The following is a 461373-nucleotide window of genomic DNA, read 5'->3' on the forward strand; positions in this document are numbered from 1 at the left end:
TTAGATGTTTCAGTTCGCCCGCGTTCGCTTCACATGACCTATGGATTCAGTCATGGATACTCCATTCGGAGTGGGTTTCCCCATTCGGACATCTACGGATCAAAGCTCGTTTGCCAGCTCCCCGTAGCTTTTCGCAGGCTACCGCGTCCTTCATCGCCTGTGATCGCCAAGGCATCCACCACATGCACTTGTTCGCTTGACCCTATAACGGGTGTGTCTCCTGTCGCATCCACTGGGAATGCAACGCTTGCCACAACCGCTACAGGTTGAGTATTCGTGTTGCGCCGTATTCCAAAGCAATCTTTCGATCACTTAAAAATACATTGATACAATCACAACCCTGATTCACCTACTCAACCACCCATCTCTAAGTGATCTTTCGTGAATCTCTTTACTACTTCTTCCTGATTGTTAAGAACGACAGCCGATATCGCAGTTGCCATAACCACGTATCACTCTGACTGGCTCAATCGCCAATGCATAAAGCTCGGTTAGCACCGAACGCTAGGCATTGAGGATTGGTGGAGGATGACGGGATCGAACCGACGACCCCCTGCTTGCAAAGCAGGTGCTCTCCCAGCTGAGCTAATCCCCCAGTCATGCACAGATAACTTCATCTGTCTTGATACCCAGGGGTGATCGGTTAGCGCAGCCACCGCAGAAACAGTGGTGGGTCTGGATGGATTCGAACCATCGACCCCGCCTTATCAAGACGGTGCTCTAACCGACTGAGCTACAGACCCCTGAGTCTGTCTTTTTCACAGCCGATAAGCGTGAGCGCTCAACTTGAACACGTGAGCTCGAGAAAGGAGGTGATCCAGCCGCACCTTCCGATACGGCTACCTTGTTACGACTTCACCCCAGTCATGAATCCTACCGTGGTGACCGTCCTCCTTGCGGTTAGACTAGCCACTTCTGGTAAAACCCACTCCCATGGTGTGACGGGCGGTGTGTACAAGACCCGGGAACGTATTCACCGCGGCATGCTGATCCGCGATTACTAGCGATTCCAGCTTCACGCACTCGAGTTGCAGAGTGCGATCCGGACTACGATCGGTTTTCTGGGATTGGCTCCCCCTCGCGGGTTGGCGACCCTCTGTTCCGACCATTGTATGACGTGTGAAGCCCTACCCATAAGGGCCATGAGGACTTGACGTCATCCCCACCTTCCTCCGGTTTGTCACCGGCAGTCTCCCTAGAGTGCTCTTGCGTAGCAACTAGGGACAAGGGTTGCGCTCGTTGCGGGACTTAACCCAACATCTCACGACACGAGCTGACGACAGCCATGCAGCACCTGTGTATCAGTTCTCTTTCGAGCACCCCCACCTTTCAGCAGGGTTCTGACCATGTCAAGGGTAGGTAAGGTTTTTCGCGTTGCATCGAATTAATCCACATCATCCACCGCTTGTGCGGGTCCCCGTCAATTCCTTTGAGTTTTAATCTTGCGACCGTACTCCCCAGGCGGTCAACTTCACGCGTTAGCTACGTTACCAAGTCAATGAAGACCCGACAACTAGTTGACATCGTTTAGGGCGTGGACTACCAGGGTATCTAATCCTGTTTGCTCCCCACGCTTTCGTGCATGAGCGTCAGTATTGGCCCAGGGGGCTGCCTTCGCCATCGGTATTCCTCCACATCTCTACGCATTTCACTGCTACACGTGGAATTCTACCCCCTCTGCCATACTCTAGCCCGCCAGTCACAAATGCAGTTCCCAGGTTAAGCCCGGGGATTTCACATCTGTCTTAGCGAACCGCCTGCGCACGCTTTACGCCCAGTAATTCCGATTAACGCTTGCACCCTACGTATTACCGCGGCTGCTGGCACGTAGTTAGCCGGTGCTTATTCTTCCGGTACCGTCATCCACCCCGGGTATTAACCAGGATGATTTCTTTCCGGACAAAAGTGCTTTACAACCCGAAGGCCTTCTTCACACACGCGGCATTGCTGGATCAGGGTTGCCCCCATTGTCCAAAATTCCCCACTGCTGCCTCCCGTAGGAGTCTGGGCCGTGTCTCAGTCCCAGTGTGGCTGGTCGTCCTCTCAGACCAGCTACAGATCGTCGCCTTGGTAGGCCTTTACCCCACCAACTAGCTAATCTGCCATCGGCCGCCCCTGTAGCGAGAGGTCCTAAGATCCCCCCCTTTCCTCCGTAGAGCGTATGCGGTATTAATCCGGCTTTCGCCGGGCTATCCCCCACTACAGGACACGTTCCGATGTATTACTCACCCGTTCGCCACTCGCCACCAGGGTTGCCCCCGTGCTGCCGTTCGACTTGCATGTGTAAGGCATGCCGCCAGCGTTCAATCTGAGCCAGGATCAAACTCTTCAGTTCAATTCCTGTTACTGTTTTCGGGCTCTTTCGAACCCGGTCGCTCACTCAACGTACTGACGATGATTACGCCTGTCTCTCAACAGGCTAACCTTCCTCTAATACTGTGTGAGACTTGATACTTTCGCTTCATGCCAGATTCCGGAGAACCTGACCCGCGTCGCCATCAAGCGCCCACACTTATCGGCTGTTAATTTTTAAAGATCGAGTCCGCATTCACCACCAAACCGGCACCGCACTTCAACCACCCGGTACCGCTTCGTTCTGCGTCGCTGCATCAGCAGCAGAGAAACGAGATTATGAAGAACTTTCGCTACAGCGTCAACAGGTTTTTTTAACTTCCTGAACCTGCCCACCCCGCCGAAAGCCTTGCCACTGCTGGCTCTCCCGTCCCCGCGCTCCGGTGTCCGGAACGCGAAAGAACGAGATTCTAGCGACCCCACCCGGGCCTGGCAAGCTCTATCGGAAATTTATTTCAAGGGGCCTTTTGAACCGGCCGCGTCTCGTCAATCGGTGCCGGCCCGGACTCCGGCGCCAAGGTCCGAGCCGCAGACGAACCGATCGTCCAGTCGTGCAATACGGTGTAGGCCACGGCCAGCAGCGTCGGTCCAATAAACACGCCCAGGAAGCCGAACGCAAACGCGCCGCCAAGAATGCCCAGCATCACCAGAATCAACGGCATATCGCTGCTTTTGCCGATCAGGATCGGCTTGATGACGTTGTCCGACATACCCACCGCAACCACGCCCCAGATCACGAGGAAAATCGCCCAGCCCGTCGCACCGCCGTGGTAGAGCCAGATTGCAGCAGGCAGCCAGACAATCACCGGCCCGCCAGGGATAACCGACAGGAAGAACGTTGCCAATCCAAGCAACGCTGGGGCCGGCACCCCGGCGATCCAGCAGCCGAAGCCCGCGAGCACACCCTGCACCAGCGCCGTACCCAGAATGCCGTAGACGACGCCGCGCACGGTGTTGCCCGCCAGCGCCAACAGGTAATCGGCGCGTTCACCGGCGACTCGGCGCATCCCCGCATTCAACCAGGCCGCGGCCCCCTCGCCGCCAGTGTAGAAAAAGAACGCCAGCACAATACTGAGCGCGAGCAGCCCTAAACCATGCGTCACCGCAATGGCGGCAGCCAGAATCCACTTGCCGGCAGGCGCCGCAAGGGTTCGCAACTGCGCGATCAACTCGGAATTGCCGCTGGTCAAATGCGCCCAGAAAGCCTCGACATTGGGACCGACGAACGGTATGCGGACAACCCAGTCCGGCAGGTCGGGCAACCCATCTTCGAAAAGCTTTTGCACCAGTGCAACGATCTCGTGAACGTGGGCGCCGAACGCGAATCCCGCATAAACGAACGGTCCGAGAACCACGATCAGAATAATCAGTACGATCAGCAGCGCCGCAAGCTTACGCCGCCCGCCCACCACCGCGGTCAGCTTGCGGTACAAACCCCATGAGCTGTAGCTAAGAATGGCGCCCCACAGCAGCGCCGTCGTAAACGGCGCCAGCACCAGCAACGAACCGCCCACCAGCACAATCAATGCGAACACGGCGGCGAGCCGCTCGATCAGTTGGTCCGATTTCACTATGAATCTCCCTCGTTGTGTCAGACCACGGCGACGCTACGGCGCACGCTCATCGGCGCGACGCCGAACGCCGTCAGTATAAGAGTCCGTCACGCGACGGCCCTTACCTTGTGTCAACTACGTGGCTCAGGTCAACCCGTTCAGTGAACGCGATGTGTGCATTCAAGGCTCCCCTTCGACCACGCCCGCACGCTCTCTCGCGCGGCCCGATTCATCCTGCATTACGCGTAAATGATAGGACGGCACAGAAAAGACTAGAATATACGGTTCTGTGCACCCCACTCCTGGATTTATGCGCTCGCGAATCGCCAAACGTCTCCCCCCCGATGCCGACAAGCTCGTCGGTCTTTCGCTCGCGCTATTCGCGTCGGGCAGCCGCACCGAAGACCGCTTCTGGGAAGCGAAGCTCGATACGCTGCTAGCCAAGATCGTCCGCAACGCCAACCAGACAACGCTGGATGCCGCGCTCGACCATCTTCAGCAGAATCATCCGGACGCCTACGGGGCGCTCGCCGACATGGCCGAAACGCATAGCGAATCGTTCATCGTCGAGCACGAGGGCGTGCCGCATGAAGCCTTGCTGATCGCCGCGCCCGTGCTGGCCTGGACCCGCTACGCGATCCCCTCGGGCCCGCTGAAGAGCGACGCGGCGGATGCGCTGCGTGCGCATCTGCAGGCGCACGTGCTCGCCGCCGGAACCCGTGTCGCGATGGCGCCGTTCCTGTACAGCATCGACCAGTTGCCGCGCCACCACGTCGAAACGTGGCGCATCGCCCAGCAGCTCGCGCAAGCGGCGCTCGGCACCGCCGCCGCCAAGATCAACTTCGGCGAATTGCCGGAGACCTCGCCGATTCTGGCCGATCCGCGCTTCCTGCTGGCCGTGGTCGCAGCGCCCGTCGGCGCGCCGGTGTTCCGCTGGCAGGAAGAGGAGCACGGCAATCGCATCGAGCGCGGCCAATGCCTCGAACAGTGGGCCACGCAAGGCGGCGCCAATCTGTCTCTGGCGTTGCCCGGCTGCGAATTCGAGTGCCTGCTGCCGGATGCCTACTACTCGGCTTGCCGCGACGCCGACGAACGCGTGCGTCCGCACACGGTGCGCACCGCCGTGCGCTATCTGTTCGATACCATCAGCGCAGCGCCGGCCGATCTGCGCGCCGTGGTCGCCGGCTTCGGCGAGCGCCGGATCGACGAATATCGCGTCGGCTTCACGCGCCGCGGCAGCAACGATGTGATCTATGGCGTCGTCTGGCCTTTGTACGGCCGCGAAAACGGCGAATCGGGCATCGACGAGGAACCGCAAGAAGAGCCCACCTCCAACGGCCCGCTCGAAGAAATCGTCGCACTGCTGAAGGAAACCGGCGTGACGGACATCCGCCGTCATGCGGGCCGCTTCGAACCCGAATATTGCGATGACTGCGGGGTGCCGCTGTATGCCGACCCGCTCGGTGAAATCGTGCATGCCGAAATGCCGGAAGACGCCGAACCCGCGCAACCGCACTTCCACTGACGAAAGCCGCTGCCGTCCGCCACCCTCAAGCGGGGCGGCGCGAGTCGGCCAGCCAGAAGAACGAAACGGCCCAATCGGCATATGCCGATTGGGCCGTTTTCTTTTCCGGCGACGCCAACCATGTCACTCATCCTATGCCTTCCGGCCAGGCCGTCAAGACGCAAGGAATTTGTCATCATTAGGCTGGTGGCTCATCGCAATGCAAGCGGCTTCATTTGCCGCTCGCGAGCATCGTGCCACCACGACCGATTCATCTGGAGGCATGGCATGCGTTTTTCGGTTCTCAACTCCGACGCGGAACGACGCGACGGACTCAAGGCGTTGTTGCGGCAAATCGACCGTCAGGCGCGTTTTAACGAAGCCCAGGACTGGCGCCAGGTCGATCGCGCATTGCGTCGGCAACTGCCCGATCTGCTGGTCATCGACTGGCAGGACTGGATGTCCACCATGGAGATCCGTCGGCTGCTGCTCGAACATCCCAGCCTGCGGGTGGCCGTGCTGACCGACGATACCTCGCCCAAATGCGTGCGCAATCTGCTGGATAAGGGCGTGCTCGGAGTGGTGCTGCGCGACACCGATCCGCGCCTGATCGTGCGGGCGCTCGAGATCGTGCTGCTCGGCGGCCACTATGTCCCGGCGGGCGCGCTAGCACTGCCGCCACCACCGCAGCCCGAACCCGCGCCTCGCCAACCCGACGTCGTAGCCAACAAACCGCCGCCTCGGCGCACGCGGCTCGCGAGCGGTCTCTCGCCGCGCCAGGAGCAGATCATGCGGTGTGTCCACATGGGCAGCACCAACAAGATGATTGCCCGCACGCTCGGCATCAGCGAGGGCACCGTCAAGATCCATCTGGCCAGCATCTTCCAGCAACTCGGCGCGCCCAACCGGGCAGCTGCCGTGGCGCTCTACAACGGCTGGCTATCGGCCCAGCTCGAAGTGCTGCGCAGCGACCACGACAGCACTCCGCGGCCGGTCATGGGCCAGCCAGGGGTCATCCCGTTGCGCGCTCGCAACCCGGCGACGTTCAAGTACCCATTGCCTGCGAACGACGCCACGGACACCTTGCCGATGGCGGCCGAACCCACCGTTCCATTTGGCGATCCGGGTTCCGAAGAATCGAGCTGAGCGGGCCGACCCACCCGAGGCACGCCGAGCCGCCTGCCAACGGTGCTTGACCTCCGGCATGAAATCCGCCCTTTCGTCGTAGCTGGCATGGAATCCGCTCACACCTTTTTCCGTCCAACGAGTAATATGAGATGTATGGGTTTCCTCTATACACCGCTTCCGCTATGGGTCGCTGTCGGTGGCTGGATTGCCACCGCGCTGCTGCTCGCGCTCGCGCTGTGGAAAAATCCTTTCAAACGACTGCAAGACGCGACGCTTCAACATGTCTGGCTTGCCATCATCGTTGCTGTGTCGGTACTGTGGGCCAGCAACGCGTGGCTCGACGACGGCACCGTGATGCATCTGCTCGGTGCAACCCTGGTCGTTACGCTGTTCGACTGGGCCCTGGCGCTCGTTGCCATGGCCGCAGTCACCGGGCTCGCGGCGGTCGTCTTCGATGCGCCCTGGCAAGGCATCGCGCTCACGTTCATCATCTACGGTGCATTGCCGGTAGGCATCTCGGCATTGCTGCAACGCGCCTGCATTGCCTGGCTGCCGCGCAACCTGTTCATGTTCATCTTTGGCCAGGGCTTCGTATCGCCTGCCATTGCGGTCGCGTTGACAGCCGGCGCCGCGGTGGGCACCCACATCGCGATCTCCGGCGGCTCAATGACCGTGGTGCCCGTCGGCTACGCGTTCAGCGTCTTTCTGCTCGCGACCGGCGAGGCCTGGTTCACCGGGATGTCCACGGCGCTGATCGCCGTCTACCGGCCTGCGTGGGTTACCACGTACGATGTGCGCCGCTACCGGCTCGGCGGTCCACGCATCTGAAGCGCATCCGGCCTGACCGGGTGCTTCAGCGCTTCGATGCGCGAGCTACGACGCATCGCAATCTGCTCCCTGCAGCGCGGCAATCAGCGACAATCAGCCGCCGTCGCGCATGCTCGATTCGAGACCGCGTACCACGACAAGGCAAAAAATTTGTGTCAGGATTGAACTCCTTCCAGTCGTCAGGCATCTTACGTGCCTGATGTCTCAATAGCGCCTACCGAACTTGATGGATTGCACTAACGTACCGCGCCGATTGCTGCGGGTGGTCGGCCGGTTAGCAGCATGTGCAGCGAGTGTCTCGCTCATATGCTCCGCTCCCGCATTCGCCGATCAGCTCGAACAGCACAACGAACTCGTCAATAAATTCGTCAATGACCTGCACGCCGATCCGCTCGTCGCGGATTGCGCGGCGCATGGCAATTTTGTCGCCAGCACCTCCAGCGCTTTCGACCACGTCGAATTCCCGCCAAGCTCATTCGATAGCGCCCATGCGTCGGTCACGCCATGGAACGATTCGTTCGACGAGGGCAAGCAGCGCGTCAAGGTCGACAACATCGTCACGGTGGAAGGCCTCGGCATCCGCCAGAACGGCGATAGCGACCCGGCCGATCTGAAATTCCGCTGCGGCTACGTGGGCACCCAGATGCTGGCGTTCAGCTGGAACGATCCGGTGCCGCCGGCCCGACCGAGCGTGTCGAAGCCGTCCGGCAAGCACAAAGGTGGCAAGGGCAAGCACTCGACCGGCAACAAGTCGTCGACGAAGAAATCGTCCGGCAAGAATTCGAAGCAAACCGCTTCGAGCAAATCAGGCAGCAAATCGAGCAGCAAGAAAACGTCGGCGAAGAAAACGCAATGACGCCATAGCGCCGCGGCACGCGCCGTTGCAGCACCCGGCCCAAAAACTAAGCGAGGCATGCGCTCAACGCGCATGCCTCGCTTTTTTGTTGCGACGAATCCGGGCGCGACCAGCACTAACAGCAAGCATTCGCCGCGCGCCCCACTCCCGCCTTAAGCGAACGTCTCGACGTGACGCAGAATCGCCTGGAGCATCGCCGCCCCGAGCGATGCACTCCGCTCGCCGTTCCAGCCCACCCGCTCGTCCGGCAGGTTCGCGTTGTCCTTGAACGGCATCTCCAGCGTCAACGACAGGCACCCGAACTGATTGCCGATGTACTTCGACGCGAGCTTCAGCGCATCTTCACGGTACTTGCTCGCCGCGTAGCCGTACTTGTCCTGGAAGTCCGGGCTCGCATGCTTGAACGCTTCGATAAAGGCCCGCTGCTCCTCGCCCTGGCGCTCGGTGAAGCCCGGCAACATCTCCGAGCCCGCCACGAACACATAAGGCAGCGCCTCATCGCCGTGGATGTCGAAGAACAGATCGCAACCGGTTGCATGAATGGCGTCGCGCACCACCAGCACTTCGGGACTGCGCGCCGCGTCCGGCTCCATCCACTCGCGGTTCAGATTCGCACCGGCCGCATTGGTGCGCAGATTGCCATGTACGCTGCCGTCGGGATTCATGTTCGGCACGATATGGAACACGGCGTGATCGTAGAGCTTGCGCGCCACCGGATCGCCCGCCCAATCGCCCCAGCCGGCCAGACGCTTGACCATGCCTTCGACGAACCATTCGGCCATCGTCTCGCCCGGGTGCTGGCGCGCGATGATCCAGATCTTCTTCTTCGGCTTGTCGCCGTTTTGCGGCGTGCCGAGCGTGAGCAAGGACATCGGCCGGCCTTCGACGCTCAGGCCGAGTTCGGTCAGCGTCGCTTGCGGCATTTGCTGCACGGCGCCGAGAAACTCCGAGTGACGCTCTTCACCGTACGGCTCGAAGTACGCGTAGTAGATCCGGTCGAAGTCGGGCGTATGGTCGATGGTCAGCACGCGGCCGTCGTACGAGGTCGGCACGCGGAACCAGTTCACGCGGTCGTAGCTCGCCGCCGCCTGATAGTCGCGCCAGCCTTCGGCAAAGGCGCAGTCGGCGGCATTCTCGAAGGTCATCACGCAGCGCTCGCCCTGCGCACCGGAGAGGCGAAAGTAGAACCACTGCGCAAAGTCGGCGTGACTGTCGCGACGCACGCGCAGCCGGATGTTATCGGCCTGCTCGCAGGACAGGACTTCGATTGCGCCCGCGTCGAAGTTGCTTGTAATGGATAGTGTCATGATCTTTTTCCCGGCGTAGTGGCCCGTTGCAGTCGGTGCAGCGCTCGGCCTGAAGCTTACTCGGCGATGCGGCGGCGGAATACGTAAGTCGAATCGTTCGATGCCTCGGCGTCGAACGCATAGCCTTCGGCATCGAAGCCCTGCAACTGCTCCGGCGCGTCGAGGCGGTTCTCGACCGCGAAGCGCGCCATCAGGCCGCGGGCCCGCTTCGCGTGGAAGCTGATGATCTTGTAGCGGCCGCCCTTCCAGTCTTCGAATACCGGCGTGATCACCGGCGCGTCCAGCAGCTTGGGCTTCACCGACTTGAAGTATTCCCCCGACGCGCAATTGACCAGCACCCGCGCCGCGCCCGTGTTCTTCTTCAACTGCGTGTTCAGCGCCTGCGTGATGCGCTCGCCCCAGAACGCGTACAGGTCCTTGCCGCGGGCGTTGGCAAAGCGCGTCCCCATCTCGAGCCGGTACGGCTGCAGCAGATCGAGCGGGCGCAGCAGTCCATACAGCCCCGACAGCACGCGCACGTGCTTTTGCGCGAAGTCCAGATCCGCCGACGACAGGCTCTTCGCGTCGAAGCCTTCATAGACGTCGCCGTTGAACGCGAGCACCGCCTGCTTCGCATTGACGGTATCGAACTTCGGCGACCACTCGGCGTAGCGCTGGAAGTTGAGCTGCGCGAGCGGATCGGAAATGCTCATGAGCGTGCCGATCTGCTGCGGCGACAAACGGCGCAATCCACCGATCAATTCGGCAGCGTCGTCGACAAAATCGGGGATCGTGTGCTTTTTGACGTGCGGAGGGGTTTCGTAGTCGAGCGATTTCGCCGGCGACAGAACGATTATCATAGAGGCTTGCAGGCACGCCGTGCCTGGCGTTAATGACGAAAGCCAGATTGTAACGAATGCCCGCCTCCCCTGCCGCACGCGCACTGCGCGTGGTCCTCGATTCGAACGTCTGGATCGACATCCTCGTGTTCGACGATCCGCACACGCGCCCTATCCGCGCCGCCCTCGAAAGCGGCGCGCTCGAGGCGTTGATCGACGCCCGCTGTCTCGCGGAACTGACCTACGTGCTCGATTACCCGCAGTTTGCGAGGCGCGAGATCGATAAAACCGCGGCGCTCGCCACCGTGGCGCGCCTCGCGCACCTCGTCGAGCCGGCGCCCGCGTCGACTGCCACTGCCACTGCCACTGCCACTGCCACCGCCGCTGAAGAAGCTCGGCCGTTGCCGAAGTGCAAGGACCGCGACGACCAGAAATTCCTCGAGCTCGCGCATGCCGCGAAGGCCGACTGGCTGGTCTCGAAGGACCGCGCGGTGCTGAAACTCGCGCGCCGCATTGCCCGCGATTTCGGCTTCCAGATCGCCCAGCCGGCACCGTTCGTCACCGCCTGCGCGCTGCCGGCCGACGAGCCCGCGCCGGCCTGACGCACACGCCGCGGCCCAATTCCCTACAATCGAACTTCGCCCCGTATCCCAGACCACCGTCCAAGCACCGACAGCGCCATGAATGCACCGCACGACACGCCGATGATTCCGTCGTTTCCGTCCCGTCTGCCGAACGTCGGCACCACCATTTTCACCGTGATGAGCGCGCTCGCCGCGGAAAAAGGCGCCGTGAACCTGGGCCAGGGCTTCCCGGACTTCGGTTGTGATCCGCGTATCGTCGATGCGGTGGCCAACGCCATGCGCGACGGTCACAACCAGTACCCGCCGATGGCGGGCGCCGCGCCGCTGCGCCAGGCCATCTCCGACAAGATCGCGAATCTCTACGGCCGCCGCTATGACGCGAACAGGGAGATCACGGTCACAGCAGGCGCCACCCAGGCGCTGCTGACGGCGATTCTGTGCACGGTGCACCCGGGCGATGAAGTGATCGTGGTCGAGCCGACCTACGACAGTTATCTGCCGTCCATCGAACTCGCGGGCGGCAAGCCGGTGTTCGTCACGCTGGACGCGCCCGACTACACGATCCCGTTCGACAAGCTCGCCGCCGCGATCACGCCGAAGACCCGCCTGCTGCTGATCAACACGCCGCACAACCCGACCGGCACGGTCTGGCGCGCCGAGGACATGCGCAAGCTCGAGGACATCGTGCGCGGCACCAACGTGCTGATTTTGTCTGACGAAGTGTACGAGCACATGGTATACGACGGCGCGCCGCACGAGAGCATGGCCCGCTATCCGGAACTTGCGCAGCGCAGCTTCGTGGTGTCGAGTTTCGGCAAGACGTATCACGTGACCGGCTGGAAGGTGGGCTATGTCGCCGCGCCCGCGGCCCTCACCGCCGAATTCCGCAAGGTCCACCAGTTCAACGTGTTCACGGTGAACACACCCATGCAGGTCGGCCTCGCCGAGTACATGCGCGACCCGGCGCCCTATCTGGACCTGCCCGCGTTCTATCAGAAGAAGCGCGATTTTTTCCGTTCCGGCCTGGCGAACACCCGCTTCAAGCTGTTGCCCTGCACCGGCACGTACTTTCAGTGCGTCGACTATTCCGCCATCAGCGATCTGCCGGAAGCAGAGTTCGCGCAATGGCTGACGGGGGAGATCGGCGTCGCGGCCATTCCCGTCTCGGCGTTCTATCATGAGTCGCATGAATCGGGCGTGGTGCGCTTCTGCTTCGCCAAGCAGGAGAGCACCCTCGCCACCGCGCTCGACCGGCTGGCGCGCCTCTAGGATGACGCCCGCGATGCCGCGAACGAGTCAATGTTCTGCGCCATCGCATGGGGCTGCGGCGCGTGCGGAGGCGCCGCCGTGCTGCGTCGACCGTTCAAGCTATGCGGGCGGTTGGGGCCTGGGCGGCGTCTCAAGGCTTGCTGGTCGCCGCGATATACGCCTTGCGGTCCGCCGTCACGCGCTGCGCCGCCGGCCGCTCGCCCACGACCTTCACATAGCCCTTCCAGTCCACGCCCGCATCGAGCAGAAAGTCGCGCCCGTAGATGATCTGCGTCGTCATGCCGACGAGCGGCAGGCTCACGAATGCCGCCATATCCGCCGCCCCGAAGTGGGCGCCGCGCAGATACGGGTCGAACTTCGCGAGCCGCCTGAAGCCGGCAATATGACGCGTCAGCAGCTTTTCGACGCGCCCTTTGGTGGCGTCGGTCACCGTGCCGCCGAAGAAGGCTTCCTTGTACAGATCGCGCACCACCAGTTCCAGATGCAGGTCGACGAAGGTGATCAGTTCGCGCTCTTTCGCGGCTTCCCACGGATCAGCGGGAAAGATGCCCTTCTCGGGAAAGCGCGCGTGCAGGTATTCGACGATCGCCTGCGACTCGCACAGGTCGCCGTGTTCGGTGTGGATGTACGGCACCTTGCCGAGCGGCGAGTGCGCGAGCAGCGATTCCTCCTGACTCGTCATCACGAACACTTCCTCGAACGGAATGCCGTGTTCGAGCAGCACGAACTTGACCTTGTTGTAGTAGTTGGACAGCGCAAAGCCGCACAGTTTGATCATGAGGCGTCTCCTTCTGATGGGTGGTCGGCGCCGCTCAACGGAATCGCGCTGGCGGCCTTTGAATCAATCATCCAGTAAATTGCACGATCGTGCTATTCTAAAATAACCATGGAGTCGAGCAACCCAATGACCTCTCGCAATTACAGCATCGAGACTATCGGCATTGTTGGAACAGGCGCAATGGGACGCGGCATTGCGCAGATCGCGGCGCTGGCGGGCCTGACGGTACGTCTGTACGACACCAATCCGGCGGCAGTCGGTGCGGCGCGCGACTACCTCGCGGACACCTTCGCCAAGCTCACCGCCAAAGGCAAGCTCGAACAATCGCGCTCGCTTGCCGCGCTCGCCCTCGTGAGCGGTGCCCAAGCGGTCGGCGACCTCGCGGATTGCGACCTGGTGATCGAAGCGATCGTCGAAAAGCTCGACGTGAAGCGCGCGCTCTTTCGCGAGCTGGAGACGGTCGTCAGCGGCCGTTGCATCCTGGCGTCGAATACGTCGTCGCTGTCGATCACGGCGATTGCCGCAGGTTGCACGGACCCCTCGCGCGTGGTCGGCTATCACTTCTTCAACCCCGTGCCGCTGATGAAAGTCGTCGAAGTGATCGACGGCCTGCGCAGCGATCCCGCCGCCGGCGACGCGCTGATGGAACTCGCGCGCCGCATGGGCCACACGCCGGTGCGCGCGAAGGACATGCCGGGCTTCATCGTCAATCACGCCGGCCGCGGCATGAACACCGAGGGCCTGCGCGTGGCGGGTGAAGGTGTCGCCAGCTTTGTCGAGATCGACCGCATCATGCGCGAGCAGGCCGGCTTTCGGCTAGGGCCGTTCGAACTGCTCGACCTGACCGCGCTCGACGTTTCGCATCCGGTGATGGAATCGATCTATCACCAGTTCTACGAAGAGCCGCGCTTCACGCCGTCGCCAATTACCGGCACGCGCCTCGCGGGCGGCCTGCTCGGACGCAAGACAGACGAAGGCTTTTACCGCTATGACGACGGCAAGCAGCAGGTGCCCGAGGAAGCGCCCGCGCCCACCGGGTTGCCCAAGCGCGTGTGGGTCAGCAAGCGCTACCCCGAAGCACGCGAGGCCGTGCTGCAACTCGTCGCCAAGGCCGGCGTGGCGCTCGACGAAGACGACACGCCCGCAGCGGACTCGCTCATCATCGTGACGCCGTTCGGCCACGACACGACCACCGCCGCGGTCGACGAAGCGCTCGATGCGCGCCGCGTCGTTGCCGTTGATGCGCTGTTCCCGCTCGTCGCCGCAAAACGTCGCACGCTGATGACGACGCCGGCCACGACCCGCGCCGCACGCGACAGCGCGCACGCGCTGTTTGCCGCCGACGGCGTCCCCGTCACCGTGATCCGCGATTCGACCGGCTTCGTGGCGCAACGCGTGGTGGCGACGATCGTCAATATCGGCTGCGAGATCGCACAGAAGCAGATCGCGACACCTGAGGACATCGACCTCGCCGTGACGCTGGGCCTCGGTTATCCGCGCGGCCCGCTGGCGCTCGGCGACGCACTCGGCGCCAAAACGCTGCTCACGATCCTGCGCAATATGTTCAGCGTGCTGGGCGACCCGCGCTACCGTCCGTCGCCGTGGTTGGCGCGGCGTGCGCAACTGGGTTTGTCGCTCACGCAGGGCGACGTCGCCGATGCAGTCGACGCACAAACGGAGCGTCAGTCATGAGCGCCGAACTGCTTACCTCACGCCCGGCCGAAAGCGAATCGACGCTCGTCCTCACGCTCTCGAATCCCGGTGCGCGCAACGCCTTGCATCCGGACATGTACGCGGCGGGCATCGAAGCGCTCGACAGCGCCGAGCGCGACCCGTCCATCCGCGTCATCGTGCTCACCGGCGCGGACCAGTTTTTCTGCGCGGGCGGCAACCTCAACCGTTTGCTCGAGAACCGCGCGAAAGATCCCTCCGTGCAGGCGCAAAGCATCGACATGCTCGGCGAATGGATCGCCGCGCTGCGTTCGTCGTCGAAGCCGGTGATTGCCGCCGTCGAAGGCGCGGCGGCCGGCGCCGGCTTTTCGCTGGCGCTCGCCTGCGACCTGCTGGTCGCGGCCGACGACGCGAAGTTCGTCATGTCGTATGCACGCGTCGGTCTCACGCCGGATGGCGGCGGTTCATGGTTCCTCGCACAGGCCCTGCCCCGCCAGCTCGCCACCGAAGTCCTGCTGGAAGGCAAACCGATCGGCGCTACACGTCTGCACGAACTCGGCGTAGTGAACCGTCTCGCGAAACCGGGCGCGGTGCGCGGTGCTGCGCTCGCCTGGGCGGAAGAACTCGGCAAGATCTCGCCGAACGCCACCGCCCGCATCAAGACGCTGATCGCCGCCGCCGGCACGCAGCCACTCGCCGATCATCTGGTGGCCGAGCGCGACAACTTCGTCGCTTCGCTGCATCACGGCGACGCGTTGGAAGGGATCACCGCGTTCCTCGAAAAGCGCGCCCCGAAATACAAATGAGTCCCAGCGAGCGAGTCCGCCATGCCTGAATTCCAACTGCCGAAGCGCCGCCGCATCTACCTGATGCGGCATGGCGACGTGACGTACTTCGACGCCACCGGCCGCGCCATCGATCCGGAAACGGTGCCGCTGAACGCCGACGGCCGCGAACAGGCCAGCGCCGCCGGGCACGTGTTCGCGCTGCAGCAGATCCGCTTCGACCGCGTGATCGTGAGCGGCCTGCCGCGCACGGTCGAAACCGCGCAGCGCGTGCTGGCCGAGACGCATCAGCATATCGAACTCGAGATCGAACCGGCGCTGCAGGAAATTCGCGGCGGCAAGCTGAGCAACATCCCCGCCGCCGATATCGAGGCCGCGTTCCTGAGCGTGTTCGACGGCGTGGTCCCGGAAAGCACGCGCTTTCTCGGCGGCGAGACGATCGGCGAACTGTTCGACCGCGTGCTGCCCGCCGTCGCGGCATTGCGCGCCGACGACTCGTGGGACACCGTTTTGCTGGTCCTGCATGGCGGCGTGAATCGCGCCATCCTCTCGCACGCCATCACGGCAGGCGGCCGCACGTTCTTCGGCCATCTGTCGCAGGCTACCGGCTGTATCAACGCACTGGACGTCGGCGCCGCGCCGAGCGACTGGGTGCTGCGTACGCTCAACTACTCGCCGCCGTCGCCGTTGCATCGCGACGTGCGGAATACGACGATGGAAATGCTCTACGCCCAATTCATTCAATACAAACACCAGGCGTAGCCAACACTGAACTGGAGGAGACAATGGGCGAAGCCACGAAGACAGGCGAACCTGAACAGAAGCCGGACTACTCCGCATTCGAAGGCACGCGCCCGGTCACCGAGCGGCAACGCTTCGACAGCGACGCGCTCGGCGCCTGGCTGGCGCGGCGCGTCGAAGGTTTCGCCGGGCCGCTCACGATCGAGCAGTTCGCCGGCGGCCAGTCGAATCCCACCTTCAAGCTGATCACGCCGTCACGTACCTATGTGATGCGCGCGAAACCGGGGCCGACGGCGAAACTGCTGCCGTCCGCGCATGCGATCGAGCGCGAGTATCGCGTAATGCACGCCCTCGCCGGCACCGACGTGCCGGTCGCGCAGATGCTCGCGCTGTGCGAGGACGAAAGCGTGATCGGCCGTGCGTTCTATGTGATGGAGTTCGTCGAAGGACGCGTGTTGTGGGATCAGTCGCTGCCCGGCATGACACCCGCTGAGCGCACGGCGATCTACGACGAGATGAACCGCGTAATCGCGGCGCTGCATAGCGTGGATGTCGCCAGCATCGGACTGACCGACTACGGCAAGCCCGGCAACTACTTCGCGCGGCAGATCGGCCGCTGGAGCAAGCAGTATCTCGCCTCCGAAACCGAGCATATCGAGGCGATGCATCGCCTGATCGAATGGCTGCCGCAGCACATGCCGGACGAAACCGGCGAGCGCGTCTCGATCGTGCATGGCGACTACCGGCTCGACAACCTGATCTTCCATCCGCACGAGCCGCGCGTGCTCGCCGTACTCGACTGGGAACTGTCGACGCTCGGCGATCCGCTCGCCGACTTCGCCTATCACTGCATGGCCTGGCACGTCGACCCGGCGCAGTTCCGCGGCATTGCGGGACTCGACTGGGCCGCGCTCGGCATCCCGGATGAAGGGCAATACGTCAAACGCTATTGCGAACGCACCGGCTTCGAAATCCACGGCGACTGGAACTTCTATCTGGCGTACAACATGTTCCGGATTGCCGCGATCCTGCAAGGCATCATGAAACGCGTCGTCGACGGCACCGCGGCAAGCGCGCAAGCGCTCGACGCCGGCCGGCGCGCCAAGCCCATGGCGGAACTCGCCTGGCGCTATGCGCAGAAAGTGCGTTAACCGACACCCCCGTCATTCGCGAGGTCTTAGATGAATTTCGATTACACCCCGAAGGTTCAGGCACTGCGCGAGAAACTGCTCGCCTTCTTCGACGAACACATTTATCCGAACGAACGCGCTTTCGCGGACGAGGTTGCGCGCAACCGCGCCAATGGAAATGCCTGGGTGCCGACCGAACTGATCGAGCAACTCAAGCAGCAGGCGCGCGACGCCGGCTTGTGGAATCTGTTCCTGCCGGACTCCGAACGCGGCGCCGGCCTGACGAACCTCGAATACGCGCCGCTGTGCGAGATCATGGGACGCGTGCCCTGGGCGCCGGAGGTGTTCAATTGCAACGCGCCCGACACCGGCAACATGGAAACCATTGAGCGCTACGGCAGTCCGGAGAACAAGCGCGAGTGGCTCGAGCCGCTCCTGCAAGGACAGATCCGTTCTGCCTTCCTGATGACCGAGCCGGAAGTGGCGTCATCGGATGCGACCAACATCCAGACGCGCATCGAGCGCGTTGGCGACGACTATGTGATCAACGGCCACAAGTGGTGGTCGTCGGGCGCGGGCGATCCGCGTTGCAAGGTCTACATCGTGATGGGCAAGACCGATCCCGACGCACCGCGTCATCAGCAGCAATCGATGATTCTTGTGCCCGCCGACGCCGCCGGCGTCACCGTGCACCGCCCGCTGACCGTATTCGGCTACGACGACGCGCCGCACGGCCACATGGAAATCACGCTCGAAAACGTCCGTGTGCCGGCCTCGAACATGCTGCTTGGCGAAGGCCGCGGCTTTGAGATCGCCCAAGGGCGGCTTGGGCCGGGCCGGATTCATCACTGCATGCGACTGATCGGGCTGGCGGAACGCGCGCTTGAGTTGATGGCAAAGCGCACGCTGCAGCGCGTCGCGTTCGGCAAGCCGGTGGCGGCGCAAGGCGTCACGCAGGAACGTATCGCCGAGGCGCGCTGCATGATCGAGCAGGCGCGGCTGCTGACGCTCAAGACCGCGTACATGATGGACACCGTGGGCAACAAGGGCGCGCGTGGCGAGATCGCCATGATCAAGGTGGTCGCGCCGAATATGGCCTGTCAGGTGATCGACTGGGCGATGCAGGCGCATGGTGCGGCCGGCATCAGTGAAGACTTCCCGCTGGCCTATGCCTACACGTCGGCACGCACGCTGCGTTTTGCCGATGGTCCGGATGAAGTGCATCGTAACGCCATCGCCAAGCTCGAACTGGCGCGGTATATGGATGCCGGCGCGGCTGAGCGAGTCGAGACGCCGATTACGCGCTCGTGATGCGGCGTTGAGGTGGCCGATCGGTGCGACGCAGTGCGCCAGGCACTGACGTTTGCAGCGCTGCCGGTCGCACCGTTGAGGTTCGCACCAGAAAAAATGCGTGGGCGGCCTGGAAGCCGTCCACGCATTTTGTTCATCATCGGCCGCTGTTGTTGTGCCGCTGCCAAGCGGATACGGTGCAGCGACAAAGCTAGTGCGTGTCCCGTGAGCGGCTAGAAGTAATGCCGTGTGATGAATTCCGCCACGCACACCGGCCGCTCACTGCCCTGCCGTTCCAGCGTCACGTTCCACACCACCTGCACGCCGGCATCATCCACATCGTCCACGCTCGCCACGGCGAAACGCCCGCGCACCTGTGAATCGACCGGCACCGGCGCGGTGAAGCGCACGCGGTTCAGACCGTAGTTCACGCCCATCCGCTGCTTGAGCGCCACCGTCTTTCCAAGCAAAGCGGGAATCAGCGATAAGGTCAGAAAACCATGCGCTATCGGGCCGCCAAACGGCGACTCGCGCCGCGCCCGTTCGGGATCGACGTGGATCCACTGATGATCGCCCGTGGCTGCAGCAAAGCCGTTCACGCTTGCCTGATCGACCGTCAGCCATTCGCTGATGAGCGGCTCGCCGCCCACCAGCGAACGCAGCGCCGGAGCGTCGAGCTCTACCCCATCGCGCTTCACGCTGCCGCTCCCGGATGACGCAAGCCGAACAGCACCTTCGAGCGCACGATGATGACCGTCTCGCCGTGCTGGTTGATGCCCGCCCATTCGGTTGAGACGATGCCGCGGTCCGGCTTGCTCGACGACAAACGCTTGTCGAGAATCGAGTTCATCAGCCGGATCGTGTCGCCGACCCGCACCGGCTTGAGCCAGCGGATTTCGTCGATACCGGGCGAGCCCATTGAAGTCGACCCCGCCAGCGAGTGGCGCACCAGCAGTCCCATCAACACCGAACAGGTATGCCAGCCGCTCGCGATCAGGCCGCCGAACGGCGAAGCAGCCGCCGCGGCGTCGTCCACATGAAACGGCTGTGGATCGAACCGCTCGGCAAACTCGACGATCTCGTCATGCGTGAACGTATGCTCGCCGCATTCCGTGACCGAACCGACTTCCATATCTTCGAAACTCAATCCCATCGTGACACCTCACTGGTTCGTGGCAGCCGTACGATCAGACTTCGGCGGTAGCAAAAGCGGGCAGCGCGGCAAAGCGCTCGAGATGATGATCGACATCGCCCAGCGTCGTCTCGATGATCGCGAGACGCTTGAACAGATGCGCCGCCGCCACTTCGTTCGTCACGCCCATGCCGCCGTGCAACTGCACGGCCTGCTGACCGACGAAACGCGCAGCCTGGCCCACCCGCACCTTCGCGGCCGAGACAGCGTGGCGCCGTTCGTCCGCATTGGCGCTAGCGTAGCGCACCGCGGCCAGATACGTCAGCGAGCGTGCCTGTTCCGCGTGAATCAGCATCTCGACCATGCGGTGCTGCAAGGCCTGAAAACGGGCGATAGGTTGACCGAACTGCTGACGTGTCTTCGTGTACTCGGCGGTGGCGCGATTCAACGCGTCGAGTGCGCCGACGGCTTCGGCGCACAACAGCACGGTGCCGTAATCGGCGATCTGCTCGAGCGCTGCCGCACCGGCATGCTGACCGCCGAGAAGCCGCGCCGCCGTTGCGTCAAACGAGAGCGAAGCGGCGCGTTGGCCGTCGATTGTGCGGTAATCCGTGACCTGCGTGCCCGCTGCGTCGCGCGCCACGATAAACAAGGCGATCTCGCCGTTCAAACGTGCCGGCACGATCCAGTGATCGGCCTGCGCCCCATGCAACACCACCGATTTCTTGCCGCTCAGCGCGTAATGCTCACCTTGCTGCGTCGCCGTGGTTTCTACGGAGAACAGATCGTAACGGGCATGCGGCTCATGAAACGCGACCGCGAGCTTGATCTCGCCTTGCGCCGCGCGTTCGAGCAAGGCTGCGTCTTCGGCATGGCCCGAGTCTGTCGTGCCAGCCGCACCTGCAATACGCAAAGCCTCGATGCCCACCGCCGTCGCCCAGTAAGGCTCAACCACCAGCGCGCGACCCAGTTCCTGCATCACCACCAGCATGTCGATCGGGCTGCCGTTAAAACCGCCCTGCTCTTCCGGCACCGGCAACGCGGTCAAGCCAAGCTCGGCAAACGCCGCCCAGTGAGTAGCCGATACCCCCGCGTCCGAATACACGATGGCCTGCCGCGCCTCGAAACCGTAGCTCTTGTCCAGGTAACGGCGCAATGCGTCCGCGAATTGCTGTTGTTCGTCGGTAAAAGTGAAGTCCATGCGCCGCTCCTCAGAGTCCGAGAATCATCTGCGCGATGATGTTCTTTTGAATTTCGTTCGAGCCGCCGTAGATCGACGTCTTACGGAAGTTGAAGTAGTACGCGGCCAGCGGCGCGGCGTCATCGTCGCCTGCAATGCTGTGGGCGCGTTCGCCTTCGAGGAACGGCACGTCGAACGGTGCCGCCATCGGACCAATCGCTTCGACCATCAGTTCGGTCAAGCCTTGCTGAACTTCGGTGCCCTTGATCTTCAGCATCGACGCTTCCGGTCCCGGCCCGCGTCCGCCCGTCTCGTTGGCCACCACGCGCTGCACCGTCACTTCAAGCGCCATCAATTCGATTTCGAGGCTCGCGACCTTCGCGGCGAAAACCGGGTCGTGCAGCAAGGGCTTGCCGTGCTTCTTCTGTTCGAGCGCAAGGCGCTTCAGGAACACGAGTTCGCGCTTCGACTGCCCGACGCGCGCAATACCCGTACGTTCGTGGCCGAGCAGATACTTGGCGTAAGTCCAGCCGCGATTTTCCTCGCCGACCCGATTCTCCACCGGCACCTTCACGTCCTCGAAGAACACTTCGTTGACTTCGTGATCTTCGTCGAGCGTGATGATTGGGCGCACGGTGATGCCCGGCGTCTTCATGTCGATCAGCAGGAACGAGATACCCTCCTGCTTTTTCGCACCGCTGTCGGTACGCACGAGACAGAACATCATGTCGGCGTACTGGCCGAGCGTCGTCCAGGTCTTCTGGCCGTTGACGACGTAGTGATCGCCCACCCGCTCGGCGCGCGTGCGCAGCGATGCCAGATCCGAGCCCGAGCCCGGTTCCGAATAGCCTTGGCACCACCAGTCCGTGCCGTCCAGAATGCGCGGCAAGTAGTGGCGTTTCTGCGCTTCGTTGCCGTATTTCATCAGCACGGGTGCGACCATCGACACGCCGAACGGCAACACCGAAGGCGCACCGACGCGCGCGCATTCTTCGTCCCAGATGTGCCGTTGCGTGGCGTTCCAGCCCGGGCCGCCGTATTCGGTGGGCCAGGCGATCACCGACCAGCCGCGCGTGCCGAGCAGCTTGTGCCAGTTCGCGAAGTCTTCGCGATTCAGACGTTTGTGATTGAGGACTTTGTCGCTCAGCTCGCGAGGCAAATTCGCTTCGAGCCAGGCGCGGATATCGGCGCGGAACGCGTCGTCAGCGGGGGAATAATCCAGATTCATGCGCAGTGTCTCCTGGCCGCGGCTGCCCCGCCGCCAGTGAGCCGCTGCGCTATTGCAGCGGTTCCTTCAGAGCGGCCGGGATCGGCAACGGCATCACTTCAATGCCTTCTTCGACCAAGGCTTTCGCATCTTCGGGTGTGGTGACACCGCGAATGTTGCGTGCAGGCGCTTCGTTGTAGTGAATGCGCCGTGCTTCCTCGGCGAAGCGGTCACCCACGTTCTCAGTCTTTTCCAGTACCTCGCGCAGCGCGCGCATGACGCGCGCCTGCATCTCACCGGCGCCCGCAGGGGCTTGCGCCTCGGTCGCGCCGGACAGATTCAGCCGGGGCGCCGACGGCAAACGGCTCACTTCGGTCGCGCTGCAAACCGGACATTCGACCAGCTTGCGGGACAACTGCGACTCAAATTCTTCGGCGGAAGCGAACCAGCCTTCGAACCGATGGCCGTGCGGGCACTGTAAATCGAGGACCTTCATGTGGAATCAGGGCTTGCGTATGAGTTTAGCGCAAAATGGAAATTTGTGAACGGTCGTTCGTAATTTTGCTTGGGGCGACTTTGGCACGCGCATGGGCACATTTCCGTGACCAGGAACAATCGAGCGTGCGTGCGCGATTCTAACCCGGCGCGCCGATACCCGCCGAAGCGTCATAAAGAGCCCCACCGGGCCGCGAAGCGCCTCGTTGAGGCCAAGACATCCCTATCAACGACAACGGCAGCCGAATGGGCTGCCGTTGCGGGTTCGTTGTCATGAGGTGGCACGCTATCTATGCACTGTGCCACGCATTGAGCCGTATCAGCTCGGTTCGGGCTCGGCGCTCGGCCACGTACCGGACAACACCTTCTCCAGCCAGAACGTGCCGATGATGGTCTTCACGTCAGAGATCTTGCCGGTGCGCACCCACTCCGACACCTCGGGAACGGTTGCCGTGAACAGTTCGAGGAACTCGCCTTCGTCGAGCTTGCGCTCGCCGGCGGTCAGGCCGCGCGCGAGGTAGATGTCGATGAATTCGGTCGAGTAGGAAATGATCGGATGGATACGCGTCAGGTAGACGTATTCGCGCGCCGTATAACCGGTCTCTTCGTGCAGTTCGCGCTTCGCGCAGACGAGCGGGTCTTCGTTCGCATCGAGCTTGCCGGCCGGATACTCGTACATCACCTTGCCGATCGGATAGCGGTACTGGCATTCGAGCAACACGCGGCCGTCGTCGAACAGCGGGATCACCATCACGGCGCCCGGATGCTTGACGTACTCGCGCGTCGCGCTCTTGCCGTCCGGCAGGCGCACGGTATCGCACTTGAGCGTCAGGAACGGGCCCTGGTGGAGCGTTTTGCTTTCGAGGCAGGTCTCGGTGAGCGCCGCGTCGTGATCGGGAAGTTCAGCCATGTGCAACCTCAGGACAGCGTGGTGCGCGACGGCTCGAGCCGTCAGCGCCGTTTGACGAGATACTGGAAGGTGAAACCGGGAAACGCGAACACCAGAAACAGACTGAAGGTGATCGCGTAGAACTGCCAACCTTGCTCGAAGCGGTTACCCGCGCGAGCCTCAAGCATGAAGCCGAATGCGCCCACCACGAAATACAGCGCAATCAGCTCGGCGATCCGCAGCCAGACGCTCTTCTTCACCGCCTTGAGCGGCATGACGGCGAAGAGGCGTTGATTCAGGAACGGCAGGTTGGCGCCAGCTAGCGCCAACAACACAATAAACCAGCCAGCAGCGGACATCAGAGCGTGAGCGTATGGGTGATTGCCTGCAGGCAAGCCGTCAACAGATGTCCCGGCACCAGGCCGAGCACCAGCACGGCCACGCCGTTGAACGCCAGCAGCGCACGGTTGCACACGTCCGCCTTGATCGGATTGGTGTCGAGCGGTTCGTCGAAGTACATCAGCTTGACGATACGCAGGTAGTAGAACGCGCCGAACAGCGAGGTGATCACCGCCAGCACGGCCAGCCACGTGAGACCGGCGTTCATGGTGGCTTGCAGCACCGCGAGCTTGGCGTAGAAACCGACCGCCGGCGGAACGCCTGCGAGCGAGAACATCATGATCATCATGACGAACGCAAACACCGGGCTGCGTTGATTCAGGCCCTTGAAGTCGTCGAGCGTCTCGGCTTCGAAATCGCGGCGGGCCAGCAGCATGACGATGCCGAACGTGCCGAGCGTCGTGATCAGGTAGACGATGCTGTAGAACATGGCCGAACCGTAGGCGCTCGCCGCCATGCTGGTCTTGCCGTCAACCACGCCGGAGACCAGACCGAGCAGCACGAAACCCATGTTGGAGATCGCCGAATAAGCGAGCATCCGCTTGACGTTGCGTTGCACGATACCGGTGATGTTGCCGACGATCAGCGACAGCGCCGCGAAGATCACCAGCATCTCCTGCCAGTCGACCGCCAGCGGCAGCAAGCCCATCACGAGGAAGCGCAGGCCCCATGCGAACGCCGCAACCTTCGGGCCGCCGCCCGTAAGCAGCGTCATCGCGGTCGGCGCGCCCTGGTACACGTCAGGCACCCACATGTGGAACGGCACCGCGCCCATCTTGAAGGCCACGCCCGCGACGATGAAGATCACGCCGAACAGCAGCACGACGTCGTTGATACGACCCGAGGCCACGGCCTTGAACACTTCGTTCAGGTCCAGCGAGCCGGTTGCGCCGTAGAGCATCGAAATGCCGTACAGCAGGAAACCGGACGCCAGTGCACCTAGCACGTAGTACTTCATGGCGGCTTCGTTCGACTGGGCGACATCGCGACGCAGTGCGATCACCGCATACAGCGACAGCGACATCAGTTCCAGACCGAGGTACAGCGTCAGGAAGTTGTTGCCGGAAATCATCACCAGCTGGCCGAGCAGCGAGAACATCCCGAGCAGGAAGAAGTCGCCGCGGAACAGGTCGCGATCTTCCAGATACTTGCGCGAGTAGACAATCGACACGGCGTAACCGAGCGACACCACCGCCTTCATCATGCTGCCGAAGGCGTCGACCACGTACATGTGCCCGAAGAAGTAATGCGCTTGCGGGTCGAACGCGTTCACGGCGAACCAGACGCCGGCAACCAGCGTCGAGAGCAGCGCGATCAGATACGTGGTGCGTCGACCAGCCTGGCCGAGGAACGTGTCGTTGAGCCACGCCACAACCACAGCGAGCATCAACAGGGCGTCGGGCGCCAGGGCAGTCATAGGTGCGTTTTGCATGGTCTTTTAATTCCTCCGCTCTGCGTTACTGTGGCAACGGCAGTTTCGATTGCGCAACGTGGGAGAGGAGGTTTTCCACGGATACGTGCATCACATCGGTAAAGGGCTTCGGATACAGGCCCATGAACAACGTCAATGCGGCCAGCACGATCAGCATGAAGAACTCGCGATTGTTGATGTCGAGCAGTTTCTTCACGTGGTCGTTTGCTACCGCGCCAAAATACACGCGCTTGTACATCCACAGCGTGTAGGCCGCGCCAAGAATCAGCGTGACCGCGGCGCCGCCTGCAATCCAGAAGTTGTACTGGACCGCAGCCAGAATCACCATAAATTCGCCGACGAACCCGGAGGTGCCCGGCAGGCCGCAGTTGGCCATCGCAAACAGCATCACCAGCGCCGCGAACTTCGGCATCGTGTTGACGACGCCGCCGTAATCGGCGATCTGGCGCGAGTGCATACGGTCGTACAGCACGCCGATACACAGGAACATGGCGCCCGAAACGAAACCGTGCGAGATCATCTGCACGATCGCACCTTCCGCGCCGAGCTGGTTGAAGATGAAGAAGCCGAGCGTCACAAAACCCATGTGCGCGATCGACGAATACGCGACCAGCTTCTTCATGTCGGCCTGCACCATCGCAACCAGACCGATATAGATGACAGCGATCAGCGACAGCGTGATGACGACCGGTGCCAGGAAATGGCTCGCGTCCGGCGTGACCGGCAGCGAGAAGCGCAGGAAACCGTACGCACCGAGCTTCAGCATGATCGCCGCCAGCACCACCGAGCCGCCGGTCGGCGCTTCCACGTGGGCGTCAGGCAACCAGGTGTGGACCGGCCACATCGGCACCTTCACCGCGAACGCGAGGAAGAACGCTATAAAGAGCAACACCTGCGGCGTCATGCCGATCTTCGTGGTCTGCCAGACCGCCAGGTCGAAGGAGCCCGTCTGCGTGTACAGATAGAGCAGCGCGACCAGCATCAGCAGCGAACCCATCAGCGTGTACAGGAAGAACTTGAACGCCGCATATACGCGGTTCGGTCCACCCCATACGCCGATGATGATGTACATCGGGATCAGCGTCGCTTCGAAGAACACGTAAAACAGCATCCCGTCCGCTGCGCTGAACACGCCGACCATGATGCCGGAGAGGATCAGGAAAGAGGCGAAATACTGGGCCACGTTCTTCGTAATGACCTGCCATCCGGCAATCACCACGATCACCGTGATCAGCGCCGTCAACACCACGAACCACATCGAGATGCCGTCGACCCCGAGGTGATACGAGATATTGAAGCGCTCAATCCAACGCACATTTTCAACAAACTGCAGATCCGCCGTGCTCGAGTCGAAGCTGGTGAACAACGGAATCGTGACGATGAAGCTGAGAACCGAACCAACCAGCGCCAGCCAGCGCGCCGGACCCGGATTCTTGTCAGAACCGATAGCAAGGACCAGGAGGCCGAACAGAACCGGCAGCCAGATCGCGATACTTAAAATCGGATACGTGTGCATTGTGTGGTGTCCCCTCGCCTTCTCTTATTTGCCGCCAAGCGTTACAAACAGGGTCAGGAGCCCCAGCATGCCGATGATCATGGCAAACGCGTAGTGGTAGATGTAGCCCGACTGGAGGAAGCGGATCACGCCGGCAAACCAGCCGATAAAGCGCGCGCTGCCATTGACGATCCCGTCGATGACCACCACGTCGCCTTCCTTCCACAGACCGCGGCCGATCGCGACCGCACCGCGTGCGAACACGACCTCGTTGATCTTGTCGAGGTAGTACTTGTTGTCCAGCAGCGTGTAGATCGGGCCGAACGCACGGCGGATCACCGGCGGCAGGTCCGGACGCTTCAGGTACAGGAACCACGAGACGACGACACCAGCCAGCGCCAGCCAGACCGGCACGCCCGACACCGAGTGCAGGCCCATCAGCGCCCAACCCTGGAATTCTTCGGCCATTTCGGACACGGCCGGGTGGTTCGCACCGATGTAGATCACCTTGTCGAACACCACACCATGCGCGAAGAAGTCGCCGAACAGCAGCGGGCCGACCGCGATCGCGCCGATGACGACCGACGGAATCGCCAGCAGCACCAGCGGCAGCCACACCACCCACGGGCTTTCATGCGGCTCGTGCGCGTGGCCGTGATCGTCATGACCGTGTGCATCGTGGCCGTGACCATGGTCGTCGTGCGCGTGACCGTGCGCGGCTTGCGCCGCGGCTTCGATCGCCATCGGCGATTCCGGATGCTTCGGCTTGCGGAAGCGCTCCTCGCCGTGGAACACCAGGAAGTACATGCGGAACGAATACAGCGCCGTGACGAACACGCTCGCCACCACCGCGAAGTACGCGAAACCCGAACCCGGCAGGTGCGACAGCTTCACTGCGTCGATGATCGAGTCTTTCGAGTAGAAGCCCGAGAAGAACGGCGTACCGATCAGCGCCAGCGAACCGATCAGCGACGTGATCCACGTGATCGGCATGTACTTGCGCAGGCCGCCCATGTTGCGCATGTCCTGATCGTGGTGCATGCCGATGATCACCGAACCCGCGCCGAGGAACAGCAGCGCCTTGAAGAACGCGTGCGTCATCAGGTGGAACATGGCGACCGGATAAGCCGACACGCCCAGCGCCACCGTCATGTAACCGAGCTGCGACAGCGTGGAATACGCCACCACCCGCTTGATGTCGTTCTGGACAATCCCGAGGAAACCCATAAACAGCGCGGTAATCGCACCGATGATGGTCACGAACGACAACGCCGTATCCGACAGTTCGAACAGCGGCGACATACGTGTGACCATGAAGATACCGGCCGTCACCATGGTGGCCGCGTGGATCAGTGCGGAGATCGGCGTCGGGCCTTCCATCGAATCCGGCAACCAGACATGCAGCGGGAACTGCGCCGACTTACCCATGGCGCCGATAAAGAGGCAAATACAGGCCACCGTCAGCAGGCCCCAGCTGGTGCCCGGGAAGTTCAGCGCGGCGAGCTCGTGGCTCTTCGCGAACACGTCGCCGTAGTTCAGCGAGCCGGCAAACGCCAGCAGCAGGCCGATACCGAGCAGGAAGCCGAAGTCGCCCACGCGGTTCACGATGAACGCCTTCATGTTCGCGTAGATCGCGCTTTCGCGAGTGAAGTAGAAGCCGATCAGCAGGTACGACACCAGACCCACCGCTTCCCAGCCGAAGAACAGCTGCAGCAGGTTGTTGCTCATCACGAGCATCAGCATCGAGAACGTGAACAGCGCGATGTACGAGAAGAAGCGCTGGTAGCCGTCGTCGTCGGCCATGTAGCCGATCGTGTAGATGTGCACCATCAGCGACACGAAGGTCACAACGCACATCATCATGGCCGTGAGCGAGTCGACGAGGAAGCCGATTTCGAATTTCAGCTTGCCGACCGACATCCATTCGTAGATCGTCGCGTTGAAGCTCGCGCCGTTCATCACGTCGAAGAAGACGATGGCCGAAAGAATGAAGGAAATCGCGACGCCGAGGATCGTGACCGTATGGGCGCCTGCGCGCCCGACCGCCTTGCCGAACAGCCCGGCAATCAGAGAGCCGGCCAGCGGTGCAAGCGGTACCGCCAGCAACAGGTTTTCGTTGAGTGTGCTTGACATGTCTTGCCCCATTAACCTTTGAGCTGATCGAGATCCTCGACATTGATCGTGTCGAGACTACGGAACAGGGTCACCAGAATCGCCAGCCCGATTGCCGCTTCCGCTGCTGCAACCGTCAGCACGAAGAAGACGAAGATCTGGCCATGGACGTCGCCGAGATAGTGCGAGAACGCGACGAAATTGGTGTTCACCGCCAGCAGCATCAGCTCGATCGCCATCAGGATAATGATGACGTTGCGGCGGTTCAGGAAAATGCCCACAACGCTGATCGCAAACAGGATCGCGCCGAGCACAAGGTAATGAGCAAGGGTCAGCATAATTTCTCTCCTGTCTCCTCTCAGCTATTTTTAGCAGTGGCCGGATCCGCAGCGGCGGCCGCCGCTGCAGCAACCGCTGCTGCTTCTTCCGCCGCGATCGTAGCCGCGGTCTTTTCCGAAGGCATCTTCACAACGCGCACGCGGTCTTGCGCGCGCACTTTCACCTGATCGCTCACGTTCTGGCGCTTGCTGTCCTTCGCGTGGCGCGTGGTCAGCGCGATGGCGGCGATGATCGCCACCAGCAGCACCAGACCCGCCACTTCGAAGGCGAAGATGTAGTCCGTGTAGATCACTTTACCGATCACGCGCGTATTCGACCAGCCCGCCATGGCACTACCCGTCGCCACCGTGGTGTCGCGCAGCGGCGTGAGCGTCGCGCCGAAGCCGTGCCACAGGATCAGCGCGGTTTCGATCACGATGATCGCGCCGACGATCGTGGCCATCGGCACGAAGCGTTTGAAGTCGCGTCGCAGCACGTCGATGTTGATGTCCAGCATCATCACCACGAACAGGAACAGCACCATCACCGCGCCGACGTAGACCAGCACCAGCAGGATCGCGAGGAACTCGGCCTGCAGCAGCATCCAGATGGCGGCCGCGTTGAAGAACGCGAGCACCAGGAACAGCGCGGACGCCACCGGGTTTCGGGAGGTGATCACCTTCAGCCCTGACACCACCAGCAGCAGAGCAAAGATGTAGAACAGTACGGTCGTGAATTCCATGATTACCGGTTCATCGTTAGGCCATCGTCAGGCATTGTTCTTTGGCACAAGCGTGCCACGCTACAGCGGTGAAGCAGCAGCCTACGGCCTGACTGCAGGCCGGTACAACGTGATACGTCAAACAAAAGCGCTTCAACCCGCGTCTCAACGATACGGCGCATCCGCTGCCTTGTTTGCAGCGATCTCCGTTTCGTAGCGATCGCCCACGGCCAGCAGCATTTCCTTCGTGAAATACAGGTCGCCGCGCTTTTCGCCGTGATATTCGAGAATGTGCGTCTCGACGATCGAATCGACGGGGCAGCTTTCTTCGCAGAAACCGCAGAAAATGCACTTGGTCAGATCGATGTCGTAACGCGTCGTGCGACGGGTGTTGTCCGCGCGCGTTTCGGATTCGATCGTGATGGCCAGTGCCGGGCACACGGCTTCGCACAGCTTGCAGGCAATGCAGCGCTCTTCGCCGTTTTCATAGCGGCGCAGCGCGTGCAGGCCGCGGAAACGCGGCGAAATCGGGGTCTTCTCTTCCGGAAACTGCACCGTGATCTTGCGCTGGAACGTATACCGTCCGGTCAGCGCGAGGCCCTTGAGCAACTCCGTCAGGAAGAAGGTCTTGAAGAAGTTTTGGATTGCGGTCATAGGTTCATCCGCCCTTTATTTCCAGATGTTCAACGGCGACATGATCCAGAAGCCGACCACCACCAGCCACACCACGCTGACCGGAATAAACACCTTCCAGCCCAGACGCATGATCTGGTCATAGCGGTAGCGCGGGAACGTGGCACGCGCCCAGATGAACACCGACAACAACAAGAACACTTTCAGCACCAGCCAGAAAATGCCCGGAATAAACGACAGGAAGCCGAACGGTGCGCTCCAGCCGCCGAGGAACAGCGTGGAGGCGAGCGCCGAGATCACGATCATGTTGATGTACTCGGCGAGGAAGAACAGCGCGAACGCCATACCCGAGTAATCGATCATGTGACCCGCGACGATTTCCGACTCCCCTTCCACCACGTCGAACGGGTGGCGGTTCGTTTCGGCGATGCCCGAGATGAAGTACACCACGAACATCGGCAGCAGCGGCAGCCAGTTCCACGACAGAAAGGTCAGGCCGTAGCCGGCGAAGATGCCGCGCTCTTGCGAGGTCACGATATCCGACAGGTTCAGGCTGCCCGAGGTCATCAGCACCACGACGAGCGCGAAGCCCATCGAGATTTCGTACGAGACCATCTGCGCCGCGGCGCGCATGGCGCCGAGGAACGCGTACTTCGAGTTCGACGCCCAGCCGGCCAGAATCACGCCGTACACACCGATCGACGAAATCGCCATGGCGTACAGCAGGCCCGCGTTGATGTCGCCGAGCACCGCGCCCGCCTGGAACGGAATCACCGCCCAGACCGCGAAGGCCGGCACCACCACCATGATCGGCGCGATCAGGTAGATCCAGCGGCTGGCTTGCGCCGGTTGAATCACTTCCTTGAGCAGGAGCTTGAGCACGTCGGCGATCGGCTGCAGCAAACCGGCAGGACCGACGCGGTTCGGACCGAGACGCACGTGCATCCAGCCGATCAGCTTACGTTCCCAGAGGATCAGGTAAGCCACGCACAGCAGGATCACGACGGCTACCACCAGGATGCGCACCAGTGCCCACACCGTGGGCCATGCCGCACCGAGAAGTTGAGTGCCGCCCGAGTTGATCGATTCGAACATTTACGCCTTCTCCACCAGCAGTTCACCGAACAGGCTGCCCAGCGCTGCACCGGCAGGCGTGGCCGCCGATACGCGGACGACTGTCTCCGCAAGATTTGCATCGCGCACGGCCGGCAACTGGACCGAGCGCTCACCCTGGCGCACGCGCACCGCGTCGCCGTCTTTCAGACCCAGCTTGTCGAACAGCGCAGCCGGCAGGCCGACGGTGTTCGCCACCCGTGCAGCCGCCGTCAGATGCAGCGATTCCGCGCGGCGCACCAGCGGGTCGGCGTGGTAGATCGGCACATCGGCAATGCGCTCGAACGCGCCGTCGGCCGCTTTGGCTGCCGTACCGCGTGCCACTGCGACGCCGGTCTTGTTCGACAGACGCGCGCTCAGGTCGCCGTCGCCGAGCGCGGCCTTGCGCACTTCTTCCGAAGTATCGAATTCGAAGCCCGGCAGGCCGAGCAGGCTGCCCAGCACGCGCAACACCTTCCATGCCGGACGCGTGTCGCCCAGCGGACGCACTACGCCGTTGAAGGTCTGCACCGTGCCTTCCGCGCTGACGAAGGTGCCGGCCGTTTCCGTGAACGGCGCGATCGGCAGCAGCACGTCGGCGTATTCGGCGCCGGTCTGGAACGGCGACAGCACCACCACCATTTCAGCCTGGTTCAACGCGGCCAGGGCTTGCGCCGGGTTGGCCGTGTCGAACTCCGGCTCGACGTTGAGCAGCACGTAACCCTTGCGCGGCTGTTCGAACACTTCGCGAGCGTTCAGACCGCCTGCGCCCGGCAGCGCGCCGACGAGGTGAGCACCCACCGTGTTCGCCGCTTCCGTGAGGAAGCCGAGCGTGGCGCCGGTGGTGTCCGCGATCCATTGGGCCGCGGCGTGAATACGGGCAAAGTCCGGGTGACGCACTGCGGCGTTGCCGAGCAGCACGAGGCGCAGTTCGCCCGCTGCGAGCGACGCTGCCACTTGCTTGTGCGCATCGCTCGGCTGCGTGCCGGCGAAGACTTCCGGCAAAGCCGCACCGCGCGCTTCGGAGACCGCAGCGGCGACACCGGCGAGTTCGCCGAGCCATGCGGACGGCGCGGCCACCACGCGTTTTGCTTCCGGGATCAGCGCGTTGTCGTTGGTGGCTTGCACGAGCGTCAGTTGCGCGCCGCCCTTGGCGGCCTGGCGCAGACGCGCGGCCAGCAGCGGGTGATCGCGGCGCAGGTCCGAGCCGATGATGAACGCCGCGTCGACGTTCGACAGGTCGGCAACCTTCGCGCCAAGCCAAGGCGTACCGTTGACCGGTGCCGAGAAATCCGCCTGACGCAGGCGGAAGTCGACGTTAGGCGTGCCGACTGCTTGCGCGAGTTGCTTCAGCAGGAACAGTTCTTCGACGGTGCTGTGGGCGCTGCCGAGAGCGGCCAGCGCGTCTGCGCCATGGTCGTCCTTGATGCCCTTCAGGCCCTTCACGACGTAGTCGAGCGCTGTCTGCCAGTCGGTTTCGACCCACTTGCCGCCTTGCTTCAGCATCGGCTGCGTGAGGCGTTCCGGGCTGTTCAGGCCTTCGTACGAGAAGCGGTCCTTGTCCGAGATCCAGCATTCGTTGATGGCTTCGTTCTCGAACGGCAGCACGCGCATCACGCGGTTGTTCTTGACCTGCACCACCAGATTTGCGCCGACGGAATCGTGCGGGCTCACCGACTTGCGGCGCGACAGTTCCCACGTGCGGGCGCTGTAGCGGAACGGCTTGCTGGTGAGCGCGCCGACCGGGCACAGATCGATCATGTTGCCCGACAGTTCGGAGTCGACCGTCTTGCCGACGAACGAGGTGATTTCCGAATGCTCGCCGCGGCCCAGCATGCCCAGCTCCATCACGCCGGCAATTTCCTGGCCGAAGCGGACGCAACGCGTGCAGTGAATGCAACGCGTCATTTCTTCCATCGAGATCAGCGGGCCGACGTTCTTGTGGAACACCACGCGCTTCTCTTCGCTATAGCGCGAGGACGACTTGCCGTAGCCCACCGCCAGATCCTGCAACTGGCATTCGCCGCCCTGGTCGCAGATCGGGCAGTCGAGAGGGTGGTTGATCAGCAGGAATTCCATCACGGCTTGCTGACCCTGCACGGCCTTGTCGGACTTGGTGCGCACGATCATGCCCGCCGACACCGGCGTGGCACAGGCGGGCACGGCCTTCGGCATCTTTTCGACGTCGACCAGGCACATCCGGCAGTTGGCCGCAATCGACAGCTTCTTGTGATAGCAGAAGTGAGGAATGTACGTGTCGACCTTATGCGCAGCCTGGATCACCATGCTGCCTTCAGGCACCTCTACTTTCTTGCCGTCTATTTCAAGTTCAACCATGATGGTCAATCTTCCTTAACCTGTTACCGCTCAATCGTTCGCCCGTTCATCGCCACACAGCGAAGAACCCCGCGGTTGACGCTTCTGGTGGATGGGCCGCTTGTTGCCGACCCGTCGTTCGCTGTTTGTTTAAGCCGCCACCGTTTCCGAAGCATGCGCTGCGCCGGCATGACCGCCCACGAGGCAGTGCTTGTGCTCGACGTGATATTCGAACTCGTCCCAGTAGTGCTTGAGCATGCCGCGCACCGGCATGGCCGCTGCATCGCCGAGCGCGCAAATCGTGCGGCCCATGATGTTGCCGGCCACGGAATTCAGCAGGTCCAGATCTTCCTTGCGGCCGAGGCCGTGCTCGATACGATGCACGACGCGATACAGCCAGCCCGTGCCTTCGCGGCAAGGTGTGCACTGACCGCAGGACTCTTCGTAATAGAAGTACGACAGACGCAGCAGCGAACGGACCATGCAGCGGGTCTCGTCCATCACGATCACCGCGCCCGAACCGAGCATCGATCCCGCCTTGGCGATCGAGTCGTAGTCCATGTCCGTATGCATCATCATCTCGCCCGGAATCACCGGCGCGGACGAGCCGCCAGGAATCACGGCCTTGATCTTCTTGCCGCCGCGCATGCCGCCGGCAAGATCCAGCAGCGTCGCGAACGGCGTGCCGAGCGGAACTTCATAGTTGCCCGGACGTTCGACGTCGCCCGACACCGAGAAAATCTTCGTGCCGCCGTTGTTCGGCTTACCCAGTTCCAGGTAAGTCTGCGGACCGACCGTCAGCAGGAACGGCACGGCTGCGAATGTTTCGGTGTTGTTGATCGTGGTCGGCTTGCCGTACACGCCGAAGCTCGCCGGGAACGGCGGCTTGAAGCGCGGCTGGCCCTTCTTGCCTTCCAGCGACTCGAGCAGCGCGGTTTCTTCGCCGCAGATATAGGCGCCGTAACCGTGGTGCGCATGGAGCTGGAACGAGAAGCCCGAGCCCATGATGTTGTCGCCGAGGAAACCGGCGCGGCGCGCTTCTTCCAGCGCCTCTTCGAAGCGGCGGTACTCCGCGAAAATCTCGCCGTGGATATAGTTGTAGCCCACGGTGATGCCCATCGCGTACGCGCCGATAGCCATGCCTTCGATCAGCGCATGCGGGTTATAGCGCAGGATGTCGCGATCCTTGAACGTGCCCGGCTCGCCTTCGTCCGAATTGCAGACGAGATACTTTTGCCCCGGGAACTGACGCGGCATGAAGCTCCACTTCAGACCGGTCGGGAAGCCTGCACCCCCACGGCCACGCAGGCCCGACGCCTTGACGTCGGCAATCACCTGCTCGGGCGGAATCTTCTCTTCCAGAATACGGCGCAGCTGGGCGTAACCGCCGCGCGACACGTAGTCTTCGAGATGCCAGTTGTCGCCGTTCAGGCCGGCGAGAATCAGCGGTTTGATGTGACGATCGTGAAGTGACGTCATTTCGAGAGCTCCTCGAGCAGCTGGTCGATCTTCGCGCGGCTCATGAAGCTGCACATGCGATGGTTGTTCACCAGCATCACCGGCGCATCGCCGCACGAACCCATGCACTCGCCTTCTTTCAAGGTGAACTTGCCGTCCGCGGTGGTTTCGCCGAAGTCGATGCCGAGCTTCTGCTTCAGGTATTCGGCCGCGCTTTCCGAGCCGCCGTCCGGACCGAGCTGGCACGGCAGATTCGTGCAGAGCGTGATCTTGTGCTTGCCGACCGGCGACGTCTCGTACATCGTGTAGAAGGTCGCAACCTCCTGCACGGCGACTGCGGGCATGCCGAGATAGTCCGCGACGAACTGCATCAGTTCGGGCGACAGCCAGCCATGCTCTTCCTGAGCAACGGCCAACGCCGCCATGACGGCGGACTGTTGCTGACCGGCGGGATACTTCGCGATCGCACGATCGATTTCTTTCAGGCCTTCAGCTGAGATCATTTTCAGACACGACTCTTTCAATTCCTACCGAACGAAAACCCGTCGCGCGCTGCATGTTGCGACAGACCCGGCGTTCCTTTGCTTGACACGCGCACGCTACGGCTGCGACGCGCGCGCCACGATGAAAACCGCTCTTAACGATCGATTTCGCCGAACACGATGTCCTGTGTGCCGATAATCGTCACGGCATCCGCAATCATGTGACCGCGCGCCATTTCGTCGAGCGCGGACAGATGCGCATAACCCGGCGCGCGAATCTTCAGACGGTACGGCTTGTTCGCGCCGTCCGAGATCAGATAGATGCCGAACTCGCCCTTCGGATGTTCGACTGCCGCGTATGCTTCGCCTTCCGGCACGTGGAAGCCTTCCGTGAAGAGCTTGAAATGGTGAATCAGCTCTTCCATGTTCGACTTCATGCCGACGCGCGACGGCGGCGCAATCTTATGATTGTCGATCATTACGGGGCCCGGATTGTTGCGCAACCACTCAATGCATTGTTTCGCAATCCGAGTTGATTGACGCATTTCTTCGACGCGAACCAAGTAGCGGTCGTAACAATCGCCGTTCACGCCCACCGGAATGTCGAAGTCCAGCTTGTCATACACTTCATACGGCTGCTTCTTGCGCAGATCCCACTCGACGCCCGAGCCGCGCAGCATCGCGCCGGTCATGCCCAACTGCAACGCACGCTCCGGGCTCACCACGCCAATGCCGACCAGACGCTGCTTCCAGATCCGGTTGTCGGTGAGGAGCGTTTCGTATTCGTCGACACAATGCGGGAAGCGGGTGAAGAAGTCGTCAATGAAGTCGAGCAACGAACCCTGGCGGGTCTCGTTCATCTTCGACAGCGCCTTCGCGTTGCGAATCTTCGATGCCTTGTACTGCGGCATGGCTTCCGGCAGATCGCGATACACACCGCCCGGACGATAGTAAGCCGCGTGCATCCGGGCGCCGGACACCGCTTCGTACACGTCCATCAGGTCTTCGCGCTCGCGGAACGCATACAGAAACACCGCCATGGCGCCAACGTCGAGCGCGTGCGAGCCGATCCACATCAGGTGGTTCAGCACACGCGTGATTTCGTCGAACAGCACGCGGATGTACTTGGCACGCACCGGCACGTCGATGCCGAGCAGCTTTTCGATGGCCATCACGTAGCCGTGCTCGTTGACCATCATCGACACATAGTCGAGGCGGTCCATGTACGGCACGGACTGGATGAACGTCTTGGTTTCCGCGAGCTTTTCGGTGGCGCGGTGCAGGAGGCCGATATGCGGGTCGGCGCGCTGGATCACTTCGCCGTCGAGTTCGAGCACAAGGCGCAGCACACCGTGCGCGGCCGGGTGCTGCGGGCCGAAGTTAAGCGTGTAGTTTTTGATCTCTGCCATGGCGTTCCCTTAGTGTTTCAGACCGCCATAGCGATCCTCGCGGATCACGCGCGGCGTGATTTCCCGCGGCTCGATCGTCACAGGCTGATAGACGACGCGCTTCTCTTCCGGGTCGTAACGCATTTCAACGTAGCCGGAGACAGGGAAATCCTTGCGGAACGGGTGACCGATGAAGCCGTAGTCGGTCAGAATACGGCGCAGGTCCGGGTGACCTTCGAAGACGATGCCGAACAGGTCGAATGCTTCGCGCTCGTACCAGTTGGCCGAATTCCAGATGTCGACCACGGACGGGATCAGCGGCACGTCGTCGTCCTGCGCGAATACGCGCACACGCAGACGCCAGTTGTTCGCCACCGACAGCAGATGCAACACGGCGGCAAAACGCGGACCGTCGTAAGCGCCGTCGCCGTAGGTCTGGTAGTCGACGCCGCACAGGTCAACCAGCTGCTCGAAGCGCAGCGACAAATCGTCGCGGAGGCGCGTCGCAATATCTTGATATTCTCTTGCACTCACGACGATTGTGAGCTCGCCGATTGCTTCGGTGATGCTCAGCAGGCGGCCGCCAAAGGCCGCCTCGAGGTTCGCTTTCAGGGTCTCGAGTTTGCTTGCCATATTGTGGGGGTGGCTCTGGCCTTATTGACGTGCGATGGTGTTGGTGCGACGGATCTTCGCCTGTAGCTGGATCACGCCGTAGACCAGCGCTTCTGCAGTGGGCGGACAACCCGGCACATAGACGTCGACCGGCACGATCCGATCGCAACCACGTACCACTGAATACGAATAGTGATAGTAGCCGCCGCCGTTCGCGCACGAACCCATCGAGATCACCCAGCGCGGTTCGGCCATCTGGTCGTAGACCTTGCGCAGAGCGGGCGCCATCTTGTTGCACAGCGTGCCGGCGACGATCATCACGTCCGACTGACGCGGACTCGGACGAAACACCACGCCGAAACGGTCAAGGTCATAACGGGCGGCGCCCGCATGCATCATCTCGACCGCGCAACACGCAAGACCGAACGTCATCGGCCACAGGGAGCCGGTGCGCGTCCAGTTGATCAGCTTGTCAGCCGTGGTGGTGACAAACCCTTCCTTCAAGACCCCTTCGATACTCATTTGCTTTCCACTCCAGACGGGGCGGCTAGCACTCGCCACCCACGCAAACCGGCGATTAATCCATCATTCCCAGTCCAGCCCGCCCTTCTTCCAGATGTAGGCGAAGCCCAACAGGAACTCGAGCAGGAAAATCATCATTGCCATGAAGCCGGGCCAGCCGATGTCGCGCAGGGCTACGCCCCACGGGAACAGGAACGCGGTTTCAAGATCGAAAATGATGAAGAGAATGGCGACGAGATAGTAGCGCACATCGAATTTCATGCGCGCATCTTCGAATGCTTCGAAGCCGCACTCGTATGGTGCGTTCTTCTCGGTATCGGGCCTGTTCGGACCGAGGATCTTGCCAATACTGACCAGTGCTACGCCTAAACCAGTGCCCACCAGGAGGAACAACAAGACGGGGTAATAGGCTGCGAGGTTCAAGACTATCCTCAATCGGTTGGTTCTGAGTGCCGCCAGGGACTAGATCACCCGGCACGAAATTACTTCGGCGCGCTTGACGCTGCAACTTTAACGCAAACACCAGCCAGAAGCGAAAATGCCAGCCGAAGCGAAGCAAGCGGCTGGCATTTAGATAACATTGGTGCCGACGGCGAGACTCGAACTCGCACAGCTTTCGCCACTACCCCCTCAAGATAGCGTGTCTACCAATTTCACCACGTCGGCACTACTGCAATCCGGGAAATCAACTTGTAAAACCCGCGAATCGCTTCAAGACTTAGATTGTAACTGGTTCAAACAGTTTGTTCAACGCACCACGGCCACTTTTCCCGAAAATTTATTTCGGCACGTCCTGGCCCGGCGTCGATGCGGCCACTGCCGGCGCCGCACCCGATGCACCAGCCGGCACGGCTGCGGACGACGCCGCAACCGGAGCGGTCGCTACCGCGCCAAGCAAGCCTGCAGAAGGCTTGGCGTGATATGAGCCGAGGTACGTGAGGGTCAGCGTGCTGATAAAAAAGACCGCTGCAAGCACCGCGGTGGTACGCGACAGGAAGTTAGCCGAACCCGTCGCACCGAACAGACTGCCCGATGCGCCGCTGCCGAAAGCAGCACCCATGTCGGCGCCCTTACCGTGCTGCAGCAACACGAGGCCGATGACCCCAAGCGCCGACAACAACTGAACGACGATAATCAATGTTTTCAAAACCAGCATCACACTCACCTGAGTCTTTATTTAATCGCGCGGCACAAGGCGCACCGCACGCAATGGGTCTTCCTCACCCGGGCAACCTGCTTACTGCGTGACGCTCACCGCGCCGGCCGCCTTGCAGATTGCCAGGAAATCCTGGTCCTTCAACGACGCGCCGCCAATCAGGCCACCGTCGATATCCGGCTGACGGAACAACTCTTCCGCATTCTCCGGCTTCACGCTACCGCCATACAACAGTGCTACGTCAGGCGCACCCTTCGCAACGAGACGCGCACGCAAGAACGCGTGAACCTGCTGGGCCTGTTGCGCCGTGGCGCTCTTGCCGGTGCCGATCGCCCAAACAGGCTCGTACGCGACGACAATGCGCGCCGCCTCTTCGGACGACAACTTCGCCAGCACTTCGTCCAGCTGCACACCGACCACCTGCTCGGTCTTGCCTGCCTCGCGCTCTTCGAGCGTTTCGCCGACACAGACAATGGGCGTCAACCCCGCTTCGAGCACACGCTGCGTCTTGACGGCCACCAGCTCCGCACTCTCGCGGTGATAAGCCCGGCGCTCCGAGTGCCCGACGATGGCCAGCGACGCACCGAAGTCAACGGCCATCGGCGCGGCCACTTCGCCCGTGTAGGCGCCCTCGGTGTAGGCCGAGACGTCCTGCACGCCCCACACGACGCGACTGCCGTCCAGCAGCGCCTGCGCCTGCGCGAGATACGGGCACGGTACACAGACCCCAACCCGGACGTCGTCCGGCAGCGCTCCGGCGCCCTGCGCGACGGCCTGGAGCAGAGCCGTGTTGCCGGCCAGCCGCCCGTGCATCTTCCAGTTACCGACTACCAGCTTCGCTCGTTGTTTCGACATCGTCTCGTCTTGTCGTTTCGTCCTGCAGTGGCAGGCAGGTGCGGTTTGCGCAGAATGTGCAGCCTCATTTGCAACCCGGCTGCCCACCTTTCGGAATCATGCAGCGCACGCAAAACACGCAATTTTACTGTGACCAGGCGGATCGGGTCAAACCGGGTGTGTCAAGCCGGCTGTGTCAGCCCGGCCCAATCCAGCATGATCTTGCCCACATGCGTACTGCTTTCCATCAGCGCGTGCGCTTCGGCGGCTTGCGCAGCCGGGAACACCTTGTAGATCACCGGCTTGATCCGGCCGTCCTCGAGGTGCGGCCACACCCGGGCCTTGAGCTGCGCCGCGATCTTCGCCTTGAATTCGACGGGCCGCGGACGCAAGGTCGAACCGGTTATCGTCAGACGACGGCGCAGGATCTCGTGCAGGTTCAGCTCCGCTTTCGCGCCGCCCAACGTCGCGATCAGCACGATCCGGCCGCCGTCGGCCAGCGCGGTCAACTCGCGCGGCACGTAGTTGCCCGCCACCATGTCGAGAATCACGTCGACACCGCGATCGTTCGTCAGCGACTTGAGGACTTCGACGAAGTCCTCAGTTTTATAGTTGATCGCACGCTCGGCGCCCAACTGTTCGCAAGCGCGGCACTTGTCGTCGGACCCCGCCGTAGCAAACACGCGAAAACCCAGGGCATGGGCGATCTGGATGGCCGTCACGCCAATGCCGCTCGAGCCGCCCTGCACCAGCAAGGTTTCGTTGGGGCCGCCCTCGCCCGCGCCCAGTTGCGCGCGCTCGAACACGTTGCTCCAGACGGTAAAGAAGGTTTCCGGCAACGAAGCCGCTTCGATATCCGAGAGCCCCTTGGGCACCGGCAGACACTGCGCGAGCGGCGCGGCGGCATATTCGGCGTAACCGCCGCCTGCCAGCAATGCGCAGACGCGATCGCCGATTTTCAGTCCGAACGGGTTGTGCTTCTCGTCGATCGTCCCGCCGACGATCTCCCCCGCCACTTCCAGCCCCGGCAGATCCGACGCGCCCGGCGGCGGTGCGTAGCCGCCCTTGCGCTGGAACACGTCCGGACGATTCACGCCCGAGGCCGCCACCTTGATCAGCACCTCACCCGCTTTCGGCTGCGGCGTGGGCCGCTCCGCGAGCTTCAAGACGTCCGGCGCACCGAATTCGGTAATTTCGATCGCTTTCATCTGCGTCACCTCCAAGGTTTGGATTGGACTGCCAACCTGGCTTTGGCCCGGTTGGCAGTGCGATCCACCCTGCATGAAAAACGGCCGGCGCGCCTTCACGCTGCCGGCCGTTCCCTACCTTACTGCATTACTGCGGAGTCGGTTCGCTTTGCGGTGCGCCCGACGCGCCGTCGTTCAGCAACGCCTTCGCCGACAAACGCACGCGGCCCTTCTCGTCCGTCTGGATGACCTTGACCTTCACCTGCTGACCATCCTTCAGGTAGTCGTTGATGTCCTTGATGCGCTCGTTGGCGATCTCGGAAATGTGCAGCAGACCATCCTTGCCCGGCAGGATGTTCACGATCGCGCCGAAATCGAGCAGCTTGAGCACGGTGCCTTCGTAGACCTGGCCCACTTCGACTTCCAGCGTGATGTTCTCGATACGCTTCTTCGCTTCGGCCATGCCTTCGCTGCTGGTGCTGGCGATGGTGACGATGCCGTCGTCCGAAATATCGATCGTCGTGCCGGTTTCTTCGGTCAGCGCGCGGATCACCGAGCCACCCTTGCCGATCACGTCGCGGATCTTTTCCGGATTGATCTTGATGGTGATCATGCGCGGTGCGAATTCCGACAGTTGCGTGTTCGCGCCCGACACAGCCGAGGTCATCTTGCCGAGGATGTGCATACGGCCTTCCTTCGCTTGCGCGAGAGCGACCTGCATGATTTCCTTGGTGATGCCCTGAATCTTGATGTCCATCTGCAGCGCGGTCACGCCTTGCTCGGTACCCGCCACCTTGAAGTCCATGTCGCCGAGGTGATCTTCGTCGCCGAGGATGTCGGTCAGGACGGCAAACTTGTTGCCTTCGAGGATCAGGCCCATGGCGATGCCGGCGACGTGCGCCTTCATCGGCACGCCGGCGTCCATCAGTGCGAGGCAGCCGCCGCACACCGAAGCCATCGACGACGAACCGTTCGATTCGGTGATTTCCGACACGACACGAATCGAGTAGCCGAATTCGTCGGCGCTCGGCAGGCAAGCTGCCAGTGCGCGCTTGGCCAGACGGCCGTGACCGATTTCACGGCGCTTCGGCGAACCGACGCGGCCGGTTTCGCCGGTCGCGAACGGCGGCATGTTGTAGTGGAGCATGAAGCGCTCGCGGTACTCGCCTTCGAGCGCGTCGATGTTCTGCTCGTCGCCCTTGGTGCCCAGCGTGGCGACGACCAGCGCTTGCGTTTCGCCGCGCGTGAACAGTGCCGAGCCGTGCGTACGCGGCAGCACGCCGGTACGGATTTCGATCGGGCGCACGGTGCGCGTGTCGCGGCCGTCGATACGCGGTTCACCGTCGAGGATCTGCGTACGGACGATCTTCGCTTCGATGTCGAACAGCACGTTGCCGACCGTCGCCTTGTCTGCTGCAACCGTGCCGGCGGCAGCGGCTTCTTCTTCCAGCTTCGCCGACGTCGCTGCGTAGACTTCCTTCAGCTTGGTCGAACGGGCTTGCTTGTCGCGGATCTGGTACGCGGCGAGCAGGTCGGCTTGCGCCAGTTCCGTCACGCGGGCGATCAGCGGCTCGTTCTTGGCGGCCGGCTTCCAGTCCCATTCCGGCTTGCCGCCTTCGCGCACGAGTTCATGGATCGCGTCGATCGCGATCTGCATTTGCTCGTGACCGAACACCACTGCGCCGAGCATCACTTCTTCGGTCAGTTGTTGCGCTTCCGATTCCACCATCAGCACCGCGCGTTCCGTACCGGCGACGATCAGGTCGAGCGCCGATTCCTTCATTTGCGGACGCGTCGGGTTCAACACGTATTCGTTGTTGATGTAGGCCACGCGTGCTGCCCCGACCGGGCCGTTGAACGGCAGGCCGGATACGGCGAGCGCCGCCGACGCGCCGATCAGCGCGGGGATGTCGGCGGGGATTTCCGGGTTCAGCGACAGGACGTGGATCACGACCTGCACTTCGTTGTAGAAGCCTTCCGGGAACAGCGGGCGCAGCGGACGGTCGATCAGGCGCGAGATCAGCGTTTCGCCTTCCGACGGACGGCCTTCGCGACGGAAGAAGCCGCCGGGGATCTTGCCGGCAGCGTAGGTCTTTTCGAGGTAGTCGACGGTCAGCGGGAAGAAATCCTGACCCGGCTTGGCGGTCTTGGCGCCGACCACGGTAGCCAGCACGACGGTATCTTCGACGTCGACAATCACAGCACCGCTTGCCTGACGGGCGACTTCGCCCGTTTCGAGGCGAACGTTATGTTGGCCCCACTTAAATTCTTTGACGATTTTATTGAACATAGTCATTTTTTCACTCCATCGTTATGCCGCGCGGACCAGAAGCGGCGCGGCAACGCCAGGACCGTGCCCCATGGGAAGAGGAGTGTTATTTATGCCATTCCAGAGAACCGCGCTGCCGCGCGAACCGCTGGAATGACACAAAGCTCTGCCCTGAAGCCCGGCTGTGTTGGGTGTTGCCCGCTGCATGAACCGTCACGCTACTGCGGACAACCATCGGTGCACCTCACATGAAGCGCACCGTTCAAAAACAAAATGCCTGTATCAGTGAAACTGACACAGGCATCTTGCTGAGAGCGCCTTACTGCGCGCCCAATTACTTACGCAGACCCAGCTTCTCGATCAGTGCGCGGTAACGGTCCGCGTCCTTACCCTTCAGGTAGTCGAGCAGCTTACGACGACGGCTCACCATGCGCAGCAGACCGCGGCGGCTGTGGTGATCTTTCGTGTGGGCCTTGAAGTGAACGGTCAGTTCGTTGATACGGGTCGTCAGCAGAGCGACCTGAACTTCGGGGGAGCCGGTGTCGTTAGCAGCGCGTGCAAATTGCGCAACGACGTCGGACTTCTTGCTTGTTTCAACTGCGGTCATATCGATTTCCTTAAGTACTAGACAGGCGGTCACGGAAGAAAGGCCGTGCCGTGGGTTACAACGAGGGGCGTATTGTAGCACAGCCTGTACGTCAGGGCCGCGTCATGCGACAGGTGGCCGGCGCGACAGTGCGCCCGGGCGGCAGCGCCAGCACCGTGCGAAAGCCGTAGCCGGAACCCTCGTTGTCGAAGCGCACGCCCGGCGTCCCGGCCTTGTCCATCTCCATCACGTAAAGGGGCTGGATCATTTGATGATCCTCGGCGCGCATCCACGACGGGTGGAAGCCGTTGTCGAACTTCATCCCCTCCAGCGCCTTCGCAACCGCCTCCGGCTCGGCGCTGCCGGCCTTGTTCATGGCCGCGGCGAGCATTTCGACCATCAGTTCCATGCGCAGCACGGGGTAGTCGTCCTGGGCGGCCGGGTAGCGGGCGCGGAACGCCTTGTACCAGGCGTCCGAGGCGGCGCCGCCCGCGTTCGGGTGCCAGTCGGCCACCGCGATCACGCGCTTGACGCCGGCGTCGCCGAGTGCGGCCGGCGCACCGAGGCTATTGCCGTAGAACGTGTAGAACTTGGTGTCGAGGCCCTGCTCGCGCGCGGCCTTGACCAGCAGCGTCAGATCGTTGCCCCAGTTGCCCGTCACCACCGCATCCGCGCCGCTGGCGCGGATCTTCGCGATGTAGGGTGCGAAATCCTTCACGCGGCCAATGGGATGAAACTCGTCGCCGACAATCGCAATGTCCGGACGCTTCGCCGCCAGCGCCGAGCGCGCAAGCGCACTAACGTCGTGACCGAAGCTGTAGTCCTGATTCAGCAGATACACCTTCCTGACCGACGGATCGTGCTGGATCACATCGGCCAGCGCGTCCATGCGCATGCCCGCGTGCGCGTCGAAGCGGAAGTGCCAGAAGCTGCACGCGGCATTGGTGAGCGCGGGATCGTCGGCGGAATAGTTGAGGAACAGCTCGCGGTTGTCCGGCTCGCGGGAGTTCTGCTTGTCGATCGCGCCGATCAGCGCCGCCGCCACAGCTGAGCTATTGCCCTGCAGGACGTAGCCGATATGGCGGTCCGCCGCCGCCCGCAGTTGCAGCAGCGCCTCTTCGGGGCTGCCCTTGCTGTCCAGCACGACGAGTTCGAGCGGATGTGCGCCGTCGGCCAGCTTGACGCCACCATGCGCATTCACCGCTTCCACACCGAAGCGCAGATTGCGCTCCACCGCCGCGCCGGCGTTCGCGAACGGACCCGACATGCCCTCGATCAGCGCGAGCTGGATCGGCTTGCCGCCCGGCGCCGCACTCGACGAAGGCACACCCGTCTCGCCCGCGGCATAGGCTGCCGTCATCACCATCGCCGCCAGCGCCGCCGCCACGACGCGCCCCCACTTCGCCGCCATGCGCAGCTCCTCTGAATCGTCTGAAGCGCGGATCATAGGACGCACGACGCGGAATAAGCAAGCGGCCCGCAGCGTTAAGTTAACCGTGGTTGCACAATCTTTTGCCGCCCCGCGTGTCAAAATATTGCGTCTCGATGATAAAAACCACCATCAAACGCCATCGGAGGAAGTCATGTTCACCCGCCTCACATCCGCGTTCGCCTCGAGCGTTGCCTCGGCACGGCGGCGCGGGAATCTGCGGCGCACCGCGCTCGCCGGCCTCGGCGCGCTGCTGCTCGCGGGCTGCGTACAGCCGTGGCAGCAGTTCCAGCAGGGCGAGGACGAGTCCACCATCGTCGCGAAGCTCGGCACGCCGCGCGAAGTCTACGATCTGCCCAACGGCGGCAAACGTCTGATGTGGCCCACCCAGCCCATGGGCGAAACCACCACGGCAGCCGATATCGACGGCGCCGGCAAGATCCTCAACGTGCGCCAGGTGCTGCAGCCCAACGAGTTCTACAAGGCGCAAATCGGCACGTGGACCAAGAGCGATGTGCTGGTCAATTTCGGCCGTCCGGTGGAGACCTCCTACTTCCCGCTGATGAAGCGCGAGGTCTGGACCTATCGCTACCTGGAAGACAACGTCTGGTACATGATGTACAGCTTCTATTTCGACGATCAGGGCGTGCTGCGCACCACCCAGAAAACGCCTGATCCGCTGCACGATCCGGACCGCCGCAACTTCTTCTAGATCTAGACGCTGCGCGCACATCGCGCACGTTCAGGCCAGATGTGACAAGGCCCTCGCCATGGTGTGGCGAGGGCCTTTTTTGTGGGCCGCGGCGCGGGTCGCGCCGCCGGCTTACACGCCTTCCGAACGCTGCGGATTGACCTTTTCCACGTTCGAATACAGTTTGTTGAGCGCCGAGATATACGCCTTCGCGGAGGCCGCGACGATATCCGGATCGGTGCCCACGCCGTTGACGATGCGCCCGCTCTTCGACAGCCGCACGGTCACTTCGCCCTGTGCCTGAGTGCCGGTGGTAATCGCGTTCACCGAGTACAGCAGCAGTTCGGAGCCGCTGCCCACTTCCGTTTCGATCGCGTTCAGCGTGGCATCCACTGGGCCATTGCCGCGCGCTTCGCCGGTCACTTCCTTGCCTTCGACCGTGAACACCACGCGGGCATGCGGCTGTTCGCCCGTTTCCGAGTGCTGCGCGAGCGACAGGAACTGGTAGTGCTCCTTTTGCTGCGCTTCCGCGGACTCTTCGGTGACGATCGCGATGATGTCTTCGTCGAAAATTTCCGACTTGCGATCGGCCAGTTCCTTGAAGCGGGCAAACGCCGTGTTCAACTCCGCTTCGCTTTCCAGCGACACGCCAAGTTCCTGCAGGCGCTGCTTGAACGCATTGCGGCCCGAGAGCTTGCCGAGCACGATCTTGTTGGCGCTCCAGCCCACATCTTCGGCGCGCATGATTTCGTAGGTGTCGCGCGCCTTCAGCACGCCGTCCTGATGGATGCCCGAGGCGTGCGCAAACGCGTTCGCGCCGACTACCGCCTTGTTCGGCTGCACCACGAAACCGGTGATCTGCGAGACGAGCTTCGAGGCCGGCACGATCTGCGTGGTGTCGATGCCGAGATCGAGGCCGAAGTAGTCCTTGCGAGTCTTCACGGCCATCACGATTTCTTCGAGCGAGGTATTGCCCGCGCGCTCGCCGAGACCGTTGATCGTGCACTCCACCTGACGCGCGCCGCCAATCTGCACGCCGGCGAGCGAATTCGCCACTGCCATGCCGAGGTCGTTATGGCAGTGCACGGAGAACACCGCTTTGTCCGAATTCGGAATCCGTTCGCGCAGCGTCTTGACGAGCTGGCCGTACAGTTCCGGCACGCCGTAGCCGACCGTATCCGCGATGTTGATGGTGGTCGCGCCTTCGGCGATCACCGCTTCCAGCACGCGGCACAGGAAATCCATGTCCGAGCGGCTGCCGTCTTCCGGCGAGAATTCCACGTCGTTGGTGAACTTGCGCGCGAAGCGCACGGCGAGCTTCGCCTGCTCGAACACCTGGTCCGGCGTCATGCGCAACTTCTTTTCCATGTGCAACGGCGACGTTGCAATGAACGTGTGGATGCGGAAGTGATCGGCCGGCTTCAGCGCGTCGGCGGCGCGCTGGATGTCCTTGTCGTTGGCGCGGGCGAGCGAACAGACCGTGCTGTCCTTGATCATCGAGGCGATGGTGTGGATCGCGTCGAAATCGCCGTTCGAGCTGGCCGCAAAGCCGGCTTCGATGATGTCCACCTTCATCCGCTCCAATTGTTTGGCAATGCGGATTTTCTCTTCCTTCGTCATCGACGCGCCGGGCGATTGCTCGCCATCGCGCAACGTCGTGTCGAAAATAATCAGTTTGTCTGCCATCTCGGGTCTCCTGGGAGGATTCGGTCAAATACGGGGATCGAAAAACGGAATTCGGGTGTTTGCGCCACCGCAGGTGACGCCAAACAACGAACGAGGCAGACGGAGGGCGGAAACGATCAGCGCGTTAGGCGCGCTAGTGCTGGCACGCATAGCGGCGCGCCGGCTTGAAGAGGCTGGAAGGGGCACTGGAAAGTCACCATCCGGCGACTATAGCGGCATTCGGAAAATCCCGCAATTGGCTCTGCACCCGGCGCTGAGTAAGCCGCCGCACAGGTTTCCAGCAGGTTCCCAAGCGGAGCATTTCACTCGGCGCAGTATGAAAAACGGCAGCCCGCAGGCTGCCGTTTGAACCACGCCAAACGGTCGAGGCGAAGCCGCTCAGCGCTCGCGCTGCACCGAGCGGGCCGGATTGGCCCTGCCCCGCAGCGCCTGGTAGCCCCAGAACACATAGCCCGACAGGCCATAGAGGACGAACAGGCCGAACAGCATCAACGGCGGATCGGACGACACCAGCACGAACGCCACCACCACCAGCAGGATCACGCCGAACGGCACGCGATGCCGCACGTCGAGCGCCTTGCCGCTGTAGAACGGGGCATTCGACACCATGGTCACGCCGGCATAGATGGTCAGCACGAACGCCACCCACGGCAGCCAGACGAGCTTGACGGGCACACGGTTGTCGGTGGCAAGCCACACGAAACCGGCGATCAGCGCAGCCGCCGCCGGGCTCGGCATGCCTTGGAAGAAGCGCTTGTCGACCACGCCGATGTTGGTATTGAAGCGCGCAAGGCGCAGCGCCGCCCCGGAGCAATAGACGAACGCGGCAAGCCAGCCCCAGCGGCCGAGGTCTTTCAGCACCCATTCGTACATGACGAGCGCCGGCGCCACACCGAACGACACCATGTCAGAAAGACTGTCGAACTGCTCGCCGAACGCGCTTTGGGTATGCGTCATACGTGCGACGCGGCCGTCCATGCCGTCGAGCACCATGGCGACGAAAATCGCAATCGCGGCGACCTCGAAACGCACGTTCATGGCCTGCACCACCGCGAAGAAGCCGCAGAAGAGCGCGGCGGTGGTAAACGCGTTGGGCAGCAGATAAATGCCGCGCTTTCTCAGAAACTGCTGGCGCGCAGCGCGGCGGCTGTCGATCGGCCCCGCTTCCTGCACCATCGGCTTGTTGCGGCGAAACGGCCGCGGCTGCGCTGCAGCGGTGTTACGGGGACGACGCTTGAATGCGGCCATCGGAACAACCTCCCTTGTGCCGCTTTATAGTTCGAGTTCAGCCAGAATGGTCGACGACGCCGAAACCTTCTCGCCGATCGACACGCGCGGACGGCTGCCCACCGGCAGATACACGTCGACGCGCGAGCCGAAGCGAATAAAGCCATAACGCTGGCCGCGCGTGAGCGGCTCGCCCGAACGCACGTAGCAAAGAATGCGGCGCGCGATCAGACCGGCGATCTGCACCGAGGTCACGGTATGGCCGCTGGCCGTTTCGATCACCAGCGCATTGCGTTCGTTTTCGAGCGAAGCCTTGTCCACGGCGGCGTTCAGGTACGCGCCCGGGAAATATTCGACCTTCGAAATCGCGCCATCCACCGGCGAGCGCTGCGAGTGGACGTTGAACACGTTCATGAACACGCTGATTTTCAGCGCTTCACGGTTGGCGTACGGGTCATGCGTGGTTTCGACGGCGACGATGCGGCCGTCGGCCGGGCACAGCACGGCATTGGGCTGGGTGGGGATGGGACGCGCCGGATCGCGGAAGAACTGCACGACGAAGATGAGCAGCAGCCAGAACGGCCATGCAAAGCCGAACCCCGCGAAGGCATGGATCAACAACGCAACGACGGCCGCGATGGCGATAAACGGCCAGCCTTCGCGCGCGATGATCGGATGAGGGTAATTCATGGATGGATGAGCTTCTGTATTTTTGTAAAACCGTAGGATAGCAAAAGCCGCCCAGGGTTCAGCACCCTTGGGCGGCTTTTTGCATTACCGGCGCCTGCGCCGAAGCGCCGCGACGGTCAAAAGCGACGCAACCCGCTTAGTTCTTCGACTGGTCGACCAGCTTGTTCTTGGCGATCCACGGCATCATCGCGCGCAGCTTCGCACCGACCGTTTCGATCTGGTGTTCAGCCGTCAGGCGGCGGCGCGACTGCAGCGTCGGTGCGCCAGCCTTGTTTTCGATGATGAAGCTCTTGGCGTACTCACCGGTCTGGATGTCGGTCAGCACCTGCTTCATCGCCTTCTTCGTTTCGGCCGTCACGATCTTCGGACCCGTCACGTACTCGCCGTATTCGGCGTTGTTCGAGATCGAGTAGTTCATGTTGGCGATGCCGCCTTCATAGATCAGGTCGACGATCAGCTTCAGTTCGTGCAGGCACTCGAAGTACGCCATTTCCGGTGCGTAGCCCGCTTCCACCAGCGTTTCGAAGCCGGCCTTGATCAGGTCGACCGTACCGCCGCACAGCACGGCTTGTTCGCCGAACAGGTCGGTTTCGGTTTCTTCGCGGAAGTTGGTTTCGATGATGCCGGCACGGCCGCCGCCGTTCGCTGCCGCGTACGACAGGGCGATGTCGCGCGCTGCGCCCGACTTGTCTTGCGCAACGGCGATCAGGTGGGGCACGCCGCCACCTTGCGAGTAGGTGCCGCGCACCGTGTGGCCCGGCGCCTTCGGCGCGATCATGATGACGTCGAGGTCGGCACGCGGAATGACCTGGCCGTAGTGCACGTTGAAACCGTGCGCGAAGGCGAGAGCCGCGCCCTCCTTGGCGTTGGCGTGCACTTCCTTGGCATAGACTTCGGCGATCTGCTCGTCCGGCAGCAGCATCATGACGACGTCCGCGCCCTTCACGGCTTCAGCCACTTCCTTGACTTGCAGGCCGGCGTTCTCAGCCTTGCTCCACGAAGCGCCGCCCTTACGCAGGCCGACCGTCACGTTCACGCCGCTTTCCTTCAGGTTCAGCGCGTGAGCATGGCCTTGCGAGCCATAGCCGATGATGGTGACTTGCTTGCCCTTGATGAGGGAGAGGTCGGCGTCCTTGTCGTAGAAAACTTTCATGTCTGTTCCTTGGCTAAATTCAATGAAATCGGTGAAATTCAAATAATGCGTGGGTGTTGCATGGCCGGGTGGGTGCAGGCACTGCCCGGCCTCGATCGATGGCGTCAAACCTTCAGAATGCGTTCGCCGCGGCCGATCCCCGAGCTGCCCGTGCGGACCGTTTCGAGAATCGCGGTGGCGTCGAGCCCTTCAATGAAGGCATCGAGCTTGTCGCTCGCGCCGGTCAGTTCGATCGTATAGGTCTTTTCGGTGACGTCGATGATGCGGCCGCGGAAGATATCCGACATCCGTTTCATTTCCTCACGCTCCTTGCCGACCGCCCTTACCTTGATCAACATCAGCTCGCGCTCGATATGGGCGCCCTCGGTAAGGTCGACCACTTTCACCACCTCGATCAGGCGGTTCAAATGCTTCGTGATCTGTTCGATCACGTCGTCCGAGCCAATGGAAACGATGGTCATGCGCGACAGCGAATGGTCTTCGGTCGGGGCCACCGTCAAGGTTTCAATGTTGTACCCGCGAGCGGAGAACAGACCGACCACGCGCGAGAGCGCGCCCGGTTCGTTTTCCAGCAGGACGGAAATAATGTGTCTCATGTTTCGCTTCTTCCAGATGTGTGATGTATGCGAGCCGGCCGGCGCCGCTTCGTCTGCCTACGCTTTTTTTGAAAGCGCGCATGACGAAGTCAACGCAAAACCGTCGTTATAGATCTTCCGAACCGAGCAGCATCTCCGTGATGCCCTTGCCGGCCTGAACCATCGGCCAGACGTTTTCGGTCGGATCGGTCTGAAAGTCGAGAAACACCGTGCGATCCTTCAGGCGCAGCGCTTCTTTCAGCGCCGGCTCGACATCCGCCGTCTTCTCGATGCGCATGCCGACGTGGCCGTAAGCCTCGGCGAGCTTCACGAAATCCGGCAGCGCATCCATGTACGAATGCGAATAGCGCTTGCTGTATTCGATCTGCTGCCACTGGCGCACCATGCCCAGATAGCGGTTGTTCAGCGAAATGATCTTGATCGGCGTTTCGTACTGCTTGCAGGTCGAGAGCTCCTGGATGCACATCTGGATCGAGCCTTCGCCCGTGATGCAGAGCACGTCGTCGTCCGGGTGCGCCATCTTCACGCCCATCGCCGCCGGCAGGCCGAAGCCCATCGTGCCGAGACCGCCGGAGTTGATCCAGCGGCGCGGCTTGTTGAAGCGATAGAACTGCGCCGCCCACATCTGGTGCTGGCCGACGTCCGAACACACGAAGGCATTGCCGTCGGTCAGTTCATACGCCTTTTCCACCACGTACTGCGGCTTGATGATGTCGCTCTTGCGGTCGAACTTCAGGCAGTCTTTGGCGCGCCAGGCTTCGATGTCCTTCCACCAGTCGGCGAGCGCCGCGGTGTCCGGGCCATGCTCGGCCGTCTGCAACTGCTCGATCAGCTCCTTCAGCACTTCCTTGACGTCGCCGACGATCGGAATGTCGACCTTGACGCGCTTGGAAATGGAGGAGGGATCGATGTCGATGTGGATGATCTTGCGCGGCACCGACGAGAAATGCGCCGGGTCGCCGATCACGCGGTCGTCAAAGCGCGCACCGATGGCGATCAGCACGTCGCAGTGCTGCATGGCCATGTTGGCTTCGTACGTACCGTGCATGCCGAGCATGCCGAGGAATTTCCTGTCGCTCGCGCGATAGCCGCCCAGCCCCATCAGCGTATTCGTGACGGGGTAGCCGAGCAGATCGGCGAACTGGTTCAGCTCGCGCGCCGCATCTGCGAGGATGATGCCGCCGCCGGTGTAGATATACGGACGCTTCGCGCCGAGCAGCAAGGACACAGCCTTGCGGATCTGGCCGGAGTGACCCTTCGTGACCGGGTTATACGAACGCAGCGAAACGCTCTTCAGCGGTTCGTACTGGCAAGGCGTCTTCGACACGTCTTTCGGAATGTCGATCAGCACTGGGCCGGGCCGGCCGGTACGGGCGATGTAGAACGCTTTTTTAACGGTAGCGGCGAGGTCGCGCACGTCCTTCACGAGGAAGTTGTGCTTCACGCAGGGACGCGTGATGCCGACCGTATCGCACTCCTGGAACGCATCCTGGCCGATGGCGGCCGTCGGCACCTGGCCGCTGATCACCACCAGAGGAATTGAATCCATATAGGCGGTGGCGATGCCGGTCACCGCATTGGTGACGCCGGGGCCGGAGGTCACGAGACACACGCCGACCTTGCCCGTTGAGCGCGCATAGGCGTCAGCGGCATGGACTGCGGCTTGTTCGTGGCGCACGAGGATGTGCTGGAATTTGTCCTGCTTGTACAGCTCGTCGTAGATGTAGAGTACCGAGCCGCCGGGATAGCCCCACACAAACTCGACGTCTTCGTCAGCCAATGCGCGCATGAGCACGGTGGCGCCGATAGAGTCAGTTTCGCGATGGGAAGTCGTATCCGACGTGGAGAATTCCGCGCTGGGCATATTCATTCATTCACCTTTCGAATTTTCGGCAAAAAATTGATCGGGTGCTCTCTGCCGGGCTTGTGGCTCGGGTTCAAGCGGCGCGTCCACTTTGACAGGTGAGCTTCTTGGGCCACACCTCAAATGAGACAAGTCACTTATGTTGCGAACCGTCGAAGATATCTGCTGTCGGCTCGACGGTCAAGAAAATATTTCCGCGCCATCCGCAACAACCCCACCCAACCCTGAGAAAAGTTGTCTTAAGTATCGATGCGGCATCGTGTTTTTCCCCAGCGAGGCGAAAGTTTGTTAGCATCCGCCAGTTTTACGACAATTTCGATCGATTACGCGCACGCTCGCTGCGCCGACCCCCAACGGATGGCATCAGACAAGGAACTCGCCGATTTTCTGGCGGGCGTCGAAAGGCGCGCGTTCAAGCAGACGGTCTACGCCGTGCGGGACGACGACGCCTCGCTCGACATCGTGCAGGACGCGATGATCAAGCTCGCCGAAAAATATGGCGACCGTCCAGCAGCCGAACTGCCGCTGCTGTTTCAGCGTATTCTGCAGAATGCGATGCACGACTATTTTCGTCGGCAGAAAGTACGCAATACCTGGGTTAGTCTGTTCTCCTCGCTCGGCAACGCCGACGACGACGAATTCGACCCTTTGGAGACATTCGAGGCACAAGAAGGCTCGGTAGGCGCCGAGAGTAGCGAGCAGAAGCTGGAGCGCGAACAAGTCTTACAGTTGATTGACGACGAGATCCAAAAATTACCGGCACGTCAACGGGAGGCGTTTCTCATGCGTTATTGGGAAGATATGGATGTCGCCGAGACTGCTGCCGCAATGGGCTGCTCCGAAGGCAGTGTGAAGACGCACTGCTCGCGAGCCACTCATACGCTGGCGCAAGCGCTCAAGGCCAAAGGAATCACGCTATGAGCTCCTCTCTCGATACGAAAGAACTTGAGTTCGCGAGGCAAGTCCGCCGCGCGCTCGACGAAAATGCCGCCAGTCTTTCTCCCGCCACCGTCGACCGGCTCGCCGTGGCACGCCGCGCCGCGCTGGCCCGCAAAAAGCCCGAGCCGGTGACTGCGCCCGTGTTCGTGCCGGCCTTTGCCGGCGCCGCCGGGGCGCTGTCCGGCATGCCGCAAGCCGAGGTCCCGCACCGCCGCCGTTCGCCGCTGCGCCGCTTTGCGCTCGCCTGGCCGCTGGCCGCGCTGGTGATCAGCCTGGTGGCGATCGCCTACTGGGAAGACCAGCAACGCACTGCCGAACTCGCCGATATTGACGCCGCCATGCTGAGCGACGATCTGCCGCTCAACGCATATCTCGATCACGGCTTCAACGCGTATCTTTCGCGCGCGCATTGAGCGGGAGGCTCTTCGGGTGAGTTACAAGCGCGGCCTCGCCGTTGTTTTCGGATGCGCAATCGCGGCCCTCGTGTCGTTTGCCGCGACGTATCCGCGCTTCTACCCGAGCGCCTCGTCCGTTGCGGTCCCTGCCGGCGGCGCGCCTGCCAAGGCCGCCGTGCCGGCGCTCGGCGTCGAACTGCCGGGCCTGCCCAGCACCAGCCCCCTCTCCTGGTCGCACCTCACTGACGCCGAGCACATCGCGCTCGCGCCGTTTGCCGGCGTCTGGGATACCTTCAGCGACGAACGTAAGCGAAAATGGATCAAGATCGCCTCACGTTACTCGAAGTTGACGACTGAACAGCAAAAGGGCCTGCACGACCGCATGACCGAATGGGTCCGCCTGACGCCGGATCAGCGCCGGGTCGCCCGCGAGAATTACCAGGTCTCGAAGGAACTGCCGCGCGAAGCGCGCCAGAAGGCCTGGAAAGCCTATCAGCAGCTACCGGAAGAGCAGAAAGAGAAGCTGGCCGCGAGCGAGCGCAAGCACCGGCCCACGGTCGTCAGCGCGCCGCCGTCCGGCAGAACCGAGCTGAAGGATATCGAACGTCTCGTCAGTGGGCGCGAGCGCGCAGCCAGCGGCGCGGTCACCACGGCCAACGCGTCGGGCACCGGCGCCGCGCTGCCGGGCGGGCCGGCGACGCCCTCCTCCGGCAGCGTTGCACCCGCCACGCCGACGCCGGCCGCGCCGCCGGCAACCGAATCGATCTACAACGGCTCCTGAGCCCGGCGCGCCCGGCCCACCTTCCCCATGAACGTGCCCACCGCGCCCAACGTGCCCGATCCGCTCGCCACACCCCAACCTCCCGCTAATGCACTGCCTGCTACGCCGTCGATACGCCGCCGGCTGGCGACGATGCTCTACGAAGGCGTGATCCTGTTCGGCGTGGTGTTCCTTGCCGGCTACCTGTTCAGCACGCTGACGCAGCAGCGCAATGGGTTGACCCACCACAATCTGCTGGCCGCATGGATCGGTTTCGTGGTCGGCCTGTATTTTGTGTGGTTCTGGACCCACAGTGGCCAGACCCTGCCCATGAAAACCTGGCGGCTGCGCGTGGTCGCCGCAAACGGCACGCCGCTCTCCACGCCGCGCGCAATTGCGCGCTACGTGCTGGCGTGGCTATGGTTTCTGCCGCCGCTCGCGCTGCATCCGCTGCTTGGACTTTCGGTGCCGCACACGCTCCTGATTGCCGCCGCCTGGTTCGTGCTGTGGGCCGCGACAGGCCGACTGGACGCCAACCGGCAGTTCCTGCACGACCGGCTGGCCGGCACCCGGATCATCGCCGTAGCCGGCTGAAACGCCCCACGTGGCGAAGCGTTCCCGCTTCGCTTCCCGCACGACATGCCGCGTTGACCCGGCTCCCGCCGGCGCCGCCACGCGTCCTCACGCCCCCTCCCCGTAATAAGAACTTCTCGTGACTGTCACGGCACAGTCATGTGCGGATGGCGCAATACGGGCACTGCAACTCGACGCGTGAGCCATGGACCCCAACACGTCCGCGACTTCCTTGTTCCGCCAGACTGGCCCGAGCGTCGACCCCGTCGCTTTCCGGCCGGACTCCGCCTCCTTCGGCGCCGGCCTGCCGCTGCCCCTGCCGCCGCTCTCCTCGGACCCGCAACCCGGCCGTCACGACGACGATCACGAGGAGCCGCATCGCTACCGCACGATCTGGCTGTCCGACATCCACCTCGGCTCGAGCGGCTGCCAGGCGCCGTACCTGCTCGACTTCCTGCGCCACAACGACTCGGAGTATCTGTACCTGGTCGGCGACATCATCGACGGCTGGCAGTTGAAGAAGGGCTGGTACTGGCCGCAGGCGCACAACGACGTGGTGCAGAAGATCCTGCGCAAGGCCCGCAAGGGCACCCAGGTCGTCTACATCCCCGGCAATCACGACGAAGCGGCGCGCCAGTTCTGCGATCTCGCCTTCGGCGACATCCATGTGCGCGGCGAAGCCTTCCACACCACGCTCGCCGGCAAGCGCCTGTGGATCGTGCACGGCGACCTGTTCGACGGCGTGATCCAGCATGCCAAGTGGCTCGCCTACCTCGGCGACAGCCTCTACACGCTGATTCTCGTGCTGAACCGCTGGTTCAACCGGATCCGCAGCCGCCTCGGCTTCCAGTACTGGTCGCTGTCGCAGTACCTCAAGCATCAGGTGAAGAACGCGGTGAATTTCATCTCCTCGTTCGAACGCGTGATGACCGACGAAGCCCGCCGCCGCGGTTGCGACGGCGTGGTCTGCGGCCACATCCACAAAGCCGAGATTCGCGATATCGACGGCGTGCTGTACTGCAACGACGGCGACTGGGTCGAAAGCCTGTCGGCGCTCGTCGAAACCTTCGAAGGTGAACTCAAGGTGATCTACTGGACCGTGATGCGCTCGCCTGAAGTCAGCGCGCAAAAGGCCCGGGCGACCACCGCCTGACAATCGCCTGGTGGCCGCTGATTGGTCATTGAATACCCGCGTCATCCCTTTTAACTTCTATTGGGCCAAAACCGATGAAGATCATGATCGTCACCGATGCATGGGAGCCGCAGGTCAACGGCGTGGTCCGCACGCTGAAGAACACGACCCGCGAACTCACCGCGCTTGGCCACCGTGTCGACCTGTTGACGCCGCTCGAATTCAAGACGATTCCGTGCCCGACCTACCCTGAGATCCGCCTGTCGCTGTTCCCGAAGCGCAAGCTGCACGAGCGCATCGACGGCTTCGCGCCGGACGCGCTGCACATCGCCACCGAAGGCCCGCTCGGCATGGCCGCGCGCGCTTACGCGATCAAGCACAAGCTGCCGTTCACGACCGCCTATCACACGCGCTTTCCGGAATACGTGCAGGCGCGCTTCGGCATTCCGCTCGCCGCCACCTACAAATTCCTGCACTGGTTCCACAAGGCCTCGCTCGCCGTGATGGCGCCGACGCCGGTCGTCAAGACCGATCTCGAGAAGTTCGGCTTCACGAATGTGGTGCTGTGGACGCGCGGCGTCGACCTTGATATCTTCCACCAGATGGACTCCAAGGTGCTCAACACGGCGCGGCCCATCTTCCTCTACGTCGGACGTGTGGCGGTGGAGAAGAACGTCGAAGCCTTTCTCAAGCTGGACCTGCCCGGCTCCAAGTGGGTCGCCGGCGAAGGCCCGGCGCTCGCCGAGCTGAAGTCGCGCTATCCGCAGGCGAACTATCTGGGCGTGCTGACGCAAGCGGAACTGGCCAAGGTGTACGCCGCCGCTGACGTATTCGTGTTCCCGAGCCGCACCGACACCTTCGGCCTCGTGCTGCTCGAGGCGCTCGCCTGCGGCACGCCGGTCGCCGCCTACCCGGTCACCGGCCCGATCGACGTGCTGGGTGACGGCGGCGCCGGCGCCATGCACGAAGACCTGCGCGAAGCCTGCCTCGAAGCGCTGAAAATCGACCGCAACCACGCTCGCGCGTGGGCCGAGCGCTTCTCGTGGACGGCCGCCTCCGAGCAGTTCGCCGCCCATCTGAAGCCGCTGCCGCGGCCCACCTTCAGCGAGGAAAGCGCGGCCGCGTGACGCGCCCCGCCAAGCCGCCCATGCGAGCAAGAACTTCCAGCGTTCGACGCGCACCGCACGGCGCGCTGCGTTCGGTCGAAACGGACGCCAGCAGCATCGAGCCGTTCGACGACGTGCACGAATCCGGTGCAGCGCAGCCGGCAGCCGGCACGTCGGAGGGCCTGGCGTCGCCGGCGCCGGTCGTGCATACCGGGCAGGCACGGCAGCCGCAAGCCGTGCCGGCTTCGCGCCACGGTGCGGCCGCCGACTCGCACGCCGACGCCCATGAGCCGCTCGGCCCCGACGACCCCCTCGCGCCGCTGCCGTTCAATCCCTACAAGGGCAATCGCGGCATCACGCGCGCCTGGCACGCGCTGAAAAATTCGCTGGCGGGCTTTCAGGTCGCGATTCGCGAAGAAAGCGCGTTTCGCCAGGAGTTGACGCTCGCGGCCATCCTCGTGCCCTGCGGCGTGATCGTGCCGGTCGATCCCGTCAGCCGCGTGCTGCTGCTCGGCTCGGTGCTGCTGGTGTTGATCGTCGAACTGCTGAATTCGAGCGTGGAAGCGGCGATCGACCGTATCTCGCTCGAACGCCATGAATTGTCGCGGCGCGCCAAGGATCTCGGCAGCGCGGCAGTGATGGTCGCCCTGGGGATGTGCCTGATGACGTGGGGGCTGATCGTCGGCCCGCTGGTGCTGCATTGGGTCAGAGGCTGGCTGTAGCCGTCCTGGCCGCCTGACGGAATAGTTGCACGCCGTCGCGGCGTGAAAACCCTGAATCGGGCCTGGGTATGAGAACGGTCGGTTTATAATCGTCCGATAGTCTCTCAAAAATACTAACCGCCAGGGTGGATCACGCAGCAGCGGCACGCAGCCGCGCGGCCAGCCCGGCGTTACCAGGGCCGGACGACATGGAAGCCAAACCTCCCCGCCGCACCCGCGAACGGATTCTCGAACTGTCGTTGAAGCTTTTCAACGAAATCGGCGAACCGAACGTCACGACGACGACGATCGCCGAGGAAATGGAAATCAGTCCGGGCAATCTGTACTACCACTTCCGCAACAAAGACGACATCATCAACAGCATCTTCAGCCAGTTCGAGCAGGAGATCGAAAAGCGTCTGCGTTTCCCGGACGATCATCGCGCGACGATCGACGAAATGTGGTCCTACCTGCAGTACATGGTCGATTTCACGTGGCGGTACCGCTTCCTGTATCGCGACCTGAACGATCTGCTGGCGCGCAATCGCACGCTCGAGACGCACTTCAAGCAGATCATCAGCCACAAAGTGCGCTTTGCCAGCCAGTTCTGCGAGCAACTCGTCGCGGACGGCGAAATGGTGGCGACGCCGGACGAACTGCACGTGATCGCCACCAACGTGGGCGTGATCGGCACCTACTGGCTGTCGTACCAGTTCGTCATGAATCCGCGCAAGTACAACGAGCAGGAAGCGATCCGCGCCGAACTGCATCAGGTCAGCGTGCAGATCGTCTCGCTGATGGCGCCGTACCTGCGTGGCCGCTCGCGGGAACTGTTCGACGACCTGATCTCCGGCAAGCTGCCCAAGCGCGAGTTCTACGACTACCTGCCGCCCAAGGAAGGCGCTGCGCCGCGTAACGAACCGAAGGACGTCTGAACATGAAGTCGGTGTGCGTGTACTGCGGCTCCTCCTACGGGGCCAAGCCCATTTATGCCGAAGCCGCTCGCGGCTTCGGACAGGCGCTGGTCGAGGCCGGCATCGCCCTCGTCTACGGCGGCGGCAAGGTCGGCCTGATGGGCGCGATCGCCGACGCAGTGATGGCGGCCGGCGGCCGTGCCATCGGCGTGATTCCCGAGCTGCTCGTCAACAAGGAAGTCGGCCATAACGGCCTGACCGAATTGCACGTGGTGCCCGACATGCATCAGCGCAAGAAGATGATGGCGGATCTCTCGGACGCGTTCGTCGCGATGCCGGGCGGCGCCGGCACCTTCGAGGAGCTGTTCGAGGTCTATACGTGGGCGCAGCTCGGTTATCACCAGAAGCCGGTGGCGCTGCTCAACATTGACGGCTACTACGATCCGCTGATTGCGATGCTCGCCCATACGGTCGAGGAAGGCTTCATGCGCCAGACCTACTTCGACATCCTGCAGGTCGATGCCAATCCCGCAAGCTTGATCGCAAGACTCAAGGCTTACCAGCCGCCGCAGCAAGACAAGTGGGCCGATAACCGCGAAGCGGTTTGAACGGCATGACGAGGCAGCCATGACGAAAGTCGTTCTGATCACGGGCGCGAGCCGCGGCATCGGCCGCGCGACGGCGCGTTTGCTGGGCGCACGCGGCTGGTCGGTCGGCGTGAACTACGCGCACAATGAAGCCGCCGCGCAGGAAACCGCGGCTGAAGTCGGCCGCGCCGGCGGTCATGCGCGCGTGATCAAAGGCGACGTTGCGAACGAAGCGGACGTGATCGGTATGTTCGACGCGGTCGTCAAGGCGTTTGGCCGGCTCGATGCGCTGGTGAACAACGCGGGCATTGTGGCCGCTGGGATGCCGCTCGCCGATATGGATCTGGCACGTCTGCAGCGCGTGTTCGACGTCAACGTACTGGGCGCCTATCTGTGCGCCCGCGAAGCCGCCCGCCGAATGTCGAAAGACCGCGGCGGCGATGGTGGCGCGATCGTCAATGTGTCGTCGGCGGCCGCGCGCCTCGGCTCGCCAAACGAATATGTCGACTACGCCGGCTCGAAAGGCGCCGTCGACACGCTGACCATTGGTCTCGCCAAGGAACTCGGCCCGCAGGGCGTGCGCGTGAATGCGGTACGGCCCGGGTTGATCGACACTGAGATCCACGCAAGCGGCGGCCGTCCCGACCGCGCTGCGGTGCTCGGTTCGCAGACGCCGCTGGGGCGACCGGGTAGCGCGGATGAAGTCGCTGAGACCATTGTCTGGCTGCTGAGCGATGCCGCGTCGTATGTGACTGGGGCGTTGCTTGATGTGGCCGGCGGGCGCTAAGGTACCGCTGCGCTTCATCCGGACCTCGTGGCGCCATGCAGCCGTAGGCGGCGCGAGCGCCCCAGGCGCTCTGCATTTCGCACCGGCGCGCTAAAGCGCCACACACTCTCAGAACGACGAACCCGGCTTGCGCAGGAACACCACTTCTTCCTCAGTAGACGTTCGCCCAAGCAGCGCATTGCGATGCGGAAACCGCCCAAAGCGCTCGATGATCGCCGCATGCCGGAGCGCCGAGCGGTAGTAACTCGCGCCACCCGGCTGCGCTTCGAACGGTTTGAACAACCGCAACGCTTCATGCTGGCTGGCGAGCGATTCGTCGTGTTCGAACGGCAGATACGCGAAGGCTCGATGAAACAGGCCGGGTAAGCGCTGATCGAAGCCGTTTGCCACCATTTGCCTGGCAATCCTCAGCGCATGGCCGTCGGTCGCAAATGCGTGCGCCGTGCCGCGATGAATGTTGCGCGAGACCTGATCGAGCAGGATCACCAGCGCCAACGCGCCGAGTGGCGTCTGCGCCCACCCATCCAGCGCACCCTGCCCTGCCGCTTCGAGCCACACGCCGAAGCGTTCGCGCAACAGGGCGTCAAACGCCGCGTCGCGCGCAAACCAGAGCTTTCTGTCCCGTCCGAAGGTCGCAGAATCCGGCTCGCCGAACCAGCAGTCGAGCACCGCTCGCGCAGGTTCGGCGAGCGCGGTGTAATCTGCCGCGGCGTCATAGTCGGGAGAACCGGACGATCCGGCCGTAGCGCTCATGCGAACTCAAGCACCAGCCGCCGCGTGCGCGCACTCTTCTTCTCGAGCTTGCCGACGCGAACCGCGCCGATTTCCCGCGTGTTGCGCACGTGCGTGCCGCCGCACGGCTGCAAATCGACGCCTTCAATCCGCAGCAGACGCACGCGGCCGAGGCCCATCGGCGGTTTCACGCTCATCGTGCGCACGAGTTCGGGACGCTCGGCCATCTGCTCGTCCGTGATCCATTCGGTGACGACGCCGTGCGCGCCGCCGACCAGCTCCGCAAGCCGCGCATCGACCAGTTCGCGCTCGATCGGCTCCACCGTCGCGAAGTCGAGACGCGCGTAGTCGCTGGTGATGCTGCAGCCGTCGACCGCATACGGCAGCACCGCGCACATCAGGTGGCTCGCCGTGTGCAGGCGCATGTGACGGTAGCGGCGCGCCCAGTCGATCTCCGCCGTGACACGCGTGCCGGGCGCAAGACGCGCCAGCAGCGTCTCCTGTCCGGGTGCGGGCAAATGCACCGCGTCGTCGGGGGTCGCGCCTTCGAATTTGGCCTTACGGGTGTCCGCAATCTCAAGGCGGGTGCCGTCGGCCAGGGTCAGCACGCCGGCATCGCCCGCCTGGCCGCCGCCGAGCGGATAGAACACGGTCTGGTCGAGATGGACGCCCTGCTCGTCAATGGCGGTAATCGTGGCTTCGCAGTGCGTCAGGTAAGCGTCGTCGCGAAACAGTGCGCGCGTGGTCATCGTGAGGGCCTCTATCCAGTGCTGTAGAGGCTCATTATGCCGACCCGCACCGCCGCCAGGAAGCTGGCCGAACGGCCAATCCAGCAGACGGCGCGCGTCACCGTATCGGCCGCAGCGCCGGGCCAGTTGACGCCTTCAACCCGGCCGGTTGCGCATCCAGTCGGCCGTTTCGAAGAACGAATGCAGCAGCCGTTCGCGCAGCGGCTCGGACAGCCCGACGTCTTCCATCGCCCACGCCATGCAGCGCAGCCACTGGTCACGCTCGCTCGAAGCAATCGTAAACGGCAAATGCCGCGCACGCAGACGCGGATGGCCGAAGCGGCTGATGTAATGATCCGGGCCGCCCAGCCAGCCGCACAGGAACCAGAAGAACTTGTCCCGCGAGCCTTCGAGGGTCGGCGGATGCAGCGCGCGGATGCCCGCGAATTCGGGCTCGAGGTCCATCAGGTCATAAAAACGGTCGATGAGTTCGCGCACGCGCGCCTCGCCGCCCACCAGTTCGAAGGCCGTCGGTTGGGCCGGCGCTTCGTCGTTTGGATCGGTCATACGGTCAACTGCAATCTGCAAAAATGGAAAGGAATCAAAGAGAGGAACGGCCGCTCAGCTCAGGCGTCGCGCAACGACTGCAACGCCGGCCGCGACAGCACGTGGCGCAGGCTGATCCAGCCGCCCACTCCCGCGCAGGCAATGCCGACCACGATGCCGGCAGGCAGCAGCCACGGGTCGAAGTTCAGATAGAAGAAGAACACCCGTGTGGCGAGTTGCCAGCCCACCACCTGGGCCCCGACCGCAGCCATCAGCCCGGCGAGAGCGCCCACGGCCACGAACTCCGCGACCTGCACCGCACGTACCTGCTGGTGCGACGCGCCGAGCGCGCGCAGCAGCGCGGATTCTCGCATACGCTCGTCACGCGTGCCGGCGAGCGCCGCGTACAGCACCAGCACGCCCGCCGCCAGCGTGAAGGCGAACAGGAACTGCACCGCGCCGATCACCTGCTCCAGCATGCGTTGCATCTGCGCGAGAATCGGACCGACATCGATCACCGTCAGGCTCGGATAAGCGGCAATCAGGCCGTCGATCGTCGCGCTTTTCTCGGCCGGCAAATGGAAACTCGTGATGAAGCTCGCCGGGAAATCCTGCAGCGCGGCAGGCGGCATCAGCACAAAGAAGTTGACCTTGAACGAACCCCAGTCGAGCTTGCGCACGCTCGTCACCGGCGCGTCGATCTGCAGGCCGGTCACGTCGAAGCGCAGCGTGTCGCCCGTCTTCACGTGGATCGTTTTCGCCAGTCCTTCTTCGATGGAAATCTGCGGCTGCTTCGTTTCGCCGTACCAGTCGCCGGCGACGATCCGGTTGTCGTCGGGCAGGCTCGTCGTGTACGACAGGTTGAATTCGCGGTCGACGAGGCGCCTGGCGTCGTCGCTCTTGAACTGGTCCGGATTGACCGGCTTGCCGTTGATCGAAATCAGGCGTCCGCGCACCATCGGCGAGAGCACGGCGTCGGGCACGCCGTGGCTCGTGAGGTACTGCGTGACGCCCGCGCGCTGATCGGGCTGGATGTCGATGATGAACTGGTTCGGCGCGTCGGGCGGCGTCGATTTGCGCCAGCCGTCCACGAGGTCGTTGCGCGTCATCGCAATCAGCAGCAGGCACATCAGGCCGATCCCCAGCGCCGTGATCTGCAACGCACTGGCGCTGCTGCGCCGTTCGAGCGAGGCCAGCGCGTAGCGCCAGCCAATGCCCACATTGAAGCGCTCGCTACGCACGACGCGCGCGGCGCCCCACAGCGCAAGCCGGGCAATCGCGGCGAACACCAGCAAGCCGGCGGCAAAACCGCCGGCGACGATGCCGCCCAGCTTCACTTCGCCCGCCGCCACGATCAGCAACGCAGCGAACAGCACGATCCCCAGCGCATACGCGGCCCAGGCGGTGCGCGCTTCCTCGCCCCACTCGCGGCGCAGCACGCGCACCGGTGGCACCTGGGTCAGCGGCAACAGCGGCGGCAACGCAAAGCCGAGCAGCAGCACGAGACCGGCGGCGATGCCTTCGAGCGCGGGCCATGCGGTGGGATACGGCAGCACCACGTCGATCAGGCTGCCGAGCCAGCTCAGCAAGGCCAGATGCCCCGCATAGCCGAGCAGCACGCCGACCACCCCGCCGAGCAGGCCCAGCCCAAGAAACTCCAGCAGGAACAGCGAGCGCAGTGTGCGCTGGCTGACGCCGAGACAACGCATCGCCGCGCAGCCGTCGAGATGGCGGCGCATGTAGCGGTGCGCGGCCATGGCGATTGCCACCGCCGCCAGCATCGCCGTCAGCAACGATACGAGAGTCAGAAAATGACCCGCGCGATCGAGCGTTTCGCGGACCTGCGGCTGGCCGTCCTTCAGCGATTCGAGCGCGACGCCGCGCATCTTGCCGTCGTCGACACGGGCGTGAGCAAACGCGGCGAACTTCTCGACCGGCGTGCGCGGACCCGCCACCAGCAAGCGGTAGGTGACGCGGCTGCCGAACACGATCAGGCCGGTGGACGCGACTTCGTCCTCGCGCAGCATCAGACGCGGTGAAAAATTGACGAAGCCAAAGCCGCGATCCAGTTCGCGCGTGATGATGGCGCCGACCTTGAACGTGCGGCTGCCGACCTTCACCGGATCGCCGACATGGAGTTTCAGCGCGTCGAGCAGCGCCTGATCGACCCACACCGTGCCGGGCGCCGGAATCCCCTGCGCCGGTTGGTCGGGCGCGCCTGGCGCCGTCGCGATACGCAGTGCGCCGCGCAGCGGATACGCCGCCGACACGGCCTTGAGCGCCGCGAGCCGCGACACCGGCTCGGCGCTCATCGAACTGATCATACTGGGGAAAATGGCGGTGGTCGCCATCTGCAGGCCAAGTGCCTTGGCCTCGTTGCTGAACTGGGGATCGACGGGGTGATCGGCCCGCACGATGAAGTCGGCGCCGATCATGCGCCGCGCATCGCGCTCAAGCCCTTGATGCAGGCGATCGGCAAGGAAACCGACGCTCGACAGCGCCGCCACGGCCAGCACCAGCGCGAGCAGCAGCATCGTCAGCTCGCCGGCGCGCCAGTCGCGGGCCGCCATCCGCACCGACTGGCGCAACAGATCGGCCCCGCTAAAACGACGCCCCGGCGCCTTATGCGCGGCTCGAGCAGCCGACGCCGATGAAGCCCGTGCCGAATCGCTCAATCGTGCCGACTCCTGGCAAGACGCGACACCATATGGGTCGCCATGCCGCGAAAGCCGCCCTGCACACCGCGCCACAGACGCGGCAAGGCCCACGCCGCCAGCATCAGAAAGCCGATCATCAGCACCAGGAACAGCACCGGCACGAACAGCGCCAGCAACAGGCCGCCGAACACGAGCCCGTCCTCGGCGATCGAGGTCACGACATTGGACACGGGCTCAGGAGACAGATTGATCAGCGCGCGCGTGCCGGCCTTCGCCAGATGCGCGGTGCCGGCCAGGGTGCCGCCCGCCAGCGCGGCCACGGTAAGGAGGGCCGGATCGGCATGGCCGAGCGCGCCGGCAGCCAGCACGGCGCCGGCCGGAATGCGGATAAAGGTGTGAATGGCGTCCCAGAGCGAATCGAAAGCAGGGATCTTGTCGGCCAGAAACTCGGTGAGCGTGAGGAGCGCCGCCACCCCGATCACCCATGGCGAAGCCAGCGCGGACAAGGTATCGGGCAGGTGGACAAGGCCGAGGCGCGCGAACACGCCGGCTAGCAGCACCGTGAGATAGAGGCGCAGGCCACTGCCCCAGGACAGGCCCGCTGCGAGCGAAAGGGGTTCAAGCATGGCCGCCTCCAGGCGCGCTGCGCGTGCCGGGCGCTTCGTTCTGCAGAGGACGCCCCCTACACCGAAGCCGCCAGACCCGCGCCAAGCCGGACGCGGGACACGTTCAAATTGAGATCGACTTCATTATAGCCACGTTAATTCGCAGGCCGCAGAGCGGAGTGCAATTTTGAGGCTCAAATGGCGTCGGACCGTTGCGGACCGGTTGCCCGCAACGTCAATGGCCGGAGGAGAGTTTGAGCCCGATCAGGCCGACCACGATCAGCGCCGCGCTCGCCACCCGGGCCGCCGTCAGCGCTTCGCCCATTATGACGATGCCAAAAATAAACGCGCCCACAGCGCCGATGCCGGTCCACACGGCATACGCGGTGCCGAGCGGCAACTGGCGCATCGCCATGGCGAGCAGCACGAAGCTGCCGAGCGCCGTCACCACCGTGAATACCGAGGGCCACAGCCGGGTGAAGCCTTCGGAGGTCTTGAGACCGGCCGCCCACGCGACTTCGAGCAAACCGGCAATCAGCAGAAGAATCCAGGACATGAGACGACTCCATTGTTGAGATGGGGCCGTCCCCGTTCGATGCGAATGCGTAAGGCCGTCCTTACGAACTGTAATTATATCAAAATTGACCTCGAGGCGGCTCAGACCGCTCCGACCAGCCGGTAGCCGACCCCCGTCTCCGTCACGATATGCTCGGGCTGCGCCGGATCGCGCTCCAGCTTCTGCCGCAAATGCGCCATGTAGATGCGCAGGTAGTGATGGCTTTCCACATGCGAGGGCCCCCACACGTCGCGCAGCAACTGGCGGTGCGTCAGCACGCGGCCGGCGTGCCGCACGAGGGTGGCGAGCAGGCGGTATTCGATCGGCGTCAGATGGATCGCCGCGCCCTCGCGCGTCACCTGGCGCAACGCCAGATCGACCGTCACCGCGCCGAAATGCACCTGCGGCGATTCGTTGGCGCCGCCCTGATTGCGCCGGCGCATATGGGCGCGGATCCGCGCCAGCAATTCGGAGACGCCAAACGGCTTGGTCAGGTAATCGTCGGCGCCGGCGTCGAGCGCGGCCACCTTCTCGGCCTCCTGGGTGCGCGCCGACAGCACGATCACCGGCAGGTCGCTCCAGCCGCGCAGTTCGCGGATCACGTCGAGACCGTCGGTGTCGGGCAGGCCCAGATCGACGATCACGAGGTCGGGTTTGCGGGTCGCGGCTTCGACAAGCCCCTGCTTGCCGGTCTCGGCGTCGTGGACGACGATGCCCTCGCCTTCCAGCGAGGCGCGCACGAAGCGGCGAATCTGTTTTTCGTCTTCAATCAGGACGACGGTAATGCTCGGGTCACTCATGGGTGGGCTTCGAAGTCTGCTTAGGGTAAGACTCGGGGGACAGCTCAGGGGTCAAGTGCGGCGACGGCTCCGAGGGTAACGCCGGGGTCAGTTGAGGAGACAACTCAGGCGAACGTTCACCGCCCTCGTCGAGCTCCGATTCGTCCTCGAGCGCTTCCGGCGCGGGCGGCGGCGTTTCGACCGGCAAGGTGAACCAGAAGCGCGCGCCCTCGATGTGCCCATCGCGGTCTATCCGGTTGACCGCGCCTATGGTACCGCCATGGGCGTCGACAATCGCACGGCAAATCGCCAGACCCAGACCGATGCCGGGCTTGGCCGACTCTTTCTCGCCGCGGGTGAATTTCTCGAACACCCGCGCTTCCATGCCGACCGGCAGTCCCGGGCCGGTATCGTCCACGGTCACGCGCACCACCGGCTTGCCGTCCTCGTCGATCTCTTCCGCGCCGATCACGAGCGGCGTGTCGGCCGGCGTGTACTTGGCGGCGTTCTCGAACAGGTTCGAGAACAGCCGCTCCATCAGCACCGCGTCGAGCTGCAACAACGGCAGATCGACCGGCAGCTTCACCTGCACCGGATGCCGGGCAAGCACGCGCCTGCACGCGCGCAACGCCGCGCCGACCGTCTCTTCGAGCAGCGACCATTGGCGATTCAGTTGCAAGCCGCCGGCCTGCAGGCGCGCCATGTCGAGCAGGTTGGTGACGATGCCGGTCATGCGCAGCGCCTCTTCGTGGATCGCTTCCACGAGATCGTCGCCGGGTTGCTTGACCGCCTGTCCTTCGCGGGTCTGGGCGAGCATCGACGAAAAGCCGACGATCGTCGTGAGCGGTGTGCGCAGGTCGTGCGAAATGGCCGACAGCAGCGAATTGCGCAAGCGCTCCGATTCCATGTTGACGAGCGCATCGCGAGCAATGTCGACGTAGTGCACGCGTTCCACGGCGAGCGCAATCTGCGCGGCGAACGCGTCGAGCATGCGCTGCTGCTCCGGCACGGCGAGTTCGCTCTGGTCGCGCATCACCACCGCCAGCACGCCGCGGGTGCGCATCGGCGCCTTCAGCGGCAGATACAGCGCGGCGGCGGCGGGCAGCGTGTCGGTGCCGTGGCCGGCCGGCTTTTGCTGGTCGTACACCCACTGGCCCACGTCGATATCGAGCGCCGCGCCTTCGAGGGTCACCGCGGCATCGGGGTCTTCGATCTTCTGTTTCACCTGGTCCGCGCTGTCCGGCAGCAGGATCGCCACGCGCGCGCCGAACACTTCGCTCACATGCCGGCTGCCGATGCCGACGATCTGCTCCATCGTCAGCGCCGCGGCCAGCTCGCGCGCCATGGCGTACATCGCGCCGGTGCGTTGTTCACGGCGGCGCGCGACGCTCGCTTCACGGCGCAGGCTCGACGTCAGATGGCTGATCACCAGCGAGGTCAGCAGCATGCTGAAGAAGGTCAACAGGTACTGCGTGTCGGACACGGAGAACGACATGCGCGGCGGCACGAAGAAGTAATCGAACGCCGCCACGCTCACGAAGGACTGCACCACCCCCGGCCCGCGCCCCAGCCGCACCGCGGTGAAAATCACCCCGAGCAGGTACAGCATGACGAGGTTGGTCAGATCGATATGGGCGAACAACTGGCTGGCGACCACTGTGATGCCGATGCAGATCGTCAGCGCCCAGCCATACGCACCCGGCGGCGAGCGGCGTTCGCGCGCGGCCTGCAGTGCCTCGCGCCACGCGTTCACGCCCTCGTCGAGCGTCGTGCGGCGCTCCACGCCGTCGCGCTCCGAGGAGGCGCGAATCAAGGTGAGGTCGAGGTCGCCCGCGCGCTCCGCGATGCGGTCGCCCAGCGGCCGGCGCAGCCAGCGCGCGAGGCCGGTGCGCGGCGAGGCGCCCGCCACCAGCTTGGAGACGTTGCGCACCCGCGCATAGCCGATCAGCGCCGCGACGGCGTCCGTACCCGCCAGCGTGGCCGTTTCCGCGCCGAGTTCGGCGGCGAGTTTCAAGGCGTTCAGCGTGCGCTCGCGGCGCGCGTCCGGCAGGCGTTGCAGCTTCGGCGTCTCGACATACACCGCGAGCCAGTCGGCCTTCAGGGCCGCCGCGAGCCGCGCCGCTGCGCGCACCAGAAGCGGCGCCTCCGGGCCTGGACCCACGCAGACCAGCAACCGCTCGCGCGCTTGCCAAATGCGCTGGATCGAACGGTCGGCGCGATACTCGCGCATCTGCGCATCGACGCGATCCGCCGTGCGGCGCAGCGCCAGCTCGCGCAGCGCGATCAGGTTGCCCTTGCGGAAGAAGTTGCGCACGGCGCGCTCGGCCTGCTGCGCCATGTAGACCTTGCCGTCGCGCATGCGGTCGAGCAGTTCCTCGGCCGGCAAGTCGACCAGCGTGACTTCATCGGCGCGATCGAACACACGGTCGGGCACCGTCTCCCACACGCGGATGCCCGTGATCTGTCCGACCACGTCGTTGAGACTTTCGAGGTGCTGAACGTTGACCGTCGTGTAGACGTCGATGCCCGCGTCGAGCAGTTCGTACACGTCCTGCCAGCGCTTCAGATGGCGCGCGCCCTGCACATTCGAATGCGCGAGTTCGTCGACGAGGATCAGTTGCGGCTTGCGCGCGAGCGCCGCGTCGAGATCGAACTCGGCGAGCTTGCGGCCGCGGTATTCGATATGCGCGAGCGGCAGCACCTCGAGGCCTTCGAGCAGCGCCGCCGTTTCGCCGCGGCCGTGCGTCTCGGCGATGCCGACCACCACATCCACACCGTCGTCACCGCGCCGTTTGGCGGCCTGCAACATTGCATACGTCTTGCCCACCCCGGCCGACGCGCCGAAGAATACCTTCAGCTTGCCCCGCTGGCGTTTTTCTTCGTCGCGTTGCAGCTTGTCGAGCAACTCGTCTGGATCGGGTCGGTTCATGCTTTCTGTTTATGGTTCTGTTCGGTACCAGGGGCCGTGGGTTCACGAGGGCCGCATCCGGTACATGGTGGCACGGCAGCGGCTGCGCCGCAAATGGCGGCCACCAAACGCAAAGACGGCGCCACAGCGGGCGCCGTCCTTGGCATCCCTGCGACTTAGCCTTGATGCGCGGCGTCGAGTGCGAGATTCAGTTGCAGCACGTTGACGCGTGCTTCACCCAGCACACCGAACTGGCGGCCGGTCGTGTAGCGCTCGACCAGCGCCTGCACGTCGTTCGGCGACATCTTGCGCGCCGCGGCGACGCGGGCGACCTGGTAAGCCGCCGCAGCCGGGCTGATTTCCGGATCGAGGCCACTACCCGAGGACGTCACGAGGTCGATCGGCACCGGCTTCGACATGTCGGTACCCGCCGCCTTCAACGCGTCGAGACGGCCTTTGACCTCGTCCGACAGCGCCGGATTGGTCGGCCCGAGGTTCGAGCCGCCCGAGCTGGTCGGATCGTACGGTTTCGGGCTGATGGCCGACAGACGGCCCCAGAAGTACTGCGGCGCATCGAACTGCTGGCCGATCAGCTTCGAGCCGACCACCTTGCCGTTCTGTTCGATCATGCTGCCATTGGCCTGATCGTGGAACGCTGTCTGGCCGATGGCCGTCATCACAGCCGGGTAAGCGAGTCCCGTGATCGCCGACAGCACGACAAAGATCACGATAAGCGGACGAAAAAGTTTCATGATTGGCAATCCTTTTAGACGCAGCCGGCAGCCAACGCCGCCGGCCGCAGCCTGTTAAACCCAGCCAAACGCGGCCAGCACCATGTCGATCAGCTTGATGCCGATAAACGGCACGATGATCCCGCCAAGGCCATACACCAGCAGATTGCGGCGCAGCAGAATCGAAGCGCCGAGCGGCCGGTACTTCACGCCCTTCAACGCCAGCGGAATCAGCGCGATGATAATCAGCGCGTTGAAGATCACCGCCGACATGATCGCCGAAGTCGGCGTGGTCAGATGCATCACGTTCAGCTTGTTCAGCGCCGGATAGGTACTCGCAAACGCCGCCGGGATGATGGCGAAGTACTTGGAGACGTCGTTGGCGATCGAGAACGTCGTCAGCGAGCCGCGCGTCATCAGCATCTGCTTGCCGATTTCAACGATCTCGATCAGCTTGGTCGGGTTCGAGTCGAGGTCGACCATGTTGCCGGCTTCCTTCGCCGCCTGCGTGCCGGTATTCATCGCCACGGCCACGTCGGCTTGCGCCAGCGCGGGAGCGTCGTTGGTACCGTCGCCGGTCATCGCCACCAGCTTGCCCTCGGCCTGGTGCGCACGGATCGTCGTCAGCTTGGCTTCCGGGGTGGCTTCCGCGAGGAAGTCGTCCACGCCTGCTTCAGCCGCAATCGCGGCAGCGGTAAGACGGTTGTCGCCCGTCACCATGATGGTCTTGATACCCATCTTGCGCAGTTCGGCAAAGCGTTCCTTGATGCCGCCCTTGACGATGTCCTTGAGCTCGATCACACCGAGCACGCGGGCACCCTGCTCGCCCTTCTCGGCCACCACCAGCGGCGTGCTGCCGCGGCGCGCCACTTCGGCGACGGCGTTGTTCACTTCAGCCGGATAACGGCCGCCGTTCGCCTCGACGTAGTTCTTGACGGCATCGGCTGCGCCCTTGCGGATCTCGCGGCCCGGAAGGTCCACACCGCTCATCCGCGTTTGCGCGGTGAAGGCGAGGAACACGGCATGCAAGGACGCCATGTCGCGAGCGCGGATGTTGAAGCGCTGCTTGGCGAGCACCACGATACTGCGGCCTTCCGGCGTTTCGTCCGACAGCGACGACAGTTGTGCCGCATCGGCGAGCATTTCTTCGGTCACGCCCGGCGCCGGCACGAAGGTCGAAGCCTGACGGTTGCCGAGCGTGATCGTGCCGGTCTTGTCGAGCAGCAGCACGTCGACGTCGCCTGCGGCTTCCACGGCACGGCCCGACGTGGCGATCACGTTGGCCTGCATCATGCGGCTCATACCGGCCACGCCAATCGCGGACAGCAGGCCGCCGATGGTGGTCGGAATCAGACACACCAGTAGTGCCACCAGTGCGGTGACGCTTACCACCTGGCCAGCCTTGGCGGCTTCCACGGAGAAGATCGAAAACGGCAGCAGCGTCGCGGTTGCGAGCAGCATCACGATCGTCAGCGCGACCAGCAGAATCGTCAGGGCGATTTCGTTCGGCGTCTTTTGACGCTTCGCGCCTTCGACCATCGCAATCATGCGGTCGAGGAAGGCCTCGCCCGGATTCGCCGTGACACGCACGACGATCCAGTCCGACAGCACACGCGTGCCGCCCGTCACCGACGAGAAGTCGCCGCCCGATTCGCGGATCACCGGTGCGGATTCGCCGGTAATCGCCGACTCGTCCACCGACGCGACACCTTCGATCACTTCGCCGTCAGCCGGGATCACGTCGCCGGTTTCCACCAGCACGACGTCGCCCTTGCGCAGATCGGAGGCCGTCGTGATGCGGATCGGCGCCTTCGGATGCGGCTCGTTGAGCTTCTTGGCCATCACGTCTTTCTTCGCGCTGCGCAGCGACGCGGCCTGGGCCTTCGAACGGCCTTCGGCGAGCGCTTCCGCGAAGTTGGCGAACAGCACCGTGAACCACAGCCACAGCGACACGGCGAGGATGAACCCCGCAGGCGCTTCGGCCTGGCCGCCCAGCGCGGCGATCCAGAGGATCGTCGTCAGGATGCTGCCGACGTACACGCAGAACATCACCGGGTTACGGAACTGCGTGCGTGGCGTAAGTTTCTTGAATGAGTCCACGATCGCCGGACGCACTAGCGCCGGATCGAACATGGACCGCGTTGCATTATGTTCAGTCATTGAAGCCTCGTTTTTCCCTATTTGCCCGTATCAATGGCCGGCGATCATCATCAGATGTTCGACGCCGGGGCCGAGAGCGAGCGCAGGCACGTAAGTCAGTGCGCCGACGAGCACCACGGTGCCAAGCAGCAGTACGACAAAGAGCGGTCCATGCGTGGGCAGCGTGCCACCGGTAAAAGCCAGGCGTTTCTTGGCTGCCAGCGAGCCGGCAATCGCCAGCACCGGCACGATCGTGCCGAAGCGGCCAAACCACATCGCGATGGCCGTCAGTACGTTGTAGAACGGCGTATTTACCGACAGACCCGCGAACGCGCTACCGTTGTTGTTCCCCGCCGAGCTGAACGCGTAGAGAATTTCCGAGAAACCATGCGGTCCGGGGTTGGCGATACCTGCCTTACCCGCATCGGTCAGCACCGCAATCGAAGTCCCCACGAGCACCAGCAGCGGCGTGAGCAGCACGACGATCGACACCATCTTCATCTCATACGCTTCAATCTTCTTGCCGACATATTCAGGCGTACGGCCAATCATGAGGCCTGCCACGAAGACGGCGAGCAGCGCGAACACGAGCATCCCGTACATACCGGAGCCCACACCGCCGAAGATCACTTCGCCCAGCTGGATCAGCAGCATCGGATAGAGGCCACCGAGCGGGGTCAGCGAGTCGTGCGTGTTGTCGACTGCACCGCACGACGCCGCCGTCGTCGCGACCGTGAAGATGCCCGACTGCGCGATACCGAAACGCGTTTCCTTGCCTTCCATGTTGCCGCCCGACTGCAGGTCGCTAGCGGACTGGTCGACGTGCAGCGCGGTGAAGGCGGGATTGCCTGCCTGCTCGGCGCTGATTTCCCCAACCACGCAGGCGGTGAACGCAATCGTCATCACGGCAAGTACGGCGATACCCTGCCTGCGGTCCGCGATCATCCGTCCGAACACCAGGGCCAGTGCCGCGGGAATAATCAGGATCGCGACGATCTGCAGGAAGTTGCTGAACGGAGTCGGGTTTTCGTACGGGTGCGCCGAATTGGCGTTGAAGAAGCCGCCACCGTTGGTGCCGAGCATCTTGATCGCTTCCTGCGACGCCACCGGGCCCATCGCGATGGTCTGCGTCGTCACCTTGGTGTCGACCGTCACCGCGTTACCCTTCGCATCCTTCACCGGGTTGCCTTGCGCATCGAGCTTCGGTGCGGCGTAGGTGGTGGTCTGCAGGGTCGGCACGTCCTGATACGCCTTGAAGTTCTGGATCACGCCCTGGCTCATCAGCAATGCAGCGATGATGGCGGCCATCGGCATCAGCACGTACAGCGTCGAGCGCGTGATGTCGACCCAGAAGTTGCCGATGGTTTGCGCTGAATGGCGCGCAAAGCCGCGGATCAGCGCAATCACCACGGCGATGGCGGTGGCTGCGGACAGGAAGTTCTGTACCGTGAAGCCGAGCATCTGCGTCAGATAGCCGGTGGTCTGCTCAGGCGTGTAATCCTGCCAGTTCGTGTTGGTCACGAAGCTCACCGCCGTATTGAAGGCGCTGTCCACTGACATCGGACCGAACTGCTGCGGATTGCCCGGCAGCCAGCCTTGGATACGCAAAATCAGGTACAGGAACAGCGTGCCAAGCACGTTCAACGCGATCGTAGCGATGGCGTAGTGCTTCCAGCCCATCTCGGCCGACGAATCTACGCCCGCGATGCGATACAGCAAACGTTCGAGCGGGCCGCCGAAGCGAACCACACGAGAGGTGCCATCCATCACGCGCGTGATATAGCGCGAGACCGGCACGGCAAGCGCAAGCAGCACGACCAGGTAAATGACCGTTTGCAGGACATTGTTGGAGTTCATTCAATGTCCTCCGCGCGCACGAGCGCATAGACCAGGTAAATGAAAAGCAGCGCGGTGGCTGCTCCCGATAACCACAGGATCCAGGTCATGAGCGTGCTCCCTGGCCACGCCGGAACTGCATCAACTTCTCGCAGCCGGCAATCAAAGCAAAGGTCAGCGCCGCAAAAAGCACCATCCCCCCGACGTACAGCACATCCATTTGTGTTCTCCAGTAGCGGACTTTGGATGGGTAGAACGTTATGCCGATCCGCGTAAAGGCCTGGTCAAAGATGGCAGAGGCGGTGTAAAAAACGTGTAAACGAAAAAGGCCGTTCTGCGCGGTGCAGAACGGCCCGAGGCCCGTGGGGGCGGTGTTGCGGGAAAAGACGGCGGCTACGGCAACAGCACCGTCGAACCGGTGGTGCGGCGGCTTTCGAGTTCGATATGCGCCTTCGCGACTTCGGACAAGGGGTAGCGCTGGTTGACGCTGGTCTTGACCTTGCCCGACACCAGTACGCCGAACAGCTCCGCCGACATCGCTTCATAGTCGCTGCGCTTGCCGATGTACGTAAACAAGGTGGGCCGCGTGAAGAAGAGCGAACCGCGTCCGGCGAACTCGGAGGAATCGATCGGCGGCAGCGGACCCGATGCGTTGCCGAAGCTGATGAACATGCCGAGCGGCGCGAGGCAATCCAGCGAGGCCGTAAACGTGTCCTTGCCGATCGAATCGTAGACCACCGGCACGCCCGCGCCGTTGGTGATCTCGCGCACACGCCTGGTGAAATTCTCGCGCGTATAGACGATCGCATGGTCGCAGCCGTGCGCTCGCGCGATCTCCGCCTTCTCGTCCGAACCGACCGTGCCGATCACCGTCGCTCCCAGCGCCTTGGCCCATTGGCACACGAGCAAACCGACACCGCCCGCGGCCGCCTGGATCAGGATCGTGTCGCCCGCCTTCACCGGCCAGGTCCGGCGCAGCAGGTACTGCGCGGTCAAGCCCTGCAGCATCACCGAAGCGGCCTGCTCGTAGCTCAGCGCATCCGGCAGCTTGACCACCTGAAGCGCCGGCAATACGCGCTCCTGGGTGTAGGCGCCAGGCGGGCGCGCCACATACGCGACGCGGTCGCCCACCTTCAGGTCCGTGACGCCGGGGCCCACCACCGTGACCTCGCCGGCCGCTTCCATGCCGAGACCGCCCGGCAACGGCAGCGGATAGAGACCCGTGCGGAAATACACGTCGATGTAGTTGAGACCGACCGCGTGCTGCCGGATGCGGACCTCGCCGTTGCCCGGCTCGCCCACCTCGACGTCGACCCACTTCATGACTTCGGGGCCGCCTGCCTTATCGAAACGAATTGCCTTGACCATCATGTCTCCGGTCTCATGTAAGTGACTTGCGATTGCTGGATTGCTGGCTAGGTGGTTCGCGTAGTTTGACTGTCAGACCTTCTCCGCGAGCCGCAAGGTGAGCACGTCGAGAATCATCCGTGCGGTCGAAATATTGGTGGCGCACGGCACGTTATGTACGTCGCACGCGCGCACCAGCGCGTTGATGTCCGGTTCGTGCGGCTGCGGCGTCATCGGGTCGCGCAGGAAAATCACCATATCGACGTGCCCTTCCGCGAGTTGCGAGCCGATCTGCAGGTCGCCGCCGTGCGGGCCCGACAGCATTCTCTCGACGGTCAGTCCGTGCGCGTCGGCAATCCGCGCGCCGGTCGTGCCGGTGGCGACGATGTCGCAACGCCGCAGCGTGTCGACATATTCGCCGGCGAGTTCGACGATGGCGTCTTTCTTGTGATCGTGCGCGATCAGCGCGATGCGGGTGGTCATGACGTTAAGAACTCCAGTACCGGTTGTGTTGTTGTGGTTATGGTGACGCGACGGGTGATGCAACGACGCCCGCTCAGAACGTGCCCGGATAGGCGCCGCCGTCGAGCAGCCAGTTCTGCCCGGTGATATAGCCCGCATGCACGCTGCACAGGAACGCACACGCCCGGCCGAATTCGTCGCGCGTGCCGAAGCGGCCCGCCGGAATCGTCGCCATGCGCTGCTTGCGTGCTTCGTCGACGGAGATGTGTTGCGCCTTGGCCTGGGCGTCGAAGGTGGTGGCGATGCGATCCGTATCGAACAGGCCAGGCAGCAGGTTGTTGATCGTCACGCCCTCGCGCGCCACCTTGCGCGCCACGCCCGCCACGAAGCCGGTCAGCCCGGAGCGCGCGCCGTTGGACAGGCCCAGCACGTCGATCGGCGCCTTCACCGAGGAGCTCGTGATATTGACGATCCGGCCGAAACCGCGCGCGCTCATGTGATCGATGGTGGCACGGATCAGTTCGATCGGCGTCAGCATGTTGGCTTCGAGGGCGCGGATCCAGTCGTCGTGGGTGAACTTGCGGAAGTCGCCCGGCGGCGGCCCGCCCGCGTTGTTGACGAGGATGTCCGGCTGCGGACAGGCGGCCAGCGCCGCCGCGCGGCCTTCCGGCGTGGTGATGTCGCAGGCGACCGTCTTGACCTCGACGCCGCTTTGCGCGCGGATTTCGGCGGCGGTTGCCTCGAGCGTCTCGACCGTACGGGCGAGGATCACCAGATTCACACCCTCGGCGGCAAGCGCTTCGGCGCAACCGCGCCCCAGGCCCTTGCTAGCCGCGCACACCAGCGCGGTACGTCCTGCGATTCCCATGTCCATATCCTGCTCCTCCTGTGATGGCGAATGGCCGCCTGCGCGGGCCGTTTCCCCCGATTCTAGAAGAATCGGTGCCCGACTGCCGCCGCACGCACCACAATCTCCGGTATCTTCGGGCGGCACTTTCGGTAAACTTGCAGCCGTGGCGAGCCCGCCCGCCGGTTCTTCCGGTGATTCCGGCCGCCGACCGATTCCTCTTGCCGCCGCTAGCGCCCTCGCCATGACACAGGACAGCCGTTTCCCGAACCTTTTCATCCTCGATCACCCGCTGATCCAGCACAAGCTCTCGCACATGCGCGACCGCGATACCTCGACGCGCACGTTCCGCGAACTGCTGCGCGAGATCACGCTGCTGATGGGCTATGAGATCACCCGCAACCTGCCGATGACCACGCGCCGCGTCACCACCCCGCTCGTCGAGCTCGACGCGCCGGTGATCGCCGGCAAGAAACTGGCGATCGTGCCGGTGCTGCGGGCCGGCGTCGGCATGTCGGACGGCCTGCTGGAGCTGATTCCGTCGGCGCGCGTCGGCCATATCGGCGTGTACCGGGCGGACGACCACCGGCCGGTCGAGTACCTGGTGCGGCTGCCGGATCTGGAAGACCGGATCTTCATCCTCTGCGACCCGATGGTGGCGACCGGCTATTCGGCCGTGCACGCGGTGGACGTGTTGAAGCGCCGCGGCGTGCCGGGCGAAAGCATCATGTTCCTCGCCTTGGTGGCAGCGCCGGAAGGCGTCCAGGTGTTCCAGGACGCACATGCGGACGTGAAACTGTACGTGGCGTCGCTCGATTCGCACCTGAACGAGCATGCGTATATCGTTCCCGGTCTCGGCGACGCCGGCGACCGGCTGTTTGGGACCAAGAACTGAGGTGGGTGCGGGCGGGTAGCGAGTCCATGCTGCCCGCCCCGCGATGCCGTCCGGCAGCGTCCCCCGCCTGCCTTTACCCTTGGCTCAGGCAGGCACGATCGAGAGCTCGAGGCGCTTGCCCAGCGCAGCCAGGGCGGACGCAATCGTGTCGATCTTGGTCACGTGACCCAGGTTGATAACACGTTGAATCTCTTGCGGACGCGTGTGCAGACGCCTTGCCAACTCGGAAGGCGAGACTTTCTGAGCCAGCATCTCGTTGAGCAGCAGCACCTTGGCCGCAAGGCTGGCGGGTAATTCGACCAACGCTTCGCCGCGCCGCGCTCTGGACGGCAACGGCACCGGACGTTTGTCTTCAAAGTAAAAATCCATCGCCGTGGCCAATGCGTCGGCGGCCATGTCGCGCGCTTCTTCGAGCGTCGCGCCGGACGTCAACGCCTCGGGAATGTCGCGAAACGACACCGTAAATCCGGCTTCGTCTGCTTCGATGCGGGCGGGATAGCGAAACATAGATAACTCTCCGTGGTCCCTTGACGGGAAAAACTCGGGGTAGCGAGGAAGCCCCGGTTGGGGCTTGCCTTCAGTTGCAGTTCAATTGTTTGAGAATTGCTCTTCGAAGCGGCTCCGATATCTCGTGAGACGGATGCCTCGGCAGCGTGGTCTGCCGACCGTTCAGATACACCTTCAAATGCTTACTGCCTTGCTCGAAAGTCGCTCCCTGGTCAGCGAGCCAACGTTTGAACTCGCTTTGCTTCACCTTACCCCCGTGTCCGTGAACACACCGTCAATATAAACATAAATGTTTATATTTTCAATAGGCCACGCCGGCTCCGGCGAGAAGCAGTTGAACGACGGACACGCCGGATCGCCGCCCCGGCGCGCCCATTGACATGCCGCTTCCCGTCTTTTAGCGACCTGTCCCCCACTGCCGCAGCCCCGCGGCATGATAAAATTCGGATCCGCTCATCGAGCGGCCCAACTTGCACAATCGCCCGGCGCATCGCGCCTTTGCGGGGAGTGGGACCGGTCTGACATCGAGGCGCGCCTTCGCAAGCGCCCGACATCGCAACGACAATGGCACTATGCGTGCGCCCCGCTGGCGCGCGCGATGGAGAAAGGTATGGCGGGTCATTCGAAATGGGCCAACATCAAGCATAAGAAAGCAGCGGCAGACGCCAAGCGCGGCAAGGTCTGGACGCGGCTCATCAAGGAAATTCAGGTCGCCGCCCGCATGGGCGGGGGCGACATCGACTCGAACCCGCGTCTGCGGCTCGCCGTCGAAAAGGCGTATGACGCCAACATGCCGAAGGACAACGTCAACCGTGCCATCCAGCGTGGCGTCGGCGGCGTCGATGGCGCAAGCTACGAAGAAATCCGCTACGAAGGCTACGGCATCGGCGGCGCGGCGGTGATCGTCGACACCATGACGGACAACCGCATCCGCACCGTGGCGGAAGTGCGTCACGCGTTCTCGAAGAACGGCGGCAACATGGGCACGGACGGCTCGGTGGCGTTCATGTTCGATCACGTCGGCCAGTTCCTGTTCGCGCCCGGCACGGCCGAAGACAAGCTGATGGAAGCCGCCCTCGAAGCCGGCGCCGACGACGTGGTGACGAACGAGGACGGCAGTATCGAAGTGCTCTGCCCGCCGAACGATTTCCCGAAGGTGAAGACCGCGCTGGAAGCCGCCGGTTTCAAGGCGGAACTGGCCGAGGTGACGATGAAACCTCAGACGGAAGTGGAGTTCACCGGCGACGACGCGGTGAAGATGCAAAAGCTGCTCGACGCACTCGAAAATCTGGACGACGTGCAGGAAGTCTATACAAACGCTGCAATCGCCGACGAATAAGCCCCGCACGGGCGCCGGCAGCGGCGCCCGCGGGCGGTTCGCGGCGGATGGCACAGGTTTGGGGTGCCGTCTTTTGCGATCGCTTTTTGCAAACCCTTTTTTGCAAACCAGGTGCCTGACCACCGTTTTCTATGGTCGGCACTCCAGGTTAGCTGTTCGCCTTGGGCGAACCTTGCGGATATCCACGGCTCGCGCCAACGCGTCAGCCGTTCATGGTTTTTAAGTCTTCGGGGAATCACATGAAGTTACTCGTCGTCGGGTCCGGCGGTCGCGAACACGCGCTCGCATGGAAGCTCGCGCAATCGCCGCGGGTCCAGCTCGTCTACGTGGCTCCTGGCAACGGCGGCACCGCCCAGGACGAGCGTCTGCGCAACGTCGACATCACCGAGCCGGCTGCGCTCGCCGATTTCGTCGAGAAGGAACAGATCGCCTTCACGCTGGTCGGCCCGGAAGGTCCGCTCGCCGCCGGCATCGTCAATCTGTTCCGCTCGCGTGGCCTGAAGATTTTCGGACCCACGAAGGAAGCCGCGCAGCTCGAAAGCTCGAAAGACTTCGCCAAGGCGTTCATGAAACGTCATGCGATCCCCACGGCGGAATACGAAACCTTCTCCGACGTCGCCGCCGCCCACGCGTACCTCGACACCAAGGGTGCGCCGATCGTGATCAAGGCCGACGGCCTCGCCGCCGGCAAGGGCGTGGTGGTTGCGCAGTCGCTCGAAGAAGCGCACGCCGCGGTCGACATGATGCTGTCGGACAACAAGCTGGGCGACGCCGGCGCGCGCGTCGTGATCGAAGAATTCCTCGCCGGCGAAGAAGCGAGCTTCATCGTGATGGTGGACGGCAAGCACGTGCTGCCGCTCGCCTCGAGCCAGGATCACAAGCGGCTGCTCGACGGCGACCAGGGCCCGAACACGGGCGGCATGGGCGCCTACTCGCCCGCGCCCATTGTCACGCCGCAACTGCATGCCCGCGTGATGCGCGAAATCATCCTGCCCACCGTGCACGGCATGGAGAAGGAAGGCATCCGCTTCACCGGCTTCCTGTATGCGGGCCTGATGATCGACGCGCAAGGCAACCCGAAGACGCTCGAGTTCAACTGCCGCATGGGCGACCCCGAAACGCAGCCGATCATGGCGCGTCTGAAGGGCGACTACTCGAAGGTGGTGGAGCAGGCCATCGCCGGCACGCTCGACACGGTCGAACTGGAATGGGACCGCCGCACCGCGCTAGGCGTGGTGCTGGCCGCGCACAACTATCCGGACAGCCCGCGCAAGGGCGACCGGATCAGCGATATTCCGGCCGAGACCGTCGATTCGGTGACGTTCCATGCCGGCACCACGCTGGCCGACGACAAGCTGACCACCTCGGGCGGCCGCGTCCTGTGCGTGGTAGGGTTGGCGGATTCGGTGCGCAGCGCGCAGTCGGTGGCGTATGAGACCATCAACCAGATCTCGTTCGACGGCATGCAGTATCGCCACGACATCGGCTATCGCGCGCTGAACCGCAAGCATAGCTAAGCGCAGTCCAGACCGATCAACCCGCGGCGCGACCGGCGCGCCGCCCCGCTACCCTCGCATTCATGACCGATTCGAACTACGACGTACAGGCTGTACGTAGCTGGCTGCAAGGCCTGCAGACGCACATTGCCGAGACGCTCGGCGCGTTCGACGGCACGCCGTTCGCCACCGACGCATGGCAACGCGCGCCCGGCGAGAAGCTGCGCGGCGGCGGCACGACGCGGATTCTGGAAGGCGGCCAGTTCTTCGAGCGCGCGGGAATCGGTTTTTCGGACGTCGCCGGCGACGCGCTGCCGGGTTCGGCTAGCGCCGCGCGCCCGCAGCTCGCCGGCCGCGGTTTCGAGGCAATGGGCGTGTCGCTCGTGCTGCACCCGCACAATCCGTACTGCCCGACCGTGCATATGAACGTGCGGCTGCTGATTGCCACCAAGGCGGGCGAAGCCCCGGTGTTCTGGTTCGGCGGCGGCATGGATCTGACGCCGTACTATGGCTTCGAGGAAGACGCGCAGCATTTCCACCGCGTCTGCCGCGACGCGCTGGCGCCTTATGGCGCCGACCTGTATCCGCGCTTCAAGCGCTGGTGCGACGAGTATTTCTTCCTCAAGCACCGCAACGAAGCGCGCGGCATTGGCGGGATTTTCTTCGACGATTTCTCGGAGCCCGGCTTCGAACAGTCGTTCGCGATGGTCAAGAGCGTCGGCGACGCGTTCCTCAATGCGTACTTGCCGATCATCGAAAAGCGCCGCAATCTGCCGTACGGCGAAGCTGAACGCGATTTCCAGACGTACCGGCGCGGCCGTTACGTCGAGTTCAACCTGGTGTTCGACCGTGGCACACTGTTTGGACTGCAGAGCGGCGGACGCACCGAGTCGATTCTGATGTCGATGCCGCCTGTGGTGAACTGGCGCTACAACTGGCAGCCGGAACCCGGCACGCCGGAAGCGCGCCTTTACAGCGACTTCCTCGTGCCGCGCGAGTGGGTCTGACGGGTTGGGCCAACCGCCAGCCCCCGGACGCGCCCGCGCCGTCACGACAAAGGACTCTCACCTGAAGCCGAACGCTCACCCCGCTGCCCTGCCCCGCCGGATTGGCCTTCTTGGCGGCACCTTCGATCCGATCCACGACGGCCACCTCGCGCTTGCGCAACGGTTCGCCGAGGTGCTGCAACTGACCGAACTGGTGCTGCTGCCGGCCGGCCAGCCATGGCAAAAACCGGACGTCTCGTCAGCGGCCGACCGGCTCGCCATGACCCGCGCCGCCGCCAGTTCGCTGGTGCTGCCGGGGGTCAAGGTGAGCGTCGCCACCGACGAGATCGAACACGACGGCCCCACGTACACGGTCGAGACGCTGCAGCGCTGGCGCGAACGCGAAGGGCCGCAGGCTTCGCTGGCCATGTTGATCGGCGCCGACCAGCTGGTACGGCTCGATACGTGGCGCGACTGGCGCCGTCTGTTCGAGTTCGCGCATATCTGCGCGTCGACCCGCCCCGGCTTCGAGCTCGCCTCGATTCCGCAGGCCGTCGCCGCCGAGATCGCCGCACGTCAGGCGAGCGCGGACGTATTGCAAGCAACACCCTGTGGTCATCTGCTGATCGATACCACGCTGGCCTACGACGTTTCGGCCACCGACATCCGCGCGCATCTGCGCGAACGTCTTGTCCAGCATGCCGGCGGCCAGCAACAGAACGAGGCCGCGAGCCATGTCCCCACCGCGGTGTGGGACTATATTCTTCAACATCATCTGTACCACCGGTAACCCTATGGATATTCGAAAACTGCAACGCGCGATCGTCGACGCCCTCGAAGACGTGAAAGCGCAAGACATCAAGGTGTTCAACACCAGCCACCTGACCGGACTGTTCGACCGCGTGATCGTCGCCTCGGGCACCTCCAACCGTCAGACCAAGGCGCTCGCTTCCAGCGTGCGCGAGAAGGTCAAGGAGAACGGCGGCGAGGTCATCAGCACGGAAGGTGAAGACGTCGGCGAATGGGTGCTGGTGGATTGCGGCGACGCCGTGGTGCACATCCTGCAACCGGCCCTGCGCCAGTACTACAACCTCGAAGAAATCTGGGGCGACAAGCCGGTGCGCATCAAGCTGACGAGCTCCAGCCCGTTCGGCGGCGCCCGCGCCAGCGAGCCGCTCGACGAAGACGAAGAGGACGACGAACCGGCCGCCAAGCCCGCACGCAAGACACCGGCACGCCGTCGTTAAGCAGGTCGATCAGCGCGTCGTTAAGCGCGCCGATCCGCAGGTGACAGGTTTGCCGTACGCGACGCCGACTCAACGCTCACGATTCCATCCGCGATTTCATCCGTCATGAAGCTGCACATCCTCGCCGTCGGCCACAAGATGCCCGACTGGATCGCCACCGGCTTCGACGAGTACGCGAAACGCATGCCGCCCGAGCTGCGTATCGAGCTGCGCGAGATCAAGCCCGAGCAGCGTTCCTCGGGACGCTCGGCGGAGAGCGTGATGGCAGCGGAGCGGCAAAGGATCGAAGCCGCGTTGCCGAAGAACGCGCGCATCGTCGCGCTCGACGAACGCGGCAAGGACTGGACCACGATGCAGCTCGCCGCCGCGCTGCCCCGCTGGCAACAGGACGGACGCGACGTCGCGTTCCTGATCGGCGGCGCGGACGGGCTCGATCCCGATCTCAAGGCGCGTGCCGACATGCTGCTGCGCGTCTCCAGCCTGACGCTGCCGCACGCCATGGTGCGCGTGCTGCTCGCCGAACAGCTTTACCGCGCGTGGACCATCACGCAAAATCACCCCTATCACCGCGTGTGAGCGCACGACGACGCTGAAGGCCGAGCCGGGCTGAGGGTGAGGGTGAGGCTGAGGTCAGGCCAAGCGCCAGCGGCCGCTGGATGCAGCAACGCCTGCGACGTGTGCAGGCACCCTGCCGGCACCCGGGTACGCGTTGCGTTCAGCGCCTCGCGTCTTGCGTAGACGGTGTCTGCGATCGTTGCGCTCGCACGCGATTTTCCCAATGTGCCCCTTGCTGTGCGCTTGATGTGCGTTTTTCGCGCGCATCGTTCGCACGCCTCCCTTCATGCAACACGCCTTACTGAGACCCTATATGGCTACGTCCGCTGCCGCGCTGCATCCGTTCGTCTACCTTGCGTCCCAAAGTCCGCGCCGTCAGGAACTGCTGCAGCAGTTAGGCGTGCGTCACGAGCTGCTGCTGCCGCGCCCGGATGAAGACGCCGAGGCGCTCGAAGCCGAGTTGCCCGGCGAACGGGCGCACGACTATGTGGTGCGCGTGTGTCAGGCCAAGGCCGTGGCCGCGCACGCACGGCTCACTGCGGGCGGCCATGCGCACGCGCCGATCCTCGTTGCGGACACAACCGTTACGATCGACGACGCGATTCTCGGCAAGCCCGTCGACGCCGACGATGCCGTGGCCATGCTCGCGCGTCTCGCCGGACGCGAGCATGAGGTGCTGACCGCGCTCGCCGTCGTCGACGCCGACGGCACGCTGCTGCCCGCGGCTTTGTCGGCCTCACGCGTGCGTTTTGCTGCAGTGCAAGCCGACGCGCTGCGACGCTACGTAGCAAGCGGCGAGCCGTTCGGCAAGGCGGGCGCCTACGGCGTACAAGGGCGTGCGGCGGAGTTTATCGAGCGTATCGAGGGGTCCTATTCAGGTATCATGGGTTTGCCTCTTTTTGAAACCGCTGCACTCCTGCGTGCGGCGCGCATCGACTTCTAGAACAACACCATGAATGAAGAAATCCTGATCAATGTCACGCCGCAGGAAACGCGCGTCGCGCTGGTCCAGCAAGGCGCCGTCCAGGAACTTCACGTTGAACGCACCCTGTCGCGCGGACGCGTCGGCAACGTCTATCTCGGCAAAGTGGTTCGCGTGTTGCCCGGGATGCAATCCGCTTTCATCGATATCGGCCTCGAGCGCGCAGCGTTTCTGCATGTGGCCGACATCTGGCATCCGCGCATCGCGGGCGAGCCGCAGCATCAGGTCGCGCATCAGCCGATCGAGAAGATCGTCTTCGAAGGCCAGACGCTGATGGTCCAGGTGGTCAAGGATCCGATCGGCACCAAGGGCGCGCGCCTGTCCACCCAGGTCAGCATCGCCGGCCGCACGCTGGTCTATCTGCCGCAGGAACCGCACATCGGCATTTCGCAAAAGATCGAAAGCGAGGCCGAGCGCGAAGCGATTCGCGCGCGTCTGACTGCCGTGCTGCCCGCTGACGAGAAAGGCGGCTACATCGTGCGCACGATTGCCGAGGACGCCACCAGCGAGGAGCTGGCCGGCGACGTGGCGTATCTGCGCAAGACGTGGGCGACGATCCTCTCGCAAGGCCAGCGCATGCCGCCCACGAGCCTGCTGTATCAGGACCTGAATCTTGCCCAGCGCGTGCTGCGCGACTTCGTCAACGACGAGACTTCGCGCATCCAGGTCGACTCACGCGAGACCTTCCAGATGCTGTCCGATTTCGCGGCGGAGTTCACGCCGGCGGTGTCGTCGAAGCTGCATCACTATACGGGCGAACGACCGCTCTTCGACCTGTACAACATCGAAGCGGAAATTCAGCGAGCCTTGTCGCGGCGCGTCGATCTGAAGTCGGGCGGTTATCTCGTGATCGACCAGACCGAAGCCATGACGACCATCGACGTGAACACCGGCGGCTACGTCGGCGCACGCAACTTCGACGATACGATCTTCAAGACCAACCTCGAAGCCGCGCATACGATCGCGCGGCAATTGCGGCTGCGCAATCTGGGCGGCGTGATCATCATCGACTTCATCGACATGGAGAACACCGAGCATCGCGACCAGGTGCTCGGCGAGTTGAAGAAGGCGCTGTCGCGCGATCGCACGCGGGTTACCGTCAATGGCTTCTCGCAGCTTGGGCTGGTGGAGATGACACGCAAGCGCACCCGCGAGTCGCTCGCGCACGTGCTGTGCGAGCCTTGCCCGGTGTGCCAGGGTAAGGGGCAGGTGAAGACGCCGCGTACGGTGTGCTACGACGTGCTGCGCGAGATTTTGCGCGAGTCGCGCCAGTTCAATCCGCGCGAGTTCCGGGTGGTGGCCTCGCAGCAGGTGATCGATCTGTTTCTCGAGGAAGAATCGCAGCATTTGGCTATGCTGATCGATTTTATCGGCAAGCCGGTGTCGTTGCAGGTGGAGTCGAATCTGAGCCAGGAGCAGTACGATATCGTGCTGATGTGAGTCTGCAAGCTCATTCATCAAGGTTTTACGCATCTACCATACCTCCGATTCTCTCCTGGCTAATTATCGCGGCAGGGTGATCTCAGTCATCGCCTGTGCCGCCGATCACACCGAGCCCAGAAATAACGATTGGAAAGACTTGCATCGTCAGACGCCACGTTTCGGTTTAGCATTCGATGATGGCTCACGACAAAGACAATGCTTTCTTCGCACGACTTATTACTCCGATGCTCGAGCAGTTGCGGCGCATTGCGCGTGGCACTCGTGGTGAGCACTCGATTGATGATCTAAAAGCCGAAGCATGGATAGCGGCTCACGACATTCAACACGAGGAAGGCATCGAGTTCGAGCCAGAGGACGATGGTTTTCAGCAAGCCATCCTATCGAAGTTACGAAAGACGTTCGGCAAGTTCGCAAACCGAAAAATGCGATTTGCATTGCAACTCGATCATGAGCAACCAGGCAATGACGGGGAGTTTCTTCCGAACAGCGTCGCAGCGAGCTTGGCAGGGCCGCAGAGCTATGAGCCGGAAGTTGCCTTGGAATTGGCAGAAGAGCGGGCTGTGCACGAACTCTGCTTGATCGAGCGATTTACCGAGGCTGTCGCCTACCTCCGCACATTCAGCCACTTTGATCACGACAAGCGCGCCATCGCGACGTATCTCGCAATCCCGATGAGCACCCTTGAGACTCGGCTCCGGTGCGCCGAGCGCATTGCAGCCAGTCAGCGGTCCATATTTGACCGTGTCGAGGTCGTGCCACTGGACTTTATGCCACGCCGCGGTCGTTTTCGGTCTGTGCCACGCCGGGTACCCACCAGTTGGCGGCTCGCATGTATCGCCCGTCGACCATTGCAGTTGCGCTTGCTCTCGCAATGGCCGGCCCTGTTCCACGGTCGTGACTGATCAATGAAAAGCCCCGCTCGGGGCAGGGCTATGAGGGATCATCTCCCAAAGCGATTAGGGCGAGAATGTCGGCAAACGCCTGAACGTCCAGGACGCCTTCTGCGACGGCAACCATATCGTCTTCGAGTCGGGCGTTGCGCTCCACCGTGATGTCCTGCAGCTTTAGATAAGTCAGTGCAGCGACAAGAGCGGTGCGCTTATTGGCATCATTGAAGATATGGCCGCGAGCTATGGCCACCGCGTACATCGCAGCCGTCCCGAACACATCGTTCAAATGTGCATAGAGAGCCCAGTTGTCGACTCGTACGAGTGCACTTTCGAGTCCAGCGAATCCCGGACCCGCGAATCCACCCAGACCGGGTTCTTCCCGTAAGATTTCTTCGTGGATTTGAAGGACGAAAGCCGCGTCCAGCACAAGTTATCGCTTGGCGAGCGCTTTGATGACGTCTCGGTGCTCGCTGATGACTGCTCGAGCGGCTGCGATAACCGTGCGACGATCCGCTTCGGTGATGACGCGGACGACATTCTTCGGAACAATCATCGGACGAGCGGAACCCGACACGGACTTCTTTGTGTCTTTGGTATTCACTGTGACTCTCCGGTGGTGGGTTTGGGGGTGTTGAGGCTACGTGTTTGACGGCATTGCGGCTCGAAAGTTGAGCCGCAAATTAGTCACAATTGCAAGTATTCTACCGTCCTTGTCGGCCTTGTGTGCAGCGCGTCACTTTTCGACACTAAATTTCTACACCAATTTTAGCTATCAAAATCCACGACCCGTTTCGGTGTTGTAAGTCAGATGCCATCTTCCGGGACGATTTCAAGGCGTACCGTGCGACCGACCACCCAGTCTGGCAAAGGCTTCCGTTGCAACTGATTGCACCGCGGGTGGTCGAGGAGCATTTGACACAAAAGTCTATAAATAGACTTTTTGGCAGAAAGATCCGCGCAGCAGCCGATCATCGCCGCCGCCACTCACCTCACCCCACCCGCCCCACCGGTGGAAAACGCTTCGCACTCCGGCCAAACGACACGCGCCGAAACCGCTCCTTCTTATGCTCGTCTTCAAAGTGCGCGAGAGACGGCTTGACCAGATCGCTACGCGAGACGATACCGATCAGACGCAAGCTCTCCCGGTCCGCGACGACCGGCAGCCGTTCGAGACCATGGACCGCCAGCCGGGTGGCGACCAACCGGCACGTTTCCCCGGGTAACGCCACCACCGGCGCGCTGCCGCGCAACACATCCACAATGCGCGCGCCGGAGAACCGGCTGCCCTCATCGTCACGAACCCGTTCGAGCGCGGCGCGGTCCACCATACCGGCCACCGCCCCATCCGCCACCGCCGGATAAGCACGATGCGTCTGCGTAGCGCCAAAGAAAGTCGCCAGCGCATCGCGCACAGACAGATCAGCGTCGATGGTCTCCACAGAAGACGACATCACCTCGTCAACGTAGTGACGCTCGAGCGGATCGACACCGTACTCGCGGTAAATGTGATATCCACGCCGTGCGATCTTCTCCGTCATGATGGAGCGCCGCATGACGACGGTCGCGAAGCCATGCGCCACCAGCGTGGCGGCAAGCAGCGGCAACAAGGCGTTGCTATCGTGCGTCAGTCCAAAAGCAAAGACGATGGCCGTGAGCGGCGCGCCGAGGGTCGCGCCAAGCGTTGCGGCCATGCAGACAAGCGGCCACAGCGCCGGTTCGCCGCCGGGCAGCACGTGGCCCAGCACGGTTCCAAGCCCTGCGCCCAGCATGAGCAACGGCGCGAGCACGCCGCCCGAGGTCCCGGAGCCTAGCGCAACCACCCAGATAATCGCCTTCACAACCAGGATGGCGACGGCGATCTGCAACACGATGTGCTGGTGCAGCAGGTCGCCAATGACGTCGTAGCCCACTCCGAGCGCACGCGGCTCGATAAATCCGCCAATCCCAACGACAAGACCGCCAATGGCGGGCCACCACATCCAGTGAATCGGCAGTTTGCCGAACAGATCTTCCGTCTTGTACAACGCAGCCGATAGCCCCGAAGCTAGCGCTCCGCTCAACAGACCGGCAATCACGCAGGAGACAAGCGACAGCGCATCGGGAGGCGCCGTTTCGAGCGGAAACAGCGGGCCTGTGCCGAAGAAGGCCGCACGCGCAAAACCGGCGACCGCGCAGGCCAACGCGACCGGCAGAAAACTGCGCGGCCGCCATTCGAACAGCAACAACTCCACGGCCAGCAGCACGGCGGCCACGGGCGTACCGAACACGGCCGTCATGCCCGCTGCCGCCCCGGCGACCAGCAGCGTCTTGCGCTCAGCCGAGGTCACCTTCACGCACTGCGCAATCAACGAACCCAGCGCACCGCCGGTCATGATGATCGGGCCTTCTGCGCCGAACGGGCCGCCACTGCCAATCACGATGCCGGACGACAGCGGTTTGAGGATCGCAACTTTCGGCGACATGCGGCTCTTGCCGAACAGGATGGCTTCGATCGCTTCCGGAATGCCGTGTCCGCGGATTTTCTCCGAACCGTAGCGCGCCATGAGTCCCACGATCAGACCGCCCGCGACCGGTATCAGGATCACCCAGGCGCCGAGCGTGTTCTGCGCCGGCGACCGGTCCGCGAAAGACAGGATGCCGAAGAAAAACAGATTGGTGAACAGGTGAATCAGACCGAGCAGCACGAACGCCGCAAGCGTGCTGAGTGCGCCGATTCCGGCTGCGAGCACGGCAATCCCGGGAAGCCGCGCGTTGGACGAGAAGTCACGCTTGTGAGTGTCGTGCGTCATGATCAATCCACACCGATCTGGGGAACGTTGAAGGTGCCCTTGAGCGATTTCAATTCGGCACGATGCATTTCAGCGAGGCGGGAGAGCACCTGCTCGCCCGCCTTCAACAGATGAACCTCAACCTGACGGCGATCCGTCTCGCTGATCCTGCGCTCGACGAGATCGAGCGCCTCGCAGCGGGACACGAGTGCGACGACACCGTGGTGCTGCGCCTGAAGCCGTTCGGCAAGCTCGCCGACGGTCGCCCAATCACGCTCCGGATAACCCTTGATGTGCAGCAGCAACAGATACTGCAACGGCGTAATGCCTTCACCCTGGGCGGCCTGTTCGGAGAAGCGCTCAAAACGGCGCATCTGATAGCGAAACTCGGATAGCTGCTCAAAGTCCGCCTTTTTCAGGCCGCGAGCTAGGGTCTTCATCGGGATTCCGTCGAAAGGGGTACGGACGAACTATATCACGTTGTGATACTTATGTCCATATTCAGACGCGGTGGCAAGAGGCTGCAACTAGGCACCGTGCCCGTGACTCCCCTTCTCGCTATCCAGATGCGCCATCTGCGCAGCCGCATAGCGCTCACCCGCCGCAGCGCCCTCCGGCACCGCCTCAGCAATCGCAGCGAGGTCATCCTTGCTCAGTTGCACATCCGCCGCACCCAGCGCCTCCACCAAACGGTCGCGCCGGCGCGCGCCAACCAGCGGCACGATATCGCTGCCTTGCGCGGCGACCCAAGCTATCGCGATCTGTGCGACCGTCACGCCCTTCGCTTGCGCCACCTTGCGAAGCGCCTCGACCAGCGCGAGATTGTGGTCGACGTTCTCGCCCTGAAAGCGCGGGCTCACTGAACGGAAGTCGCCCTTCCCTGCAGACTCTTTAGTCCAGTGCCCCGAGATCAAACCGCGCGACAACACGCCATACGCCGTCACACCAATCCCCAGCTCGCGGCACGTCGGCAAGATCTCCGCTTCGATGCCTCGCGAAATCAGCGAATATTCGATCTGCAGATCGCTCACCGGATGCACCGCTGCCGCACGGCGGATCGTTGCCGCGCCCATCTCGGACAGGCCCACGTGCCGCACATAGCCGGCCTTGATCATGTCGGCGATCGCGCCTACGGTGTCTTCGATCGGTACGTTGGGATCCAGCCGCGCGGGACGGTAGATGTCGATATGATCGACGCCCAGGCGCTGCAACGAATACGCCAGAAAATTTTTCACCGCCGCCGGACGCGCATCGTTGAGCGACCAGCCACCGGCGGGATCGCGCATCGCGCCGAATTTCACGCTGATGATGGCCGAGTCGCGCCGCGACGGCGGCGCGCTTTTCAGCGCCTCGCCGATCAGTATTTCGTTGTGACCCGAGCCGTAGAAATCGCCGGTATCGAGCAGCGTCACGCCCGCTTCGAGCGCGGCGTGAATCGTGGCGATACTCTCGGCGCGGTCGGACGGACCATACATGCCCGACATGCCCATACAGCCCAGCCCCAGCGCCGAACTCTGCGGGCCAGTCTTACCCAGTTGAAGTTGCTTCATGCTAGTCCTCGGTAGGTGCGCCACATGGGCGGCGCTTGACCCGAAGTATCAGCCGATTTTCGGCGTGCGATAATCCCTCCCAATTCGAATGGCCTGTGCGGAAACTCGAACAATGCAGGAACCCGACCTCTCCGACCTGAAAGCCTTCGTCGCCGTGACGCAGGCGCGCGGCTTCCGCCATGCCGCCTCGACCCGCGGCGTCTCCGCCTCGTCGCTCAGCGAAGCGATTCGCCGGCTGGAACAGCAACTGGGCGTCAGGCTGCTCAACCGCACGACGCGCAGCGTCACGCCTACCGAAGCCGGCCAACGGCTTTACGAACGACTTGCGCCCGCGTTCGGCGAAATCGCCACCGCGCTCGACGCAGTCAACCTGTTCCGCGAGAGTCCCACCGGCACGCTGCGACTGAACGTGCCGTCGATTGCGGCACGCGAGATCCTGCCTGCCCTTATCTCGCGCTTCCTCGCCGCGCATCCGGGCATCACCGTGGATATCGGCAGTAACGACACCTTCATCGATATCCTCGCGGCGGGTTTCGACGCCGGCATCCGCTACGACGAGCGCCTCGAGCGGGACATGATCGCCGTGCCGATCGGCCCGCGCGTACAACGCTTCGTCGCCGCGGCCGCGCCGTCATACCTGGCGACACGCGGCACGCCGCGGCATCCGAGCGAACTGGTGAACCATGCATGCATCGGACACCGCTTCGACAGCGGCGTGCTGGCAACATGGGAATTCAGGCGCGGCGCTGAAGTGGTGCGAATCGAGGCGAACGGACCGCTAATCGCCTCGGTGATCGAACTGGAACGGGGCGCGGCAATCGCCGGACTCGGCATCATCTATTCGTTCGACGAGTTTCTGCGGCCCGCAATCGACAGCGGCCAACTCGTGCCGGTGCTCGAAGCATGGTGGCAATCGTTCAGCGGACCGTTCCTCTACTATCCCAGCCGCACGCATATGCCCGGCCCGCTGCGCGCCTTTGTGGACTTCATCCTGGAGAAGAACGGTTCGGAGTCCAAAGATACGGCCTGAAGGCGCATGCAGTGCCATCGCGTCGGGCGGTGCAACTGCACGATCTTCCATCAAGCGGCAGACGTCCGCAGCTTTGCGGCCAGCGCGAGAACCTTCCCGTACCTAACCAGACAGGCAAGGGAAAGCGTTTTGTCAGGAAATCTTCCCAAGACCCTGAGACGCCTCGTTAAAAAAATTCTTCCCCGAGCGACGGATTCCGCTCTGCGATGCCGTTAAAGGCAACAAAGGCGCGCGTGCGACTCAACGAGTCGGCGAGGCTTGCATTTCGCCGACATCCAGCCGGCTCGCCCGTCTGCATTCGCAACCTGTTCTCCGCATGAATCTGGAAGCCATGACTACTCGAATCCTTCTCGTTGACGACGACCTGGAACTACGCACGCTCCTGTGCGACTATCTGGGACGCCAGGGCATCGAGGTCTCGACGTTGCATGATGCAGGCACGCTGCAACAGCGGCTCGAACATGCGCGTCCGGACGTGGTCGTCCTCGACGTCCTGATGCCGGGCGTGGACGGACTCACCGCGCTGGGGCGCTTGCGCACCTCGGGCGACGACATTCCCGTCATTCTGCTGACCGGCCGCTCCGACGACGTGGACCGGATCATCGGGCTCGAAATGGGCGCGGACGACTACATCAGCAAGCCATTCAATCCGCGCGAACTGGTCGCACGCGTCGAGGCCATTCTGCGGCGCCGGCGCGCGGTGCCGTCGCCCGCTGCACCGGAACAGCGCAAGCCGTTCGCGTTCGGCCGCTTCAAGCTGGACTTCCAGTCGCGCACGCTAAGCGTCGACAACCGCACGCTGATCTTGTCCGCAACGGAATTCGCGTTGCTCAAGGTCTTCATCAATCATTCGATGCGCACATTGACCCGCGATCGCCTGATCGAACTCCTGTACGGCCCGGAGGGCGATCGCACCGATCGCGGCGTCGACGTGCAGGTCTGGCGTTTGCGGCAAGTACTCGAGGTCAATCCGTCCACGCCGCGACTGATCCAGACGGTGCGTGGCCGCGGCTACGTCTTCGTTCCGGACGGCGAACAACATGCCACGCAACAACCCGCCGTTTTCAGCTAAAGGTCTCGCAAGGCTTGCCGATACCCTAACTAGGGGACGCTAGCCAACCTTGCGATTGCTTCCCGAGAAAGCGCACGCCGTTGTGCCGCTTGATGGAAAGTCACCGCAACGCCAACCCAAACGCACGTACAGGCGCAGGCGCATCAATGAAGCCGGTCGCCCGGCACACTGCGTTGCGGCGCGCCGCGATAATGGTTTTCGAAGGTTTCGTGCATGCGCCTGAGCAGCGTGAGGTACGGCCGGCCCCGTTCGGTGCCGACCAGTTGCGCGGCTAAAGAATTCGTCTCGTCCCAGAGCCGTTCGAATTTTTCGCGTGCTACGGTAACGGGTAGCCGCGAGGCCATCAGGTCCGTGAAGTCCTTGTCGATTGCCTCAGGCGTACGAGCTGGCTTTGCCGTGGTATCGGGCATGGTGGGGTCACCGAACACGTTTCAGGTTGTCCGCGCCGTGGCTTCAACCACTGCGCTCGCGGAAGACGTTCGAACTTGCTGCAAGATCGGAAGAGCGGGACAACGCTTCGATTGAACGACGGTCAGAAGCGCATCCGGGCACCCAGACATTGTACTGTCACGGCAGTGCAAGACTGGCTCGGCAGAATCCCGGTCACAATGAAAATACAGGCAACGGGGCAAGAGCGTGACCAGTAAATATAAGGTGCTGTTTCTCTGTCGAGAGAACTCAGCACGCAGCATCATTGCGGAGGCGCTTTTGCGCGAGCTCGCGGGCCACCGCTTCGACGTCTTCAGCGCGGGCTCCGATCCGGCCGCACGGGTTCATGCGCTTGCCATCGCGCAACTGCGTCCCGGCATCTCCGACCTCGGCCTGCTCACGCCCAAAAGCTGGCTCGAATTCACGGGTCAATGGGCGCCGCACATGGACCTGATCGTCGCGCTCGATGAGCGCGTCGCCGAATACCATGCGCCGGAGTTCCCGGGCAAGCCGCTGTTCGTCCAATGGGATTTCGCCGATCCGCTCGCCGAAGGGATGACACTGGAAGAGCGCACCCGTTCGTTCGAAAAGGTCTTCTGGCAAATCGTGCGCCGGGTCACGCTATTCATGGAGCTGCCCCGCTACACGTCGCCTGTGGTCTTGAGCGCACCCAGCGCCGAGCCCGTCGCGCACGAGCGCGATATCGTCTGTCCAGGCTGAAGAACCGCGCGCACTGCACAAATTCAATCGTTTCATCCACTTGCGGTGTTTGCCCGCGAGTTGTCCACAGCCTTACAAACAAATTATGTGGACAACTCCGAGCGCGGAACGGCGGGATGGTACGGTCCATGCAGTAAGCGGGCGCTGCTCGAACGGCGCCAAACCGCCTGACCTGAACACACTCATGATGGTAGAAAATCAGCAAGCTCTGCACCGCCCTCGCGCGGCGGACGGACTATGCTACGGCCATCATGAAAGCCAATACCGAACGCGACTACCATCGACGGATCGCCCGTGTCATCGAGGCGATTCTCGCAGACCCAGGTGCGCCACATACGGTGGATAGCCTCGCCTCGCTCGCGCATCTCTCGCCGTATCACTTTCATCGCATCTACCGAGCCATCACGGGCGAAAGCATTGCCGAGACCGTGCAGCGCGTACGGCTCGCCCAGGCCGCCTATCGCCTGACGGTTGCAGGCGATTCGGTCACCACGATCGCAGGCAATGTGGGCTACGAGAGTCCACAAGCCTTCTCAAGAGCGTTTCGCGGCTTTACCGGTGTCAGTCCAAGCGCATTCCAGACTCGCCAGAAACAACTCACCGCGCCGTTCGTCGAACTCGTCGAACTCGCGCCGCACGACGTTCTGTGCCTTCGCCACAACGGACCCACCGCCACCATCAGCCAGACCTTCAGGACGCTCTGGCAGACACTCGGTTCCGGTATGAAGTCCACCCAGGTCCAGGGCAAGATCGGCATCGTTTCAGGGGATCCCGAGGACGAACGGGGCGATTTCCGCTACCTCGCCGGCGTCGTTCTGGATGCGCCAGTCGAAGCAACGGGTTCGCTTGAGGCGGTGCGGGTCGAAGGCGGGCTATACGCGGTCCACCGGCTCGTCGGTCCCTACGCGTTGATCGGATCCACGTTTGCGGCACTGTTCGGCGGCTGGCTGCCGCAAAGCGGCTACGAACCCGACGACCGGCCCGCACTCGAGTTTTATCGGAACCAGCCTGCCCCCGACGGGCAACACGAATGCATCACCGACCTCATGATTCCCATTCGAAAGGAGTGAGTATGCTGCGTCGTTACCTCGTTGCGGTTGCGGTCCTGGCTAGCTGTTACGCAGGCGCGGCGCTGGCCGCGGACGGCGACAGCGTGGCGCCCTATCACGTCGGCGCCGCCATGCGCGTCATTCATCCGCCCATCGCCCGCGATTGGCGCGGTGCGCAGACCAAAGCGCTCGTGACCAACATCTGGTATCCGGTCGACCCCACTGTTCCAGAGACGGCACATGATATCGGCGACCCCGCTCACGCCGTGTTTGAAGGACATCCGCGCGCAGTCGACGCGCCGCTCTCGCCCGCACACGCAACCTACCCGCTGCTTCTGCTGTCGCATGGAACCGGCGGCAGCGCCGCCAGTCTCGACTGGTTGGGCGCCGCGCTCGCCGCGCACGGCTATATCGTGGCCGGCGTGAATCATCCGGGCAATAACGCGCTGGAACCGGTGACCATCGACGGCTTCATCCTCTGGTGGGAGCGCGCCACCGACGTCAGTGAAGTGCTCGATAGCGTGCTCGCCGATCCGACGCTCGGCGCCCATATCGACACGAGCCGCATCGGTGCAGTGGGCTACTCGCTCGGCGGTTATACGGTGCTTGAGCTGGCAGGCGCGCGAACCGATCAGAAGCACTTCCTCGACTTCTGCGCCTCGTCCGCCGCCGACGCGATCTGCCACCCACCGGAGATGAAGCGTCTCCCAGACGGCCCGCGTGTACCGGACCATTTGTCGGCGGAGACGACTGCCTCGATGGCGCGCTCGAGCGAGTCCTATCGCGACGAACGCATCAAGGCGGTGTTCGCCATCGCTCCCGCATTGGGCGAGGCATTCAATCAAGACTCCTTCATTGACGTTCACATTCCCGTGTCGCTGATGGCCGGCACGGAAGACAAGATCGCCCCCGTGCAAACCAACATCCACCGTATAGCCGGCTTGCTGCCCAATGCCACGGTTCAGATGGTTCCGGGCGCCGGGCATGAGACCTACCTCGATACCTGCTTGCCCGGCATGGGCGATCGCCTTCCCGCGACCTGTAACGACGGCCCCGGCGTCGACCGCGATGCCGTTCATGCACAGGCCGTCGAAGAGGCGCTCGCGTTCTTCAAGGACACGTTGCCGGTACAGACACAATAGCCCGGCTCCGTTTGAGCGAGCATTCGATCCGATCCTTCGCATGCCGAATGAACGATATGCCCCACGCGAGGCCTATCGTTCGGCGCGTGGTCAAGGCACGAGGCGGTCCGGGTCGCGTGGGACAAACGCCGCCTCCTTCACGTTCGAAAGCCCCAGCAACTTCGCGATCACCCGCTCGACACCCAGTCCGAATCCACCGTGCGGCGGACAGCCGTAGCGGAAGTTGTCGAGGTAGTGCGTGATGGAGTCCAGTTCGACACCCTTCTCGACCGCCTGCCGACACAGCGCACCGTAACGATGCTCACGTACCGCACCGGTCGTGATCTCGATGCCCTTGAAGATCAGATCGAAGCTCTTCGTCACGCCCCGTTCCCGATCCCACGCGTGATAAAAGGGACGCTTGCCGATCGGGTAGTCGCTCACGAAGATCAGGTCGCAACCGAGCACCTTGTACAGCAGGCTTTCGCCCTCGTCCGGCAGGTCTTGCGCCGGCCCGAGACTCATGCCGTGGGCCGACAGAATCTCCTTGGCCTCGTTCAGGCTCAAGTGTCTGACGCTGGGGTCGAGCGGCAAGTCGACACCGAATAGCGCCTTGACCTCTCCCGCAAACGCTTCGAGTCCGGCAAAGGCATAACGCAGCATCTGCTCCTCGAATGCCATGACCTGTGCGGTTTCGAAGACCCAGGCGAATTCGACGTCGAGACCGGTGAACTCGGTCAAATGCCGGCTGCTCCGGCTCTCTTCCGCGCGAAACACGGGGCCGATCTCGAAGACGCCCTCCAGCCCGGAAGCAATCCCCATCTGCTTGTAGAACTGCGGCGATTGCGCAAGGAAGGCCTGCGTGTCGAAGTAGCTCACTCGAAACACCTGGGCGCCGCTTTCGCTGGCGTTGCCCATCAGCTTCGGCGTGTGCAGTTCCGTAAAGCCTCGCCCCAACGCAAACTCGCGGCACGCGAATTCAAACGCGCTTCGCAAGCGCAGCATCAGTTGCCATTTGGGCGCCTTCAGGTCCACGACGCGATAGTTGAAGCGAAGATCGACGCCGCTCGCCTCGGTGACCGGATACGGCTGCGCCTTGGAGAAGATCTCCACGGATTGCACCTGAACCTCCACGCCGAACGTCTTGCTCTGCGCGGCGGCGACAACCGTGCCGGTGACTGCAAAGGTCGAACCCGCGAGCAGTTGTCCCACTTGCGCATGCTCCGCGACCGAGATCTTGTCGACGACCAGTTGAAGCTTGCCGGTCGCGTCGTGCGCAAGCAGGAACTGGAGATTCTTCTGATCCCGCAGCACGTCCAGCGTCAGATACAGGGTGACCACTTCACCGATGTGCTGCTTCACGTCTTCGACTAACGTCCTCATGGTTTTCTGCCTTGATGAAAAGCGTGCGGAAATAAAAAAAGGCACTCAGTTCATGAGTGCCTTTGGCTTGACGGTGCTTATTTTTCAACAGACAAATAATCTCCTGTCACCCAAAGGCGACATATTATTATTGCGGTCGAGACGGCTAAAACGACACATGGTCTGGAGAAAAATAGTCAACGTACGGATCGGTTATCAGCATGCCGGCATGCGTTGCAGATGCACCGGTCAAACTAACGAGCGTCTAAGGTAACAAAGTTCCGGCGAAAGCGCAAAACTCCTGTTTGTCCTGACGATGGCTTCGGCGACGGCCTGGCGTCGTCGGGTCACAGCAGCGCACACCCAACACAATGCATCACCAAGCAGGGGCAACACTCATGAGCGATCCCACCCGCGCCATTCACCACGCGGCCGCTGAAGGCTACACCACCACCGCCGACAACTATGTGCGAGGACGGCCCGACTATCCGCCTGGCGTCGCCGACTGGCTGCGCGATGCGCTGGGTTTGCGGGCCGGGCGCACGGCACTCGATCTCGGCGCGGGCACCGGCAAGTTCACGCCGCGTCTCGTGGCAACCGGCGCAAGCGTGATCGCCGTCGAACCGGTCGCACAGATGCGCGCCAAGCTGTCCGCCGCCTTACCGCAGGTTCGGGCACTCGCCGGCACGGCCGAGGCCATTCCCCTGCCCGACGCGTCCGTCGACGCCGTCGTCTGCGCCCAAGCCTTCCACTGGTTCGCCACGGCGAACGCGCTCGCCGAGATTCATCGTGTGCTGAAGCCGGGTGGCAAGCTCGGGCTCGTCTGGAACATGCGGGACGCGCGAGTGGGCTGGGTTGCGCAACTCGATCAGATCGTCAACCGTGTAGAAGGCGACACGCCGCGCTATTACACGGGGGCATGGAGAAAGGCGTTTCCGTTCGACGGTCTGGGGCCGTTGCACGAGCAACATTTCTCGCACGGCCATACCGGCTCGCCTGAGGACGTGATCGTCATGCGGGTGCGTTCGACCAGTTTTGTCGCGGCGTTGCCCGAGGCGGAACGCGCGGAAATCGACGCACAGGTACGCGCCTTGATTGCGGCGACGCCCGAGCTCAGCGGCAAGGAAGTAGTGACGGTTCCGTATGAAACCGCCGCGTTCTATACGGTGAAAGAGAACTGATCCATATCAGGAATCCGAAGCGTATGCGGTGGCGCGCACTGCGTGCGCGGCCACCTTGCCGCTGCCCGTGATCCGCGCGGTTCGCCACCTGGTTCGCCGCTCAGTTCGCCGCTCAGTTCGCCGCCGTACGCATGGCCCGGTATTCGCGACGCACGATATCCATCAACTCCGCCACCGACGTGCTGGCCGCTTCCTTCTCATAGGTGACGCGGCCGCGCTGCATCAGCATGACGCGGTCCGCAATATCGAGCGTCTGTGCGTAGTTGTGCATGATCATGACGATCGACAAACCGCCCTTCTCTTTCAGACGCAGCACCAGGTCGATGATCAGGCCGGCTTCGCGCGCCCCCATGGCGGCCAACGGTTCGTCGAGCAGCAGGATCTTCGCATTCGAATTGACCGCGCGCGCCACGGCAATCGCCTGGCGTTGCCCGCCGGAAAGCTGCTCGACCGGCAGATCGACCGAAGGCACTCGCACCCCGATCTCTTCGAGGCATTCCGCAGCACGGGCGCGCATCGCCCGGTTATTCAGCAGGCGGAACGGACCCGGATGAATGATCTCGCGGTTCAAAAACATGTTGTGATAGATGCTCAGCGAATTCGCCAGCGCCAGGTCCTGATAGACGCATTCGATGCCAAGCGAGCGCGCGTGATCGACCGAGCGCAGCAGCGTCTCCTCGCCGCCTATAAAGAGCTTGCCGCTGGTCTGCTGATGAAAGCCGGTGAGGATCTTGATCAGCGTCGATTTGCCCGCGCCGTTATCGCCCAGCACGCCGAGAATTTCTCCCTGCTTGAGCGTCAACGACACGCCATCGAGCGCGGTCACCGCACCGAAGCGTTTGACGATCTCTTCGCCGCGCAGCGCATACGCCACCTCGGACATCACGACTCTCCCTTACTTGCGCGCGAGACGCACGACGTGGATGTTGAAGATCATCGCCGCCAGAATCGCCGCGCCGAGAATCATGTTGAAGGTGAACGCGTTAATGCCGATCAGCGTAAAACCGTCGTTCAGAATGCCCAGCACCGCTGCGCCGATCAGGCCGCCGATGATCGTGCCCGACCCGCCCGCGAGCGGCGTCCCGCCGATCACGGCTGCCGCCACCGCGAGAAACATGATCTGGTTGCCGCCGGCTTGCGGATCGATCGACGTAATGCGAAAGCCTTCGAGAATTCCGGTAAAACCCGCCAGCACTGCCGCAATGATGAAGTTGCCGAGCTTCAGCCGCCTCACGTTGATACCCGCTTCGCTCGAACCCAAAGGATTCGCCCCGGACGCGATCGTATGCAGGCCCCAACGCGTGTTCCGCAACAGCACGTGCATGACCACGGCGATCGCGATGGTCCAGATGATCTCGCTATACCCCCAGGCGCCCATGAAGGCGGCGAAAGCATTGTCCCCCGGCGTGGATACCGGAGTGCCGCGCGAGATGGTCAACGTGAGCCCGTTGATGAAGAACAGCGTGCCAAGCGTCGTCACGAACGAGGGAATTCGCAGGTAGACCGTCACTGCGCCATTGATCAACCCCACCACGCCCGCCGCCGCCACGCCCGCGATCAGCGCGATCCAGGTCGGCGCGCCCGCCTCGTTCGCAAAGTGCATGATGAACGGCGCAAACGCGAACACCATGCCGGCGGAGAGATCGATCTCGCCGCCGATCATCAGCATGATTTCGCCGCACGCGATGATCGCCACCGGTGCGATGAACTGCGAGAGGTTTTCGAGGCTGGCGCTGGTCAGCAGAAAGTCGTGATTGGCGATTTCGAAGTAGGCGGCCAGAATCAGCGCGACCGCCAGAATGCGAATCTCACTGGAACGTCCGATCGCGCCAGGCCAGCGCCTGACGCGATCGCTGGATTTCGTCGTATCCGTCACCGATGACATTACGACTTGATCCCACCGCTACGCGGCACGATCTGCGACTTCGTGCTCTTGCCTTCGTAACGCGTTTCGGTGTTCAGGTACGGATCGACCGTGCCCTTGGTGACGAACTTCAGGCCGGAGTTGACGTTGGCCGGTCCCACCAGGCCGCCCGAGGCGAGGAACGTGAACGCTTCCACCACGGTATAAAAGCCTTGCACGTAGGGCTGCTGATCGATCGTGAAGTCGAGGAAGCCGTCGTGAATCAATTGAACCGTGCGCGGCAACAAGTCGAAGCCGCCGCCATGCACACCCTTGGCCGGCAGGTTCGATTCCTTCATCACCTCGGCCACGCCTTGCGTGCTGCCCGCGTCGACCGCGAACATGCCTTTCACATCCTGATGCCCGAGATAGAACGACTTGATCTTCGAGAGCTCTTCGTTGACGGTAGCGCCCGTTGCAATCGTCTGGATATCGATCTTCTTGCCGGACTTCTTGATCGCATCCGACGCGCCGTCCAGCCGCGGCTGGATGTTGAGCTGCCCCGGCGTGGCGATAAAGAGTGCGACGGTCCCGCTGTCGACCAGACTGACAATGCGCTCGCCCATCTGATAGCCCGACAGGTACAGGTCCTGGCCGATGTACGCGAGCCGCGGGTTGCTGCTGCCGCGCGGCGCATCGGCGTTATAGGCGAACACCGGAATGCCGGCGTCCAGCGCTTTCTGGATCGGCCCATCGAATGCCTTGGGATCGACGATCGGCACGGCAATCGCATCGGCCTTGGCGGCAATCGCGGCGTTCAGCGCGTTGACCATCTCGCCGACGTCGGCGTTCGCGGAACCCGTCCACTGGTAATCCATGCCCAGCAATGCACAGGCATCCTCAATACCGTATTGGGTCGGCACAAAGAAGGGATTGGTCGTCACGTGGTTGACGAAAACGATCTTCCACTTCTTGTGCGAGGGGAACGGCGCTGCATCGGCTGCGAATGCCGGCGTCGATACACCGCCTAGCATGGCCATCGCCGCAGCGAGGCCCACGCCTTGCAGCAAACCGCGCCGCATGCCCTGCACTTCACCCCGTCCTTCGTCCTGCTTGTCTTCCCGTTCCTCGGCCATGTCACTCTCCCGTCGCTCAGTTGTTCGAACTCACTGCTCATGACGGCACAGGCCGGGAAAGCGCCGTTGCCGGGCATTACCGCGTCGACGGAGGCGCCTGCTCACATGCACGCGCCTCCGCATGACAATCCACCAAAAATGCTATATCAGGCACCTACGCCGAATAATCGATGTATACCCTTAACTAGTCGGACTATTTCTTGCGCTATGACTTTGAAGTCAGCGGGATTGTTCAGTTGACCTTGCAGATTGGGCGCGCCGCGTGGCGAACACATGACAGGTCGTAAGCATTTCGCGCGCACCATCCACCGTCTTGCAATGCAACAAAGTGACGAAGCGCGGGTGGCCCGCTGGCGGAGCGCTTGAACCTGCCGCACTCCCTTGTCTATATCGGCGCTCCACCTGGCGCGAATAGTATTACTATCGTCAAAGTCTAAGGAGACAGCCCCATGAAGGACGCCAAACGCCCGCTACGCTCGGCCCAATGGTTCGGCACCGCCGACAAGAACGGCTTCATGTACCGCAGCTGGATGAAGAATCAGGGCATTCCTGATCACGAGTTCCAGGGCAAGCCGATCATCGGCATCTGCAATACCTGGTCGGAGCTGACGCCGTGCAATGCGCACTTCCGCAAGATCGCGGAGCACGTCAAGCGCGGGGTGTTCGAAGCGGGTGGCTTCCCCGTCGAATTCCCGGTGTTTTCCAGCGGCGAATCGAACCTGCGCCCCACCGCCATGTTCACGCGCAATCTCGCGAGCATGGATGTGGAGGAGTCGATCCGCGGCAATCCGATCGACGCGGTGGTCCTGCTCGTCGGTTGCGACAAGACGACGCCGGCGCTTCTGATGGGTGCGGCGAGCTGCGACGTACCCGCCATCGCGGTGAGCGGCGGCCCCATGCTCAACGGCAAGCATCAAGGCCGCGACATCGGCTCGGGCACCGTTGTCTGGCAGCTCAGCGAGCAGGTGAAGGCGGGCAAGATCTCGCTGCATGAATTCATGTCCGCTGAAGCAGGCATGTCGCGCTCCGCGGGTACTTGCAACACCATGGGCACCGCCTCGACGATGGCGTGCATGGCCGAAGCGCTCGGCGTCACGCTGCCGCATAACGCAGCGATTCCCGCGGTCGATTCGCGCCGCTACGTCCTCGCGCATATGTCGGGCATGCGCATCGTCGAGATGGCGCTTGAAGACCTGCGACTGTCGAAGCTGCTGACGCGCGAAGCCTTCGAAAACGCGATCCGCGTTAACGCGGCAATCGGCGGCTCGACGAATGCCGCGATCCATCTGAAGGCGATCGCCGGACGCATTGGCGTGAACCTCGAACTCGACGACTGGACGCGCATAGGCCGCGGCACGCCCACGTTGGTCGATCTGCAGCCGTCGGGCCGTTTCCTGATGGAAGAGTTCTATTACGCGGGCGGCTTGCCGGCCGTCATCCGGCGCCTCGGCGAGGCCGCGCTGCTGCCGCACCCCGCAGCACTGACCGCTAACGGCAACACGCTCTGGGACAACTGCAAGGACGCACCGCTCTTTAACGACGAAGTGATTCGTCCGCTCGACAAACCGCTCGTCGCCGACGGTGGACTCTGCGTGCTGCGCGGCAATCTCGCGCCGAACGGCGCGGTGCTCAAGCCATCCGCATCGACGCCTGAATTGCTCAAGCATCGCGGCCGCGCCGTCGTGTTCGAAAGCTTCGAAGACTACAAGGCACGCATCGCCGACCCCGATCTCGACGTGACAGCCAACTCCATCCTCGTGCTAAAGAACTGCGGTCCCAAGGGTTACCCCGGCATGGCCGAAGTCGGCAACATGGGGCTGCCGCCCAAACTGCTGGCGCAAGGCGTCACGGATATGGTGCGCCTGTCCGATGCGCGCATGAGCGGCACGGCTTACGGCACGGTGGTATTGCACATCGCGCCCGAGGCACGCGCCGGCGGTCCGCTCGCGGTGGTCCGCGACGGCGACTGGATCGAGATGGACTGCCACGGCGGACGACTGCATCTGGACATCAGCGAAGCCGAACTGGCCGCGCGGCTCGCCGCATGGAAGCAGACGCGGCAACCGGTGCCGGCCGATGCGAGCGGCTACCGCAACCTGTATGTCGAACACGTGTTGCAGGCGGACCAGGGCTGCGATTTCGACTTCCTGGTGGGCTGCCGCGGTGCAGAGGTGCCGCGTCATTCGCACTGACTGGCGCGCACCTTCGCGAAGGCGCCGCCGCCCGCTCAACTCAGGCCGGATGACTGCGCACGACTTCGAGAATGCTCTCGGCGTCGGCGCTCGCGTTTTCGAGCTGAACGAGGCTGGCCTGGCGCGCACCGAGCGCGTCGCGACTCTGGATCGCCGTGAGAATGGCCTTGTGACGCGGTAAAGACAGCGCATGCGTGTCCGGATGACGGCTCGTCAGCTTGATCGACTCCGACAGCGCGAGGGACAGCATATTGCCGATATGCGCGAGCAGATCGTTGTGCGTGGCCGCCATGATGGCGCGATGAAACTCGAGGTCCGGTTCGAGCAGCGCGCTGGCGGTGGGCGCGTGTGCCATGCGCTCGTAAGCGGAGGCGATGCGAGCCAGATCTTCGCTGGTCGCCGCAGTCGCGGCGAGCGCGGCCGCGGCAGGCTCGATCACGCGGCGCACCGTCAGCAGCGAGCGGAAAAATTCGCCTTCCGGCACGCTGCTGAGCGTCCAGTACAGCACGTCGGGGTCGAGCATGTGCCAATCTTCGCGTGGCTTCACGACGCTGCCCACGCGCGGCTTCGACACCACCAGCCCCTTCGCGACCAGTACGCGCGTCGCTTCGCGCAGCACCGGGCGGCTCACGCCATAGCGTTCGCACAGATCGGTTTCGGCAGGCAGGCGCTGGCCTGGCTGAACCTTGCCGCTGACGATATCCATGCCGAGTTCCTGCACGATACGTCCATGCAGGCTCTTGCGTTGTTGCAGATGACGATAATCCATATGAAGAGATCGCGGACTGTGCACGCTTCAGTCGTGACGCGACCGATTGAGCGCTTGAGAAAACTCCTGCCCCGTTGCCGCCACGCATCCAGCTCGCCTCGTTTTAGCTTGTGGGGGCTCAGTCAAGCATAACACGCGCTCCGCTTACAAAATCGGCTTGCCCATTGGCCGGCGACAAACGCGCGTCATTTGATCAGCGCACCGCGCTCGCTGAGCAGTTGGCGCAGAACGCTGCGATGGCAACGGCTTTCGTCTTCGCAATAGCAGCCGACCGAGAAATCCGTACCCTGCGACAAGGCGGCGAGCAGATCCAGCACCTTGCTGGTGTCGCTCTCGTTCATCTCCGCGCGGAAGCTGCGCACGAACCGGCCCCACTCCGCCTGACTGACGGCTTGTTTGGCTTGCGTCACCAACTGCGCGCTCGGCGAGAGGTTGGGCAGCCAGACATCGTAGTAATCGCGCGTGCCGAACTCCGCCTTCGGCACGCCGCGCGGCGGCCGCCGCACCGTGCCGATGCGCAGCCCCTCTCCTTCTGCTCGCTTCGTTCCAAGCTGCACGATGCGAATGGCCATGTCTTTCTCCTCAGTTGGGTTTGGCCGCGAGTGCGATGCTCGCGACGTGTTGCTTCTTGCCTGGCGCCGTCAATGGCATCGATGCGCACGGCTTATTCCGCGGGACGGGATGTCGTGGAGAACACAAGGCAATCCCTTGCCTCGTCGCCAAACGCGGGAAGCACCAGCCACTTCTTCAAGGTACCTTCGCACTGCAAGCCGAGTTTTTCCAGCACGCGTCTTGAGCCGATGTTCTCGGGATCGCACACCGTCCAGATGCGTTGCGTGGCAGGGTTGCGCCACAGCGCGGACAACGCCGCCAACCCCGCCTCGGCGACCAGTCCTTGCCCCCAGAAGCGCTCGGCGACGCCATAGTGAATTTCGGTCTTGTGGCCGTGCGGGATGACAAGAAAAATGCCGATCGCCTCACCGGCCGCGCGTGTGCTGATCACCCATGCGAAGGGGGCGTCGTCGTCCAGATCCCAGGCGGTGTCACACCACTTCGTCAACATGGCCTGCGTGCGCGTGGCGTCCGGATCGGCGCGGCGCTGCAGGAAGCGCGAGCAGGTCTCACTGCCCGTGTAGTTCTCGAACAGCACCGCAGCATCGCCTTTTTTAGCGCGGCGCAGATGCAGGCGTTCGGTCAACAGTTCGATTCGATGTCCCATCGAAACTCCGTTCATTCAGCATGTGACGGGGGCCCACCACGTAGCGCTTGCGCCAGGTCAGGTCAGGTTGAGTCCGCCGTCGGAGAGCAGTATCTCGCCCGCGAGGTAGTCCGAGGCCACCAGCAGCGCCACCGCCTGAGCAATGTCTTCTGGGCTCGCCGCGCGGCGCATCGGCGAGCGTTCGCGCCAAAGCGTCTGGGCCTGGGTCCACTCGGCGGTCAGCGGCGTATCGACGAGGCCCGGCGCGACCGCGTTGACGCGGATATCCGGCGCCAGCGATAGCGCGAGCAAGCGGGTGACATGATTCAATGCCGCCTTGCTGGCGGCGTAGGGAATCGACGCGCCCTTGGGACGCACGCCGGCATGCGAGCTGACGTTGACGACGCAACCAGGGCGGCCGCGTCGTGCGGCCTCGCGCAGTGCAGGCGCCGCTTGCGCGACCAGATGGAACGGCGCGACGACGTTCAGCTCATGCAGTTCGTGCCACACCTCGGACGTGGCCGCGCCGAGGTCCGCATGCGGGATCACGCGGCTGATGCCGGCATTGTTGACCAGTACATCGAGCCGTCCCCATGCGGCGACGGCTTGCTGGATCAGCGCCACGCGCTCGGCATCGTGCGCGAGGTCGGCTTGCACATAGGTGGCGCAGGCCAGTTCGGCGGCCAGCGCCTCGCCGGCTTCCACCGAACTGCGCGAATGCACGACCACTGCGAAGCCTTCGTGCGAAAGCCGTCGCGCAATCGCTGCGCCAATGCCGCTGGTCGAACCCGTGACGAGGGCGACAGGTAAGGAATCGATCATGAAGGCGGATCAAGTAGACAGTGGGACCGCTAGAATAAAGCCTACTCAAACCGCGAGAAAGAGAAATGCTCAACGGCAAGCGCATTGCCATGGTGGCTGCGATGGCAAGGAACCGGGTGATCGGCGCGTCCAACGATATCCCATGGAAAGCGCCTGGCGAGCAGCGGCGCTTTCGCGAACTCACGGAAGGACATCTGGTGGTGATGGGCCGGCGCACGTATGAGTCGATCGGCCGGCCACTGCCCAACCGCGACGTGCTGGTGATCGGCACGCAGGCGGTCGCCGCCGAGCGTGTCGCTACATGCCGCTCGCTGGAGGAAGCGATCCAGGTCATCACGGACGATGCGCGCGAGGCAATTTTTATCGCAGGCGGCGAACAGATCTACCGGCTGTTCTTGCCCTATGCGGACACGATCTACTTGACCGAGGTTGACGTGGAACCGGCGGGCGACGCCGTGTTTCCAGAACTGCCGGTGGACTTCGAATGCATCGAACGGACCGAGGTTAGCGGCCAGCCGGCTTACACCTTCCTGACCTATGTGCGGAGCGCGAATTCCAGTTCGCGCCCGCAACGCATTCACCCTTGAGCCAAAGCGAATCGCTCAAACGTGGTGCCCCACCTCGCCCCCCGGCCCCACCGCCGGCCCCGCGACCGTATCGGGTGCGTTCTCCAGCGCCGTGTCGTGATGCAGCAGCAACACCGCGGCGACACCCACCAGCCCGGCCCCGGAGAGACACAGCAGGCCGGCGCCGAAACCGCCGGTACTATCCTTGATCCAGCCCATCGCGTAGGGGCCGAAGAACCCGGCCAGATTGCCGAGCGAATTCACCACCGCAATGCCGCACGCGGCCGCCGCGCCGGACAGGAACGCCGCCGGCAAGGTCCAGATAATCGGCAGACAGCCGAAGATACCGAAGCCCGCAATCGACAGCGCCGCCATCTTCAACACAGGGTTATCCAACCCGGCCGCCGCGCCGATCCCACCTGCTGCGACCAGCAGCGCAATCGCCACATGCCACTTGCGTTCGAGCTTGCGATCCGAATGCCGCCCCCAGATCACCATGCTGATCACGCCCACGACATAGGGCAGTGAAGTCACGAAACCGGTCTGCAGATTGGTGAGGCCAAAGGCCTTGACGATCTGCGGCAAGAAAAAACTCAACCCGTAGTTGGTTGCGTTCGCACCAAAATAGATCAGTGCGATAGCCAGCACGCGCGGATTGAACAAGGCCTCGCGCACGCTGAAGTTGCGCACAGCTTCACGCTTGGCACGCTCCTGGGCGAGCCGGCCCACGAGCCATTCGCGCTCGTCGGTCCTCAGCCAGGTGGCGTGGGCGGGCTGGTCGGTGAGATAGAACAGCACCGCGATCGACAACAACAATGCAGGCGCTGCCTCGAGCAGATAGACCCACTGCCAACCCGCCATGCCGCCCAGTCCGTTCAAACCGAGCAAGGCGCCGGAGACCGGTGCGCCGATCACCGTGGAAAGCGGAATGGCGGCCATGAAATAGCCGACCACGCGAGCGCGATACATGGCGGGAAACCAGAGCGTCAGCAGGAAGATGATGCCTGGGAAAAACCCGGCCTCGGCGATGCCCAGCAGCACCCGCAAAGTGTAGAACACATGGGCGGCCGACATGCCGGTGTATCTGGCGATGTCGGGAATGAACGCCATCGCGCCGGCGAGCAGTCCCCACGTGAACATGATCCGGGCAATCCAGCGCCGCGCGCCGAATTTTTCCAGCAGCAGATTGGACGGCACCTCGAAGAAAAAATACGCAATGAAAAATATCCCGGCGCCGAAGCCGAATGCGCTCGCGGAAAGCCCAAGATCCTTGTTCATTTGCAACGCGGCAAAACCCACGTTGACGCGGTCCAGATACGCTACGAAATAACAGACAACCAGGAACGGGACGAGCCGGGTCGTCACACGCGCCAGAGTACGGGTCTCAATCTCCATGAACGCTCCCCTTAACGAGAAACCCTAAGCGGGCCAATGTGGGTCATCGATGCATGAGCGGCGATTCGCTCAGGTAGCCACAGAGTAGTCGTCCGAACGCCGGCGGCAAAGCGTTTTCTGTGTACGGTTTATTCGTCGCAGGCCGCGCTGCCGTACCCCACTAGCGAGCCGTGCGTAGAAACCCCAATGACGCGCCATGCTCGTTATCCGATCAGACTCAGCCGTACCGTTCGCGCCAGTTCGTCGAGCTGGAACGGCTTGCGCAGAATGCTGCAACGCCGCACCGCGAGACGTGAAATATCGACGTCGGCGTAACCTGTCGCGAGGATGACCGGCAGGTCATCTCGCACCTCGCGCGCCGCGGCAATCACGTCGATGCCGTTCATGCCCGGCATCGCGAAGTCGACCATCAAAAGATCGGGCCGGTCACCCACGAGCCGTCCCAAACCCGTCTTGCCGTCGTGCGCTTCGGTCACCACGTAGCCGAGCATCTTGAGCGAGTCGACCAGCATGCCGCGCACTTCGTTGTCGTCCTCGACGACCAGAATCCGCTTGATGCCTTCGACCTTCTGCTCAACCGCCGAAACCGATTCGGACTCCGATGCGACAGGTTCGCGCATCGGCAACCACAGGCGCACCGTGGTGCCGTGCCCCTCTTCGCTTTCGACGCGCGCCGTGCCGCCGGCCTGGCGCGCGATGCCGTACACCTGACTCAAGCCGAGGCCGGTGCCCTTGCCGATCGGCTTGGTGGTGAAGAACGGATCGAACACGCGCGAGATCACGTCGGCGGGAATGCCCGAACCGGTATCGCTGAATTCGGCCACCACGTATTGACCGTCGGCGAGCGTGGGATCCGGCGCCATGCGCCGGCTGACGTGCACCGTGAGCGTGCCGCCGCCGGGCATTGCGTCGCGCGCATTGATGGCGAGATTGAGAATGGCAAGCTCGAGCTGGTTGGCGTCCGCCTCGGTCCACAGCGCTTCGGCGTCGAAGTTCGTGATGAACTGGATGGTCGAGCCGAGCGAGACGGTGATGATGTCGCGCATGCCCTGCAGCAGCGCCACCACGTCCACCGCTTTCAGATCGAAGTTGCTGGTGCGCGAGAAGGTCAGCAACTGGCCGGTCAGTTTCGCACCCCGCTCCGTGGCGCGCTTGGCGGTGGCGGCCATGGTGCGCACGCGGTCGTCGTCGCTGACGCGCGCAATCAGCTCCGCGTTGACCATGATGACGTTGAGCAGGTTATTGAAGTCGTGCGCAATGCCGCCGGTCAACTGGCCGAGCGCCTCCATCTTTTGCGACTGCACCAGCACCGCCTGAACCTTGGCCCGCTCGTGAATCTCTTTCATCAGGCGGTCATTGGCGGAAGCGAGTTCATGCGTGCGCTCGGCGATCCGGCTTTCGAGCGAATCGTTCAGTTGCACGAGCGCCTCCTGGGCCTCGATGCGTTGCGCGAGATGCTGGCGCGAGACGTCCAGATGTTGCCGCGAATCGTACTGGCGGATGCGCGCGCGCAGCGACGACATCACAGCGCGGCGCAGCGTTTCGGAACTGAGCGGCCGTTCGAGCACGACGACGTTGCCGAGCCGCTCGAGTACCTCGAGGCTGCTTGCCGAACGCCGCGCGGCGCGCTCGCCCGCCAGCAGGATGATCGGGAAATCGGACCACGCGGGCTGGGCATCGAGCCAGCCGAACAACGGTGCGGCCAGATCGGCCGCCAGCGCCTCTTCCGTGATCAGCGCGGCGCCTGCCCCGTTGTTGAGCTCCGCGGTCAAGGCGTGCGTATCGGCGCAGCGCTCGCAATCGCGGCCGTCCTTGTTGAGCACTTCGGCAATCACGTCGGCATCGCGGCCGAACGGCGCGAGGACCAGAATGCGGCGCTCCATGGATCGATTAGCCTGCACGGGCAATCACACCCTCCGCAGGAGAGAGCATCGCGGTCCTGCCCCTGTACGACGGCAAACCGGTTAGCACACCTTCGAAGTCGCGCAAGGCTTCGCCCACTTCCACGCCGTCGTTGCCGAGGCGGAACTGGCGAATCGAGCGCTCGTGGGCGATTGCCCGGCTCTTGACGGTGGCAATCGCGGTCAGCACTTCGCCGTCGTGCTCGAAGTAGCGGAACAGCACCACGACATCGCTCAGGTAACTGATGTCAATATCGTTCTGCACTTCGCCGATGATGCCGTGCTGACCGAGCACCAGCATCGTGATGGCGCCCTGCTGGTTCAGATAGCCCAGCAGTTCGTGCATTTGCAGCAGCAGATAGCGTTCGCCGGGCATCGCCTGCAGGTAGGCGTTCAAGCTGTCGATGGCGACATACTTCATGCCGCGCTTCTCGACCGCATTCCGGACGTCGCTGGCGAACTCGCCCGGCGACATTTCCGCCGGATCGATCTGCCGCACCGTTAGCAGTCCTGCTTCAATATGCGGCGTCAGATCCATGCCGAGATTCACCGAGCGCAGCAACAGCGTATTGAGCGTCTCGTCGAACAGGTAGTAGATGCAGCGCTCGCCGCGCCTGAGCGCAGCCAGGAGGCACGACACCACCGTGGTGGTCTTGCCGACGCCCGAAGGTCCGATCATCAGCGCGCTGGTGCCCGGAATCAGCCCGCCGCCGAGGAGCGCATCGAGGCGCGCCGTACCCGTGCTGCGCGGCTGCGAATCGAACTCCGCATGATGTTCGGCCGCCACCAGACGCGGATAGACGTGAATGCCGCCGGTATCCAGGGTGAAGTCGTGAAAGCCTTCGCGAAACTTGATCCCGCGCATCTTGGCGATGCGCATGCGGCGCCGGTTGCCACCGTAATCGTGGGCAAGGCTGTCGAGGCTGATCACCCCGTGCGCAATGCTATGCAGTTGCAGGTCGCCCGGTTCCGACGAGTTGTCGTCGAGCAGCAGCACGGTGCATTCGCGCGTCGCCAGGTAGCGCTTCAAGGCGAGAATCTGCCGCCGATAGCGCAGCGGATTCTGCGAGAGCAGCCGCAATTCGGACAGACTGTCGAGGACGATGCGCACCGGCTTGAGTTCGTCGACCTGCTGGATCACAACCCGCACGGTCTCGCCGAGTTCGACTTCGGCGGGCTGCAAAACGGTTTGCTCGTAGCGCGGATCGAGGCCCTCGTCCGACAGCAGTTCGACGATCGTGAACTTGCTGACGTCCCAGCCGTGGCTCGCCGCCACCGAAATCAATTCAGCCTTGGTTTCGGAGAGCGTGATGTACAGGCCCGCCTGTCCTTCGGCAGCCCCCCTCAGTAAAAACTGCAAGGCCAAGGTCGTTTTGCCCGTGCCTGGCGCACCCTCGACGAGGTACATGCGGTGCGGCGTCAAACCGCCGCCCAGTATGTCGTCGATCCCATCAATCCCCGAGGAAAGGCGCTCCGCACGCTGCTTCGCTATGTTGTCTACCATGATGTGGCGTCACGATCTGACGTAAATAGTGGAAATGGTCCGGCCGCGACGAGTCAAAATTTCCACTCGCCTACCCGGCCAGCGTCACTCTTCGAGCAAATTGCGGGCCAAGCCGGTTCATGGGCATGCGCGGCAGCTCGCCTTCGCTTGCGTCGAAAAGCCCGAACTCGGTCTTGCAAATCGCGCCTGTCCGCTAGCGGTTTTATTCAGGATTGACGACATCGGCGATTGGGCTTTCAATCCGTTTGCGTGGCAACTTATGTTCGTACTCGCCTTCGCGGTGGCCAAACGCTTCGTGTCGACGCAGCCACTGCCCGGCACGTTTAAACCCAATCTCCCGGTGGACCGTGTGATCGATTTCCTCGCCATTCTCTGCGTCGCGGCCTGGCTGATGCGCGCCGCCATGCAAGGCGCCAGGTGCGGATGACTACGAGGGCGGCAAGAGGCGTGACACTAGCGCGCCGCGCAGCATGGCGGCGCGCGCGCGTGAGCCTCGCGCTGCTCGGCCCGACGCTGCTATTCGCGCCCCCGGCAGCCATGGCGCTGTCGATGGAGGCCGCGCCGCTCGCCGCGCAATGCGCGCCGCTGGCCGGCGCGATGCTGCCCGCCCGGCTCATCGCCTTGCCAACCCGCGGCGTGCATATCGACAGCGCGACGATGATTCCCGCCACCGCCAGCGGCAACCAGAGCGGCGAGTTTTGCCGCATCACCGGCAGCATCAAGGCCGTCGAAACCAGCACGCCCGATATCCACTTCGACCTGAACCTGCCGGTGCGCTGGAACGGCCGGGCGCTGCAACTGGGTGGCGGCGGCTATGACGGTGTAGTGGTGAGCGGCCTCGGCGTGATGCCGTTCTCGCCGGTCCACGCACCGCTCGCCGAGGGCTATGCGACCTTCGGCGACGACTCCGGCCATACCGGCAACTCCGCGTTCGCCGAGTTCGGTCTCGTCAACGAGGCGGTGATCAATTTCGGCTACGCGCATCTGAAGAAGACCCACGACGCCGTGCTTGCCTTGATCGAGCGCGTGTACGGGCGGCCACCGGAGAAGATGTACTTCGCCGGCGGCTCGACCGGTGGCCGCGAAGGCTACACGGTGATACAGCGCTTTGCTGACGACTACGACGGCGTGATCGCGAACTCGCCCGCGCTCAACTTCTCGGGCGTGCGTCTGCTTGGCGTCGCGCTCGGCCACGCCGAGTACGGCGTGCCGGGCGGCTACGTGCCGCCCGCGTTGCTCGAGCGGGTCTATCAACGCACGCTGGAAATGTGCGACAAGCTGGACGGCGTGGCCGACGGCATCGTCAGCGACGTGGAAGGCTGCCGCCGGCACGAGCAGGAGATCATCGATTCGCTGCGCTGCCCGGCGGACGCGGCAACCGCGCCGTTGGCCAATGACGACGCGTGCCTCACGGAGCCGCAGATCGCGACGCTGCTGGTCCTGCGCGACGGCCTCGCGCTACCCTACCCGCTCGCATGGAACGCGAACCGCTACACCGGCTACAACGTGCTGGAGGGCACGCGCCTGACCGGTGTGCTCGGCCTTGCGCACGATCCGGTGCGGCTGCCGTCGCCGACCTTCCGGGCGAACGGCTACCTGTTCACCCAGGGCGACAGCTACCTGCGCTACTTCATCACTCAGGACGCGACGTTCAATTCCATCAACTTCGACCTGCTGCATCCGGGCCACTACCAGCGGCAACTGTTCGCGCTGTCGCAGACGATCGGCGCGCTGGACACCAACCTCGCCCGCTACATCGCGCGCGGCGGCAAGCTGATTACGCTGCAGGGACTCGCAGACGAAGTCATCAGCCCCAATCAGACCATTGCGTACCACGACGCGTTGATCGCGCGGTACGGCAGCGACAAGGTCGATTCGTTCATGCGGCTCTACATGGTGCCGGGCTATCAGCACGGCAATGGCGTATTCATTCCCTCAGTCGACCTGCTGAGCGCACTCGACAACTGGGTCACGCACGGCGTGTCGCCCGAGACGCTGACCGCGACCGATATCGCCGCGCCGACGAACGGACGCACGCGACCGTTATGCAGGTATCCGATGTTTCCGCGCTATCTCGGCAAGGGCAACGTCAACCATGCGAGCAGTTTTACCTGCGTGGAACCGTAGCCTGCCGTCGCTCGCTTACCCTTACCCGCTGCGCCTTGACTTCATTGAATTTGGGCGTACCGTAAACAGAACCACCGCACGTTTTGCCGAGCCGGGACTCGCAAGGAAAGACCATGGGCAATCGCTATGACCGCTCACGCCTGTCGCGTTCGTTCACTTACAAAGGCATTCAGTACCATCCCGGCATGCTCGTCGTTCTAGCCGCCCAGGTCGTCTGCCTCGCCGCCTTCTCGTTCGCCGCCAATCTTCTGACTCATGACAAATGGCTGTCCGTGATGCTCGGCTTCAGCCTGCTGTTCGGACTGATTCTGTCACTGGGGTTTTTCGGCACCTGGAGTCAGTTCCGCGACGATATCGACCTATGGACGTTTCTCAACACCAATCCGGTGGAGTCGGCCGTGGCGATTGCCACGGCCGGCGAAGTCATCGCCATCATGATGGTGGCCCCGGTCACCTGAGGCCTTTAACTGCGCGACGGCAGGAGGGCACGCACCGACGGCGTGCATGCGGGTGTGGTCAGTTGAACTGGTGGCTTATGGAATCAGCCACAGCGCCGCACCGTAAATGACCAGCGACACCGCAAAGGTCACGGCCGTGTAGCCCATCACGCGCTGGATGCGAATGCCCGCAATCGCCACCACCGGCACCGCCCAGAACGGCTGCAGCATGTTCGAGACGTTTTCGGCCATCGCCACACCCATGGCGGTGCGCGGCACGGACGCATGCAGGCTCAGCGCCGCCGGCAACACGAACGGCCCCTGCACCGCCCAGTGGCCGCCGGCGCTCGGAATCAGCAAGGTGATGATGAGCGAACTCAGATAGCTCAGCACCGGCAGCGTCACCGGCGTGGCGATTGCCACGAAGGTCTTGGCGATCGTCGATGCCAGCCCGGTCCCCGTCATGATGCCCATGATGCCGCCGTACACCGGATACTGCAGCAGCATCGAACCGGTCTGCCGCGCGGCACGGCGAATCGCATCCGCGTAGGCGATCGGCGTGCGCTGCAGCGCGAGGCCCACCAGCAGGAAGATCAGGATCGTGGTGTTGATGTCCAGCTCGAAACCCTTCGCAGACCAGGTCATCGCAAGATAGCCGATGCCCAGCGCGAGCAGGATCAGCGTGCCCAGCATCGAGCGCTCGGCACGGGCCGCGAACGAGCTCGGCAATGCGCCGCGGGCATGCGGGTCGGCGTCGGCGTTGGACGCGGCGTTGGCATTCGCGCCCGCCTTTGCGTCGCTCCCCGCTTCCGGCGCCGCTTCGCTGAACGCCACGACGTGTTCGGGCTTCGGATGCATGCGGATGAAGATCGCGGTCATCACGACCACCACCAGCACGGTCGGGATGAAGACGAACGGCGCGAACACGGTCTGGCTCAACGGAATCACCTGGCCGGTGGCCTTCTCCACCAGGTTCAGGGCATTGCCGTGCGAGGCCTGGGACAGTGCGATGGAGCTCGACAGGCCACTATTGCAGACCGACCAGGCCGAATAGCTACCCGCGACGAGCCACGCAAAATCCACCTTCACGCGCCTGGCGATTTCACGCGACAGCAGCGCCCCCACGATCAGGCCGAGCCCCCAGTTGAGCCATGCAGCTACCGCGACGATCGGAAACACCAGCAGCGCGGCCCGCGCCGGCGTATGCACGCCCGCGGCCATCGCCCGCAGGCCACGCTGCACGAGCGGTGCTTCGGCGATCGCGTAGCCGGTGGCGAGAATCAGGATCATCTGCAGCGCGAAGCCGAGGATGTTGAAGGTGCCGCCGTACCAGGAAGCGAGGATCACCGGCAACGTGGCGTGCGGCGCAAACGCGAAGGCCAGCAGGATGACCACCAGAGTCAGGCCGATCGACAGGACGAACGGGTCCGGCATAACCTGCTCGAACACGTAGACGAGACCCGCAACGACGCCGCGCCGGCGCTCACTGGGGTGGGGATGGGGGTGGGCTGAACCGGTTTCGTTGTTGTCCATGATGTCTCTTCCTCTGGCCGCGTCCCGTCGGGCGGCATGTCTCACGAGCCGCGCCTCAGACGCGCGCTGAGGGTCGGCAAATGCAGCATACGCGCACGCCGGTGCGCTGTATTCGCGGCACGAACCCTACCTGATTTCCGGATTTGCTGCAGTGGCGCCGGCATAGCGGACAGACGCATGCGAAGCGCGAGCGAAGACCTGCCCGGGCGGGCAAACGCGAGCGAGTTTGTCTGGAGAATGGATGCTGCGAGGAAGGGGAAAAGACTGAGGGCAGCCCATGGCTGCCCTCGTGGCGATGCTTAGAACGCGGTCCCGATCTGGAACTGGAACTTCTGGTACTGGTCGCCGGCGTGCTTGACGAGCGGGAAGCCCAGACTGAGCTTGAGCGGCCCGATCGGCGAGATCCACGCGAGACCCGCACCGTACGCGTAACGCAGACCGTTCGCACCCACGCTGTTGCCTTCCGTACCCCAGACGTTACCGCCGTCGAAGAACGTGAAGACGCGCAGCGTGCGGTCGTAGCCGGTGCCCGGCAGCGGGAACGTCAGTTCGATGTTACCCACCAGCATCTTCGAACCGCCGATCGGATCGCCCGTCGACGCGTCGCGCGGACCCAGCGAGCTCGGCTCATAGCCACGCACCGAACCGATACCGCCTGCGTAGTAGTTCTTGAAAATCGGGTACGGCTTGCCGTCGAGGCCGTTACCGTAACCGCCCTGGAAGTTCAGGCCCAGCACGAAGCCGCGCGCGAACGAGTAGTAATACTGCGCCTGCAGGTCCGCCTTATAGTAAGGCGTACTGCCGATCGGCGAACCCCATTCGGCGTTCGCTTGCGTGAAGTAACCGCGGCTCGGTACCAGCGCGCTATCGCGATTGTCGCGCGACCAGCCTACCGTCAGCGGGACGTTGTTCGACACGCGGCCGAAGTCGTTCACGTAGTCGATATAGCTTTGCGGCGTGGTCGAGTCGACGTCGAGGCGGTTCTGCTCGAAGCCGAGGCCGAAGTACACCATGTCCGATTCGGAGAACGGAATGCCGAACTTCATATCCGCGCCGGCGGTAATGATCCGGAAGCTGGTGTCGGTCGTGTTCGAGTAGTACAGCGGCTCGCTGGTGCGGTAGTAGACGTCGGTAATGCGCTTGATGCCGTCCACCGTGAAGTACGGGTCGACCTGCGTCACCGTCAGCGTACGGAACGTGGTTGCCGTGTTGACGTTGACCGCGAGACTCGTACCCGAGCCGAACACGTTGTCCTGCGAAACGCCCGCCGAAATGATCGGGCCTTCGCCGGAACCGTAGCCCAGACCCAGCGTGACCGAACCGGTCGGCTTTTCCGTGACCTTGACGTCCACGTCCACCTGGTCAGCCGTGCCTTCCACCGGCACCGTCGTCACGTCGACGTCGGTGAAGTAGCCGAGACGGTTGATGCGGTCTTTCGACAGCGCGAGGCGGCTCGAGTCGAACCACGAGCTTTCGAGCTGGCGCATTTCGCGGCGCACCACTTCGTCGCGCGTGCGGGTGTTGCCGACGATGTTGATCCGGCGCACGTAGACGCGGCGGCTCGGATCCACTTGCAGCGTCAGGTCGACCGTGTGATGTTGCTGGTCGATCTGCGGCTGCGCGTTCACCGTGGCGAATGCGTAACCGTACTCGCCGAGCTTGTCGACCACTGCCTTGGTGGCGGCCTTCAGCTTGGCGGCAGAGAAGCGGTCGCCCGGTTTGATCTTGATGAGCTTCTGCAGCTCGGCTTCGCGATCCAGCAGGTTGCCCGCCAGATGGATGCCCGTAATCGTGTACGGCTCGCCCTCGTGCAGGGTGAGCGTCAGGTACATGTCCTTCTTGTCCGGCGACAGCGAAACCTGAGTCGAATCGATGTTGAACTCGAGGTAGCCGCGATCCAGATAGTACGAGCGGATGTTCTCGAGGTCGGTGGTGAGCTTGTCTTTCGAGTACAGGTCGTTCTTCGTGTACCACGAGAACCAGTTCGGCGTGGACTGCTGCATTTCATCGCGCAGCGTGCTGTCGCTGAACACCTTGTTGCCGATGAAGTTGACCTGGCGGATCTTCGCGCTCGGTCCTTCGATCACCGAGAACAGCAGGCCGACGCGGTCGCGGTCGATCGGCGTGATCGTGGTCGTGACTTCGGCGGCGTAGTAGCCGTGCGTCAGGTACTGACGCTTCAGCTCCTGCTGGGCGCGGTCGACCAGCGACTTGTCGTAGTAACGGCCAAGCGAGAGCCCGACCGAGTTCAACGCCTTGGTCAGGTTGTCCTTGTCGAATTCGTGGAGACCCGAGAAGTCGATCGTGCCGATCGCCGGGCGTTCCTGCACCTGCACGATGACGACGTCGCCTTCGGTCGAGATCTTGACGTCGTTGAAGAAGCCGGTCGCGTACAGCGCACGGATCGCTTCAGAAGCCTTGTCGTCGGTGAAGGTGTCGCCCTGCTTGATGGGCAGATACGAGAAAACGGTGTTCGGTTCGACGCGTTGCAAGCCTTCGAGCCGAATGTCGCGAACCACAAATGAGTCGGTGGCAAAAGCCGAGACTGCGGTGACGCTCAGGCCGATAAATGTCAGCGCCCTAGCGCTGCGGGCCGATAGTGTTTGAACCTTCATGCAGGATAAGCGACAAGATTTCAATGCAACATGGGAACCGCCGCCGATTTTTTTCCAATCTCTGGCTCACGGCGCGGATGGGATGTCTCTTGGGTCTACTGCAGTCTGATGCCTGAGATGTCGTCGGCGGGCGCAAGTCCGGTTGCCACAGCCAGCGCTTCCGTCATATGGCGTGCTTGCGAGCGAGCCACCTGGAAAGACAACTCAGCGCCACCGGGCAGGCGGAAGGTCATGACCAGATGCGGCGCAACGCCCGCATCCTCGCCGATTTCCCATGCTTCGCACGGCATCGCAAACTTCACGCTCTGTTTCTTGTGCCGGATACGCTCCGACCAGCCAATCGCATTCGATACAGCCGCCAGCAACTGGTGCATCACCGAGCAATGCAACGCAATCCGGTCCGGCTGATTACTCTGCAGCATCAGATACTGGCCGTCTTCCGTCAGCTCGAATCCGTGCAGCGAGTCGATTGCAAGGGCCACCGTCTGGGACATACAAAGACTCCAGAATAAAGCCAGTTCCGGAGTATAGAACGGTTTGGCCCCCGTGCGACCCACTGGGATTCCATACAGACTACCTCAACCTCATTACAACTTTCATACATTTCCTACGGTCATACTTACCCTCTCCGAGCGAGCCCAGAGAATTTTCATACCATAGCACGAAAAATATCGGACGCAACATCTGAGGTGCGTCGGGCGACGAGCATAGCCTTCTTGACGCCTCTCTTAGCCCGATACTGCGGATAATTCCGCAACCGGCGAGCCTCTCGCCCCGCACAGGTTGCCGGCGCGTGCCGCCAGCCAGCCTCCGAACGTACGGCAAACGTAATATTGATATACGTCTCTTCGTAAGCTATTTTACGCGCCATTCTGGCACAAGGCTGCCAGCCGACTGTATAAATTTATGGGATCGGCATTGCGAGGGTTGCAAGAAACAGACATGGCCGCGCCGGTCCACGGCCGACTTCCCGAGGCCTACAACCGCTCGTTGATGAGCCGTGCGGCGAGAAAATCGATCAGCAGACGCGTGCGCGCCGGCAGCTTGCGCGTGCGCAACCATAAGGCATGCAGCGGCAGTCCGGCGGGTTCGTAATCGGGCAGCACCAGCTCGACGCGTCCCGCCTCCAGCCAGTCGCGGATCTGCCAGAACGCCGCGAGTCCGATGCCCATGCCCGCCAGCACGCCCGCGTTGACCGCCGCCACCTGGTTGCTGTCGAAACGGCCGGCGACGTTGACCGCGATCTCCTCGCCTTGACGCGATCGGAAAGTCCAGCGCGCCGGGTGCGGCAAGCCGGTACGAATCACGCAGGCATGCTGGGCCAGGTCCTGCGGACGCAGCGGCCGACCGTGCTCCGCGAGATAACCGGGAGCCGCGAACGCCACCCGCCGGATCGTGCCGAGGCGCCGCGCGACGAGCCGCGAATCGGGCGTCTCGCCGATGCGGATCGTCACGTCGGCGCCGGTTTCGGTGGGGTCGCGATAATCGTCGGTCAAATCCAGTGAAAGCGTCACCCCGGCATGGCGCTGCAGATACTCGCCGACGAGCGGCGCGACATAGCGCGGGCCGAACAGCGTCGGCGCGTTGACGCGCAAGCGGCCGCTGAGCTGCTGCGCCTCTTCCGCCAATTCCGTGCGCGCCAGTTCGAGTTCGGCGAACGCGCCTTTGACGCGCTGGTAGAACTTCACGCCGGCCGGACTCGGGTGACAGGTGCGCGTGGTGCGTACGATCAGCGTCGCGCCGTGCGACTTCTCGAGCATCTGCAACGAACGGCTTACCGCCTGCAGCGAGCGGCCCAGCCGGCGCGCGGCGCTCGTCAGACTGCCCTCTTCGACGACGGCCACCAGGGTTTCGAGTTCGCGCAATGCGTCCATGCCGGATTCTCCCGCTCAGCGTGATGATGTATCGGTCTGCACGCTAATTGTGTTTGATGAACGTGAGAGTAGCATCGAACACTCCTCCACCCAACCCGCCCATCATGAATGCGCCCCTGTTCGAAACGGAAGTCGCAGCCACACCGGACGCGCCCGACGCGCCCTTCGCGAACGACGTCCCCACCGTGCGCTTCGCGCTCATGGTGGCCGTCGCGGTTCTGCCGCTCTATGCCTCGCAAACCTTGATTCCGTCGCTGAACGCATCGTTGCATCTCGGCGCGGCGATCACGCTCGTCACGGCCTTGACGCTGCTAGGCTATGCCGCGGGCCTGGTGGGTCTCGTGCCGCTTGTCGACCGGCGGCCGAATCGCGCCTTGATCGCCGGCACGCTGTGCGCCCAGGTGGTGTGCCTCGTCGTTGCCGCAGTGGCGCCGACGGCGGCGGTATTTCTCGGCGCGTCGTTTGCGGTGGGCGTCACCGCGAGCGCGGTGCAGATGCTGGTGCCCGCAGCAGCCTCGCTCGCGCCGCCGCACATGCGCGGCAAGGTGGTCGGCAACGTCATGAGCGGGCTGATGCTCGGCATCCTGCTGTCGCGCCCGCTTGCAAGCGTGGTGGGCGGAGCCGTCGGTTGGCGCGGTTTTTTTGCCGTCGACGCCGTGCTGGTCGCCGTCGCGACGCTGCTGGTGGTGCCGCGGCTGCCGGACATCCGCCCAGTAGGCGCGCCGTCGTATCTCGCGCTGATTGCCTCGATGGGCCGGCTGGTTGCGCATGAACCAGTCCTGCGTCGCCGGGCCCTTTACCAGGGATTCCTGATGGCCGGCTTTAACGTCTTCTGGAGCAGCGTGGCCGTGGTGCTCGCCCGCTCGCCGCTCAAACTCGACAGCACGCATATCGCGCTCTTTGCGCTTGCGGGCGGCGGCAGCGTCATCATCGCGCCGCTGGCCGGACGGCTTGGCGACCGAGGGCATACGACGCGCACGACTATGGTCGCGCACGGCGTCGCCATCGTGGCTGCGTTCGTCGCGGCGTGGGCGTTGAGCGATGGCGTGTCGCGCGCGGTGTCGATCGGACTGCTGGCGGTTGCCGCACTTGCGATCGACGGCGGCGTGATCGCGGATCAGGCGCTTGGCCGGCGCGCCATCAACCTGCTGGCGCCGCAGTCGCGCGGTCGTGTCAATGGACTGTACACCGGGCTCTTTTTTATAGGCAGTGCCGGCGGTGCAGCGGTTGCGGGCCCCGCGTTGGCGCGCTGGGGTTGGCCCGGCGTGTGCGCCGTGGCACTCGTGTTCTTCGCCGCGGCGGGGTTGCTGCATCTCTTCGACTGCTTGCGTAGTCGCACCACCGCCAGCTTATGACCCGCTTCGTTTATACGCGCCATCAATCCACGCTTAATCAGGAGGTTTGCGATGCCATCATCCACATCCACTCGCACAGACATGCGTTACCAAAGCGTCCACATCGACGGACTCGAGATCTTTTATCGCGAAGCCGGTCGTGCCGACGCGCCCGTTGTCCTGCTGCTGCATGGCTTTCCGTCGTCGTCGCGCATGTACGAGACGCTGATGCCGCTGCTTGCGCCACACTACCGGCTGATCGCGCCCGACTACCCGGGCTTCGGTCATAGCAGCGCGCCGTCGCCCGCGGAGTTTCGCTACACCTTCGACCAGCTCGCCCAGGTGATGGTGCGTTTCACCGAGAAGCTGGCGCTCACGCGTTATGCGTTGGTCGTGCAGGACTACGGCGGCCCGGTGGGTTTCCGGCTGGCGCTCGCGCATCCCGAACGGGTGGCCGCGCTGATCGTGCAGAACGCCGTCGCGCATGAAGAAGGACTCGGGCCGCTGTGGGATACCCGCAAAGCATTCTGGCGCGACCGGGCGACCCACGAAGCCGCGTTGCGGGCCAATCTGCTGTCGTTCGACGCGACCCGGCTGCGCCACGTCGGCAAAAGCCCGCGTCCCGAGCGCTACGATCCCGATAGCTGGCACGACGAGTTCGCGTTTCTCTCGCGTCCAGGCCAGATCGACATTCAGACCGAGCTGTTTTACGACTACCGGACCAACGTAGAACGTTATCCGCAGTGGCAGCGGTATTTGCGCGAGCAGCAGCCGCCGACGCTGGTGCTATGGGGCAAGTACGATCCGTCGTTTGCTGTGGAAGGCGCGCATGCGTATCAGCGCGATGTGCCGGGCGCAGAGGTTCACTTGCTGGAGGGCGGTCATTTCGTGCTGGACGAAGCGTGCGATGAAGTGGCGTTGCGTATGGAGCGGTTTCTTTCTGGGGTGATGGTGTGAGGTCGTGAGGCTGCTTTCGCGCCGCGCGCGGATCGATGCGCAAAGTCGCACGGGTCGCGGCGGCGCCCCCGTCGCGTCGGCCAATATCAACTACCTACGGCATCACCCTCGCCCGTCGGCATCACCCCCGCCGACTCATGCCCCAGCGGCGCCAGCAAATTGCGCAGCGCCGTAAAGCTAAGCGGCCGCGCGAACCAGAACCCTTGCACCTCATCGCAGCCGAGCTCGCGCAACCGCTCGGCCTGCTCCTCCGTCTCGACACCCTCCGCCGTCACACGCAGCTTCAACGCGTGCGCCATGGCGATGATCGCGCCCACCAGCGCCGCGCATTGCGGATCGACCATCATTCGGATAACGAAAGACCGGTCGATCTTCAACCGGTTCAGCGGAAAGCGCGTCAGGTACGCGAGACTCGAATAGCCGGTGCCGAAATCGTCCACCGCCACTTCGACACCCAGCTTGCGCAGCGCATGCAAGGTCTGCAGCGCCTCCTCGGTATCGCCGAGCAAAACGCCTTCGGTGATTTCCACCTCGAGGTAGGACGGCGCGAGCCCCGCGTCGTGCAGCGCGCTTTCGATCGTCGCCAGCAGATTCTGCCGCTGGAATTGCTGCGGCGACACGTTCACCGCCACCCGCGGCAACGAGCCGGTGAGCCGCAGCAACCGGCCGGCATCGCGACACGCCGTGCGAATCACCCATTCGCCGATCCGCTCGATCAAACCCGCTTCCTCCGCGACCGGCACGAACTCGACCGGGCTGATCAAGCCGCGCTCCGGATGACGCCAGCGCAGCAGGGTCTCGACCTGCGCGATCCGCCCAGTCGCGAGCGTGATCTGCGGTTGATAGACCAGGTGCAGTTGCTGGCGGTCGAGCGCCTCGCGCAACATGGTCTCAAGTTCGAAGCGGCGTGCGGCCTGCCCTTCGAGCGCCGCCGAAAAACGCCGCACCATATTGCCACCCGCCGCGCTCGCCGCCGACAACGCCACATTGGCCCGCCGCATCAGCGTGGACACGTCGGCGCCGTCGTCCGGATAGGTCGCGCAGCCGAGGCTTGCGGTGATCGTGAGCGGTGTGCCCGAACAGTCGATGGACTCCGAGATGCGCGCCAGCGCAGCCGCGGCCAGGGCCTCGGCGGCGGCCCCCGTCTCGTTGACCAGCAGTGCGAATTGCGCGCCGCTCATTGAGGCGATCGTGCCTTCGTACGCAATCAGGCCGCGCAGGCGCTCGCCGACAATCTGCAATACGAGTTCGGCCGCGTACGAACCGAGCGCGTCGCGCAGCTTGCGCAGCGAGTTCAGTTCGACGAGCAGCACCGCGAAGCCCGTGCCGTCGCGTCGGCACCGCGCCACCGTCAGGTCGAGCCGCTCGGCGAAGAGCGTCTGGTTCGGCAGGCGCGTGACGCCGTCATGATGCGAGACATACCAGAGCCTGGCTTCGGATTGCGCGTAGCGGGTCGTCTCGACGGCCATGCCCACGTAGCGTGCGGGGTTGCTGCCGGCGCCACGGTCGCGGTCGAGAGCGATCGGTTCATCGCCGGCGCGTCCGGGTATCCGCGAGAAAGCCGCCTCGCCCGTCAGAGGCGATAGAGCCAGCATGACCGCGATACGGGTGTTATTGCGCCGTACGTAGGTCCACTCGCTTTCGTAGCGGGTGGGACTCATGAGGGATGTCGACGCCGCAGCGCCCGGCGTGTCCAGGCCCCAGCGCCCGACGCCCGGCAATTCCGCGCGGCGCCGCGCGAGCTCCGCCGGGTCGTGCAGCGAATCGAACGTGCGACGGCCGACAAGCTCGTCCGCCCGGTAGCCGGTCAGTTGCTCGTAAGCCGCGTTGACGTAGCAAAAGGTGCCGTCCGCCGCGCACAGGAACACGCCATAGGGTGCAGCGGCAAGTGCGCTTTCGTGGACCTGCGGGTCGGCATGGAGATCGTATTGCATGCGGCCGCCCCTTCAGCGCAAAGACCTGCGTGTGCCGGCCCCTGCGTGCGCACATGGGAACTGCCGCCAATCCAGACGCCTGCTCATAACTCGCCCGCTCTCAGAATGATTCGAATGTGCCGTGCGCAGCCGCAAACGCATCGTCGCGCGGCCGCGAACGGTCCGGCGACGCCCGGCCGCTCCCTTGCCTCAATATCATCATAACGATTTCCGTCTGCCCATCCGCATTTACGCCGTCATGCAGCATTTTTGCGGACGGCGGTGGATGACAGCAGACCGAGGGGGCTGGCCGAGCGACGGCTCGAAATACCGCTTTATAGATTGTCCAGAATGCCCGAAATTAGCACAACGTCGGCGCTCCCATGCCGCCCAAGCTTTCCGTCTGAGGTTTCCATGAGCATCCCCACGCCTCTCCCGCTCGATGGCCTGCGCGTCGTCGAATTCACCCACATGGTCATGGGCCCGACCTGCGGCATGATCCTCGCCGACCTGGGCGCCGAGGTCATCAAGATCGAACCGCCCGGCGGCGACAAGACGCGCAAGCTGCCGGGCCTCGGCATCGGCTTCTTTCGCTCGTTCAACCGCAACAAGAAAAGCGTGGTGCTCGACATCACGACGCCCGAGGGCCACGCCGCCGCGGTCGAACTGATCGGCCAGTGCGACGTCATGCTGGAAAACTTCCGTCCCGGGCTGATGACGCAGTTGGGCCTCGACTACGAGACGCTCTCGAAACGCTATCGGCGTCTGATCTACGTGTCGCACAAAGGCTTTCTGCCCGGCCCCTACGAAAAGCGCCTCGCGCTCGACGAGGTCGTGCAGATGATGGGCGGCCTCGCCTACATGACGGGCCCGGTGGGCCGGCCCTTGCGCGCCGGCACCTCGGTCAACGACATCATGGGCGGCATGTTCGGCGCCATCGGCGTGCTGGCCGCGCTGCGCGAGCGCGACACCACCGGCCGCGGGCAGGAGGTGCAAAGCGCGCTGTTCGAAAACTGCGTGTTCCTGAGCGCCCAGCATATGCAGCAGTACTCGATGACGCACGAAGCACCTCCACCGATGCCCTCGCGCGTCTCCGCATGGAGCGTCTACGACGTGTTCACGCTGGCCGACGGCGAGCAGCTCTTTATCGGCGCGGTCAGCGACAGGCAGTTCGTGACGCTATGCGAGGTGCTGCAATGCCCCGAACTCGTCGCCGAACCGCAATTCGCCAGCAACGCGCTGCGCGTCGCCGCGCGGCCGCAACTGCTCGAGCGGCTCGGCGCGATTCTCAAGGACCATCATGCGGACGCGCTCGCGCTGCAACTGGAAGCCGCTGGGCTTCCGTACGCGCCGATCGTGCGGCCCGATCAGTTGCTCGACGATCCGCACCTGAAAGCGAGCGGCGGACTGGTGCCGATGGAAACAGAGGACGGCGGCACCACCGACGTCGTCCTGCTGCCGCTCCTGATGGGCGGCCGCCGGCCGGGGGTGCGCCAGGCGCTGGCGAAAGTGGGCGAGCACACCCAGGAAATTCTCGCGAGGCTGAAGGCGCGCGTGGTGTGATCCGGGGAAGCAGCGGGCTGAGGCTCGAAGAAGCAACCGCTCATTGACCACTGGCCGGCAGCGCCACCCGTGCCACCCGGGCCGCCTGCCCCGCCGGCGCGATAAATTTTCCCGTAGCCGTGTCGATTTCCTGTCTTCCCGCTCGTCATGTGGATGAAGCCCTGCTGAACCCGGCAAGGCCTCCTGATTCACGAACCCGCTTATACAAGGAGCGACCGCCATGTCCGCACCCGCTGTCAAACCGATTCCGGAAGGAATGCACTCGCTGACGCCGCATCTGATTTGCGCCGGCGCCGCCGCAGCCATCCAGTTCTATAGCGACGCGTTTGGCGCCGTCGAACAGTTCCGCTTGCCCGGTCCGGAAGGCAAATTGATGCATGCCTGTGTGAAGATCGGCGACTCGATGCTGATGCTGGTCGACGAAATGGCCGGCTGCTCGATGCTCGGGCCGAGGGCCCTGAAAGGTTCGCCGGTGGCGATTCACCTGTACGTCCCGAATGTCGATGCCGTGGTCGCGCAGGCCGTCGCGGCCGGCGCCCGCATCACGATGCCCGCCGCCGATATGTTCTGGGGCGACCGCTTCGCGCAGCTCGAAGATCCGTTCGGGCATCGCTGGTCGGTGGCGACGCATCAACGTGATGTGCCGATGGAAGAGATGCAGGCGGCCGTGCGCGCGATGCAGCAATGAGCCGGCGGCGGCGCAGCGCAGGTGGCTGCGCCGCCGCCCAGCCGCTCAGCGCGTCACCGCATCGAACGAAAACGTGCCGAGCGCCGCCCGCACGTCGTCCAGCGTGCCTTGCGTGACCGCTTGCGCGCGCTGTGTGCCGGCACGCAGGACGTCGAACACATAACCCGGCTCGCGCGCGAGCTGTTCGCGCCGCTCGCGGATGGGCGCAATCAGCGCCTGCAACTGCTCTTCGAGGCGGCGCTTGACCACCATGTCGCCGAGGCCGCCCGCGCGGTACTCGGCTTTCAGACGCTCGACGGTGGCGCGATCTTCGTCGAAGGCATCGAGATAGGTGAAGACCATGTTGCCTTCCACCGTGCCCGGGTCGGAAGCGCGCAGATGGTTCGGATCGGTATACATGCTGCGGACCGACTCGCGGATCGCATCGGCCGAGGACGACAGCGGAATCGAGTTGCCTTGCGACTTGCTCATCTTGGCCTTGCCGTCGACGCCGGGCAGACGGCCCGTGGTCGGAATCAGCGCTTGCGCCTCGGGCAGCACGTCGCGGCCCACCTGCCGGTTAATGCGGCGAACGATTTCGTTGGTCTGCTCGATCAGCGGCGCCTGGTCTTCGCCGACCGGCACGACGTGGGCCTTGAAGCCGGTGATGTCGGCCGCCTGGGCGACCGGATAGCAGAGAAAGCCCGCCGGAATATCGCGGCCGAAGCCGCGCGCCTGAATCTCTTCCTTGATGGTCGGATTGCGCTCGAGGCGCGCGACGGTGACGAAGTTCATGTACAGCAGCGTCAACTCGGCGAGCGCCGGCAGCGCCGACTGCACCGCGATGGTGGTCTTGCCCGGATCGATGCCGACCGCCAGGTAGTCGAGCGCGACCTCGAGCACGTTGCGGCGCACCTTGTCGGGGTCGTGCGCGTTGTCGGTCATGGCCTGGGTGTCGGCGACCAGCACGAACTGCTGGTGCGTCTCCTGCAAGGCCAGACGGGTCTTCAACGAGCCGACATAATGGCCAAGGTGCAGCGGACCGGTGGGACGGTCGCCGGTTAGTACGGTACGACGGGGGGAGGCGGTGGGGTTCAGGTTGTCTTGCATGAAACGGGCTCTCTGAAAGCGCCGCCGCAGGACAAGCTAACCGGGGATACAGCACCATGTCAGCCCGACTGCGGCGGTCATGGTCGTAGTAAAGACGTGACGATGCCGCTCCTTCAGGAGCGCCACCAAGTGTAGATCAGGGGGACGTTCATCGTGCACATGGCGTAAGGATGCCATAGGCGCGCGGGCGTTGACAACGACCCCAGCAACGCCCACATCTCAAACCAGCGGCGCCACCGTCGGCTCCACTTCCGGTGCGCAATGCACGTTGAACCCGATCAGCTTGGACGGACCGAAGGTATTGCTCAAGGCCACATCCGCAGCATCGCGCCCGAGCGCCATCAACACCCGCCCCGTGCGGGCCACGTTGTTACGCGGATCGAAGGTTTGCCAGGTGCCGCCCAGATAAGCCTCGAACCACGCCGCAAAATCCATCGCACTGTGCGGCGGCGGCACGCCGACATCGCTGATATACCCCGTGCAATAGCGCGCCGGAATATTCATCGCGCGGCACAGCGCCACCGCCAGATGCGCGAAGTCGCGGCACACGCCGGTGCGCTCGTTCCAGGCCTGCCAAGCGGTTTTGGTCGGCCGCGCGTGGCCGTAGCCGAACACGATATGACGATGCACGTAATCGCAGATCGCCTGGACCCGCGGCCGTCCCATCGGCGTTTTGCCGAACAGGCGCCACGCGAGATCGGAGAGCAGATCGGTTTCGCAATAGCGGCTGCCGAGCAGAAACATCAGCGTTTCATTCGGTAGCTCTTCGACCGGATGCTGGTAGCTGTTCGGCGCGATCGTCTCGGGCTCCGCGGAGATCTCGAGCACCGCCGTGGTCGACAGCGAGATGCGTCCCGCCGGCGCAAAGATGCGGCTGCACAGATTGCCGAAGCCGTCCCGGTACTGCGTAATCGGAACCGGCGGGTCGACCTTCAGCACGTCGGCGCTCAGCACATCCTGCACCCGCGAATAATGCGTGTTCAGCATGAGCATCATCGGAGTGGCTTGCTCACACTCGTAGACCAGATCGTAACCCACGCGCAATTTCATAAAACCGCCCTTGCTTCAGTCAAGACCTTCGGTTGGAACAATCAATCAGGACTCTCAAACATCCTCAGTCACGGATACGTCGACCTGCAGGCCGCGGAACGAATGGGCCGCGCCATGCCAGGTCCCCCACAGCGGCAGCGCCTGGTAGTAGTTCCAGGCCACCGCCACGCGAATCAGATGGCGATTGCCGATAATGCTGTTGGTCGGGTCGAAGTCCACCCAGCCGGCGCCCGGCAGGTAGATCTGCAGCCACGCATGAGTGGCGCCGCCGCCAAGCGTCGTGTCGAAATCGGGCACGAAGATGTAGCCGCTCACGAAGCGCGCGGCGAGCCCCAGCGAGCGCACCGCGTCCATCATCAACACCGCGAAATCGCGGCAACTGCCGCTGCGATGACGCAACGTATCGGCGGGACGGTAGACGCCCTTCTCCGTACGCCGCACATAGCGAAAACCGCTCTTGATCTCCTGCGTCATGGCCCGCAACAGCGTCATCGTGGACGTCGCGCCGCGCGTCGCGAGAAAGCGGCGAGCCCAGAGATCCACCTCGGCGTCGGGGTATTGCCGGCTGCGCGCGTTGACGAGATCCGAGGCTTCCTCGTTGGTGTAGGCGAGCGGCCAGGTGGCGGCGTATCGTTCGAGTGCGTAATCGGGAAGCGGCGATTCGTAGTGCTCGAGGGCCACCTGACTATCGAAGCACAGTTCGGGCGCCTCGCCGGAAAACGCGGCCACGCCCACCGAGTTGTCGAACACGTCGTGCAGCCAGTGCAGCCGCGACGGCGCCGGCGAGATCACCAGCTGGGTGGCGACGACGCGCACGTCGTGCCCCGAGCGCGGCCGGAACATCATCCGGTGCTCGCCGAAGCGCACCGGCTCCGAGTACCGATAGGTACTCACATGCCGCACGGTCAAACGCTGCGGTTCGGTGACCCTGCTGGCCCCCGGGATCAACTCGATGGTCACGTAACCGCCCATGAAAACCTGCTGGAACAGCAGGGACGGCAGCGACCGCCGCCGGCGTTATCTCGCCGCGTCTGACATTCAGGGTGGTGACACTGATTGCGCAGAAAACATCCTCCGGCCCAGCATACACCCGCCAGATTGGTGGAAAGTACTCATTTGGTTGAGGCTGGCGGTCGTGCGTGTGGAGAACCCGATAGTTATCCCCAGTTTCTGTTCGCAAATCTGTTGATAACTATCTGACGAAACCCGTAAGTGGTTGATGCGGTTCGACTTTACTGGACGACGTCGAAACGGGGCAGGCTGCACTGATAGACAGGGCGTTTTTGAACCGCCGCAGCGGTCAGACGCTACGGCCCGCTGTATCCGCCTGCCCGTTCTCATGCAGCTTCGGCGCCGTCTTCTGCTCCTCCGCCCATTGCCGCCGCGAACGGTACATCGTGCCGAGCGCGAGCCGCGCCATCTTCACCCAGCCCGAGCGCCGCGGGTCCGCCAGCATGCTCAGCGCCCGTGCATAGTCGAGCGTGAGACCCGGCGTCCAGGCCATCGTCGCGGCGCGTTTGCGCACCTGGGCGGCCACCCACAACTCGGGCGTGGCGATCACTCTCAGGAACGGCCGCCAGCCGTTGTGACGGCCCCATACGCGCGCCGACGCCCCTTCGATCGCCGCTTCCAGCGCGCGCGAGACGGTGCTCGAGCAATTGCGGTACGTGAGGTTGTAGGTCGTATCCTGCCGGTAGGTCTCCCAGAAGCGCCGCAGCCGCGCAGGATCGTAGTTGCGGATACGCACCTGCACCGTCGACGCGCACCAGGCCGTCGATTCGGTCCCGTAGTCGGGCTGGAACAAACCCGGCACGTCGTTCTCGCGAGTGGCCCGCAAGAGCCGCGTGAACTCGTCCGGCGAGCGGTCGATCTCCACGCCCGGATACAGGCTGATGTAGACGCCCTCGGGCGACTCGAGGGCCGCATGTCCGGTCGAGATCACGCCGTTGCGGTCCACTGCGGCGATATAGCGGTCGATGATCGGCTGCCGGCGCGCCTCGCCCTTCGACGATCCGACCGGCGTCCACACGTGCACGGTCAGCGCGGGTTCGTCCGCGGCCGGCGGACCGTCCCACACGCCCACGGCCGGCCCCGGCTGCGGCGGCTGCGGCGGCTCGACGGTCGCGCTGGCGGCCTGCGCGGCGTCGTCGGCGGCCACCGCGGGGTTCGACGACAGGCGTCGCACGCGCGAGCCCAGCAGGATCATGTTCCAGCCGCCGAACATCAGGCCAAGGCCGAGACAGTACGGAACGGTGCCCACGTAGTGGGTCGGAAACGGCTGGTAGAAGAAAATCGCCAGCGCGATTTCAACGACGCCTCCAGCCACCGCGAAACGCCAGGTGCGAAAGCGCACGACGCGCGCAGAGATGATCTGCAACAGACCATCGGCAAAAAAGAGCGTGCCGAAGATCATCGAGAGGATGAAGTTGCCGTGATGATGGCCGGCGAGGATCAGAAGCGCGGCCACGCAGAACGCCAGGCCTTTCACGTAGCGCAGCGTGCGTTGCCCGCCCATGCCGGTCCAGGCGACCGTGAGCGTGGCGAGACCTTCGAGCAGCAGCAGGCAGGCGAACGGTGTGATCGGGAAGTACAGCGCGCTGTCGAGCGCGTCGATGAAGACCGCGATGCCAAGGATCAGACTGATCCAGCCCGCTGTCGTGAGCGCGCGCCAACGGGTGCGCAGATAGTCGACTCCCAACAGGATCATCACCAGACGAACCATCGTCAGTCTCCGGATGCCGGCGCCGTGTTCGAGCGTCGCCGCACCAGGACCCCGGAAGGCTGCGCGGCAACGTGCCTTTCACGGTTATATCGCAGGCTCGCGGTATGCCGCAATGGCGCCGCACCGAAGCTGCGAGAAAAATGGGGGAGATCGCACCGCCGGTTCATGCGGCGCGGGTACGCCAGCGCGTCGCCTCAGCCGTCGCGCGATCTCGCCGCTATGCTGCTTCACTCAACCGTCGCGCCGCCCCGCTCTCGCGGGCACCGCCGCGCCACGCAGCGGAGCAGGACGCGCTTTCTGCGCCTTCCATTTCTGCGCGACGGCGGCGAGCAACAGCAGTGCGCCGATCGCGACCGCGTCGCCCGCCAGCCCGTTCAGCCAGGCCGGCCCTCTCGCGAGCCGCACGGCGGTATCGACGCCGATCGACACGACCGTGCCGCCGACAAAGCACACGAGGCCCTGCTTGCCGACGGTGACAACGGCCGGCAAGCGCTCTGCTATCCAGCGTACTGCCTGCATGCGCACCGCTTGCGCCACGAGCCACGCAATCGCCACAAAGCTGACAACGCGCACCGCCGCGAGGTTCTGCTTCATATAGCCTGGCGTGGCCTGGGTTTCGAGGCACAGCTTGACGAACGCAAAGGTGAGCGCCACCGCGATAGCCGCCACGGTCAGCGAACGCCCCGCCCTCGACACCTGAAACGCGTTCGATACCGGATGCAGACGGCATAGGATGCCGAGCATGAACATCAGTTGCCAGGCGAACGGATTGAAAGCCCAGCCGCCGGGATCCGCACTCGGCAGCACGCGCGCGAGCCATGCGCCGGCCAGCCACACCGCCAGACTTGCGAACAGCGCCACAGCCGGCCGGCGATTCGCCAGCGGCACCGAGAGCGGCACGCAGAGCGCGAACAGCGTGTACATCGGCAGCACCGCGGAGAGGAACGGTTGATGACGCAACGTGACGATGCCCAGCAACGTGCCGACCGGATGCCGCAGCAGATCGCCCCACCCTGTCTCGCCCACGACCGGGGAATCGACATGCCCGAGCATCAGCGCAGCGCCGGCCAGCAGCATCAGCGCGGCCGTGAACAGATATGCGCGGTAGATCTCCCATGCGCGCACCACAAAGCGTCGCTTGGCGGCGTGCTCGCTGCGATATGTCGCGACATTCATAAAGGCAGCCGCCGATGCATAGCCGCCAAGAAACACGAATACTTCGGCCGCGTCGCAATACGCATAGTTGTGCAGCATGAATCGCGACAGCACGCTGCCCTGGATATGGTCGAGCGCGATCACGATCAGGACGACTCCGCGCAGGAAGTCGACTTCGAGCGATCGGCGGACGGGGGAATTCATCAACGACGACTCCGTTTGCTGTTCGGCCGGAACCTGCTCCAGCCCGCATGACGCATCGGATCGGGCAGGTTTGCGCGACGCCGCCAGGCACTACTGAACGCTAGGCCATGGGGGCCTGCAATTCAATGACGTACGTGTACAGCGATTTTTCAGCGCGTTACGTCACGCGGTCACAGGGTCAAGCGCGCAGGCCGCGTCATGCCAGTCCGACACGAGCGCGCATGCGCGGTTCCCGCCGAGAATGCATCGATATATTTCATGCATTCAGCATGCGATGTGCCCGCGCTGACGTGGGGTCAGGAGAACCACCAGCTCAGGCGATCCGAGCGGCCCAGTTCATGGCTCAGCGGTGAGGTGGAGAGCATCGCGACGAGCAGCATCGCAGCCAGCGTGACGAATACCAGCACGTAACCCACCGGCGTCAGCGGTGCGCCGGCATGCGCGAGTCGCAGCGCCGCGCGCGCGATCCGCTTGCCCATGCCGGCGATGAACCGGACAGGCCCATAGCGCAGCGCCGGCGAGCGCGACGGCGCAAGCGCAGGCACCGCCCTCGGCAGACGCATGGCGCCTTTCAACTGCAACACCAGTGACTCGATGATGAACATGAACCGACTCCCGTCGCACCCGCGCAATGCGGGCGCGTTCTCAAGACGCGACGACGCTTCACATGGCAGCCCTGCCATGTGCGTCAAACTTTGGGAGCGTGCTGAAAACAGGCCTCAAACAGCCTGTTGTTATTGAAGCGCGCTAGCCCGGCCGAAGCGAGCTAGCGGCAAAGGAGGAACCCTGCGTTGCGCTAGCTCGCGGCGGAAAAACCGGTTGATACCGGCATCGATCTTCGACCACTCAAGCAACCATCCACGAGGGACTCCTGTGATGTAACGACCACGATTCTATTCGGCGCACGAGCGCGCCGGCAAGTAAAAAAGTCATAAAGCGAAGGGCGTGACGGGGCGCAAATTCCATCGTCGGGCGTGACACCTGGTTACAAAATAAACCCGGCGAAATCCCCACAATACGCAAAGACTTTCTGCCCGCTTGCGCGCCCCTTTCACGTTGCCGAATGCACTCGCGTCAAGCCGCTGCGGCCTGCAACATCGCATCGCCCTGCTCGCCACCCAATGCCTCGACGATATCGGCGAACATGCGTGCGAGCTCACCTGTCATCAGCGTCATATCCGAGTCGAATACCTCGTCGTCGTTCTGCGCAGTGGGATCGCTGGCGTCCTTGATCACATCGAGCGGCGTGATGCGCTTGATGGTCAGCGACGGCGTGAGAACAAATGAAACGCGGTCGTCCCATGTCATCGCCAGACGCATGCATTGCTTGCCGGCTTCGATGTGGCGACGCATGTCGTCGACATCCAGCGCATGGCCGACGTAGCGCACGGTCGCATTGCCTTGCGCGGGCGAGCGCAACTCGGTGTCCTGATCGAGCGTGAAGCCGGCGGGCGCCTCGCCCGACAACAGCCACTCCGTCATGGCCGCCACCGGCGACTGCGCGACGCGCACGCTCGCGAGCGGCAACTGATCGATCGATTTGACCAGCAAGCCGAGCACCTCGTCAGCGACGGCTTGCGACGCGGCGTCGATGACGAGCCAGCCGTGCACCGTGTCGATCCAGACGCGCGTGTCGCGGCGAATGCTGAAGGCGCGCGGCAGCAGTTCGTCGGTGACCTGCTCCTTGAGTTCGCGCATCTGCTTGCGGCCGAGCTTGAAACCCTGCTGCTCTTCGACTTCGAGCGCACGCGCCTTGGTCACCTGCGTCACCACCGACGCGGGAAGCAGCTTCTTTTCGGTGCGGAACACCAGCAGCATCTGGCGGTTGATCGAATAGACGAGCGCGTCGTTATCGCGCGGCGAGGCCCACCCCTGGGTTTGCATCTCGACGCTGCTACCCGGCTGGAATGCGTGCGGCGCAAGCCACTTTTCCATTTGCTCGGGGGTGACGGTCCACGGAATGGGGAGACGATGAAGCTGAAGGTTTTTGAACCACATGAGCGTACGGGCAAAGCGCACCATTCTATACGACACGACGCCAACCGCTGTCCGCCGTTTTTCGCCCAAATCACCTAGACTTTTGACATGCAGTGGAAATGGATGGAGGCTGCCATGGCGGAATCGATGGTTAGCATCGTAGTGGGACTGGTCGTCATCGTCACCGGTGTCATGATCCTCAGCGCGCACTACCGGCGCGAGCATCACCGAGCGAGGCCCCTGGCGCGGCTGGACGGCCACCGGCTGTGGGACCGGATGCGACACCGGCACTGACGCCCGCGGCGCGCCGGACGCCGCACAGCGCCCTCAGTCCGGCCGCGACGCTGAAGCGGCATCACGTACACCGCGCGCACCCACACCCTGCACGCAAGGCCCGAACGGAGGCCACCATGTCGGAAGAAACCCACGCCTGGCAAATGGTTGAATACGAAGGCTTCGAGATTCACACCTCACCGCGCCCAAAACAGCCCGACGAGAGCCGCTTCACCTACCTCGGCTATGTGTGTCACCCGGGCGCCGATCCGGCGCTGCCGGGTCACATAGTGCCGTTTCACGCAGACGGCGAAGAGTCGTTTGCCAGTCTGGCGGATGCGCTTTACGAAGCCTTGCATGCGGGGCGCAGCATCGTCGACGGCACGCATCCGGACCTGTCGGTGCTCGGGCTTGTGACGGGCGGTGTGTGAGCGGGCTCGGAAGACGGCGCCCGCAGCAATGGGTGGCATGACTCAGGTAGCCGCTTTGGCTGTGGCTGTGGCTGTGGCTGTGGCTGTGGCTGTGGCTGTGGCTGTGGCTGTGGCTGTGGCTGTGGCTGTGGCTGTGGCTGTGGCTGTGGCTGTGGCTGTGGCTGTGGCTGTGGCTGTGGCTGTGGCTGTGGCTTCGGGCTACCACCAGGCCAGCGGCTAAGGCAGACGCCCGGCCACCGCCGAGTCGCGGCCGTGCCACGCCAGCCCGGTCGGACCGTCGCCGCCGGAAATCTGCTGTGCAAGCGTCAACATGCGCTGATTCGCGCTCTCCGGCGCGAAGGTCGCCACCTTCCTGAGCGCGTTCTGCACCACGGTTCGACGCAGCAGCGTATCCGTGTGCAGACGCTCGATGGCGCGCGCCATTTCGTCGACATCGCCGATCGGCACCAGCAAACCGGCTTTGCCGCCCTCGAGCAGATCGCGCGGACCGGTGGGGCAATCGGTCGAAATCACCGGCGTGCCGAGCGCCATCGCCTCACCGAGCACCATGCCGAAACCTTCGTAGCGGCTGCTGAGCACCAGCATTTCCGCCTGACGAATAAAAGGAAACGGGTTCGAGCAGAAGCCGAGGAAATGGACGGACTTGCGAATCCCGAGTTCGACGGCGAGGCGCTCGAGCATCGCCTGGTCGGGCCCCTCGCCGATCACCACGAGGTCGGCCGTACTCAGCCGTTGCGCGCGCACATAGGCAAACGCGCGCAGCAGCGTCGTATGATCCTTTTGCCCTTCGTCGAGACGCGCCACCGAGACGATAAACGTCTGCGCCGGACGCTCGATCGTCGCCCGCGCTTTCAGGCGCAACGACTCGACGTCGATGACGTTCGGCAGTTCGACGAGATTCACCCGGCCCGGTGGGAACAGCGCCTGTCCTTCGCGCAACATGTCGGGCGTCAGCACCGCGATCGCGGCATAGCGGGAATACTGCCTGGTGCGGCGCGCCAGGTAGCGCGCGCTCTTCTCGCCAAGACGCGCGGCGAGACTGAAGTGACTCACGCCGATCCACGGCACGTTGCAGGTGCCGGCCAGATGCCGCAGCGAAAAATCGAAGTCGCAGACAATATCCTGGTCCCGCGCAATCCGCCGAAAACGCAGCGCGGCGAGCGGCCGGATGACACAGTAGGTCAGCACCTTGTGCAGCAGCTTCAGGTGGCCGCCCAGTTTGCCCTGCCGGCGTATTTCGTGCAGCGCGTTCATCCACTTCGCGGACGCCAGCACATGCACGGGCACGTCGTCGGGAATCGAATGGGCGCGCCAGAACAGCAGTTCGTCAGTCGGATAGGTCACGCTGACGCTGGGCGCGAAGAATTGCCGGTCGAGCGTCTTCAACCAGGCCAGCAGGGAGGTTTCCGTGCCGCCCTTGCCGAAATCGTTGATGTGAAACAGGATGCGCCGCGGCGGATCGAACAGTTCGGTGCGGTCGTGTCGACTATCGTATTTCATACTCTCAATGCGTCCAGACCTTGATTTAGAACGGCCCGCGCGAGCCGCGCCGCGACTCGTCCCGAGCAAGCTGCTGCGCGCTGCCCAACAAGAGGCCCGCGAACGCCCAGAAACCCAGCATGGTGGTCTGCCACATGAAATCGTCCGTGGTATTTTTCGCGATCATACCGGCAACCAGCGCAACGCCTGCGGCGCACAGCCACGGATCGGCCCGCCGCACCCGCCAGAACGCAATCACCAGACACAGCAGCAGCACCGTTTCCAGCACCGCGCCGACGAGGCCGGTCTGCAGCCAGGTGTTCAGAAACAGATTGTGCGCGTGGGTCAGCGCCTGCGGCTCGATCGTCAACAGGCTTTGCGGCATCTCCTGCTGATACACCATGCCGGGCAACGGCTTGCCGAAGCCGACGCCAATCCACGCATGCCGCTTCGCTTCGGCCGTATAGAACGCCCACAACTTGGGCCGCGTGTCGGACGACACCGTGTCGCCGATACTGGAAAACGCCTGCGGCACGGGTAACTGGTGACCGTCGATCGCCATGTCGTGCGACGCCGTCGCGGGCGCGGCGGCGCCGAGCCGCATGCGCGCACTGTATTCGAGCGTGCCGACGCCCGCCGCGCCGACTACGGCAAACGCCAGCAAGGCGAGCAGCACGTGCCGTCGATACCACGGAAACAGCGCCACCAGCAGCACCGCGGCGGCGGCCGGCCAGAAAAACCGGTTGAGCGTGGCGAGGCCGATGAACAGGCACAGCACCAGACCGCTCAGGCCGAACGCGCGCCAGCCGCGACGCAACAGCGCGCCGGCAAATAACGCCATGGCAAACACCGCCATGGTGCTGGTGTGGCCGACCCGGTTATAGAAATGCATCGGAAAGGTGTTCGGGGTGGGCGGCTGCAGATGCCCCCAGTAGAGCGCGCTGATCACGGCGAGCAGCACGCATGCCACCCAGCTCACCAGCACGATGGGGGCGAGCCGCTGCGTGCGTGTGCCGAACAGCCAGAAGCCCCAGAACGACACGAGCGGATACAGCACCTCATCGCACCACGCATGCATGCTCACCGCCGGATAGGCGGACCATGCCACGGCGGCGAGACTCCAGAGCGCCCAGCAGGCGATCGGCACGACGAGCGGCCAGTGCAGGAACGATGGGCGCTGCGGCGAAAACAGCCCGCCCAGCGTGCCGAGCGCGAGCAGCGCCAGCGCCATGTACACGACGGCCGTCATGTGACCGAACATCACCGCGAACAGGATGACCGGACACGCAATCCACAGGACGCGCTCGACGCGCGCGAACGTGTTCGTCATTACACTTCCACCAGAACGTTTTGCAATGCGTTGTACACCGACTCGACCGAGATGCGCCCCATGCAGTCGGCATGGTCGCCCTGCCAGGCCACGCAGGTCTTCCAGTTGCGGTCACAACGCCGAACCCAGGCGACTTCGCGCCGGAAAATAAACGGTTGATCGCGGCATGGCATCTGCGCGATCGTCACCGGTGCGAACGGCACTTCACTCCAATAGCGGCCCGCGCCATGAATCTGCGCGTTGCCGGGGCCGAACAGCGCGACCGTCGGCACGCCGACCAGGCGTCCCAGATGCGCGACGCCCGTATCCGGGCAGACCACGGCCTTCGCGCCGGCAAACAGATGCCACAACTCGCCGAGCCCGACCCGCCCCGCCATATTCGGATGATGGGGATCCGGGTCGATGGTGCGGATCAGTTCGACCTCGCCCGGGCCACCGCTCCACACGGGAATATAGCCGAGTGCCTCGACCCGCTGCGCAAGTTCGCGCCAGCGCGCGTCCGGCCAGCGCTTGACTTCGGTGCTCGCGCCGGGATGCAGGACGACGTAAGGCTGCGTCAGCAGATCGGCGTCGGGCAACACCGCATGCGCGGGGGCCGGCCAGTCGGCGGGCCGGTAAGCACGGGGCGGCGGCCCCTCGACCAGGTCGGCGGCCAGATCCGCCCAGGCGGCCGGCGTCTCGGGATACGGCACGCTCTGGTTGACCGGCCAGTTTTTCCACGCCGGCACATCGCCGGCATGCGCCACGATCCAGCGGCAGCCCGCGCCGAGCGCAAGCCAGCTATGCCGGTTGTCGCCGAGCACAAAGCCGAGATCGTACGGTCCGGCATCCAGTACGCCCTTGACGGAGGCGAGGTCGCGCGGGTCGAACGGCAACGCGTTCACGCCGAAGGGCCGCCCCGCGTACAGCGGCACAATCGCCTTCGGACAGGCCAGATCGATCTGCGCCTGTGGATACTGCGCGCGCAGTTTGGCCAGCAAGGGCGTCAACAGCAAGGTGTCGCCGAGCAGCAGATGGTGGGCAAGCAGAATGCGCCGCACCGACGACGGCCGGCGGCGCAAGGGCTTTAAAACGAGGCGCGGAATGGCACGCGCAAAGATGCGAATACGCCCGGAAAGTCGGCTCATTGGGTCATCGGCACGTTGGTCGCGTCCGCGATCTGGCTATGCGCCGGTACCCAGCTTGAGGTCGCGTTCCCCATGCAGAATCTCCAGCGGTCTTCTTGTCGATGACTTTCGCCCTCAGTGCGGCACGAGGCCGCGCACGGCAACGCTGACGCAATGGCTGTGGGCACCCTGCACCCGCCGCCTGACTGCGCCGGCACTGAAAGCGAAGTGAAAAATGGATGGGTCGGCCCGTGGTCGCGCCACGCGCTTTATATTCAAAAATTATAGCATGGGGGCCTGGCTGGAAAGCAGGACGGACGGGGCTGTGCGGGCTTCCACCGAGGGCAGGCAAGCGGTTCCGGCGCCGCTGCTGCATCGGTCAATTCCCGCCGCGGATACGCCTCGCCAACGCCAGCAAGGCGTCGACATGGCCGGCCACGCTGGCGTCGTACAGCACGGCGCCGCGCGCCACCTCGGCCTGGTCCGGCGGCGCGGCGGCGAGCCGCTGCTGCACGGCGCGCTCGAGCGTGGCGCGCAGGTCCGCCTCGTCGTCCGGTGCGAAGACGAACTTCGCGTGCGGCGCGAGCGCATCGCAGCAACCGATGCTCGACGGAAAGATCACCGGCGTGCCGCACATCACCGATTCGACGCCGACCAGCCCGAACGGCTCGTACTTCGACGCGAGCAGGGTGAAATCGGCGGCACGGTAGCCGTCCTCGATCTCTTTCACGTAGCCGATGTAGCGCACCCGCTCCGAGGTGCGCGCGGGCGGCCGTCCGGCCACCGCGAGTACCACCGGCAGGTCGGTGCCGCGCAACGCGGCTTCGATCAGCGGCAAGCCCTTGCGCTCATGGCTGCTGGAGGGAAACAGCAGGACGATTTCGTGATCCGCGAAGCCGAACTTGCGCCGCAGCTCGGCGCGCCGGGCGGCATCCGCGGGCGTGAAGCGCGCGCCGTCGACGGGCGGATACAGCACGCGGATCTTCGCGTCTTCAACACCATAGAGTTCGCGCAGCTCGTCGCGCATCAACTGCGAGTGCGCGACGATCACGCTCGACTGCTCGTACTGGCGGCGCTCGAGCTCGATCTGCCAGCGGTCCGAACGCTTTGCCGGCCGCCCGGTGGCGCGCAGAAAACCGAGGTGGGTGCCACCGCAAATGGCGATCTCGGACGAGTCGACGCGGTTGCAGCCGATCAGCACATCGACCTTGGCGGCGCGGCGCGCGCGGCGCAGCCGCCAGGAAAACCAGAGGTCGCGCAGCTTGCCCGGCAGGAACGACACGTTGATGCGATGCGCCTCGACCATCCCGCTCTCCGGCACCGACGGGTCGAAGCGGCGCGCAAAGAAGGCCAGCTCGATGCCGGCGGCGGCGAAACCGCGCACCAGGTCCATCGCATAGCGCTCGAGGCCGCCACTATGTTTCAGCGCATTACTGGAGAGTCCGATTTTCATTATTCAGACCGGCACGCACACGGCGTCGGGTCAAACGTCAAGGGAAAGGCGGCCGGGCATGACAGCCCGCTGGCCGCGGCAGGCCTGCGCCCGCGGCACGGCACGGCACGGCACGGCACGGCACGGCACGGCACGGCACGGCACGGCACGGCACGGCACGGCACGGCACGGCACGGATTAAAGCACACCTTGAATGCGTTTGACTTTCAACGCGGCTTCTCTGCCTTACGCCGCGTTTTGCTGGAACTGGATGCGGTGCAGATGCGCATACAGACCGTCTTGCTCCAGCAATTCGCGATGACTGCCGCGCTCGACGATGTGTCCGGCCTCCAGCACCAGGATCCGGTCCGCGCGTTCGATGGTCGACAGCCGGTGCGCGATGACGAGCGTGGTGCGCCCCTTCATCAGCGTTTCCAGTGCCGCCTGCACATGGCGCTCCGATTCCGAATCGAGCGCCGAGGTGGCTTCGTCGAGAATCAGGATCGGCGCATTCTTGTAGATGGCGCGCGCGATCGCGAGACGCTGACGTTGACCGCCCGAGAGCATCAAGCCGTTGTCGCCGACCAGCGTCTCCATCCCTTTCGGCATGGACGCCACGGTGTCCCACAGGTTCGCGGCCTGCAATGCCGCCTTCACCTTGTCCGCATCCGGCGGCTGGCCGTAGGCGACGTTGTGCGCGATCGTGTCGTTGAACAGCACCACGTCCTGGCTCACCATTGCAATCTGGCTGCGCAACGCGTGAACGTCGTACTCCGGCAGCGCGACGCCGTCGACCAGGATCTCGCCGCCGGTCGGATCGAAGAAGCGCGGCAGCAGGTTGACGAGCGTGGTCTTGCCGCTGCCCGACGGCCCGGCCAGCGCGACCATCTCGCCCGGCGCAACCTTGAACGACACGCGGTCCAGCGTTTGCCGGTCGTGCGTGCTGGTGGCGCCGTAGTTGAACGAGACGTCGCGGAACTCGATATGGCCGGCAGCCTGTTCAAGCGGCTTGCCGCCGCCCTGCGGCTCGGACGGCTCGTCGATCAGGCCGAAGATCAGCTCGGCCGCGGTCATGCCGCGTTGCAACGGCTGGTTGACGTCCATCAGGTGCTTGAGCGGCGAGACGATCAGCAGCATCGACGTAATGAACGACACAAAGCTGCCGACCGTCGTGCCGCCGTGCGCCGACTGCACGACCGCAATCGTGACCACGACCGCGACCGCGAGCGACGCCAGAAACTGGGTGAGCGGCTGGGCCAGTCCACCGGAAGTCGTCATGCGCAGCGAGTAACCGCGCAGACGGCGGCTCATCTCGGCAAAGCGCTCAATCTCATACGACTCGCCGTTATGCACCTTGACCACCTTGTAGCCGCCCACCGTCTCCTCGACGATGTACGACAGCTCGTTGGTGAGCAACTGGTTTTCGCGGTTGAGGCGGCGCAGCTTGCGGTTGATCTTGCCGATGAGCCAGCCGATGGCCGGCAGCATCACCGCGACGATCATCGTCAGCTTCCAGTCCAGGTAGAACAGGTAGCCGAGCAGGAACAGGACCGTCAGCGAATCCCGCACCAGCGTGACCATGACGCCCAACAGCACGTTGAGAATCTGGTTGACCTCGAAGACGATGGCGTTGATGACGGTGCTGGCCGTCTCGCGCTGGAAGAAGCTGACGCTGGTATGGACCATGCGGTCGAACATCTCCAGACGCAAGCGCAGCAGGATCGTGTTCGAGACGTACGCGATCAGGTAACCGGACGCGTATTGAGAAACCCCGCGGACCACCGCGAGCCCGATCACACCGACCGGCACCATCCACGTCAGGCCACGCGCGGCGTGCGCGCCGAAGCCCTTATCCAGCAGCGGCTTGAGGAGCACGGGGATGAGCGCGTCGGTGCCGGCGCTTACGCCCATGGCGGCAATCGCACCAATCAGGGTCCACAGGATCGGCTTGATGTACGGCCAAAGCCGGCGTAACAAGGCGAACGGGGAAGAGGCGTCGCCTGATGAACCGATGACTTTGCTTAACGTGGGCTTCGCGCTCAAGGAATCCTCTAGAAAGGCGAACGTTGCGCCCACCCGGTAGGTGGACGCACAAAATACCGCATTGTAAACGCTTGGGCGGTTGCGGCGCGCCGGCCGTTGTACGGGGATGACACCCGCCTGACGGGGGGCTTTCAGCGTGGCCGCGGCGCGTTGTTGTTTGGATGGGCACGGCCCTGTGGACACGGTTACGGCCACGGCCAGCCGCGTTGGCGCAACCTCGTGCTGTATATCGCTGTGTATACTTGCGCGACGCGTTTTACCCACCCTGCACCCTCTCCGCTCTTCAGGCATGAAAGAACCCACCCTCGGCGTCGCCATCATCACCAAAAACGCGGCGCCGCGCCTGGCCGAGTGCCTCTGCGCGGTGGCCTTCGCCGACGCAATCGTCGTGATCGACGGCGCCAGCACCGACGGCACCGTCGAGATTGCAGAGGCTCACGGCGCGCGGGTGCTGCAGCAGCCCGACTGGCCCGGCTTCGGGCCGCAGAAAAACCGCGCGCTCGACGCGCTCGACACCGACTGGATCCTCTCGATCGATGCCGACGAAATCGTCTCGCCGGAACTGGCGGCGGCGATCCGCGCCGCGCTTGCCGCACCCGGCGCCGATGTCTACGCGGTGGATCGCCTGTCGAGTTTCTGCGGACACTGGATCCGCCACAGCGGCTGGTATCCGGACTGGATTCCGCGACTGTTCAAGCGCGGCGCCGCCCGTTTCTCCGACGACCTCGTGCACGAGCGGCTGGTGTTCGATACCCCGGCGCAGCGCCTGACGGGCAAGCTGATGCACTACTCGTACGAAGACTTCGAAACCGTGCTGCGCAAGCTCGGCGCATACTCGAGCGCGGGTGCGCAGCAGCGTCATGCAGCTGGCAAAGGCGGAAGTTTCGGTAAGGCGCTCGCGCGCGGAGCGTGGGCGTTCGTCCGCACTTACGTGCTGCGGCGCGGCTTTCTCGATGGCCGCGCCGGCTTCATGATCGCGGTGTTCAATGCGGAGACGGTGTATTACCGGTTTCTGAAGCTCGGGCTGTTGGGGGCGCGCAAGCGGTGAGCGGTGAGCGGTGAGCGGTGAGCGGTGAGCGGTGACGGTGAGCGCTGGCCCATGCCATGTGCGGCGAACCGTAAGCGCTTATTCTCGCGCCGGGCGCCGCTAACGAACCCGCGCGGAGATGCGCGGGCCGTTGCCTACCGTCAGTAGACGATTTCGATTGAGCTACCGGCGAACTCGCCGCGCAGCGCCGCGAGCAGTTCGTCAGTGGGCTTCACGCGCCACGCGTCGCCTAGGCGCACTTCGCCTTCCGCGTTTTCGCTGCGATAAACGATCTGCACCGCCAGCCCGCTTGGGATCTGTACAGCCTGGCGCTGACGGCCGCCGTCGCCGCCGCCAAAGCCACCGCCGCGGCCACCACCACCGCCGCGCGCCGACACCGCAGGCGCCTGCGCGGCTTGCGGTTCATCCGCACCGGCGCTATGCGCCTCCAGCACGCGACGCAGCGCAAGCGCGTCGGCGTTGCCGTTCATCTGCACCTTCACGGCTTCCGCATAACGGCACCGTGCGCGGCCGAGATCCATCACCGTGTCGACCGTGAAACGGATGCCGCCTGTGAACGCGTCGTTACGCGCCTGGCCCTGCACCACCAGCAACTCGTCTTCCTTGAAGAGTGCCTTGTGAGCTTCGAACGTCTCGTTGAAAACCGTCACTTCGCATTGGCCGGTGCCGTCGTCGAGCAGCGCGATCAGCATCTTGCCGCGCTGGGTCATCTGCGTGCGCAGCGAGGCAATCACGCCCGCGACCAGCTTGTCGCGGCCTTCCTTCAACTCGCCGATCTTCTGGCGCGCGAAGCGGCGCACTTCGTCCTTATAGGCGTCGAACAGATGGCCCGACAGATAGAACCCAAGCGCGCCCTTCTCTTCCTGCAGCTTCTTCTTTTCGGGCCATTCGGCCTCGTCGACCAGTTCGTGACCTTGCGACGGCGCGTCGCCCATGTCGAACAGGCCCGCTTGCATGGCGTTGGCGCTCGCCTGGTCGGCGGCCTCCATGGCAAGCGACACCGACGCGATCAACTGCGCGCGATTCGCATGCAGCGCGTCGAACGCGCCCGCGCGGATCAATGCTTCGACCGTGCGACGGTTGACCACGCGGCGGTCGATCCGGTTGCAGAAGTCGAACAGGTCGATAAACGGCCCCTCTTCGCGCGCCCGCAGGATTTCTTCGATCGCGTTCTGGCCACTGCCCTTGATGGCGCCCAGACCGTAGCGGATCGTCTTCGAGCGCTTGCCGTCCGCCTCTGCCACCGGCTCGAAGCGATACGCGGAGAGATTGACGTCCGGCGGCAACACGGCCATCTTGTTCGTGATGCAGTCTTCGAACAGGATCTTGACCTTGTCGGTGTCGTCCATGGCAAGCGACATATTCGCTGCCATGAATTCGGCCGGATGGTGCGCCTTCAGCCATGCCGTGTGATACGCAAGCAGGGCGTACGCAGCCGCGTGCGACTTGTTGAAACCGTAGCCCGCGAACTTCTCCATCAAGTCGAAGATTTCGTCGGCCTTCTCGCCGGTCAGGCCGTTCTTCGCCGCACCTTCGCGGAACAACGCGCGGTGCTCGGCCATCTCTTCGGCCTTCTTCTTACCCATCGCGCGACGCAGCAAGTCGGCGCCACCAAGCGAGTAACCGCCGATGATCTGCGCCATCTGCATCACCTGCTCCTGATAGACCATGATGCCGTAGGTCTCTTTCAGGATGGGTTCGACGCGCGGATCGGGATACTCGACCACCTCGCGGCCGTGCTTACGCGCACAGAAGCTCGGGATCAGGTCCATCGGGCCCGGACGGTACAGCGCCACGAGCGCGATGATGTCCTCGAAGCGGTCCGGCTGCGCGTCTTTCAGCATGCCTTGCATGCCGCGGCTTTCCAGCTGGAACACGGCGACCGTGTTGGCCTTCTTGAGGATCGTGAACGACGCCGGGTCGTCGAGCGGCACTTGCGCGAGCGACCAGTCCTGCTTCGAAGGATCGAGACGGCGAATATAGCGCTCGGCCCAGTCGAGGATCGTCAGCGTGGTCAGCCCCAAAAAGTCGAACTTCACGAGGCCGACCGCTTCGACGTCATCTTTATCGTACTGGCTCACGACGCCGCTTTCGTCGCCCTGCGTGTAGAGCGGGCAGAAGTCGGTCAGCTTGCCGGGCGCGATCAGCACGCCGCCCGCGTGCATGCCGACGTTACGCGTCAAGCCCTCGACGCGCTGCGCCAGTTCGATCAGCTGATGCACTTCGTCTTCGTTGTCGAAGCGCTCCTGCAAGAGCGGCTCTTCCTTCATCGCGTCGGCGATGGTGACGTGCTTGCCGGGCTTGAACGGAATCAGCTTGGCGATACCGTCGGTAAACATATAGCCGAGATCGAGCACGCGGCCGATGTCGCGCACGGCCGCCTTCGCCGCCATCGTGCCGAAGGTGGCGATCTGCGACACCGCGTCCGCGCCGTACTTTTCCTTCACGTACTGGATGACGCGATCGCGCCCGTGCTGGCAGAAGTCGATGTCGAAGTCGGGCATCGACACCCGTTCCGGATTCAGGAAACGCTCGAACAGCAGGTTGTAGCGCAGCGGATCGAGGTCGGTCACGCCGAGCGCGTACGCGACCAGCGAGCCGGCGCCCGAGCCCCGGCCCGGCCCCACCGGCACGCCGTTGTTCTTGGCCCAGTTGATGAAGTCCGCCACGATCAGGAAGTAGCCAGGGAAGCCCATCTTGATGATCGTGCCGCACTCGAATTCGAGGCGCTTGTAGTACGTCTCCCGCTGCGCCTCGCGCTCCGCCTCGTTCGGGTACAACTGCTCGAGGCGCTTTTCCAGCCCTTCCTTCGACAGATGCACCAGGTAGTCGTCAAGCGACATGCCGTCCGGCGTGGGGAACAGCGGCAGCTTCGGCTTGCCGAGTTCGAGCGTCAGGTTACAGCGGCGCGCGATTTCAACCGTATTGGCGAGCGCAGACGGAATGTCCGCGAACAGCGCGGTCATTTCCTCTTGCGAACGGAAATACTGCTCGGTCGTGAAACGCTTCTGGCGACGCGGATTCGCGAGCATGTCGCCTTCCGAAATACACACGCGCGCTTCGTGCGCGGTGAAGTCGTCGGGCGTCATGAACTGCAACGGATGGGTGGCCACCACCGGCAGTTTCAGCGACGCCGCCAGCGTCACCGCCTGCTGCACGTACGCCTCACCACCCGGCTGGCCGCAGCGTTGCAGCTCGATATAGAAACCGTTGGGGAAAACCTTCGCCCAGTGTTGCGCGTTGCGTTTGGCCGCTTCTTCATTACCGGCGGCGAGCGCCATGCCGATGTCGCCTTGCTGCGCGCCGGAGAGCGCCAGCAGGCCCTCGCCCAGGCCGGTTTCAAGCCAGCCGGCTTCAACCTCTGCGCGGCCACGGTATTGATTCGTGAGCCACGCCTTGGTCAGCAATTCGCACAGGTTCAGGTAGCCGCGTTTGTCCTTGACCAGCAGCAGCAGGCGCGAGGGCTTGTCGCGATCATCCGGATTGGTGATCCAGACGTCGCAACCGGCAATGGGTTTGACCCCTTTGCCGCGGGCTTCCTTGTAGAAACGGACGAGGCCGAATGCGTTGCCGAGGTCGGTGAGGGCGAGCGCCCCCTGACCGTCTTTGGCGGCGGCCGCGACGATGTCGTCAAGGCGCACGATGCCATCGGCAATCGAGAATTCGGAGTGAACGCGGAGATGAACGAAGCGGGGATCTGACATGGGCGTTATTGTAACTCCACCCTTCCGAAGATTTGAGCCCAAAGCGGCGCGTTAGCCATCCGGCCAGGGGGCAAGCGCCCGGCCCCTGCCCTGCGCGGCACCGACCGTTGACCTGCCCCGCGAGCCGCTGGCGCAGTGACGATTGCCCGGCAGGAAGCGCGGGCGGCGCCGGACGATTCCCTGACGTCTTGCGCTGCCGCAACCGGATAGCCATTCGGCCGACTCGGGCAATCCGGCCGCTTGAGGGATAATACGGGTTTCGCCCTGTTTGCCGTGGCCGCGCCACGCGCGCGGCCACCCTGTGCCGCTTGCGCTGTCTGCTGCGCCGCCGGGCCACTTTACTGCTGGACCATCATGAGCATCGTCAATCTCGCCGCCTACCAATTTGCCACCCTTGAAGCCACTGCCGAGTGGCGCCCGCTCGTCACCGAGCGGTGCAATGCGCTCGGCCTGCGGGGCACGATCCTGCTTGCGCCGGAAGGCATCAACCTGTTCGTTGCGGGCACGCCGGAGGCTGCGCATGGGTTTATGGACTATATCCGCCACGATCCGCTGTTCGAGGGCAAGTTTGCGAACTTGCAGTTCAAGGAGAGCCTGTCCGGGAAGCAGCCGTTCCGCCGCATGCTGGTGAAGCTGAAGCGCGAGATCATCACCATGAAGAAGCCGGCAATCCGGCCCGAACTGGGTCGCGCGCCGTCGGTGGATGCGCCTACGCTGAAGGCGTGGCTCGACCGCGGCCACGACGACGAAGGGCGCCCGGTGGTAATGCTGGACACGCGCAATGCGTTTGAAGTGGACGTGGGCACGTTCGACGACGCGCTCGACTACCGCATTGAGAAATTCAGCGAGTTTCCGGCGGTCATCGAGCAGAACCGTGCTGACCTGGAAGGCAAGACGGTGGTGTCGTTCTGCACGGGCGGGATTCGTTGCGAGAAGGCGGCGATCCACATGAAGGAAGTGGGCATCGAGAACGTGTACCAGCTCGAGGGCGGCATCCTGAAGTATTTCGAGGAAGTGGGTGGCGCGCATTATCACGGCGAGTGCTTCGTGTTCGACTACCGCACTGCGCTCGATCCCGAACTGAAGCCAACCGCAACGGCGCAATGCTTCGGCTGCCGCGCGGTGGTCAGCCCGGAGGCGCAGCAGTCACCGCTGTATGTACCCGGCAAGACATGCCCGGAGTGCCATCCGGAGCGAAACGCCGCGCGTGCGGCGTGAGGATTGCGGCGGCATACGTGTGCGGGTAGTTGGCCTGGATAGAGAACCGGAACATGAGCTACCGCGGCCGATTTGCCCCCTCTCCGACTGGACCTCTGCATTTTGGTTCGCTGGTCAGCGCCTTGGCGAGCTGGCTGGATGCGCGCGCGCATGACGGCGTGTGGCTGGTGCGGATCGAGGACATCGACGGCCCACGGACGGTGCCTGGCGCGGCGGAGGACATCCTGGCGACGCTGGACCTGTTTGGCCTGCGCGCGGACGAGCCGCCGATCTGGCAAAGCGAGCGCACCGCGCGCTACCAGCAGGCACTGGACCAACTGCGGACCGCGGGTCTTGTGTATCCATGCGGCTGTACGCGTAGAGAGATCAGCGATTCGTTGCTGAACGCGCACTCACGCAATACCACCCTCGCTTACCCGGGCACATGCCGCAACGGCCTGCGCGGCAAATCTGCGCGTGCGTGGCGGCTGCGCGTGCCGGACGGGGATGACGGTAAGAACGACGACGGAAAGACCGCTGCGTTGAACATATCCGGGAACAACGGCGACGAGGCCACGGCAAAAGTCGCACCGGTGGCTAACCGAGGTACTGCGGGAATAGCTGCAGAGATAGCCGCCGAGGGGGCACCGGGAACTCCTGAGCGGGGTTTTGCGACGATCACGTTCGACGACCGCTGGCAGGGATTACAGACGCAGAACCTGGCAACTGAAGTTGGCGACTTCGTGTTACGGCGAGCGGATGACCAGTGGGCATATCAACTGGCGGTGGTGGTAGACGATGCTGACGAGGGGATCACGCACATTGTGCGAGGCGCGGATTTGCTGGATTCGACGGCGCGCCAGATCTATCTGCAGCGATGCCTGGGTATACCGACGCCGGCGTACCTGCATGTTCCGGTGGTAACAAACCGCGACGGCGAGAAGTTAAGTAAGCAAACGGGCGCCACGGCACTCGACACGAGCCGCCCGCTGGACGCCCTGCACGCGGCGGCGCGGCACTTGAACCTGGATATGAATTCGGGCGATCAGACGCACACTTCGCTGGAATCGTTCTACGCCGCCGCGACAAAGGCTTGGGCCCGACGCTTCAAATGAGGGGGCCACTGCGGCGGCGAGATATCGGGCACTCGACACCCGACACCCGACACCCGACACCCGACACTTAGAGAGTGAAGCAGCAACCCGTTGACGAAGAAGGGCAATGGGACGACAACTGTTCGGCGAGCGAGCAGCGAAACTGCGGCGCGAAGCGAGTACGGCGACACAACCGAGTAGAAGGAGTAGAAGCAAAGACCGAGGGGTGGGAATGACCTAACGGCGGCGCGCAGCGCACGCTGGAGCGGAAGACTGCTGTGCCACGGGGTAGAGCGGTGCGAGGGCGCATCTCGTCTCGGACCACTCCGGGCGGCCAAACAGAGGTGGACACCTACGAGCTAGCGGTGTGAGCCGCTTTCTTTTGCCTACTTTTCTTTGCGGCGGCAAAGAAAAGTAGGTGCTGCCCCGCACAGGGGCAACGCCAATAGACCACGAAGAAAACAAGGAAAGGCCAAAAACAAGAAAAGGCCAAAACCAGAAGCCCACCAACCGCCGCCGCAGGCAAAAGAAAACCCCACCTTACGACGAAGTACTCTTCCTGACAGGCATCCCAAACCCACCCAACAACGCAGCGAGCGGCTGCTTGGAAGCCACCTTGTTCACGGGAACATCGGCAACCTCATCGGCTTTACGACTGGAGGGTGAAGGCTCATAAGGCTTGGAAAAGAAATCATCAACAGGAGCTTGCCGATGATGATGCGGCCGTTCGAACGAAGAACCGCCGGCACCGGAACCAGAGGAAGCACGACGCCGCCCACTCCCCCGTTCCTCGCGACCTTCGCGCCCTTCGCGCTCCCGCCGCGGACTACGCTCTTCATGATGATGCCGCACAGGCACATCAACAGTGAGACGTTGCACATCGAGCGGCCGCTTGATCAGCTTCTCGATATCGGCGAGTTGTTTGCGCTCATTCGGGCTACACAAAGAAAGCGCATCGCCGGAAGCCCCAGCCCGCCCGGTACGCCCAATCCGGTGCACATAATCTTCGGCATTGAACGGCAGATCGAAGTTAATCACAGCCGGCAGCTCAACGATATCGAGCCCACGCGCAGCAACATCCGTCGCCACCAGCGCCTCAATCTCACCGCGTTTGAAAGCGTCAAGCGCCTGCATACGCTCATTCTGCGTACGATCGCCGTGAATCGCGGTCGCCACCACACCATCGCGCTCAAGACTGCGCGCCAAACGGCTCGCGCCGATCTTGCTGTTACAAAACACGATCACCTGCTTCAGACCGCGTTCGCGAATCAGTTGCACCACCGCGCCGGTCTTGTCGCCTTCGGCCACTTCGTAAACCGTCTGCGTAACATTGGTCGCGGTCGAATTGCTGCGCGCCACTTCGATAGTCTGCGGATTGCGCAAATAGGTCGCAGCCAGCTTCTTGATTTCACCGGAGAAGGTCGCCGAAAACAGCAGCGTCTGACGTTCCTTCGGCAGCAGATTCAGAATGCGCTGCAGATCCGGCAGGAAGCCCATGTCGAGCATACGGTCGGCTTCGTCGAGCACCAGCATCTGCACCTGGCCCAGATTGGCCGTCTTTTGCTGCACGTGGTCAAGCAGACGCCCAGGCGTGGCGATCAGAATCTCGACGCCGCGGCGCAGCTGCTCCGACTGCGGATTCATATCCACACCGCCGAACACCACCGCGCTGCGCAGCGCCGTATGCTTGGCGTAAGCGTGCACGTTGGCGGCAACCTGGTCGGCCAATTCGCGGGTCGGCGTAAGAATCAGCGCGCGCACCGGGTGGCGCGCCGGCGAGGCGCTCGTGCTCGCGTGCTGCAGCAGGCGCTGGATGATCGGCAGCGAAAAGCTCGCGGTCTTGCCGGTCCCCGTCTGGGCCGCGCCCATGACGTCGCGTCCCGACAGCACAACAGGGATCGCCTGCGCCTGGATCGGCGTGGGCGTGGTGTAACCCTGCTCGACGATGGCTTTCAGGATGTCCGGCGCAAGGCCAAACTGGTCAAAAGTCTCGGTGCTGGGCGTGACGGCTGTGTCGGACATGGTGGCTTTCGCTAAAAATGCGCCTGCGCGGGGGGCGCGGCAGCGGCCGGGGCCGCGGAGGGCATCAGGATGAAGCGGAGCCACGGCGTGCCGCAAAGTCCCGATTTCGTCAGGGAAGGATGCAGCCGGCTCCGGCCGACGGAAACACCCGCCGGAAAGGCCGGTATTGTAGCACTTCAGCAAAAACACTCATGGCGCACACGCCCGCTTTCTGCTCACGCCCCGGACAAAGGGGCGCAAACCCGGCGGGAACGGCCACAGGCCCGCACAGACTAGGCCACGCAGACGACAGTCCCGTGACAGCGAAGCAGCCCAGCCGCCCGGCTCACCACGTCTCGCGCATCACCATCAGCCGCATCTCGGTCATGTCCTCGATGGCGTAGCGAATGCCCTCGCGCCCCAGCCCGGAGTCCTTGACCCCGCCATACGGCATATTGTCCACGCGGAACGACGGCACGTCGTTGATCACGACGCCGCCCACGTCCAACTGGTCCCACGCCTGATGCGCATGGGCGAGCGAATCCGTGAAGACGCCCGCCTGCAGGCCGAAGTCGCTGTCGTTGACGGTCGCGAGCGCCGCCGCGAAGTCGTCGAAGCGCTCCAGAATCGCCACCGGACCGAAGGCTTCCTTGCGATACAGGTCCGAATCGCGCTTCACGCCTTCGAGCAAGGTCGCCTCGAACATCGCGCCCTCCACCTTGCCGCCGGCCACGATCTTCGCGCCGTCCAGCACCGCGCTCTCCATCCAGCCGGCCAGACGTTTCGACTCCGACTCGGAGATCATCGGCCCGACAAAGGTCTTCTCGTTCTTCGGATCGCCCATGATCAGCGACTTCGTCTTCGCAATCAGCTTCTCGCGCAACGCGTCGTAGAGGCTTGAGTGGACGAGAATGCGCTGCACGCCAATGCAGCTCTGCCCCGACTGATAGAACGCGCCGAACGCCAGCCGCTCGACCACATAGTCGAGCTTGCCGCCCTGATCGCCGTCCACAATCGCCGCCGCGTTACCGCCCAGTTCCAGAATCACCTTCTTCTTGCCGGCCTTTTTCTTCAGCTCCCAGCCCACCGCCGGCGAACCGGTGAAGGAGAGCAGCTTGAACCGCTCGTCGGTGGTGAACAGGTCCGCGCCGTCGCGGTGGGCCGGCAAGATTGAAAACGCGCCCTTGGGCAGGTCCGTTTCCGCGAGAATCTCGCCCATGATCAGCGCCCCGACCGGCGTGCGGCTCGCCGGCTTCAGCACGAACGGCACGCCCGCGGCGAGCGCCGGCGCCACCTTGTGCGCGGTCAGATTCAGCGGAAAATTGAACGGCGAAATGAACGAACACGGCCCGATCGGCACGCGCTTCACGTAGCCGTGATAGCCCTTCGCGCGCGGCGAAATCTCCAGATTGATGATCTCGCCGTCGATGCGCACCGCTTCCTCCGCGGCCACCTTGAACGTATCGATCAGCCGCGTGACTTCGCCGCGCGAATCGTTGATCGGCTTGCCGGCTTCGATGCACAGCGCCATCGCCAGTTCGTCGTAGCGCTCGCGAAAACGCTTCACACAGTGTTCGAGCACCGCCTGGCGCTTGAACGGCGGGAACGCGCGCAGTGCGGGCATCGCCTCGACGGCGTGGCCGATCGCCTTGTCGATCGCCGCGGCGTCCGCCATCGCGACACGGGTGGCCACCTCGCCGCTGAACTTGTCGGTGACTTCGAGATCGGTATTGGCCGCCACCGCCACATTCGCGAGGTAGTACGGGTAGGTCTTGTTCAACATGACACGTTCTCCTTGATGCGAGCTGTCTCGACCGGCGGCATGCAGCAAGCCGCATGCCCCGGCTGGATTCAGAGTTGCGCGCTCAGGCGCTTGATCTCGCGGTTCAGCACGCGCTCGTTGTCCGAGTAGTCGATCGGCAGGTCGATCACATGCACGCCCGGCGTGGCGAAGCATTCGCGCAACAGCGGCGCAAACTCCCCGGCCGCTGAAATGCGGTGACCCTTGGCCCCGTAGCTCTGCGCATAGGCCACGAAGTCGGGGTTCTGCAGCGTCATGCCGTAGTCGGGGAAGTTCATGTTCTCCTGCTTCCAGCGGATCATGCCGAAGGCGTCGTCGCGCAGGATCAGCACCACCAGATCGAGCTTCAGACGCACCGCCGTCTCGAGCTCCTGCGAGTTCATCATGAAGCCGCCGTCGCCGCACACCGCCATCACCTTGCGGTCCGGATGCACGATCTTGGTCGCGATCGCCGACGGCAAGCCCGCGCCCATCGACGCCAGCGCGTTGTCGAGCAGCAGCGAGTTCGGTTCGTGGGCCCGGTAGTAGCGCGCGAACCAGATCTTGTACATGCCGTTGTCCAGACACACGATGCCGTCCACCGGCGTGGTCTCGTAGACGTCGTTGACGATCCGCACCGGGTACATCGGGAAACGGTCGTCGAGCTGCCCTTTGACCAGATGCTCTTCGAAGTGCGCCTTGATCTCCTTGAAGCGCGAAAAATCCCAGTGCTCCTGACGCTCCTTGAGACTCTCCTTCATTTGCCACACCGCATTGGCGATGTCGCCCACTACTTCGATCTGTGGGAAATACACCGGGTCGACTTCCGCGCCGAGAAAATTCACGTGAATCACGGTCTTCTCGCCCGCGTCGCCGCTGCGCATGAAGAACGGCGGCTTCTCGATCACGTCGTGGCCCACATTGATGATGCAGTCCGCGTGATCGATGGCGCGATGCACGAAATCGCCGTCGGAGAGCGTGGCATTGCCGAGCCACAGGGGATGCGACTCGTCGATCACGCCCTTGCCCATCTGCGTGGTGAAGAACGGAATGCCGATCTGGTCGACGAATTCGCGCAGCATCCTGGTGGTGGTCTTGCGATTGCCGCCCGCGCCGATCATCAGCAGCGGATGCCTCGCGCTCGTGATGGCTTCGACCGCCCGCGCGACCGCCTTCTCTTCGGCAACCGGACGGCGGCTGAAGCTCTTCGGAATCGGCTTGCCGTCACCCTCTTCGTCGGCGACGTCTTCAGGCAATTCCAGATGCGCGGCGCCGGGGCGTTCTTCCTCCGCCTGCCGCACCGCTTCGCGCACCAGCGCAGGGATGTTGCCGATGGACACGATCTGCCGCGTGTACTTGGTAAGCGGCTCCATCATGCGAACCACGTCGACAATCTGGAAGTGCCCCTGCTTGCTGGTCTTGATCGGCTTCTGGCCGGTGACCATCAGCATCGGCATGGCGCCCAGTTGGGCGTACGCGGCGGCCGTGACGAGATTGGTGGCGCCCGGGCCGAGCGTCGAGAGGCACACGCCGATGCGGCCCGTCAGACGCCCATAGGTCGCCGCCATGAAGCCGGCCGCCTGCTCGTGACGGGTGAGAATCAGCCTGATTTTGGAGCGGCGCAGCGACTCGAGGAGATCGAGATTTTCTTCCCCTGGAATGCCGAACACGTACTCGATACCTTCAGCTTCCAGCGACTTGACGAACAGATCCGATGCTTTCATTGAGAGTCTCGCTTGACGAACGAGCGCGGACGGCACGCCCACGCAGTGGGATCCGGGACGGATGATCGAAGACGATGACGGGCGCGGCCACGTAGTAAGGAGTGGACGCGTCGAACAGCTTACTACCTGGGAGAAAAAACTGCGCGCAAGCCGGCAGGGATGACGAGGGTGCGGCGATGCAGCATGGGGAGCATGGCCACGTGGCTGCCCAGGCTACCGCACGATCGTGACGCAGTCGGACAGAACCGGCGGCGCGTTCTCGCCCGCCGTCGCATCGTAGAGGTCGGCGCGCGGACCCTTGGTCCACCAGGTGTAGCTGCCCGCCTGGTATTTCGCGCCGGACGCGGAGAGCGTATTGACGAACAGCATCGGCTGACCTTTGACGGGCACCAGCGCGAAGCTCTGGCCGTTCGCGGCGTTCCAGTAGGTCACCTGCAGGATCTTGCCGGTGGCGCAGGTGTATTTGTGGGTCTGCCGGTCTTTGGTCTGAATTTCAGCAAGGCGCAAGGGCGCAGCCCAGGCGCTGCCTGTCGACGCCGCGACTGCCAGCACACTCGTTACCGCGACGAGCCATTTCCGCATCCGCTGCCTCGCTAGGTGGTTAGCTGCTCAAGGATCGATGACGTCCGCGCATGCGTCGGTAGGCGCGGCCGCTACGTGGCCGACTACCGGCACGATCTTCAGACCGGCCGACGCCACCCGGCACGGCGCCGCGGCGAGACCGCAGCCGGCCAGTCCCGCGCATAGCGCGACCAGCACGCCCAGCGCACCGAGGCGCCCGGTCCGGCGAAGCCGCGCGATCTGGCGGGTGTCTGAGCTCATGGGTCCTTCTCCTGCCTTCGATACTTCAACGATCCGCATGCACGCGGGATGCGTGACGCGCGGATCGTACAAGGTGCGCGGATCACGCGGGTTGCGTGGACGACAACCCGATTGCGCCGCTCATTCCAGTACTTATTTCGCCGACACCGGCCGCACCGCTGCCGCAGCCTGCTTCGCACGGACACGGGCTTCGTCGGTGTCCGCACCGGTGGCGAGCGCCACGCCCATGCGACGCTTGACGAAACTCTCCGGCTTGCCGAACAACCGCAGATCGGCATCCGGCACGGCCAGCGCCGCCGCCACGCCTTCGAACGCGATACCGGCTTCGTCCAGACCGCCGTAAATCACCGCCGACGCCCCCGGCGCACGCAGCGCCGTATCCACCGGCAGACCGAGAATGGCCCGCGCATGCAATTCGAACTCGGACAGACGTTGCGAGCACAGCGTGACGAGCCCTGTGTCGTGCGGACGCGGACTCACTTCCGAAAACCATACGTCATCGCCGCGCACGAAAAGTTCCACGCCGAACAGACCCCGGCCGCCGAGCGCCGCCGTCACCTTGTGCGCGACATCGCGCGAACGTTCGAGCGCGAGCGGGTTCATCGGCTGCGGCTGCCACGACTCGACGTAGTCGCCCGCCACCTGCACGTGGCCGATCGGATCGCAGAAATACGTGCTCGTCTCGCCGGTTGCCGGATCGATCGCGCGCACGGTCAATTGCGTGATTTCGTACTCGAAGTCGATAAAGCCTTCGACGATCACGCGACCGTGATTGACGCGACCGCCGGCCATCGCGTATTGCCAGGCCGGTTCGACGTCGGCCTCGCTCTTCAGCACCGACTGCCCCTTGCCCGACGACGACATCACCGGCTTGACGACGCACGGATAACCCACCTTCGCGATGCCCGCCTTCAGCTCCTCGAGCGAATCCGCGAACGCATACGGCGACGTGGGCAAGCCGAGCTCTTCGGCGGCGAGACGGCGGATGCCTTCGCGGTTCATCGTCAGTTGCGTGGCGCGCGCCGTGGGGATCACTTCAGCGAGACCGTCGGCTTCGATTGCGGCCAGCGCATCCGTGGCGATGGCTTCGATTTCCGGCACGATCAGATGCGGGCGTTCCTGCTCGACCAGCGCACGCAAGGCGGCGCGGTCGGTCATGTCGATCACATGGGCGCGATGCGCGACCTGATGACCCGGCGCGTTCGGATAACGGTCGACCGCGATCACTTCCACGCCGAGGCGCTGCAACGCGATGATCACTTCCTTGCCCAGCTCGCCCGCGCCGAGCAGCATGACGCGCGTCGCCGAGTTCGAAAGCGGGGTGCCGATCCGTTGGCCGATCTGCATGGAGTCTCCAGAAAAATGTCAGATGAGATGGAATGGGTAGATCAGCAATGTTAACATGCGCAACCTCTGCACCGGACGCTCGGCGCCGTGCCGTGCGCGAGAGCGCTCGCGTGCGGCAACCTGAGTGCGTTACCCTTACGCCTTCGCCAGTTTGAAGAGGACCGACGCCATGTTCCCAACGTCTTCAGCGCGACGTCTTGCGCGTCTCGTTGCAGCGCTGCTTGCACCCCGTGCCGCCACGGTTTTTGCACCGTTGTTTGCAGCCCGTGTGGCACCATCCACTGCACCGCGGTTCGCGCCGTCCGGCTCGCGGGGGCGTCTGCCGGGACGCGCCACGTTTGCCGCGCTGAGCGTGGCGGCGTTGCTGAGCGCCTGCGCCATGCCCACCCATCCGGATACCAAAGCGCCGCCGCCCGACCCGTTCAACCCGGCCGCGACGCAATTGCTCGACGATACGTCGTGGGACCTCACCGGCTGGAAGCAGGCGGACGGCACGATGCGCACCATTCCAGGCGCCGACAGCGGTGCGCCGATCACGCTCACGCTGTCGACCGCTACCGGCCAGCGCCATGCCAGCGGCTTTTCCGGATGCAACCGTTACATGGGCACTTACGCGCTGAAGGACGGCAAGCTGAGCTTCGGGACGCTGGGCAGCACGCGGATGGCATGCTCCACACCGGGCGGCCAGATCGAAGGCGATTATCTCGACGCGCTCGGACACATCGACCACACCGGTGTGCAGATGCGGCCGCCGCAGGAGTTGCAGTTGATCCTCGACAATGGCGACAAGCTGGTTTTCGCGCGGCACGATCAAAAATGAGCGCGCGGGTGGCGCTTAGCCTGGGCGCTGCGGGGATCGACGACGTCCGCTCGGGCCGCGCCGCGTGCCGTGCTTTTTTTCAGGCGGGTCAGGCAGGCACAGGCCGCCCGCTTGCCGCTGTCTTCGAAGCGTCGTGCTTCGCCGGTTTAAACTCGACGGATTGCGTTTTCGCGGATCCGTCATTCGTTGATGTCTAGCATGCACACGGTAGTTTTCGGCTGGTTCGGCGGGTCGGCCGTCTGGTTCCTTCCTCTCTTGTGGCGTCTCGTGAAGTCTGTGCTGCCAGGCGGCGTCGGGCTGCGCGGGCCCGGCACGATCCGGCTGTGGCTCGGCTTTGTCTGCGTCCTCGTGGCGAGTTGCACGCTGGAGGCGTCGCTGCTCGGCATGGTGGGCATGGTCGGCGTCGACGGCTTCGGGCATGCGCTGGCGGCCGGCTTCGGCCGGCTGCTGGGCCACGTCGGCACGCCGCTGGTGATGCTCGGCCTGCTGGTGGTGAGCCTGCCGTGGCTGCTCGAGTTTCGCTGGAGCAGTGTCGCCTTGTGGGCGGATTCGGCATTCGGCCTCGGCCTGAGCCGCGGGCTGGCCAAACGCGATGAAGACGCGCGCCGCCGCAGCACGGTCGACGACACGCTGCCTCCGTACGCCTCGACGCCAACCAATACGATGGCCCCCAGGACCAAAGGCCGCTATGCGCGTCCGACCGTGTGGCGGCCGCCGGCTGCGACGCGTGGAGCGGGTGCTGGCGCGGCCGGTCTGGCTGGCGGGAAGGACGCGCTGGGTAAGGATGCGCTGGGGGGCGACGCGCGCGCGGCGGTTGCGGCGCCGGGCGGCGCGGGTTGGCAAGCACGAAATGCGACGCCGCGCGGTCAAGCCGCAGCGGCTGATCAGGCGGGACGGACACGGGCCGGTCCGCCGGCTTGGCAAGGCGCTGGACCGGCGCCGGCTCAGCATACCGGTGCTGCGATCGACAAGGCGGCTCCGTGGGCGCCGGCTGAACCCGTCGCGCCGGCGGGCTGGTTGCGCGAGCCGGGTTCGGCGGCGCGCGGAGCTGCAGTAGCGCGGGGCGTCGGGGCGGGGACGAGCGGCACAGCGGCTCCGTCGAAGGGAATCGTTCCTGGTCGGGTCGCACCTGGCGCGGCGCCCGCTTCCCCGGCAGCCGCGAACCGCGCGCCTTCGGCGCAACACGTCAATCAGCCGGTGCGCCCCGGCACGCCCTCCGCCGCTACGCCCGCCTCACGCCCCTCACCGGCGCCCGCTCCGACGCAAACGCAGCGACCGGTCGCCAACGCGGCGCAGGCGCATCGACATCCGGCCGTCTCCGGTTCGCGCGCCCCGAGCTTTTCGCGGCCCGCAGCAACGACCGAACACGTCACCCCGCCCGCCAGCGTGCAGGAGACGCTGCGCAGCATCGAAGAGAACGCGGCTCGCTGGACAACCATCGCAGGCGCGAGCCTCGCTCGACGCACGGTTCCAGAGGCGATCAGGTTTGCGAACGACGTGCCCGCCATGCCGGTTGCGGAGGACGTGACGCATGAGACGCCAACGGCAGCAACCGCGCCTGCGCCTGCGCCAATTCCAGCGCCGACTCCAACGCCTATGCCGGCGAGCGAGGCGGCAACGGTCGATGCGTCCAGCGCGCCTCTGGGCGAGCCGGCCGCCGAGGCCCCCGTCACTGCACACCACGAACTCGCCGAACCGGTGAGCTGGCCTATCGTGTCGCCTGAAGCCGGGTCGCCGGTTGACGATGCGCCGGTGGATAAACCCATTGAAGCATCCGCCCAGGTACTTCCCGCCGCCGTCGACACACCCGCGCACATGGACAGTCGCGAGGCACCGGCCACGCCGAACGTCGACCACGCGAGCGCTGCAAATGCGATGCACGCACCTGCGGCGGAGCTCGTCATCGACAAAGCGCTCGCGCCATGGGAGACGGAAATGGACGCCGCAACGCCGCCGTCCGCGCCCGCCCCTACCCCATCGAACGTCGTGCGCTTCCCCGGCTTCGCGGCGGCGAACGTTGCGAGCATCGACGCCCAGGCTACACGCGAGCCACTGTCGGACCCCATCGACAATCCCGACGACGACCCGCTCGACCACGTCAGCGCCTCAACCGCCATCCACGACACCGCACCCGCTTTCGCCGGAGTCCACGACGAAGCAAGCGACGAAGCAATCGAAGAGATTTTCGCCGAACCGAACGCTACGCCCCAGGACGCCCCCACCCCCGCGCCGTTCACCCTGCCGCGCAGCGAACCGGCCAACGAACCCATCGCGCCGCGCGCTCCGGTCAGCGGCCACACGCCCACCGTATTCGAATTCCGCGCGCCCGCTGCGTCGCGGGTCGAACTGCCGACGCTCGACCTGCTCGCGCGCGCCGACACCGATGTCGAACCCGTCTCCGAAGAACGGCTCGCCGAAACCGGCCAGTTGATCGAGCAGCGCCTGCAGGAGTTCAAGGTGCCGGTGACGGTGGTGGGCGCATCGGCCGGCCCGGTGATCACGCGCTTCGAAGTCGAGCCCGCGCTCGGCGTACGCGGCAGCCAGATCGTCGGCCTGATGAAGGACCTCTCGCGCGGCCTCGGCCTCACCTCGATCCGCGTGGTCGAGACGATCCCCGGCAAGACCTGCATGGGTCTCGAGCTACCGAACGCGAAGCGTCAGACCATCCGCCTGTCGGAAATCCTCGAGGCGAACGTCTACCAGCATTCGCACTCCATGCTCACGCTCGCAATGGGCAAGGACATCACCGGTCATCCGGTGGTCGCCGATCTCGCCAAAGCGCCGCACATGCTGGTGGCCGGCACGACCGGCTCGGGCAAGTCGGTGGCGATCAACGCGATGATCGTGTCGCTGCTCTACAAGGCGACGCCCGAAGAAGTGCGGTTGATCATGATCGACCCGAAGATGCTCGAACTGTCGGTCTACGAAGGGATTCCGCATCTGCTCGCCCCGGTCGTCACCGACATGAAGCTCGCCGCCAACGCGCTCAACTGGTGTGTCGGCGAAATGGAGAAGCGCTACCGGCTGATGTCGGCGGTCGGCGTGCGTAATCTCGCCGGCTTCAATCAGAAAATCCGCGATGCCGAGGCCGCCGGCAAGAAGCTCGGCAATCCGTTTTCGTTGACGCCCGAAGCCCCCGAACCGCTCGCCACGCTGCCGCTGATCGTGGTAGTGATCGACGAGCTGGCCGACCTGATGATGGTCGCCGGCAAGAAGATCGAAGAACTGATTGCGCGGCTCGCGCAGAAAGCGCGCGCCGCCGGCATCCACCTGATCCTCGCCACCCAGCGCCCGTCCGTCGATGTGATCACCGGCCTCATCAAGGCCAACATTCCGACCCGGGTCGCCTTCCAGGTGTCCTCGAAGATCGACTCGCGCACGATTCTCGACCAGATGGGCGCCGAATCGCTGCTCGGCCAGGGCGACATGCTGTTCCTGCCGCCGGGCACCGGCTATCCGCAGCGCGTGCACGGCGCGTTCGTCGCCGACGAGGAAGTGCATCGGATCGTCGAATATCTGAAGCAGTTCGGCGAGCCGCAATACGAAGAAGGCATTCTCGACGGCCCCGCCAGCGAAGGCGCGACCCAGGACCTGTTCGGCGACGCGCCGGACGCCGAAGCCGATCCGCTCTACGACGAAGCCGTCGCCTTCGTGGTGCGCACGCGGCGCGCGTCGATCTCGTCAGTGCAGCGGCAATTGCGCATTGGCTACAACCGCGCAGCGCGACTCGTCGAACAGATGGAAACGGCGGGACTGGTGTCGTCGATGGGCATCAACGGCAGCCGCGAAGTGCTCGCACCGGGACCGGCTGAATAGGCGAAAGCCGCTGCTGCGTCAGAAAATGAAACGGGCCTCGGAGGCATGCATGCTTCCGAGGCCCGTTTTGCTTAGGGTTCAAGACGCCTTAGGACACCGCTTCGTGACGCCACGTCACCCCCCCAACCTCATGACGGCGACACCAGCTTGAAATCCACCGGCGAGCCGATCTCAATCCGCTTCGGATTCGCCTCGAGCAAACCGGTCTGCTGATCGCGCCTGAACACATACGCGGTGTCGCTGTTCTGATTGCCGACGATCAGCCAGTTACCGGTCGGATCGATGGCAAACTCGCGCGGCGACTTGCCGAGGCTCGACTGCCGGCCCACCAGTTTCAGATGGCCGTTCGCCGCGTCAACCGCGAAGATCACAATCTCGTTCGCGTCGCCGCGGTTGGTCGCGTAGAGGAAGCGTCCGTCCGGCGACAGATGGATTGCCGCTGCCCCCACCTGCCCCTTGAAGCCCGGCTGCGTGAGCGGCGACACCTGCAGCAGCGTGAGCTTGCCGTCGTCGTAGCGGAACGTACTGACCGTCGCAGCCAGTTCGCTCGTCAGATATGCGTACTTGCCGTCCGCTCCAAACACCAGGTGACGCGGACCGCTGCCGGCCTTCACATCCGTATAACGCCACTCGGTCGGACCGAACAGGCCGCGGCTGCCATCCGGCGTGTAGCGGTACGAGTACAGCTTGTCCGCGCCGAGATCCTGCGCGAACAGATACTGGCCGTCCGGCGAGAACACGGTTGAATGCACATGCGAGTTGTCCTGACGACCCTTCACCGGACCGCCGCCTTCATGATGCACGGTCAGCACCGCCTGACCCACCTGGCCGTCCGCCTGCAGCGGGAACACCGCGAAGCTGCCGCCCGGGTCCGCCGCCACCGAATAGTTCGCGGTCAGCAGATACTTGCCGTCCGGCGAAATCTTCAGATAGCACGGGTCGTTGCCCTCCGCCGACACCTTGTTGAGAAAGGTCAACTGGCCGCTCGCCGGATCGAAGCCGAACGCGCTGATGCCGCCGCGTTGCGTGGCCGGGCCGTTGTCGCCGGGCAGTTCGTTGACCGCGTACACATGGCGGCGGTCGCTGCTCACCACGAGATACGACGGGTTGACCGTCTGCGCGACCGACACGCGGGTGGCCTCGCCGGTCTTCGTATCGAACCGGTAGACGTAGAGCCCTTCGCTCTTGCCGCCCGTGTAGGTGCCGACAATCATGTCGTAGACGCCGTCGGCCGGTGCCGGGCCGGCGTCCTGGGCAAACGCATGGGTAGCGACAATCGAGACCATGAGCACGAAACCTTTTATGATCGAACGGACAGACCGGGCAGATGGCGTCAAGGCGGCCTTCCGGACAGGTTGAAGCGAAGAGTGTGACGCGGCGCTTGCGGCGGCTTGGGCACTACGATGCATGTCGACCTCCTGGACATCGGGTTATTCGGTTTTGATGGTGTCGCTGGTCTGCCACGCGATTTGGAACGTTTTAGTTATCCGCGCCAGTATAGAAGATAGAAGCCAGGCGTTGAGCCGGATCGCGCAGCCCGCAAGGCTGGCAACCGGTGTTGGCGGGCGGTGCACCCTGCTGCCCATGAGAACCCTCTCTCACACCCGTCTCACCACTCGGAGTCTCAATGAACATCACCCTCAGCCTGGGCCCCGTCGTTTCGCTGATCGCCGGCATCCTCATCCTCGTGATGCCGCGTCTGCTCAATTACATCGTCGCGATCTATCTGGTCATCATCGGGGTGATCGGCATCTTCGGCGTAGGCGCTTCGCACTTTTGAGTTCGAGCGACTGGCGTGCGGACACAACCGGACGGCCCGTTGGCCCTGCCCGGCTGACGCGAAGTCAAGCGCAGGAGTCGACCCAGCCCCTCGGGATTACCCGCGTGGCTTAGCCGTTCGCGAGCTGGTCGAGCCGCAGACGTCCCTGCAGCGACAGGCCGCCGACGGCATAATGGCCGTCACCCTCCCGATGACGCTTGAAGCAGGCCCGCTCGATCAGGAACAGGGCAGCGGCCTGCATCCCGTTGCGGGACAGGCCGAGGCGGCCGGCATCGAGCGGCAGCATGGAATCGTCAGCGAGTTCGCTGGCGGCCGAGAGAATGGTGATGCAATCGGATTTCGACGGGTTCAGCATGGCTTTCGTCCTCGAAAACAGCGTTTGCGTGCGCGATAGACCGGCCTTCCCACGCCTGCGGCCCAATCTTCGCCCATCATCCAAAAGTCCGATTGTAGGCAGCGCTATCTCAAAATGCCAATGCGAAGTTGCCCCGAATCTGCCGCAAGCTGTCCCGAGGTTGTCCCGCTTTTGCCTGTCAGACCGGCTGAACCAAACCGCATGGCACAGGTCCGGTACTAAACAAAGCCCCGGGGCGTTCCGGGCGTACGCTTGACACGCCGGCCACGCCCCGCTCATTCCGCTTACCCAGTCACCTATGCCCGCACTCATCGAAGACTATGCCCTCGTCGGCGACGGCCACACCGCCGCACTGATCTCCCGTGACGGTTCCGTCGACTGGCTCTGCTGGCCGCGGTTCGACTCCGGCGCGTGCTTCGCCGCCCTGCTCGGCACGGAAAAAAACGGCCGCTGGCTGATCGCGCCCGTCTCCGACACGCCGGCGAAGATCACCCGCCGCTATCGCGGCGAAACGCTGATCCTCGAGACCGATTTCGAAACCGACGAAGGTGCGGTCACCGTGATCGACTTCATGCCGCCCGGCAACGGCTGGTCGGAGCTGGTGCGCATCGTCGTGGGCCGGCGCGGCACCGTGCGCATGAAGATGGAACTGGTGCTGCGTTTCGATTACGGCTTTTCGATTCCGTGGGTCAGCCGCCTGAAGCACGACAGCGGCATCAAGGCGATCGTCGGGCCGGATACCGCTGTGCTGCGCACGCCCGTCGAGCTGCGCGGCGAGAACATGCACACCGTCGCCGAGTTCACGGTATCGCCCGGCGAACGGGTGCCGTTTGCACTCGCTTATTCGCCGTCGCACCTGCGCATTCCGCCGGCCCGCGATCCGCACACCGCCCTCGCACGGACCGAGAACCACTGGCTCGAGTGGTCGGCGCGCAGCACGGTCGAAGGCAAGTACGCCGCGCCGATCCGCCGCTCGCTGATTACGCTCAAGGCGCTCGCCTACGAGCCGACCGGCGGCATCGTGGCGGCGCCTACCACGTCGCTCCCCGAGCAGCTGGGCGGCACGCGCAACTGGGACTACCGCTATTGCTGGCTGCGCGACGCCACCATCACGCTGCTCGCCATGATGCGCGGCGGCTACTTCGACGAAGCGCGCGCGTGGCGCAGCTGGCTGGCTCGCGTGATGGCCGGCGCGCCCGAGCAGTTGCAGATCATGTACGGGATCAGCGGCGAACGGCGCCTGCCGGAGTTCGAGGTGGACTGGCTGCCCGGCTACCAGGGCGCGAAGCCGGTGCGCATCGGCAACAATGCGGCCGGCCAGCTTCAGCTCGATGTGTACGGCGAAGTGATGAACGCACTGCATCTCGCGCGCGTGGGCGGCCTGCAAGCGGACGAGACCACCTGGAACGTGCAGTGCGAGATGCTCGAACACCTGGAAACGATCTGGCAGGAACCCGACGAAGGCATCTGGGAAACGCGCGGCGGCCGCCAGCATTTCACCTTCTCGAAGGTGATGGCCTGGGTGGCGTTCGATCGCGCGATCAAGTCCGCCGAATCGTTCGAGCTGCCCGGCCCGCTCGACCACTGGCGCGAGATTCGCGAGCAGATTCACGCGACGGTCTGCGAGAAAAGCTGGAATCCCCAGCTCAACGCCTTCACCCAGGTGTTCGGCGGCGACGAACTCGACGCGAGCGTGCTGCTGCTGCCGCAGGTGGGCTTCCTGCCGCCGTCGGATCCGCGCGTGATCGGCACGCTCGCCGCTACCGAGAAATACCTGCTGCGCGACGGCTTCGTGATGCGCTACCGCACGACGGAAGTCGACGACGGCCTGCCGCCCGGCGAGGGTACCTTCCTCGCGTGCAGCTTCTGGATGGTGGACAACCTCGCGATGCAGGGACGTGTCGCCGAAGCGGAGGCCATGTACGAACGCCTGCTCGCGCTCGTCAACGACGTCGGTCTGCTGGCGGAGGAATACGACCCGGCCGCGAAGCGCCTCGTCGGCAACTTCCCGCAGGCGTTTTCGCACGTGGCGCTGGTGCACACCGGGCTGAACCTGATGAAACACGAGCAGGAAATGGCGAGAGCGGCCGGACAGCCGCCGCATAACGGCACGGAGACGGGCAAACTTGACCCTGCGGCAACCCCGTATAGCGGCACGGCAACATCGCCCGTACCATGAGTTAATGACGTTTTAGCTGCCAGGGGGCGTCGCGTTGCTGCATTGCACAAATATACTTTGTCCGATATCATCAAACGAGACTCTTGGCCGATAATCAAGCGCCTACAACCACAACGGCCCGCTGCAACGCGAAACGCGTGTTTGCGAAGCCCCATGCGAATCGCCCCAACGCCGGAGCACCCATGCTCTATCAACTGCATGAATTCCAGCGGGCTCTGCTCAGCCCGCTGACCGCCTGGGCCCAGGCCGCGTCGAAATCCTTCGCGAATCCGGCCAGCCCTTTCGCCTATGTGCCAGGCGCCACACGTCTTTCCGCCGGTTACGAATTGCTCTACCGGCTAGGCAAAGACTACGAAAAACCCGAATTCAACCTGCACCAGATTGTTAAGGATGGTCATAACATCCCGATCATCGAACAGGCGATCGTCGAGAAGCCGTTCTGCCGTCTGCTGCGTTTCAAGCGTTTCGCCGACGACAGCGGCGCTGTCAGCCAACTGAAAGACGAGCCGGTCGTGCTGGTGTGTGCGCCGTTGTCCGGCCACCACTCCACGCTGCTGCGCGACACGGTGCGCACGCTGCTGCAGGACCACAAGGTGTACATCACCGACTGGATCGACGCACGCATGGTGCCGCTCGAAGACGGCGCGTTCCACCTCGACGATTACGTTGCTTATATTCAGGAATTCATCCGTCACATCGGCGCCAAAGATCTGCACGTGATCTCCGTGTGCCAGCCTACAGTGCCGGTGCTGGCCGCCATTTCGCTGATGGCGAGCCGCGGCGAAGAAACGCCGCGCACGATGACGATGATGGGCGGCCCGATCGACGCGCGTAAGAGCCCGACCTCGGTCAACTCGCTCGCCACGCAGCACTCGTTCGAATGGTTCGACAACAACGTGATCTACACGGTGCCGCCGAACTATCCGGGCGTGGGCCGCAAGGTCTATCCGGGCTTCCTGCAACACACGGGTTTTGTGGCCATGAATCCGGAACGGCACGCGGCCTCGCATTGGGATTACTACCAGAGCCTCTTGCGCGGCGACGAAGACGACGCCGAAGCGCACCGCCGTTTCTATGACGAGTACAACGCGGTGCTCGACATGGACGCCGACTATTACCTCGACACGATTCGCGTCGTCTTCCAGGAATTCCGTCTGGCTGAAGGCACCTGGGACGTGGCCGGCGAGCGCGTGCGGCCACAGGACATCAAGAAGACCGCCCTCTTCACGATTGAAGGCGAGCTCGACGACATCTCCGGCGACGGTCAGACGCGCGCCGCTCAGGACCTGTGCAGCGGCATTCCGGCGGAGCACAAGCAGCATTTCACCGCGGAAAAGTGCGGCCACTACGGCATTTTCTCGGGCCGCCGCTGGCGCACCATCATTTATCCGCAACTGCGTGACTTCATCCTTGCCCACAACAAGGCACCCAAGGTCGCGAAGGAAAAAGTCGAAGCCTGAAGGCAACGGCATGGCGCGATTCGGGTAAACCGGGACGTCAGCCAGAAGGTTGCGCGCGCATCGAACGCAAAACAACGGCCCCTGCAAGGGGCCGTTGTTGTTTGAGGCTCGCGAAAGCGCGCGCGGCGTCACCCGCACGCCTGCACCCCGATCGCGCGCTTCGCGCCGCCAGATAGCCGCGCGTGGCGCCTAACACCTGGCTCGGCGTGGTTAGGCGTGGTTCGGCCTGGGTGACCTTAGCGCCTGACTCGCCTGGCTTAGCGCGTGTTCTAGCGTCTAAGCAGATACGCGAGCAGCAACTCGGTGTTCATCTGCACGACTTCGCTACGCTCGGAAGCGCTGCTGAAATCGCGGCCGAGTGTCGCCTCCAGCGTGAAGCGATTCGACACGATGTAGTAGCCGAGGCCCGAGAGCGTGACGTAAAAGCGCAGCGGGTCGACATTGGTGCGGAACAGACCCGCGCGCTGGCCGCGTTCGAGAATGCTGCCCAGCGTCGCCACAATGGGCGAGATCATCTCCCGGATGCGCGTGGACTTCTGCATGTAGCGCGCCTCGTGCAGATTCTCATTGTTGATGAGACGCAGCAGCTCCGGATGATCCCGGTAGTAGTCCCACACAAAATGCGCAAGACGCGTAATGGCCTCGACCGGTGCAATACCGTTCAGGTCGAGCGTGCGCTCGGCCTCCGTGAGCGCGCCGAAGGCGTGTTCGAGGACGGCCGTGAAAAGCTGCTCCTTGCTACCGAAGTAGTAATAGAGCATGCGTTCATTGGTTTCCGCGCGGCGGGCGATCTGGTCGACGCGTGCGCCGAACAACCCACCATTTGCAAATTCCTCAGCTGCCGCGAGCAGAATACGGCGCCGGGTGCCTTCAGGATCTCTTTTGATTTTCGGCTGATTCATGGTGGCATCATCGTGAGCCGCGTTATCCGGATCGCGCCGCCGGCCTCTCCTCGGGCCTTGCACCGACAGCGTTAGCGGGCGCGCCATGGTTGGGGGACACCCTTCTGCGGTCTTTCGAAAAAGCGCTTCGATTATGGCACATGGTTTGACAATCGCAATCGGGGAAATCGGCGATAATGTGCTATTTCCCCTACGCCTGACGGAGCCAGCCAAAGCCGAGCTGCGCCCGTCTGTCGCCGAGCATGGCAAGCGCCCTGTCGGCAAGCCTCACCGTCGTGACCGTGACCGATTCCATAACACTCGCAGACCGCGTCGAAGATCTGCTCCCCCAGACACAATGTACGAAGTGCGGCTATGCAGCATGCCGCCCGTACGCCGAAGCAGTGGCCGTTGGCACAGCGAACTACAACCAATGCCCGCCGGGCGGTATCGAAGGCGTGGCGCGGCTGGCCGCCCTGCTCGGCAAGCCGGTGATCCCGCTCAATCCCGCCAATGGCGTCGAACGGCCGCGGCCCCTGGCCGTGATCGACGAGAGCCTGTGCATCGGTTGTACGCTGTGCATGCAGGCGTGTCCGGTGGACGCGATCCTTGGTGCACCGAAGCAAATGCACACGGTGATCGAGGCGCTCTGCACCGGCTGCGATCTGTGCGTCGCGCCCTGCCCGGTCGACTGCATTGCGATGGTCCCCGTTACGGGCGCGGCAACCGGCTGGGACGCGTGGACCGAAGCACAGGCGAGAGCCGCTCGCGAACACCACGACCAGCGCGAGGCGCGTCTCGCACGCGAACGCAATGCAGCGGAAGCCCGCGTGGCCGCTCGCCGGGCTGCGAGCAGCACAGCCAGTGAAGCGGCCGCTGCCGTGTCCGCTGCATCCGCTGCGCCTGCTGACACGCCGGCACCTGCTGCTACCGTAGCCGCCGCCGACGACGCCGATGCCAGAAAACGCGCGATCATCCAAGCCGCGCTCGAACGTGCCCGTCAGAAGAAGGCTGAACTGGCCGCCAAAGGCGCGGGTCCGCAAAACACGGAGCGCGTGAGCGCCGACGTGCAGGCCCAGATCGACGCAGCGCAAGCGCGTCGCCGGCGCCTCGGCATCGAGGAAACCGCTGAGTCCGCACCCACATCGCCAGCCGCCGACGCGCCCGCCACGCCTCGTGTACCCAAACCCTGACCTCCCGCCCCGGTATGAACACGAACAAACGCCGCGCCATCTACGAGACACTCCAGAGCCTCAACCCGCACCCCACGACCGAACTCGAATACACCACGCCGTTTGAACTGCTGATCGCGGTGATGCTGTCGGCGCAAGCCACCGACGTATCGGTCAACAAGGCCATGCGCAAGATGTTCCCGGTCGCGAACACGCCGCAACAGATCGTCGAGCTCGGCGAAGAAGGCGTGACCGGCTACATCAAGACCATCGGCCTCTACCGGACCAAGGCGAAGAACGTCGTCGCGACCTGCCGGATTCTGCTGGATCAATACGGCGGCGAAGTGCCGGACGATCGCGAGGCGCTCGAGAGCCTGCCGGGGGTCGGCCGCAAGACGGCCAATGTGGTCCTGAACACGGCCTTCGGCCATCCCACCATCGCGGTCGACACGCACATCTTTCGGGTTGCGAATCGAACCGGCCTGGCGCCAGGCAAGGACGTGCGCACGGTCGAAGCGGCGCTGGAGAAATTCACGCCCGCCGAGTTCCAGCAGGACGCGCATCACTGGCTGATTCTGCACGGCCGTTATGTCTGCAAGGCGCGTCGCCCCGAGTGCTGGCATTGCGTGATCGAACCGCTGTGCGAGTTCAGGCCGAAAACCCCGCCGCCCGATCTGTAAGCGGCATGCGGATTTCCCGCAATGCAACGCAATGCAATGCAGCGCGCAGTGGGCACGCGGCACCGCTGGCTACGTGCCGGCACCGCTGGCCGCTTGCCAGCGCCGCGCCGGCCCCCGGCGTAAAATGACCGCTTGTCGTCGCGCACAGGGTTGACCCTCACTGCGCGCACCCTTCAACACCGCTTCCAGTCCACGATGTTCAATCCCAGCCGCGACGAAGTCCGAAGCTTTTTCACCGAGACCTGGCGCAAGCAGCGCGAAGGCGCGATCCTGACACCGCTCGAGGCCATCGCCGCCGACTGGATCGTCGAACACCCCGAATACCACGCCGAGTTGACGGAGGGCGCCGCCGCGTCGGCGCAGGACTACTCGCCGGAGCGCGGCCAGACCAACCCGTTTTTGCATCTGTCGATGCATCTGGCGATCAGCGAGCAGTTGTCGATCGATCAGCCGCCCGGCATTCGCGCCGCTCACGAGCGTCTCGCTGCCCGTCTCGGCTCGACCCATGACGCGCAGCACGCGATCATGGAGTGCCTCGGGGAAACCCTGTGGGAAGCGCAGCGCAGCGGCACGCCGCCCGACACCGACGCGTACCTGCAGCGCATCGAACGCCGTGCCTCGCGCGACTGACCCGCGTCATCGTCAACGAAGCGTCGCTGCTTAGGGTTCACCCGAAAGCAAAACACCCCGCCAAGGCGGGGTGTTTTCATATCTGCAAGGCCACGCGAAGCGCGAGGTAAAACCCTTACTTCTTCTGGACCAGATCGCCGCTCAGCGATTCGACATACGCCGCGATGTCCTTCATGTCGCTTTGCGACAGGCTTTGCACCTGCGCCTGCATGATCGCGTTGTTGCGACCGAAGTGCGGATTGCCGTTGCCCATCTGATACTGGCGCAATGCCCAGTACACGTAATCGGAATGCTGACCCGCGAGCTTCGGATATTCCGGGCTCACCGGCTTGTTGAGGTTCACGCCATGGCAGGCCGCGCAGTTGTGCGCGTCGGCCAGCACCTTGCCGTTGTCGGCGTCGGCGGCATGCGCCACGTTGGCTGCGGCCAGACCGAACAGTGCCGCCGCTGCACAGGCAGCCTTGAACGTCGTGTGGAGTGCCAGTTGAGGCTTCTTCATGAATTCTCCTATCCCGCGAAAGTAAATAGCCGAGTGACTGGGTGGATGACGGCAGCCGGTTACTTGTCGGGATTGCTTTTCGAAGCGGGGGTCTGCGCCGCGTAGTACGCAGCGATGTCGGCAATGTCCTGATCCGACAACGACGCGGTGATGGCGTGCATCGTCTCGAAGTGACGGTCGCCCTTCTTGTATTCGTGCAACGCGTTCTCAAGGTACGCCTGATTCTGGCCGCCGAGGACCGGCACCCGGTAGACCTCCGGGTATGCCGTGCGGTATTCAGGAATGCCGTGGCAGCCAATACACATCGCGACCTTGCCCTGACCTGCCTTGGCGTTGCCGACGACATCCGCGGCCTGCGCACTGGCCGCGTAGCCCGCTAGCACCGACAGCGCTGCGATTACGACGTGTTTGCCAACGATTTTATTCATAGCATGTAACCTGGCTTGAGGGGAAACGGGCGCCCGAAAGGCAACAGCCTGCACCATTCTTATTCTAGGGTTACCACGCAGGCCAAAAAAATCGGGCTAATTGTACCGCGCCGCTATCGCGGGCGTCCACCGGGCGGGAGGCGCGGCCCGGCGCGCCTCCCCGCTCGACACCCGCCGCCCGTGCGCCGCCCGCCCACCGGGCCGCGCCCCGGCAAGCGGTGCGGATGACACCATACGCCAGCCCGATTCAGCCCAACAGGGCTTCTGACTTATACTGGAATTTTTCCCGAACGAGCGTCTCGCCATGCGTTTCGAAGGCTCATCGCAATACGTCGCCACCGACGACCTCAAGCTCGCGGTCAACGCCGCGATGACCCTGCAGCGCCCGCTCCTCATCAAGGGCGAACCCGGCACCGGCAAGACGATGCTCGCCGAGGAAGTGGCGGCGGCCCTCGGCATGCCGCTCCTGCAATGGCACATCAAGTCCACCACGAAGGCGCAGCAGGGGCTGTACGAATACGATGCGGTGTCGCGCCTGCGCGATTCGCAGCTCGGCGACGAGCGCGTCAAGGACATCCGCAACTACATCGTCAAGGGCGTGCTATGGCAGGCGTTCGAAGCGGATGAGCAGACCGTGCTGCTGATCGACGAGATCGACAAGGCCGACATCGAATTCCCCAACGACCTGCTGCGCGAACTCGACCGCATGGAGTTCTACGTCTACGAGACGCACGAACTGGTGCGCGCGAAGCACCGTCCGCTCGTCATCATCACCTCGAACAACGAGAAGGAACTGCCGGACGCGTTCCTGCGCCGCTGCTTCTTCCACTACATCAAGTTCCCGGACCCGGTGACGATGCAGCAGATCGTCGAAGTGCACTTCCCCAACATCAAGAAAGACCTGCTGAGCGCGGCGATGGCGAGCTTTTTCGAACTGCGCAACGTGTCGGGCCTGAAGAAGAAGCCGTCCACCTCGGAACTGCTGGACTGGCTAAAGCTGCTGCTCGCCGAAGACATTCCGCCCGAAGCGCTGCGCTCGTCGGACCAGAAGCAGATCATTCCGCCGCTGCATGGCGCGCTTCTGAAGAACGAGCAGGACGTGAGCCTGTTCGAGCGGCTCATCTTCATGAACCGCAACAACCGTTGAACCGAGCGCGTGCGCCTGAACCGCCTGAACCCTTCTGGATCAGATACGCACGCCTGACGCCGGCGCACCCGCGACTCGGTGCGCCGCTGCAGAGGAACCCGCATGCTGATCGACTTCTTTTATTCGTTGCGCGCGGCCAGATTGCCGGTCTCCGTGAAGGAGTACCTGACGCTGCTCGAAGCGCTCAAAGCCAATGTGATTGCGCCGTCGCTCGACGAGTTCTACTACCTCGCCCGCCTGACGCTGGTGAAAGACGAGCAGTATTTCGACAAGTTCGACCAGGCCTTCGGCGCCTATTTCAACGGCGTGGCAATGAAGTCCGAACTGGCGCTCGACATACCGCTCGACTGGCTGAAAAAGAAGCTGCAGCGCGACCTGTCGCCGGAGGAGAAGGCGCAGATCGAGGCAATGGGCGGCCTCGACAAGCTGATGGAGCGTCTGAAAGAACTGTTCGACGAACAGAAGGACCGTCACGAAGGCGGCAACAAGTGGATCGGCTCGGGCGGCACGTCGCCGTTCGGTAACGGCGGCTACAACCCGGAAGGCATCCGCATTGGCGGCGAGTCGTCCGGCAACCGCACCGGCGTGAAGGTGTGGGAAGCGCGCGCCTATCGCGACTACGACGATCAGGTCGAAATCGGTACACGCAACATCAAGATCGCCTTGCGCCGGCTGCGGCGCTTCGCGCGCGAAGGCGCCGCCGAAGAGCTCGACCTGCCCGACACCATCCGCAGCACCGCGGCGAACGCCGGCTGGCTCGATCTGAAGATGGTGCCGGAGCGCCACAACAACGTGAAGGTGCTGATGCTGCTCGACGTGGGCGGTTCGATGGACGACCACATCAAACGCACCGAAGAGCTGTTCTCCGCCGCCAAGGCCGAGTTCAAGCATCTCGAGTTCTATTACTTCCACAACTGCGTGTACGACTTTCTGTGGAAAAACAACCGCCGCCGTCATGCGGAACGCATGCCCACCTGGGACGTGCTGCACAAGTTCACGCCGGAGTACAAGCTGATCTTCGTGGGCGACGCCACCATGAGCCCGTACGAAGTGCTGCAGCCCGGCGGCTCGGTGGAGTACAACAATCCCGAGGCGGGCGCCGTGTGGTTGCGACGCCTCGCGGACCACTTTCCGCACCATGCATGGCTGAATCCCGAACCCGAAGGCCTATGGGAATACCGGCAATCGGTGTCGGTGATTCGCGAAGTGCTGGGCCACAGGATGTATCCTCTCACCCTCGCCGGCCTGGAAACCGCGATGCGCGCGTTGAGCAAGTAGCTTGAATCGACCCGCCGGGCGCAAGCCAGGCCAGGCGATGCGTGCAAGCCGGGCCCTACGTGGCGCCGGCAAGACCTTACCCACAAGAAACCCGAGACCTTCTGCATGAGTTCCCCTTCGTCGCCCGAACTGTCCCCTTCCGCCGCGCCGCCGGCGCGCCTTCGGCCGTTCTCGGACACCTCGCTATCGGCGGTGGTCGCCGGCTTCGTCGCGATGATGACGGGCTATACCAGTTCGCTCGTGCTGATGTTCCAGGCAGGTCAGGCGGCGCATCTGTCCGACGCACAGATTTCCTCGTGGATCTGGGCGCTTTCGATCGGCATGGCGCTGTGCACGATCGGCCTGTCGCTGCGCTTTCGCGCGCCGATCGTAATCGCGTGGTCGACGCCGGGCGCCGCCCTGCTGGTCTCGTCCTTGCCGCATGTGGCCTATCCGGAGGCGATCGGCGCGTTTATCGTCTGCGCGCTGCTGTTGACCGTGGTCGGTCTGACCGGCTGGTTCGATACGCTGATGAAGAAGATTCCAGCCGGGATCGCCTCGGCGCTGCTGGCGGGCATCCTGTTCGAGATCGGCATCGAAATATTCCGCGCGGCGCAATTCCAGACCGCGCTGGTGCTGGCGATGTTCTTCACGTACCTTGTCATCAAGCGCCTCGCGCCCCGCTATGCGATCGTGACCACGCTGATCGTCGGCACGGCGGTGGCCGGCGGCCTCGGCCTGCTCGATTTCAGCCACTTCCATGTGGCCCTCGCCAGACCGGTGCTGACCTTGCCCACTTTCTCCGTTGCGGCCATCGTCAGCATCGGCATTCCGCTGTTCGTGGTCGCCATGGCCTCGCAGAACGTGCCCGGCATCGCCGTGCTGCGCGCCGACGGCTACACCACGCCGTCCGCCCCGCTGATCGCCACCACCGGCATCGCCTCGTTGCTGCTCGCGCCGTTCGGCTCGCACGGCATCAATCTTGCGGCGATTACCGCGGCCATCTGTACCGGCCCCGAAGCCCACGAGGACCGCAACAAGCGCTACACCGCCGCCGTCTGGTGTGGCGTGTTCTACCTGATCGCCGGGATCTTCGGCGCCACCATCGCCGCCCTGTTCGCCTCGCTGCCCAAGGCGCTGGTGGTCTCGGTGGCGGCGCTCGCGCTGTTCGGCTCGATCATGAGCGGGCTGGCCAACGCCATGCAGGACCTGAAGCAGCGCGAAGCGGCGCTGGTCACCTTCATGGTGACCGCCTCCGGCCTCACGCTGCTGTCGATCGGCTCGGCGTTCTGGGGGCTGGTGGCGGGCGTGCTGACGCAACTGGTGCTGAACGCGCGGCGCGCCTGAGCGAAGGCCGAAGCACGGCTGAACCAAGGCTGAAGCCTCGCTGAACAAGGCCTCGTCAGAAGGCTGAACGGACCGGCGCATGCCGATGTCAAAACTGCATCATCCGATCCGCCATAGAATAGAAGCATCGGGCGGCATTCCACGGCAAAATCACGGGAGTGCCGCAGCGTGACATGCTGCCGCCGGCGCGACCGCCCAGGTTACCGCTGCGGCACCCTCCAACTCTGGACCATTGCGCCTGTGCGCCTTGAAGGCTCGACATGACTACCGCACTCGATCAACTCAAGCAATTCACGACCGTCGTCGCCGATACCGGTGACTTCCAGCAACTCGCCCAGTACAAGCCACAGGACGCGACCACCAACCCGTCGCTGATCCTCAAGGCCGTGCAGAAAGACGACTACCGTCCGCTGCTCGAAAAAACCGTGCGCGATCACGCGTCGAAGCCGGTCGGCGAGATCATCGACCATCTGCTGATCGCCTTCGGCACCGAAATCCTCAAGATCATCCCGGGCCGCGTCTCGACCGAAGTCGACGCGCGCCTGTCGTTCGACGTCAAGGGCTCGATCGACAAAGGTCACGAACTGATCAAGCTGTACGAAGCCGCCGGCATCGGCCGCGAGCGCATCCTGATCAAGCTCGCCTCCACGTGGGAAGGCATCCGCGCGGCTGAGCAACTGCAGAAAGAAGGCATCCACTGCAACATGACGCTGCTGTTCTCGCTCGCCCAGGCCGCCGCCTGCGCCGAAGCCGGCGCGCAACTGATCTCGCCGTTCGTGGGCCGCATCTACGACTGGTACAAGAAGAACGCCGGCAGCGCCTGGGATGAGGCGAAGGACGGCGGCGCGAACGATCCGGGCGTGCACTCGGTGCGCCGCATCTACGCGTACTACAAGAAGTTCGGCTACAAGACCGAGGTGATGGGCGCGAGCTTCCGCACGCCCGGCCAGGTGCTGGAACTGGCGGGCTGCGACCTGCTGACGATCAGCCCCGACCTGCTGCAGAAGCTGCAGGACAGCACCGGGAAGGTGGAGCGCAAGCTGTCGCCGGAACTGGGCCAGAGCGGCAGTATCGAACGCGTGCCGGTCGACGAGTCGTCGTTCCGCTTCCTCGTCAACGACGAAGCCATGGCCACCGAAAAGCTCGCCGAAGGCATCCGCGCGTTCGCCGCCGACGCCGTCAAGCTGGAAAAGCTGATCGAAGAACTGCGTTAACCGCCACGATTTGACCGGGAGCCGTACGGTTTGACCGGTTTTCACAATTGACGCCACAGCAGACGACTACAATCGTTTGCTGTGGCGTTGTTCTGTCCGCTTGGGCATCACGGCGCTGCGCATACCAATACTCCTCGGAGACGACGATGCAAATTCAGCCCTATGTATTTTTCAATGGCCGCTGCGAAGAAGCGCTGGGCTTCTATGCCGACAAGCTCGGCGCCGAAGTGCTGTTCAAGATGCACTACAAGGACGCGCCGCCCGACGCCAACCGTCCGGCCGACGCGAAGAACGACAATCTCGTCATGCATGCCTCGGTCAAGATCGGCTCGAGCATCCTGATGATGTCCGACGACTGCATGAGCGAAAAGGTCACCCACGACGGTTTCAGGCTGTCGCTGACGGGCGATGACCTTGCTCACGGCGAAAAGCTTTACAACGCGCTCGCGGAAGGCGGCACCGTCAACATGCCCTGGCAAGCCACGTTCTGGACCCAGGGCTTCGGCATGGTGACCGACAAGTTTGGCATCGGCTGGATGGTGACGATTCCCGACGCCAACTGAACCAGGTCCATTGCCGCCGGCTGAGGGACAAGGGGACAAGGACCACCGGCACAACGAAGACGGAGCGCCCCTCCGCGCGGCTAGGCCGCGGCACTGACCGGGTCGCCGTGCCGCTCGATGTTCCAGTTCGGCTCCGTTTCGAGCAGCAGCGCCCGCAAGTGGTCCACCTGCTCGATCATGCGTTCGCCCAGCCAGTACGGCCCCTGCAGTTCGGGGGCCAGGTGCGGCGCGAGTGCACGGCTCGGGACGCGCGCCAGCACGACCTTGGGTGCGAGAAATCGCGCCGCGCCGCCAAAGCGCAAGCCGCGCGCCATCGCCAGCAGCATGGCCCGCACCGCGCGCGACTCGGCGCCGCATTGCCGCGCGAAGGCCGCACGTCCGGCGGCGTCCGCCTGAGCCAGCGCGCCGGTCGCCATGATTTCCAGCGCACTCAGCACCGAGCGGTGCACGCGCTGGATCTCTTCCAGCTTGCCCGGCGGCGCCTCGATCTCCTTCGCAACCGAGGGCATCAACGCGCGCAATTGCACCAGCCGCGCGTTCAACTCCAGAAACGTCTTGATCTGCTGGTCCGCATCGAACGGTGCGCCATCCACGAGGCGCATGTAGATTCGCGCGCAGCCGCGCAGATTGTCGGCGAGCAGGTAACGCCATGAATAGGTCGCATGCAGCGGCAGCGCAAACGAGAACGCCAGCGCGATCACAATGCCGATCAGCACGTTTAGCGTGCGCCACAGGCCTGTATCGATCAGGTTGTCGCCGTGGCCCGCGACGATGCACATGGTGATCGCCGTCAGCAGTCCGATATAGCCGCCCTTGCCGATCGCGTACCACGCACAGATGCCGGCCACGACGGACATCAGCACGTAGGTGAGCCATAGCGAGCCGAACAGGTTCTGCTGCAGGATCAGCGCGAGTCCGATGGTTGCGCCGAGTAACGTTCCGGCCGCCCGCTCCGCGGCCTTCTTGCGGATATTGCCGTGATGCTGCAAGCCGCCGATCACCACCAGCAGCGTCACCGACGACCAGATGCCGTGCGGGATATGGATGCCGGTCGTAGCGAGGATCGACACGATCATCGCCAGCCCGACCCGCACGCTATGCAGCAGTTTGGCGTGCCGGTAACGGTAGTACGGCGAAGTGATCACCCTGATTGCCCGGCCGATGGCGGTACGGCGCGGGACCACGGGATCCGAATCGGTTGAGGACATGGGCGTGCGGAAGTGAGAGAGGCAACCTGCCTATGCTGCACCAAAATGCAAAACGCCCGCAAATTTTCGTTGCGGGCGTTCGTTGCATGCTCTTCTTCGGATACCTGAACCGGTCAGCTTTCCACCACGTCCAGATAGTCCTCCGGACGGGTGCGGTCTTCGGCGTGCTTCATGCCCACCGCGCGCACCAGCAGGCTCACCACCACCGACACCACCAGGTTCACGATCAGCGACCACACCGCGGCATAGCCGGGAATCGCGAGGCCGAACAGGTGGATCGTGAAGATCGAACTGGCCAGCTTCAGCGAGACCGCCATCCACGTGCCGGTGCCGATCCCGACGGCCCAGCCGAGCAGCAGGCCGCGGTAGTCGAGCATGCGCGTGTACAGCCCCAGCACGATGGCCGGCAGCGTCTGGATGATCCAGATGCCGCCCAGCAACTGCAGCTGGATCGCATACGTGAGCGGCAAGCCGAGAATGAAGGCCACCGCCCCCACCTTGACGATCAGCGAAACCAGTTTGGCGATATTGGTTTCCTGCTCGTTCGTCATGTTGCGGTTGATGAACTCCTTGTGGATGTTGCGCGTGTACAGATTGGCGGCCGCAATCGACATGATCGCCGCCGGCACCAGCGCGCCGATCCCGATGGCCGCAAACGCCACCCCGACGAACCACGACGGGAAGAAGTGCAGGAACAGCGCCGGCACGGCGAAGTTCGGACCGAAGGCCTTGAAGTACGGCGCGAACTCGGGCATGTCCTTCACGCCCGCTGCGAGCGCCATGAAACCGAGCAGCGCCAGCAGGCCAAGCACCAGCGAATACGCCGGCAACATCGCCATGTTGCGGCGGATCGTGTTGCCCGACTTCGACGACAGCACGGCCGTAATCGAGTGCGGGTAAAGGAACAGCGCGAGCGCCGAACCGACCGCCAGCGTCGCATAGGCGCTATAGCCGTTCAGGCTCGATACGTCAGGTGCTTTCAGCAGCAGCTTGGCCGGCGGCACGGCGGCGAAGATGTGGCCGAAACCGCCCAGTTGCGGCGGAATCACGATCACGGCAGCGGCGATCGTGATGTAGATCAGCACGTCCTTGACGACCGCGATCATGGCCGGTGCGCGCAGGCCCGAGGTGTACGTGTACGCCGCCAGAATCGCGAAGGCGATGATGAGCGGCAGATCGCCGACAAACCCCGTGGTGTCGAACCCGAGCGCGCCGATCACCACTTCGATACCGACCAGTTGCAGCGCGATATACGGCATGGTGGCGACGATACCGGTCACGGCAACTGCCAGAGCAAGCGACTTGCTGCCATAGCGGGCGTTGACGAAGTCCGCGGACGTGACGTAGCCCTGACGTTTTGCAATGCTCCACAGCTTCGGGAACACGACGAACGCGAACGGATAGATCAGGATCGTATAAGGCAGCGCGAAGAAGCCGGTAGCGCCTGCGCCGAACACAAGCGCGGGCACCGCGACGAAGGTATAGGCGGTGTACAGATCGCCGCCCAGCAGGAACCACGTGACGATGGTGCCGAAGCGCCGGCCGCCGAGACCCCACTCTTCCAGATGCGCGAGATCGCCGCGTCGCCAGTGCGCGGCGATGAAGCCGAGGATCGTGACGCCAATAAAGAACAGGACGAAGACAAAGGTGGCGACGGGATTCATTGAGCGCCCCCCTGCGAGCTATCCGGCAAACGTTTTTTGGTCTTGAAGTACACCAGAGCCGTGATGACCGCGCTGATCAGCACCCACAGCAGTTGATACCAGTAGAAGAACGGGAAATCGAACAGTTGGGGTTCGACCTTGTTGTATGACGGCACCCAGATCATCGCGATCCAGGGGAGCAGCAGCAACCAGAGCCAGTGTTTGCTGGCCTTGTTCGCGGTGGCGTCGTGAGCCATGACGTCTCCTCTTTCCTTTTATTGATTTGTGTCCCGTGGTTGACGGGTGGCGAACCCGACGGCTGGAGGCCGGCCCGCGGCCAGGCCACGGGCGCCCCGAAAGCATTGAAAGAGTATAGGAGTCGCAAAGGTACGGTCAAGCAGGGACGACCCGAGGCCAAACCGTATGCACCGAACCGTGTGCGCGAGGCCGTGTGCCTAGATCGAGAATGAACCGTCCTGCTGCCCGGTCGACTCCTGCAGGCCCTTGATCCACTTGCGCGCCGACAGACCGAGTTCCGCTTCGATCAGCCTGGCACGCGCCTGCAAGGTCGCGAACGGTACGTCGAGCGCCGGACCCGAAAACGCAATCGCGACACGGTTGCCGTCGTGCACTTCAGGCAGCGCGAACACGCGGCCGTCGAAGGCTTCGTTCAGACGCTTCATGTTGCGCACGAAGCTTGGGTGATCGCCGAACAGGTTCACCGTCACCACGCCCGCGTCAGCCAGACACGCGCGCACCGCGCGGTAGAACGCCACGCTGTCGAGCACCGGACCGCGTGCGGTCGCGTCGTAGACGTCGATCTGCACCGCGCCGATCGTGCCGTGGTTGGCGCGGTCGTTGACGAAGTCCCATGCGTCGGTTTCGTGCACCGTCAGACGGGCATCGTCGTGCGGCAGTTCGAACATCGTGCGCGCCGCGACCACCACGGCCGGATTCAACTCGACCGCTTCGACCTTCGCACGCGTCAGAAAGCGATACGCAAACTTGGTCAGCGCCGCTGCGCCGAGGCCGAGCTGAACGATGCGCTTCGGCGTTTCGAGGAACAGCAGCCAGGCCATCATTTGCTGCGCGTATTCGAGCTCGATGTGATCGGGCTTGCGCAAACGCATCGCGCCTTGCACCCATTCCGTGCCGAAGTGCAGATAGCGCACGCCGCCCTCTTCCGAGAACGTCACCGGTGCGAAGCGCGGCTTGCGCGGCGCTTCGATTTGCGGGGCGTCGTCAAGGTCGTCGTCGCGCCGTGCGCGCTTGCTCGTGCGCGTGATTTTCTGCATTTTCTCGCCGGCATCAGCGGAGTCGGACTGTTTGTTGCGGAATGCGCGCGCTTCAGCCGAAGCGCGCTTGATCAGTTTCGTCATGGAGAGAGGTCGCGTCAAAGGCGCAATTTTGGTTCGGATGAGAGCATAGCATTCGCCAGACTCGCTTTTCTTTTCCGTGTAATCTGCTTCTTCCCTGCCTTCCGGATTTCGCCGTGACGTCACCGAAGCCTGCTAGGGTTATCGCTGCTCAGACCACCTCACACCTCACCACAAGGGATCCGCAAGCATGAGCACCATTCACTTCATTGGCGGGGAAAAAGGCGGCGTGGGCAAATCGCTCGTCGCCCGCGTGCTGGCCCAGCATTTTATCGACACCTGCGTGCCGTTTCTAGGCTTCGACACGGACCGCTCGCATGGCGCGCTGCTGCGCTTTTACGCGGACTATGCCGCACCGGCCGTGCTCGACCAGCACGACAGCCTGGACCCCATCATGGAGGCCGCCAGCGAAGATCCGCAGCGGCGGATTCTGGTGGACCTCGCGGCCCAGACGCAGCAGCCGCTCGCCAAATGGCTCGACGATTCGGATGTGCTCGGGATGGCGCAGGAACTGGGCATCGCGCTGACGTGGTGGCACGTCATGGACAGCGGCCGCGATTCGGTCGATCTGCTGCGGCAGTGGCTCGACCAGTTCGGCGGCAAGCTCAAGCTGGTGCTGGTGCTGAATGAACTGCGCGGCGACCGCTTCGAGATTCTGGAAGCGTCCGGCGAACGCGCGCGAGCCGAAGCATTGGGCGCCAGCGTGATGACCCTGCGTCATCTGCCCGATACGACCATGCAAAAGATCGATCAGCAAAGCACGAGCTTCTGGGCCGCGGTGAATCATCCGGACCGTGCCGCTACGGGGCTCGGCTTGCTGGAACGGCAACGCGTCAAGGTGTGGCTGCAGCGGGTGTATGGCGAGTTCGCGAGGCTTGGGGTTTAGGCTAGTGCAGGCCGGGCCTACCTCGCGCGACTGCTTGGGGTATCGGCGGCGGGCGGCTCGGTTAACCAGTCACGCAGCGCTAGCCACGCTTTGAGCTTCTCTGCATAAGGCAGCGTGTACGCAGGACTGCTCGAAGGCAGGCTGATGAATTCGACCCTCCCGACCGCGTCCTGCAGCGCCCGCATGCCGAGCCGCGCAGCCGTGCCGCCGTTGAACGCGACGGCGGCGAGATGCGGCAGCGACTCAACCAGGGCAAGCAGGTCGTTGCTCGCATGGTTGCGGATCCGGCTGTCCAGACTGCCTTCACGTTGGGCCTCCGCGACGACATCCCACAAGCCGACGCGATGACGCAGCAGGGCCTGCAGGCGCGTAGGGTAGTCGAAGCCTGGCAAGTCCTCTCCCGTGACATCGCCGATCAGCGACCAGAACCGGTTCTGCTTGTGCGCATAGTACTGCGCCTGCGCCAGCGAGACTTCGCCCGGCAGGCTGCCCAACACCAGGATTCGTGTATTGGCGTCGACGACGGGCGCAAAGCAGCGTTTCTGCGTCACGATACCTTCCCGCCGCGCTCATGCTGGGTCACCTGATGGGCGCGTGACGCCGTGTGCTCGAGCGGCCGTCCATGTTCGCGCGGATACGTCCGCTGTGGCTCATGCGCGGACACCGCGGGCGACGCCGCCGCAAGGTGCGCCCACAGTGCGGGCAGCATGCATTCGGTGACCATCAGCGGCGCGCCGTGGCGCTCGAACACCGAGCGGCGCGCGACCAGCGCCTGGGGATGCGAATCCACCCCGCCGATTTCGCGGGCAGCCAGCCGGTACAACGGATGACGCGCCGTGAGCCGGCGGCTCACCAACGCCGAGCGCGCGACGCTGCTGTCGCTGTAGAGCAGTTCGGCCAGCGGCCGGGTGCGCAAGCGGCGCATCGCCTGCCAGACGCCGACGCTCGCCGCCAGCGGCGCAATGCTATGCGCCGCGACGAACGGCGTGCCGTCCACCGACAACACCACTTCCCGCACCCACACCGGCGCGCGCGATTCGACGCCGAGCGCGGCGTGCTCGTCCGCCCACGGCATCGCGACGGCTTCGCGCGTGACGCGCACCGCCACCGCACCGAGCGTGCGCAGATGCGCGGTCAGCGAACCGCCGCGCGTGAGCCAGTCTTTCTGGTCGCGGCTGAAACCGGGTAAGGGCGCGACGCGCCAGTGGGCGTCCGCGGCATCGAAACGGATGAGCATGGTGTCGGATTATAACGGCGCTCCATCAGGATGATCCTCGTCGCGGGCAAGACATAAGGTTCCCCACGCCCTCGCGTCCGTGCTGACCGGCATCAATCCACTCGCAGCTTTCAGACAGGTCTTATTTTCCTCATACCGCCCCGCGCGATAAAAGATCGATGCACGACAAAGCCGGCGCGCCGCTCACTGATGTGTCACGGGCGCGCCATGTGATCCGATACTGTAGGAGGAGAATAAAGATGAGAGCATTCCTGGGCGCAACTGCGTGCGCCATGGCGGTTGTGGTGCTGGCGGGTTGCGCGGCGCCGTTGAATCGCGCCAAAGAGACTTCCTTGAACCAGGCCGTCGGCATCGAGGTGAAGCCGGTCGCCAACGGCGTGTCCGTGAAGCTGCCCGAAATCGCGCTGTTCGACTTCGGCAAGTCGGAGATCCGTCCCGACGCAGCGGCCGTGGTCAACCGTTCCGCGGTCTTGCTCGGTCGCAGCAAGAAGCCGATCGTGGTCGAGGGCTACACCGACAACGTCGGCACGCTCGAATACAACCAGCAACTCTCGGAAGCGCGCGCCAAGGCGGTGGGCTTCGCGCTGGTGGCGCGAGGGGTGTCGATGGAGCGCATTCGCACGAAGGGCAATGCCTATGACAGCCCTGTCGCGAGCAACGATACGCCCGAGGGACGCGCCCAGAACCGGCGCACCGAGATCCTCGTGCGTGGCGAGACGATGGATACCTTGATGGGACGCTAGTCGCATCGGCCCTCTGGGTCGGCATTCAGCGCGGCGTGCAACGCGCCGCGTGCATTGAGCGTCGTTCTATGCCTGTTTCACCCACGCGCCCTCTTCAGACGCGCGTGGCTTCCACGAATTCCAGCAGTGCAGTGCGCACCTCGTCCAACGGTGCATCCCACTGACCCAACTCCCGCTGCCGGAACAGACGCGCGGACGGATACCAGGGACTGTCGCTGCGCCCGATCATCCAGCGAAAGTCCGTGCAAGCGGGCACCATCACCCAGACCGGCCGTCCCGACGCACCCGCCAGGTGGGCGACGGCTGTGTCGACCGTGATGACCAGGTCGAGCGATTCGATGATCGCGAGCGTATCGGCGAAGCTGCTGATTTCGCGGCCCAGCAGGTGCATGTCGATATCAGCCGGCAGCGCGGCGGCCTCATCCTGGGCACGACCCATTTGCAGCGCGAACCACTGCACGTCCGACGCCCCGAGGAGCGGCTGCCATTGGCTCAACGGGATCGAACGATAACGGTCCAGTCCATACGCGGGATTGCCCGCCCACACGAGGCCGACGCGCTTGCGCCGCGCCCCGTTCATGCGAGTTCCGGCAATCACATCCAGCCGGCTTTCCCAACGCCGAACCTTAGCCTGCTCTACAGCCAGATACGGCATCGCGAGCGGAAGCATCGACAGCGTAAGCTTCATATGCTCCGGCATCCTCAACATTCGGCACCAGTAGTCGTAGGGCTCCGGCGGCGACGTGGTCCAGGCGGCATGCACGCCCACCGCGCCGCACGCCACCTCCCCCAAGGGGACGTCGACCCAAACGTCGACTTGCGCGCCTTGCCGGTTCAGCCAGTCCGCCATCCGCAGAAACTGAAGCTGGTCCCCCAGCCCCTGTTCGCCGACGAGCAAAAACCTGCGCCCCGCTACGGGCTCGCCGGCCCACTCCGGAAAACCCGGGCGCACCAGGTTTGCGTTTTCCGGCAGCGCTTCATGCCATCGGTATTGCTTCCAACCCTGCTCGAAATCGCCGAGACGCAGTTGTGTCGCGGCAAGAATGAACTGCATGCTCGGGTTGTCGGGCAGCAGCCTGGCCGCTTCGATGGTGTGCAGCCGCATCGGCGCAAATTCGCCGAGCATGTTGAACGAGAACGATGCGTTGTGATGCAGCCAGGCGTTCTGTGGATCGACGGCAATTCCCTGCTCGGCCACGCTGATTGCATCGCGGAAGCGATGAATCCCGTTTAGCGCAAAGGCCAGCCTTTCCAGCCCGGCGCCGTCCGTGGCGAAGCGCTCGCGAAGCTGGGCGAGTACCCCATCGATCTGCGCGTGGCGTTCGGCTTTCGACAAGGCGGCGAAGAACTCGACCGCGTCGGACGGCTCGATCGAATCGAGCGCGCAGGCTTGCAGCCAATAGTCTGCGGCATCAGGAAACTGCTCGAGCGTCGTGCTGATTCTGGCCAGGGCGCGTACGGCGTGCGGCAAGCCCGGCTCGCGCTCCAGCGCCATCGTGTAGTGCTGTTGTGCTTCAGCGAGACGGCCGGAGGCGCGCAGACAATCGGCCAGATTCCGATGGAGGCTGGCGGTGCCGCCCGTGAGGTTGAGCGCGCGATGGTAGAACGCCTCGGCGGCGACACGGTCGTGCGTCGCTGCTGCGAGTATGCCGCGATGCTCCCAGATGTCCGCCCGTTCCGGCGCAACGGTGAGCGCCTGGTCCAGATACTGGCGCGAGCGTTCGGTCTGCTGCAGTCGAAAGCAACTAGTGCCCATCCGGTGCAGGGCATGCGCATGCTGCGGTTGCAGCTCCAATGCGCGTTGGTAATGCTGCATGGCTTCAGGCGTCTGATTCGCCGCAAGGCAGGCGTCCGCGCGGGCGATCAGGATATCGAGTTCTTGCATGCCGGTCGACGAAGAAGCGGATGCGAAATGTGGATCGTGCAACGACATGGCCCCCTGCTATGCGCGGCCGAAAGCGCGTGCGCCTTCGTGCGGCAACGGCGAGCCTGCGTGCGCCAGTGCCCGCAAGCGCGCCGCCACCCGCTCGACCACCGGCGCCCATGCACCCGGCTCGGGCTGCCGGTAGAGTTCGACGGAGTCGTACCAGGGCTGCGTCTCTGCATTACCCCAGCTCCAATGCGAGACATGGTCGAGCATTGCCAGCACCGGACGGCCTAGCGCGCCGCCCAGATGCAAGGGCGCGCTGTCGATGGTCACGACAGCATCGAGCGCTGCGACATGTGCGGCGACGTCGTCGAAGCCGGCGTCATAGCGCCCGGTCAGATCACGTATGCGATAGCCCTGCGCCATCATGGCCGCGACGTCTGCGGTCAGACCCGGCGTGAGCGGATGGAACACGACGTCAGGCAGCGCGAGCACCGGCGCCAGCGACGCGAAAGGGATGGAACGTTTGCCGTCACGACGGTGAGTGGGGCTGCCGGACCAGACGAGCCCAACATGGAGCCGGGCCGGTTGTTGCGCATCCGCAGCCCTCACCCTCGCCTGCCATTGCGCGAGCCGCTGCTCGTCCGCCTGCAGATACGCTGCACCGCGCACCTGCTCCGGCTGCACGCCGAGCAGGTGCGGCATGCTCATCATCGGCAACGCATAGTCGGGCTTGCCGAGCGGGCCCGCTTCTATCGACACGCAATCGGCGTAAAAGCGTGCGAACAGCGGTTGCAGCGCCTCGCGCACCGCCAGCACCACACGTCCGCCTTCGTCGTTCACGCGCGCCGCCAGCTCGGGCAGAAAGCGCACCATCTGGATGTCGTCGCCATTGCCCTGCTCGCTATGGACGACCAGCGTCCTGCCGGCAAGCGGCTCGCCGCGCCAACGCGGACACAGACGCGCCATCACCGTCACCACGTTGTTCGCTTCGCGGTCGTCACGCCTCAGCCGTGCCTCGAAGCGCGGCCACGCGTTTGACCAGTCGCCACGGCGTAGTTCGAGATCGGCCAGATCGACGGCCGCTTGCACGGCGTGCGGATCGAGCGCCAGCGCGGCACGCAGCGTCGCCTCGCTTTCGGCGTAGCGCGCCTGCTCGCCCAGATACTGGCCAATCGCAGCGATGACGGCTGCGTTACCCGGCGCTGCCGCGTCGACGGCACGCATCGTCGCCTCGGCCGCCGCGGCGTCGTTACGCTGCCACTGCGCGTGACTCAACTGCCACGCCATCTCCGTATCAGCCGGATTCTTCGCAAGCACGTCGCGGCACACTCGCTCGACCGTATCCCAATCGCGGATCTCACGGTAAGCGAGCGCCAGATGCAGCGGCAACAGCGGATGAATCGCCGGATCGAGTGCGTAGGCACGCGCCAGCGCTTCACGTCGCTCGGCCTTCGCCTCCGCCCCCGGCATCGACGCAAGCGCCACGGCCAGCCACCACGGTGCGAGTACATCGTGCGGCGCGCGCTGCGCGTATGCGCGCAACAGATGCGCCGCGGCCGGATACGCCCGGCAGTGGTCGATCAACCAGGCCATCCATTCGATTGTTTGCGCCTCGGATTGCGCTGCAACGGCCAGTTGGCTGTAATGCCGCGCGACGTCCTGCTTGCCCTGCGCATCGGCAAACAGCGCGAGCCGTGCGTAACGGCGACCGCTCGTGGATTCTCCCTGCCCCAGCGACGCACTGTGATACGCCTGCTCGAAATGCCCCGCACTCGCGCACAGATCGGCGTGAATCTGCGGCGTCACACCTTCGTGCACCAAAGCGACCGCGCATTGCTGGGCGGCGTCATAGCCCTGCTCGCACAGGAGGGACCACACGAGGTACACAGGATCGGCCGGCGTGGCCATGTTTGTTTCGGACATGAGGAGAACCAGGAAGTGACGATAAGACGTCCGCTCGCCGCCCCAATGCGTTGAAGTCAGTTCAAATCTGCTCGGGCGTCCGAAGCCGGACCGCCACAGAATATGACTAAATCGCGCGACCTCATCTCATATTTAAATCTCAAATTAATGGCGTTGATAAATTTTACTTAGTAAACCATACTGATTTTTCGTTCGGCCGAACGTGATCCACCTCTTTACGTCGCATTCAGAAAAATCGCAAAGGAGTCGAAGTGAATCAGAACGGAAAAGCAACCTCCGACCGCATCGCGCATCTGGCCGCCGTCGTGCTCGCACGGCACAGTTCGTCTCATCTGGAAAAGGAACTGGCAGGCTCCGCGCTCGCGCAACATCACACCTCGAAACAGACGAGCGCGGCGATCGGCAGCCTGGCGGCCAAGGTATTGGCCGACCACAGCGCCTGCGTGGAAGCGAAGGAACTAGCGGGATCGGTACTCGCGCAGGTACGCCTGCACGAGCATGCACCGGCGCGTTGATCGATAGATATCAAGCGGCCTATGACAGTCGCCAACCGGCCTATATTCGATCAGTGACCGGCCGGTAAGCACTCAACAAGCGCCCATCAGGCGCCGACAAGGCAACGGCCCGTCCACGTCGCAACCCGGCGTGCGACACGCGCCGCCGCAACGTGCAAAAAAAATGCGCTGCCGAAGCAGCGCATTTTCTCAATCTACTGCCGCGTTAAAAACCGCGTCAGAACCGACAGTCAAAAACTCAACCCGCGCGAGCCAGCAACAACGCATTGGTCCGCTTGACGAAGCTCGCCGGATCTTCCAGCGCACCACCTTCTGCGAGCAGTGCCTGGTCGAACAGCAGGTGACACCAGTCGTCGAAGTTCGCGCTATCCGTATGCAGGCCCTTCACCAGCGCATGTTCCGGATTCACTTCCAGAATTGGATGGAACGAAGGCGCTTGCTGACCCGCGGCCTTCAGCATGCGCTGCAGGTAGCCGCTCATTTCGCCGTCGTCAGCCACGAGGCAGGACGGCGAATCGGTCAGGCGGAACGTGAGACGCACGTCCTTGGCCTTGTCCTTGAGCGCTTCCTTCATCTTCTCGACGAGCGGCTTCAGATCTTCGCCGACCTTTTCCTGTGCCTGCTTTTCCTCGTCGTTCAACGCACCCAGATCGAGGTCGCCACGCGCGACGCTTTGCAGCGGCTTGCCGTCGAACTCGTTCAGGAACGACAGCATCCATTCGTCGACGCGATCGGTCAGCAGCAGCACTTCCACGCCCTTCTTGCGGAACACTTCGAGGTGCGGGCTATGCGTCGCGGCCTGGAAGGTATCGGCGGTCACGTAGTAAATCCGGGTCTGCTCGGGCTTCATGCGCGCAACGTAATCCGCCAGCGCAACGTTCTGCTCCGGCGAGTCCGTCTGCGTCGACGCAAAGCGCAGCAGCTTGGCGATACGGTCCTTGTTGGCGAAGTCTTCGCCCACGCCTTCCTTCAGCGCCTGACCGAATTCCTTCCAGAAGGTCGCGTACTTTTCCTTGTCGGCGTCGTTGTCGGCGTTCGCCAGTTCTTCGAGCATCGACAGCGAACGCTTCGTCACGCCCTCGCGGATCGCCTTCACGTCGCGGCTTTCCTGGAGGATTTCCCGCGACACGTTCAGCGGCAGATCGCTCGAATCGACCACGCCCTTCACGAAACGCAGATACGTGGGCAGCAATTGCTCGGCGTCGTCCATGATGAAGACGCGCTTCACATACAGCTTCAGCCCGCCGCGATGATCGCGGTTCCACATGTCGAACGGCGCCGCGCCCGGCACGTACAGCAACTGCGTGTATTCGCTGCGGCCTTCGACGCGGTTATGCGTCCACGTCAGCGGATCCTGATGGTCGTGCGAGAGATGCTGATAGAACTGCTTGTACTGCTCGTCGGTGATCTCGTTCTTCGAACGGGTCCACAGGGCGCTCGCCTGGTTGACGGTCTCGTCCTCGTCCTTCGTGACCATCTCGCTCTTTTCCGCATCCCATTCTTCCTTCTTCATCAGGATAGGCAGCGCGACGTGGTCCGAATATTTCTGGATGATCGACTTCAGGCGGTGCGACGACAGCAGCTCGTCCTCATCCGCGCGCAGGTGCAGCGTGATGGTCGTGCCGCGTTGCGCGCGCTCGATCGTCTCGACGGCGAAATCGCCCTCGCCGGCGCTTTCCCAGCGCACGCCTTCCGCCGCCGACAAACCGGCACGGCGCGTCTCGACCGTGATCTTGTCCGCGACGATAAAGCCCGAGTAGAAACCCACGCCGAACTGGCCGATCAGCGCCGCATCTTTCTGCTGGTCGCCGGACAGCTTGCCGAAGAATTCCTTGGTGCCCGAGCGGGCGATCGTGCCGAGGTGCGAGATCGCTTCCTCACGGCTCATGCCGATGCCGTTATCGTCGATCGTGATGGTGCGCGCGGCCTTGTCGTAGGAGACGCGAATCCGCAGATTCGGGTCGTTCTCGTACAGCGCGTTGTTTTCGATCGCTTCGAAGCGCAGCTTGTCGGCCGCGTCCGAGGCGTTCGAAATCAGCTCACGCAGAAAAATTTCCTTGTTGCTGTACAGCGAATGGATCATCAGTTGCAGAAGCTGTTTCACTTCTGCCTGAAAGCTCATGGTTTCTTGTGCCATGGTCGGACTTCCTCTCTGTTTGTTGCGGTTGATTCTGGGCAGGCGTGGCCGGCGCTGTCTGAACCCCTCGGGCTCGTGCGGCAGGCACGAACCCGCGGCGCCGGCGGCCGGTCACGCGGCGGATCAGGCGGCTAATTGGGTGCTATCGGCGCGATTTCAAGAGGCGCGCCGTGCGACACCGTCCAGATAGCGGCACAGAAAGGCCGGCAGCGCCGGATCGCCGCAATTGGCGACGTTAAAGCGCGTCCAGCTCGAAGGGGACTGCTGCGGCGAAAACAGGCTGCCCGGCGTCAACAGGAACCCCGCTTCGTGGCCGGCGGCGGCGAGCATGTCCGTATCCACGCCGGTATCGGCCCACAGGAACATGCCCGCGCCCGGGGTCTGGAACAGCTTCAGGCCGGTCTTCTCCAGCATCCGCGCGGACTTGTCGCGCACGCCGTCGAGCCGCGCGCGCAGCCGCTCCACGTGACGCCGGTAGTGGCCCTCGGTGAGAATCTTGTAGAGCACGCGCTCGTTCAGTTCCGGGCTCGTCATGCCCACCAGCATCTTCTGGTCCGCGACGGCTTGCGCCACTTGCGGCGCGCCGGCGATGAAACCGACCCGCAGATTGGGCGCCAGCGTCTTCGAAAAGCTACAGAGGTAGATCACGCGCTTTAACTGGTCGAGGCTCGCGAGGCGGGTGGCCGGATAGCCCGGCGGGCAGAGGTCGCCGTAGACATCGTCCTCGACGACGATGAAATCGTATTCCTCGGCGAGACGCAGGATGCGAAAAGCCTGCGCGGCCGTGAGCGAGGTACCGGTCGGGTTCTGCAACACCGAGTTGATGACCAGCATTTTCGGGCGCCATGTCTGCACCAGGATTTCCAGCGCGTCCAGATCGGGCCCCTCCGGTGTGTACGGCATGCCGATCAGACGCGCGCCCTGCGAGGCGAAGCGCCCGAACATCTGGAACCAGGCCGGATCGCCAAGGATCACGGCGTCGCCCGGCTGCACGAAAATGCGCGCGATCAGGTCGATGGACTGGGTAATCCCCGAAGTGAGCACGATCTGATCCGGCGACGCACCGATTTCCAGCTCTTCGAGCCGGGTCTGCAACTGCTGGCGCAGCGGCAGAAAACCTTGCGCCGTGCCGAAACCGAGCATCTGCGCGCCGCTTTGCCGGCCGAGCGTGCGCAGCGCGCCGGTGATCAGGTCGCCGTCGAGCCAGCGGCTCGGCAGATAGCCGAGGCCGGGCCCGCGTTCCGGCCGGGTCGAAGTCTGCAGCATGTTGCGCAGCAGCCAGACGACGTCGATCGTGCTCGAGGCCGGCGCGGTCTCGGCGTTCTGCCGCCGCTCGCCGGGCAGCGGGGCGGCCAGACGCTCGCGCACGTAAAAGCCGGAGCCGCGCCGCGAATCCAGATAGCCCTGCGCGACGAGGCGCTCATAGGCCTCCACCACCGTAAAGCGCGACACGCCCTTGTCCAGCGCCAGCTTGCGGATGGACGGCATGCGCATGCCGGCGCGGAACACGCGTTCCTCGATGCGGCGGCGCGCCCATTGAACCAGTTGATCAACGAGGGTGAGCGACGAGGCGTCGTTCGGAGCGGGGATCTGGCCAAGCGCGTGGTCGAGGGCGGTAGACATAGAGGGGCTCCAACTGTACCGAACACTATCGGCCCGATTGTACCGTTACTGTGCAGGTAGGCGGCGTTACATTCGATCTGGAACAAGCCCGGATACCGGGACGGCGCAGCAAGCGGTTATGCTTACGGCCCCGGCATGCTTCACCCAGGTTTCATCACGATGCCGCAGGCCTGCCGCACTGCACTGCACCGCAGAATCCGACTCCGTTCACCGCTATGACCGCACACACGCTCCGACTCGACCACCTCGTGATTTCCGCCCGCACGCTCGACGAGGGCACCCAGTACGTCGCCGATACGCTCGGCGTCGCGCCGGCCGGCGGCGGCGCGCATCCGTTGATGCGCACCCACAACCGGCTGCTGAACCTGTGGGGTGGCGTGTATCTCGAAGTGATCGCGGTCGATCCGGACGCCGAGGCGCCCGCCAGCGGCGTCGAGGCACGCGCGCGCCTGTTCGCGCTCGACGACCCGGCAACCCAGGCGAGGCTCGCCGCCGGACCGTATCTGTCGCACTGGGTGGTGCGCGTCGAGCGGCCCAAGGATCTGCAGCGCTGGCAGGCGCAGTATCCGCAGCGCATCCCGCCGGTCGTGCCGATGAGCCGCGGCGCCTTCACGTGGGGCCTGGCGGTGCCGGACGACGGCGCCTTCCCCCACTGGCAAGGCGCCGGCGACGGCATCGTGCCCACCCTGATCCAGTGGGACACGCCGGATCACCCGTCGGCCATGTTGCCGGAAACGGAGCTGGCGCTGAAGTCGCTGAAGGCGCTTCACCCGCAGGCGGAGACGGTCACGGCACACCTGCGCTGGCTCGGCGCGGCCCACCTGATCGAGGTCTCCGGGCCGGTGGACGAGGCCTCCGGCACAACGGCGCTAGTCGCCGAATTCGATACCCCCAACGGGCTGCGCACGCTGAAGTAGTTGCACCGCCGCCCAGCCCGCCGCAGTAGAAGCAAAGGCGTCTCAGGCCTTATGAGCCGCGCGCAGTCAGGCGACTCGCGCGATAATGGAAGTTTTTGACGAATCTGATCCAGCACTAGCTGTCGAGGAAACCATGGACCAAAGCGACCTTCAAGCCCCCACGTGGCAACTTTCCGAACGCGCACGCAAGCTCACCAGCTCGGCGATTCGCGAAATCCTGAAGGTCACCGAACGGCCGGAAGTCATTTCGTTCGCGGGCGGCCTGCCGTCCCCGGCCACCTTCCCCGCCGAACGGATGCGCGAAGCATCGGACCGGATCCTGCGCGACTCGCCCGCCGCCGCGCTGCAGTACAGCGCCACCGAAGGCTACCTGCCGCTGCGCGAGTGGATCGCGGCACGCTATTCGGTCAACGGCGCGCACATCCGCGCCTCCCAGGTGCTGGTCACCACCGGCTCGCAGCAGGCGCTCGATCTGCTGGGCAAGGTGCTGATCGATCCGGACAGCCCCGTGCTGGTCGAAACTCCGACGTACCTGGGCGCGCTGCAGTCGTTCTCCATGTACGAGCCGCGCTACGTGCAGGTGGCGACCGACGACAACGGGCTGATCCCCGCAGCGCTCACCCCTGAGCTGACCGCCGGCGCCCGCCTGTTGTACGCGCAACCGAATTTCCAGAATCCGACCGGCCGCCGCCTGCCGATCGAGCGCCGCCGCGCGCTCGCCGAGCTGGCGAAGACCTCGCCGTTCCCGGTCATCGAAGACGACCCGTACGGCGCGCTCGACTACGCGGGCGAACCGCTGCCCACCATGCTGTCGATGGCGCCGGACCACATCGTGCATCTCGGCTCGTTCTCGAAGGTGCTCGCACCGGGCCTGCGCATCGGCTACATCATTGCGCCCGAGGAACTGCACTTCAAGCTGGTCCAGGCCAAGCAGGCCACCGACCTGCACACGCCGAGCTTCACGCAGCGCATCGTCCACGAGGTCGTGAAAGACGGCTTCCTCGACACGCACGTGCCCACCATCCGCGCGCTGTACCGCGACCAGTGCGCGGCCATGCTGGCGGCGCTCGAACGCTTCATGCCGCAAGGCGTGAGCTGGAACCGTCCCGAAGGTGGTATGTTCGTGTGGGTGACCTTGCCCGCACACATCGACAGCATGAAGCTGCTCGAAGAAGCGGTTGCTCAGAATGTTGCCTTCGTGCCGGGCGGTCCGTTCTATGCCAACGAGGCTCAGCAGAACACGCTGCGCCTGTCGTTCGTGACGGTGCCGCCGGCCAAGATCGACGAAGGCGTGGCACGCCTCGCGGAACTGATCCGCGCCCGCGTTTGAATCCGCCCGCCCCTCTTTCCCCTATCGACAAGGACATGCCATGACTCAAGCGAACGTGTATGACAAGCTGAAGGAACTGGGCATCGAACTGCCCACCGCCGGCGCACCCGCAGCGGCTTACGTGATGAGCGCACAGAGCGGCAACACGGTGTACCTGTCGGGCCACATTGCCAAGAAGGACGGCAAGGTGTGGACCGGCAAGCTCGGCGCCAGCCTCGGCACGGAGGAAGGCAAGGCGGCGGCCCGCTCGATCGCCATCGACCTGTTGGCCACGCTGCACGCTCACGTGGGCGACCTGAACCGCGTCACGCGCATCGTCAAGCTGATGAGCCTCGTGAACTCGACGCTCGAGTTCACCGAGCAGCATCTGGTCACCAACGGCGCATCCGAACTGATCGCCGACGTGTTCGGCGAACGCGGCAAGCATGCCCGCTCGGCCTTCGGCGTCGCACAGATTCCGCTGGGCGCCTGCGTCGAGATCGAGTTGATCGCGGAAGTCGCATAAGCCTTCCGGTCGGTCTGTTAGCTGTCACGCGTCGTGCGGTGCTGAGTCGCCCACGGCGCGTTTTGTTTGGCGGCGCTCAATCGCCGATGCCGCGCCAGTGCTTTCGCCGCTTCACATTTTTTTAATAACGTTATTCCGCCTTGAGTCAATCAGGCCAATAAAAACACTCAAAAACTCCACAAAAAATAATTCGCCGCCGGTGGCTGGAACCCCAATCCCACAGTAGAATCGGCGCGTCGTGCCACTCAATTGCTAACGAGTCCCATGTCCGCTCGCACTGTCCGCTTCAAACAAGTCGACGTCTTCACTGCGGTGCCGTTCAAGGGCAATCCGCTGGCCGTCGTATTCGACGCAGACGGCCTCGACGACGCCCAGATGCAGGCCATCGCCCGCTGGACGAATCTGTCGGAGACCACCTTCCTCGTAAAGCCGAGCGAGCCGGCCGCGGACTATCACGTGCGCATCTTCACCACCCACGGCGAATTGCCGTTCGCGGGCCATCCCACGCTGGGCACGGCTCACGCACTGCTCGAAAGCGGCTATCAGCCCAAGGTGCCCGGCAAACTGCTTCAGCAATGCGGCGCCGGTCTCGTCGAACTGCGCGCTCAGGAAGGCGGCGCATGGGCCTTCGCCGCACCGCCTGCACGCGTCACGCCCTTGCTGGCAGACTGGTACGCAACGCTCGCCGAGGCACTGCAAAGCGACGCCATCGATTTCACGGCCCCACCCTGCGGCATCGATAACGGCGCACCGTGGCTTGTCGTGCGGGTCAAGTCGGCGGCAGCGTGTCTCGCCATCAAGCCGGATGCCGACACCCTCGCACGTGTCGTCGAAGCGGTCGGCACGCATGGCGTCGCCGTCTACGGTCCGCACGACGCCGACGGTCCCGCCACGTTCGAAGTACGCTGCCTGATGGTGGGCGGCAATCTCGGAGTCGGCGAAGATCCGGTCACGGGCAGTGCGAACGCTGCGCTCGCCGGACTGCTGAGCGCGCAGCAACGGCGCCCGGGCCTTGCATACACGGTACGCCAGGGCACGGCCATTGGCCGGGCGGGCCAGGTGTCCGTGAGCTATGACGACGCAGCAGGAAAGACATGGATAGGCGGCGCTTCGGTCACAGTGGTCGACGGCACGTTTAGACTGCCCTAACGCACGAAGCCGGGCAGTAATGAGCGTCGCGCACATTGCATGCAAAAAACCCGCGTGCGTCGATTGCCCATTTGAACCCCGCTTGTCCACAAAACGCCTCGTCAGGACAACTCGATGTCGCACGGATGTAAGCAGGTTCGGCTGCAGCCGGGCACAGAGGCCGGCTTCGACTCGACGAATCCTTCAAAAACGCCCATACGGCGCGGCTCTGGCCGTGGCTGCCGTACATGGGAAAATCATGCGCCGCGCATGCCTGGTCAGGCGCGCGTATACCCGCAGCATGGGCTCTTCCTTAATCGAGTGGCATTCAGTAATATCGAACGGTATTCGATGACCCACGGATGGTCTGGCACGACGCCACGCTCTTTCCTCCTGCGCAGCAGTCTCGGCACCCCGCTCACCATGCAGCCACTCTCGAAACCAGCGCAGTCGATGTACACGAAGCCGCTGCGCCATGGCACACGGGCGCGGTCTTCCCGATGAGTCAGCACCGCCTCTTTGCTGCGCGCGATGCAAGGCACCGCCCGGATACGGTTGTGCCGCGCCGTCGCGCGTTGCTCGCCATTCCCGCACTCGGCGTGCTGGTGCTGATCCTGCTATGGACGGTGATTTTCGCGCGCCTGTCGGTCGAGAAAGACGCCACCTCGCGCGAGGCCATGGCCTCCGCCGCGATCCTCTCGGCCGCACTCGAACAACATACGGTCAAGGCGATCCATCAGGTCGACCAGATCACGCGCTTCGTCAAATACGAGTTCGAGAAGACCCCCGACCATTTCGACCTCGCCAGCACGGTTGAAAAAGGTGTCGTGCAGAGCGACACCCTGGTGCAGGTGTCGATCATCGACGAACACGGCATTCTGGTTTCCAACACGGCCGAACAGAACCCGAAGCAGATCGACCTGTCCGACCGCGAGCACTTCAAGGTCCACGAGCACGAGAACGACGACAACCTCTACATCAGCAAGCCGGTACTCGGCCGCGTCTCAGGGCAATGGACACTGCAGATGACGCGCCGGCTGAATCACCAGGACGGCTCGTTTGCGGGCGTGGTGGTGGTCTCGGAAGACCCGAGCTACTTCACCAGCGACTTCTATAACAACGCGGCGATCGGCCGCGACGGCGTGATTGCGGTGATCTCGGACAACGGCACCGTGCTCGCGCGCCGCACCGGCAACTCCGACTCCGCCAGCAGCAAGTTCTCCGCGAGCGGCTCGTATCCGACCTCGGAGCACGTCTCGGGCACCTACGTCGATTCGATCGACAACGTCACGCGCATCTTCTCGTACCGGCATATCGACGGCTATCCGCTCGGCGTGCTGGTGGGCCTGTCGCAAGCCGAAGAGTTCGCCGACTACAACCACACGCGCAACGTCTATCTGCTGATGGCGGGCTTCATCTCGCTCGCCATGCTCAGCTTCTTCGCGGTCGCCACCGGCCTGATCGGCAAACTGCTCGGCCGCGAGCGCGAGATGACGCATCTGGTCGAATACGATCTGCTGACCGGCCTGCGCAACCGCTATGCGACGCTGCAGAGCCTGCGCCACGACGTCGCCAACCCGGCCAACCTGGGCCGGCTCGCCATCCTGTTCATCGATCTGGACAACTTCAAGACCGTCAACGACACGCTCGGCCACAATGCCGGCGACATCGTCCTGCAGATGACGGCCTCGCGCCTCGCCGATGCGATCGGCGACGGCGGTGCGTTGAGCCGCATCGGCGGAGACGAGTTCGTGGTGGTGATCAAGGGCGACGAAGTCGAGAAGCGCGCCGTCGATCTCGCGGAAGCGGCGGCCGAAGTCTTCGCCAAGCCGTTCGAAGTGCGCGGCAGTGCCTTCGTGCTGCATGCGAGCATCGGCATTGCGCTCTACTCCGTGCCGAACGAAAGCGAAATCGACCTGCTGAAAAAAGCCGATCTCGCGATGTACAGCGCGAAGGACGCCGGCAAGAACTGCTACCAGTTCTACTCGCCGCAACTCTCGCATCGCGCCGATCACCTGATGAAGTGGGAACAGCAACTGCGCGTGGCGCTCGCCGAAGGGCAACTGTTTCTCGCCTACCAGCCGAAGATCGATCTCACGCGCCGCTGCATCACCGGCTTCGAGGCGCTGGTGCGCTGGAATCATCCGCAGCATGGTCTGATTCCCGCTAACGAATTCATTCCGGTGGCCGAATCGACCGGCCTGATCGTGCCGATCGGCGACTTCGTGATCGAAACCGCCTGCCGCCAGCTCGCGGTGTGGCAACAGCAGGGCTACGACACGCTGTCGCTGGCGGTGAACATCTCGGCCGTGCAGTTCTGGCGCGGCGACCTCTACGAAACCATTTCGCATGCGATCGAGGAAACCGGCATCTCCGCGCGCCGCCTCGAACTCGAAATCACCGAGACCGCGATGATGGAGTACCCGGAGCTCGTATCGGAGAAGATCTTCGCGCTCAAGCGTCTGGGCGTGCGCATCGCCCTGGACGACTTCGGTACCGGCTACTCCTCGTTGTCGTACCTGAACCGTTTCTCGGTGGATACGCTGAAGGTGGATCGCTCGTTCGTGCAGGCGATTCCCGGCGACCGCAGCGTCTGCGTGATGGTCACGGCCATCGTCAACCTCGCGCGCTCGCTCGGCCTCACCGTGGTGGTCGAAGGCACCGAAACGGAAGAACAGATCGCCTGGCTCGCAGCGCTCGGCCATATCGAAGCGCAAGGCTTCCTGTTCTCGCGCCCTGTCCCCGTCGACGCCATTCCGGCGCTGCTCGAACGCTTCGGCGTATGCGGCATGGCTGAGCGGCGCGGCGCGCGCGAACCGGCCGCGGACAACGCCGGCGCCGGCGCCACGTCAAACAGCGGACAATCCGCATAAACGCGTCCGCATCACGACGCGCACTCGCAAAACCGGATATATTCAAGAGTACTGAAGCATTCCACGCGCCTTCCCGGCCACGCAGGGCGCATACGATAACGAAACGGCCTCTCAATATCAGCACGTCCGGCGTGCCCGGCGTGCAGACTGTCATGTACATGATAAGCAGCCAGGACGCTATTCGACGAGGTGAGCGGGAACCGCTATGGACGCTGTTCCGGGTCGTGTGCGGCCTGTCGGCGCTGTCGTGGGGCGGTCTCGCGCTGATGGCGCAACTCGAAAATCACTATGTCGAACGCGAAGGCCGTTTGTCGCGGGTCGCCTTCTCCGATCTGATCGCGCTGGCATGGATGGTGCCCGGACCGGTGGGCTGCAACGTCGCCGTGCAGGTGGGGCATGCGTTACGTGGACGGTCCGGCGCGTGGGTCGCGGGCGTCGCCAGTGTGCTGCCCTTCTTCATGCTGATGACGCTGTTCGCGATCTTCTACCGCACGCCGTTCGTGCGCGCCGTGGCTTCGCAAACCCTCCTCAATCACTTCAGCGTCGTGCTGGGCACGCTGATCGGCGTAACCTGGTACAAGCAGACGCGCGCGCTCGTGCGCGGCAAGCTGGAATGGGTCGCGGCGCTGCTCGGTTGTCTCACGCTGGCCTATGCGCGCAGCCCGGCCGCTTACGTGGCCATGCTCGGGGTGGCGTTCGCGGTCGGCTGGTTCAACAGTCCCTCCCGCCAGGTGCGGCTCAAGATTTCGATTGCGCGCAGCGACCTGCAACTGATGACAGCGCTGTGCGTGCTGCTGGCGCTGTTCGCCATTCCGCTGCCGCACCGCTACGAACTCGCGCTGCTGTGGCCGCGGCTGGCGGGGGCAGGCATGACGCTGTTCGGTGGCGGCTTCTCCGCGCTGCCGGTGCTCAAGGCGCTATTCGTCACGCCTGGAATCGGCGTGTCCGATAACGACTTCACGCTGGCGTTTTCGCTTTCGCCGCTCTCGCCCGGGCCGCTCCTGAACGTGGTGCCGTTCTTCGGCTACCTCGTCGATGGCTGGGTGGGTGCCTTGATCGCGACGCTCGCGCTGTTTGTGCCTTCGGGTTGCCTCGTCGTATTGGCGCAGCGCAATCTGCATCAACTGAAGGCCAATCCGCGCTTCGAGCACGGCATGCGGATTCTGCGCGCGGTGACAACGGCGTTTCTCGCGGTCGCCGTGCTGCGCATCGCCCAGCGCGTGCCGTTGCAGCCGCAGTATCTGGTGACCGCGCTGTTCTCGTGCATGTGCTTCGCCAAGCTCAAGGTGCCGGTGTACATCGTCTATGGGACGGTGGCCGGCGTGTGCGGGCTGTGGCTGGCGTATGCGGCGATGGGTTGAAAGTCAGGCAGCGGGCTGCGTCTCACGCTACCCGCTACCTGGAGCATGGCTACCGGTGGTTAACGCGAGCGCGCCGCTGTGAAGCCGCCAAAGAAAGCCTGTGCATTCGCCTCGAGACTCTCCAGGTGATAGCCGCCCTCCTGAACGATCACCGAAGGCAAATCCAGCGCGCCGATCGCCGCACCCAAACGGCCGAAGCCTGCGGTGGTAACCGCCACCTTCGATTGCGGATCGTCCTTGTAGATATCGAAGCCGAGCGCCAGCACCAGCACGTCCGGCTCGAAACGCTTCAGTACGCGCAATGCGTCGTCGACCCGTTCGAAGAACACGTCTTCTGACGAGCCATGCGGCATCGGGAAGTTGACGTTGAAGCCGTCGCCGGAGCCCGCACCGCGCTCATCCTCATGGCCTGTCACGACCGGATAGAAATTGGTCGGGTCGCCGTGAATCGAGACATACAGCACGTCGTCGCGGCCGTAAAAGATTTCCTGCACGCCCTGGCCGTGGTGCATGTCGGTGTCGAGAATCGCGACGCGCCGGTATTGCTTGCGCAGCGCCTGTGCCGCAATGGCCGCGTTGTTCAGGTAGCAGAAGCCCCCCGCCGCATCGGCGCGCGCGTGATGGCCGGGCGGCCGGCACAGCGCGTAGCTCTCGCGTCCGCCGTCGTTGACCACCGCCGCGGCAGCCAGCGCGCTTTGCGCCGACCAGTAAGCGGCGCGCCACGTATGCTCGCCGATCGGGCAACTGCCGTCTGCCTGATAGCGGGCGGCCTGGGCCAGCACGCCGCGCAGCGGGTTCGGCTCGCGCACGTAGATGTTCGACATGACCTCGTCGCCCCAGTCGTCGGGGATCTGCTTCCACGCGGCGTGCGCCTCTTCGAGAAAGCGCAGGTAGTTCATGTCGTGAACCGCGGCGATGGCGGCGGTGCCGAAATCGGCCGGCTCGCGCACGTCGAAGTCGAGGGCCTTCACGGCGTTGACGAGGCGCGTCGCGCGCTCGGGCACTTCCTGCGGCGCCCGCATTTGCCCACGCGACAGATAGCTGCGCGGATGATGCAGCAGTTGCTCGGGATGGAAAAACGTTTTCATGCGGATTCCTTGGTATTACCGGTGTTCGTTCTTGCTCAGCTTGCGTGCAGCGCTTCGCTCGCGTCGGCGCGTTGCGAACGTCGCGCGTCGAGCGCAACGATGCACAGCAGGGAGATTGCAGCCAGACACGTGTAGAACACGGCAAGCGGCCACCACTGACCGACGAAGCGATGCGCGAGATAGGTGCCGACCAGCGGCGTGAGGCCGCCCGCGACCGCACCACATACCTGATACGACAGCGAGATCGCCGAGTAGCGCACGCGCGTCGGAAACACGCCGCTCACGAAGCCCGCGATCACCGAATAGAAGCTCGCCATGCAGACCACCGCGATGGCAATGCCGATCACCATCGGCACGACGCTGCCGCTCTGCACCAGCACGAACATCGGATACGGCGAGAGCATCGCAGCGAGCGCGGCGAACTTCAGAAAGCGCGCACTGCCGATGCGCTCGGCGAGCCACGCGGCCACCGGTTGCGCGCACAACTGGATGATCGCGACCGCGAACAGGCAATCGAGAATCAGCGAGCGGGTGACGCCGACGTACTGCGTCGTGTAGGCGATCATGAAGGTGTTGGTGAAATAGACACCAGCAATGCCGATGGTATTGGCGCCGATGCACAGCAGCACGAGTCGCCAGGCTGAACTGAACACTTCGGCGACCGGCAGCTTGACGGTCTTGTTCGCTTCCTTGATCTGGGCAAATTCCGGCGATTCGTTGACGCCCATCCGGATCAGGATGCCGACCACCAGCAGCACCGAGCTCGCGAGAAACGGCAGACGCCAGCCCCACGACAGGAAGTCGGCCTTGTCGAGCGAGGTCACGGCGCGAAACGCCACCAGCGACAGGATGAGTCCCGCCGGGCTGCCCAACTGCGCGAACGAAGCGAAAAACGTGCGCCGTCCTTGCGGTGCGTGTTCGCCGGCCATCAGCACCGCCCCGCCCCATTCGCCGCCCACGGCGATGCCCTGCACGACGCGCAGCAGCACCAGCAGGACCGGCGCGAGCACGCCGACCTTCGAGAAGTCCGGCAGCAGCCCGACACAGACGGTCGCAATGCCCATCATCATCAGCGTGGTCATCAGCGCCTTCTTGCGGCCGATCCGGTCGCCGAGGTGGCCGAACACGAGCCCACCGATCGGACGAGCAAAAAAGCCGACCGCAAAGGTGGCGAACGACGCCATCGTGCTGACAAACGGATCGTGCGACGGGAAATACAGCGTGCCGAATACGAGCGCGGCCGCCGTGGCGTAGATGTAGAAGTCGTACCACTCGATCATGGTGCCGATAAACGCGGCCGTCGCTGCGCGCGCCGGTTGGCGGGCGGACATTGCAGGTAGGTTCATGCTGGCTCCTTGGCTGATGGGGTCATTTATCGGCAGCCATAAAACATTAGTCAAATTTCGCGTTATTATTCCCCGCATAAATCTGGCTAATACTCATCCAGGAACATGGCTCCCATGCGCGCCGAAATCACCCGCTTTCTGAACGACCGGCTCGACTGGAACCTGCTGCGCACCTACCTTGTGATCATGCAGGAGCGCAGCGTAAGCCGCGCGGCGGCCCGTTTGTACGTCACGCAGCCCGCCGTGAGCCAGGCGCTCAAGCGGCTCGAAGACACCCTCCAGCGCAAGCTGATCGAGCGGCGTGGCCCGCATTTCGTGCCCACCCAGGCGGGTGAAGAGGTCTACCGGATCGCGAGCGACATCTACGGCAACATTTCCCGGCTGGAGACCGAGCTCGACGACCGCACCGAGGACATTACCGGTTCGATCCGCCTCCTGAGCGTGAGCCGGATCGACTCGCCGGTCTACGACGAATTCCTCGCCGAGTTTCACCGCACCTATCCGCGCATCGATCTGCAGATTGAAGTGATGCGCTCGTCGGACATCATCTCCTCGCTGCTGCAGAAGACGGCGACAGCGGGCCTGAGCCTGTGCCGCACCCCGATGGACAAGCTGGAAATGCGCTGCTTCCTGCGCCAGCGCTATGCGATTTTCTGCGGACGCCACCATCGCCTGTTCGGCAAGTCGCAACTGACGATGGAGGACCTGCTGACGGAGAATTTCGTCTCGTTCACCAGCGACCAGATCGGCGACAGCCTCTCGCCGCTCACCGTGTTTCGCGACCAGAAGGGCTTCACGGGGCGCATCGTGGCGTCGTCGCCGAGCCTCGACGAAGTGCGGCGGCTGATCTTCGCGGGGTATGGCGTCGGCTGTCTGCCGGAGCACATCGTGCGCGACGATCTCGCCCAGCAGCGGCTCTGGCGCCTGCCGCCGGAAGAAGGCCTCGCGGATGTCGACGTGCATCTGCTGTGGCATCGCGACCGCAAGATGAACGCGGCCGATCACGCGTTTCTCGACAGCATGGAGCGGTGCATGCAGCGCTATTCGCTGGCGGAGCGGCTTGTGGGGCCGATGGCTCAAACGCCAACGGCGGCGGCGCGGATGTGAAAAACGCCGCTTGGAAGCGGCGTTTCTTGGCGAGGCATGATGCGGCGCGTCTCATGGCACGCAACGCGCTGCGGCGCGTGGCCTAGACCCCGCCGGACAGAACGGACACGCCGATCGTCACCACACCCAGCACCAGATTGACGACCACCAGGCGCCGCACGGTTCCGACCGCCCGGGCGCCATCCGGCCAGTTCTGCGCCTGCACTGCGCGGCGGATACGCGGAAACACCGCGAAGCGGATATGCCCGAAGATCAGCATCATCACGATGCCGAGACCCGCCATGGCATGCAGTTGCCACGACGCATGGGCGCCGCCGAACTGCGTCAGCATGAAGCCGCCCGTCAGCAGAATGATGATCACCGAAGCGGCGACCCAGTTGAAGAAGCGCCCAAACACCGATTCCCACAGCGGCAGGCGCAGTTGCGGCGAGAGGTCGGCGAGCGCCGGGCGCAGGCAAAAATGCGCAAAGACCATCCCGCCGACCCACACGGCCACACCCAGCAAATGCAAAAAGAGCGCGAGCTCGACGGCTTTGGTCATGTTGTTTTCCTCTCTCGATGATGGGGCGTGCCGCTCGTCGACGGACAGGTTGGACCCCTAAACGACGCGGTTCAAAGCCTTGCCCGACGCGGCTAATGACCGCATTCGACCGCACGTTGTTCGCGCAGTTCCGCAGTTCATCGCTCATGCCATCGTTTTATTGATTGTGCCGGCGCGCTGCGCCGCGCGCCGATCCTCGAATTTGCTGCCTGCCGCGTGCGCAGCCTGTGGTTAAAGGCCCCGCACGCGGCACTACGACTTACTTCGCGACGGGCAGCACAGGCCGCATTTCGAACACCTTCAGCTTCGTGTCCGGCGCGCGGCCCTTGCGGGCGCGCTTGCCGATATGCGGCGTGAGTGCCGCGCCGCTCAGCGTTTCTTCATACGCTTTGCCGCCTCGACCGGTACCGAGCAGGACCACGCCCGCTTTGCCGATGGCGAGCGCCTGGGTCAACGCTTCCTTGTCGTCGAGCGCCATCAGCGTGACGCCGCGGCCGCCGCCCGAGAGCGTCTTCATCTCGTCGAGACCGAATACCAGCAGACGGCCGCCGCCCGACAGACAGGCGACGTGGGTCGCGTCCGGCAGCATCGGCATCGGCACGAGCGGCGTCGCGCCTTCGTCGATGGTCATGAAGGACTTGCCGGCCTTCACGCGGCTCACCATGTCGCCCACCTTGGCGATAAAGCCGAAGCCGTTGCTCGATGCCAGCAGCAAGGCCTGATCAGCCGGCGCGGCGAAGTAGTGCATCAGGTGGCTGCCCGACTCGAGCTCGATCAGCGAGGTAACCGGCACGCCGTCGCCGCGGCCGCCCGGCAGCAGCGCCACCGCGACCGAATAGACGCGCCCGTTGCTGCCCCACGCAATCAGCGTATCGGGCGTGCGGCACTGGAACGCCGCGTAAAGCGCGTCGCCCGCCTTGAAGGTGAAGCCGGCCGGATCGAGCCCATGACCCTTCAGCGCGCGCACCCAACCCCTTTGCGACATCACCACCGTGACCGGTTCGTCGACCACGCGGGCTTCGAAAGTGGCGCGCTTTTCCTGCTGGATCAGCGTGCGGCGCTCGTCGCCGTATTGCTTCGCGTCACCTTCGATTTCCTTGATGAGCAAGCGCTTCAGCGCCGATTCGCTGCCGAGCAGTTCTTCGAGCTTGGCCTTCTCGTCGCGCAGTTCCGTGAGTTCCTTCTCGATCTTGATCTTTTCCAGCCGCGCCAACTGACGCAAACGGATTTCAAGAATGTCTTCGGCCTGGCGATCGGAGAGGCTGAATGCCGAGATCAGCGCGGCCTTCGGCTCATCCGACTCGCGGATGATGCGGATGACTTCGTCGATATTCAAGAAGACGATCATCCGGCCTTCGAGGATGTGAATCCGGTCGTTCACCTTGGTCAAGCGATGGCGCGTGCGGCGCGTGACCGTGGCCTTGCGGAACGCGACCCACTCGCTCAGCATGTCGCGCAAGCTCTTCTGACACGGCCGGCCATCGCCGCCGACCATCACGAGATTGAGCGATGCGTTCGACTCAAGACTCGTATGCGCGAGCAGCGTGTTGACGAACTCGGTCTGATCGATGCGGCTCGACTTCGGTTCGAATACGAGGCGTACCGGCGCATCACGGCCCGATTCGTCGCGCACGGCGTCGAGCAGGGCGAGCATGGTCTGCTTCGTCTGCAGTTGTTCGGGCGTGAGCGTCTTCTTGCCGAGCTTGATCTTCGGATTGGTCTGCTCTTCGATTTCTTCGAGCACCTTCTGCGCGGCCGTGTTCGGTGGCAGTTCGGTGATGACCAGTTGCCACTGACCGCGCGCCAGGTCTTCGATCTTCCAGCGCGCCCGCACCTTCAACGTGCCACGGCCGCTTTCGTAAGCCGCGGAGATTTCCGCTTCGCTCGAAATGATCTGGCCGCCACCCGGGAAATCCGGCCCCGCGATGTGCTGCATCAGCTCGGCGTGCTGGATATGCTCGTTGCGGATCATCGCCACCGCTGCGGACGCGACTTCGCGCAGGTTGTGCGACGGGATTTCCGTAGCGAGACCCACCGCGATGCCCGAGGCGCCGTTCAGCAGCACGAACGGCAAACGCGCGGGCAGTTGCCGCGGCTCCTGCTCCGAGCCGTCGTAGTTGGCCATGAAATCGACCGTGCCCTGGTCGATCTCGTCGAGCAGCAGCTTGGCGATCGGCGTCAGGCGCGCTTCGGTGTACCGCATGGCCGCTGCGCCGTCGCCGTCGCGCGAACCGAAATTGCCCTGGCCGTCGATCAGCGGATAGCGCATCGAAAAGTCTTGCGCGAGACGCACCAGCGCGTCGTACGCCGACTGGTCGCCGTGCGGGTGGTACTTACCGAGCACGTCGCCGACCACGCGCGCCGATTTCACCGGCTTGGCGTTGTCGGAGAGGCCCATGTCGTTCATGGCGAACAGGATGCGCCGCTGCACCGGCTTCTGGCCGTCGCAGACGTCCGGCAGCGCGCGCCCCTTGACGACGCTCACCGCGTAGTCGAGATAGGCGCGCTCGGCGTAGTTGCCAAGCGTCAGGGAGTCGCCGGGCGCCGGCGCCTCGGTGAAAAGATCAGGCGTGTTGTCGTCCATCTAGATTCCGTATCCGTATGTGGCGTGAAGGAACGCTGCGCGAGCAGGCCTGGTAGAGGCGCTCAGCTCAGATATCCGCTTCGACTTCGTTACCCTTTTCTTCGAGCCAGCTGCGCCGCGAGGCCGCTTCGCCCTTGCCCATCAGCATGGTCATACGTGCGACCGTGGCGTCGTAGTCGAGCTCGCCCAGCGCAACCGGCGACAGACGCCGCGTGTCCGGGTTCATTGTGGTGTCCCACAACTGCTCCGCGCTCATTTCGCCGAGACCTTTGAAGCGGCTGATGGCCCACTGTGTCTCGCGCACGCCGTCCTTGCGCAGCTTGTCGAGGATCGCTTCGAGTTCGCCGTCGTCCAGCGCGTAGAGCTTCTGCGCGGGCTTCTTGCCGCGTGCCGGTGCATCGACGCGGAACAGCGGCGGACGCGCCACGCACACATGACCGCGTTCGATCAGTTGCGGGAAGTGCTTGAAGAACAACGTCAGCAACAGTACCTGAATGTGCGAACCGTCGACGTCCGCGTCCGAGAGAATGCAGATCTTGCCGTAGCGCAGATTGGACAGATCGATATGATCGTCGGGGCTGTGCGGATCGACGCCGATCGCCACCGAAATGTCGTGCACTTCGTTGTTGGCGAACAGGCGGTCGCGCTCGGTTTCCCACGTGTTCAGCACCTTGCCGCGCAGCGGCAGGATGGCCTGGTATTCCTTGTCGCGGCCCATCTTGGCGGAGCCGCCGGCCGAGTCGCCCTCGACGAGGAACAGTTCGTTGCGGGCGATATCCGTGGATTCGCAGTCGGTCAGCTTGCCCGGCAAAACGGCCACGCCCGAGCTCTTGCGCTTCTCCACTTTCTGGCCGGCGCGGGTGCGGGCCTGCGCCTGCTTGATGACGAGATCCGCGAGTTTCTTGCCATGCTCGACGTGCTGGTTGAGCCACAACTCGAGCGCCGGACGCGCGAACGACGACACCAGTTTCACTGCGTCGCGGCTATTCAGACGCTCCTTGATCTGCCCTTGAAACTGCGGATCGAGCACCTTCGCCGACAGCACGAACGAGACGCGCGCGAACACGTCTTCCGCGAGCAGCTTCACGCCCTTCGGCTGCAGATTGTGCAACTCGACGAAGCTCTTGACCGCCTGGAACAGACCGTCGCGCAAGCCGGATTCGTGCGTGCCGCCCGCGGGCGTCGGAATCAGGTTGACGTAGGACTCGCGCGTGAGCGCACCCTCTTCGCTCCACGCCACCACCCAGGCGGCGCCCTCGCCTTCCGCGAAGGTTTCTTCGTTCGAGCGCGAGTTCTCGGCGTAGCGTTCGCCTTCGAAGAGCGGAATCAGCAGGTCGCTGCCGTTCATGCCTTCGAGCAGATAGCCGCGCAGACCGTCTTCGTACTTCCAGGTCTGGCTCTCGCCGGTTTTCTCGTTGATCAGCGTGACTTCGACGCCCGGCAACAACACCGCCTTCGAGCGCAGCAGACGCTGCAGTTCGCCGAGCGGCAGGTTGGGCGAGTCGAAGTATTTCGGATTGGCCCAGGCGGTGACGCGGGTACCGGATTTCTTCTCGCCTCGGGCGGCCGGGCGTACCTGGAGCTGTTTGGCCACGTCGCCGTTGGCGAAACCCAGTTCGGCGACCTTGCCGTCGCGCCAGACGGTGACGTCGAGGCGCGTGGACAGCGCGTTGGTGACCGACACGCCCACGCCGTGCAGACCGCCCGAGAACGTGTAGGCGCCGCCGGCGGCCTTGTCGAACTTGCCGCCTGCGTGCAGGCGGGTGAAGACGATTTCGACGACCGGCACGCCCTCTTCGGGATGCAGGCCGAAGGGAATCCCCCGGCCGTCGTCGTCCACCGACACCGACTGGTCCGCATGCAGCGTGACCGTGATCTGCCGGCCGTAGCCGCCGAGGGCTTCGTCCGAGGCGTTGTCGATGACTTCCTGAATGATGTGCAGCGGATTCTCGGTGCGGGTGTACATGCCGGGCCGTTGCTTGACCGGCTCCAGGCCCTTCAACACCTTGATCGACGCTTCGCTATACGCGGCGTTTGGCTTTTTCGTAGACATGGCTTACTCGGGTCCGTCGGTTCATCGTTGTCCACAGGTCCTGTGGACAGGTCCGTGGACAATGCGTTGAGTTTTCAAAAAAAGCGAAACGAAACAACGGGGTGGGTGGGGTGCCCGCACGGCGGGCAAACTTTTTTGTGGCCTGGCTTCCTCTTGGCGCGCCCGACGTGCCGCTCGATGGGCGGTAAGCCGGTGCGAACGCCGCAGGAAGCCTGTTCGCGGGGTATTTTACTGATTTCGATACGGGGAGCAATTTGCCGGATGTCCGATCGGCCATTTGGTGGGGGGGCGGAGGGGCAAACCCTGCAACGCGAGCTACCCGGTCTCCGGCAGCTACCTCTAAGTCTGAAACAGGGGTAAGCCGAGCACGCGGCCATTCCGGCCGCGCTCACCGCTTACTTCCGCCGGCTCTCCAGCTCGTCCCACCGTTCCATCGCCACCAGCAACTCCTCGTCGATCGCCGCGTAGCGCGCCGTCAGCCGCGTGCCTTCCGCCGCATCCTTCGCGAAGATCGAACCATCTTCGAGTTGCGCGCCTATCGTCTTTTGCTCGGCTTCGAGCGCGGCGATCTGTGCCGGCAACGCATCCAGTTCGCGCTGCTCCTTGAACGACAACTTGGCCGCACGCGGCGTAGTGCGGGCTGCCGCCGCGCCGCCGCTGTCTTTCGACGCCACTTCCTTGGCGGCTTCCTTTTGCGCGTCCTGCGCCATCTGTTGCGAGCGGTCGCGCTGGATCTGCCAGTCGGTAAAGCCGCCGACGTACTCGCGCCACTTGCCGCCGCCTTCCGACGCGATCACCGAAGTCGCGACGTTATCCAGAAACGCGCGATCGTGGCTGACCAGCAGCACCGTGCCGTCGTACTCCGTGAGCAGTTCTTCGAGCAGTTCGAGCGTCGGGATGTCGAGGTCGTTGGTGGGTTCGTCGAGCACCAGCACGTTGGCCGGCCGCGCGAACAGACGCGCCAGCAGCAGACGGTTGCGCTCGCCGCCCGAGAGCGACTTGACCGGCGAACGCGCGCGCTCCGGTGCGAACAGGAAGTCGCCGAGATAGCTCATCACGTGCTTTTTCTGGCCGTTGACTTCGACCCATTCGCTGCCCGGGCTGATGGTATCGGCAAGACTCTTGTCCAGATCCAGTTGCGCGCGCATCTGGTCGAAATACGCGACCTGCAGGTTGGTGCCGATGCGCACCGTGCCGTCATCCGGCTGCAACTCGCCGAGGATCATCTTCAGCAGCGTGGTTTTACCCGCGCCGTTCGGGCCGACAAAACCGATCTTGTCGCCGCGCATGACCGTGGCGGTGAAGTTGTCCACCACCGTGCGCGAACCGTAGCGCTTGGTCACATCCGTCAGTTCGGCGACGATCTTGCCGGACTTCTCGCCCTGCCCCACGTCCAGCTTGACGTTGCCCTGCACGTTGCGACGCTCGGCGCGCTCGTTGCGCATCTGCACGAGCCGCGCAATCCGGCCGACGCTGCGCGTGCGGCGCGCTTCCACGCCCTTGCGAATCCACACTTCTTCCTGTGCCAGCAGCTTGTCGAACTTGGCCGCCTCCACCTGCTCGACTTCGAGCTGCTGCGCCTTGCGGGTCTGGTAGGCGCTGAAATTGCCCGGATACGACAGCAGGCGGCCGCGATCCAGTTCGACGATACGGGTGGCGACGCGGTCCAGAAACGCGCGATCGTGGGTGATGAACAGCAGCCCGGCGCGCAGCGACACCAGCAAATCTTCGAGCCAGCGGATGCCGTCGAAGTCAAGGTGGTTGGTGGGTTCGTCCAGCAGCAGCACGTCCGGCTGCACGACCAGCGCCCGCGCCAGCGCCACGCGCTTTTGCATGCCGCCCGACAGCGAGCCGACCCGCGCCTCGCCGTTCAGGCCGATCTGCTGCAGCGTGGTGGCCACGCGCGTGCTCCAGTTCCAGGCGTCCGAATGGTCCAGCGCCGATTGCAGCGTGTTCATGCGCGACATGAGCGCGTCGTGCGCCGGGCCTTCGGGTTCGTCGGCAAGCTGGTTGGCGACCACGTCGTATTCATCCAGCAGCGCGCGGGCGTGCGTGAGGCCGGCGGCGACGGCGTCGAACACCGTGTCGTCCGTATCGAACTCCGGCTCTTGCGGCACGTAGACCGAAGTCAGGCCCTGCTGACGCGTGACGAGGCCGTCGTCAGGCTTGCTCAGATCGGCGACGATCTTCAGCAGCGACGACTTGCCCGCGCCATTGCGACCGATCAGCCCGACGCGCTCGCCCGCTTCGAGAGAGAAATCCGCGTGATCGAGCAACGCGACGTGACCGAACGCCAGTTGCGCCCCGGTAATGGTGTAAAGCGACATGGAGATTTGGAAGAGAAGACAGCAATGAGCCGGAACCGCTCATTGTACCGGGCGCGCGGGCGGATGCCTGGATGCCGGAAGATATAGGCCGAAAGGCCGGGGCGCTGGCCCTGTCAGGCATGCAGGCGTTTGACGCGAGGCTGCGGGCCCGGCCCTCGCCCGCGAACCGGCCACGCGGTGACGCTATGTGACCGTGCGGGTTCCGTGACGGTGTGCGGCGCCGCGGCATTGGCCCACATGGGCGCTTTGTCAAATTCCGGTAATATTGCGGGTCGCCGCGCGCCCCAAAAAGGGGCAGACTGCGCGGATTGTTGTCGCTGAACTGAAAAAGAGTGTGTCGTGAGCGAAGTCATTGTTGAGTACAAAAGCTGGGTCTGCCTGATTTGCGGCTGGATCTACAACGAAGAAGACGGTCTGCCGGAAGAAGGCATCGCGGCAGGCACGCGCTTCGCCGCCATCCCGGAAGACTGGCGCTGCCCGCTGTGCGATGTGGGTAAGGCGGAATTCGCGGTTGTGGAGTTCTGAAGCGACTCTGTGGAGGACGGCGCGCGGCCTGAGGGTGGCGGTGCGCGGTGATCTGAACGGCCTGGCAGGCCTGGTGTCTGCTGGGCCGTTTTGTTTTTGGAGGTTACGGTCGTAACGGCTTTAACGGTCGTGATGGTCGTCGCGGCCGGCGCTCGGGGTGGGCCGCGCTTCGTAGGCGCGAATGGCTTTGTTCTGCGCGTTCATCAGTGACTGCATAGACGTCGCAACCGCTCTTCGAAATGGCCGGCCACTGCCACGCAGAAAACACCCGGTAAGGTGCTGTCAAAAAACTTTGTTGTCCTGCATGAGTCTGTATTGGCCGATACCACTACGACTCAATTCGATATGCGCGCACCAATAGTTGGGATGCTTCTTGTTGCGGTAATTTGCGCGTTCGCGGTGACGTCATGTGATCTTGAGACCACCGAGGATTACATCTTCGACGACGCGCTCTATGGTCCAGACCCGTCGCAAACATGCTTCGAACACGCGCACTATCCGCTGGGCTTCAGCTTCAGGCCTGTGGTGCACGACGACTTTTGCCACGGCTTCGGGCGGTTGCAGGCCACCTATGCCCGCTATCGCTTCAGTTACGTGGATGCCATCGACGACGCAACGACGCTGCCTATGGAGCGGCTCGCGCTTGGGGAAGGGCGACGTCAGGACAGCCAACCGGATCGTACGGATTCCAGCGTGCCTGCTGGTAACCCCGCTGCGTCGCCAGATACCCAGCCTTAAGCACGCCGCTCTTGCATGAAGCCACAGAAGCTTTTACGTACTTGCGTCGCGTCGTGCCAGCTGACTGTGCAATTCAAGCGTCAATGCTTCGATACGCTCGCTCATCTGCTTTGTCAGAGCAGTTAGTTGCGTGTTCTGTTCAAGCAGTACCACAAGCTGCTCGGTCTGTTTCGCCGCCAACGCCTGGCGCTGCTCGTTTGCCGTCGCGATGTCTTCGCGATGGCGTGCGTCGGCATCGGAATGCGCCTTGTCGCGATCCGCCTGGCGGGTTTGCGCCAGCAGAATCAGCGGTGCAGCGTAGGCCGCCTGAAGGCTGAAAGCGAGATTCAAAAGAATGAACGGATAAACGTCGAACTTGGTAAAGCCCAGCATGTTCACGGCAATCCAGACGGCAACAATCAGCGTCTGCGCAATCAGGAAAGTCGGTGTTCCAAAGAAGCGCGCGAAGCTCTCGGCCTTCAGCGCGAACCAGTCGTCGCCGAACACCGAGCCCAGATGGACATGCGGCATGTGGAACCGGTAATGATGATCGGCCTTCGTATTCCGCTGGGGACGTGGGGCGTTATTCGCGTCGCTCATGATGGTGACCTCTTGATCAAAGGTGGGGATGGAGCCGCGGGCGGAGCGGCTTTCGCGAAAGAAACCGCAGCGTCGCTGGGTGCACACGGGCGACGTTGGGTTGAGGGTAGCATCGCTTCGTAGCCGCTAAATGACAGTGGCTCGCGGTGGCGGAACGTGGTGGCGCACCCTTTGACTTCGGGTGTTTTTGCTATACTCTGCGCTCGCTTGCGCCTTGGGCTCGCCAGCGACTGCCGGCCGGCAGGATTCGAGCCATGGTTTTCCCCGTCGCGGCAACGGTAGACGCCGCAGCAGCACTTTCTGACAAAGTGCTGTGGAGACGGCGGTAAACTACGGTTCATGGCGGTGCTTCGCTTAGGACGAAGCGGAAAAGCCGCAAACGCCCACGGAGTCAGGTCACGCGAACTGTTGAATGGGTTTCTGCCCGCTCTGTTGATGGTCTATCTCCCCGTAGTTCAGGGGGTGGAATGACAGGCACAAGGCTTTTCAGATATGGATTTCTACCATTGCTGTAGCAAATCTGTAGCACACGAAAACTTCCCCTTTTTGAGCCTCAACCGGCTGCTACGTGCACCGGCTCGCGTGCGCCCCGGCGACAATCGGCCAACCTCAGCCGCCTAGGGGACACCCAGCTTCGTCCACTTCCGCCATCAAATGCGACGTTCGTGCACGACATCGCGGTGTATAGATCAGATCTGCTTCAATTCCGGTGCACCCAAGTTGCTCTCCTTTGAACGATCAGGTTCTACGCGTGGCTGTCCAAGGCCGCTGACGACGTTGGAAAGAGACGAAAACGCCGACAAGCGCTGCTAGTGCACCGAAAGCTCCAAGCCACGAAAAAGCCAGTGCGCCCTTAATAAGACTAACGGATAACTTCGACCAAACTACGTCCGTCTCGTACTGTGCGGATGCTAGCATTGCTGTGAATTCGCCGGGACAGACATCCGTCGGTAAATGTCCGTAACCGCCGAGGATCAGTTTTGCTTTTTCTGAGAGCCCGCACCCTAGGACAACTCGGGTCGAGTTATTCGGTATCGAGTAGACAAAGATAGCATTGGTAAGTAGGTAAATCGCGCTCAGAATGAGCACGAGGATCGCCGAGCTGAGAATCATCCGAGAGGCCCTCGACCGCTGCGCTCTCGACAGAAGTTGGAAGACTGTGATGAGGACTACAAGCTCCACCAAGGACGTAATACCGACTATGCCAGAGGGCCACGGTGGTACATAGCCACCAAGTCCAGCGAGTAGTGGCAACAAAATCAACCCGCCAGCAGCAACCAATGCGATCCTGTGGACGTCCCGCAAGACCCCAAAGAAATCGTCCAGTCCGTTTTTTGGACGAGATGGCATTTGCGACCTCTGCGTTGAAGTTTTTTAGAAAGCGGTCTTGTTATGTACCAAATCTAACCGCATGACCGCGGTATGCAAAGCCTGCGGTCCCGTTGCTGGTCTACGATCACTTTATCGCGAACACTCTGACCGTTCGGCCAATCAACAACGTAGCGGTAAGTCCCAACAAGTCCCATCGTCTTGGACAATACCGCAGTCCACCCTTGGCATAGATTGAAATCCCAGGGGTCAATTTTTCTCGCTTCGCACACCATCGCATCCATATCGCTTATGAGCCTGATCCTACCTCCGGGAGGAGTGGTCATAACCTCATACTCTGTCTCGCCCGCGCCGCAACCGTCAGGTACGCCCTCCAATAGGGACAGCTTGGACCGCTGAGCATTGGAAAGCGAGACCACATATGCGTTCCAGCTTCCAGCAAATTCTCTCTCTAGATTTGCCATCCGTCCATTATCAAAATCTACGTCATTTTTGGCGCCCATTCCGATCGGAATTTCATAAGTCTGCAATCGCACCGGCCGGGCAAGTCTCCGCGCGATATTCGTTAGAATAAGGTTCTCCATGGCATCAAGCTCTGGCTTAAGCACGTCCGGTGGTATTCCGGCGGTGAGCACAAGACGCCTGAGGTAAGCAAGATAGCCAATGCGTGACTTAGTCCATGCCCAACGTCCGTCGTCCTCCAGGCGTTCAACCGGAAACATCCCCGACTGGCAACCTGTTGAAATGTCCAATAGGCATGTTGTACTGTTTTTTTCCTGCTGATACTTGCCATTGGGTAGCCGGATTTCAAAGAAGTCGGGGCCGTCGGATCCGTCAGACACAACATTTTTGCACAGTGCACCGCGTCCATCATCTTCATTTTCTCGGCCTCGGACATACTGGCGCTCCAATTCTCGATAAACGATGACGCGCTCGTCCGTGCTCGGCAGACCGTCAACGTCCGCCTTGCAGACCGCCGGGGAAAGAAGTGCGATCGCGACAAGCGCGCTCGCACGCATTTGAAGATTTCGCCTAAGTCCCTTGTCACGCATAGCCATATCGATCCCCCATCACGAATAGACTTTTATCGAGATGCTTAAAATTGAAGGCACGAGACGAAGAATCGATTTCACCCTCTAAGATAGCGGATAATGCACAAAGCTCAGTCGGTTTATTTCCGGAATTTGTTGCATTCCTAAATGCTCGGATGCACACAAGCCGGTCGTCAATTGAATGCAAACTGCTGCAGACCGTCCGAAACGTGAGCAATACCGGTCGCCGAGCACCTCACATCAAGGGGCGACTCGGGGTCGAACTGAGGCACCCAAGGTCGCTTTACCGATGCAAAAACCCGATCGGGCTCAACAGGCACAAACGGCTTTGCAGGCCGCTGTACGTTTATTTAAATCAGTAACTTGCTGACATTGACCACCCAACCCAGCCACCCGCGACGTGTAGCACATCCTGGACCGTACGCAGCAGCGGTGCCGACAAGCACCGACAACAGGCGCGATGAAGCGAGAACCAAGAATCTCTACTTTACTCATGCTATTCCACGCTCCGGGTCTGCTGATCAACAATATCCCACATCCGCAGCTTGCCAAGCTTAGCTGCCAGTTGAAGTCGCGCAGAACGCCAGTCAGTCAACGCCTGGATACGCTGACGCTTCGCTCCCGCCAAGGACGATTGCGCGTTGAGCAACTCAAGGATATTTCCAACTCCGACCTGGTATCGGCGTTGTGCAGCGGTGTAGGAGCGTCGTGCGACGTCAAGCAGCATGGCAATGTTATCCAGATTGTGTGTCGCAGTCTGCAACGTCTGATAACTCGTCCAAACATCAAGGCCTACCTGCTGCTGCACCTCATTCAGCGTGTCACGCTGCAACTCGGTTTGCGCCTCGGCCTGACGAATCTGGTACGTTCGGGTGAAGCCTTCAAAGATGGGTATGGAAACCTGAATACCCAGATACCATTCGTGTCCGTTCGCAGGAAACTGCGGGAAGCCGACATCGAGGACAGTGGGTTGATTGTTCCAGCTGTACTTTGCGACAAAGCTAACGCTCGGCAACCCTTCCGCGCGTGTCTGCCTTAGTTTTGCCGCGGCCGCTTCGACCTGAGCCTCAGCGGCCAGAACGCTCGGATGAGAACGTTTGGCTTCTTCGATAAGTTCTGCGACCGAATCGTCAAAGTCCGCGTCCGGCGTCACGCCGTCACCGACATCAGGCAAGGTTATCGGCATACTCGGGTCAAGATCCATATCGGAGGCTAGCGTCCCAAGGGCGGATTGCCAGTCTCCCTGCGCTTTCGTCCGGTTGATAACGGCCTCCGCCCACGACGTCTGGGCCTGCAGCTCGTCGGTAATGGGTGCTATACCTTTGCTGACGCGAGCGGTCGCGGCCTTGAAACTGTCGTTTGCGGTCTGCTCGATTTCCTGGGCGGCAGCAAATGCGCCTTGGGCAGCCTGTGCTGCGTAGTAATCTTTCGCCACGTCCGCAAAAGCCTGTTCCAACGCTGCTTCCTGGCTGGCCCGCGCAGCAGCGAGCAGCGCCGTCGCGTTCGCCAGCGCCGCCTTGCGCCCTCCGAAGTCGTATAACACCCAGTTCAGCGACACACTCTCAGTTCTGAGTACGCTGTTCCGGTAGTCCGAACTGTATTGGGGATAACCACTGACGTTCGTGGCGGTGTCGTCCCGTACACCCTGCCAGTTACCCGTCACTGTGGGCAAATATGCGGCTCGACCAATGCCGACTCCTGCCGCCTGAATCTTGACCTGCGCCCAGGCCTCGCGCGTTTTGGGGTTGTTGCATAGGCCGCGCTCTACCGCATCCTGCAACGGCAGCGGATTGGGCAACGGGCCAAATGCACAGACACCAGCGCTGCCATCGCCAAGCATCGCCGCTGCGGCGGTCGCTGGCACCGACCGTCCGGTTAGCATTGGATCAAAAGCCCACGCAGGATATACGCCGCCGCACGCCATCGACAAGACCAATAGCCCGACTGCGCGGCCTCGTGTGTACCGACTCTTTCCCATACCCGATCGGCCAGCCTCCTGCCCATTCCAGTTTCTCTTACCGCTCACGCATGCTCTCCTGGCCCGTCTGCATCACGGGATCGAAGAAGTAGTGCGCCACGCTACGTTTGCCCGTCTTGATCTCGGCCGTCACTTCCATACCGGGTGTCAGGTTGATCCACTGACCGTTGGCGAGGATGCGATTCGTGGGTAGCCGGATGTGAGCGACGAATGTCAGGCCGAGTTTCTTGTCCTGAACTGCATCGTTCGACACAGCGACGACCTTGCCCGTCAGATAGCCGTAACGGGTATATGGAAATGCCTCGATCTTGACGGTCGCAACCTGTCCGGTCTTCACAAATCCGATATCCTTGTTTTCGATATTTGCTTCCACTTCAACCGAATCGATCGGTACAATTTCCATGAGCGACTGCGCAGAAGTAGCGACGCCTCCGACCGTATGAATAGCCAGTTGCTGCACTGTCCCATCTACAGGAGAGGCCAGGCTCATCAGCTTCTGTCGGGTATCCGCCTTGGTCTCGTCGTTGCGGCTTTGCTCCAGTTGCTGGGTCGCCTTATCGAGTGCATCAAGCTGGGTGCTGCGAAACTGCGATGTGGTCGATGCGATGTCCGCGCGCTGCTCAGCTATGCCTCCGACCAGTTCGTGAGCGTGACTCTGCTGAGCAGCAAGCTCGTGCTCTTTCTCGAGCGCGGCCTGCTCCTTGTCCAGATAATCAGTCTGGGCGACGTAATTGTCCGCAGCGAGTGACCTGTACTGATTTGCCTGCTGTCGTGCGAGCGGCGCTGTAGCGACGAGCTTGGCGATTTCCTGGCGAGTCTCATCCAGTTCGGCCTCACGTTTGAGCAGTTCGGCCTGCGCACTGTTCAGCTTGTCCTGATATTCGCGATACAACCCATCGGCAAAGTGCTGCGATTCCTGCTGCTCCGCGGGTGACGCGCCGTCGACTCGTGCCATTTCAGGCGGTCGTCCTGCGCTTTGTGCCGCGAGTAATGTCCTGGCGCGTTCTGCCGCGAGTGACGCATCGACGCGCGACGAACGAGCCTTATCGGCATCTGCAGTTGCCTGGGTTGGGTCGAGCTCCATCAGCAATTGCCCCGCATGTACGCGTTCACCGTCCTGCACGAGAATCCGTCGAACGACGCCCGTAATTGCAGGTTGAATCACTTTTACCCGCTCGTCGGGTAACAGCTTGCCCTTTGCTACCGCCACAATGTCAAGCTGACCGAAGAGTGCAATCAGGATAATCAGGATCGCCAGTAAGACGATGATCCGCATTGTCCATCGTGGTGCGGGATGGACCGGCGTTTCCACCAGTTCGAGATTGGCTGGCAGGAACGCGCGTTCGTGCGAAAGGCGTGGTTGGGTATCGAGTTGATGGCGAATCGACCATGCTGTGCGAAACACGGCACCGTAGCGACGCAGCAGGTCACCCAGCGCCTGTGCTCTTATAGAATTCATAATGAACTTTGCCGTATCTGTGTGTCGTGTCAGCTGTTCTGAAGCGAGACCAGGTGAGAGTAATAGCCACCTAACTCGATCAGTTGTTCGTGGCCTCCGCGCTCGACAATCTTTCCCTTGTCCATCGCGACAATGTGATCGGCATGCCGGACGGACGTCAATCTGTGCGCAATAATGATTACGGTGCGCCCCTGACACATCGCACGCATGTTGTTCTGGATGACCCGCTCGGTTTCAAAATCGAGCGCACTGGTCGCTTCGTCGAATATGAGAATGCGCGGATTAGTCACCAATGCGCGCGCGATCGCGATGCGCTGCCGTTGACCACCAGAGAGATTTGAACCGTGTTCGCCCACGATGGTGTCGTAACCTTCCGACATCTCTGAAATGAAATCGTGAGCGCCGGCGAGTCGTGCCGCGTTGATGACCACTTCCAGCGAGATACCCGGGTCGGTAACGGCAATGTTGTCGCGGATTGACCGGTTGAACAGCAGGTTCTCCTGGAGAACGACGCCAATCTGTCGCCTCAGCCACGCGGGATCGGCGAGCGCGAGATCGATTCCGTCGATGCGCACCCGCCCATGCTCCGGAATGTAAAGACGCTGTAGCAACTTGGTCAGTGTGCTTTTCCCTGATCCTGAGCGGCCCACGATACCGATGACCTCCCCCGCACGAATGTCGAGAGACACGTCGTTCAGGATCGTCGGACCATCCGCTCGGTACCGGAAACGAATGTTCTGGAAACTGATATCACCCTTAAGAGCGGGCAAGGCCTGACGACTTTGCGGCACTTCTGTGCGGGTGTTAAGAATGTCACCGAGCCGTCCCATGGAGATGCCAATCTGCTGGAAATCCTGCCAGAGTTGGGCGAGGCGCAGAACGGGCGCGGCGACCCGTTGGGACATCATGTTAAAGGCGATGAGCTCGCCCACCGAGAGCTTGCCGTCGATTACCAGTTTTGCGCCGAAAAAGAGTGTGCACAGTGTCACGAGCTTGCCGACTAGCTGGATAAGCTGCTGTCCGATATTTCCAAGTTCGCTTACGCGAAATCCTGCCGCCACATAGGCAGCAAGCTGGTTGTCCCAGCGCCGGGTAAATTGCGGTTCGACAGCCATTGACTTCACCGTCTCCGCGCCTGAGATGGTTTCGACCAGGAAAGACTGGTTGTCGGCGCTACGTGCGAATTTCTCGTTCAGGCGGCGGCGCAGCACTGGATTGAGCGTCATCGAGATTGCTGCGTATACAGGCAGTGAAATGACTACGATGAGTGTCAGCCATACGCTGTATACGGCCATGACGGCCAGAAAAATGAAGGAGAAAAACAGGTCGATGACTGCAGTCACTGCCTGTCCAGTCAGGAAGCTGCGGATATTCTCAAGCTCACGCACACGTGCGACGGTGTCCCCTACGCGTCGCGAACCAAAATAGTCCAGCGGAAGCGCGAGCAGATGCCGGAAGAGCCGAGCACCCAGCTCAACGTCGATGCGGTTCGCCGTATGCGAAAACACATAGTTGCGTAGCCCAGTCAGCGAGATCTCGAATATCGAACTGACGAAAAGCGCAATACACACGACATTCAACGTGTTGAACGCACGGTTGACGAGGACCTTGTCCATGACTACCTGGAACATCAGCGGCGACACCAGGCCGAATAGCTGCAGGATGGCGGAGACCAGCAGCACCTCGAGCAGCAGTCTGCGGTATTTGATGACCGCCGGGATGAACCAGGAAAAGTCAAATCGCGCCAGCTCGCCAGCGAGCGACGCACGGGACGCAAACAGCAGCATCTGACCGCCGCAGCGCGCTATCACTTCGTCAGGAGAGCTTGCAGCAGTAGCGCTTGCGCCTGCGTCAAGTATGAGGGCGCGCTCCGAATTGCAACCTGCAACGATGAAGTGCTGACCGTCCTGGTCGAGTGCAAGGGCGGGGAAAGGGGTTCGGGACAGGCGGTCGATTGAAACCCTTACCTTACGCGTCTTGAGGCCTAGCGAACGGGCGGAGAGCGCCAGTTCACTGTCGTTAAACGCGTCAGACTTGATACCGGCAGCGTGACGCAGTTGTTCAGCGTCAGCCGCGATGCCATGGAAGCGGGCGATCAGCACGAGCGCGGCAAGTCCGGGGTCGCTCTCTGCAGCAACATTGTTTTCTTGGTCAGCCATGGAGATTGCAGGTCTCGCGTGAGACCTGCGAAATACGCGTTAATGAAATGCCCGCAACCCAGGTCGCGGGCATTGTGCACAGCCGTTTAGTGCGAACTGGCGGCCAGGACCATGTGGTGCTGGCCGTGCTCGTCGTGCATCAGGTTCGTGCTGCCAGCAGACTGAGGGTTGAAAGACGCCATTCCAGCGATCAGCTGGTTGAGCCGGTGATCGACAAACGCCTGGCTGGTGACCGATGCATTCCCACCCGCTGCAGTCGATTGAATCGATCCTGGGTTGAACTGCAGCGCGACCCCGGCGACATCTCCCGTGCTGCCATCTGTTCTTGTGAATGTGCTGTTGGCCAGAATGATGTTGCCGTTCTGACTGACCTCTTCGGCAGTGGCGTTCAGGTTGATCGAACTGATACCCAGTTGGCCTAGCGTGAACAACTGGTCTGGCTGCCCGTTGCCGATATCGACCAGCACCCTCAACTGGCTCCATGCACTATCGCTGGCGTTTAGTACGCCATCGCCGTTACTGTCGAGTGCATCTAGCGCAGCGAAGCCGGATACAAGGTCTGCATCATCAGTCGCCGAGTTGGGGTTTGCCGGGTCATAGACCAGCATGCCTTCGCCCGGGGTCATCCATGCGGTCTGTACCGACTGACCGTCGTTCTGCATGTCAAAGTAGGTGGTCGAACCCGTAACGGATGTCGTCTGTACCTGGCCACCGGTCAGATTCAATATGACCGGATCGTCTGTGCCATCGTCAGGGTCCGGGTCCGTGTCACCATCGCCTTCATAATCGCCACCACCATCCGACACAGCGTCATTGCTATTGATGTCGTAGTTTGTACCATCCGACATATCGTCGCCGTTCAAGAGGTCATCACTACCGGATGCAATTACGGATGTGTCTGCCCCAGCGTTAGTAACGTCACTTGAACCAGACATGTCAATGTCGGTATCGGACGCCGTGCTCGATGTCCATGCGCTGCTATCGCTCCCACTGACATTGATCTGGTCGTCAGCGCTCAAAGCGTCGCCATGGGAATCGTTACCATAGACGTCAACCGTGTCATGCCCCGCGTCTGCCATCCCCATATTGTCGGACCCTGAGACGTATGCAAAGTCGTCGCCGCCTGTTAGATCAATGGTTGAACCGGTGGCCGTTCCCGAAGTCCATCCGGTGCTGTCGGTTCCGGTCACCTCGACCCAGTCATTTGAACTCAGCGCGTCGCCGTGGGAATCGTCGCCATAAACATAGACGTTTTCGTTTGCATCGCTCGCTATCCCAAGATTGCCCGATCCTGAGATATACGCAATATCGCTGCCCCCTGTCAGATCTATAGTTGAGTCGGTGGCATTTCCAGAGGTCCATCCCGTACCGTCGGCTCCGCTGACGTTGATCTGATCGTTCGAGCTCAAAGCGTCACCATGAGAGCCAGTGCCATCAACATCCACAGTTTCGTCAGGTGAACTCGCAATACCAATGTTACCTGTCCCACCAACCTGCGCCGTGTCATAGGCACCCGTCAGGTCAATGTTTGCATTCGTCGCGCCGCCCAGGCTCCATCCCGTGCTGTCGTTTCCGGTGACGTTGATCTGGTCGCTCGCGCTCACCGCCAATCCCTTGGATTCGCTGCCGTACACATATACGGTCTCGGTCGAACCCTCGGCGAACCCGGCATTTCCCGTCCCGTCCACATACTCGATGTCGCCGGAGCCGTTAGCAGTGAGGGTCGCACCTGTAGCTGCGGCTGAGCTCCAGGCAGTGCTGTTGACGCCAGACACCGAGACAGAATCGTTTGAGCCGAGAGAATCGCCGCCCGAGCTGCTGCCTGTTACCTGTATAGAGTCGCCTGAACCGGACGCAACACCGGTATTGCCCGTTCCTCCGACGGTGGCGGAGTCGCTTGTGCCCTGCAAATTTAAAGATGCGTTTGTCGCTGCACTTGAACTGGATAGTGTGTCGTCGCTACCGGTCGCGTATACGGCGTCACCCGAACCCTCGACATTTCCCTGGTCGCTTGTTCCCTTTAGATTTATTACGTCGTTCGCACCCGTAGCGTTGGCGATGTCGCTTGCGCCGTTAAGCGTCGCAGTGGTGCCAGTACCCAAGCTGATCGTATCTGATCCACCAGCAAAGGTAGCCTGTGAGTCAGGCCCGAGGGTGATCTGATCCCCCGTAGCGGCCACCGCGTCGCCAGTCCCGGTGAGCGTCACCTGCGTACTGGTGCCGAGGTTGACCTGGGCTCCGCTTGCGTCCAGCGTGTCGCCGGTGCCTGTAACGGTTGCAGTCGCATCACTTCCAGCGCTTATGCCGTCGTCGTTGCCCGCTATATCGAACGAGCTTCCGGTGCCCGCACTCACGCTGTCGCTGCTGCCGTCGATGGTGATGTTGTCGCTCGCCGCGCCGACGATGGTGTCGTTGGAGCCGTCGATCGTGACCGAACTGTCTGCCGTGAGGGTGATGGTGGCGTTGCTCAGGTCAATCACGTCGCCCGAGGCAGCTGCGACATTGTCACCTGTACCCGAGATGGTTGCCTGGCTGTCGGCGGCGAGATCAATCGTGCTGCCAGAAGCCGTGACGGAATCACTTTGCCCGCTGACGTCAATCGTGCTATCGGTTCCGGCGGTAACGGTATTGCCGCTGCCATCCAGTGTGATGCTATCGCTCGTGCTGGCCGTCACCGTGTTGTCCGATCCGCTCAAAGTTGCCTGATTGCCCGACGCAATCGACACCGTGCTGTTCGAGACATTTGCCGTGTCACCAGTGCCTATGAGGCTGTACTGACCCGCGGTGGCATCCAGCGTCACGTTGCTACCTGAGACCGTCAGATTATCGCCGGTCGTGCCAGTTACAGTGCCGCCGCCATTGACACTGGTCACAGTCAGGCTGTTGTTGATGCCCAGATCAACCATGGTCGTGGCGTCGCCCAGCAGCGCCGTGACATCCGTCGCGCCCGCGAGATTCAGGGTGTCGGCATTGGTGCCCGTGCCTTCGAGCGTGAACGTGCTGCCCGAGGCACTGCCATCCGCTGAGATAGTGTTGCCGCCACCGCTAATCGTCGCATCGGTGCCATTAGCAAGGGCGATCGTGTTGCCGGTGGTCGTGACACTGCTGCCCGAGCCATTGATATCGATGATATTTCCGGTACCGGTTATGGTTCCGCCCGATCCGGCTTCGAAAGTAACCGTCGACCCGCCCGCACTGGTTAGATCGACATCATACCCAACACCCGTTAGCTGAAAGTTATCGCCGGCCTGAGCGTTGATGACATGATCGCCGTTCAGGATCGTCGTATCGTAGTTTTCCCCGTTGATGTCGATTACGTTGGCGTTCGTGGTCAAGGTTATGCCTGACGCGTTGACATCAGCAGGAGTATCAACGCTCGCAACTGTATCAACTTCAGTAGAACCGTCGCTTGAGAATTGCTGCGTTGACACAACACTGCCGGTGCCGTCGGTCATCGTCGCGGAATAACTGCCGTCAGCATTGTGGCTATAGGTGATGGTTGAGACGATACTCCCAGACCCATCAGTATATTGAGCAGAGCTAATCTGGGAATTCGAGAAATTTATTGTCTCCTGCTCTCCCGATGAAAACGTCAATGTAGAGGCACTGAGGGCACCCGTATCCGGATCATAGTTGGTAGAGATGTTGGTTATATCCGCATCTGAAGATCCCTGAAGCCCGAGATTGATCTGAGAAGCTGTCGGGTTAAAATAGTGATCTACTGCAACGGCATTTGCTGCGTAGTATTGCGCAAATGTATAGCTCCCACCATTTCCGTCTGGAAGCGCCGGAAAATTCCCCATAATGCCGGATACAGATTCGACAAACACGCCGTAGTCATCGGCCGGCGGAACTCCATTCGCTTTATCGGTGGCATATGCTGAGTCAAACGCCGCCTGGAGTGCCCCATTTGCATTATTAGGGCCATCTCCATTGAGATTTATCTTGGTTCCTGTCGCCGCCATAATTTCTTGCTGCACGACGTAGTTATTTGCGGCAGACTCTTGCTCTCCTATTACCCCAGAGATGGCAGCAATCTGACTGTAGCTAGGATCATTCGGCGAAAGCGACAGCGACTGATACAAATTCTGATCACCTGAATAATTATCAACATGCCCCAGTTCGTAGCTCAGATCGGTGATCAGATTGTTATTGGTATCACTATAATTTTCCAACCTCGTCGATCCAAAATCGATCTGAAGTTGTCCCGATGAATTCGGTACAGTTTGCAACACGTTGGGCTGCGCCGAGTCCAAGGAGAACGGCAAGGCCTTCCCCTGATCAATTGCGGTTTGGTAATTGTTTAACTCTTGAACCAGCGTCGGGCTCGAATTTATTAGAGCCAAGGTGGCCGCAGACGGCGTCCCAATTGACTGCCACATAGTCTCATTGCCAGTTATTGCCGTCATTGTCACTCCTCAAGTTACATTATTTAATAAAAATTAAAACTAGAAAATTTCGGGCGAGAAATCATTTTGATCAAGAACAACAGTATTTACACATATCTCCCCGGCACGCGTCGACTCAATGCGCATCACGATATGATTATTCATGTCGCCAGTGCGATACCTCACACCAAACCCCCCTCTTGATTCAGAATAATAAGCATCTTTAAAATGCATTTTTACATCGGCAAGTTTGATGCAAACATATTTTATATTTAAATTTATACTTAGCGATGCCGCAATATGCATGGGATTTTTTTCGTCAATTACATATGGGTTGTAGCATTTTGATGTAGCCGGAAACGGCTGAGGCGCAAGGTAGGCTGGCTCGCTATCATAGCGATAGCGCCGCCCCTTCCAGATTCTTGCATCTGTGTACGACGGTAACGCACATGCATATATCATGTCTCCACGCCCACTTTCCAACTCGCCGCCTACAAGGCGAACATCAAGGACCCTGGAAATGTATGCATCGTCGTCAAGACGAGCATGCTTCAAAAGCAACTCTATCTTTGTCAGCACCATGTCAGCATTCGATGTCACCAACCCCTTACCACCGGATTTATCATCGGCCTTGCCCGAACTTAATAAATTCGGGGTGGAAGCGGCGCACCCTGAAATCACAAATATAATAAGGATGCAAGATCGAATATTCTTTAAAAAATTTACACATCGCGCAATTAGATCCATAATTTATCTCTATTTACTCGCTTGCTATTGTCGAAAATTTCAGCCACGTCCGGGCACAGCGAGGACCCAACCGCGAAAACGCGACTTAAGAGGGCCTCGAAGGCAATACGTTCCCGTGTAAAGTGGTTTTTAAAATTTCGGCCGTTGTCGCAGTGGCATTACTGCATAAATCTAGGCACCGGACTGTGAATTGACGTTTACACGCGGCGGTGAGTACAACATTAACTGCGGTGTAAAAATCATCAAAGACGATCGCAAAGCGCACAGTTTAATTTGCACGATCATCAAAATCCAAAATAAACAATACGAGTCCCATGGACATCAACTCTGAAAATTACGTTTTTATTTCGGTATTCTTTCAAATAAATTTATTCCATTCCCTTACTGTTTCATACTAAGTATGTCTCCGCCCGGAAGTCAAGTATTATCAAATAACAGATTTTTTCAAAGTCTCACATGATGCAAATCACATACTTTCCGCGCACGCAAACGTTTTACAAAACTAGAACAAACCCGCCGGCTCCGCCATTTCATTCCAGCTATAAATGACGATTTCCTTACGGGCCGCACCCTTGCCATCTCCGACGGCGTAATGGATGTTCGCGGTCTCAATATGAAAGCCGTCAAATGCACGGCAGATTTCCGGATGATCGTTCAGGCTGATGATTGCCTTGCCTTTCAGGGTTTGCAGACGCCGCGCCATTTCAACGTACTCGTCAAATGCGAACGGCACGCCGTACCCTTCGGTTTCCCAGTAAGGAGAATCCAGATAAAACAGTGTGTGCGGCCGGTCATATTTGTCAATGCACGTCCTCCAGTCCAGACGCTCGATGAAAGTGTTTGACAGGCGCAGATGCGCGGCAGATTCAGACCTGGTGGCGTGGTTGTCGCCGTCCCGAATGTCTGCCCTTCCAGCTTGCCGCCGAAGCAATTTTTTTGCAGGTAATAAAACCGTGCCGCGCGCTGGATGTCGGTGAGTGTTTCCGGGATCGTATCGTTGAACCATTCAAACACCTGCCGGCTTGTCAGCGCCCACTTGAACTGGCGAACAAGCTCTTCAAGATGATGCTGCACGACCCGGTACAGGTTCACCAGTTCGCCGTTGATGTCGTTGATCACCTCTACCTTGGCCGGTGGCCGCAGAAAGTACAGCGCTGCGCCACCGGCGAACACCTCAACATAGCAATCGTGAGCAGGAAAACGCGGAATAAGATGGTCTGCAAGACTGCGCTTGCCGCCGATCCAGGGAATAATGGGATTTGCCATTGTGAAAGCCGTTTTTAAAGTTGGTGTAGAATCCGGCCCGCCTACCGGTAGGTAGCAGGGCCCTAGCTGATTCACTGGCGCAAGCAGAGTGGAAAGGCGGCCGGGAGATGTGTTACAGCACGCCACCCGGTCGCCCTGTTTCTTCATTGGTGCCGACGCGCCGTCAAAGTTGCTTTTTCGGAAGGTCGGACTCCATCCTGCGGGAGCTATCGGCGCTCACCGCGATATCAGGCGACACGGCGAACTGGGTAATCGCCGCGGCCTGTTTGTCCGCCCGCGACGACGATCCGAAAAAGTACTCCTTCGAGCCCAGCACCATAGCAATCAAAATCCCGAACAGCGTGTCGAGCGCTCGCATCACGCTGTCGACCACCTTAATCTGCTGCGCCGCGAGCAGGAACTCCAGACCGATCACCGCAAACAGCGCGGCCGTATCCATATACGCAAGATTGCGCGCCGTATGATCATGCTCGACCGCCGCAAAGTTGCGGGCGCTCGCCCGATCATCGGCAGCCACCCGGTCTGCCTGCACCTGTATGCCCGCCATGTTCTCCGCATGCGAGAAACCGGCCTGCCGCATCTTCAGTGCGAAGTCGTCGTCCGCCTGCTTCAGCACGAGTAGTTGCTCGGGCGTTATCTGCTGGCCGGTCAGGGCAGACTGGACCGCGTCGACCGAACCATCGGCGAGACCCAGCTTGGCTGCGATAGCGGAAGCGGCCATCGCCGCAATGCCCGGCACGCCCCCCGTCAGGGCCGTGACAAGCCACGGCGCTACCGTTTTCAGGACATCCATCATGCACGTACTCCCAATGCGCGATTGAGTTGCCAGCCGTATTCGAACGTCTCGTTCTCCGGGCGCTTCTCGGCGCACTCGATGTAATAGACGGACTGTTGCGCTGCCACCATGCCGAGCAGCACCCGATGGCCATCCGCACCGCGCATGGCGAGGAAGGATTTCAAGGCGGACATCGTCATCGCACCGATACCGCCATCGACGGCAATGTCCGGGAACACCCGGGCGTTCTGGTTCAGAACGTTCAGCGCACGCTGCAGGAACCGCACGCCTGTCGCCTGCCCGGTGTTAGCGCCAATGTCGAAGAGCCTGTCGGCCAAAGCCGGCGACACGTCGTCGACGAGATCGAACCTGGGCTGCAGCCAGTATCGGCTCCGGTAGATCCGCACGGCTATCATCCCAACGCAGATTGAACAGTTCGCCACGGCGGAACGCGCACTGTATGGCCACGCGCAACAGGTCCGGCATGGCCTGCTCGCGTTCCGGATGTTCGGCGAACCACTCAAAGATCTTTTCGATTTCGTCAGCTGTCGGCCGGCGGTCGCGTTTGTTGCCAGCGTCGATCAGGCGCAGGTGGTGCAGCGTTGGCCGGGCACCAACCGCATCCGGCAGCGTCAGGCCGAGTAACGACGCCGTATGGCGTAGCACCGTACCCAGCTTCGAGATATCTATGTCGACCGTGTATCCGCCCGCGCCGGCCTTCCTTCGATCCTGCGCAAACTTGACGATCTGCTGCGTCGTCAGCCGGGACGCAAAGTGACTTTCGAAAGCATCCTGCAACCGCAGCAGGATGTAGTCTTCGTTCGATTTTGGTTTGACTGCCCGGTGTGACTCGGCACGCGCCTCGCGATACCTTTTGACGAGATCGCCGACCGTCACAGTCGCCGCGTCGACGGCGTTTTGCCCCCTGTCGATCTCTACTTCCTTCTTCCGCGCCCACGCTTCAGCCGCTGCTTTGGTTTTGAACGTTTTTGCTATACTCTGCCCTCGCTGGCGTACCTGAGCACGCCAGCGACTGCCTACTGGCAGGATTGAAGCCATGGTTTTCTGCGCCTCAGAAACTGTAGCAGTGCCAGATCACTTTTCGCCGCTACAGGGTCGATTTACAGCAAAGGTTGTAGCAGAGGCGGGTATAAATAAGGGTTCACAAGGTGTCACGGCGCTTCGCTTAGGACGAAGCAAAAAAGCCGGAAACGCCCACGGGATAAGTCGGAAGCCAATAGCAGCAAGGCTCCGTTCCACCCCGTTAAAACTATCCTCTCCCCGTAGTTCAATGGATAGAACAAGTGCCTCCTAAGCGCTAGATACAGGTTCGATTCCTGTCGGGGGGACCAGCAGCAGGTCTCGCAGCACATCTTCCAGAATCCCACACAAAGCCCCGTCATTCGCCCGACACGGGGCTTTTTGCTTGAGTCACCGCGTCAAGCCACAACGACCGCCGCCCCAATCTTTCACCCCCTTCGCCCCCCGCAAAACCGCCCCCTCCCCATGCTATGTTCGCCCCTCCCAGGTTCACGCACACCTACCCAGAAACAGACGGACAAACCAAATGGAGCGGTTTTTCATGGCACGCGGCAGCGCGGTGACGTACTTACTGGGTCAACGTCGCGCGTGGTTTGCAAAAATCTCCGCGGCGCAAAGCGGCAACGTCGAAATGGAGTCACGGCAGATCGAACTCATCGAACGTCTGATACTCGACGTCCGCGCGGGCCGCGTTCGCACCTTTGAGCTAACGCAGCCGAAACCTGTCGCGATCTTCGTCACCAACTAGCGAACCTGGCGAACCACCAAGGTCTCTCTTAACCAATCCGCAATCTCACCCAGCGTTTCCACCCCCTGCGGAAACCGTGCGACCTGGCTCGGCGTCACCGGAAAGTTATGTCCCATATCCGGCGCATGCAGATGGCTCACCGCCACCCCCGCCGCCTTCAACTTCTCCGCATAGGCGATGCCCTCATCGCGCAACACGTCGTAGTGCGCGGTGGTCACCAACGTAGGCGGTAACGCAGGCACTTCGCGCAACCTCAACGGCGCGATACTCGGATCATCCGCCGAAACGCCGGGCGCATATTGCGTCCAGAACCAGCGCATCAGATTGGCCTCGAGCCCGAAGCCGCTCGCGTTCTCCGCATAGGACGGGTGATCCGCACTCGGATGATCCGTGACGGGATAAAGCAGCAGCAAAGCACGCAACGCCTGCGCATGCTCTTTCACCGGCGCCACAGAGCAAATCCGGTTCGCTATCACCGCAGCCAGATTCGCACCGGCACTGTCACCACCCAAAGCGAGTCGCGACGCGTCGCCACCCCACTCATGCGCATGCTCGGCCACCCACTCGAAAGCCGCCAGCGTATCGTCCAGCGCCGCCGGGTAGGGATGCTCCGGCGCGAGCCGATACTCGACCGACACAATGATCACCCCCGCCGCCTCACTCAGCAGACGGCAAAACGGATCGACGGTCGCCACCGCCCCGACCACCCACCCGCCGCCATGCGTGTACACCACCACGGGCCGAGAAGCGCTGTCGCCCGGCGGCACATAAACTCGCGCCCCCAGACCGGCGGCAATCTCCACATCGCGCGTCTCGACGCCATTGGGCAACCCGGCGATCGACACCCGGCTTTCCAGCGCACGCATCATGAAACCGCGCGCCATCCGCACCTGTTCCTCGCTCGTCATTGCCGGAGGCAGTGCGCCCGTGGCGACAGCCTGCTCATCCAGAAAACGACGTACAGCGGCATCAAACGGCTTACGCTCTGTCATAACGGATCCTCGGGCCACGCCACCCATGATCGAAGTGGATGAAAAATACCGCAAAAGTGCATCACCTGCACGGCACACGCAGTCAGTCCCCCTACAACCCTTCCCCAAAGCAAACAGGCCTGCATCTCCTTCGAGATGCAGGCCTGTTTGTCAGCGACAACCGCCAACCACAGACACCCTAAACTATCCACAGCCGCGTCAGCCGCAATCCATTAACGAGCGTTATAAACCGGCGGCGAGTACGTGCTAACGGTCGTTTCGCTCCGCTGTCCCGCCTGACTCGAACCGCTGACGCCCGGACCATAACCCGTCGCATCCGCTTGTGCCGTACCGTTTTGTGCGGCTACGCGCGCTTCCGCGGCTTGAAGGTCTGCCGGGTAGTCGTTGTCGTTCGCCGTCGCCGGGTTGTAGCCGGCCTTCTCGAGTTGAATCAGTTCGCTGCGAACCTGCGCACGCGTCACCGGTTCATTCGTCTGAGCAAACGAAACGATCGGGGCAGCCAAAACAGCAGCAATAGCAACAGCCTTGATGAGCGATTTCATGGTGATACCTCCAGAGATTGTTTTGTGCAGCGCTACAAACGTGAATGTCTGCAGCCGGTAAGAACAGTCTAGAAGGCTTGTACCCCGGGGTGAAGACCGCGATTTCGAATTCACTGTTGTCGCAAATATCACAATCGCGGCCATGCGCGTCGCGGCCGCCCAGGCGCCGGTTCGCAGAGCACGAATTGACCCAATAATGCCGCCGTATTCGTCCGATTGACCCACATGGCGCACGCGTACTCTTCAATCCATGCGCTGCCTCGACCGCGTGAAATTGGACGGATTCCTACCTAATGAAAGCCGGTAGACGTCACGACCACGCGTCCACGAAACCGCGCCATTCATCAGACGTAACGCACACGGCTGGACCGGCCGGCAGGACACACGGGACATTTATGAACACGTTTATCGACGAAGGCATCGCGCATATCGCTCGCGTGATGCGGCCGGCCTTGTATGGGGATCTCGGCGGCTCGTATCTGCCGTCCGCTTATTGGCGTCAGCGTCTTTATCAGATTCTCGACACCACGCACCTCACGAATGCGCAGTTACGCACCGTCGATAGTCTGCTGCTCGAACTGGACGAGTTCGATCTCTGCACCAGGCTGCCCGCGTCGCAACAGCCGCAGCTTCAACGGGTCCAGTAACGCATCGCCCTCATCGCAAGAAGCGACCACCGGAGCTGACCGCAAGTCAAGAAAAGCGACTGTCTGTCAAGCCGGGGCTGCCGTCGGCCATCCGCGACGCGCGGCTTGCCGCAGCGATGCTTCAACCACCAGGCGATGGAACGGTGCGATCAGCGTAATGTAGGTCCGGCCCAGACGGTTATGGCAATGCACGACCGTTGAGACAACCAGATACGGGCGCGGCCCAGTTGAAAGCGTCCTCATCTCGCGCATCACCGACAGCCGGAAGTCGAGATGCCTGTCGTCCTCGCCCAGAATGATCTCGTGCGGACGCCGCTCATAAATCCTGAAGATATCGACACGCTCATCGCCCACCGGCTTGGGCGACAAGCGCAACTGCTTCGCGGTCTTGATACCGAAGCGGACAACCAGCGCATCGCGCACCGACAGGAGCCCCGCCACCCAGGAAGGTTGATGGGCAAACAGGAATCGCGCTAGCAACTCGGGATCCGCGATCGCATCCTCGGGCAAACGGATGGCGAAAGCATCCGCCAGATACGGCGCATCGTAGATCCCCGCCACACGCGAATCGCCAGGAACCGACACTGGCGCGACCGACCATTCTGTTGTTTGCATGACTGCTGACATCCCAGTGAAAATCGACACTCAACCGCACAAGCGAGCGGTCGTTCGCCATACCGCATCGTCCATTCAACCAATCGATTAGGATTGGCTAATATCTCGTCCCTCAAATCATCCGCTTACCGACGCGGTTTCCCGCGGCGCAGCATCGCAACGCCCACCTCACTGCAGCCACTTGCGCACGTCCTGCTCCCACGCAGGCTCTCCACAGGCGGCAGGATTCTCCGGCCCCAGCACGGTAATGTAGCCGCGCGTCTTCATGCACGCTTCATACGCCCGCACTTTCGCGCAGCGGCCCGGCCCCGCGCTTTGGGCGGTGGCCTTGCAGGCGGCGATGGAATGGTCCATCGGCCCAAAGTCCAGATCGTCGGCTCGCGACGTATCAGGCGCGTCGGCCCCCGTGGCGGAAAACTCAACCGGACCGGCCTGCGTGCATGCCGTGAGCGATAGGGCCGCCAGCATGGCGCCCATCAGCAGAAGTGAACTGCGCAATGTCATCGTCCCCTCTCCGTTCGTCTTGACCGGCACATGATACGCCGGGCCTCAACCTTGACGAATCTGCGCAGCGGTGCCGGCGAGCTTCTTTTCGGCGATAATCGCCGCCATCCGCCTGCCCTGCTCCGTGCGTCGCAATCGCGTCGCGCGGGATACGTTCCGGCACGCGCCCACCCCAATGCCCCCTATGAGCAAGACAGCGAACCCGCAGCGCCAGATCGACACCCTTCTTCGCGAAGCCGTGGCCCTGCAGCAAAACCGCGCATATGCCGAAGCGGAAGACGTCTACCGCGAGATTCTCAAGCTGCGTCCCAAACACTTCGACGCGATCCAGTTGCTCGGTGCATTGGCGCTTCAATCGGGTCGTCTCGAGGAAGGCATCGAACTGCTGAAAAAGGCGGTCGCGATCAACGGCATGCAGGCGCCGATCCACTCCAATCTCGCCTTCGCCTACAACGCCTTGCGGCGCTTCAAGGAAGGGCTCGCCAGCGCGAATCGCGCACTCGCATTGCAGGCCGATTTCGTCGACGCCTTGAACAATCGCGGCAACGCGCTAGCCGGTCTGGATGCGCCCGCCGAGGCGCTGGCAAACTTCGAACGCGCCCTGAAACTGCGTCCGGAGTTCCCGCAGGCATGGAGCAACCGGGCCTGTGTGCTACGCGATCTCGGCCGTCCCGCGGACGCCCTCGCGAGCTGCGACCAGGCCATCGCGTTGCAACCGGACTACCCGGATGCCTGGAGCAATCGCGCCAACGCCTTGAGCGATCTGAACCGCCCACAGGATGCGCAACAGAGCTACCAGCGCGCACTCGAATTCGCGCCTGCGTTTGCGGACGCGTGGAATAACCTCGGTCTCACGCTCGTCGACCTGAATCAACATGAGCAGGCACTGCAGAGCTACGCACGCGCGCTGACGCTGAGCCCCGAATTCGCCGAAGCGCACTGGAACGAATCGCTCTGCCTGTTGCAATTGGGCCGGCTAGAGGAAGGCTGGTCAAAGTACGAGTGGCGCTGGAAACGCAACCGGATCCAGGCAACTCAACGGGTCTTCGAGCAAGCGTTGTGGCTGGGCGATTTCTCCATCGCCGGCAAGACTATCCTGCTGCACGCGGAACAGGGCCTGGGCGATACCTTGCAGTTCTGCCGCTATGCCGCGCTGGTGTCCGGGCTGGGCGCGAAGATCGTCCTCGAAGTCCCATCCGAGCTGATTCGCCTGCTGACGAATCTGGACGGCGTGACGCAGTTGATCGAGCAGGGCCAACCGCTGCCGCCCTTCGATTGCCACTGTCCGTTGCTCAGTCTGCCGCTCGCGCTCAAGACGACGCTTGCGAGCATTCCCGGAACCACGCCCTATCTGTTCGCCGATCCGCAAGCCTCGCAACGCTGGGCCGAGCGCATCGCACACGATGCGGGAAGCGACGGCCTCAAAGTGGGCCTGGTGTGGGCAGGTGGAAGTCGACCGCATGTCGCAGAGCTGAGAAAAAACGACGCACGACGTTCGATCACGCTCGACGCGCTGCGGCCGATCCTCGACGTCCCGCATGTCCGCTTCTACAGCTTGCAGAAAGGACCGGCGGCGCAGCAACTGACGCAGACGCCGGAGCTCGGCCAGCGGATCGTCGACTACACGGAAGAACTCACCGACTTCGCCGACACCGCAGCGCTGGTAGCAAACCTCGACCTGGTCATCTCGGTGGACACGGCGGTGGCCCACCTTGCCGGCGCACTGGGCAAACCCGTGTGGATCCTGAATCGCTTCGACACCTGCTGGCGCTGGATGCTCGAGCGCCAGGACAGTCCGTGGTACCCGAGCGCGCAGTTGTTTCGCCAGCCGGTGCTGGGCGATTGGGACAGCGCGATCCAGTCGGCGCGCGCGGCATTGGCGGCGCGCGCGGAGAGCGCTTAGGAGGGCGTTAGACCGCGCCTCAATTACGCTTCGGAATATCGAGCCCGCGCACCACAGCCGGACGCGCGACGAACGCGTCGAGCACTCGCTTGACGTTCGGAAAATCCGCGATCCCCACCAGCTCGGCGGCCTCATAGAAGCCGATCAGGTTACGCACCCACGGGAAGGTCGCGATATCCGCGATCGTATAGGCGTCGCCCATGATCCACGCACGTCCGGTCAGTTGCTTCTCCAGCACGCCGAGCAGGCGCTTCGACTCGGCGACGTAACGGTCGCGCGGACGCTTGTCCTCATACTCCTTGCCGGCGAATTTGTGGAAGAAGCCCAGTTGGCCGAACATCGGGCCAATGCCGCCCATCTGGAACATCACCCATTGAATCGTTTCGTAGCGGCCGGCGGCGTCCTGAGGAATGAGCTGACCGGTCTTGTCGGCCAGATAGATCAGGATCGCACCGGACTCGAACAGCGGCAGCGGCTTGCCGTCGGGACCGTTCGGATCGAGGATGGCCGGAATCTTGTTGTTGGGGTTCAGCGAGAGGAACTCCGGCGTCATCTGATCGTTCGTGTCGAAGCGCACCAGATGCGGCTCGTAAGGCAGGCCGATCTCCTCGAGCATCACCGAGACCTTGACGCCGTTCGGCGTAGGCAGCGAGTAGAGTTGCAGGCGATCGGGATGCTGGGCCGGCCATTTAGCCGTAATGGGAAACGCGGAAAGATCGGTCATAAGGGCTCTTTGGACAGAGGGGTCGGGCGCGATGGCGACGCTGCCTCCTTGAGGCAACGGGTCCGGCGAACAAAGCGATCAATATAAACGCTCCTGCCAAACTTTTCCGGCGCGGGGTCAACCCGGTCTGGACGACGTCTGCGGCGCGCAAAAAAAGGCGCCGAAGCGCCTTTTCGTCAAACCGGGCTGCCCGTTACGGCGCGTTCCGCTTGGCATTGTCCTTGGCTTGTTCCTTGCCGTCGCCGTAGGCCTTGCGGATCTCACCCGCGCCTTGCTGGAGGTCGCCCTTCAGTTCCTTGGCCTTGTTACCCGTGGCCTTGCCCACTGCCTCGTTAACCTTGCCCTTGACCTGTTCTGCGACACCCTTCACCTGGTCCTTATTCATGTTCGGCTCCTTGCGATTGCAGTGCCGGCGCGAATTTGCGCCAGTACTCTTCCACAGCAACGGGTGTGCCCGGCGCCGAACCGCCGCCCGCACGCAGCCGAAAAAATTTTCGGTCACACCCCTAAAGTCAATGCGGGCCGTGCCGTTAATGTGACATGGACCACACTCTGACCGCGCCGAACAACGCCCTGTTGGCGACGCTTATCGATCAGGACATCGCGCACATTCGCCGCGTGATGGAGCCCTCGCTGCTCGGCGATCTGGGTGGTTCGATCCTGCCGCCGGCCTACTGGCGCAAGCGTCTGCACGCACTGCTCGATGCCGAGCACCTGACCCACGCGCAACTGTGCGCCGTCGACGGCCTGCTGCTGCAACTGGACCAGTTCGACCCGGCAGAGCGCCTGCCCGAGTGGAAAGCCTTGCCGCTCGGCGCCCACGAAAACCGCCCGGCGCCGCTCCAGCGCATTAGCTGAGCGCACGACGCGCGACTGCCCGTTTGTTCCTCGCCGATTCCCGTTCTTACCGGCAAGCCAGTCGGTAAAAAAAAGCCGCGGACCTATGCCGCGGCTCGAACACACCGTAACGCGGAGATCAGCGTCACTGGGGTAAAGCCTAACAACCCTTTATTGCGCTCGCAATCTGTCTGACCGCGAATTAACCATCGTTAACCGTAAGCCAACAGATGCCTTGACATTCAAGGCCGTTAACGTTTGCAAAATGCCAAACTTGCATACGGAACGCTTTCTTGTCTGACCTGTTTGCAGAGTCGTGCCGTCGTCTTGCGCGAGGCGTCGATCGAGCCATTTTTGCTCGTCGAATCGGGGAATTTCGGGAAAAAGGGACAACTCCAGGTCATAATGTCCGCAAAAATCCCCAGCAAGGACTGCTAGTGACCCAGGCCCCACCGCTCGAGCTGCTAAAACAGGCGCGTACCCGCTTCACCCAACGAGAAATCGCCGCTCACGTCGGCAAGGACATCAAGACCGTGCGCCGCTGGGAAAAAGGCGAGACGCCATGTCCGGCGATGCTCGAGCCCGCGCTGCGCGATCTGCTGCACGCGGGCGCCGCGCTCAGGCACGGCGACGCGGACGGCGCCGCCAACTTCCGCTTCATCGACCTGTTCGCCGGGATCGGCGGCATCCGCATGGGCTTCGAGGCGCAGGGCGGCGCATGTGTCTTCACGAGCGAGTGGAACGACTTCTCGAAGAAAACCTACCTGGAAAACTACGGCGCGGAGCACTCGTTCATCGGCGACATCGTGTCGTTTCCCGCCCACGAGGTGCCGGCTCACGACGTGCTGCTCGGCGGCTTTCCCTGCCAGCCGTTTTCCATCGCCGGGGTCAGCAAGAAAAACGCCATGGGCCGGCCGCACGGCTTCGAGTGCGCCACCCAGGGGACGCTGTTTTTCGATGTCGCCCGTATCATCGCGGCCAAGCGCCCCGCCGCGTTTCTGCTGGAGAACGTGAAGAACCTGCTGTCGCACGACAAGGGCCGCACCTTCGAAGTCATCCTGCAGACGCTGCGCGACGAACTTGGCTACGAAGTGCACTACCGCATCGTCGACGGCCAGCATTTCACGCCGCAACACCGCGAGCGGATCATCATCGTCGGCTTTCGCGGCAAGACGGCGTTCTCCTGGGACGACCTGCAGCTACCCGCCGTCGGCCCGCGCCTCGGCTCGATCCTGCATCGCACCGACGGCAGCGAGCCGGTGCTGCCGTGGGACCACGACCGCTTCTTCGACCACGCGAAAAAACGCGTGCAGCCGAAGTACACGCTCACACCGAACCTGTGGACCTACCTGCAGAACTACGCGGAGAAGCATCGCGCGGCGGGCAACGGCTTCGGTTTCGGCATGGCCTACCCGGACAGCGTGACGCGCACCTTGTCGGCCCGTTATCACAAGGACGGCTCGGAGATTCTCGTCGCCCAGGGCAAACGGCTGCGCCCGCGCCGGCTGACGCCACGCGAATGTGCGCGGCTGATGGGCTTTCCCGACACGTTCCGGATTCCGGTCAGCGACACCCAGGCCTACCGCCAGTTCGGCAACAGCGTGGTGATGCCGGTCATGCAGGAAGTCGCGCGCATCATGCGGCCGCATGTCGAGGCGCTGCTTGCGCCGGCCCCATCGGCGCGGGTGCGCTTGAGCTGATGGTCGACATCGTCGACGCCGCCACGCGCAGCCGGATGATGTCCGGCATTCGCGGCCGCAACACCAAACCGGAGTTGCTGATCCGCAGCCTGCTGCACCGGCAGGGCTTCCGCTTTCGGCTCGATGCGCGCGACCTGCCGGGACGTCCCGATATCGTCCTGCCGCGCTATCGCGCCGTCGTGTTCGTGCACGGCTGCTTCTGGCACGGCCACGATTGCCCGCTCTTCAAATGGCCGCAAACGCGCCCCGAGTTCTGGCGCGACAAGATAGGCCGCAACCGCAGCAACGACGAGAAATCGCGCGCCGCCCTGCTCGCCGCCGGCTGGCGCGTCGCCGTGGTGTGGGAATGCGCGTTGCGCGGAGCCAACCGGGATCTCGACGGCGTGCTGCGACGGCTGATCGACTGGCTGCACAGCGACGTCACGGAATTCGAAGAGCGCAGTTGATTCCCGCGTCCCACCCGCGGTAAATCCACACGGGTACCCGGTGGGTTTGGCGCACTTGCGCCATAGCCCGTTTCGAGCAAGCGAACACGTCGCCGGTGATACACTCGATTTGCTCACCCGGGTCTGTCCGCAGCACCCTTTCCGGCAGCTCGGCCCATCTGAGAACCACCTTAAGGGAGGCATACGATGGCTGATTTCCGTCTCTGGTCCGACGAGTTCCCCACCAACGGCTTCATGCCGAAAGCGCACGAATACAACGACAAAGCGTTCGGCGTGGATGGCGAAAACATTTCTCCTTCACTGCAATGGGAAGCGCCGCCGGAGGGCACGCAAAGTTTCGCGCTCACCGTCCACGATCCCGATGCGCCCACCGGCAGTGGCTTCTGGCACTGGGTGGTGGTCAACATTCCCGCTGATGTCCGCTCGCTGCCGCGCAATGCGGGCGCGGCCGACGGCGGGCTGTTGCCGCAAGGCGCCCTGCAGGTGCGCAACGACTACGGCACGGTCGGCTTCGGCGGCGCTGCGCCGCCGCGCGGCGACAGGACGCATCGCTACATCTTCCGCCTGCACGCGCTGAAGGTCGCGCAGTTGCCGATCAACGCGGACACCACCAACGCGATCGCGCGCTTCATGACCCATCTCAACGAACTCGATTCAACGACCCACACCGGTCTGTACGAACTGAAATAGTCGCGCGAAGCGGCGCCGGGCAGCGCGTCAGACGCGCCCCGGCGTCGTGGGCACAACGCCACCAGGGGACAGGTGCGCGTGGCGAACCCTCTCACCCCGATTCGCGCCTCAAAGCCGTCAATACAATACCTGCACGATGCACGCACAAGCTTCCGGCAACGACGCTTCCAACCACCCTGAGCACGCCCCCAGCGGCGCCCGCCCGACCGCACCCGAACCCGAACTGGGTCTGCCCCTGCCGCAACGCTATTGGGCAATCGTCGTGGTGGCGCTCGGCATCACGCTTGCCGTCCTCGACAGCGCCATCGCCAACGTCGCGCTTCCCACCATCGCCCGCGATCTGCATGCGAGCGCGGCCGCCTCGATCTGGGTCGTCAACGCGTATCAGCTCGCGGTGACCATCTCGCTGCTGCCGCTGGCCTCGCTCGGCGACCGCATCGGCTACCGGCGCGTCTATCTGGGCGGCCTGATGCTCTTCACTGTCGCCTCGCTCGGCTGCGCGCTCGCCACCTCGCTGCCGACGCTCGCCCTCGCCCGCGTCATCCAGGGCTTCGGCGCGGCGGGCATCATGAGCGTGAACACCGCGCTGGTGCGCATGATCTATCCACGGACCCAACTCGGCCGCGGCGTGGCGATCAACGCCATGGTGGTGGCGGTCTCGTCCGCGGTCGGCCCGACGGTCGCCTCGGGCGTGCTCGCCATCGCACCATGGCCGTGGCTGTTCGCGATCAATGTGCCGATCGGCATTGCGGCCGTCGTCAGCGGTTTTAAAGCGCTGCCGGTCAACGCCGGCCATAAGGCGCCCTACGACACCCTCAGCGCCGTGATGAACGCGTTTGTGTTCGGCCTGCTGATCTTCGCCGTGGATGGCCTCGGACACGGCGAAGCGTGGGGATATATCGCCATGGAAGCGCTCGGCGCCGTGGTGATCGGCTACTTCTTCGTGCGGCGGCAACTGAGCCAGCCGGCCCCGCTGCTGCCCATCGATCTGCTGCGTATCCCGATCTTTGCGCTATCGATCGGCACCTCGGTCTGCTCGTTCGCCGCGCAGATGCTCGCGTTCGTTTCGTTGCCATTCATGCTGCAGGACACGCTCGGTTTATCGCAGGTCCAGACCGGTCTGCTGATGACGCCGTGGCCGCTCGTCATCGTGGTTGCCGCGCCGCTCTCGGGGGTGTTGTCGGATCGTTTGTCGGCGGGTTGGTTGGGCGGTATCGGACTCGCTTCGCTGACCGCGGGCCTGCTGCTGCTCGCCACGCTCGGCGCGCACCCGGAGCCGCTGCAGATTGCGTGGCGCATGGCGCTGTGCGGCGCGGGTTTCGGCATTTTCCAGTCGCCCAACAATCGCACCATGCTCGCCGCGGCGCCGCGCGAGCGCAGCGGCGGTGCCAGCGGCATGCTCGGCACCGCGCGTCTGACTGGGCAAACGCTCGGTGCTGCGCTGGTGGCGCTGATCTTCGGCGTCGCGCCGCAGCATGGGCCGACCATTGCGCTCTATGTGGCCGCGTGTTTTGCGGCGGTCGCGTCCGTGATCAGCACATTGCGCGTGAAGCACGCGTAAAAACGGCGGCCGTATGGGCCGCCGTACAAGTGGTTTTGTGAATCTCTCCAGCCACCCCTGAACTGCATCGGATCAGCCAGCCTGGCTTGCCGTTTTGCGAATTCGACGTGACAGCGTGCGCGAGGCTGCGTCGGCATACGTCCCGCCAGCGCCTCGCCGCGCAATCACCTAGCGCTTTACGTCGCCGTCACGTCTGCGAGCTTTACCGCTTTGGCCGTCACAGAAGATGCCGTCGCGACATTGCGTAGGTCGGCGAGGAACGTATCGCGCCACACCGACAGATTGTTTTCGCGCAACGGCGCCATCATGTCCGCGTGACGGGCCTGACGTTCGGCGAGCGGCATCGACAGCGCGCGTTCCAGTGCTTCGGCCATCTGCGACAGGTCGAACGGATTCACCACCAGCGCGCCCGGCAACTGCTCGGCAGCGCCGGCGAACTGCGACAACACCAGCACGCCCGGATCGGCCGGATCCTGCGATGCCACGTACTCCTTCGCAACCAGGTTCATGCCGTCGCGCAGCGGCGTCACATAACCCACATGCGATTGCCGGAACAGCGCCATCAGCAGATTGCGCTCGTACTTGCGGTTCAGGTATTGGATCGGCGTCCAGTCGAGCTGGGCGAAGCGGCCGTTGATGCGCCCCGCTTCACCCTCCAGCGTCTGACGAATACGTTGATAGGTTTGCACATCCGAGCGCGTCGGCGGTGCGATCTGCACCAGCGAGACGCGGCCGTGCCAACCTGGCGCGCTCAGCAGCAGACGCTCGAATGCCTGAAAGCGCTCGACCAGTCCCTTCGAATAATCGAGGCGGTCGACGCTCATGATCAGCTTGCGCCCACGCATGCCGTCGCGCAGGCTACGCACCGGCTTACGGTCGGTGAACTGTTCGGCGGCCTTGGCAATCGCGTCGGGATAAATCCCGATCGGATAGGCCGCGACCTTGAGGAAGCGGTTATAGGCATGCACCATGCCGTCTTCGCTCGACGTGCCGTGCTGCCCGCGCTCGATATAGTCGACAAACGACTGGCGGTCCGCCTCGGTCTGAAAACCCACCACGTCGTAGCTGCACATGGCCTTCACGAGTTCTTCGTGCGGCGGCACGCTACGCAGCACTTCCGGCACCGGAAACGGAATATGCAGGAAGAAGCCAATCGGATTTTTCACGCCCAGTTCGCGCAGGCACTTGGCGAACGGCAGCAGGTGATAGTCGTGCACCCAGATGATGTCATCGGGCTTGACCATCTCCTTCAGTTGCTTCGCGAGCGTCTGGTTCACGCGCAAATATCCGGCGTACTCCTGACGATCGAAGCGCGACAGGTCGTTGCGATAGTGGAAAGTCGGCCACAGTGTCGCGTTCGAGAAGCCACGGTAATACTGGTCGTAATCGCGCTTGGTGAGACCCACCGTCGCGTAAGTGACGTTGCCCTGCTTTTCGATCACCGGCGGCGACGGCTCCGCCACCGTCTCGCCGCTCCAGCCGAACCATACGCCACCGGTTTCCTTGAGGGCGTCCAGTACACCGATTGCAAGACCGCCTGCTGCGGGGCGGCCTTCCTGCGTCGGCGCGACACGATTCGATACCACGATCAATCTGCTCATTGGTGCTCCACCTCATTCAGTTTGTTCGTTGCATGCGGGGATGTGCCATTACGCTGCATGCAAGTCGCGTGCCGCATCTCAAAATTGGAGGAATAAAAATGTATGCAAATGTGACGGGCAAGCGCAAACCCGCCTGCGGCAGGCCGCTTGCAAAAAAATATTTCCGCTTTCCGCTTGTGGCCTACGGCTGCCGAAAGCCGTCAGGCGTCCTGCTCGGAGCCGAGGTCGCGCTGGTATTCGAGACCTTCCGGACGCACACCGCCCTGGTTGTGCTCGCCGTCCGGCGGCGCATTGGGCGCGATGCGGTTTTGCCCTGCCGGATCCGGCCCTACGGGCGGGTCTCCCGATGGCGGGCCGCCTGCTCCGCTGCCGGGGCGCGAATCGCGCTTCGCGTGGCGCGCGGAGCGCCGCAATGCCGGATGTCTCATGATCGATGCCTCCTGGGGAAGCCGCCGCCTTGCTGGACGACCTGAATGTAGTCTAGGGCCCGCCGCGGCAAATTGCCGGTAAAAGCGTCGTCCGCTTTGTAACAAGTACATCAAAACGAACGCTTGCAGCGTGGAAGGCGGTCATGGGCTGGCCGCCTGTCTGGAAAGTGGCGTCAGAACGTCATGTGCTGAACTGCAGCGCGCGAAATATGCGGCGTCTCATTGGGTTGCTGCGGAGGATCGCCGATCGGCGGCGCACTGGGTTCGACCGGTTCGCGGGTCGGGTCCGGCACGGTGTCGGGTTCGTTGGGATTGGGCGGGTCGGTCGGCTCGGGACGATGCGCCTCGAGCGAGGGAGCGGGAGCGTGTAGCGGCATAGTCGTTCCTTGTGTGCGTTCAACCCGAACACAGCAAAGCCTATGCCGCGGCGCACGCGCCCCGCGGCGGCAGATCAGGCGTCGGCGTCGCCCAAGGCCCGCGATTCGTCCGGCACGTCGCCGTCCTCGCCGCGGCTGGCATCGTTGCCGTACTCGACGAGCCGGTTGTAGAGCGTCTTCAGACTGATGCCGAGAATTTCCGCCGCACGCGTTTTCACGCCGCCGCACTGCTCGAGCGTCGCGAGAATCAACTGGCGGTCCGCCTCGGCGAGCGAAGTGCCGAATGGAATCGTGATGGCCGTGCCGGCCGCAGGTTTCGACAGCGTGATCTGCAACGGCACCGTCGCCGTGCTGTCCGAATCCGAGCCGGACATGATGTGCGCGCGCTGCACGTAGTTCTTCAGTTCACGCACATTGCCGGGCCACGGGTACGACAACAGCATCTCCTTGACCGCTGCCGGGAAGTGCTTGCGCGTGCTGTGCCGCTCGTTGAGGTCGTCGAGGAACGATTGGGCCAGCAGGTCCACGTCCTTGCCGCGCTCGCGCAGCGGCGGCAAGCTGATCGGAAACACGTTCAGGCGGTGATACAGGTCGAGGCGCAGCTTGCCTTCGAGCACGGCCTGCTCGGGATCGCGATTGGTGGCCGCAATCAGGCGCACATCGGTTTCGATTTCCTTGGTCGTGCCGACCCGCATGAACATGCCGGTTTCCAGCACGCGCAGCAGCTTGACCTGCAACTCGATCGGCATCTCGGTGATTTCGTCGAGGAACAGCGTGCCGCCGTTGGCCCGTTCGAAATAGCCCTTGTGCTGACGGTCGGCGCCCGTGAACGAGCCGCGCTCGTGGCCGAACATTTCCGATTCGATCAGGTTCGGCGAAATCGCGCCGCAGTTCACGGCGAGAAACGCGTGCTTGCGGCGCAGGCTCAACTGGTGCACGGTCTGCGCGGCCACTTCCTTGCCGGTGCCGGACTCGCCCACCAGCATCACCGAGGCCGCCGTCGGCGCCACCCGGCTGATCTGGTCGTAGACCTCCTGCATCACCGGCGAATTGCCGAGCATGAGACCGAAGCGCCCCATGCGGCGCAGCTCGCCGCGCAAGGTGCCGATTTCGGCCTTGAGGTCGCCGGGACGCGGCAGGCGCGACAGGATCGCCTTGACGCGCTGCATGTTGATCGGCTTCACGAGGTAGTCGGTCGCGCCCATTTTCAGCGCGTTGACCGCCGATTCCACCGTCGCGTGGCCGGTAATCACGATCACCTCGACACCCGAGCGCGGGTCGAGGTCTTCGAACAGGTCGACCCCGCTGCCGTCCGGCAGCTTCAGGTCTGTAAATACGACATCCGGCATTTGCCGGACCAACTGGATGCGCGCTTCGCGCAGATCGCCCGCAGTGGCCGTAGTGAGGCCGTCTTCCCCGATGATGGTTGCAAGCGCCTCGCGGGTACTGGCGTCGTCATCAACAATCAATACGTGTGGCATCGCGTCTCGAAAGCCCGAAAGTTGTGGTTGTGGATGGCATGCGGCCCATCGTGCTGGCGCCAAACCTGACTTAGCACGAACTCGCAACAATACCTGCATGATGCAGGGTTAAACGGGGCTATTGTTGTATGAATGCCCATTATACGGCTTTATCGAGACAAACTGCAGGTCCGTCCGCCTTTTGCGCCCCAATTGCGCGGCCCGTTACGGGCCCGCTTGCCGTGCGTTCCCGGGCAAGAGGAATGGTCGCCCCGCCACGTCTCAACTATGGGGAAAAGGCCACGCTTCGCCGAGACCGTTCGGATGGCTCGCACCGTTGGTCGCGCCCGGAGGCGTCGCGCCGGCGGCGCTGCCCGGCACGACGGCCGGGACGTTCGGCGCGGCCTGCGCAATCGGCGCGACGGCACCGCCTTCGCCTTCCCAGCGGCTCAGGTCGCGGTTCAAATTGGCTTGCGAGGCCCGGTGCTTTTGCGCCCAGCGCCACGCCAGCAAACCGCCGACGGCGACCAGTGCGCCGAAAATGCCAATCTTGGGCCGTGCCATGGTGCATCCTCCATATCGTGAGTCTCGTCAGTCGGTGCTAGCCGTTGCCTCAGCATGCCGGGGCAGCGTGCTATCGAACAAAGGTCAGGCAGCCCACTCGCGGGCTTAAGGCGTAAGTCGTAACACCTGACGCTAACGGGCCGCCAGCACGCCGAGCAGAAACCCGGCGCTCGCCGCGATGCCGATGGCTCGCCACGGGTTGTGGCGTACGTAGCGCTCGGTATTCACCGCCGCAACACGGTAGCGCCGCTGCGCCGCGTTCTGCGCGTCGCCGAGCGCCGTCTGCAGCGTATCGACATGCGTACTCAGGCGCTCGCGCAGCGCACCGACGCCTTCACCCGGAACATTCGCTGCGAGCCGCAGCATTTCCTCCGAGTCCGTCAGTAGTACGCGCAAGTCCTCAACGATTTTTTGCCGCCCCAGTTCCAGTTGCTGCGTAGTTTGAGTCATGCGTCGCTCCTGTCTGTCCGTCTGCGACCCGGTGGCGTGACCGATTGCACGGCATCGGCACGCGCGCCGCAGTTCGAAAAAGTTATAGCGTTGCAAACGGCGTACCCGATAATCAGTCATCGAGGCTAGCGTGACGGGTTGCGAATCTACGCATCCGCCAAAGGTGCCGATTCGGGCCGCCATTGACGGTCAATATTGCCGACGGGCACCGCCATTCGACACGTCATATCAGCGCCTCGGCGCTCATACAACGGCAGCGAGACGTCATGGGGGTTGGACAGCGTCGGCGCGCAATCGTTAGCGCGAGGCGTCGATCATGACGGCTCGTGAATGCGCGGATTGTCGTGGTGCGCAACGAATGGTTAAATCAATTTTTATGAGATAGTGACCCATCGCCCTTGCGCGGCTCACACTCTGCACAGGCCTGCGCGGCACTATCGAACACATTTGCACAGGACAACCTGGTTATGGCGTCAATCGATCTGGACTCGCCCACTGTGACCGCTGGCGGCGACGCAGCGGCACCGGGCAAGTCGCGCGTGACGGACGGCATCGCGGGACTGAAATCGTACGGTCTGCTGTATGGCTCGTCGCCCGTGATGCTGGATTTATACGATCAAATCGAACGCGTGGCGTCCACCGACGCCACCGCCCTCGTCATCGGCGAATCCGGCACCGGCAAGGAACTGATCGCCCGCACGATTCACGACCACAGCGGCCGCAAGGACGCGCCCTTCATCGCCGTCAACTGCGGCGCGATTCCCGATGAACTGATCGAAGCCGAACTGTTCGGCCATGAAAAAGGCAGCTTTACGGGCGCGGTGCAGGGCCGCATCGGGTACTTCGAACATGCCAACGGCGGCACCCTGTTCCTCGACGAAATCACCGAGATGGCGCCGGTGCGCCAGGTGAAGCTGCTGCGCGCGCTGGAGACCGGCACGTTCTACCGGGTCGGCGGCAACGAACTGATCCACAGCGACGTGCGCGTGATCGCGGCCACCAACCGCGACCCCGCGGTCGCCGTGAAGGAAAACGGCCTGCGCGAAGACCTGATGTACCGGCTCGCGGTGTTTCCGTTGCGCGCCCCGCCGCTGCGGGAACGCGAAGGCGATCGCGAACTGCTCGCGCAGCATTTCCTCGCCGCGCTAAACACACAGGAAAGCACCAGCAAGAGCTTCAGCAAACGGTCCATCGAAACGCTGCGCACGTGGTCATGGCCGGGCAATGTGCGCGAGCTGAAAAACGCCATCTACCGCGCTTTCATCCTCGCAGAGAAAACGGTGGAATTGCCGCATCCGCATCTGGCCTCGCGCGTGAAGAAGGCGGTCACCCAGGGCGACGCGATGAGCGTCTGGATCGGCACGCCGCTGGCCGATGCGCAAAAGCAGATCATCCTCGGCACGCTGAAGTACTGCGGCGGCGACAAGCGCCGTGCCGCCAAGGCCCTTGGCGTGAGCCTGAAGACGCTCTACAACCGGCTCAGCACCTACGGCACCGACGACGCGCCGGAGGACGGCGAGCCCTGAGGCCCGCTTGGCTTCGTCCCCGCCCAAGCGGCGCCCGATCGACACGGCAAGGCGCGCTGAGCCAAGCCAGAAAAGGCTGCGCGTCGCATCATCTTTTGCAATTGCTTGCATTTTCCCTATCCCAATTGCAAAACGCATCCTGCAAAATGCTGCAGCGTCGCAGGCGACGCGTCGTCAGCCCAGCGTGCCGCGACCGGCCGGCACGAACGGCAGAGGCAGGAGCACAGACAGGGAAATGCAAAAACCAAACAACAGTCATGCGCACGAGGCCCGACGGGTCCCGCGCGCGCGCATCGCATCGTTCGTCGCACTGGCCGCAGTACTCTCCGCCAATCTGAGCGGCTGCAGTTCGCTTTACTCGGAAACCGCCACCGCGGGCGCCGGTATCGCGGGCGCCGCGGTCGCCGGCAAAGTCACCCGCAACGCCGCGGTTGCGACCGGTATAGGCCTTGGCGTAGTCGCCGCGGCCAGCGCCGGGGTGCAGTACACGGAACGCGTGGTCCACCGCAATACGCAAGACGGCATCGCCAAGGTGGCGGGCCCGCTCGACGTCGGCGCGGTCGCGCCGTGGAGCGTGACCCACACGGTGCCGATCGAAGACGACACGCACGGCCGCGTCACCGTGAGCCGCACCATCAGCGCAGGCGCACTCGACTGCAAGGAAATCGTCTTCTCGGTCGACGAAAACGCCACCAAAGACAAGCCGGCCAGCAGCGCTTTCTATGTCGCCTCGATCTGCCGCGACGGCACGGCGTGGAAATGGGCATCCGCAGAGCCCGCCACCCAACGCTGGGGCGCACTGCAATGAAGCCGCGCCTGACAGTGACGGCGCGTGACGCGCGGCCCGTGCCGCCGCTACGCAGCGGCCTGCCGGTCAGCCTGCGGCTCGTGCTGGCGGGCGCGCTGTGCGTCGGCGCCAGCGTCCTGACGAGCGGCTGCTCGTCGGTGGGCGCAGCGAGCGGCGCGGCGGCCGGCGTCGCTTCGGGTCTGGTGACGGCGAACCCGGCGGTCGGCATCGGTGTCGGCATCGCCGTGCAGGCGGCCACGGACGAAGCCGTGAACCGCTACATGCGCACCATGCACGGCGATCAGCAGAACGAGATCGCCGCGCTGGCAGGCGGCATGCCGGTGGGCGACAGCAAGCCGTGGAGCGTCAAGCACAAGCTGCCGATCGAGAACGGCCATGGCGAAGTGCGGGTGACGCGCGCGTTCACATCGGCGCTCGCCATCTGCAAGGAATTCGTGTTCTCGGTGGCCGACGGCGACAAGCCCGGCGCGCACGAAGACTGGTACACCGCCAGCGCCTGCCTGCAGGACAGCGGCTGGAAATGGGCGTCGGCCGAACCGGCGGTGGAAAGGTGGGGCAACCTGCAATAACGCAAACGGGGCGGCCGATCGAATCGCGCCGCCCCGCTTTAAACACCGCCTCGAATACCGCTTCAACTGCTGCTTCAATCCCTCTGCGGCAATCCTCTACGGCACTCCCTCGTTTAGACCCTCGGGATCAGGACTCAACGTCCTCGAGACTGAAGATTTCCGTCTGGTCGTTATACGAGAAGATCTCGCCGTAACGGCCCCAGTTGATCACCGCGTCGAGCGTCTCTTCCGCGGCGCTGTCCGACAGAAAATCTTCCAGCTCCTGTTCGAAACGCACGCGCGGCGCACGGTGACCCGGACGCTCGTTGAGCACCTTCTTGATCTGCGAAGCAAGCGGCACATGCCGCAGCAGATGCTCGGCGAACATCATCTTGCGCTCCTGGGTGCCGAACTCGGCAAACACGCGTGCCGGCGGCGTCAGGAAAATGTCGCCTTCGCGGACGTCGGCAAAGCCCAGATGCTGGAGCACTTCGGCGACCGGGAACAGATCGTCCACCTCGAGATGCAACGAACGGGCGATTTCCGGCATGTCCGCACGGCCGTGGTACGGCGCCGCCGCCAGCATTTCGATCAGACCGGCCATCAGGTTGGTCGACACGTGCGGCAGCCAGCTGCCCAGCTCCAGGCCCTTCTTGGTGGACTCGTCGGTCTGACGCGCGGTCATCTTGGCGTAGATCTCGTCCACCAGTTTGCGGAACGCCGGATCGAGACGGTTGCGCGGGTGATTGAACGGCACCTTGATCTCGGCGATCACGCGGCCCGGGTTCGACGACAGCACCAGAATCCGGTCGCACATGAACACCGCTTCTTCGATGTTGTGCGTGACGATCAGCACCGACTTGATCGGCATGCGGCCCTGCGTCCATAGATCCAGCAGGTCGGTACGCAGCGTTTCGGCGGTCAGCACGTCGAGCGCGGAGAACGGCTCGTCCATCAGCAGCAGCGTCGGGTCGACCACCAGCGCGCGGGCGAAGCCCACACGCTGACGCATGCCGCCCGAGAGCTCGCGCGGATAGGCGTTTTCAAAACCGTCCAGACCGATCAGGTCGATGGCCGCGAGCGCGCGCTCGCGGCGCTCGCCGGCACCCACGCCCTGCGCTTCGAGGCCCGCTTCCACGTTCTGCAGAACAGTCAGCCACGGGAACAATGCGAAGGTCTGGAACACCATCGCCACGCCCTTGGCGGGACCGTCGAGCGGCTTGCCGAGGTAGTCCACCTTGCCGTCGGTCGGCCGGATCAGGCCGGCGATGATCCGCAGCAGGGTCGACTTGCCCGAACCCGAACGGCCCAGCATGCCGACGATCTCCCCTTCGCGCAGCGAGAGGTTCACGTCGTCGAGCACCAGCAGTTCGCCCTGGTTCTTGTTAAAGCCTCGGGACACGTCCTTGACGGACAGAATCTCCTCACCCAGGCGCGGAGGCATAGGCGGCGTCTGGACCGGTGCGGCGGTTACGGCAGCTTTAGGATTTTGCATCGCGGTTTGCCTTTAAATTCCTGTCAATCGAGCCGAAGCTTGGATTCGGCGTAGGCGTACATCGGACGCCACAGCAGGCGGTTGAACAAAGTGACGAACAGGGACATCACGGCAATGCCGAGAATGATCTTGGGGAAGTCACCCGCGGCGGTGGTCTGCGCGATATAGGAACCCAGACCGTGGGCGACCACCTTGGTATCGCCCCACTGCACGAACTCGGCCACGATGCTGGCATTCCACGCCCCGCCCGAAGCGGTGATGGCGCCGGTGACGTAGTACGGAAAAATGCCCGGCAGCATCGCCTTGCGCCACCACTGCCAACCGCGAATGCCGAAGTTGGTCGCCGCCTCCTTGTAGTCGTTCGGGTACGAACTGGCGCCCGCGATCACGTTGAACAGGATATACCACTGCGTGCCGAGCACGATCAGCGGCGAGAGCCAGATGTCCGGATTCAGATGGAAGCGCACGATCACGATGACGAACACCGGAAACAGCAGGTTGGCCGGGAATGCCGCCAGGAACTGCGCGACGGGTTGAATCTTTTCGGCCAACGCCGGACGCAGCCCGATCAGCACGCCGAGCGGCACCCAGATCACCGAGGCGATCGCGATTAGCAGAAGCACACGGATCAAGGTGATCAGGCCGAGCACGAACACGTGGCCGACTTCGTCCAGCGTGACCCCGGTCCGCACATACGAGATCACGCGATAGACCACGAACACCGTCAGCAGGATCACCAGGATGCCCCAGACGATATCGCCCACGCGCGACGACTTCTGGCGCTGCGGCAGCGCGAAGTTGAAACGGGCGAACGCCGGCATCCGTAGCGGCACCCGCGCAGCGTTGGCGAAGACCCAGCCCATCGGCACCAGCAGACGGTGAATCAGGCGCGTCCGGCGGATCAGGTCGAGCAGCCAGGACTCCGGCGCATCGCCGGAACTGGTGTTCTCCATGCGGAACTTGTCGGCCCACGCCACCAGCGGACGGAACAGGAACTGGTCATAGACCAGAATCACAACCGTCATGGTCAGAATGACCCAGCCGACTGCATGCAGGTTCTTGTCGGAGATGGCCTGGGCGAGATACGCGCCGATGCCCGGCAGCGTGATCGTGTTGTTGCCCACCGTGATCGCCTCCGAGGCCACCACGAAGAACCAGCCGCCCGACATCGACATCATCATGTTCCAGATGAGGCCCGGCATCGAGAACGGCACCTCGAGCTTCCAGAAACGCTGCCAGCCGGTCAGGTGAAAACCGCGCGAGACCTCATCCAGATCGCGCGGCACCGTGCGCAGCGACTGGTAGAAGCTGAAGGTCATGTTCCACGCCTGGCTCGTGAAGATCGCGAAGATCGCCGCCAGCTCCGCACCCAGCACGCGTCCAGGGAACAGCGCGAGGAAGAACGTGACCGTAAACGAAATGTAGCCCAGCACCGGCACCGACTGCAGGATGTCGAGAATCGGCACCAGCACGAGGCCCGCGCGGCGGCTCTTGGCCGCCAGCGTGCCGTAACTCAGCGTGAACACGAGCGACGCCACCATTGCCGCAAGCATGCGCAGCGTCGTGCGCAACGCGTATTCCGGCAGGTTTGTTGGGTCGAGCGAGATGACCTGGGTCTTCAGCGTCGACATCGGCGCGAGCGTCTGGTGAAAGCCGATCGCCGTAAAAGCGATCACGCAGATGATCAGCGGAAAGGCGACGAAGTCCCAGCCGTTGGGCAGCAGGCGCCACGCGGAAGCATTGGCGGTGCGTTTCAGATCGAAACTGAAGTCCATCAGACGCCCTTCCTGTTTGCGTAGGCTAGGTGGAGACAGGCCGCGCGGGACGGCGCCGGGTGTGCGGGACAGGCGTGGCTTGCCGGCTGCCGGTCAGGCACGGCAAACAGGCCGGCGGAACGGTCCGGAAAACGGTCCGGAAAGCGAAAATCAGGCGTGGCAGCAAGCATATGCGCGGTAGTCGTTAGCGTCGGAGATACATTGACCGGCAGCGGCCGAACCCTGGGCGAAACACCCCGGATCGCCGCTGCAGCCGCCTGTCAGGGCAGGCGCCGCCCGAAGGCTGGCGAGCTTTCCTTGTTTTGGACGGCACGACACTACTACAACCTGTGTTTCAGGCACAACCTTTCGGGGCAAATCAGTCGCACGGCACGCCACGCCGCGCGACCGGCCGGGCCGTCCGGGGGCGTGCCGTGCGACATCTGGAAAACCCGCACCCCCGTTCAGAAAGGGACTCGTATGGTCGTTAATTACCTGATGGCGTGCGCCGAGTCGCAATAACGGATGGCGTTGCGCCACCTGGCGGTTAAAATCGAGACAGGGCGGATGGTTTCGGTCAGCCAGGTAAAAGGAGCGAACCTGGCGTGACCGGACACGCCGCGGATTGCCCGCTGCCCGCAGCAACGACTCAGCGCCGGCGCGCTGCAACGATTGACCTTGTTGCAACCCAAAGTCAGACGGATCAGAGAGTCGATGAACAGGAATTCCTTGCGCCAGGCCATCGGACCGCTCAGCTTCGCGCTGGTCGTGGTCGCGTGCTGGCTCGCGTCCGGCATGATCGCGGACCGCATGGTTCAGCAGGAACTCGATGCCGCGCTGCGCGCGCAACGGCAGATGTCTTCGTCGATCGTCGACAACATGGCCGAAGTGATCGCCAGCGACCTCTCCATGTCCCGCGCCATTCCGGCCACGATGGCGGAAATCAACGTCGTCCAGCGCGCGCTTGCGCAGTCGCAAGGTTATGCCGTGAGTAGCGCCGTGCCGGCCGCTACACTGCACGCGAACCTGCTCAAGGTGCCGGAACTGGTGGCCGTCAGCAACTTCCTGCACGACGCCCAGGGCTTCTCCGGACTCGACTCGATCTGGCTCGTCAACGCCAACGGCTTATGCGTCGCGTCCAGCAACACGCAGAGCCGCAACTTCGTGGGCATCGACATGCGCGGGCGCAACTATCTCTCCAACGCGCTGCTGGGCGCGTTCGGCGAGGCCTACGGCGTGGGCCGCGCGAGCGGCGAACCGGGCATCTTCATCGCCGCGCCGGTGTATGACGACGGCGTGCTGGTCGGGGTGGTGATCGCCAAGGTCGGCATTTCGCGCTTGCGCCACTGGGTGGCCCACGAAGGGACCTTCGTGGCCGACGAGAACGGCGTGATCATCATGGCCCATAACAGCGCGCTGGAAGGCCATGTCCTGCCGGATGGGCACATCAAGCAGATGAGCAGCGTCGAACGTCAGAACATCTATCGCCACGAAGACTTTCCGAACGTCCCGATCCAGGCGGACATGCAACCGGTGCGCGAGCAGGCGCCGTGGGTGCCGACGGACATCGCGATGCAATTGTTCGGCATGGGCGAGCGCGCCGAGCCGGCGCTCTACGAGTGGCGCGGCGGTCTCAACTCAGGACTGTCCGCCCATCTGGTCGATCCGCTCGCCGCCTGGCCCGAACTGCTGCGCAACCATAAGCGCGACCGCCTGCTGGTGTTTCTGACGCTCGCGGGCACCGCGGCGCTGGCATGGGTGATTACGGTGTCCTATGTGCGCGAGCGGCGCCACCATCGTGCGACGCGCGACCTCGCCGAGCAGTTGCAATCGGCCAATACGCTGCTATCCGCCGAGGCCCGTCACGATGCGCTGACCGGCGCGCTGTCGCGCCGCTATTTCCTCGATCTGCTGCGGCATGAAATCGAACGCGCTCACGCAGGCGGCGAGCCGCTGTGCATGGCGATTGCCGACCTCGATCACTTCAAGCAGATCAACGACCGCTTCGGCCACGCCGCCGGCGACCGCGCCCTCGAGCACTTCGTCGATACCTGTCGCGCCGAACTGCGCGGCAGCGATGCGATCGGCCGTCTGGGGGGCGAGGAATTCGGCATCCTGTTGCCGGCCACCGCACTCGAAGGCGGCCGCGACGTGGTGGAACGGCTGCGCACCCGGCTCAAGGCGGTGCCGTCGACCAAGCTGCCGGCCTCCGCCAACCTGAGCGTGAGCATCGGCATCACCGAACTGTCGCCGGAAGATCTGCCCGAGCGGATCATGAGCCGCGCCGACCTCGCCCTCTATGCCGCGAAAACCGGCGGCCGCGACCGCACCGAGGCGCTGCCGCCGGACGACACCGCGCCGCCGGCGCGCACCGCCGCCACGACCTGGTGAGGACCGGCGCCGACGCGCCGCCCGCGCACCATGTGCTAACACGCCCGAGCCAAGCAGGTATGATCAACCTTCATACGAAGCTTGTTGTTACCGCTCTATCGGGAGAGATGCATGAAGGGAAATCTGGTCATTGTTTGCCGCGATCACGATGCTGACGCGTTCGACCATCTGCTGGCCGAGTACGGCGCCTTTCAGACGCGCTTATCGTCGACCGCGTGGTATCTGAAGCTGGAGGTGGCGCCGGAGCTGATTCAGGAGGAGATTCTCACGCGCCTCGGCAAATATACGACGCACTATATTTTCGAAGCCGAGACCGTGACGTGGAACACGGTGGACAGCGAAGCGGCCAACGCATTGAATACGCTGTTTTCGGAGTAATCCACCGCTACCGCATCACGACCACGCGCTTTCCGACATTGAATTCACGCGCGGCACGGCCTCGAACGGGAACGTCATCAACACCCGCAGGCCGCGCCCGCCGTGATTGCCGAGTTCCCATTCCCCGCCGGCGCGCCGCACCAGCCGTTCGACGATCGCCAGCCCCAGCCCGCTGTGGCCGTTGCCGCCGCGCGCCGGGTCGAGCCGCACGAACGGCCGGCTCGCGTTGATCAGGTCCTGCGCCGCAATTCCGCCGCCATTGTCCTGCACCGACAACGTATAGCCCGCCGACGTGCGGGCCGTCGCCAGCACGACAGGCGGCGCGCCATAGGCATGCGCATTGTCGAGCAGGTTGGACAGAATGCGGTCGAGCGTAGCGGCCGGCAGCAGGAAGCCCGGTCCCGCCTTCAGATCGGTCAGCACGGTGGCCGCGCCCGCCGCCACCGCGCGGTAGCTGCGCACCACACGCTCGCACTGCGCATCCACTTCGACGGCTTCGCTGCGATCGGCGCCGTCGTGAGCGAACACCAGAAACTGCTCGACGATATGCGTCATCGAATCGACGTCGCGCACCACGCCGTCGCGCACCTTGACCTCGTCCATCATCTCGGCGCGCAGGCGCAGCCGCGCGAGCGGCGTCTTCAGATCATGCGCGACCCCCGCGAGCATCACGGCGCGATCGTTCTCCGTGCGCGCCACTTCCTGCACCATCTGGTTGAAGCCATGCGTCAGTTGACGCAATTCGCGCGGGCCCCGCTCCGGCACCGGCGGCACCGGCTGGCCGCGGCCAAAGCGGGCGACCGCGCTGGCGAGCGAGCGCAACGGCTGCTGCAATTGCCACGCCGCAAAGAGCGCGGCCATCACGGCAAACGTGAAGATGATGGTGAGCCATAGCACCATGCGGTCCACCGAACGCGGCGGACGCAGCGGCTGAACCGGCACGACGATCCAGTCGGCGTCGCTCGGCTGACGCACCCACAAGGTAGGCGGCTTGCCCGGTTCGCCGAGGCGCACCTGGGTACCCGGCGGCATGCGGTCGCGCACGTCCTCGAGGAAGTGGTTGAGCGGTGTATTCGAACCCTCTTGCAGCGCCGGCACATCCTTGCTCGACGGATCGACCAGCCGCACCCGCGAAGGCAACGGCTGATCCGGCGTATGCAGGACGTGCTGACGCACGGCGTCGACGAGGAAGGTGGCCTCTTCTACGGCATAGCGGTTCTGAAACTGGCTGCGCTCGAGGCGAAACAGCGCATACCCCGCGAAATGCGACAGCAGCAGCACCCCGACGACCAGCAACGCCAGCCGCCCGAACAGTGAATCAATGGGTCGGCGCATGCTGTTCGCCATCCGGCACGAACACGTAACCGCGGCCGCGAACGGTCTGAATGAAGCGCGGCGTGGACGGATCGGTTTCGAGGATGCGGCGCAGACGCCAGACCTGCACGTCGATGCCGCGGTCGGTGCCGTCGTATTCCGGACCATGCAGCAATTCGAGCAGGCGCTCGCGAGTCAGCGTGCGCATTGGGTGATTGACGAAAATCTTCAGGAGCGCGAACTCACTGCCGGACAAGGTCAGCGGTTTGTCTTCGAGATTCAGCGTGCGCGACTGGAAGTCGAGCGTAAAACGGCCGAACGTGAACGGTTCGCGCTGCTCCGGCGCGGCCGCCGACGGCAGCGTGCGGCGGCGCCGCAGCACGGCCTGCACACGCGCCAGCAGTTCGCGCGGATTGAACGGCTTGCCGAGGTAGTCGTCCGCGCCCAGTTCGAGGCCGACGATGCGGTCCACGTCGTCGGCGCGCGCCGTCAGCATGATCACCGGAATGTCGTCGCCCGAGGCGCGCAGCTTGCGCAGCGCCGTCAGGCCGTCCACGCCCGGCATCATCAGGTCGAGCACGATCAGATCCGGGCGCTCGCGCTCCAGCCGCCGCTCGAGCGAGCCGGCGTCGTGCAGCACCGACACTTCAATGCCCTGGCGGGCCAGATAGTCGCGCAACAGATCGCGGAGTTCGAGGTCGTCGTCGACGACAAGTATTTGAGTAGCCATGAGATGAAGTTTAACGCCCAGGAGGTTGGGTTTCCGGGCCGGACACCCCGCAAAGGGTTACCGGGTGTTACGGCGAAAGGCGCCAGTAATGTCGCGTAATAGCGACACGCGCTCAGGTAACACAGCGCACGTCGCGGGTCTTTACGCTGTGTCTTACCGAATGCATCCCGTCCTCTGTTGCCGTGTTTGCATCGTCGGCTATTCCATTACAAGGAGCCATTCATGTCCACAAAAATGTCACGCTTCGTCGCCGTCGCCGCAGCATCGCTTGCCATTGGCCTCGGCGCTTACGCCGCTCAACCGGACGGCCAGGGCGGCCCCGGCGGTCCCGGCGGCTGGCATCACCACGGCGAGTTCAAGGAGGAACTGAACAAGCTGCACGGCCAGTTGAACCTGAGCCCGGATCAGGAAAAGCAGTGGCAGGCCGCACTCGACACGATGAAACAGAATCGTGAAGCCTCGCGCGCCGCCCACAAGCAGATGCACGACCAGATGAAGGCGCTGCAGCAGCAGCCGATCCTCGATCTGAACGCGCTGCACGACATGCATCAGAAGGCTGAAGAGCAGAACCATCAGTTGCGCGAGCAAACCTCGGCAGCCTGGCTCAACTTCTACAACGGCCTGAACGACAAGCAGAAGACCATCGTCAGCACGGCCCTCAAGCAGCATTGGGCCAAGATGGAAGCGCGTCACGAAAAGATGCGCGAGCATTGGCAGCATCATCAGGGCGCGGCATCGGCCCCGGCAGCGAATCAGTAAGCGCTTGCTGCCTGTGCATGACCGGCGCGCTGTCGGGCGCCGGCCATGCAAACAGAAACGCCACGGAAGAGACTTCCGTGGCGTTTCTGTTTTGCGGCGGCGGCGTTGCGGCAGCGGCAACGTGGCCAGGTGTCGTCCCTGGGCCGTTCAATCACTCAATGCGTCATTCGCTCAGCCGTTTAACGCGCCGAGGTCGAACACCAGCACCTCGGCGTCGCGCCCCTGTTCGAGCGTGACCGCGGCGGCATCGACGATCATGGCGGCATCGCCCGCCGCCAGGGCTTCGCCGTTGACCGTCAACGCGCCGCGCGCTACGTGAACATAGGCACGGCGGCCCGCCTGCAACGGCAGCGCAGCCTGCTCGGCGCCGTCGATGAGCGCCGCGTAGATCGACGCGTCCGAATGAATCGTCACTGAGCCGTCGCGTCCATCCGGCGACGCGACGATACGCAGACGGCCGCGCTTGTCGGCATCGTCGAAGCGCTTTTCTTCGTAACCCGGCTGGTCGCCCGCACGCTGCGGCAAGACCCAGATCTGCAGCAGATGCACCGGTTCGTGTTCCGACGCGTTGAACTCGCTGTGCATCACGCCCGTGCCGGCGCTCATGCGCTGCACGTCGCCGTGGCGAATCGTCGAGCCGTTGCCCATGCTGTCGCGATGAGCAAGCGCGCCGTCGAGCACGTACGTCACGATCTCCATGTCCCGATGCCCATGCGTGCCGAAGCCCTGGCCCCCCGCGATGCGATCTTCGTTGATCACACGCAGCGGTCCGAAGTGCATGTGCTCCGGGTCGTAGTAGTCGGCAAACGAGAAGCTGTGATACGAGTCGAGCCAGCCATGGTTAGCGTGACCTCGTTCGTCGGAGCGGCGGATCTCGATCATAGGGTTCTCCAGTAGGGATGCATTGCGATGCCCAGAATGTATGGGCACACGGCGTCCAGTACAACCCGCGCCGGCGCACCGGATCGTTCCAAAAATCCGGGCAATCGGCGCGTCGCTCCAGTTGCGCTGACCTGGGCCGCCACAACCGGGGCGGCCCAAGGCCAGCCGAGGGCCGCGCTGCCGGGTACTGGAGCGCCGGACTGGCATGGTGCGTCCGTTCGGGTAAAATACCGCGCTTTTTGGGCAGACTCAGGCGTGCGGTCCTACGGAGACAACCTTGGCGAGGTCTTCGAGGCAAACGCACAGGCAGGGGCGGCCCGCTCGCAGGCCACCTAAGCCGGACCTGTACGGCCGGGCAAAACGATCCGGCACGACAATTTTGACCGCCTAGAATAGCGACGGCCGCTCAAGGCCGGTTCGTCGGTTTCGACCGCTCCAACCGGCCGGGCGCCGCGCGTCCAGTCTGCCTCACAACATCCGGAACTCGGGACGGACCCGCATGGGCCTGCCGCGAGCTTCGTAATACAGTCGGAAAACGCGCTGTCCAGCCGGCAACGGCCGGACGGTCATGATTTGCTCAGCGGTGCAGTCAGGCCGCGTCTTTCGCGGTGCGCACTTCACGCATCGTCAAGGACCTTATATGTTCCTTCAAGGCTACGGCCCGTTGCTTCTCAACGGCACCTGGCAGACCGTCAAGCTGGCGGTGCTGTCGCTGGCGTTCGCGTTCGTGCTGGGCTTGCTCGGCGCGGCGGCCAAACTGTCGAAAAACCGGGTCTCCTATAGTGTAGGCACGCTCTACACGACCCTCGTGCGCGGCGTCCCCGACCTCGTGCTGATGCTGCTGCTGTTCTACAGCCTGCAGATCTGCCTGAACAACCTGACCGACCTGCTCGGCTGGGACCAGATCGACATCGACCCGTTCGTGGCCGGCGTGGCGGTGCTCGGCTTCATCTACGGCGCCTACTTCACGGAGACCTTCCGCGGTGCGTTCCTCGCCGTGCCGCGCGGCCAGCTCGAAGCGGGCCACGCCTACGGCATGACCGGCTGGCAGGTGTTCTCGCGCATCATGTTCCCGCAGATGATGCGCTTCGCGCTGCCCGGCATCGGCAATAACTGGCAGGTGATGGTGAAGGCCACCGCGCTGGTATCGATCATCGGCCTCGCCGACGTCGTGAAAGCCTCCCAGGACGCCGGCAAGGGCACCTTGCGGTTCTTCTTCTTTACCCTGCTGGCGGGGGCCATCTACCTCGTCATCACCACGGTCTCCAACTTCGTGCTGATGTACCTCGAAAAGCGCTACTCGACCGGCGTACGCAAGGCGGATCTATGATCGAGATCATTCAGGAATACTGGCGCAACTACCTCTATAGCGACGGCTACCGCTTCACCGGCCTCGTGATCACGTTGTGGCTGCTGGTGGTGTCGATCGGCCTCGGCTTCTGCCTGTCGATTCCGCTCTCGGTCGCGCGCGTCTCGAAGAAGAAGTGGCTCTCGGGTCTGGTGTGGCTCTATACGTATGTGTTCCGCGGCACGCCGCTCTACGTGCAGTTGCTGCTCTGCTACACCGGCCTCTACAGCCTCGAAGTGATCCGCAATCACGAGCTCACCAACGCGTTCTTCCGCGACGGCATGCATTGCACGCTGCTCGCGTTCACGCTGAACACCTGCGCGTACACCACGGAGATCTTTGCCGGCGCCATCCGGGCGACACCGTACGGCGAGATCGAAGCCGCACGGGCCTATGGCATGTCGCCGTTCACGCTGTACCGGCGCGTGATCCTGCCGTCCGCCCTGCGCCGCGCGCTGCCTTACTACAGCAATGAAGTGATCCTGATGCTGCACGCCACGACGGTCGCCTTCACCGCCACCGTGCCGGACATCCTGAAGATCGCCCGCGACGTGAACTCGGCGACCTACCAGTCGTTCAACGCGTTCGGCCTCGCTGCCCTGCTCTACCTGGTTATTTCTTTCACGCTCGTGTGGCTGTTCCGCCGCGCCGAGCGCCGCTGGCTCGCTTATTTGCGGCCGCAAGGCAAATAAGCCGTCAAGGACCCCGACTCATGAACACCAGGAAGCAAAAGCTCTTCGTCGACGAGCTGCATAAACAATACGGCGACAACGAAGTGCTCAAGGGCGTCTCGCTGCGCGCGAACGCCGGCGACGTCATCAGCGTGATCGGCTCGTCCGGCTCGGGCAAGAGCACGATGCTGCGCTGCATTAACTTTCTCGAGCAGCCCAACTCCGGGCGTATCTTCGTCGACGGCGAAGAGGTGCGTACGCAGAAAGACAAAACCGGCGCGCTGAAAGTCTCCGATCCCAAACAGTTGCAGCGCGTGCGCACCCGGCTCTCGATGGTGTTCCAGCACTTCAACCTGTGGGCGCACATGAGCGTGCTGGAGAACATCATTGAAGCGCCGGTCCACGTGCTCGGACTGCCGCGCCGCGAAGCCGAGGAACGCGCCCGTCAATACCTGGAAAAGGTCGGTCTCGCGCCGCGGCTGGAAAAGCAGTATCCGTCGCATCTGTCGGGCGGCCAGCAACAGCGGGTCGCGATTGCACGGGCGCTGGCGATGCATCCCGACGTCATGCTGTTCGACGAGCCGACCTCCGCGCTCGACCCGGAACTGGTGGGCGAAGTGCTGAAGGTCATGCAGACGCTCGCCGAGGAAGGCCGCACGATGATCGTCGTCACGCACGAGATGGCGTTCGCCCGCAACGTGTCGAATCACGTGATGTTCCTGCATCAGGGCCGGGTCGAAGAAGAGGGTCATCCCGACGAAGTATTCAGGAACACGAAGAGCGAACGGCTCAGGCAATTTCTCTCCGGCAGCCTCAAATAACGTTGGAACAACGTTTAGGACAACGGCTGTAGTCAATGTAGTATTACAAGGCGCTTTCAAACAGCGCCTTTTTTCATGTTCGCTTTGCGTTTTGGGTCGTCAAATGTCCCAAATACCGCACCAACATCCCGTTTTTTGCTCTACTCCCACCGTTTTGCAGCGTCAATAGTGGCAATCCTTAAGGTTGCCTCGGGCGAACCGTGATTCCCTTGTCAGACAAGGGTTTCATGGTGTTTTTGGGACGCCGCCGTGAGTGCTTGAGCACACCACTATTGCAATTTGGAGACACCTGCGCGACCCAAGACCAATTTCTTCTCCCATCGAGGGGTATTTTTGATAAATTAGTAACCAAAGTACCAAAACAAAGTTGATTAAAAGTAGTTTCACTTCAAAACACGCAGAGGAGATACCGGTCAACGAGGGATCGGCATGACGCAAAGACAGCCCCAGGCTGCATCGTTATGACAACACACCCCGTTCGACCCAAACCGTCTCCCTGGTACGGATTTCTGTTCGGCACCTCTGGCGTCCGGACACCATTCGCAGTACTGGGTTTTTCTTTTGACAGGGTATGGAGGAGAAGATGAAGAAAGCATTACTCGCCGCGGCGCTGATGTCGGCCGGTGTAGTTGCGCACGCTCAAAGCAGCGTGACGCTGTACGGTCGTCTGGATGCGGGTGTCGAATACATCAGCGGCCTTCCGAACAACAGCTACAACGGTTCCACGTCGCGTGTCCGCCTTGAAAGCGGCGACTGGGGCACGAGCCTGTGGGGCATGAAGGGTGTCGAAGACATCGGTGGCGGCAACAAGATCCTGTTCCAGTTGGAAGGCTCCTTCAGCACGGCGACCGGCGCACTCGGCTCGGCCGGCTCTCTCTGGAATCGCTGGGCGACAGTCGGCGGTTCGAATGACCAGTTCGGTACCCTGCTCCTCGGTCGCGAACTGTTCATCTCCAATGGCGTGTGGGACTTCGACCCGTTCGGTCAATCGAACTGGTCGTCGGCGTCGCTGGTCCGTGGCCGCAACTGGCCGCAATCGAGCAACAACGTTTCGTACCAGTCGCCGAAGTTCGGTGGCTTTGACGTGTACGGCCAGTACTCCTTCTCGAACTCCACGTCGTTTAACGGCGGCGGCGGCACCCCGAGCACAGCTGCACCGGGTCGTGAAGACGGCTTGCAACTGACCTACACGAACTCGCTGTTCCAGGTGCGTGGCCTGTACGACGAAATCCGCAACAACGTCAACGGCAGCCTCGGCGATCCGTCCTCGGGTTCGGTCAACGGTCCGTTCAGCTTCGGCCGCGAATACTTCGCCGGCGTGAACGTGTTCCTCGGTCAGTTCAAGATTCAGGCTGTGTACCAGGGTGCGCGTACTTCGGGCGAAACGGGTGTACCTATCGGCACGCCGACGACGACCGACCAGGAATGGGGTGGCGTGACGTGGCAAGCTACGCCGGCCGCAGCACTGATCGCAGCCGTGTATCACGTGAACGCGAACAACGGTGCAGGCAACGCGAACATCTACACGATTGGTGGTTCGTACAACCTGTCCAAGCGTACGTTGCTCGACATCCAGATCGCTACGGTGCGTAACAGCAAGACGGCTAACTTCGGCCTCGATGCGAACAACGCAGGCGCGGGCGGTACGGTTGGCGGTACGGCTGCCGATCCGGGTACGGGCGGTGCGGCATACAACGAAAACCCGACGCCTGGCCACAGCCAGACCGGTGTTTACGCAGGTATCCAGCACTCGTTCTAAACGAACGGTGCAGTTAGAACAGCTTTAGAATCTTTTTCACGCTGCTGCGAGAGGCGCGTATCGGTGCGATGTCCGCAAGGGTATCGCACCGTTTTTTATTGGCGCGCGCGGCGCTGCGTCCGCTACGCGTTCCTGCGTTTTAAGCCTTAAACTTTAGACCTTAGACCGCTTCAGACCGCTGCTTCGTTTTCCTCACCGGTGCGAATGCGGATCACCCGCTCCACTTCCGCCACGAAGATCTTGCCGTCGCCAATCTTGCCGGTGCGCGCCGCGCCGATGATCGCGTCGATCACCTGATCGCACTGATCGTTCGCCACCACCACTTCGATCTTCACTTTCGGCAGGAAGTCGACCACATATTCGGCGCCGCGATACAGCTCCGTGTGACCTTTCTGGCGTCCAAAGCCTTTGACTTCGGTCACCGTCAGCCCGGTCAGGCCGACTTCGGCGAGCGCTTCGCGGACTTCGTCGAGCTTGAAGGGTTTGATGACTGCAGTGATGCGTTTCATGGCGTACCTCGTCTCTTGATCGGATCGTTGTTCGGAAAGTCGAAAGGAAATAGATAGCTTCGATTCTACGCTGTGCCGGAAGGCCTGCGGACTTTCCGGCAGGGCCTCATTCGGGATGCGTTTCGGGCGGCCGCCCGGGCTACCGGGCAAGCCGCCACTCGCGCTGCGGTTCAGCCTTCCCTCATTCGACCGGTTCGGTGTAGCGCGAAGTGATCGGATAACGCCAGTCGCGGCCGAACGCGCGATGGGTCACGCGAATGCCGATCGGCGCCTGACGGCGCTTGTACTCGTTGATCTTGATGAGGCGCGTGACGCGCTTCACATCGTCCACCGCATAGCCCGCGGCGATGATCTCGGCGAGCGAGCGGTCTTCTTCCATGTACATGCGCATGATGGCGTCAAGCACCTCATACGGCGGCAGGCTGTCCTGGTCGGTCTGGTTCTCGCGCAGTTCGGCCGACGGCGCGCGCGTGAGAATCCGCTCCGGGATGATGTCCTGCTTCGCGAAGGTGGTAGCCGCGTTGCGGTAATGGCACAGACGGTACACCAGCGTCTTGGCGATGTCCTTGATCACCGCGAAGCCGCCGGCCATGTCGCCGTACAGCGTGCAATAGCCGACCGCCATCTCGCTCTTGTTGCCCGTGGTCAATACGATCGAGCCGAACTTGTTCGACAACGCCATCAACAACGTGCCGCGAATCCGTGCCTGGATGTTTTCCTCGGTGGCATCTTCCGCGCGGCCGGCGAATTCGTCGGCAAGCGAGGTGCGGAAGGCGTCGAACATCGGCGCAATCGCGATCTCGTCGTAGCGCACGCCGACCCGGCGCGCCATCTCGGCGGCGTCGGTGGTGGAGATATCCGCCGTGTAGCGCGACGGCATCATCACGGCGCGCACCCGCTCGGCGCCGAGCGCGTCGCACGCCACGGCCAGCACCAGCGCCGAATCCACGCCGCCGGACAGGCCAATGAGCGCGCCCGGAAAGCCGTTCTTGTTGATGTAGTCGCGCACGCCCATCACGAGCGCCGCGTAGACCTGCGCCTCCAGCGATTGCTCGGGCGCCACCGTGGTGGGCACGGGACGCGCGCCGTCGAATTCGACGATCGCATGCCCTTCCTCGAACTGCGCCATCTTCGCGACCATTTCGCCGTGGCCGTCCAGCACGAACGAGCCGCCGTCGAACACCAGTTCGTCCTGGGCGCCGACCATGTTCACGTAGACCATCGGCAGACCGGTCTCGCGAATCCGTGCCCGCAGGATGTCGACCCGCACCGCTTCCTTGTTCAGGTGATACGGCGAGCCGTTCGGAATCAGCAGCACCTGGGCGCCGGCCGCCTTGGCCTGCTGGGCCGCCGGCGCGTGCCAGACGTCCTCGCAGATCACGATGCCGTACTTGACGCCGTCCAGCTCGAAGACGAACGGCTTCGGGTCCGACGCGAAGTAGCGCTTCTCGTCGAACACCTCGCTGTTGGGCAGGTCCTGTTTCAGATAGGTGCCCACTACCTCGCCGTCGACGATCAGCGACGCGGCGTTGAAGGTATCGACCGGCGGCACGCCGCGCTCGATTGGCGCGTTTGCTTTACCATGGCCGTGCGCGGCGTCGCGGTGCGGATGGCCGACCACCACGTGCAAGCCGGCGAACGGCTTCAGTTGCGCGGCGAGATCGGCCAGCGCCGCGGCACTGGCGGCATAGAAAGCGGGACGCAGCAGCAGGTCTTCGGGCGGATAGCCGGAGAGCGCGAGTTCCGGCGCGACGAGCAGCTTCGCACCATCGTTGTGCGCGGCGCGGGCGGCGGCGACAAGCTTCGCGACGTTGCCGGCGAAGTCGCCGACAGTGACATTGAGTTGAGCAAGAGCGATTCGGGTCTTCATGGCAGGATCGGGGGCAAGCCGCGCAGCTTGCCGGTTACGAAGGCCAGGTGGCTCGACGCAACGGACACACACACGGACAAACGAACGACGCTCCGCTACATGCGGAGCGCCGCTCAGATCAGGAACAGTCAAACAGATTGAACCAGCAACGCTTTGATTATCGCACGGGCATTCTGGCCTCGCCCTCCGAGGTGGACGCGGCAGAGTGGAACGCCCTCCTCGCCCAGCAAGCCCAGCCCACGCCGTTTCTGCGGCATGAGTTCCTGAGCGCGCTGCACACCAGCCAATCCGCGGTCGCCGATACCGGCTGGGCGCCGCAGTTCGTCACGCTGACCGACCCGCGCACGGACCGGCTGGTGGCCGCGGCGCCCGTGTACCTGAAGGGACACTCCTACGGCGAATACGTGTTCGACTGGGCCTGGGCCGACGCCTACAAGCGCAACGGCCTCGCCTACTATCCGAAGCTGCTGTGCGCCGTGCCGTTCACGCCGGTGCAGGGCAACCGGCTGCTGGCCGCGGATCCGCACGCGCTGCGCCACCTCGCCGCCACGCTGATGGCGTTTGCCGAACAGGCGGACGTGTCGTCGCTGCATGTGCTGTTTCCCACCGCCGGCGAAGCCGACGCGCTCACTGAACTCGGCATGATGCAGCGTGAGGGCGTGCAGTTTCACTGGCTGAACGACGGCTATCGCGACTTCGACGAGTTCCTCTCGACGCTCGAGCAGAAGAAACGCAAGAACATCCGCGCCGAACGCCGCAAGGTCCGCGAAGCGGGCGTCACGATGCGCCGCGTGCGCGGCGAAGACATCAGCGATGCCGAGTGGCGCTTCTTCGCCAAATGCTACAGGCAGACCTACCGCGAGCACTTTTCGAGTCCGTATCTGAATCTCGAGTTTTTCCGCACGATCGGCGCGACCATGCCGGAGAACCTGCTGCTGGTGATCGCGGAGTACGAGGGCAAGCCGATTGCGAGTTCGCTGGTGGTGTATCAGCGCGACGAAAAAACCGGCGGCACGCTGTACGGCCGCTACTGGGGCGCCCTCGAACACGTGCCGTGCCTGCACTTCGAGACCGCGTACTACCAGCCGCTCGAATTCTGCATCGAAGAGAAGCTCGGCGTGTTCGAAGGCGGCGCGCAAGGCGAACACAAGATGGCGCGCGGCTTTTTGCCCACCGTCACGCGCTCGACGCACTGGCTTGCCCATCCGGCTTTCTCCGACGCGGTGGCGCGCTTTCTCGACAGCGAGACGAACAGCATCCACGCTTACGTCGACGAGTTGCGCGACCATAATCCGTTCAAGAGCTAGCCATGCCGTGGTTTCTCTATCTGATCGAATGCGCCGACGGCAGTGTTTATACCGGCATTGCGGTGGATGTGCAGGCACGCTTCGAGAAGCATGTCAGCGGTACGGGGGCGCGGTATACGCGCTCGCGTAAGCCGGTGCAGGTGCTGGCCTCGTTCGAACTCGCGGACCGGTCGAGCGCGTCGAGCGCGGAGTACTGGGTCAAGCGGCTCTCGCCACCGGAGAAGCGGGCGCTGGCAGCGGGTGTGCGCACGCTTGAATCCGTGTTGCCAGTGGTGGTGATTCAAGAGGAAGCGGAGGCGGAAGCGGCGACCGAAGCTAAAGAGTCGGATAACGCCTAGCGTTTGCAGCGCATGGCCGTGGCGAGTCCATATGCATGCGTCGGACTATGGACTATGCGTATGCCTATGCTTGCGTAACGACGCTAAGGCCCTAAGGCCTCAATCCACGCCGCCATGAAAAAACCGCGCCGCCCTCTCATTCGGGCCTGCGCGGTTTTTTTAACCTCTGGAAGAGCGAGCCGGCTTACTTCTTGTAGTTCGCCACGCCTTCAGTGATTTCCTTGTGAGCGGCTTCGACGTCCGCCCAGCCTTCGACCTTCACCCACTTGCCTTTCTCCAGCGCCTTGTATTGCTCGAAGAAGTGCTTGATCTGGTCTTTCAGGTACGACGGCACGTCGTCGATCGACTTCAGGCTCGCCGTCATCGGGCAGACCTTGTCGTGCGGCACGGCGATCAGCTTGGCGTCGACGCCGGATTCGTCCGTCATCTGCAGCATGCCGAGCGCGCGCGCGCGCACGACCGAGCCGGCCAGCAGCGGGAACGGCGTGATCACCAGCACGTCGACCGGGTCGCCGTCACCGGACAGCGTCTGCGGAATGAAGCCGTAGTTGGCGGGATAGCGCATGCCGGTGCTGATGAAACGGTCGACGACGAGCAGGCCCAGATCCTTGTCTGCTTCGTACTTGACCGGATCGCTTTGCGCCGGGATTTCGATGATGACGTTGAAATCTTGCGGAAGGTCTTTGCCTGCGGGGACGTGATTGAAGCTCATGAGCGCTCTCTGAACAGGATGAAATTCGGAACACGGCACGCGATGCGGTGCCTGACGTCAATCGGGCGTGACACAGCGGGCCGGAAGTGCGGAATGCGTCATTATAGCCAATCGGCCGATGGCACCGCCCGGACGTTCGGCGCGATAATCTTTGTGAGCGCGGCTGTCAGCGTCATTGCAGGCGTGATCTCAAGCGCCGCTTCACGCGCGCTGCGGCGGCGCCCGGACACCGGCTTTGCCGGCGCTTTGGGGCACCTCGCCGGCGCGCCAAGGCTCGGACTCACAGCCTTTTCAGCCAGGAGCATGCATGGAAGAAGCGAAACACTTCATCGGCAGCGAATGGGTCGCCCCAGCCGGGGGCGAAACGATTCCGGTGCTCGATCCGTCTGACGGACAGCCCTTCACGCAATTGGCCCGCGGCAACGCGGCGGATATCGAGGCCGCGGTACAGGCGGCGCGGCGCGCTTTCGAAGGCCCGTGGGGCGCCGCCAGCGCCGCGCACCGGGGCCGGGTGCTGTACCGCCTGTCCATGCTGGTCGCCTCCCGCCACGAAGAGCTGGCGCAACTCGAAGCACGCGACACCGGCAAGCCGTTGCGCCAGGCGCGCGCGGACGCGGCTGCGCTGGCCCGCTATTTCGAGTTCTACGCCGGCGCCGCCGACAAGCTGCACGGCGAAACCCTGCCCTATCAAACAGGCTATACCGTCTTCACCGTGCGCGAGCCGCACGGCGTGACCGGCCACATCGTGCCGTGGAATTACCCGATGCAGATCTTCGGCCGCAGCGTCGGCGCGGCGCTGGCGGTGGGCAATGCCTGCGTCGTCAAACCGGCGGAGGACGCCTGCCTGTCGGTGCTGCGGGTCGCCGAACTGGCCGTCGAAGCCGGCTTGCCGGCCGGCGCGCTGAACATCGTGACCGGCTACGGCCACGAAGCGGGCGCGGCGCTCGCGCGTCATGCGGGCATCGACCATATCTCCTTCACCGGCTCGCCGCAGACCGGCAAGCTGGTCGTGCAGATGGCGGCCGAGAATCACGTGCCCGTCACGCTCGAACTGGGCGGCAAGTCGCCGCAGATCGTGTTCGCCGACGCCGATCTCGACGCCGCCTTGCCCGTGCTCGTCTCGGCGATCGTGCAGAACGCCGGGCAGACCTGTTCGGCGGGCAGCCGCGTGCTGATCGAGCGCGCCATCTACGAGCCCTTGCTCGACCGCCTGGGCGCCGCGTTCAGCGCCTTGCGCGTGGGGCCGGCGCACGCCGATCTCGACTGCGGGCCGCTCATCAGCGCCAAACAGCAGCAACGCGTGTGGGACTTTCTCTCCGACGCGCATCACGACCGCATCGCCATGGCGGCGCACGGCGAGGTCATCCACGAGGCGCCGGAAACCGGCTTCTATCAGGCGCCCACGCTGCTGCGCGATGTGCCGCCGGATCACCGTCTCGCGCAAGAGGAAGTGTTCGGTCCGGTGCTTGCCGCGATGTCCTTCGCCGACGAAGACGAAGCGGTGGCGCTCGCAAACGGCACGCCGTATGGGCTCGTCGCGGGCATCTGGACGCGCGATGGCGGCCGCCAGTTGCGCCTCGCGCGGCGGGTGCGGTCGGGCCAGGTGTTCATCAACAACTACGGCGCGGGTGGCGGCGTCGAACTGCCGTTCGGCGGTGTCGGGCATTCCGGCCACGGCCGCGAAAAAGGCTTCGAGGCGCTCTACGGCTTTACGGTACTGAAGACGGTCGCGATCCGGCACGGCTAGCGGCAACCGCAACGCTGACACATACGGAGACATCATGCGGTTGACAGGTAAAACGGCCATCGTCACGGGTGGCGGCTCGGGTTTCGGCGAGGGCATTGCCAGGACCTACGCGCGCGAAGGCGCGAACGTCGTGATCAACGATCTGAACGCCGCGGCGGCCGAGCGCGTCGCGAGCGACATCGCGCTGGCGGGCGGCAAGGCCATTGCGGTGCCAGGAGACGTCACGCTTGGCGCCGACTGGGAGCGTCTGCGCCAAGCCGCGCTCGAGGACTTCGGCAGCGTGCAGGTGGTCGTCAACAATGCCGGTACCACGCATCGCAACAAGCCCGTGCTCGACGTGACGGAGGCCGAGTTCGACCGTGTCTACGCGGTCAACGTGAAGAGCCTCTACTGGAGCGTGCAGGCATTCGTGCCGTACTTTCGCGAGCAAGGCGGCGGCGTGTTCATCAACATCGCCTCGACCGCGGGCGTGCGGCCGCGTCCGGGGCTCGTCTGGTACAACGGCAGCAAAGGCGCGGTGATCATCGCCAGCAAGGCGCTCGCCGCCGAACTGGGACCGGACCGGATCCGCGTGAATTGCGTGAATCCCGTGATGGGCGAAACCGGACTGCTGACTGAGTTCATGGGCGTCGAAGATACGCCGGAGAACCGCAAGCGCTTCCTGGCCGGCATTCCACTCGGCCGCTTCTCGACACCGCAGGACATCGCCAATGCCTGTCTCTATCTGGCGTCGGACGAAGCGGATTTCGTCACCGGCGTGTGCCTGGAGGTGGACGGCGGGCGCTGCGTGTAGTCAACCCCGGGCACCCTGCGGCACAGAGCGACACCTGATTTCCACAAAAAAAGAGGAGACACCACCGTGGCAAGTCCTGCGAATCCGCTTCATCATCCCGGCGCGGGGGCGCCGCCCTCCACCTTCGAAGAGGCGACCTACCGCAAGGTGGCGTGGCGTCTCACGCCGCTATTGATGCTGTGCTACGTGGTCGCCTATCTCGATCGGGTCAACGTCGGCTTCGCCAAGCTGCAGATGACCACCGACCTGAACCTGAGCGACGCGGTCTACGGCTTCGGGGCCGGCATCTTCTTCGTCGGCTACTTCCTGTTCGAGATCCCGAGCAACGTGATCATGCACAAGGTCGGCGCGCGCGTGTGGATTGCCCGCATCATGGTGTCGTGGGGCGTGATCTCCATGTTGACGATGTTCGTCACCACGCCCACCCTGTTCTATGTGATGCGCTTTCTGCTCGGGCTCGCCGAGGCGGGCTTCTTCCCCGGCATCATCCTGTATCTGACCTACTGGTATCCGGCGCATCGGCGCGGCCGCATGACCACCTGGTTCATGACCGCGATTGCGCTGTCGGGCGTGATCGGCGGGCCGGTGTCGGGCTATATCCTCAAGACCTTCAACGGCGCCAACGGCTGGCATGGCTGGCAGTGGCTGTTCCTGCTCGAAGGCATTCCGTCGATCGTCGTCGGCATCCTCGTGTTCGTCCTGCTCGACGACCGCATCGCCAAAGCCAGCTGGCTCACGCCGGAAGAGCGGCAACTGCTCGAAAGCAATATCGCCACCGAGGACGCCGCCAAGCACGACCTGCCGATCCGCACGGTGCTCGCGAGTCCGCGCGTCTGGCTGATGAGCCTGATCTACTTCTCGTTCGTGATGGGCCTCTATGGCGTGAGCTTCTGGCTGCCCACCATCATCAAGGCAACCGGCGTCACCGATGCGTTCATGATCGGCCTGCTCTCGGCGATTCCGTTCGCCGCCGCGGTGGTGGGCATGGTGCTGGTCTCGCGCAGCGCGGACCGCAAGCGCGAGCGGCGCTGGCATATCGCGCTGCCGGCGGTGGCGGGGGCGGTGGGCCTGGTGCTGTCGGTGGTGTGGGCTCACAACACGTTGCTGGCGATGGTGTCCCTCACGCTCGCGACCATGGGTATCCTCACGACGCTGCCACTCTTCTGGAGTCTGCCGACGGCATTCCTCGCCGGCACCGGCGCAGCAGCGGGAATCGCAATGATCAATTCGATCGGCAATCTGGCCGGGTTCCTGAGTCCCTACGCGGTGGGCTGGCTCAAGCAGGCCACGGCCGCCAACGATTCGGGCATGTATATGCTGGCGGCGTTCATGGTGCTGGGCGGATTGCTGGCGCTGAGCGTGCCGGCAAAGCTCGTGAACAAGTAGCGCGTGCGGACGATAAAAAGCCCTCGGAGCGTGTTTCCTCCGAGGGCTTTCCTTTTGCGCCGGTGTGCCGGTGTGCCGGCTGCTGCTGCGCGCTCGCGGCCCTGCGGCCTTGCGCCATTACGCCGCTACACCGTTACGCGGCTAAACCGCGACACCGCCCGCACTCAAACCACGTTCATCGCCAGCGCGCTTTCCCGATAGTGCTGGCTCGCCTTCTCGCCGTCGCCCAACTGTTCGTGCAAGCGGGCCAGCGCCCGATGCGAACGGATCTTGAGCGTCTCGTTATCGGCCAGCTTCAGCGCCGTCTCGAGGAACGACTGCGCCTTGCCCCACAGTTGTTGATGCAGACACAGGCGGCCCAGCGTGAACATCAGATCGGCGTCCTCCGGACGTTCCTTCTGCCAGGCTTCGGCCTTCTGGATCAACGGCAACGCGTCGCCGCCAGCCGTGTCCGGATAGCGGCGCAGCAGACGCGCGTCCCAGTTCTGCGCCAGCGCTTCTTCGACGATCTTGCGCGCGTCCTGCGGACGATTGAGCGTCACCAGCAATTCAGCGGCGAGGTCGGCGAGGCGCGGCGAGTGCCGCTCCGTGGGCGACAGCGAATGCCACAACTCCAGCAGCGCATCGGCGTTATGACGACGGTCGCGCAACAGGTTCTCCGCCGCGAGCTGGCGCAAGCGCACCGCCACCGCGGGGTGAATCGCCTCGCGCTTTTCCAGCGTCTTGACGAGCTTGAGCACCTCGCTCCAGTTCTTCAACTGCTGCTGCGCGCGCAACATGATCTGTTGCGCATGAATGCGGCGTCCGCCTTGCGACTGCATCTCCGTCAACGCGGCCAGCGCGCCGTCCGCATCGCGGCCGTCCGCACGCATGTCGGCGGTAGCCATCAGGCGGGCGTCCTGCCAGTCGGCCTCGTCGATCTGCGACAACCATTCGTCGCGCCGCGCGTACTCGCGCATGCGGTGCGCCGCGGTGGCAGCGACGAGACCCGCCGCGCCCTTGTTGTCGCCGTTGGCGAGCGCGTCGCGCGCCGCTTTCTCCGCGCGCGAGAAACGTCCCGCATACAGATTGCCGATCGCATCGCGCAGTGCCGCATGCGCCTTCGCCACCCGCGAACGGGCCCGGTAAGCGGCCACGCGCTGCGGCATGCGCCAGATGTTGCGCACGATGCGCAACAGCGCATACACCACGATAAACAGCACCACCAGTCCGACCACGAACAGGTTCAGCGATACGTCCACCCGGTACGGCGGATAGACGAGCAGCACCTGGCCCGTATCGAAACGCCCGACCGTCGCCAGCGCCACCGCGATGACAAACAGCAGGGCCAGCCAAAGAAGTCCCCGGATCGCCATGATTAACCTCGGCTCCGGTATTGATTGACGGCCTGCAGGCTCGTATTCAGGTTCGGCACTTCAACGGCCGCCGAGCCATCGTCCACGTCCTTCACCAGCCCGCGCACGGTCTGCGTGCGTTTCGACGCGTTGTCGAAATAGCGTGCGAGCGCCACGTCGGCCGCGTGCAGATCCGACTTCAGCGTGGTCTGGTTGCGCGACAGCAGCGCGAGACGCGCCGACAGCAGGCGCAGCTTCAGATTCTCGCGCACGAAGTAGCCCTGGTCCGGCGTGATCAGCATGGCGTCGGCGTTGTCGATGCGGCGTACCTGCACGAGGCTCGTCAGTTGCTGGCCGATGCCCGTGTAGAACTGCTGCCACCACACTTTCCAGCGCGGCTCGCCGGTGGCCGCCGCAACCTGCGCGGTATCGGCCGGCGCAACCGCGTGCGGCACGGTGTGCGCGATCAGCGCTTCGCCGTTGAGCGGCAGCGCGTCGACCTGGTCGATCGCATTGTCGAGCTTGATGGCGAGGCCCGTCAGATCGGTGGACGGCGCCGACTTCAGCTTGTCGATGTCCTGGGCGATCGCCTTGCGCACCGCCATCACCTGCGCACCGTCCGACGCCGCCAGCCGCGTGTCGGCGCTTTGCAGCGCGAACAGCGCGAGCTGCGTGTTACCGGTCAGTTGCAGTTGCTGGCTCGCGCTCGACAGCATCTGCCCCACTTCGGCGAGGGTCCAGTCGTCGCGATTGCGCGCGAGATCGGCGTATTGCTGTTGCAGCGCCTGCTCGGCCTGCTGCGCATCGGTCAGCTTGCCTTCGAGCTGCGACATCTGCGAATCGATCTCGTGCACCGTTGCCACCGCCTGATCGGTTTTCACGGCGAGCGCAGCGGTTTGCGCGTCGTTGGCCTGCTGGCGCTGGGTCAACTGCTGATCGAGCCGGATGACCTTGCGATTGAGCGCAATGCCGCCGACCACTGCGGCGCACAGGACGATCACCACGACAAACCACAGCAGCGGTCCGCTCGCGCTGCGGCGCTTTTGCGCTTCGTAGGGCGTGAAGGGGGGATTGGGCGGCAACGCTGTGGTCGCAGCCGGCTGGGGTGAAGCGTTCGTGGAGGCGTTCGATTCAGTCATGCGTGAGTGAGCCGGGTTGGTCGGTACCGGTTGAACAACGGGAGGTACGGCGCAAAGCAAGGCAGGGGCAATGCGCTCATCGCCCGCGCCGGACACCGTAATGCTATCAAAACCCAGTCCCCGCGCGGTCTGCGCGATACGTGGGTGAGGCGTGACGAGCGTCGCGCGCTTCAATTGCGCGATTTCGCCGGCGTTCAGATGCTCGCGCGCCAGTTCATCCAGATTGCGTACGCCCTCGGAGCTGGTGACGAGCCACGCGTGTGGCTCGCCCGCTAGCAGTTCATGCACGCGCGTCCACGCGGCAATGGACGGCTCCGGCACGAGGCGCCGGTAGGCCGCCACCGTCTCCACTTCGACGCCCGCTTCGCGCAGACGCTCGGCCAGCCACTCGCGGCCGCCGTCGCCACGCACGATCAGCACGCGCTTGCCTTCGAGCGAGGCCGCGCCAAGCGCGGTGTCGATGGCTGCGAACAGCGCCTCGGAATCGAAGCGCGCGGCTTCGTCGTCCGCCGCGGCCGACGGGCTGATCACCCGGTACGCCGGCGCCGCGACACCATGACGCGCCAGCGCCGCAACGCTGCCCGGGCCGACGACGCCGACCGGCAACGCATGCGGCCAGATCGAGCCGGACTCGGCAAACGCGTAGTCGACCGCGTTGGGCGAAACGAACACCACCAGCGCATAACGTTCGAGCGCGCCTAACGCGGCATGCAGCGGCGCCACATCTTCGGCGGCTGCGATCTCGATCAGCGGAAACTCGAGCGTGGCGACGCCGGCCGCATTCAGTTGCGCCGCGAGCGCCGCCGACTGGCCCGCCGGACGCGTGATCACGACCGTATACGACGGCGCCTGACCGTCCGGTTGGGGGGATGAGTTGACGCCTGCCTGTGCCGCCATCACGCGCCAGTCGCCGGACCGCTCGCCGTGCTGAGGGCACGGACGATATCAAGGGCACCCTGGCTTTCGAGCGCCTGCGCGACTTCAAGGCCCAACTGCACGGCCCGTTCGACCGTCGGCGCAGGCGCGGAGGCCTGGGCGCTCAGCACGCGCCGGCCATCGGGCGTGGCCACGACGCCGCGCAGATGCAGCGCGCCGTCGTGCCAGGTGGCGTAGGCCGCCAGCGGCACTTCGCAACTGCCGCCCAGCGCGCGCGACACCATGCGCTCCGCTTCGACGGCAGCCGCCGTGTGCTCGTGATGCAAAGGTGCCAGCCATGCTTCCAGTTCGGGGCGCCCCGCGCGGATCTCGATGCCGAGCGCGCCTTGCCCGGCCGCCGGCAAACTGTCGTCCGGATCGAGCCATGCGCGGATCCGCTCGCCGAGCCCCAGACGCTTGAGACCCGCGGCGGCCAGAATGATCCCCGCGTAATCGCCGCGGTCGAGCTTCGCGAGCCGCGTATCCAGATTGCCGCGCAACGGCTGCACGACGAGGTGCGGATAACGCGCGCGCAGCATCGCCTCGCGGCGCAGGCTCGAGGTGCCGACCACACTGCCCGCGGGCAGCGCGGCGAGCGACTCGTAGCCGTTCGAGACGAACGCATCGCGCGGGTCTTCACGCTCCATGATGGTGGACAGCGTAAAGCCCGGCGGCAGCTCCATGGGCACGTCTTTGAGCGAATGCACGGCGAGATCGGCGCGGCCTTCGGCCAGCGCGTTCTCCAGTTCCTTCACGAACAGGCCCTTGCCGCCGACCTTCGAAAGCGTGCGATCGAGAATTTGATCGCCGCGTGTCGTCATCCCGAGGATTTTTACGTCACAAGATGGATATAATTTGTGCAGCGCACACCGCACATGCTCGGCCTGCCACATCGCAAGGCGGCTTTCCCGCGAAGCGATGACCAGGGTAGAGGGCGGTGGCGCCGAAAGCGTCTCGGAATTCATTGCGAGGTCAGTGGAGGACGGGAGCTAATAACAAACAATGTTAGCACGCGCTCCAGCCTTGCTTTATCGGCCTGATGGCTATGCTGGCGCACCACCGTTGAAGGAGACAGGCCCGCTCCGGGCACCCGCAAGATTTCGACCCCATCGTTGTGCCGTCGCGCCGCACCGCCTTTCACGCACGGTCGTTCGCGCGCCGAACGGCATCCTGCGGGATGATGCATCGCAGTACCTGCGCCGCTCGTGCGCTGTGTTCTTGTTGTAGCAGTCCATTTCTCTTAGACCCTGGCTTCCCTGAGGAAACCCATCGTGACGTCTTCCGGATCGGCGCGCCCTGCCCGCCGCAACACTGCATCGCTCAACGGTTCTGCGGGTGCGCCCGTAGTTGTCCCTACCGCACCGGCCACGTCCAGCGCATTGTCCAAACGCGGCGCCGCCGACCCGGCCAGGCCCAGGCAGGCCAGCAAAGCAGCCAAGGCGGACAAGCCGGCTAAAGGCAAGGCGGCAGACAAGGCGTCCAGCGCCGTGAAAACCGGCAAGCCCACGAAAAACCCAGGCAGCAAGGCCGCCGGCAACGGCACGGCAGCGACGGTGCTGCATGCGGTGTCGGAAACGAGCGCGCCCGCGCCGAAAGCCGGCAGCCGCACGCGCGAGGACAAAGACCAGCCGCTCTTCCAGGACATCCGCTATCTGGGACGGCTGCTCGGCGACGTGGTGCGCGAGCAGGAAGGCGACGCGGTATTCGAGGTGGTCGAGACGATCCGTCAGACCGCTGTGCGGTTTCGCCGCGAAGACGACAGCAGCGCTGCGCAGACGCTCGAAAAGAAACTGCGCTCGCTGAGCCCCGAGCAGACCGTGAGCGTCGTGCGGGCGTTCAGCTATTTTTCGCATCTGGCGAACATCGCCGAAGACCGCCATCGCAATCGCCGCCACCGCATCCATGCGCTGGCCGGCTCGGCTGCGCAGTCCGGCACGATCGCCTATGCGCTCGAACGGCTGATGGAGGCGAACGCCGCCGCCACGCCGGTCCTGCAGCAGTTCTTCAACGACGCGCTGATCGTGCCGGTGCTCACCGCCCACCCGACCGAAGTGCAGCGCAAGAGCATCCTCGACGCGCAGCACGACATCGCCCGCCTGCTTGCCGAACGCGATCAGCAGCTCACCGACCGCGAACGTGCGCACAACGAAGCAATGCTGCGCGCCCGCGTCACCTCGCTATGGCAAACGCGGATGCTGCGCGATGCGCGCCTGACGGTGGCCGACGAAATCGAGAACGCGCTGTCGTACTACCGCGCCACCTTCCTCGAAGAAATCCCCGCCCTGTATGCCGATATCGAAGCGGCGCTCGCCGAGCACGGTCTCGATGCGCGTCTGCCGGCGTTCTTCCAGATGGGCAGCTGGATTGGCGGCGATCGCGACGGCAACCCGAACGTCAGCGCCGCGACGCTCGAAGAAGCCATCACGCGCCAGGCCGCGGTGATCTTCGAACATTACCTGGAGCAGGTGCACAAGCTCGGCGCCGAACTGTCGGTGTCGAACCTGCTGACGGGCGCGAGCGATGCGCTCAAGGAACTGGCGGCCGCGTCGCCGGACCAGTCGCCGCATCGCGTCGACGAGCCGTATCGCCGGGCGCTCATCGGCATCTATACGCGGCTCGCGGCCAGCGCGCGGGTGCGGCTCGGCGAAGGCGCGGTGCCGTTGCGCAGCGCCGGCCGCGGCGCGGCGCCGGTGCGCGCCCAACCCTACGAGGACGCCGACGCGTTCGCCCGCGACCTGCATGTGCTGATCGATTCGCTCGCCGAGCACCATGGCGCGTCGCTGGCAAGCCCGCGCCTATCGCCGCTCGCGCGCGCCGCCGAAGTGTTCGGCTTCCACCTCGCGAGCATCGACTTGCGGCAAAGCTCGGACATCCACGAAGCGGTGATCGCCGAATTGCTCAAGCGCGCCGGTGTCGAAGAGGATTACGCGGGACTGTCCGAAGCCGACAAGCTGCGCGTGCTGCTCGACGAACTCGCGCAGCCGCGCCTGTTGCGCTCGCCCTACCTGGCGTACTCGGAGCTCGTGAAAAGCGAACTCGGCGTGCTCGAAGCCGCTCGCGTGACGCGCGAGAAATTCGGCGCGCGGGCCGTGCGCAACTACATCATCTCGCACACGGAAACCGTGAGCGATCTGGTTGAAGTGATGCTGCTGCAAAAGGAAACCGGCCTGCTGCATGGGCTGCTCGGCGACGCACATCACCCGGCCAAGGCCGGGCTCATGGTGATCCCGCTGTTCGAGACGATCCCCGACCTGCAAAACGCGCCGCACATCATGCGCGATCTGATCGCACTGCCAGGCGTCGACTCGCTGATCGAACATCAGGGCGGCGAGCAGGAAGTCATGCTCGGCTACTCGGACAGCAACAAGGACGGCGGCTTCCTCACCTCGAACTGGGAGCTGTACCGCGCCGAACTCGCGCTGGTGTCGCTCTTCAACGAACGCGGCGTGACGCTGCGGCTGTTCCATGGCCGGGGCGGCACAGTGGGACGCGGCGGCGGCCCGACCTATCAGGCCATCCTGTCGCAACCGCCGGGCACGGTGGACGGCCAGATTCGCCTGACCGAACAGGGCGAGGTGATTGCCAGCAAGTTCGGCAATCCGGAAATCGGCCGGCGCAACCTTGAAACCGTAGTCGCCGCCACCCTCGAAGCGTCGCTGCTGCCGCACGGCAACACGCCCGCGCAACTGCCGGTCTTCGAGGAAACCATGCAGCAACTGTCCGACGCGGCGATGGCGTCGTACCGCGCGCTGGTCTACGAAACGCCGGGTTTCAAGGAGTATTTCTTCGAATCGACACCGATTTCGGAGATCGCCGAACTGAACATCGGCAGCCGTCCGGCCTCGCGCAAGCTGCAGGATCCGAAGCAGCGCAGGATCGAAGATCTGCGCGCCATTCCATGGGGCTTCTCGTGGGGCCAATGCCGCCTGTTGCTGACCGGCTGGTACGGCTTCGGCAGCGCGGTGGCCGCCCATCTGGACAGCGCGCCTTCCGATGCCGAGCGTGCCCGTCGTCTGTCGCTGCTGAAGAAGATGCACAAGACGTGGCCGTTCTTCGCGAACCTGCTGTCGAACATGGACATGGTGCTGGCCAAGACCGACCTCGCGGTCGCCTCGCGCTACGCCGCGCTCGTCACCGACAAGAAACTGCGCAAACATGTGTTCGAGCGCATCGTCGCGGAATGGGAGCGCACATCCAAGGTGCTGTCGGAGATCACCGGCAAGACCGAACGGCTCGCGGACAACCCGCTGCTTGCGCGTTCGATCAAGAACCGCTTCCCGTACCTCGATCCGTTGAATCACTTGCAGGTGGAACTGCTCAAGCGTCACCGTGCGGGCGAGACGAACGTCCGCCTGAACCGCGGGATTCATCTGACCATCAACGGCATTGCGGCGGGCTTGCGGAATACGGGTTGAGGCCGGCGAATCGACGCCGGTGGCGAGCTGGTGGTGGACGGCCGGCTCGCCGGATCCGCGTTGATAGATGACTGAGCGGGATACTCGAAGCGCTCCGTACTGCACAGCAATACGGGGCGCTTTGTTTTGTGCGCCCGTCCACCACGCGCGTCGATGCGGCCACGCTGCAGTCGCAGCGTGCGCATGCACGCTTCCTGCCGCTACAATGGAGCCCAGTTTGTACCAGTACAGGCCGAGCAATTATTCTGGTATCGCCAACACCCCCTTTACCGACACGATGAGCACGCCGTCCCCCACCGATTCCGCCCCGCCTCCGCTCGATGCGACGCCTGCCCATGCGCTAGGCGACTTCATCCGCGCGCACCGCGAGCGGCTCTCACCGCAGGCAGTGGGTTTGCCGCCCGGCCCGCGCCGGCGCACGCCAGGTCTGCGGCGTGAGGAAGTCGCGCAGTTGTGCGGCGTCAGTCCCACCTGGTACACGTGGATCGAGCAAGGACGGCCGGTTTCGGCCTCTGCCGATGCGCTGGCCCGGATCGCCGTCGCGCTGCAACTGTCGCGTGCCGAGCGCGCCTATCTGTTCGAACTGGCGGCCCAACGCGACCCGGCCGAGCCCGACCCGGCCGCCGCCGATGCCCCCGCGACGCTGCTCGAAACCGTGCAACTGGTGAACGCTCCGGCTTATGTGCTGGACCGGCAGTGGAACGCGCTGGCGTGGAACGAGCGCGCGGCGGACCTGTTCGTGGGCTGGCTCGACGGCGACCACGACCGCAACCTGCTGCGCTTCACCTTTACGGAGCCGACGGCGCGCGAACTGATCGTCGACTGGGAAACGCGCGCGCGGCGGCTCGCCGCCGAGTTTCGCGCCGACTCGATCCGGCACCTGACGGACGCGCCTACGCGCGGCCTGATCGACACGCTGACAGGTACGAGCGACGCGTTTGCCCGCTTCTGGGCGTCGCAGGACGTGGGCGAGCGCGAAGGCGGCCGGCGCGAATTCAACCATCCGCGCGACGGACGGGTCGTGTTCGACCAGATCACATTCAAGCCGGCGCACCGGGAAGACCTGAAGCTGGTGGTGCTGGTGCGGGAGTAGCGGCGCGCTTGCAGGGCCGCCTATCGGTCGCCTGCAGGCCCGCTTATGCCGTGGCGACGCGGCGCTCACCTGGCCGGTTCCTCCCGGATGTTAAAATCGTTGTCTTGTTCGCATCGGCGACGTCTGCACAGCCGATGGCCTCTTCACTGCACGTTCACTGCCCCAACACCATGACGTCCCAACTGCACAAAAAAGGCGAAGCCTGGTCGGCTCGCTTCTCGGAGCCGATGTCGGAGCTTGTCAAACGCTACACGTCGTCGGTTTTCTTCGACAAGCGACTGGCGCTCGTCGACATCGAGGGCTCGCTCGCGCACGCCGCGATGCTGGCTGCGCAGAAGATCATCGGCGCCGACGACCTGGCGGCCATCCAGCGCGGCATGGCGCAGATCAAGGGCGAAATCGAGCGTGGCGAGTTCGAGTGGCAACTCGATCTGGAAGACGTGCACCTGAACATCGAAGCGCGCCTGACGGCGCTGATCGGCAACGCGGGCAAGCGCCTGCACACGGGCCGTTCGCGCAACGACCAGGTGGCGACGGACATCCGCCTGTGGCTGCGCGGCGAGATCGACCGGATTATCGGCTTGCTGAAGGACCTGCGCAGTGCGCTGATCGATCTGGCCGAACAGAACGCCGAAACGATCATGCCGGGCTTTACGCATCTGCAGGTGGCGCAGCCGGTGACGTTCGGCCATCACCTGCTGGCGTACGTGGAAATGTTCACGCGCGACGCCGAGCGCATGCGCGACTGCCGCACCCGCGTGAACCGCCTGCCGCTGGGCGCGGCGGCACTGGCCGGCACGAGCTACCCGATCGACCGCCATGCGGTGGCGAAGACGCTGGGCTTCGACGGCATCTGTGCAAATTCGCTGGACGCGGTATCGGATCGCGACTTTGCGATTGAATTCACGGCGGCGTCGGCGCTGGTGATGACGCACGTGTCGCGCTTCTCAGAAGAACTGGTGCTGTGGATGAGCCCGCGGGTGGGCTTCATCGATCTGGCGGACCGTTTCTGCACCGGCTCGTCGATCATGCCGCAAAAGAAGAACCCGGATGTGCCGGAACTGGCGCGCGGCAAGACCGGCCGCGTGAACGGGCATTTGATGGCGTTGCTGACGTTGATGAAGGGTCAGCCGCTGGCGTACAACAAGGACAATCAGGAAGACAAGGAACCGCTGTTCGATACCGTGGATACGGTGGCGGATACGTTGCGGATTTTTGCGGAGATGGCGGCGGGGATTACGGTGAAGCCGCAGGCGATGCGGGCTGCGGCGCTGCAGGGGTTCTCCACGGCTACCGATCTGGCCGATTATCTGGTCAAGCGTGGCTTGCCGTTCCGCGACGCGCATGAGGCGGTAGCGCACGCCGTGCGGATCTGCGTGGACCGCAATTGCGATCTGGCCGACCTGACGCTCGACGAAATGCGCACCGAACTGCCGAACGTCGCGCATCTGATCGGCGACGACGTGTTCGATTATCTGACGCTCGAAGGATCGGTGGCGAGCCGCAATCATCCGGGTGGCACGGCTCCCGAGCAGGTACTGAAGGCGGTCGAGGCAGCGCGCGCAAACCTGGCGTAACGCCTGATACCTGAGCCCAAGCATGATCGTCCGCCCCCATCTGCATTGGTTCCGCATGCTGCTCGCGTGGCGCGGCTCGGTGCTGCCGCAACTGTTGCCGCGGCTGTTCCTGATCTTCCTGATCTCGCTCGGCGCGGTGGCGGTGCACGATCACGTCCTGAAGATCACGATCAGTCTCAGTACCGCGCCGTTTTCGCTGATTGGCATTGCGCTCGCCGTGTTTCTCGGCTTTCGCAATAACGCGAGCTATGACCGCTACTGGGAAGCCCGCAAGCTATGGGGCGAGTTGCTCAACGACACGCGCTCGCTCGCCCGCCAGGCACTGACGCTGCCCCGCAACGGCACACCGAGCGCGGAAGAAGTGCGTGAACTCATGCAGGTGCTCTGCACACTGCCGCATGCGCTGCGCCATCAGTTGCGCCATTCCGATCCTCGTGCGGACCTCGCCGCACGCCTTCCCGCAGCGCTCGTCGAACGCGTGATGGCCTCGCGCTACCGCCCCGCCACGCTGATGATGTGGCTCGGCGAGTGGGTGCAACGCCGCGTACGCGAAGAAGCGCTCGATGGCTGGGGGGTGCTCGCATTCGACCGCAATCTGGACACGCTGTCGGATGTGATTGGCGGTTGTGAACGGATCGCCTCGACGCCGCTGCCATTCGCGTATTCGGTGATGATTCACCGCACGGTCTATTTCTTCTGCGCGACTCTGCCGTTCGGCCTCGTCGACAGCATCGGCATTTTCACGCCGGTCTTCTCGGTGTTCGTCGCCTATGCATTCATGGCCCACGAAGCGATCGCCTCGCAGATCGAAGACCCGTTCGGCACCGAAGACAATGATCTCGCGCTCAACACGATGTGCGCGGCAATCGAAGACGCCACGCGCGATCTGCTCGCGGAGCCGGGCGTCGAGGTTGCCAGCGCCACCCAACGCGACTTCGTGCTCGACTGAAGCGCGCCGCGGCGTCCTTGCGTACACCGCGGCGCGAGCAGCTTAGCGCTGTCTCAGTCGAGCCTGGCTATCAGGTCTTGCCTAGATCGAGCCATACCTTGTCGTTGCCGTCCGCCGAGGTGCTGGTGCAAGCAGGATCACCCGGCTCGTTATCCGCTGCGGTCCACCATTTCGCACGGTACCGGTGCAGTCCTTGCCCGTTGTAATCGTGTGTGACCTCGGAGTCGCCCGGATAGCTTTGCGGCAACCAGGTACCACTGCTGCCGCTCGCGTGCACCGTCACCGTGACCGACGCGACAGACTGCGCCCCGTCGCCACCGTGGCCGGTCACCGTGAGCTGCACCGGATAGTCGGTGTCCTTCGCGACCGCTGGCGCCGTGACCTGGATGCTGACCTGGCTGGAGCCGTCGAACGGCAGCGCCGGCGCGGACCATTTGTACACCAACGGCTCGGGCCCGCTCGATTCGGCGCCCGAGAGGCTCAATGGGCCGCCGCTTTCAACCTTCGCCTTGCCGGTGATCACCGCTTGCACCGACGTGCCGGCCGAGGGCATCGCCTCAAGGTAAATCGCCTCGTCAGACTTCGCCGAGCCGTCGCTGACCGAGAGCTGGATCCGGTAGTCGGTGGGCTTGTCCACCGATGGCACCACGGCGCTGACCGTCGCTTCCGCCGAACCGTCGAACGCGAGTTGCGGTGCACTCCATGCATACGTCAGCGGATCGCCGTCCGGGTCGAACGAAGCGGCGCCCGACACCTGGAACGGCGTGCCCGACGCTAGCTGCACCGTCAACAGCGCGACGGGCGGTTGCCCACCCTTTGTCTTCGCGCGCAGGCTGACCGAGGCGACGTTGCGCTTGCCGTGGCCGTCGTCCACAGTCAGTGTCACGGTGTAACTGGCGCCTGCGCCGTTCACCGGCACGATACCCTCGACCTCGGCCACGGTCGCGCCGTCGAACGGCAGTCCCGGTGCCGACCACAGGTACGTCAGCGTGTCGCCATCCGGATCGCTCGAACGCTTACCGGTGAACTGGACCGTGTCGCCTTCGAACGCCTCGAGCGGGCCGTCGATCGCAGCGACCGGCGGCCTGTTGGCGCCGCCCACGTTCACGCCCTCGAAGTAGAACGGCGCCATATCGATGGCCTGCTTGACCAGTTGATTGCCGAGCCCCTCGCGGGCGGCATTGGCGAGCACGCCGTTGTCCATCTCGATGGTCCAGGTGAAGAGCCCCGCGAGACCACGCCTGCGTACATACTCGCCCTTCGCTTTGACCGAGCGCGGCGTGTCGACCGAGAGGAAGAGTTTCGTCTGCGGGTTGTACAGATAGTCGGCATCGGCCGTCTGATCGGTGTAGACGTTGAAGCCATTGATACCCGTCTGGTGCTCCAGATCGAGGTAGTTATAGATCAGGTCATACCATTCCGTGGTGCCGGATTCGAAACTGCCGGTGGTCGTGCCGCTGCCAGGCGTGTAGGTGCCGGTGAGCGGCGACCAGTTGCTGATTTCGGCATTGCGCGCGCTGCGACTGTAAGCCGCATATCCGAGCACGACCCGACCGAGCGGCACGCCGGTCTGCTCGAGATAGTCGAGCGCGGCATCGATGCTGAACTCATCGGCGTTGTCCGGATGACCTGGATGCAGGTTCGTGTGATGCGCAAGCGCCGGCGCCCACGGTGTACCGAAGAAATCATAGGTCATCAGGTTGATGCGATACACGCCGGCATCGAGCATCCCCTTCAGGTCGGCCTTCTGCATCTTTTTCACCGCGGCCGATGCGGCAATGCTGATCAAGACGTCGGCACGGCCCCCGGTATCGAGCGCCTGCCTCAGCTCCTGAACGAGCGCCTTGAAGTTTGGCGTGTCGCTGTCGGTGTAGGTATTGCCGGCATTGCCTTCTGCGCCCGGATATTCCCAGTCGAGATCGATCTCCCCGAACATCGGGAACCGTTTGAAAATATCGAGAATGCTGGAGATCAACGTACGACGGCGCTCAGCCGACGCCACGACCCAGTGAAACGCCTCGCTCATCGTCCAGCCGCCGATGCTGAACGAGAGCACGAGTTTCGGATTCTTCTCCTTCAGCTTGCGCAAGCCGCCCAACACACCCTGCGCTGTCTTCTGATCGAACAACATCTTGTAGTCGTTGCTGACCCAGCCAGGGAAGCCGCAATTGCGGTACGAAGCGACATCGCCCCAGGCATCGACGAAGGTCGCCTCATCGTTCTTGCGAGCGAAGTCGCTCGCGGCCCGATTGATCGTCTGCTGCTTTTCGCCCTTGTCGCCGACGATGCCTGCAAAGCCGAGCACGAGCTTGTCGTACGCGTTCGGATCGAGCAGCATCAGATCGATGCCGCGGCCGCATTGATCGTCGGCGAACAGCCCATCATACCGGCCGTCGTACTGCGACCAGTCTGTGTAGTAGCCGAACACCGTCAGGTCATTCGACGCATAGCGGTTATACACGCGCTTCGCGACACGGCCCGAGGTATAGCTGAACTTCTCCACCTCGGTGGCGGGCTTGTAGCCGTTCTGCTGGTACTTCTGTTCCGTCGCGCCCTGGGCACCGGCCTGGTCGCCAGGATCGCCGTCATAGACAAGCTTGCTGTTTGCCCGTTGTGCCTGCAAGGGCGTTGTGCCGGCAACGACTTCGTTGAAAAGTCTCATAAAAACCTCGTAGATGAGTCAGTGGACGTCGCTCAATCACAGCGTGTTCTGCAATTGAAACGACGCACTCATCCTCGTCGGCCGAAGCGGTGCGGCACATGGAAAACACATGGAAAAACGCCTGTCCAGGGCGAACCTATATGGAAAGTCGGGTGTCCTATTCGCCGCAGAAGTTATTTCTGCGAGCCTGCCATGGCTCCATTGGTACACAGTCCCTTCTCTGCTACGTTACGTGCCAGTTGACGACGTGAGAGCACTCCATGGAAAAAAACTGCAACATCGTCCGGTTCGATTGGCAGCATGAACGTGTCACCCGTGGCGACATCACGGCCCGGGTCTCAGGCCAGGAGAAAGTCGCGTTACGTCTCATGGTGGAACATGCACCCGCCTTGTGCACAAGAGAACAACTGATGGGCGCGATCTGGGGACAGCGTGCAGCGCTCATGGACGAGCTCTATCTGACGCAACTGGTCTACCGGCTGCGTAAATCGCTGCGACCGCTCAATCTGGGCGACCATATCGAAACCCTGCCGCGCGCCGGTTATCGATTCGTGCCGTCCGGCCTGTCCTGCAAGATTGAAGAGGCCGCCGCGGCCCCATTGCCGGAGCAGATCGATCCGCCGTTGATCGACGCCGCTCGCGGCGCCCCGCGCCTATGGCCCGCGGCACGGTGGCGGCAATCGACCCGTTGCGCCGGCAGGATGTCATGGTGTGCGAACCGACGCATCACCCTGCGTGTCGTGGCCCTCATCGGTGCAGTGCTCGTTGGGTCGACTGTGCTCGTCGTCGGGCTGAAACACGTGCGGTCCGACCGTCGCCTCGTCGCCGCAGCGGAAGAAGGCCGCCGCCTTGTTGCCGCAGTGGAGTCCGGGTGTGCGCAACAGTCCCCCGTCCCTGGGTTCAGGCGCTGCCGACAGTCTCCGACAAGCGCTTTAACGTCGCCACCCGCGCACCGATGATATCGACCCGTCCGGATTCATCGGTCACCGCACTCGCAGCAACCAGGTAAGCAGTCCACGCCCGTTGCGCCCGCACGAGAGCAGGACGGGCACGCGCCGGCATCTTCGCCAGCAAACGGCGGTAGTAACGGTTCATATCGAAGGTCGCGTGTTCGCACAGCGCATCTGCGCTGCAGGGACGTGGGCGAACCGGAGCGGCCGCGCCGGTCGCCGCACCGGCCACCGCGCTGCGCAGGGCCAGCGCGCGGTCGCGCACTGGCTGCAGTTGCATGTCGGCCTCGGCCAACTGGTACATCGTGCCTTGCCGGGTCGCGAAGACCGCGTCGAGCAAGGGCGCCTGCGCATCGCGCGATGCCTGCCAGCGCGCCTGTGCGTCTTCCCACGGTTTATGCCGCGCCGGCGGCAGCTTCGCCAGCAGTTGCTGCCATGCCGTGTTCAGTGCGGCCTGCCAGCCGAAGCGGGCCGTCTCCATGCACTGCAATTGCCCGGCAGTCGACGACATGTCGCTGCGCGCCAGACACGCGCGCATCGCCGCGTCGATCGGATCGGCCGCAGCCACTTCGGCGCGCGCGCTGGACGTCACCGTCGACGCCATCGTCAGCACCACAGCGGCGGCCAACAGCCAGGCGCCGCCGATCCGTTGCAACCGTGCCATCTTCAGCCGCGCACGCAATCGACGAAGTACTCGATGCGGCCGTTGATCGTCTCGCCCACCAGCCCGTGGATATCCGTATGGAAGCCCGGGAAGCGTTCGTTGAACTCACGCGCGAAGCGCAGGTAGTTGACGATCGTCTTGTTGAAGCGCTCGCCCGGAATCAGCAGCGGGATGCCCGGCGGATACGGCGTGAGCAGAATCGACGTGACGCGGCCTTCAAGTTCGTCGATCGGTACCCGGTCGATCTCGCGGTGCGCGAGCTTGGCGAACGCGTCGGACGGCTTCATGGCCGGCTCCATGCTCGACAGGTACATCTCGGTGGTCAGGCGGGCAATGTCGTTGGCGCGGTAGACCATGTGGATCTGCTGGCACAGATCGCGCAGACCCACGCGCTCGTACATCGGATGATGCGAGACGAACTCCGGCAACACGCGCCACAGCGGCTGGTTGTTGTCGTAATCGTCCTTGAACTGCTGCAGCTCGGTCACCATCGAGTTCCAGCGGCCCTTCGTAATGCCGATCGTGAACATGATGAAGAACGAATACAAGCCGGTCTTCTCGACGATGATGCCGTGCTCGGCCAGGTACTTCGTGACGATCGCCGCCGGAATGCCGGTCTGACCGAAACCGCCGTCCATGTCCAGACCCGGCGTGACGATGGTCGCCTTGATCGGGTCGAGCATGTTGAAGCCTTCGGCGAGCGGGCCGAAGCCGTGCCACGCGTCGTTCGGGCGCAGCATCCAGTCTTCGCGCGAACCGATGCCCTCTTCCGCAAACTCCTCCGGACCCCACACCTTGAAGAACCAGTCGTCGACGTATTCGTCGTCGACCTTGCGCATCGCGCGGCGGAAATCGAGCGCCTCGGCGATCGATTCCTCCACCAGCGCGGTGCCGCCCGGCGCTTCCATCATCGCCGCGGCCACGTCGCACGAGGCGATGATGGCGTACTGCGGGCTCGTCGAAGTGTGCATCAGATACGCTTCGTTGAAGCGGTGCTTGTCGAAGCGGCTGTTCTTCGAGTCCTGCACGACGATCTGCGACGCTTGCGAAATGCCGGCCAGCAGCTTGTGCGTCGAGTGCGTCGCGAACACCAGCGCGCCGATGCGCGGACGGCCCGCGCCGATCGCATGCATGTCCTGATAGAACTCGTGGAACTCGGCGTGCGGCAGCCACGCTTCGTCGAAGTGCAGCGTGTCGAGCCAGTCGCCGAGCATCTCCTTGATCATTTCGACGTTGTAGATCACGCCGTCGTAGGTACTCTGCGTAATGGTCAGGATGCGCGGCTTGAGATCCGGATTCTTCGCCAGCGCTTCGCGGGCGAACGGATTCGCGAGGATCTTCTTCTTGATGTTCTCCGGCTCGAACTCGCTGCGCGGAATCGGGCCGATGATGCCGAAGTTGTTGCGCGTCGGCGTGAGGAACACCGGAATCGAGCCGGTCATCGTGATGGCGTGCAGGATCGACTTGTGGCAATTGCGGTCCACTAGCACGATGTCGCCCGGCGCCACCGTGCCGTGCCAGACGATCTTGTTCGAAGTCGACGTGCCGTTGGTCACGAAGAACACGTGGTCGGCGCTGAAAATGCGCGCGGCGTTGCGCTCGGACGCGGCCACCGGGCCGGTGTGATCGAGCAGCTGGCCGAGTTCGTCGACGGCATTGCACACGTCCGCGCGCAGCATGTTCTCGCCAAAGAACTGGTGGAACATCTGGCCTAACGGGCTCTTCAGGAACGCCACGCCGCCCGAGTGCCCCGGGCAGTGCCACGAATACGAGCCTTCGTCCGCGTACTGCACCAGTTCCTTGAAGAATGGCGGCGCGAGCGAATCCAGGTACACCTTGGTCTCGCGGATGATATGGCGCGCGACGAACTCCGGCGTGTCCTCGAACATGTGGATGAAGCCGTGCAGCTCGCGCAGGATGTCGTTGGGCAGGTGGCGCGAGGTACGCGTTTCGCCGTACAGGAAGATCGGAATGTCGGCGTTGCGGCGGCGCACTTCGGTCACGAACGCGCGCAGGGCGACGATCGCGGCGGCCAGTTCGGGCGTCTCGCCCTCGACCGCGACGTTGTCGACATACGGCAGCAGTTCATCGTCGTCGATCGACAGGATGAAGCACGACGCACGGCTCGACTGCTGCGCGAAGGAGGTCAGATCGCCATAGCTCGTCAGCCCGAGCACTTCCGCGCCTTCTTTCTCGATTGCTTCGGCGAGAGCCCGGATGCCGGAACCCGAGATGTTCTCGGAGCGGAAATCTTCGTCAATGATGACGACGGGAAAACGAAACTTCATGGGCGATTCTCCAAAAGGAACGACCGCTGCTTTCCTGGGTAAAGAGCAGCGGTCACCTGTATTTCCGGGTGGGTCAGTACGCTGCGGGCGTCACGTTTTGGGCAACGTCACGCCGTGCTGACCTTGATATTTGCCGCCGCGATCCGCGTACGACGTCTCACAAATTTCGTCGCTTTCGAAAAACAGCACCTGGGCGACGCCTTCGTTCGCGTAGATTTTCGCAGGCAAAGGTGTCGTATTTGAGAATTCGAGCGTCACGTGCCCTTCCCATTCCGGTTCGAACGGCGTGACGTTGACGATGATGCCGCAGCGCGCATAAGTGGATTTGCCCAGACACACGGTCAGGACGCTGCGCGGAATGCGGAAATACTCGACCGTGCGCGCGAGAGCGAACGAGTTCGGCGGGATGATGCAGACATCGCCCTTGAAATCGACAAACGACTTCTCGTCGAAGTTCTTCGGATCGACGATGGTTGAGTTGATATTCGTGAAGATCTTGAATTCGTCCGCGCAGCGAATGTCGTAGCCGTAGCTCGACGTGCCGTAGCTGACGATCTTCCGGCCGTCCTCGGAAACGCGCACCTGGTCGGGCGCGAACGGCTCGATCATGTTGTGCGACGCGGCCATGCGGCGGATCCACTTGTCGGATTTGATGGTCATAGTTGAACGCTGCGTGACGGATAAATTCGGGGTGAATGCGGAGTGAAATCCGGCGAAGGTCCCGTGGGGCCACGTGCTGCCGGACGAAAGGCGCTTATTTTACGCGATCGGCGCGATGCTGCCGCAACTGCGGCAAATCTGCTCTGCCAGCGTACGAGCGCGCGCCGCTCAGTGTGCGGCCGCGCGACCGCAGACCGGCCGCCGGTCGCCGCGCAACCCGGCTACGCGGGCGTTGGACGGCATCTTGACACAATTCTGCTGCGACGCAACAAGCCGCGTCGTCAGCCTGGTCTGGCGCGCACTCTGCACCATGAACATGAAGCGGCAGGCCGGCATTACTGGCGAATCACGCCGCAGGCGAGCGGCGCGCCCGCGCCGTGTTGCGGCCAGGCGTAGGGATCGGAGGCGTCGCGATGCACGACGACCGCGCGCTGCAGCACCGAGCGGATGCCGTCGAGCGATACGTCCGGCGCCACGATAAAGCCCGTGGCCACACCGTTCGAATCCGCATGAATATTGCCGAGATCGCCTTCGACGCGCGCGCCCATCTTCAGCCGCTCGGCCGCCGGGGCGAATACCGCGCCCGCGCTCGAACCGTCTACCGAATTGCAGTCGCCGCGCTCGTGCACCTGCAGGGCGTGGTCGCTATCGGGCGGCAAGCCGGAAAGGTTGTAGGTCACCTGTACGCCGTCCGAACGCTCGATGAAAGTCACCAGACCGCGCGTCTGGCTTCCCACGGCCGGCACCAGTTGTGCCTCGGCGCGTTTTTCCTGTGGTCTCAGGAATGCAGTGCAGCCGCATAACAGCAGACTGCTGGCAGCCAGGACGATGAACGCATGCACCGCCTGCCCGTCGATTCGTTTTCCCATGCGATCCTCTTGTCGACCGCCGGCCGCCCCTGCGGTCGCCGAGCCGAACCTGATGAAGTCGACATGATACCGCGAGCGGAGGCGCGTTTTACGCCTTCCGCCCGCCTCACCTGCCCCGCATAAGGCGTTTCAGGTGTTCTGGACAACGATATTGGGAAACTTCGAGGTCATGTCGCGGGCCCGCTCGGCGATATGGATCGCCACCTTGCGCGCGATCGAGCGGTAAATCCCGGCGATGCGCCCGTCCGGATCGGCCACCACGGTCGGCCGGCCGGAGTCGGCCTGCTCGCGGATGCCGATGTCGAGCGGCAAACTCCCGAGCACCTCCACACCATATTCCTTAGCCATCCGGTCGCCGCCGCCCGCGCCGAAGATGTGCTCTTCGTGACCGCAGTTCGAGCAGATATGCGTGCCCATGTTCTCGACGATGCCGAGGATCGGAATGCCGACCTTCTCGAACATCTTGAGGCCTTTCTTCGCGTCGAGCAGCGCGATGTCCTGCGGCGTGGTGACGATCACCGCGCCCGTCACCGGCACGCGCTGCGAGAGCGTGAGCTGGATGTCGCCGGTGCCCGGCGGCATGTCGACGATCAGGTAGTCGAGATCTTCCCAGTTTGTCTGCCGCAGCAGTTGTTCGAGTGCGGAAGTCGCCATCGGGCCGCGCCACACCATCGGATTGTCCTGCTCGATCAGAAAGCCGATCGAGTTGGCCTGCATGCCGTGGCCGCGCATCGGATTCATGGACTGGCCGTCCTGCGATTCGGGGCGGCCCTCGATGCCGAGCATCATGGGCAGCGAAGGACCGTAGATGTCGGCATCCAGAATGCCTACCGAGGCGCCGTCGCTCGCGAGCGCCAGCGCCAGGTTCACCGCGGTCGTGCTCTTGCCGACCCCGCCCTTGCCCGACGCCACCGCGACGATGTTCTTCACATTCGGCAACAGTTTCACGCCGCGCTGCACGGTATGCGCCGCGATCTGCTGCGACACCTGCACACGCGCTTCGGCGACGCCCGGCACGGCGCGCAACGCGTCTTCAACCAGCGTGCGGAGCGCTTCAAACTGACGTTTGGCCGGATAGCCGAGTACCAGGTCGACGCTAACCGTGGCACCATCAATAGCGGTGTTCTTGAGATTTTTCGCCGCCGCAAACGGGCGGCCCGTGTTGGGGTCAGCGACGCTCGCGAGGGCGGCGTCGACCAATGCCCGATCAATGCTCATTGAGACTCCGTGGGGAACACTTGGGGCGCGGCCGAATCGAAGTTTCGGCCACCGTCCGGAAATTGAAAGAAATTGTTATGCGGCATTGCGAAAATCGGCCTTGCCGGGCACCCTTCGGCAGCAGCAGGCTAGAGGGTCGCATCGCTGCTCGCTTCAGACATCATTGTAGTGGCTGGCGCCAAGCCGTGCCGGAAGACCCTTCTTCGTGCAGTTGCTGTCCGGTCTCCATTGCGGTCGACCCGCTTTAATAATCAAGAGGATTCAAAATGAACGCAAAAGTCATGACTCGCTTCGCAGTATTCGCAGTAGCCGGCTCGCTGCTGGCAGGCTGCGCAACCCAGCAAGGCACCAACACCGCCGTCGGTACAGGCGTGGGTGCCGGCACGGGCGCCGCGCTCGGCGCGATCTTCGGCGGCGGTAAGGGCGCGGCCATCGGCGCCGGCGTCGGCGCTGCGGTGGGCGGCATCACCGGCTACAACTGGCAGGCCATCCACAACAAGCTGTCGGGCGCCACCAAGGGCACGGGCACGCAGATCACCGAACAGCCGGACGGTTCGCTCAAGCTGAACATCCCGAGCTCGGTCACGTTCGACACGAACAGCTACGCCATCAAGCCGTCGTTCGCACCGGTGCTCGATCAACTGTCGCAGACCTTGACGCAGAATCCGGAAATCATCGCGCAAGTGGTGGGCTATACGGACAGCACCGGTTCGCCGGCGTATAACCAGACGCTGTCGGTCAACCGTGCGCAAAGCGTGACCGGCTACCTCGGCCAGCGCGGCATCAATCCGCAGCGCCTGTCGGCAGAAGGCATGGGTCAGAACAATCCGGTTGCCGACAACAACACGGATGCCGGCCGTGCCGCGAACCGTCGCGTGGAAATCTATCTGCGCGCCACCGCTCAGCACGCTCAGTAACAGCTAACCAAGGTGGGAATGGGCTGACGGGCAGGACGGCCGGGGTAGACGTTCCCGGCCGGTAAAAACCGCCCGAAAGGGCAGTAGCAGGTTGCATGGAGAGTCCCCGCGGGTTTCCCGCTGTCTCCATCCGCGAGTCGAAAAAAATTTCGAACTCTCCGGAAAATCCGCTGTCTGTCTTTACGGTACGTGCGTGGCTATGCCGCCGCGGCACCATTCTCCTCTTGTCGTTGTTGCTCCGGGGCCCATAGCCCCGGTTTTTTTTGGTGCCGGCTCCGCGCGCCAGAGCCGGTCAAGCTGGGCTGCTCGCCGCGCCCGCCCTGCTAGAATCGAAGTTTCGTCTCTCGCAAGCCCTCACACTCCCTATGTCAGCACCCGCAACCGGTCTCCCCGCAGGCGCGCCGTCCGGCCGTCGCCAGATTCTCGTCACGTCGGCCCTTCCGTATGCGAACGGGCAAATCCATATCGGCCATCTGGTCGAATATATCCAGACGGACATCTGGGTCCGGACGCTGCGAATGCACGGGCACGAGGTCTACTACGTCGGCGCCGACGACACGCACGGCACGCCGATCATGCTGCGGGCGGAAAAGGAAGGCATCACGCCGAAGCAACTGATCGACCGCGTCTGGCAAGAGCACAAGCGCGACTTCGACAGCTTCGGCATTTCCTTCGACAATTACTATTCGACCGACTCCGAAGAGAACCGGGTTCTGAGCGAATCCGTCTATACGGCGCTCAGGGATGCGGGCCTGATCGAGGCACGCGACATCGAACAGGCCTACGACCCGGTCAAGGAAATGTTCCTGCCGGACCGCTTCATCAAGGGCGAGTGCCCGAAGTGCGGCGCGAAAGACCAGTACGGCGACAATTGCGAAGTGTGCGGTTCGACCTACCAGCCCACCGAGCTGATCAACCCGTACTCGGTGGTGTCGGGCGCCACGCCGATCCGCAAGACTTCGACGCACTATTTCTTCCGTCTCTCGGATCCGCGTTGCGAGAATTTCCTGCGCGGCTGGGTCGGCGGTCTGGCGCAGCCCGAAGCCACCAACAAGATGCGCGAATGGCTCGGCGACGCCGGCGAAGCCAGGCTCGCCGACTGGGATATCTCGCGCGACGCGCCGTACTTCGGCTTCGAGATTCCGGGCGCGCCGGGCAAGTACTTTTATGTGTGGCTTGATGCGCCGGTCGGCTATTACGCGAGCTTCAAGAACCTTGCCGAAAAGCGCGGCATCGATTTCGACGCGTGGATCCGCAAAGGCTCGACAGCGGAGCAGTACCACTTCATCGGCAAAGACATCCTGTACTTCCACACGCTGTTCTGGCCGGCCATGCTCGAATTCTCGGGTCATCGCACGCCGACCAACGTGTTCGCGCACGGCTTCCTGACCGTGGACGGCGCGAAGATGTCGAAGTCGCGCGGCACCTTCATCACGGCGCAAAGCGTGATCGACACCGGCCTGAACCCGGAATGGCTGCGCTACTACTTCGCGGCCAAGCTCAACAGCACGATGGAAGACCTCGACCTGAACCTCGACGACTTCCAGGCGCGCGTGAACAGCGATCTGGTCGGCAAGTACGTGAACATCGCGAGCCGTGCGGCGGGCTTCCTGATCAAGCGTTTCGACGGCCGCGTCCAGGACAGCGCGATGCAGCATCCGCTGCTCGGTACGCTGCGCGAAGCGGTTCCGCAGATCGCGGCCAACTACGAAGCACGCGAGTACAACCGCGCGCTGCGCCAGACCATGGAACTGGCCGACACGGTGAACGCCTACGTCGACACGGCCAAGCCGTGGGATCAGGCGAAAGACCCGGCCAACTCGGTCGCCCTGCATGAAACCTGCAGCGTCAGCGTCGAGGCGTTCCGCCTGCTGTCGCTCGCGCTGAAGCCGGTGCTGCCGAAGCTCGCGGAAGCCGTCGAAGGATTCCTCGGCATCGAGCCGCTCAAATGGTCCGACGTCGCGGTGCCGCTCAGCTCCGCGCATCCGATCAACGCGTACAAGCATCTGATGACGCGCGTCGATCCGAAGCAGATCGACGCGCTGCTGGCCGCGAACCGCGATTCGCTGCAGGCCACTGACGCTGCGGCGCCTGCGGACGCGACAACCAAGGCTAACGCCAAGTCCAAAGCGAAGGCGGCGGCTCCGGCAGCTACAGCCGGCGCTGAAGACGACGGCTCCGGCATCATCTCGATCGACGACTTTGCGAAGATCGACCTGCGCATTGCGAAGATCGTCGACTGCCGTGCGGTGGAAGGCTCGGACAAGCTGCTGCAACTGACACTCGACGTCGGCGAGGAAAAAACCCGCAACGTGTTCTCCGGCATCAAGTCGGCGTATCAGCCGGAGCAACTGATCGGCAAGCTAACGGTGATGGTGGCGAACCTCGCGCCGCGCAAGATGAAGTTCGGCCTGTCCGAAGGGATGGTGCTGGCGGCGTCCGCCACTGACGAGAAAGCCGAACCGGGTCTCTACATCCTCGAACCGCACAGCGGTGCGAAGCCGGGCATGCGGGTGAAATAAGCCACAGCAGGTTTCGGCGCGCCGGCAACGGCGCGTCTTCAAAATCAATCAATATTGAACCCAGGCCCACGCCCACACGCCGCGTTCTCCGCAAGCGGAACGCGGCGTACCGCGCTCACCACCTGATCCGGTCGAAGCGCCGCGTGTAGAACAGCGTACCGCCCTGGAAAGTGCCGCCATACGCCACCACCGACCAGTAGCGCGTCAGGTTGACGGTCGCCTTGATCGCGTTGCTGGCCGACTGCAGGCCCTGTTCATAACCGAGTACCAGCCACTGGCTGAGCGCCTTCGATACCATCACCACCTGCGGATCGGTCAACCCCACATCGCTCGTGCCGATCGAAAACTCGTCGAGCCCGAAGGTCTGCGCAATCCGCTTGCCCTGAGAATTGCCGAGCAACGCGAGCGCGGTCGTCATGCTGCTCTGCTGCCCGAGGTTGTTGCCCTGGTCGGTGCCGTGGCCGAACAGCAGCCAGGAGAGCTTTTCGTTGTCGGGCACGTTCGGCTCGGAGACGAGCTTGGCGACCGGCGCGTCGACCGTACCGGTCACCTGCACGCCGGCCTCGATCTGCTGGTTGCGCCGCATGGCGAGAATGTTGATGCCGGGGTTCGCCACCGGACCGTTGAACGTGAAGAAGCCGTTTTCGATACCGAGCTTGCGGCCGAACGCCGTGTAGGTCGAGCCTTCGGTCACGCGCACATTGCCGACGGCGCGCAGCGGCAGATCCGGCGCGCTTAGCGCGGTGATGGTGCCGGTCAGGCCGAGGTCCGCGCCCTGACCGCGGAAACGGAAATTCTTGCCCAGGTCGATGTCGATGCTGGCATGCGGCGCGAAGCGGCCGACCGGCTTGTCGGTGGCCGCCACGCCCGGCGCCGTCTCGCCGGGGATCGTGCCGTCGGGGCGCACGATCACCACGTCGTCGCCGAGCTTCGGCGCGGCCTGCTCCGGCATGTCGAAGAGCGCGCGATCGACCGTGAACTTGCCGTTGATATCCATGGCGCCCAGGTGGCCGCCGTTCGCCACCGTGGCGCTGCCCGACAGCGACAGCTTGCGGTCCGGCGCGGCAAACACTTCGAGCTTGTCGGCGACGATGCTCGCGGTCAGGTCGGGTTCCGCGCCGTCGAGGCGCACCCGGCCGGAGGCGCGCAGCGTACCGCTCGCGCCGTGGAATTCGACCTGCTGGAAGTCCACCAGATTCTGCGACAGCGCAATCCGGATCACACCGTCCTTCAGTTGCACGCCCTGATCGACCATGGTGGCCGACAGGCCGTCGCCCAACAGCGAGCCCGACAGATTCGGCTTGGCCACCGTGCCGCCGAGCGCGAGCTTCAGCGCGAGGTGGCCGTCGAGCACATAGCTCGGGCCGAACAGGCCACCGGTGGTTTTCAGCGACGGGAGGTTCGCGTTGACGTTGCCGGTCACCGGCGCTTCTTCGTTCACGCCCAGCACGCCGTCGTTCATCGCCAGCGTCGTATGGGCATCCGCGTCGATCACGCCGAGCCGGCTCGCCTGGGCGTGGACCGTGGCGTTCAACCGGTTGCCGGCGCTGAAGTCGGCGCGGGCGGCCAGATCAGTGATGCCGAGCGCCGCCAGTCCGCGGCCGATCTCGACCGTCACGTCGCCGCCGCGGCGCTTCAACTGGATGTGGCCGCTCGCCGTGTTGCCGAGCGCGAAGTCCCAGTCGCCGTCGAATACGAGATCGGTCTTCACCGGCGGCGGCTCGCCGGTGATTTCCTGACGCAGCGCGAGGAGCCGCGTGAGCGAGATATCGGTCAGCGATCCGGTGGACTGGATGCGCCCGTGGTCCAGTGCGAACGACTTCAGGTCGAGCACCGCGCCTTCCAGCGTGAGCCGGGTTGCGCCGAGCGTCACGTGATTGGGCGCGGCGCTGATGGTGAGCGGCGCTTCGAGATTGAGCGCGGGCGTGCCGCGATTCTGCAACTGCGTCACCGTGCCGTCCCAGCGCGTGCCGTCGCGGGTATCGGAGAGGCCGCCGTGGGCCGCGAGCGACACGTCGAGTGGACGCTGGTACACCTTGCCGCTCGCCTGCGCTTCCAGCGTGTGCTTCGCGCGGGTGCCGTTCAGGCGCGCGCTGAGTGTCGCGAGCTCGACCCCTTCGGCGCTCAGGTCGCGCGCGTCGGTCGTGAAGACGAGCGCGCCGTTCGCGCCGTCGCGCAATTCGGCGTGGCCTTCCGCGTGACCGAGCCGGTTCGCGCCGAACACGACGCTGTCGGCCTTGTAGTTCAGCGTGACGTTCGGATGAGCGAACGAGCCTGTGACGTCGCCGTCGGCTGCCACAATGCCTGCCAGTCCAAAACCGAGCCGCTCGAGTTGCGGCGCGTCGACGTTGAAGCGCAAACGGTCGCCGGGCGCGCCGAAGCTGCCTTGCAAACTCACCTGGTTGCCCGCCACCGAGAGGCTCGCCTTGCTCGGCAAAATGCGCGAGCCGGCCAGTTGGACCGTGCCGCCGCCCGTCAACGGCAAGCCGTCATAGACGCTCTCGCCGAGCTTGAAATCGGCCTTGGTCGTAAAGGTAGGACCGAGCACACCGGCTGCGTTGATCGTACCGTTGACGCGCGCTTCGATCTTGCGCGACGGCGCGGCGCTTGCCTGCTTCGCTGCGCGTTTCGCCTCCGCGGCCTTGGCCGCCACCTTGGCTGGCGCATTCGGCGTTGCGGTGGCGGGGCCGGCAACCGGTGCGCGCGACGGCATCCGCGAGGTCAGCCCGAGCGGATCGAAATCGGTCAGTTGTGCTTTCAGGTTATAGGTCGAACTCGCGTCGTGCTTGATCGCGCCGGACAGATCGATGTGGCCGCGTCCCGAGGTGATCTTCACGTCGTTAAAGCTCATGCGCGCCGGATCGAACGTCACCTTGCCTTGCGCGCGCAGCGCCGCCTTCGGATCGGCGAGATCGAGCGTGATGCTCTGCACGTCGTCGTTCAGGCGAATGGCGATGGGGCCGGCGAGCTGGGTGGGCCGCACGCTCGCTTCCAGCGCGTTCAGGTCCAGTCCGGCCACCTGCAGGTCGAGCTGGCCATGCTTGCCGGACAGCGCGCCGGCGCCGGTGACGGTGGCGTTCCTCACGAGCCGCAGGTTGAGGTTCGAGAGGCTCTGCGCGTGCGCGTCGAGCCGTACGTCGGCATGCGCGTCGATGAGCGGCAACAGGTTCTGGTCGACCGCGCCCGGTTTCGCATTGACGATCGACACCTGGCCGCCGACCACGAAGCCAGCGGGCGCTGCCGATCCATGGGGGGCCGCGGGCGCGCTGGCGGCACTCGCCGCGGCGCCGGCGCCTGCCGTCTCCGCGACCACTGGCTGCAACTCCGCCCGCACCGCCAGATCGGCGAGCGGCGCGCCGGGCGCAAACGCCTGCGGATTGATGTGGTCGAAGGTCAGCGTCGCGCGTTGCAGCGGCACGGCGGCAAACGGCGCCGCTTCGATGCGCGCGTGTCCGGCGAGCTTCATGCCGCTCGCGTCCAGTTCGCCCACCAGGGCTTCGAGCGACCCCGTCAGATGGCCGCCCACCTGCACCGGCTCTGCGTTGACCTTGCCCGAATAACCGATGTCGCCCGTCAGCGCGAACGGCCGCACGCCATCGAGTTTCGCCGCCGCCGTCACCGAGCCGAACGGCGTCTCCAGCCGGTCGATGGAGGCCTCGTGATGCACCCCGTCGCTGCGGCCATGGAACAGGAAACGCGAAAACTCCGTGGTCGACCCGCCTTCATGCAACAGCAGCGCGTCGATCCGCAGATCGCGCACTTCGAGCTGCATCGGCAAGCGCAGATCCTGCGGCAAGCTCATCGGGCCGCTGCTCGGCGACGAGGATGAACCGATGCGCGCGTCGATCGTGCCGATATGCAGGTAGTCGACCGCAAAGCGCCACGGATGCCCCGTCAGCGCCCAACGCCCGTCGATGCTGTCCACCTTGATGTCGGTGCCGCTGCCGTCGAAACTGCGCCACTCGACCCGCTGCAGCCGTACGCCGGTTGCGAGCGCACCGCCCTTCAGCTCGCCGGAGAGGCGGCCGCCCAGCAGCTTGACGGCCGCCTGCCAGGCGTACGCCGTGCCGCGTTCGGTTGCTACCGCGCCGTACAACACCCCGGCCGCCAGCGCGACGAGTAGCACCGGCACGCCCATCGCCCACGCGAGCGCCTTCCACAGCCGCCGCCCGCGACGGGCGGGCGGCGGCGTGCCGGGACCGCCCGGCGTGGCGTCACCGGGCGTCTGCGAAGCGGGGTTGGCGGAAGCATCCGTCGTCATACTCGAACCATGCGAATCAGGCCAGTCAAGTCAAAATAAGGTCAAAGGTCAGAAGGCAATGCCCAGCGTCAGGTAAGGCCGGAAGTCCTTGTCGCGAATCCCGTAGGCCAGGTCGACGTTCACCGGGCCGACCGGACTGCGCCAGCGCGCACCGAACCCGACACCCGGGTAGAACACTTTCTCGTGCCAGGTATCGGTGGCGGTGCCGACATCGAAGAACAGCGCGCCGCCCCAGTCATGGGTGAACCAGTGCTGATATTCCGTCGTGCCGGTGACGAGGTACTTGGTGGGCAGCACCGAGCCGTCGACGCTGTTACCGATGCTCTGATAACCATAGCCGCGCACCGAATTCGAGCCACCCGCGCGGAACAGCAGCGAAGCCGGTACGCCGTTCGAACTGCCGGCCGTGAACACGCCGCCCAGTTCGGCGCGGAACAGCACCAGGTCTTCCTTGCCGATCGGGATGTACTGCTGGCCACGTGCGTAGATGCGGCCGAAGGTCTGGTCGGTCGCCACGCCCTTGACCGCGAATCCCGCTTCGACGTGAATCAGGTTGCCGGAGCGCGGGAACAGCGGATCGTCGGTGTTGCGGCGCGTCCATGTCCATGCCGGCACCAGCGCGCGGCTGGTGGTCGGCCCCACCGCGTTCTGGTCGAGCCGGTCCTGGTAATACAGGATCGAATAGCCGTAGTCGAGGTACTGCGAGGTGCGGGTAGTCTGCACCCCGGCGCGAATGCTGTAGATGCGCGTGTCCGAGACGTCGGTGGTCGTGTAGGACGCCAGCACGCTGTTGGTCCACGCGCGTTCGCCCGGCGGCATGGAAAGCTGGATCTGGCCGAACTGCTCGATCTGGTCGATCCGGCCGCCCACCGTGAACGGGTAGGCCTTGCCGAAGGTGTCGAGGTACGAGTAATTGCCCTGGACCTGCGGACCGGTGTCGGTCGCATAGCCCACCCCGCCGCGGATGCTGTTGTACGGATACTCGCTGACCTTCACCCGCACCGGCGTCTCGAGCGGCTTGGTGGGGTCGTCGCCGACGTCGATGGCGACGCTCGCGTAATACGGCGTGTTCTGCAACTGGCGCTGCAATTCGGCGACGCGCTGCACGTCGTAGATCGCGCCGACCGAAATCGGGTTCACGTTATCGACGATCTGCTCGGGGTAGCGGCGCGTGCCGGACACTTCGAGCTTGCCCATCGTGAAGGTCGGCCCGCTGTCGAACACCACCGTCAGCTTTGCCTGATGCGTACGCGGGTCGATGCGCGCCTCGGAGCGGGAAATCTTCGCGGCCACGTAGCGGCGCGCCTGCAGGGCTTTCAGCGCGGCGTTCTTGGCGTCGTCCCAGCCCCCTTGCGAGAAGGCGTCGCCCTCGTGCAGCGAAAAGGCAAAGCGCGTGGCGTTTTCCTGGGCCGGGTCTTCGGTCAGCACCGGCCCGTGAAACGACAGCGCAATCGAAGAAATGGTGGTTTGCGGACCGGGATCCACGCTCACGGTGACGCGCTTCTTGCCGTCCACGGTGCGCACGTCGGTGCGCACCACCGGCGAGAAATAGCCGGCGGTCGCGGTCAGGTCGCGCACCTGCTGCGGCGTTGCAGTGACGAGAAAGCCGAACTGGTCGTCGCTGATATCGTCGCGTTTGGCGAAGCGGGCGATATCCAGATGCTCTTCGAGCAGCTTGCGCACGGCGCGGGGCTTGGCCTCGATGTCCACCTTGTAGGCCGCGCGCGCCTCCCCGCCGAGGCACGCCAGCCAGACGATGCCGAACACCAGCCAGGCGCGCAGCAACCGCGACGCGGCCGGCGCGCGGCGCGCGAGCCGCCCCTGCCGCCTATCCGGTTTGCCCTTGCGCACCCACGACGGTTCGATCGCACAACCCGCCAAACAGGACCTCCGCGGCCGTTGTTGATGAATGATTCGACTTGCCGGCCACCGCGGCGGCCTGAAGCTCGCTATTTGACCACATCGGCGCCGCCTCGCGATCATCTCGAAATTGGCGGCGCAGCCCCCTCGGAGATCCGGCAGACGCCCCGCCGATGCCCTGTGCATGCGCTTGCCGGCCGACGTCGGCGCGGGCCCTTTGGCGCAGCGCGCCCGCCTTGGACGTGGCGGCCGGGCCGATGTTCCGCGAGTTTTCGACCGCGGGCGGCGCTTGCGGTAAAATTGCGATTGACACGCGCGACGGTCGCAACGGCTGCCGCCACTTCCCTATACGGACGTTGAGCCATGTATCAATCGGACATCACGCAGTTCCTGAATCAGCTGAAGCAACAAAAGCCCACTCTGGAGGCGGAGCAGCGCCGCGGCCGCTCGCTGCTGTGGGACAAGCAGCCGATCGACCTCGAAGAGCGCGCCGAGCAGCAAGCCTCGCGCGTGCAACAGACCTCCTACCAGTACTACCAGAACTTCTGAGCGTGAGCACCGCCGACGAGGCCCGCGCCGCGAAGGCGCAGCCCGACGCTGCGCTCGCCGCGCCCAAGACCGACTCGACGCCCGATACCGTCGACGGTATTGCGTTCGCGCGCCTGTACGGCGAGCCGCTCTTCAAGCTGCCGACGGACCTGTACATCCCGCCGGACGCGCTCGAAGTCTTCCTTGAAACGTTCGAAGGCCCGCTGGATCTGTTGCTGTACCTGATCCGCAAGCAGAACTTCAACGTGCTCGACATCCCAATGGCGGACGTCACCACGCAGTATCTGGGCTACGTCGAGCAACTGCGGGAAACCAACCTCGAGCTCGCGTCCGAATACCTGCTGATGGCAGCGATGCTGATCGAGATCAAGTCGCGCATGCTGCTGCCGGTCAAGAAGGCGGACACCGGCGAGGAAGCCGAAGACCCGCGCGCCGAACTCGTGCGGCGTCTGCTCGAATACGAGCAGATGAAGCTCGCGGCGCAACGGATCGACCATTTGCCGCAACTGGGCCGCGACTTCCTGCGCGCCGACGTCTACATCGAGCAAAGCATCACGCCGCGTTTTCCGGACGTGAACAGCGAAGATCTGCGCGCCGCCTGGGCCGACGTGATCAAGCGCGCCAAGCTCGTGCAGCATCACCGCATCTCGCGCGAGGAGCTGTCGGTGCGCGAACACATGAGCGTGATCCTGCGGCGTCTGCAGAACACACGCTTCATGGAGTTTTCGGAGCTGTTCGACACGACGCGCGGCGTGCCGGTGGTGGTGGTGAACTTCATCGCCATGCTGGAGTTGTCGCGCGAATCGCTGATCGAGATCACCCAGGCCGAACCCTTCGCGCCGATCTACGTGCGGCTGGCCTACCTGCCGGCATAAGCGGTCCACAGGCCTTTGCCGGCGGTCGCGGCGGCGCTGATGCTGCAGTCCGTCCGCCGGAGCACACTAGAGGCACGCCTCGTTTCGGTGCGCCCCACGCGCAAATCCACTACAATCCCGCGCTCCGAACCCGTCATCACCGGAACGGGAGCCCGGCAGGGCCAAATGGGGTGAATACACCCTTTCTGTGTCTGCCGGATCCTGCGCCGCGCGAGGAAAACACCGTCCGATCATGAAAGTCATCAGCTCGATCCACGAATTGCGCGACCAGTTGCGCGGCCAGAACCGCACTGCGTTCGTCCCGACGATGGGCAATCTGCACGAAGGCCACCTCTCGCTGATGCGCCTCGCGCGCCAGCACGGCGACCCGGTGGTGGCGAGCATCTTCGTCAACCGGCTGCAATTCGGGCCGAACGAGGATTTCGACAAGTATCCGCGCACGCTCGAAGCCGACATCGAGAAGCTGCAAAAAGAGAACGTCTACGTGCTGTTCGCACCGACGGAGCGCGATCTCTACCCGGAGCCGCAGCAGTACCGCGTGCATCCGCCGCACGATCTGGGCGACATCCTCGAAGGCGAATTCCGCCCGGGCTTCTTCCAGGGCGTGTGTACCGTCGTGATGAAGCTGATGTCGTGCGTGCAGCCGCGCGTCGCCGTGTTCGGCAAGAAGGATTACCAGCAGTTGATGATCGTGCGCCAGATGTGCCACCAGTTCGCGCTGCCGACCGAAATCGTCGCCGCCGAAACCGTGCGCGACGCCGACGGCCTCGCGCTCAGCTCGCGCAACCGCTATCTGCAGGCGGCCGAGCGCGCCGAAGCGCCGAAGCTCGCCATCGAGCTGAACCGCGTGCGCGACGCCGTGCTGGCCGGCAACCGCGATTTCGCCGCCATCGAGCGCGAAGCCATGGCGGCGCTCGCCGCGCGCGGCTGGCAGCCGGACTATATCGCCGTGCGCAAGCGCGTCGACCTGCTGCCGCCCACGGCGCAGGACATCGACGCGCCGCTCGTCGTGCTCGCGGCGGCCAAGCTGGGCGCCACGCGGCTCATCGACAACCTCGAAATCTGACGCTTTCTCAAGCGCACCGAACCAGAAAAGCACCCTAAGGGACCGGTCAATGCAACGTCACATGCTGAAATCGAAGATCCATCGCGTCGCCGTCACGCATTGCGAGCTGCACTACGAAGGCTCGTGCGCGATCGACGAAGATCTGCTGGAAGCCGCGAATATCGTCGAGAACGAACGCATCGACATCTGGAACATCAACAACGGCGAGCGTTTCTCGACCTACGCGATCAAGGGCGAACGCGGCAGCGGGATGATTTCGCTGAACGGTTCGGCGGCGCGGCGCGCGCAACTGGGCGACCTGGTGATCATCGCGGCGTTCGCGACGGTGGATGAGGCCGAACTGAAAGCCGGCTGGAAGCCGGACCTGGTGTTCGTCGACGATAACAACAGGATCAAGGGCAGCCGCGATCACGTGCCCACGCAAAGCTGGACCTGACGCGGCGGGCGTTGGATTCGGGCGGGCCGCCCTGCCACGGCCCGCTTGACGCTTAAGCTTTCGGCTTGCGTTCCAGCCATTCTACGATCGGCTGCCACTGCTCCAGATCCTTTTCGACCCGGCTTTTCGCCACATCCCACAGCGTCAGGCCGTGCGCGGCCAGTTGCACGTAGTTCTGCGTATCGCGCAGGTAGCCCAGCACCGGCAACTCCAGGCCCTCGACGAAGCGGTGCAACTGCTCGGCCGAGCGCGTGCGCGCATCCACCCGCATCCCCACCACGCCGATTTCGATGCCGCCTTTCCTCACCGCCTTTTCCTTGGCGAGGCGCTCGAGAAATTCCTGGGTGGCGAGAATATCGAACAGCGACGGCTGGAGCGGCACGATCACCTTGTCGGCCAGTTCCAGCGCGATGCCGAGGCGATTGCCGTGCAAGCCGGCGGGCGTGTCGATCACGGCGTGTTCCAGCCCTTTGGGCGGCTTCGTGGGCGTCTCCGGGTCGACTTCCCAGACTTCGATCGCCGGCAGCGTGGCGGGCCGCAATTCCAGCCAGGCATGGGCCGACTGCTGCTTGTCCAGATCCGCCAGCGCCACCCACTCGCCGGCGGCTGCGAAATAGCCGGCCAGATTGGTCGACAGCGTGCTTTTGCCCACGCCGCCCTTAGGATTGGCCACCACGATTACCGTCATGAATACTCCCGGGAAGAAGGCTGGCACAGCCAGCCGGTTTGCCGCTTCTGCTTCTATCTAGCCTGGTGTTGCGTCGACCCCGTCGATCCAGCCGTTGATAATATCGACAAAATCAGCCTGGCCGAAACCCCCGAAACGCGATTTAAGGCGTCATTCTTACAGAAAGGAGCGAAATACCATGAGCAAACTGCGCGCGAGCTGCACGATCGACAGTCTTCACGAGCGCCAGCGGGGCACGCTCCCCGACCTGCTGGGCGTGCGGGTGATCGCGCTGGAGCAGGGCTCGCTCACCGCCGAGCTGACCGTGCGCCCCGAGCTGCTGGCGCCCAACGGCTTTCTGCATGCGGCCACGGTCATCGGTCTGGCGGACACGGCGTGCGGCTACGCCTGCATCGCGCATCTGCCGGAGACGGCCCGTAGTTTTACCACCATCGAGCTGAAGAGCAACTTTCTCGGCACGTGCATCGAGGGTACGGTGCGCGCGGTCGCCAAGGGCGTGCATCTGGGACGGACGACGCAGGTGTGGGACGCGACGGTGGTCGATCCGAACGGCAAGACGATCGCGTTGTTCCGGTGTACGCAGATGGTGTTGGTGTGAGGCGCGCCGGCGCCGTACATTGCACGGCGCCGTGCTGAAACCACAAAACCCCTTCGGACTGCTGGTCCGAAGGGGTTTCCAGGACCCACTCCTTTAGTCCTGCCGCTTCAAGTCATCTCAAGCCGGCACCGCCCGCGGCGCCTTCGCCCCGCCCAGCGCCACCACACCGCTGCCGAGCAGCGACTGCACCACCAGCGTCACCGCCCAGAAAGCCGGATATTCCCAGCCGCCGTTCGGCGAAGCGAAGCCCCAACCGTTGTGCAAGTGAGCCGACATGGCGCCCAGCATGAACGGCAGCAGCACCAGCGCCACCCAGCGCACCTGCACGCCGAGCAGCAACGCGATCCCGCCCGCCAGTTCGACAAAAGCCGTCACATAGCCGAGCCAACCCGGCAAACCGAGCGATTCGAAGAAATGCGCCGTGCCCGGCAGCGTGAAAACGAAAATCTTCTGCAGGCTGTGCGCGAGGTACAGGACGCCCAGCGCGAGACGCAGGAGCGTGGCGGCCAGATCGGCCGAACGGTTCGAGTTCATCAAGAGTCCTTGTCAGTTGAGTGGGACGACGCCTACGCGCGCGCCGTCGATAGACCGGACTGTATTCGAACCATGGAAAGGGAAAAACCGCCGCTCAGGCTTAGATTATTTCCTCACAGGCGTTAATCCACTCCAAGCAGAAAGACCGGGACAGGACAGATCAGCGAATGGCCCCAAACAGGCGCGCCAGGTCGAGATGCCCGGCCAGCGTATCGGCCAGCCGGTCGAGCGAGGCCTCGCGCAGCGCCGGATAATCGACCGCCTCGGCGTCGCTCAGGCCGGCCCATTGCAGCAGCGAGGCGCACGCGGCCGGCGTGTCGAACAGGCTATGCACGTAAGTGGCGAGAATCTGCCCATCCGCCGAGCGCGCGCCGTCCGGACGCTCGCCCCCTTCCGGCGTCGCCAACCGCAACGCCGGCACAGCCAGCGCCGGACCCGCGGTCTCGCCCATGTGAATCTCGTAGCCGGCCACATCGGCCGCGCCCGGCAGCGCGAGGCAACCCGTCACGTTCTTCAGCGTCTTCTCGCGCGTCAAGGTGGTCGAGTAATCGAGCCAGCCGAGACCCGCGACGCTCCCCGGCGTCCCTTCGACGCCATGCGGATCGGCCACTTCGCGCCCAAGCATCTGCATGCCGCCGCAAATGCCGATGACCTTGCCGCCATAGCGCAAATGGCGTTGCAGCACCAGGTCCCAGCCCTGCGCGCGCAGAAACGCGAGGTCGCCCTGCACGTTCTTCGAGCCGGGCAGGATGATCAGATCGGCGGCGGGCGGTGGCGTCCCGCTGCGCACGTAGTGAAAATCGACCTGCGGATGCGCACGCAATGCGTCGAAATCCGTGTGGTTGCTGATATGCGGCAGCACCGGCACGACCACGCGCAGCGTCGTGCGTGCTGCGGCGCCCGCCACCTGCGCGGCACGCAATTCGCGCGGCAGCATGTCTTCGGCGTCGAGCGTGAGGCCATGCAGGTACGGCACCACGCCGAGCACCGGCTTGCCGGTCCGCGCTTCGAGCCAGTCCAGACCCGGCTTGAGCAGACTGATGTCGCCGCGAAAGCGGTTGATGATGAAGCCGCACACACGCGCCTGCTCGCTCTCCGACAGGCACGCGAGCGTCCCGGTCAGATGGGCGAACACCCCGCCGCGATCGATATCCGCGACCAGCACGACCGGACAATCGACCGCCTCCGCAAAACCCATGTTGGCGATATCCCGATCGCGCAGATTGATTTCCGCGGGACTCCCCGCCCCTTCGACGAAGATCGTGTCGTAGCCCGCCTGCAGACGCGCATACGACTCCAGCACCGCTTCGAAGGCCACGGGCTTGTAGTCGTGATACGCGCGCGCATCCAGATTCATGCGCGCCTTGCCGTGGATGATCACCTGCGCGCCGCGATCGCTGGTGGGCTTGAGCAGCACGGGGTTCAGGTCGGTGTGCGCGGCGATGCCCGCCGCCACCGCCTGCAATGCCTGGGCGCGGCCGATCTCGCCGCCGTCGACCGTCACCGCGCTGTTGAGCGCCATGTTCTGCGGCTTGAACGGCGCCACCCGCACGCCGGCGCGAAGCGCGAGGCGGCACAGGCCCGCGACGAGCGTACTCTTGCCCGCGTCGGAGGTCGTCCCCTGGATCATCAGCGCGCCACGCGGGATACGCACTGCGTCAGGCAAGTTCGAAGTCTCTGGCATCGTCACGAAACAGAAGGTCCCGCTGGTTATCCGAAGCGGGCATTATCCCATCGCGCCAGGACGCCCCGGTACAATCACGCCATGATTCCTCGCGACCTCACCTTCGTTCTCGGCGGCGCCCGCTCGGGCAAAAGCCTGCATGCCGAACAGCTCGCGAGCGACAGCGCGCGGCCCGTCACCTATATCGCCACCGCGCGTCGCGCCGACGACGCGGAATTCGCCGCCCGCATCGCCCATCATCGCGCGCGGCGTCCGGCTCACTGGCAACTGATCGAGGCGTCCGTGGATCTCGCCGGCGCGGTTGCACAAGCCGACGCGCCGGGGCACTGCATCCTGATCGACTGCCTGACCTTGTGGCTCGCCAATCTCCTTTGCCCACCCGACGGCGCCGCCCCGAGCGACGACTACCTCGCGCGCTTTGCGGCCTTCGAGGCGGCGCTTGGCGCGGCCGCCGGCAAGATCATCGTGGTCAGCAATGAGATCGGTCTCGGTGTGGTGCCGCTGGGTGCCGCCACGCGTCTCTACGTCGACGAACTCGGGCGGCTCAATCAACGCATCGCGGCCTTGAGCACCCAGGTCACGATGATGGTCGCGGGCCTGCCGCTCGCACTCAAGACGGCGGTCCGCTAACCATGCTGTCGCTGCCCCTGATCGCCGCGCTGGCGACCGCCGGCGTCGCCGTGGACCGCTGGTTCGGCGAACCGCGCACGGCGCATCCACTCGTCGGCTTCGGCAAGCTCGCCATGCGCATCGAAGCGCGGCTGAACACCGGGCGGCGCGGACGATTGCTCGGCATCGTCGCGTGGGGATGCGCCGTGTTGCCGCCGGTCCTCGTCGCCACGTGGCTCGTCGCGGTCCTGCCGTTCGCCTTGGCCTGCGCCGTACATGTCGTGTTGCTTTGGTTCGCGCTCGGCGCGCGCAGTCTCAACGACCACATTGCACCCATCGCCCGCGCGCTCGCCCAGCGCAATCTTGCCGAGGCCCGTACGCTGACCGCGCGCATCGTGTCGCGCGAGACCGGCAGCGCAGACGAAGCCGCACTCTCGCGCGCCGCCGTCGAATCGGCGCTCGAAAACGGCAACGATGCGATCTTCGGCGCGCTCTTCTGGTTCGCGGTGGCGGGTGGTCCGGGCGCGCTCGCGTTTCGCCTTGCCAACACGCTCGACGCCATGTGGGGCTATCGCACGCCGCGTTATCTGCGCTTTGGTTGGGCCGCCGCACGCATCGACGATGGCCTCAACTGGTTTCCCGCGCGCCTGACCGCCGCGAGCTATGCGCTGCTCGGCGACACGCGAACGGCCTGGCGCTGCTGGCGCGAGCAGGCGCCGCGCTGGGACAGTCCCAACGCAGGGCCCGTGATGGCGTCCGGCGCCGGCAGTCTCAACGTGCTGCTGGGCGGTGCCGCGGTGTATCACGGCGCGATCGAACAACGCCCTACGCTCGGCGCGGGGCAGCCCGCCAACGCCGGGCATATCGTCGCGGCGCTGCAACTGGTTGAGCGCGCGGTGATACTGTGGCTCGCAGTCCTGATCGTGCTTGCGTTGCTGAGCGTCCCGTTTCATGGCTGATTTTATGGCTGATCCCATCGTCCACGGCGGCAATCTGCACGAAGCCTCGCAGCGCTACGGCATTCCATACGCGCAATGGCTCGATCTTTCGACCGGCATCAATCCGCAAGGTTATCCGGTGCCGCCGCTGCCCGCCGACGCATGGCGCCGCCTGCCCGACGAAGGCGACGGTCTGGCGGCATGTGCCGCCCACTACTACGGTGCTCCCGATGCGCGGCAGGTGCTGCCGGTGGCAGGCAGCCAGGCGGCCATTCGCGCGTTGCCTGGACTCATACCGCGTGCGACGGTGGCAATTGCGCCGCTGACCTATAGCGAATATGCCCCGGCGTTCGAGCGGGCGGGTCATCGGATCGTACCGCTCGATATCGCATGCGACGCGTTGCCTGACGATGTCACGCACGCCGTGATCGTCAATCCGAACAACCCGACGGCCGATCATCTGAGCGCCGCAAAACTGCTGCAGTGGCACGCGCAACTGACGGCACGCGGCGGCACGCTGGTGGTCGACGAGGCATTCGCGGATGCGATGCCTGGGGCCTCGCTTGCCGCCTGTACGAACCGCGCCGGCCTTGTCGTGTTGCGCTCGCCCGGCAAGTTCTTCGGCCTCGCCGGCGTGCGAGCCGGGTTCGTGTTGAGCGATCCGGTGCTGCTAGGAAGGTTGCGCGAGATACTCGGCGCATGGACCGTCAGCGGTCCCGCACGACATGCGGTGAGCGCCGCCTTCACAGACCTCACATGGCAAAACCAGATGCGCGCGCAACTCGCGGCGCAAAGCGCGCGCCTCACCGGTTTGTTGCAGGCACAACGTTTCTCGCCACACAGCACGCCGCTTTTCGCGTGGACCGACGACCCGCGTGCCGCCGCGTTGCATCACGAGCTCGCCTTGCGCGGTATCTGGACACGGTTGTTTCCCGCGTCGGCCAGCGTGCGGTTTGGCTTGCCAGGCTCCAGGGACGAGTGGCTGCGGTTCGAGCAAGCGCTAAGCGAAAGCGTTCATGTAATCGAAGCGGCGCGCGCAGGTTGACCTGCCCGGCGCGCACCTATCGAAAGCGCACCCATCAAAAAACTCACGTCTCGCCACATGATCCGACTGCCCCGCCTCGTCTCACTTGCCGGCGCCATGCTGCTTGCCTGCGCTTACGCGTCGTCGGCACACGCCACCGTCACCGCGACTGACGACACGGGCGCGACCGTCGCGCTCGCAGCACCGGCGCAACGCGTGATCAGCCTCGCGCCGCACGTGACCGAGCTGATCTATGCAGCGGGCGGCGGCGCGAAACTCGTCGGCGCGGTTTCGTACAGCGACTATCCGTCCGAAGCGAAGCAGGTACCGCGCGTCGGCGACAACAAGGCGCTCGACCTCGAACGCATCGTCGCGCTCAAGCCGGACCTGATCGTCGTCTGGCGGCACGGCAATGCGCAGGCCCAACTTGAACGCCTGCGCGAACTGCACATTCCGCTCTTCTTCAGCGAACCGCATCAACTTGACGACGTTGCCGTGACGCTGACCCGGCTCGGCACCTTGCTCGGCACATCGGGCACCGCAGACGCGGCGGCCAGCGCTTACCGGCAGGACATCGCGCAGTTGCGCAGCCGCTATGCGAGCCGGCCGCCCGTCAGCGTGTTCTATCAGGTCTGGGATCAGCCGCTGATGACGCTCAACGGCACGCACATGATCAGCGATGTGATCACGTTATGTGGTGGACGCAACGTGTTTGCGAAACTCGCGCCGCTGGTGCCGACCGTTTCCACTGAAGCCGTACTGGCGGCCAACCCGGAAGCGATCGTGACCGCATCGGCGGGTGCGACCAAGCCTGACGCGCCGCTACCGCAACTGGAGAAATGGCGCGCGTGGCCGAGCCTCAAGGCCGTGGCGCGCAACAACCTGTTTGCGATCGACGGCGATCTGATCGACCGGCCCGCGCCGCGAATCGCACAGGGCGCCAGGCAGTTGTGCGAGGACCTGGAGGTGGCGCGCTCGCGCAGGCCCGCGAGTGAGGAGTGAGATTCGCGTGATGGCGTGTCACGCTATTGGTTGAAGATTGAGACGACGCAGCCAACCCGACACGCGACACGCTCACGCATTCCACCGCACGAGCGACCAGACCTGCCGCTCATCGTCACGCCGCAGCCACACCACGCCGGACATATCGAGCGACCATTGCGTCGAACGTGCCACCGGCACGCCCAGCACCAGCGACGCAAGCACCCGTATCACGCCGGCATGCGTCACGACGTAAGCCGGCGAGCATTCGCGCGTCAGCCCAAAGCCATCGAGCCACGACTGCACCCGCTCGACGAACTGCGCGACACTCTCGCCGCCATGGGCGCGTGCGTGGTCGAAATCGGCTGCCCATTCATCCAGCAAGCTGCGACCGATCGCATCCCAGCGCTGTAGCTCCCACGCGCCGAAATTCATTTCCTTCAGACGTTCGTCGACGCTATGCGCGCAGCCGAAATTACCGGCCATCGCGCCTGCGACCGACGCACAACGCAGCAGCGGACTGGAGAGCAATACGCGCGGCGGCGGCACCTGCAAGGTGGCGAGGCGCATCGCCAGCGCCGCGGCCGACGCGGACGGATCGTCGGCGAGCGCTACGTCGCTTTGGCCGTAACACACGCCTTGCTCCACGGCGACGGCCGGATGTCGCATCAGAACGAGATCCACGCGAGCCCCAACAGATAGATAGCCAGTTCGAAAATCTGCTGCGCGAAACCAAGGCAATCGCCGGTATAACCGCCAATGCGTCTGACGAAATAGCGGCCCAGCACAAAGCGCAGTACTGCCAACATCATAAGCGTCGCACACGCGAAGCGCCAATCCGGCCAGAACAGCGCCGGCAATCCGAACAGCGCCGCCCACGCGAACGCGGCGCCGCTCAGGCGCTGCGCCACGGGCTTCGCCTTGCCTTCCGCGCGCACATAGTCGAGCGTCGCCAGATAACTGATCGCGCAGGTGCGGCTCGCGGCATGTGCCGCAATTATCAGACCTGCCGCCCGCAGCGGCGGCAACGTCGACAACGTCTGCCACTTCAGCGCCAACGCGATCACGAGAGCAATGGCGCCGAACGCGCCGATGCGCGAATCGTGCATGATGCGCAGCACGTCCTCACGCGTATAGGCGCCGCCGAACGCATCGCAGCAATCCGCCAGACCGTCCTCGTGGAAGGCGCCCGTCACCAGCAGGGTCGCGGCCATCGACAGCAGCACGGCCACGCCCGGCGGGAACACGCGCAACGCGGCCAGATAGACGAGCGCACCCAGTCCGCCTACCAGCACACCGACCAGCGGAAAATAACGCGCGGCCGCGTTCAGATAGTGCGGCTCATAGCCGACCCAGCGCGGCACCGGCACGCGCGTGAAATACCCCAGCGCCGTGAAGAAATAGCGCAACTCCATGAGCGGGTTCATCAGCGTGCGACGCCTGTGAGCCGCTCACGCATCGCGGTCCGCGACACCGGCCGATTCGAAGCTCGCCATCTCGTTCAGGAACGCCACCGCCGCGCGCAGCAGCGGCACCGCGAGCGCCGCACCGGTGCCTTCGCCAAGCCGCATGTCCAGCGCGAGCAACGGGATGCCGCCGAAATGATCGAGCATGCGGCGATGCCCTGCTTCGTTCGAGGCATGCGCAAATACGCAATACTCGCGCACACTGGGCGCAAACGCATCGGCCACCAGCAGCGCGGAGGTGGCGATGAAACCGTCCACCAGAATCGTCATGCGCGCTTCGGCGGCGGCGAGATACGCACCGGCCATCATCGCGATTTCGAAGCCGCCGAAGGTTGCGAGCACATCCAATGCGGTGGCGCTCGACACAATGGCGCCGCGCGCCTCGGCACCCTGCGGATGACGCGCAAGCGCCGAGGCAAGCACGTTGCGTTTCTTCGCGAGCCCGGCATTGTCGAGCCCTGTGCCGCGACCGACGCATTCGTCGATCGGCACGCCGCACAGGCGGCTCATCAGACAGGCCGCCGCCGACGTGTTGGCAATCCCCATCTCGCCGAAACCGATTACGTTGGTCCCGAGCGCCGCGTGATGGCGCACGCGTTCTGCGCCGGCACGCATCGCGGCGAGCGCCTGGTCGCGCGTCATGGCGGGTTCATGGGCGAAGTTGCGCGTACCGGCCGCAATGGGAATATCGACGAGCCCCTCGGTGCCCGGCAACGGCGTTGCAATCCCCGCATTGACCACTTCAAGCGTGATGTCGGCCACGCGGCTCAACGCGTTGATGGCCGCGCCGCCGGCCAGAAAGTTCGCCACCATCTGCGCGGTCACGGCCTGCGGATACGGACTCACCCCTTCCTGCGCGATGCCATGGTCGCCGGCGAACACGATCATGGCCGGGCGCTGCACCGTCGGATGCGTGGTGCGCTGGATAAGGCCCATCTGCCGCGCCAGCGTTTCGAGCCGCCCGAGGCTGCCGGGCGGCTTGGTCTTCGTATCGATGAGGTGTTGCAGCGTGCTGCGCAGCGTCTGATCGAGCGGTTCGACAACGGGTAAAACGAGGGACGAAATCATAGGGCTTCGAGTAAAAGATCAGTTCTTGTTCGTTCTTCAGGGTGCCGGTCCGGCCGACCCACGCTGCGCATCGGGCAGCCGCGGTGCCGGAATCAGCGCCTCGTGGCCGCCGTCCTGCAGCAGGATCAGCGGATAGCCGAAGGCGCGGCTCGCGAGCGTGGGCGTCAGCACTTCGCGCACCGGGCCGGCGCAGGCCACGCCCGTGCCGTCGAGCAGCAGCGCATGCGTCGCGAAACGGCGCGCCAGGTTCAGGTCGTGACACGAAAACACTACTGTACGCTTCGGCGCACTCGCCCAGGCAGTCAACGCCTCGAGGCAATCGATCTGGTGATGCAGGTCCAGATGCGACAGCGGTTCGTCGAGCAGCAACAGCGGCGCATCCTGGCACAACACGGCGGCCAGTGCGACACGCTGCCGCTCGCCGCCTGAGAGCGACAGCACGTCGCGCCTCGCGAAACTGGCGAGGCCCAGCAAGTCGAGCGCGGCATGAGCGGCCGCGCGATCGGCTGCGCCCTCCCAGCCCCACCCTGCCAGATGCGGAAAGCGGTTCAGCATCACGATATCGAGCACGCTGGCGCTGAATGCATCGTGCGCGCTTTGCGGCATCAACGCGCGGCGCCGCGCGAGCGGCACCGGCGGCCAGTCGGCCACGCGCACGCCATCGAGTTCCACCTGGCCCGCGGCAGGCTGCTGCAAACCCGCCAGCGCCGAAATCAGCGTGGTCTTGCCGGCGCCGTTCGGCCCGGCGATGCACCAGACTTCGCCGGGATAAAACGTATGAGTGAAGCGCTCGAGCAGCGTGCGCTCGCCCGCGCGCAACGTGATCTGTTGCGCGCTGAGTGTGGCCACGGTGGATGGGGATGTCGTGCGTGTCGTCATCGCGGCCTGCGTAGCAGCATCCACAGAAACACCGGCACGCCGATCAGCGCCGTGATCACGCCCACCGGCAATTGCGCCGGCGCGATCACCGTGCGGGCGACAAGGTCCGCGCCCATCACCGCCATGCCGCCGCCGAGCGCGGCAGCCGGCAACAACATGCGCTGATCGTTGCCGAACGCAAGCCGCAACGTATGCGGCACCACCAGACCGACGAAGCCGATCGTCCCACCGGTCGTCACCGCAGCGGCGGCCGCGAGTGAAGCCACGAGATAGACACGCAAGCGCAGGCGCATCACGGATACGCCCAAAGCCTGCGCGGCCGCATCGCCGCGCAACAGCACATTGAGTTGCGGCGCCGCGGGCAGCATCGCCACCAGCACGACGACGAGCGCAGCGAGTGCGAGCCAGGGCATACCGCCGCCGTTCAGGTCGCCGGTCAGCCAGAACAACATCCCGCGCAAACGGTCGTCCGGCGCGAGCGTCAACAGCAAGGTGATCAGCGCGCCCCAGCCTGCTGCAATTACCGCGCCGGTCAACAGCAAACGCGGCGAGGTGTCCTGCGGCTCGCCACGCCACAACTCGCGGCGCGCGAGGCCGAGCACCAGCAGGATCGACACGAAAGCGCCGGCAAAGGCACTTGCATCGACGAGCCACCACGCGCAACCGGCCATCATCGCAAACAGCGCGAAACTGGCCGCGCCGCCGGACACGCCCAGGACATACGGTTCGGCTAACGGATTGCGCAGCAACACCTGCAGCAACGCGCCGGCCACCGCGAGCAACGCGCCGCATGCGAAGCCGGCCAACGCGCGCGGCAAACGCAGCGAGCGGACGATCTCGCCCGCGAGGTCGGCGGGGACGCCGCTGTGGGAGGACTGCGGCAGGAGCGCAGCCAACACGCGCGCGGGCGTGAGCGGCACGCTGCCGAGCGCGAGCGAGGCGATCAGCACGGCCAACGCCAGCACGGCCAGCACGCACCAGATCGCCGCCGCGCGGCGCGCGTGCATGACCGGCATGCGGCGCACGGACAGTCGATTCATCCGCGCAGCCTCAGCGCCGGCGGCATGACGCGATTGCCGTTGCCGGCCCGGCGCGAGGCAGTCGCTGTCACGCAGGTGAGTGCAGAGGTAGGCCTGCTCATAGTCCTTGTTCGAAAGATCCTGCTGGAATTTTTGTGGCGACGTAGCACGTCTTCGTGACGTTGTGGTGTTGTAGCGCGCTGCACGACCCACCTTCACACGCCTCTCGCGCAGTGGCACACTCGCGGGTTTGCGTTTGAAACCCACGTCCTGGTCGGCCTGCGTGAGCACGCGGACGCTCACTGTTGCGGGGCAACACAGGTGGGGGTCGCGTTGGCGGACTCGTTCCCTGTCTGCCGTTTAGCAGCACACGATAGTCGGAAAATCGCATACGGACATCAGGGCGCCGCAAGTTTATGAGCGCCGGAAAAACCCGTCAAGAAAGGTCAAAGCGTACCGGTTCTGTGCGGTTGCAAACGGATAAATGTGAAATTCAGGAGGACCTACAGGCCGATTCGGCCACCGAAGTCTGCACAAAGCGATGCTGTTACGTCTCGAAACGAGACAATTGTCGGAACCTGCGACATTCCGCGCTAAAATGTCACGTCTTTAGAGGACGCAGCACATGCTCACCGAACTCGAAACACTTTCACAGAATATCGGCAGGCTGATTTCGATCAGCCAGCGTCATAACGAAGCGCGTCAAGCGCTCGAAACCCAGCTCGCCCAGGTGCGCGCCGAGGCCGATGCAACACGCGCAGAACTTGCGCAGATGCGCGAAGAACGCGATGCGCTGCAAGCGGAGCGCGACGCGCTGTCGGCGAAGATCGACGACGCCCAGGTGCGCCTGAATGCGATCCTCGAAAAGTTGCCGCGTGCACGCGCTCACAATGAGCCGGACAACCAGCTCGACCTGCTCTCACCCGCGCACGAGTCGCATGACGCGCATCAGGAAGAAGAGGCCGGCAGCGCCGTCACCCGTCACGGAGAAAACGCATGACCACCAAGCAGATCGAAGTATCGATTCTCGGCCAGCCGTATCGTCTCGCCTGTTCGCCGGAAACCGAAGCTGCGCTGCTTGAGGCGGTGGCACGCGTCGACGCGGAGATGTCGAAGATCCGCGCGCACAGCAATGTACGTGGCGTCGATCGCATTGCTGTGATGGCTGCGCTGTCGCTGGCATCGGAACTGCTTAAGCTGCAAGCGAGCGTGCGGCACGGAGAAGCATTTCCTGCTGAGGAAATCCGGCGTACAATGCATCAAATGAACGAACAGCTAGGTACTGTGATTCAACAGTACAGCATGCAGTAAAAAGGTTTAAAGTAGCTGCACGGCCAAGTTCTGACTCAAGTGTGGAATTCAAGCGAAGTGCGCGATCAAGCATCAGCAAGCACTTGAGGTCAATCAGTTTAGCTTCCCTGCCTGGTTCGCCAAGGTCATATATTCCTTGAACCAATGCCATGTGCACGGTTGTGGAAATTTGCAGCACGGGTGTGCGCGTCACTCTGTCTGATGTACCCGAAGTGCTGCTAACTGCGACCAATTCTGAACTCCCGGTTCAGGATGCCGGCCTAGCGGCTAAGGCGGGGACCTTATCAAACGGCATCGGACATGGGTCCGGTGCCGTTTTTCTTTTGGGTCCTGTCTTTGCGTCGCCGCTGTGTGCGTTTCGCTTTTAGGCCTTGATTTGCGGCGTTTTCTCTTTCTTTTCAACGTTCAATTCGATTCATGCGCTATTGGCTAATGAAGTCCGAACCGGACGAAGCGAGCATCGACCACCTCGCCCACGCCCCGCACCACACCTTGCCGTGGACCGGCGTACGCAACTATCAGGCGCGTAATTTCATGCGCGACATGATGCAGATCGGCGACGGCGTGCTCTTCTATCATTCGAGCTGCCCCGAGCCGGGCATTGCCGGCCTCGCCGAGGTCGTGTCGACACCCTACCCCGACCCCACGCAGTTCGACGCGAAAAGCCCCTACTACGATCCGAAGTCGACACCTGAGACACCACGCTGGGTACTCGTCGACGTTGTCTTCAAGAAGAAAATCCCGTTGATTCCGCTTGCCGCGTTGCGCGAGCATGCGGAACTCGCGGACATGCGCGTGCTCGCCAAGGGTAACCGGCTGTCGATCACGCCCGTCACCGAAGCCGAGTGGCGCTTCATCACGAAGCGGCTAGCGTAGCGTGCATAGCCAGGCAGTGCGCCGCGCGGCGCACTCGCTTCGCGCCGCGGCTTCGCGCCGCGACAAGCCAATTGTCAAGTCAGGGAACCAAGGCGGGGTGCGCGACGACTAATTGGGTCGCAAGCGCGGCTCATCCGCATCGACCGCACAAGCAGGTCGCAAGCGGCAGCCGCGCGCCTGGCCGGCAAGCGTCGTGCCATCGGGTAGAACGATCAATCCCAATGTCGAGCACGCGGCGCACGCAGCGGATCGCCTCATGAAAGGCCTTCGCACGCAGCCAGCCCATATAGTCATCGCGCATAACCTGCTCAAGCAAGGAGTCTAACAATGACGCAAAAAACCGCACGTGCCATCGCATTCGCCATGGCCCTCGCCACTCCGCTCGCACTTGCATCGGCCGCTGCCCACGCGCAGGGCGTCACGCAAGCCGAACCGTCCGGCGTGCTGTCGCTGAACGCGCAAGCCAGCGCCGAGGTTCCACAGGATGTCGTGGATATCACCCTGTTCTACGAACAGGAAGCGAGCGACCCGTCCGCGCTCACCAGCACGCTCAACCAGCGCGCCGATGCTGCCCTGCGCCAGGCCAAGGGCGTGAGCGGCGTCACCGCGCGCACCGGTTCGTTCTCCATCTATCCGTCCACCGATCGCGATGGGCGCATCTCGGCGTGGCGCGGCCGCACGGAAGTGGTACTGGAGTCGCATGATTTCGCCGCGGCCTCGAAGCTGGCCGGTCAGATGGCCTCGAACATGCAGGTTGGCAACGTGCAGTTCTCGCTGTCGCCGGAGGCGCAGCGCGCGGCAGAGCAGAAGCTCACCAGCGAAGCCATCGCTTCGTTTCGCCAGCAGGCGAGCGCCGGCGCGCAGGCGTTCGGCTATAGCGGTTATTCGATTCGTGAAGTCAACGTCGGGCACAACGGTGTGATGCCGCGTCCCATGATGATGATGAGCGCGCGTGCGATGGGCGCCGATGCAAAAGCGGCCGCACCGCTGCCGCTCGAAGGCGGTACCTCGACGGTGACCGTGAACGTGTCGGGCTCCGTGCAGATGAAGTAACGCGAAGTAACGCGCGGATACGCGAGCGGGACGCGCAGTACAACCCGTTGCACGAAGAGAAACGCCACGGCATGCCGTGGCGTTTCTTCATTCAGCGCGGCATGACGCTCAGTTCGCGCCGACGGCCTTGGCCGCTTCGCGGCCCTTGCGTCGATACGCCCACACCAGCAGGCCCACGCCGGCGACGATCATCGGCATCGACAGCCACTGCCCCATCGACAGTCCCATCGCCAGCAAGCCCAGGAAATCGTCGGGCTCACGGGCGAATTCCACCGTGAAGCGCGCGAGACCGTAGCCGATCAGAAACACCGCGGAGATCGCTCCGAGCGGGCGCGGCTTGCGCGAGAAGAACCACAACACGAAGAACAAGGTGATGCCTTCGAGCGCGATCTCATACAGCTCCGACGGATGACGCGGCAGCATGTGGTATTGCGCGAAGATATCGTTCAGATGCCACTTCGCCGCCAGTTCCGGGTGCTTCGTCAGCCAGACGGCGTCGTCGTTCGAGGCGCCCGGGAACATCATCGCCCACGGTGCGTTCGGATCGGTCACGCGGCCCCACAACTCGCCGTTGATAAAGTTGCCGAGCCGGCCCGCCGCGAGCCCGGTGGGCACCATCGGCGCAACGAAATCGGTCACCTGCAGCCACGAGCGCTTGCGCTGATACGCGAACAGCACCATCGCGAGCGTGACGCCGAGGAAGCCGCCGTGAAACGACATGCCGCCTTCCCAGACCTTGAAGATGTCGAGCGGATGCGCGAAGTAGTAGTCGGCCTTGTAGAACAGCACATAGCCGAGCCGGCCGCCGAAGATCGTGCCGAGCACACCGTAGAACAGCATGTCGTCGATATCTTTGGCGGTCCAGCCTTGCGCGGCGACGTACGGCAGACGCAGGCGCAGCCGGCCGACGACGATCGCCATGATGAAGGCCACCAGGTACATCAGGCCGTACCAGCGCACGGCGAGCGGCCCTAGATGGATTGCGATCGGGTCGAAGTTGGGATGAATGTGCATCGTATTGTTATGGGCAGTTCAGGTTCAAAAGCGGATTCGATAAGGCCAGGCAGATTGGCGTTGTTGGCATTGGACGGGCCACGACGCGATGGGTTCGCCGCAAGTGGGTCACGCCAGGCAAAAAGGCGCAGTGTAAGCCCCGTAGCTTTCACTCCCCTCACCCGGCGGGCAAGCCGGCCTGCGCTTCGACGGTGGCCGCATGCGCGCGCACGATGTCGATAAACCCGGCCAACACCGGGCTCACCTGCGCGGTGCGCCACACCAGCCCCGTCTCGATGGCCGGCACCGATTCGCGCAGCGGCCGGTACACCACACCGGTGCGGCGCAGGTTACGCAGCGATTGCGGCACCAGTGCGACACCCATGCCCGCCGACACCAGGCTCACGATCGTCTGCATCTGGATCGCTTCCTGGCCGATGCGTGGCGTGAGGCCGGCCACGCCGTAGCAATCCATAATGATGTCATAAAAGCCTGGCGCGAGACGCCTCGGGAAGATCACAAGCGGGGCATCGGCGACATCGCGCAGGCTGATCGGCGCGTCGAGCCACTCGGCGCCGGCCGGCGTGTCGGCGTCGCAACCCGGCCCCTTGATCCGCCCTTCGACCCGCGCGGCCATCTCCGAAGACATGGCAATCACCAACGGCTCGCGGGCAATCGGCAACCACGACAGGTGCGCGGCATGACGCGGCGGCAGCGGCGCGATCACGAGACCGGCGTCGATGCGGCCGGCCACCAGTTCGTCGATCTGCACGTCGCTCGTGGCTTCGGTCAGTTGCAGGCGCACGCGCGGATGGCGCCCGCCGAAGTCGCGCAGCAGCGAGGGCAAAAGGCCGTAATCCGCAGTCGAAACGAAGGCCAGCGACAACACCCCCGCCTCGCCGCGCGCAAGGCTCTGCGCGAGCGGCCGCAGGCTTTCCGCGCTGGCCAGCAGTCGCCGCACCTCGGGTAGCAGGTCGGCGCCCACCTGGGTCAGCTCCACCGAACGCTTGGTGCGCGCGAAGAGTTCGACGCCCAGCGTCTCCTCCAGCGCGCGAATGGCCTGCGACAACGGCGGCTGCGTCATGGAGAGGCGCGTGGCCGCGCGGCCGAAGTGTTTCTCTTCGGCGACGGCAATGAAATAGCGCAACTGGCGCAGATCGGGCGTGACAGGGAGTGTCATCAATATATTTTACGACCTAATAGGCCGCTAATAATACATTGAACACACCCAGCGAAAAACGGCGTTCTTGCCGGCGGCGCCACCACCTAAACTGGACATGAACCGAGTTGAGCTTGCCTCGATGGTCCGGTCCCAACCTGTGGGACCGGAGCCGCGGATCAAAAACACACTGGAGCTCCCCATGCCGCACAATCGTCGCTCGAAGAACATCACGCAAGGCGTCGCACGCTCGCCGAACCGTTCGATGTTTTACGCCATCGGCTATCAAAAGGAAGACTTCGACAAGCCGATGATCGGCATCGCCAACGGCCATTCGACGATCACGCCTTGCAACGCCGGCCTGCAGCGCCTCGCCGACGCGGCGGTCGTCGCAGTCAAAGGCGCCGACGCCAACCCGCAGATCTTCGGCACGCCGACGATCTCCGACGGCATGTCGATGGGCACCGAAGGCATGAAGTACTCGCTCGTCTCGCGCGAGGTGATCGCCGACTGCATCGAGACCTGCGTGCAGGGTCAGTGGATGGACGGCGTGGTGGTGATCGGCGGCTGCGACAAGAACATGCCGGGCGGCATGATCGGCCTCGCGCGCATGAACGTGCCGGGCATCTACGTGTACGGCGGCACGATCCGGCCGGGCAACTGGAAGGGCGTCGACCTGACCATCGTGTCGTCGTTCGAAGCGGTGGGCGAGTTCACGGCGGGCCGGATGTCGCAGGAAGATTTTGACGGGATCGAACAGAACGCCTGCCCGTCGACGGGTTCGTGCGGCGGCATGTACACCGCCAACACCATGAGCTCGTCGTTCGAAGCGCTCGGCATGTCGCTGCTGTACTCGTCGACGATGGCCAATCCCGATCAGGAGAAAGTGGATTCGGCGGCCGAATCGGCACGCGTGCTGGTCGAAGCGGTCAGGCAAGACCTGAAGCCGCGCGACATCATCACGAAGCAGTCGATCGAAAACGCCGTGGCCGTGATCATGGCCACGGGCGGCTCGACCAACGCTGTGCTGCACTACCTCGCCATCGCGCATGCGGCGGAGGTGGAATGGAGCATCGAAGACTTCGAGCGCATGCGCAAGAAGGTGCCGGTGATCTGCAACCTGAAGCCGTCGGGCCAGTACGTGGCGACCGATCTGCACAAGGCCGGCGGCATTCCGCAAGTCATGAAGATCCTGCTCGACGCGGGCATGCTGCACGGCGATTGCATCACCATCACCGGCAAGACGCTTGCCGAAGAACTGAAGGACGTGCCGGCCAAACCGCGTGCGGATCAGCAGGTGATCTTCCCGATCGAGAAAGCACTGTACAAGGAAGGCCACCTCGCGATCCTCAAGGGCAATCTTGCGGTCGACGGCGCCGTCGCCAAGATCACCGGCCTGAAGAACCCGGTCATCACCGGACCGGCCCGCGTGTTCGACGACGAGCAAAGCGCGCTGGAAGCGATTCTCGCCGACAAGATCAAGGCCGGCGACGTGGTCGTGCTGCGCTACCTCGGCCCGAAAGGCGGCCCCGGCATGCCCGAAATGCTCGCGCCGACTTCGGCGATCATCGGCAAGGGGTTGGGCGAAAGCGTGGGCCTGATCACCGACGGCCGCTTCTCCGGCGGCACATGGGGCATGGTGGTGGGGCACGTCGCGCCGGAAGCGTTTGTGGGTGGCACGATTGCGTTCGTTCAGGAAGGCGATTCGATCACCATCGACGCCCACACGCTGCTCCTGCAACTGAATATCGACGACGCCGAACTCGCGCGCCGCCGTGCTGCATGGCAACAGCCAAAGCCGCGTTACACGCGCGGCGTGCTGGCGAAGTATTCGGCGTTGGCGCTGCCGGCCAACAAGGGGGCGGTGACGGGGTGAGCTTGAGCGGCCACGTCCGCACCGCCACAAAAAGCCGAAAGGGGCGCACGAAAAACCGTGCGCCCCTTTCCTTTTATAATGCCTGCACCACAAGTCGGGCACCTGCACCGACGGAGACCAGAATGAAATCAATGTCGTATGCAGCAATAGCGTTGGCGGGCACGCTCGCAATCAGCGCTTCGGCGCAGGCGGAATCGGCTCCCGGCCTCGCGCTCGCGCAGCAGCAGAACTGCATGAGCTGTCACTCGGTGAACCGTCCGTTCATGGGACCGGCGCTGCATGACGTCGCCGCGAAATACGCGTCGCGCGCCGACGCGGAAACTTACCTCGCCCATAAGATCATCGACGGCAGCACGGGGGTCTGGGGTCAGGTGCCGATGCCCGCGAACACCCAGCTCACGCCCGATCAGGCCGCCGTGCTGGCCGGCTGGATCCTGACGCTGAAATAAGCCGCGCGCCTCCTTCACCACCCCGCGCGTTCAATGCTCGGTCGAACGCCGCGCCATTTCTTCGTTGACCGCTTCACGCACCCAGCCGGTCATTTCCGTTTCGAGCGCCAGCGCGACTTCGCGTGTGATCTGGTTGACGAGCCACGTGGTGTGATCTTGCAGTGCATCACGGCAGCGCGCTTCGATCACTGCGCGCCCTTCGCCCGTCAGATAACTGGCAAAACGTCCGCGCAGACGATCGGCCAGCACGTCGGCATCGAGGTTGTGAACCGGCGCGACCGGAACGGGAGCGCGTCCAAAGTGGAAAGCTGAGCTGGGTTCGAACGCCTCGGCGGGCTCAACGGGCTCAACGGGTTCAGGCGGAGCCGCGAGTTCGAACGGTTGCGGCGCCGAGGCCAGTTCGAACGGCGCCGGCGGCTCGGGCAGCTCGAAAGCCTGCACCTGGGCCGGCGTGACCGAGTGCACGGTGACGCCATCGGCCGGCTCCGCAGCGACAGCGGCCGGCGCTTCTTCTGCACCCGCTGGCTCAGCCGCAGCCAGCGCCTCATCCGCGCCATGGCCCGGCCGCGCGTGCGCGGGCTTGCCTGGCACGAGGATCTCGTTCAGAACCGGTATTGAAGTATCGAAGGATGTATCGGACGAATCGGGCACGAATAGACTCCGTCGATGAATCGGGCGATGAGGCAACGCCGCCTCGCCAACCGGCGCGAACCGCGCCGGTTGGCGGCGTCCTCGCACGGCGGCACGGCGACGCTAGCCGCCCTGCTTGTAGTTGTTGAGAGCATAGCCGCGATCACGGTAGAAGCGATAGCGTTCGCGGCCCGCACTCAGTTCGTCTGGTGCGTTACCGACCACTTCCAGCAATCTCTCGAAACGCGCGAACTGCGCCGGCACCTCGGCGCCGAGATTCAACAGCACCTGGTAGTGCGGCACGTTGTCGAGATTCGCGGCCAGCACGATCGGCGTTTGCGCGGCGAGCGCGCTGTCCGCCATGCAGTGCGGCACGAACTCGAGCGGCGCGAAGGTCCACAACTGCTCATCGAAAACACGCAGGCGCGCCGGCTCGGCCAGCACAATGGTGGGCTGGCCGGCCTGGTACGCCTTGCGGACCAGGCGGCACGCGTACAACAGCGAATCGCCGACGTTCGAGTGAAAATCGATTCTCGTCATCGGCGGCTCCGCCTCGGCGCAACGATCCGCGCGTCGGTCCTGCGATGGATCATTGTGCAGCGCGATCGATCAAGAACTGCGACAGCAGCGGCACCGGACGGCCGGTTGCGCCCTTCGCTGCACCGCTCTTCCATGCCGTGCCGGCGATGTCGAGGTGGGCCCACGGATAGGCCTCGGTGAAGCGCGACAGGAAGCACGCCGCCGTGATGCTGCCACCCGGACGGCCGCCGATGTTGGCGAGGTCCGCGAAGTTCGACTTCAACTGGTCGTGGTATTCCTCGTCGAGCGGCATGCGCCATGCCGGATCGGACGCTTCGCGCGAAGCGTCGAGCAGTTCGCCCGCCAGCGCGTCGTCTTTCGAGTACAGGCCGCTGTTGTGGTGGCCCAGCGCAATCACAACCGCGCCGGTCAGGGTTGCCACATCGATCACCGCAGCCGGCTTGAAACGCTCGGCATAGGTCAGCGCGTCGCACAGGATCAGACGGCCTTCGGCGTCGGTGTTCAGCACTTCGATCGTCAGGCCCTTCATGCTGGTGACGATGTCGCCCGGCTTGGTGGCGTTGCCGGCCGGCATGTTTTCGCAGGTCGGGACGATGACCACCAGGTTGATCTTCAGGCCCATTTCCGCGACCGCACGCAGCGTGCCGAGCACCGAACCGGCGCCGAGCATGTCGTACTTCATCTCGTCCATGCCCTCGCCCGGCTTCAGCGAAATGCCGCCGGTGTCGAAGGTGATGCCCTTGCCGACCAGCACCACGGGAGCGGCCTTGGCGGCGGCGCCCTGGTACTGCAGCACGATGAACTGGGGCGGTTCGACCGAGCCGCGCGTGACGGACAGGAACGAACCCATGCGCAGCGCTTCGAGCTGCTTCTGGCCCAGCACTTCGACCTTCAGCTTCCAGTCTTTGGCGAGCTTCCTGGCCGTATTGGCGAGGTAAGTCGGGGTGCAGACGTTGCCCGGCAGATTGCCGAGGTCGCGCGTCAGGTCCATGCCGTTGGCGAGCGCCGCGCCTTGCTTGGCGGCGACCTTGGCGGTTTTCTCGTCGCCGGTGTCGACGCTGAACACGACGCGCTTGAGGGCGCGCGGGGTCGTGTCCGGCTTGCTCTTCATCTGGGTAAACTTGTACGACAGTTCGCGCAGCGCGAGGATGGCCGTGCGCACGCCCCAGTCGGCCGAGCGCTCGAGCACCGGCAACTGGGCGAGCGTGAACGTGACCTGAACGATCTTGGTGGCGAGAATGGCGCGCCAGGCGGCCCGCACGGCGTCGCCGTAGGCTTTCTGGTTGAAGGCGTCCTGCTTGCCGAGGCCAACCAGCAGCACGCGCGAAGCGCCGATACCGGACACTTCGTGCAGGAACAGGGTGGTACCGCTCTTGCCGTCCATGTCACCGGCTTTGATGATGCGGGTCAACAGACCTTTGGTGGCCGCATCGATCTCCAGTGCGGCACCCGACAGCGTTTGCGACTCGAAAATGCCGATCACGATGCAATCGGACTTTCCAGTCAGGAACCCGTTTGACGAGCCTTTGCTCCAATCACAGGCTTTTATGCTAAAGTCCATCGCGCTTGTCCTCGGATAAAATCTGGGCTTAGGATGAAAGCCGCAATTATCCGCTATTTTTCCCGCGGCGGCTGCACGGTAAGCTGGCGGGACCAACCCGGCGCCTAATAAAAGGCCGGGCCGCCCCAAGTATTTCGCCCTCTCGAGGGGCCTGGCGCGAAGCGGCAGGTTGGGCGGCACTCTCAAGGCACGCACTCTCTTCATCAACAATGATCTTTGAACGCTCCCTCCAGCGCGAACTCGCGTACACGGCTGGTGCCGTGTTCATGGTTCTCCTCACGCTCGTGCTGACGACGATGATGATCCGGATCGTCGGCTTCGCGGCCTCCGGGGAAATCGATCCACGCGACGTGCTGGTCCTGATCGGCCTGACGGTGATCGGCTATCTGGCCATCATGCTGGTCGCGACCCTGTTCGTGTCGATCCTGTTCGTTCTGACGCGCTGGTACAAAGACTCGGAAATGGTCGTCTGGCTAGCCTCGGGCGTGAGTCTCACGCGCTTCATCCGGCCGATCGGCGTGTTTGCGACGCCTATCATCATCCTCATCATGTTCTTCGTGTTCGTCGGCTGGCCGTGGTCGAACCAGCAGAGCAAGCTGATCCGCGCGCGCTTCCAGCAGCGCGACGAGGTCTCGCTGCTCGCGCCGGGCCAGTTCCGCGAATCGGCCGTGAGCCACCGGGTGTTCTTCATCGAGAAGATGTCGCCTGACCAGTCGCGCGTCGAGAACGTGTTCGTGACCAGCACGGAAAACGGCAAGGTCAACGTGGTGGTGTCGAAGACGGGCCATACCGAGACGCACAAGAACGGCGACCGCTTCGTCGTGCTTGAAAACGGCCGCCGTTACGACGGCGAGCCGGGCAAGCCGGATTTCCGCATCATGGAATTCGAACGGTACGGCGTGAAGATCCAGAGCCAGCCGGTGGTCAACGTCCCGACCACTACCGGCACGCCGACGCTGGAACTGCTGCGCAACCCGACCAAGGACAACCTCGCCGAATTCGCGTGGCGCGCGGGCTTGCCGCTGATTGCGATCAACCTGATGCTGCTGGCCATCCCCCTCGCCCACCAGAACCCGCGGCGCGGCCGCACCCTCAATCTGGTGATGGCGGTGCTGATTTATCTGACGTATTCGAATCTTCTGAACGTGGTGCAGTCGTGGGTCGAGCAAGGCAAGATGTCGTTCCCGGTGGGGCTGATTGGGCTGCACGTCATCGTGGCGGGGATTGTGGCGTTTATTTTCTGGCTGCGCGTGCGCAATCGGCCGCTGTTTTCGCGGGCGATGTTCCACCGTTCGTCGCAGGGAGCCTGACCGATGCGGATCTATGAAAAGTACTTCGCGAGTCAGGTCTACCTTACGTTTCTCTTCGTCCTGTTTGCGTTTTCGGGTCTGTTCTTCTTTTTCGACCTGATCAACGAACTGAACTCGGTGGGTCACGGCAACTACAAGTTCCAGTATGCGGTGCTGCGGGTGGCGCTGCAGACGCCGTCGCGCTTCTACGAAATCATTCCGGTGGCCGCGCTGATCAGCTCGATCTACGTGTTTGCGCAGATGGCGGCGAACTCGGAGTACACGATTTTCCGGGTATCGGGTCTCGCGACGAATCAGGCGCTGCGTTCGCTGCTGAAGATCGGCATTCCGTTGGTGTTCCTCACTTACGTGATCGGCGAAGTGGTCGGGCCTTATACGGATCAGTTGTCCGAACGGGTGCGGCTGGAAGCGCTAGGTTCGGCGGTGTCGACCAACTTCGAGTCGGGCGTGTGGGTGAAGGACACGTTGACGGCGCGTGCGGACGGCGAGCAGGTGACGCGTTTTGTGAACGTGGGCAAGCTGCAACCGGACGCGTCGATCACCAATGTGCGCATCTACGAATTCGATTCGAAGTTCCGCCTGTCGAACGTACGGATTGCGGAGAGCGGCAAGTATCAGCCGCCGGGCCACTGGTTGCTGAAGGACGTGACGGATACGCAATTGCTCGACGTGCCGCCGCTGGCGGGCACGCCGAAGGATGCGCTCAATCCGGTCTACCGGGCGAGCCAGACGACCGTGCCGGAGTACTCGTTGCGTTCGGAGCTGACGCCGCAGATTCTGTCGGTGCTGCTGGTGTCGCCGGACAATATGTCGATGTTCAACCTGTTCCGCTACATCCAGCATTTGCAGCAGAACCATCAGGACACGCAGCGGTATGAAATTGCGTTGTGGCGCAAGCTGCTGTATCCGTTTGCGGTGCTGGTGATGCTGGTGCTGTCGTTGCCGTTTGCGTATCTGCATACGCGCGCGGGCGTGGTGGGGGTGAAGGTGTTTGGCGGGATCATGTTGGGGATGAGCTTCCAGCTCTTTAATACCTTGTTCTCGCACATGGGGATGTTGAATACCTGGCCTGCGCCTTTGACTGCGGCTACGCCTGGGTTAGTGTATCTGGTGCTTGGGTTGGTTGGGTTGAAGTGGGTGGATCGGCATTAGGGGTTGTGCCATGGCGTTGCACGGGATCGTGCTGTTTGGACATGGGGCTCGGGACGCTCGGTGGAGTGAGCCTTTTTTTCGGCTTGCTGAGAAGGTGCGGGCGTCTCATGGCTCCGCCGGGCCTGTTTCGCTGGCGTTTCTCGAGTTGATGGAGCCGGATTTGCCTACGGCCGTTGCCGAGCAAGTTGATCAAGGGTGTGATGCTGTTACCGTTGTGCCTGTTTTTTTTGGGCAAGGTGGGCATGTCAGGCGGGATTTACCTGCGGTGCTTGATGTTTGTCGCTGTGCGCATCCTGGGGTGGATATTCATTGTGCTATCGCTGTTGGGGAGGATGAGTCTGTGATTGATGCTGTTGCTCTGTATTGCCTTCGGCAAGTGCAGGGTTAGCTTAGCTTAGCGATTCTTTGCCCTTCTCTTGCTGATTTTGCCTGCGGCGCCTTGGTTTTGGCGTTGCTCCTGCGGTGTTGGCCTCTCCTTGTTTTCTTATCGGTCTATTAGCTTCGCCCCTGTGCGGGGCAGCACTGTAGTGGTCCAATGACTCTGGACACCTCTAAAGGGGATAATTCTCCAACCGAGGTGAGAAATGAGCAGACGGAACATAACTGACGAATTCAAGGCAGAAGCGGTGCAGCTGGTGGTTGCGCAGGGCTACTCGTTCGCGAAGGCCAGCGAAGCGCTAGGTGTTGGCGATACGGCGTTGCGGCGGTGGGTGGCGCAGTGGCGCGCCGAGCAGGTCCAGCCGCCGCGCACGCAGGTGCAGGTCAAAGCTGACCAGCGGCGTATCCGGGAGCTTGAGGCGCGGGTGGTCGAGCTTGAACGTGAGCGCGACATACTAAAAAAGTCCACGGCCTTCTTCGTCAAGGAACTGGATCGCTCCTCGAAGTGATCCGTTCGCTGAAGAAGGCCTGGCCGGTGAGTCTGATGTGCAGGTTGCTGAAGGTGCCGCGAAGCAGCTACTACGCGTTCGCGGGACGGGTTTGCAAGCCGGCAGCTTCACCCGCGCTACTCAGAACTGTGCGCCAGATCCACAGCGAGAGCCGCAGCAGTTACGGCAGTCGCAGGATGGCGCGGGCGCTGCAGCAGCAAGGTCACGCGATCGGACGCTACCGGGCCCGTTCGCTGATGCGCGAGGCGCAACTGGCGGTGGCGCGACGGCGAACGCACCGCTATCGCAAGGCCGAAGGTGAAGCACTGGTGGCGCCCAACCTGCTGGAGCGCAAGTTCGAGCCGGGTGCGATCAACCGGGTATGGGCCGGTGACATTACGTATGTGAGAACGCGGCAGGGCTGGTCCTATCTGGCGATCGTGATGGATCTGCATTCGCGTCGCATCGTGGGCTGGGCGTTTGCCTTGCAGGCGGATACCGAGCTGGTGATCCAGGCGCTACAGCAGGCCCGCAGCAGCCGGCGCCCAGCCCCCGGACTGATGTTCCACTCCGACCAGGGCTGCCAGTACACCAGCGAACGCTTCGTGAGTGATCTGAAGGCAAACGGGATGGTGCAGAGCATGAGCCGAAAGGGAAACTGCTGGGACAACGCGGTGGTCGAGCGCTTCTTCAGAAGCCTGAAGAGTGAATGGATCGGAGAACAGGAGTACTGCAGTCACGAACAGGCCCAGCGCGATATCGCGGGTTACGTGGCTGACTTTTACAACTACCGGCGCATCCATTCGGCGGCCAATGATTCGCCACCGGCGCGTTATGAGGCTTCTATTTACTGAAAACCCCTTTGTGGGTGTCCAAAGGGGCTTGACCACTACACACTTACTTTCTTTGCCGCCGCAAAGAAAGTAAGCAAAGAAAGCGGGCTGCAACCGCTAGCCCGTAGTGAGCCATCCCGGTTTGCTCCGGGAAACGGCCCAACACGAGACCCTCTCTCGCATTTTCCACCGTCAGTGACACAGCGCTCATCCATCCCGCCTTCGCACTCCGTGCGCAGCGGATGGGTCCGCCCATGGTGGCACGCAAGTGTGAACTGGCAACGCTCACGTTGAAATGTTTGGATGCCTAAATAGCACACGGCACGGCACGGCACGGCACGGCACGGCACGGCACGGCACGGCACGGCACGGCACGTGCAGGATGAGTGTATCGAAGAAGTGTTATGCCCGACGGCGGGGCGCGCAGCGCGACGCTGGAGCGGACGAGTGCTGTGTCACTAACGTGGATGGTGCGAGAGCGGGTCTCGTCTTGGGCCGTTCCCCGCAGCAGACCGGGATGGCTCACTACCGGCTAGCGGTGGCAGCCCGCTTTCTTTGCTTACTTTCTTTGCGGCGGCAAAGAAAGTAAGTGTGTAGTGGTCCAATGACTCTGGACACCTCTAAAGGGGATAATTCTCCAACCGAGGTGAGAAATGAGCAGACGGAACATAACTGACGAATTCAAGGCAGAAGCGGTGCAGCTGGTGGTTGCGCAGGGCTACTCGTTCGCGAAGGCCAGCGAAGCGCTAGGTGTTGGCGATACGGCGTTGCGGCGGTGGGTGGCGCAGTGGCGCGCCGAGCAGGTCCAGCCGCCGCGCACGCAGGTGCAGGTCAAAGCTGACCAGCGGCGTATCCGGGAGCTTGAGGCGCGGGTGGTCGAGCTTGAACGTGAGCGCGACATACTAAAAAAGTCCACGGCCTTCTTCGTCAAGGAACTGGATCGCTCCTCGAAGTGATCCGTTCGCTGAAGAAGGCCTGGCCGGTGAGTCTGATGTGCAGGTTGCTGAAGGTGCCGCGAAGCAGCTACTACGCGTTCGCGGGACGGGTTTGCAAGCCGGCAGCTTCACCCGCGCTACTCAGAACTGTGCGCCAGATCCACAGCGAGAGCCGCAGCAGTTACGGCAGTCGCAGGATGGCGCGGGCGCTGCAGCAGCAAGGTCACGCGATCGGACGCTACCGGGCCCGTTCGCTGATGCGCGAGGCGCAACTGGCGGTGGCGCGACGGCGAACGCACCGCTATCGCAAGGCCGAAGGTGAAGCACTGGTGGCGCCCAACCTGCTGGAGCGCAAGTTCGAGCCGGGTGCGATCAACCGGGTATGGGCCGGTGACATTACGTATGTGAGAACGCGGCAGGGCTGGTCCTATCTGGCGATCGTGATGGATCTGCATTCGCGTCGCATCGTGGGCTGGGCGTTTGCCTTGCAGGCGGATACCGAGCTGGTGATCCAGGCGCTACAGCAGGCCCGCAGCAGCCGGCGCCCAGCCCCCGGACTGATGTTCCACTCCGACCAGGGCTGCCAGTACACCAGCGAACGCTTCGTGAGTGATCTGAAGGCAAACGGGATGGTGCAGAGCATGAGCCGAAAGGGAAACTGCTGGGACAACGCGGTGGTCGAGCGCTTCTTCAGAAGCCTGAAGAGTGAATGGATCGGAGAACAGGAGTACTGCAGTCACGAACAGGCCCAGCGCGATATCGCGGGTTACGTGGCTGACTTTTACAACTACCGGCGCATCCATTCGGCGGCCAATGATTCGCCACCGGCGCGTTATGAGGCTTCTATTTACTGAAAACCCCTTTGTGGGTGTCCAAAGGGGCTTGACCACTACAGTGCCGCCCCGCACAGGGGCATCGCTAATAGACCACTAAGAAAGCAAGGAAAGGCCAACAAGATAGGAACAACAACAAAAACCAAGCCACCGCAGGCAAAAACCCTATCAAGCCGCACTAAGCAACGCGTCCAAGGAAGCCCCCACCTGCTCCCCATTCCGCACAGCAAAAGCCTCCCCAATCATAAGAAGACTAGGCTGGGAAGCATCGAGCCACTGCTGAGCCTCGCCGCAGGCAAGCGCCGAAAGCGTGAGTGTGAGCATCCGCTCACGAGCCGTGCTGCAGGCTTCGACGATGGCCACAGGCGTATGCCCATCACGCCCAGCATCAATCAACTGCTGAGCAATCTCGGGCCCACTATCCCGTCCCATATAGAACACGAGCGAATCCGCATTCACCTGCTCACGAATCGCCTGAGTATCAGCCGCCCGGCTATGGGTCGCCAACGCAACGCTACGAGACACGCCGCGCAGCGTCAAAGACCGCTTCAAAGAAGCCGCACTAGCCAGCGCAGCCGTAATCCCAGGCACAACCTCATACTCAATCCCAGCCGCCTCTAGCGCCCGCATCTCTTCATCAGCACGCCCAAACAACATAGGATCGCCGCCCTTGAGGCGAACAACAACTGCATGCTCCCGCGCCGCATCCACAATCTGCTTGTTGATGAACTGCTGCGCGGTGGAAAGCTGTCCACACCGCTTGCCAACCGCAATCTTGCGCGCATGCGCCGCATACTCCAGCATCTCCGGCTCGACAAGCGCGTCGTGCAACACCACATCCGCCGCGCCAAGCAACCGAGCGCCCCGAACCGTGATGAGATCCGCAGCCCCTGGCCCTGCGCCGATCAGATACACCTTACCCATTTGCCTCAACCCCATTCGTCCGGTTCGTGCAAACCGCAGCCGCGTACACCCATCAAGCCGTGGCGGATCCGTCAGGCCGAAAACGCCCGGATCATCCCAGCCGCCACCGTATGGTGCGTCGCCTCGTCGATCAGCACGAATGCCCCCGTGCCCTGATGCGAGTCGTACACGTCGCACACCAGCGGCTTTTGCAGCGTCAACGCCACCCGACCAATGTCGTTCATCGTCAGATCGAGACGGTCCGTCGCATGCGACAGCGTATGCACATCCAGCACCTGCCTGATCGCGCCAATGCGCGCAAACACGGTATTCGTGGTCTGCTTCAGCAAATACTTGCGTTGCGTCGACAACGGCGTGTCGTCAAACCAGCACAGGTCGGCTTCGAGCTTCTTCGCCGGTTCCGGCGCCGCTGCACGCAGCACGAACGTATCGCCGCGCGACACGTCCACGTCTTCCGTCAGGCGAATCGTCACCGTCTGGCCCGCAAAAGCGCGGTCCACCTGCGCCGTGCCGCCCGGCACCGGAGCAATGATCTCCGCCACCGTCGCTTCGCGGTTCGCCGGCAGCACCACGATCGTGTCGCCCACCTTCACTTCGCCCGCTTCGATCCGGCCCATGTAGCCGCGGAAATCGTCCGCCTGGCTGCCGTCCTGGCGCGCCACCCACTGCACCGGGAAACGCAGCGCCTGGCCCGTCGGAATCTCCACCGGCAACGCTTCGAGCAGGTCCAGCAGCGGCTCGCCCGCGTACCACGGCATGCGTTCGCTCGCCGTCACGATGTTGTCGCCCTTCAGCGCCGACACCGGCACGAAGCGCACATCGCTCAGACCCAGTTGACGCGCAAGCTCGACATACGCATCGCGGATTTCGTTGAAGCGCGTTTCGCTGTAGTCGACCAGGTCCATCTTGTTGATCGCCACAATCGCATGCTGCAAACCGAGCAGCTTGACGATCGCGCTATGGCGCTTGGTCTGCGGCAGCAGTTGCGCCACGCCGTTTTCAAACGTGACGCGCGTGGCGTCGACCAGAATGATCGCGGCATGCGCCGTCGACGCGCCCGTCACCATGTTGCGCGTGTACTGCTCGTGACCCGGCGTGTCCGCAATGATGAACTTGCGCTTCGCCGTGGCGAAGTAACGGTAGGCAACGTCGATGGTGATGCCCTGCTCGCGTTCGGCTTCGAGGCCGTCCGTCAGCAGCGACAGATCGATTTCGTCGCCCACGGTGCGCTTGTTCTTGGCGCGCGACAGTGCCGACAGTTGATCGCTCAAAACAGCCTTGCTGTCGTACAGCAGACGTCCGATCAGCGTGCTCTTGCCGTCGTCGACGCTACCCGCCGTAATGAAGCGCAGCACGCCGAGGTCTTCCGGTTGATGAATGCTCATGATTTTACTACCCTCGTGTGCTTAGAAATAACCCTGCTTCTTGCGCTGTTCCATCGCGGCTTCGGACACCTGATCGTCCATCCGCGTCGCGCCGCGTTCCGTGATCTCGGTCACGGCCGTTTCGGCGATGATCTTCTCGAGATCGTCGGCGTCGCTTTCCACCGGGCAGGTGCAGCTAATGTCGCCCACCGTGCGGAAGCGCACCTGGGCAACTTCGCTCGTCTCGCCTTCACGCATCGGCGTGAGCGGCGTGACCGGCACCAGCAGGCCGTTGCGGCGCACGATTTCGCGTTGATGCGCGTAATAGATCGACGGCAGTTCGAGCTGCTCGCGGGCAATGTATTGCCACACGTCCAGTTCAGTCCAGTTCGAGATCGGGAACACGCGCAGGTGTTCGCCGTTGTGCAGACGCGCGTTATACAGGCTCCACAGTTCCGGGCGCTGCGCCTTCGGATCCCATTGGCCGAATTCGTCGCGGAACGAGAAGATCCGCTCTTTGGCACGGGCCTTTTCTTCGTCGCGGCGCGCGCCGCCAATCAACGCGGTGAATTCATGTTCGGCGATCGTTTCGAGCAGCGTCACCGCTTGCGCGGCGTTGCGCGAATCCGTCTCGCGGCGCAGGCGCACGGTGCCGCGCTTGATCGAATCTTCGACGTGGCCCACCACCAGCTCCGCGCCGATTTCCTCAGCACGGCGATCGCGGAAGTCGATCACTTCCTGATAGTTATGGCCGGTGTCGATGTGCACGAGCGGGAACGGCAGCACGGTCTTGCGGTTCGCGCCGAGGCCGAATGCCTTCAACGCCAGATGCAGCACAACGACCGAGTCCTTGCCGCCCGAGAACAACAACGCGGGCTTGCTGCATTCGGCGACCAGTTCGCGCAGGATGTGAATCGATTCAGCTTCGAGCCAGTCGAGGTGATCCATCCGGTTCGCCGTGTTGGTGAGCGGTGCGTTGACAGTGGAATCGAGCGTGGTGCTCATGTTCGGGTCCTTCGTGAGTTCGTGTCGCAGGCGGTTGCCCGCGTCACGCAAATATTCTATCGAGAATCGAAACCGGCTTCGGCGTTCAGGCGGAAGCGTTTTCGCTGACGACGGCAATTGGAATCGTGGTGATGTGCAGGCCGCATTCCTTCGTATCGCGCGATTCCCACCACCAGCGTCCTGCCCGGCTGTCCTCGCCGGGACGAATCGCCCGCGTACACGGTTCGCAGCCAATGCTCGGATAACCGCGCGCATGCAGCGGATTGACCGGCACGTCGAAAGCCGTCAGGTACGCCCACACATCGGCTTCGGTCCAGTCCGTCAGCGGATTGAACTTGGCGATATTGCGCGCCGCGTCGTGCTCTTCCTCGTGCAGTTCGGCACGCGTCACCGACTGTTCGCGACGCTGGCCCGTGACCCACGCGCTCACGTCGGACAGTGCACGGTTCAGCGGCTCGACCTTGCGGATTTCGCAGCAACGCTTGCGCAGGTCGACGCTTTCGTAAAACGCGTTCAGGCCATGCGACGCGACGTACTCGTCGACCGATGCCTGTTGCGGATGAAACTGTTCGATCGCGTAGCCATAGCGCTCTTTCACTCGGTCGAGCATGCCCAGCGTTTCCGCATGCAGGCGGCCGGTGTTCAGCGAGAAGATGCCGATCTTCACATCGCGCGCGAGAATCGCGTGAGTGAGCAGCATGTCTTCGGCCGCGAGGCTGCTGGCGAACTTCACGTTCTCGTGGCGCGCCGCGATCGAATCGAGCAACGCATTCAGGCGCTCGATCTTCGCAGCCAGCTCGGGCTTCACAGACGCAGCGGCAGTCATACCGAAGCCTTCTGCGCAGCAGCCGCTGCTTCGCGGCGGCGGAACAGCGGCGACGGGTTGTCCACTGCGCCCTGATACTGCACGGTGAATTCGTCGAACGCTTTCAGTGCATCGTGCAGGTCTTTGTCGGCACGCAAGGCGTACGCGTCGAAGCCGCAGCGGAACATGAACGTCAACTGGTCGCGCAGCACGTCGCCGATCGCGCGAACTTCGCCCTTGTAGCCATAACGCTCGCGCAGCAGGCGCGCAATGCTATAGCCGCGGCCGTCGCGGAACACCGGGAAGTCCACGGCGATCAGCGCAATCTTGTCGAAGTCATTCACGATGTCAGCCGGTTCGCTGTCCGGCGCGAGCCACACGGCGATTTCAGCGGCGCTGCGCGAGGCCGTCAAGGCCTCCCGCTCAGCCTGCCACAACGCGAGCGGCACGATCAGCTTGCCGGCCGGCAACGCGTCCACTGCGGGCAAGGCACCGTCTTCCGCGGCACGCACCACCGTCCAGTCGTCGTTGACGATCGTGCGGTTCTTGATGATAGAAGCCATCTGTTCAGTATCCTTTGTCTCGGTTACGCGTGAGCCGGTTGACGCGATGCGTACACGCGTTCCTTGAACGGGGTCATGCCGATGCGGTTGTACGTCTCGATGAAGCGCTCGCCTTCAATGCGATGCTCCACGAACGTATCGATCACCTTCGACATCACGTCCGGCATCTCTTCCGCCGAAAACGACGGGCCGATCACACGGCCGAGATGCGCACCCGTCGCGCCCGTCCCCTGCTCGCCCCCGAGCGTCACCTGATACCACTCCGAGCCGTCCTTATCGACGCCCAGAATGCCGATGTTGCCGACGTGGTGGTGACCGCAGGCGTTGATACAGCCCGAAATGTTCAGCGACACGTCGCCGAGGTCGTACACGTAATCCAGATCGTTGAAGCGTTCCTGGATCGCGAGGGCAATCGGAATCGACTTCGCGTTCGCCAGCGAGCAGAAATCGCCGCCCGGGCAGGCGATGATGTCGGTCAGCAAACCGATATTCGGCGTCGCAAAACCTTGCGCCTTGGCCTTTTCCCACAGGTCGAACAGATCGCGCTTCTTCACGTTCGCCAGAATCAGGTTCTGTTCGTGCGACACGCGAATCTCGCCCAGCGAATACGCGTCGGCCCAGTCGGCCACGGCTTCCATCTGCGCATCCGTGGCGTCGCCGGGCGCGATCGTGGTCGGCTTCAACGACAACGTCACCGAAGCATACCCGGTCACCTTGTGGGGACGCACATTGCGCTCCACCCAGCGGGCGAAGCCGCGGTTTTCCAGCAGATGCTTTTCGAACGAGGCGTCGGTGTCCGGCAGCTTGTCGTACTGCGGCGGCTGGAAGTATTGCGACACGCGGTCCACTTCGGCTTGCGTCAGCGTCGACGGGCCGTCCTTCAGGTGCTGCCATTCCTCTTCGACTTCGGCCGAGAACTTCTCCGGGCTCAACGCCTTCACCAGGATCTTGATGCGCGCCTTGTAGATGTTGTCGCGGCGGCCGTAGCGGTTGTATACGCGCAGCACGGCTTCGCAATAGGTCAACAGATGCTGCCAGGGCAGATCGCGGCGAATGATCGCGCCGATGATCGGCGTGCGGCCCATGCCGCCACCGGCCAGGATGTCGGCCACCAGTTCGCCCTGCTCGTTGGTCTTCAGATACACGCCCATGTCGTGGATCTGCACGGCCGCGCGGTCTTCCTTCGAACCGGACACGGCAATCTTGAACTTGCGCGGCAGCCAGGCGAATTCGGGGTGGAACGTCGACCATTGACGCAGGATTTCAGCCCACGGACGCGGATCGACGAACTCATCGGGCGCGACGCCGGCGAACTGGTCGGCAGTGATGTTACGGATACAGTTACCCGAGGTCTGAATGCCGTGCATCTGCACCGCAGCGAGCTTGCGCAGGATTTCCGGCGTTTCTTCGAGCTGGATCCAGTTGTACTGGATGTTCGAGCGCGTCGAAAAATGGCCGTAACCGCGGTCGTGTTCGCGTGCGATCTGCGCCAGCACGCGCATCTGGTCGCTGCGCAGGTTGCCGTACGGAATCGCGATGCGGTGCATGTACGCATGGCGCTGCATGTACAGGCCGTTCTGCAGGCGCAGCGGACGGAACTCCTCTTCGCTCAATTCGCCCGACAAGCGGCGGCGAACCTGATCGGCGTATTGCGCGACCCGTTCATCGACGATGGTCTGGTCGTACTGATCGTATTGGTACATTCGGGGACCCCAGTTTGCGTTACACGCAGCGCTCCGGTTGCGCCACGCAAAGACCTCAGCCTTTGCCAGTGCGGCTGAGCGGGACCTTCGAGCCCCCCCGCTCATTTGCTAATGACAAAAACAGATATCCATATTGAAAAAGATGGGGAAATAGTAATAAACTCCCCATATACTTCAAACGACTAAAAAATTCTTTTGATATGCTCAGAGGTTATATATGAACCTGCACCAGTTCCGCTTCGTGCGTGAGGCCGTGCGGCAGAACTTCAACCTCACCGAAGCGGCCAAGGCACTGTATACAAGCCAGCCTGGCGTCTCGAAGGCGATCATCGAGCTCGAAGACGAGCTGGGCGTCGAAATCTTCACCCGGCACGGCAAGCGCGTGCGCTCGCTGACGGAACCGGGGCGCATTATCCTCGCTTCCGTCGAGAAGATCCTGCAGGAGGTAGAGAGCCTGAAGCGCGTCGGTAAAGATTACGCGGCGCAAGACCAGGGCAACCTCGTGATCGCCGCCACCCACACGCAGGCCCGCTACTCACTTCCGGCCGCCATCGCCGAATTCAAGAAGCGCTTCCCGAAAGTTCACCTTTCGATTCTGCAAGGCAGCCCCACGCAGGTCGCGGAGATGGTGATTCACGACCAGGCGGATCTGGCGATCGCCACCGAGGCGATCGCCAACTATAAGGAGCTGGTCTCGCTGCCCTGCTTCCAGTGGCACCACGTCGCCGTGATGCAGCCGGATCACCCGTTGCTCGACCGCAAGCTGCTGTCGCTCGACGATCTGAGCCAATTCCCGTTGATTACGTATGACAACGCGTTTGCGGGCCGCACCAAGATCAACGAGGCGTTCCGGCTGCGCGGGCTCGCGCCGGACATCGTGCTGGAGGCGATCGACGCCGACGTGATCAAGACCTACGTCGAACTGGGGCTGGGCGTCGGCATCATGGCCGATATCGCCTTCAACGCCGAGCGCGACCGCCACCTGCGGGCCATGCCGGTGGGCCATCTGTTTGGCAGCAACGTCACGCGTGTGGCGCTGAAACAGGGGGCTTACCTGCGCAGCTATGTGTATACGCTCGTCGAACTGTTGTCGCCGAGCATGAACCGCAAGCTGATCGAACAGGCGCTCAAGGGCGAACACGAAAGCTACGAGCTTTAGGACCGTCGTTTCGCGCCAAACTCTTGCATTGCGCATTTTGAGCCGCTTCAATTTCCGCTTCCCGCTACGGAGATTTTCGATGATGTCGTATAAAAAGAGCCTGCGCGGCATCGCCGCGCTCGGGGCCCTGCTGGCCGCAACGGCCGCACATGCCGACCTGAAAGTCGGCATCGATCTGTCGAGCACCGGCCCTGCAGCCGTGATCGGCATTACCAGCAAGAACGCCATGCTGATGTGGCCGGACACGATTGCTGGACAGAAGGCCGACTACATCATCCTCGACGACGGCTCGGACCCGGGCGCCGCCGTGCGCAATATCCACAAGCTGATCAACGAGGACCACGTCGACGTGATCGTCGGGCCGAATATCACGCCGGCCGCGATGGCCGCGCTGGACCCGGTCGCGGACAGCCAGACGCCAATGATCACGCTGATCGGCTCGGCGAGCGTCGTCGAGCCGCAGGAAGGCAAGCGCGTGTGGGCCTTCAAGATGGCGCAAACCGATAGCGCGATGGCCGACGTGATGACCCGCTACATGTCGAACCACAACGTCAAGACGGTGGGCTTCGTCGGCTTTGCCGACGGCTACGGCGAAAGCTGGCTCAACGAGTTCTCGAAGTTCGCGGCGCTGCGCCACATCCAGTTAGTTGCCACCGAGCGCTTCAACCGCACGGATGCGAGCGTCACGGGTCAGGTGCTGAAGGTGATGGCGGCCAAGCCCGATGCGATTCTGATTGCGGGTGCGGGGACGCCGACCGTGTTGCCGCAGCGCACGCTGATCGAACGCGGCTTCAAGGGCCCGATTTACCAGACGCATGGTATCGCGACGCCGGAATTCATCAAGCTGGGCGGCAAGGATGTCGAAGGGACGTTGTTCCCCACGCAGCCCGTGGTGGTGGCGCGCACGCTGCCGGCCGATCATCCGGCGAAGAAGGCTGCGCTAGCCTTCGTCAACGCGTATGAGGCGAAGTACGGTCCCGGCTCGGTCACGCAGTTTGCCGGCGATGCGGCCGGCGTGTATCCGCGCTTGCAGGATGCCGTGGCGCGGGCGCTGAAGACGGCGCAACCAGGGACTCCGGCGTTTCGTGTCGCGCTGCGCGATGAGTTGGAACACGCGCATGAACTGGTGGTGCCGAACGGGGTGGTCAATACCAGCGCGAAGGATCACGTCGGGCTGGATCAGCGGGCGAGCGTGATGGGGATTATCAAGGACGGGAAGTTTACGTATTTGAGTCAGTGAGCGGACAATGATCTGGGTGGGCCGCGGCCGGAAGGCTCGCGGAACCACGCAGCGGCGACGCGTTGTTGTTACAGTAGTCGTCTTTCTCCCCTCCAGCAGTCCCCACCATGCGCACCACCCGAGCCATCCACGCCGTCGAGCGGCTGAAAACCCGCAGCGGCAATCCGCAGTTTGCGGCGATCAGCCTGTCCGGCGGGCTGTTTTATCTCGTCGACAAATCGAGCGGCACCGACAAGAAAGTCTCCGACCCGCTAACACTCGACGACTTCGTCAAATTCGTCGACGCGTTCGGTCCGCCGAAACCGCGCAAGGCGAGCAAGCTCGACCTCGCGTTCGAAGAGCAGATCAGGAAGAGCAAGAGCTGAAACCTGCCCGAGTGGGCCACGTCGGGCGCCTGGCGCGAGCCGAACCCGGCCGCTAACGGCACAACGGCGGCGCGCGATGCAGTGCATCGTTCTCGATGATATTGACGCCACGTGTATCGTCGCTGAGCACCTCGGTCACCAGCGCCCGCGCCACCCGCTCAACGGAAACGGAGCGCCACTTCAGCGGCAAATACACACCAAGGTGCCGCGCGACGCTCTCCAGCGGCCGGCTCTCGGTGCGCTCGCCCATCAGGAACGAAGGCCGTACGATGGTCAGCACCGGATAGTCGAGTTTCTTGAGCCCGTCCTCCACATTCCCTTTCACACGGCTATAAAAAGTCCGCGCGTGCGCATCGGCGCCGATCGCGCTGACAATCGCAAAGTGGGACGCACCATGGCGGCGCGCAATGCCGGCAATCCGCAGCGGATACTCGTAGTCCACTTTACGGAACGCGTTCTGCGATCCGGCCGTGCGGATGGTCGTGCCCAGTGCGCAGATCACCGAATCGACCTTGAAGATGTCCGAATCCGCGTCGGGCCAGTCGTAGTCGATCACATGCTCGACGACCCGGTTGGTCGCAGCCGACCCCGTCACCGCCGCACCCGACGCCCGCCGCACTAGCATGCGCACCTCGCCGACCCGGTCGTCGCGGGCGAGCAGGCGCAGGCACGCACTCCCGACGAGGCCCGTGCCGCCAAGCAGCAACACGGTCTGTTTGCGGACGACATTGGCCTGACTGGACGCGAAGGAGGTCGACATGCGTGAGTCCGTAAAAAGGGGCACCGCCGCATCTTACCGCGTCGACAAAACCCTTACCCGGCTCGCACTTCCTGAAGCTGTCCTTGCGCCGCGCTGCTCGCGAGTACCGCCTCGATGAAATGCAGACCCGCAACACCGTCGTCGACGGTCGTGAGAAGCCGGCTTTCGGGCGGAGGCGCTTTGCCCGCATCCAGCGCCTCGATCTGCAAGGCAGCGTCCTGATAGAGCTGCGCGAACGCCTCCAGATAGCCCTCAGGATGCCCCGCCGGCACACGCGTGGCATGCGCCGCGATCGCGCTCGTCACCCGCCCGCGCGTGAGACGCTGCGCTGCGCCGCCCAGCGGCGTGAACCACAGTTCGTTGGGGTTCTCCTGATCGAAGGCGAGACCCGCCTTCGTGCCGTAGACGCGCAACCGTAACGCGTTCTCCGCGCCGCTCGCCACCTGGCTCGCCCACAGCATGCCGCGCGCGCCGTTCTCGTAGCGCAGCATCGCCTGCACGTGATCGTCGACGCGGCGGCCAGGCACGAAGGTGTGCAATTCGGCCGAGAGCCATTTAGGCTTCATCCCGGTCACGAACGACGCAAGGTGATATGCATGCGTGCCGATATCGCCGAGGCACCCTGCCGGGCCGGCCTGCTGCGGATCGGTGCGCCAGCCGGCCTGTTTGTTGGTGCCGGATTGTTCGATCGGCTCCGCCAGCCAGTCCTGCGCGTATTCGACCTGCACGACGCGCAGCGCGCCGAGTTCGCCGGCCTCAACCAGTTCCCGTGCGTGACGGACCATCGGATAGCCGGAATACGTATGCGTCAGCGCGAACAGCCGCTTCTTCTCGTGCGCGAGCCTGGCCAGCGCCTGTCCTTCGGCGAGCGACACGGCGAGCGGCTTGTCGCAGATCACGTGGATGCCCGCTTCGAGAAACGCAGTCGCCACCGGCGCATGCAGATGATTCGGCGTGACGATCGCCACCGCGTCGATGCCGTCGTCCTGGCGCGCGGCTTCCGTCTGCGCCATCTCGCGCCAGTCCGCGTAGCTGCGAGCGATACCGGCTTCCGCCGCGCTCGCGTGAGCGCGCTGCGGATCGGACGACAACGCGCCCGCCACCAGTTCGAAGCGGTCGTCGAGGCGCGCGGCGATCCGGTGCACCGCGCCGATGAACGCGCCCTGCCCACCGCCGACCATGCCCAGCCGTAACTTTCGTGTCATGGAAGAAACTCCTTTGATGATGCGCCCAAGTCGCTCAAGTCGCTCAGGCCGCGCAAGTCGCTCAGGCCCGCGTCGCCGCGCGCAGGTGACGCTCGCGTTCGCCGCAACGACGCTCCGACGCTCAGATGCCCAGCACGCGCTTCAATTGCGCCGTATCGACGCCGCTGCCCGCGAAGTCGTCGAACGCATGTTCGGCGACGCGAATGATGTGGCGGCGAATAAACTCGGCGCCCTCGCGCGCGCCATCTTCCGGATGCTTCAGCGCGCATTCCCATTCGAGGACGGCCCAGCCCGGATAATCGTATTGCGCCATCTTCGAGAAGATCGCGCCGAAATCGATCTGGCCATCGCCGAGCGAGCGGAACCGCCCTGGGCGTTCGGTCCAGTTGCTGTAACTGCCGTAGACACCCGCCTTGCCGGTCGGACGAAACTCCGCATCCTTCACATGGAAGGCCTTGATGCGCTCGTGATAGATGTCGATGAACGCGAGGTAATCGAGTTGCTGCAGCACGTAGTGGCTCGGATCGAACAGGATGTTCGCGCGGCGCTGGCCGCGCGTTCCGCTCAAACGCTCCAGAAAACGCTCGAAGGTCACGCCGTCGTGCAGATCCTCGCCCGGGTGCAATTCGTAGGCGACATCCACACCCACCTCGTCGAACGCGTCGAGAATCGGCGTCCAGCGGCGCGCCAGCTCATCGAACGCGGCATCGACGAGACCCGCGGGCCGTTGCGGCCACGGGTACACATACGGCCAGGCGAGCGCGCCCGAAAACGACACATGCGTGTCGAGCCCGAGCCGTCGCGACGCCTGCGCCGCCAGCTTCAGTTGCGCGATCGCCCATTCGGTACGCGCTTGCGGATTGCCGCGCACGTGCGGCGCGGCGAAGCCGTCGAACAGCAGGTCGTAGGCAGGATGCACCGCCACCAGCTGGCCCTGCAGATGCGTCGCCAGTTCGGTGATCTCGACACCGGCGTCGGCCACGACGCCCAGCAGCTCGTCGCAATACGTCTGGCTCGCCGCGGCCTGTTCGAGGTCGATCAGGCGCGCGTCGACGGGAACCTGAATGCCCTCGTAGCCGAGACTCGCAGCCCACGTGGCCATGTTTTCCAGCGTGTCGAAGGGCGCCTTGTCGCCCAGGAACTGGGCCAGGTAAATCGCCGGTCCCTTGATGGTCTTCATCGTGTCGCTCCTCGGTCAAAGGCTGGGCCGCACGCCGCCGGGCGCGCGGCCCAGCGCGTTAAAACGGCGAATCCGGGAAGTAGTAGTCCTTCGCGTTGTCTTTCGTGACGAGCACCGACGGCACAATCGTCTTCGCCGGCAGCGTCTGGCCCTTCAGACGGGCTTCGGCGGTCAGCTTGATGGCGTCGTAGATGAACTTCGGCGAATACGTGACGTCCGCGTTGATCAGCTTGTCGCCGTCCAGCACGCGCTTGATCATCTCTTTCGAGCCGGCGCCGCCCAGCACTTCCTTGATGTCGGTGCGCTTCGCCTGATCGATGGCCTTGAGCACGCCCACCGACATGTCGTCATCGGCGGACCAGACCGCGTCGATATGCTTGAAGCGCGTCAGGTAGTCCTGCATGACCTTGAACGCATCGTCGCGATTCCAGTTGGCGTATTTGGCGTCGAGCACCTTCACGCCGGGGCAGGCCTTCAACGCTTCGGTGAACGCGCTATAGCGTTCGTTATCGAGCGTGGTCGGAATGCCGCGCAACGCGACGATGTCGCCCTGGCCGTTCAGGCTCTTGCAAAAGTACTCGCCGGCCAGCCTGCCGAATGCCGTGTTGTCGCCGGCCACGTACGCATCCTGCGCGCTGGTGTCGGTCAGGCCGCGATCCACCACCGTCACGTAGATGCCCTTCTTCTTCACCTGCGCCACCGGCTGCGTCAGCGAAGCCGATTCATGCGGGAAGATCACGAGTGCGTTGATCTTGTTGACGGTGACCATGTCCTGCAACTGGTTGGCCTGCTCCGGCGCGCTCGCCGACGTTTTGAGGATCACCTTCAGGTCCGGATGCGCCTTCTCCATGTCCTCCTTGGCCTTGTTCGCCCACCAGTCGATGCCGCCCGTAAAGCCGTGATCGGCCGTCGGGATCGCCACGCCCAAGATAACCTTGTCGTCGGCACGCGCTGCGCCGGCGGCCCCTAGTATCCCCAACGCCAGCACGCCGGCGCCGATCGCTCGAATGACCTGCTTCATGGTGTGTCTCCAGTGTTTATGAGGCGCTTTCGTGCGCCAAGGATTCTTGAACTGCTTGCCGCCATGCCTGCATGTGCCCACTGCTCCTCTTTACCGCCGCCCGCGCTGCAAAAACGCCACAACGATAATCACCGCCCCCTGCACCGCCGCGTTCAGATACACGCTGATGATGCTGGTGAGATTCAGAATGTTCGCGATCACCGACAGCAGGATCGCGCCGATCACCGTGCCGATCACGCGCCCCTCGCCGCCCTTGAGCGCGGTACCGCCGACCACCACCGCCGCGATCGCCTCCAGCTCCCACAGGATGCCGGTGGTGGGCGTGGCCGAACCGAGGCGCGGCACGTAGAGCACCGTCGCCACGCCAACACATATACCAAGGAGTACGTAAGTCACGATCTTCACCGTATCGACGCGGATCGCGGCATAGCGCGCAACCTGTTCGTTCGAGCCGATCGCCTGCACGTGCCGGCCGAACGCGGTGCGGTTCAGGATCAGCGTGCCGCCTGCCGCCACCACCAGAAACACCCAGATCGGCACCGGCACGCCGAGCAGGCTCGCGTAATACACGGGACTATAGAGATCGGTCAGCGAGTTGTTAAGCGTGAGCGCGCCGCCGTCGGCCAGCCACGTGAGCACCGCGCGAAAGATGCCGAGCGTGCCCAGCGTGACGATGAACGGCTCGATACGCCCCTTGGTGATCAGCAGGCCGTGCGCCCAGCCGAACAGTCCGCCGAGGACAAACGCCAGCGCAATGCCGATGGCGATGATCGCAAGCGGCGCGAAGGTGTGTCCGCCGACACCCGCCGACAAGCCGTTCATCAGCCAGATCATGCTGCCGGCGATCAAGGCGGCCATCGAACCGACCGACAGATCGATGCCGCCGGAAATGATCACAAAGGTCTCGCCGACCGCGATGATGCCAATGAACGACGTACGCGTAAGCACGTTCATCAGGTTGTCGACGGTGGCGAAATCGTGATTGAGCAAGGTACCGACAATGCACAGCACGACGAGGCCCACCAGCGGCCCCAGCCCGTACAGATGATGCGCGAGACGCATCGCGCGGCCGGCTTGAGCGGCTTCAGTGGGTGCCGGTCGCATGGGCGATCAACTCCTCTTCGGTCAGGTGGTCGAGGTCGAGCGTGGCCTGCAGGCGACCCGCACGCATCACGGCAACGCGATGGCACAGGCCGATCAGCTCGATCAGTTCGGATGAAATGACGATCACCGCGCGCCCTTGCGCGGCGAGCCGGTGAATCAGGAAATAGATGTCGCGCTTCGAGCCGACATCGACGCCGCGCGTCGGCTCGTCGAGCACGATCACATTCGGCCTCGGCTGCAGAAACTTGGCGAGCGCGAGCTTCTGCTGGTTGCCGCCAGAGAGCATGCGGGCGCGGCTCGACAGATCGCCGGTGCGAATGCCGAAGTCCGCGACGGCCTGCTTGAGCGCCACGCGCCCCGCTTTCAGATCGAGCAACGGATGCGCGTACTGCTCGAGCGTCATCAGCGTGAGGTTGTCCTGCAGGTTCAGATTGACGTGCAGCGCCTTGCCTTTGCGGTCCTCGCTGAGATACGTGAGGCCGTGGCGCATCGCATCGAGCGGCCGTTTCACTTCCACGGCATGGCCGCCAATCTCGATGCGCCCCGCGCTGCGGCGACGCAGGCCAAGGATGGCCTCGAAGGCTTCGGTGCGGCCGGCGCCCACGAGACCCGCGAAGCCGAGCACTTCTCCCGCGCGCACCTCGAAACTCAACTGCTCGACCCAATCCGGCACGACCAGGCCTTCGACCTTCAAGGCGACTAAAGCGTCAGCCGCCACCGCGGCCTTGTCCGGGAACATATCGGACACGTCGCGCCCGACCATCAGGTTCGCCATCTGCTGACGCGCGAGCCCCGCGGTCGCGCCGCGCGCGACGAAGCGGCCATCGCGCATCACGATCACCTCGTCGGTGATGTGCTCGACTTCATCGAGCTTGTGCGAGATGTAGATTATCGTCACGCCCTCGGCCTTGAGTTTCGTCATCAGCGCAAACAGGCGCTCGGTCTCGGATGGGGTGAGCGTGGCCGTGGGCTCGTCCATGATCAGCAGACGCGCGTTACGCGACAGCGCCTTGGCAATTTCCACCATCTGCTTTTCCGCGACGATCAGCTCGCGCACTTTCGTATCCGGCGGTTTCTTCAAGCCCACCTGCGCGAGATAGCGCGTTGCCTCCGCGCGCATCGCCGCATCGTCGAGCAGCCAGCCACGGCGTTTTTCGTGCCCCAGGTACATGTTCTGCGCAATCGACAGATGCTCCGCCAGGTTGAACTCCTGGTGGATCAGCACGATGCCCGCCGCTTCGGCCTCGCGCGAACTGGCGAACTGCTGCGCCTGACCGTCGATCAGCAGCGTGCCGGTGGTCGCCGCCTCATAGCCGGCGAGGATTTTCATGAGCGTCGATTTGCCCGCGCCGTTCTCGCCCAGCAATCCGTAGATGCGGCCCGGCGTCAGTTCGAAACTCACGCCATGCAGCACGCGCACCGGGCCGAAGTCTTTGCGGATGTCGTCGAAGCGCACGGCGAGGCTCATGGCTTACGCACTCCCGCGAATCACGAGCCGGTGCGGCAACAGCACGCCGGGCACGTTGGCCAGCGGATTGGCCAGGCGCTGCAGCAGCAGGCGCGCGGCGGTTTCGCCGAGCTCGCGCATGGGCTGCGCGATGGTCGTAAGCGGCGGGTCGATCTGCGCGGCGAGCGAGATATCGTCGAAGCCGACCACCGCGACGTCGTCCGGCACGCGCTTGCCGACGCTGCGCAGGCCGTGGATCACGCCGATCGCCAGTGTGTCCGACACCGCGAAGATGGCGCTCGGCGCGTCGCGTTGCGACATCAGCAGCGCGGCGGCCGAGGCCCCCGCTTCGTAGTCGAGACTGTTCAGGTTCATGCGCCAGCGCTCGTCGGGCGTGATGCCGGCTTCGCGCAGGGCGTCGAGGTAGCCTTGCTGGCGTTGCCGCGCGTAGAGGTAGGCGACGTCGGAATTGATCAGGCCGATGCGCCGATGCCCTTGCGCCAGCAAATGACGCACGGCGTCGCCGGCCGCGCGGTAGTTGTCGATCCCCACGTACGGCACGCCGACCGCCGGATCGAACTCGCAGCACGCCACCCACGGCAGCGCGCCCGATTCCTCGGCGAGCGCCTGCTGCACGGTGGCCGGGTCCAGACAGATGGCGCCGTCCGCGCGACGCCGTCGCAGCAGGTCGAAGTAGCTGCGCTCGCGGCCGGGATCGGCGCCCGTGTCGCACAGCAGCATGAAATAGCCGTGTTGGCGCGCCACGCGGTCGATGCCGCGCACGATCTCCGCGTAGAACGGGTTGCCGACGTCCGGCACCATCGTCAGCAGCAGGCGGCTCTCAGCCGTGCGCAGGTTGCGGGCGAGTTCGTTGACGCGGTAGCCGCTCGCGTCCACCGCCGCCAGCACCTTGTCGCGCGTGGCGGGACGCACGTTCGAGTGGCCGTTCAGGACCCGCGACACGGTCGCCACGGACACGCCGGCCTGCTCGGCGACGCCCGCAATGGAATTGCCGTCGGACGGCGGGTTTCCGGTTCGGGGTTCGTCAGTTTCAGATTGAGGCAGTCGGGCCACGTTTTTTTGCCGCGAAAATGTAATCGATTACATTTTTGAGCGATGGTCCGGCGAATCGCAAGGACCGTCTTGTAGGGATTAACACGGGCCGGGTTGGCACCAGGTTGGCCCCGGATTGCGGCCCTGTTGCCCGTCAGGAGACGGGTTTCGCCCCCGGTTTGGTACAATTCCGAAGTTGTCCCGAACCCCCACGAGTCGCACCTAAACCGAACCGCCGAATCCACCATGAATATCGAACAAGCGCGTTTCAACATGATCGAACAGCAGATCCGTCCCTGGGAAGTGCTCGACCAGGACGTGCTGAACCTGCTGTCGATCGTCAAGCGTGAAAATTTCGTCCCCACGGTCTACCGCGAACTGGCTTTCGTCGACTTCGAAGTGCCGCTGCCGGCCGGCCAGCACATGCTGGCGCCGCGCGTCGAAGCGCGCGTGCTGCAGGAACTGGCGGTGAAGAAGCATGAAAGCGTGCTGGAAATCGGCGCGGGGTCGGGTTACATGGCGGCGCTGCTCGCAAACCGCGCGCAGCACGTGCTGAGCGTGGATATCGAGCCGGAACTCGCCGAACTGGCGAAGGCCAATCTGGCCGCCAACGGCGTGCTGAATGCGGAAGTCGTCACCGGCGACGCCTCGCGCGGCTGGCCGGCGGCTGCGCCCTACGACGTGATCTGCGTCTCGGGCGGCCTGCCTGTCCTGCCGCAAGAAATCCTCGAGCATCTGAAGATTGGCGGCCGTCTGGCGGCGTTCGTGGGCACCGCACCGGTGATGAAGGCGCAGATCATTACGCGCATCGACGAGAAGCAGTACCGCATTGCCGATGTGTTCGAGACTTACGTCGAACCGCTGATCAACGCTCTGCAGCCGCCGCGCTTCAAGTTCTGAGACCACTGATGCAAAACCTGACCGCTCCCGCTCTGGCCGAATGGCTTGCCGATCAATCGCGTCCCGCGCCCGTGCTGCTCGACGTGCGCGAACCGTGGGAAATCCAGACGGCGTCAATCGCCGGCGCCGTGTCGATTCCCATGCGCGAAATCCCGGCCCGCAGCGAAGAACTCGACGACGACGCGCAGATCGTGTGTGTTTGCCATCACGGCGCGCGCAGTGCGCAAGTGGCGATGTTCCTCGAATCGCGCGGACATAAGAACGTGTTCAATCTGCAGGGTGGGATTGATGCGTGGTCGCGCCAGGTTGATCCGGCTGTACCGACGTATTGATTTGAGTCGGGTTGTGCACGGGCCGCGGTCGTTTTAGCTGCGGCTTGTGCAGTCCGATTGATGTTTTCCTGGTTGCACCTGGTTGTGGGGCAGGCCTCTCCATGAGGCACCCTCCAGCGCGTTGAGAAACCCGCCGCCATCGCAACAGCAGCGCTACAGGCGCCGCAACGGCGCGTACGCTCCCGTCCTGTACTCCCCTCTGCTTCACGATCTTCCGCGCCTCCGCCTTTACCCGCGTTTCGGCTAATCGCTGAACGCGGCGATGTTTCGCTTGATCGCTCCAGAAATTTCCCAAGGTATCCTCAGCAACGTCTCTGGCACCATGCTGCGACCTGTTCGATCCGCAGTGACGCGCGTCGATTCCCGTAGAGCAAGAGACCATGAAAACATCCCGTTCGACGCTCGGCGTTGCGATGCTTGCCTTCAGTATGGCGCTTTCAGCCTGTGGCGGAGGCGGCAGCGCAGGCAACGGTAACGCCTCGGGCAACTCGGCCATCGACTGGCCGGCCACGCCTAACTCGCCTGCCGCCCCCAGTTGGCCGGCCAATTCGGGGAGCGGCTCGTCCACCAGCAACAGCACGCCGGGCGGCACCATACCGGCCAATCCGACCAATGCCCCAGCCAACGGGCCGGCCACCATTACGCCGGTCAGTGGGTCGAATACCGCAGCGATCACCGTCGACGGCAAGACCATGATCAACCAGCCGTATGTGACGATCACGCTGTGTGCGTCTAACGCACAGGGCAGCAGTCAATGCGCGACGGTCGACCGCATGATCCTCGACACCGGTTCGAGCGGCGTGCGAGTGGTAGCCAGCGCGCTCAGCAGCGCCTTCGCCGCGCAGATGCCGGCGCAAACCGGCGCAACCGACGACCCAGGCGGCAACGCGCCGATCGCGCAATGCGCGACGTTCGGCTCCGGCTTCACGTGGGGCTCGGTGAAGCGGGCCGCGGTGACGATCGGCGGTGAAACCTCGAGCGTGATACCCGTCCAGCTGATAGGCGACGCAAAGTTTGCCGTGCCCACCGATTGCAGCGCGCGCGGCGGCAAGGACCTCAGCACGGTGAGCGCCTTGGGCGGCAACGGCATCGTCGGCATCAGCAATCTGGTGTATGACCACGCGGCTTCGGCGAACACGATCTACCCCGCGGGGTTCTACTATTGCTCGAGCGCCACCTCATGCACCAATACCCGCGTGGCCGTGAGCAAACAGCCGATGAACCCGGTTGCCGCGTTCCCCAGCGACAACAACGGCACGATCATCCGCTTGCCGGGTTTATCGTCCGCGGGGGCGGGCAGCGCCACGGGGCAAGTGATATTCGGCATCGGCACGCAGCAGAACAACACGATGCCATCGGGCGTGAATATCCTGCCGCTGAATCAATACGGCTATTTCACCAGCGTCTATAAGGGCCGCTTGCTCACTGTGAGCGCGGTGGACAGCGGCACCAACATGTTCGTCTTCCCGGACAGCGCAATCCCAATCTCGAACGGCTTCTACGTGCCTGCGGCGCCGCTTGCGCTTGCCGCGATCTTCCAGGCTGCGAGCGGAGCCGGTACGCCGATCAACGTCCCGTTCGAGATCGCTAACGCCAATAATCTGTACGCGAGCGGCAATGCGGCCTTCAATAACTTTGGTATGAACGCGTCGGGGATGGTTCTCTGGGGGCTGCCGTTCTTCTATGGCCGCACTGTGTACACCGTACTCGAGAACGCGAAGGTCGGCGCGCAGGCCGGGCCGTTCGTGGCCTTCTAACGCGCGGCTACCGTGCTACGTGCCGGCGGGCAGCCGTCGTGCGGCCTCCGCCGGTCAGCTTTATCCAGGCACCGTCAATGAAGCGCTTTCCGGCTTCGCTTTAAGACGTTTCCGACCGTTTGGCTCGCTGCTCGCTGGCAACATGCTCCGACCTATTTTTCGGAGCAATGTGATGAAATTTGTAAAGATCGCGCTGGCGATTGCAACGTTATTGCCGCTCGCGTCTTACGCGACGCTGGGTGGCGCGCCGGGCGCGGCCTCGTCTGCTCCGAAGGGACTTCGTTCGATGCTCCAGACCACGGCGGCCTACTCCGTGCATGCATCCGTCGATGCCGACGGCGTCACCGTGCGCGAGTACACGCTGCCGGACAACGTCGTCTTCGCCGTCACGTGGCAGGGTCCGGTGCGGCCCGATATGAGCGCGCTGCTCGGCAGCTATTTTCAGCGCTTTGTCTCCGCAGGCGAAGGACGTGCCCACGGCACCGGTCCGATGATCGAGCGCAGCGGCGATCTCGTGATTCAGTCCGCCGGCCGGCCCGGCAATTTCTTCGGTAAGGCGTATGTCCCGCGCCTCGTGCCCGCCGGCGTCAATGCAGACGATCTGCAGTAAGACGAACTGTAGATTCTCTGGAAAACGCGATTATGAAGAAGTTGAACAAGACACTGTGCTTCGCACTGCTGAGCGCTAGCGTGGCGGTTTCCGCGTGTGGCGGCGGTGGTGCTGGCGATAAGGGCGATGGTAATGCGGCGCAGGATAAGGGTGACACGGTGGTGCCGGTTACGCCTACGCCGAGTCCGAGTCCTTCGCCGAGTCCGGCACCGAGTCCCACGCCGAACCCACGCCCGACGCCGACGCCCACGCCGGTCCCTACGCCTACGCCTACACCTACGCCTACACCTACACCTACACCTACACCTACACCTACACCTACACCTACACCTACACCTACACCTACACCTACACCTACACCAACACCTACACCTACACCTACACCTACACCAACACCTACACCAACACCTACACCAACACCAACACCGACTCCAACACCCGTCGTCAATAACACTGCACCGATCGTCGTTGACCGGACGATGAACGGCATCAACAGCCTCTACGTGACCGCGACGATCTGCTATCCCGGCACGCAAGGTAGCAACCAATGCGCGACCGTCGATCACATGCTGCTCGACACCGGCTCCGTCGGCGTTCGCGTACTAGCAAGCGCGCTCGGCTCGGCACTCCCTTCGCAATTGCCCGCACAAACCGGCGCCACCAACGACCCGACCGGCAACGCGCCGATTGCCCAATGCGCGATCTTCGGTTCCGGCTATACATGGGGGTCTGTCAAGCGAGCGGACGTGTCGATCGGCGGCGAATCCGCCGGGAATCTGCCCATCCAGGTCATCGGCGACGGCGCCTTTGCTACGCCGTCGGATTGCGTTTCACGCGGCGGGACCAACATCGGCACCATCGCGAAGCTCGGTGCGAACGGTGTTATCGGTATCGGGTCGGGTATACGCGATTTCCCAGCCGCTGCGCAAACCGTGTTGCCGGCGACCTATTACTACTGCGCGTCGTCGGGTTCTTGCACTGGCGCACGCGTGCCGCTCGATACGCAAGTGATGAACCCTGTCGCCGACTTCACGTCGGACAACAACGGGACGATCATCAGCCTGCCCCCGCTGCAGGCAGGAGGTCAAGCTACCGCGATGGGCCAACTGATATTCGGCATCGGCACCCAGCAGAACAATGCGTTACCCTCGAGCGCGAACATTCTGAAGTTGGATCAGAACGGCCTCTTCACAACGGTCTATAAAGGCAGCGCGCTGACCAGTGCGATCGATAGCGGCACGAACGTGTACTACTTCCCCGACACTACGATCCCGACCGCGTTCGTATGGCCGGACACGTGGTACGCCCCGTCGACGCCGCTCAGCTTGTCAGCAGGCCTGAAGGCAAGCAATGGCAGCGGCTCGTCCGCAACGGTACCGTTTTCATTGAGCAACGCGGCCAATCTGCTGGCGAATCCTTATGCCGCCTACGATAGTCTCGGCGCACCGTTGTCCGGGGGATTCATCTGGGGCTTGCCGTTCTTCTACGGCCGCAACGTCTACACCGTGCTCAACAACGCCAAGGTCGGTTCGCAAACCGGACCGTTCGTCGCCTTCTAAATGACGAGCGTCACGCGCGACTAAAAACGAGAGGCTGGCGCCGCAAGGCTGCCAGCCTCTCGTCATTGCAGGGCGCACGCTCACCCCTCAGCCACGCCGACCGCGCTTCCTAAGCCACCTCCTTCAACACCTCCCCCACCGTGGCAAAAATCTCCGCGATCTGCCCGTCCTCAACGATAAGCGGCGGCGAGAACGCCAGAATATCCCCCGTATAACGCGTCAACACGCCCTTCTCATAGCAGCGCACAAACACGTCATACGCCCTGGCCCCGGGCGCTCCCTCACGCGGCGCCAGTTCCACCCCACCCACCAGACCCAGATTACGCACATCGATCACATGCCGCGCATCGCGCAGCTTGTGAATCTCCCGCTCGAACACCGGCGCCATCCGCGCCGCGCGCTCGAACAAACCCTCGCGCTCGTACAGATCGATCGTCGCGCACGCCGCCGCAGCCGCAATCGGATGCCCTGAATAGGTATAGCCATGAAACAGTTCGATGCCGGCCGGCGCCCCGTCGACGATCGCGTCGTGAACCTTTGCACTCGCCGCCACCGCCCCCATCGGCGCGGCGGCGTTGTTGGTGCCTTTGGCCATCGTCAGCAGATCGGGCGTCACGCCAAAATACTGCGCGGCAAACGGCGCCCCAAGCCGGCCCCAGCCGGTGATCACCTCGTCGAAGATCAGCAGGATGCCGTGCCGGTCGCAGATCTGGCGCAGCCGCTCCAGATACCCCTCAGGCGGAATCAGCACACCGGTCGACCCCGCTACCGGCTCGACAATCACCGCCGCAATCGTCGACGCGTCGTGCAGCGTCACGATGCGTTCCAACTCATCGGCCAGGTGCGCGCCCCACTTGGGCTGCCCCTTCGAAAACGCCGCCTCCCTGATATTGAGCGTATGCGGCAAATGATCGACCGCAGGCAGCAAGCCGCCCGAGAACGCCTTGCGGTTCGGCGCAATCCCGCCCACCGAGATGCCGCCGAAGCCCACGCCGTGATACCCCCGCTCCCGCCCGATGAAGCGCGTGCGTTGCCCCTCGCCCCGTGAGCGGTGATACGCCAGCGCGATCTTCAACGCGGTATCGACGGCCTCCGAGCCCGAGTTCACAAAGAAGATGTGCTTCAGGTCGCCGGGCGTGTGCCGGGCAATCTTCGTGGCTGCCTCGAAGGCCTTCGGGTGCCCCATCTGGAAGGTGGGGGCGAAATCCATCTCGGCCGCCTGCGCCTGCACCGCCGCCACGATCTCGTCGCGGCAGTGGCCGGCGTTGACGCACCAGAGGCCCGCGGTGCCGTCGAGAATGCGCCGCCCGTCGTGCGACGTGTAGTACATCCCTTTCGCGCTCGCCAGCAGGCGCGGCGCGCTCTTGAACTGACGGTTCGCCGTGAAGGGCATCCAGAACGCGGCCATATCCGGGGGATTGGCGCTCGTTGTCACGCGCTCGTTCATTTCGTGTCTCCTCGCAAGGTGGGTCTTTCAGTGTAGGCAGTCGCACGCTCATGCACAAAGGCGCGGCGGAGATGCACCGTGGCCGCTCCTTGGCGGCGAAGGACGCTTCGTTGCAGCGCGGCACGCACCGCAAGGAGGCGGGTCGCCGCGAAATGCACCAGTTTTGCGCTCAGCGCGCATAACGCCACAGAATTAACCCGCACAGCACGACCGCATCGCAGCGTGCATCCCGCCCCTTGACGGTCAGTTTTACCACTTGGCATGTGCCTTGCAGTAGTGGTCGGGCAAACCATGCAGGACAGCCTTTCATGGCTGGAATCGACGCCCATAAAACACTCTTCACTAATGGCAAGGGGTAGCAAATGAAACGTCGCAGTCTGTTGAAGCTCGGGTCAATGTCTGGCGCCTTGGCGCTCGCCGGCCAGAGTCCGTTTGCTAATGCGCAATCCGCCACGGGGCCGATCAAGGTCGGCATCCTGCATTCGCTATCGGGCACGATGGCAATTTCGGAGACCTCACTGAAAGACACCGCCTTGATGACCATTTCGGAAATCAACAAGAGCGGTGGCGTGATGGGCCGGCAGATCGAGCCGGTCGTGGTGGACCCGGCCTCGAACTGGCCGCTGTTCGCCGAGAAGGCACGCCAGCTCATCACCCAGGACAAGTGCGCGGTGGTGTTCGGCTGCTGGACCTCGGTGTCGCGCAAGTCGGTACTGCCGGTGTTCGAAGAACTGAACGGCCTGCTCTTCTATCCGGTGCAGTACGAAGGCGAAGAAATGTCGCGCAACGTGTTCTACACGGGCGCAGCGCCGAACCAGCAGGCGATTCCGGCCACCGAATACCTGATGAGCGCCGAAGGCGGCGGCGCCAAGCGTTTCTTCCTGCTCGGCACGGACTATGTCTATCCGCGTACGACCAACAAGATCCTGCGCGCGTTCCTGCAGTCGAAAGGCGTCCAGGACGCCGATATTCAGGAGGTCTACACACCGTTCGGCCACAGCGACTATCAGACCATCGTCGCGAACATCAAGACCTTCTCGCAAGGCGGCAAGACTGCGGTGATCTCGACGGTCAACGGCGACTCGAACGTGCCGTTCTACAAGGAACTCGGCAACCAGGGCCTGAAAGCAACGGACGTGCCGGTGGTAGCGTTCTCGGTCGGCGAAGAAGAACTGCGCGGCATCGACACCAAGCCGCTGGTGGGCAACCTCGCGGCATGGAACTACTTCATGTCGCTGCGCAATCCGGAGAACACCAAGTTCAAGGCGATGTTCGCCAAGTGGGTCAAGGACAACAACCTGCCCGGCGGCGACAAGCGCGTGACGAACGATCCGATGGAAGCCACCTTCGTGGGCATCCATATGTGGAAGCAGGCGGTTGAAAAAGCCAAGAGCACGGATGTGGACAAGGTGCGCGTGGCGATGATCGGCCAAAGCTTCAACGCACCGTCAGGCTTCGTGCTGACGATGGACGGCAATCACCATCTGCACAAGCCGGTGATGATCGGCGAAGTGCGTGCCGACGGCCAGTTCAACGTGGTGTGGCGCACCAAGACGGCCATTCGTGCGCAGCCGTGGAGCCCGTTCATTGCAGGCAACCAGGGCAAGCCGGATGTGGTCAGTTCGATTCCGGCGTTCCTGCGCCGTTCGCGGGTGGCCTGACGTAACGGAGGGCGTGCAGCGCACGCCCGCACAGGTCCAGTTGCGCCGGAGGATTCAGGCCGACTGGACGACGCACCCGCCTCACTAGCGACCCGACGGCGCGGCATCTCTGGCGGATTCGATGCCGCGCCGCCTGCCGGTCAATCTTCAAAGGGCATCATGGCGTTTTCCATTTTGAGGCTCACACGGCGCAGTATCGGTGCGCTGGGTATCGCGCTCATCACCGTCGCACCGCTGGCGGCGTTTGCGCTGACCCCAGCCGACGTCGCGCCGCTCGCCGCCGACGACTTCGACGCGAAATCCGCGGCGATCGACAAACTGATCGCCAATCACGACGCGCCGTCGCAAGCGCTGCTCAAGGCATTGTCCGAGGACAATGCGCTCACGACCGACTCCGGCGAAGTGCTGATCCAGGACGGCGACACGACCAAAGACGTCATCACCGGCAAGACGGTCAGCGCACCCGATGCGCAACCAGTCACGCTGAACAATCTGCTGCGCTCGAAGGTGTCGGGCGCGCTGTCGGGTTCGCAACTCGACTCTCCGGATCTGGAAACGCGCCGCGCGGCGATTAACGCGCTGCTGCAGAATCCCGATCCTTCGATGAAACCGTTGATCGACGCGCAGCGCGCGAAGGAAACCGATCCGGGTCTCAAGAAGAAACTCGACACGCTATGGGCCATGACGGCGCTGCACAACAGCGACCCGGCAACGCGCCTTGAAGCCGTGCAGCTCGTGGCCGCGCGCCACGACCTCGACATGAACGAACTGCTGCGGCCGCTCGTCGCGAAGAAGCCCGACGGTACGTTCGTGGAAAGCGACGACCGGGTGCGTGCCGCTGCGCAGGCCGGCATCGACGAGCTCGACGCGATCCAGCGCCGCAGCCAGATTGCGGGCACGCTGTTCGCGGGCCTGTCGCTCGGCAGCGTGCTGCTGCTGGCCGCGCTGGGACTCGCCATCACGTATGGGCTGATCGGCGTCATCAATATGGCGCATGGCGAGTTCCTGATGATCGGTGCGTACGCAACGTATGTGGTTCAGAACCTGTTCCAGCGCTTCGCGCCTGGCGCTTTCGACTGGTATCCGCTGCTGGCGGTGCCGGCCTCGTTCGTGGCGGCGGCGCTGGTGGGCATGGTGCTGGAGCGGCTCGTGCTCAAACATCTGTATGGCCGTCCGCTCGAGACCTTGCTCACCACCTTCGGCATCAGCCTGATCCTGATCCAGGCGACCCGGATGATCTTCGGCGCGCAGAACGTGCAGGTCAGCAATCCGGCGTGGATGAGCGGCGGCGTCACCGTGATGCCCAGCCTGATCCTGCCGTATAACCGGCTGGCGATTCTGGCGTTCTCGCTGATCGTGGTCGGCATTGCCTGGGCGGTGCTGACGAAAACGCGCCTCGGCCTGTTCGTGCGCGCCGTGACGCAAAACCGCCGCATGGCTGCGTGCGTCGGTGTGCGGACGGCGCGAGTCGATTCGTACGCCTTTGCATTTGGTGCGGGCATTGCGGGCCTGGGCGGCTGTGCGCTTTCGCAGATCGGTAACGTCGGTCCGGATCTGGGTCAGAGCTACATCATCGATTCTTTCATGGCGGTGGTGCTGGGCGGCGTCGGTCAACTGGCCGGCACGGTGATCGGCGGCTTCGGACTCGGGCTGATCAGCAAGGCGATCGAACCGTTCTGGGGCGCTGTGCTCGCGAAGATCGCTGTGCTTGTCCTGATCGTGCTGTTCATCCAGAAGCGGCCGCAGGGGATGTTCGCCCTGAAGGGCCGCAGCGCGGAGGCATGAGATGACATCGGCAACCTCCCCCGCTTCCGTCACACCGTCCGGCACGGGCGCGCCACCAGGCACCGAACGTGCCGCGCAGTCGGGCTTCGCGCTGGGCTTGCCGCCGCGTCCCGCGCTGTTGTCGCGACCGGCATGGATCGCGCTGATTGCGCTGATCGTCGCGATCGGCCTGGGCGTGCCGTTCTCGGCGCTGGTACTGCCGGAAACGAGCGCGTTCCACCTGTCCGCGTACATGATGACGCTCACCGGCAAGTTCATGTGCTACGCGATCGGCGCACTCGCACTGGATCTCGTATGGGGTTATTGCGGCATCCTAAGCTTGGGACACGCACTGTTCTTTGCGCTGGGCGGCTACGCGATCGGCATGTACCTGATGCGTGCGATCGGTCACGACGGCGTCTATCAGAGCGATCTGCCCGACTTCATGGTGTTTCTGAACTGGCACGCGTTGCCGTGGTACTGGGAAGGCACGCAGCATCTCTGGTACGCGTTGCTGCTGGTGATCCTGGTGCCGGCCGTGATTGCCTGGGTGTTCGGCTTCTTCACGTTTCGCTCGCGAGTAAAGGGTGTGTACCTGTCGATCATCACGCAGGCCATGACGTTCGCCGCGATGTTGCTGTTCTACCGCAACGAAACCGGCTTCGGCGGCAACAATGGCTTTACGGACTTCAAGCGGATCGGCGGCTTTCCGATCACGCATCCGGGCACGCGCACGGCGCTCTTTCTGATCACGTTTGCGGTGCTGGTGCTGGCGTTTCTGGGTGCGCGGGCCATCGTGACCTCAAAGCTTGGACGCGTGGTCACAGCGGTGCGCGATGGCGAAACGCGGCTGATGTTTCTCGGCTACAGCCCGCTTGGCTACAAGCTGTTTATCTGGACGGTGTCGGCGATTCTGTGCGGGATTGCTGGGGCGCTGTATGTGCCGCAAGTTGGCATTATCAATCCGGGCGAGATGTCGCCGGGCAACTCGATTGAAATGGCGATCTGGGTGGCGGTGGGCGGACGCGGCACGCTGATTGGACCGATTATCGGAGCGTTTGCTGTGAATGGCGCGAAGAGCTTTTTCACGGCGAACTTCCCTGAATACTGGCTGTTCTTTCTCGGCTTGATCTTCGTGCTGGTGCCGTTGCTGCTACCGAACGGCATCATGGGGTTGCTCGAACTCGCGATGCGCAAGAGGGATCGCTCATGAACGAGAACCCGATGGTGCCTGACCTGGCTTTACCGGAAGACCCTGCAGAACACTCGCTGAGCGGCGTCGCGGATTTTGGGCGAGTGGTGACACCGGGCGAGATTGACGTGTCGCACGGGACGATTTTGTATCTTGAGGATGTGACGGTTAGCTTCGACGGGTTCCGGGCGTTGAATGCGTTGACGTTGTCGATCGATGTGGGCGAATTGCGCTGCATCATCGGGCCTAACGGCGCGGGCAAGACGACGATGATGGATGTGATTACGGGGAAGACTGAGCCGGATTCCGGCAAGGTGTTTCTTGGACAGACGATCGATCTCACGCGGATGAACGAGCCGTCGATTGCGCGAGCGGGGATTGGTCGCAAGTTTCAGAAGCCGACGGTGTTTGAGCAGCATCCGGTTTGGGAGAATCTCGAACTGGCGATGAAGGCTGACAAGGGATGGTGGGCTTCTTTGCGGGCGCGGCTGGATCGGGAGGCGCAGGCTCGGATTGAGGAGACGCTTTCGCTGATTCGTCTTGAGAGTGAGGCGAGGCGGTTGGCTGGGGAGTTGTCGCATGGGCAGAAGCAGCGGCTCGAGATTGGCATGTTGTTGATGCAGCAGCCGGCGCTTCTTCTGCTTGACGAGCCTGCGGCTGGCATGACCGATGATGAAACTATGCAGTTGGCCGAGCTTCTTAATCATCTTCGTGGCACTTGTTCGATGATGGTTGTGGAGCATGATATGGAGTTTGTTGCTGCTCTCTCTGGCGAGGCCGGGAAAGTCACCGTTATGGCTGAAGGACGTGTTCTCGCTCATGGCACGCTTGATGAAGTTAAGCAGGATGAGACTGTTATTGAGTCTTATCTGGGGCGGTGAGGGTTTTTTTTTGCCTGCGGCGGCTTTGTGGTTGGTGGTTGGTGGTTTGCGTTTGGGGTTGGCCTTTCCTTGCTTTCTTAGTGGTCTATTAGCGTTGCCCCTGTGCGGGGCAGCACTTACTTTCTTTGCCGCCGCAAAGAAAGTAAGCAAAGAAAGCGGGCTGCAACCGCTAGCTCGTAGTGAGCCATCTAGGTCCGCTACCGGAAACGGCCCAAAACGAGACAGTCTCTCGCACCACACTCGCCAGTGACAAAGGACTCATTCATCCCGCGTGCGCACCTCGTGCGCCCCGGTACGGTTCACCATACGGTTGCCCGCATTTGTCCGTTGCTCACCACAACGCCCCAAATGCTCACTGTAAGTGCCGTAGTTACAGAACAAGCTAGCTCGTAGTCACACCCCGGGACAGTTCGGCACACTTAGATTTCGCGGTTCGCGGTTGGCGGTTGATAGTGGTTAAAGGCGGTGCTAGCGGATAGCGTTTTGGTGGGGAGTTATGCCTGACGGCGGGGCGCGAAGCGCGACGCTGGAGCGGATGAGTGCCTTGTCACTAGCGTGGGTGGTGCGAGGGCGGGTCTTGTGTTGGGCCGTTCCCCGCAGCAAACCGGGATGGCTCACTACGAGCTAGCGGTGTGAGCCCGCTTTCTTTGCTTACTTTCTTTGCGGCGGCAAAGAAAGTAAGTGTGTAGTGGTCCAATGACTCTGGACACCTCTAAAGGGGATAATTCTCCAACCGAGGTGAGAAATGAGCAGACGGAACATAACTGACGAATTCAAGGCAGAAGCGGTGCAGCTGGTGGTTGCGCAGGGCTACTCGTTCGCGAAGGCCAGCGAAGCGCTAGGTGTTGGCGATACGGCGTTGCGGCGGTGGGTGGCGCAGTGGCGCGCCGAGCAGGTCCAGCCGCCGCGCACGCAGGTGCAGGTCAAAGCTGACCAGCGGCGTATCCGGGAGCTTGAGGCGCGGGTGGTCGAGCTTGAACGTGAGCGCGACATACTAAAAAAGTCCACGGCCTTCTTCGTCAAGGAACTGGATCGCTCCTCGAAGTGATCCGTTCGCTGAAGAAGGCCTGGCCGGTGAGTCTGATGTGCAGGTTGCTGAAGGTGCCGCGAAGCAGCTACTACGCGTTCGCGGGACGGGTTTGCAAGCCGGCAGCTTCACCCGCGCTACTCAGAACTGTGCGCCAGATCCACAGCGAGAGCCGCAGCAGTTACGGCAGTCGCAGGATGGCGCGGGCGCTGCAGCAGCAAGGTCACGCGATCGGACGCTACCGGGCCCGTTCGCTGATGCGCGAGGCGCAACTGGCGGTGGCGCGACGGCGAACGCACCGCTATCGCAAGGCCGAAGGTGAAGCACTGGTGGCGCCCAACCTGCTGGAGCGCAAGTTCGAGCCGGGTGCGATCAACCGGGTATGGGCCGGTGACATTACGTATGTGAGAACGCGGCAGGGCTGGTCCTATCTGGCGATCGTGATGGATCTGCATTCGCGTCGCATCGTGGGCTGGGCGTTTGCCTTGCAGGCGGATACCGAGCTGGTGATCCAGGCGCTACAGCAGGCCCGCAGCAGCCGGCGCCCAGCCCCCGGACTGATGTTCCACTCCGACCAGGGCTGCCAGTACACCAGCGAACGCTTCGTGAGTGATCTGAAGGCAAACGGGATGGTGCAGAGCATGAGCCGAAAGGGAAACTGCTGGGACAACGCGGTGGTCGAGCGCTTCTTCAGAAGCCTGAAGAGTGAATGGATCGGAGAACAGGAGTACTGCAGTCACGAACAGGCCCAGCGCGATATCGCGGGTTACGTGGCTGACTTTTACAACTACCGGCGCATCCATTCGGCGGCCAATGATTCGCCACCGGCGCGTTATGAGGCTTCTATTTACTGAAAACCCCTTTGTGGGTGTCCAAAGGGGCTTGACCACTACAGTGCTGCCCCGCACAGGGGCGAAGCTAATAGACCACTAACAAAGCAAGGAAAGGCCAACAAGGTAGGAACAACGACAAAACCAAGCCACCGCAGGCAAAACCCCCATCTGCAAGCAGCAAAAAAAGAACCCAGAGGACAAACAGCAATGCTAGAAGTGGAACACCTAAACCAGTACTACGGCGGCAGCCACATCCTCCGAGACGTGAAACTAACAGTACCAGACGGTAAGCTAACGGTACTATTAGGCCGCAACGGCGTAGGCAAGACAACGTTACTGCGTTGCCTGATGGGCGTCGTCCCAACAAAAAGCGGCGCAATCTCCTGGCGCGGCACGCCGCTAACGAAACTGCCAACGTATGCCCGCGTAGCAAACGGCCTGGCCTACGTCCCCCAGGGCCGCGACATCTTCCCGCGCCTGACGGTAGAAGAAAACCTGCTGGTAGGCGCCGCCAGCAAAAAAGCCCCATCCAAAATCCCCGACCGCATCTACGAACTCTTCCCAGTCCTAAAAGACATGCGCAGCCGCCGCGGCGGCGACCTGTCCGGTGGACAGCAGCAACAACTCGCCATCGGACGCGCCCTCATGAGCGAGCCGCAACTGCTCATCCTCGATGAACCCACCGAAGGCATTCAGCCCTCCATCATCCAGGACATCGGCCGCACCCTGCGTCAACTCGTCGAAGAAATGGGGCTCACCGTCCTCCTCGTCGAGCAGTACTACGACTTCGCCAAAGCCATCGCCGATCGCTACTGGGTCATGAGCCGCGGTGAAATCGTCGCCGGCGGCGAAGGCGCCAACATGGACGCCGACGGCGTACGCGCCCTGATCGCGGTGTGATAGCGAGACGTTCACGCGTGCTATCCTCGCCGCACATCCTCTCGGCACGCTCGTCGCTGCAGATCAGGTCAAGCGCATCCATGACCTCCGGCAACAAGCGTCCGTCAGGCAGTCGTCACGCACCGCCCTACTACGCCTACCCGCATGTCGCTTCATGAAAACCATGCCACGCTCGCGTCTGCGCATTGCGCCGCGCACGCAGAGTGGCGCGCCCGGCTCGAACTCGGCTTCGCGAAGCACGGTGAACGCACGACGCTCGCGCATCGTCTGCACGACGGCCCGCTGCGCGTGCAGCGTCCGCTCTACCCCGAAGGCCAGGCCGTCTGCCACGCGGTGATCGTGCATCCCCCTGGCGGCATCGCCGGGGGCGACCAGCTTCACATTGACGTGGCGCTCGAGGCCGGTACGCACGCGGTGCTCACCACGCCCGGCGCCACGAAGTGGTACAAGTCGAACGATCGTGCCGCACGCCAGCAGATCGAAGTTCGCGTTGGCGCTCATGCGAAGCTCGACTGGCTGCCGCAAAACAACATCGTGTTCGATCACGCCAACGCCACGCTCGACTTCACGCTGACCCTGGCCGAAGGCGCGACCGCGCTCGGCTGGGATGCGACGCAACTGGGCCGCCAGGCAGCGGGCGAGCGCTGGTCGGCCGGCACGCTGCGCGCTTCCTCGCGGATCGTCGGCCCGGACGGACAATTGCTCTGGCTCGAACGAGCCAACCTTGCCGCGGCCGATCCACTGCGCGACGTCCCCCAGGGCCTCGCAGGATTCCCCGCATACGGAACGTTATGGGCGGTGGGCTCCGCTTGCGACGACGCACTCGCCGAAACGCTGACGGCCGGACTTCCGTTTGACGACAGCTTGCGCGCAGCCGCCACCTGCGTCACACCGGGGGTAGTACTGATTCGCGCGGTAGCACGCTCAATGGAATCGCTGCAACGAGCGCTGACCGAGTGCTGGCTACAATTGCGTCCGATCGTGCATGGCGTGACGGCGGTACCGCTGCGAATCTGGACGACCTGAAAACGGATGGAAGTCCGCCCGCCGGACCGGCTAAGCCCGGGGCCACGATCTCGATGCCCCCACACCCACCGTTTGCGCATGGCCCATCTTCCGCGGAGCTTCCGGCGTGGACGAGGAGCGGCATAGTGAACCGTACCGTGGCGCACGAAGTGCGCACACGGGATGAATGAGCGCTTTGTCACTGACGGGAGAAATGCGAGAGCGGATCTCGTCTCGGACCACTCTGGGCGGCCAAACAGAGATGGACACCTACGAGCTAGCGGTGTGAGCCCGCTTTCTTTTGCCTACTTTTCTTTGCGGCGGCAAAGAAAAGTAGGTGCCGCCCCGCACAGGGGCAACGCTAATAGACCACGAAGAAAACAAGGAAAGGCCAACCAGGCACCAAACAGGAGCAAACAAGGCCCAGAAGAGGTGCAAGCCCACCGAAAACCCCGAGCATGCGCAGCCCCACCCCTCTGGCATACACCTTGCTCGCAAAAGCACCACGAACACTGCCGCACCAGACGGCAACCACCCAGCTCCGCCCACCACCGCTTAGACAGACATGACCCAACCATCGCACCGCCGTGCGCGCCGCACCTGGCTCGCCACCCTCCTGCTCGCACCGGCCCTGGCATTAACGACACCAGCGGCCCACGCCGACGCCCTGGACACCATCACCAAAGCCGGCGTACTAAAAGTCGCTGTCCCCGAGGACTATCCACCGTTTGGCTCAGTCGGCCCCGACATGCAACCGCAAGGCTACGACATCGACACGGCCGCGCTGCTCGCCAAGTCGATGAACGTCAAACTGCAACTGGTCCCGGTCAACAGCGCGAACCGCATCCCCTATCTACAGACCAATAAAGTCGACCTGGTGATCTCATCACTCGGCAAGACCCCCGACCGCGAGAAAGTAATCGACTTCTCGAACGCCTACGCCCCCTACTATCAGGGCGTGTTCGGCCCCGCCGACATCAAGGTGAGCGGCCCGGCCGATCTCACCGGCAAGACGGTCGGCGCGACGCGCGGCGCACTCGAAGAAATCGCCCTCACGCAGATGGCGCCGAACGCCACCATCAAGCGTTTCGAAGACAACAACGCCACCATCGCCGCGTTCCTCTCCGGTCAGGTGCAACTGATCGCCGCCGGCAATATCGTCGCCGCGGCCATCAATGCGAAGAATCCGCCACGTCGCCCAGAACCCAAGTTCGTCATAAAGGATTCACCATGCTTCGTCGGCATGAATAAAAATGAAAGCCGGCTGCTGGAGAAGGTCAACGCCGCCATCGCCCAAGCCAAGGCCGACGGCACGCTCAACACCATGTCGAAGAAGTGGTTCGGCGCGCCGCTGCCCGCAACGCTGTAAGCACATCGTTAGTTTTACTTGATATCTTTGTAAACTGATCTGGCGGTAAGCTTGTCGCGGTTCGTCCTGTGCCGGTCTCAGGGCGGACACCGCGACGCACGCCTCCGATGGCATCCGACGCCTGGCCCCTCTGGAACGGGCGCAACCCAACCACATATCCGATGAAGCTGACACCCCGCGAGAAGGACAAGCTGCTGATTTTCACAGCCGCGCTGCTGGCCGAGCGCCGCCGCGCGCGCGGCCTGAAACTGAATTACCCGGAGGCGATTGCGTTCATTTCGGCGGCGCTGATGGAAGCGGCGCGCGACGGCAAGACGGTCGCCGAAGTCATGCACTACGGCACCACGCTACTCACGCGCGACGACGTGATGGAAGGCGTGCCGGAAATGATTCCGGACATTCAGGTGGAAGCCACCTTCCCTGACGGCACGAAGCTCGTGACCGTCCACCATCCGATTCCTTGACCCCGCCCCGGAGCCCCTGATGATTCCCGGCGAAATTCTCACCGACGACGGCGAGCACGAACTCAACGCGGGCCGCGCGACGGTCACGGTCACCGTGTCGAACACCGGCGACCGTCCGGTGCAAATTGGTTCGCACTACCATTTTTATGAAGTGAATCCGGCGCTGTCGTTCGATCGCGAAGCGGCGCGCGGCTTCCGGCTGAATATCGCGGCAGGTACCGCCGTGCGTTTCGAGCCCGGCCAGGAGCGCACCGTCGAACTGGTCGCGCTGGCAGGCAACCGCGTCGTCTACGGCTTTAACGGCAAGGTCATGGGACCGCTCTGAGGCGTGGCATGAGCCCCGTCGTCAGCGCGCGTTGCGCACACCCGTCCTGCCACTTTCCGGATTTCACACCATGACTTTACGCATTGGCCGCCGCGCATACGCGGAAATGTTCGGCCCCACGACCGGCGATCGCGTGCGACTCGCCGACACCGATTTGCTGATCGAAATCGAACGCGACTACACGACCTACGGCGAAGAAGTGAAATTCGGCGGCGGCAAGGTGATTCGCGACGGCATGGGCCAGTCGCAACGCGTGCACGCCGACGTCGTGGATACGGTCGTGACCAACGCGGTGATCCTCGATCACTGGGGCATCGTCAAGGCCGATATCGGCATCAAGAATGGCCGTATCTTCGCAATCGGCAAGGCCGGCAATCCGGACATTCAACCCGGCGTGACGATTGCGATCGGCGCGGCCACCGAAGTGATCGCCGGCGAAGGGTTGATCGTGACGGCGGGCGGCATCGATACGCACATCCACTTCATCAGCCCGCAGCAGATCGACGAAGCCCTCACGAGCGGCGTGACGACGATGATCGGCGGCGGCACGGGTCCGGCAACCGGCACCAATGCCACCACCTGCACGCCGGGGCCGTGGCACCTCGAACGCATGCTGCAGGCCGCCGACGGCTATCCGATGAACATCGGCTTTCTCGGCAAGGGCAACGTGAGCCTGCCCGATCCCGCTACCGAGCAGATCGCCGCGGGCGCGATCGGTCTGAAGCTGCACGAGGACTGGGGGTCGACGCCGGCGGCGATCGACAACTGCCTGTCCGTCGCCGACGACACCGACACCCAGGTCGCCATCCATACGGATACGCTCAACGAAGCCGGTTTCGTCGAAGCGACGGTGGCTGCCTTCAAGGGCCGCACGATCCACACGTACCACACCGAAGGCGCAGGCGGCGGCCACGCACCGGACATCATCAAGGTCTGCGGCGAGGCGAACGTGCTGCCCTCGTCGACCAATCCGACCCGGCCGTACACCGTCAACACGCTCGAAGAGCACCTCGACATGCTGATGGTGTGCCACCACCTGGACCCGTCGATTGCAGAAGACATCGCGTTTGCGGAGTCGCGCATTCGCCGCGAGACGATTGCGGCCGAAGACATCCTGCACGACCTCGGCGCGCTGTCGATGCTGTCGTCCGACTCGCAGGCCATGGGACGGGTAGGCGAAGTGATCATCCGCACGTGGCAAACCGCGCACAAGATGAAGGTGCAGCGCGGCGCGCTGCCCGAGGACAACGCGCGCGCCGACAACTTCCGCGCCAAACGCTACGTCGCCAAGTACACGATCAATCCCGCCATCACGCATGGGATTGCGCACGAAGTCGGCTCGATCGAACCCGGCAAGTGGGCCGACCTGGTGTTCTGGGAACCGGCGTTTTTCGGCATCAAGCCGTCGTTGATCCTCAAGGGCGGCATGATTGCGATGGCGCAGATGGGCGATCCGAACGCCTCCATCCCGACGCCGCAACCGGTGCACTACCGCGAGATGTTCGCGACGCGCGGCGGCGCTTTGGCGCGCACCTCGCTGACCTTCGTATCGCAGATGAGCGCGGATGCGGGCATTGCCGAGCGCTACGGTTTGACCAAGCGCATCGTGCCGGTGAAGAACTGCCGCAACATCAGCAAGGCCGACATGATCCACAACGCGTGGCGTCCGGCGATCAGCGTCGATCCGGAAACGTATCAGGTGGTCGCGGACGGCCAGTTGCTGACCTGCGAACCGGCCACCGTGCTGCCGATGGCGCAACGCTACTTCCTGTTCTGACCATGCGCACTATCGACAAACTGATCGATCCGAAGATCAAGCTCGCCGCCGTACTGGTGAAGCGCGCGCCGACGCTCACGCTCGATTTCGACGCGCGCCGCAAGAGCCGTCTGGCGGCGACGCTCGATAACGGTGAAGAGGTGGCGCTAGTGTTGCCGCGCGGCACGGTGCTGCGCGACGGCGACGTGCTGGTGGCGCAAGACGGCACGCTGGTACGCGTGGTCGCCGCGGCCGAAGCGGTGTTGATGGTCACCGCGCGGGACCGGCTGACGCTCACGCGGGCGGCTTATCATCTGGGCAACCGGCACACGCCGGTTGAGGTGGGAGCGGAGTATCTGAAGCTCGAATACGATCCGGTGCTCGCCGATATGCTCAAGCGGATCGGCGCGCTGGTCGAGCAGGTCACGCTGCCGTTTCAGCCGGAGTCCGGGGCTTATGGCGGTGGGCATAAGCACGGGCATGACGAGACCTTTGCCGAGGACTATGCGCTCGCGCAGCAGGTTTATGGCGAGCATCATGGCCACGATCATGACCACGGGCATGACCATTCCCACGACCACAGCGATCACGACCACGGCCACGATCACGGCCATTCCAAGCATGCGCATCGCTGAACTCACGGCTTTGCTGCATCTCGCGTCGCCGGCGCTGCCGATCGGCGCGTTCAGCTATTCGCAGGGTCTCGAAGCCGCCATCGAAGCGCACCTGATCACCGACGCCGACAGCGCCCGCGACTGGATCGCGAGCGGTCTCACCGACGTCCTCGCGCTCGGCGAACTGCCGTTCCTCGCGCATCAGATCGAACGCTGGCAAGCGCATGACGCGACAGGCCTCGCGCTTGCCAACAGCGAATTCCTCGCGAGCCGCGAGTCCGCCGAACTGCGCCGCGAAACGGAACAGATGGGCTGGTCGCTGCGGCAGTTGTGCGTGTCGCTTGAATGGGGCGACGCCGAGCGCCGCGCCACGCTGGCGGCCATGACGCCCCTGGCGCAACCCACCGCCTTCGCGTTCGCCGCTTATGCTCACGACGTCTGCGCAGACGCAGCACTCGCCGCCTACGCCTTCAGTTGGGTCGAAAACCAGGCCGCAGCCGCGTTAAAAGCCGTCCCGCTCGGACAACTCGCAGGACAACGTATCATCGTCGCACTGCGTGCGCCTATCGACGCCGCCGTCCAACGCGCACTGGCCACGACCCCTGACGACATCAACACCTTCGCGCCGCAACTGGGCATCCTGTCGGCGCGTCACGAGTCGCAATACTCGCGGCTCTTCCGCTCATAGAAGATATCGATCATGAACGCACCTCAGCATCACACCGCTCATCGTACGAAGAAGCTGCCGCCGCTGCGTGTGGGCGTCGGCGGCCCGGTCGGCTCCGGCAAGACCACGCTGCTCGAGATGCTCTGCAAGGCGATGCGCGACCGCTACGACCTCGTCGCCATCACCAACGATATCTACACGAAGGAAGACCAGCGTCTGCTGACGGTGGCGGGCGCGTTGCCGGCCGAACGCATCATGGGCGTGGAAACGGGTGGCTGCCCGCATACCGCGATTCGCGAAGACGCCTCGATCAACCTGGAAGCCGTCGACCGCATGCTGACGCGCTTCCCCGATGCGGACATCGTCTTCATAGAATCGGGCGGCGACAACCTGGCGGCAACCTTCAGCCCGGAACTGTCGGACCTGACGATCTATGTGATCGACGTGGCCGGCGGCGAAAAGATTCCACGCAAAGGCGGCCCGGGGATCACGAAGTCGGACATTCTGGTGATCAACAAGACGGACCTCGCACCGATGGTCGGTGCGAACCTCGACGTGATGGCATCCGACGCGAAGAAGATGCGCGGCGAGCGGCCGTTCGTGATGTGCAATCTGAAGGCGCTCGACGGCCTGGATGAGGTGATTGCGTTTATCGAGAAGAAGGGGTTGTTGACGGTTTGATCTGAGCGCTCGCGTCGGATCGTCGCGGTGCGTCTTACCCGGACGCCGGATGGCATTGCGCGAGGAAGGCCATCATCTCGGTCGCATCCTTCGACGTATAGAAGTGCACCATCTTTTCGTTGAAATCGCCGGCGCGCTGTGCCGGGACACTGATGGCATCAATGCCGTTCGACATCAGCACGCCGTTCATCATAAAGCGGGACGTGCGCTTGTTTCCGTCAAAGAAAAACTGCTGCAGCGCGCCGAAAAGAAAAAAGGCACAGCCTCGCTCGAACGGATTCTCGACCTGTTCCGTTAGCGCATGCGCGCCTGCCGCAAAAACGCGATTCAGTTCGGGGGCACCTGCAATGGTAGGCAACGGCGTGTAACGCCCTTTTTCCCCCAATGCTACGTCCGGTGTGTAATGCGTTTCTTCCCCCTCACCACGGAACACCCCCCACTCGAGCGCCTCATTCCGCGCCACAATGCGATGCAGATCGCAAAACGTCACCTTATCCAGTGCGAACCGCTCTTGTTGAACAAGCAACAGTAGATACTTCGAGCTGTCCGCGAGATTCAGGATCTGCTCCTGATCGGATATCTTCCGGCCGCCGACAGTCACGCCATCGAGCAACGTCTTGACCTCGGGAAATGTGAACGGATTGCCCTCAAGTACGCTTGCATCCCAAACGAACTCCGGCAGCATCCGATGGAAGCGAAAGCAAACCCGTTTAGTCGAATGGGTTGGCAGATCGTTTGGAATCGCTGCGCGGTCCCACTGGAAGCCAAGGTCGGAAAAGAGCGTCATAAGTGGATCATGGAGAAAGCGTTGGGCAGCGCGCCAGCGTAAGCGTCGATAGCCATTGTTCGCAGAATATACGATTTACCGCCGCACAAAACCACCCAGCGCCCCCGCGCCGATCACTCCGGCACCAACGCCATCAACACATCCACCGTGCGCGCCGTCGCGCCACGATGGCGCGCGGCGAACGCCGACGCCGCGCCGCCCATCGCCGTGCGCCGCGCCTTGTCGTTGAACAGCTCGCGCAGCGCCCGGGCCAGATCCGCCGGATCCTGCACCTGCACCGCGGCCCCTGCCGCGACCGCATCGGCCGTGGCCTGCGTAAAATTGAACACATGCGGCCCGATCAACACAGGCACGCCCACCCCACACGCCTCGATCAGATTCTGCCCACCCAGCGGCAACAGACTCCCGCCGATAAACGCCAGATCCGACGCCGCATAGTAAGCGCCCAACTCGCCCATCGAATCGCCGAGCAGCACCGTCACGTTCGCCGGCAACGCCCGCGCCACACCCTGCGCCGAGCCGCCCGCCGCACCCGGCGCCCACGTCGAACGACGCTCATAACGCAGCCCCATCCTCTCGACCAGCGCCGCCACTTCGTTAAACCGCTGCGGATGACGCGGCACCAGAATCAGCAACGCGTCCTCGACGCCCAGCGCCGCAAACGCCTGCAGCACCAGCTCTTCCTCACCTTCGCGCGTGCTCGCCGCCACCCACACCGGGCGGCTGCCGATCGCCGCACGCCACGCATGACCACGCGCCGCGAGTTCAGGCGGCGTGGTCATGTCGAACTTGAGATTGCCGAGCACCGCCACGTTGCGCGCACCCAGCGCCGTCAAACGCTCGGCATCCGACGGACTCTGCGCCAGCACCCGCGAGAAGCCGCCGAATACTTCGCGCGTGCCCTTGCCGAACTTCGCCGCCCGCCTGAACGAGCGCGCCGACATCCGCGCATTGGTGAGCACCAGCGGCACATCGGCCCGCCGGCACTCGTCGATCAGTGTCGGCCACACTTCGGTTTCCATCACGAGTCCGAGCGACGGCCGCCACGCACGCAGGAAGCGTCGCACGGCATGCGGCATGTCGTACGGTACATAGCTGCGCAGCACGCGGTCGCCGAAGAGTTGCTCGCCGGTGGCGCGGCCACTCGGTGTCATATGCGTGAGCAGAATGCGCGCATCGGGCCGCGCTTTCAGCAGCGCCTCGATCAGCGGCTGCGCGGCACGCGTCTCGCCCACCGACACCGCATGCACCCAGATCAACGGCGCGTCGTCTTCCGGCAGCCGTCCGCGCGTATGGCCGAAACGCTCGCCGATATGCTCGCGATAGCCGCGCTCCTTGCGCGAACGGATCAACAGGCGCAGCACCGCGAGCGGCGCCACGATCCACCAGAGCACGTTATAGAGGGCTCTTAGCATCCGCACTCCGCGCTCACGTCCGCATTGAAATCGAAATTGGCGCAGCCCCGCGCAAAGCCGGCGGCGCTCAAACCAGCGCCCTGCCCTTGAGGCGTTCGAGGATGCCAAGCGGCGCGCACTCGGGCTGCGCCATCGCCTTGACCGGCAGGAAGAAGGTCTGTTCCATCATGAACTGGCCGGACATCACCGCATGCGAAGTCTGGTCGGAAAAACACACCCACACGCAGCCCGGCGGAAACGGCATGGTCTCCTGCGGGCTCGACTTCTGATACTCGAGATCGGCCTTCATGCCGTCGTGCAGATTCAGCATCAGATGGTCGTATTCGCTGCGCGGCGATTTGGTCACGTGCAACAGGTTCATCAGCCACGCCGAACCCGGCATCTGCGGCTTGATGCCCGGCAGGAAGCGTTTGGCCATGTCCTCGAACGGCTCGCCCACCCGCCATACGCGCGGCGTGCCGTGCGGGTTCACGTTGGTGAAGACGCGCAGAATGCGCTCGCCGTAGTTCGGGCGCGACGGGAAAGCATCCACGTGCAGGCGGCTATCGTCCTTGCGCCACGAGGTTTGACGCGTTTCCACCTGATGCAGCCGCAAGCTCGTCGGCGCGACGCGCAGCTTGCCGTCGTATTCGGGGAAGAGGCCGTCCACCAGCGTGCGGGCATTGGCCTGATAACGCGCAATCAACGCGCGCACAGCCGATTGCGTCACCGCGTCGCCCACCACGCCATGCAGCGCGCCGCCGTTCGGTTCGAGACTGATGTTCTTGCGGTTCGGATCGGCCAGCGCCGGGTCGAGCAGCGCCTGCTCGCCCCCTTCGATCGCAAAGCGCAGATTGGGGAAATACAGCACCTTGCCGCGTTCGACGCCGGCCAGCAGCGTCTCGCGCGGCACGGACAGGTTGCGTCCGTGCCAGTCAGCGCTTGCAACTTCGATGATCTGGGTTTCGTTCATGGTCGCCCTTGAAAGCGGATGGAGCGTAATGCGGGTGGCCGGTGGTCCGCTGCGGTCGCCGGTCGTTCGCAGCCGGTCGTTCGCAGCCGGCCGCCAGGCCGGTCGCCGGTTAGCCGCCCTCGCGTTACAACAGCCCGAAAGCGGTCAGCGCGGCCTTCACCTGCTGCAGTGTCGGCGGTTGGCCGGCGGTGCCGAGATTGACGACATTCGGCGACCAGTAGCCACCGGTGCGCCAGGCGGTCGCGAAATTGTACAACTCGACCGTAGGCCGCTTCAGCGCAGCCGCGATATGCACTAGACCTGTATCAACCCCAACCGTGGCCGCCGCGCCTTCGATCAGCCCCACCACCGCCGGCAGAGACAGCCGCGGCGGCACGATGGCCGCGGCGCCGAATTCCTTGGCGAGCCGCTCGCTGGTCACGCGCTCGGCGTCGCTACCCCACGGCAGCACGATCGACGCGCCGCGCAGCACCAGCGACTGCCCCAGCTCGATCCACGCGGCGTCGGGCCATTGCTTGTCGGCCCGCGAGGTGGCATGCACGAACACCACGTAAGGCACCGGCAGGTTCAGATTCGCCTCGGACAGCGCCAGCGCCGCGCGCCCGGTATCGAGGCCGAAGTCGATCTCGTCGGTGGGTTGGGGTTTGGGATCGTCGAGCGCGGCGGCGACCAGTTGGCGCGTGCGCTCCACGACGTGGGTACGCGGCTCGATCGGCACGCGCTTGTCGTAGAAGAAACGCACCGGCCATTCGTAACCGGCGCCGTCCGTGCGATTACCGAGGCCCACCACCGGCCCGCGCGCCATGCCGGCCACCCAGGCGGTCTTGATGAGCCCCTGGCAGTCGATCACCAGGTCGTACTTCTCGGCGGCAAGCGCGCGGCGAAACGCGCCGATCTCGCGCCAGTTCTCCAGCGACAGCAGCCGCTTGCGCCAGCGCCGCAGCGAGACGGGAATGGCCCGGCGCACGCCGCTCACGAGCTGCACCAGGCCGACGAAGCTCTCTTCGACGAGCCAGTCGATCTGTGCATCGGGATGCCGGCGGCGAATGTCCGCGATCACCGGCATGTTGTGAACGACGTCGCCTAACGACGACACCCTCACGATCAGTATCTTTTGCACGCTCAAGGAGTGGAACGCCGGTCATCCGGCCAGAAGATGCGTTGAAAGGACGGCAATTTTAGCGCGTCGCGTGCAAAAACCATGAAAAAACGCGGCGCGGTATGTGGATACCGCGCCGCGCGGGGCGCCGATCGAGCCTGGCGCGTGCAGCCGAGCCTCTGGCCGGCTGCACGCGCCGCCGCCGTTGCAGCGGTCAGAACGGCAGTTTGGCGTCCGGCTTCTCGGCCAGAATCACGCGGCGGAAGTCTTCCTGGATGCGCGAGAGCGCGGCGTCGTTATCCGCCTCGAAGCGCATCACAACCACCGGCGTGGTGTTCGACGAACGCGCCAGACCGAAACCGTCCGGGTACTCGACGCGCAGGCCGTCGATCTTCACGACGTCATCCGCGCCGGTGAACTGGGCGCTCTTCTGCAGACGCGCGATCAGTTCGAAGTTTTCGCCTTCTTCGAGCTTCAGTTGCAATTCCGGCGTGGAATGCGAGTTGGGCAGCGAATTCAGCAGCGCGCTCGGATCGGCCACGCGGGCGAGGATTTCCAGCAGACGCGCGCCCGTGTACAGGCCGTCGTCGAAGCCGTACCAGCGGTCCTTGAAGAACACGTGGCCGCTCATTTCGCCCGCCAGCGGCGCGCCGGTTTCGCGCAGCTTGGCCTTCACCAGCGAGTGGCCGGTCTTCCACATCAGCGGTACGCCGCCCTTGTCCTTCACCCACTTCGCCAGATTGCGCGTGCATTTGACGTCGTAAATGATCTGCGCGCCCTGGTTGCGCGACAGCACTTCTTCGGCAAACAGCATCAGTTGACGGTCCGGATAGATGATCTGGCCGTCCTTGGTGACGACGCCGAGGCGGTCGCCGTCGCCGTCGAACGCGAAGCCGATTTCAGCGTCGGTCTCCTTCAGGGCCTTGATGACGTCCTGAAGGTTTTCCGGGTGAGCCGGGTCCGGGTGGTGATTCGGAAAGGTGCCGTCGATCTCCGTGAACAGTTCGACGATCTCGCAGCCGAGCTTCCTGAACAACCTGGGCGCGAGGCCACCCGCGACGCCGTTGCCGGTATCCACGACGATCTTCAGCGGCCGCGCCAGCTTGATGTCGCTGACGATGCGCTCGAGGTACACGTCGGCGATGTCGTAGTCCGTATAGCTGCCGGCGCCGCTGGCGAAGTTGTCGTCGACGATGCGCTGATGCAGCGCGAGAATCTGCTCGCCATAAATGGCTGCGCCACGCAGCACCATCTTGAAGCCGTTGTAGTCCGGCGGATTGTGGCTGCCCGTCACGACGATGCACGAGTCGACGCGGCGCTCGCCACCTGCCAGCTTGAGCGGCACGCTCGCGGCGAAATAGCCCACCGGCGTCGGCACCATGCCGACGTTGACCACGTCGACGCCCGCCGAGCGCAGCCCATCGGAGAGCGCCGCGATCAGGTCGGGACCCGACAGGCGGCCGTCGCGGGCCACCACGACGGCGTCGCCGCCTTGAGCACGCACTTCACTGCCGAACGCGCGGCCGATCAGACGAGCGGTCTCAACGTCGAGTGTCTTGCCGATCACGCCACGAATGTCATACGCCTTGAAGATAGATTTGGAAATCATGGTTGGCTCACTTGCGTGCATTGGAAAAGTTGACCGGCACCTTCTGGGGGTGTTCCGCGTCATGAGTGGTCATCGCGCTGCGCCCTTGCCGGAGGCACTCCGGTTCCAACTTATAATTGCGCTTTTCAGACACGCCTTACAGACGACTATTCTAATGCTTAGACGCCCTCCATTCGCAAAGTTGCCGCTCCAGACGGCCAGGTGGGCAATTGCACCGACAGCCGTGTCGTATCGGGCCGGGCGGGCAGGCGCTGGATGCTGACGCTCAAAGGCTTATCCGCTCGCTTCGCCAATCCCGACGTCACGCGGGCGTTTGCGAATATCGTCTGGCTCGGGCTGGAACGGGTCACGCAGATCGCCGTGGCCATTGTCATCAGCGGCATGCTGGCGCGCTACTTCGGCCCGGATACCTTCGGCAAGTGGCAATACGCCAATACGCTGCTGCTGGTGCTCTCGCCCATCACCTGGGTGTGCGGCGCCGAAATCCTCGTGCCGACCATCGTCAAGCGACCGCCCGAACAACTGGGCACCGTGCTCGGCAGCGCCTTTGCGCTGCGCCTGTCGGTCTCGGCCGCTGCGCTGCTGCTCACCTGGACCAGCATTGCCGCCGGACTCACCGATCCGCTGGTCGGCGCCATGCTGGCCGGGCTGGCCGTGACGATGCTGTTTCGCGAGCCGTTCGTGGGCGTGATCAATTCGTGGCTGCAGAGCATGACCTACAGCAAGCCGCAATTGCTCACCAGCATGAGCACCGCGGTCGTGAAGGCCGCGCTCGTGTATCTGCTGGTGCGGGCCGCGACTACGCCTTCGCGCTTCGGCTGGTTGTGGGCGCTGGAGTCGGCGGCGATCGGCGCCGTGCTGCTCGTCTATTACATCAGGCGGCATGGTGGCACGCTCGGCTGGCATCTCGACCGCTCGCTGTTTCGCCACTTCGCCACCGCCGGCACGGTGTTCTGGCTCGGCCTGATCTGCATGTACCTGTTTCTGAAACTCGACCGGCTGATGCTGGAGCGGGCCATTTCGTTTGCCAATCTCGGCCGCTATTCGGCCGCGCAGCAACTCAACGAGAACTGGATCACGCTCGCGTTGATGCTCGCGCAGACCATCGCGCCCGCCTTCGTCTATCGCGTGCAGGAACCCGCTCACCTGCGCCGTAACATGTGGCGCCTGACCGCCATGACGGCGGCCTTGATGATCGGCGGGGCGGTGGTGCTCGACCTGCTCGCGGGCCTCATCATCCGCCGCGTGTTCGGGCCGGACTACGAAGGTTCGATCGGGATTTTCCGCTGGGCTGTGTGGCTTTCGGTGCCGGCCGGCATCGAGGCGATCGGCAATCTGATCGTGCTGAAATATCAGGCCAAGTTCGTGTTGCTGGCGAAGTGGCTGCTGGCGCTGGCCGTGGCGTTCGTCGTCAACCTGCTGGCGATTCCACGCCTCGGCGCCTATGGCGCGCTGGTCGGACTCGCGGTGGGCTATCTGGCCGCCGCTTCAGTCAACCTCTACTACATCCGCCTCAAGCTGCGCTCATGACGAACTCATCCGCCTCCGCGCACAACCCGTCGCCTTCGACTGTGCCTGTGCCGGCGCCGCACACATCGCGCGGTCCGCAAGACCCTGCGGGCCCACTTCGCGCGTCGGATGCCGCCCTCGGCGACGTCGCCGTGTTGATGCCTGCGTATAACGGCCAGGCCGACGTCGAGCGCACGCTGGCTTCTTTCGATGAAGACGCGCCGGTGCACGTGCTGATTGTCGACGACGGCAGCACGCCGCCGATCGTCGCCCCTTCCCTGCCGAACCTGATGATCGAAGTCTTGCGCATGCCGCAAAACGGCGGCATCGAGAAAGCGCTGCAGACCGGCATCGACGCTCTCGCCGAGCGCGGCTTTCGTTATGCGGCACGGATCGACGCAGGCGATCTGACCGTGCCGCACCGGCTCGCGAAGCAGCGTGCCTATCTGGAAGCGAACCCGCGAGTGGCCGGTCTCGGCATGTGGACCCAGGTGGTCACGCGCGCCGGGCAGCCGCTCTTCATGTTGACACCGCCCGCCGCGCCTCAGGCGATCCGCCGCCTGCGCTTTTATCGCAGTTGCCTTGCGCACCCGTCCATGACGCTGCGCATCGACGCGGTGCGCGAGGTGGGCAACTATCGCGCGGATTACCGCTCGGCCGAAGACCTCGATCTGTTCCTGCGTCTGATGGAGCGCTACGACTGCGCGAACCTGCCCGAACTGGGCCTGTACTACGAGCTGAACGAAGGCGGCATTAGCGCCACCAAACGACGCCGCCAGGTCAGCTCGACGCTGCGGCTGCAACTGCGCTACTTCAACGCCGGCAATCTGTACGACTGGCTGGGGCTCGCGAAGAATCTGCTGCATCTGGTCACGCCCTATCGCGCGTTGCAGGCCGTCAAGCGCAGGCTGTTTGCGTCGTCGCGCGCCGGCCATCAAAACTAAAGCCCCTGTCAAACCGCCATGAAGTCCAACGTTTCGCTGCGCATTACACTCGTCTGCAATACTGCGTGGGCAATCTACACGTACCGGCAAGGGCTGATCCGCGAACTGGTCGCACGCGGCGTCGAAGTGACGGTGCTGGCGCCGCGCGACCGCACCTTCGATCTGCTGGGCGCCATGGGCTGCCGCTGCATCGACTTGCCGGTGGCGTCGAAAGGCACCAATCCGCGCGACGACCTGCGCACGCTGTGGGCGCTCTTCCGCCGCTACCGGAGCATCCGGCCGCACATCGTGTTTCACTATACGATCAAGCCGAACATCTACGGTTCGATTGCGGCTAAGCTGGCAGGCGTCGATTCGGTCGCGGTGACGACAGGGCTCGGCTACGTCTTCATCCAGCAGAGCCGCGCCGCGCAGGTCGCCAAAAAGCTGTACCGGTTTGCGTTCCGCTTTCCGCGCGAGGTCTGGTTTCTGAACCGCGACGATCAGGCCGCGTTCGTCGATCAGAAGCTGCTCGTGCATCCGGAACGCGCCCGCCTGTTGCACGGCGAAGGGGTCGATCTCGAGCAGTTCGCCTTCACGCCGCTGCCGGACAAGCCGCATTTCGACTTCGTGCTGATCGGCCGGCTGCTGTGGGACAAGGGCGTGGGCGAATACGTGGAAGCCGCGCGACGCTTGCGCGCGCGCTATCCACAGGCGCGCTTCCGTCTGCTCGGGCCGGTGGGCGTGGATAATCCCAGTGCCATCACGCGCGACGAAGTGGCCGCGTGGGAGCAGGAGTGCGTGATCGAATATCTCGGCGAGGCGCACGATGTGCGGCCGTTTATCGCCGCAGCGGATTGTGTCGTATTACCCTCGTATCGTGAGGGCGTGCCGCGCACGCTGATGGAAGCGTCGGCGATGGGCCGGCCGATTGTCGCGACCGATGTGCCCGGCTGCCGGGAAGTGGTCGCGGACGGCGTCAATGGCTTGCTGTGCGAAGTCCGCAATGCGGAGAGCCTGGCTGGGCGGCTCGCACAGATGCTCGACATGAGCGGCGCAGCGCGCCGCGCCATGGGCGAACGCGGCCGGCAAAAAGTCGCCGCCGAATTCGACGAGCGCGTAGTGATAGAAAAATATAAAGACCTGGTTCGCAACTTGACGGGCGTTTCACTTTAACGGAGCAACAGCATGGCCACGAAGGGCACGATTCTGGTAACGGGCGGCGCGGGTTTCATCGGCTCGCATACGTGCGTCGAACTGCTGAACGGCGGCTACGACGTCGTCGTGATCGACAATCTCGTGAACAGCAATCGCGAATCGCTCAGGCGCGTCGAGCAGATCGCCGGCAAGAGCGTGACGTTCTACGAAGCCGACGCGCGCGACGAAGCCGCGTTGCAGCGCATTTTCGACGCGCATCCGGTCACGGGCGCGATCCACTTTGCGGCGTTGAAGGCGGTGGGCGAATCGGTGTCGAAGCCGATCGAGTACTACAGCAACAACGTCGGCAGCCTGCTCACGCTGCTTGGCGTGATGCGCGATCGCAACGTGAAGCAGTTTGTGTTCAGCTCGTCGGCCACTGTGTATGGCGTGCCGAAGAGCTCGCCGATCGACGAGTCGTTCCCGCTGTCCGCCACCAACCCATACGGGCAGTCGAAGCTGATCGCCGAGCAGGTGCTGCGCGATCTCGAACTGTCGGACCCGAGCTGGCGCATCGCAACGCTGCGCTATTTCAACCCGGTGGGCGCGCATGAAAGCGGGCTGATTGGCGAAGATCCGGCCGGCATTCCGAACAATCTGATGCCGTATGTCGCGCAGGTGGCGGTGGGCAAGCTCGAGAAGCTGCGCGTGTTCGGCGGCGACTATGAGACGCCGGATGGTACCGGTGTGCGCGATTACATTCATGTGGTCGATCTGGCGCGTGGGCACCTGGCGGCACTCGATGCGCTGGTCAGGCACGATGCGAGCTTTGTGGTGAACCTCGGGACGGGCCAGGGGTATAGCGTGCTTGACGTGGTGCGCTCGTTCGAAAAGGCTTCGGGCCGGCCGGTGCCGTATGAGATCGTGGCGCGGCGTCCGGGGGATGTCGCGTCGTGCTATGCGGATCCGGCTGCTGCGGCGAAGCTGTTGGGGTGGCAGGCGGAGTTCGGTATCGAGCGGATGTGTGCGGACCACTGGCGGTGGCAGGAGAAGAATCCGCGGGGGTTTGAGGGAGCCTAGAGGTTCTGCCGGGAGACGCATGGACACATGGGTCTCCCGGTCACTGGTTGGACCGTCGCGTCTCGCGCCGGAAGGCTCAACGGATCAATGAGCCTTCACAGCCGCCGCAGCGCAGGCTCGCCCGCTGCAAAGCAGATACATACGTTCCTTGCCTAACGTGCCCGTCCAGACAACGGCAGTGCCCGGTCGATCCGCAGTCCGGGTGAGCAGCCAGCCGTCCTGCATGTCAGCCGGGACCCAGGTGATCGGCGCAGCGGGCCAGCGCTGGCTATCAATGTTGCCGTTCACAGAAAGGCCTGCGCTTGAAGGGTCATCCGTATAGATTTGATCGGCTCCGGTGATGGCGACGATCGACTTCGCCACAGCCGCCGCATCGCCATGCTGCCTTGTCTGGACGATCGGAAAAACCGCCAGCGCCACGAACTTGAGTCCGATAACCACCGCCACGCAGTACACGGCGATTCGCACCGTGCGTTCATTGAGCGTGGCGAGCCTTCCGGCCAGCACGAACGCGATAAACGGGTACAGCGGCAGAATGTAGCGGATGCTGCCTTGAGGCGAGAGCCAGTACGGCAGGAAGTTAAGCGCCGCTGCGAGTGCCGCCGTCGTTTCCCATGACCGTGTCTCACTCGATCCCGAGGACTGACCTCGAAGCACGCCATACGCAACGACCGCGGACACCGGGAGAAACCGGCAAAACGTTTCGACCGGGAATGAGACGACTTGCCTCAGCCACTCCAGCAGGTTGGCCGGCAACATCCGCTTCAGAACATCCCCCGTCATTGCGCCGCCCTCATGGCCGGCAAGACCTGTGCGGCTAGTCAGGTAGAACCATGCAAACGGGGCAGCGATGCCCGCGACATAGCAGAGCACGGCGGACGGCTTAAGTAGCGTCGACCTTGCGTCCGGGTGCCGCAAGAAAACGACCGCCCACGTCCCCAGCACGAAGACATAGGCGGTCAGCGCTTTCGTCAGGAAGGCGGCCGTCACCAGGACCATCGCAAAGCCGATCGGCGCCACGGCTTTGCGCTTCGCAGCGACCATGATGGACGCCATGGCGCCAAACGTCAGCAGTGCAAAGAGTGGATCCGAGTACGCCAGCCAGCCGTGATAAAGCAGCGCGTCCGAGCTGAGAAAGACCAGCAGCGCAAGCCATGCCGCGCGGCGCGTGCCACCCAGCGCACGAACAAACGCAAACAGGCTCGCGGCCGTGAACACGGTTGCCAGCGCTGTGACCAACCGGCTCGCCACCAGCACATGTGCCGGACCGAGCGTCATGGCGAAAGGCAGCATCAGCCAGTTCAGAAACGGCGGTCGGCCATATGCGTTGCCGTACAGGACCGGGTTGGACCACAGATGCCCGTGCCACATTTCGAGTGTCGTCATGGTATACACGCCTTCCTCGCCAACGTAGGGGAAGAAAAGGCTGGGTACAAAACTCACAACGGCGGCCACCAAAAGCCAGCGCCAAAGCGTAGGCGTTTCCCCGTGTTTCATGATCGATTTTCCGTATGCCGGTCGGAAGGAGACGGCGTTCTTGTAGAATGGCGTTCGCACGCGTACGTCGCGCATGCGCGCCGGAGTTTATCACCCTTTGTTTGCGGCCTATTTTGGCTTTTCTTTATTAGAAAATGAGCCGGCAGTTTCCATTCGTGCCGGTTAAATAAAGCCGTTCGCAATCCAAAGCGAAGCGGTATCGGGGAATCGAGATGTCACACAACACGGGTGTCGAGGAATACCGGCCGCTGCTGACCATCGTTGCGCCGGCCTATAACGAGCAAGAGGTATTGCCCGAATTTCACCGCCGGGTGTCGGCCGTGCTCGATACGCTCGATGTGCCCGCAGAAATCCTGTACGTGAACGACGGCAGCACCGACGCCACGCTATCGGTCATTCGGCAACTTCATGCCGACGACCGGCGTGTGAGTCTCATCGACCTGTCGCGGAATTTCGGCAAGGAGATTGCGATGACCGCCGGCTTCGACCACGCCCGAGGCGAAGCCGTGATTGTCATCGACACCGATCTGCAAGACCCGCCCGAACTGATCCCTGAAATGATCCGCTTGTGGAAAGCGGGCCATGATGTCGTGTACGCGCAGCGCGAGTCGCGCGAAGGCGAAACCTGGCTGAAAAAGGCAACGGCACATTGCTTCTACAGGCTGATCGATCGGGTTGCGCACGTGCGCGTCCCACGCGACACAGGCGACTACCGCCTGTTGTCGCAGCGCGCCGTTCAGGCGTTACGCCAGATCAAGGAACACCATCGCTTCATGAAAGGCCTGTTTGCATGGGTGGGCTTCAATCAGATCGCGGTGCCGTACCGTCGTGACGCGCGCTACGCCGGCGTCAGCAAGTGGAACTACTGGAAGCTGTGGAACTTCGCGCTTGAGGGCATCACGTCCTTCACGACGGTGCCCCTGCGTTTCGCCACCTATCTGGGCCTGGGGACCGCCGCGCTCGCCTTTTCGTATGCCGTGTTTGTCTTCTGGAAAGCGCTCATGTATGGCGACCGCGTGCACGGTTACCCTTCGCTCATGATCGTCATCCTGTTCCTGGGAGGCGTCCAGTTGATGACGCTAGGTGTGATCGGCGAATACGTCGGCCGCACCTTCAACGAAACCAAGGGCCGGCCGCTTTACTTCACGAATCAGGTGAGCCTTGGGACGACGAACCGCCAAAAAGCAGAATGCCCGTCAGGAGAATGAACAGATTCCCTTCGGTGAAATTGAGCAGCAACGAGTTCGCGAAACACCCCAGCACGAAAGCGAGCAGATAGCCGCCAACAACCGTGGCCGCCAGTGTGTCGACCCGCCGGCATTCGCGCCCAACCGCGACGAGCAACCAGACGAACAGCGCGACGCCCAGCAGCCCGAGTTGCACGCCCATCAGAAAGAACTCGTTATGGGGGTTGCTCGCCATGGCCGCGTGACCGCCGGTGCTGTTCTTCGCGAGCTTTTCGAATTCGGGGCGCACGCTGCCGGCGCCATAGCCGAAAATCGGCCGTTCGCGGATCAACGCCAGACTGCGTTGATAGAACTCGAGCCGCACGCCCATCGAGGTATTCTGGTTGTAGACCTCGAATTGCTGAATCTCCTGCCCTGTCTCCGCTAGCCGCGAGTGCTTCGCGGTGAAGGCATAGGCCACGAGGCACAGGCAGACCGCAACGCTCGCCACTGTGGCGATCCAGCGCGTGCGCCGGTCCTGGCGCCGCGATTTCAGAAGTTGAACGGCAACGAAGACCACCATGTAGGCGATCGCCACCACCTGCCCCGTGCGCCCCTCTAGCACGAACAGGACGTTCACCATCGCCAGCGCGGCGACCAGATACAGCAGCCAGCGTCCGATGCCTTTGCGCACCGTCGTGGCGAGCGCCATGGCCAGATAGCCCAGAAACGCCATCATCAGGCCGCCCGAAATGTGGTCCTTGAAGACCCACGCTTTGGTCATCGGGTCGCTGCCGTGCATGGGACCCACCGCGGTCCAGCCGAAGAAGTTCGTGTACGTGAGCAGCATGCTCAACGTCAGCGCGGAGAACAGCCCCCATATCGCGGCGACCTGCCACTTCGACCGGTCGCTGCCGTAGAACACCACGAACAGCACCGGCAACATCAGCAGCTTGCGGTACTTCAACAGGAAGCTAAACGCCTCGTCATGGCTCGCCGCACTGTAGACGATGCTCAGACCGAGCACAGCAAACAGCGTGAGCGCGGCGACGTTCACCGGCGAGGCAAAGATCTTTCTGCATGCCCGCCACGCCTCGGGAGACAGCAAGGCAAACAGCAACACCAGCCCGGAGCCGAGATTCACGCCCGCCGTGGAGATCGGGACCGCGCACAAGGTGACAAGCGCACACACTCTCGCGAGCAGCAGCGCATACGACTCCGATTGGGACCGCCAGCCTACGCCCAACGTTGCCGAGTGACCATGCTTGAGCGCGTCGGCGCTGCCCGTGGGGGCGGCGCCGGTTTGCAGTGGCGTGACTTCGCCGGTGATGTGCGGTGCGACCATCGGAAAACCTTTTCGCTATATGAACTTCTGGATTCGAAGATCTTAGCTTGTCAACGGTTCGCCACCAAGGCTTCCTCGCCCTGATTCCGATAGGGCCGGACCGCGCTACTCTCCTGCGCGGTAAAGAATTGCGCACGCTGGTCGAGCGCGGCTGCCGAATACATCGATTCGACGGTCTCCCGGGCGCGCTGTCCGACCGACGCACGCAGCGCAGGATCGGCCAGCAACGTGGCCACAATCTGACGCGCCTGCTCGGTGGTGTCGAAGATAAAGCCGTTCTCGCCATGCCGGATCCAGTCGGCATAGCCGCCGCGCCGGTGACACACCACCGGCAGCGCGCAGGCCATCGCTTCGAACACCACGCGGCCAAACGTTTCGACGTGCGACCCGGTCCGATAATAGAAGACATCGAGCGAGCGCATAAAGTCGGCGGCCGGCGTCGCGCCTTCCGGAAAGAGTTCGATGTTCGGCTGGTCCCCTAGCGCTCCAGCGAGGGTGGTAGCGCCCTGCAACCTCACATCGACGCCTTGGGCCGACCACTCCCGATACAGCACGAGGTCTTCGTCATCATGCTTGTCCGCGGTATCGCGGCTCATCCGGCCGACGACGGGCCGGCTGCGCGTTGCGGGCAAGCCTGGTTTGAACTGCTCAATGTCGATAGGCGACGGATGCACCACGCCATCCACACCCACCTGACGCTTCTGGAACTCGGAGATGAACACGTACTCCGTCTCCGGCCAACGCAGCAGCTTCGGATGCGTTGAAGTCAGCGTCAGGATCTTCGGATGAAACGTGTTGTAGACGTAAATCAGCCGTTGCGGTACCGGTCCGAGATACGGCCACGTCCGGTGGCGCCAGTGCGAGCCGACGAAGACGTAGGTCCCGCCATTCGGCCGATGTCCCGGCGCGAGTCCGAGCGTCTTGATGCCGAACTGCTCGACCAGTTCAGGCGAACTCCGCGACGATGACGACCACAGCTTGACCTCGCTTCGCGTGTTCAGCAGCCTGGCAAGATGGAGGGTCTCCTGCTCGCTGCCGCCGTACGGATTCTGGAATCCGTTCACGAGATGAATGACTGGTTCGGGGCTGGATTTAAATGTGTTCGTCATTGGCGAAATGGCGCGAATTTTGTCGCCGGGATTGAACGGGTCAATCGCCGGGCTAGCTCCGGACAGCAAGGGTCTTACTGCGATCTTCATCAGCCGGGTAACGACAGAAACGTTGAAAGATCGCGTAATGTGGCATTTGAAAGTTATTAAATCTTGTTTGACATCGGGCACGCTGTGCCTGGCCGCTCACCCCGCACGGACGGCTCTCTTCGTTAACGGCGGGCGAAGAAATAACTGAATGGCACCATGAAACAAATTGTAACATCACGATGCCTGCCAAAAACAATATCGAATGCTCTGCATGCTTCCGGCATATCAAGGGTGCCGATTGCGAAGGCGAGCGAAACCGCACCACCCGCGCGCCTGTTTAGCGCGCCGCCGGCCTTTTACAAATGTGATTTCCCGGCCCGGCCGATGAAACGTACGACCGGTGGGACGGGGAGAGAACCCCTTAACCTCGCTCGAAGGAGGTGATGCCTTAATAGCAGTCGAACACCACTTCGATCATCTGATCCGTCACGCCCCAGACGCCTTCGGTGTGCACGGCGACGACATGCAACTGTCTGCCCTGGTCCTTGCAGTAGGCCGCGGCGCGCTTCGTCCCGACGGTTCTGACGTGATTCCACGACGTGAAGCTCCAGCGCGCCCGGCTCATCAGGGTCAGGTGGCCGTCCTGCCGCGAGTCGACACTCGACACCGTGGTACAGGCAGACAGGACCCCGATGCTCGCGAGGTAGGCACTCCTTCTCATCGCAACACGCCAAAGTGAGGCGTGCAAATTCATGAACGCGGGCCCTGGGAATCGACGATGGATCAAAAGGCTAGGCATGTGAGCGGTGAGTAACGGCGAGTGTTTCGGCCACGCGATTGTATCGGCGGAATGGGCCTCGCAGTGTGTCAGTCCAAAATTCTTGGGCGTAGCGCATTTTGCCGGAATGGTCGCGCCAGAGGTTAAAATCCCGCCCAGTCGACGCTGGCCCTGCATCGGGCCCCTTTGCCCTACTCATCGCCTGCTGTGATGTCACCCACTATCGTGAAGCTATCCAAGACCAAGACGAGCCCGGTTCTGCCGACGGGATCGCAGCTCAATGCGCGTTCCAGCGAACGCCTTGAAGCTGGACCCTGCCCTACGCGCCCCCGTCTCTCGATCAAGCTGCACGTACCCGGCTGGAGCGCTCACTAGCATGCGCCAGCAACTGATTCGTTTCCTGATCGCGGGCGTCGCAGGGTTCGTGGTGGACGCCGGCATTCTGTACCTCGCGCTCGCCGTGGGTCTCGGTTACTTCGCCGGCCGCGCGGTGTCGTTCCTGTGCGCCGTATGGGCCACCTGGCAAATCAACCGCCGCTATACCTTCACCTCGGTGCGCAGCGAGTCGGCGTGGGTTGAGTGGTGGCGCTATCTTGCCGCGATGTCGGTGGGAGGCGTCGTCAACTATGGCGCCTATAGCGCGACCGTGCTCACGCTCAAGGGACTGCCGTTCCTGCCTATTGTGGGCGTCGCGGTGGGATCGCTGGCGGGCATGGTCGTGAATTTTGCCTCGGCCAAGCTGTGGGTCTTCAGGCAACGCTGAGTCCCGCCAACATGAATACGGTAGAAAGCACTATTCCCCGCAAGTCGGTCTGGCGGCGACTTCTCTCTGTTGATCTGAATACGCCGCGCGCGTTGGCGACTGCCCGCGTCGGCGTGCCTTTGCTGTTCGGCCTGTGGTCGCTATGGTTGGGCCAGGATAAAAACTGGGACCTGTTTAACTACCACCTGTACAACGCTTTCGCGTTTTTGCACGACAAGCTTCACACCGATTTCGCCCCGGCCGGGATGCAGACTTACTTCAATCCCGTGCTCGATGTCGGCTACTACGTGCTCAACGCGTATCTGCCGGCCCCGCTCGTCGGCTTTCTGATGGGCGTCATTCACGGGCTCAATTTCGTATTGCTGCTGGCGATCGCGCGTCGCGCGCTGCCCGATCTGCCGGCCGAGGATCGCTACCGCGTACCGCTTCTGCTCGCGATAGCGGGCATCCTGACGGCGAATTTTCTCTCCGAGCTGGGCAACACCATGGGCGACGACACGACCGCCCTGTTCAGCCTCGCCTCGCTGCTGGTGCTGTTGACGTACTGGAACCGGCTCGCAAGCGCGTCTGCAAAGTCGTTCGGCATAGCGGTTCTGGGGGGATTGCTGGTCGGCGTAGGCATGGGCCTGAAGCTGACCAATGTGGTCTACGCCGTCGCGCTATGTGTCTCGCTGCTGCTGTTCCCTGCCACACCTTTCGCCCGGGTTCGTCTCGCGTTTGTGTTCGGCATCGGCGTGCTTGTTGGGCTCTCGCTCAGCGGCGGGTACTGGCTGTGGAAAATGTGGGAGACCTTCGGGAATCCTGTCTTCCCGCAGTTCAGTTCCGTGTTCCCGAATGCGTTGACGCCGCGCGTCGGTGTGGCCGATACAAGCTGGCTTCCGAAGACGACGCTCGAAACCGTGCTATGGCCGTTTCTGTTTTCGCTGCACTCCAAGCGGGTTGGTCAGGCGACGCTGCATCAGTGGATCTGGCCGGTGGTGTATGTCCTGTTCTGGGCATGGATAGCGCTCTCCGGTCTTCGCACGCTGCGCCGTTCCTCTTCGCACGGCAAAGCACTTGATCCGCGCGCGCGCTACGTCGTTGCGTTTGTCGCGCTCGGCTATCTGCTGTGGCTCAAGCTGTTCAGCATTTACCGCTACGTCGTCCCCATGGAGTTACTGACGCCGCTCGTCGCCTTCCTGCTTCTGACGCAGTTGACCGCCTATCTCACCGCCCGTCGGATCGCCGCGTGGACCTTGAGCGTGACAACGCTCGTCGTCGTGCTGGGCGGCGTCGAAACATGGGGACATGAGAGCTGGGCGCGTCAGGCGTTCCGTGCGGAGACGCCGAGCCTCGACTCGCCACAAACGACAACCGCGATCATCGTAGGCGGCGATCCCGCCTGGGGATGGCTCGCGACGTTGTTTCCCGCCACGGTCGCGTTCACGCAGATAGGCGGGAATTTCCCTGGCACGCCTCTCTATGACGAGCACGTGCGGCAATTGGTGCGTCAACGCGGCGGCCCGACCTTCGCGGTATTTGAGGTCAAAGATAACTGGCGGATCGAGTTCGTGGCCAAGATGAACCGGATCGCGGACGAGATCGGCTTCACCGGCAGCACCGAGGCATGCAAGCGCCTGCAGTGGACGGTGTCCCGCTTTCGCTTGCACGCGAGCGTCCAGTGGCTTTCCGGTGCGTCGTCGCAAGGACCTGCATGTCAACTAGGCCTTCGCGCCGACGACGTGCACGACCCCGCGGCCGACAACCAGCGCTCGGTGGAGCAGGCCCGAGCGATCCTTGAGCAACACGGCTTTCTCATCGATCCGCTCAAGTGTTCGATCCATCGGGCCTATGTCGGCCAGGGGAATTATCCCTATCAGTGGTGTCAGGTCACGCTACGCTAGGCCGCCTGAAGCGGCGCCACTGCGCCGCTGCCAAGCTGACCTGAAGATCTCCCGCGCCCGCTGGCGGCAAACGATTCCTCGCTGCCTTCGTCCGCCCGCGACTCGCCCGCTTCAAGCTGAAACACGGACACCGCCTCGCGCAACACGGACGCCTGCTCTTCCAGCGATTTCGCCGCCGCAGCGGCCTCTTCCACCAGCGCGGCGTTGTGCTGCGTGACCTCGTCGATCTGGGTAATCGCCTTGTTGACCTGCGCGATGCCCTCGCTTTGTTCGCGGGCGGCTGCTTCGATTTCGCCCATGATGCTGGTCACGCGTTCGACCGACTGCATCGCTTCGTGCATCGTCTTGCCCGCTTCGGCCACGAGCGATGCACCCTGCTCCACCTTGGCCGCCGACTCGCCGATCAGCTCCTTGATCTCCTTCGCCGCCGTACCGGAGCGCTGCGCGAGACTGCGCACTTCCGACGCCACTACCGCAAAGCCACGTCCCTGTTCGCCCGCGCGTGCGGCTTCGACGGCGGCGTTCAGCGCGAGGATGTTAGTCTGGAATGCAATCCCTTCGATCATGCCGATGATCTCGGCCACCTTGCGCGACGAGGTGGTGATGCCCTCCATCGTTTCGGTCACGCGGCCCACTACGGTGCCGCCGCGGGTCACGGTCTCCAGCGCGCCGTGAGCGAGGCGGTTGGCCTGCTGCGCGTTGTCGGCGTTCTGCTTCACCGTCGCCGACAGCTCTTCCATGCTGGCCGCGGTCTCCTCGAGCGCCGCCGCCTGCTGTTCCGTGCGGCGCGACAGATCCGCGTTGCCCGAGGCGATCTCATTCGCACCCTGGGTAATCGCGCCGGTGCTGCCGCGCACCTTCGATACCGTGTCGATCAGGCCATCGCGCATCTGCGTCAGGGCGCCGAGCAACTGGCCCATCTCGTTGCGCGAACGCACCTTGACGGCGATCGTCAGATCGCCCGCGGCAATACGCTGAAAATGGCGAATGGTCTGGTTGACCGGCCGGATCACCGCCGCCGAAAGACCGACGCGCGCCAGCACGCCAATCACGATCGAGATCACGCCGATCGCCGCAAACAGCAGCGTGGCAATGCGAAAACGCGCACCGGCGGTGTCGGCCTGACGCTGCTGGTTATCGGCTTCCAGTTGCTCGAGCGCGTCGATCGCTTTCGCGTACGTGGCGTAGAAACTGTTGGCGGTCTCGCCCTGGATATTGCGGAAGGTGTTGAAGTCGTTATCGGCAAGCGCCTTGAATTCCGGCTCGATAGCCTGATCGACCAATGCCGATCGCGCCGTCTCCACGGCATGGGCGAGCCGCTGCTCGTCGTCGCTGCCGAAAGGACCTGCCGCGTAGGTGTGGAAATCGTCATTCGACTCGATCAGCACCTTGTGCGCAGCGGGCAGCAGATCGTCCGTTTGCTTGCCGACGCTGAACAGGGTCTCGTAACTGCCCAATGCGAGCCGCACCTGCAACAGCTTCGCAGAACTGGCGTTCAGATGCGTCAACGCGACCGAATTGCGCTGCACATCGTGCAAGCCGTTGCTCGCGAGCTTGAGCGCGCCGTATCCGACCCCGATCACGGTCAGCAAGAACGCGACGAAGACGCCGATGACCAGCGTCAATCCGCCCCGAATGGTGATGTTATTTAGCATTGTTTCTCCGTAACGTCCTGGTCGAGCGGCGCACGACCAAAGCTCCCCGTTCGCACCTCGCCGCCTCTGCGTTAACGGTCGTCCGGACCCCGGGCTAGATAGGGGGAATCCATGACAGGCAAGGGTTTCGGGGGGTTACGGAGTCACTATGTGGGAGCGGGAGGCTGAATGCCGTCCGGGACGTACGCGAAATATGCGCAATGCTTCGTGCAAGGGGTGAATCGGCTCACCCCATTACGGAGAGACGCTTAGTGTTGCGTAACTTTCCACAGCATGGAAAAGGTCGCGGCCCCGAGGGTCACATAGCCGGTTGACATGCAGTTATCCGAGCGCGGGTCGCATAGGATGGTCAGCTTCTGCTTGCCGCTGAAATCGAGGTTGACCGCCGGGTCAACCGTTCCGCGCTGCGGGGTCGGCAAACTGTAGACGAATGGGTAGCTTTGCTTCGGCGTTTTCGTGTGATCGCCCAGAATCACCAGCGTGCCGGTGTCTTTGGGAGCAGGATCGAAGTGCAGCTCGGCCGTGTCGGCCATTTGCGTGACGCCGGTCATCACGACGGGGTGCGAATAGCCGTCGGCCAGGGCACTGCCAGCAATAGAAAACAGAATGAAAGCAACGGTGAACTTGCCAAACATGGGTGTCAATCAGTCAAACAGTAGACCAGCAGTATGACGGAACGGCCGATTCTTTTCAGTGGCGAAGCCGTGCCTTGCTGCGCAGGGCTCCAGGGCCATCAGCGAGAGGGTCGCTGACTGAAACTGTAGTCCGTCCCGGGCCGCTTTTCGAGGCCCGTTCGTTTCGTTTGTATAATTCGGCGTCTTCGCTCAGGCTCACCTTCATGCTCAGTTTCGCGCTCGGGTTCCTCGTCTCTCTGCTGATCACCTTGTTGATCGTGCGCTACGCGCATCTGCACGAAAAATTCTCCACCGATACCGATCTGGCCGGCGTGCAGAAATTCCACGCGCAACCGGTGCCGCGGATCGGCGGCACGGGCATCCTGATCGGCCTGGTGGTGTCGGCCTTGCAGTTGCATCACGCGTATCCGGCCGTGTCCGGGGGGATTCTGGGGCTCGTGGCATGCGGCCTGCCGGCCTTCGGCTCGGGACTGGTGGAAGACCTGACCAAGCGCGTCTCGCCGCTCGCGCGGCTCGTCTGCACGATGGCGGCCGCTGCCCTCGCCTATTTCCTGCTGAATATCGCCGTCACGCGCATTAGCGTGCCGCCGCTCGATTTTCTGCTCTCCTATGCGGTGATTTCCTGCGCGGTCACGGTGCTGGCCGTGGCGGCGCTGGCGAACGCCGTCAACATCATCGATGGCTTCAACGGGCTTGCCTCGATGGTCGCGTTCATGATGTTCGCGTCGCTGGCGTATGTGGCGTTCGAGGTGTCGGATCCGATCGTGCTGTCCGCGTCGCTCATCATGATGGGCGCGGTGATGGGCTTCTTCATCTGGAATTTTCCGGCCGGCCTGATCTTTCTCGGCGACGGCGGCGCGTACTTCATCGGCTTCATGCTCGCGGAACTGTCGATCATGCTGGTGATGCGCAACCGCGATGTGTCGGCGTGGTATCCGGTGCTGCTGTTCATGTACCCGATCTTCGAGACGTGTTTCTCGATCTACCGGAAGAAGTTCATTCGCGGGATGTCGCCGGGGATTCCCGATGGCGTCCACCTGCATATGCTGGTCTACAAGCGGCTGATGCGCTGGGCCGTGGGCGCACGCACGGCACGCGAGCTGACGCGGCGCAATTCGCTGACCTCGCCGTATCTGTGGCTACTGTGCCTGGTGGCCGTGATCCCGGCCACGTTGTTCTGGCGGCACACGCTGCATCTGTTCTGCTTCGTGGTGGTGTTTGCCGCGACCTACGTGTGGCTCTATGTGAGTATCGTGCGCTTCAAGTCGCCGCGATGGCTGGTGGTGAGGAAGAAACGGCGGGCATAGAAAAAGGCGCATAAGCGCCTTTTTCTTGTCGTGCCGTGCTGCTGTCGCGAAGGGTTCGCTACCTCTACCTGCCCGAGCCGAACACCGCAACGCCCAGAAGCAGCGCTCCAGCGCTACGAAGCGCGAGCGTTGGTGACCGAAGGCACGCTCTGCAGCGGCGGCGCCAGCGTCGGCTGATATTCCGGCACCCAGCGACGCAGATCGCGCCGTACGTCCTGATCCGGCAACACACGGTGCTGCATCAACCAGGGCAACAATTCGTCCAGCAGGTTATCCGGCACTCCGCGCGCCTGAGCGATCCGGAGTTTCGGATGCGGCGTACGGGTGGTGGTTTCGTCGTCGGCGAGCAATTCTTCGTACAGCTTCTCACCTGGCCGCAGACCGGTGAACACGATGCGGATGTGCTCCTCGCTGAACCCGTACAGACGGATCAGATCGCGCGCCAGATCGACGATCTTCACGGGCTCGCCCATATCGAGGATGAAGATCTCGCCGCCGCGTCCCATGCTCGACGCCTGCAACACCAGTTGCGAGGCCTCGGGAATCGTCATGAAGAAGCGCGTGATCTCCGGGTGCGTCACGGTGACTGGACCGCCCTTGGCAATCTGCTGCTGGAACTTCGGAATCACGCTGCCCGCGCTGCCCAGCACATTGCCGAAGCGCACCGTTTCGAACTGGGTGCGCGAGCTGGTTTGCTGCAAGGCCTGACACGCCATCTCCGCGAGACGCTTGCTCGCGCCCATTACGTTGGTGGGATTGACGGCCTTGTCCGTGGAGATCAGGACGAAGTGCTTCACATCGTGACGGATCGCCGCCCGCGCCACGCGGTACGTACCCAGCACGTTGTTGCGAACCGCTTGCCACGCGTTCTGCTCTTCCATCAGCGGCACATGCTTGTAGGCCGCCGCGTGAAACAAGATGTGCGGCGCATGGCGTGACAGCACCTCGTCGAGCAGCAAGGAATCCTTGGCATCGCCGATTACCGGCACCACCGGCAAGCCCGGGAAGCGGTCGTGCAGCTCTTCCGTGAGCTTGTACATCGCGTACTCGGACAGATCGAAAGCGATCAGTTGCGCCGGCTCGAAGCGCAGGATCTGACGGCACAGTTCGGAGCCGATCGAACCGCCCGCGCCCGTCACCATCACCACGCGATTGCGCAGCAGGGCTTCGACGTGCGGCGTATCGATCTTCACTGGATCACGTCCCAACAGGTCTTCGAGGTCGATCTGCCGAACCCGCGACAGGAACGCCTGACCTTGCGTCAGCGTGGTCAGGGCCGGCAACACCATGGCACGCACGCCGGCGCGCACGCACAGCGTCGCCACGCGGCGCTGTGCTTCCACAGAAGCAGAAGGAATCGCGATGATGGCGTATTCGGTCTTGAGCGACTCGGCCAGTTGCGGCAACTCGCTGATGGAGCCCAGCACCTTGTAGCCGTAGATTTCGCGGCCATGCTTGGCTACATCGTCGTCGAGCAGGCCAACCAGACGCCACTCGCTCGAACGCGACAATTCGCGGGCGAGGCTCGCGCCTGCGGAGCCCGCGCCCAGCACGACGACCGGCTTGCCCTGGCCGACGAGACCACCGTAGAGATAGAACTCCTTGGTCGCGCGATAGAGCGCGCGAGTGCCGCCCATGACGAGGAACAGCAGCAGCGGCGAGACCACCAGCACGGAGCGCGGCACGATCGGTACCGGTTGCACCATCACCGAGACCACCATCGTGACGAGCGCGCCGGCGATAACCGACTTCGAGATCCGCATGAGGTCCGGGAGACTGGCGAACACCCACATGCCTCGGTACAGGCCAAAGATGCGGAACATCACACCGTAGACCGGCAGCACCCAGAAGAGCGAATGCAACGCACCTTCCATGAAGTCAGCCGGGACGGTGCCGTTGAAGCGAATGACGTAGGCGGTCAGCCATGCCGCCGTGACCGCAAACAGATCGAACAGGAAGGCACTGAGGGACAGCAAAGAGGCTTTATTTTTTAACATCTGCGTCATACCTCAGAGGATTGTTCAGACAGTGTTGATTGAAAGCGACGCCAACGCAGATCTACTGCCACGCCCAACAGACAGAGCGCGACGACCCATGCAGCGACAACGCACCATTGAACAGCCGGAGGCCGGCCAAGCAAATACACCGCAATCATTATGCCAGCCGCCATCAGCGCATACCACGTGATGGCGGTTCTGGCATGGCCCATCCCTGAACGCACCATACGCTGATAGTAGTGCTCCCGGTGCGCTTGCCAAAATTTTTCGCCGCGCAACAGACGGCGCGCCAAGGTGATGGAGGCGTCGGTGATGAACGGCGCGAACACCAGCACCGGAAACCAGATGGGCCAGACGCCGCGAAGCCAGCCCCAATAGCCCAAAGCACCGGCAAGAAAGCCTAACGAGATCGAGCCGGCGTCACCTAGGAAAATCCGTGCGGGGTGGAAATTAAACAACAGGAAGCCCAGCGCCGCTCCCGAGACCAAAGCGCACGCCAAGGCCAGTTCGGGCAGCGGCTGGGCCGAGCTCAGCGCGGCCACGGCATAGCCGCCGAAGCCAAACAGCGCCATCCCGCCGGCGAGACCGTCCGCGCCGTCCATGAAATTGTAAAGATTGACCAGCCAGATCATCAGAATCGACAGGGCCACGAGCATCACCCACGGCACCGGCGCCGGATAGAGCACCACGAAACCGGCGACGGCAATCAGGTGGGCCGCAAAGCGGACGCGAGCCGGCAGTCCGCGACGGTCGTCGACCTGCGATACGGCGGCCAGGAACGCCGCCGCCACAGCCGCGCACCACAGGCCCGGCGCGGCCAGCAGAATGCCCACCACCGCGACCGGCACGATGCCCCAGCCCCCGACGCGCGGCGTGGGCCGGACATGAAGCGAACGATCGTTCGGGATATCCGTGGCGAGACGCCAGGCGAGGCCGGTTCTCAGCAGGACCAGCAAAATCAGCGCACAGGCGCAGGCGGCCACCAGGGCGGCCAGTGCGATAGCCGTCCAGGGCGTCGTCGTAAGCGCTTGCATGACCATGGACGACCTCAGTGCGTGGCTCGATACCAGCGGGCGGTCGCGGCCAGCCCCTGGTCGGTTGTATAGGGAGGCTGCCAGCCGAGCACCGTGCGAATGCGGCTCGTATCGACCTGCAAACTGCCGATCAGACGATCCACCTGGGCAGAACGGCCGGTCAGGTTGCCCGCCAGGCGCAACCAGCTCGCCGGCACCGGCACCAGGCGAGCCGGCGCCTGCAGATGCCTCGCCAGTGAGCGAGCCAGCTCCGCGACGGTCAGATCCTCGCCGTCCGCGACGTGGAAAGACTGGCCCGCCGCCTGGGGCGCGGTCACACAATGCACCAGCGCATCGGCCAGATTGTCCACGTAGACAAGACTGCGCTTCGCGCTAATCGCGCCGAGCGGCAACGGTAAGCCTTTGGAAAGGGCCGTCATCAGGCGCAGAAAATTGGCGCGCACGTCGGGACCGTACACAAGCGGCGGGCGGACGATCACGATCTCGAGCCCAAAGGCGTTGCCGTATTGCACCAGCACCTGCTCGGCCTCGTGCTTCGACTGGCCATAGGGATCCTGCGGCTGCGGCTGCGCGTCCTCGCGCAGTGGGCGGCCGGCGTCGGCCTCCGCCATGGCCTTGATGCTGCTGACAAAGACCATGCGTCGCACGCCTTTTGCGCGCGCGGCCTCGGCAACCCGCAGGGCGCCTTCGACATTCGTCGCGCGGAATTCGGCAAGCGGGTTCGCAGCCGGGTCCTGCATGACGTGGACACGCGCCGCGAGGTGCACGACGCAGTCAGCCTGAAGTGCGTCAGGCCAGGCCTCGGTGAGGCCCGCGAAATTCTGCCCCTTGTGCATCCATTCCTGGGTTCCTGTCGGACAGCCGCCGGGCTGACGGATCAAGCCGGTCACTTGATGACCGCCCTGCAACAGCGCGCCGCACAGGGCGCGTCCGACGAAGCCGTTGGCGCCGGTGACGAGAACCTGACTCATAGCCACTTCCAGCCGAACCGGTTGAAGAACTTGAACGCCGACGCGACGAACATCTGGATGTGCGTCGAGCCTTTGCGCGCGGCGCCGCCGCCGTGGTGGAGCACCCGCACGTCCGGCGTGTAGACCACGCGGGCGTGCTCATGCGTGCGCAGGCTCAGGTCGTAGTCTTCGAAGTAGAGGAAGTAGCGCGGATCGAAGCCGGCGAGCCCTTTGAGCAAGTCCGTGCGGAACAGCATGAAGCAGCCGCTCACGATGGGCGGGTCCCAGACGATGTCGCGGTCGTTGATGACGTCGCGCATTTCGTAGCGCGAGAGCCGTCGCGTGAACAGTCGTCTGATGCCGCCCGGCATGAAGCCCCTGACGAACAGATCGAGCAGCGTCGGATAGCGGCGGCAGAGGTATTGCAGACGCCCTTCGTCGTCGCCGATGCGCGGCGTCAACAGACCGGCCTCGGGATGTTGGGCGAAGAAATCGAGGGCGTTCACCAGGGCGTCGCCGTCGAGATCGATATCGGGGTTCAGGACAAGGTGATAGCGACTCGCAGACCGTTCGATGGCGAGGTTATGACCGCGTCCATAGCCGACGTTGCCGTGGCCGCTGATGAGGACTGTGGGAATGCCCCGCTCCTGCAGGGTGTTCAGGTCTGCGGAGATGTCCGGCAGTCCGCCGTTGTCGACCAGGTAAAGGGTGACCGCGAAAGCAGGACTGTTGACGCGCAACGCGTTGCATGCGGTCTCCAGACTCGACAAGGTGCGAGTGAGGAGCGCCAGGTCCGGCCGATAGACGACCACGGACACGGACAAGTTATCGCTCTCAGGGCGCGGCGCGTTTGTAGCTGTCATGTTCGTAAGTGGGTGTCGTCTTAGCGACACTTATCTATGTATGGCCCGCGACGGAACCGCAATTTTGCTCAAATTGGCGTGCTTCGGCAACTTGGCTTTCCATTTGTTACTGCACGAAACGCGCCGGTAAACATTGCATTGAAGCGGCGCAGGTCGGTCAGCGAGTGTCTAAAGCGTACCGGCGGTCTCGATAAGCCCTATAGACCGCAGCTTGAACGACCTCGGGCGATTATCAGCATCAATCTGCGGAACGAAAGGAACATGATCGTCAACTGTCAAGTTAACCCGAAACGGCTTCACTTCGGGCGAAGCTGCACAGGTCAACGGCAAGGAGAGAGTTTGCACTCCGGCCTTGTCAAGCGACAGCACCTGGTCCAGACAACCCGGACTGCTCGCATGAAGCAGCGCGTGCTGTGGGGCAGCGCCTGTAAACAGGTCTCGGGGAACTTCGATCACCATGCGCAAGCTGCTCTCATTTGAGCGCTTCAACATAATTGCTCCGTCCGGGCTAACCCACGCCTGGGGATCACCGTCTCGCTTGAATATGCCTCGTTTGCTCGAGTAGTCCCCACTGGAAAAGTCGACTTCTCGTGCCAGATTTGCCGTGTCGCTATCTTCCGGTGCGAACGGAACATATGGCTGCACATCCCACAACTTGTACAAAGCGCCGCCGTCAAGCTTGAATAACACCGTGTGCTGCGACTCGTCCAGAACCGTCCGAATAGACTTCTGACTGAGCCCTTCGGTGTACATGTCCGTCACGAAATACTTGTCGCGAAGCGCGTTAATTCTGGCGGCAGACCAGTGCTCGAAGTTCATGAAGCGCCGCTGCGAAAAGAGCGCAACAACAGGTGCCTGCCACCAGCCAGTACCGAATACTGTTGCATCGGGCGGCAGGGCCCGCACTCGATCCGCCATCTGGAACATGTCCAAAGCGTATTTCGGAGGTTGCGGTGGGTGCGTTATTGTTTCCCCACTTCGAATCAAAAACAGTTGGCCGGCGACGACCGGCACCAGCGCAAGTAGCGTGACTGCACGCAGACCTCTCCCGCGGGCTACCGAGCGCTCAGGCGTCGCATCTGGACGACGCCATGCCTCAGCTAACACAACAACGATGAGACATTGCAAGAGTACCAGGCCATCAACGATTCGACGCAGCCATGCCATTGCAGTCGGACCGATGAAGATCCACCAGAAAAAATACAGCCCTACTACTACCGCAAGCATCCCGAGAACCAACCGGATATGTGCCAGCCTTCTCCGGTCAAGAGCAAAGATCAAGCCGAGCGCAACGGGCACAACAACGCAGATTGCCAGCATCGGCGCAGCAACGCCAGTAAGGTCGGCAAGAATTGACAGATGTTGTACGCCCTTGTGAATCACACCTTCCGCAGCATGATTGGGTCTGGCTCCGGACTGCGCCAGAATCTGGCCGGCCTGAAACCGCCACCAGCCAAGATAGGCATGCACACTTCCCAGCTCGACTAACCGGAATACTTCCCAGGCAGCGACCGGCGCACCAAAACCGATCGCGAAGGCGACGAGGCGGCGCCATCTGTTCGGCTGCGTGAAAATCAGGCACGCGAGAACGAGCATCCCAGGGGCAACGCAGACCAGCGCAACGACCTTCGTCAAGTAGGCCATACCGAACAACAGACCAGCGACGAACAGCCTGTGACGATCAGGAATGCCACGCACTTTGCGCGGGACCAACACGAATATCCCAGCCAGAAACCAGACGAGTACTGGAATCTCACCGTATCCGCTCATGGAGTATTCGATGAAACCCGGGGTCGCCACGCATGCCATCATGCCAAACAGGGCAAGCCAAAGCGGTACCCCAACGCGACGGGTCAGAGCGATCACCATGCAAATGAGCGCCACGACATAGAGCAGGTTGACAACCTGGCTTGTAAACGGCGTGATGCCGCCTACCCAAAATGCAAGCGCCGCAGGCAAGATGAATGGGCCATCCGTTTGCGCCGGAAACGAAAAGAACTGGTCGTAAAAGAAGCCGTAACCTTCCCCACGAGAGAAGGACGCAGCCGTGTTGAGATTCATCGCCCCATCGAAGCTTGGGGGGGCAACCATCGCGTAACGCACCAGGCCGACGAAGGTGTACGCAACGAGTGCGCCAAACAGCGCGCTTGCCAAGATCGCTACGATTGACACCTTTGCTCGATTCGATGCTTGCATCTGGTATTGAATCGTAAGTTGTCATGCCGCTCGATACAACCGACTGAGCGCGCGAAGGAGTGATGCCCTGGGTGCCGGGGCACATCCAGGGTTGACCACTGCAAATTTGGCGAGCCTCGATACCAGCGCGCCAACCTCAGGACATCGTCAGCAAATAGCACGCCCGCCGACTCAATGCACAAGTGCCCCCAACGACACCGAGGCGAAAGCCCTGCGAATGGTTACTGGCGCAACTTAGACGATGGTCCTGGCACCGCCAGATAGGCAAAGCGTTTCGCTTCAAGTCTGCCTTTCGTCACTGTGTCGAGTACCAGTCCGCAGACGAGGAACAGAAAGCCGAGCAGCACCAGCGCGGCGCACAGCACGGCCGTAGGCATCCGGGGCACAAGCCCTGTGTTCACGTAAGTTTCGAAGAGCGGAATGGCGAGGACGATCGAGAGCAGCAGACTGGCAAAGAAACAGATGGAAAAGAACGCCAGTGGACGCTCAAGCTTGAACAGCTTGAGAATCGTCATCAGGATCCTGAAACCGTCCCGGTAGGTATTGAGCTTGCTGACCGAACCTTCTGGCCGGCTACCGTAATAGGTGTCCACCTCTGCCACGGGCATGCGCAACTCGAGAGCGTGCACGGCCAGCTCCGTTTCGGTTTCGAAACCTTGCGCATGAGCGGGAAAGGACTTCACGTAGCGGCGCGAAAAGATCCGATAGCCGGACAACATATCGCGGAACGTACGGCCAAAAATTGACGCAGCGAAGCCGGTGAGCATAACGTTGCCGAGACGATGACCGGCCCGATAGGCCGCCGCTTCGTCAGACACGCGGCAGCCCACCACCATATCGAGGCCTTCGTTGACGAGGGTTTCGATCAACTGAGACGCAACGCTAGCATCATAAGTATTGTCGCCGTCGACCATGACATAGACGTCGGCGTCCACATCGGCGAACATGCGGCGGATTACGTTGCCCTTACCCTGAAGCGCGACGCGACGCACCTGGGCACCTGCCGCACGCGCAACGTCCGACGTACCGTCCGTTGAGTTGTTATCGAACACGTATATCCGGGCGTTCGGAAGATACTGCCGAAAGTCCGCGACGACCTGAGCGATGGTGCTCGCCTCGTTGTAGCACGGCAAGATGACCGCGACGTCGTGATCCACTTCTTTCCCTCGTTCGTCGATCGGCGTAACAGGGGCGATCCAGTTCACACAAGCGCAAGCCCGCCCCAGAACACCGCTAGTGTTCAAAAGCCGACATGATACCTGCCCTTGTCTTTGAAATGACCAACTAGCGACGGGAAACCCACGGTTTTAGTCAAAAAGCGACACCCTCCGATCACATGTCTCGGCGTGAAAGACCGTGTGATAGTGACCGGACTCGCAGTAACGAATCGACCTGCTTACGCTTTTGTTTTATTAAATACCAACGATTTTAAGTAGCTTAATGCACGTCAACCTTCTACTTCGAACAGGCACCGTTCCACGGATAGCTTAAGGCCACGCTATGCGGCCTCAAATCTAGCTGCCCCTTAAAAAACCCAACGACCTAAACAGCGCAACGGCCGGATTCTTCGCGGTAGTTCACCTGGGAATGGAATAATGAACTAATGACTTCGCTATAATCGTTGCTTACAATCAGCCATACGGAACGCTGGGAGATGTTCCGGCACTCCGCGCACTCCAATGCCGGCGTGTGAGGCACGGCCGACCTGACAACAAGGAGGAGTGGTTGACGACCGGCAATCAAACTCGTGCGACAGACCATGAAGCGCTCCGCGAGCTACGTGCTCGCAGCGGTGGAATCTCCGCCTCTGCTCCCCTCAAGACGGCGAAGCCGGCACCTCGGAACGCCGGGACCGGTGCAGGCTCTGTTGGACATCCCATCAAAATGATGACCTCACCGAAAGAAGCGAATCGTAACTAATCCGCAGCGCGCAAAGGCAACGTAGCGCGAAAGTTATTTTCAGTAATTTTTCTCAATTCACAAAATGCGGACCGTAATCGTTCACTACCACCTTTTTAAAAATGCTGGCACCACGATAGACAGCATTCTGGATCGAAATTTCACTGGCGATGCGCACGGCCACCTTGAAGGTCCCTACCCCTGGTCGACCGTCAGCCCAAACGAAATTTTGAACCACGCGCTTGCCAATCCGGCACTGCGCGTCATCTCAAGTCATCAGGCCAGGCTGCCGCTCCCTCAGCACCCGTCGATTACCTTTCTTCCCATCCTGTTCCTTCGCCACCCAATCGATCGCTTTGCGTCGGTCTACGAGTTCGAGCGACGGCAACCGGCGGATAGCATCAGTCCGAGCGTAGCCATTGCCCGAAATGGCGGCCTGGCCGCTTTTGCAAATTGGGTCGTCGAACGTGAAGCGACTGCGGTGTGCCGGAACTTCCAGGTTGCTCACCTCGCCAGCGCCCAGAGCGATATGCGCGAGGCACGCGCGACGCATAGCGACTACCTTCAGGCACTCGCTCATCTGAGGAGCCTTCCGTTCTTCGGCATCGTCGAGTCGTTCGAAGATTCCATGCAGGTATTGCAGGAGTTTCTCCGACCGCATGTCGGGGAGCTCAACATCGACTTTTCGATTGAGAACTTTACCCCGGGGCGCAAGGCGACCCTGGAAGATCGACTCGAGCATATCGAAAGCGAACTCGGACCGTCGCTGTACCGTGAACTACTCGAGCACAACGCGCTTGACCTGTTGCTCTATCGCGAAGCCGAGCAAAGGTTTGCAGCCAACCTCCTCACGCGCCAACTGGACAACAGTCCTCCTCCGGCGCGAAAGGGCCTGCGGGCGCGAGTCATGCGAGCGTTTCGACCAAACTCGAAATCACCGGTAGGTGCGTGACCCTGTGGCCGGCCTTCAGGGATGCGCAGGAAACATGAGATGGGTTAAGTCGGATTCTGATAGGCAGCAGCTTCACGACTCAGCGGCGATTTCTGACTGCCAGATCCTTCAGGAACCTTCAGCAGCTTCGGCGCACTCAAGCGACTGGAGAGGAAGTGAAGCGCGAAACCCATTATCGTGACCGTGACCATATAGAACACGTAGATAGCGACTTTGGGTTGCTCAACGAACCCGAAGAAGTGGCGATACCACCCGATAAACGGCATGTGGACGAGGTAGACCTCGAAACTGATCTGCGTCAGGCGCGGCAAGTGCCAGGGAAGTGAGCAAATTGCAAAGGCAACAATGATGCCTCCGAGCCCGAGCATCGGATGCACAATCGGGTCGAACAGCTTATAAAAAGTCAGGACCGTTCCCGTGACGAACAGCAACACGCCCAGCGGCAGCGACTTCCGCAGGAGAGCTTCCGTGCGAGCGCGGTCTTCTCCCAGATTGATGCCGATATACATCCCGATGGCAAACGAAGCCAGCCAGAAAATCACCGACGATGCCTGCGAGAACAAGCCCGTATGGAGTGGATGATGTATCCACACCGAGTGGAACACCACGACAGCAGCGACCGCAAGCAACCTGTATCGCTTTATCGCCATGTAGAGCAGCGGAAACACGAGATACAGCTCGATCAATGCGTACAAAAACCAGTAGTGCGTAGAGAACGGATTGAAGCCGTTTTTCAGAACGAGGATGACATTGCACACCCAATCTTCCGGCGTAAACGGCCCGCCGAATGGGCGATCCCACGTTCCTGCGGCAACGGACGCGCCCTGAAAGGCAAAAATGGCGACAACGGTCACCCAATAAGGTATGTAAATGCGTTTCGCACGGGCGACGATGAAGCGAAGCCAGTCAGGCCTCTTACCGGTTAGGGAAAGAGCCAACCCCATCCCGCTGACGGCGAAGAACAGATCATCTGCCTCCCATCCGAGCTGGAACGGTAGGGCAATGATCCGCTGAGGTGTCGACACCAGTTCATGCAGGCTATGCGCCATTGGATAGAAAAATATCCAGAAGTGAAACGACAACACTCCAACCATGGCCATCAAGCGCATGTTGTCTAGCCAAGGAATGAATTGACTACCTTTGTTGCCGACGATCCTCACAAAATCTCCCCATATTATTGAAGGCTAGGCATCACCGCGGAGGCCAAGACTTCTCAACAGGTAGCAAGGCTCATTCCGCGCCTCGTTTCAGCCTCAACGCGGACGGCGAAACTATCCGCGCGAACAATAGGGGATGGCACATTGCAGTGATCGCATCGGGCCGACAGATAGAAACAGCCTACCGAGCGCACGCCTGCATTGCGTTCGGCCGCGGTGTGCCGCTACTCCCGACGGGACGGCCTGCCTCCATCGCCTCTACGTGGGGCACGCCAAAATTCGCCGTGGCAATGACAGTTGCTCAGCAAGCACAAACCCGTCGCCACCGACGTCGCGAATGGTAGTATCGAGCCGCGCTTTTTTCGCACGGGATGTTCCACCCTCTGTTCTCGCACTAAAACTATGAAAGTTCGTTGGCGTACCGTTTTTCAAGAGATAAAGTACCAATTGCTCCCATTTCTAATAATGGGTGGAGTGGTGTCGATATATCTGGGCAAGGATTGGAACTGGGACCTTCGTAATTACCATTTTTATAATCCATGGGCGCTAACGCATCATCGATGGGGTGTCGACCTCTTCCCGGCGCAACTCCAGACCTTCCTCAACCCGCTCTCGGACCTGTTTTTCTACAAACTGGCAGACTCGGGGCGGCCAGACTACATCGTTGTATTTCTAATGGGTTTGCCCGCTGGAATTGCAGCCTATTTCTTGTGGCGATTGCTGGCTAACCTCGATCAAGTCGACGCGCAAAATCCCACCTTGACAGGCTTTGGGTTCCGGGTGGGCGCGTGTGTAGTCGGGATGACGGGGGCCGCCGGATTAGGGCAGATTGGCAGCACCACGGGCGAATGGACCGTGTCGTCCTTGATTATTGGCGCCGTCCTCGCGCTTACTCTGTGGCAAAAGAGCCGCCTGAGCGCGCGCGCCGCGATGGTAACCGCAGGCCTCGCGATAGGTGCGGCGACGGCACTGAAACTCACTGCAGCTGTGCCGGCAATTTCGCTAACCATCGCACTGCCCTTTCTGCTGGTCGGAACGGACAAAAAACAGCTCTGGCGTCTAATTGCAGCTTATGCGCTGGCGGGGTTAGTGAGCTTTGGGATCCTCGCAGGACCCTGGATGTGGAAAATGTACTCGAATTTCCACAACCCTATATTCCCCTATTTCAACGGTCTTTTCCGATCGCCGCTTATCAGCGGGGCTAGCGGTATGGATGTGAGATTTATCCCTCACGACGTTAGGCACCTGTTAGCCTTTCCAGGTTACTCCGCGCTAGTCGGGAACAGCCTACGATCGGAACTTAACTTGAGGGACCCTCGTTTACTGGTGGGCGCATTTATTGCCGTCGGCTGGATAGTGGGTACAGTTGTGCGGCTTGTCTTACGCAGACCTCAAAGTCGCATGTGGAACTTGAAGCTGTTTTTTGCCGTGAGCTACGTTGTTATGTACCTCATCTGGTCAGAACTATTCGCGATCTACCGCTACGCCATCGTACTCGAGCTCCTTGGCGCCGTAATGCTGTTTACGGCGCTACAAGACGTTTGCCGACAACATCGTCAGGAGACAGGCGTCACGATTGCCGGACTCGTGTTCTTGTCGCTTGCGTTGCTTACATCGGTACCTGACTGGGGGCGAATCCCTTTGGACGGCAGCCCGTATTTCCGGAATAAATTGCCTCAGTTGCCCTATGACTCGCTGATCATTTCTACCACCAACGAGCCCGTAGGATACTTGGTGCCGCAATGGCCCGACCATCCAGCCTTTTTTTCGGCCATATCCAACCTGTCAACGCCTTCGTACAACGTGAAGCTGCAACAAATAATTGCACAGCGCGTGGCAGATCATAAAGGCCCCGTTTACGTCCTGCGCGACAGTCGAGAAATGAGCGACGACGTTCGACGCTTATACGAACTCGATCAAATTAAGGTCGACGATTCATCGTGCATTCCCATTGAACCGCCCGCCCCCACTAACCTGGAGGTTTGCCAGGCACATCCAAACAAAACGCCTGCGGTGAACTAGTTCGGCCCTCCCCGGCAGCCCATCACGCGCGAACAAATCCTTCGTGCAGGGAGCGCGGCGGCACAGCGGGAGGGCAAATACATCCAGATACATTTGTAAGTAATATCTATCGGATAATTTCGGTATGTTATAGATTGAAACATCCCGCCGACTAGACAACTTGCAGCACGATCGTGCTGCTGGAGACAAAGATGACTCGATGCGCAGTCTGTTCATCACACGCCGTAGACACCTATCAAAAGATCGATGACGTCGTCTACTACACCTGTGGGGCGTGCGGATCGTTGTTTGCGGACCCGGCATTCCTGCGCGCAGTGGAAGACGGTACCGTCTCAAACTATCGAGACGCTTACTGGGAAATGGAACTGCGTGCTGCAAAGGAGAGGTCGTACGGATCGTCGTTGCAGCGGGTCGCGGAGACTTTCTTCTACAGCCGGGTTCCAATCAAGCGATTTGTTGATATCGGCTCGGGACCTGGATACCTGCTGGACGCCGTTGCAACAGCGTTGCCCGACGCAACAGACATGTTCTATGGAGTGGAACTCTTTCCGCCAGAGCCCGCGTTCCAGTCAAAGCACCCAAACTACAAGGTCTGTCCTCTCGCAGACGTCGGTCAAAAGTTCGAGGCAGGTGTTTGTATCGAGGTCATTGAGCATTTGACGCCATCCATGCTCGACACCCTCGCAAAGCAAATGGCACAAACATCAGCACCTCAGGCGGTTTATTTGATCAACTCCGGTCAACCTGAGTATGTACTGAACGAAGATCCCGGCTATCTGGACCCTCACGGCCGTGGACACATCATGTCCTACTCGCTCGAAGGGGCGAGACGAATATTTGAGCCGCACGGCTTCACAGTTATTCCGTTGCCGGGGCGTCACTGGGCTTTCCTTGTCGAATACCAATCTCAATCCACGAGTAAGCACCCCATCCAGCAACTTGAGGCGAGAATCTGGTCGCCGATTCCAGAGAACGCCGCCACGCTTAGGGACGGTCGCAGTGGCTCCTTGATGTACCACGTGGGCCTAGATTCGGCTCGTTGTTACCTCGAGCATGCGACGGTGGTGGAGCGCACGGAGTGGGCTCGATCGCTTCAGGCAGAGATGGAGCGTGCGGAAGCAGAGGTCGCGAATAATGCTGTGGTACACCAGCCCCCCTCAGAAACCAGCCGCCACGACGATCATGCAGGACTCATCGGGCGCGCACGACGCTGGGTGCAGCGCCACGCGAGTTAGCAAGGCGATACAACAAAAACCATCAATTCCGGTAGGGGCCGACCCACGATCGGCCCTTATGACGCCCTATTGAGTTTTGATGGATGCCAAAGTGAACGCAAGGCGTCGGGTGTCCGGATTGCTCCCGTTCTCTGCAGGCACCATCGACCGACTCGCGCGAATTTCAACCTCCGCGTAGTCCGCGTCATGCGCGGCGGCACGCACGCTCTTTAGCGGTACCGATATCGTGAAAACGTCGTCATTGACGAACTCTTTCGATACGACTTCGGTGCCATTGACGACAACGGAAATGCGATCGCTCCCCTCCGTCCTAGTCGTTTTCGAAATTGTCGCAGCGGGCACCCAACCGGATATCACAAGCGATTTGTCCGACGGTGCTCCCTCGATTGGGAAAGTGAAGAATGTCGACGGGCCAACCCATGCGTGGCGCTTACCGGCATCACCTTCGATCGGAAACGAGCCACGTACGACATCAGTAGATCGAATCGGCGTTTTTGTCCAGTCAGCGTTTGCGTCAAATTCCGCGACATTCCGACCTTGCGTCAGATCGACCGTCGCCATGCCAACTTCGCCATTCAAATTCTGTGCAGGCTCGGCCTTGTCTCCACCACCAAACCACACCGACCACTTTCCGTTCCCGACTGGGAGCAAGGTCGAGTCACATATGACCTTCAAGTCCCACGCAGCGCGTTGCCGATCCGTAATGAGCCCTGCTACCGACATCTTCTTCCAGTGTATTCCGTCTGTCGAAACCGCATAGCCCAGGTTCCGGATCTCCGTATTGCTTCTGCCCGTATAAAGCATGTAGAAATAAGGCGGCGCATACGCAACACTCGGCTCTCCCAAGCCGTTCTCATCAAACGATCCGTAAGCACCGACATCCAAAATCGGATTCGCGGGAGACCTTTGCCAAGTGATGCCATCGGAAGACCTGGCAACACCGAGTCGCTGCGTCGCTATCTCATTCTGCCCAAGGTAATACAGGTATAGATAACCATCTTTGGCGATGACGTAGGGATCACCTACTGCCTGACTGTCCCATGCATGGGCTGCGCCAGTCGCAAATACCGGCTTCGGATAATTGGTGAATTTGAACCCATCGCTAGAGGTCGCGAGACCGATCTGCGTACGCCCGGATTTATCACGACCTTGGTAGAAATAGAGAATCTTGCCCTTCCAGACTATTGCGGCTCCATTCGCCGCAATATAGGAAACATCCCAGCTTTTTGCGTCGGGTTGCAGGACAGGATTGCCGGCAAACTTCTGCCAGACAACACCGTCTGAGGACGTAGCAATCCCAGTCCTCCAGACTTTTCCGTCATAGCCCGAGTAGTAGTTAAAGAGCTTCCCGTTCAGTCGCACCACCGATGGGTTCAAAAGATCGACGCCATCCCATTGCGTCGGAGCGCCTCGTGTTAGCACTGGCTTTGCGAGGACGTTTTCTATCTTGAGAGGAACGGGAGCGGCCAGACCCTTGGATGATGCGAGAGCGAAATCATCATCAGATGGCGCCGCAGGTGCCGCATGCACAACTACAGCGACGAGGCACGCGGCGATCACGGCCAGCTTCTTTTCCATGTTGTTCCCATACAGTTTGAGGCGGCAAGTTTGCCACAGTTTTTGTCCCTAATCGCCACTAGCACGTCGCGGAGACGCACAGCCCCCTGGGGACCGAGACAGGATCGACGAATGGACGCGAGAGAGTCGGCTGGCCCGTCGCAAACTGACCGATTCTTGCCACGATCTGGCAGTGGCGATCCTACCCAAAAGCGGCCCGCTGCCCGGTCTGCAAATCGGGCACCTTGCTGAGTGGATGGGATAGAATCGCGGGAATTCTACGCGGCCATTCACCCTACGAACTGCTACATGATCCAGCACGCCCATCGCCGCATTGACGATATCGAAGCCCTTCGCGCGTTTGCTGTCCTGTTCACCATTATTGAACACGTCAGATATGTGCTGTCGTGGGGCAACCATTACGTATACACATTCGACCTGTTTTTTAGTGCCACGACCGGCGTCGACCTGTTTCTTTGCATATCGGGCTTCGTTATAGCGCGGAGCCTTCTTCGAACCCTGGATACCGCGCCCGACAGCGAGACGTTCTGGCGCCGGGTGTTCGCCTTCTGGGTGCGTAGAGTGTTTCGCATCTGGCCCACATCTATTTTTTGGGTGACGGCCATCGTCGCATGTGGAGTCATCTTCAGGCACGCCGGATACTTTGGCCACTTCAGGGAAAATTTGGCTGACTTCGCAGCAGTTGTCACTCAGACCGCGAATTTCCATATGGTCGGCTGTCTTCCTCTGTCGGAATGCGGAAATGCGGGGCCATGGTGGAGTCTCTCCCTCGAAGAACAGTTCTATATATTGTTGCCGTTTGCCGCGTTTTTCTTTAGAAGAAAAATCGCTTACTTCATGGTGTTCGTCGTCTTGGCTCAGGTATTTCTCCATCGTCCGAGTTGGACCTACCCCTGGGTATTTAGAACGGATGCGCTCGCCATGGGCGTTCTATTAGCTATATTCGCAAACGGCAAGCTCCAGGAAGTCGTGAACCCAAAGTTCCTGGCAAATCGCCTGTATGCGATTCCTATGGTCGCAGTTCTGCTGTTATTGATGGCGTCAATGCCCGACGCAGCGAGAAAAATCAGTTCTGTGTCGTTCTCAACTGGAATGGTCGCAATAGTAGCCGCCGTGCTGGTGTTTATCGCCTCGTTCGACGGCGACTATATCGCGAGGGGACGAATGCCGAAGACCGTCTTGCTATGGATCGGATCGCGCTCGTACTCGATTTACCTGATCCACTGGTTTTCCATTCAGGCAACAAAGACTATCTGGTGGTACGTTGAGCCGGCCGGCACGGTATTTGACGGGAGATACACGCTACGGTACTTGCTGGTGTGGATCGCGCTGACCGTCATTCTGAGCGAACTAAATTACCGGTTGCTCGAGACACCGCTGAGAAGAAAGGGCGCGGATATAGCCAAGCGAATCGCAAACGGCGAATCAGGCGATCGGCCGGCACCTCCAACGTCCATGTCCGAGCATTCGACGGACGAAGCATCAGCCGCATCTGCGTAGTAGCCGTCTATAACTAAGCGCCAAACACGCCAACACCCTCGGCGGGTTACACCTGCGCGGCGCCTTTTATCGCAGTCGCGCTCCGCGCTCGTCGAACCGGCAGCGCCAACGCGTGAACCGGAGCGCCCGTACTTTTGACATCTCGAAGGTCGGGCAGCATCTCGAACGAAGCCATTTCATTGGAAGCGTGGAGGCAGAGTTCCTTTCAAACGGCTAGCTCACGAGAGGCCCCTTCCGATGTGTCATAATTCGCGCATCTCCAAATGCTAGGTATCCCGCCAACAGTCGCGCGGAACTGAGCTCAGTGCAAGTCACGCACCCAATACCGACCATCCCAAGAAAGTCCATGCAGAGTCGCCTAAGTAACTTGCCACCACGGTCCCTTGAGGCGCCCGCCCGCTCAGACGTACGCATCGCGTTACCACTTTGGATAGTAGTGTTCCTGGCACTTACTGCGGTGACGTACTGGCGATTTGTGCGGTGGGAACCATCGGTCTTCTATGGAGACGACCTCTACACCATCCTAGCCGCGCTGAAAGACCATACTTTCGCCAGCGATTGGCAGCAACCATTCACAACGCCATTCTACGAGAAGTACCGGCCCGTCTTCGAACTGATATGGGTGGCACTCGTCCGCATATTCCAGACGGATTTACGCGGCTTCTTGGCCTTCAACTTTGGCGTGCATTTGCTAAACGCAATGATTTTATTTGCTATCGCAATGCAAGTCTCGAATGGCAACAAACCGGTCAGCGTAGCTCTGGTCGTCGCATTTGCTGGCTCACGCTTCGCCCTCTATCAAATCACTCAGGCCACCGGCCCAGTTGAAGCGGTTGCGCTCACGCTGTTCCTACTTACGATCACTTGGACTCTAAAGGCGTATCAATACCCGGAAGATAGTCGCTGGCAATGGTTCGCGACACTCGCATTCTTCCTCTGCATACACACGCATGAGCGGTATATCGCCCTTACGCCCATACTTGCATTTATGCTCGCGCTATCGCGCCGACACTACGTTGGTCTTTTCAATCGCTACGGCGGAGCGCTCGTATGTATTGCGATACCGCTGTTCAACGCGCTAGTAAAAACTAGCCTACTTCATTTGGCATTCTTCGTAGGCACAGGTGAGACGCATATTGACGTGAATATGCACCGAATCGTTGAGCAGACACTTCAAGCGGTCTTGTCAGTAGTTGGATTCAACTATGGTCCTGAATATCTGGCCGGCCATAGCATCGTATTCGGCGAGTCATTACCCGGCGATGACGCCGCACGCCTTCTGGCAACGGTAATCGTGCTTGCCGCGCTCGTCGCGACAACTTATGCGGTTTTAGTTGGCGGTCGATCCCGCGCACCGCTCCGCTGGTACCCTATCTTGTTGCTAGCAATCGCGGTTTTAATACTGGTTCCACCGATCGTGACAGTTCGCCTCGAGCAACGCTGGCTTTACGCTCCGCTCGCGCTTTTCTTGCTGCTTTTTGCCTGGGCGGCGAGACTGGACGGCCGCAAACGGATCGTGCCAACAATAGCAGGACTTGCGGCGTGTCTTTCGCTACTCTCGCTGGACATCCTTTTGAGCCAGTACACACCCTGGATCTATTTCATGAGTTCCGCGACCGCCGCCTCGCTGGCAAAACGCGACATCGTGGACACTCACGCAGCGCCGCTTGGTCAAGATCTGCTGTTGCATGCATCGCGTGACCATTGCAAGTGGACCTTGGACGAAGGGCGCTTCTTTGAACTGTACGAAGGACAGGACCGAAAGATCTACTGCGCCCTAACCGATGAAGCGTTTGACGCCCTGCTGAAGAAGTATCCATCGGCTCAAGCGTTCAGCTACACGCCAGGCGTGTCGTTCACTCCCGTTGCAAGACCGAAGTAACACCTGGCTGCGGCGATCTACATCGCGCTCTAGAGAGCGGGCAAATTCGACGATAGTCAACTCGCAACGTTCCCTAAGGGGGGACGTTGCTCGCCCGACGGGCTTCCTTGTGTTTAACCTATGCGGACATCTCGTCTTTGGGTAGTTCCCCGTCGGCAGCAATGCTAGTGCTATGCCCAATACGCTCGCGCTCGATGACCAAGGGTCGCTTCATCACATACGTAAGAATCGCTCCAACATACTCTCCGAGCAAACCCGTGAAAAAGAGCTGCACGGAGGCAAAGAAGAACAGCCCGATAAGCAGTGGAGCGCTACCAAATGCAAACTTGTTCCAGAAAACAAGTTTCAGAACGAGATACAGGAACGATACGAAAAGACTCAGCGCCCCCATAGCGAATCCCGCAATCGTAGCCAGCCGCAAAGGGACCTTCGAATGCGACGTAATACCAAGCATCGCAATGTCGAACAGCGTGTAAAAATTATTCTTCGAAATGCCACGCTTTCTTCGCGGCTGAACGTATGGAATCTGTACGATATCGAATCCAATTTCACAGATCAACCCGCGAAAATAAGGATAGGGATCGTCTATTTTTCGAATTATCTCGATCACCTTTCGATCATAAAGACCGAAGCCGGTGAAATTCTGAATCAGACGTACGTTCGCGATTCGTGTGACAAGCCGGTAGTATGCTCGCCGCAATGCGAAAAAGATGGCAGACTCTTTCGCCTCAGGTTTGACGCCTACAACAATGGGCGCCCCGGCGTGCCATTCCTCGATGAACTTGGTAATAAGCTCCGGAGGATCCTGAAAATCAGCAACAAGCAGAATTACCGCATCACCTTTTGCCTGCATTAGTCCATATATAGGTGAGCGAATGTGTCCAAAATTGCGAGCATTGACAATAACCCCCACCCCCGAGTCCTTTTGCGCAATCGCACGCAATTTGCTAACGGTCGAATCAGTAGAACAATTATCGATGAATAAATGATCGTACGTCACAGTGGAAATACCGGAAAATATCCGCCGCACCTCCTCGTGGATTCCCTCGACGTTTTCTTCTTCGTTATAGCAAGGCGTAACGACTGTGATATGTTTCATGGGTGTGCAAATACAAAGCGGCGGTTTAATAGAAAAGCGATCAGGCTGAGCGGCAGCAAGACAACAGCGTTGGCAACATAGACGTTTGCGCCGGAAACCAGTAGAAGACGGACGCCACCCAGATTGAGAAGATAAATCAGGCAGTAGACTCCGACAAAGCGCCAGAATCTGGAATGCGGCGCACCGCCAAAGACGAGATGCCCTACGCTTTGAAAATTAAAACTGACGCCTGCAATCGTCGCCAGTCCAATGGCCAAGGGGTAGCGCATGCCGAGCCAGGTCAAAACAAAAAAAACGGAATATCCGAAGACTGTATTGATGCCCCCGACAATCAAAAAGCGCAGGAGTTGCCAGTGCGTACGCGTGTCTGAGATAGCACCGACCTTGCCCGGACGAACCGTTTCTTCCTCTATGCCCGCACGCGGTTGTCTTGTATCAGGCGCCTGCATTGAAGGCCTTCGCAATTCGTCCGGCCACAGCTTCCGGGGCCAATCCGTGGCTTTCCATCAGGAATCGATAGTCGCCGCACTGCGTACTAAACCGGTCCTGGATACCGATGCGCAGAAATTTGCCGTTGTACGAGCCGAGTAGGCGCTCGGCGACTATGCTGCCCAAACCGCCGTCGATTGCATGCTCCTCGAATGTCACGATTCCCTCGCGCCCCTTGGCTAGCTCGTGCAGCGACGCTTCAGGGAACGGTTTGAGACGAGGACATGACACGACGTCCGCACCTCCGGTAATCTGCGCCACGCGTTCGGCCAGCTTGACGCCTGATCCCGTTCCGAGAAACAGGTATCTTGCCTTGTTTCCGCCAACGGAAACGAGGTCATCCGCAGAGCCCGCATCGGCTAACCCGCTATGGACATCCCCGAGATCGGCCTTGCCCATTCGCAGATACGCCGGCAGGCCTTCGTCGTAAGCCCGGTTCATGCAGGACGTGAGCTCGAATCGGTCGGCGGGGGAGTAGATATTTATGCCGGGGACCGCGCGGAGTGCTGCTATATCTTCAGTCGATTGATGGCTCGTGCCAAGTTGCGCATACACGACCCCCGCTCCGTCCCCGACCAGAGTTACCGGCAAATTCTCATAGCAGATGTCGATCTTGATCTGCTCAAGCACACGGATCGGCACAAACGCGCTTAGCCCATACACGAACGGTCGAAATCCTGCCTTCGCAAGACCGGCGGCAACACCGACCATGTTTTGTTCGGCGATGCCGCAATTCATATATTGGTCCGGGCATGCCTTGATGAACGGATCAAAAAGCGCGTACCCATGGTCTCCGGTCAACAGCAGAACCTTCGGATCGCGCTGCGCGAGCGCGACAAGCGCGTCGGAAAAAGCAGCTCTCATGCGTCGCCTTCTAATGCGGAAATTGCAGCACCGAACGTCTGGGCGTTCAACCGAGTGTAGTGCCAAACATTCTCGTTCTCCATAAACGGAACACCCTTGCCCTTCACGGTCTCTGCGATGATCGCCTTCGGCTTGCCATTCTTCGAAAGCCGCAGTTGGCCATACACCGCGTCAATGGCATTTTCGTCGTGTCCGTCGATCAAGACAGTTTCAAAGCCAAACGCATCGAATTTCGCTCGAATATCACCGAGTCCGATCACATCGTCGGTACGGCCCATCGCCTGGAAGCCATTCACGTCGACGATGACTATCAGGTTATCCAGTTTGAACTGGCTAGCGAAAAGTGCCGCCTCCCAGATCGTTCCCTCGTTAAGCTCACCGTCGCCGACAAGTGCATAGCAAATCTGGTCCGTGGCGCTCCGCTTCGCACCGAGCGCCAGGCCAACCGCCACCGACAGTCCATGTCCCAACGACCCCGTCGTCGCTTCAACACCGGGCACATGTGCGTCTGCCAGCCCCTTGAGGCGAGTGCCGTTGCCGAAGTACCGTTCGAGTTCGCCCTTGCCGATCCATTCCAATTCGCCGAGGCAGGCATATTGCGCCATGACTCCATGACCCTTGCTCAAAACCAGGTAGTCTCGACCGGCCCACTCCGGGCTCTTCGGATCAACACGCAAATGCGCGCGATAAAGCACGGCCAGCAACTCCACAATCGAAAACGCACAACCGATATGGACCGTAGAACCGCTGAACGCCATCTCAAGAATGGTCTTTCGGATCCGCTTCGAATCAAATCGCTTCATGCTATTGCCGCTGCGCGGCTCCAGTTTATAGTCTTCGTCAATCCCGCTTCGAGCGACGTGTACTCGGCCAAGCCAAGTCCAGTTCGGGCTTTGGAGGTGTCCGGCACATACCTCGGCGGCAAAGAATTCGGCAGAGCCTTTGAGGCTTCCACCCGCGGCTCGCGATCAAACAGGCGCTCGATCGTGCCAGCAAGGTCCGCAATCGATACCGGCCGCTCCGATCCAAGGTTATAGGCGCCGCCGTTCGCGCCGGTCAGCAGAATATGTAACAACCAGATGCAAGCATCTGAAGCATAGAGATAGCTTCGAACTGGGCGGCCATCCCGGATAGTAATCGGCTGGCCAGCAAGAGCATCACGGATAAAGTTTCCCGCCGCGAACGGCCCATGCAACGGCAAGCCGGGGCCAAGCAGAGCGAATATTCGCGCAATAGCGACGTTAGGTAGACCACGACTGACCGCGGCTGTCGCCAACCACTCCGCAGCGCGCTTGCCCTGGCCATAAGCCGTGCGGTAGTCGAGTGGGTCGGGAGCGCCGCCATACGACTCTGGAACCCGCTCAAGTTCCGGAGGTTGCGTCCCATAGACAGCACCGCTCGACGTCAGGAGAAACCGCGAAGCCCCATGTGCGATCGCAGCATCGAGAACGCGCCGCGTCCCAAGGGTACCCGAGTCAAATATGCGCTGATAGTCGGCTGCTTTCGTGGTATCCGCCACGTCAGTTGCCGCGTGCACGCACACGTCGATAGCACCGATGTCGGTGGCAAACGTTGTGACATCACCAGCGATCAGCGAAATGCGCCCACCGGGGCCAAAAAGATGCGACGCGGACTCTATCGCGCGCTGGGGTGCGCGACTCAGCACGACCACGTCAATATCAGCACTCACAGAAGTATTAGCGTGCTGGATCACTTCCAGCAGCCATGATCCGATAAAACCGGTGCCGCCTGTCACAAACCATCGTGTTCCGCTTAAGGCACGCCATACGTCGCCAGTCAGCCCGATGACGTGGTCAAGGTCCTCTCGTGGTAGCGCTTGGCGCATATCGCCCTTCAGCTCAGAAATTCACGCCGAGGAAGGTTTCAATCTTCTCGGCAATGTGTTCAAGCATCTCGCGGCTCAACCCCGGGTAGACTCCGACCCAGAACGTCTGATTCATCACGACATCGGTATTCTCAAGCGTCCCGCTAACACGATACTCACGACCGATCATGTAAGGCTGTCGGGTGAGATTGCCAGCGAAAAGCAGCCGCGTTCCAATCTTATGTTGATCAAGGTAACCGAGAAGATCAACGCGGCGCACTCCAGCTTCCGGCTTCAGCGTAATCGGGAAACCGAACCACGAAGGATCGGACTCCGGCGTCGCCTTCGGAAGGATGAGGAACTCGCTGCAAGACTGAAGGCGCTCGTGAAGAAACGCAAAATTGTCCTTGCGGGCCTGCACAAAGCCGTCAAGCCGATCAAGTTGCGCCAGTGCACAAGCGGCCTGCATATCCGTGATCTTCAAGTTGTAACCGAGGTGTGAGTAGGTGTACTTGTGGTCGTACCCTTCCGGGAGTTCACCGAGCTTCCAGCAAAAACGCTTCCCACAGGTATTGTCCTTACCGGGCGCGCAGTAGCAGTCACGCCCCCAATCCCGGAACGATTCCGCAATGAGTTTCAGGTCGGGATTGTTCGTGAACAACGCGCCCCCCTCTCCCATCGTAATGTGATGGGCCGGATAGAAGCTAAGCGTACCGATATCGCCGAAGGTACCCACTCGCTGGCCACGATACGTCGATCCCAGTGCATCGCAGCAGTCCTCGATCAACCAAAGATTGTGCTTCTTGCACAGTGCAACGATAACGTCCAGGTTATAGGGATTGCCGAGCGTGTGAGCAAGCATGATCGCTTTCGTCTTCGGCGAAATCGCAGCTTCGATCTTGCTGGCATCGATGTTGTAATTGCCCAGTTCGACGTCGACGAAAACAGGCACCGCGCCAAACTGGATGATCGGATTCACCGTCGTGGGAAAACCAGCGGCGACACCGATGACCTCGTCTCCCTGACGAATGGCTCGCTCACCTAGCTTCGGCGACGTAAGCGTTGAAAACGCTACGAGATTCGCCGAAGAACCGGAGTTCACGGTCATCAGGTATTGGACGCCCAGGTATTCGGCTAGCTTCCGTTCAAACTGTTCGTTAAACCGCCCGGTCGTCAACCAACCGTCCAGGGACGCCTCAACCATTAGTTCCATTTCGCGCGCACCAATGACCTTTCCGGACGGTGGCACTACGGAGACACCAGGCTCGAACTCTGGGGCCTTGCCGGCCATCTCTCCATATTGGCGGACGAGATGGATAATTTGTTCGCGGAGCTGATCTTTGTTCATAAGTGTATTTACTTCAAGACCGCACGTAGCGGTCAATCTGATTCAACGAGAACGCGCGCATATCCTCATCGCGCGCATCTGCCTTGTACCAACTGACAATGTTCTCAAGCGCCAGAGTCAGGTTCCATCGCGGGTGCCAATCCAACCGGGCACGCGCCTTAGAACAATCCAGCTTTAGATACGTCGCCTCGTGGGGATGCTGGTCGGTATCCAGGACCCAGCTTGCGTCGCCGCCCCACTGCCGCACCAGTTCTGCCACGATGAACTCAACGGGTTGGGCGTCCGAATCGTAAGGCCCGAAATTCCATGCGCCGCCAAATTGCGGCCCGTCGGTATACAGCGCTTCGGCAAGCCGCAGATACCCGGCCAGCGGCTCAAGAACGTGCTGCCATGGGCGTATCGAGCGAGGACTCCGAACTTTGACGGCCTCACCGCAAAGGAGCGCGCGAGCAATGTCCGGTACCAGCCGATCTGTTGCCCAGTCACCTCCACCGATTACGTTCCCCGCGCGCGCGCTTGCAATCGCTACGCCGTGGTCCGCATACCGAGCAGGATTGAAAAACGAGTTCCGGTAGGCCGAAGTCACAAGTTCCGCGCACGCCTTACTGCTGCTGTACGGGTCGTATCCACCCATCGGCTCGTTTTCACGGTAGCCCCACTCCCACTCACGGTTCTCGTAGCATTTGTCGGTCGTGACCATCACTGCCGCGCGAACTGTACTGAGATGCCGCATCGCTTCGAGTACGTTGATCGTACCCATCACATTTGTTTCGTACGTCTCGACCGGATTCAGATAAGACTCTCGAACCAGCGGTTGCGCAGCCATATGAATGATCACGTCGGGCCGCGCTCGCTCCATTGCGTCGCGCAGGCGCGCCGCATCGCGGATATCCCCTATGACGGAATCGATGCCATCGGCAACTCGAGCACACGTATACAGGTTGGGCTCGGTGTCAGGTGACAGCGCGAAACCCGTTACATGGGCGCCAGCCGACTGGAGCCAAAGAGTCAGCCAGCCCCCTTTGAAACCGGTGTGCCCAGTAAGGAAGACTCGCTTATCTCGCCAGAAAGACTGTGTCATTTCCATGTCTTCCATGGCGCATTTCCGCTTTGCCACAAGGACTCAAGCAGGTTCTTGTCCCGTAACGTGTCCATCGGCTGCCAGAATCCGCTGTGCTCATACGCCGACAATTGGCCGCTGTTCGCAAGCTGTTCAAGCGGTTCGCGCTCCCATACCGTCGTGTCATCCTGAATCAGGTCGATTACCTTGGGAGACAGCACAAAAAATCCCCCGTTAATCATCCCGCCGTCACCGTTCGGCTTTTCTCGAAACGAATGAACCTTGCTGTCCCGGATGTCGAGAGCTCCAAACCGACCTGGCGGATAAGTTGCAGTCAGCGTAGCCATTGTTCCACTACGTCGGTGGTGTTCGATGAGGTCAGAGATATTGATATCGCTCACCCCGTCGCCGTAGGTGAAGCAAAACGCGTCTTCGTCCTTGACGAATTCTCTAACGCGCCGCAAACGACCTCCAGTCATGGTGCTTTCGCCGGTGTCCACGAGCGTGACGCGCCAAGGCTCCGCGTATCGCTGATGTACTTCCATTGCGTTCGTCTGCATGTCGAACGTGACATCGGAAGTGTGCAGGAAGTAGTTCGCGAAGTATTCCTTGATGACGTAGCCCTTATAACCGCAGCAAATCACGAAATCATTGATCCCGTGGACCGAATAGACCTTCATGATGTGCCAGAGGATTGGCTTACCCCCAATCTCAATCATCGGCTTTGGGCGATTAATCGTGTCCTCGGAAATCCTCGTGCCAAGGCCGCCAGCAAGAATGACTGCTTTCATCAAAATCCCTATGTGTGTCCGTCGCAACTTATACACTTGTGTCTGTGTCCGAGGCGTCGCACTTTGTGTCAACGCATCTGCTCGGGTGCTCGGGAAAAATCGACTCGTTATCTCACTTTTCAAATAAACAGCTTTGAATCGATTTTTCGTTGGCCGTGATTTCCAACACCACCCGCTACCACTGCTTTGAGGCAACACACCCAGGAACCTGTCAGCCAGTCTGACCAGGATTTTTCACCAGGCCTATCCAAAGTTTAGGACAACTTCGTCCAGCGACAAACGGGCATGCGATGCCGCTGGCGCAAGGCACGGGGTGAGCGACCGACGTAAATCCACCGCGCCAACCTCGTCATCATCTCGACCCGACGTTGCGCGCAGCAATATCCTGCGAAACATCAGCAAGTGTCGAAACGCGTACGACGTCCAGACCCGCCTCATCGTCACCCTCAGCATGCTGCAGCAAGTAGCACTGCCCCACGCCCGCCGCACGCGCGGCCTCCATGTCGGTGATCGAGTCACCGACCATAATCGACCGGCTCAAATCAATTCCATGCTCCCCCGCCGCCCTCAACAACATCCCCGGCGCCGGCTTCCTGCACTCACAAACAATCCCATACCCGCCAATCCCAGCCGTCGGGTGATGCGGGCAATAATAAACCTGCGTAATCGGCGCGCCTTCTGCAGCAAACTGTTCGAGCATCCACCCCGTAAACGCAGCAAACGTCTCTTCACTGTAGTACCCGCGCGCGATCCCCGCCTGGTTGGTCACAACAAACACGTCAAACCCAGCCTTCCGCGCCTGACGCACCAACTCAAAAATTCCCGGTACGAACACGCAGTCCTCGGCGCGATGTAGGTAACCAATGTCGACATTGATCACCCCATCGCGATCGAGAAACAGCGCACGCTTCAATGCGGTCATCGTCTCAAGCCACCATCTGCGGCACAAGCGTCTGCGCCAGCGCGTAGTCTTCCGGCACGCCGATATCGATCAACTGGCTAACGGCCGGAACCGCGTGTACCTGAAGCTCGGCAAGATGGGCGTGCAAGAAATCCTGCTCGAACGAGAACCGCTCCTGCGTCACGTAGTGCATGAACGAAGCGCGCTTCACCAGATACACCCCGGCGTTGATAAAGCCCGCACCGGTCTGCCCCTTCTCGCGGAACGCAGTGACGCGACGCGGCGCGGTCGCATCGAAATCCACCGCCCCATAGCGCGCCACATCGTCAAGCTGTGCCACCGCCATGACGACGTCGGCCACGCCCGATGCACCGGCGGCGCGCAGGTCGTCGAAATCGACAATGGTCATGGTATCGCCGTTGAGCACGAACGCTTCGTCGCCCCCAATCTGCGCCATCGCCTTGGCAATAGCGCCACCGGTGCCGAGCGGCTCATCTTCGATGACGTAGTGCACCTTCAGTGCTCCGAAGGCGTCGCCGAAGAAGTCCTCGATCACGTCGCGCTTGTACCCGACGGACAAGTAGACATCCGCGATACCCTGCTGCTCGAGACGACGCAGCACCCACCACAGGAATGGCTTGCCCGCGACCACAGCCATCGGCTTCGGCAGATCAGGCACCACCGAGCGAAGGCGCGTACCGAGTCCGCCGGCGAGAACGATTGCGGGAATCATGCCGGGGTAAACAGGCTCGACTCAACCAGGCCACAAATGATGTGGGCCAGCAGGATATGCCCTTCCTGGATCTTCGGCGTCGAACGGGACGGGACTTCAATGCACACGTCGCACAGATCGAGCATCGCGTTGCCGCTTGCGCCGGTGAAGCCCGCCACATACATGCCCTTCTTGCGGGCCTCTTCCATGGCGCGCAGGACGTTCGGCGACTTGCCGGACGTCGAGATGCCCCAGAAGAAGTCGCCCTTGGCGCCGCCGGCCTGGACCTGGCGCGCAAACACTTTCTCGTAACCGTAATCGTTGCCGATGGCGGTCAATGCCGAAGTGTCCGTGGTCAACGCAAACGCCGGCAAGCCGGGGCGGTCGAAGTTGAAGCGGCTGACAAACTCGCCGGCAATGTGCTGCGCGTCGGCCGCGCTGCCGCCGTTGCCGGCGATCAGCACCTTGTTGCCTGCCTTGAACGTGTCGACGATCGTCTGTGCGAAACCGGCAACCTTATCCAGCAGGACTTCGTCGGCGTGAATTGCAGTGAAAAGGTCGATCGCCTTCGAGATTTCATTCCGGATCGTGTCTTTCATTAGGTCCTCCAGGAATACGCACCGTGTTCGGTGAAATTGCAGGTAAATACCTGACCGTTGAATTGCGCGAGCGTGCGCATCACGTCAGGACGCTTCGTCGGATCAACAACGAACATCATAAAGCCGCCACCGCCGGCGCCGGACACTTTGCCCGCAAGCGCACCAGCCGCGATCGCCGCATCGTAAATTGCGTCGATGCTTGAATTGCTAATACTCGTCGCCATCAGCTTCTTCGAGATCCACGACAGACGCATCGACTCGGCAAAGCTGTCGAAGTCACCCTTGAGGATGGCTTCCTTCATCTTGACGGCCTCTTCCTTCACGCGATGCAACGCGTCCAGCGAGGTGGAGTTACCGCTCCGGACGCTGTCGGTCTGCTGCTGGATGATCCGCGCAGACTCACGCGACACGCCCGTGTAAAACAGGACCAGTGAGGACTCGAGTTCGGCGCGCACCGATTGCTTGACGCGCAGCGGGTTGACGATCACCCGGTCCTTGTAGAACTCCATGAAGTTAAAGCCGCCAAACGTGGCCGCATACTGATCCTGCTTGCCGCCCGCAAAGGCCAGATCCACGCGCTCGATGTCATACGCGAGTTGCGCAATGTCGTATTCGCCAAGCGGAATCTGCAGATACTCGACGAAGGCGTGAACCAACGCCACCACCATCGTCGACGACGAACCCAGGCCCGATCCCGGCGGCGCTTCGGAGTGCGTCGTCACGAGCACGGGCAGCGCAACACCCGCGTTGTAATCGCGAACAATACGGTTGTACACCCCGACATGCAGCTCGAGGCCCTTGACCAGGCCGAGCGACGCCGTAGCCGCGCCGGACCAGTGCACCGAGTTGTCGGCGGCCACCAGTTCGATCGTCTCGTCCTCACGCGGGGTAATGGTCGCGTACGCGAACTTGTCGATGGTGGCGTTCAGAACCAGTCCGCCAAAGTCGTCCGAGTACGGCGAAACGTCCGTGCCGCCGCCAGCGAGTCCGAGCCGCAGCGGTGCACGCGCGCGAACCGTTCCGGGTTTGAAAGTGGTAGTCATAATCGATCAATCAAAAGTTGAAATCCAGATCCTGCTCGAACACCTCGCGAATTGCCGCGCTCGAGAAGTTCGCGGCAACGTACGCACGCCCCGCTGCTGCGACACGGCACCAGCTCTCGTCGTTGCGAACCAGTTCAATCACGTTCGCGGCGAACGCAGCCGGATCGTCGGTCACAGGAAGAATATCGTCGAGCCCCGCCAGTCCTTGCACGCCAACCGGTGTTGTCACCAGCGGCGTACCGAAGTTCAGAGCCTCAACCACCTTGTTCTTGACGCCGGCGCCAAAGCGCAACGGCACCACGGCCACGCGGGCGAGCTCATACAGTTCGGCAAGTCGCTCATCCGTCACGTAGCCGGTCACCACCACATTGGATCCGGCAAGCGCCTTCACTTCGTCGGTCGGATTGGAGCCCACCAGCGCGAGGTGAATATGCGGCAGCTCTGCCTTGATACGCGGCATGATGTCGTTCACAAGCCACTTCGCGGCATCGACATTAGGCGGATGGCCAAAGCCCGCGACGAAGACAATCTGACTGCGCTCGTGCAACGTAGCGGCGCTTTCGGTATCCGGGCGCGGCTCGAAGAAATACGGCGGCAAGGTGCGCGCGGTCACGTCCGGCGCCATCTTGTTGACCGTGTCGGTTTCCGTAGACGACGGGTAGTACACCCGATCGACGGCTTTCCAGACCTTCAGCTCGAGCTGACGCTCAGTCTCGGCCTGGCGCAGCAACTTCTGGTCGCCCGACACTTCCACTTGCTTCAAGGTGCGCTCGAAGTGGAGGTCGTGACCGTAATAGAGCAATTTCGCAGCAGGTGCGTATTTGCGCAGCGGTGCGATGAACGGCTCGCTGACATAGGGCCGGTTCAAAAACGCAAAGTCGATGGTCTGATCGGTGTTTTTGATCCACTCGTCAAAACCGTCCAGGAACTGCGGCCCGTAAAAGACCTCGACACCCATCTGCTGGAGCGGCTTCACATAGGCTTCGTCGTACCAAAGGTTCTGCGGCCAGAACTTGACGTTGAGGCCCATCTCCAGGAATACCCGGATGAAGCAGATCAACGAGCGCGAACCGGCATCGCGATCGGGTTGCGGAACATAGTGATCGACAATCAACACCGTCTTGCGGTTACGCGTGCGATCGCGCGCCGCGCTCACCTGCGTGCCGTTGTCGAAATGCTGCGCGTCGAGGACTTCAAGCCAACGCTCACGAAACTTCTTCTGATTCTCGACCTGGTAAGCCTTGATGCCCGAACCCGTATCGGTTCCGTTCGAGACCCCTTCGTAGTGAACGATGACCGATTCCGGCTGGTAATAAACCTTCTTGCCGGCCAGACGCACCTTGAATGCGAGATCGGAATCTTCACAGTAGGCCGGCACATAGTGCTCGTCGAAACCACCCAGCTTGTTCCATAGCTCCGTTCGGAGCAGTAACGAGGCGCCTGACGAATAGTCGATTTCCTTGACGTAGTTGTAGGCGCTTTTGGAAGGATCGTCGAGACGGCCGAAATTCCACGCGGAACCATCCTTCCACATGATGCCGCCGGCTTCCTGCAGACGGCCATCGGGATAGACCAGCTTGGAGCCCACCATGCCGCAATCCGGACGCGTCTCGAACAACGCCACCATCGAGTCGAGCCAGCCGGGCGTGACTTCCGTATCGTTGTTCAGGAAGTAGACGAATTCGCCGCGTGCGTGCGTCGCCGCATAATTGCAGGAGCGGATAAAGCCCAGATTCTGCGGATTCAACACGAAGCGAAGGCCCGGGATCTCCTGCATGCGCAGAATGTCTTTGTCGCCGGAGGCGTCTTCGGCAACGATGACTTCGATCGGAACCGCCGGCATGTAATCGACAATCGAGCGGACGCAGGCAAGCGTGTACGGCAGGTTGCCGTAGGCCGGTATGACGACCGACACCCGGGGCTTGTCCACCTCGGGCAGTCTCAACGTAGCCAGGATCGAATCGAACTCTTCCGGCTTGATCTGCGGGCGCCCCAAGACCTGCGCTAGCGGCGCGCCCTGGCGCTTCCACGTTTCGTAGAACACCACGCCTTCGAACAGCGGGCCGGCAACGCGAAAGACCAGTTCGGCCAGCTTGTTTTTCTGCTTGTGACTGAGCGGCAACGCCTTGTAGACCGTGCGCCCCCAACGTTTGGCATAAGGGCGAAGCGGTCGCAATAGCGGCGCGACGTCACCGCGAGCGAGTCGCACCGCGCCACGCAGCGGCCGCGTGATCTTCCACGAGGTAGACGCAAGGACGCTTGCCAGCTCGCCCTGCACCTGGCCGAGGGACGTCTGCAATTCGTCGCGTTCGTGGCTAAGCGACTCATACCGATCGAGCAAGGCGGCGGTGTCGCCGTTTGCGGTCGCTCTCAGCCTGCTCAGCTCTTCGTCGCGTTCCCGCATCGATTGGGCATGCCGTTGAACCTGCGCATCGAGCGACAGCGCCCACGCGGTGCGATCGGCAAATTCGGCTTGCAACCGGCGGATCTCATTGTCGCGTGCTTCGATTTCGCTGGTCTGGCGATTCGCCCACGCGGCAATTTCCTCTTGCCGTGCATAGAGGTCGCTGCCCTCTTCAAAGAAGACCGAGGCTTCCAGCTTGGGCTGTCCATGCTCGGCATCCTTCGAGCAGACCGCCAGAAAGTACATGATCGCGTCGAGCTTCGGCGTACGTACCGTTACGCCGGCCTGGTCGAGCGTCAGGGCGGAGTACGCCGCATCCTGCCGGTCACCCGGAAGGATCACCGAACTCGTCGCCAGGCGCTGGCCATAGTAAGTGACGCCGCTGAAATAGCGCTTTACCAGTGCATCGAGCTCTTCGAAATAGAGCTCGCGGACGTGAAACTCGTTCCTGAAGTTGCGATCGTCCGAATACACCTTCTTGTTCGGCGACGACAGGATGAGAAAACCGCCCGGCTTCAGCACGCGGTGAATCTCCGCGAGCATTTCGTCGTGCTGCGTCAGGTGTTCGAGCGTCTCGAACGAGACGACCGCGTCGACGCTGGCATCAGCCAACGGAATCGCGGTGGCGCTGCCCTGCCGAAACGAGAGGTTCGCCACATCCCCGTAGCGCTCCACCGCATGCTCGACCGCTTCGTGGGAGATGTCGACACCGGTGACTTCCTTGGCGTATTTGGCCAGAATTGCCGAGCCATAGCCTTCGCCACAGGCAATGTCCAGCACGTGCAGACCCTTGATCGTCTGCGCGGCCCAGCCATAGCGATGCAAATGCTCATAGCGCATGTCCCCTTCTTCGGTCGGGACATACCGTTCGCCGGTGAATTCGATCACGCCAGTGACCTCTCTTTTTCGACGCTGATGCTCAACATAGGGATACCAATTAAGCCGTGACGCATCGTGCTGTCGACGGTACGGAACTGCAACGCGTCATGGAGCCAATGCTGTTGGGTGTGATCATCCTGGGTGCCGGATGCAACGGCCGCGTCAATGGAGTACGCGCCGACCGGCAGAATAGGCATACGAAAGCGGAATGAAGCGAGGAACACGTCACCCGCGCCGCCATCGATCAGGTCTTCGTAACTCAGGTGCGAGTTGTCCCCGAACAGCCGTTGTCCGAGGCGGTCCTTGACGTAGAAACCGAAAATCAATCCGGCCAGTTCCGCGTGGACCTCAACTTTCAACTGCAGGGTGACCAGCTCACCGCCCTGCATCAGTTGGGTCTGACGCCCGTCTTCGTCGATCAGCGCGACATCGACAATCGAAGCGCCACCCGCACCGAAGGCGCTCTCTTGCACCTCAGGATCGAATTCGAATACCTTGATGGTGTTCGCAGCCTTCAATTGATCCAGCCGCGGATCGATCACGTCTTGCGCCTTCATCTTGGCCCGCGCCCGCGCCGTCTTCACCGCGCTCACCGCCACGCCCTGCGCCTTTCGATCCAGCACATGCTGTTCGGCAAGATAGGCTTCGACCACTTCCTTGGCCGAGCCGTCCATGCGCACCGAGCCATGATCGAGCCAGACCGCGCGCGAACACAGGCTCGTCACCGCGCCGACGTCGTGGCTCACGAACAGCAGCGTGCCGTTCTTCTGAAACTCACGCAGAAAGCGCATGCATTTCTGGGTAAACCGCACGTCGCCGACCGACAAGGCCTCGTCGACTACCAGCACGTCCGCATCGACGTGTGCCGCAATCGCGAACGCGAGGCGCACATACATCCCGCTCGAGTACGTCTTCACCGGTTGCGAAACGAAGTCGCCGATTTCCGCGAACTCGATGATTGACTTGTAGCGTTCCTTCAACTGCTTTTCGGTCAGCCCGTAAAGCATGCCGCTCAGGTAAACGTTCTCTTCCCCAGTGAAGTCCGGGTTAAAACCGGCGCCCAGTTCGAGCAGCGCGGCGATCCGGCCATTGCGTTTCACCTCGCCTTGCGTCGGGAACAAGGTGCCGCACACGAGCTGAAGGAAGGTCGACTTGCCCGACCCGTTCTGTCCGATGATCGCCACCGTCTCACCGCGGTTGACCGTCAGGTCGACATCCCGCAGGGCCCAGAATTCGCGGAAGTATTCCTTCGGCTGTCGACCCACCATCCGCGCGAGGCGCGGAAGCATCATCTGCTTCAGCCGATCCTGGGGCGCACTGTAAATTTCATAACGCTTGCCGAGACCGTGCACCTCGACAGCGGTTTCTTTCACGCTATCAGAGCACATCTGCGAATCCCTTACGCGTTTTCTGGAACCAGAACAGTCCAAGCGATGCAACGATATACGCGATCACCGAATAAATAGCCCAACCCACCCAGTTGACCTGGCCACCCCAGATTGCGACGTTACGAATCTGGTCGATCACGAAGGTCAAGGGGTTGAGCATGATGATCGCGCGCAAGCGCGGCGGCACGGAGCTCAGCGGATAGAAAACGGGCGCCATGAACATCAGCAACGACGACACAATGCCCATCACCTGCCCGAGATCGCGCATGAATACGCCGAACGACGCCAGGAACCACACCAGCCCGGCGATCAAGACGATAAACGGCAACAGGATCACGGGGACGAAAATCACCGTCCATGGAATGTGCCCCTGCCACAGCAGGATCGCGACGAGCAGGATTACCGACGCCACCAGCATGTGGAACAGCGCCGTGCCGATCGCAATCCACGGCAAGGTTTGAAGCGGGAACACCACCTTCTTGACGTAGTTCGGATTGCCAACAACCAGCATCGGCGCCCGTGTCAGGCACTCCGAGATCAGGTTGTGCGACAGCACCCCCACAAACATCACCACCGCAAACTCAATGTGATCGGTCGAACCCGCCCGCCATCTCGACTTAAACACAAACCCAAACACAAACGTATAAATGCTCAACATCAACAGCGGCGTAATGAACGACCAGAAGAGTCCGAGAAACGAACCCTTATAGCGGCCGGCCACCTCGCGTTTGACGAACTGCACGATCAGGTGCCAGTTCTCCGTGAGCGAGTACACGACTGCCAGCGGATGCAGCAGTCGATTTGGTGTTTCCATACCTGTTCCTGTTTGCAATGCGGGACGCGCTTACTGCCCCAAAAGATCGTCCAGCGCCAGCGCGAGCCCTTCGCGCCAGTCGAGGCGACCGAGCCTGAAGCGTCGGTCGAACTTATCGTTGTCGAGCATGGAGTACTGCGGGCGGCGTGCCGGCGTCGGATACTCGTCCGAGGCAATCGGCTCGATCGAGGTCGCCTTGATCGCCATCTTCCCCGACGCGCGCGCACCTTCGATGATCGCGCTCGCGAAGCCATGCCACGTGGTCTGGCCCGCAGCCGTCATATGGAACAAGCCGGACTCGAATTCGCCGGCATTGCGCTCGCGCTGAGCCTGCGCCACCACATGCGCCGTGAGATCCGCAATCATGCGCGCCGAGGTCGGCGCACCCGTCTGGTCCGCCACCACGCGCAGGCTGTCGCGCTCGCCGGCCACGCGCAGCATGGTGCGCAGAAAGTTGCGGCCGCGCGGGCCGTACACCCAGGTGGTCCGCAGCGTGAGCCAGTCGCCGGCCACGTTTTCAATCGCCCGCTCGCCGGCCAGTTTGCTCGCGCCATAGGCATTCAACGGCGCCACCGGATCGAGCTCGACGTACGGTGTGCTCGACGAACCGTCGAACACGTAATCGGTCGAGTAGTGGACCATCAGCGCGTTCTGCGCGCGCGCCGCCTCAGCCAGCACGCCCACCGCCTCGGCGTTCACCCGGTTTGCCAGCGCGGTTTCGGTTTCCGCGTTGTCGACCGCCGTGTAGGCCGCCGCGTTGACGATCACGTGCGGACGCACCGACGCCACCAGCTTCGCCAGCGTCTCCGGCTTCGCCAGGTCGGCTTCGTTGCGGTCGAACGCCACGACGTCGCCCAGCGGCGCCAAGGCACGTCGCAGCTCCCATCCGACCTGCCCGTTACGGCCAGTCAGCATGATCCTCATTCGAACACCTCTGCTTCGGCAAGCGGCCGCCCTGCCGCATCTTTCGCGGCAACCTGCGGCTCGCCCTCGAGCGGCCATTCGATACCCAGCGCCGGATCGTTCCACAGCAGGCTGCGTTCGAACTCGGGAAACCAGTAATCCGTGGTCTTATAGAGAAACTCGGCGCTTTCCGACGTCACGCAGAAACCGTGCGCGAAACCGGGCGGCACCCACAGTTGCCGCTTGTTGTCGGCGGACAAGACCACGCCCACCCACTTGCCGAAGCTCGGCGAACTGCGCCGGATATCCACCACCACGTCGAACACCTCGCCGGACACCACACGCACCAGCTTGCCCTGCGGATGCTGGATCTGGTAATGCAAGCCACGCAGCACGCCCTTCGCCGAACGCGAATGGTTGTCCTGCACGAACTCTGCGTCGACGCCGGTTTCTCTCGTGAATTCGCGTGCGTTGAAGCTTTCGTAGAAGAAGCCGCGCGCGTCACCGAACACCTTGGGCTCGATGATCTTCACGTCCGGCAAAGCGGTCTCAATTACATGGATGGCCATGCCAAGGGGTCCGAAAGTAGATGTTGCAGATACTGCCCGTAGGCATTCTTCGACAGCGGCGCGGCCAGCTTCTCGAGTTGCTCCGGACTGATCCAGCGCCGCCGGAACGCAATTTCCTCAGGGCAAGCCACCACCAGCCCCTGACGCTTCTGCAGCGTTGCGATGAAGGTGGCCGCTTCGATCAGCGAGTCGTGCGTACCCGTATCGAGCCAGGCATAACCGCGCCCCATGATCTCGACGTTGAGCGCGCCGTTGGCGAGATACCGCGAATTGACATCGGTAATTTCCAGCTCGCCGCGCGGCGAAGGCTTGATGTCGGCCGCGATATCGCAGACCTGTTTGTCGTAGAAGTACAGGCCCGTCACCGCGTAGTTGGAGCGCGGCTTGACCGGCTTCTCTTCAATCGAAAGGGCCCGGAACTGCTTGTCGAATTCCACCACGCCGTAGCGCTCGGGATCGTGCACGTGATACGCGAACACGGTTGCACCGTCGTCCTGCCCGGTGGCGCGCTCGAGCTGCTTGGCGAGGTCGTGCCCGTAGAAAATGTTGTCGCCGAGAATCAGCGCCGACGGATCGTTGCCCACGAAATCGCGGCCAATGATGAAGGCCTGCGCCAGACCGTCGGGCGACGGCTGAACCGCATACTGGATGTTCATGCCCCACTGGCTGCCGTCGCCGAGCATCGTCTCGAAGCGCGGTGTGTCTTGCGGCGTGGAGATAATCAGAACGTCACGGATGCCCGCTACCATCAATGTGGATAGCGGGTAATAGATCATCGGCTTGTCGTAGACCGGCAGCAATTGCTTCGATACGACGTGAGTGATCGGGTACAGACGCGTACCCGACCCGCCTGCGAGAATAATGCCCTTGCGCGCCATGACGGTGCCCTTACGCGCGCTGCGCGTAGTTGGTCTCAACCCACTTGCGGTATTCACCCGAAGCCACTTCGTCCACCCACTCCTGGCTGTCGAGATACCAGCGCACGGTCTTCGCCATGCCCGTCTCGAACGTCTCAGCCGGCTTCCAGCCCAGTTCGCGCTCCAGCTTGCGGGCGTCGATTGCGTAACGGCGGTCGTGACCCGGACGGTCCGTCACATAGGTGATCTGTTCGCGGTACGAGCCGGCCGCCTTGGGACGCTGCGCGTCGAGCAGGTCGCACAGGGTATGCACGACTTCGAGGTTCTTCTTCTCGTTCCAGCCGCCCACGTTGTAGGTCTCGCCGGGCACGCCGCGCGCGAGCACTTCGCGGATGGCGCTGCAGTGGTCGCCCACATACAGCCAGTCGCGCACGTTCTGACCGTCGCCGTAAACCGGCAGCGGCTTGCCGGCCAGCGCGTTGGCGATCATCAGCGGGATCAGCTTCTCGGGGAACTGGTACGGGCCGTAGTTATTCGAGCAGTTGGTGGTCAGCGTCGGCAGGCCGTACGTATGGTGATACGCGCGAACCAGGTGGTCGGAGCCGGCCTTGGTGGCCGAATACGGGCTGTTCGGGGCGTACGGCGTGGTTTCCGAGAACTGCGGGTCGGTTGCGGAAAGCGAACCGAAGACTTCGTCGGTCGAAACGTGCAGGAAGCGGAAAGCAGCCTTGTCGGCCTCGCCCAGCGTGTTCCAGTAAGAACGGGTGGCTTCCAGCAGCGTGAAGGTGCCCACCACATTGGTTTGCACAAAATCGGCAGGGCCATGAATCGACCGGTCGACGTGGCTTTCGGCCGCGAAGTGCAACACGGCACGCGGCTTGTGCTCGGCGAAGAGCGCGTCGAGCGCGGCCCGGTCACAGATATCGGCTCGTACGAAGACATGGCGCGGGCTGTCCTGCAGCGACTTGAGCGTGCGCAAGTTGCCTGCGTACGTCAGCTTGTCCACATTCAGGACCGACTCATCCGAGGCGTTCAACCAGTCAAGCACGAAATTGGCGCCGATAAAGCCGGCGCCGCCCGTTACCAGGATCATGAAATTCCCTTCTAGATGTTCGTGGCCGATGCAACCGGACTTGTTGATCTGGTCACCCGCGTTGTGGTCGTATGTGGCGATTTTTATCGCCTTACATCTGCGCCCTATATGTAAAAAAGGCGTCAGCACCCGCTATTTTATGAAGCCCCGATTATAAAGCGGCAGCGGGCAAAAACTAGAGACCTAACAACTTGAAACAGCTTGACAAAGTTCATTCCCGAATGGCAGCAAAAAAGGCAAATCTTTCCTGAACTTTATAAAACACGACCTCTGTCAGTTCCGGCGCGAATGATCGGAAGAAAACGGCCTCTCACTGCCTGAAGTATTCTGACAGGTAAGACTTACAGCGCTGAAAGATTAGGGCGTTGTGCTGCAACAACGGACTACGCCGCCAACATCCACTCCAGCGTCTGCCGAAACTCGATCGCCTCCAACTCCGGCACCAAGGTCCGCAGCTTGGCGGGCGATCCGACCAGCACCTTCACATCGGTCTGCCGCACGAAGGCCGGATTCACCCGAATCTCCAGATCATGGCCGGTGATGTCGCTGGCCATTGTCAGGATTTCCCTAAGCGTATAGGGCTGCCCGGTACACACGTTCACCGTTTCGCCTACCGCGGCGGAATCGAGCAGCGCCTCATAGGCCCGCACGACGTAGCGCACATCCGAAAAGTCGCGCGCCACGTCGATATTCCCCAGCGAGATCTCAGGCTCGCGCCGCGCGAAATGCTCGACGATCTTCGGTACGAGGAAGTTCGAGGTCTGGCCGCGGCCGGTGTAGTTGAAGGGCCGGGCAATCAGAATGGGCAGCCGGTCGAACCACGTGCGCGCCATCGACTCCATCGCCGCCTTGCTAGCCGCATAGTGATTGACGGGCGCCACGGGAAAGCTCTCGTCGATCGCGTCGCTGGTCACGTTGCCGTAGACGTTGGCACTGCTTGCCACCAGCACCTTGCGCGGCGTATGGCCCACATCCGCGCAGGCCTGCAGCAGGTTCAGCGTGCCGAGCACGTTGACGCGGTAAAAATCGAGCGGATCGTCGTGGCCGACAAAACTGATGGCGGCCAGATGCACGATGTAGTCGGGCCGCACTTCGTCGATCACCTGCCGGCATTGCTCGAGCGAGGTGATATCGAGCCGGCGCCGTGAAGGCGTCTCCGGCGCGCCGGCGCCGGCCACGGTCTCGGTGACCGCGTGGCCGCTCGCGAGCAGACCGCCGATCAGCCATGCGCCGGTAAAGCCACTGGCTCCGGTAACGAGTGTTCGTGTCAGGCGTTCAGCATGCGTTGCTGGTTTCGTCGTTTCTCCGCTCACCCAGATTCTCCTGTTTGCGACGTGTTGGCTACCTGCCTGTGACCTCTGGGCAGCCTGCTTTGCAGCCTGTTTGCTACGGTGACCTGGCGCCGCGCGACAACGTCGCAATAACGTCTCAATCGCGCTGCACCAATCGGGCTATTATGTCACGCTAACGCGCAGCCTCCTGCGCCCGTGCATCCCTGATTCCGCCCCAGATGACCGTCTCCAGCCTGCCGAATTCCATCCCCCTTGCCTTCGGTGACCTGCAAGGTTGCCGCACCCAGTATCAGCAACTGCTCGCGAAGGCCGCGCCTTCCGTCGACACGCCGCTGTGGTTCGCCGGCGACCTCATCAATCGCGGTGGCGAGTCCCTTTCCACCCTGCGCGACATCATCGCATTGGGCGAACGCGCCAAGCCGGTGCTGGGCAATCACGATCTGCATCTGCTGTCGGTATCCGCGGGCATTCGCAAGTCGAAGAAAGGCGACACCATCGACGAGATCCTCGCCGCGCCCGATGCGCAAGACCTGCTGCATTGGGTCCGCCATCGTCCGCTGGTACATTTCGAGAACGGCATGCTGCTGGTGCATGCTGGCGTGTTGCCGCAATGGGATGTGACGCTCACGCTGGAACTCGCCGATGAACTGCAGCGCGCGCTGCAGGCGCCGAACTGGAAGGAAACGCTGGCGGGTCTGTACGGCAACGAGCCGAATCGATGGAAGCCCGGCCTGAAGGGAATCGACCGTCTGCGGCTCACTTGCACCGCGCTCACGCGCATGCGTTTCTGCAATCCGGATGGCGTGATGGATTTCAGCACGAGCGGTGGCCTGAACTCCGCGCCGCCGGGTTTCATGCCGTGGTTCGACGTGCCGTCGCGCAAGACGGTCGACGTCACGGTGGTGTTCGGCCACTGGGCCGCGCTGGGCCTCTTGATGCGCGACAACCTGATCGGCCTCGATTCAGGTTGCGTGTGGGGTGAGAAGCTGTCCGCCGTGCGGCTCGCGGCCAACCCGGCCGATCGCGCGCTGACCCAGGTCGAGTGCGAGGGCTGCCGCGCCTCCGCCGACTAGGCTGAGCGCCCTTGCTGATCGACGCCGTCGATCAGCGTTCCCGCTTGAGCGTCTTGAATGTCTTGAGACGCTTGAGACCTGCCTGCCTCCGCTGCGCTCGCCTTGGCAACCAGCGCGCTTTCGAGCGATGCTGCTGCGGCGGCGCTCGCGCCCATGGTCGTGCCTTGCAGGCTGCGTAACGCCGCGCCGATCGTCTGCTCCGCCTGCGCCGCCAGCGAGCGCCGGTCGGCCCCCGGCGCCAGCGCCTCGCCCACGTAGACATGCGCCGTCAGCGGTCCGCCGCGCAGCAGCGCGTCAAGCGACTCGCCGAGCGAAAGCTCGCCGATATACGCCGGCGCCGTCGATTGCCGTCCCTGCGCGTCTTCGTACATCAGGCAAAGCGGCTGCACCGGACTCCCCGCCGAGACGGCCGCCTGAAACATGTTGGCGTGGAACGGCAGCAGCGTCAGGCCATCGGACGTGGTGCCTTCCGGGAACACGCACATCAGTTCGCCCGCGCTCAGCCGGTCGGACAGTTCATGCATGATGCGCTTCGCATCGCTACGCTTTTCACGCTGGATGAACACCGTGCCCAGTTGCTGCGCGAGCCAGCCCACCACCGGCCATTGACGGATCTCGGCCTTGGAGACGAACGGCGTCGGCCGCCACGCGTTGATCACGTAGATGTCGATCCACGAGATGTGATTGGCCACCACCAAGGCGCCGGCGTCGAGCCGCGCGCTGTCGTTATGGACCACGAGGCGCATGCCGCACAGCCGCAGCATCTTCAGCGACCACGCGCGATTGAGCGCTTCCCGTTGCGCAGCAGTGGCACGCGGGAACCGCGTCGCCACCGTCCACATGCCGTGCAGCAGGTGCACGATCAACCGGGCCTTGCGAAGTGCGAGCTTCATGGTCAGAGCGTTCCGTTTCGGTCGCCAGGGGTCGATGTTAATTTTAGGCGCGAGGCCGGGGTCTTCAGGAAATCAGCGCTGTTCGAACGCCACGTGTCCGGAGACGATCGTCGCCCGGACGCGCGCCGGCAATTCGTAGCCGAGGAACGGCGTGTTATGCCCCTGGCTCTTTAGCGCACGCGGCTCGACCCGCCAGTACGCGTGGCGATCGAAGACGCACAGATCCGCGGCCGCACCGACTGCGATGCGTCCCGCGTCCAGCTTGAGCACACCAGCCGGCGCCGCTGTAATGCGGTTGAGCGCCTTCGCGAGCGGCACGCCCGCTTCTTCCGCCCACTTCACCGTCAGCGACAGAAACAGCTCCAGCCCGGTCGCGCCCGGTGTGGCCTCGGCGAACGGCAGCAGCTTTTCGTCGTCGTCGACGGGGGTGTGATCGGAGCAGATCGCGTCGATCGTGCCGTCCGCGAGTCCCGCGCGGATCGCATCGCGATCGCGCTGCGAGCGCAGCGGCGGGTCGAGGCGGAACTGCGCATCGAAGTAGCCGATGTCCAGATCGATCAGGTGGATATGATTCACCGTCACGTCGCAGCTCACCGGCAAGCCTTCCGCTTTCGCCGCGCGCATCAGTTCGACACCCGCCGCCGAAGACAGATGCGACAGATGCACGCGCGCGCCGGTCACGCGGACCAGTTCGAAAATCGTATGCAGTGCGATGGTCTCGGCCGAAACCGGCACGCCCGAGAGCCCCAGCCGCGACGCCAGCGCGCCGCTGGCCGCTACGCCGCCCTTGCCGAGATAGGCATCCACGGGACGCAGCCACACGGTGTAGCCGTAGGTGTTCGCGTACTGCAGCGCGCGCAGCAGCACCTGCGTATCCACCACCGGCACATCGGCCTGCGAGAAGCCGATGCAACCGGCTTCGGTCAGCTCGACCATCTCGGTGATCACCTGGCCTTTGAGGCCCACCGTCAGCGCGCCGAGCGGATACACATGCGCCTGGTTCAGATTGCGCGCGCGGAACTTGAGCATTTCGACGAGACCCGGCTCGTCCAATACCGGATCCGTGTCGGGCAGGCAGACGAGGCTCGTCACGCCGCCCGCGAGTGCGGCGGCCATTTCCGATTCGAGCGTGGCCTTGTGTTCATAGCCCGGCTCTCGCAGTCGCGCGGCGAGATCGACGAGGCCTGGCGCGATCGCGAGGCCGGTGGCGTCGATCGTCTTCTCGGCCTGGAAATCCGCGGGGGCGCTGCCGAGCGCAACGATCTTGCCCGCTGCGATAAATACGTCCTGCTGCTGTTCGGTGCCGGCTGACGGATCGATCAGCGTGCCGCCTTGAATATGAATCTTCATGCGCTGCCTTTTTCTGTGTTGCCTGAGACGCTCAGTCGTTGCCTAATCGTGATTGCCCGCGACGATCCCCATCACCGCCATGCGCACGGCAATGCCGAACGTGACCTGATTCAGGATCACCGATTGCGGACCGTCGGCCACCTGCGAGTCGATCTCGACGCCGCGGTTCATCGGGCCCGGGTGCATCACGATTGCATCGGGCTTCGCCAGCGCGAGACGCTCGGGCGTCAGCCCCCAGCTCTTGAAGTACTCCTGCGCCGACGGCAGCAGCGCACCGCTCATCCGTTCGTTCTGCAGACGCAGCATGATGATGACGTCGACGTCCTTCAGGCCTTCGTCGAGATTGTGGAACACCCGCACGCCCATCTGTTCCAGGCCGCCCGGCAGCAAGGTGCGCGGACCGATGGCGCGCACTTCCGGCACGCCGAGCGTGGTCAGTGCATGGATGTCCGAACGCGCCACCCGCGAATGCAGGATGTCGCCGACAATCGCCACGCGCAGATTCGTGAAGTCCTTCTTGTAGTGGCGAATCGTGTACATGTCGAGCAGGCCCTGCGTCGGGTGCGCATGACGGCCATCGCCGGCGTTGATCACGTGCACGTGCGGCGCGCAGTGCTCGGCGATCAGGTACGGCGCGCCGCTCGACGCGTGACGCACCACGAACATGTCGGCATGCATCGCGGACAGGTTGTTGATCGTGTCCAGCAGCGACTCGCCCTTGCTGGTGGACGAGGCATTGATGTTCAGATTGAGCACGTCCGCCGAGAGGCGCGTCGCCGCAATCTCGAAGGTGGTGCGGGTGCGCGTCGAGTTCTCGAAGAACAGGTTGAACACCGACTTGCCGCGCAGCAGCGGCACCTTCTTGACCTCGCGGTCCGTCACGCTGACAAACTGCTCGGCGGTATCGAGGATGTGATTGACGATCGCGCGCGGCAGGCCTTCGATCGTCAGCAGATGCTTGAGCTCACCGTTTTTGGTGAGCTGCGGGTTGCCCTTCAGGAAGCCGTGCCGAAAGCGGTCCGGCGACGGCGTCTGGCCGGTAGTGTCCTGGGAAACCTGGGTGGCGGTGTTCATGAGAGACCTGATTCAAACGTGTACGAGTCGTGCTGCAAGTGCGTGTGGGGTGCAGCGTGTTGCTTGGAGCGTGTGGCGTGTGGCGTGCGGTTTGCGGCACACCTCGCGCTCAATCGGCGCGTGCTTCGGTGTGGAACGTGAAACGCTCGGTGGCGCCAGTGGTGTCGCGCGCGAGTACGAGCGTAGCTTCAGCCGGCACATCAACCACGCCGCCGACAAAGCGCGCCGCCACCGGCAACTCACGGCCGCCGCGATCGGCCAGCACCGCCAGTTCCACCGAGGCCGGCCGTCCATAGTCGTAGAGCTCGTTCAAGGCCGCGCGCACGGTGCGGCCGGTGTACAGCACGTCGTCCACCAGCACGATGCGTCGCTTGTCCACTTCGAACGGCAGCGCGGTCGGGCTCGCTTGCGCGTGCAGACCTTTCTTCGCGTAGTCGTCGCGATGCAGCGCAACGTTGACGACTCCGAAGGCGGCGTTCAGATCGCGCGCCAGACGCTCCGCGAGCCACGCCCCACCGCTGTAGATGCCGGCCAGCACGGCGCCATCCGCGCCGCCGAGCGCGTCGCCATAGGCGGCACGAATCTGTTCAAGGACGGAGCGATACAGCGCTTCGGCGTCAATGGAACTCATGGTCGTCAGAAAGTCCGTCTAGATATTGCTGGAGGATGATGCAGGCGGCCTCGGCGTCGAGCATGTCCGCGCGCCCTTTGCCGGAGCGAATCTCGGCCTTCGCTTCGACCGACGAATAGCGTTCGTCGACCCACGTCACCGGCAGATTGAAGCGGCCGTTGAGCTGGTTGCCGAAGCGTTTCGCGAGTTGGGTCATTTCGTGGGGCGCGCCATCGGGATGCATGGGCAAACCGACCACCAGCGCATCCGGCTTCCATTCGGCGATCAGCTTGCCGAGCGCCTCGAAGCGGTACTCGCGATTGCGGTTTTGCACCACCACGAGCGGCCGTGCGCTTTTGGTCAGCGAGTTGCCGACCGCCACGCCAATGCGTTTTTCACCATAGTCGAACCCAAGCAGCGTGGCTGCCCGTCCGGCCGCACTGCTCATGCGTGGCCTGCTTCGCCGGAGAGCATGGAGAGGGAAATACCGAGCAGCGCCAGGGCGGCTTCGAGACGTTCTTCAGCCGGCACATCAAATACGATCTTCGGATCGGCTTCGACCGTGAGCCAGCCGTTCTTTGAGATCTCTTCTTCGAGCTGACCCGCGCCCCAGCCGGCGTGGCCGAGCGTGAGCAGGAAACGTTCCGGACCGGTGCCGCTTGCCACGGCCTCGAGCACGTCCTTGGAGGTGGTCATTTCCAGACCGCCAGGCACGGACATGGACGACGTATACGGGCTGCCGTCCTTCGGATAGTGCAGCACGAAGCCGCGCTCGGTTTGCACCGGGCCGCCGAAGTACACGGGGACATGCAGCAGGGGTTCGATCTCCAGCTTCAGATCGATGCGACTGAAGAGCGCTTCCAGATCGATGTCGGTCGGCCGGTTGATCACCAGACCGAGCGCACCGCGCTCACTGTGATCGCAAAGGTAGACCACCGTTCCTGAAAACGTGGGGTCCGCCATGCTGGGCATAGCGATCAGGAACTGGTTGGTCAGATTGATGCGATCGGTACTCTTGGACATAGTTCGGATTTTAGCAAAGACGATGCGGAATGGCGGGCTTTGAGCGTGGGCAGATCAGGTTTGCCGCGATCCATGAACGGCGGATCATGTTGCCACTCTATCACGCGCTTACACCTTGCCAACGACGCGTATTCGGGTGCGCATCCGCGCGTGCCTGGCGCTTAGCCTTTCACGCGCCGCCGCCCTGCTCGATGGCTCGGGTCAGCGCGGCCAGCACAGGGCTGCCGCCGGGCGGCGCGACACCCGCCGCGATGGTGTGCAGCATGGCGCGCAGGCCTTCGGCGCCCTGCTCGAGCGCCCGCGCGTCGGGCGCTTCAACGACCACGTGCGAGCGCACCGCCGGGGTCGACACGCCGGCGTGCGCGCGGCGCCGCCAGGCGAGCCCGAGCGCATCCGCCAGCAGCGCGACGTGACCCAGACCCAGCGCGCCGGAGGCGGCGCCGAGCCGGTAGGCGGCGTCGCCTGCCTGCAACGCTTCGCTCGGATCGGCTTTCTCGGGATGACCCGCGGCCCGTGCATGCTCGGCGAGTGCGGCGATCGCCCCATCTGCGGTCTGCAGGAAATCTTCATAGGCATGGGCGTTGACGGTCAGCACGCCCAGTTCGCGCGTGCGCGCTTCGCGCAAGCCCGCGCTGGCGCCGATGCCTTGCGCTTCGGCCGCGCCCGCTTCCCACAAGGCTTCCGATTCCTGGGTGGCGGCCACGTGCCAGTCCACCGTCAAGCCATAGTCGCGCAGCAGCTCGACGTGCTCGGCGTCCTCTGCCGCAGCGCCGAACAATGCGTAATCGCGCCATAGCAGCGACAGCGTGGCACGCACCATCGAGCGCGGCGCGAGCGGCAAGCCCCGCGCGTGATCGGCGAGCGCCAGATTGCAGCGGGCATGAAAGCGCCGGGCGTCTGCGTCTCCCACCAGGTGACCGCTCACGCGCAACGAGCGGGCACAGGCCGAGGCGAGACGCCAGAAGTCATAGGGATCGGGGGTGGCGAGTTCGGCCAGACAGGCGTCGAGTTCATCGAGCGCGGCGCGCGTCAGGGCGGCTGCAGCGGCGCTGGCCGCGCCGTCGCTCGAATGCGCCCTCAAGACCGGCAGCAGCGCACGCTCATAACGCGCCCGCAAGTGCGCCAGCCGTTGCGCGGGCTGCTGGCTGAACGACACCGGCGGCAAAGGCCTCGCGGCAAGCGCGAGATCTTCATACGTAACCGTGAAACCGGGCGTGCGCCGCGCAATCAGCGCGCTGAGCGCCTGATAGTGCGTGAAGAGCGTGGGCGAGCAAGCGAGCTCGCGCAGGTTGTGGCGGCCAATCGCCGCGCGGAAATCGTGCAGCGCCGCGGCGAACAACTGACGTGCGTCAGGTTCTTCCGACGGTTCGGCCGCCGTCAGCGGCGACACCAGCACCAGCGCATCCGCGAGACGCTGCGCCCCGAGCCAGCCCGCCTGGCGCAAGGCCTGAACCGCGCGCAACAGCGCAGCCGCCATCTCGCCGCGCTGCTCGAACGCAAGCTGCGCTTCGGCGAGCGCGAGTTCCGCAGCACGCACCGATCCGCCGCGCGGGTTCGGCAGTGCCTCGAAAGAACCGGGGGGTACGGATCCAGGAATCATGGGCAAGCGGCATGAACACTGACAGACCGGCGCACGGCCGTGCGCGCCAATGAGCACGCGAGCCCGCGACAGGACGATGACGAACTACCGTTGCGACAGAACGTGAAAATACAGGTTCCACGATGCCGCGCTGCGCGGCCGCCAGACGCGCTCATGCCGTCCACCGGACGCACGAACGCCGGATGGTCAGATCTGGACCATCTCGAAGTCTTCCTTGCGCGCACCGCATTCAGGGCAGGTCCAGTTAATGGGAACATCTTCCCAACGCGTGCCCGCCGCGATTCCTTCCTCTGGCAAACCGGCTTCTTCGTCATAGATCCAGCCGCAGATCAGGCACATCCAGCTTCTATATTCCATTCTTGTGTCGCGTCAAAAGGGGCGTTGAAACGAGAGCCATGATGGTACCGTGTTGCCGCCCTAATGCCTAGCAATCGAAAGTCGCCATCGTACCGCGTTGCGGGCGCGCTGACCGCCCATCTGGATAAGGCGTGACGCGATGCCTCGGTTCGGTGCGAGAAGCCCCTCTCAGCGTGCGAAAAAACGCCCCCGTTGCACTTTAGGCCGCATAATTGAGCCGACTGCGTGCCCGGTGCGCGCTTACATGCTCATTTCCTGCCAACCATCTTCATGCCCAGCGACACGCCTCCGATCGTTCTCACCTTCGGCCTCTCCGACCCGACGGGCGCCTCCGGCCTGCAAGCCGACCTGATGACGCTAGCCAGCATGGGCTGCCACGGCGTCAGCGTGCTGACGGGCTATACCGTGCGCGACTCGGCGAGTTGCGACGAAGTGACCGGGCTGGACCCGGAAGTCGTCGCGACCCAGGCGCGCATGCTGCTCGAAGACATGCCGATTGCCGCCTTCAAGGTGGGCGCGGCGACGCGAGCGGAAGTGGTAAGCGCCATCGCCGAAGTCGTGGCCGATTACGACGACATCCCGCTGATCCTCGCCCCCGACTTCACCCTCGACGACGAACACGTACTCGCCGCCGACGAACTGCGCGAAGCGATCGCGGACCTGCTCGCGCCGCAAACCACCTTGCTGGTCGCCGATCACGCTACCCTGCTCGCGCTGGCGCAGCCGGACGGTGACGCCGAGGCGCCGAGTCTCGACGCGGCGATCTCGCATCTGCTGTCGCAAGGCTGCGAATACATCCTCTCCACGGAAACCGGCACGCATCGGCTCGTCAATACGCTCTTCAGCGACGACGGCCAGTTGCGCCAGGACATGTGGGACCGCGGCGCACACCGCATCATGGGACTGACCGATACGCTGGGCGCCGCAATCGCGGCCTTGCTCGCGAACGGCCAGGACCCGGCCGAAGCCGTGCGCGAAGCGCAGGAGTATCTGTATCAGGCCATGCGCGCTGCGTTTCGTCCCGGCATGGGCGCGTATCTTCCGGACCGGTTTTTCTGGGCGCGCAGCAGCGAAGAAGAAACGCCGCTCGGCAGCGCCAAGGATGCGCCGCCGGGAGAGGCGCGGCACTGAGGGCGCGGGTGGGCACGGATCGAGGAGTCGGAGCGGCAAAGGCCGGCTCGCCGAACGTCGCCTTGAAGCTTACTCAATACCCACGCTCGCCTTTCATCTGCTTGCGCGCGCCGCTGGATTCCGCGCAACCCGCCCGGTTAAGGTGATGCCCTCACCTCCCTCCGGGGCGTTTCGCCGGAGCACCTGATTAACCCCATCCCCTCAAGCTTCCAGCGCATGGCCTTGGCGTCGATTTGATCTCCGCCGAATTGCATTGCTTCTATCTTGCGGACGCAAACGTTTCCGAACCGACATCGCGCGCCTCTATCCTCACAACGTGACCGGATAGCCATGCCTCACTTCGCACGCGCACGGTTCGTTCGCGGCTCGCAAGGTCATCATGTTACGGACGATCACACGTCTCGCCTGAAGCGCCCGCGCCCCTACAAAATCGTCACCGGCGTATTACTAACGTAATTAAACGTTACAGATGGAATACTTATCACACAGTAGAATTTACGGACTGTAATCTCGCGGGTCGCACATCATGCCCCTACGAATCCTGTCGTTTCATCCGCCGGAACGCGATCCAGCACGCGTGGTCCGTTCCCGCTGCATCGAGATTGAGACAGGTAGCCTCGGCCCCTCAACCGGAATCGACCTCTGCGGGAATCGCTAAAGTGGACAATTCGCCAGCCTACGCCCGCACCCTTTACGACGCCACGCCGGACTCTCCGGACACCTCCTCAGGCGCCCAAACCAACTCCGAAGAATGCCGCTCCATCGCCACCGCGAAACCGGTGCGAGCGTTCCTGCAACGCGTCAGCGGTACCGTCAGCGATCAAGACCGGGCACACATGTTCAGGCAGAAGGCCGTCACGGTCTGGCTCACCGGCTTATCCGGGGCGGGTAAATCCACGATTGCCTATGAACTGGAACGCCGGCTGATCGAGTTAGGCCATCCGTGCTACGTGCTGGACGGCGACAACGTCCGGCATGGTCTCGGCAGCGACCTCGGTTTTACCAAGGAAGACCGGCGTGAGAATATCCGCCGCGTGGCACACGTCGCGCAATTGATGAACGACGCCGGGCTGATCGTGATTACCGCGCTGATTTCGCCCATGGATGAAGACCGCGCCATGGCTCGCGAGATTATCGGCGGCGAGCGGTTTGTGGAAACCTACCTGTCCGCGTCCGTGGATGACTGCGCACGGCGCGATCCCAAGGGTCTCTACGCCAAGGCACGAGCCGGTGCGATCGCCTCGTTTACCGGTGTGTCGGCGCCCTACGAGCCGCCCGCGAACCCGGATCTGTGCGTGGACACCGCGCGTCAGAGCAAAGAGGCGAGCGTGTCGGGGATCTTCGATTACCTGCACGAGACGTATCTCATGAAGCCCTGAGTGCGAATCGCGACGCGGGCGTGCCTTGAGTCGGCTGCCCGCTCTCGATTGAAGCAACTCATGTTGAAGCAACCCGTGCGCCGAGCCAAGCCGGCGCCGGAAAAGAAAAAACCCGCAGCGATGCGGGTTTTTTCTTTCGGGAAGCACGCCTTGCGGCGCGCTTCCCCATGCGTTTCGAACAGGCCTCCTCTCGCGAGAAAGGCCCGAAGCGAAATTACATGTCCATGCCCATGCCGCCCATGCCGCCCGGCATTCCGCCGCCGCCCATCGGAGCATCTTCCTTCGGCAGTTCGCAAACCGCTGCGTCGGTCGTCAGCAGGAGACCTGCCACCGATGCTGCGTTTTGCAGTGCCGTACGCGTGACCTTCGTCGGGTCCACGACACCTGCGTCAACCAGGTCGACGTACTCGCCCGTTGCTGCGTTGTAGCCGTAGTTGCCCGTACCGGCTGCAACTGCTGCCACCACCACGCTGGCTTCTTCGCCGCCGTTCGTGACGATCTGGCGCAGCGGTTCTTCCATGGCGCGCAGAACGATCTTGATACCTGCATCTTGATCGGCGTTAGCGCCCTTCAGACCGGCGATTGCCGTGCGAGCGCGGATCAGTGCAACACCGCCGCCAGCCACGATGCCTTCTTCCACAGCTGCGCGCGTTGCGTGCAGTGCGTCTTCGACACGTGCCTTCTTTTCCTTCATTTCGACTTCGGTCGCAGCGCCGACCTTGATCACTGCCACACCGCCGGCCAGCTTGGCCACGCGCTCTTGCAGCTTTTCACGGTCGTAGTCCGACGTTGCTTCTTCGATTTGCGTGCGAACTTGCTTCACACGTGCTTCGATGTTCGCGCCTTCGCCAGCGCCGTCGATGATCGTCGTGTTTTCCTTGCCCACTTCGATACGCTTCGCTTGGCCCAGTTCGGCCAGCGTTGCCTTTTCGAGCGTCAGGCCGGTTTCTTCAGCGATAACTTGACCGCCGGTCAGGATCGCGATGTCTTCCAGCATGGCCTTACGACGATCGCCGAAGCCCGGAGCCTTGACAGCCACCGTCTTCAGGATGCCGCGGATGTTGTTCACCACCAGCGTTGCCAGTGCTTCGCCTTCGACGTCTTCTGCGATGATCAGCAGCGGACGGCCAGCCTTGGCGACTTGCTCCAGAACCGGGAGGAGGTCACGAATGTTCGACACCTTCTTGTCGTGCAGGAGCACGAACGGGTTGTCGAGCACAGCAACTTGCTTGTCCGGGTTGTTGATGAAGTACGGCGACAGGTAGCCGCGGTCGAACTGCATGCCTTCGACGACGTCCAGCTCGTCTTGCAGCGACTTGCCGTCTTCAACCGTGATGACGCCTTCCTTGCCAACCTTGTCCATCGCTTCAGCGATACGGTCGCCGATCGACGAGTCGCTGTTTGCCGAGATCGAACCGACTTGAGCGATTTCCTTGTTGGTCGTGCACGGCTTGCTGATCTTGCGCAGTTCTTCGATTGCTGCGAACACAGCCTTGTCGATACCGCGCTTCAGGTCCATCGGGTTCATGCCCGATGCGACGTACTTCATGCCTTCGCGAACGATGGACTGAGCCAGAACCGTAGCGGTCGTGGTGCCGTCACCTGCGTTGTCGCTGGTCTTGGAAGCGACTTCCTTGACCATTTGTGCGCCCATGTTCTGGAGCTTGTCTTTCAGTTCGATCTCTTTCGCGACCGACACACCGTCCTTGGTGACCGTCGGGCCGCCGAAGCTGCGTTCCAGGACAACGTTGCGACCCTTCGGGCCCAGCGTGACCTTCACAGCGTTCGCGAGGATGTTCACGCCTTCGACCATCTTGGCACGAGCGGAATCACCGAATACGACGTCTTTAGCTGCCATCTTCTAACTCCTTGAATTCTTGGGATATAACCGGGTAAGTAGCGCTTTGCGCTTACTTCTGCACCACGGCCATGATGTCTTCTTCGCGCATCACGAGCAGTTCGCTGCCGTCGACCTTGACGGTCTGGCCTGCGTACTTGCCGAACAGGACGCGGTCGCCGACCTTCACGTCGAGCGCGATTTGTGCGCCCTTGTCGTCACGCTTGCCCGGGCCAACTGCCAGAATTTCGCCTTGATCCGGCTTTTCTGCTGCGGCTTCGGGGATCACGATGCCCGACGCAGTCTTGGTTTCTTGATCCAGACGTTTGACGATCACGCGATCATGCAAAGGACGAAGGTTCATACATACTCCTCTCTTGATTGAGACTGAAGAACGCTGAGAAAACCCGGCTGGCTGAGCCAACCGGCGATGTTGTTAGCACTCTCGTGCAGCGAGTGCTAATTATATGGACGGGTGGTGACAAATTCAAGAAGGAAGGGGGGAGGAAATTTTTGCGGGAAGCGTCGAGATTCACTTAGATGTGAACTCGCGGTGCGCATCCGTGCACGGCGATGACGCGTATCTTCCCTAACAAACAACGACTTAGGATCGAAGTCGCTGTTCTACAGTATCGCGCGTACCGTACGAGCCCGGACCTTTTCTTACTGCGTCCGGTCGCGAAAACTTCGCGATCAACGTTCGCTCCAGGGGTAAACCCAGGAACCGATCCCATTCCTCAGTCACGCTCCGGGAATTCAAAAAGCCTGATACGGGCAGCGGCCATCACGCTAGCACTATTTGTGTCTGGCGACTCCAGGTTCAGTTGCTCGATCAATTCATCGCCGAGCGATGCGATAACGACGGCGCAAAGGTCCGCCCTAGTGATACCGAAGAAGGACCAGACGATCCGGCCGCTCGGGGTTGCGCTCGTCGGAGAACACGCTCACAGCGGTGCGTTCCACCCAGGCTTCTCGCACCAGGTGCTCGACCGCATGTTCTGTGGCCCGGAACAAGCGCTCATGCCCGGCTTCGGTAAGAATCACAAAGCCGCAGAAGTCTCCGAAACGGTCGTAGTGAACGGCTGCCACCTTTCCTGTGCATTCGTGCTCTCCGTGATTCACTATCGGCAACCCGGAACCGGAGCCTTCGCGGGTGACTTTGCCGAGCTCGGAAGGCGGAATCGTATTCGGGTCTGTGCCCAGGTTCCAAACCAGGCTTTCGGTGTACTTCAGGTAGCGTTGCAGTACGGGCTTCCAGCGATTCGTTGCCGGAATGACGCCGAAGCGCCACTTCAACCACGCCACCAGCCGCTCTTGCTCAGACAACAAAACCTTATCCGGCTTCGCGGTGACCGTGTATTGAAAGGCGCCCTGCAGCTGGCGCCAGGAGAAAGTTTCCTTGCTCGATCTCGCCGATTCCGCTTTGGCGACGGACACCTGTGGCGCAGGAGGCGGAGGCGGCGGTGTTCGAGCCGTGGCGCTTACCTGGTTGAGCTGACGGACCGATACCATGAAGCTCCTGCCCTCCGGCATCGAAGGATGCACTTCGACGGAAAGAAGGCCAGCATAGCGCCCAGTGCCGGCCGGAATCGGGATAAGCGCCAGATCGCTCGCCGGGAACTGAATGGTATTCGCGTCCGTCGCAGTAAGCCGGTGCCGTCCATAAATCTTGTCGGCCAGCGAGATGATGGCTTTCGAAGAGACGGCAGGAAGATAGATTTCAGCGACGCTCTGCGCCGGCGTGCCCCGCCATGTGATCATGAGTACGTCTGGCCCCTGGTTGGTCGCCGAAGGCTTGATCTCGAAAGGATGAGAAATCATGGCTGCACTCCTAGCCAGGCGATGTTCCGCTGGGCGAGCTTATCGGTAGTGGACGTGTCCGCGCCGGTCGGAATCGGCGTGTCGTCGAACCGGATCTCCGCGACCAGGCACTGATGCGGGGCGACGGCAATGGCTCCATTGAGAGACTCGGTCCCGGTCCACGGTCCATCCCACCCGGATTGGCTGCTGGGCGGCGTGGGAATCAAGAATTTCGTCGTCTGGTTGACGTCCAACCAGCAACCGAAATAAGTGTCCACCTCCGCACCCGCCGAAGTCTCGATGAGCACGGCGTTAGGGGGATCGGTCTGGGTATTCATGTCAGCAGCCCCGTTGAGGTTGACCCTGGCTGTGGCGAAGCAGGGAACGGTCACGTACTCGCGCGAACCGGCAATCGTCTCGACTCCCAAGAGCGGAATCTTATGACCCGCAGTGCCATTGGTTCCCCAGCGATAGGTACCCTCACCCGTACCGACCTCGGCGAAATTCGTCACCGTGCTGGCCGCGCTGAAAAGTCGGAAGAAGACCCGCACCGGACCGACGGTCGTGGTGATGCTGGATTTGATCCTTACCCGGGCGACCGCGAAGGCAAACTGGGCGGGATCGCCTGCCTGCGGCGGCAAGAACGGAATGGCCGAAGCGTCTTCGCTCTGCGTGAGGGCGTTGTCGAACGTGTCGCCGTTAGTGATCTGGGTTGGCTTGTTCAGGTTGCTCAAGACCTGGTTGATGTAAGACACCGCCTGGCCGGCATCAGTGGGGCTCGGCACGCTGAACATGTCGTGCGGCTGTCCTGCCGTGACGGAGAATATCCGCAAATCGTAGCTCAACCACGAAGGGTAGGAGAGCGGGCTGATCGGGTTCAGATCCTCCATTCGAGGGTCTTCACCCTTTGCCAGCTCGATGTTCGCCTTGCACTGAACGGTCACCTTGGTGGTCGTGACGGGAGGGACATTCGTGTTGCCACCGGTGGGGACTTGCACGTTCAGCTCCGCGGACAATGTGACGACCGCGACCTCGTGCACGTTCAGAGCGTTAAACGCGTTCAGGTTGGGAAACGAGATATTGTACGGATACAGCAGGGTCTGATAATTCGTGAGTAGCGCGCTGTCGATAGCCAGCACTGGCGGTGCGAACGTATTCACGACCGGCAGGTTGTTCCGGATCGTCGTTATCTGAGACGAACTGAGGCTCTGATTGAGCGACGCATCGATCGAAACCGAGACGGCAGGTTGAGGCGAAAGACTGCTGCTGTTCAGATCCGAAGGTGCATTGAGACCAAGGGCATTGTTCGGGAAGCCAATCACCTCCAGATAGTAGGCCGGGTTCCACGTTGATGTGCTCTCGACTTCGTCTTGTCCGAACGAGGACTGTTCAAAGTCAAAAGACATGCCCATAGGGACCACAGATACGGTTTGTTGGGTCAAGGCAGAGCCGGTCGCGGGCGTCACGTCGCCATAAATGGCGTTGGAATCCTCGGCTGTGCCTGGTTCCGGGTAGCCACCGCAACTGTTGGTTTCGACTCCAAGCGAGCCCGACGATACCAGATAGCTTAGCGTTCCCGCCCCAGACGTAAAACTCGTCGGCGCACCGTTGATCGGGCCGACCACTACGGCCTGGGCGCCGTAGATGGGGAAGATCGCGTTGTTTTGGAACGTGTAGTTGGCGGTTGCCAGGTCGCCGCCGGGGGGCGTGTAGTTGAAGATCGCCTGAGTGACGTTCCCATTGGCATCGGTAATGAGCTGAATTTGCAGGATCGAACCCGCGAGAATCTGATTCGAGGGGGCCGATGCGAACGGAGAGGCGCCTGAGTCGTTCGGGATCACCGGCCGTTGGGGAACCGTATTTGGGGGATTCGGCGTGTAGCCGGATGGCCAGGTCTTCGGTCCGATCGTGTTCCAGTATTCGACCGCCCAGCTCACCTTCTGGTCGTTGGGATTGCCGATAATCATGGCGTATTGGAACCAGTTCAGGGTCTGATTCTGAAAGACCTGTCCCGCCTGAGGAAAGCAGTTCAGTTGCAATCCAAACCCTTTATTGCCGAGCGTGACCAGATCCTCGGTAACTTGAAACGTGACTGTCAGCCCTTGCAGGTTGTTGCACTGGCTCACGAGGACAACGTTGTTATTGCCGCTTAGAAAGCCCATAAGAACTCCTTAAGACTCCGTTGAGTCTTTTCACGTTCTTTCGGCCGCCTCCACTGGCGGTCGCCGACCTGGCGCTGGCCAAGAGGATACAAACGCGCTAGTGAGTCAGTGTCGCGACAAGTTCAGCGACGTATGGAACCCCCAGGCCCGTCACCATGTCGTACCCTTCACCTGCGCAATAGGCGCCGTTACTGCCTGCAACGGGGGATCACCTGTGCGACGTCGCGATTCTTGAGAACAGACATTCATAAGGAATGCTTATGAGTCAATTTACCGCTGTCAGATGCTCCGGTCGATGCCGCCGACGACAACTCTGTCCGGCCGTGCGGCTCCGGCCACGCCGAGGACTATAGTGGAAAACCGGGAGGACCACATTTTTCAATCCGAAATTAACCAGGTAATGGCGCAATTACACTGAAAGCCCTGAAAATGTTCGCTAACAAGTACAGGAATATTTGAATATAAAATCACATACCTCTTTCGTTCTCGAAGTGTTTCATTAAGTTTCCACGCTGATGCATCAAGGGACTTCCGAAAATCCATCCACTGACGACTTCAAATTGGTTCATATATCTAATATATGAACCAGAAATTTTCAATTCACGCACATCCAACTTGACATCTGACGAGGAAGGACTACCGTTATTTTCATAACTTTTAAAAATTAACTAATTCGAAGCGCACGCTCGAACGGAAAACGCGCGCTTGACCAATGCCGAATTGATTTTCACCTGGCGAGAGAATCTTGAGCACCCATCCGCGCGAACCTTACGCTCGCGGATGAACCCGTGGATCACGCCCACACAAGAACAGGAAGTTACTGTCCGGCCCCCTTTAGTGTTTCTGTTGACTGACAGCTCTGTGATTTTGCACGACCCTGGTGGCAGGCTCGGCGGCGAGCAGTGATTAGTGCTCATGCCCGATAAGCGATTTCGGAATGGACTGTAGAGCGGTCCGCCAGCGGCTTTCCCAAATACGCCAAATACGCTCACGCGAGGAACATCTCATGCCAACGACCAGGAAATCTGTGGAATCGGTTGAGTTCGAACGTAAGCGGTTTCTTCCGCTACTGCTCGCAAACCCAAACTATTTTGGAAACATTGAGAACAGCCCGCTGAAACCGGTGAAGACAATTGTCGCCAACAGTTCTTATGAAGAATTGAAGTGCGTTGGCCTCAACCCCCAGCTCAATCGTCTGGAAGGTGTGATCTGGATCAAGCAAACCGCTGGGTATGAAGGCGGCATCTGCACGAATGGTTCGCTGGAATACGTTAGCTTTTTCCTCTCCTATGACGACGGCTCGACATGGCTACCGCAAGGAACGACAAGCTTCCCGGTCTACGATGTTCCGGGTCCACACCCACTGGAATATGCAGTAAGTGTGGTGACCCAGCCTGACAGGAGGTTTTGTTTTGTCAATAACCTGCCGCTGGTGAGGGCAATTCTTTCATGGAGTACGCCGCCGGCCGGGCCGAACACAATCCCGGTATGGGGGAACGTGGTGGATGCCCGAGTTCAGGTTGACGCCTTCCGGCTGATTGTCGATTTCCCAGACTTGTTGAAGGCGGCGGAGGTCAGTCTGCCACCGTCCATTGACAGCCTGGTCTCTGAGACGGCCACGGTAAAGTTGCGGGTGCCTGCGGCGCTAACCGCTGCGGAGCTGAGACAGCTATATGCGAAATCCAACGTTCCTGCCCATCGCTTCCTGCAAAATTTAATCCAGAAGGCCGTCCAGAATCCGACGAAACTCGCGACGATGAGTGCGTACTTTAGCGGGCTCGGAATCGACGTTAGCGCAGTAATTGGGGCTTTGCAGAGTACTAGCGGTAACACCGACTATGAGCAACTCGGGTGCATCGGACTAGACGAAGGCACTGGGTCACCGGATGCGCTGGTAGGAACTCTTGTGATCAAGCTTCCATCGGGTTACCTGGGGACTCCGTGCTCGGCGGGAAGCAAGGAGTATGTCGCGTTCTGGATAGACTGGGGCAGTGGCTGGCAATGGGCAGGAACGCCGTCGGTAAACGTCTATGACGTCTCGACCATTCCTAGAGAAGGTCTGAGCTATGCGGTGTATCAGCCCGTTGACCTGAATTCGCATCGAAAGCCATGTGGAGATGGGCCGCTGACCGCAACGGTTCGGGCGATTCTTTCGTGGGACATCCCCCCACCGTCCTACGATCCGGACTATGTTCCCGTATGGGGAAATCGCCTGGAAACACTGATCCTGGTCAATCCTGGTGTAAGTACACAGATCGGCGACTTCACGCCTTACCTGACTTCGATTTGCGGAGTACCGATTTGCAGTATCGATCAGACGTCAGGTTGGGCGTATCCGGGCGCCGGCGACGATCCCTTTGGCGCCTCGGTCTCCATTTCCGGTTCCATTCCCGGTGCGCCGCTATTCAGTTGGCCGCTACCCGCTCTCCCCAAGTACCAGATCACGGTTCAGGAGATCGATACCGCGACAAACAGCCTGCTAGGCAGCCCGCAAATCGTGACGGATCCGTTTTCAATCTCGGTTATGCAGGAAATTGGAGGCGGCGTGACTACCAGCTTCGGTTTGACGCAGAACGCGCTGAGCGGCTATTTCACTTACCAGCAAACTAACCCTAGCCCCGCCGGTTGGAGGATCGTTTCTTCACCGGGCCTCCTCGGCGTATGGAATACAACGGGAAAGACCGGAACGTGGTTGATTGCGGTGACAGCGTGGGATGCGACGCTGACGACACAGTACACGGCCGGGACAGTCCTCTGCAGTTTGGACGGAAAGACGCGCCAAGGCGTCGTGATCGATCTCGATCAGTTGGCGCCGGTTCCTACGCTCGAAATCACCGGATACATGCCCGGTGGAGTCGAGCCGTGCATACCGGCCGCAGACTGTCAGACTTTTACGATAGGCGACGTGATTTGCGGCACGTATAGCGTTACCGACGAACACCTCGGCGGTTTCTCCCTTAACGCAGAGCCAACGCCATCACCGGGCTCGGGCTTCACCATCGATGGAACCGCCGGCAACGGGCTTTCGTATCCGGATGCAGCCCTACCGTTGGCTGGGAAGAAATCTGGTGTATGGACCTACAACACGGCCGGACTACCGGCCTGTGGTTACACGATCCAGCTATTCACGAACGACCGAACGATCGTGGACTGCGACGGAGACTGGCAGGATAACAGCAAGTTCGTCGGCTTCTGCCTGGTGGCACCGCCCCCCGGAAAGTAGGAGGTGCACCAGCTTGACGGACCTTTATCGCCTCCTGCTTGGCGTGTTGTGCGTCTGGCGCATCACGCATCTCTTCCAGGCCGAGGACGGCCCTTGGGACGTGGTCGCCCATCTACGGCGAGCAGCAGGCGATAGTTGGCTGGGGAGAATGCTCGATTGCTTCTACTGTTTGAGCCTATGGGTCGCGGCACCGTTGGCGTGGGTTATCGGACGAACCGCGATCGAGCGAGTTTTGATGTGGTTGGCGTTTTCCGGCGGGGCGATTTTGGCGCAGCGGAGTACTCGTGGATCGACTGAGGAACCGCCACCCACTGTCCAGGCCGCATACGAAGAGGATCGGGAGGATTAGGAAGATGGCATGTTGCGGACAAAGGCGAGCGCTAGCATCGACGAATGGAAAAGCGGTTGGAGCAAACCGCTCTCCACCGATTCCGCGCGGCGTACTCTACGAATATACCGGAACGAGCCGGATGACAGTGACAGGATCCGTGAGTGGCTTGAAGTATCTTTTTGGCCAGCCAGGTGCCCGGGTTCAGGTCGATCCACGCGATGTTTTTTCGATGGCAGGTTTGCCCAATCTTCGGCGACTACGCTAGTCAACCGTGGCACGTTGCAGGAACCTGTCGCTCGATCCCGGTCAAAGCGGGCGTCTGCTTTTGACCGTCGATATGGCTTACAAGCCGCTGAACCCGGCTGCTCTGATGCGAACGCAATATGATTAGGTACCCTTATCATTTTACAACCGAAACTCCACCCACTGCACTCAGGCCCGTTTGGACAGCCTCTGCAAACTCGGCCAAGACCGATTCACGTGGTGACCTTCCACCATAACTTCTTTGTACCGTCCGCTACGGTCTGCTATGGTTGTCATAGAGCACACTCGCTGGCATCCAAAGGGCACAAAATGGCCGATCGCGAAAATTCGCCAGGATTCTGGCAGACCGTGCCAGGTGTTTTGACTGCGATAGCCGCCGTCATTACCGCTCTAGGGGGCATGTTTGTAACGCTGAAGACGTTACAAAGCACACCCAATCTTCCGGCGTCGTCCGCCAGCGGCAATGCCGTATTACCTTCCAGCCAACCCCAGCCTGGTCCGCCCCAACAGCCGAACGTGTACTCTAGCGGCACGCTGGTCGTTCGAGGTACTTGGTCATATGACCTGGATGCGGGTACCCAGACAACCGATCAAGCTCATGCAGACTTCTTTTGGGAGCAGGTTACCCCTGTGAGGCGCCTTCTAGTGCCAAAAAGCGGCGCTCAATTCGACGTTGTCGGTATAAGAGATTTCAAGTCTGTGCGATACGCGGATCTGAAGCGCTTCTCGTACTCGCCTGATCAGATCGACGGTAGCGATATGCCGTCTAATCGGATCCCGCAAGGGACGGTCGTTGCTTATCGGACCAAAGCAGGACGCCTCGGCAAATTCGTCGTCGAACAATATGGCTATAACCTTTCGATCGAATGGGTAACCTTCGCGAACCAATGAATAGGTAAGTTGCGCGGAGCGCCTCCGGTCACATTCCTCTGTCATGCTCTGGGAGTTCGCACCGGACCGTCCTCCGGATACACACGATTTAACTTCGTCATCGAGGTCGGAGTCAGCCAGAACAATGACGGGCGCGTTGCCTCCCAGGTCCATCGTCAGTTTTTTCAGCCCTGCGGACCTGGCTATCTTTTCACCGGTTGCGAACCCTCCGGTTGTCTAATCCGAGGAGCCCGGCGGCGCCGCATCGACCCCCGGAACCAACGACGCACTCCCCTGCGCCGCACCGCATTGATGGCAATGCGGGAAAAAGAAGAAATTGCGCCCACCGCATCCACACAGATTGAACAGCCTCAATCCGCAATGCACGCAGAACGTGGAGTCGTCGCCACCGAGGTTCCATTGTTTGTCGCACGACGGGCAGCGTTTCTTTTCGAGTGAACGAACGGCCTTCTCGTAGCCGATCGTGCGTGCGCGCTCTCCCTGGTCCTGCTGCAATTCCAGTTGCTTGCGCTCGGCATAGCGCTGAAACGCTTTCAGCATATAGAGGCCGGCAAACACCGTGAGCGCGATGCCGACCAGCACCCTCACATAGCCGCCGAAATTCGGCAGATACGGGACCAGTTCGATAAAAAACGCGCTCAACGCAAACAGACCGAAACCATACACGAAAGGCCAGTAACGAACCTTGCGGTAGCGAATGAACAGCCAGATCGCGATCAGCAGAATGGGCAAGGTCAGCGCGAGGCGCAGGCCAAACACCTGCAACTCATAGTGCCGGGTCGCCTCGTCGAAGCGCTGTTCGGCTGCTGCATCCTCGCTGGCGATTTGCACGTCCAGCTGACTCTGCTGCGCGACGAGTGCCCGTTGCTGGTCGCCGATCGCGTCGATCTGATGCTGCCAGTCGATCGTCACGGCCTGCAGCGAGTCCAGCTTGCGGGTTCTCGCGAGCAGGTCAGGGTCCCGTGTGCTGTCGCCCGTCACTGAGCGCGTGGCCAGCCAGTTGCGGAAACTCTCCTTCTCGTCCGCGTACTGCTTCGCGGCGCGTCCGCGCGCCACCTCCAGGGTTTCAGCCTTTTCATCGAGCGTGTCGCGCTGCGCCTGCAGGTCGCGTCGTGCTGCATCCAGCCGCGCCTTCGCCGGTGCATCCGCGAATTGCTCCATGACGGGCGGCCCGCCATGGGGTGCAAACTCCATGTCGCGGATCACGAGGCTGCCGAACATGTTCAGAAACACGGCGAAGACGATGGCGATCGCCCATGATGCAAGTCGTAAGAGCCGCGCGGGACCGGTCAAACCGTCGCTGGAGGTCATCATTGTTTTTAGCCTCGGTGGAATGGTAGAGCTCAACGACGAGTTGCTTCGCTGACGCTACGTCTTATGTTTTGACCGCCGCCGCGCGCTCTATCGTAGCGATATCGATCTTCTTCATGGTCATCATCGCGTCCATCGCACGCCCTCCGGCATCGCGATCGGACCCGCTGACGAGCTCAAGCAGCCGCCTGGGCGTGATCTGCCAGGAAAAGCCCCAGCGGTCCTTGCACCAGCCGCAAGGCGCCTCCTCCCCGCCGTTGCCGACGATGGCGTTCCAATATCGGTCAGTCTCTTCCTGGCTATCCGTCAGGACGATGAAACTGACCGCCTCATTCGCCTTGAAGGCGGGGCCACCGTTGAGCCCCAGGTAGCGCCGGCCCAGCACAGTGAACTCGATCGTCAGCTCCGCGCCTTGCCCCACGCCCGGCTTCGGCGACACATGACCGGCACTAACATGGCTATCGGGGAAGGTAGCGGCGTAAAACTCCGCAGCCTCACGCGCTTTGCCTCCATCGAACCACAGGCATGTTACAAGCTCAGTCATCGCAACCTCCTTGTCGGACACTCGAACCGTCGAGTGGCTTCAATAATACTCGCCGCTACAGATGCAGTCTGATCCCTTCCGCAAAGGCGTG

410 protein-coding genes, 4 tRNA genes, 2 rRNA genes, 1 other RNA gene and 3 pseudogenes (1 of these 420 only partly in view) are annotated in these 461373 nt (G+C 62.9%); 173 read left to right on the forward strand and 247 right to left on the reverse strand.

Annotated elements, in window-relative coordinates; genetic code table 11:
- The 5 genes from BUS12_RS33555 to BUS12_RS33575 all read right to left on the reverse strand — a co-directional run.
- Positions 1–202: ribosomal RNA gene (locus tag BUS12_RS33555) — 23S ribosomal RNA — on the reverse strand; the annotation flags it as partial.
- A 317-nt stretch (positions 203–519) separates the two neighbouring features.
- Positions 520–595: transfer RNA gene (locus BUS12_RS33560), tRNA-Ala, on the reverse strand.
- A 72-nt stretch (positions 596–667) separates the two neighbouring features.
- Positions 668–743, reverse strand: a tRNA-Ile gene (locus BUS12_RS33565).
- A 62-nt stretch (positions 744–805) separates the two neighbouring features.
- Positions 806–2335 (reverse strand): 16S ribosomal RNA (locus BUS12_RS33570).
- Between the two features lie 472 nt (positions 2336–2807).
- Positions 2808–3923 (reverse strand): AI-2E family transporter, encoded by a 1116-nt coding sequence (locus BUS12_RS33575; RefSeq protein ID WP_083640779.1) that lies wholly within the window; start codon positions 3921–3923, stop codon positions 2808–2810.
- A gap of 292 nt (positions 3924–4215) precedes the next feature.
- Here BUS12_RS33575 and BUS12_RS33580 point away from each other — a divergent pair, with 292 nt between their 5' ends.
- From BUS12_RS33580 to BUS12_RS33595, 4 genes are all read left to right on the forward strand, one after another.
- Positions 4216–5430, forward strand: a complete 1215-nt coding sequence (locus BUS12_RS33580; protein ID WP_074301840.1) for a DUF2863 family protein — start codon at positions 4216–4218, stop codon at positions 5428–5430.
- A 267-nt stretch (positions 5431–5697) separates the two neighbouring features.
- A complete protein-coding gene (locus tag BUS12_RS33585) occupies positions 5698–6555 on the forward strand; it encodes a response regulator transcription factor (protein ID WP_074301841.1) in 858 nt (285 codons plus the stop codon).
- 135 nt (positions 6556–6690) lie between these two features.
- A complete protein-coding gene (locus BUS12_RS33590) occupies positions 6691–7365 on the forward strand; it encodes an energy-coupling factor ABC transporter permease (RefSeq protein ID WP_074301842.1) in 675 nt (224 codons plus the stop codon).
- 226 nt (positions 7366–7591) lie between these two features.
- Positions 7592–8221, forward strand: a complete 630-nt coding sequence (locus tag BUS12_RS33595) for a BspC domain-containing protein (RefSeq protein ID WP_074301843.1) — start codon at positions 7592–7594, stop codon at positions 8219–8221.
- 152 nt (positions 8222–8373) lie between these two features.
- On the opposite strand, the gene BUS12_RS33600 is transcribed toward BUS12_RS33595, so the two are convergent.
- Both BUS12_RS33600 and yaaA read right to left on the reverse strand, forming a co-directional pair.
- On the reverse strand, positions 8374–9528 hold the full coding sequence (locus tag BUS12_RS33600; protein ID WP_074301844.1) for a M14 family metallopeptidase: 1155 nt from the start codon (positions 9526–9528) through the stop codon (positions 8374–8376).
- 56 nt (positions 9529–9584) lie between these two features.
- A complete protein-coding gene (gene yaaA / locus BUS12_RS33605; RefSeq protein ID WP_074301845.1) occupies positions 9585–10367 on the reverse strand; it encodes a peroxide stress protein YaaA in 783 nt (260 codons plus the stop codon).
- 56 nt (positions 10368–10423) lie between these two features.
- Between yaaA and BUS12_RS33610 the strand changes: the two genes are divergently transcribed.
- A complete protein-coding gene (locus tag BUS12_RS33610; RefSeq protein WP_074301846.1) occupies positions 10424–10948 on the forward strand; it encodes a putative toxin-antitoxin system toxin component, PIN family in 525 nt (174 codons plus the stop codon).
- Positions 10949–11026: 78 nt separating this feature from the next.
- Complete coding sequence (locus BUS12_RS33615) at positions 11027–12199, forward strand: pyridoxal phosphate-dependent aminotransferase (protein ID WP_074301847.1); 1173 nt, start codon at positions 11027–11029, stop codon at positions 12197–12199.
- A 130-nt stretch (positions 12200–12329) separates the two neighbouring features.
- On the opposite strand, the gene BUS12_RS33620 is transcribed toward BUS12_RS33615, so the two are convergent.
- On the reverse strand, positions 12330–12977 hold the full coding sequence (locus BUS12_RS33620) for a glutathione S-transferase family protein (RefSeq protein WP_074301848.1): 648 nt from the start codon (positions 12975–12977) through the stop codon (positions 12330–12332).
- A 126-nt stretch (positions 12978–13103) separates the two neighbouring features.
- Between BUS12_RS33620 and BUS12_RS33625 the strand changes: the two genes are divergently transcribed.
- The 5 genes from BUS12_RS33625 to BUS12_RS33645 are packed head-to-tail and all read left to right on the forward strand — an operon-like array spanning position 13104 to position 18615.
- Positions 13104–14669: a 3-hydroxyacyl-CoA dehydrogenase gene (locus BUS12_RS33625; protein WP_074301849.1), complete on the forward strand. Its 1566-nt coding sequence runs from the start codon at positions 13104–13106 to the stop codon at positions 14667–14669.
- Positions 14666–15454 (forward strand): oxepin-CoA hydrolase, alternative type, encoded by a 789-nt coding sequence (locus tag BUS12_RS33630; protein WP_074301850.1) that lies wholly within the window; start codon positions 14666–14668, stop codon positions 15452–15454. Before BUS12_RS33625 ends, BUS12_RS33630 begins: the two co-directional genes overlap by 4 nt.
- A gap of 21 nt (positions 15455–15475) precedes the next feature.
- Positions 15476–16195, forward strand: a complete 720-nt coding sequence (locus BUS12_RS33635) for a histidine phosphatase family protein (protein ID WP_074301851.1) — start codon at positions 15476–15478, stop codon at positions 16193–16195.
- A 23-nt stretch (positions 16196–16218) separates the two neighbouring features.
- Entirely contained in the window at positions 16219–17325 is a 1107-nt protein-coding gene (locus BUS12_RS33640; RefSeq protein ID WP_074301852.1) for a phosphotransferase, read from the forward strand.
- A 30-nt stretch (positions 17326–17355) separates the two neighbouring features.
- Positions 17356–18615, forward strand: a complete 1260-nt coding sequence (locus BUS12_RS33645) for an acyl-CoA dehydrogenase family protein (protein WP_074301853.1) — start codon at positions 17356–17358, stop codon at positions 18613–18615.
- A 212-nt stretch (positions 18616–18827) separates the two neighbouring features.
- Here BUS12_RS33645 and BUS12_RS33650 read toward each other — a convergent pair whose 3' ends face one another.
- The 28 genes from BUS12_RS33650 to BUS12_RS33785 all read right to left on the reverse strand — a co-directional run bounded on the left by BUS12_RS33650 (position 18828) and on the right by BUS12_RS33785 (position 45920).
- The gene (locus BUS12_RS33650; RefSeq protein WP_074301854.1) at positions 18828–19292 is read right to left on the reverse strand and encodes a MaoC family dehydratase; all 465 of its coding nucleotides are present in this window, start codon (positions 19290–19292) and stop codon (positions 18828–18830) included.
- Positions 19289–19747 carry a MaoC family dehydratase gene (locus BUS12_RS33655; RefSeq protein ID WP_074301855.1) on the reverse strand — a complete coding sequence of 153 codons (459 nt, stop codon included), beginning with the start codon at positions 19745–19747 and terminating at the stop codon, positions 19289–19291. Before BUS12_RS33655 ends, BUS12_RS33650 begins: the two co-directional genes overlap by 4 nt.
- A gap of 34 nt (positions 19748–19781) precedes the next feature.
- Positions 19782–20927 (reverse strand): acyl-CoA dehydrogenase family protein, encoded by a 1146-nt coding sequence (locus tag BUS12_RS33660; RefSeq protein ID WP_074301856.1) that lies wholly within the window; start codon positions 20925–20927, stop codon positions 19782–19784.
- Positions 20928–20937: 10 nt separating this feature from the next.
- On the reverse strand, positions 20938–22134 hold the full coding sequence (locus BUS12_RS33665; protein ID WP_074301857.1) for an acyl-CoA dehydrogenase family protein: 1197 nt from the start codon (positions 22132–22134) through the stop codon (positions 20938–20940).
- 49 nt (positions 22135–22183) lie between these two features.
- Positions 22184–22609, reverse strand: a complete 426-nt coding sequence (locus tag BUS12_RS33670; protein ID WP_074301858.1) for a DUF1178 family protein — start codon at positions 22607–22609, stop codon at positions 22184–22186.
- 318 nt (positions 22610–22927) lie between these two features.
- Positions 22928–23518: an NUDIX domain-containing protein gene (locus BUS12_RS33675; protein ID WP_074301859.1), complete on the reverse strand. Its 591-nt coding sequence runs from the start codon at positions 23516–23518 to the stop codon at positions 22928–22930.
- A 41-nt stretch (positions 23519–23559) separates the two neighbouring features.
- On the reverse strand, positions 23560–23856 hold the full coding sequence (locus tag BUS12_RS33680) for a DUF2818 family protein (RefSeq protein ID WP_074301860.1): 297 nt from the start codon (positions 23854–23856) through the stop codon (positions 23560–23562).
- Positions 23856–25328, reverse strand: coding sequence for an NADH-quinone oxidoreductase subunit NuoN (gene nuoN, locus BUS12_RS33685; RefSeq protein WP_074301861.1), 1473 nt, complete (start codon positions 25326–25328; stop codon positions 23856–23858). Before nuoN ends, BUS12_RS33680 begins: the two co-directional genes overlap by 1 nt.
- A 25-nt stretch (positions 25329–25353) precedes the next feature.
- A complete protein-coding gene (locus BUS12_RS33690; RefSeq protein ID WP_074301862.1) occupies positions 25354–26844 on the reverse strand; it encodes an NADH-quinone oxidoreductase subunit M in 1491 nt (496 codons plus the stop codon).
- Between the two features lie 24 nt (positions 26845–26868).
- Entirely contained in the window at positions 26869–28956 is a 2088-nt protein-coding gene (gene nuoL / locus BUS12_RS33695) for an NADH-quinone oxidoreductase subunit L (protein ID WP_074302702.1), read from the reverse strand.
- A gap of 11 nt (positions 28957–28967) precedes the next feature.
- Entirely contained in the window at positions 28968–29273 is a 306-nt protein-coding gene (gene nuoK / locus BUS12_RS33700) for an NADH-quinone oxidoreductase subunit NuoK (RefSeq protein ID WP_013339863.1), read from the reverse strand.
- Positions 29274–29293: 20 nt separating this feature from the next.
- On the reverse strand, positions 29294–29995 hold the full coding sequence (locus BUS12_RS33705; RefSeq protein WP_074301863.1) for an NADH-quinone oxidoreductase subunit J: 702 nt from the start codon (positions 29993–29995) through the stop codon (positions 29294–29296).
- 144 nt (positions 29996–30139) lie between these two features.
- A complete protein-coding gene (gene nuoI / locus BUS12_RS33710; RefSeq protein ID WP_074301864.1) occupies positions 30140–30628 on the reverse strand; it encodes an NADH-quinone oxidoreductase subunit NuoI in 489 nt (162 codons plus the stop codon).
- Between the two features lie 15 nt (positions 30629–30643).
- Complete coding sequence (gene nuoH, locus BUS12_RS33715) at positions 30644–31702, reverse strand: NADH-quinone oxidoreductase subunit NuoH (RefSeq protein ID WP_074301865.1); 1059 nt, start codon at positions 31700–31702, stop codon at positions 30644–30646.
- Positions 31703–34036, reverse strand: a complete 2334-nt coding sequence (gene nuoG / locus BUS12_RS33720; protein ID WP_074301866.1) for an NADH-quinone oxidoreductase subunit NuoG — start codon at positions 34034–34036, stop codon at positions 31703–31705.
- Positions 34037–34165: 129 nt separating this feature from the next.
- A complete protein-coding gene (gene nuoF, locus BUS12_RS33725; RefSeq protein ID WP_074301867.1) occupies positions 34166–35494 on the reverse strand; it encodes an NADH-quinone oxidoreductase subunit NuoF in 1329 nt (442 codons plus the stop codon).
- Positions 35491–35976 carry an NADH-quinone oxidoreductase subunit NuoE gene (gene nuoE / locus BUS12_RS33730; protein WP_074301868.1) on the reverse strand — a complete coding sequence of 162 codons (486 nt, stop codon included), beginning with the start codon at positions 35974–35976 and terminating at the stop codon, positions 35491–35493. Before nuoE ends, nuoF begins: the two co-directional genes overlap by 4 nt.
- A 134-nt stretch (positions 35977–36110) precedes the next feature.
- Positions 36111–37364 (reverse strand): NADH-quinone oxidoreductase subunit D, encoded by a 1254-nt coding sequence (locus BUS12_RS33735; RefSeq protein WP_074301869.1) that lies wholly within the window; start codon positions 37362–37364, stop codon positions 36111–36113.
- A gap of 9 nt (positions 37365–37373) precedes the next feature.
- A complete protein-coding gene (locus BUS12_RS33740; protein WP_074301870.1) occupies positions 37374–37976 on the reverse strand; it encodes an NADH-quinone oxidoreductase subunit C in 603 nt (200 codons plus the stop codon).
- A 21-nt stretch (positions 37977–37997) separates the two neighbouring features.
- Entirely contained in the window at positions 37998–38477 is a 480-nt protein-coding gene (locus BUS12_RS33745; protein WP_006052903.1) for a NuoB/complex I 20 kDa subunit family protein, read from the reverse strand.
- A gap of 63 nt (positions 38478–38540) precedes the next feature.
- Positions 38541–38900 carry an NADH-quinone oxidoreductase subunit A gene (locus tag BUS12_RS33750; protein ID WP_074265311.1) on the reverse strand — a complete coding sequence of 120 codons (360 nt, stop codon included), beginning with the start codon at positions 38898–38900 and terminating at the stop codon, positions 38541–38543.
- Between the two features lie 158 nt (positions 38901–39058).
- Positions 39059–39143, reverse strand: a tRNA-Leu gene (locus tag BUS12_RS33755).
- 112 nt (positions 39144–39255) lie between these two features.
- On the reverse strand, positions 39256–39633 hold the full coding sequence (gene secG / locus BUS12_RS33760; protein ID WP_074301871.1) for a preprotein translocase subunit SecG: 378 nt from the start codon (positions 39631–39633) through the stop codon (positions 39256–39258).
- Between the two features lie 81 nt (positions 39634–39714).
- Positions 39715–40488 carry a triose-phosphate isomerase gene (tpiA, locus tag BUS12_RS33765; RefSeq protein ID WP_074301872.1) on the reverse strand — a complete coding sequence of 258 codons (774 nt, stop codon included), beginning with the start codon at positions 40486–40488 and terminating at the stop codon, positions 39715–39717.
- A 161-nt stretch (positions 40489–40649) separates the two neighbouring features.
- The gene (locus BUS12_RS33770) at positions 40650–41675 is read right to left on the reverse strand and encodes an NAD(P)H-quinone oxidoreductase (protein ID WP_074301873.1); all 1026 of its coding nucleotides are present in this window, start codon (positions 41673–41675) and stop codon (positions 40650–40652) included.
- Positions 41676–41802: 127 nt separating this feature from the next.
- Positions 41803–43950 (reverse strand): polyribonucleotide nucleotidyltransferase, encoded by a 2148-nt coding sequence (gene pnp / locus BUS12_RS33775; protein WP_171991766.1) that lies wholly within the window; start codon positions 43948–43950, stop codon positions 41803–41805.
- Positions 43951–44257: 307 nt separating this feature from the next.
- Entirely contained in the window at positions 44258–44530 is a 273-nt protein-coding gene (gene rpsO, locus BUS12_RS33780) for a 30S ribosomal protein S15 (protein ID WP_074301875.1), read from the reverse strand.
- 91 nt (positions 44531–44621) lie between these two features.
- Positions 44622–45920: a branched-chain amino acid ABC transporter substrate-binding protein gene (locus BUS12_RS33785; protein ID WP_074301876.1), complete on the reverse strand. Its 1299-nt coding sequence runs from the start codon at positions 45918–45920 to the stop codon at positions 44622–44624.
- A 172-nt stretch (positions 45921–46092) separates the two neighbouring features.
- Here BUS12_RS33785 and BUS12_RS33790 point away from each other — a divergent pair, with 172 nt between their 5' ends.
- Entirely contained in the window at positions 46093–46650 is a 558-nt protein-coding gene (locus BUS12_RS33790; RefSeq protein WP_074301877.1) for a hypothetical protein, read from the forward strand.
- Positions 46651–46761: 111 nt separating this feature from the next.
- Here BUS12_RS33790 and BUS12_RS33795 read toward each other — a convergent pair whose 3' ends face one another.
- From BUS12_RS33795 to BUS12_RS33820, 6 genes are all read right to left on the reverse strand, one after another.
- Positions 46762–48315, reverse strand: coding sequence for a 2-isopropylmalate synthase (locus BUS12_RS33795; RefSeq protein WP_074301878.1), 1554 nt, complete (start codon positions 48313–48315; stop codon positions 46762–46764).
- A 378-nt stretch (positions 48316–48693) separates the two neighbouring features.
- Positions 48694–49563 carry a CDP-diacylglycerol--serine O-phosphatidyltransferase gene (gene pssA / locus BUS12_RS33800; protein WP_074301879.1) on the reverse strand — a complete coding sequence of 290 codons (870 nt, stop codon included), beginning with the start codon at positions 49561–49563 and terminating at the stop codon, positions 48694–48696.
- Between the two features lie 24 nt (positions 49564–49587).
- Positions 49588–50232: a phosphatidylserine decarboxylase gene (locus BUS12_RS33805; RefSeq protein ID WP_074301880.1), complete on the reverse strand. Its 645-nt coding sequence runs from the start codon at positions 50230–50232 to the stop codon at positions 49588–49590.
- 136 nt (positions 50233–50368) lie between these two features.
- Positions 50369–51385, reverse strand: coding sequence for a ketol-acid reductoisomerase (ilvC, locus tag BUS12_RS33810; RefSeq protein ID WP_074301881.1), 1017 nt, complete (start codon positions 51383–51385; stop codon positions 50369–50371).
- Between the two features lie 104 nt (positions 51386–51489).
- Positions 51490–51981, reverse strand: coding sequence for an acetolactate synthase small subunit (gene ilvN, locus BUS12_RS33815; RefSeq protein ID WP_074301882.1), 492 nt, complete (start codon positions 51979–51981; stop codon positions 51490–51492).
- A gap of 106 nt (positions 51982–52087) precedes the next feature.
- The gene (locus tag BUS12_RS33820; RefSeq protein WP_074301883.1) at positions 52088–53851 is read right to left on the reverse strand and encodes an acetolactate synthase 3 catalytic subunit; all 1764 of its coding nucleotides are present in this window, start codon (positions 53849–53851) and stop codon (positions 52088–52090) included.
- Between the two features lie 351 nt (positions 53852–54202).
- Here BUS12_RS33820 and BUS12_RS33825 point away from each other — a divergent pair, with 351 nt between their 5' ends.
- The 10 genes from BUS12_RS33825 (at position 54203) to BUS12_RS33870 (ending at position 61739) form a co-directional block, all read left to right on the forward strand.
- Positions 54203–54766 (forward strand): RNA polymerase sigma factor, encoded by a 564-nt coding sequence (locus tag BUS12_RS33825; RefSeq protein WP_074301884.1) that lies wholly within the window; start codon positions 54203–54205, stop codon positions 54764–54766.
- Positions 54763–55197, forward strand: coding sequence for a DUF3619 family protein (locus BUS12_RS33830; RefSeq protein ID WP_074301885.1), 435 nt, complete (start codon positions 54763–54765; stop codon positions 55195–55197). The genes BUS12_RS33825 and BUS12_RS33830 overlap by 4 nt, the downstream gene beginning before the upstream one ends.
- Before the next feature lie 16 nt (positions 55198–55213).
- Complete coding sequence (locus tag BUS12_RS33835; protein WP_074301886.1) at positions 55214–55960, forward strand: DUF3106 domain-containing protein; 747 nt, start codon at positions 55214–55216, stop codon at positions 55958–55960.
- Positions 55961–55987: 27 nt separating this feature from the next.
- Entirely contained in the window at positions 55988–56533 is a 546-nt protein-coding gene (locus BUS12_RS33840; protein ID WP_074301887.1) for an RDD family protein, read from the forward strand.
- A 184-nt stretch (positions 56534–56717) separates the two neighbouring features.
- The gene (locus BUS12_RS33845; protein ID WP_074301888.1) at positions 56718–57665 is read left to right on the forward strand and encodes a UDP-2,3-diacylglucosamine diphosphatase; all 948 of its coding nucleotides are present in this window, start codon (positions 56718–56720) and stop codon (positions 57663–57665) included.
- A gap of 74 nt (positions 57666–57739) precedes the next feature.
- Complete coding sequence (locus BUS12_RS33850) at positions 57740–58771, forward strand: glycosyltransferase family 4 protein (RefSeq protein WP_074301889.1); 1032 nt, start codon at positions 57740–57742, stop codon at positions 58769–58771.
- A 20-nt stretch (positions 58772–58791) separates the two neighbouring features.
- Positions 58792–59472, forward strand: coding sequence for a diacylglycerol kinase (locus BUS12_RS33855; RefSeq protein ID WP_074302704.1), 681 nt, complete (start codon positions 58792–58794; stop codon positions 59470–59472).
- A 188-nt stretch (positions 59473–59660) separates the two neighbouring features.
- Positions 59661–60386 carry a TetR/AcrR family transcriptional regulator gene (locus BUS12_RS33860; protein WP_074301890.1) on the forward strand — a complete coding sequence of 242 codons (726 nt, stop codon included), beginning with the start codon at positions 59661–59663 and terminating at the stop codon, positions 60384–60386.
- A 2-nt stretch (positions 60387–60388) separates the two neighbouring features.
- Entirely contained in the window at positions 60389–60973 is a 585-nt protein-coding gene (locus BUS12_RS33865; RefSeq protein ID WP_074301891.1) for an LOG family protein, read from the forward strand.
- A gap of 19 nt (positions 60974–60992) precedes the next feature.
- The gene (locus BUS12_RS33870) at positions 60993–61739 is read left to right on the forward strand and encodes an SDR family oxidoreductase (protein ID WP_074301892.1); all 747 of its coding nucleotides are present in this window, start codon (positions 60993–60995) and stop codon (positions 61737–61739) included.
- Positions 61740–61847: 108 nt separating this feature from the next.
- On the opposite strand, the gene BUS12_RS33875 is transcribed toward BUS12_RS33870, so the two are convergent.
- From BUS12_RS33875 to BUS12_RS33950, 16 genes are all read right to left on the reverse strand, one after another.
- Positions 61848–62492, reverse strand: coding sequence for a DUF924 family protein (locus BUS12_RS33875; protein WP_074301893.1), 645 nt, complete (start codon positions 62490–62492; stop codon positions 61848–61850).
- Complete coding sequence (locus tag BUS12_RS33880; protein WP_074301894.1) at positions 62489–63220, reverse strand: alanyl-tRNA editing protein; 732 nt, start codon at positions 63218–63220, stop codon at positions 62489–62491. The genes BUS12_RS33875 and BUS12_RS33880 overlap by 4 nt, the downstream gene beginning before the upstream one ends.
- A gap of 135 nt (positions 63221–63355) precedes the next feature.
- Positions 63356–63766, reverse strand: a complete 411-nt coding sequence (locus tag BUS12_RS33885) for a group II truncated hemoglobin (RefSeq protein ID WP_074301895.1) — start codon at positions 63764–63766, stop codon at positions 63356–63358.
- Between the two features lie 59 nt (positions 63767–63825).
- On the reverse strand, positions 63826–66315 hold the full coding sequence (locus BUS12_RS33890) for an ABC transporter permease (protein ID WP_074302706.1): 2490 nt from the start codon (positions 66313–66315) through the stop codon (positions 63826–63828).
- Positions 66316–66416: 101 nt separating this feature from the next.
- Entirely contained in the window at positions 66417–67028 is a 612-nt protein-coding gene (locus BUS12_RS33895) for a DUF4126 domain-containing protein (protein WP_074301896.1), read from the reverse strand.
- A 214-nt stretch (positions 67029–67242) separates the two neighbouring features.
- Complete coding sequence (gene sugE, locus BUS12_RS33900; RefSeq protein WP_074301897.1) at positions 67243–67563, reverse strand: quaternary ammonium compound efflux SMR transporter SugE; 321 nt, start codon at positions 67561–67563, stop codon at positions 67243–67245.
- A 101-nt stretch (positions 67564–67664) separates the two neighbouring features.
- On the reverse strand, positions 67665–68363 hold the full coding sequence (gene kdpE, locus BUS12_RS33905; RefSeq protein ID WP_074301898.1) for a two-component system response regulator KdpE: 699 nt from the start codon (positions 68361–68363) through the stop codon (positions 67665–67667).
- Entirely contained in the window at positions 68356–71271 is a 2916-nt protein-coding gene (locus BUS12_RS33910; protein ID WP_074301899.1) for a DUF4118 domain-containing protein, read from the reverse strand. The genes kdpE and BUS12_RS33910 overlap by 8 nt, the downstream gene beginning before the upstream one ends.
- A gap of 155 nt (positions 71272–71426) precedes the next feature.
- Positions 71427–72005 carry a potassium-transporting ATPase subunit KdpC gene (gene kdpC / locus BUS12_RS33915; RefSeq protein ID WP_143788591.1) on the reverse strand — a complete coding sequence of 193 codons (579 nt, stop codon included), beginning with the start codon at positions 72003–72005 and terminating at the stop codon, positions 71427–71429.
- A gap of 51 nt (positions 72006–72056) precedes the next feature.
- Complete coding sequence (gene kdpB / locus BUS12_RS33920) at positions 72057–74141, reverse strand: potassium-transporting ATPase subunit KdpB (protein ID WP_074301901.1); 2085 nt, start codon at positions 74139–74141, stop codon at positions 72057–72059.
- Between the two features lie 30 nt (positions 74142–74171).
- Complete coding sequence (gene kdpA / locus BUS12_RS33925) at positions 74172–75977, reverse strand: potassium-transporting ATPase subunit KdpA (protein ID WP_074301902.1); 1806 nt, start codon at positions 75975–75977, stop codon at positions 74172–74174.
- Positions 75974–76066 carry a K(+)-transporting ATPase subunit F gene (gene kdpF / locus BUS12_RS33930; protein ID WP_074301903.1) on the reverse strand — a complete coding sequence of 31 codons (93 nt, stop codon included), beginning with the start codon at positions 76064–76066 and terminating at the stop codon, positions 75974–75976. Before kdpF ends, kdpA begins: the two co-directional genes overlap by 4 nt.
- Positions 76063–76176, reverse strand: a complete 114-nt coding sequence (locus BUS12_RS33935; RefSeq protein WP_063495261.1) for a hypothetical protein — start codon at positions 76174–76176, stop codon at positions 76063–76065. The genes kdpF and BUS12_RS33935 overlap by 4 nt, the downstream gene beginning before the upstream one ends.
- Before the next feature lie 173 nt (positions 76177–76349).
- On the reverse strand, positions 76350–77324 hold the full coding sequence (locus BUS12_RS33940) for a quinone oxidoreductase family protein (RefSeq protein ID WP_074302708.1): 975 nt from the start codon (positions 77322–77324) through the stop codon (positions 76350–76352).
- Between the two features lie 72 nt (positions 77325–77396).
- A complete protein-coding gene (locus tag BUS12_RS33945) occupies positions 77397–77786 on the reverse strand; it encodes a methylglyoxal synthase (RefSeq protein WP_074301904.1) in 390 nt (129 codons plus the stop codon).
- Between the two features lie 73 nt (positions 77787–77859).
- Complete coding sequence (locus tag BUS12_RS33950; protein ID WP_074301905.1) at positions 77860–78639, reverse strand: SDR family oxidoreductase; 780 nt, start codon at positions 78637–78639, stop codon at positions 77860–77862.
- Positions 78640–78856: 217 nt separating this feature from the next.
- On the opposite strand from BUS12_RS33950, the gene upp reads away from it, so the two are divergent.
- A complete protein-coding gene (gene upp / locus BUS12_RS33955) occupies positions 78857–79507 on the forward strand; it encodes a uracil phosphoribosyltransferase (protein WP_074301906.1) in 651 nt (216 codons plus the stop codon).
- Between the two features lie 84 nt (positions 79508–79591).
- Here upp and BUS12_RS33960 read toward each other — a convergent pair whose 3' ends face one another.
- Both BUS12_RS33960 and BUS12_RS33965 read right to left on the reverse strand, forming a co-directional pair.
- Complete coding sequence (locus BUS12_RS33960) at positions 79592–80014, reverse strand: type II toxin-antitoxin system HicB family antitoxin (protein WP_074301907.1); 423 nt, start codon at positions 80012–80014, stop codon at positions 79592–79594.
- 70 nt (positions 80015–80084) lie between these two features.
- On the reverse strand, positions 80085–80261 hold the full coding sequence (locus BUS12_RS33965) for a type II toxin-antitoxin system HicA family toxin (RefSeq protein ID WP_074301908.1): 177 nt from the start codon (positions 80259–80261) through the stop codon (positions 80085–80087).
- 363 nt (positions 80262–80624) lie between these two features.
- Between BUS12_RS33965 and BUS12_RS33970 the strand changes: the two genes are divergently transcribed.
- From BUS12_RS33970 to BUS12_RS34010, 9 genes are all read left to right on the forward strand, one after another.
- Positions 80625–81353 carry a YebC/PmpR family DNA-binding transcriptional regulator gene (locus BUS12_RS33970; protein WP_074301909.1) on the forward strand — a complete coding sequence of 243 codons (729 nt, stop codon included), beginning with the start codon at positions 80625–80627 and terminating at the stop codon, positions 81351–81353.
- Between the two features lie 239 nt (positions 81354–81592).
- Positions 81593–82870 (forward strand): phosphoribosylamine--glycine ligase, encoded by a 1278-nt coding sequence (gene purD, locus BUS12_RS33975; protein ID WP_074301910.1) that lies wholly within the window; start codon positions 81593–81595, stop codon positions 82868–82870.
- A gap of 62 nt (positions 82871–82932) precedes the next feature.
- Positions 82933–83856: an oxygen-dependent coproporphyrinogen oxidase gene (gene hemF / locus BUS12_RS33980; RefSeq protein ID WP_074301911.1), complete on the forward strand. Its 924-nt coding sequence runs from the start codon at positions 82933–82935 to the stop codon at positions 83854–83856.
- Positions 83857–83917: 61 nt separating this feature from the next.
- Entirely contained in the window at positions 83918–84625 is a 708-nt protein-coding gene (locus BUS12_RS33985) for a nicotinate-nucleotide adenylyltransferase (protein WP_253190316.1), read from the forward strand.
- A 4-nt stretch (positions 84626–84629) separates the two neighbouring features.
- Positions 84630–85082 carry a ribosome silencing factor gene (rsfS, locus tag BUS12_RS33990; RefSeq protein WP_074301913.1) on the forward strand — a complete coding sequence of 151 codons (453 nt, stop codon included), beginning with the start codon at positions 84630–84632 and terminating at the stop codon, positions 85080–85082.
- Positions 85083–85187: 105 nt separating this feature from the next.
- Positions 85188–85658: a 23S rRNA (pseudouridine(1915)-N(3))-methyltransferase RlmH gene (gene rlmH / locus BUS12_RS33995; RefSeq protein WP_074301914.1), complete on the forward strand. Its 471-nt coding sequence runs from the start codon at positions 85188–85190 to the stop codon at positions 85656–85658.
- Positions 85659–85950: 292 nt separating this feature from the next.
- Positions 85951–86580, forward strand: a complete 630-nt coding sequence (locus BUS12_RS34000; protein WP_074301915.1) for a Maf family protein — start codon at positions 85951–85953, stop codon at positions 86578–86580.
- Between the two features lie 9 nt (positions 86581–86589).
- A complete protein-coding gene (gene rng, locus BUS12_RS34005; RefSeq protein WP_074301916.1) occupies positions 86590–88059 on the forward strand; it encodes a ribonuclease G in 1470 nt (489 codons plus the stop codon).
- Positions 88060–88235: 176 nt separating this feature from the next.
- On the forward strand, positions 88236–88964 hold the full coding sequence (locus tag BUS12_RS34010) for a hypothetical protein (RefSeq protein WP_083640782.1): 729 nt from the start codon (positions 88236–88238) through the stop codon (positions 88962–88964).
- A 28-nt stretch (positions 88965–88992) separates the two neighbouring features.
- Here BUS12_RS34010 and BUS12_RS34015 read toward each other — a convergent pair whose 3' ends face one another.
- The 5 genes from BUS12_RS34015 to BUS12_RS34030 form a co-directional block, all read right to left on the reverse strand.
- Positions 88993–89379, reverse strand: a complete 387-nt coding sequence (locus BUS12_RS34015; protein WP_074301917.1) for a type II toxin-antitoxin system death-on-curing family toxin — start codon at positions 89377–89379, stop codon at positions 88993–88995.
- 3 nt (positions 89380–89382) lie between these two features.
- The gene (locus BUS12_RS39040) at positions 89383–89553 is read right to left on the reverse strand and encodes a hypothetical protein (RefSeq protein WP_171991767.1); all 171 of its coding nucleotides are present in this window, start codon (positions 89551–89553) and stop codon (positions 89383–89385) included.
- 388 nt (positions 89554–89941) lie between these two features.
- On the reverse strand, positions 89942–91741 hold the full coding sequence (locus BUS12_RS34020) for a chloride channel protein (protein WP_074301918.1): 1800 nt from the start codon (positions 91739–91741) through the stop codon (positions 89942–89944).
- Positions 91742–91743: 2 nt separating this feature from the next.
- The gene (locus BUS12_RS34025; protein WP_074301919.1) at positions 91744–92160 is read right to left on the reverse strand and encodes a MarR family winged helix-turn-helix transcriptional regulator; all 417 of its coding nucleotides are present in this window, start codon (positions 92158–92160) and stop codon (positions 91744–91746) included.
- 87 nt (positions 92161–92247) lie between these two features.
- The gene (locus tag BUS12_RS34030) at positions 92248–93270 is read right to left on the reverse strand and encodes an aldo/keto reductase (RefSeq protein ID WP_074301920.1); all 1023 of its coding nucleotides are present in this window, start codon (positions 93268–93270) and stop codon (positions 92248–92250) included.
- 112 nt (positions 93271–93382) lie between these two features.
- Between BUS12_RS34030 and BUS12_RS34035 the strand changes: the two genes are divergently transcribed.
- Both BUS12_RS34035 and BUS12_RS34040 read left to right on the forward strand, forming a co-directional pair.
- Complete coding sequence (locus tag BUS12_RS34035) at positions 93383–94300, forward strand: LysR family transcriptional regulator (protein ID WP_074301921.1); 918 nt, start codon at positions 93383–93385, stop codon at positions 94298–94300.
- Positions 94301–94631: 331 nt separating this feature from the next.
- A complete protein-coding gene (locus BUS12_RS34040) occupies positions 94632–95372 on the forward strand; it encodes a response regulator (protein ID WP_074302712.1) in 741 nt (246 codons plus the stop codon).
- A gap of 143 nt (positions 95373–95515) precedes the next feature.
- Here the strand turns inward: BUS12_RS34040 and BUS12_RS34045 are convergent, their stop codons facing one another.
- Positions 95516–95782 carry a hypothetical protein gene (locus BUS12_RS34045; RefSeq protein WP_074301922.1) on the reverse strand — a complete coding sequence of 89 codons (267 nt, stop codon included), beginning with the start codon at positions 95780–95782 and terminating at the stop codon, positions 95516–95518.
- A 226-nt stretch (positions 95783–96008) separates the two neighbouring features.
- On the opposite strand from BUS12_RS34045, the gene BUS12_RS34050 reads away from it, so the two are divergent.
- The 3 genes from BUS12_RS34050 (at position 96009) to BUS12_RS34060 (ending at position 98712) form a co-directional block, all read left to right on the forward strand.
- Positions 96009–96521, forward strand: coding sequence for an arsenate reductase ArsC (locus tag BUS12_RS34050; protein WP_074301923.1), 513 nt, complete (start codon positions 96009–96011; stop codon positions 96519–96521).
- Between the two features lie 251 nt (positions 96522–96772).
- Positions 96773–97591, forward strand: coding sequence for an AraC family transcriptional regulator (locus BUS12_RS34055; protein ID WP_074301924.1), 819 nt, complete (start codon positions 96773–96775; stop codon positions 97589–97591).
- A gap of 2 nt (positions 97592–97593) precedes the next feature.
- Complete coding sequence (locus BUS12_RS34060; RefSeq protein WP_074301925.1) at positions 97594–98712, forward strand: alpha/beta hydrolase family protein; 1119 nt, start codon at positions 97594–97596, stop codon at positions 98710–98712.
- A 90-nt stretch (positions 98713–98802) separates the two neighbouring features.
- Here the strand turns inward: BUS12_RS34060 and aspS are convergent, their stop codons facing one another.
- Entirely contained in the window at positions 98803–100074 is a 1272-nt protein-coding gene (aspS, locus tag BUS12_RS34065) for an aspartate--tRNA(Asn) ligase (RefSeq protein ID WP_074301926.1), read from the reverse strand.
- A gap of 377 nt (positions 100075–100451) precedes the next feature.
- Between aspS and BUS12_RS34070 the strand changes: the two genes are divergently transcribed.
- A complete protein-coding gene (locus tag BUS12_RS34070) occupies positions 100452–101234 on the forward strand; it encodes a class I SAM-dependent methyltransferase (protein ID WP_074301927.1) in 783 nt (260 codons plus the stop codon).
- Between the two features lie 112 nt (positions 101235–101346).
- Here the strand turns inward: BUS12_RS34070 and BUS12_RS34075 are convergent, their stop codons facing one another.
- The 3 genes from BUS12_RS34075 to BUS12_RS34085 are packed head-to-tail and all read right to left on the reverse strand — an operon-like array spanning position 101347 to position 104213.
- Positions 101347–102117 carry an ATP-binding cassette domain-containing protein gene (locus BUS12_RS34075; protein ID WP_074301928.1) on the reverse strand — a complete coding sequence of 257 codons (771 nt, stop codon included), beginning with the start codon at positions 102115–102117 and terminating at the stop codon, positions 101347–101349.
- Between the two features lie 12 nt (positions 102118–102129).
- A complete protein-coding gene (locus BUS12_RS34080; protein WP_074301929.1) occupies positions 102130–103119 on the reverse strand; it encodes an ABC transporter permease in 990 nt (329 codons plus the stop codon).
- Positions 103119–104213 (reverse strand): sugar ABC transporter substrate-binding protein, encoded by a 1095-nt coding sequence (locus BUS12_RS34085; protein WP_074301930.1) that lies wholly within the window; start codon positions 104211–104213, stop codon positions 103119–103121. Before BUS12_RS34085 ends, BUS12_RS34080 begins: the two co-directional genes overlap by 1 nt.
- A 449-nt stretch (positions 104214–104662) precedes the next feature.
- Between BUS12_RS34085 and BUS12_RS34090 the strand changes: the two genes are divergently transcribed.
- A complete protein-coding gene (locus BUS12_RS34090; RefSeq protein ID WP_074301931.1) occupies positions 104663–106405 on the forward strand; it encodes an IlvD/Edd family dehydratase in 1743 nt (580 codons plus the stop codon).
- A gap of 40 nt (positions 106406–106445) precedes the next feature.
- Here BUS12_RS34090 and BUS12_RS34095 read toward each other — a convergent pair whose 3' ends face one another.
- From BUS12_RS34095 to BUS12_RS34110, 4 genes are all read right to left on the reverse strand, one after another.
- Positions 106446–107174, reverse strand: coding sequence for a FadR/GntR family transcriptional regulator (locus BUS12_RS34095; RefSeq protein WP_074301932.1), 729 nt, complete (start codon positions 107172–107174; stop codon positions 106446–106448).
- A 185-nt stretch (positions 107175–107359) separates the two neighbouring features.
- Positions 107360–107746 (reverse strand): DUF488 domain-containing protein, encoded by a 387-nt coding sequence (locus BUS12_RS34100; RefSeq protein ID WP_074301933.1) that lies wholly within the window; start codon positions 107744–107746, stop codon positions 107360–107362.
- A gap of 92 nt (positions 107747–107838) precedes the next feature.
- On the reverse strand, positions 107839–108372 hold the full coding sequence (locus tag BUS12_RS34105) for a GNAT family N-acetyltransferase (protein ID WP_171991768.1): 534 nt from the start codon (positions 108370–108372) through the stop codon (positions 107839–107841).
- Positions 108373–108450: 78 nt separating this feature from the next.
- On the reverse strand, positions 108451–109194 hold the full coding sequence (locus BUS12_RS34110; RefSeq protein ID WP_074301935.1) for an SDR family NAD(P)-dependent oxidoreductase: 744 nt from the start codon (positions 109192–109194) through the stop codon (positions 108451–108453).
- A 65-nt stretch (positions 109195–109259) separates the two neighbouring features.
- Between BUS12_RS34110 and BUS12_RS34115 the strand changes: the two genes are divergently transcribed.
- A complete protein-coding gene (locus BUS12_RS34115) occupies positions 109260–109781 on the forward strand; it encodes a dihydrofolate reductase (protein ID WP_074301936.1) in 522 nt (173 codons plus the stop codon).
- Positions 109782–109796: 15 nt separating this feature from the next.
- On the opposite strand, the gene BUS12_RS34120 is transcribed toward BUS12_RS34115, so the two are convergent.
- The 3 genes from BUS12_RS34120 to BUS12_RS34130 form a co-directional block, all read right to left on the reverse strand.
- Positions 109797–111155: an MFS transporter gene (locus BUS12_RS34120; protein ID WP_074301937.1), complete on the reverse strand. Its 1359-nt coding sequence runs from the start codon at positions 111153–111155 to the stop codon at positions 109797–109799.
- 203 nt (positions 111156–111358) lie between these two features.
- Positions 111359–113038 carry an ATP-binding protein gene (locus tag BUS12_RS34125; protein WP_074301938.1) on the reverse strand — a complete coding sequence of 560 codons (1680 nt, stop codon included), beginning with the start codon at positions 113036–113038 and terminating at the stop codon, positions 111359–111361.
- 7 nt (positions 113039–113045) lie between these two features.
- Positions 113046–114560 (reverse strand): ATPase domain-containing protein, encoded by a 1515-nt coding sequence (locus tag BUS12_RS34130; RefSeq protein ID WP_074301939.1) that lies wholly within the window; start codon positions 114558–114560, stop codon positions 113046–113048.
- 184 nt (positions 114561–114744) lie between these two features.
- Between BUS12_RS34130 and opgC the strand changes: the two are divergent.
- The 3 genes and pseudogenes from opgC to BUS12_RS34145 all read left to right on the forward strand — a co-directional run.
- Positions 114745–114957: pseudogene (gene opgC / locus BUS12_RS39530) on the forward strand (OpgC domain-containing protein); the annotation flags it as partial.
- Between the two features lie 26 nt (positions 114958–114983).
- The gene (locus BUS12_RS34140; protein WP_083640785.1) at positions 114984–116687 is read left to right on the forward strand and encodes a tannase/feruloyl esterase family alpha/beta hydrolase; all 1704 of its coding nucleotides are present in this window, start codon (positions 114984–114986) and stop codon (positions 116685–116687) included.
- 113 nt (positions 116688–116800) lie between these two features.
- The gene (locus tag BUS12_RS34145; protein ID WP_083640786.1) at positions 116801–117145 is read left to right on the forward strand and encodes a hypothetical protein; all 345 of its coding nucleotides are present in this window, start codon (positions 116801–116803) and stop codon (positions 117143–117145) included.
- A gap of 75 nt (positions 117146–117220) precedes the next feature.
- Here BUS12_RS34145 and BUS12_RS34150 read toward each other — a convergent pair whose 3' ends face one another.
- The 4 genes from BUS12_RS34150 to BUS12_RS34165 all read right to left on the reverse strand — a co-directional run bounded on the left by BUS12_RS34150 (position 117221) and on the right by BUS12_RS34165 (position 123146).
- On the reverse strand, positions 117221–118657 hold the full coding sequence (locus tag BUS12_RS34150) for a TIGR00366 family protein (RefSeq protein WP_074301941.1): 1437 nt from the start codon (positions 118655–118657) through the stop codon (positions 117221–117223).
- A 299-nt stretch (positions 118658–118956) separates the two neighbouring features.
- On the reverse strand, positions 118957–121272 hold the full coding sequence (bamA, locus tag BUS12_RS34155; RefSeq protein ID WP_083640788.1) for an outer membrane protein assembly factor BamA: 2316 nt from the start codon (positions 121270–121272) through the stop codon (positions 118957–118959).
- A gap of 95 nt (positions 121273–121367) precedes the next feature.
- Positions 121368–121766, reverse strand: a complete 399-nt coding sequence (locus BUS12_RS34160; protein WP_074301942.1) for a hypothetical protein — start codon at positions 121764–121766, stop codon at positions 121368–121370.
- Between the two features lie 483 nt (positions 121767–122249).
- Positions 122250–123146, reverse strand: coding sequence for a LysR family transcriptional regulator (locus BUS12_RS34165; protein ID WP_074301943.1), 897 nt, complete (start codon positions 123144–123146; stop codon positions 122250–122252).
- A 104-nt stretch (positions 123147–123250) separates the two neighbouring features.
- Between BUS12_RS34165 and BUS12_RS34170 the strand changes: the two genes are divergently transcribed.
- Together BUS12_RS34170 and BUS12_RS34175 are read left to right on the forward strand one after the other, a co-directional pair.
- On the forward strand, positions 123251–124501 hold the full coding sequence (locus BUS12_RS34170; RefSeq protein WP_083640790.1) for an MFS transporter: 1251 nt from the start codon (positions 123251–123253) through the stop codon (positions 124499–124501).
- Positions 124502–124552: 51 nt separating this feature from the next.
- The gene (locus BUS12_RS34175) at positions 124553–125437 is read left to right on the forward strand and encodes an alpha/beta fold hydrolase (RefSeq protein WP_074301944.1); all 885 of its coding nucleotides are present in this window, start codon (positions 124553–124555) and stop codon (positions 125435–125437) included.
- 86 nt (positions 125438–125523) lie between these two features.
- Here BUS12_RS34175 and BUS12_RS34180 read toward each other — a convergent pair whose 3' ends face one another.
- Positions 125524–127371 (reverse strand): sensor domain-containing protein, encoded by a 1848-nt coding sequence (locus BUS12_RS34180; RefSeq protein WP_074301945.1) that lies wholly within the window; start codon positions 127369–127371, stop codon positions 125524–125526.
- A 393-nt stretch (positions 127372–127764) separates the two neighbouring features.
- Between BUS12_RS34180 and BUS12_RS34185 the strand changes: the two genes are divergently transcribed.
- On the forward strand, positions 127765–128913 hold the full coding sequence (locus BUS12_RS34185) for a CaiB/BaiF CoA transferase family protein (RefSeq protein ID WP_074301946.1): 1149 nt from the start codon (positions 127765–127767) through the stop codon (positions 128911–128913).
- A gap of 220 nt (positions 128914–129133) precedes the next feature.
- Entirely contained in the window at positions 129134–129601 is a 468-nt protein-coding gene (locus tag BUS12_RS34190; protein WP_074301947.1) for a VOC family protein, read from the forward strand.
- Positions 129602–129646: 45 nt separating this feature from the next.
- On the opposite strand, the gene trpS is transcribed toward BUS12_RS34190, so the two are convergent.
- The 7 genes from trpS to BUS12_RS34225 form a co-directional block, all read right to left on the reverse strand.
- Positions 129647–130690, reverse strand: a complete 1044-nt coding sequence (gene trpS, locus BUS12_RS34195; protein WP_074301948.1) for a tryptophan--tRNA ligase — start codon at positions 130688–130690, stop codon at positions 129647–129649.
- Positions 130691–130909: 219 nt separating this feature from the next.
- Positions 130910–131740, reverse strand: a complete 831-nt coding sequence (locus tag BUS12_RS34200) for a transglutaminase-like domain-containing protein (protein WP_074301949.1) — start codon at positions 131738–131740, stop codon at positions 130910–130912.
- Positions 131741–131794: 54 nt separating this feature from the next.
- Complete coding sequence (locus tag BUS12_RS34205) at positions 131795–132712, reverse strand: transglutaminase family protein (protein ID WP_074301950.1); 918 nt, start codon at positions 132710–132712, stop codon at positions 131795–131797.
- 328 nt (positions 132713–133040) lie between these two features.
- On the reverse strand, positions 133041–134462 hold the full coding sequence (locus tag BUS12_RS34210) for an HdeD family acid-resistance protein (RefSeq protein ID WP_074301951.1): 1422 nt from the start codon (positions 134460–134462) through the stop codon (positions 133041–133043).
- Positions 134463–134693: 231 nt separating this feature from the next.
- Positions 134694–135821, reverse strand: a complete 1128-nt coding sequence (locus BUS12_RS34215) for an OpgC domain-containing protein (RefSeq protein WP_074301952.1) — start codon at positions 135819–135821, stop codon at positions 134694–134696.
- A 296-nt stretch (positions 135822–136117) separates the two neighbouring features.
- Complete coding sequence (locus BUS12_RS34220; protein WP_074301953.1) at positions 136118–136426, reverse strand: hypothetical protein; 309 nt, start codon at positions 136424–136426, stop codon at positions 136118–136120.
- Positions 136427–136895: 469 nt separating this feature from the next.
- Positions 136896–137819, reverse strand: a complete 924-nt coding sequence (locus tag BUS12_RS34225) for a recombination-associated protein RdgC (RefSeq protein WP_074302722.1) — start codon at positions 137817–137819, stop codon at positions 136896–136898.
- Positions 137820–137945: 126 nt separating this feature from the next.
- On the opposite strand from BUS12_RS34225, the gene BUS12_RS39045 reads away from it, so the two are divergent.
- From BUS12_RS39045 to BUS12_RS34235, 3 genes are all read left to right on the forward strand, one after another.
- Positions 137946–138092: a hypothetical protein gene (locus BUS12_RS39045; RefSeq protein WP_171991764.1), complete on the forward strand. Its 147-nt coding sequence runs from the start codon at positions 137946–137948 to the stop codon at positions 138090–138092.
- 116 nt (positions 138093–138208) lie between these two features.
- A complete protein-coding gene (locus tag BUS12_RS34230; protein ID WP_074301954.1) occupies positions 138209–138502 on the forward strand; it encodes a hypothetical protein in 294 nt (97 codons plus the stop codon).
- A 37-nt stretch (positions 138503–138539) separates the two neighbouring features.
- Positions 138540–138722, forward strand: coding sequence for a hypothetical protein (locus BUS12_RS34235; RefSeq protein ID WP_074302725.1), 183 nt, complete (start codon positions 138540–138542; stop codon positions 138720–138722).
- Here BUS12_RS34235 and BUS12_RS34240 read toward each other — a convergent pair.
- The 4 genes from BUS12_RS34240 to BUS12_RS34255 all read right to left on the reverse strand — a co-directional run bounded on the left by BUS12_RS34240 (position 138719) and on the right by BUS12_RS34255 (position 143870).
- Positions 138719–140002: a glycosyltransferase gene (locus BUS12_RS34240; RefSeq protein ID WP_074301955.1), complete on the reverse strand. Its 1284-nt coding sequence runs from the start codon at positions 140000–140002 to the stop codon at positions 138719–138721. The two genes, BUS12_RS34235 and BUS12_RS34240, sit on opposite strands and share 4 nt — an antisense overlap.
- Before the next feature lie 25 nt (positions 140003–140027).
- On the reverse strand, positions 140028–141311 hold the full coding sequence (locus BUS12_RS34245) for an O-antigen ligase family protein (protein WP_074301956.1): 1284 nt from the start codon (positions 141309–141311) through the stop codon (positions 140028–140030).
- Positions 141311–142438 (reverse strand): glycosyltransferase family 9 protein, encoded by a 1128-nt coding sequence (locus BUS12_RS34250; RefSeq protein ID WP_074301957.1) that lies wholly within the window; start codon positions 142436–142438, stop codon positions 141311–141313. The genes BUS12_RS34245 and BUS12_RS34250 overlap by 1 nt, the downstream gene beginning before the upstream one ends.
- 358 nt (positions 142439–142796) lie before the next feature.
- Positions 142797–143870: a glycosyltransferase family 4 protein gene (locus BUS12_RS34255; protein WP_074301958.1), complete on the reverse strand. Its 1074-nt coding sequence runs from the start codon at positions 143868–143870 to the stop codon at positions 142797–142799.
- A gap of 58 nt (positions 143871–143928) precedes the next feature.
- Between BUS12_RS34255 and BUS12_RS39705 the strand changes: the two genes are divergently transcribed.
- Positions 143929–144051, forward strand: a complete 123-nt coding sequence (locus BUS12_RS39705) for a hypothetical protein (RefSeq protein ID WP_290439586.1) — start codon at positions 143929–143931, stop codon at positions 144049–144051.
- A gap of 44 nt (positions 144052–144095) precedes the next feature.
- Here the strand turns inward: BUS12_RS39705 and msbA are convergent, their stop codons facing one another.
- Positions 144096–145892 carry a lipid A export permease/ATP-binding protein MsbA gene (msbA, locus tag BUS12_RS34260; RefSeq protein WP_074302727.1) on the reverse strand — a complete coding sequence of 599 codons (1797 nt, stop codon included), beginning with the start codon at positions 145890–145892 and terminating at the stop codon, positions 144096–144098.
- 289 nt (positions 145893–146181) lie between these two features.
- On the opposite strand from msbA, the gene BUS12_RS34265 reads away from it, so the two are divergent.
- Entirely contained in the window at positions 146182–146940 is a 759-nt protein-coding gene (locus BUS12_RS34265; RefSeq protein ID WP_074301959.1) for a glycosyltransferase family 2 protein, read from the forward strand.
- Between the two features lie 140 nt (positions 146941–147080).
- On the opposite strand, the gene dnaE is transcribed toward BUS12_RS34265, so the two are convergent.
- Entirely contained in the window at positions 147081–150653 is a 3573-nt protein-coding gene (gene dnaE, locus BUS12_RS34270) for a DNA polymerase III subunit alpha (RefSeq protein WP_074302729.1), read from the reverse strand.
- 345 nt (positions 150654–150998) lie between these two features.
- Here dnaE and BUS12_RS34275 point away from each other — a divergent pair, with 345 nt between their 5' ends.
- Both BUS12_RS34275 and gluQRS read left to right on the forward strand, forming a co-directional pair.
- The gene (locus BUS12_RS34275) at positions 150999–151862 is read left to right on the forward strand and encodes a sulfurtransferase (RefSeq protein ID WP_074301960.1); all 864 of its coding nucleotides are present in this window, start codon (positions 150999–151001) and stop codon (positions 151860–151862) included.
- A gap of 53 nt (positions 151863–151915) precedes the next feature.
- Positions 151916–152956, forward strand: coding sequence for a tRNA glutamyl-Q(34) synthetase GluQRS (gene gluQRS, locus BUS12_RS34280; protein ID WP_074301961.1), 1041 nt, complete (start codon positions 151916–151918; stop codon positions 152954–152956).
- Between the two features lie 519 nt (positions 152957–153475).
- Here gluQRS and BUS12_RS34285 read toward each other — a convergent pair.
- The 6 genes from BUS12_RS34285 to purT form a co-directional block, all read right to left on the reverse strand.
- A complete protein-coding gene (locus BUS12_RS34285) occupies positions 153476–154957 on the reverse strand; it encodes a DEAD/DEAH box helicase (protein WP_074301962.1) in 1482 nt (493 codons plus the stop codon).
- Between the two features lie 325 nt (positions 154958–155282).
- A complete protein-coding gene (locus BUS12_RS34290; protein WP_074301963.1) occupies positions 155283–156719 on the reverse strand; it encodes an aldehyde dehydrogenase family protein in 1437 nt (478 codons plus the stop codon).
- A 68-nt stretch (positions 156720–156787) separates the two neighbouring features.
- Positions 156788–158440, reverse strand: a complete 1653-nt coding sequence (locus BUS12_RS34295) for an acetolactate synthase large subunit (protein WP_074301964.1) — start codon at positions 158438–158440, stop codon at positions 156788–156790.
- 213 nt (positions 158441–158653) lie between these two features.
- On the reverse strand, positions 158654–159022 hold the full coding sequence (locus tag BUS12_RS34300; RefSeq protein WP_074301965.1) for an MliC family protein: 369 nt from the start codon (positions 159020–159022) through the stop codon (positions 158654–158656).
- Positions 159023–159049: 27 nt separating this feature from the next.
- Positions 159050–159262 (reverse strand): DUF6726 family protein, encoded by a 213-nt coding sequence (locus tag BUS12_RS34305; RefSeq protein WP_074301966.1) that lies wholly within the window; start codon positions 159260–159262, stop codon positions 159050–159052.
- Between the two features lie 132 nt (positions 159263–159394).
- Complete coding sequence (purT, locus tag BUS12_RS34310) at positions 159395–160609, reverse strand: formate-dependent phosphoribosylglycinamide formyltransferase (protein ID WP_074301967.1); 1215 nt, start codon at positions 160607–160609, stop codon at positions 159395–159397.
- A gap of 268 nt (positions 160610–160877) precedes the next feature.
- On the opposite strand from purT, the gene BUS12_RS34315 reads away from it, so the two are divergent.
- Positions 160878–161429: an META domain-containing protein gene (locus BUS12_RS34315; protein ID WP_437123892.1), complete on the forward strand. Its 552-nt coding sequence runs from the start codon at positions 160878–160880 to the stop codon at positions 161427–161429.
- Positions 161430–161627: 198 nt separating this feature from the next.
- Entirely contained in the window at positions 161628–165245 is a 3618-nt protein-coding gene (locus tag BUS12_RS39710; RefSeq protein ID WP_074301969.1) for an FtsK/SpoIIIE family DNA translocase, read from the forward strand.
- Positions 165246–165373: 128 nt separating this feature from the next.
- Here the strand turns inward: BUS12_RS39710 and BUS12_RS34330 are convergent, their stop codons facing one another.
- Positions 165374–166654, reverse strand: coding sequence for a lactonase family protein (locus tag BUS12_RS34330; RefSeq protein ID WP_074301970.1), 1281 nt, complete (start codon positions 166652–166654; stop codon positions 165374–165376).
- 218 nt (positions 166655–166872) lie between these two features.
- Here BUS12_RS34330 and BUS12_RS34335 point away from each other — a divergent pair, with 218 nt between their 5' ends.
- Positions 166873–167025, forward strand: a complete 153-nt coding sequence (locus BUS12_RS34335; RefSeq protein ID WP_074301971.1) for a DUF3096 domain-containing protein — start codon at positions 166873–166875, stop codon at positions 167023–167025.
- 109 nt (positions 167026–167134) lie between these two features.
- Here the strand turns inward: BUS12_RS34335 and BUS12_RS34340 are convergent, their stop codons facing one another.
- Positions 167135–167380: a hypothetical protein gene (locus tag BUS12_RS34340; protein ID WP_074301972.1), complete on the reverse strand. Its 246-nt coding sequence runs from the start codon at positions 167378–167380 to the stop codon at positions 167135–167137.
- 298 nt (positions 167381–167678) lie between these two features.
- Between BUS12_RS34340 and BUS12_RS34345 the strand changes: the two genes are divergently transcribed.
- Together BUS12_RS34345 and BUS12_RS34350 are read left to right on the forward strand one after the other, a co-directional pair.
- A complete protein-coding gene (locus tag BUS12_RS34345) occupies positions 167679–169559 on the forward strand; it encodes a glycoside hydrolase family 15 protein (RefSeq protein WP_074301973.1) in 1881 nt (626 codons plus the stop codon).
- 182 nt (positions 169560–169741) lie between these two features.
- Positions 169742–171019 carry a polyhydroxyalkanoate depolymerase gene (locus BUS12_RS34350; protein ID WP_074301974.1) on the forward strand — a complete coding sequence of 426 codons (1278 nt, stop codon included), beginning with the start codon at positions 169742–169744 and terminating at the stop codon, positions 171017–171019.
- A 269-nt stretch (positions 171020–171288) separates the two neighbouring features.
- Here the strand turns inward: BUS12_RS34350 and BUS12_RS34355 are convergent, their stop codons facing one another.
- The gene (locus tag BUS12_RS34355) at positions 171289–171921 is read right to left on the reverse strand and encodes a TetR/AcrR family transcriptional regulator (protein WP_074301975.1); all 633 of its coding nucleotides are present in this window, start codon (positions 171919–171921) and stop codon (positions 171289–171291) included.
- A 275-nt stretch (positions 171922–172196) separates the two neighbouring features.
- Between BUS12_RS34355 and rsxB the strand changes: the two genes are divergently transcribed.
- The 3 genes from rsxB (at position 172197) to BUS12_RS34370 (ending at position 174382) form a co-directional block, all read left to right on the forward strand.
- Positions 172197–173093, forward strand: a complete 897-nt coding sequence (gene rsxB / locus BUS12_RS34360; protein ID WP_253190319.1) for an electron transport complex subunit RsxB — start codon at positions 172197–172199, stop codon at positions 173091–173093.
- 14 nt (positions 173094–173107) lie between these two features.
- Positions 173108–173752 carry an endonuclease III gene (gene nth / locus BUS12_RS34365; protein ID WP_074301977.1) on the forward strand — a complete coding sequence of 215 codons (645 nt, stop codon included), beginning with the start codon at positions 173108–173110 and terminating at the stop codon, positions 173750–173752.
- 195 nt (positions 173753–173947) lie between these two features.
- Positions 173948–174382 carry a DUF1841 family protein gene (locus BUS12_RS34370; protein WP_074301978.1) on the forward strand — a complete coding sequence of 145 codons (435 nt, stop codon included), beginning with the start codon at positions 173948–173950 and terminating at the stop codon, positions 174380–174382.
- A gap of 115 nt (positions 174383–174497) precedes the next feature.
- Here BUS12_RS34370 and BUS12_RS34375 read toward each other — a convergent pair whose 3' ends face one another.
- Positions 174498–174881: a c-type cytochrome gene (locus BUS12_RS34375; protein WP_074301979.1), complete on the reverse strand. Its 384-nt coding sequence runs from the start codon at positions 174879–174881 to the stop codon at positions 174498–174500.
- Between the two features lie 59 nt (positions 174882–174940).
- The gene (locus tag BUS12_RS34380) at positions 174941–175309 is read right to left on the reverse strand and encodes a c-type cytochrome (RefSeq protein ID WP_074301980.1); all 369 of its coding nucleotides are present in this window, start codon (positions 175307–175309) and stop codon (positions 174941–174943) included.
- A gap of 304 nt (positions 175310–175613) precedes the next feature.
- Between BUS12_RS34380 and BUS12_RS34385 the strand changes: the two genes are divergently transcribed.
- From BUS12_RS34385 to yjdN, 5 genes are all read left to right on the forward strand, one after another.
- Positions 175614–176456, forward strand: a complete 843-nt coding sequence (locus tag BUS12_RS34385; protein ID WP_074301981.1) for an AAA family ATPase — start codon at positions 175614–175616, stop codon at positions 176454–176456.
- Positions 176457–176558: 102 nt separating this feature from the next.
- Complete coding sequence (locus BUS12_RS34390; RefSeq protein WP_074301982.1) at positions 176559–177734, forward strand: vWA domain-containing protein; 1176 nt, start codon at positions 176559–176561, stop codon at positions 177732–177734.
- Positions 177735–177839: 105 nt separating this feature from the next.
- Positions 177840–179060, forward strand: coding sequence for a benzoate/H(+) symporter BenE family transporter (locus BUS12_RS34395; RefSeq protein WP_074301983.1), 1221 nt, complete (start codon positions 177840–177842; stop codon positions 179058–179060).
- Between the two features lie 260 nt (positions 179061–179320).
- Complete coding sequence (gene tal / locus BUS12_RS34400; protein ID WP_074301984.1) at positions 179321–180274, forward strand: transaldolase; 954 nt, start codon at positions 179321–179323, stop codon at positions 180272–180274.
- Positions 180275–180420: 146 nt separating this feature from the next.
- Positions 180421–180837 (forward strand): VOC family metalloprotein YjdN, encoded by a 417-nt coding sequence (gene yjdN / locus BUS12_RS34405; protein ID WP_074301985.1) that lies wholly within the window; start codon positions 180421–180423, stop codon positions 180835–180837.
- Positions 180838–180917: 80 nt separating this feature from the next.
- On the opposite strand, the gene BUS12_RS34410 is transcribed toward yjdN, so the two are convergent.
- From BUS12_RS34410 to BUS12_RS34425, 4 genes are all read right to left on the reverse strand, one after another.
- Entirely contained in the window at positions 180918–182045 is a 1128-nt protein-coding gene (locus BUS12_RS34410) for an FUSC family protein (RefSeq protein ID WP_074301986.1), read from the reverse strand.
- A 113-nt stretch (positions 182046–182158) separates the two neighbouring features.
- Complete coding sequence (gene mctP, locus BUS12_RS34415) at positions 182159–183709, reverse strand: monocarboxylate uptake permease MctP (protein ID WP_074301987.1); 1551 nt, start codon at positions 183707–183709, stop codon at positions 182159–182161.
- Positions 183706–183945 carry a DUF3311 domain-containing protein gene (locus tag BUS12_RS34420; protein WP_074301988.1) on the reverse strand — a complete coding sequence of 80 codons (240 nt, stop codon included), beginning with the start codon at positions 183943–183945 and terminating at the stop codon, positions 183706–183708. Before BUS12_RS34420 ends, mctP begins: the two co-directional genes overlap by 4 nt.
- A 198-nt stretch (positions 183946–184143) precedes the next feature.
- A complete protein-coding gene (locus tag BUS12_RS34425; protein WP_074301989.1) occupies positions 184144–185067 on the reverse strand; it encodes a class I SAM-dependent methyltransferase in 924 nt (307 codons plus the stop codon).
- Positions 185068–185254: 187 nt separating this feature from the next.
- Between BUS12_RS34425 and BUS12_RS34430 the strand changes: the two genes are divergently transcribed.
- Positions 185255–185950 (forward strand): P-loop NTPase family protein, encoded by a 696-nt coding sequence (locus BUS12_RS34430; protein WP_074301990.1) that lies wholly within the window; start codon positions 185255–185257, stop codon positions 185948–185950.
- A gap of 17 nt (positions 185951–185967) precedes the next feature.
- On the opposite strand, the gene BUS12_RS34435 is transcribed toward BUS12_RS34430, so the two are convergent.
- Both BUS12_RS34435 and BUS12_RS34440 read right to left on the reverse strand, forming a co-directional pair.
- The gene (locus BUS12_RS34435) at positions 185968–186501 is read right to left on the reverse strand and encodes a DNA-deoxyinosine glycosylase (protein ID WP_074301991.1); all 534 of its coding nucleotides are present in this window, start codon (positions 186499–186501) and stop codon (positions 185968–185970) included.
- Entirely contained in the window at positions 186498–187187 is a 690-nt protein-coding gene (locus BUS12_RS34440; protein WP_074301992.1) for a chorismate--pyruvate lyase family protein, read from the reverse strand. The genes BUS12_RS34435 and BUS12_RS34440 overlap by 4 nt, the downstream gene beginning before the upstream one ends.
- Before the next feature lie 239 nt (positions 187188–187426).
- Here BUS12_RS34440 and BUS12_RS34445 point away from each other — a divergent pair, with 239 nt between their 5' ends.
- Positions 187427–187930: an OmpA family protein gene (locus tag BUS12_RS34445; RefSeq protein WP_074301993.1), complete on the forward strand. Its 504-nt coding sequence runs from the start codon at positions 187427–187429 to the stop codon at positions 187928–187930.
- Positions 187931–188024: 94 nt separating this feature from the next.
- Here the strand turns inward: BUS12_RS34445 and BUS12_RS34450 are convergent, their stop codons facing one another.
- Positions 188025–189863: a tetratricopeptide repeat protein gene (locus tag BUS12_RS34450; RefSeq protein WP_074301994.1), complete on the reverse strand. Its 1839-nt coding sequence runs from the start codon at positions 189861–189863 to the stop codon at positions 188025–188027.
- A 9-nt stretch (positions 189864–189872) separates the two neighbouring features.
- Positions 189873–191723, reverse strand: a complete 1851-nt coding sequence (locus tag BUS12_RS34455) for a glycosyltransferase family 9 protein (protein WP_074301995.1) — start codon at positions 191721–191723, stop codon at positions 189873–189875.
- A 251-nt stretch (positions 191724–191974) separates the two neighbouring features.
- On the opposite strand from BUS12_RS34455, the gene BUS12_RS34460 reads away from it, so the two are divergent.
- Positions 191975–192238: a hypothetical protein gene (locus tag BUS12_RS34460; RefSeq protein WP_074301996.1), complete on the forward strand. Its 264-nt coding sequence runs from the start codon at positions 191975–191977 to the stop codon at positions 192236–192238.
- A 238-nt stretch (positions 192239–192476) separates the two neighbouring features.
- Here the strand turns inward: BUS12_RS34460 and htpG are convergent, their stop codons facing one another.
- Both htpG and BUS12_RS34470 read right to left on the reverse strand, forming a co-directional pair.
- Entirely contained in the window at positions 192477–194375 is a 1899-nt protein-coding gene (gene htpG, locus BUS12_RS34465) for a molecular chaperone HtpG (RefSeq protein ID WP_074301997.1), read from the reverse strand.
- A gap of 156 nt (positions 194376–194531) precedes the next feature.
- A complete protein-coding gene (locus tag BUS12_RS34470) occupies positions 194532–195998 on the reverse strand; it encodes an aminotransferase-like domain-containing protein (RefSeq protein WP_074301998.1) in 1467 nt (488 codons plus the stop codon).
- Positions 195999–196213: 215 nt separating this feature from the next.
- Here BUS12_RS34470 and BUS12_RS34475 point away from each other — a divergent pair, with 215 nt between their 5' ends.
- The 6 genes from BUS12_RS34475 (at position 196214) to BUS12_RS34500 (ending at position 204112) form a co-directional block, all read left to right on the forward strand.
- Positions 196214–196915 (forward strand): VOC family protein, encoded by a 702-nt coding sequence (locus BUS12_RS34475; RefSeq protein WP_074301999.1) that lies wholly within the window; start codon positions 196214–196216, stop codon positions 196913–196915.
- 133 nt (positions 196916–197048) lie between these two features.
- Positions 197049–198245, forward strand: coding sequence for an aminotransferase-like domain-containing protein (locus BUS12_RS34480; protein WP_074302000.1), 1197 nt, complete (start codon positions 197049–197051; stop codon positions 198243–198245).
- A gap of 40 nt (positions 198246–198285) precedes the next feature.
- On the forward strand, positions 198286–198750 hold the full coding sequence (locus BUS12_RS34485; protein ID WP_074302001.1) for a RidA family protein: 465 nt from the start codon (positions 198286–198288) through the stop codon (positions 198748–198750).
- Between the two features lie 264 nt (positions 198751–199014).
- Positions 199015–199899: a PhzF family phenazine biosynthesis protein gene (locus tag BUS12_RS34490; protein WP_074302002.1), complete on the forward strand. Its 885-nt coding sequence runs from the start codon at positions 199015–199017 to the stop codon at positions 199897–199899.
- Between the two features lie 479 nt (positions 199900–200378).
- Entirely contained in the window at positions 200379–202751 is a 2373-nt protein-coding gene (locus tag BUS12_RS34495) for a bifunctional diguanylate cyclase/phosphodiesterase (RefSeq protein WP_074302003.1), read from the forward strand.
- 152 nt (positions 202752–202903) lie between these two features.
- Positions 202904–204112, forward strand: coding sequence for a chromate transporter (locus BUS12_RS34500; RefSeq protein WP_074302004.1), 1209 nt, complete (start codon positions 202904–202906; stop codon positions 204110–204112).
- 59 nt (positions 204113–204171) lie between these two features.
- Here the strand turns inward: BUS12_RS34500 and BUS12_RS34505 are convergent, their stop codons facing one another.
- Together BUS12_RS34505 and BUS12_RS34510 are read right to left on the reverse strand one after the other, a co-directional pair.
- Positions 204172–205200 carry a histone deacetylase family protein gene (locus BUS12_RS34505; protein ID WP_074302005.1) on the reverse strand — a complete coding sequence of 343 codons (1029 nt, stop codon included), beginning with the start codon at positions 205198–205200 and terminating at the stop codon, positions 204172–204174.
- Positions 205201–205235: 35 nt separating this feature from the next.
- Positions 205236–206546: an MFS transporter gene (locus tag BUS12_RS34510; protein ID WP_074302006.1), complete on the reverse strand. Its 1311-nt coding sequence runs from the start codon at positions 206544–206546 to the stop codon at positions 205236–205238.
- A 114-nt stretch (positions 206547–206660) separates the two neighbouring features.
- Here BUS12_RS34510 and BUS12_RS34515 point away from each other — a divergent pair, with 114 nt between their 5' ends.
- On the forward strand, positions 206661–207653 hold the full coding sequence (locus BUS12_RS34515) for a LysR family transcriptional regulator (protein ID WP_074302007.1): 993 nt from the start codon (positions 206661–206663) through the stop codon (positions 207651–207653).
- An 82-nt stretch (positions 207654–207735) separates the two neighbouring features.
- Here the strand turns inward: BUS12_RS34515 and BUS12_RS34520 are convergent, their stop codons facing one another.
- The 4 genes from BUS12_RS34520 to BUS12_RS34535 all read right to left on the reverse strand — a co-directional run bounded on the left by BUS12_RS34520 (position 207736) and on the right by BUS12_RS34535 (position 215158).
- Positions 207736–208194, reverse strand: a complete 459-nt coding sequence (locus tag BUS12_RS34520) for a CopD family protein (RefSeq protein ID WP_074302008.1) — start codon at positions 208192–208194, stop codon at positions 207736–207738.
- A 259-nt stretch (positions 208195–208453) separates the two neighbouring features.
- The gene (gene parC / locus BUS12_RS34525) at positions 208454–210778 is read right to left on the reverse strand and encodes a DNA topoisomerase IV subunit A (RefSeq protein ID WP_074302009.1); all 2325 of its coding nucleotides are present in this window, start codon (positions 210776–210778) and stop codon (positions 208454–208456) included.
- 67 nt (positions 210779–210845) lie between these two features.
- Positions 210846–212831, reverse strand: coding sequence for a DNA topoisomerase IV subunit B (locus BUS12_RS34530; protein WP_074302010.1), 1986 nt, complete (start codon positions 212829–212831; stop codon positions 210846–210848).
- Between the two features lie 395 nt (positions 212832–213226).
- Complete coding sequence (locus tag BUS12_RS34535; protein ID WP_074302011.1) at positions 213227–215158, reverse strand: ATP-binding cassette domain-containing protein; 1932 nt, start codon at positions 215156–215158, stop codon at positions 213227–213229.
- A 339-nt stretch (positions 215159–215497) separates the two neighbouring features.
- Between BUS12_RS34535 and BUS12_RS34540 the strand changes: the two genes are divergently transcribed.
- Both BUS12_RS34540 and BUS12_RS34545 read left to right on the forward strand, forming a co-directional pair.
- Positions 215498–215683 (forward strand): rubredoxin, encoded by a 186-nt coding sequence (locus BUS12_RS34540; RefSeq protein WP_074302012.1) that lies wholly within the window; start codon positions 215498–215500, stop codon positions 215681–215683.
- A gap of 315 nt (positions 215684–215998) precedes the next feature.
- The gene (locus BUS12_RS34545; RefSeq protein ID WP_083640793.1) at positions 215999–216421 is read left to right on the forward strand and encodes a hypothetical protein; all 423 of its coding nucleotides are present in this window, start codon (positions 215999–216001) and stop codon (positions 216419–216421) included.
- 33 nt (positions 216422–216454) lie between these two features.
- Here BUS12_RS34545 and BUS12_RS34550 read toward each other — a convergent pair whose 3' ends face one another.
- The 11 genes and pseudogenes from BUS12_RS34550 to BUS12_RS34595 form a co-directional block, all read right to left on the reverse strand.
- Complete coding sequence (locus BUS12_RS34550) at positions 216455–217087, reverse strand: DUF1003 domain-containing protein (RefSeq protein WP_253190293.1); 633 nt, start codon at positions 217085–217087, stop codon at positions 216455–216457.
- Positions 217088–218403: 1316 nt separating this feature from the next.
- Positions 218404–219381 carry a hypothetical protein gene (locus BUS12_RS34555; protein ID WP_143788570.1) on the reverse strand — a complete coding sequence of 326 codons (978 nt, stop codon included), beginning with the start codon at positions 219379–219381 and terminating at the stop codon, positions 218404–218406.
- A gap of 496 nt (positions 219382–219877) precedes the next feature.
- Positions 219878–221245 carry a TolC family protein gene (locus tag BUS12_RS34560; protein WP_367117662.1) on the reverse strand — a complete coding sequence of 456 codons (1368 nt, stop codon included), beginning with the start codon at positions 221243–221245 and terminating at the stop codon, positions 219878–219880.
- A 151-nt stretch (positions 221246–221396) separates the two neighbouring features.
- On the reverse strand, positions 221397–222818 hold the full coding sequence (locus tag BUS12_RS34565) for an HlyD family type I secretion periplasmic adaptor subunit (protein ID WP_074302015.1): 1422 nt from the start codon (positions 222816–222818) through the stop codon (positions 221397–221399).
- 29 nt (positions 222819–222847) lie between these two features.
- A complete protein-coding gene (locus BUS12_RS34570; RefSeq protein WP_074300263.1) occupies positions 222848–224977 on the reverse strand; it encodes a type I secretion system permease/ATPase in 2130 nt (709 codons plus the stop codon).
- An 86-nt stretch (positions 224978–225063) separates the two neighbouring features.
- Entirely contained in the window at positions 225064–229386 is a 4323-nt protein-coding gene (locus BUS12_RS34575; RefSeq protein ID WP_074302016.1) for a beta strand repeat-containing protein, read from the reverse strand.
- A gap of 39 nt (positions 229387–229425) precedes the next feature.
- Complete coding sequence (locus BUS12_RS38555) at positions 229426–230112, reverse strand: hypothetical protein (RefSeq protein ID WP_143788571.1); 687 nt, start codon at positions 230110–230112, stop codon at positions 229426–229428.
- Between the two features lie 502 nt (positions 230113–230614).
- A pseudogene (locus tag BUS12_RS34580) lies at positions 230615–231378 on the reverse strand (DNA adenine methylase).
- Positions 231379–231541: 163 nt separating this feature from the next.
- Positions 231542–232174, reverse strand: coding sequence for a hypothetical protein (locus tag BUS12_RS34585; RefSeq protein WP_074302017.1), 633 nt, complete (start codon positions 232172–232174; stop codon positions 231542–231544).
- Entirely contained in the window at positions 232171–232440 is a 270-nt protein-coding gene (locus tag BUS12_RS34590) for a putative peptidoglycan-binding domain-containing protein (protein ID WP_253190294.1), read from the reverse strand. The genes BUS12_RS34585 and BUS12_RS34590 overlap by 4 nt, the downstream gene beginning before the upstream one ends.
- A gap of 19 nt (positions 232441–232459) precedes the next feature.
- Complete coding sequence (locus tag BUS12_RS34595; protein ID WP_216352748.1) at positions 232460–233212, reverse strand: site-specific integrase; 753 nt, start codon at positions 233210–233212, stop codon at positions 232460–232462.
- A 218-nt stretch (positions 233213–233430) separates the two neighbouring features.
- On the opposite strand from BUS12_RS34595, the gene BUS12_RS34600 reads away from it, so the two are divergent.
- Both BUS12_RS34600 and BUS12_RS34605 read left to right on the forward strand, forming a co-directional pair.
- Positions 233431–233505: transfer RNA gene (locus BUS12_RS34600), tRNA-Arg, on the forward strand.
- A gap of 230 nt (positions 233506–233735) precedes the next feature.
- Entirely contained in the window at positions 233736–233942 is a 207-nt protein-coding gene (locus tag BUS12_RS34605) for a hypothetical protein (RefSeq protein ID WP_074302018.1), read from the forward strand.
- On the opposite strand, the gene BUS12_RS34610 is transcribed toward BUS12_RS34605, so the two are convergent.
- Together BUS12_RS34610 and BUS12_RS34615 are read right to left on the reverse strand one after the other, a co-directional pair.
- Positions 233939–234934 (reverse strand): alpha/beta hydrolase, encoded by a 996-nt coding sequence (locus tag BUS12_RS34610; protein ID WP_171991770.1) that lies wholly within the window; start codon positions 234932–234934, stop codon positions 233939–233941. The genes BUS12_RS34605 and BUS12_RS34610 overlap by 4 nt on opposite strands.
- Before the next feature lie 212 nt (positions 234935–235146).
- A complete protein-coding gene (locus BUS12_RS34615; RefSeq protein ID WP_074302020.1) occupies positions 235147–235476 on the reverse strand; it encodes a DUF4148 domain-containing protein in 330 nt (109 codons plus the stop codon).
- A 395-nt stretch (positions 235477–235871) separates the two neighbouring features.
- On the opposite strand from BUS12_RS34615, the gene BUS12_RS34620 reads away from it, so the two are divergent.
- A complete protein-coding gene (locus BUS12_RS34620; protein ID WP_074302021.1) occupies positions 235872–236123 on the forward strand; it encodes a hypothetical protein in 252 nt (83 codons plus the stop codon).
- A gap of 66 nt (positions 236124–236189) precedes the next feature.
- Here BUS12_RS34620 and BUS12_RS34625 read toward each other — a convergent pair whose 3' ends face one another.
- Together BUS12_RS34625 and BUS12_RS34630 are read right to left on the reverse strand one after the other, a co-directional pair.
- Entirely contained in the window at positions 236190–236738 is a 549-nt protein-coding gene (locus BUS12_RS34625) for a DUF2867 domain-containing protein (protein WP_074302022.1), read from the reverse strand.
- Between the two features lie 168 nt (positions 236739–236906).
- Positions 236907–237242, reverse strand: a complete 336-nt coding sequence (locus BUS12_RS34630) for a hypothetical protein (protein ID WP_074302023.1) — start codon at positions 237240–237242, stop codon at positions 236907–236909.
- 184 nt (positions 237243–237426) lie between these two features.
- Between BUS12_RS34630 and BUS12_RS34635 the strand changes: the two genes are divergently transcribed.
- Positions 237427–239145, forward strand: a complete 1719-nt coding sequence (locus BUS12_RS34635; RefSeq protein WP_074302024.1) for a tetratricopeptide repeat protein — start codon at positions 237427–237429, stop codon at positions 239143–239145.
- A 19-nt stretch (positions 239146–239164) separates the two neighbouring features.
- On the opposite strand, the gene BUS12_RS34640 is transcribed toward BUS12_RS34635, so the two are convergent.
- Complete coding sequence (locus BUS12_RS34640) at positions 239165–239869, reverse strand: glutathione binding-like protein (protein WP_074302025.1); 705 nt, start codon at positions 239867–239869, stop codon at positions 239165–239167.
- A 193-nt stretch (positions 239870–240062) separates the two neighbouring features.
- Positions 240063–240254 carry a CsbD family protein gene (locus BUS12_RS34645; protein ID WP_074302026.1) on the reverse strand — a complete coding sequence of 64 codons (192 nt, stop codon included), beginning with the start codon at positions 240252–240254 and terminating at the stop codon, positions 240063–240065.
- Positions 240255–240409: 155 nt separating this feature from the next.
- Between BUS12_RS34645 and BUS12_RS34650 the strand changes: the two genes are divergently transcribed.
- The 5 genes from BUS12_RS34650 (at position 240410) to BUS12_RS34670 (ending at position 245103) form a co-directional block, all read left to right on the forward strand.
- Entirely contained in the window at positions 240410–240727 is a 318-nt protein-coding gene (locus BUS12_RS34650; protein WP_083640798.1) for a hypothetical protein, read from the forward strand.
- Positions 240728–241143: 416 nt separating this feature from the next.
- Positions 241144–242406, forward strand: coding sequence for a DNA (cytosine-5-)-methyltransferase (gene dcm, locus BUS12_RS34655; protein WP_074302027.1), 1263 nt, complete (start codon positions 241144–241146; stop codon positions 242404–242406).
- A complete protein-coding gene (locus BUS12_RS34660; RefSeq protein ID WP_074302028.1) occupies positions 242406–242852 on the forward strand; it encodes a very short patch repair endonuclease in 447 nt (148 codons plus the stop codon). Before dcm ends, BUS12_RS34660 begins: the two co-directional genes overlap by 1 nt.
- 186 nt (positions 242853–243038) lie before the next feature.
- Entirely contained in the window at positions 243039–243542 is a 504-nt protein-coding gene (locus BUS12_RS34665; RefSeq protein ID WP_074302029.1) for a YbhB/YbcL family Raf kinase inhibitor-like protein, read from the forward strand.
- Positions 243543–243678: 136 nt separating this feature from the next.
- Entirely contained in the window at positions 243679–245103 is a 1425-nt protein-coding gene (locus BUS12_RS34670) for an MFS transporter (RefSeq protein WP_074302030.1), read from the forward strand.
- 176 nt (positions 245104–245279) lie between these two features.
- Here the strand turns inward: BUS12_RS34670 and otsA are convergent, their stop codons facing one another.
- From otsA to BUS12_RS34700, 6 genes are all read right to left on the reverse strand, one after another.
- Positions 245280–246704 (reverse strand): alpha,alpha-trehalose-phosphate synthase (UDP-forming), encoded by a 1425-nt coding sequence (gene otsA / locus BUS12_RS34675; protein WP_074302031.1) that lies wholly within the window; start codon positions 246702–246704, stop codon positions 245280–245282.
- Positions 246705–246904: 200 nt separating this feature from the next.
- Entirely contained in the window at positions 246905–247132 is a 228-nt protein-coding gene (locus tag BUS12_RS34680) for a hypothetical protein (protein ID WP_074302032.1), read from the reverse strand.
- A gap of 173 nt (positions 247133–247305) precedes the next feature.
- Positions 247306–247509, reverse strand: coding sequence for a hypothetical protein (locus BUS12_RS34685; protein ID WP_074302033.1), 204 nt, complete (start codon positions 247507–247509; stop codon positions 247306–247308).
- Between the two features lie 74 nt (positions 247510–247583).
- The gene (locus BUS12_RS34690) at positions 247584–248990 is read right to left on the reverse strand and encodes a sigma-54-dependent transcriptional regulator (RefSeq protein ID WP_074302034.1); all 1407 of its coding nucleotides are present in this window, start codon (positions 248988–248990) and stop codon (positions 247584–247586) included.
- 261 nt (positions 248991–249251) lie between these two features.
- Positions 249252–249533: a hypothetical protein gene (locus tag BUS12_RS34695; RefSeq protein ID WP_074302035.1), complete on the reverse strand. Its 282-nt coding sequence runs from the start codon at positions 249531–249533 to the stop codon at positions 249252–249254.
- Positions 249534–249665: 132 nt separating this feature from the next.
- A complete protein-coding gene (locus BUS12_RS34700; RefSeq protein WP_074302036.1) occupies positions 249666–249983 on the reverse strand; it encodes an ElaB/YgaM/YqjD family protein in 318 nt (105 codons plus the stop codon).
- A 467-nt stretch (positions 249984–250450) separates the two neighbouring features.
- Here BUS12_RS34700 and BUS12_RS34705 point away from each other — a divergent pair, with 467 nt between their 5' ends.
- From BUS12_RS34705 to BUS12_RS34715, 3 genes are all read left to right on the forward strand, one after another.
- Positions 250451–251509, forward strand: a complete 1059-nt coding sequence (locus BUS12_RS34705; RefSeq protein WP_074302037.1) for a sigma-54 interaction domain-containing protein — start codon at positions 250451–250453, stop codon at positions 251507–251509.
- 235 nt (positions 251510–251744) lie between these two features.
- Entirely contained in the window at positions 251745–252317 is a 573-nt protein-coding gene (locus tag BUS12_RS34710) for a hypothetical protein (RefSeq protein ID WP_074302038.1), read from the forward strand.
- On the forward strand, positions 252314–252886 hold the full coding sequence (locus BUS12_RS34715; RefSeq protein ID WP_074302039.1) for a hypothetical protein: 573 nt from the start codon (positions 252314–252316) through the stop codon (positions 252884–252886). The genes BUS12_RS34710 and BUS12_RS34715 overlap by 4 nt, the downstream gene beginning before the upstream one ends.
- Before the next feature lie 127 nt (positions 252887–253013).
- Here the strand turns inward: BUS12_RS34715 and BUS12_RS34720 are convergent, their stop codons facing one another.
- The 3 genes from BUS12_RS34720 to BUS12_RS38560 form a co-directional block, all read right to left on the reverse strand.
- Positions 253014–254360 carry an ABC transporter ATP-binding protein gene (locus tag BUS12_RS34720; RefSeq protein WP_074302040.1) on the reverse strand — a complete coding sequence of 449 codons (1347 nt, stop codon included), beginning with the start codon at positions 254358–254360 and terminating at the stop codon, positions 253014–253016.
- A gap of 23 nt (positions 254361–254383) precedes the next feature.
- Positions 254384–256135 carry an ABC transporter permease gene (locus BUS12_RS34725; protein ID WP_074302041.1) on the reverse strand — a complete coding sequence of 584 codons (1752 nt, stop codon included), beginning with the start codon at positions 256133–256135 and terminating at the stop codon, positions 254384–254386.
- Between the two features lie 470 nt (positions 256136–256605).
- Positions 256606–256857: a hypothetical protein gene (locus BUS12_RS38560; protein WP_143788573.1), complete on the reverse strand. Its 252-nt coding sequence runs from the start codon at positions 256855–256857 to the stop codon at positions 256606–256608.
- Here BUS12_RS38560 and BUS12_RS34730 point away from each other — a divergent pair.
- On the forward strand, positions 256829–258505 hold the full coding sequence (locus BUS12_RS34730) for a sensor domain-containing diguanylate cyclase (RefSeq protein ID WP_074302042.1): 1677 nt from the start codon (positions 256829–256831) through the stop codon (positions 258503–258505). The genes BUS12_RS38560 and BUS12_RS34730 overlap by 29 nt on opposite strands.
- Before the next feature lie 111 nt (positions 258506–258616).
- Positions 258617–258883: a double-stranded DNA-specific endonuclease gene (locus BUS12_RS34735; RefSeq protein WP_074302043.1), complete on the forward strand. Its 267-nt coding sequence runs from the start codon at positions 258617–258619 to the stop codon at positions 258881–258883.
- A 15-nt stretch (positions 258884–258898) separates the two neighbouring features.
- Here BUS12_RS34735 and BUS12_RS34740 read toward each other — a convergent pair whose 3' ends face one another.
- Together BUS12_RS34740 and BUS12_RS34745 are read right to left on the reverse strand one after the other, a co-directional pair.
- On the reverse strand, positions 258899–260218 hold the full coding sequence (locus tag BUS12_RS34740) for an ATP-binding protein (RefSeq protein WP_074302044.1): 1320 nt from the start codon (positions 260216–260218) through the stop codon (positions 258899–258901).
- Positions 260202–260927 (reverse strand): response regulator, encoded by a 726-nt coding sequence (locus BUS12_RS34745; protein WP_074302045.1) that lies wholly within the window; start codon positions 260925–260927, stop codon positions 260202–260204. The genes BUS12_RS34740 and BUS12_RS34745 overlap by 17 nt, the downstream gene beginning before the upstream one ends.
- Positions 260928–261149: 222 nt before the next feature.
- Here BUS12_RS34745 and BUS12_RS34750 point away from each other — a divergent pair, with 222 nt between their 5' ends.
- Positions 261150–261686: a Spy/CpxP family protein refolding chaperone gene (locus tag BUS12_RS34750; protein WP_074302046.1), complete on the forward strand. Its 537-nt coding sequence runs from the start codon at positions 261150–261152 to the stop codon at positions 261684–261686.
- 171 nt (positions 261687–261857) lie between these two features.
- Here the strand turns inward: BUS12_RS34750 and BUS12_RS34755 are convergent, their stop codons facing one another.
- On the reverse strand, positions 261858–262568 hold the full coding sequence (locus tag BUS12_RS34755) for a pirin family protein (protein ID WP_074302047.1): 711 nt from the start codon (positions 262566–262568) through the stop codon (positions 261858–261860).
- Between the two features lie 640 nt (positions 262569–263208).
- Between BUS12_RS34755 and BUS12_RS34760 the strand changes: the two genes are divergently transcribed.
- The 4 genes from BUS12_RS34760 to BUS12_RS34775 all read left to right on the forward strand — a co-directional run bounded on the left by BUS12_RS34760 (position 263209) and on the right by BUS12_RS34775 (position 267167).
- The gene (locus tag BUS12_RS34760; RefSeq protein WP_074302736.1) at positions 263209–263898 is read left to right on the forward strand and encodes an ABC transporter permease; all 690 of its coding nucleotides are present in this window, start codon (positions 263209–263211) and stop codon (positions 263896–263898) included.
- Positions 263895–264608 (forward strand): ABC transporter permease, encoded by a 714-nt coding sequence (locus BUS12_RS34765; RefSeq protein ID WP_074302048.1) that lies wholly within the window; start codon positions 263895–263897, stop codon positions 264606–264608. The genes BUS12_RS34760 and BUS12_RS34765 overlap by 4 nt, the downstream gene beginning before the upstream one ends.
- Positions 264609–264628: 20 nt before the next feature.
- Complete coding sequence (locus tag BUS12_RS34770) at positions 264629–265408, forward strand: ABC transporter ATP-binding protein (RefSeq protein WP_074302049.1); 780 nt, start codon at positions 264629–264631, stop codon at positions 265406–265408.
- A gap of 583 nt (positions 265409–265991) precedes the next feature.
- Positions 265992–267167, forward strand: a complete 1176-nt coding sequence (locus tag BUS12_RS34775) for a porin (RefSeq protein ID WP_074302050.1) — start codon at positions 265992–265994, stop codon at positions 267165–267167.
- A gap of 170 nt (positions 267168–267337) precedes the next feature.
- On the opposite strand, the gene glnK is transcribed toward BUS12_RS34775, so the two are convergent.
- Both glnK and BUS12_RS34785 read right to left on the reverse strand, forming a co-directional pair.
- Positions 267338–267676, reverse strand: a complete 339-nt coding sequence (gene glnK / locus BUS12_RS34780) for a P-II family nitrogen regulator (RefSeq protein ID WP_074265470.1) — start codon at positions 267674–267676, stop codon at positions 267338–267340.
- A gap of 181 nt (positions 267677–267857) precedes the next feature.
- Entirely contained in the window at positions 267858–269546 is a 1689-nt protein-coding gene (locus tag BUS12_RS34785) for an NAD+ synthase (protein ID WP_074302051.1), read from the reverse strand.
- A 137-nt stretch (positions 269547–269683) separates the two neighbouring features.
- Here BUS12_RS34785 and BUS12_RS34790 point away from each other — a divergent pair, with 137 nt between their 5' ends.
- Positions 269684–270853: a GNAT family N-acetyltransferase gene (locus BUS12_RS34790; protein WP_074302052.1), complete on the forward strand. Its 1170-nt coding sequence runs from the start codon at positions 269684–269686 to the stop codon at positions 270851–270853.
- A gap of 2 nt (positions 270854–270855) precedes the next feature.
- Positions 270856–271191: a GIY-YIG nuclease family protein gene (locus BUS12_RS34795; RefSeq protein WP_074302053.1), complete on the forward strand. Its 336-nt coding sequence runs from the start codon at positions 270856–270858 to the stop codon at positions 271189–271191.
- Between the two features lie 184 nt (positions 271192–271375).
- On the opposite strand, the gene ppa is transcribed toward BUS12_RS34795, so the two are convergent.
- Positions 271376–271903, reverse strand: a complete 528-nt coding sequence (gene ppa, locus BUS12_RS34800) for an inorganic diphosphatase (protein ID WP_074302054.1) — start codon at positions 271901–271903, stop codon at positions 271376–271378.
- Between the two features lie 307 nt (positions 271904–272210).
- On the opposite strand from ppa, the gene BUS12_RS34810 reads away from it, so the two are divergent.
- The 3 genes from BUS12_RS34810 to BUS12_RS34820 all read left to right on the forward strand — a co-directional run bounded on the left by BUS12_RS34810 (position 272211) and on the right by BUS12_RS34820 (position 275829).
- Positions 272211–273650 carry an aldehyde dehydrogenase family protein gene (locus BUS12_RS34810; protein ID WP_074302056.1) on the forward strand — a complete coding sequence of 480 codons (1440 nt, stop codon included), beginning with the start codon at positions 272211–272213 and terminating at the stop codon, positions 273648–273650.
- 34 nt (positions 273651–273684) lie between these two features.
- A complete protein-coding gene (locus BUS12_RS34815) occupies positions 273685–274443 on the forward strand; it encodes an SDR family oxidoreductase (protein WP_074302057.1) in 759 nt (252 codons plus the stop codon).
- A 66-nt stretch (positions 274444–274509) separates the two neighbouring features.
- The gene (locus BUS12_RS34820; RefSeq protein ID WP_074302058.1) at positions 274510–275829 is read left to right on the forward strand and encodes an MFS transporter; all 1320 of its coding nucleotides are present in this window, start codon (positions 274510–274512) and stop codon (positions 275827–275829) included.
- 164 nt (positions 275830–275993) lie between these two features.
- Here BUS12_RS34820 and BUS12_RS34825 read toward each other — a convergent pair whose 3' ends face one another.
- The 3 genes from BUS12_RS34825 to hemC are packed head-to-tail and all read right to left on the reverse strand — an operon-like array spanning position 275994 to position 280182.
- Positions 275994–277184 carry a heme biosynthesis protein HemY gene (locus BUS12_RS34825; RefSeq protein ID WP_074302059.1) on the reverse strand — a complete coding sequence of 397 codons (1191 nt, stop codon included), beginning with the start codon at positions 277182–277184 and terminating at the stop codon, positions 275994–275996.
- A gap of 2 nt (positions 277185–277186) precedes the next feature.
- Positions 277187–279199: a fused uroporphyrinogen-III synthase HemD/membrane protein HemX gene (gene hemDX / locus BUS12_RS34830; protein WP_074302060.1), complete on the reverse strand. Its 2013-nt coding sequence runs from the start codon at positions 279197–279199 to the stop codon at positions 277187–277189.
- A complete protein-coding gene (gene hemC, locus BUS12_RS34835) occupies positions 279199–280182 on the reverse strand; it encodes a hydroxymethylbilane synthase (protein ID WP_074302061.1) in 984 nt (327 codons plus the stop codon). Before hemC ends, hemDX begins: the two co-directional genes overlap by 1 nt.
- A 306-nt stretch (positions 280183–280488) precedes the next feature.
- Here hemC and ppc point away from each other — a divergent pair, with 306 nt between their 5' ends.
- The 4 genes from ppc to BUS12_RS34855 all read left to right on the forward strand — a co-directional run bounded on the left by ppc (position 280489) and on the right by BUS12_RS34855 (position 287251).
- The gene (ppc, locus tag BUS12_RS34840) at positions 280489–283632 is read left to right on the forward strand and encodes a phosphoenolpyruvate carboxylase (RefSeq protein ID WP_074302062.1); all 3144 of its coding nucleotides are present in this window, start codon (positions 280489–280491) and stop codon (positions 283630–283632) included.
- A gap of 277 nt (positions 283633–283909) precedes the next feature.
- Positions 283910–284725, forward strand: coding sequence for a helix-turn-helix transcriptional regulator (locus BUS12_RS34845; protein ID WP_074302738.1), 816 nt, complete (start codon positions 283910–283912; stop codon positions 284723–284725).
- Between the two features lie 170 nt (positions 284726–284895).
- Entirely contained in the window at positions 284896–286302 is a 1407-nt protein-coding gene (gene argH / locus BUS12_RS34850; protein ID WP_074302063.1) for an argininosuccinate lyase, read from the forward strand.
- A gap of 22 nt (positions 286303–286324) precedes the next feature.
- On the forward strand, positions 286325–287251 hold the full coding sequence (locus tag BUS12_RS34855; RefSeq protein ID WP_074302064.1) for a bestrophin family protein: 927 nt from the start codon (positions 286325–286327) through the stop codon (positions 287249–287251).
- A gap of 70 nt (positions 287252–287321) precedes the next feature.
- On the opposite strand, the gene BUS12_RS34860 is transcribed toward BUS12_RS34855, so the two are convergent.
- Positions 287322–289913: a glycoside hydrolase family 18 protein gene (locus BUS12_RS34860; protein WP_074302065.1), complete on the reverse strand. Its 2592-nt coding sequence runs from the start codon at positions 289911–289913 to the stop codon at positions 287322–287324.
- Between the two features lie 260 nt (positions 289914–290173).
- On the opposite strand from BUS12_RS34860, the gene BUS12_RS34865 reads away from it, so the two are divergent.
- On the forward strand, positions 290174–290872 hold the full coding sequence (locus tag BUS12_RS34865) for a winged helix-turn-helix domain-containing protein (RefSeq protein WP_074302066.1): 699 nt from the start codon (positions 290174–290176) through the stop codon (positions 290870–290872).
- On the opposite strand, the gene BUS12_RS34870 is transcribed toward BUS12_RS34865, so the two are convergent.
- The 5 genes from BUS12_RS34870 to apbC form a co-directional block, all read right to left on the reverse strand.
- Complete coding sequence (locus tag BUS12_RS34870; protein WP_074302740.1) at positions 290814–291527, reverse strand: lysozyme inhibitor LprI family protein; 714 nt, start codon at positions 291525–291527, stop codon at positions 290814–290816. The genes BUS12_RS34865 and BUS12_RS34870 overlap by 59 nt on opposite strands.
- A gap of 2 nt (positions 291528–291529) precedes the next feature.
- Positions 291530–293815, reverse strand: coding sequence for an arginine/lysine/ornithine decarboxylase (locus tag BUS12_RS34875; protein ID WP_074302067.1), 2286 nt, complete (start codon positions 293813–293815; stop codon positions 291530–291532).
- Positions 293816–293905: 90 nt separating this feature from the next.
- Complete coding sequence (gene dcd / locus BUS12_RS34880; RefSeq protein WP_012432068.1) at positions 293906–294475, reverse strand: dCTP deaminase; 570 nt, start codon at positions 294473–294475, stop codon at positions 293906–293908.
- A gap of 335 nt (positions 294476–294810) precedes the next feature.
- Entirely contained in the window at positions 294811–295344 is a 534-nt protein-coding gene (locus tag BUS12_RS34885; RefSeq protein ID WP_074302068.1) for a superoxide dismutase family protein, read from the reverse strand.
- A gap of 129 nt (positions 295345–295473) precedes the next feature.
- Positions 295474–296562, reverse strand: a complete 1089-nt coding sequence (apbC, locus tag BUS12_RS34890; RefSeq protein WP_074302069.1) for an iron-sulfur cluster carrier protein ApbC — start codon at positions 296560–296562, stop codon at positions 295474–295476.
- Positions 296563–296828: 266 nt separating this feature from the next.
- Here apbC and BUS12_RS34895 point away from each other — a divergent pair, with 266 nt between their 5' ends.
- Together BUS12_RS34895 and metG are read left to right on the forward strand one after the other, a co-directional pair.
- Positions 296829–297479 carry a YiaD family glycine zipper/OmpA-like lipoprotein gene (locus tag BUS12_RS34895; RefSeq protein WP_074302070.1) on the forward strand — a complete coding sequence of 217 codons (651 nt, stop codon included), beginning with the start codon at positions 296829–296831 and terminating at the stop codon, positions 297477–297479.
- 365 nt (positions 297480–297844) lie between these two features.
- Positions 297845–300001, forward strand: a complete 2157-nt coding sequence (gene metG, locus BUS12_RS34900) for a methionine--tRNA ligase (protein ID WP_074302071.1) — start codon at positions 297845–297847, stop codon at positions 299999–300001.
- Between the two features lie 115 nt (positions 300002–300116).
- Here metG and BUS12_RS34905 read toward each other — a convergent pair whose 3' ends face one another.
- A complete protein-coding gene (locus BUS12_RS34905) occupies positions 300117–304262 on the reverse strand; it encodes a translocation/assembly module TamB domain-containing protein (protein WP_074302072.1) in 4146 nt (1381 codons plus the stop codon).
- 48 nt (positions 304263–304310) lie between these two features.
- On the reverse strand, positions 304311–306128 hold the full coding sequence (locus tag BUS12_RS34910) for an autotransporter assembly complex protein TamA (protein WP_074302742.1): 1818 nt from the start codon (positions 306126–306128) through the stop codon (positions 304311–304313).
- Positions 306129–306485: 357 nt separating this feature from the next.
- On the opposite strand from BUS12_RS34910, the gene BUS12_RS34915 reads away from it, so the two are divergent.
- The 4 genes from BUS12_RS34915 to panD all read left to right on the forward strand — a co-directional run bounded on the left by BUS12_RS34915 (position 306486) and on the right by panD (position 309048).
- Positions 306486–306671: a DUF3460 family protein gene (locus tag BUS12_RS34915; RefSeq protein ID WP_074302073.1), complete on the forward strand. Its 186-nt coding sequence runs from the start codon at positions 306486–306488 to the stop codon at positions 306669–306671.
- 2 nt (positions 306672–306673) lie between these two features.
- Positions 306674–307546: a segregation and condensation protein A gene (locus tag BUS12_RS34920; protein WP_074302074.1), complete on the forward strand. Its 873-nt coding sequence runs from the start codon at positions 306674–306676 to the stop codon at positions 307544–307546.
- Between the two features lie 232 nt (positions 307547–307778).
- Entirely contained in the window at positions 307779–308612 is an 834-nt protein-coding gene (gene panC, locus BUS12_RS34925) for a pantoate--beta-alanine ligase (RefSeq protein ID WP_074302075.1), read from the forward strand.
- A 49-nt stretch (positions 308613–308661) separates the two neighbouring features.
- Entirely contained in the window at positions 308662–309048 is a 387-nt protein-coding gene (panD, locus tag BUS12_RS34930; RefSeq protein ID WP_074302076.1) for an aspartate 1-decarboxylase, read from the forward strand.
- Positions 309049–309100: 52 nt separating this feature from the next.
- Here panD and BUS12_RS34935 read toward each other — a convergent pair whose 3' ends face one another.
- On the reverse strand, positions 309101–309736 hold the full coding sequence (locus BUS12_RS34935) for a ParA family protein (RefSeq protein WP_074302077.1): 636 nt from the start codon (positions 309734–309736) through the stop codon (positions 309101–309103).
- Between the two features lie 178 nt (positions 309737–309914).
- On the opposite strand from BUS12_RS34935, the gene BUS12_RS34940 reads away from it, so the two are divergent.
- Entirely contained in the window at positions 309915–310334 is a 420-nt protein-coding gene (locus tag BUS12_RS34940; RefSeq protein ID WP_074302078.1) for a PaaI family thioesterase, read from the forward strand.
- Between the two features lie 117 nt (positions 310335–310451).
- Here BUS12_RS34940 and BUS12_RS34945 read toward each other — a convergent pair whose 3' ends face one another.
- Together BUS12_RS34945 and BUS12_RS34950 are read right to left on the reverse strand one after the other, a co-directional pair.
- Entirely contained in the window at positions 310452–310868 is a 417-nt protein-coding gene (locus BUS12_RS34945; protein WP_074302079.1) for a DoxX family protein, read from the reverse strand.
- Between the two features lie 160 nt (positions 310869–311028).
- On the reverse strand, positions 311029–312552 hold the full coding sequence (locus tag BUS12_RS34950; protein ID WP_171991778.1) for a cobyric acid synthase: 1524 nt from the start codon (positions 312550–312552) through the stop codon (positions 311029–311031).
- An 81-nt stretch (positions 312553–312633) separates the two neighbouring features.
- Here BUS12_RS34950 and cobU point away from each other — a divergent pair, with 81 nt between their 5' ends.
- From cobU to BUS12_RS34970, 4 genes are read left to right on the forward strand one after another with little or no spacing between them, the layout of a single operon-like run.
- Positions 312634–313182: a bifunctional adenosylcobinamide kinase/adenosylcobinamide-phosphate guanylyltransferase gene (cobU, locus tag BUS12_RS34955; protein WP_074302080.1), complete on the forward strand. Its 549-nt coding sequence runs from the start codon at positions 312634–312636 to the stop codon at positions 313180–313182.
- A gap of 2 nt (positions 313183–313184) precedes the next feature.
- Entirely contained in the window at positions 313185–314120 is a 936-nt protein-coding gene (gene cbiB, locus BUS12_RS34960; protein WP_074302081.1) for an adenosylcobinamide-phosphate synthase CbiB, read from the forward strand.
- Between the two features lie 4 nt (positions 314121–314124).
- Positions 314125–315144 (forward strand): threonine-phosphate decarboxylase CobD, encoded by a 1020-nt coding sequence (cobD, locus tag BUS12_RS34965; RefSeq protein ID WP_253190295.1) that lies wholly within the window; start codon positions 314125–314127, stop codon positions 315142–315144.
- 57 nt (positions 315145–315201) lie between these two features.
- A complete protein-coding gene (locus BUS12_RS34970) occupies positions 315202–316125 on the forward strand; it encodes a cobalamin-binding protein (RefSeq protein ID WP_083640801.1) in 924 nt (307 codons plus the stop codon).
- Between the two features lie 72 nt (positions 316126–316197).
- On the opposite strand, the gene cobC is transcribed toward BUS12_RS34970, so the two are convergent.
- From cobC to BUS12_RS34995, 5 genes are read right to left on the reverse strand one after another with little or no spacing between them, the layout of a single operon-like run.
- Positions 316198–316788 (reverse strand): alpha-ribazole phosphatase family protein, encoded by a 591-nt coding sequence (gene cobC / locus BUS12_RS34975; protein ID WP_074302083.1) that lies wholly within the window; start codon positions 316786–316788, stop codon positions 316198–316200.
- On the reverse strand, positions 316773–317531 hold the full coding sequence (locus BUS12_RS34980; protein ID WP_074302084.1) for an adenosylcobinamide-GDP ribazoletransferase: 759 nt from the start codon (positions 317529–317531) through the stop codon (positions 316773–316775). Before BUS12_RS34980 ends, cobC begins: the two co-directional genes overlap by 16 nt.
- A 24-nt stretch (positions 317532–317555) precedes the next feature.
- Positions 317556–318638 (reverse strand): nicotinate-nucleotide--dimethylbenzimidazole phosphoribosyltransferase, encoded by a 1083-nt coding sequence (cobT, locus tag BUS12_RS34985; RefSeq protein ID WP_074302085.1) that lies wholly within the window; start codon positions 318636–318638, stop codon positions 317556–317558.
- Positions 318639–318674: 36 nt separating this feature from the next.
- Positions 318675–319517: an ABC transporter ATP-binding protein gene (locus BUS12_RS34990; RefSeq protein WP_074302086.1), complete on the reverse strand. Its 843-nt coding sequence runs from the start codon at positions 319515–319517 to the stop codon at positions 318675–318677.
- Positions 319514–320557 carry a FecCD family ABC transporter permease gene (locus tag BUS12_RS34995; RefSeq protein ID WP_074302749.1) on the reverse strand — a complete coding sequence of 348 codons (1044 nt, stop codon included), beginning with the start codon at positions 320555–320557 and terminating at the stop codon, positions 319514–319516. Before BUS12_RS34995 ends, BUS12_RS34990 begins: the two co-directional genes overlap by 4 nt.
- Before the next feature lie 604 nt (positions 320558–321161).
- Between BUS12_RS34995 and BUS12_RS35000 the strand changes: the two genes are divergently transcribed.
- From BUS12_RS35000 to BUS12_RS35020, 5 genes are all read left to right on the forward strand, one after another.
- Positions 321162–321536, forward strand: a complete 375-nt coding sequence (locus tag BUS12_RS35000; protein WP_074302087.1) for a coiled-coil domain-containing protein — start codon at positions 321162–321164, stop codon at positions 321534–321536.
- On the forward strand, positions 321533–321847 hold the full coding sequence (locus BUS12_RS35005; protein WP_074302088.1) for a cell division protein ZapA: 315 nt from the start codon (positions 321533–321535) through the stop codon (positions 321845–321847). Before BUS12_RS35000 ends, BUS12_RS35005 begins: the two co-directional genes overlap by 4 nt.
- A 101-nt stretch (positions 321848–321948) precedes the next feature.
- Positions 321949–322130: non-coding RNA, 6S RNA (gene ssrS, locus BUS12_RS35010), on the forward strand.
- 134 nt (positions 322131–322264) lie between these two features.
- A complete protein-coding gene (locus tag BUS12_RS35015) occupies positions 322265–322723 on the forward strand; it encodes an EVE domain-containing protein (protein ID WP_074302089.1) in 459 nt (152 codons plus the stop codon).
- Positions 322724–323050: 327 nt separating this feature from the next.
- Complete coding sequence (locus tag BUS12_RS35020; RefSeq protein ID WP_074302090.1) at positions 323051–323776, forward strand: SIMPL domain-containing protein; 726 nt, start codon at positions 323051–323053, stop codon at positions 323774–323776.
- Between the two features lie 108 nt (positions 323777–323884).
- On the opposite strand, the gene lgt is transcribed toward BUS12_RS35020, so the two are convergent.
- Positions 323885–324790, reverse strand: coding sequence for a prolipoprotein diacylglyceryl transferase (lgt, locus tag BUS12_RS35025; RefSeq protein WP_074302091.1), 906 nt, complete (start codon positions 324788–324790; stop codon positions 323885–323887).
- 157 nt (positions 324791–324947) lie between these two features.
- Entirely contained in the window at positions 324948–325949 is a 1002-nt protein-coding gene (locus BUS12_RS35030) for a LysR family transcriptional regulator (protein WP_074302092.1), read from the reverse strand.
- Between the two features lie 181 nt (positions 325950–326130).
- On the opposite strand from BUS12_RS35030, the gene ilvD reads away from it, so the two are divergent.
- On the forward strand, positions 326131–327804 hold the full coding sequence (ilvD, locus tag BUS12_RS35035; RefSeq protein WP_074302093.1) for a dihydroxy-acid dehydratase: 1674 nt from the start codon (positions 326131–326133) through the stop codon (positions 327802–327804).
- Between the two features lie 122 nt (positions 327805–327926).
- On the forward strand, positions 327927–328253 hold the full coding sequence (locus tag BUS12_RS35040; RefSeq protein WP_074302094.1) for a c-type cytochrome: 327 nt from the start codon (positions 327927–327929) through the stop codon (positions 328251–328253).
- A 30-nt stretch (positions 328254–328283) separates the two neighbouring features.
- Here the strand turns inward: BUS12_RS35040 and BUS12_RS35045 are convergent, their stop codons facing one another.
- The 3 genes from BUS12_RS35045 to BUS12_RS35055 all read right to left on the reverse strand — a co-directional run bounded on the left by BUS12_RS35045 (position 328284) and on the right by BUS12_RS35055 (position 330984).
- Positions 328284–328904 carry a DUF2486 family protein gene (locus BUS12_RS35045; protein WP_074302095.1) on the reverse strand — a complete coding sequence of 207 codons (621 nt, stop codon included), beginning with the start codon at positions 328902–328904 and terminating at the stop codon, positions 328284–328286.
- Between the two features lie 102 nt (positions 328905–329006).
- On the reverse strand, positions 329007–329423 hold the full coding sequence (locus BUS12_RS35050) for a DNA polymerase III subunit chi (protein ID WP_074302096.1): 417 nt from the start codon (positions 329421–329423) through the stop codon (positions 329007–329009).
- A gap of 49 nt (positions 329424–329472) precedes the next feature.
- Positions 329473–330984 carry a leucyl aminopeptidase gene (locus BUS12_RS35055; RefSeq protein WP_074302097.1) on the reverse strand — a complete coding sequence of 504 codons (1512 nt, stop codon included), beginning with the start codon at positions 330982–330984 and terminating at the stop codon, positions 329473–329475.
- A 209-nt stretch (positions 330985–331193) separates the two neighbouring features.
- Between BUS12_RS35055 and lptF the strand changes: the two genes are divergently transcribed.
- The 5 genes from lptF to BUS12_RS35090 all read left to right on the forward strand — a co-directional run bounded on the left by lptF (position 331194) and on the right by BUS12_RS35090 (position 336934).
- Positions 331194–332294 (forward strand): LPS export ABC transporter permease LptF, encoded by a 1101-nt coding sequence (gene lptF / locus BUS12_RS35060; protein ID WP_074302098.1) that lies wholly within the window; start codon positions 331194–331196, stop codon positions 332292–332294.
- 3 nt (positions 332295–332297) lie between these two features.
- Positions 332298–333446, forward strand: a complete 1149-nt coding sequence (lptG, locus tag BUS12_RS35065; RefSeq protein WP_074302099.1) for an LPS export ABC transporter permease LptG — start codon at positions 332298–332300, stop codon at positions 333444–333446.
- A 10-nt stretch (positions 333447–333456) separates the two neighbouring features.
- Positions 333457–333834: a sirohydrochlorin chelatase gene (locus tag BUS12_RS35070; protein WP_074302100.1), complete on the forward strand. Its 378-nt coding sequence runs from the start codon at positions 333457–333459 to the stop codon at positions 333832–333834.
- A 196-nt stretch (positions 333835–334030) separates the two neighbouring features.
- Positions 334031–335166, forward strand: a protein-coding gene (locus BUS12_RS35080; RefSeq protein ID WP_253190019.1) for an IS3 family transposase whose coding sequence is annotated in 2 segments (ribosomal slippage) — positions 334031–334289 and positions 334289–335166 — 1137 coding nt in all. Because the reading frame shifts where the segments join, the coding sequence is not laid out codon by codon here.
- Between the two features lie 632 nt (positions 335167–335798).
- Positions 335799–336934, forward strand: a protein-coding gene (locus tag BUS12_RS35090) for an IS3 family transposase (RefSeq protein WP_253190019.1) whose coding sequence is annotated in 2 segments (ribosomal slippage) — positions 335799–336057 and positions 336057–336934 — 1137 coding nt in all. Because the reading frame shifts where the segments join, the coding sequence is not laid out codon by codon here.
- Positions 336935–337081: 147 nt separating this feature from the next.
- On the opposite strand, the gene cobA is transcribed toward BUS12_RS35090, so the two are convergent.
- The 6 genes from cobA to BUS12_RS35120 form a co-directional block, all read right to left on the reverse strand.
- Positions 337082–337837, reverse strand: coding sequence for a uroporphyrinogen-III C-methyltransferase (gene cobA / locus BUS12_RS35095; protein ID WP_074302752.1), 756 nt, complete (start codon positions 337835–337837; stop codon positions 337082–337084).
- 71 nt (positions 337838–337908) lie between these two features.
- Complete coding sequence (locus BUS12_RS35100; RefSeq protein ID WP_171991779.1) at positions 337909–339225, reverse strand: sulfate adenylyltransferase subunit 1; 1317 nt, start codon at positions 339223–339225, stop codon at positions 337909–337911.
- 18 nt (positions 339226–339243) lie between these two features.
- The gene (cysD, locus tag BUS12_RS35105) at positions 339244–340206 is read right to left on the reverse strand and encodes a sulfate adenylyltransferase subunit CysD (protein WP_074302754.1); all 963 of its coding nucleotides are present in this window, start codon (positions 340204–340206) and stop codon (positions 339244–339246) included.
- A gap of 85 nt (positions 340207–340291) precedes the next feature.
- A complete protein-coding gene (locus tag BUS12_RS35110) occupies positions 340292–341032 on the reverse strand; it encodes a phosphoadenylyl-sulfate reductase (protein WP_074302102.1) in 741 nt (246 codons plus the stop codon).
- Entirely contained in the window at positions 341029–341574 is a 546-nt protein-coding gene (locus BUS12_RS35115) for a DUF934 domain-containing protein (protein WP_074302103.1), read from the reverse strand. The genes BUS12_RS35110 and BUS12_RS35115 overlap by 4 nt, the downstream gene beginning before the upstream one ends.
- A gap of 23 nt (positions 341575–341597) precedes the next feature.
- A complete protein-coding gene (locus BUS12_RS35120; protein WP_074302104.1) occupies positions 341598–343277 on the reverse strand; it encodes a nitrite/sulfite reductase in 1680 nt (559 codons plus the stop codon).
- Positions 343278–343494: 217 nt separating this feature from the next.
- On the opposite strand from BUS12_RS35120, the gene BUS12_RS35125 reads away from it, so the two are divergent.
- The 3 genes from BUS12_RS35125 (at position 343495) to BUS12_RS35135 (ending at position 346041) form a co-directional block, all read left to right on the forward strand.
- Positions 343495–344436, forward strand: coding sequence for a CysB family HTH-type transcriptional regulator (locus tag BUS12_RS35125; RefSeq protein WP_074302105.1), 942 nt, complete (start codon positions 343495–343497; stop codon positions 344434–344436).
- Between the two features lie 79 nt (positions 344437–344515).
- Positions 344516–345676: an ABC transporter substrate-binding protein gene (locus BUS12_RS35130; protein WP_074302106.1), complete on the forward strand. Its 1161-nt coding sequence runs from the start codon at positions 344516–344518 to the stop codon at positions 345674–345676.
- Positions 345677–345783: 107 nt separating this feature from the next.
- On the forward strand, positions 345784–346041 hold the full coding sequence (locus tag BUS12_RS35135; protein WP_074302107.1) for a hypothetical protein: 258 nt from the start codon (positions 345784–345786) through the stop codon (positions 346039–346041).
- A 52-nt stretch (positions 346042–346093) separates the two neighbouring features.
- On the opposite strand, the gene BUS12_RS35140 is transcribed toward BUS12_RS35135, so the two are convergent.
- The 7 genes from BUS12_RS35140 to BUS12_RS35170 form a co-directional block, all read right to left on the reverse strand.
- Positions 346094–346801 (reverse strand): NAD(P)H-binding protein, encoded by a 708-nt coding sequence (locus BUS12_RS35140; protein WP_074302108.1) that lies wholly within the window; start codon positions 346799–346801, stop codon positions 346094–346096.
- 53 nt (positions 346802–346854) lie between these two features.
- On the reverse strand, positions 346855–348006 hold the full coding sequence (locus BUS12_RS35145; RefSeq protein ID WP_074302109.1) for a Gfo/Idh/MocA family protein: 1152 nt from the start codon (positions 348004–348006) through the stop codon (positions 346855–346857).
- Between the two features lie 121 nt (positions 348007–348127).
- Positions 348128–349186 carry a sugar phosphate isomerase/epimerase family protein gene (locus tag BUS12_RS35150; protein WP_074302110.1) on the reverse strand — a complete coding sequence of 353 codons (1059 nt, stop codon included), beginning with the start codon at positions 349184–349186 and terminating at the stop codon, positions 348128–348130.
- A gap of 58 nt (positions 349187–349244) precedes the next feature.
- A complete protein-coding gene (locus tag BUS12_RS35155) occupies positions 349245–350207 on the reverse strand; it encodes a substrate-binding domain-containing protein (RefSeq protein WP_074302111.1) in 963 nt (320 codons plus the stop codon).
- 90 nt (positions 350208–350297) lie between these two features.
- Entirely contained in the window at positions 350298–351311 is a 1014-nt protein-coding gene (locus tag BUS12_RS35160; RefSeq protein WP_074302112.1) for an ABC transporter permease, read from the reverse strand.
- Positions 351292–352779, reverse strand: coding sequence for a sugar ABC transporter ATP-binding protein (locus BUS12_RS35165; protein ID WP_074302113.1), 1488 nt, complete (start codon positions 352777–352779; stop codon positions 351292–351294). Before BUS12_RS35165 ends, BUS12_RS35160 begins: the two co-directional genes overlap by 20 nt.
- Before the next feature lie 3 nt (positions 352780–352782).
- Positions 352783–353823 (reverse strand): LacI family DNA-binding transcriptional regulator, encoded by a 1041-nt coding sequence (locus tag BUS12_RS35170; protein WP_143788594.1) that lies wholly within the window; start codon positions 353821–353823, stop codon positions 352783–352785.
- Positions 353824–354057: 234 nt separating this feature from the next.
- On the opposite strand from BUS12_RS35170, the gene BUS12_RS35175 reads away from it, so the two are divergent.
- The 5 genes from BUS12_RS35175 (at position 354058) to BUS12_RS35195 (ending at position 358969) form a co-directional block, all read left to right on the forward strand.
- Complete coding sequence (locus BUS12_RS35175; RefSeq protein WP_074302115.1) at positions 354058–354711, forward strand: protein-L-isoaspartate O-methyltransferase family protein; 654 nt, start codon at positions 354058–354060, stop codon at positions 354709–354711.
- Between the two features lie 8 nt (positions 354712–354719).
- Positions 354720–355043 carry a rhodanese-like domain-containing protein gene (locus tag BUS12_RS35180; protein WP_074265535.1) on the forward strand — a complete coding sequence of 108 codons (324 nt, stop codon included), beginning with the start codon at positions 354720–354722 and terminating at the stop codon, positions 355041–355043.
- Positions 355044–355423: 380 nt separating this feature from the next.
- On the forward strand, positions 355424–356800 hold the full coding sequence (locus BUS12_RS35185) for a DUF3443 family protein (protein ID WP_074302116.1): 1377 nt from the start codon (positions 355424–355426) through the stop codon (positions 356798–356800).
- Positions 356801–356972: 172 nt separating this feature from the next.
- Positions 356973–357410 carry a DUF2844 domain-containing protein gene (locus BUS12_RS35190; RefSeq protein WP_074302117.1) on the forward strand — a complete coding sequence of 146 codons (438 nt, stop codon included), beginning with the start codon at positions 356973–356975 and terminating at the stop codon, positions 357408–357410.
- A 32-nt stretch (positions 357411–357442) separates the two neighbouring features.
- Complete coding sequence (locus tag BUS12_RS35195) at positions 357443–358969, forward strand: DUF3443 domain-containing protein (RefSeq protein WP_074302118.1); 1527 nt, start codon at positions 357443–357445, stop codon at positions 358967–358969.
- Positions 358970–359078: 109 nt separating this feature from the next.
- Here BUS12_RS35195 and BUS12_RS35200 read toward each other — a convergent pair whose 3' ends face one another.
- Entirely contained in the window at positions 359079–360416 is a 1338-nt protein-coding gene (locus BUS12_RS35200) for an omega-aminotransferase AptA (protein ID WP_074302119.1), read from the reverse strand.
- Between the two features lie 362 nt (positions 360417–360778).
- On the opposite strand from BUS12_RS35200, the gene urtA reads away from it, so the two are divergent.
- The 14 genes from urtA (at position 360779) to ureG (ending at position 375555) form a co-directional block, all read left to right on the forward strand.
- Positions 360779–362077: an urea ABC transporter substrate-binding protein gene (gene urtA, locus BUS12_RS35205; protein WP_074302120.1), complete on the forward strand. Its 1299-nt coding sequence runs from the start codon at positions 360779–360781 to the stop codon at positions 362075–362077.
- 159 nt (positions 362078–362236) lie between these two features.
- On the forward strand, positions 362237–363862 hold the full coding sequence (gene urtB / locus BUS12_RS35210) for an urea ABC transporter permease subunit UrtB (protein ID WP_074302121.1): 1626 nt from the start codon (positions 362237–362239) through the stop codon (positions 363860–363862).
- A gap of 1 nt (position 363863) precedes the next feature.
- Entirely contained in the window at positions 363864–365054 is a 1191-nt protein-coding gene (gene urtC, locus BUS12_RS35215) for an urea ABC transporter permease subunit UrtC (protein WP_074302122.1), read from the forward strand.
- Positions 365051–365914, forward strand: coding sequence for an urea ABC transporter ATP-binding protein UrtD (gene urtD / locus BUS12_RS35220; protein ID WP_074302123.1), 864 nt, complete (start codon positions 365051–365053; stop codon positions 365912–365914). The genes urtC and urtD overlap by 4 nt, the downstream gene beginning before the upstream one ends.
- Positions 365915–366659: 745 nt before the next feature.
- A protein-coding gene (locus BUS12_RS35230; protein WP_253190019.1) for an IS3 family transposase occupies positions 366660–367795 on the forward strand; the annotation gives its coding sequence in 2 pieces (ribosomal slippage) (positions 366660–366918 and positions 366918–367795; 1137 coding nt in all).
- A gap of 186 nt (positions 367796–367981) precedes the next feature.
- The gene (gene urtE, locus BUS12_RS35235) at positions 367982–368674 is read left to right on the forward strand and encodes an urea ABC transporter ATP-binding subunit UrtE (RefSeq protein WP_074302124.1); all 693 of its coding nucleotides are present in this window, start codon (positions 367982–367984) and stop codon (positions 368672–368674) included.
- Positions 368675–368818: 144 nt separating this feature from the next.
- Positions 368819–369700, forward strand: a complete 882-nt coding sequence (locus BUS12_RS35240) for an urease accessory protein UreD (RefSeq protein ID WP_074302125.1) — start codon at positions 368819–368821, stop codon at positions 369698–369700.
- A 544-nt stretch (positions 369701–370244) separates the two neighbouring features.
- Positions 370245–371048, forward strand: coding sequence for a transporter substrate-binding domain-containing protein (locus BUS12_RS35245; RefSeq protein WP_074302126.1), 804 nt, complete (start codon positions 370245–370247; stop codon positions 371046–371048).
- Positions 371049–371209: 161 nt separating this feature from the next.
- The gene (gene ureA, locus BUS12_RS35250; protein WP_074266173.1) at positions 371210–371512 is read left to right on the forward strand and encodes an urease subunit gamma; all 303 of its coding nucleotides are present in this window, start codon (positions 371210–371212) and stop codon (positions 371510–371512) included.
- A 19-nt stretch (positions 371513–371531) separates the two neighbouring features.
- Complete coding sequence (locus BUS12_RS35255) at positions 371532–371837, forward strand: urease subunit beta (RefSeq protein ID WP_074302127.1); 306 nt, start codon at positions 371532–371534, stop codon at positions 371835–371837.
- A 70-nt stretch (positions 371838–371907) separates the two neighbouring features.
- A complete protein-coding gene (gene ureC, locus BUS12_RS35260) occupies positions 371908–373614 on the forward strand; it encodes an urease subunit alpha (RefSeq protein ID WP_074302128.1) in 1707 nt (568 codons plus the stop codon).
- Between the two features lie 2 nt (positions 373615–373616).
- Positions 373617–374228: an urease accessory protein UreE gene (gene ureE / locus BUS12_RS35265; protein ID WP_074302129.1), complete on the forward strand. Its 612-nt coding sequence runs from the start codon at positions 373617–373619 to the stop codon at positions 374226–374228.
- The gene (locus tag BUS12_RS35270) at positions 374215–374895 is read left to right on the forward strand and encodes an urease accessory protein UreF (protein ID WP_074302130.1); all 681 of its coding nucleotides are present in this window, start codon (positions 374215–374217) and stop codon (positions 374893–374895) included. The genes ureE and BUS12_RS35270 overlap by 14 nt, the downstream gene beginning before the upstream one ends.
- Positions 374896–374907: 12 nt before the next feature.
- Positions 374908–375555, forward strand: a complete 648-nt coding sequence (gene ureG / locus BUS12_RS35275) for an urease accessory protein UreG (protein WP_074302131.1) — start codon at positions 374908–374910, stop codon at positions 375553–375555.
- A gap of 34 nt (positions 375556–375589) precedes the next feature.
- Here the strand turns inward: ureG and BUS12_RS35280 are convergent, their stop codons facing one another.
- The 5 genes from BUS12_RS35280 to BUS12_RS35300 form a co-directional block, all read right to left on the reverse strand.
- Positions 375590–376342, reverse strand: a complete 753-nt coding sequence (locus BUS12_RS35280; protein ID WP_074302132.1) for a Fic family protein — start codon at positions 376340–376342, stop codon at positions 375590–375592.
- Positions 376343–376455: 113 nt separating this feature from the next.
- Positions 376456–377757, reverse strand: coding sequence for a lipid IV(A) 3-deoxy-D-manno-octulosonic acid transferase (gene waaA / locus BUS12_RS35285; RefSeq protein WP_074302133.1), 1302 nt, complete (start codon positions 377755–377757; stop codon positions 376456–376458).
- Between the two features lie 67 nt (positions 377758–377824).
- Positions 377825–378709, reverse strand: a complete 885-nt coding sequence (locus BUS12_RS35290) for a Kdo hydroxylase KdoO (RefSeq protein ID WP_074302134.1) — start codon at positions 378707–378709, stop codon at positions 377825–377827.
- A gap of 124 nt (positions 378710–378833) precedes the next feature.
- Entirely contained in the window at positions 378834–379835 is a 1002-nt protein-coding gene (gene waaC / locus BUS12_RS35295; protein ID WP_074302135.1) for a lipopolysaccharide heptosyltransferase I, read from the reverse strand.
- Positions 379836–380022: 187 nt separating this feature from the next.
- Positions 380023–381417: a phosphomannomutase/phosphoglucomutase gene (locus tag BUS12_RS35300; RefSeq protein WP_074302136.1), complete on the reverse strand. Its 1395-nt coding sequence runs from the start codon at positions 381415–381417 to the stop codon at positions 380023–380025.
- A gap of 255 nt (positions 381418–381672) precedes the next feature.
- Here BUS12_RS35300 and BUS12_RS35305 point away from each other — a divergent pair, with 255 nt between their 5' ends.
- The 4 genes from BUS12_RS35305 to galE all read left to right on the forward strand — a co-directional run bounded on the left by BUS12_RS35305 (position 381673) and on the right by galE (position 386066).
- Positions 381673–382947 carry an oligosaccharide flippase family protein gene (locus tag BUS12_RS35305; protein WP_074302137.1) on the forward strand — a complete coding sequence of 425 codons (1275 nt, stop codon included), beginning with the start codon at positions 381673–381675 and terminating at the stop codon, positions 382945–382947.
- 137 nt (positions 382948–383084) lie between these two features.
- Entirely contained in the window at positions 383085–383870 is a 786-nt protein-coding gene (locus BUS12_RS35310) for a glycosyltransferase (RefSeq protein ID WP_074302757.1), read from the forward strand.
- Between the two features lie 18 nt (positions 383871–383888).
- Positions 383889–385025 (forward strand): glycosyltransferase family 4 protein, encoded by a 1137-nt coding sequence (locus BUS12_RS35315; protein WP_074302138.1) that lies wholly within the window; start codon positions 383889–383891, stop codon positions 385023–385025.
- A gap of 12 nt (positions 385026–385037) precedes the next feature.
- Positions 385038–386066 (forward strand): UDP-glucose 4-epimerase GalE, encoded by a 1029-nt coding sequence (gene galE, locus BUS12_RS35320; RefSeq protein ID WP_074302139.1) that lies wholly within the window; start codon positions 385038–385040, stop codon positions 386064–386066.
- Between the two features lie 84 nt (positions 386067–386150).
- Here the strand turns inward: galE and BUS12_RS35325 are convergent, their stop codons facing one another.
- Positions 386151–387452, reverse strand: a complete 1302-nt coding sequence (locus BUS12_RS35325) for an ArnT family glycosyltransferase (protein ID WP_074302140.1) — start codon at positions 387450–387452, stop codon at positions 386151–386153.
- A gap of 323 nt (positions 387453–387775) precedes the next feature.
- Here BUS12_RS35325 and BUS12_RS35330 point away from each other — a divergent pair, with 323 nt between their 5' ends.
- Positions 387776–388771 carry a glycosyltransferase family 2 protein gene (locus BUS12_RS35330; protein WP_074302141.1) on the forward strand — a complete coding sequence of 332 codons (996 nt, stop codon included), beginning with the start codon at positions 387776–387778 and terminating at the stop codon, positions 388769–388771.
- Here the strand turns inward: BUS12_RS35330 and BUS12_RS35335 are convergent.
- Together BUS12_RS35335 and BUS12_RS35340 are read right to left on the reverse strand one after the other, a co-directional pair.
- Positions 388707–390074: an O-antigen ligase family protein gene (locus BUS12_RS35335; RefSeq protein WP_083640805.1), complete on the reverse strand. Its 1368-nt coding sequence runs from the start codon at positions 390072–390074 to the stop codon at positions 388707–388709. The two genes, BUS12_RS35330 and BUS12_RS35335, sit on opposite strands and share 65 nt — an antisense overlap.
- Positions 390075–390124: 50 nt before the next feature.
- Positions 390125–391138 (reverse strand): glycosyltransferase family 4 protein, encoded by a 1014-nt coding sequence (locus BUS12_RS35340; RefSeq protein WP_253190297.1) that lies wholly within the window; start codon positions 391136–391138, stop codon positions 390125–390127.
- A gap of 7 nt (positions 391139–391145) precedes the next feature.
- Here BUS12_RS35340 and BUS12_RS39060 point away from each other — a divergent pair, with 7 nt between their 5' ends.
- A complete protein-coding gene (locus BUS12_RS39060) occupies positions 391146–391421 on the forward strand; it encodes a hypothetical protein (RefSeq protein WP_171991765.1) in 276 nt (91 codons plus the stop codon).
- A 240-nt stretch (positions 391422–391661) separates the two neighbouring features.
- On the opposite strand, the gene BUS12_RS35345 is transcribed toward BUS12_RS39060, so the two are convergent.
- The gene (locus BUS12_RS35345; RefSeq protein ID WP_074302142.1) at positions 391662–391934 is read right to left on the reverse strand and encodes a hypothetical protein; all 273 of its coding nucleotides are present in this window, start codon (positions 391932–391934) and stop codon (positions 391662–391664) included.
- A 433-nt stretch (positions 391935–392367) separates the two neighbouring features.
- On the opposite strand from BUS12_RS35345, the gene BUS12_RS35350 reads away from it, so the two are divergent.
- Together BUS12_RS35350 and BUS12_RS35355 are read left to right on the forward strand one after the other, a co-directional pair.
- Positions 392368–392754 (forward strand): GtrA family protein, encoded by a 387-nt coding sequence (locus BUS12_RS35350; protein ID WP_074302143.1) that lies wholly within the window; start codon positions 392368–392370, stop codon positions 392752–392754.
- Positions 392755–392765: 11 nt separating this feature from the next.
- Positions 392766–394637: a hypothetical protein gene (locus tag BUS12_RS35355; RefSeq protein ID WP_074302144.1), complete on the forward strand. Its 1872-nt coding sequence runs from the start codon at positions 392766–392768 to the stop codon at positions 394635–394637.
- Here BUS12_RS35355 and BUS12_RS35360 read toward each other — a convergent pair.
- The gene (locus BUS12_RS35360; RefSeq protein ID WP_074302145.1) at positions 394634–396292 is read right to left on the reverse strand and encodes a methyl-accepting chemotaxis protein; all 1659 of its coding nucleotides are present in this window, start codon (positions 396290–396292) and stop codon (positions 394634–394636) included. The genes BUS12_RS35355 and BUS12_RS35360 overlap by 4 nt on opposite strands.
- 248 nt (positions 396293–396540) lie before the next feature.
- Positions 396541–396927: a hypothetical protein gene (locus BUS12_RS35365; RefSeq protein ID WP_074302146.1), complete on the reverse strand. Its 387-nt coding sequence runs from the start codon at positions 396925–396927 to the stop codon at positions 396541–396543.
- Positions 396928–397130: 203 nt separating this feature from the next.
- Here BUS12_RS35365 and BUS12_RS35370 point away from each other — a divergent pair, with 203 nt between their 5' ends.
- On the forward strand, positions 397131–398234 hold the full coding sequence (locus BUS12_RS35370; protein ID WP_074302147.1) for an MraY family glycosyltransferase: 1104 nt from the start codon (positions 397131–397133) through the stop codon (positions 398232–398234).
- A gap of 113 nt (positions 398235–398347) precedes the next feature.
- On the opposite strand, the gene BUS12_RS35375 is transcribed toward BUS12_RS35370, so the two are convergent.
- The 6 genes from BUS12_RS35375 to BUS12_RS35400 form a co-directional block, all read right to left on the reverse strand.
- Entirely contained in the window at positions 398348–400231 is a 1884-nt protein-coding gene (locus tag BUS12_RS35375; RefSeq protein ID WP_074302762.1) for a polysaccharide biosynthesis protein, read from the reverse strand.
- Positions 400232–400236: 5 nt separating this feature from the next.
- Positions 400237–401271 (reverse strand): MraY family glycosyltransferase, encoded by a 1035-nt coding sequence (locus tag BUS12_RS35380; protein ID WP_074302148.1) that lies wholly within the window; start codon positions 401269–401271, stop codon positions 400237–400239.
- A gap of 8 nt (positions 401272–401279) precedes the next feature.
- Positions 401280–402236, reverse strand: coding sequence for a UDP-glucose 4-epimerase family protein (locus BUS12_RS35385; protein ID WP_074302149.1), 957 nt, complete (start codon positions 402234–402236; stop codon positions 401280–401282).
- Complete coding sequence (locus BUS12_RS35390) at positions 402233–403078, reverse strand: glycosyltransferase family 2 protein (RefSeq protein WP_074302150.1); 846 nt, start codon at positions 403076–403078, stop codon at positions 402233–402235. Before BUS12_RS35390 ends, BUS12_RS35385 begins: the two co-directional genes overlap by 4 nt.
- Before the next feature lie 168 nt (positions 403079–403246).
- A complete protein-coding gene (locus BUS12_RS35395) occupies positions 403247–405274 on the reverse strand; it encodes an ArnT family glycosyltransferase (RefSeq protein ID WP_074302151.1) in 2028 nt (675 codons plus the stop codon).
- 221 nt (positions 405275–405495) lie between these two features.
- Positions 405496–406479: a glycosyltransferase family 2 protein gene (locus BUS12_RS35400; protein WP_253190298.1), complete on the reverse strand. Its 984-nt coding sequence runs from the start codon at positions 406477–406479 to the stop codon at positions 405496–405498.
- Positions 406480–407258: 779 nt separating this feature from the next.
- Between BUS12_RS35400 and BUS12_RS35405 the strand changes: the two genes are divergently transcribed.
- Complete coding sequence (locus BUS12_RS35405; RefSeq protein ID WP_074302152.1) at positions 407259–408125, forward strand: sulfotransferase family 2 domain-containing protein; 867 nt, start codon at positions 407259–407261, stop codon at positions 408123–408125.
- Between the two features lie 44 nt (positions 408126–408169).
- Here BUS12_RS35405 and BUS12_RS35410 read toward each other — a convergent pair whose 3' ends face one another.
- The gene (locus BUS12_RS35410) at positions 408170–409285 is read right to left on the reverse strand and encodes an acyltransferase family protein (RefSeq protein WP_143788575.1); all 1116 of its coding nucleotides are present in this window, start codon (positions 409283–409285) and stop codon (positions 408170–408172) included.
- Between the two features lie 399 nt (positions 409286–409684).
- Between BUS12_RS35410 and BUS12_RS35415 the strand changes: the two genes are divergently transcribed.
- Together BUS12_RS35415 and BUS12_RS35420 are read left to right on the forward strand one after the other, a co-directional pair.
- Positions 409685–411304, forward strand: coding sequence for a hypothetical protein (locus BUS12_RS35415; protein WP_074302154.1), 1620 nt, complete (start codon positions 409685–409687; stop codon positions 411302–411304).
- A gap of 173 nt (positions 411305–411477) precedes the next feature.
- Positions 411478–412539, forward strand: a complete 1062-nt coding sequence (locus BUS12_RS35420) for a class I SAM-dependent methyltransferase (protein WP_143788576.1) — start codon at positions 411478–411480, stop codon at positions 412537–412539.
- A 66-nt stretch (positions 412540–412605) separates the two neighbouring features.
- On the opposite strand, the gene BUS12_RS35425 is transcribed toward BUS12_RS35420, so the two are convergent.
- Positions 412606–414117 carry a glycoside hydrolase family 130 protein gene (locus tag BUS12_RS35425; protein ID WP_074302156.1) on the reverse strand — a complete coding sequence of 504 codons (1512 nt, stop codon included), beginning with the start codon at positions 414115–414117 and terminating at the stop codon, positions 412606–412608.
- A 288-nt stretch (positions 414118–414405) separates the two neighbouring features.
- On the opposite strand from BUS12_RS35425, the gene BUS12_RS35430 reads away from it, so the two are divergent.
- Both BUS12_RS35430 and BUS12_RS35435 read left to right on the forward strand, forming a co-directional pair.
- Positions 414406–415617 (forward strand): acyltransferase family protein, encoded by a 1212-nt coding sequence (locus BUS12_RS35430; RefSeq protein ID WP_074302157.1) that lies wholly within the window; start codon positions 414406–414408, stop codon positions 415615–415617.
- A 436-nt stretch (positions 415618–416053) separates the two neighbouring features.
- A complete protein-coding gene (locus BUS12_RS35435) occupies positions 416054–417499 on the forward strand; it encodes a hypothetical protein (protein WP_074302158.1) in 1446 nt (481 codons plus the stop codon).
- A 118-nt stretch (positions 417500–417617) separates the two neighbouring features.
- Here the strand turns inward: BUS12_RS35435 and BUS12_RS35440 are convergent, their stop codons facing one another.
- From BUS12_RS35440 to BUS12_RS35535, 20 genes are all read right to left on the reverse strand, one after another.
- Positions 417618–418598, reverse strand: a complete 981-nt coding sequence (locus BUS12_RS35440; protein WP_074302159.1) for a glycosyltransferase family 2 protein — start codon at positions 418596–418598, stop codon at positions 417618–417620.
- A complete protein-coding gene (locus tag BUS12_RS35445; protein WP_083640810.1) occupies positions 418595–419047 on the reverse strand; it encodes a GtrA family protein in 453 nt (150 codons plus the stop codon). The genes BUS12_RS35440 and BUS12_RS35445 overlap by 4 nt, the downstream gene beginning before the upstream one ends.
- Positions 419034–419951: a transketolase family protein gene (locus BUS12_RS35450; protein ID WP_074302160.1), complete on the reverse strand. Its 918-nt coding sequence runs from the start codon at positions 419949–419951 to the stop codon at positions 419034–419036. Before BUS12_RS35450 ends, BUS12_RS35445 begins: the two co-directional genes overlap by 14 nt.
- Positions 419948–420754: a transketolase gene (locus BUS12_RS35455; RefSeq protein WP_074302161.1), complete on the reverse strand. Its 807-nt coding sequence runs from the start codon at positions 420752–420754 to the stop codon at positions 419948–419950. The genes BUS12_RS35450 and BUS12_RS35455 overlap by 4 nt, the downstream gene beginning before the upstream one ends.
- On the reverse strand, positions 420751–421797 hold the full coding sequence (locus BUS12_RS35460; protein WP_074302162.1) for an NAD-dependent epimerase/dehydratase family protein: 1047 nt from the start codon (positions 421795–421797) through the stop codon (positions 420751–420753). The genes BUS12_RS35455 and BUS12_RS35460 overlap by 4 nt, the downstream gene beginning before the upstream one ends.
- A 13-nt stretch (positions 421798–421810) precedes the next feature.
- Positions 421811–423124 (reverse strand): lipopolysaccharide biosynthesis protein RfbH, encoded by a 1314-nt coding sequence (gene rfbH, locus BUS12_RS35465; RefSeq protein ID WP_074302163.1) that lies wholly within the window; start codon positions 423122–423124, stop codon positions 421811–421813.
- Between the two features lie 13 nt (positions 423125–423137).
- Positions 423138–424220, reverse strand: coding sequence for a CDP-glucose 4,6-dehydratase (rfbG, locus tag BUS12_RS35470; protein ID WP_083640812.1), 1083 nt, complete (start codon positions 424218–424220; stop codon positions 423138–423140).
- Positions 424202–424975, reverse strand: a complete 774-nt coding sequence (gene rfbF / locus BUS12_RS35475) for a glucose-1-phosphate cytidylyltransferase (RefSeq protein ID WP_074302165.1) — start codon at positions 424973–424975, stop codon at positions 424202–424204. The genes rfbG and rfbF overlap by 19 nt, the downstream gene beginning before the upstream one ends.
- 352 nt (positions 424976–425327) lie before the next feature.
- Positions 425328–425897: a D-glycero-beta-D-manno-heptose 1,7-bisphosphate 7-phosphatase gene (gmhB, locus tag BUS12_RS35480; protein WP_074302166.1), complete on the reverse strand. Its 570-nt coding sequence runs from the start codon at positions 425895–425897 to the stop codon at positions 425328–425330.
- A gap of 4 nt (positions 425898–425901) precedes the next feature.
- Positions 425902–426609 (reverse strand): nucleotidyltransferase family protein, encoded by a 708-nt coding sequence (locus BUS12_RS35485; RefSeq protein WP_083640813.1) that lies wholly within the window; start codon positions 426607–426609, stop codon positions 425902–425904.
- Positions 426606–427187, reverse strand: a complete 582-nt coding sequence (locus BUS12_RS35490; protein WP_074302167.1) for a D-sedoheptulose-7-phosphate isomerase — start codon at positions 427185–427187, stop codon at positions 426606–426608. The genes BUS12_RS35485 and BUS12_RS35490 overlap by 4 nt, the downstream gene beginning before the upstream one ends.
- On the reverse strand, positions 427187–428230 hold the full coding sequence (locus BUS12_RS35495; protein ID WP_074302168.1) for a GHMP family kinase ATP-binding protein: 1044 nt from the start codon (positions 428228–428230) through the stop codon (positions 427187–427189). The genes BUS12_RS35490 and BUS12_RS35495 overlap by 1 nt, the downstream gene beginning before the upstream one ends.
- Before the next feature lie 10 nt (positions 428231–428240).
- Positions 428241–431522, reverse strand: a complete 3282-nt coding sequence (locus tag BUS12_RS35500; protein ID WP_074302169.1) for a methyltransferase domain-containing protein — start codon at positions 431520–431522, stop codon at positions 428241–428243.
- Positions 431519–432901, reverse strand: a complete 1383-nt coding sequence (locus BUS12_RS35505) for an ABC transporter ATP-binding protein (protein ID WP_074302170.1) — start codon at positions 432899–432901, stop codon at positions 431519–431521. The genes BUS12_RS35500 and BUS12_RS35505 overlap by 4 nt, the downstream gene beginning before the upstream one ends.
- The gene (locus BUS12_RS35510) at positions 432891–433715 is read right to left on the reverse strand and encodes an ABC transporter permease (RefSeq protein WP_074302171.1); all 825 of its coding nucleotides are present in this window, start codon (positions 433713–433715) and stop codon (positions 432891–432893) included. Before BUS12_RS35510 ends, BUS12_RS35505 begins: the two co-directional genes overlap by 11 nt.
- A 30-nt stretch (positions 433716–433745) precedes the next feature.
- The gene (gene rfbD, locus BUS12_RS35515; RefSeq protein WP_074302172.1) at positions 433746–434639 is read right to left on the reverse strand and encodes a dTDP-4-dehydrorhamnose reductase; all 894 of its coding nucleotides are present in this window, start codon (positions 434637–434639) and stop codon (positions 433746–433748) included.
- On the reverse strand, positions 434636–435187 hold the full coding sequence (rfbC, locus tag BUS12_RS35520) for a dTDP-4-dehydrorhamnose 3,5-epimerase (RefSeq protein ID WP_074302173.1): 552 nt from the start codon (positions 435185–435187) through the stop codon (positions 434636–434638). Before rfbC ends, rfbD begins: the two co-directional genes overlap by 4 nt.
- Complete coding sequence (gene rfbA, locus BUS12_RS35525) at positions 435172–436065, reverse strand: glucose-1-phosphate thymidylyltransferase RfbA (protein WP_074302174.1); 894 nt, start codon at positions 436063–436065, stop codon at positions 435172–435174. Before rfbA ends, rfbC begins: the two co-directional genes overlap by 16 nt.
- A gap of 10 nt (positions 436066–436075) precedes the next feature.
- Positions 436076–437137: a dTDP-glucose 4,6-dehydratase gene (gene rfbB, locus BUS12_RS35530; protein ID WP_074302175.1), complete on the reverse strand. Its 1062-nt coding sequence runs from the start codon at positions 437135–437137 to the stop codon at positions 436076–436078.
- A 383-nt stretch (positions 437138–437520) separates the two neighbouring features.
- A complete protein-coding gene (locus BUS12_RS35535; RefSeq protein WP_074302176.1) occupies positions 437521–438450 on the reverse strand; it encodes a GDP-mannose 4,6-dehydratase in 930 nt (309 codons plus the stop codon).
- Positions 438451–438647: 197 nt separating this feature from the next.
- Here BUS12_RS35535 and BUS12_RS35540 point away from each other — a divergent pair, with 197 nt between their 5' ends.
- The gene (locus BUS12_RS35540; protein ID WP_074302177.1) at positions 438648–439502 is read left to right on the forward strand and encodes a symmetrical bis(5'-nucleosyl)-tetraphosphatase; all 855 of its coding nucleotides are present in this window, start codon (positions 438648–438650) and stop codon (positions 439500–439502) included.
- Here the strand turns inward: BUS12_RS35540 and BUS12_RS35545 are convergent.
- The 8 genes from BUS12_RS35545 to BUS12_RS35580 form a co-directional block, all read right to left on the reverse strand.
- On the reverse strand, positions 439499–440395 hold the full coding sequence (locus tag BUS12_RS35545) for a lysophospholipid acyltransferase family protein (RefSeq protein WP_074302178.1): 897 nt from the start codon (positions 440393–440395) through the stop codon (positions 439499–439501). The genes BUS12_RS35540 and BUS12_RS35545 overlap by 4 nt on opposite strands.
- 72 nt (positions 440396–440467) lie before the next feature.
- On the reverse strand, positions 440468–441745 hold the full coding sequence (locus BUS12_RS35550) for a dihydroorotase (RefSeq protein ID WP_074302179.1): 1278 nt from the start codon (positions 441743–441745) through the stop codon (positions 440468–440470).
- Between the two features lie 42 nt (positions 441746–441787).
- Positions 441788–442819, reverse strand: coding sequence for an aspartate carbamoyltransferase catalytic subunit (locus BUS12_RS35555; protein WP_074302180.1), 1032 nt, complete (start codon positions 442817–442819; stop codon positions 441788–441790).
- Positions 442820–442928: 109 nt separating this feature from the next.
- Positions 442929–443450: a bifunctional pyr operon transcriptional regulator/uracil phosphoribosyltransferase PyrR gene (gene pyrR, locus BUS12_RS35560; protein WP_074302181.1), complete on the reverse strand. Its 522-nt coding sequence runs from the start codon at positions 443448–443450 to the stop codon at positions 442929–442931.
- The gene (ruvX, locus tag BUS12_RS35565) at positions 443437–443877 is read right to left on the reverse strand and encodes a Holliday junction resolvase RuvX (protein WP_074302182.1); all 441 of its coding nucleotides are present in this window, start codon (positions 443875–443877) and stop codon (positions 443437–443439) included. The genes pyrR and ruvX overlap by 14 nt, the downstream gene beginning before the upstream one ends.
- Positions 443874–444452: a YqgE/AlgH family protein gene (locus BUS12_RS35570; protein WP_074302183.1), complete on the reverse strand. Its 579-nt coding sequence runs from the start codon at positions 444450–444452 to the stop codon at positions 443874–443876. Before BUS12_RS35570 ends, ruvX begins: the two co-directional genes overlap by 4 nt.
- Positions 444453–444621: 169 nt before the next feature.
- Positions 444622–446052 carry a hypothetical protein gene (locus BUS12_RS35575; RefSeq protein WP_074302184.1) on the reverse strand — a complete coding sequence of 477 codons (1431 nt, stop codon included), beginning with the start codon at positions 446050–446052 and terminating at the stop codon, positions 444622–444624.
- A 186-nt stretch (positions 446053–446238) separates the two neighbouring features.
- Positions 446239–446409 carry a rubredoxin gene (locus BUS12_RS35580; protein ID WP_074302185.1) on the reverse strand — a complete coding sequence of 57 codons (171 nt, stop codon included), beginning with the start codon at positions 446407–446409 and terminating at the stop codon, positions 446239–446241.
- A 270-nt stretch (positions 446410–446679) separates the two neighbouring features.
- Between BUS12_RS35580 and BUS12_RS35585 the strand changes: the two genes are divergently transcribed.
- Together BUS12_RS35585 and cysC are read left to right on the forward strand one after the other, a co-directional pair.
- Positions 446680–447540: a hydroxymethylpyrimidine/phosphomethylpyrimidine kinase gene (locus tag BUS12_RS35585; RefSeq protein WP_074302186.1), complete on the forward strand. Its 861-nt coding sequence runs from the start codon at positions 446680–446682 to the stop codon at positions 447538–447540.
- Between the two features lie 779 nt (positions 447541–448319).
- Positions 448320–448919 (forward strand): adenylyl-sulfate kinase, encoded by a 600-nt coding sequence (gene cysC, locus BUS12_RS35590; RefSeq protein ID WP_367117704.1) that lies wholly within the window; start codon positions 448320–448322, stop codon positions 448917–448919.
- A gap of 214 nt (positions 448920–449133) precedes the next feature.
- Here cysC and groL read toward each other — a convergent pair whose 3' ends face one another.
- The 4 genes from groL to BUS12_RS35610 form a co-directional block, all read right to left on the reverse strand.
- On the reverse strand, positions 449134–450777 hold the full coding sequence (gene groL / locus BUS12_RS35595) for a chaperonin GroEL (RefSeq protein WP_074302187.1): 1644 nt from the start codon (positions 450775–450777) through the stop codon (positions 449134–449136).
- A gap of 52 nt (positions 450778–450829) precedes the next feature.
- Complete coding sequence (gene groES, locus BUS12_RS35600) at positions 450830–451120, reverse strand: co-chaperone GroES (RefSeq protein ID WP_025496518.1); 291 nt, start codon at positions 451118–451120, stop codon at positions 450830–450832.
- A 515-nt stretch (positions 451121–451635) separates the two neighbouring features.
- Positions 451636–452577 carry a hypothetical protein gene (locus BUS12_RS35605; protein WP_074302188.1) on the reverse strand — a complete coding sequence of 314 codons (942 nt, stop codon included), beginning with the start codon at positions 452575–452577 and terminating at the stop codon, positions 451636–451638.
- Positions 452574–454718, reverse strand: coding sequence for a hypothetical protein (locus BUS12_RS35610; protein ID WP_074302189.1), 2145 nt, complete (start codon positions 454716–454718; stop codon positions 452574–452576). Before BUS12_RS35610 ends, BUS12_RS35605 begins: the two co-directional genes overlap by 4 nt.
- A gap of 1006 nt (positions 454719–455724) precedes the next feature.
- Between BUS12_RS35610 and BUS12_RS39065 the strand changes: the two genes are divergently transcribed.
- From BUS12_RS39065 to BUS12_RS38565, 3 genes are all read left to right on the forward strand, one after another.
- Positions 455725–457941, forward strand: coding sequence for a hypothetical protein (locus BUS12_RS39065; RefSeq protein ID WP_074302190.1), 2217 nt, complete (start codon positions 455725–455727; stop codon positions 457939–457941).
- Positions 457942–458041: 100 nt separating this feature from the next.
- A complete protein-coding gene (locus BUS12_RS39860; protein WP_367117705.1) occupies positions 458042–458290 on the forward strand; it encodes a DUF1360 domain-containing protein in 249 nt (82 codons plus the stop codon).
- A 555-nt stretch (positions 458291–458845) separates the two neighbouring features.
- Positions 458846–459427, forward strand: a complete 582-nt coding sequence (locus tag BUS12_RS38565; protein WP_143788578.1) for a hypothetical protein — start codon at positions 458846–458848, stop codon at positions 459425–459427.
- An 81-nt stretch (positions 459428–459508) separates the two neighbouring features.
- Here BUS12_RS38565 and BUS12_RS39715 read toward each other — a convergent pair.
- From BUS12_RS39715 to BUS12_RS35640, 4 genes and pseudogenes are all read right to left on the reverse strand, one after another.
- Positions 459509–459628 (reverse strand): annotated as a pseudogene (locus tag BUS12_RS39715) (aldehyde dehydrogenase family protein); the annotation flags it as partial.
- A 15-nt stretch (positions 459629–459643) separates the two neighbouring features.
- A complete protein-coding gene (locus tag BUS12_RS35630) occupies positions 459644–460738 on the reverse strand; it encodes a hypothetical protein (RefSeq protein ID WP_171991780.1) in 1095 nt (364 codons plus the stop codon).
- A 64-nt stretch (positions 460739–460802) separates the two neighbouring features.
- Positions 460803–461282, reverse strand: a complete 480-nt coding sequence (locus BUS12_RS35635) for a VOC family protein (RefSeq protein ID WP_074302193.1) — start codon at positions 461280–461282, stop codon at positions 460803–460805.
- Between the two features lie 55 nt (positions 461283–461337).
- On the reverse strand, positions 461338–461373 hold the 3' end of the coding sequence (locus BUS12_RS35640; protein ID WP_074302194.1) for an ArsR/SmtB family transcription factor. 282 nt of this gene lie beyond the right edge of the window; 36 of the gene's 318 nt are visible here — the last part of the coding sequence; its start codon lies beyond the right edge, outside the window; the stop codon is at positions 461338–461340.

The sequence above is a fragment of the Paraburkholderia phenazinium genome, assembly GCF_900142845.1.
GTDB lineage: Bacteria > Pseudomonadota > Gammaproteobacteria > Burkholderiales > Burkholderiaceae > Paraburkholderia > Paraburkholderia phenazinium_A.

Excerpts from the sequence above, each read along its gene's own strand:
- BUS12_RS33625 (WP_074301849.1), top strand. The coding sequence starts at position 13,104 with ATGACCTCTCGCAATTACAGCATCGAGACTATCGGCATTGTTGGAACA.
- BUS12_RS34740 (WP_074302044.1), bottom strand. The coding sequence starts at position 260,218 with ATGCGCCGACCCATTGATTCACTGTTCGGGCGGCTGGCGTTGCTGGTC.
- BUS12_RS34125 (WP_074301938.1), bottom strand. The coding sequence starts at position 113,038 with ATGGAGCGCCGCATTCTGGTCCTCGCGCCGTTCGGCCGCGATGCCGAC.
- BUS12_RS34025 (WP_074301919.1), bottom strand. The coding sequence starts at position 92,160 with ATGAAGACCCTAGCTCGCGGCCTGAAAAAGGCGGACTTTGAGCAGCTA.
- nuoH (WP_074301865.1), bottom strand. The coding sequence starts at position 31,702 with ATGTTCGAATCGATCAACTCGGGCGGCACTCAACTTCTCGGTGCGGCA.
- BUS12_RS34345 (WP_074301973.1), top strand. The coding sequence starts at position 167,679 with ATGCCCGCACTCATCGAAGACTATGCCCTCGTCGGCGACGGCCACACC.
- BUS12_RS33795 (WP_074301878.1), bottom strand. The coding sequence starts at position 48,315 with ATGGCAGACAAACTGATTATTTTCGACACGACGTTGCGCGATGGCGAG.
- purD (WP_074301910.1), top strand. The coding sequence starts at position 81,593 with ATGAAGTTACTCGTCGTCGGGTCCGGCGGTCGCGAACACGCGCTCGCA.
- nuoN (WP_074301861.1), bottom strand. The coding sequence starts at position 25,328 with ATGCAAAACGCACCTATGACTGCCCTGGCGCCCGACGCCCTGTTGATG.
- BUS12_RS35330 (WP_074302141.1), top strand. The coding sequence starts at position 387,776 with ATGTCACACAACACGGGTGTCGAGGAATACCGGCCGCTGCTGACCATC.
- BUS12_RS33670 (WP_074301858.1), bottom strand. The coding sequence starts at position 22,609 with ATGAAGGTCCTCGATTTACAGTGCCCGCACGGCCATCGGTTCGAAGGC.
- BUS12_RS35115 (WP_074302103.1), bottom strand. The coding sequence starts at position 341,574 with ATGGCTTCTATCATCAAGAACCGCACGATCGTCAACGACGACTGGACG.
- BUS12_RS34440 (WP_074301992.1), bottom strand. The coding sequence starts at position 187,187 with ATGCTCATCCGTTTCGATGCCGCGGACGCCCACTGGCGCGTCGCGCCC.
- BUS12_RS34730 (WP_074302042.1), top strand. The coding sequence starts at position 256,829 with ATGAACAGGAATTCCTTGCGCCAGGCCATCGGACCGCTCAGCTTCGCG.
- groL (WP_074302187.1), bottom strand. The coding sequence starts at position 450,777 with ATGGCAGCTAAAGACGTCGTATTCGGTGATTCCGCTCGTGCCAAGATG.
- BUS12_RS33840 (WP_074301887.1), top strand. The coding sequence starts at position 55,988 with ATGAACGTGCCCACCGCGCCCAACGTGCCCGATCCGCTCGCCACACCC.
- BUS12_RS33950 (WP_074301905.1), bottom strand. The coding sequence starts at position 78,639 with ATGGACATGGGAATCGCAGGACGTACCGCGCTGGTGTGCGCGGCTAGC.
- BUS12_RS35155 (WP_074302111.1), bottom strand. The coding sequence starts at position 350,207 with ATGAAGCAGGTCATTCGAGCGATCGGCGCCGGCGTGCTGGCGTTGGGG.
- BUS12_RS34200 (WP_074301949.1), bottom strand. The coding sequence starts at position 131,740 with ATGAAATTGCGCGTGGGTTACGATCTGGTCTACGAGTGTGAGCAAGCC.
- BUS12_RS34605 (WP_074302018.1), top strand. The coding sequence starts at position 233,736 with ATGGCACGCGGCAGCGCGGTGACGTACTTACTGGGTCAACGTCGCGCG.
- BUS12_RS34945 (WP_074302079.1), bottom strand. The coding sequence starts at position 310,868 with ATGAACTCGAACCGTTCGGCCGATCTGGCCGCCACGCTCCTGCGTCTC.
- urtE (WP_074302124.1), top strand. The coding sequence starts at position 367,982 with ATGCTAGAAGTGGAACACCTAAACCAGTACTACGGCGGCAGCCACATC.
- BUS12_RS34705 (WP_074302037.1), top strand. The coding sequence starts at position 250,451 with ATGGCGTCAATCGATCTGGACTCGCCCACTGTGACCGCTGGCGGCGAC.
- BUS12_RS34970 (WP_083640801.1), top strand. The coding sequence starts at position 315,202 with ATGATCCGACTGCCCCGCCTCGTCTCACTTGCCGGCGCCATGCTGCTT.
- nuoK (WP_013339863.1), bottom strand. The coding sequence starts at position 29,273 with ATGCTGACCCTTGCTCATTACCTTGTGCTCGGCGCGATCCTGTTTGCG.
- BUS12_RS34485 (WP_074302001.1), top strand. The coding sequence starts at position 198,286 with ATGACTCAAGCGAACGTGTATGACAAGCTGAAGGAACTGGGCATCGAA.
- BUS12_RS34785 (WP_074302051.1), bottom strand. The coding sequence starts at position 269,546 with ATGAAGACCCGAATCGCTCTTGCTCAACTCAATGTCACTGTCGGCGAC.
- BUS12_RS34700 (WP_074302036.1), bottom strand. The coding sequence starts at position 249,983 with ATGACTCAAACTACGCAGCAACTGGAACTGGGGCGGCAAAAAATCGTT.
- BUS12_RS34235 (WP_074302725.1), top strand. The coding sequence starts at position 138,540 with ATGACTCAGGTAGCCGCTTTGGCTGTGGCTGTGGCTGTGGCTGTGGCT.
- BUS12_RS35180 (WP_074265535.1), top strand. The coding sequence starts at position 354,720 with ATGCAAAACCTGACCGCTCCCGCTCTGGCCGAATGGCTTGCCGATCAA.
- aspS (WP_074301926.1), bottom strand. The coding sequence starts at position 100,074 with ATGAGGACGTTAGTCGAAGACGTGAAGCAGCACATCGGTGAAGTGGTC.
- BUS12_RS33820 (WP_074301883.1), bottom strand. The coding sequence starts at position 53,851 with ATGAATATGCCCAGCGCGGAATTCTCCACGTCGGATACGACTTCCCAT.
- BUS12_RS35125 (WP_074302105.1), top strand. The coding sequence starts at position 343,495 with ATGAACCTGCACCAGTTCCGCTTCGTGCGTGAGGCCGTGCGGCAGAAC.
- BUS12_RS35070 (WP_074302100.1), top strand. The coding sequence starts at position 333,457 with ATGGCGTTGCACGGGATCGTGCTGTTTGGACATGGGGCTCGGGACGCT.
- BUS12_RS34285 (WP_074301962.1), bottom strand. The coding sequence starts at position 154,957 with ATGTCCGACACAGCCGTCACGCCCAGCACCGAGACTTTTGACCAGTTT.
- BUS12_RS33870 (WP_074301892.1), top strand. The coding sequence starts at position 60,993 with ATGACGAAAGTCGTTCTGATCACGGGCGCGAGCCGCGGCATCGGCCGC.
- rfbA (WP_074302174.1), bottom strand. The coding sequence starts at position 436,065 with ATGGCGCGCAAGGGCATTATTCTCGCAGGCGGGTCGGGTACGCGTCTG.
- BUS12_RS34240 (WP_074301955.1), bottom strand. The coding sequence starts at position 140,002 with ATGAAATACGATAGTCGACACGACCGCACCGAACTGTTCGATCCGCCG.
- BUS12_RS34620 (WP_074302021.1), top strand. The coding sequence starts at position 235,872 with ATGAACACGTTTATCGACGAAGGCATCGCGCATATCGCTCGCGTGATG.
- BUS12_RS34715 (WP_074302039.1), top strand. The coding sequence starts at position 252,314 with ATGAAGCCGCGCCTGACAGTGACGGCGCGTGACGCGCGGCCCGTGCCG.
- BUS12_RS34230 (WP_074301954.1), top strand. The coding sequence starts at position 138,209 with ATGTCGGAAGAAACCCACGCCTGGCAAATGGTTGAATACGAAGGCTTC.
- ilvC (WP_074301881.1), bottom strand. The coding sequence starts at position 51,385 with ATGAAAGTTTTCTACGACAAGGACGCCGACCTCTCCCTCATCAAGGGC.
- BUS12_RS34515 (WP_074302007.1), top strand. The coding sequence starts at position 206,661 with ATGCGCGCCGAAATCACCCGCTTTCTGAACGACCGGCTCGACTGGAAC.
- BUS12_RS35575 (WP_074302184.1), bottom strand. The coding sequence starts at position 446,052 with ATGATTCCTGGATCCGTACCCCCCGGTTCTTTCGAGGCACTGCCGAAC.
- BUS12_RS34115 (WP_074301936.1), top strand. The coding sequence starts at position 109,260 with ATGCTCAACGGCAAGCGCATTGCCATGGTGGCTGCGATGGCAAGGAAC.
- ureC (WP_074302128.1), top strand. The coding sequence starts at position 371,908 with ATGACTTTACGCATTGGCCGCCGCGCATACGCGGAAATGTTCGGCCCC.
- BUS12_RS34150 (WP_074301941.1), bottom strand. The coding sequence starts at position 118,657 with ATGGACAACAACGAAACCGGTTCAGCCCACCCCCATCCCCACCCCAGT.
- BUS12_RS34245 (WP_074301956.1), bottom strand. The coding sequence starts at position 141,311 with ATGACGAACACGTTCGCGCGCGTCGAGCGCGTCCTGTGGATTGCGTGT.
- pyrR (WP_074302181.1), bottom strand. The coding sequence starts at position 443,450 with ATGAGTTCCATTGACGCCGAAGCGCTGTATCGCTCCGTCCTTGAACAG.
- BUS12_RS35290 (WP_074302134.1), bottom strand. The coding sequence starts at position 378,709 with ATGAACGAAACCCAGATCATCGAAGTTGCAAGCGCTGACTGGCACGGA.
- BUS12_RS35040 (WP_074302094.1), top strand. The coding sequence starts at position 327,927 with ATGAAATCAATGTCGTATGCAGCAATAGCGTTGGCGGGCACGCTCGCA.
- BUS12_RS34710 (WP_074302038.1), top strand. The coding sequence starts at position 251,745 with ATGCAAAAACCAAACAACAGTCATGCGCACGAGGCCCGACGGGTCCCG.
- BUS12_RS34630 (WP_074302023.1), bottom strand. The coding sequence starts at position 237,242 with ATGACATTGCGCAGTTCACTTCTGCTGATGGGCGCCATGCTGGCGGCC.
- BUS12_RS34055 (WP_074301924.1), top strand. The coding sequence starts at position 96,773 with ATGAAAGCCAATACCGAACGCGACTACCATCGACGGATCGCCCGTGTC.
- BUS12_RS35495 (WP_074302168.1), bottom strand. The coding sequence starts at position 428,230 with ATGACTACCACTTTCAAACCCGGAACGGTTCGCGCGCGTGCACCGCTG.
- BUS12_RS34375 (WP_074301979.1), bottom strand. The coding sequence starts at position 174,881 with ATGAAGAAGCCTCAACTGGCACTCCACACGACGTTCAAGGCTGCCTGT.
- BUS12_RS34255 (WP_074301958.1), bottom strand. The coding sequence starts at position 143,870 with ATGAAAATCGGACTCTCCAGTAATGCGCTGAAACATAGTGGCGGCCTC.
- BUS12_RS33790 (WP_074301877.1), top strand. The coding sequence starts at position 46,093 with ATGTTCACCCGCCTCACATCCGCGTTCGCCTCGAGCGTTGCCTCGGCA.
- BUS12_RS35015 (WP_074302089.1), top strand. The coding sequence starts at position 322,265 with ATGCGCTATTGGCTAATGAAGTCCGAACCGGACGAAGCGAGCATCGAC.
- BUS12_RS34430 (WP_074301990.1), top strand. The coding sequence starts at position 185,255 with ATGAGCACCATTCACTTCATTGGCGGGGAAAAAGGCGGCGTGGGCAAA.
- lgt (WP_074302091.1), bottom strand. The coding sequence starts at position 324,790 with ATGCACATTCATCCCAACTTCGACCCGATCGCAATCCATCTAGGGCCG.
- nuoL (WP_074302702.1), bottom strand. The coding sequence starts at position 28,956 with ATGTCAAGCACACTCAACGAAAACCTGTTGCTGGCGGTACCGCTTGCA.
- BUS12_RS34860 (WP_074302065.1), bottom strand. The coding sequence starts at position 289,913 with ATGAGACTTTTCAACGAAGTCGTTGCCGGCACAACGCCCTTGCAGGCA.
- BUS12_RS34170 (WP_083640790.1), top strand. The coding sequence starts at position 123,251 with ATGAATGCGCCCCTGTTCGAAACGGAAGTCGCAGCCACACCGGACGCG.
- BUS12_RS33935 (WP_063495261.1), bottom strand. The coding sequence starts at position 76,176 with ATGGATGTGCTGTACGTCGGGGGGATGGTGCTTTTTGCGGCGCTGACC.
- BUS12_RS34085 (WP_074301930.1), bottom strand. The coding sequence starts at position 104,213 with ATGGCCGAGGAACGGGAAGACAAGCAGGACGAAGGACGGGGTGAAGTG.
- BUS12_RS33945 (WP_074301904.1), bottom strand. The coding sequence starts at position 77,786 with ATGACCACCCGCATCGCGCTGATCGCGCACGATCACAAGAAAGACGCC.
- BUS12_RS34555 (WP_143788570.1), bottom strand. The coding sequence starts at position 219,381 with ATGCGTGACAAGGGACTTAGGCGAAATCTTCAAATGCGTGCGAGCGCG.
- BUS12_RS35570 (WP_074302183.1), bottom strand. The coding sequence starts at position 444,452 with ATGTCCAAGAGTACCGATCGCATCAATCTGACCAACCAGTTCCTGATC.
- BUS12_RS34340 (WP_074301972.1), bottom strand. The coding sequence starts at position 167,380 with ATGCTGAACCCGTCGAAATCCGATTGCATCACCATTCTCTCGGCCGCC.
- BUS12_RS34995 (WP_074302749.1), bottom strand. The coding sequence starts at position 320,557 with ATGAATCGACTGTCCGTGCGCCGCATGCCGGTCATGCACGCGCGCCGC.
- BUS12_RS35280 (WP_074302132.1), bottom strand. The coding sequence starts at position 376,342 with ATGACGCTCTTTTCCGACCTTGGCTTCCAGTGGGACCGCGCAGCGATT.
- BUS12_RS33745 (WP_006052903.1), bottom strand. The coding sequence starts at position 38,477 with ATGAGTATCGAAGGGGTCTTGAAGGAAGGGTTTGTCACCACCACGGCT.
- BUS12_RS34020 (WP_074301918.1), bottom strand. The coding sequence starts at position 91,741 with ATGACGCACGACACTCACAAGCGTGACTTCTCGTCCAACGCGCGGCTT.
- ilvD (WP_074302093.1), top strand. The coding sequence starts at position 326,131 with ATGCCGCACAATCGTCGCTCGAAGAACATCACGCAAGGCGTCGCACGC.
- nuoI (WP_074301864.1), bottom strand. The coding sequence starts at position 30,628 with ATGACCGCAATCCAAAACTTCTTCAAGACCTTCTTCCTGACGGAGTTG.
- urtA (WP_074302120.1), top strand. The coding sequence starts at position 360,779 with ATGAAACGTCGCAGTCTGTTGAAGCTCGGGTCAATGTCTGGCGCCTTG.
- BUS12_RS38560 (WP_143788573.1), bottom strand. The coding sequence starts at position 256,857 with ATGGCCTGGCGCAAGGAATTCCTGTTCATCGACTCTCTGATCCGTCTG.
- ureG (WP_074302131.1), top strand. The coding sequence starts at position 374,908 with ATGAACGCACCTCAGCATCACACCGCTCATCGTACGAAGAAGCTGCCG.
- BUS12_RS34045 (WP_074301922.1), bottom strand. The coding sequence starts at position 95,782 with ATGCCCGATACCACGGCAAAGCCAGCTCGTACGCCTGAGGCAATCGAC.
- BUS12_RS35415 (WP_074302154.1), top strand. The coding sequence starts at position 409,685 with ATGAAAGTTCGTTGGCGTACCGTTTTTCAAGAGATAAAGTACCAATTG.
- BUS12_RS35135 (WP_074302107.1), top strand. The coding sequence starts at position 345,784 with ATGCGCACCACCCGAGCCATCCACGCCGTCGAGCGGCTGAAAACCCGC.
- BUS12_RS35490 (WP_074302167.1), bottom strand. The coding sequence starts at position 427,187 with ATGAAAGACACGATCCGGAATGAAATCTCGAAGGCGATCGACCTTTTC.
- bamA (WP_083640788.1), bottom strand. The coding sequence starts at position 121,272 with ATGAAGGTTCAAACACTATCGGCCCGCAGCGCTAGGGCGCTGACATTT.
- BUS12_RS34575 (WP_074302016.1), bottom strand. The coding sequence starts at position 229,386 with ATGACGGCAATAACTGGCAATGAGACTATGTGGCAGTCAATTGGGACG.
- BUS12_RS35345 (WP_074302142.1), bottom strand. The coding sequence starts at position 391,934 with ATGAGAAGGAGTGCCTACCTCGCGAGCATCGGGGTCCTGTCTGCCTGT.
- rfbG (WP_083640812.1), bottom strand. The coding sequence starts at position 424,220 with ATGGAAGACATGGAAATGACACAGTCTTTCTGGCGAGATAAGCGAGTC.
- rng (WP_074301916.1), top strand. The coding sequence starts at position 86,590 with ATGAATGAAGAAATCCTGATCAATGTCACGCCGCAGGAAACGCGCGTC.
- BUS12_RS33615 (WP_074301847.1), top strand. The coding sequence starts at position 11,027 with ATGAATGCACCGCACGACACGCCGATGATTCCGTCGTTTCCGTCCCGT.
- BUS12_RS35150 (WP_074302110.1), bottom strand. The coding sequence starts at position 349,186 with ATGAAGACCATCAAGGGACCGGCGATTTACCTGGCCCAGTTCCTGGGC.
- BUS12_RS35635 (WP_074302193.1), bottom strand. The coding sequence starts at position 461,282 with ATGACTGAGCTTGTAACATGCCTGTGGTTCGATGGAGGCAAAGCGCGT.
- BUS12_RS34865 (WP_074302066.1), top strand. The coding sequence starts at position 290,174 with ATGGAAAAAAACTGCAACATCGTCCGGTTCGATTGGCAGCATGAACGT.
- rlmH (WP_074301914.1), top strand. The coding sequence starts at position 85,188 with ATGAAGCTGCACATCCTCGCCGTCGGCCACAAGATGCCCGACTGGATC.
- BUS12_RS34080 (WP_074301929.1), bottom strand. The coding sequence starts at position 103,119 with ATGTCATCGGTGACGGATACGACGAAATCCAGCGATCGCGTCAGGCGC.
- BUS12_RS34470 (WP_074301998.1), bottom strand. The coding sequence starts at position 195,998 with ATGTCTACCGCCCTCGACCACGCGCTTGGCCAGATCCCCGCTCCGAAC.
- BUS12_RS35145 (WP_074302109.1), bottom strand. The coding sequence starts at position 348,006 with ATGACACGAAAGTTACGGCTGGGCATGGTCGGCGGTGGGCAGGGCGCG.
- BUS12_RS35020 (WP_074302090.1), top strand. The coding sequence starts at position 323,051 with ATGACGCAAAAAACCGCACGTGCCATCGCATTCGCCATGGCCCTCGCC.
- BUS12_RS33805 (WP_074301880.1), bottom strand. The coding sequence starts at position 50,232 with ATGAATTACCCTCATCCGATCATCGCGCGCGAAGGCTGGCCGTTTATC.
- BUS12_RS35325 (WP_074302140.1), bottom strand. The coding sequence starts at position 387,452 with ATGACGACACTCGAAATGTGGCACGGGCATCTGTGGTCCAACCCGGTC.
- BUS12_RS34355 (WP_074301975.1), bottom strand. The coding sequence starts at position 171,921 with ATGAATCAGCCGAAAATCAAAAGAGATCCTGAAGGCACCCGGCGCCGT.
- BUS12_RS34745 (WP_074302045.1), bottom strand. The coding sequence starts at position 260,927 with ATGGCTACTCAAATACTTGTCGTCGACGACGACCTCGAACTCCGCGAT.
- BUS12_RS35270 (WP_074302130.1), top strand. The coding sequence starts at position 374,215 with ATGCGCATCGCTGAACTCACGGCTTTGCTGCATCTCGCGTCGCCGGCG.
- BUS12_RS35300 (WP_074302136.1), bottom strand. The coding sequence starts at position 381,417 with ATGATTTCCAAATCTATCTTCAAGGCGTATGACATTCGTGGCGTGATC.
- panC (WP_074302075.1), top strand. The coding sequence starts at position 307,779 with ATGAAAGTCATCAGCTCGATCCACGAATTGCGCGACCAGTTGCGCGGC.
- BUS12_RS34500 (WP_074302004.1), top strand. The coding sequence starts at position 202,904 with ATGTACATGATAAGCAGCCAGGACGCTATTCGACGAGGTGAGCGGGAA.
- BUS12_RS34585 (WP_074302017.1), bottom strand. The coding sequence starts at position 232,174 with ATGATGGATGTCCTGAAAACGGTAGCGCCGTGGCTTGTCACGGCCCTG.
- BUS12_RS35165 (WP_074302113.1), bottom strand. The coding sequence starts at position 352,779 with ATGAGCCTCGCCGTGCGCTTCGACGACATCCGCAAAGACTTCGGCCCG.
- BUS12_RS34940 (WP_074302078.1), top strand. The coding sequence starts at position 309,915 with ATGAGCAAACTGCGCGCGAGCTGCACGATCGACAGTCTTCACGAGCGC.
- BUS12_RS35380 (WP_074302148.1), bottom strand. The coding sequence starts at position 401,271 with ATGGTCATGCAAGCGCTTACGACGACGCCCTGGACGGCTATCGCACTG.
- waaA (WP_074302133.1), bottom strand. The coding sequence starts at position 377,757 with ATGCTAAGAGCCCTCTATAACGTGCTCTGGTGGATCGTGGCGCCGCTC.
- galE (WP_074302139.1), top strand. The coding sequence starts at position 385,038 with ATGGCCACGAAGGGCACGATTCTGGTAACGGGCGGCGCGGGTTTCATC.
- pnp (WP_171991766.1), bottom strand. The coding sequence starts at position 43,950 with ATGACTATGTTCAATAAAATCGTCAAAGAATTTAAGTGGGGCCAACAT.
- BUS12_RS34615 (WP_074302020.1), bottom strand. The coding sequence starts at position 235,476 with ATGAAATCGCTCATCAAGGCTGTTGCTATTGCTGCTGTTTTGGCTGCC.
- BUS12_RS34090 (WP_074301931.1), top strand. The coding sequence starts at position 104,663 with ATGAAGGACGCCAAACGCCCGCTACGCTCGGCCCAATGGTTCGGCACC.
- ppa (WP_074302054.1), bottom strand. The coding sequence starts at position 271,903 with ATGAGCTTCAATCACGTCCCCGCAGGCAAAGACCTTCCGCAAGATTTC.
- BUS12_RS35175 (WP_074302115.1), top strand. The coding sequence starts at position 354,058 with ATGAATATCGAACAAGCGCGTTTCAACATGATCGAACAGCAGATCCGT.
- BUS12_RS34410 (WP_074301986.1), bottom strand. The coding sequence starts at position 182,045 with ATGTCCTCAACCGATTCGGATCCCGTGGTCCCGCGCCGTACCGCCATC.
- BUS12_RS34190 (WP_074301947.1), top strand. The coding sequence starts at position 129,134 with ATGTCCGCACCCGCTGTCAAACCGATTCCGGAAGGAATGCACTCGCTG.
- BUS12_RS33850 (WP_074301889.1), top strand. The coding sequence starts at position 57,740 with ATGAAGATCATGATCGTCACCGATGCATGGGAGCCGCAGGTCAACGGC.
- BUS12_RS35450 (WP_074302160.1), bottom strand. The coding sequence starts at position 419,951 with ATGAGAGCTGCTTTTTCCGACGCGCTTGTCGCGCTCGCGCAGCGCGAT.
- BUS12_RS35245 (WP_074302126.1), top strand. The coding sequence starts at position 370,245 with ATGACCCAACCATCGCACCGCCGTGCGCGCCGCACCTGGCTCGCCACC.
- BUS12_RS33885 (WP_074301895.1), bottom strand. The coding sequence starts at position 63,766 with ATGACCGATCCAAACGACGAAGCGCCGGCCCAACCGACGGCCTTCGAA.
- BUS12_RS33825 (WP_074301884.1), top strand. The coding sequence starts at position 54,203 with ATGGCATCAGACAAGGAACTCGCCGATTTTCTGGCGGGCGTCGAAAGG.
- BUS12_RS39710 (WP_074301969.1), top strand. The coding sequence starts at position 161,628 with ATGCACACGGTAGTTTTCGGCTGGTTCGGCGGGTCGGCCGTCTGGTTC.
- hemC (WP_074302061.1), bottom strand. The coding sequence starts at position 280,182 with ATGAATTCCGAGACGCTTTCGGCGCCACCGCCCTCTACCCTGGTCATC.
- BUS12_RS33895 (WP_074301896.1), bottom strand. The coding sequence starts at position 67,028 with ATGCTTGAACCCCTTTCGCTCGCAGCGGGCCTGTCCTGGGGCAGTGGC.
- BUS12_RS34475 (WP_074301999.1), top strand. The coding sequence starts at position 196,214 with ATGACCGCACACACGCTCCGACTCGACCACCTCGTGATTTCCGCCCGC.
- rsfS (WP_074301913.1), top strand. The coding sequence starts at position 84,630 with ATGGATATTCGAAAACTGCAACGCGCGATCGTCGACGCCCTCGAAGAC.
- BUS12_RS35405 (WP_074302152.1), top strand. The coding sequence starts at position 407,259 with ATGCGGACCGTAATCGTTCACTACCACCTTTTTAAAAATGCTGGCACC.
- BUS12_RS35050 (WP_074302096.1), bottom strand. The coding sequence starts at position 329,423 with ATGACGAGAATCGATTTTCACTCGAACGTCGGCGATTCGCTGTTGTAC.
- BUS12_RS35440 (WP_074302159.1), bottom strand. The coding sequence starts at position 418,598 with ATGAAACATATCACAGTCGTTACGCCTTGCTATAACGAAGAAGAAAAC.
- ureA (WP_074266173.1), top strand. The coding sequence starts at position 371,210 with ATGAAGCTGACACCCCGCGAGAAGGACAAGCTGCTGATTTTCACAGCC.
- BUS12_RS34035 (WP_074301921.1), top strand. The coding sequence starts at position 93,383 with ATGCAGGAACCCGACCTCTCCGACCTGAAAGCCTTCGTCGCCGTGACG.
- BUS12_RS33960 (WP_074301907.1), bottom strand. The coding sequence starts at position 80,014 with ATGTTTCGCTATCCCGCCCGCATCGAAGCAGACGAAGCCGGATTTACG.
- BUS12_RS34905 (WP_074302072.1), bottom strand. The coding sequence starts at position 304,262 with ATGACGACGGATGCTTCCGCCAACCCCGCTTCGCAGACGCCCGGTGAC.
- sugE (WP_074301897.1), bottom strand. The coding sequence starts at position 67,563 with ATGTCCTGGATTCTTCTGCTGATTGCCGGTTTGCTCGAAGTCGCGTGG.
- BUS12_RS34915 (WP_074302073.1), top strand. The coding sequence starts at position 306,486 with ATGTATCAATCGGACATCACGCAGTTCCTGAATCAGCTGAAGCAACAA.
- BUS12_RS33610 (WP_074301846.1), top strand. The coding sequence starts at position 10,424 with ATGCCCGCCTCCCCTGCCGCACGCGCACTGCGCGTGGTCCTCGATTCG.
- BUS12_RS33680 (WP_074301860.1), bottom strand. The coding sequence starts at position 23,856 with ATGTCCGCTGCTGGCTGGTTTATTGTGTTGTTGGCGCTAGCTGGCGCC.
- BUS12_RS35130 (WP_074302106.1), top strand. The coding sequence starts at position 344,516 with ATGATGTCGTATAAAAAGAGCCTGCGCGGCATCGCCGCGCTCGGGGCC.
- BUS12_RS34570 (WP_074300263.1), bottom strand. The coding sequence starts at position 224,977 with ATGGCTGACCAAGAAAACAATGTTGCTGCAGAGAGCGACCCCGGACTT.
- BUS12_RS34735 (WP_074302043.1), top strand. The coding sequence starts at position 258,617 with ATGAAGGGAAATCTGGTCATTGTTTGCCGCGATCACGATGCTGACGCG.
- BUS12_RS34070 (WP_074301927.1), top strand. The coding sequence starts at position 100,452 with ATGAGCGATCCCACCCGCGCCATTCACCACGCGGCCGCTGAAGGCTAC.
- BUS12_RS34810 (WP_074302056.1), top strand. The coding sequence starts at position 272,211 with ATGGAAGAAGCGAAACACTTCATCGGCAGCGAATGGGTCGCCCCAGCC.
- BUS12_RS34130 (WP_074301939.1), bottom strand. The coding sequence starts at position 114,560 with ATGGTAGACAACATAGCGAAGCAGCGTGCGGAGCGCCTTTCCTCGGGG.
- ruvX (WP_074302182.1), bottom strand. The coding sequence starts at position 443,877 with ATGAGCAGTGCGGCCGGACGGGCAGCCACGCTGCTTGGGTTCGACTAT.
- yaaA (WP_074301845.1), bottom strand. The coding sequence starts at position 10,367 with ATGATAATCGTTCTGTCGCCGGCGAAATCGCTCGACTACGAAACCCCT.
- BUS12_RS33655 (WP_074301855.1), bottom strand. The coding sequence starts at position 19,747 with ATGGGATTGAGTTTCGAAGATATGGAAGTCGGTTCGGTCACGGAATGC.
- hemDX (WP_074302060.1), bottom strand. The coding sequence starts at position 279,199 with ATGGCGGCACAGGCAGGCGTCAACTCATCCCCCCAACCGGACGGTCAG.
- BUS12_RS35395 (WP_074302151.1), bottom strand. The coding sequence starts at position 405,274 with ATGCAAGCATCGAATCGAGCAAAGGTGTCAATCGTAGCGATCTTGGCA.
- BUS12_RS33880 (WP_074301894.1), bottom strand. The coding sequence starts at position 63,220 with ATGACCACGCGCGCACTGTTTCGCGACGACGCTTACCTGACGCACTGC.
- BUS12_RS34855 (WP_074302064.1), top strand. The coding sequence starts at position 286,325 with ATGATCGTCCGCCCCCATCTGCATTGGTTCCGCATGCTGCTCGCGTGG.
- BUS12_RS34690 (WP_074302034.1), bottom strand. The coding sequence starts at position 248,990 with ATGCCACACGTATTGATTGTTGATGACGACGCCAGTACCCGCGAGGCG.
- BUS12_RS35445 (WP_083640810.1), bottom strand. The coding sequence starts at position 419,047 with ATGCAGGCGCCTGATACAAGACAACCGCGTGCGGGCATAGAGGAAGAA.
- BUS12_RS34175 (WP_074301944.1), top strand. The coding sequence starts at position 124,553 with ATGCCATCATCCACATCCACTCGCACAGACATGCGTTACCAAAGCGTC.
- BUS12_RS34450 (WP_074301994.1), bottom strand. The coding sequence starts at position 189,863 with ATGTCGTTGCACGATCCACATTTCGCATCCGCTTCTTCGTCGACCGGC.
- BUS12_RS34845 (WP_074302738.1), top strand. The coding sequence starts at position 283,910 with ATGAGCACGCCGTCCCCCACCGATTCCGCCCCGCCTCCGCTCGATGCG.
- BUS12_RS34380 (WP_074301980.1), bottom strand. The coding sequence starts at position 175,309 with ATGAATAAAATCGTTGGCAAACACGTCGTAATCGCAGCGCTGTCGGTG.
- BUS12_RS34120 (WP_074301937.1), bottom strand. The coding sequence starts at position 111,155 with ATGGAGATTGAGACCCGTACTCTGGCGCGTGTGACGACCCGGCTCGTC.
- BUS12_RS34335 (WP_074301971.1), top strand. The coding sequence starts at position 166,873 with ATGAACATCACCCTCAGCCTGGGCCCCGTCGTTTCGCTGATCGCCGGC.
- BUS12_RS34885 (WP_074302068.1), bottom strand. The coding sequence starts at position 295,344 with ATGGGAAAACGAATCGACGGGCAGGCGGTGCATGCGTTCATCGTCCTG.
- BUS12_RS33585 (WP_074301841.1), top strand. The coding sequence starts at position 5,698 with ATGCGTTTTTCGGTTCTCAACTCCGACGCGGAACGACGCGACGGACTC.
- BUS12_RS34520 (WP_074302008.1), bottom strand. The coding sequence starts at position 208,194 with ATGACCAAAGCCGTCGAGCTCGCGCTCTTTTTGCATTTGCTGGGTGTG.
- BUS12_RS34395 (WP_074301983.1), top strand. The coding sequence starts at position 177,840 with ATGAGTTCCCCTTCGTCGCCCGAACTGTCCCCTTCCGCCGCGCCGCCG.
- cysD (WP_074302754.1), bottom strand. The coding sequence starts at position 340,206 with ATGAGCACCACGCTCGATTCCACTGTCAACGCACCGCTCACCAACACG.
- BUS12_RS33910 (WP_074301899.1), bottom strand. The coding sequence starts at position 71,271 with ATGAACCGACCCGATCCAGACGAGTTGCTCGACAAGCTGCAACGCGAC.
- BUS12_RS35385 (WP_074302149.1), bottom strand. The coding sequence starts at position 402,236 with ATGAGTCAGGTTCTCGTCACCGGCGCCAACGGCTTCGTCGGACGCGCC.
- tal (WP_074301984.1), top strand. The coding sequence starts at position 179,321 with ATGACTACCGCACTCGATCAACTCAAGCAATTCACGACCGTCGTCGCC.
- purT (WP_074301967.1), bottom strand. The coding sequence starts at position 160,609 with ATGCAGATCGGCCAACGGATCGGCACCCCGCTTTCGAACTCGGCGACG.
- BUS12_RS34250 (WP_074301957.1), bottom strand. The coding sequence starts at position 142,438 with ATGAGCCGACTTTCCGGGCGTATTCGCATCTTTGCGCGTGCCATTCCG.
- BUS12_RS34490 (WP_074302002.1), top strand. The coding sequence starts at position 199,015 with ATGTCCGCTCGCACTGTCCGCTTCAAACAAGTCGACGTCTTCACTGCG.
- BUS12_RS34770 (WP_074302049.1), top strand. The coding sequence starts at position 264,629 with ATGAACACCAGGAAGCAAAAGCTCTTCGTCGACGAGCTGCATAAACAA.
- BUS12_RS34060 (WP_074301925.1), top strand. The coding sequence starts at position 97,594 with ATGCTGCGTCGTTACCTCGTTGCGGTTGCGGTCCTGGCTAGCTGTTAC.
- BUS12_RS33690 (WP_074301862.1), bottom strand. The coding sequence starts at position 26,844 with ATGCACACGTATCCGATTTTAAGTATCGCGATCTGGCTGCCGGTTCTG.
- nth (WP_074301977.1), top strand. The coding sequence starts at position 173,108 with ATGAACACGAACAAACGCCGCGCCATCTACGAGACACTCCAGAGCCTC.
- BUS12_RS34265 (WP_074301959.1), top strand. The coding sequence starts at position 146,182 with ATGAAAGAACCCACCCTCGGCGTCGCCATCATCACCAAAAACGCGGCG.
- BUS12_RS34040 (WP_074302712.1), top strand. The coding sequence starts at position 94,632 with ATGACTACTCGAATCCTTCTCGTTGACGACGACCTGGAACTACGCACG.
- BUS12_RS35555 (WP_074302180.1), bottom strand. The coding sequence starts at position 442,819 with ATGAACACCGCCACCCAGGTTTCCCAGGACACTACCGGCCAGACGCCG.
- gluQRS (WP_074301961.1), top strand. The coding sequence starts at position 151,916 with ATGAGCTACCGCGGCCGATTTGCCCCCTCTCCGACTGGACCTCTGCAT.
- BUS12_RS34635 (WP_074302024.1), top strand. The coding sequence starts at position 237,427 with ATGAGCAAGACAGCGAACCCGCAGCGCCAGATCGACACCCTTCTTCGC.
- BUS12_RS35350 (WP_074302143.1), top strand. The coding sequence starts at position 392,368 with ATGCGCCAGCAACTGATTCGTTTCCTGATCGCGGGCGTCGCAGGGTTC.
- BUS12_RS35425 (WP_074302156.1), bottom strand. The coding sequence starts at position 414,117 with ATGGAAAAGAAGCTGGCCGTGATCGCCGCGTGCCTCGTCGCTGTAGTT.
- BUS12_RS35335 (WP_083640805.1), bottom strand. The coding sequence starts at position 390,074 with ATGGTCGCACCGCACATCACCGGCGAAGTCACGCCACTGCAAACCGGC.
- rfbH (WP_074302163.1), bottom strand. The coding sequence starts at position 423,124 with ATGAACAAAGATCAGCTCCGCGAACAAATTATCCATCTCGTCCGCCAA.
- upp (WP_074301906.1), top strand. The coding sequence starts at position 78,857 with ATGACACAGGACAGCCGTTTCCCGAACCTTTTCATCCTCGATCACCCG.
- ilvN (WP_074301882.1), bottom strand. The coding sequence starts at position 51,981 with ATGAGACACATTATTTCCGTCCTGCTGGAAAACGAACCGGGCGCGCTC.
- BUS12_RS33875 (WP_074301893.1), bottom strand. The coding sequence starts at position 62,492 with ATGAGCGCTACGGCCGGATCGTCCGGTTCTCCCGACTATGACGCCGCG.
- BUS12_RS34350 (WP_074301974.1), top strand. The coding sequence starts at position 169,742 with ATGCTCTATCAACTGCATGAATTCCAGCGGGCTCTGCTCAGCCCGCTG.
- BUS12_RS35140 (WP_074302108.1), bottom strand. The coding sequence starts at position 346,801 with ATGTCGACCTCCTTCGCGTCCAGTCAGGCCAATGTCGTCCGCAAACAG.
- BUS12_RS34870 (WP_074302740.1), bottom strand. The coding sequence starts at position 291,527 with ATGGCACGGTTGCAACGGATCGGCGGCGCCTGGCTGTTGGCCGCCGCT.
- BUS12_RS35360 (WP_074302145.1), bottom strand. The coding sequence starts at position 396,292 with ATGCTAAATAACATCACCATTCGGGGCGGATTGACGCTGGTCATCGGC.
- BUS12_RS34535 (WP_074302011.1), bottom strand. The coding sequence starts at position 215,158 with ATGTCGCTTTACACCATTACCGGGGCGCAACTGGCGTTCGGTCACGTC.
- BUS12_RS34895 (WP_074302070.1), top strand. The coding sequence starts at position 296,829 with ATGAACGCAAAAGTCATGACTCGCTTCGCAGTATTCGCAGTAGCCGGC.
- BUS12_RS35310 (WP_074302757.1), top strand. The coding sequence starts at position 383,085 with ATGCCTGCGTATAACGGCCAGGCCGACGTCGAGCGCACGCTGGCTTCT.
- BUS12_RS35585 (WP_074302186.1), top strand. The coding sequence starts at position 446,680 with ATGCCCAGCGACACGCCTCCGATCGTTCTCACCTTCGGCCTCTCCGAC.
- BUS12_RS35505 (WP_074302170.1), bottom strand. The coding sequence starts at position 432,901 with ATGTGCTCTGATAGCGTGAAAGAAACCGCTGTCGAGGTGCACGGTCTC.
- BUS12_RS33665 (WP_074301857.1), bottom strand. The coding sequence starts at position 22,134 with ATGAATCTGGATTATTCCCCCGCTGACGACGCGTTCCGCGCCGATATC.
- BUS12_RS34825 (WP_074302059.1), bottom strand. The coding sequence starts at position 277,184 with ATGGCGATCCGGGGACTTCTTTGGCTGGCCCTGCTGTTTGTCATCGCG.
- BUS12_RS34950 (WP_171991778.1), bottom strand. The coding sequence starts at position 312,552 with ATGCCAGAGACTTCGAACTTGCCTGACGCAGTGCGTATCCCGCGTGGC.
- kdpB (WP_074301901.1), bottom strand. The coding sequence starts at position 74,141 with ATGACTGAACATAATGCAACGCGGTCCATGTTCGATCCGGCGCTAGTG.
- argH (WP_074302063.1), top strand. The coding sequence starts at position 284,896 with ATGACGTCCCAACTGCACAAAAAAGGCGAAGCCTGGTCGGCTCGCTTC.
- BUS12_RS34875 (WP_074302067.1), bottom strand. The coding sequence starts at position 293,815 with ATGAAGTTTCGTTTTCCCGTCGTCATCATTGACGAAGATTTCCGCTCC.
- urtD (WP_074302123.1), top strand. The coding sequence starts at position 365,051 with ATGAACGAGAACCCGATGGTGCCTGACCTGGCTTTACCGGAAGACCCT.
- cobT (WP_074302085.1), bottom strand. The coding sequence starts at position 318,638 with ATGATTTCGTCCCTCGTTTTACCCGTTGTCGAACCGCTCGATCAGACG.
- BUS12_RS35120 (WP_074302104.1), bottom strand. The coding sequence starts at position 343,277 with ATGTACCAATACGATCAGTACGACCAGACCATCGTCGATGAACGGGTC.
- cobU (WP_074302080.1), top strand. The coding sequence starts at position 312,634 with ATGATTCCTCGCGACCTCACCTTCGTTCTCGGCGGCGCCCGCTCGGGC.
- BUS12_RS35485 (WP_083640813.1), bottom strand. The coding sequence starts at position 426,609 with ATGATTCCCGCAATCGTTCTCGCCGGCGGACTCGGTACGCGCCTTCGC.
- BUS12_RS38565 (WP_143788578.1), top strand. The coding sequence starts at position 458,846 with ATGGCCGATCGCGAAAATTCGCCAGGATTCTGGCAGACCGTGCCAGGT.
- hemF (WP_074301911.1), top strand. The coding sequence starts at position 82,933 with ATGACCGATTCGAACTACGACGTACAGGCTGTACGTAGCTGGCTGCAA.
- BUS12_RS34640 (WP_074302025.1), bottom strand. The coding sequence starts at position 239,869 with ATGACCGATCTTTCCGCGTTTCCCATTACGGCTAAATGGCCGGCCCAG.
- urtB (WP_074302121.1), top strand. The coding sequence starts at position 362,237 with ATGGCGTTTTCCATTTTGAGGCTCACACGGCGCAGTATCGGTGCGCTG.
- BUS12_RS35510 (WP_074302171.1), bottom strand. The coding sequence starts at position 433,715 with ATGGAAACACCAAATCGACTGCTGCATCCGCTGGCAGTCGTGTACTCG.
- metG (WP_074302071.1), top strand. The coding sequence starts at position 297,845 with ATGTCAGCACCCGCAACCGGTCTCCCCGCAGGCGCGCCGTCCGGCCGT.
- BUS12_RS34775 (WP_074302050.1), top strand. The coding sequence starts at position 265,992 with ATGAAGAAAGCATTACTCGCCGCGGCGCTGATGTCGGCCGGTGTAGTT.
- parC (WP_074302009.1), bottom strand. The coding sequence starts at position 210,778 with ATGGACGACAACACGCCTGATCTTTTCACCGAGGCGCCGGCGCCCGGC.
- BUS12_RS35550 (WP_074302179.1), bottom strand. The coding sequence starts at position 441,745 with ATGAAGATTCATATTCAAGGCGGCACGCTGATCGATCCGTCAGCCGGC.
- BUS12_RS34165 (WP_074301943.1), bottom strand. The coding sequence starts at position 123,146 with ATGGACGCATTGCGCGAACTCGAAACCCTGGTGGCCGTCGTCGAAGAG.
- BUS12_RS34595 (WP_216352748.1), bottom strand. The coding sequence starts at position 233,212 with ATGGCTTCAATCCTGCCAGTAGGCAGTCGCTGGCGTGCTCAGGTACGC.
- BUS12_RS34215 (WP_074301952.1), bottom strand. The coding sequence starts at position 135,821 with ATGAATTCCCCCGTCCGCCGATCGCTCGAAGTCGACTTCCTGCGCGGA.
- BUS12_RS34645 (WP_074302026.1), bottom strand. The coding sequence starts at position 240,254 with ATGAATAAGGACCAGGTGAAGGGTGTCGCAGAACAGGTCAAGGGCAAG.
- BUS12_RS34185 (WP_074301946.1), top strand. The coding sequence starts at position 127,765 with ATGAGCATCCCCACGCCTCTCCCGCTCGATGGCCTGCGCGTCGTCGAA.
- BUS12_RS35190 (WP_074302117.1), top strand. The coding sequence starts at position 356,973 with ATGAAATTTGTAAAGATCGCGCTGGCGATTGCAACGTTATTGCCGCTC.
- cobD (WP_253190295.1), top strand. The coding sequence starts at position 314,125 with ATGGCTGATCCCATCGTCCACGGCGGCAATCTGCACGAAGCCTCGCAG.
- kdpE (WP_074301898.1), bottom strand. The coding sequence starts at position 68,363 with ATGAGTGACCCGAGCATTACCGTCGTCCTGATTGAAGACGAAAAACAG.
- BUS12_RS35055 (WP_074302097.1), bottom strand. The coding sequence starts at position 330,984 with ATGGACTTTAGCATAAAAGCCTGTGATTGGAGCAAAGGCTCGTCAAAC.
- BUS12_RS34030 (WP_074301920.1), bottom strand. The coding sequence starts at position 93,270 with ATGAAGCAACTTCAACTGGGTAAGACTGGCCCGCAGAGTTCGGCGCTG.
- BUS12_RS35185 (WP_074302116.1), top strand. The coding sequence starts at position 355,424 with ATGAAAACATCCCGTTCGACGCTCGGCGTTGCGATGCTTGCCTTCAGT.
- BUS12_RS35540 (WP_074302177.1), top strand. The coding sequence starts at position 438,648 with ATGACCGTCTCCAGCCTGCCGAATTCCATCCCCCTTGCCTTCGGTGAC.
- BUS12_RS33940 (WP_074302708.1), bottom strand. The coding sequence starts at position 77,324 with ATGGTCAAGGCAATTCGTTTCGATAAGGCAGGCGGCCCCGAAGTCATG.
- BUS12_RS34795 (WP_074302053.1), top strand. The coding sequence starts at position 270,856 with ATGCCGTGGTTTCTCTATCTGATCGAATGCGCCGACGGCAGTGTTTAT.
- BUS12_RS34680 (WP_074302032.1), bottom strand. The coding sequence starts at position 247,132 with ATGAGACATCCGGCATTGCGGCGCTCCGCGCGCCACGCGAAGCGCGAT.
- BUS12_RS34695 (WP_074302035.1), bottom strand. The coding sequence starts at position 249,533 with ATGGCACGGCCCAAGATTGGCATTTTCGGCGCACTGGTCGCCGTCGGC.
- tpiA (WP_074301872.1), bottom strand. The coding sequence starts at position 40,488 with ATGTCGAAACAACGAGCGAAGCTGGTAGTCGGTAACTGGAAGATGCAC.
- BUS12_RS33890 (WP_074302706.1), bottom strand. The coding sequence starts at position 66,315 with ATGGCGGCCCGCGACTGGCGCGCCGGCGAGCTGACGATGCTGCTGCTC.
- BUS12_RS39705 (WP_290439586.1), top strand. The coding sequence starts at position 143,929 with ATGACAGCCCGCTGGCCGCGGCAGGCCTGCGCCCGCGGCACGGCACGG.
- BUS12_RS33845 (WP_074301888.1), top strand. The coding sequence starts at position 56,718 with ATGGACCCCAACACGTCCGCGACTTCCTTGTTCCGCCAGACTGGCCCG.
- BUS12_RS34815 (WP_074302057.1), top strand. The coding sequence starts at position 273,685 with ATGCGGTTGACAGGTAAAACGGCCATCGTCACGGGTGGCGGCTCGGGT.
- BUS12_RS34420 (WP_074301988.1), bottom strand. The coding sequence starts at position 183,945 with ATGGCTCACGACGCCACCGCGAACAAGGCCAGCAAACACTGGCTCTGG.
- BUS12_RS34160 (WP_074301942.1), bottom strand. The coding sequence starts at position 121,766 with ATGTCCCAGACGGTGGCCCTTGCAATCGACTCGCTGCACGGATTCGAG.
- BUS12_RS35200 (WP_074302119.1), bottom strand. The coding sequence starts at position 360,416 with ATGAACGAGCGCGTGACAACGAGCGCCAATCCCCCGGATATGGCCGCG.
- BUS12_RS33970 (WP_074301909.1), top strand. The coding sequence starts at position 80,625 with ATGGCGGGTCATTCGAAATGGGCCAACATCAAGCATAAGAAAGCAGCG.
- htpG (WP_074301997.1), bottom strand. The coding sequence starts at position 194,375 with ATGGCACAAGAAACCATGAGCTTTCAGGCAGAAGTGAAACAGCTTCTG.
- BUS12_RS33785 (WP_074301876.1), bottom strand. The coding sequence starts at position 45,920 with ATGGCGGCGAAGTGGGGGCGCGTCGTGGCGGCGGCGCTGGCGGCGATG.
- BUS12_RS34565 (WP_074302015.1), bottom strand. The coding sequence starts at position 222,818 with ATGAATTCTATAAGAGCACAGGCGCTGGGTGACCTGCTGCGTCGCTAC.
- BUS12_RS38555 (WP_143788571.1), bottom strand. The coding sequence starts at position 230,112 with ATGGATCTAATTGCGCGATGTGTAAATTTTTTAAAGAATATTCGATCT.
- BUS12_RS33660 (WP_074301856.1), bottom strand. The coding sequence starts at position 20,927 with ATGGACTTCACTTTTACCGACGAACAACAGCAATTCGCGGACGCATTG.
- BUS12_RS35355 (WP_074302144.1), top strand. The coding sequence starts at position 392,766 with ATGAATACGGTAGAAAGCACTATTCCCCGCAAGTCGGTCTGGCGGCGA.
- BUS12_RS35545 (WP_074302178.1), bottom strand. The coding sequence starts at position 440,395 with ATGAAGCTCGCACTTCGCAAGGCCCGGTTGATCGTGCACCTGCTGCAC.
- BUS12_RS34625 (WP_074302022.1), bottom strand. The coding sequence starts at position 236,738 with ATGCAAACAACAGAATGGTCGGTCGCGCCAGTGTCGGTTCCTGGCGAT.
- BUS12_RS35365 (WP_074302146.1), bottom strand. The coding sequence starts at position 396,927 with ATGTTTGGCAAGTTCACCGTTGCTTTCATTCTGTTTTCTATTGCTGGC.
- BUS12_RS33600 (WP_074301844.1), bottom strand. The coding sequence starts at position 9,528 with ATGACACTATCCATTACAAGCAACTTCGACGCGGGCGCAATCGAAGTC.
- BUS12_RS35460 (WP_074302162.1), bottom strand. The coding sequence starts at position 421,797 with ATGCGCCAAGCGCTACCACGAGAGGACCTTGACCACGTCATCGGGCTG.
- BUS12_RS39045 (WP_171991764.1), top strand. The coding sequence starts at position 137,946 with ATGGTTAGCATCGTAGTGGGACTGGTCGTCATCGTCACCGGTGTCATG.
- BUS12_RS33620 (WP_074301848.1), bottom strand. The coding sequence starts at position 12,977 with ATGATCAAACTGTGCGGCTTTGCGCTGTCCAACTACTACAACAAGGTC.
- BUS12_RS34935 (WP_074302077.1), bottom strand. The coding sequence starts at position 309,736 with ATGACGGTAATCGTGGTGGCCAATCCTAAGGGCGGCGTGGGCAAAAGC.
- BUS12_RS34385 (WP_074301981.1), top strand. The coding sequence starts at position 175,614 with ATGCGTTTCGAAGGCTCATCGCAATACGTCGCCACCGACGACCTCAAG.
- BUS12_RS34610 (WP_171991770.1), bottom strand. The coding sequence starts at position 234,934 with ATGACAGAGCGTAAGCCGTTTGATGCCGCTGTACGTCGTTTTCTGGAT.
- secG (WP_074301871.1), bottom strand. The coding sequence starts at position 39,633 with ATGCTGGTTTTGAAAACATTGATTATCGTCGTTCAGTTGTTGTCGGCG.
- BUS12_RS35390 (WP_074302150.1), bottom strand. The coding sequence starts at position 403,078 with ATGACAGCTACAAACGCGCCGCGCCCTGAGAGCGATAACTTGTCCGTG.
- BUS12_RS34765 (WP_074302048.1), top strand. The coding sequence starts at position 263,895 with ATGATCGAGATCATTCAGGAATACTGGCGCAACTACCTCTATAGCGAC.
- BUS12_RS34755 (WP_074302047.1), bottom strand. The coding sequence starts at position 262,568 with ATGATCGAGATCCGCCGCTCCGACGAACGAGGTCACGCTAACCATGGC.
- BUS12_RS33860 (WP_074301890.1), top strand. The coding sequence starts at position 59,661 with ATGGAAGCCAAACCTCCCCGCCGCACCCGCGAACGGATTCTCGAACTG.
- BUS12_RS34275 (WP_074301960.1), top strand. The coding sequence starts at position 150,999 with ATGAGCATCGTCAATCTCGCCGCCTACCAATTTGCCACCCTTGAAGCC.
- BUS12_RS35455 (WP_074302161.1), bottom strand. The coding sequence starts at position 420,754 with ATGAAGCGATTTGATTCGAAGCGGATCCGAAAGACCATTCTTGAGATG.
- BUS12_RS34295 (WP_074301964.1), bottom strand. The coding sequence starts at position 158,440 with ATGAAAGCATCGGATCTGTTCGTCAAGTCGCTGGAAGCTGAAGGTATC.
- BUS12_RS34000 (WP_074301915.1), top strand. The coding sequence starts at position 85,951 with ATGGCTACGTCCGCTGCCGCGCTGCATCCGTTCGTCTACCTTGCGTCC.
- BUS12_RS35605 (WP_074302188.1), bottom strand. The coding sequence starts at position 452,577 with ATGATTTCTCATCCTTTCGAGATCAAGCCTTCGGCGACCAACCAGGGG.
- trpS (WP_074301948.1), bottom strand. The coding sequence starts at position 130,690 with ATGCAAGACAACCTGAACCCCACCGCCTCCCCCCGTCGTACCGTACTA.
- BUS12_RS34145 (WP_083640786.1), top strand. The coding sequence starts at position 116,801 with ATGGGCAATCGCTATGACCGCTCACGCCTGTCGCGTTCGTTCACTTAC.
- BUS12_RS34455 (WP_074301995.1), bottom strand. The coding sequence starts at position 191,723 with ATGTCCGAAACAAACATGGCCACGCCGGCCGATCCTGTGTACCTCGTG.
- BUS12_RS35110 (WP_074302102.1), bottom strand. The coding sequence starts at position 341,032 with ATGACTGCCGCTGCGTCTGTGAAGCCCGAGCTGGCTGCGAAGATCGAG.
- BUS12_RS33580 (WP_074301840.1), top strand. The coding sequence starts at position 4,216 with ATGCGCTCGCGAATCGCCAAACGTCTCCCCCCCGATGCCGACAAGCTC.
- yjdN (WP_074301985.1), top strand. The coding sequence starts at position 180,421 with ATGCAAATTCAGCCCTATGTATTTTTCAATGGCCGCTGCGAAGAAGCG.
- apbC (WP_074302069.1), bottom strand. The coding sequence starts at position 296,562 with ATGAGCATTGATCGGGCATTGGTCGACGCCGCCCTCGCGAGCGTCGCT.
- lptG (WP_074302099.1), top strand. The coding sequence starts at position 332,298 with ATGCGGATCTATGAAAAGTACTTCGCGAGTCAGGTCTACCTTACGTTT.
- BUS12_RS35370 (WP_074302147.1), top strand. The coding sequence starts at position 397,131 with ATGCTCAGTTTCGCGCTCGGGTTCCTCGTCTCTCTGCTGATCACCTTG.
- rfbF (WP_074302165.1), bottom strand. The coding sequence starts at position 424,975 with ATGAAAGCAGTCATTCTTGCTGGCGGCCTTGGCACGAGGATTTCCGAG.
- BUS12_RS33590 (WP_074301842.1), top strand. The coding sequence starts at position 6,691 with ATGGGTTTCCTCTATACACCGCTTCCGCTATGGGTCGCTGTCGGTGGC.
- glnK (WP_074265470.1), bottom strand. The coding sequence starts at position 267,676 with ATGAAACGCATCACTGCAGTCATCAAACCCTTCAAGCTCGACGAAGTC.
- BUS12_RS33865 (WP_074301891.1), top strand. The coding sequence starts at position 60,389 with ATGAAGTCGGTGTGCGTGTACTGCGGCTCCTCCTACGGGGCCAAGCCC.
- kdpF (WP_074301903.1), bottom strand. The coding sequence starts at position 76,066 with ATGACCTGGATCCTGTGGTTATCGGGAGCAGCCACCGCGCTGCTTTTC.
- BUS12_RS35240 (WP_074302125.1), top strand. The coding sequence starts at position 368,819 with ATGTCGCTTCATGAAAACCATGCCACGCTCGCGTCTGCGCATTGCGCC.
- BUS12_RS34010 (WP_083640782.1), top strand. The coding sequence starts at position 88,236 with ATGATGGCTCACGACAAAGACAATGCTTTCTTCGCACGACTTATTACT.
- cbiB (WP_074302081.1), top strand. The coding sequence starts at position 313,185 with ATGCTGTCGCTGCCCCTGATCGCCGCGCTGGCGACCGCCGGCGTCGCC.
- BUS12_RS34670 (WP_074302030.1), top strand. The coding sequence starts at position 243,679 with ATGCACGCACAAGCTTCCGGCAACGACGCTTCCAACCACCCTGAGCAC.
- BUS12_RS34300 (WP_074301965.1), bottom strand. The coding sequence starts at position 159,022 with ATGCGGAAATGGCTCGTCGCGGTAACGAGTGTGCTGGCAGTCGCGGCG.
- BUS12_RS34220 (WP_074301953.1), bottom strand. The coding sequence starts at position 136,426 with ATGTTCATCATCGAGTCACTGGTGTTGCAGTTGAAAGGCGCCATGCGT.
- BUS12_RS34370 (WP_074301978.1), top strand. The coding sequence starts at position 173,948 with ATGTTCAATCCCAGCCGCGACGAAGTCCGAAGCTTTTTCACCGAGACC.
- panD (WP_074302076.1), top strand. The coding sequence starts at position 308,662 with ATGCAACGTCACATGCTGAAATCGAAGATCCATCGCGTCGCCGTCACG.
- BUS12_RS34495 (WP_074302003.1), top strand. The coding sequence starts at position 200,379 with ATGAGTCAGCACCGCCTCTTTGCTGCGCGCGATGCAAGGCACCGCCCG.
- BUS12_RS34290 (WP_074301963.1), bottom strand. The coding sequence starts at position 156,719 with ATGTTGAACAAGACCTACCCGTACTACCTCGCGAATGTGGCGGTGGCG.
- rfbC (WP_074302173.1), bottom strand. The coding sequence starts at position 435,187 with ATGGCCATCCATGTAATTGAGACCGCTTTGCCGGACGTGAAGATCATC.
- BUS12_RS35430 (WP_074302157.1), top strand. The coding sequence starts at position 414,406 with ATGATCCAGCACGCCCATCGCCGCATTGACGATATCGAAGCCCTTCGC.
- BUS12_RS34140 (WP_083640785.1), top strand. The coding sequence starts at position 114,984 with ATGACTACGAGGGCGGCAAGAGGCGTGACACTAGCGCGCCGCGCAGCA.
- BUS12_RS33740 (WP_074301870.1), bottom strand. The coding sequence starts at position 37,976 with ATGGCAAGCAAACTCGAGACCCTGAAAGCGAACCTCGAGGCGGCCTTT.
- BUS12_RS35315 (WP_074302138.1), top strand. The coding sequence starts at position 383,889 with ATGAAGTCCAACGTTTCGCTGCGCATTACACTCGTCTGCAATACTGCG.
- nuoE (WP_074301868.1), bottom strand. The coding sequence starts at position 35,976 with ATGATCTCAGCTGAAGGCCTGAAAGAAATCGATCGTGCGATCGCGAAG.
- BUS12_RS34510 (WP_074302006.1), bottom strand. The coding sequence starts at position 206,546 with ATGAACCTACCTGCAATGTCCGCCCGCCAACCGGCGCGCGCAGCGACG.
- otsA (WP_074302031.1), bottom strand. The coding sequence starts at position 246,704 with ATGAGCAGATTGATCGTGGTATCGAATCGTGTCGCGCCGACGCAGGAA.
- BUS12_RS34425 (WP_074301989.1), bottom strand. The coding sequence starts at position 185,067 with ATGACGAAACTGATCAAGCGCGCTTCGGCTGAAGCGCGCGCATTCCGC.
- BUS12_RS35305 (WP_074302137.1), top strand. The coding sequence starts at position 381,673 with ATGCTGACGCTCAAAGGCTTATCCGCTCGCTTCGCCAATCCCGACGTC.
- BUS12_RS34725 (WP_074302041.1), bottom strand. The coding sequence starts at position 256,135 with ATGGACTTCAGTTTCGATCTGAAACGCACCGCCAATGCTTCCGCGTGG.
- rfbB (WP_074302175.1), bottom strand. The coding sequence starts at position 437,137 with ATGATCCTGGTAACGGGCGGCGCCGGCTTTATCGGCGCCAATTTCGTG.
- BUS12_RS35030 (WP_074302092.1), bottom strand. The coding sequence starts at position 325,949 with ATGACACTCCCTGTCACGCCCGATCTGCGCCAGTTGCGCTATTTCATT.
- BUS12_RS34110 (WP_074301935.1), bottom strand. The coding sequence starts at position 109,194 with ATGATCGATTCCTTACCTGTCGCCCTCGTCACGGGTTCGACCAGCGGC.
- groES (WP_025496518.1), bottom strand. The coding sequence starts at position 451,120 with ATGAACCTTCGTCCTTTGCATGATCGCGTGATCGTCAAACGTCTGGAT.
- BUS12_RS33645 (WP_074301853.1), top strand. The coding sequence starts at position 17,356 with ATGAATTTCGATTACACCCCGAAGGTTCAGGCACTGCGCGAGAAACTG.
- rfbD (WP_074302172.1), bottom strand. The coding sequence starts at position 434,639 with ATGAGGATCATGCTGACTGGCCGTAACGGGCAGGTCGGATGGGAGCTG.
- BUS12_RS39060 (WP_171991765.1), top strand. The coding sequence starts at position 391,146 with ATGACTGGTTCGGGGCTGGATTTAAATGTGTTCGTCATTGGCGAAATG.
- BUS12_RS34445 (WP_074301993.1), top strand. The coding sequence starts at position 187,427 with ATGAGAGCATTCCTGGGCGCAACTGCGTGCGCCATGGCGGTTGTGGTG.
- cobA (WP_074302752.1), bottom strand. The coding sequence starts at position 337,837 with ATGGGTAAGGTGTATCTGATCGGCGCAGGGCCAGGGGCTGCGGATCTC.
- BUS12_RS34480 (WP_074302000.1), top strand. The coding sequence starts at position 197,049 with ATGGACCAAAGCGACCTTCAAGCCCCCACGTGGCAACTTTCCGAACGC.
- BUS12_RS34180 (WP_074301945.1), bottom strand. The coding sequence starts at position 127,371 with ATGCAATACGATCTCCATGCCGACCCGCAGGTCCACGAAAGCGCACTT.
- mctP (WP_074301987.1), bottom strand. The coding sequence starts at position 183,709 with ATGAATCCCGTCGCCACCTTTGTCTTCGTCCTGTTCTTTATTGGCGTC.
- BUS12_RS34990 (WP_074302086.1), bottom strand. The coding sequence starts at position 319,517 with ATGACGACACGCACGACATCCCCATCCACCGTGGCCACACTCAGCGCG.
- BUS12_RS34530 (WP_074302010.1), bottom strand. The coding sequence starts at position 212,831 with ATGTCTACGAAAAAGCCAAACGCCGCGTATAGCGAAGCGTCGATCAAG.
- BUS12_RS34305 (WP_074301966.1), bottom strand. The coding sequence starts at position 159,262 with ATGAGCTCAGACACCCGCCAGATCGCGCGGCTTCGCCGGACCGGGCGC.
- BUS12_RS33595 (WP_074301843.1), top strand. The coding sequence starts at position 7,592 with ATGGATTGCACTAACGTACCGCGCCGATTGCTGCGGGTGGTCGGCCGG.
- BUS12_RS34390 (WP_074301982.1), top strand. The coding sequence starts at position 176,559 with ATGCTGATCGACTTCTTTTATTCGTTGCGCGCGGCCAGATTGCCGGTC.
- pssA (WP_074301879.1), bottom strand. The coding sequence starts at position 49,563 with ATGGCCGCATTCAAGCGTCGTCCCCGTAACACCGCTGCAGCGCAGCCG.
- rpsO (WP_074301875.1), bottom strand. The coding sequence starts at position 44,530 with ATGACCGCAGTTGAAACAAGCAAGAAGTCCGACGTCGTTGCGCAATTT.
- BUS12_RS33635 (WP_074301851.1), top strand. The coding sequence starts at position 15,476 with ATGCCTGAATTCCAACTGCCGAAGCGCCGCCGCATCTACCTGATGCGG.
- BUS12_RS34210 (WP_074301951.1), bottom strand. The coding sequence starts at position 134,462 with ATGGTTCGTCTGGTGATGATCCTGTTGGGAGTCGACTATCTGCGCACC.
- BUS12_RS34330 (WP_074301970.1), bottom strand. The coding sequence starts at position 166,654 with ATGCATCGTAGTGCCCAAGCCGCCGCAAGCGCCGCGTCACACTCTTCG.
- BUS12_RS33630 (WP_074301850.1), top strand. The coding sequence starts at position 14,666 with ATGAGCGCCGAACTGCTTACCTCACGCCCGGCCGAAAGCGAATCGACG.
- BUS12_RS34760 (WP_074302736.1), top strand. The coding sequence starts at position 263,209 with ATGTTCCTTCAAGGCTACGGCCCGTTGCTTCTCAACGGCACCTGGCAG.
- BUS12_RS34075 (WP_074301928.1), bottom strand. The coding sequence starts at position 102,117 with ATGTCCGAGGTGGCGTATGCGCTGCGCGGCGAAGAGATCGTCAAACGC.
- BUS12_RS33770 (WP_074301873.1), bottom strand. The coding sequence starts at position 41,675 with ATGAAAGCGATCGAAATTACCGAATTCGGTGCGCCGGACGTCTTGAAG.
- nuoF (WP_074301867.1), bottom strand. The coding sequence starts at position 35,494 with ATGACGTCACTTCACGATCGTCACATCAAACCGCTGATTCTCGCCGGC.
- BUS12_RS35255 (WP_074302127.1), top strand. The coding sequence starts at position 371,532 with ATGATTCCCGGCGAAATTCTCACCGACGACGGCGAGCACGAACTCAAC.
- BUS12_RS35005 (WP_074302088.1), top strand. The coding sequence starts at position 321,533 with ATGACCACCAAGCAGATCGAAGTATCGATTCTCGGCCAGCCGTATCGT.
- BUS12_RS35610 (WP_074302189.1), bottom strand. The coding sequence starts at position 454,718 with ATGGGCTTTCTAAGCGGCAATAACAACGTTGTCCTCGTGAGCCAGTGC.
- BUS12_RS35160 (WP_074302112.1), bottom strand. The coding sequence starts at position 351,311 with ATGCGACCGGCACCCACTGAAGCCGCTCAAGCCGGCCGCGCGATGCGT.
- BUS12_RS35630 (WP_171991780.1), bottom strand. The coding sequence starts at position 460,738 with ATGACCTCCAGCGACGGTTTGACCGGTCCCGCGCGGCTCTTACGACTT.
- urtC (WP_074302122.1), top strand. The coding sequence starts at position 363,864 with ATGACATCGGCAACCTCCCCCGCTTCCGTCACACCGTCCGGCACGGGC.
- dcd (WP_012432068.1), bottom strand. The coding sequence starts at position 294,475 with ATGACCATCAAATCCGACAAGTGGATCCGCCGCATGGCCGCGTCGCAC.
- BUS12_RS34720 (WP_074302040.1), bottom strand. The coding sequence starts at position 254,360 with ATGCAAAATCCTAAAGCTGCCGTAACCGCCGCACCGGTCCAGACGCCG.
- BUS12_RS33855 (WP_074302704.1), top strand. The coding sequence starts at position 58,792 with ATGCGAGCAAGAACTTCCAGCGTTCGACGCGCACCGCACGGCGCGCTG.
- nuoG (WP_074301866.1), bottom strand. The coding sequence starts at position 34,036 with ATGGTTGAACTTGAAATAGACGGCAAGAAAGTAGAGGTGCCTGAAGGC.
- BUS12_RS33705 (WP_074301863.1), bottom strand. The coding sequence starts at position 29,995 with ATGGAATTCACGACCGTACTGTTCTACATCTTTGCTCTGCTGCTGGTG.
- BUS12_RS34685 (WP_074302033.1), bottom strand. The coding sequence starts at position 247,509 with ATGCCGCTACACGCTCCCGCTCCCTCGCTCGAGGCGCATCGTCCCGAG.
- kdpA (WP_074301902.1), bottom strand. The coding sequence starts at position 75,977 with ATGAACTCCAACAATGTCCTGCAAACGGTCATTTACCTGGTCGTGCTG.
- BUS12_RS34750 (WP_074302046.1), top strand. The coding sequence starts at position 261,150 with ATGTCCACAAAAATGTCACGCTTCGTCGCCGTCGCCGCAGCATCGCTT.
- BUS12_RS34665 (WP_074302029.1), top strand. The coding sequence starts at position 243,039 with ATGGCTGATTTCCGTCTCTGGTCCGACGAGTTCCCCACCAACGGCTTC.
- ureE (WP_074302129.1), top strand. The coding sequence starts at position 373,617 with ATGCGCACTATCGACAAACTGATCGATCCGAAGATCAAGCTCGCCGCC.
- BUS12_RS35000 (WP_074302087.1), top strand. The coding sequence starts at position 321,162 with ATGCTCACCGAACTCGAAACACTTTCACAGAATATCGGCAGGCTGATT.
- BUS12_RS33675 (WP_074301859.1), bottom strand. The coding sequence starts at position 23,518 with ATGGCTGAACTTCCCGATCACGACGCGGCGCTCACCGAGACCTGCCTC.
- BUS12_RS39065 (WP_074302190.1), top strand. The coding sequence starts at position 455,725 with ATGCCAACGACCAGGAAATCTGTGGAATCGGTTGAGTTCGAACGTAAG.
- BUS12_RS34100 (WP_074301933.1), bottom strand. The coding sequence starts at position 107,746 with ATGGCCATTCGCATCGTGCAGCTTGGAACGAAGCGAGCAGAAGGAGAG.
- BUS12_RS34980 (WP_074302084.1), bottom strand. The coding sequence starts at position 317,531 with ATGAACCCGCTCATGGAGTTGCGCTATTTCTTCACGGCGCTGGGGTAT.
- BUS12_RS34095 (WP_074301932.1), bottom strand. The coding sequence starts at position 107,174 with ATGGATTATCGTCATCTGCAACAACGCAAGAGCCTGCATGGACGTATC.
- BUS12_RS35580 (WP_074302185.1), bottom strand. The coding sequence starts at position 446,409 with ATGGAATATAGAAGCTGGATGTGCCTGATCTGCGGCTGGATCTATGAC.
- BUS12_RS33735 (WP_074301869.1), bottom strand. The coding sequence starts at position 37,364 with ATGGCAGAGATCAAAAACTACACGCTTAACTTCGGCCCGCAGCACCCG.
- BUS12_RS35375 (WP_074302762.1), bottom strand. The coding sequence starts at position 400,231 with ATGTTAAAAAATAAAGCCTCTTTGCTGTCCCTCAGTGCCTTCCTGTTC.
- BUS12_RS34505 (WP_074302005.1), bottom strand. The coding sequence starts at position 205,200 with ATGAAAACGTTTTTCCATCCCGAGCAACTGCTGCATCATCCGCGCAGC.
- lptF (WP_074302098.1), top strand. The coding sequence starts at position 331,194 with ATGATCTTTGAACGCTCCCTCCAGCGCGAACTCGCGTACACGGCTGGT.
- BUS12_RS33830 (WP_074301885.1), top strand. The coding sequence starts at position 54,763 with ATGAGCTCCTCTCTCGATACGAAAGAACTTGAGTTCGCGAGGCAAGTC.
- BUS12_RS34225 (WP_074302722.1), bottom strand. The coding sequence starts at position 137,819 with ATGTGGTTCAAAAACCTTCAGCTTCATCGTCTCCCCATTCCGTGGACC.
- gmhB (WP_074302166.1), bottom strand. The coding sequence starts at position 425,897 with ATGACCGCATTGAAGCGTGCGCTGTTTCTCGATCGCGATGGGGTGATC.
- BUS12_RS34205 (WP_074301950.1), bottom strand. The coding sequence starts at position 132,712 with ATGGGCGGTTACGTGACCATCGAGTTGATCCCGGGGGCCAGCAGGGTC.
- BUS12_RS33640 (WP_074301852.1), top strand. The coding sequence starts at position 16,219 with ATGGGCGAAGCCACGAAGACAGGCGAACCTGAACAGAAGCCGGACTAC.
- BUS12_RS35195 (WP_074302118.1), top strand. The coding sequence starts at position 357,443 with ATGAAGAAGTTGAACAAGACACTGTGCTTCGCACTGCTGAGCGCTAGC.
- BUS12_RS34660 (WP_074302028.1), top strand. The coding sequence starts at position 242,406 with ATGGTCGACATCGTCGACGCCGCCACGCGCAGCCGGATGATGTCCGGC.
- BUS12_RS34650 (WP_083640798.1), top strand. The coding sequence starts at position 240,410 with ATGGACCACACTCTGACCGCGCCGAACAACGCCCTGTTGGCGACGCTT.